The sequence below is a fragment of the Gardnerella sp. KA00288 genome (genome assembly GCF_049244085.1).
GTDB lineage: Bacteria > Actinomycetota > Actinomycetes > Actinomycetales > Bifidobacteriaceae > Bifidobacterium > Bifidobacterium greenwoodii.
On the sequence record NZ_CP058373.1, the window covers coordinates 230,686 to 692,058 of the forward strand.

Genomic DNA, 461,373 nt, shown 5'->3' on the forward strand with positions numbered 1-461,373 from the left:
TATTTTCTTTGCTGTTATAATTCGTTATGGCTTTTTCTACACAATCCATAGTGTATGAATGTATGGTTAATTCTTGCGTTTCTCGCGATAACTCCAGTAGGTAAAGCCCTTCGCCGCCTTGTGTACTATTTTTTTGCATATTAATAGTTACACTGTTACGCGCAGCTTTAAGATCTTCAATAATTTCTTTAAAATCATTGTTTGTTCGCACTGAATTTGCGAGTTTTTTCTTAGACTCACTGCAAGAATCATCATCATTTTCACAGCAATCAAATAACTCAGAGATTACTTTGAAGAATTGTAAGCAAGATTGTATTCGAGTATTACCTTTACTTATCAAAGTAGGATCTTTGTATTCTACGTTGTCTATTTCACTCATAGCTTCTACTGCTGTTGACCAATAGTGTTGAAGCTTGGTTCGTATTTGTAGTTCAATCCTATATTGTCTATCTATTTTTTCTTGGTTTAATGTTTGTTTTACGATTACGTGCAGTGACCTGTATCCGGATTCTTCTGGATTTTTTATATAGTCTTTTGTTGTTTTAATATCAATTTCCCCAGCTTCTTTAAGATTAAGAATTTCATCATAAACTTTGTAAACTTCACTCACAGAATTTACAATCGCCCTACACCCTGCAATGTCATCTATTGCACCAAGCTCAAAATTTCCATTGCTGCGGTATAACTTTTTAAGTATTGATTCTTTGCGTTTAAGACGATACGTAGCCATTGCGTCTGGATACTTATTTATGATTCCAACAAGTTTTTTGAAAAAGATTTGTGCTGGTTCTTCATGCTGATGGCGCCATGCGTTGAGGATGGATATCTGCTTGCCATACTCTTCTGAGTTTTGCTGATCTCTCAATTCCTTAAGTATTTCGCCAGCTGCGTTAGCTTGCTTTCGGCTAATTATCGTCATACGAATATAATATATAAATTGTATGTTTTATAAAAGGGAGGTGCGTATGACAACAATCTTTAATGTGGCATCGTACATCCTTGATATTACTGGAACTATTACCACTATGAAGCTGCAGAAGCTAGCTTACTATTCGCAAGCGTATTCTTTGGCGATTAAAGGATGTCCGTTATTTAACGAGGATTTTCAGGCATGGAGGAATGGTCCTGTTTGCCCAGAATTATTCGCATTGCATCGTGGTAAGTTTTTGATTCGTAAAGGTGAGCTTGTACTTCCAAATACTGAGAAACTTCAGGATAATTCTTTAACGGATGACCAAAAGATTCTTGTGGAAAAGGTATGCGAAAAGTTTGCTGGATATTCTGGTAGTGATTTGAGCGCTATGACGCATAGTGAAGATCCATGGAAGAATGCTTATGATGGTGCTAATGGTTCGGCAATATGCGTTCAAAAAATTACTAAAGATTCTTTGAAAGATTACTATTCAACTCATAATTTTTTGCGGTAAGCGTTGAGTAGTTTAGGTCGCGCGCCTTTATTTTGTGCGCATCGTTTAGTGCGAATCGCGAATGCGACCAATTGTTATTGCCGTTTGCAGAACGTAAGCTGCGCGCGGATCAGTTGCATCCCAACCTGTAGTCTGCGCAACCTTGCGCAAACGGTATCTCACAGTATTTGGATGCACATTCAGCTCGTGCGCAGTCTGATCAAGAGCGCCGCCAAAACGCAAGAACATATCAATCGTTTCAAGAGTTGGATCATCACTACTGTATGGCGCCAAACTTTGATACACCTTGTTATACAAAGTATTAAAAGCAGTAGAATCGCCAATAAGCGCGCGTTCTGGAAGCACGTCATCAGTATGAATAACCTGTGGCAAATGTTTAATCGCCGGCGCAACAGCAATCGACGCAAGAGTTGCGGTAAGTTCGGAAGAAATCTCACTAACTCCTTCAACTAAACTACTTACGCAAATAGGCTTTTTAGAAGGAGCAAACACGCTGCAAATCTTCTCTAAAGCTTGTTCGCTAGGTTCTTCACGCACGGCAAGAAGAATAATATGCGAAGGCGTAGCAAAGGCAGCGGCATCGTTAATATTTTTAGCAAAAGACTTAGTTGCCTGCCATGCTTTAGAAATGCGTTGCAATGCACTACTTTGCACGCGCTCAACAATAGCGTCGTAGGCGTTGCAGCTTCCGAGTTGCGGCCAAATATTGCGACGTAAAGCATCCGTATTGTCGGCAGGAGCTACAGGAGCTGGTTTTCGATTTGGGCCGTCATCCGGAGTGATTTCCTTGCCAAAAGTTCCTGCAATAATAACTATTTTTGGAGAGTCGGGCCACTGAAGCAAATGCATAAAAGCGTTAATTCTAGAATCGCAAATGCCGTTCATTAAGCAAGTTGCAATTAAAGTGTGCAGACGAAGGCGCATAGCTGAGTCGAAAATTTGGCCGTCGCGAGTGTCAAAAATGCCAAAGTCGGTGGATTTAGGAGCGCTAGGTAGGGGAGTAAAATGCGGGGCGGAGTTTGCGGAAGATTGAGTATCTTTGACTTTAGCGTCTTTGCTTTTATTATCTTTGTTCTGATTTGCAGAAAGCCTATGCCACAAATGGTGACGATGCTTTTCTTCATTAGATTTGGTTTCTGCAATAGCATTTTCAGGCTGATTGGTTTCAGGCTGGTTAGTTTCAGGCTGGTTAGTTTCAGGCTGGTTAGTTTTAGGTTGATTAGTTTCGTAAGATTGCACGCTGGCTAGAAGCGAGAGGAAATCAAGATCTTCAGAAGGTACGAGTGAAGCGCGCTCGCTGCTATTTTGCGCAAACTGCTGTGTATGCTTCTCGTCCATCTTGTGCCTTTAACTCTAAACATTCTTTACTATTATAGCGCGTGCGAGTAGAAGTATCTCTCCAAAAAGTAAGAACCACAAAGCAGAAAGCAAAAGCAATAGGCAGCATGTGACGCTCAAAATTATTCGCAGGCGCCAAAATCATTACTCCAATAAGCAAAGCCAAAGGCATATGCCACAAAACCGTGCGCCAGCGGCGAAGAATAATTTCCGCAACCCCAATCAGCAGCGTTGCAATAACAAAAGTATTTCCGTGAATAGGCCAGCCGATAACTGGAATATCGCTCCAAGTGCTTATGAAATCTGCAAAATCTGTGCGGAACTGAGGATTCCAGTAGCGAATCCAATCTGAATTGCGAATATTATCCGTGTCAATATAGTATTCTGGACCAACGTATGGGCGGTCAAAAATATCGAAATAGCCGTAAGATTTCGCAAGAAAAGCGTCCGTTGCCACAAGCGGACTATGTGTTACCATTTGCCACCATGCAATATTTAATTTACTAATATTTTCGCGACTAACGTAGCGCCAGCGGTAACTTACCTTCTTTGACTGCAATCCGGAGGATTTTACAGGGTCGGCATCGTAAGGCTTGTATGCTTCGGCGGTTTGATCTAGGTTAAAAATAGGCGCAATAATGCGTTTTGCGCTTTTAGGAATGCTGTGTGGGTCGAGTTTTGCAATGCGCGCGATTTGCTGCAATTGCACGCCGCGGCTTTCAATAGGGTCGCCATTAATAATTGCGCCACTAGAAATAAGAAGCAGAAGAGCGCCGTGAATAATAATTGTTGGAAGCAAAATAGTGCAGATCCACAGACGCCAGCGTTTGCGCATGAATATAAGCAGAAGCACGCATTGTATAAGTAGAATATACCATGCATATTTTGCGGCAATAAGCATGACGCATACAGAAATAAGAAGCTCTAAAACGGTGTGCCAATTGGGTTTTGTGTAGTTTTGTGTAGTTTTGCTGGAGGTTGAGTATGCGTTGCTTGTGTTTGAATATATGCTGCTGAGTTCATAATTTATGCCGAACCACCACAGGAATGCGAAGGCAAAAAGTGGCGATTTTGTGAGCGCAATTGTGGAGCACACAACAAGCGGGCTTAGCAAGAACATTAGTAAGACGGCAAATCTTGCGAACGTTGGGGTTTGCTGGGTTTGCTGCGATTGTGTGGATTGTTGTGATTGTTGCGCTTGTTGTGCTTGCGCAATTTTTAGCCAAGGTCTATTTAAGAAGCGATTCGCGCTCGCTGCAACGCACCAAGCTGCAAATACAAACTGTATAAAAGCTAAAAGTATAATTCCGGCATCGTTGGAATCGGTAAAATATCGTGAAACTGCGGTTGTAGAACCGTAAATAACGGTTAGCACAATGTTGTGCTGATCGGTTAAATACGTTGGCTTCGAAGGCCAAAGGTAGTGAGCTGTGGGGTAAATGTCCATTGGAACGAAGCTAAAGAAGCCAATATAGGGCTGATTTAAGCCAGTAACCTGATTCCAAGCCCAACTGTACTCGCGAATTTGCGAGCAGATGTCGGCGCCGTACGCTGCAAGCAAAGTGACCGGAGCCCAAAGCCAGCCTAGGAAGAAAGTGAGGAAAAGATTGCGGCGATTTCGTGTGGAATGCTTAATAAACCAGAGTGCGGCGTTATAAAAACGCTTAGAAATGTTGCGAATTAGGCGGCAGATTGCGGATGCGCGGTGCTTTTTAATTTTGCGATTGGCTGTGTTTTCGCTTTTGTTTTCGTCTGTTTTCTCTGCGTTATTCTTGTGCTTTTTTCTAAAAATCGACTTAATCCACGCCCCAAAACGGCTGTATTGTTTAGGAAAAGCCGCATGCTTGCCGTAATAAACAATCGTCCACAAAATAATCGCGTATATTGCGAACGCGGCAATAAAAATCAGCGCATTAATCCAAGAAAAATCAGTAATAGAGCCTAAATGAACCTTAATATCTTGGTTGCGAAAGATTGGGCCGAGGCTTGTGCAAAGTGCAAGAATAAAGCAAAGTATTGTGGAAAGTACGTAACAAAATATGCGAGATGCGAGCTCTATTCTTGCGCGCATCTGCTCAGATTGCATTTTGCAACGTATTTGCTTCATCTGTTACACCTGCTAATTTTTTACGCATACTAACTGCTGCTACTTATTCTGCTTAAATTCGTGAAAATAAACACGCTAAAGCATATAATCTGATGTAAATTATACCTATGACTACTTTTTCTTCGCAAAGTGTGGCATTGATGCCGCGCACATCAAATGTAGCAGATTTAGTAAAATATTTCGCAATTACGGATTCTACGCAAAATATTGCGCGCGAAATCATACAAAAAGGCGAAATAATTGCTCGAGATGATGGAAAACCAACAATATTTGCGATTGTAGCAGACGAGCAAACGGCTGGTCGCGGCAGGCTTGGACGCGCGTGGGTGAGCAGGCCTGGGGAAAGTTTTTTGGTATCTTTTGTAACTTTGCTGCCAAAAACTATAGTTATGGACGAAAGTCGAAACGGCTGGCTGCCAATAATTGCAGGGCTTTCGGCGCGAGATGCTCTGCTGGAAACGTTCCGAGAATATAAGAGTTCGCCAATTCATGCGGATGCGTGTGCGCTTAAACTTAAATGGCCAAACGACGTATTTTTGCACGACTGCAAAGAAGGCGGAATCTTAACAGAAATTGTGGCTGATCCAAGCAAGGATGATGTTGTTGGAGTAGTTTTTGGAATCGGATTGAATTTGCACGTGCCGCAAGAAGTATTGCCGATTAAGATGGCAACTTCGCTGCAAATGCACATGAGCGGGCTGCCGGAAGCTACGGAATTGCGCGATGCGATTGCTGCAAAAATCGTTACCGGATTGCGAGTGAGATTATGCGATTTTATTCGTGATTATCCAAGTAATTGCGCCGGTTTACTTAAAGAGTTAAGCGATGTGTGCTGGACGCTTGGGCGCAAAGTGAATGTGCATCCGGTTGATGGAAGCGTGGTGACTGGAACGGCTGTGCGCGTTGGGGAAGATGCGTCTCTTACGATTCGCAAAGATTCCGGCGAGGAGATTGTGGTTAAAAGCGGAGATGTGCAGGCCGTTGCGTATGAATAGTGAGATTTAAAGAAAGCGCTCCAAACATGAGATAGATTCCCCGCATTTGGAGGGTTTTGCAGCCACGAACGCTCCAAACATGAGATAGATTCCCCGCATTTGGAGGGTTTTGCAGCCACGAACGCTCCAAACATGAGATAGATTCCCCGCATTTGGAGGGTTTTGCAGCCACGAACGCTCCAAACGCGAGACAAGTTGCGCACGTTTGGAGTGCTACGCAACAGTAAACGCTCCAAACATGAGATAGATTCCCCGCGTTTGGAGCGTTGTAGTGAGTTAAATGCTCCAAATGCGAGGAGGATTTCCGTCTTTTGGAGCATTTATCTTTATTCGCTACGCGCGCTTTTTGTTAAGTGCGTTGTACAAGCCGGAGCAAGCCGCGCTCGCAACAAAAGCCTTAATCAAATCGCCAATCATGAAGATAATCAAGGTTGCTGCAGCAGTAGAAAGCGGCATGCCGGTAAGTAAGCTCTGGCCAAAAATGCCGAATGCGTAAATCACAATCGTGCCGATTATGGAAGCAACTGAGTAGGTGAAGAAGCGTGCGAAAGTCTTCTTAAACGAGCGTTCCGGCATCATTGCGTCAAGAGCAACGTCGAATACGCGCTTCAAAGCGGCAGTTGCAGCAACGCCAAAAATAAAGCCAACAAGGAAGCCGGCAGTAGGTCCGACGAATACGGCCCAGCCGCCCTTAAATCCAGCGAACACAGGCAAACCTGCAGCGCCCAAAGCCAAATACATTACAACGGAAGCAACGCCCTTGCGCCAGCTCAAAGTCAAACCAATAATGCACAAAACAAGAGTCTGCAACGTAATTGGCACAGGAGTAATAGGCAAATAGATTGCGCCTGCCATAGTAGAAAGTGCCAAAAGCGCGGTTAGAAGAACCGGCTTAGCAAGCCAAGTTGCGGCTGCCTTTACTTTACTAACGGTTGCATTAGATGCTGCGGTTGCAGTTGTTGCTGCATTATTTTGATTCATGTTAGTCATGAAAACCTTCTTTTGGTTATTGCCGGCATGCTTCGAGTAGTTTGCAACTTAAGTAATTCGCTACTCAAGACTTAAGCCTTTGCCGGCTGTTTTCCGTTTCGCTAATCACAATACGTGCCACAAAAATCATGTGCATTGGAGAAGTGTACAAAATTTTGCTCTAGCTTTTGTGTATGTCGGCTCATACACAAACGCGACTTTTCTAATATCTTGTAACGTATGGTTACGAATATCAAAAAAATTCTCATCGCAAACCGCGGTGAAATCGCCTTGCGAGTTATTCGCACGGCTCACGAAATGGGCATTTCTACCGTTGCAATTTATGCGCCGACTGATCGAAACGCGCAGTTTGTAGAAATGGCAGACGAAGCGTACGCACTTTCCGGAGACACGTATCGCGATACTTATTTAAACGAGGACGCAATTCTTGACATTATTAAAAGAAGCGGCACGGATGCTGTGCACCCTGGCTATGGTTTCCTTTCGGAAGTTGCGTCTTTTGCTAAGAAAGTCAACGATGCTGGGGTTATTTGGATTGGTCCGCGCCCGGAAGCGCTTATTGATTTGGGAGATAAGATTACGGCTCGTCGCGTGGCAGTTCGTGCGAAAGTGCCGCCAGTTCCAGGAATTTCGGAGCCTGTAAAAGATATTCGAGAACTTTTAACTTTTGCGCAAACTCACGGCTATCCGGTGATGATGAAGCGCACGGATGGCGGCGGCGGACGCGGAATTACAGTCGTTCGTAACGACGACGAGTTGCGCGGCTTTTATATGAATCACGACGCTCTTCAGGGCGGCGACTTAGACGAATATTTTATTGAGCGTTTTATTGACAAGGCTCGCCACGTAGAAACGCAGTGCGGCCGCGATGCTCATGGAAATTTCACCGTATATTCCACGCGCGATTGCTCGGTGCAGCGCCGAAACCAAAAGCTGGTTGAGGAAGCTCCGGCACCGTTCTTGACTGACGATGAAAAAGATCAGCTTTACCGATATTCTCGTAACCTATTTGAAGCTGTTGATTACGTTGGTCTTGGCACGTGCGAATATATGGTGACTTCTCAGCATAAAGTCTACTTCTTGGAAGTTAATCCGCGATTGCAAGTTGAGCACACGGTTAGTGAGGAAGTTAGCGGGCTTGATTTGGTGCGCGAGCAGCTCAATATTGCTGACGGCGGCGAGTTGACTAAAGATCCAAAGCCTCGCGGACACAGCTTTGAGTTGCGCATTACTTCGGAAGATCCTGCTACGAATTTGACTCCAAGCTCTGGCACTTTGACGAAAATAAAGTGGCCTTCCGGACCTGGTATTCGCGTCGATTTTGGTGTTGAAGTTGGTGACAATATTTCGCCAAAATTCGATTCCATGATGGGCAAGCTTATTATTACTGCGCAAAGTCGCGAAACTGCTGTTGCTCGCGTGCGTCGCGCTTTGAAGGAGCTTTGTATTGAGGGCGTGCCAACTCCAGCGAAACTTTTTGAGCAGATTTTTAACGACCCTGAGTTTACGGCGGAAAATCACAGTTTTGACGTGTCTACTAAGTGGATGGAACGCAAGTATTTGAACCGCGTTCCTGCAGCTTCTTTGGGTGGTCAGCCGGCTTCGCTTGTTTCTGGAAAGTCTGCGGATGAATCCGAAAATAAGCAGCCTGCAATGGAATCCTTCATTATTGAGGTTGATAATAAGCGCGTAAAGCTTACGATTCCGCAAGATATTGTTGATAATTTGACCGGTTCGGCTAGAGTTCGTAGCGTTTCTAGGGCTTCGCAGCCTTTGCGCGGACGTTCTTTGCGCGGTAGCACTCACAAATCTGAAGAACAAAAGCAGATTCCAGGCGTAATTGCAGCACCGATGCAAGCTGTTATTACGCGCGTGAATGTTGCTGAAGGACAGCAGGTTGCTAAGGGTGATTTGCTTGTGGTGCTTGAGTCTATGAAGATGGAAAATTACGTTTACGCGCCGGCTGCAGGCACTGTTACTGGAATTTTTGTGGGGCCTGGTGACGGCGTGGAATCGGGTGCAAAGCTTGTGACGATTGATCTTGCTGGAGATAAAAGCGCAGAAAAAAGCGCAGATAAATCTTCCGAAAAATCTTCCGAAAAAAGCGCTGAAAAGCAGGAAGGAGAGCAGAAATGAGCACTTTAGCAAAAGAAAAGTCTGAAATCTCTGGAACTTCAGAGAAAACAGTTAATAACTCTTCTGTTAATAGCTCTGCTGACGCAACAAACTTGCAGCCTCGTCGCGGAAAAGCAGCTGTTCAGCACGCAGCACAACTTGCTCGTGATGCAGAACAAAAAGCTTTAGAGCGTCAGCACGCAAAAGGTAAAAGCACTGCTCGCGAGCGTCTCGACTTGCTTTTTGACACCGGCTCATTCGTGGAAATTGGACGTTTTAACGGCGGTGACATAAATAACGACGTTGCCGGATGCGCTGTAATCACCGGCTTTGGCGAAGTTTATGGCAGAAAAGTTGCAGTTTACGCTCAAGACTTTTCTGTGCGTGGCGGAACTTTAGGCAAAGCTGAAGGCGAGAAAATCTGCCATCTTTTAGATATGGCTGTTGAACTTCGCGTGCCAGTTGTTGCCGTAATTGATTCTGGCGGCGCTCGCATTCAGGAAGGCGTTAGCGCGCTTATGCAATACGGTCGCATCTTCAAAAAAACTTGCGAAGCAAGCGGCTTAATTCCGCAAATCTCCATTATTCTTGGACCTTGCGCTGGCGGTGCTGTGTATTGCCCTGCGTTGACGGATTTGATTATTATGACTCGCGAGCACTCAAACATGTTCGTAACTGGCCCGGATGTTGTTAAAGCTGCAACCGGCGAGGCTATTAGCATGGACGATTTGGGCGGCGGTCTTGTGCATAACGCAACTTCCGGCGTTGCTCACTATTTGGGTGAAGATGAAGCGGACGCAATTGACTACGCGCGCACAGTTTTGGCTTATTTGCCATCTAGCTGTGAGGTTGATCCTCCAACTTTTGCTTATGCTGCAACGCGTGCGGACCGCGAAACTGCGCGAGAGTTGGCAAGTATTGTGCCAGATAACGACCGTCAGCCTTATGATGTGCTCGACGTGATTCGCAGAATAGTTGACTACGGCGAGTTTGTGCAAGTGCAAGAATTGTACGCTGCTTCCGCAGTGGTTGGTTTTGCTTGCATTGAGGGGCATCCGGTTGGAATTGTGGCAAATCAGCCGAAGGTGAACGCTGGTATTTTGGACGTAAATTCTTCCGAAAAAGTTGCTCGATTTGTGCGATTGTGCGATGCGTTTAATTTGCCGGTTGTGACTTTGGTTGATACTCCAGGTTACAAACCTGGTTCAGATCAAGAGCACGCAGGAATTATTCGCCGAGGTGCAAAAGTGATTTATGCGTACGCGAATGCACAAGTTCCGCTTGTTACTGTGATTTTGCGCAAAGCTTTCGGCGGAGCTTACATCGTTATGGGCTCGAAGTCGATGGGTGCGGACGTAAATTACGCGTGGCCAACCAGTCAGATTGCAGTTTTGGGTGCGCAAGGTGCTGTGAATATTATTCACCGCAAGGATTTGCAAAAAGCTAAGGAGCGCGGGCAGGATGTTGCGGCTCTTAGAAAGCAGCTGGTTGACGAATATGAAGCGACTACTGTGAACGCAAATCTTTCGCTGGAAACTGGTCAGATTGATGCGATGATTGATCCGGAGCAGACTCGCGATATGATTGCAGGCTCATTGAAGCTTTTGCGAAGTAAAAAGCGGGTTTCCAGAACTGGCAAGCATCACGGAAATCAGCCAATGTAGAAATCTACAGAAATCTACAGAAATCTGCATAAATTACAGAAATCGCAAAACTTATAAAACTTATAAAAATTTATAAAACTTATTCAAATCGACGAGAAGGAAATATTATGAACACCTACTTTTTCGACCAACTCGCTAATAATCCACACGCTTTAACTTTTGCGGGCCAATCAACTCCTTGGGTTGATTCTCTTAAGGAACTCGGCAAAGACGAGGAGCTAAACGCCGAGCTCCACGAGTATGAGGCTGGCGCAAAAGCTTTGCTCGCACCAATTTACGCTGAACTTTTAGCAAACGCCGGCGGAGACATAAATGTTTTCGACGCGCTTGAAAATAAGCATATTAACGCTGCAAACGCTATTCTTAGCGTGCCGGGAATTAGCTTAGCGCAACTGGGTGCTGTGCGCGACTTAACAAATCTTGGATACAACTTTGAAGTAAACAAGCCTTGCGCAGTTTTGGGCCATTCTCAAGGCGTAATCGCAGCAGAAATGGTAAAAGCAAGGCTCAAAGCAAAATCTTGGCAGAAAGCTCGCGCGCAAATAGAAGAACTTCTTGCAATCGCATACTTAATCGGTGCTGCAGGAGACCGCGAATCTCGCATGCTTGAAATTACTGGAGACGGCGAGCGCACTCCAATGCTCTCGCTTAAAGGAGTTACCAAAAAGCAGGCAGAAGCGTTGATTTCCCGCGCAGAGCGCACGCGAGGAGAAATCTCAATTGCTGTTAAAAACGCTTACAATCACGTTGTTATTGCAGGCTACCCAGAAGATATGGAAGCTGTAGCAAACGAAGCGCAAAAAGAAACGAAGCGCTCGAAAAAATTGCGCGAAATGAAAGTTCGCGGCGGTGCTGTGTTTGCGCCGGTTGCTGAATACTTAGATGTTACAGTGCCATTCCATTCTTCAATGCTTCAGCCTGCAGTTGAGCAGGTAGTAGAGTGGGCGAGCGAGGCCGGTTTGAACACTACAGTTGCGCGCGAATTAGCGGATGCAGTGCTTGTAACTCCTGTTGATTGGGCTGCGCAAATTGGCGAAGTTTTGGCTCAAAACGATGCACGTTCGCTTTGGATTTTAGATATGGGTCCTAGCGAAGTGCTTGGAAAACTTACGGGCGTGCTTGTGCAAGGTACGGGCGCTGGAGTTGTGGAAGCGGCTACAATGCGCTCTCGCGCCGAGCTTTCGACTGCAGACTCGGATTCTGAGCCACAGCGCACCGGCTGCTGGGCTGATTTTGCGCCTCGAGTAATCAACACTCCTTCCGGACGCAAAGTACTCACTAAATTTAGCAAGCTTACCGGCAAAGCTCCTGTGCTTCTTGCTGGTATGACACCAACAACAGTAGAGCCGGAAATCGTTGCTGCAGCAGCAAATGCAGGTTATTGGGCTGAGCTTGCTGGCGGCGGTCAAGTAACTGCGGAAGTTTTCGATCGTCATATGAAGTCGCTTGAAAATCAGCTTCGTGAAGGCGCAACTATTGAATTTAACGCAATGTTTATGGACCGCTACTTGTGGAATTTGCAATTTGGTTCGAAGCGAATCGTGCCAAAAAAGAGGCAGTCGGGTGCTCCAATTGATGGCGTAGTTATTTCTGCTGGCATTCCAGAACTTGACGAAGCTAAGGAATTGGTAGCGTCTTTGCAAAAGGACGGATTCCCTTACGTAACTTTTAAGCCGGGAACAGTCGACCAAATTCGTCAAGTTGTGCGAATTGCTAAGGCGGTTGCTCCTGCCACGATTATTGTGCAGGTTGAAGGCGGTGCTGCAGGCGGCCACCATTCGTGGGAGTCTTTGGACGATTTGCTTATGACAACTTACGCACAAGTGCGTGAATGCAATAATTTGGTGCTTGTTGCAGGTGGCGGTATTGGCACTCCTGAGCGTGCTGCAGACTACATTTCTGGCGAATGGGCAAATGAATACGGTTTGCCAAATATGCCAGTTGATGCTGTGATGATTGGCACGGCTGCAATGACAGCAAAAGAGGCGCATACAAGTCCTGAAGTAAAGCGCATGCTTGTTGAAACGCCTGGAATTGTAATGCCAAAAGCTTCAAGCGTTGAAGGTTTTGATGAAGATCCGTTCGCACCAATGGGCGAGCGTTGGGTTCCTTCTGGAAAAGTTGTTGGCGGTGTTACGAGTGGCTTAAGCCATTTGCATGCAGATATTTACGAGCTTGAAAACGCTTCTGCACGCTGCGGACGCTTGCTTGTTCACATGATGAAGCATCCTGAGGAGCTTGAAACTCGCCGCGACGAAGTAATTGCGGCACTTAACTCAACTGCAAAACCATATTTTGGTGACGTTGAAAACATGACTTACGCTCAGTTTGCCCAGCGTTTCCTTGATTTGGCATACCCGTGGGTGGATCCTACTTACGCAGACCGCTATCTGCACTTGTTGCAGCGAATTGAAGCGCGATTAGTAAGCCAAGATTCCGGCGAGTTTACGTCGATTTTGCCTTCTCGCGCACAAGTTAGCGAAAAGCCGCAAGCTGCTTTAGATGCGCTTTTGCAAGCGTTGCCTCAAGCTCGTGAGATGAACGTGGTGCCAATGGATGCCGCATGGTTCCCAACTTTGGTGCGAGAATACCCGAAACCAATGCCTTTCGTGCCGGTTATTGACAACGATTTGCTTCGTTGGTGGGGTCAAGATCAGCTTTGGCAGTCGGAAGATTCGCGCTACTCGGCAGACGCTGTGCGCGTAATTCCAGGTCCTATTTCTGTGGCTGGAATTACGACTATGGATGAGCCGATTGCGGATATTCTTGGTCGATTTGAATCAGCAATGCTTAATCGTGCAGAAGATGCTAATAAGCGTGCTAATAATCGCGCGGAAAATAGCGCAAATCAGACTGCATTCAGCCAAATTGCGGCGGCTGCAAATGTAGAAGCTTACGTTCGTGCTTGCCCGAATATTTCTTGGGTTGGTCACGTAACTGCAAATCCAGCTTATGGAAGCGCAATTGGAGACGAAAATTACGTAATTACTGTAACTTCTACAAATAACGACGTAATTTCTCTCGATTTAGATATTAAGCTAGATACTTTCTGGGATAATCAAGAAAATCAGGAAGCGCAGAATGCTGCAAAGAACGCTGCAAATTCAGCAAAACGCAAGCATGCAGTTCGAGATATTGTGATTCCGCTTACTGTTGACGCAAGTCGCGCTGGAAGTATTCCAGTAGTTGACCGCGAGCGCTTGCCAAAGCATGTGTACGAAATGCTTGCAGCAACCGCAGGCATTGGAAATACTGCAATTACAGGCGATGTGCTCGACGCTATGCCAAAGGTTGATCAAAGTGGTGCTCAAGCAAAATTGCCGGAAGATTTGATTAAAGAAGGCTATGCTGAGTCGCCATTTGGTTTGGTTCGTTCAGCTTATACTTTCTCTCGTAATCTTGGAATTGACCACGAATCGGCTACGGCTGGCCGATTGCCGGATGGTTTACTTGCATCGCATATTGTGCCGGATGCGTTGGTTGGTCCTGCTTGGCCAACAATTTACTCAGCTTTAGGCTCTGTAATGGTTGACGGATACCCGATTATTGAGGGCTTGCTTAACGCGGTTCATTTAGATCACCTGGTTGAGCTTGACGTTGATGCTGAAGATTTGCGCAAGTATGTTGACAAGAGAATCAACTTGCTAGGATGGGCGGAAGCTTATAAAGAATCCGCTTCCGGACGCGTTGTAACAATTCACGTTGTGCACACTGCTTCTGACGGAACGCGACTTGCGCACGAAACCGAGCGTTTTGCTATTCGCGGACGCAGCTTTAGTAACGCTCTTCCGGAACCTGCCGCCGAATATGGTGACGCAGAAGGATTGCACGGTTACGAAATTGAAGATACTCCTCGCAGAGCTTTGCGCAGAGTAGTAGTTCGCGCGCCTCACAACATGACCGCTTTCGCGCGTACTTCAGGAGATTTCAACCCAATTCACACTTCTGCTAGGGGAGCTGCAATTTCCGGACTTTCCGCGCCACTCGTGCACGGAATGTGGCTGTCTGCCACCGCTCAGCATGTGGCTCAAGCAGTTGACGCAAAGGGCGCTCGCTACGAGCTAATCGGCTGGTCTTACAACATGTATGGCATGGTTCAGCTGGATGACGAAGTAGAAATCACAGTTGAGCGCGTTGGCAAAGTTCGCCGCGGCGGACTCGCTTTGGAAGTTACGTGCCGAGTTGATGGACAAATCGTGTCTAAAGCAAGCGCACTTACTCGCGCTCCACGCGCAGCATTCGTATACCCAGGTCAGGGTATTCAAAAGCAAGGAATGTCGCTGGATGAGCGTGCAAAGTCGCCGGCTGTGCGCGAAACTTGGGAGAGGGCAGATAAGCTTACTCGCGAAAAGCTTGGGTTCTCAATTCTTGCCGTCGTGCGAGATAATCCAAAGGAACTTACTGCTCACGGCGTAACATATCGTCACCCTGAAGGATTGCTTAATTTGACGCAATTTACGCAAGTTGCGCTTGCAACAGTCGCTTTTGCACAAACAGCGCGTTTGCGTGAAGCCGGATGCGATATTTGGCCTGCTTACTTTGCCGGCCACTCGCTTGGCGAATACAACGCTTTAAGCTCCTTCGCTCAGATTATTCCTCTTGAAACTGTGCTCGAATTGGTGTTCCACCGCGGATCTACCATGCATCATTTGATTGAGCGCGACGAAAAAGGCCGTTCGAATTACCGCATGGGCGCGCTTCGACCAAACCAGTTCGGAGTTGGAGACGAAGGCGTAAACGCTTACGTTGAAGGAATTTCCAAAGCTACCGGCGAATTCTTGCAGATTGTAAACTACAATTTGGCTGGTCAACAGTACGCAATTGCTGGAACGATTAAGGGCCTGAAGGCTTTGCAAGCGGACGCTTCTAAGCGTGCGAAAGAGTACGGTGGAAAGCCGCCATTCATGCTCGTGCCTGGAATTGATGTGCCGTTCCATTCTCGAATTCTTCGAAAGGGCGTGCCGGAGTTTCGCGATAAGCTCGATTCGCTTTTGCCAAAGCATATTGACTACTCTGTGCTTGTGGACCGCTATATTCCAAACCTTGTGGCGTGCCCGTTTGAGCTTACTCGCGAATTTGCGCAGAAGATTTTGGACGTTGTGCCATCCGAGCGAATTGAAGCAGCTTTGGAAGACGAAACAACCTGGAAGTCTTACGCTGACGATGAGCAGAAGCTCGGCCGACTGCTTCTTACAGAGTTGCTTTCGTGGCAGTTTGCATCCCCAGTTCGTTGGATTGAAACGCAGGCTCTTATGTTTGCTGATCGCGCTCGCGGCGGTCTTGGTGTTGAAGAATACGTGGAAGTTGGTTTAGGAAACGCTCCAACTTTGGCAAATCTTGGTGCTAAAACTCTTGCTTTGCCGGAGTTTAGTGGCGAAAAGGTGACTGTTTATAACGTTGGCAGAGATGAAGGTCGCGTTTATATGACGGATACGGATTCGCTTGTGCCGGAAGTGTTTGATGAGGAAGATAGCACGACTGAAGCTGCGCCTGCTGCAACTTCTGCACCTGCATCTCCTGCTGCTTCCGCTGCAAATGCTGCATCTGCTGCTCCTGCATCTGCTGCTCCTGCAGCTAACGCAGCAGCAAGCGGTCCTGTAGCAGACTTGCCATTTAAAGCATCCGACGCAATCTCAATGCTAATCGCCTATAGTGCAAAAATTCGCCTCGACCAAATTGGCGATGCGGATACAACCGACACGCTAACAAACGGCGTATCTTCCCGCAGAAACCAGCTGCTTATGGATATTAGCTCCGAGCTTGGCGTGGCAAGTGTGGACGGTGCTGCAGAAGCTCCAATGAGCGCATTGCGAAAGCTTGTGGATTCGGTTGCTCCGCGCTACAAGGCTTTTGGTGCAGTGCTTTCCGACATTGTTCGCGAACGTTTGCGCGCGCTTTTCGGAGCGGCCGGCGTGAAACCTGCGCAAATCGACAAGCGAATTTCGGAAGTCTGGCAGCTTGGCGAAGGCTGGCGTGCACACGTGCTTGCGGCTTTGGTTTTGCAAACTCGCGAAGGTGCAAGCGTGCGCGGAGAAAATCTTGCGCAACTTTCTACGGATCCTGCAAAGAATACTGCTGCAGCCGACGCTTTAATCGACGCAGCTATACAGCAGGTTGCTCAAGCTCACGGCGTTAGTGTTTCTCAGCCTGGTGCTGCCGGTAGTGCCGGTGGTGCTGTGGTTGATTCCGCAGCTCTTGACGCTTTTGCTCAGCAGGTTGTTGGCGCTGACGGCGTGCTTGCTGCAACGGCTAAGTTTGTGCTTGCAAAGCTTGGTGTTGAAGCTCCTCAAGCAGAAACTGAATCCGACGAAAATGCGGCTGTTGTAGCTGCTGTTGAAGCAGAGCTTGGTTCGGATTGGCCAAAGCAGGTTGAGCCTCGATTTGATGAGCGAAAGGCGATTCTTTTCGACGACCGTTGGGCTTCTGCTCGCGAGGACGTTGCGCGCTTGTACTACGAGCATGCTGTAAAGAATGAGGATGCTCAAGCAGATGAAGTTTCGGCAATTGCAAGTCGATTCGGTAGTTTCTTGAGCGCAGGTGAGGCTGTAGCTTCGGAAGCTGAGTGGTTTGCTGGTCTTGCAAAATCGCGCGGATTGGAAAATCTTTCCACAATACTTGCTGGTATTGCGCGCGACGCACGTACTAAGCTTTCTCACAATTACGATTCCGATGCAGCTTACGCAACTCGTTTTGCGGGAGAAGTTGCGGTTGTAACAGGCGTTGCTCCAAACTCAATCGCAGCTCGCGTAGTAACAGGCTTGCTCGCAGGTGGCGCGACTGTTGTTGCAACTTCGCATAGCTTCAAGCCGAGCGTTAAATCTTGGGCAAAGAAAGCGTATCGCGAATACGCTTCAATGGGTGCGAAGCTTTGGCTTGTGCCAGCAAACTTGTCTAGCTACCGCGATGTTGACGCGCTTGTGAAGTGGGTTGGCACGGTTTCGAAGAAAGTTAGCGGCGCAACCACTACTATTTTGAAGCCAGCTTACGAGCCGAGCATGTTCTTCCCGTTCGCAGCGCCTCCAGTTCACGGCACTTTGGCTGATTCCGGTTCGCTTTTTGAATCGCAATCGCGCTTAATGCTTTGGGGCGTGGAGCGCGCAATTGCTGGATTTGCGCAAATCGGAGCAGATACGGATGTGCAACATCGTATGCACGTTGTGTTACCTGGCTCTCCAAACCGCGGTATGTTCGGCGGCGACGGCGCATACGGCGAAGTCAAGAGCGCGTTTGATGCGATTGTGAGCCGTGCGCATGCGGAAAGCGTGTGGTCGGATCGCGTGACGTTTGCGCATCCTAAGATTGGTTGGGTGCGTGGAACCGGCTTAATGGGCGGAAATGATCCGCTTGTGGCTGTGGTTGAGCGTCACGGATTAACTACCTACTCTACGCAAGAAATGGCTGATCGTTTGCTTGATTTGTGCACTCGTGAAGCGCGCGAACAGGCTGCAATTGCGCCTTTGGATGTTGATCTTACGGGTGGATTAGGCAAGGAGCCGCTTGATTTGAATGCGCTTCGTGCAGAAGCTTTGGAAGATCAAAAGCGTGCGGAAGCTGCAGAAGAAGCTGCGGAATCTGCTGAAGAATCTGCTGAATCTTCTGCTAAATCAACTGCTAAATCAACCAACAAAGCGCTCCCAACTCCTTACGTGCCAACTCAGCCGCGAGTCAACTTGTCTGATTGGAAGAACGTAACAGCTCGTCCAGAAGACGAAATCGTAATCGTCTCCGTCGGCGAGCTTGGACCATGGGGTTCCGGACGTACTCGTTTCGAAGCAGAACTTGGAATTAAGGAAGATGGTTCCGTAGATCTTTCTGCAGGCGCAGTGCTGGAATTGGCTTGGAATATGGGCTTGCTTACTTGGCAGGACTCGCCAAAGCCAGGCTGGTACGATGCTGAAGGCACGCTTGTTCCAGAAGAAGATATTGCGGAGAAATATCGCGATGAAGTAGTTGCGCGCTCCGGTATTCGACCATTCGAAACAGGAATGGGCGGCGACTACAAGGACGGAGCAAACGAAGAAGAAGCAGAAATCTTCCTCGATCACGACGTGAGCTTCAGCGTGCCAACAGAAACAATTGCGCGCGAATACGTGGCTCTCGACGAAGCGCATACTGCAATTGCTCGCGATGATGAGTCTGGAGAGTGGACTGTAACTCGAAAGTCCGGTTCTATGATTCGCGTGCCGCGCAGGGCTGCAATGACTAGAACTGTTGGCGGACAATTCCCTAAGGGCTTCGACCCGCTTAAGTGGGGTATTCCTGCTTCGATGGTTGGAAGCGTTGACACTATTGCGTTGTGGAATATTGTTACAACCGTGGATGCTTATATTTCCGCCGGTTTCACGCCTTCGGAGATTTTGCAGTCTGTGCATCCTTCTCTTGTTGCTTCTACGCAAGGCACCGGTTTTGGTGGCATGAGTTCAATGCGAAAACTGTACTTGGATCGCTTCCTTAACCACGAAATCCCAACCGACGTGTTGCAAGAAGCGCTTCCAAACGTTGTGGCAGCGCACGTAATGCAAACCTACATTGGCGGCTATGGCAACATGGTTCAGCCGGTGTCGGCTTGCGCAACTGCAGCGGTTTCGCTCGAAGAGGGCGTCGATAAGATTGCTCTCGGCAAAGCTGACTTCGTAGTAACCGGCGCAATCGATGATATTGGCGTGGAATCTGTGGTCGGCTTTGGCAACATGAACGCAACTGCCAATAGTGAGGAAATGTATGCTAAGGGCATAAATCCTCGATTCTTCTCTCGTGCGAACGATCGCAGACGCGGCGGCTTCCTTGAGGCTCAAGGCGGCGGTACGATTTTGGTTACGCGCGGCGATATTGCTTTGAAGCTTGGTTTGCCTGTTGCTGGTGTGGTTGGTTTCATTCACTCCTACGCTGACGGCATTCACACTTCTATTCCTGCCCCGGGCTTGGGTGCGTTGGCTGCAGGCATGGGCGGTGCTAAGTCTAAGCTCGTGCGCGATTTGGCGGCGCTTGGCGTTACTCCGGACGATATTGCTGTGGTTTCTAAGCACGATACTTCTACGAATGCCAACGATCCGAACGAATCCGAGCTGCACAATACTCTTGCGCACGCAATCGGACGCACGGACGGAAATCCTCTGTTCGTAATCAGCCAAAAGACGCTAACCGGCCACGCAAAGGGCGGCGCGTGCATCTTCCAAATCAACGGTTTGACGCAACTGTTTAGAACTGGCGTAATTCCAGCGAATGTGTCGCTTGATTGCGTGGATCCTAAGCTTTCGCGAGACGACCACATGGTTTGGTTGCGCGAGCCGATGCGTATTGGTGCAGGAACTGTGAAGGCGGCGCTCGCAACTTCGCTAGGCTTTGGCCACGTGAGCGGATTCGTAGCTTTGGTTCACCCTGGTGCTTTCGAGGCTGCTGTGGCTGCTAGTGCTGGTGCTGAGACGCTGGAGGAGTGGCGCAAGCGTGCTAATGCGCGCTTGGCGGCCGGCCAGAGAAGGCTTGAGGAAGGCATGATGGGTCACGCGCCGCTGTTTGAGCCAGTGGAAAATCGCCACTTGCTTAAGGATGGCACGCGCCTTCCGGATGGCACTCGCTACGATGGTCACGAGGCAGAAAAGGCGATGCTGCTTAATCCTGAAGCTCGCCTTAACGCGAACGGCTACTACTGCTGAGTGGCTGCTTTAGCTGCTAATGTATTGACGCTTAGTTGCGGATGTATTAACGCTGAAATAAGTGCGAAACCAGAGCGGAAACATTTGCTGTGAATATCCACGGCGTTTGTTTTCGCTCTGGCGTTATTTGACTACATTTGCCGTGTATTTTCACTGGCGTTTGTTGCGGTTTTGGGACACTCGTGCAGTTGGCACTCGCGCTGATTACGCTCAGGCAGGTCGTCGTGCTACGTATTTAGCGCGTTTTACAGCGATTCGCCAGGAATCGAAGACCAGTCGAAAGGTTCTTCCACAAGATAGTACGCGTTCGAATCATCCGGGGCAGGCGCGAACGGAACTGCGCGACTACGCTTTGTAGGTACAAAGGGATTAATCCAATCGCCTCCGCCGGCAGGCAAATCCTTGCGTGTTTCTTTGTAAAGCTTAGGATTCCTGCGCAAAATAAATGGTCGTGTCAAATCCGGCTTATTTTCAACTTTTCCAACGAAATATCCACTATTTACAAGCTTGTCGAACTTCGCACCAACAGGTACAACAACCATAAAATCCTGCATTGTGTAGTAGTAACCAATGCCGTAGCCTGGATCGTCATGAATTCTTTCATATTCTTCTGGATCATTATCTGGAAATTGGACGTATTTTCCATTCAGACATGTAAATCCACCGCCATAAATAGGAGCATCGTGATTGCCGCATTGCGCGATAAAACCTCCAGCATACAGTTCAACAGCACCAGTATCACCAGAAATAAGATGATTTCTCATCATTGAACTATTTGGAAGATTCTTATCAAATACAGCGTAATCCGTAGGATCTTGACCTAATGAACTCAAATAAAGACCACCCTTATCATTTAAATAACCTGCGCTATCTTTATCAGGTATTCTGCCGTTTTTATCTGCAATATCTGCCGGTATAAGTTCCTCAATACTTTTTTCGTCTCTTTCCCACTTTTTCTCATCCTTAAAAAGACGCGGAATAAGATTGATGCAATCACCACTCTTCGTGCACCACTTGCCAACAAAAGAGCCTGCTCGAGTTACAAGATAAGCCGTTTCGTCTCCAAAATTCATCGGCTCAGTCACCACATCCTTAGCTTTGGATGCGTCAACACCATAGTAAAGCGTTACGGCTTTAGGATTTCCTTTAGTGCCCAAAGCTGGGTAGGCGCCAACGATTTTGCCGAAATACTTTGCAGACGAGAACTTCGGGCGAAGATCCACGCTGAAAGGCTTAGAAGACAACATGTCCTTGGCTTTGTCTTTATCTAACCCAAACACGTCAACCGGAACGCCATCGCACTTTTCGCCAACCGCAATATTTATTACGCCGTCTTTGCCAACAGCGTTTCCAGGCATAGGGCTAGACGCAACAATCTTACCGTCTGCAGCATCGGTAGAAGGAACGTGGTGAAGCTTTACTGGAACGCCCATCGACTTCACAATTTTCTTAGCATTGTCTAAACTTGCGCCAACAACGCCTTTCGCAGGAACGCCCGGGCCTTTAGATCTTAAAATTTTCACAACTGTTTTAGTTGACACTTTAGAACCCGGCTTAACGTTTTCGTATCGAAGGAAGTTGCCCTGCTTTTCATCGCCAAATTCGTCTATAACTTTCGTGCGGAAACCCTTATTTTCCAAGGACTTTACGACTCCATCCGTATCGTCTCCAGCTTTTGCTTTAGGGATTACTTCCGATTTTGAGTTAAAGACTGTAAAAGCTACATGAGTATTTCTTGTGAAATACCAAACTGTTCCAGTAATCGCAAGCACTATGGTTAGCACGATGCTAGTAATCATAATTGCAAGACGTTTGCGATTATTAAGAAGATTTGCTTTATTTGGGCTTGGTTGTTTCGATTGAGTTGGTTGAGTTGGCTGAGTTGGTTGAGTTGGCTGGACTTGCGGTTGTGGTTGAGGTTGTGTTTGCGGTTGTTGTGTTTGCGGTTGCTGCTGGTTATATTGGAGTTGCTGGTTTGCTTGATGTTGCTGCTCCTGCTCTACATTTTCAACAGGTGCTCCACAAAAACTGCAGAACTTATCGTCAGCGTCAATTTTATTTCCGCAATTTATGCAAAACATCGCAACCTTCTCTCATACGCGCAGCAATCTCATTTACAGAAAAATCTGCTTTCTATACTACAACTACTTGCGCAATTTTCGCGTGCGAGCGTAATCCGCGCGAGCGCCAACTGCACGAGTGTCCGAAAACAAGCAGAATGAGACCCTAACGCAGCGCGACAACTGCACGAGTGTCCCACAAAACCGCAACAAACGTCATGTAATTTCTCCGGCGTTTGTGTTTACAGGATTTCGAGCATAGCAACAGCGGATGCGACTGCTGTATTGTTCTGCACTGATCCGTCATGAGTTAGCGAGATATGCCAACGAATTGTGTTGTGAATATCTCTATGTGAATTTGGAAGATTCATAAGCTGCGGCTTTTCCGTGATCTTCGACGTTTTTATAAGATTCGTAAGCTTAGTCGAATCCGAAAGTTCTGGAGAAAGTTCTGGAGAAAGTTCTGTAGAAAGTTCTGTAGAAAGTTTTTGCGAAACTGATTCGTAAACTGATTCGTAAAGCTTATTCTGCACTTCTTGCGCAAGTTCCACGTGTGGGCAGCCATGTGAATCGTCAAGAATCTCAATTTCAGGCCACGGCATGTTATCGAGAGTATAGGGGTAGTAGTCGGTGGGGTAGTTGGTATTGCAGCTCGCCAGCGCCTCGCACCACGCTTTAATAACGGCTTCCTTTCCAGCCCAGCGCGCCGCAATATGCAAAGCTTCGTCGTCGTGCTTCGTATCGGATCGCAAACTGCACTGCCGAAGTTCTCGCACGGAAAACAGCGCGCGCCAACCATTGCCTTCGCGCATCTGCTCAGCAAATTGCGCAACATTCACCACATCGTGACCTAATCCTGCAATCATGCGCTCTCCTTACTAATCTGCGTTCACAAACTGATACGTACCCTTTTTCTGGATACGTATCCCTTTTTACTTAATCATATCGCCGCGCGAACGCAAACTTGCTCTATGTCGTAAGCTTCTGTATACTTAAACAAGTTGCTATTTTGCGGACGTAGCTCAATGGTAGAGTCTCAGTCTTCCAAACTGATTACGCGGGTTCGATTCCCGTCGTCCGCTCCACTTTTTGAAATTCGTTTTTGCTCTATATCTTTTCCTATATATTGTTTTGTTCTGTATTTTTTATTGCGTTTCTAATATTTCCCTTCATCCATCATGAGTTTGCAATATACTTGCATATCAAAGGGCATAAAGAATTTATAGTTGATTAGGAATACGGAATTGCAAAAATTTTTAGAAAAATTTTTAGAAAAAAATAACGCAATACGAAAAATATTACCTTTCGTAACAATATTTGTAATAACTGGTCTTATTGCAATCGCATTCTTCAGCAACCTGTATCTTGCGTACAATTCACGTAATTACGCGCAAAAACCTCTTGTTTTAAGCAAAGCAATCATACCGGATTCCAGCAGTTACAACGAGCAAACCGGTGAAAAAAATAATAGAGAACAAGCGCAAATTATCGGCAATTCCATTTCTATCCCAAATTCGGGAGCAGACGTAATATTAAGCGGAATTAACGAAAATACTAAAGCTTTGAAAATCGAGTTGCAGCAAGAAAAGCCTTCAACTTTCGTCACAGGCACGTTGGAAATTGAAGACTTTGGCATTGCGCCAAACGCCTACACTTTAGCGGATTCTTTCCAAATGTCTACCGGAAAGCACAATACTAGAGTTCTTCGTTTTGAAAGTCACGGAACTGCGTACAAAGCTAAGCTTCATTTTAATCAAACCGGAGCTCCTTTTACACTCAAAGCTGTAACAGTAAATCCGCCTTTTGCGCTGCACGTAAACTTTGGAATGTGGGCAATACTTTTCGTTGTAAGCTCGCTTATGTTCTTGGTATATAAGAAAAAGTGGTACTTGCTTAATTACGACCGCCACAATCTTACGCAAAATATAGTTTTTTGGGCAGTATGCGCAATTCTTATGGGATTCTCGCTATATCTTTGCTTTATTGTGTACCGCGGTCACGGAATTCGCGTGCCATTCCCTTCCGATTTATACGATCGCGTCAACGGCAATCCGTACACCGAACAGCTTAAAGCTTGGAAATCAAACTCTTTAGCTTTGTTGCAGCAGCCGCCTAAAGAATTAGTAGAATCCGCAAACCCGTTTAGCTGGGGCGAGCGCATGGACTTGGGCTCTAAAGGAGCATCCATACCTTGGGATGTTGTGCTCCACAATAATCACTACTACTGCTACTTTGGCATAGTGCCGTTCCTGCTCACTTACTTGCCTTTTAATCTGCTCTTCCCGCACGCAGTTCCTTCAGCAATATTAGTTGTTACAGTATTTGCGGTTGCGATTATTCCGTCTATGTTCGCGCTTCTTAGAGAAGTTGTTGAATTCTTTGCAATACGCGCCAATTACTGCCTGTTTTTGCTTGCTGCAGCAGCTTTCCCATTCGGATGCTTAATCTTCTACTTGCAATCTTCAGCATCCCTTTACTATATGCCGCTTCTTAGTGCAATACTGTTTGGAATCTTATTCGTATACGCTTCTCTTAAAGCTGTGCGTCTTTACACAACTCATTCGCGCGCGGGGTACGCGCTTTTTGCGCTCGCTGGCATAAGTCTTGCTTTACAATGCGGATCTAGGCCAAACGCGTGCATTCCGGTTGTTGCTTTTATAGCGCCGTTGTTTATTGCGATACTATTTGATGCAAAGCGAAGTATTTTAAATCGCGTTGCTGCAGCTTCAAGCTTCCTTGTTCCTGCGATTGTAGGCGTAACTGGAATATTAACTTATAATTACTTGCGTTTTAAGTCTTTCTTTAATTTTGGAAATGAAGAGCAACTTACGAATTTTGATTTGCGATTTAATAGTAAATCTTTTGATCCTACTAAGATCCGCGATATTTTCCTTAATTATTTCTTAAAACCTTTTAATATTTCGGAGAATTTCCCATATATTTCTATACCTTGGGCAAATAATCAAGGCTACGGTAATTCTTTCTACACGCATATGATTTTCGGTCTTATGATGATTCCGCTTTTCTGGTGGCTGTTCACGTTAAGACGTAGGTTTATGCAAAAAATTGAGTATATTATGACAGTTGTTGGATTAGTAGCATCCTTCTTGCTGCTGTATCTTAACTACTGTTTAGGTGGCAATTTGTACCGTTACTATTGCGATTCGATTATTATATTTATTTTGATTGCAATAATGAGTATGCTTCACAGAGTTAAGCCTTATAGCAAAGATCTTTATGTTACTTGTGAAGAAGATTGCGCAATTGCTGAGCAATCGTCTTTGCATTTGTATATTCCAGCTGTGCTTTGTTCCGCGGCAACTATTGTAATAGTTGGTTTATTAGTATTCAGTAATCATACTGAGCCGTCTGCTGATATACAAAACGTAAACCCTGATTTATTCCTTAAGTGGAGTGATTTATTTACGATTGGGCGCTGATTTGCGTATTGCGCGTCGCTCCAAACGCGAGGAACTTACCCCGCATTTGGAGGGTTTAGCTTCGTGAATCGCTCCAAACGTGAGGAACTTATCTCGCATTTGGAGGGTTTAGCTTCGTGAATCGCTCCAAACGTGAGGAACTTACCCCGCATTTGGAGGGTTTAGCTTCGTGAATCGCTCCAAACGTGAGGAACTTACCCCGCATTTGGAAGGTTTAGCTTCGTGAATCGCTCCAAACGTGAGGAACTTACCCCGCATTTGGAGCGCACAAGTATCTACATGAATGAATGACGAAGCAATTAATATGCAAAACAAACTATATAAAAATGGCCGGCATGCTGTTTAGCACACCGGCCACTTTATTAGATTAGTAAACTTAATTACTTAGCTTGCAATATAGCCTTTTGGCAAGTTTGACGCCAAATACCATTGCCGTCGTAATGCTCGTCTTCAACAGGAGCACCGAGCTTTTCAAAGCCGCCGCGAGCGTAGTAATCTTTACGAAGATTGAACATAAGAACAAACTTCTTATATTTACCTTGCGTCCAAACGTCGCCGTTCTTGCAGCGCTGACGCCACCAGCCGCCGCCCATATTTTCCTCTTCTGCAACAGGAGAGCCAAGCCAAGCAGCACCGCGATGTCCGTTATAAGAGTCGCGTAACTCAAACTGAATCACATACTTAGTGTCTTTACCTTGCGTCCAAACATCGCCGTTCTTGCAGCGCTGACGCCACCAGCCGCCGCCCATGTTCTCCTCATCGGAAATAGGCGATCCAAGTCGCGAATAGCTTCCGTGCTTGTAGTAGGAGTCGCGCAATTCGTACTGGATTACGTACTTCTTATCTCGGCCTTGCGTAAACACGTCGCCGTTCTTGCAGTGCTGACGCCACCAGCCGCCGCCCAAGTTTTCTTCGTCTGCAATAGGAGCGCCAAGACGAGTGAATCCTCCGTGCTTGTAGTAGGAGTCGCGCAATTCGTACTGAATTACGTACTTCTTATCTCGGCCCTGTGTAATAACGTCGCCGTTCTTGCAGCGTTGACGCCACCAGCCGCCGCCCAAGTTTTCTTCGTCTGCAATAGGAGCGCCAAGGCGAGCGTATCCGCCGTGACCGTAGTAGGAGTCGCGCAATTCGTACTGCAGAATAAAGCTTTTATCTCCGTTGGTCCAAAGATCGCGGCGATTCGCTTTCTTGCTTACTTTCCAGCCGTCTCCAACATCTTGCGAAGAATTCGCGCTGGTGTTTGTAATCGTGTTACCAAACTCAGAAACGCCATTGATTTCGCCGCCATCAGCCATTCCAAATGCGTTCAAATCAACGCGACCCTCAATGCCGTTCACGCTGCCGCTTGACGTATACTGCCATCCGCGCAAAGCTGTAGAAATAGGGAAGCCTACGCGAGAACCGTAGCTAGCAACCCAGCTTGTGCGCTCGTGAATATACTGAGAATTTAATGGTCCTCTCAAATAATTCGTATAAGAGTAAACGCCGAGCTTATGGTAGCCTGCAGAAACTAACTGATTCCACCATGAAGCAACAATATCCTGGTAAACGTATGGGGATGTTGGTGGTTTATGACCGCTCCAGCTCCACCTTTCCAAGTCGTAGTAAACAGGGTAAGTCAAATCTTCAGGATCAACTCCAGCGCCCTTCAAAAGACTGACAATATCTGCACCTTCAGCTGCACCATCTTCCGGCTTTTCTGCGTAAGAATACATGTAAATGCCAAATGGAATACCAAGACGCTTGCACTCGCTAATATTGCGCAAAGCCTGCTTGTCGTAGCCATTACCCCAACCGTAGCTAATGCGAATAATCGCGCCGTCTATGCCGGAATCTTTTACAGCATCCCAATCAATTAAATGCTGATGCTCAGAAACGTCAATAACACCTTTGGCGTTTTTAACGAATTCGTCACCGTTTCCGTCAATAAAAGAAGGTGAACCATCGGAATCTTCCCAATGAGCGCCATATTCATTTTCAGAAAGCGATGTTTGACGCACAACGCCGGAAGCATGAGGTTGCACTATAGGATTTACAACATTATTTTTCAAAGCGCCAGTAGGCAATGAGGTCTGCTTAGGTGCTACAACGTTCATAGTAAATGCGGTAGCAATTGAAGCTAATCCAGCTAATACACGCACGATAATCTGTCCCACGAGTCCTCCAGACATGTTTTTTACGTGTTTATCTGCTACTACCATAGCAACAGCACCATAAAATTGGCGCAAAATCAACAGAAATGTCGTTTTTTATTTCTCTACGTGACTTTAGATTCTTGTACTAGACTATACTGTCTACTTGTAAATACAGTTTCTGGAGATTGTTAGATTATGAATACTTCGTTAAACAGCGCGCATGAAAATGTGCCAATTTTGTACATTGTTGTACCTTGCTTTAACGAGGAAGAAGGTCTTTCTAAAACGGCTGCGGTTCTTCAAAATAAGATGACTAATCTTATGAATCAGAAACTTATTCATTCGTACAGTCGCGTAATTTTTGTTGACGATGGTTCAAAAGATTCTACTTGGAATTTAATCGCCTCATTTAATCGCAAAAATCCTTCACTTTTTGGCGGTGTAAAGCTTGCGCATAATCGCGGCCACCAAAATGCGCTGTATGCGGGTCTTATGTATGCGCGCGAGCAGGGTTGTGATGCAGCAATTTCTATGGATTCCGATTTGCAAGATGATGTAAACGCTGTTGATGAAATGCTTAAAAAGTTTGCGCAAGATGGTTGCGAAATTGTTTACGGCGTTCGCTCTTCGCGCAAAAAAGACACTTGGTTTAAGCGAAATACAGCCTTGGCTTTTTATAAGATTTTTGCCTCAATGGGTGCAGAAGTTGTGCCAAACCATGCGGATTATCGTTTAATGAGTTCGATTGCGTTGGATGCTCTTTCTGAGTACAGCGAAGTCAACTTATTCTTGCGCGGAATTGTGCCAATGCTCGGTTTTAAAACCGCAAAAGTTTATTACGAGCGTGGAGTAAGAACGGCTGGCGTTTCTAAATATCCTTTGAAAAAGATGATTTCCTTTGCTTTAGAGGGAATTACATCGTTTTCTGTTAAGCCGCTGAAATTAGTTACGTATATGGGATTGCTTTCTATTGTTATTGGTTTTGCAATGTTTATTTACGTAATTGCGTCGCTGTTTACTAATCACACTGCTGTTGGTTGGTCTTCGCTTATGTGCTCAATATGGTTTATTGGCGGATTCCTTATGATTTCTATGGGCATTCTTGGAAGTTATATTGGCAAGATTTATTTGGAATCGAAGCATCGTCCGCGCTACTATATTGAGCAATCTTTGTAAATATAATATAAATATAATTTTGTAAATACGATTTTTATAAATAATCTTTGTAAAGGCACTTTGTAAAAGTAATCTTTTAAAGGGGTTTGAAAGTATGGTTAAGTGTTTGCAGAATATAAGCGTAATGCTTGGGCGCTTTTTTAGTACTGCCGCACTTTGGTGCGCTGCAGTATTTTTCAGCGCATTATCCTTGCTTAATCTAGTTATTTCAGCTCATCTTTTACCAGGCGACTACACTCTTGAATTTTTATGGTTCCAAGCTCCATTCGTAATTGCTATAAGCGCAGCAATATTCTTTATTATTGCGTTTTTACGAAAGCGTGAGCTTATTAATAAGTTGCGTATACGCTACGTTGCGGCCGCTGTTTTTGCTTATGTTTTTGTGGCAGGTTTAATTTGGGTACATGTTACTCACGCGTGGCCGGAGTGGGATCCAGCATACCTGTTTAGCGCAGCGCAATATTATGCAAATCCTAATATAACTCCTGTGGTTTGTGGAGTTGACACTTCGGAACTATCTTGGATTGTGTGCCCGGGCGGTTACTTGACTCGCTTCCCATTCCAATTCCCGCTTCTTTCTCTTATGCGATTTTTGGTAATCGTTTTTGGTTCTAACGCATACACGGCGTTTGAAGTTTTGAACGTACTATGTGCGGCTATTACTGGCGTTCTTATTGCGTACTACGTGAATTTATTATTCTGCAATAAAAATGTGACGATTCTTTCTTTGCTTTTTTATGCAGCATTTTTGCCTATGATTTTTTACGCGACTTTTGCTTACGGCAATACGCTTTGCTTGCCGTTTGTGTTTGGAGCGCTTATTTTTCACGCAAAAAATATTCGTGGTGGCAGTTGGCGTGATGCAATGCAATCGTTGATTTGCATATTCTTTGCAATATTACTTAAGTCTACTATGGTTTATTGCTTACTTGGCATGATTGTTGTGTGGATTGTGTCTGCTTTGCGTTCTAAAAAGTGGGAGCATGCTGTTTGCGTATTGCTTGCAATCGCATTCTTTGCTTTAAGTAATGTTACGGTTGCGGATGCAGCTAATTCTTTCGGTCACAGTGCAAAAGATGGTTTGCCTTCTACAGTTTGGCTTGCGATGGCAACGGATCCTGCCAGAAAAGGCGGTCCAAATAATCCTGGCTGGTATAACGGATACCCAACTAGCTTTGACGTTGCAACCTATAATAAAGAGACTATAAAGAAGGAATCTACTGAATTTTTACGCAAAAATATTAATTTCTTCTTAAAAAATCCTAAGCAAATAGCGACTTTCTTTACTAAAAAGTTTGCGGGAGAGTGGCTTGAACCAACTTACGAATCTTTGCTTGCAAGCAGTTGGAAGTGGAACGGTCCGTACAGGCAGGTTTTAATTGATCGCAAAATGAATCCTGCTTTGCGCTCGCTTTATTCTGGAAAGTTAAATATGGTTGTTTTTACCTTCCTAGATGCTCTTCAATTTATGCTTGTTGCGTTTACAACAGTATTTCTGTGCGTATTGTTGCGTAAAAGAAAGTCGCCTTCTTCTTTGTCTAAGATTTCTTGCGAATTTTCTTACGAATACTTGACTCCGCTTTTAACTCCGCTTGTTATAGTGCTAGGAATGGCAGTTTTGTACATTGTTTGGGAAGCGCAGTCGCAGTATATTCTTCCTGCGTATTTGCTTATGATTCCGTTTGCAGCTCGCGGCTTTGATATGTTACTGACGTGCTACGAAAACCGTGCTGCACATAATAGTAATGCAGCAAATCCAAGCCAAAACTGACGGCATTGTGCATGAGATTATTGCTGTTGCTATCATGCTCCAAGCTGCGTAAGTAACGTTTGCAGCCATTGCGCGCGATGCTCCAACTTTCGCAATACCGCGGTAATAGCAAAGGTACGAGCTCACTCCAAGAAGGCCGACAATAATCGCCATTCCTGCTATTTTGAAAGCTTGAAGCGAGCTTGTGTTTAGTGAAATATAGGATTCTAATCCTGTAGAAGTGACTGCAGAAGTGTCTGTAGAAGTGCCTGTAGAAGAGACAAATATACTAGAAACAATGGCAATAATCGCAATAATAACGTAAGCAAATGCGGATGTAGTTTGGCGAATATGAAGTATTATTTCGTCGTCTATGCTTTTTTGACGCGTAGCCCAAGCGCACACAACAGCTTCGCTTCCCCAACCAACTACGCTTAAAATTGCTCCAGCTAAGCCAAGTATTGTGTTTGAATTTACGTAAGATTGAGCATCTTGAGCGCAAGAAAAGTATCCTAAAGCAGAAACCGCAATAAGAGCTAACGCAAAAGCTGCATATTTTGCCGCACTTAAGCGCTCGCGAAGTATTAACGCAGAAAGTACAGTTCCAACTGCAGGGTAGAAGGCGGAAATTGCAGCAGCGTATCCAGCCCCTATATTGCTTGCTGCTAAAACGTATCCGCTCATGCCGAGCGGTCCGCCAAGTAAAGATCCTACGATAATAAGTGCCAGAATCCGTGGTTTATTTAGTATTTCAAGCGTTTTATGCCATTTTTTTCGAGTACTTATGTAAACCCACATAAAAATTGCACATACAGCGTCGTGGAGTAGAGCTCCAAGAATACCAACGAATATTACTGAATTAGTGCTGCTGTTATAGCTAAGAAATGTGGTTAAAACTGCAAGTAAGGCAGTGTCAATTCCCCAAAGGAATCCGCTTAAAAACGCGTATTTCATAAGTACCTAATTTCGTGTTTTAATTTTCGTACATTTTAAGAGCTTCATTAATATAGCGTTTTGCGTACCGGTAGTAGGTATACATGCAAGTTCCTATGTTCTCGCCTTCCGCTTCTTTAACAAGCGACCACAAATGCCAACACCATCCTGCGAATCCCACAAAAGCCAGCAAATGACGCTTTTCTTGAGTTGACGGAGTGTGTGCTAAATAAATAGGCATAGCTTCGTTTATTTCAGTATCGCTAAATTCGTCCGAAACGCATAACGTGCCAAAATCTTGCGCATAATCAGACATTCCGGCATATTCCCAATCAATAAGATGGTATCGATTTTGTTTGTCGATTAAAATATTTGCTCCCAAAACATCGTTATGGCAAGGACAGTAGTTTTGTGAATCTTTAGATACTACTAATTCGTGAAGCTTTTTTGCGCTCAATCCCAGATTAATAATTTTTTGCGGAATCGTAACTTTTCTATTATTTAATTCGCTTATGTAACGTTGAGATTCTAAGTAAAAATCGAAAGTTCTAAGCATCTTTCTGTTGCTTTCGTGTAATAAGCGCACTAAAGCCAATCCCTCTTTAAGCTCTTTTAAATCGTGCATATTAGCTGTTTTGCAATCGGGCAAAAAGTGCGAAATCTTCCAGCCAACAGTTTCGTCTGCTGCAATAAAAGTGCCGTCTAAACCAATCTGCTTAGCAAGATTTAAAGCTTCAACTTCCGCCTTTCGATTAATAAGCACGTCTGTGCCAACGCCAGGATGTCTATAAACGTACTCGCTTTTTCCAACTGAAAAATGGCAAGATAAATTAGTAAGACCATTTTTTAGTGGATACACGTTATAAATATCGGATTTCTTGCAATTAAGCGTTTTAGTGATATGGTCAAAAATTGCGCTATCAATATTTTCTAGGAAAAGCGGATCAAATTCGCGCAACTCGTCAATAGAATCAAATTCGTGAATAATTGGCGGATCGTATTTGCGCATTTGCATATCTAGCTCGTCAATATGTTCAATAAAAATATCTTCCCAAAGTTTTCCTGCAGTTTGCGGCAAATCGTATTCTTTACGAAGAATTTGCACAAATCGCTTAGAAAATTCGGTGTCGAAATACACGTGACCAATCATGTACCAAGCGTCACTTCCGCCAATCGTAACTTTTGTAATGCGATTATGTGCTCCGCAAGTCATGCACCATTCTTTAGTGTATCCTTGCTGGAATTGTGCGGAATAATAAGCTTTCCAAACGTATTTTTCAAAGGGATTTTCGTCAAAATAGTTGTCTGATGAGCAAATATAAGTGTTAGATAACTGGTTCGCTACAGCCATAAGCGAACTGTTATTATTGCGAGTGTTGTATTCGCTATTTGGCACGATTTTTACGTTAAAAGCGTCTTCTAAGTAGAAAAACTGCTCCTGTTTGTAGCCAACAACAACAGTTATATCGTTAATTCCAGCTTCGTGAAGTTGCTTGATTTGGCGCTCAATAAGAACTTCGCCTTTTACTGTAAGCAAGCCTTTTGGAGTTTCGTACGAAACTGGTGAGAATCTTGACGAAAATCCTGCGGCCATAATAATAGCGTTTTTAACTTTGTGCGGCTCAAGTTCAGCAAGACCTTTAGGTGTAATTTGCAATGTTTCTGCAGCTTTAATAAGATGCTTATTTTCTGCGCTTTTGATTGAAGAATTGACGGTTCCGAGCGAAATTCCTGCGCGCGTGGCAATATCTCGCTGACTTATTTGCTGGGAGTTGTTTGTGTTATTTAGTAGGGCAGTAAGTAGCCTAAATTCGTTGTGATTAATAGCCATGCGCACCTCACTTGGATTGGTGTTTTGTTCATTATATAACAAGCGTTCAAAAATAGCTATTGAATCTTTATTTTGAACAGTGAGAGTATAAATCCGACCAAAACGACTCAGCTGCGAGTAGTTTATGTCGGCTTTACGGCAGATTTCGACCAAAACGACTCAGCTGTGTAAAGAATAGGTCGCCCGCAAGCAACAAAGCGTATATAATGAATAACCATATGACTTATCGAGAGTAAAAGTGGAGAAACATACAGAAGGTGTGAATTATGGCGTCAGTATTTCGTAGATTATTCCGTGGACTTATTGACCGTTGCCCTTCCTCTAAGCGTTCAATAAGAGATCTTCGCGCACAAGTTGGCGATTTGCAGAATCGCTTAACTCGCATGCAGGAAATTCTCGACGGTCAGCTGGTACATATACTAGAAAATCAGCGTATGCTGCACGTCGATATGCTTACGAATCGTGAGCATTCGTCACTTTTAGGTTGGTCTAATTACAGGCGTGACAATGAGAGCGATTTGGACGCGCGTAAGCGTTTTTACTATTCGCTTCCTAAAGCAACAGGTTCCGTGCGACTTATTCAACGAGGTTGCGCTAGTCTTTTAAACGAGTTTGCTGAAATTGCGCGCGAGCATAATCTTCAATATTGGGCTGATTTTGGAACTTTGCTTGGTGTTGTTCGTCATCGCGGATTTATTCCATGGGATGATGATGTTGATCTTGGAATGATTAGAGAAGATATTGATACTTTACTCAATCTTCTTCAAAATGATGAGGAATTGTCGAAACGCTACCGTGCAGTTCTTGTTTTTGATCCTTACGTATTCTGCAGGCAGTTGCGTTTGCGCTACAAAAATCCTGAAAATCCTAGCTTTATAGATATTTTCTTCTACGATTATTTGCCTGAGTACAATGAGCAGATTAGACAAAGATTTATTGAGATTCGTAAAACTTTGCAAGATGATTTGCGCTCGCAGCCATTCTATGATGAGTGGCTTAAAGGCGGGTATCGTGAAGATGGTGCTAAGTTTACTAGAGAAATCGAAAGTATTTTTACAAAGTATCGCGAAATTGCGCAAAACGAAAATATTATTTCTAAATCTTCAACTAATGAAACTTATGGCGTTATTTACGGTATTGATAATGTTGATGCAGAATCCATATATATGGTTAGCTGCAAAAACATGTTCCCACTAAATCAAGATCAATTTGAAGATTTTTCAGTATGCGTGCCAAATGATGCGCAAAAAATTCTGTACAGTTATTACGGGAATATTTATCAGCTTCCAGCAGACATGTTCTCGCACTTCCAGCATGTTAGTCGCGATTGCCTTGAGAATCAGTGCATTATAAATGCGATTGAGGAAGATATAGCAACAAATCCTTACGCAACTAAGTAAACTCTCGCATATGTAAGTAAGTAAATTATTTGCTATTTCGCCTCATAAGACGGAACTTTTTCTGCAATTTTGCAATAATAGACGGGAATGCTATTTTCTTCGCTGTTTTTACGATTTTCTCGCCAATAACGTAGCGTGCAGAAGTGCGAATACTGCTAATTTCCTGCTCGTAGTTTAGAGTTTTGCTCTCAAATTTAAGCATGCGCTCTTTAAGCCACAAAGTGCGTGAAGCGGTATTTAGATGCAACTTTTGGAATTCGTTATACGAAAGCTCATCGTAGAAGTAGCTTGGCAAATTCTTAGAAATTTGATCATAATCCATAATTTGCATCACTTCTTGAAGCTTATTATGAACAATATCTGCCAAAGATTCAGACGTTACTCGTGTATGGCAGTCGTGAACAAAACTGTTCACAAGCGAATTTACGTATCCGCGATTGTATTGATCAAGCAAGCCTTCGCTTTTAAGCCATTCTCCGGTTTCGATTACGGAATCAACTTCAAGAGGCGATTCATCTTTAATAGCGTGATGCTCAATAGAAAGCCAGAAGTTTTCTGGAATATTAGTGTGGTGAAGGTTTTCGAATCCTTCGTCAGCTCCAACACTGAATCTTCCATAAGCATCTTCGTAAGTTTTAGACAAAGCACAATACAGTATTTTCTGTGCTTTTAATGCTGCGCGAGTTGTAAAAGTCATTAAAGTTGAAGGCAGGTCGTGTTCTCCAGCTTCAGCTTTAGAAGCTTTCAAAAAGTCGGTTCGCCAAATTTTTTGCCAGCCATAACTGTAGCAGCTGTCTAACAAAAGTTCCGGAATATCGCTAGCTTTATAAAGACCGTAACTTACGTCTTTATTAGCATCTTCCGAATTCGTTGGCATAATAAACTGCTGCTGCAAAATATTAGATTCTTTAGTTTTTGCGCTGTTTTTTAATGCACAATCAATCAAATAATCGCTGTGTTTGCTTTTATTGTTGAAGAAAGCGAGGTCGACGCTGGCTGTTTTACTAGCGTCTTTAGCCGCGTTTTCACTATCTTTTTCACAAATTTCGTTATAATACTGCACCCGATTTAGCGCTTCAGATAGCACTTTTTCGTTAATTATGTAGCTTGAAGGCATAAACATTGTGTATGTGCCGTGAGCGTAAGAAATTGCTTTAGAAAGCATATCTTTAATACTTGCGGTATCTTCATGCGACTGAATTGTAAAACGCTTATCTTTGCTAGTAAATTTTTTGGCAATTGCAAGCGTACTGTCGTTTGAATGCGAGTCAACAATAATAAATTCGCAAGGAATACTGCTTATTGAGCTGCAAGCTTTAAGCGAATCAACAATCCAAGAATGAGCATTATGCGTAAATATTACGAGCGAAAGCTTAGGATTTGCCTCTGCTTTTTGTGGCTTAACTTCGTATGACGAGCCGAGGAAATCCATGTAATAATCCATAAATTCTGGCTTAAGGCGTGATGCCATAAGGAAAACTTCTTTTGAATCCATGGAACTAAAAACTTCATAAATAAGTTTGCGGATTTCCGGATTCTTATCGTCAAAACCAAACTCTGTAATCAAGGAGTTTACGTAATCAAATTCGCGAGAATAAAAAGCGTGCAAAATTTCGCGAGAAATATTCTGCTTACTAAGAAACTCGCGCATATCTCGCAAACGGTCGAAAGGAAGATGGAAATCCTTCAATAAGCTAGATGCGCCCGGATTAGTTTGACGATAATAGTAGTACTTTCCAGGATTCCAGCAGATTTTATTTGCTAAAACCATAGTTTGTGCAAAGAAAGGATTATCGGTCCAACCTGCTCCAGGAATTGGCTTAAAACGTATGATTTCGTGATTGCGGTTATCTCCGTTAAGAAAATCTTTGCGGTAAATAGCCGACCAAATAGAAGGATGATGGTAGAAAGGCTCAGCAAATTCGCTAAGATTAAAAATAGTGCGATGCTCAGGCATGAAATAGCACAAGTTTGGCGTTTCTACAGCCGACTTATAACCATCTTTGCCGTCGTAAAAAAGCCAGTATCCGCCTTTGATAACATCTAGGGTTGCGCCAGTTTCGCCGACTTTGTCAGAATTTTTTCCAGCAATCTCAACATTGCTTAGCAAACGCTCATACATATGCGGATCAATAAAATCATCAGGCTCAATAATGCTAATCCACTCGCCTTTAGCGCGTTCCAAACCGCGATTGCAAGTAGCTCCGTAGCCCTCGTTTTCTTTTTCAATTACCACAAAGCGACTATCTTTTTTTGCAAAAGACTTCATAATATCGATGGAACCATCTTTGCTTCCATCCGAAAACATCAAACATTCCCAATCTTTAAAAGTTTGATTTTGAATAGACTCTAAACATTCTGGTAAAAAGGCTTCAACGTTATAAATTGGAACAATAATCGATACTTTCGGCATACGTACGATGTTAGCATAAGTGGTTTATGAATGTTGATTTAGTGTATTCAAATGCAGCGCTCAATTGTTATTACTAAAGCCTATTTTCAACTATAAGCTCGTTTTAGCAATAAGCTCATTTAGGCTAAAGTATCATTTCAATTAAAACATTCAATTACAACATAACTGATATTATTAAGAGCGTGAAAAATCTCATGGCTCGTTGTCGTAAAAAGTACGCGTATGCAAATATCGTGCTTCGCGGTTTAGTAAAAACCGATTTTAAGCTGCGTTACCAAGGCTCTTTCTTGGGTGTGGCGTGGTCGGCGTTGAAGCCGTTGATGATGTTTTGCGTTATGTATCTTATTTTTGGCAAGTTTTTGCGAATGACAGACGGCACGCCAACATACCCTGTGGTTCTTTTGATGGGAATTAGCGCGTGGCAGTTTGTGCAAGAATCAACTTCGATTGGTTTGCGCTCACTTGTAGATCGTGGCGATTTGTTGCGCAAAATCCATTTTCCAAACTACATTGTGGTGGTTTCGGCAACGGTTGGATCTTTAATAAGCTTTTTGATTAATTTAGTAGTCGTGCTTATTTTTGCGATTATTGGCGGAGTGCATTTTACGTGGAGAGTGATTCTGCTTCCAATAAGTCTGATTCAGCTTTATGCAATTGCAATCGGAATGGCGCTAATAATGTCTACTATGTACGTGTTCTTCCGCGATATTTTGCATATTTGGGAAGTGGCTCAGCAGCTGCTGTTCTACGGAATGCCGATTATTTATCCGCTTAGTTACGTGATTAATAAGGGCGGTATTTTTGCGGTGCTGGCAAAGCTTGAGCTGCTTAATCCTATAGCGCAATGTATTCAGGATATGCGACACAATATGCTGGCTCCCGAAACGCAACCAACCGTGTGGAGTGAATTTGGATTCTCGTGGATGTCTTGCGTGCCGCTTTTGCTTACCGTGCTAATAGTGTGGCTTGGAGTGTATATATTCCGAAAAAATAGTCGCACTTTTGTAGAAATTATGTAGCGTGCTAAATTTACGAAAAATTTTACGATATTTATGACAGTTACGATGGGGAAGTGAAATTTATGAGTAAGTTGCAGGAAGAAGCGGCGGAAGTGCAAGAAGAGCAAGCAGCGCAAGTGCGTGATGACGATATTGTTTTATCAGTCAATCACGTAGGAAAATATTTTAAGTTACCAACCGAGCAAGCAACCGGCTTAAAGCAAGCGTTTATAAATCTTACTAAGGGTATTAAAGGCTACAAAATTCAGAACGTTCTTAAAGACATAAGCTTCGACGTGCATCGCGGCGAATTCTTTGGCATAGTCGGGCGAAATGGCGGAGGCAAATCAACCCTCTTAAAAATTATTTCGCAAATCTACTATCCAAATACTGGAAGTGTAAAAGTAAAAGGCAAGCTTGTGCCGTTTATTGAGCTTGGTGTTGGTTTTAACCCGGAACTTACCGGCCGCGAAAACGTGTATCTTAACGGAGCGCTGCTCGGCTTTACTCGCGCAGAAATCGACGCAATGTACGACGATATTGTGGAATTTGCCGAGCTTGAAGACTTTATGGATCAAAAGTTAAAGAATTACTCTTCGGGCATGCAAGTTCGCTTAGCGTTTTCTGTGGCAATTAAAGCGCAGGGAGATATTTTAGTTCTTGACGAAGTTTTGGCCGTTGGTGACGAAGCTTTTCAGCGCAAGTGTGACGCGTTCTTTACAGATATTCGTAAAGATCCAACTAAAACCGTTATTCTTGTTACGCATGATATGAATGCTGTGAAGCGCTATTGTACGCGTGCGATGATGATTAGCGACGGTGAAGTTGCAGCAATTGGAAACACTGAGTCCGTGGCAGATCAATATACTTTGGCAAATATTGAGGCAGAGCGCGAAAAGCAAAATAAGCTTGGTGAAAAGCTGGGCAAGGGGCAGTATGCTCAAGGTTTGAACGCAAAGTGTCCGCTGCTTAGAACCTATGCTTTGGAAGACAAGATTTACAAGAGCAGCGATACTTTCCGTTTTGCTGTGGAATATCAGTACGACGAGCCGGGTGACTTCTATTTAGCGATTGCTTTGCATGACATTCGGCGCGGAGGAATTACTTACGATACTGGTTCTAAAGTGCTGAAAATGCAGAAGCGTGGGCATCAAACAGTGTATTTTGAAATGCCGTTAAATTTGTTTAACAATGGCGAGTTTACGCTGTTTACTTCCTTGCGCACGCCTAGCCCAACTGAGGACGACTACACGGATTTGCTTGCTGTGGCGGTGGATGCGAACGCTTGCACGTTTGTGATTAGAGATAGTCGAAATCGCGACTATGCTTTGCTAAGCGATCGCGCGATGATGATTAAGCAGGTTTCGTGAAACATTTGCCGGAAAATTACCGGCAAATGTTTCCGATGTCACTGTTACTTGTTGCTAGCTCGGAAGATTTGCTCCCAACTTTCAACGCTCGCCATATCGTAGCTGCGATACTCCCGAGAAAGCTTCTTCCACTTACGCAACATTTTTAACGCCAAAAGTGCGTCCGCGCGCAACATTTTACGGAATAACTTGCTATCTCGCTGGAAAAGATTAAGAGTAGTGCCATCTGGAGCCGTAACGATTGCAGTATTAACTCCCACAAACGATGGCCAAGAAACGTCTTGCGCTGGAATCGCAACTTCCGGACGAGGATTCTTCGCATGCTTTTCGTGAGCAAACAAAGCCTTAATCGTGGCGCGCTTCTGCGCTTTACGCAAAGCCTTAGCATCGTGCGCAGTAAACGGACTTACGTGCTCGCGAGAAACCTCGATAATAAGCGCTTCGTCACTTACAGGCTGCGTATCGCTAAAGGATTGACGCGCTTTACGAACCTCGCCAAGCTTTTGCGGCATTGAATCAACAATATATTGTGGTCCGCGCAAAATATCCTGCAATCCCATATGATGCAAATGCATAGCAGAATACGCAAGTTTTAAGCCGGAAGCCAAGTCGCTTCGAAGCATCTCAATCGCAAAACGTAAGCTTGGACGAGTGCAATGAAGCAGTCCGCAAATCCAACGATTGCGTTGGAAGAAATACTCTTCCCAAGTGCGCGAAGGATCTTTATCGTGCCAAGCCTGGTGCCAAACCGCCACTCCCGGCAGGCAAATCGTGTGATACCCGTGCTCAAGAGCTCTAATCGAATACTCAGTATCATCAAACTTAATAAACACAGGAAGCGAAAGACCGATTTCTTTCATAATCGCAGTCGGAATAAGACTCATCCACCAACCGTTGTAATCAGTGTCTATTCGCTGATGGCGCTCAGGGCAATCTTGCAAAGTAATAGCTGCAAAATCATGATTGTAATCAAGATTCTGTGAAGGCTTCATCCACACGTTGTTGCGAGTGAATCGTTCGCCTTGAGTATAAAGAACCGTGCGATTGTCAAGATGAAGCATCCCTCCGCCAATAATAGCAGGCTTAATTGTGTAGTCGGCAAACTGAAGCGCGCGAAGAATGCACTCTGTTTCGCTAATTGCGTCGTCGTCAAGAAGCATAGTGTAGCTGCTTTTGCCGGCTTTAAGCGTTTCAAACATGCCTCGCGAGAATCCACCGGAACCGCCTAAATTAGCCTGCTGAATGTAAGTAAGTTGGCTGCCAAGATTTGCGCTTGTTTCGTTAAATCCAGGTTGATTCTTTACTAAATCCGTGCCCTGATCTGTGCAATAAATTGTGTCAAGTCGCGCGCGAAGTGCTTTGTTTTCTGCTATTGCCTTCAGCTGATTGTGGCAGTATGAAGGGCGGTTAAAGGTAGTAATAGCAATAGAAAAAGTGCTATTTGATTGCGGTTGTTTGCCTGATTGCACTTTATTCGCGCATGGCACGCTCCACTCAGCATTGCTAACAGTAAAGCAGCTAGAATCGCTTGCTTTCGCTTCAAACCAAAAATATCCGCCGTCTGCAAGACCAGTCATAGGAATTTCGTAGCTAATAATTTGAGCAGATTGTGTTTGCTTATCTTGCGTTGACGGATTGCCTTGAGTTGGCTGCTGCTTATTAGAATCAAACTCAAACTTTTGCACCGGATACGTAAGTCCGCGACCGGTTGAACGCACAAGTTGCAACGCACCTGCTCCCTCAACGCGAGCAGTAAACTTAACAGTTTTTACGCGCGTCCAATGCTGCCAATAGCTTGCAGGAAAAGCGTTAAAGAAAGTGCAAAGCGATACGTGCTTTCCGGCGGCAACGCAAAGTGAGTTGCGCGAAAGAACAGTGCAAATGCCTTGAGTTTCAACATTTGGTAGGTGGCTGCTAGTATCTGCAAGAAGCTTTTTGAAATCAGTGAGATTTAGATTATTTATATCGATTGCGCGCGTATTCATACGAGGATCGAGCACAGTGCGCTGCAAGTAGGAGCGGTGCCACGGGATTACGTAAAGTGGCATAGTAATTTCCGCGTTTTTTACAGGGTAAACAACGCGATTTACAACTTCCCAGCCCTCGTTGCTGCTGTTTGCGCTGCTAGTATCTTGCTTTTCTTGCATTGCTTGTTTATCTTTGGTTTCTGCACTCGTTGCCTTAGTCATATTAGATATTATATATACGTATATATACGCTTAAGCCTATTCTTAAAGTGTATTGTGCGTAAAACAACCGAAAGTACGAAAGGTAAATAATATGACGCAGGCAGCAACCTCCCAAAATACAACTTACCCAGATTTAGTAGTTGTTGGAGCGGGCTTGTTTGGTTTAACTGTAGCTCAACAAGCAGTGGAGCATACGGGTGCTCGCGTTGAAATTATTGACGTTCGTAATCACATTGGTGGCAATGCTTACTCGTATTTTGACGAGAGCACGGGAATTGAAATTCACAAGTACGGCGCGCATCTTTTCCACACAAGCAACAAGCGCGTATGGGATTATGTGAATCGTTTTACAACGTTTACTAACTACGTGCATCGCGTTTATGCAACGCATGACGGCGAAGTTTATCCGCTGCCAATCAACTTGGGTACAATTAACCAATTCTTCCACGCGCACTACACGCCAGAAGAAGCGAAGGCTTTGATTGCAAGCCAAGCGGGGGAGTTGTCTGGTAAAGATCCGCAAAATTTGAACGATAAGGGCATTAGTTTAATTGGGCGACCGCTTTACGAGGCGTTTATTAAAAACTACACGGCAAAGCAGTGGCAAACGGATCCTTCCGAGCTTCCTGCTGGAATTATTAAGCGCTTGCCTGTGCGATTTAACTACAATAATCGCTACTTTAAAGACACTTGGGAAGGTTTGCCTACGGACGGCTACACAGCTTGGATGCAGCGCATGATTGACGATCCTAGAATTCATGTTTCGCTTGGCGTAGACTTTTTCGACGAATCACAGCCGTTTAATAAGCGCGCGTTGGCTAAGGCTGGAATTCCGGTGGTTTATACCGGTCCGGTTGATAGGTATTTTGACTATAAGCTTGGCGAGTTAAAGTGGCGTACCGTGGACTTTAAGGAAGTGCGTTACGAGGAGAGTGACCACTTTGGTTGCCCAGTTATGAATTATTCGGATGCGGACGTTCCGTTTACGCGCGCGATTGAGTTTAAGAACTTTAATCCAGAGCGTGAGGAAGTTGAGGGCGTTGCTGGCGAGACTAGTGGTGAAACTGATTTCGTGCCGGGTAAAAGCGTAAAAGCTGGGGAGACTGTTGTGTGGCAGGAGTATTCTCGCGCTGCAACTCGCGACGATGAACCTTACTATCCTGTGAATACTGAGGAAGATAAAGCCTTGTATGCGCGCTATGCGGAGCTTGCAGCAGCTGAGCCGAACACTGTTTTCGGCGGTAGGCTTGGTACTTACAGCTACTACGACATGCACAACGTAATCGACATGGCTTTGCGTGCTTACGAAATGCAAGTAGCGCCTTTGATTAAGTAATCTCAACTTTCGTTGTCGCGGCGCGCGCGAGTTTGCAATATCTCAAATTCGTGGTATTCTGTTTAAGTTGTTTGCTTAGCGGGTGATTTGCTTGCTAAGTTAGCAGTTTGGAGAATTCGCCTAGTGGTCTATGGCGCACGCTTGGAAAGCGTGTTGGTGTAACAGCCTCACGAGTTCGAATCTCGTATTCTCCGCGCTTGAGCTTCCGGCGCTGATTTAGCGTCGGGAGCTTTTTGTTTTCCAAGTTATGCTGCTTGCACCGTTTGCGCGCGTGCAATATTAGTTGAGCGCGCGTGCAATAATTGCTGCATAATCGCTTGTTTTGGGGATGCGAGGTGAATCTGATATGTCAAAGCTTACATTGCAAACTGGCTCTAAAACTTTTGACACTTCAAAATCCGCTGCAAAAGCAATAGCGAGCACTCCGGATCGCCCTAATCCTGCATTCAACCATTCAACGAACGCAATACTTATTGGCATTCTGCTCACTCTTTTAGGCGGCGCATTTTGGGGCGCAAACGCAACAGTGTCAAAAATCCTTATGTCAACGTATCACGTATCTCCGCTGCAAATTGCGTGCGTTCGCCAAATTGCGGCAGGCATATTGTTTAGCATCACTGCAGCAGCCTGCACTCCGAAAAAGCTTACTGGAGCAATTAAATCCGGTCGCACGTGGATTTCGATGGCGGTTACAGGCGTAGTTTGCGTGCTTCTTACGCAAGTTTCGTACTTGTGCACAATCGACTGGACTAATTCCGGCACTGCAACTGTGCTTCAAAGCCTTAATCTTCTGTTCGTGCTGGTTTACGCGTGCTTGCACACGCGCCGCGTGCCAACTATCCGCGAAACAATTGGTGTTGTACTCGCTTTTGCAGGAACTGCTTTAATGGCAACCGGCGGCAATCTTTCTTCGCTATCTTTGCCGATTATGGGTTTGCTTTGGGGCTTAGCAGATGCTGCAAGTACGGCGGCGCTTGCGATTATGCCGGTGAAGTTGATTGCAAAATGGGGAAATCTTACTGTAAACGGCATTACTTTTATTATTTCGGGGCTGATTATGCTTCCGTTCGTGCGTCCGTGGGAAACTATGCCGCCGCTTGATTGGCGCGCGCTTTTGCTGTTTACTTTTACGGTTGTTGCCGGCACTTTTGGAGCTTACTGGCTGTTTCTTGAAGGTATTATGCGCGTAGGTTCTGTGCGAGGAACTCTTCTTGGTGCGAGCGAGCCGGTTACTGCTGCGATTACGGCGGTGCTTTTTACAGGCGCTGTTTTTTCGTGGGCGGATTTTGTGGGCTTCGGGCTTATCTTCATAATGATGATTCTTCTGTGCAAGCGTACTGACTGACTTAGGTTATAAAATAAAAATCAAACAAAGAAAGGAATTTTGATGCGCTACCACGATACTTTAGACTCGCTGGATGTATTAGAAAAAGTGAAGGCTGATGACTGCGCCAAGTCTGCGATTGCAGTGGTTGGCTCAATGAACGCCGACTACACGATTGTTGCCGACCGTCTTCCAAAGCCAGGCGAAACAGTTAATGGTGGCGTGCTTAAGGTTCTTCCTGGAGGAAAGTCTGGAAATCAGGCTGTTTCGGCGGCAAAAATTGGTGCGCACGTTCGCATGTTTGGCGCTGTTGGTAGCGATAAAAACGCCGACTTTTTGCTTAATTCTTTGAATAATGCAGGCGTTGACACCACTAATATTTTGCACGTTGACAACACTCCTAGCGGCGCAACGGTTATTACGGTTGATGCTCAGGGCGGCGAAAATACGATTGTTTACGCGCCTGGTTCTAATGCGCACGTTACGGTTGCGTATATTGAGTCTGTTAAAAGTGCTTTGACTAGTGCGCGTGTGCTTGGCCTTTGCTTGGAAAGCCCGATGGAAACTGTTACTGCTGCTGCGAAAATTGCGCATGATGCTGGTGTAAAAGTTTTGCTTAACAATTCTCCTTTTGTTGACACTTTGCCGAAGGATTTGATTGATGCTGCCGACATTTTGCTTGTAAACGAGCATGAGATGGCACAGTTGCTTAATATTGACGAGCCAGAAGATGGCAATTGGGATGGTTTTGATTGGAATCATGCGGCTGAAGTTATGCACAACTTTGGTTTTGATGAGGCTGTTGTGACTTTGGGCGGCGACGGTTCTGTTGTTTTGCAGTATGCTGAGGAAGATCCTGTTTGCCGTATTGCTGCACAGCGTGTTAATGCTCAAGACACTACAGGTTGTGGAGATGCGTTTATGGGTACAATTTTGGCTGGTTTGGCTGCTTCAATGTCGTTGCCAGACGCTGCAGCTTTAGCGTCCTATGTTTCTGCGTATGCTGCAACTCGCTTTGGTGCTCAGGCTTCTTACGGAACTGCAGACGAAGTTCGCGCGTATTTTGCTAAGTAAGTAATTAAATATTTAATTAATTATTTAACTAATTATTTGCGTAATTTATGCGTAAATCACCGGTTGTGTCTAATCCGGCGCGTTACCTGCTAGAATAAAAAGCGACTCTGTCACTGTACATGCAAGTTTGCAAACGGGAAGGCAATCATGTCAACAATTCTTGAAGGCAATCCAAAAAAGCAGATGATGCTTGTTACCGGTCGTGCGTATCCGGAACTTGCTGCGGAAACTGCAAAATATCTTGGTATTGATGTGCTTGAGACTACTGCCTACGATTTTGCTAACGGCGAAATGTATGTGCGTTTTACTCAGCCAGTTCGTGGTGCGGATGTGTTTGTGCTTCAAGCGCATACGAATCCTATTAATAATTGGATTATGGAACAGCTGCTTATGGTTGATTCGTTGCGTCGCGCTTCTGCTCGCAGCATTAACGTGGTTGCTCCATTCTTTGGATATTCTCGTCAAGATAAAAAGCATCAGGGTCGTGAGCCTATTACGGCGCGTCTTATGTTTGATTTGTTCCGCGCTGCCGGCGCGACTCGTATTTTGACGGTTGACATGCACGCAACTCAGGAGCAGGGTTTCTTTGATGGTCCGGTTGACCATTTAACTGCTATGCCTGTGCTTATTGATTATGTGCGTAACTCTATGAAGCTAGACAACGCAACTATTGTTTCTCCTGATGCTGGGCGAATTAAAGTTTCTGAACAGTGGGCTGCAAAACTTGGCAATTTGCCTCTTGCTTTTATTCATAAAACGCGCGATATTACTCGTCCAAATCATGCTGAAGCTCACGGAATTATTGGTGATATTCAGGGTCGTGACTGCATTGTTGTTGACGACATGATTGATACTGCTGGCACGATTTGTGAAGCTGTGCGCACTTTGCGCGAGTCTGGTGCTAAGTCTGTGACTTTGGTTGCAACTCATGCTTTGCTTTCCGGTCCTGCTGTTGAGCGTTTGAAAGATGCGGGTGTGCGCGAAATTATTGTGACGGATACCGTTCCTGTGCCGGAAGAAAAGCGTCTTAAAAATATGACGGTTCTTTCGATTGCGCCTCTTCTTGCTGCTGGCATTCGTTCCGTGTTCCGTTCTGGATCTCTTGTGTCTCTTCGAAATGCGCTTCCGGAAGATATGAAACAGCATAATATTTATGCATAAAAATAATTAGTGAAAAGCTAATGCAAAATTAACACAGTAATAAATTAACACAGCAATAAATACACACAGCAATACAGCAGGAGGCAAATATGGTCGCCAATACTACAATTGCACAAAATCAGGAATCGCTTTCTAAAGGCGACGCTTCTAAGGCGATTATTACAGTTGTTGGCTGCGATACAGTTGGTATTATTGCAAAAGTAACTTCGCATGCAGCTAATCATAACGTCAATATTTTGAATATTTCTCAGACTATTGTTGACGGATTCTTCAATATGATGATGATTGTTGATGTGGCGACTATGGACTGTGAATTTGGTGAGTTTGCGGACGGATTAGAAGCGCTCGGTAACGAAATCGGCGTGCGTATTCGCTGCCAGCGTAGCAATATTTTCACCGCAATGCACAGAATCTAAAATTCGTAGCAATATCGTAGCAATATCGTAGCAATCTAAGTAAATGTAAGGAAGTACGCCATGCTCAACCTGATGGAAGTAAGCGAAACTAATTCGATGATTGAGCAAGAACAGCTCGATGTTCGTACAATCACAATGGGAATTAACTTGCTTGATTGCGCTTGCGAAAATTTGCAAGATGTGTGCCGCAATGTTGAAGAAAAAATCACGCGTCTTGCAAAAGATCTCGTAAAAACTGGCAACGATATTTCGCACGATTACGGCATTCCGATTGTAAATAAGAGAATTACCGTAACGCCGATTTCGCTTGTTGGAGCGTCGTCTTGCAAAAAGCCTGAAGATTTTGTGCAAATTGCGCACGCTTTAGACAGGGCAGCGCACGCAGTTGGAGTTGATTTAATCGGCGGATATTCCGCTCTTCCTGCTAAGTCAATGACAGCAGCTGACCGTATGCTTATTGAGTCTCTTCCGCAAGCCTTAAGCGAGACGGAAATTGTGTGCTCGTCTGTGAATGTTGGCTCAACTCGCACTGGAATTGACATGGATTGCGTGGAGTTGCTTGGGCGCACGATTAAAAAGATTGCAGAGGCGACTGCTAGCAAAGATTCTTACGGCTGTGTTAAATTCGTGGCTTTTTGCAACGCTCCTGACGATAATCCGTTCATGGCAGGCGGCTTCCACGGAGTTACTGAAGGCGATGCTGTGATTAACGTTGGTGTTTCCGGGCCTGGTGTAGTATCTAGCGCACTCGACGCGGCTAAAGGCAAAGATTTTGCTTTTCTATGTGAAACTATTAAGCGCACTGCTTTTAAGATTACGCGAGTGGGGCAGTTGGTTGCACAAGAGGCTTCTCGTAGGCTTGGAGTGCCGTTTGGAATTATTGATTTGTCGCTTGCACCAACGCCTGCAGTTGGAGATTCCGTTGGCGAAGTGCTTGAAAAGATTGGTTTAGATCAGGTTGGAGCTCCTGGCACAACTGCTGCGCTTGCAATGCTGAACGATCAGGTTAAGAAGGGCGGAATTATGGCCAGCAGCTATGTTGGCGGTCTTTCCGGAGCGTTCATACCTGTTTCGGAAGATGCGAACATGATTGCTGCAGCAAAGTCTGGTTGTTTGACGATTGAAAAGCTTGAGGCAATGACGTGCGTATGCTCTGTGGGCCTCGATATGATTGCTATTCCGGGAGAAACGTCCGCAGCTACTATTTCTGGAATGATTGCTGACGAATCCGCAATCGGAATGATTAATCAGAAAACTACGGCAGTGCGCATTATTCCTGTGATTGGAAAGGGCGTTGGCGAGATGGCTAACTTCGGCGGTTTAATGGGATATGCGCCTATTATTCCGGTGAACCAGACCAGTTGCGAAGCTTTCGTAACGCGAGGCGGGCGTATTCCGGCCCCAGTGCACAGCTTTAAGAATTAGTGATTACTCAGTAATCACTGAGTAATCACTAAGTAATTATTTAGTAATCACGCTTTTAAGCTCGCGCGCTACTTTTCCAGCATCCTCAGCGCACATAAGCGCCGATACAGTGCAAACTCCGTCAAGCTCAAGATCGCGAATAGGGAATACCGTATTCTCATGGATTCCGCCAATTGCCAATGTTTTTACGCCCATAGAGTGTGCAACTTTCGCAACTTCGTTCACGCCTTCAACTCCAAGAGGCGGCACGTCGTGAGCCTTAGTATGCGTTTCAAAAGCGGCACCTATGCCAATCACATCCGGCAGTGGAACGTCGTTTTCTTTGCACTCTAGGTAAGCTTTCTCCATCAAGTCAGGCCGCGCGCAAGAAAGACCAACCATCCACTCAGCCGGCATCGCCTTTCGCGCCTCAACAAACGGAGTATCTTTTTGCCCAACGTGCAAGTTGAAACCAAGCTGAGCCGCGCAATCAACATGATCGTCTATGAACACAGGCACGTCGCCGTGGCCGGAATCAATAAGCGCATGACGCAACTTTTTCGCCTTTGCTGAAATCTCATCATCGTCGGAATACTTATCGCGCAATTGCACAACTGTAACTCCGCCTTCAACCGACTCCACAGCCACTTCTTCTTCTGGACGATTTCCCATGCGTGGATCTGTTACCAAATACAGTGTCCAATCCACAGGCTCAACAGTGAACTCAATATTTGTCAAACTAAACATGTCGTTTACGCTAAGAGTGGAAAGCGCGTCCATCCACAGCGTGCGGAAAGTTCCTGGAGCTGTGGTTTGGCGAGCTGCCCAAGTTCCGGCGGCGGCTGCATGCACGTGCGCTGCAACGGTTGCTGCGAGCGGACGTTCTGGGTTTGCGCCAACGTATGCTGCAACTATCGCGCCTAGAGCGCAACCGGTTCCAACTACTTTGGTCATAGCTTTGTGACCGCCTGTTACGCGAGCTAAACATCCGTGGCCGTAAATCGCATCTTTTTCGCCGGAAATAGCCACTACTGAGCCATACTTTTTTGCTAGTTCGCGCGCGGCTTGAAGAGCATCGTTTACGCTATCGTGAGAATCTACGCCTTTTCCGTTGCTTTCTTTGCCGGCAAGAGCCATGATTTCGGAGGCGTTTGCGCGAATTACAGTAGGGTGGTGCTTAATAATTTCGTGTATAAAGCGAGTGCGTGGAGCAAGTGCCGGCACGCCAATTCCAACCGGGTCAAGAACCCATGGGGTATCTGCTTTTTCGCATCCCTCAACGGCTGCGCGCATGTACTCTGAAGTTTCAGGCTGATGGAACGTGCCTACGTTTATTAGCACGCCGGAGGCGATTTGTGCGAGTGCGTGCGCTTCTTCCGGATCTGTGACCATAATTGGCGAGGCGCCTGCTGCAAGCAGTGCGTTTGCGGTTATGTCTTGTACGATTACGTTCGTTATGCAGTGTGTAAGAGGCTGCTGTGCGCGTACGCGTTCGATGCATTGGCGAACGTCGTTAAGGAACATTCGACGTCGCGCACGCACGGAAAATAGTGTGTCTACTTTTGTTGCTGTTGCGACTGACTCAGTAGTAGATGCGTAAGTTTTTTGCGAGCTGTTGTTTGCTTCTGCAGCGTTATCTATTGTCATAATGTTTCCCTTCGCTAGCACTATCTAGATCAGGTCCTACGGATGTAATCTCAGCGCCGCCCGCGATTTTGCGGCGATTGCGCACTCCGAACCATCCTTCGACTATATCTTTTGTTCGTGACTTACTTGCTTTTGCTGGTTACGTGCGTGCTAGGTTCTAAGCTCGTGCTCCAAACGTGCGCGACTTTTCGCGTGTTTGGAGAGTTTGGCGTGGCGTTTTGCTCCAAATGTGGGGAACTTTTCTCGCGTTTGGAGCGTCGCCGCGCGCTTTGCACGTATCTACAAAAATCTCGCCGTATTTTTGCAACTTTTTCTACAGATTTTCGCTTTCCGGTAGTGTAAACATAAATATGGTAAGTAAGTAGGCTATAAATTACCTAATCGACATACGTTACGAAAGCGAGTCAACATGGCAAACAACTCCATTCTAGAGCAACAAACCACAGCTGCTGCCAATCCTCTCGATGTGCGTGAATACGCCACGCGCACTGCAATTCGAGCAATCGCAATAATCGCGTCCGTTTACGGAATGGCAGCTTCGTGGCAAGGTCTTATGACTTTTACTTACTTTACAAATCTTTCTAATCTTATGATTTGTGTAGCTTTGGCTGGTTCTCTTGTACTAGACACTACCTCTTTTATGCGCGCTCGCAATTCTGTAGATTCAGCTGCGCAGCCAGATTCTGCAGAATCTTTCGCATGGTTCGACTCAAAATCCAACGCTTGGTACATTTTTAAATTCATGATGACAATCGCCATTGCAGTAACATTTACGCTTTATCTTTGCTTCTTAGCTCCTACGAATAAGCTAGGTTTTGTTGGTGCGTATATGAGCAACGGTTGTAGTAGTCTTTGCGTTCACGCAATCGCACCGCTTCTTGCAATCGTAGATTTTATACTTTTTGACTATCGCTTCCGTTCAACCAGCGCACACATTTATTTTGCTACTATTCCGCCTTTAGCTTATGTTGCTTATGCTGCAATGCTTAGCGAGTTTGCGGGTGTTCGTTGGGGTGTTCACGCAATGCGTGCGCCTTACAATTTCCTTAATTATGGTGCTCCTGCAGGCTGGTTTGGTTTTGCTCCTCAGACTTTTAACGCCACTACTTTAGGCGTTGGAGTTGCTTATTTGCTTGTTGTGTTTACGCTTATTTTTATTGGTGTTGGCCGTGTATTTCTTGCGTTGAAAGATGCGCGCGCTCGAGCTGTTTTGCAAAATTAGTTAAAACTTGCGCACCACTATTGCCCAATTGGTAGAATTGAGTGTATGTGTGAGGATTCTGCATTACAAGCGCTATTTGATGGCACGTTACGCAATTGTGCTGGGAATTTGACCAGTACGCTGCTAGTTTATGGCGCTCCAAATACTGGAAAAACGCAGTTTGCTGTGCGTGCAACAATTGCGGGATACCAGCGCTGGCCTCATAGCATAACAGCAATGGCAGTGCAAAACAGAAATTTGGCTGCAAGTATTGACAATATTATTATTCGTTCTATTGGAGTAAGTGAGCAGTCGCGTCCGGTTGGAACGTTGGAATCGCTTGCTTTTCGTATTATTTCAGCCAATTGTAAGTTGCAGCATAAGCCTAATCCTAAGCTTCTTAATGGCGCTGAGCAGGATGCTCTTCTTCGCAAAGTTGTGCGCGAGCATATTGAGCATGTTTTTAGGGGAGACAATGGTGATTGCGATGTTTGCCAGCTTTTTCAGGATTATTTTGGGACTCCGCTTTGGGTTTCGCCTTTAACTGGCGTTGGAAATGAGTCTGATGCTTCGCTGAATTCTAAAGACTCAGGCGGCAGCGTTGAAAATAGCAACGTTGAAACCGGCAACGACGAAGATAGTAGTGTTGAAACTAGCAACGCATTTATGCATCAGCTCAGAGATATGCTTGCGCGTTTGGATGAGCTTGGAATTAACGATTCTTCCGACGAACAGTCTGTTTTAGATTCTCTTGATTTTGCAAAATCTACCGCAGAATCTGAAAATATTTTGCCAACTTCTCTTCTGACTGACCGTCGCAGTACGCAGTGGCGTCTTGTTTTTGCGCTTAGATCTGAGTATCGCAAAATGCTTGCAGAGACTTATAAAGGGTCGTTCCGTTTGGATGCTTCTGAGCTTTTGGTTGAAGGTTCAAAAGCTGCTCGCTTGCTTGGTGAAGCGTCTAACATAAATTCTTCAGAAATCCCAGCTCTTCTTGTTGTTGACGATTATCAGGATATTACTCTTGCCGGCTTGAGTTTTGTGGAAACTTTGAGAAGTCTCGGCACGCGTTTGGTCTTGATTGCCAACCCGGACGAGTCCGTTCAAACATTTAGGGGAGCGTACCCGGATTATGCAATTTCTGTTGCTTTGCGTGTGTTTAATGCAGCTGAGCAAACTCTGGAATATGCGATTTCTTCCGATTCTTCTGTTTCTTCCGCGCTAACTTCCGATTCTTCTTCAAATCAGATTTCAGCGCCTTCAATGCGTGATTTGCTTGCTGCTCGCGTTTCTCTTTCCTTGACTTCGCAGTTAAGTACTGCGGTTGCGCTTCCAAATCGACCTTGGAAAATGCCGGCTTTTGTTGGTGCTTTTCCATTGCAGCCGTTGAATCAGCTTACTGATCAGCTTACAGATCAGCCTCAAGCGCAGAATCAAGAGAATGCTCAAAATCAACCTCAAAATCTTCAGAATTCTCAAGATGTGCAAAAATATTTACGGTTAGATGAAGATGGAACAGTAAATACTGCACTTTATCGTTCACAGCGTGAAGAATTAGATTCTGTTATTTGGCAAATGAAGCACGCTCATGTAAAAAATCATCGCAAGTGGAGCGATATGGCGCTTATTGCGCACGATAATTCCACCGTTCGTCTTTTTGGTGAGCAGCTTCGTGTGGACGGTGTTCCAGTGCGTTATTCACTAGTAACTCGACCGTTAAAGGACGAGCCGTTCGTGCAAGGATTGTTTGCGCTTATTGAGCTTGCTCAGTTTGCTCAACGTTGCATTTCTGGGAATCTTGTATCTTGCATTTCGTATAAAATTCAGCGCGGCAAAAGTTTAAAAAATATAGCATTTTGGATTCAATCTCGCGTTAAGTGCATTATGGAAAGTCCTCTTGCGTCAATAGTTCGTAGCGCTCGCGGCTATGTAACTCGCGACTATAACAATCATTCTTATGGTGATTGCGAGTTTGAAACTCCTTCGCAGCTTAAAAATGTTGAGTCGCTTATGCGATCTTTGGCTTCTCTGTCCGCGGTTTTAGATGAGCAAAAAGACGAAAATAATTCGCTTAGCAATCAAAATATTCCTTTAAGAAAGCTTAAGGATTCGTGGGATGAATTTAGGAGTAATCTAAATAACGCCTCTAATAACAGCTCTAATGGTGATTTTAATGTTAATTTAGTTATCAATTTAGATGACGATATTAACGAAGATATGAGTGCTCTTTCGCTAGAGGCGTGCTATCTTCTTTGTTTTGCAGATGTAGCATATTGCAATACTGATTCCCAGCAGTCTGATTCAACAGTGCTAAGTATTTTGCAAAATATGGCTCCTCGAAATCCTAATGTTGCAGCCTTTGTAAAAATCTGGAAAAATGTGCAAACTTTGGCTTTGAAATTTGCCTCTCGCCCAGATTTACGCAACGCTAAATATGCTCTTGGTGAAGCGTGGAATGTTTGCAATGTTGCTGAACGTTGGCAGCGCATGGCTTTGCAGCACAATCGTGAAGGCTATAGGGCAAACGATCGCCTGGATGCTGCAATGCGTCTTTTTGACTACGTTTCTTCGTACAGCGATGAGACAAGTTACGGTTTTGAAGAAGATTTGCAAAATAGCAGCGTTTCATTAGGTTTTGACGACGAAAATTCTGCACTTCCAGCTGATATTAGCGATTTTATAGCGCAGGTTCGTGGCATGGAAATTGAGGCAGATTCTTTAGCTCGAGTAGCTCCTGTGCCAGATGCTGTAACGCTTACAACTCCCGCAGGTGCTGCAGGAAAGCATTGGCCGCTTGTTTGGATGCCAACTTTGCAGCAGCGTGTGTGGCCAAATCTTGCTTCGCGCAGCACAATGTTTGGTGCGGAAAGTTTGGCAAGTATTATGTTGGATTCCAAGCAGCGAGCTATGAGTCAGCAGTTTAATGCGAATGCTACTAATAAATTATCTAAATCGCCTCTATTTATATCTGCAAATCTTCTTGCAGCAAACGATAAATCCTCTGTTTTTGCTGGCGAGCAGCGTAGCTTTTTGCTATCTATTACTCGTGCTACTGAAAGTTTGTATATTAGCGCGCAGTACAGTGATAGTGCTGTTCCAAGCGATTTTCTTTACTATTATTTGCCTGAACGCTACTACAATAACGAAAATTCACGCACGCCTTTTACCGATTTTAAAATTCCTTTCGCAGGCTTAGATATGGATGTTCGCGGATTGGTTTGTGCCGCGCGTGCAAAACTTGTGCGAGATGCTGCCGGTAAGAATAATTGCGATAATGCGAATGAAAATAGCGGAGTTTTAGACGCTGCTAAAGCATTGCGATTATTGCGAGATTCTGGAGTTGATTGCGCCGATTGTAGTCAATGGGATTTTATGAGCGAAATTACAGAAAATTCTTCTGTAGAAAATTCTTCTGCGGAAAATATTTCTACTAAATCTAACAGTACTGTGGTGAGCTTGTCTCCTTCTGCTGTAGACAGTTTATGGGCTTGCCCAGTGTGTGGATTACTGAATCGTCAACTTGCAGGTCCTCAGCCAGGAAGTGCTGCAACGTATTTTGGTACGTTAATTCACGAAACTGCAAGGTGGGCTAGTGAAAATAAGCACTACGATTTTATGGACACTGTGCTTGAAGAATCGCCTGTTAAGGAAGTTGAATCTAAAGAAGTTTCTGTAGATGATTCCCAGTATTCCCAGTATTCCCAGTATTCTGCGCAAGTGGGCCGAATAAACGAAATTGCAAATCGCATGGAAGAGTATTACGAAAGTATTGCTCCCGAACTTGCTGATATTCGAGATGCAAAAGAGCGGTATTCCGCGCTTTCTAGGCAATCTAATATAAGTCGTGCTCTTCATACGATTGCACAATATTTCGTTACGTCTTTTAGTCAGGAAACTTACAATTTTGACGCAAAAAAGTCAGATGATGGCGTTGTTGAATCTATTGCGCCAAGCGAAAAATCTTTAGAAAGTAGCATTGGAAGTCTTTTAGAAGCCTGCTGTGAGATGCCAACAAGCGCTCATTTTGGTTTTGATGACATTGCGCGCGTGCTGAACAATACTTTTAAAGCTGCAAATTTGCAAACCGTTTCTGTTCGCGACTGTTACGAGTTGATGGGAGCATTGGTAGGCGGTTGGCCGGATGGTGCGTGCGAAGATTTGCAATTGCATATTCACGGCAGAATTGATCGACTTGAAAAGCGAAAAAATGCGGACGGTTCAGAAAATATTCGCTTACTTGACTATAAAACCGGAAAAGTTCCTCCTTCAACAGGAGTTTTTAATGATTTGCAATTAGTTTGCTACCAGCTTGCTTTGCTTTTTGCAGACGAAAATCCACTTATTTCCGACTCTAATGCGCCAACAATTACAAGAAGTGTGCTATTTCACGTAGTTGACAACGATTACCCGGCTCAAGACCACAGCGTTGCAGAAAACTTGTATCAACCGCCTCTTTGCATTGCTGACGCTTTGAACAATAAGCCGCTTGAAAGTCGCGCCGGATTCAAAAATATGGCAAGATTGCTGGATTGCCCGCAGTTGGAAGAAATTATGAAAACATGCCCGAAAGGTGTAACTGAGCAAGCTTGGCAGTCATTCCGGTGTTTAAGTGAGACTGCAAAATGGTCTCTTACTATGATTTCGCGCGTTTTCTACGCGGCTGCTGCAGTTCGATCTAAGCAAATTATTGCGCATCCAACTTCGCAGCATTTGAAATATTGCCGTGCAAAACAAGTCTGCCCAGCTTGCGCAGGTCGCATAGATACCGTATACGAGGTGCGTCAATCATGATTGATGAAATGAATAACAAATCTTTGCACGAAAAAGCTCTTCGCGAAGATGCCATTCGCGCAAAATCTCCTCGCAAAAACACGGATAGTGCAGAACAGTCTGCAGCAATTACAGCGCCTGCAAACAAGAATATGATTATTGTTGCTGGAGCTGGCAGCGGAAAAACCTATACTATGACACGTCGTGTTATTGATCTTATTGACCGCGGTGTTGCTCCAGAAAGCATTTTAGGACTTACGTTTACGAATAAAGCTGCGTCGGAATTGTTGGCAAGAGTTGCGCAAGCCGTAAGTCAACATGCGAACGTAGGTAAACAAAGCAGCGTGAATGCGTCATATTCAAACGCATTTTTGAAGCCAGAAGTAATGACTTATGACGCATTCTTTCAGTCAATTGTGCGCCAATATGGTTTGCTAGTAGGTTTTGATCACAATACGCAGCCTCTTAGCGATGCTGGCGCGCGCGAACTAATTAAGCCTCTAGTAAACGAGTATGTTGATAAGCATCCAGAAATTGTGAAATTGTACAAATTTGATGCTCTTGTTGATGACGTTCTTGCGCTCGCTGCAGATATTTCCTGCTCGATGATTGGTCTAAATAGTAGGGGTGAGTCTTTAGACAGCACTTCTTCAGCTGTTTTAGAAATTCAAAATTGGAATAACGCGTGGATTGAACATTTGCAAAAAGCGCTGAGTTCAGCAGAAACCACTAAGATTGTTGCCAAAAAGCCAAGCGCTGTTAAATTGCGTCGCGCAAAAACAGAATCAGACGAAAAATATTTCAAAAAATGCGAAAATTACGGAAAAGAATACGTTGAATACTTAAATATTACGCTAAAAAATACGTGTTACGATTCTTGTAATAAATTATTTGAAGCCGCTAAAAAGCGTGCTGCTTTGCTCGACTTAGTTCTATCTTTTGATTCTGCAAAACGTAGCGCAAATATGGCTCAATTTAGCGATTTTACGATTGCTGCATACCGTTTGGTAACGCATTTTCCTTCTATTGCGGCGCAATATCGAAGACAGTACAGTCAAGTTTTGTTGGACGAGTATCAGGATACTTCCACAACGCAGGCAATGCTGATTGCAACGCTGTTCCATAACTCAAGCGTAGCAATCGGTAAGAGTAGTGAGAGTAATGATAGTTGTGAGAATACTTCAGTTGGTGATTCTTTCGTTAATCAGCAAACACATATTGCTGCAGTTGGAGATCCTTTCCAAGCAATTTACTCATTTAGAGGAGCAAGCTCGGGTGCTTTTAGAAAACTTCAGCAAGCGCTTAATATTGACCAATCAAGCGAGTTTTCTCTTACTCAAACGCGCCGCAATTCTAAGCTTATTTTGCAGGCGGCAAACGCTATTACAAAACCATTGCGTGTGCCGTCTCTTCGCAAAAGTAGTTCGTTGGCTTCGGAAGTAGAAGTCAAAAATCTTCAATATCTTGAAAATGCTCCGCAAGGCAGCGTTAGCGTGCTAAATATGCCTACGCAATATCAAGAAATTGAAGCAGTTGTGCGCTTCGTAAAATATGTAAAACAAAATGCTTTAGCGCAAAACGACAATATTCTAGCTTCTGACTTACAAGCGAGAGCCGCTGTGCTATTTCGCAGCAAAACTAATATTGCAATGTATGAAGAAGCTTTGCAAAAAGCAGGTTTGCGCACTTTAACTGTTGGATATTCCGCTCTTCTCGAAAAACCGGAAGTAAAAGACGTTCTTGCTCTTCTTTCTGCTGTTGCAGATCACACGAATACTTCCGCGCTAATGCGACTTCTTGCCACGCCTCGATTTGCGCTTAGTACTGACGATTTAGAGGCTTTAGCTAATGCTGCAACCGATGAAAACGTTGAGTATGTTTTCAACGCTTTGGCTCAAGCAGGTTTAGTGGATTCTAAAGCTCCGCGCGCATCTTGGGCGAAGCTTGTGCGCGAACAGCAGTCTAAAGGCGCTCAAACAAATAGTGTTCACGGCGGAGTGTTTATTGCGGATGTGCTGCTTGAAGCGTTTAACTCTACTGTATTTGCAAAAAATTCTACGAAAGACACGCTTAATCATCTTAAAAATAAGCTGAGTAGTAAAGCAAATGCAGCAATTCTTCGCGCAGGCAAAGTTCTTGACGCTGTGGAGCGTGCTCAATCTGGAAGCTTGCATGATGTTGTTCGTACTGCTGTTGAAGCGTTAAATATTGATATTGATGTGGCTGTTTCGCGTGCGCTTATGAATGAAAATTCAAGTAATTCAACGCTTCTTAACGATATGCACAGCACGCTTGACGCAATTTCTTCGCTTGCTGACGCGTATTTGCAAGAAATGAGTGATTTTACGCAGCCTACTTTGCGCGGATTTATTGCTTGGATTCAAAATATTGACAAAATTGACGATCAGCCTGCTTCAGTTGACGAGCCTGCAGACGTGGTTTTGATGACGATTCACCAGTCGAAGGGTTTGGAATGGCCTGCTGTTGCAATAGTGGGGCTTAACGAAGGTGCTTTCCCAAGTAGTCAGGGAGATGGTTTGCGCGTAAAGCAAACCAAGCAGGATGGCGTGTATTTTGAAAGCGCGTACGCAACTCTTGAAATCGCATCAAAAGTGCCTGTGCCAATTAGAGTCGATGCGGATATTTTGCCGCGATTTCCTCACGATGCAGATTTGAGTGTTAGTATGAATCCGCAAGAATCCTTGAAAAATATGGAAACCGTTGAAAAAATCGATGCGGAAATCTACGGTTCTCGCGCGCAAGCAATGCTTGATTTAGCCGAAAAATTCTATGAGCGTGAAGATGTTCCAGAAGGAGCAATTCCTGTAGAAGCGCGTCAAATTTACGATGCTGCAATGAAAACCGGAACTCTTCCTCTTTCTCAAGTAGAGGAGCGTGGACGAGCTTTGCACGTTGATGAGAGGCATCTTATGTATGTGGCGTTGACGCGAGCGAAATTTGCGGCTTTGCTTACGTGCAGTCAGTCTAGTGCTATGACGGCGGATGTTAATGGGGAAGATAGTGAAGATGGTGCAGCAAACGCTGCTGGTGCTGCTTCTGGTTCTGCTTCCAATACTTCATATTCTCGCTCAAAAAAGCCTTCTGTTTTTTGGAATGAAGTATTTAAAGAAATGCAAGAATCTTGCGGATCTGTTTCCGAAGTAAAAGTTGATTTAGATGAAGTTGGTTATGCTATTGGAGAGTCTGCTTCTCAGTTTGCTGAATTATTTAGTGAGCCTAGCGAAATTCCTAGCGAAAACAATAATCAGCCATTAGCTTGGCCGAGTGCGTCGAGTGAATATGTGCGAGATGCGCTTAATAAGTCTGCTGAATATTCTGAAATTGCTGAGATTGGTGCAATTGACAAGGCTGGTGCAGTTGACAAGTCTTGCGAAAGTGACAAGCTTGACGAAAATTCGCTACTTTCTAGGGCAGAAGCTTTGTTGCAGGATGCAGATTTGATGCCGAAAATTGATTGGTATCACAATACGGTTGCGCTTAAAAAGAGGGCGGATCAGCTTTCAAAAGTTGAAAATGTAAATGTTACGGCTGTGCAGCGCAGGGCAGTATTTAATCAAAATGCTGACGAAAATAACAACTCTTTCGAAGCGAAAGAAGCTAATCGTTTGCGAAGTGAGTGGATGGCAATTATTCGTCCTATTCCGCGGACTGCTTCTCCTGCATCTGATTTGGGTACGAGATTCCATGCTTGGGCGGAGCAGTTTGTAAATGCGGGTTGCTTGAATAAAAATTCCACTCAAGATGATGTTGTTGAAAATATTTCTGAAAAACTTGCAAAAATCGAAAAAACTGCGCAATCCGAAAAATCAGCTGAACACAAATTACTAATCTGGGAAAAACGTTTAGCTACTTCAAAATGGGCTTATCGTCGACCTATAGCAGCAGAGCAGCCGATTGTTGCACACGTGCCAGAATTAGGCGATCAAATTATTAATGGCAAAATTGACGCAATCTTTGCAGGTGGTTTAGATCCAGAAGATTCAAGTAAATTGTATACAGTAGTTGATTGGAAAACTGGTCGTAAGCCAACTGATCCGCAAGATATTGCGTTAAAACTCGGTCAGCTTGACTGGTATCGTCTGCTTCTTTCGCTTATGACGAACGCTCCACTCGAGGCTATCGATGCCACCCTTTATTATGTGAACGTATCGGATGAAAAACAACGTGAAATTCATGCCGAAGCAAAAACAAAAGATGAAATCCTTGCCGAGTTACACTCTGGCACGTTAATTTCCCTCGATGATGATGACGCATAAATGTTGCTATTGCAATCATTTTGCCGCAACTTATTTGCTGCAATTTTTGTTTGCTGTGCCAGATTTTGCGCCGCGATTGAAACGCATCGTGCATCACTTCGAAAACGTGCAGATTCCTCGTGCAGTGTGTGTGGGCGGGCATACGCACAACATCGATTTGAGTATGAAGTAAGGAAGAATCAGAATTATGAACGTAGAGTTCCGTCCTGTAAAACTTAGCGATATTGACGCAATCGTAAAAGAATACGAACGTACTTGGGGTATTTCGCAACAAGTTGGGAAAGATGCCTCATTAAGTCTTTCTCGCCGCTGCGTATTGCACTATTTGAAGCCTTCAACTCACGGTACTATTGCACAACTCGACGGAAAGTTTATGGGATTGCTTTTGGCGCGCGTTTTTGACGCTCCAGTTTTGTTCCCAGAAGTAAGCCAAATGCTTTTAGAGCAGGATTCTTTTATGAAAGCGAACGCAGATAAAAATTATGCTCGCGCTTTAGAAGAAGCTCATGGCATGCGCGCTTTGGAAACAAAACTTGAAGCAAAATCGCATATTAATAATTTAACTCAAGCAGAATTGGAGCTTTTCCTTGTATCTCCAGATGCTCGCGGTCACGGTGTTGGCGGCGGATTGTGGAAGCATACAATGCATTTGCTTAGAAATAATGGTGTAAATCGCTACTATTTGCACACAGATTCAGCTTGTGACGTGAGTTTTTACGATTATCACGGGCTTAGAAAAGATGCTTCTTGGAAGCGCGAGGATCATATGCTAGAAGCGAAGAATATGAAATCTTTGGTAGATGACTTGTACATTTACTCTGGTGAGCCAATGATTCGTTCAAAGCGTGCAAAAATGGCAACCGCTAGATCTCAAACTAGAGCGTAAACGTAACTTCGAGAAGCTTATTCGTAAGTTTATTTGCGAGTTTATTTGCGAATGTAAAAGTAACAGTTGGGTAATTAAAAAGGAGTAATAAAATTTATGTCGTTTAAAGCGGCAGCAAAGTCTAAAGAAAAAGCAAAGTCTAAAGAAGACATGGAGAAATCCTCAATAATTTCTAAATATTCTAGACTTTTTTCATTGAGCGGCGCTAAAGCGTTTTGCATTTCGGGGGCAATTGCGCGCTTACCAATGTCAATGATCGGTTTGGGAATTGTTTTGGCATTAAACCATTTGTATAACAATTGGACTGTAGCTGGAGCAATGGCCGCATCCTACGTTCTTGCGCAGGCTGCAGTAACGCCAGTTTATGCAAAACTTTTTGACAGATTTGGTCAGCGAAAAGTTGGTGTTATTGCGCTTAGTGCACAGGTTATTGCAATGATTTCGTTTGCGTTTGCGGCCTTGTTTAGAGTTCCGCTAGCGCTGCTTTTTGTTCTTGCGATTGCGATGGGTGTGACGCAATTTGCTTTTGGAGCGTTGGTGCGTACTCGTTGGGCTTACACTCTGCGCGCGGAAGATGACGATTCTCTATTAAATGTTGCGTATGCGCTTGAGTCTGGAATTGATGAAATTGTGTTTATTCTAGGCCCTATTTTGGCCGCATGGCTGGCTACTTCTGTGCACCCAGTTTCGCAATTATTTGTGCCAGTTTTAGCGAGCGGACTGGGTGGAGCCTGGTTCTTTTCGTTAAAAAATACTCAGCCTGCAGTGCTTAAAATCGTGGAAGTGCCAACGGCTGCAGCCGAAGATGTAGACGTTATGATTGCATCTCAAAAAGAAAGCGAAATCTCTGCAGCCGAATCAGAATCGCAAAAACAAAATCCTAAGCGCAAATTTATTGACAAATTCAGTCTTAAACAATTGCATAATCATCATGCAAAAAAGAGCGGTAAAAACGTGCTTTTATACCGTGGAATTATTCCTCTTGTGCTCATGTTTATTGTGTTCAACATGAGCTTTAGCGCGTTTGACGTGTCGGTGACGGCTGCAATGAAATCGCAAGGTCTTGATCATTTTATTGGCATGCAGCTTGCACTTTTTGCGTGCGGATCTCTTGTGGGCGCAATAATTTTCGGCTCGCACAAATTCCGCGGATCTAACTGGTCGCATCTTATTGTATTTTTGACGGTGCTGACTATTGGTTACGTGCTTATGAGCTTGAATATTGACAGGCTTATGCTTATGAGCGTTTTTGAGGTGCTTTCTGGACTTTGCGTATCGCCAATTTTCGCAACTGGAAATCTTATTGTGAAGGCAACTGTACCTGAAGAATCGCTTACGGAAGGTCTTTCGTGGCTGCCGACAGCTTCTGCGGTAGGAGCATCTCTTGGGTCGATGGCGGCAGGTACTGCAATTGACGCATGGGATTCGCACGGCGGAATGATGGTTCCGTGGATGTCTACTCTGGTTGCAATTCCTATAGCCGCGTTTGGTTGGTTTATTGTGGTTGTGCTTAAACGACCTAAAGCGTAAGTGTGAGTAGTTTATGTCGGTTTTAGACGCAAAAGCTGAGTTGAGTCCTAACGGTACACTAGGAAGAAGTGCGCAATAGCGCAAGATGTAGTGAGATGAATATGACAACTGAATTAAAAAAGAATACAGAAACCCGCAAAGAAAAGGGTAATTCCTCGCGTCGCAATGCAAATGCGCTGCCTCCTGTAGTGAACGATCAGCGTGAAGGAGCGCTTATTGCTCCACCAAAATATCGCAAAGGTTCAATGCGAATCGTACCTCTTGGCGGTTTGGGCGAAATCGGCCGAAATATGAACGTGATTGAATATAACGGCCACATACTTCTTATTGATTGCGGTGTGCTGTTCCCGGAAGAAGAGCAGCCTGGCGTTGATTTGATTTTGCCTGATTTCCACTATATTCAAGATCGTCTTGATAAGGTTGAAGCTTTAGTTTTGACGCACGGTCACGAAGATCATATTGGTGGCGTGCCGTATCTTCTTAAGATGCGACCGGATATTCCGCTGATTGGCTCTAAGCTTACTTTGGCTTTTGTTGAAGCAAAGTGCCAGGAGCATCATATTGAGCCGAAACTTACTCGCGTTGAAGGCCGCGATAAGATGAAAGTAGGTCCGTTTAATCTTGAGTTTATTACGGTGACGCATTCGATTCCGGATGCTCTTGCTGTTTGTGTTAAAACGCCTGCTGGAACTTTGATAGATACTGGCGACATTAAGCTAGATCAGCTTCCTCTTGACCATCGCATTACTGATTTAGTTGAGTTTGGTCGATTAGGCGAGCAGGGTATTGATTTACTTATGGCTGATTCCACAAACGCTGAAGTTCCGGGATTTGTGAAGCCTGAAACCTCGATTGGCCCGGCTTTGGATCGCGCTTTTGCTGAAGCTACGCGCAAGATTATTGTTGCTAGCTTCTCAAGCCACGTGCATCGCGTGCAGCAAGTGGTTGACGCAGCTCACAAGTTTGGCAGAAAAGTTGTGTTTGTTGGCCGCTCTATGGTTCGCAATATGTCTATTGCCGCAGACCTTGGTTACTTGCATATTCCTGAAAACACGGTTGTGGATTTAAAGCAGGCCAAGGATGTTCAAGACGACAAGCTCGTGTACATGTGCACCGGTTCTCAAGGAGAGCCAATGGCAGCTCTTGGGCGTATTGCGGACGGCAATCACCGAGATATTACTGTTAATGAGTTTGACACTGTTATTCTTGCAAGCTCGCTTATACCAGGAAACGAGCACGAAGTTTATAAGGTTATTAACAAGCTTGTGCAGTTGGGTGCTCGCGTAATCAACAAAGATAACGCTGCAATTCACGTGTCTGGTCACTGCAACGAAGGCGAGCTTTTGTACTTGTACAACATTGTGAAACCAAAGTGCGCTATGCCAATTCACGGCGAGCATCGTCACTTGGTTGCAAACGGATTGATTGCTGTAAAAACTGGCGTTGATCCAAAGAATGTTGTTTTGGCAGAAGATGGTGACGTGGTTGATTTGTACCACGGAAACGCTGCAGTCGTTGGTTCTGTGCCTTGCGGATACGTTTATGTTGATGGCGATTCTGTGGGCGAGCTTACAGATGAAGAGCTTGAAAAGCGCAGGATTTTGGGCACAGAAGGCTTTGTGTCAAGCTTTGTTGTGGTTGATACCGCCAATGCGAATGTGGTTTCTGGCCCGAAGATTTTCTTGAACGCTGTTGCTGAAGACGAGGCTGATTTTGAGAAGGTTCGTCACCAAATTGTTGAGCAGTTGCAGGATGCGATGATGCGCGGTGAGCACGATACTTATAAGTTGCAGCAGATTATGCGACGCACTTTGGGTAGTTGGGTTGCTCGCGCTTTACGCAGGAAGCCAATGCTTGTGCCGGTAGTTGCGGATATTGCAGAAAATAATCAAATATAATAAAAAATATCAAAAATAAAGAAAATATTCGCAATTATTCGTAAATAGCTGAAAATAATCGTAAATATAATCAAAAATAAGAAAAATATAAGGAAGGTATATATGCCAGGAGCAAATCTGACTCGTGTAGAAGCTAAAGAGCGTTTCGACGCTATCAAAATGCCAATTCATTACGATGTTGCGCTTGATTTAGGAAAGGGCGGCAGCGATTTTACTTCGCGCACGAAGATTGAGTTCGACGCTAAAGCTGGAGAGTCAAGCTTCCTTGATTTGATTGCAAACAGCGTAGAATCCGTAGTGTTAAACGGCACTTCTCTTGACGTTTCTAAAGTTTTTGCAGACAGCCGAATTGAGCTCGAAAATCTTCTTGAACACAATACTGTAGAAGTTGTAGCAAACTGCCAGTATTCCAACACGGGCGAAGGTTTGCACAGAAGCGTGGATCCTTCCGACGGAAACGTTTATTTGTATACTCAGTTCGAAGTGCCAGATGCTCGCCGCGTTTATGCTGTGTTTGACCAGCCAGATTTGAAGGCTGTTTTTGACTTTACGGTGGACGCTCCAGAGAGCTGGATTGTGACTTCCAATATGCCAGTTAAAAGTGAAACTGCGATTGAAGGCCACAAGACGGAAGATGGCACTTTGGAAAATGGCGCTGTAGAAGGCATGAAGCGCTGGGTATTCGAGTCAACTCCAAAGATGAGCTCCTACTTAACTGCTATCTGCGCAGGCCCTTACGCCGAGTGGCACACGTCTTACAACAATGAGGATGGCCGCGTAGTGCCAATGGCAATGTACTGCCGCCAAGCACTTAAAGACGCTTTTGCAAAAGACGTTGACTACTTGTTCGATATTACGAAGAAAGGCTTTGCTTTCTACGCTAAGACTTGGGGAGTGCCATACCCATACGCAAAGTACGATCAGATTTACGTGCCAGAATACAACGCTGGAGCTATGGAAAACATTGGTATGGTTACGATTCGCGACCAGTACGTGTTTGAATCCAAAGTTACGGACGCTTATGCTGAGCGCCGCGTTGTAACCGTTTTGCACGAGCTTGCGCACATGTGGTTCGGCGACTACGTAACCATGAAGTGGTGGAACGATCTTTGGCTTAACGAATCCTTCGCAGAATTCACTTCTACTCTTGCTACTGCTGAAGCAACGGAATGGCATGACGCTTGGAGCACTTTCAATTCCGGCGAAAAAAGCTGGGCGCTTAATCAAGATCAGCTTCCAACAACGCACCCAATCGTGGCTCCAATCAACGATTTGAACGACACTTCCGTCAACTTCGACGGCATCACCTACGCAAAGGGCGCTTCCGTTTTGAAGCAACTTGTGGCGTATGTTGGTCGCGAAAAGTTCTTTGAAGGAATTCACAACTACTTGAGCAAGCACGCTTATAGCAACGCAACTTTGGCTGATTTGTTGCACGAGTTAGAGCTTACAAGCGGACGCGATCTTAAGGCGTGGAGTGCTCAGTGGCTTGAAAAAGCTGGAATTAACACGATTTCTACTGAAGTCGAAGAGGCTGGCGACGGCACTATTGCTTCTTTGCGTTTGCGTCAGAGCGCTCCAGCTGAGCATCCTGTTCTTCGCGCACACCGTTTGGCTGTTGGATTCTACAATGTGGACGAAGCAACTGGCGAAATTAAGCGCACAAAGCGAATCGAACTTGACGTTGACGGCGAAGTGACGGAAGTTGTTGAGGCTCGCGGCGAAAAGATGCCAGCGCTTATTCTTGTAAACGACGACGATTTAACTTACACGAAGCTACGTTTCGACGAAAAGTCGCTTGAATTTGCTGCCGAAAACTTGTATCGTTTCAAGGATTCTTTGACTCGCTCGCTTATTTGGCTCGCATTGTGGGATATGACTCGCGACGCAGAATTCCCAGCAGAACGCTTTGTGGAATTAAGCCTTAAAGCTTTGGCAACTGAGCGCGAATCAACTACTTTCCGCTATGCTCTTGGCCAAGTAAAAGTAACTGCAAGCCACTACGTAGTTCCAGAGCGTCAAGCAGAAGTCGCAAAGCATGTTGCTCACGAATTGTGGCAGTTGGCTTTAGCGGCTAACGCAGGCTCGGATGAACAGTTCCAGTTGCTCAAGGCTTATCTTGGATACGGCGAAGTTGGAGATGCTGAGTTTGTGCGCGTAGCTAAAGGATTGCTCGACGGTTCCGTGAGTTTGGAGGGCTTGGAAATCGACAACGACTTGCGTTGGAGTATTCTTATTGCGCTCGCAGGCGTAAACGCTTTGGACGAAGCTGGAATTGACGCTGAACTTCAAAAGCGAGACACGACTGAGAATCGTGAGTATGCATATCAGGCTCGTGCAGCTCGCTCAACTGCAGAAGCTAAGGATTGGGCTTTTGAACAGGCTTTGCGCAATCTCGATTTGACTAATATGCAAATGGGCGCTGTGGTTGCTGGATTTGCAAGCACAGCTAAAGGCGATTTGGTTAAGCCTTATGTTGAGCGCTACTTTGCGGAAGTTGAGTGGATTTGGAAGAACCGCACATTCCATATGGCTGAGGCTCTGATTGAGGGCTTGTATCCTGTGTATGCACCGGTTGAGGAACTGGTTGAGCGCGGTGAAAAGTGGCTTGAGGAGCATAAGGATGCGGATCAGGCTTTGCGACGTATGGTGCTCGGTGGTCTCGATTCTTCTCGCCGCACGCTTAAAGTGCAGCGCTACAACGCTTCCTTGCGCTAGCGCGTCATGTAATGCTACGAGTAAGATTGCAAGCAGTGTGTGACGCGCTAGTATGCAATGTTGTTTGCTTGCGCGCAGGATGAAGTGATTTTTGCGAAAGAGGCTTTATTATGCCAAGGATGTTTGGTACGGATGGCGTGCGTGGATTAGCAAATCGCGATTTAACAGCGCAACTTGCGTTAGATTTAGGTGACGCTGCAGTTCGAGTTTTGGGAGATAAGCATGCGCCGGTTTCGTCTAGTGCTACTGAAAGCGATACTTCATCTCACGCTCGTCGCCGCGCTCTTATTGGCAGAGATACGCGCGTTTCCGGAGATTTTCTAGCTTCTGCTCTTGCTGCTGGCATGAGCGCTGGCGGTTTTGATGTTATTGATGCCGGAATTATTCCAACTCCTGGCGTTGCATTCTTAACTTCCGTGCTAAACGTTGAAATGGGTGCGGTTATTTCCGCCTCGCATAATCCGATGCCAGATAACGGCATTAAATTCTTTGCGCGCGGAGGTTTTAAGCTTCCAGATAGCAAGGAAGATGAGATTGAGGCTGTTCTTGGTCAAGATTGGGAGCGCCCAACAGGCGCTGGTGTTGGTCGAGTCAGCCACGATACTACTACCGCAACAAACCTTTATATTGATCACTTGGTTTCTGCTGTTGCGCCTTTAAGCAATGGTTCTACTACGCGTACAAAGCCTCTTGCAGGTTTGCGTGTTGTGGCAGATTGTGCCAATGGCGCTACTTCCGTTGTAGCTCCTGAAGCTCTTCGCAGAGCAGGCGCGGAAGTAATCGTAATTAACGCTTCTCCTGACGGATACAATATTAACGATCACGCAGGTTCGACTCATCCCGAGCAGTTGCAAGCCATGGTTAAAGCTTCTAAGGCTGATTTAGGTGTTGCGTTTGACGGTGACGCCGACCGTTGCTTAGCTGTTGACGAGAACGGCAATATGGTTAATGGTGATCAGATTATGGGCATTCTTGCGCGCGCAAAGCAGGCTGAAGGTAAGCTGAATCACGATACGCTTGTTGTAACAGTAATGAGCAATCTCGGCTTAAAGCTTGCTCTTAAAGATATGGGTATTGCAACCGTTCAAACAAACGTCGGCGATCGCTACGTTTTGGAAGAAATGCTTAAGCATGATTATTCACTCGGTGGCGAGCAGTCTGGTCACGTTATTAATCGCGAATTTGCAACCACCGGCGATGGTACTCTTACTGCTTTGACTTTGTGCCGTGAAGTTGTGCGTTCAGGCAAGAAACTTTCGCAAATGGCTGCAGACTTCCCGCAGCTTCCGCAGGCTCTTGTAAACGTTCCAAATGTAGACAAAATGGCTTCCAAAACTAACGCCGCTGTTCTTGCGGCGGTGGAGAAAGAGTCGAAACTTCTTGGAGATACAGGTCGCGTTCTTCTTCGTCCTAGTGGTACCGAGCCGCTTGTGCGCGTTATGTGCGAGGCTGCAACTCAGACTCAGGCAGATGAGGTTTGTGCTCGTCTTGCCCAAGTTGTGGTTGATAATCTGAAGTTATAAGTTTGCTTATTTTTTTGCGTTTGCTATTTGCTCACATTCCACTCGGCTCTAGCAGTGCGCAAATAATTTTGATACACTTATATCTTTAGTGCTGCTTTCAAATTCTGCTCGCGGCATGTAAATTTTGTAGATTTTCGCGTTACTGTGCGCGTTATTTAAAACGGTGAAAAGGAGTCCTATGTTTACGCATCACGCAAGTGTCGATACTAAGCTCAGTCGCGCTGTTGAGCGCTTGCTTGATTCCGCTACAGAGGACGGTATTTTGCCGATTGTGCAAGCTGGTGAGCCAGTTCTTCGTCAGCGCACTGTTGCTTATGACGGCCAGCTTACACGTGCAACTCTTACTAAGCTAATTTCATTAATGCACAGCACAATGTTGGAAGCTCCGGGAGTTGGTTTGGCTGCTCCGCAGATTGGTTTAGGTCTTGCGATTGCCGTTATTGAAGATCATGTTCGTGACGATGAAGACGATCCTCGAGACATTGCAGAGCTTCCGTTTAGAGCGATTATTAATCCGCATTATGAGCCTATTGGTACTCAAACTCGCAGTTTTTACGAAGGCTGCTTGAGTGTTTCCGGCTATCAGGCTGTTCGTCAGCGTTGGCTTGACGTTCAGGCAACTTGGCAGGATGAGGACGGCAAACAACATTCCGAGCGTTTGCACGGTTGGCCTGCGCGTATTTTCCAGCACGAAACTGATCATCTTCGCGGCGAACTTTATATTGATCGTGCAGAAATGCGTTCGCTTTCTACCGACGAGAACCTTGAAGATTATTGGGCAGATGAAGCAGTTCCAGTAGCTGCCGCTCGCACGCTCGGTTTTGCAATCTGAATATTTTTTATTCTTTTATTCTTTTGTAATAGTCGTAGCTAGAATATCGTTTTTTATATTTTAGAAAATTATTTGCGATATTAAGTTTGTTCATTGCAATAGTGTAATAGAATATTTGTATGCGTTTTTACTTTTTAAGGTATGCGCGCGTGATTGTTACGTTATTAAAGAAGGATTGAAGAGTGAAAGTATGTAATAAATGCGGTACTCAAAATATTGATGCTGCAAAATTCTGCAAAGGATGCGGTAATAAATTAGAGGCATCGCAAGGTGCTCCAGCTCAGCAAGGTGCAGGCATGCAGATGCCACAAGGTGCACAGATGCCTCAAGGTGCACAGATGCCTCAAGGTATGCGTCCAACTAATCAGCGAATGCGCGCACCTATGAATATGCCAAATAATATGCCGATGCAAGCTAATATGAATGCGCAAATGCAGGCTCCTAATCAGCATCCTAATCAGGCTCCAATGCAGCAGCCAGCTCATGCTCCTATTAATGCTCCTATGCAAGCTCAAGAGCAGTATACTACGCAGTTCCCAGTGCAACGTCCGATGCATGCTCCGACTCAGCCTAATCCAATGAGTGTTGATCAGGCTCAGAAGTTTAATCAACCTAATAGTGAGTCTGCTTCTAACTTGCAAAATTTGGTTGCAGAATCGGAAAATAAGCTTGATGAGCCGGTTGAAGAAACTAAGACTTTTGAGGAGGTTAAGCCGGTTGAAACTAAGCCGGTTGAGGAGGTTAAGCCGGTTGAAACTAAGCCGGTTGAAGATGCAAAACCAGAAGTTTCTGCTAAGCCGGAAGATTCTTCTAAGCCAAATGAGTCTGCTAAGGCGGATGTTAAACCAACGAACGAACAGCAAATTCATCAGCCTATGCCGGGTCAGCCTATGAATGGTAAGCCTGCACCTGAAAATCCTATGCATGGCAATCCTATGCCAGCAAATCCTATGCAGGGCCGACCAGCCCAGATGCCTGGCCAGCCTATGGGAAGACCGGGTCAGCCAATGCAAGCTCGTCCAGGTAACCCTATGCAGGGTCGTCCAATGCCTGGCCAACCTATGCCTGGCCATCCTATGCAAGGCCATCCTATGCAAGGCCATCCTATGCAAGCAAATCCTATGCCGGGCCGTCCAGGCCAACCAATGCAGGGCCGTCCTGGTCAGCCTATGCAAGGACTCCCAGGTAATCCTATGCAGGGTCGTCCAACGCCTGGCCAGCCAATGCCTGGCCAGCCTATGCAAGGCCATCCTATGCCACAACCTATGCCAGGGCATCCAATGCCGGGCCAATTTGGTTTCCCTGCAAATCAGCCGCATCAAGGACAAGAAATTAACTTCTTCGTTTGGGTTATGAATGTTTTAAAGAATCCTTCTCGCCAATACAATGTGTCTATAGTATATGCCGGTTGTGTTTTTGCTGTAAGCGCATTGTTATCTGGAATTCAGTCCTATTTAACAGCGCACTATGGTGTGACTGCATTAAGTTCTTTGATTAACTCAGGTGGCAATTTTGGAACTTCGTTTGCGCAGTCAACAAGTTTTGCAAGCGGAATGCCTCCTATTTCCGTCTTCTTTGCGCAGCTTGTGTCCTCAATTCTTTTCACATACATAACTTTCGCTGTGGCGATTATGGGTGCAAAAATGTTTGGAGACGAAATTCCTATTCCTATTTTGCATATGCAGTTTGCACACAAGATGATTCCTATAGTTGCAATTCAGATTTGCGCAGTGCTTCTAAGCGTTGTTACATTAGCAGTTCCTTCTATTTTTGTGCAGAGCTTTGCTTCAATTTTGTTGCTTCTGCTGCCGTTCTCGTTTGTAAGCCATTCGAGATACACGCGCAAGATGGACCGCGGATGGATGTGGATTATCTTCGTATTTACTGTGGTTGTTATTTTCGTTATTTTGTACGTAATGACTGCAGGAATAGTAGGAAGTATGATGTCTTAACGCTTTAGCTTAAGTAAAAAGCCGACCCCACAAAATCGTAGGGCCGGCTTTTTGCATATAGAAGTTATAAGTGTGCATATGTTATACTGGCATACTGTATGTTTTCATACTATATACAATTATTTTTTCAATGAGGAAAGGTAGTCGATGACGTTTATCTCTCGTGCAATACGCTACATTCTGAGGAAACGAATAAAAACATTAATAGTTTTCATTGTTCTATTTCTTATTTCAACATTATTATTTGCAATTTCTGCTGTTTCGAGTGCCGCTAATAAGGAGGTGCGAAAAGTTGAAGCTCAAGCAGAATCTAGTTTCGTACTTGCAAATAATCCGCAAGTAAATCCTGGAACTCCTAGAGGAGCTGGAACTGTAAAACCTAAAGATGTGCAAGCAATCGCAAAGTTGCAGGGAGTTGCATCGTACGTAGTTCGCCAAAATGTAACAGCTGATTTGGTTAATGCTAAAGCTGCAAGAATCCCAGGCGTTCAGGATTATGATCAAAAGCGCGAGCAGCAGTTTGGAAATGCGGTTAACATTGAGGGCACTAATAATTCTACTGCTCTTAATGCGTTTAAAACAAAAGCAATAAACGTATCTAAAGGTAAGCATTTGCTCGCTGACAATGTTCATGCATCTCTTATTCATGAAGATCTCGCTAAAGCTAATGGATTGAATGTAGGAGATACTCTTACACTTCGCGCTAATCCTTACGATGCCGACAATATTAAGCAATCAACCGCAACCGTAAAAACTCGTATTGTTGGAATTTATTCGGGAGCAAATAAGCGACAAGTTGCAACTAGGGCGGAACTTACTGCCAATACTGTGTATACAGATTTGCAAACTACGCGCGAATTGTATAAATATAATCCAGGAAAAGAAATATATCAGGACGCAAGTTTTAGGGTGAAGCGCGGTGAGGATGCGGATAATATTATGGCGCAAGCCGCCAAATTGCCTATTGATTTGCAAAATTATCAACTAACTCGTGATGATCAGTTCGTTGCTGGCTTATTGAGAGTCGCTAAAGGCGTTCATTCAATGATGACTATTACGACTATTGCTGTAATATCTTTCGCTATTATTGCGCTTGGATTGGTGCTTTTGTTGTGGATGAATGAGCGTCGCCATGAGATTGGTGTATTTACTGCGATTGGCAACAGCAAGCTGTCTATAGTTTGTCAGTACGTTAGCGAGGTTCTACTTATTGCAATACCTTCGCTAGTTGTTGGATACTTTTTTGCAAGAATCATAGCTCCGTGGATGAGTGCTGCGGCTCTCGGATCCGTAAAATCTGCTGCTGCTGATGATTTGAGCACTATGGGTCAAGCTGGCGGGAATCTTGAATCAACTTTGGCAACTAGAACTTTGGACAAACTTATTGTGCAAGTAGACTTACAGTGCTTTGTTGGAGTTTCTGCAATAGTATGCGCTGTAGTTGTTGCTGTAGTAGTGCTGTCTTATTTGCCAATTATGTGCAAATCTCCTCGAGAACTGCTTGGATTGCAGAAGTAAAACTATTGCGTATTTTTTAGCAAGTTTTAGCAAGTTTATAAAAGTTTATTTGGAGTGATTATGAATGTTGATGTAATTTCTCTATGCTCTAGAGCATGGCTTGCAATATCTCGCAAGCCTCGGCGCAACGCAATAATTGTGCTGATTATGACTCTTGTTTTAAGCGCGCTAGTTTCACAAGCTGGTATTAGTGCTTCTGTTGATGATGCTAGAAATCGTCTTCAATCCAGTATTGCTTTAGGCTTTACTGTACGAGCAAAAACTCGAGGTGAAACTCTTCCAGAGAAAAGTAATGCAAATTCTAATTCTGCTACTACGTCTAATTCTCCAATTCCGCAAGATTTGGGTGCAAATGAAGGAATTGCCTCTAGCCAAATTCGTAAATTTGCTGCGATTCCGGGCGTAAAAACTGTAGTGGAAGAGCGCGATGTTTTAGCTACGCCTGTTGGGAAGCAAATTGTGCTTCCTTTGCAAGGTCCAAGATTAGACGATGATGTTTTGGCTCATGCTGCCGGAATTACTGGTACAACAGATTCTCGATTATCTCAGGGTTTTCAAGAAGGATTGTACCGTTTAGTGCAGGGTGAGCATATTACTAATCGTTCTGCGGGTAGTGCAATAGTGCATCGCGATTTTGCTAAGAAGAATAATCTTAAGATTGGCTCTACTATAACTCTTAAGCAGGGGTTTAATGTAAAAGTTCGTGTTGTTGGCATTTTTGCCGGTAAGTTACAAACTAAGGGAGCTCTTCCTTCGGATACTTCAGAAAATCGCATATTTACTGACTTAAGTTCGGCGTTGTCTTTGGCTGGCTCTGCTAAGCGAAGTGTTTTGCGCTGTGCTGTTGAGCGTTCTGATTCGTTAGCTAGCTCAATACGCGATGCTAAAAGTATTTCTGGCGAGTGGGCGGATGTAGAGCAGAATGCTTCGCAATTATCTGGTGTAATAACTTCAGTTAATTCTGTGCAACAACTTGTGCGAATGATTTTTGTTGCGCTAAGTTTTGTTGGAATTTTAGTACTTGGGCTTGTACTAGTGTTCTGGGTTAGAGCGCGTATGCACGAGATTGGCGTACTTATGTCTATTGGATTGTCGAAAGCAGTAATAGTTAGCCAATTGCTTGTTGAAATAGTGATACTCAATATTGTGTCATTTGTTATTTCTCTGGGATTGGGTGCTGCTTTTTCTGGCGTTATTGGTTCTGCGATTTTGCATAGTGTAAATTCGTCATTTATTGCGGATGGTGTTCCAGTATTGCCATTGACTCAAACATTTACTGCTTTTGTTATTGGTTTGTTTATTTCAATAGTGGCGTTAATTATTTCTGTAATACCTATGTTTATAAAGAAGCCTCGGCAAATACTAAGTGCTATGAGTTAGCAGAAATGTAGTTGCGTATGCGAATTTTCTACTAAAAGCGCAATCGCATAAATGAAACAAATCGTATAAATCATATTTAAATAATGTAAGAATAAGGAGCTTATTATGTCGGATTTATTGCAATTAAAAAATGTGAAGTACACTTACGGACCTGCAAATATTGCTGTATTAAATGACGTTAATGCGGAGTTCGAAACTGGCAAAATGTACAGCATTATGGGAGCTTCTGGAGCTGGAAAGTCTACTATTCTTTCGCTTTTAGCTGGATTAGATACTCCGTATAGTGGAGAAGTGCTTTTTAACGGTGAAAATATTGCAAAGACAGGGTATTGTGAGCATCGCAAAAAGCATATCTCGCTTGTTTTTCAAAATTTTAATCTTATTGATTATTTGACACCATTAGAAAATTTGCGATTAGTAAATTCGCGTGCGGACGCTCAAGTACTAGTAGATCTTGGGTTGACTGAGGAAGAAATAAATCGCAATATTACGCAACTTTCCGGCGGTCAGCAGCAGCGCGTTGCAATTGGGCGAGCTTTGGTATCTTCTGCTCCGGTAATTTTGGCGGATGAGCCTACTGGAAGCCTTGACCCTGCCACGACTAAAGAAGTTATTTCAATATTAAAGAATCTTGCTATCAAGCATGGCAAATGTGTGATTGTAGTTACTCATGATTCGAAAGTTGCGTCTGAAGCTGATGTGAAATACGTGCTAGAAAATAAGAAGCTGACGCAGCAATCTGCTTGATCGCCAAAGCAGGCGTCGCGCAAAAAAGCCGACCCCGCGAAATCGTAGGGCCGGCTTTTCGTTATAGTAGCTTAGCTTATCTTAACTTAGCTGCAAATCAGATGTGGAAGTAAAGCTCATACTCCAAAGGCGTTGGAGCCAAGCGAGCCATATCCATTTCACCATGCTTCAAATCAAGCCAAGTATCAATCAAATCGCTTGTGAAAACATCTCCTTGCATAAGGAAGTCGTGATCTTCTTCCAAAGCATGCAAAGCCTCACCAAGCGAAGAAGGAACCTGCTTAATTCCATCGTGCTCTTCTGGAGGAAGCTCGTACAAATCCTTATCAACAGGGGCAGGAGGCTCAATGTGGTTCATAATGCCATCCAAGCCTGCCATCAGCTGAGCGGAGAACGCCAAGAATGGGTTGCAAGAAGGATCCGGAGCGCGGAACTCAATGCGCTTAGCAGCAGGAGCATCTCCAGCAAGAGGAATACGAATAGCTGCAGAACGGTTACGAGCAGAGTAAACCAAGTTGACTGGAGCTTCGTAGCCTGGAACAAGACGATGATAAGAGTTAAGCGAAGGATTAGTAAAAGCAAGCACAGAAGAAGCGTGCTTAATCAAGCCGCCAATGTACCAGCGCGCAATATCAGAAAGCTGAGCGTAGCCGGTTTCTGCATAGAACAATGGCTTGCCATCCTTCCAAAGCGACTGATGGCAGTGCATACCAGTGCCGTTATCTCCAGCAATTGGCTTAGGCATAAAGGTTGCAGCCTTACCAGCCAAAGCAGCAGTTTCGTGAACAACGTACTTGTACTTCATCAAATCGTCGCCAGCGTGAACAAGCGTATTGTAACGGTAGTTGATTTCCTGCTGACCTGCACCGCCAACTTCGTGGTGAGAACGCTCAAGAATCAAACCGACCTTTTGCAAATTGTAAACCATGTCATCGCGCAAATCCTGATTGTGATCTACTGGTGGCACAGGGAAGTAGCCGTGCTTTACGCGATTCTTAAAACCAATGTTGTTGCTGCCATCGTCTTCGGTATCAATTCCCGAATTCCAAGGAGCTTCGTTGGAGTCCACCTCGTAGAAGGAACGCTGCATGTCGTTTGCAAAACGAACCTTGTCGAAAATAAAGAACTCTGCTTCCGGTGCAAAGCTTGCGGTATCTGCAATTCCAGTAGCCTTCAAATAAGCTTCAGCTTTAATAGCAACCTGACGAGGATCCCTAGAATAAGGCTCGTCTGTTACAGGATCGACAATCGAAAAAGCAACGTTCAAAGTCTTATGCTTGCGGAATGGATCAATGTAGGCAGTATCAACATCCGGAATAAGCTTCATATCGGATTCGTTAATAGCTTGGAAGCCCTGCATTGAGGAGCCGTCGAAAGCCATTCCGTCAGTAAATGCGCTGTGCAAGAACTCGTCGGCTGGAACTGTAAAATGCTGCTGCACGCCAATCAAATCAGTAAATCGCACAGAAACATACTCGATGCCTTCCTTTTCAATAAGGGCTGCTGCATCTTCTTTCGTTTGCAAAGTGGTCATGGAAACACATTCCTTTCTTAAAACTCATTAACGAGTTTAGAACTTTAGATTTATTTTTGGATTTCAGCGACTCGACTATCTCGTTACGTTTGTGTTACATGCTGTTGTTTTTATGTACGCGCCGTTACATGCCGTAAATACTGTTCATCAGTTCGCACAAGTACAATAGTGCGTATGACGTATCAAGAGCCGCAATCGCAGTCGCAATCGCAATCTCAGTCACCGCGTGAGCATGCAATGCATAATCCAAGTGAGCATGGCGGGAATAAGTTAGATTTAGCTTCGCTTTTCCCTGCAAAAGGTGACGATAGGCGTCCGCCGGACTGGCTGGGCCGCGCGCTTATTTACGTTGCAATTGTTGCTTTTGTGTCTATTTTCTTATGGTTTGCATGGGGAAGCATTTCCTTCATTGTTTTCGACGTTATTATTTCGATTTTTATAGCGCTCGCAATGGAGCCTCTTGTAATCAAATTAGTTAGGCATGGTTGGCGTCGTGGTGTTGCTTCCGGTTTTACGCTAACAGGTCTTCTTGCTATTATTGGCTTACTTTTGGGCTTGTTCGGTAATTTGTTTGCTCAGCAGGCTGTTTCTATGGCTTTGGGTTTGCCAGATTTATACAATCAGTTTGCTGGATTTGTGCTTCATTCCACTGGTTTTAGAATGCCGAATATTGAGCAGCTTGGTATGGAAATTTTGAAGCATGTGCAGACTTCTTGGGTTGTTGATTTTGCTGGTCAAGCTTTGAATACCACTTGGGGTGTGCTTACCTTCTTGCTTGATTTGCTCACAATCCTTATGGTGACTTATTACATTTCTGCAGCCGGCCCTAAAATGCGCAGAAGCATGTGCCGCTGGATGAATCCTCAGTCTCAGCGCAGATTCCTATTTATTTGGTCGGTTGTGCAGGAGCAGATTTCCAGCTTCCTGTTTTCGCGAATTATTTTAGCCGCCATCAACGCAGCTGGAACCGCAATTTTCCTTGTAATAATGGGCGTTCCTTACTGGCTGCCTTTGTCTTTGTTCTGCGGAATTGTTTCGCAATTTGTACCAACTGTTGGTACTTATCTTGGTGGTGCTTTGCCGATTCTTTTTGCTTGGGGTTCTAAAGGTTTTGGTGCAGCTCTTGCAACGTTAATTTTTATTACGATTTATCAGCAGATTGAAAATATGGTGATTTCTCCTAAGATTTCCGAAAAGACTATGGATTTGAATCCTGCTGTTGCGTTTCTTTCTGTTCTTATATTGGGCGCTGTTTTTGGTGCTCTTGGAGCGTTCTTGGCTTTGCCGGTTACTGCAAGTTTGCAGGCGATTTTTAAGGTTTGCACGAAGCAGTATCATTTGGTTTCTTCGCCTCTTATGGACGATCCAAAGCCTGAGCATAAGTCGATTATGGTAAAGTGCTTTGAATCTATTAGACGCAACTTCATGAAGCCTGTAAGCGATAGTGTTCAGCGCGTTATGAAGGGCACAAGTTCGCGCGTTTCTATGAATGAAGATATTTTGTACTGGTACAAGCAAGCGTATGTTGCTGATTCGGAAGATGTGAATGAAGATAACGCAACTTCTTCTGATTCGGATCAGCTTGATGCGTTAGAAACGATGCCGATTTCGCGCGAAATATTAGATCAAGTAAATAAAGATGTTGCTTTGAATAGTAGGAAGCGCGTGAATCACAAGAAACGAGCTGGTAGCCAGCAGCGAACTAGCGGTCAGCAGCGTGCTAGTAGCGAAAAAAATACTAAAAACGTAAAAAATAACGTAAAAAATAATCCACGGAGCGGTTGGAAGCAATGATTTTTCTATCAATATTTGACGTATTAGTAATAATTATCGGCATAAGCAGCGTTGTCTACCAGGGTGTGTGTGCTGTGGCGTCGCTATTTGCTAAGCCTATTGTTTTTCCAGACGCTCCAATGGATAAGCATTACGCAGTTCTTATTTCTGCCCGAAATGAGGAAGCTGTAATAGGAAATCTTATTCACTGTATTCAAACGCAAACCTACCCGCATAATCTAATTGATATTTGGCTTGTGGCCGACAATTGCACAGACGAAACCGCTAAAGTTGGGCGAGATTCCGGCTGCAATGTAATCGAGCGCTTCGATAAGGAGCATATTGGCAAGGGTTTTGCGCTCAGCTATTTGCTTGACCACATTATGAAAATTGGTGCGGATAAGGTTTATGACGCGTATTTTGTTTTTGACGCCGATAATAAGCTAGATCCTCACTATTTTGAGGAGATGAATAAGGGATTCCACGCTGGCTACCAGATTTTAACCAGCTACCGAAATTCCGTAAATCTTTCCGACAACTGGGTTTCTTCCGGATCTGCGCTTTGGTTTATTCGAGAGTCGCGCTTTACTAACAACTCGCGCATGCTTTTTGGATCAAGCTGCCACGCAGGTGGCACCGGCTTCATGTTCTCGCGTGAAATTATGCACAGAAATCGCGGATGGAAATTCCATCTTCTTACCGAAGATCTTGAGTTTACAATGGATTCAATTCTTCACGGAGACAAGGTTGGCTACTGCGGCTCTGCTGTGCTTTACGACGAGCAGCCAGTGTCGTTTAGGCAAAGTTGGAGACAGCGCCTTCGCTGGAGTAAAGGCTTTTTGCAAGTCTTCCGCTACTATGGAGCAGCTCTTATTCGCCACGGTATTCGAGAGCGTGATTTTTCTTCCGTTGACTTTACTCTTATGCTTTGCCCGTTTATGGTGTTGGCGATTGTGCGATTAATTTTGGGATTCGTGTTTGCTGCCTTCGGCTTCGTAACGTGGACGAGTCAAATAGAGTCTTCGCTAAACCTTATAACCACTACTGTTACAAGCGTTTTTGGAATGATGGTGTTCGTGTCTCTTACGATTTTAGTTGAGCACGATAAGCTTGGGGCCACGAATAAGGAGCTGTTTGCGTACGCTCTTAGCTTCCCGATTTTTATGCTTTCGTACGTGCCGATTGCGTTCCAAGCTATTTTCTCCAAGAGCGAGTGGAAGCCGATTCAGCACACCGGTCACTGAGCGAAAGAATCAAATTCTCTAGTGTGGCGCGAGTTTCTTGCTTGCTGTGGCGCGATTGCGCAAAAATTGCGAGTGTGAGATAATAGAAGTCCTGGTGTAAACGTGCGATTACGCAATTAATGTGGCGCAATGCGTGCGTTTATCTGTATCTTGCGAGGTTTCTATGGTAGATTCTGTTCCTTATGCAAATCCTGATGGCAGTGCTTCAGAAAGTGCTTCTGCTGGTAGCATTCCAGTTTTTGGCGCAAACACTTACGCCGCTGACAGCGAAGAAGTTCCAGCGGTTTCTATTCGCGGATTTGTTAAGACTTTTGGCAAGAAAGTTGCTGTAGATAATCTTTCGTTGAGCATTCCAGCAGGCTCTTTCTATGGATTAGTAGGCCCTAATGGTGCTGGCAAAACCACTACGATTAAAATGCTTACAGGCTTGCTTATGCCAGATGCTGGCTCGGCTTCGATTTTTGGCAACGATGTTTGGAGTGATGTAAATAGCGCTAAGCGCGCAATCGGTTTAATGCCTCAAGCAGACGAGATTTTTAAGACGATTACCGGACTTCAGCTTTTAACATACGCTGGCATGCTTCGCGATATGAGCCGCGCAGAATCCGTAAAGCGCGCAAACGACTTGCTTTCTGCTTTCGACTTAACAGAAGCTGCAAACACTATGGTTTCTGACTATTCAACTGGTATGACTAAGAAGATTTGCCTTGCAACAGCTATGATTCATAGCCCTCGCGTGCTCGTGCTCGATGAGCCTTTTGAGGCAGTGGACCCTGTTTCTAGCGCAAATTTGAAGGATATTCTCGCCGAGTATGTTTCTACTGGCGGCACGGTGATTATTTCTTCGCACGTTATGGAATTGGTTGAAAAAATGTGCTCGCACGTGGCGATTATTAACGAAGGTCATGTTGCAGCTGCTGGCACTCTTGAAGAAGTTGCTCAAGGCAAGAATCTTGAAGATCGCTTTATGGAGCTTGTTGGCGGACGTCACGCTGCTGCGCGCATCGACTGGCTTAACGGCGGCAATAGCGCAACACCAATCGCAAGTAATTACAACGCGTGAGCGAAAGGCGGTAAGTAATCATGTCTATGATTTTTACAATGGTTCGCCTTCGCTGGGCGCTTACTTTTTCTGTTATGCGAAAGTCGATTTGGCAAAAAATCGGCTTTGGTATAGCAATTGTTTTTGGACTTGCGCTTATATGCGCTCTTGGCTTTGCTGGCTGGGAAGCAGGAAAGTATCTTGATCCAGGCATGCTTCCAGATACTAAAAATTGGCAGGAATTCCAAGCTCTTCCAATAATGGTTGCGTCTATTGTGTCAATTTTTACGCTTTTTATAAACCTGTTTATGTTTGGAAGTGACACAACACTAAAGTCGCGTAGTTTTGCGCTTTACGGTATTCCTTACGTAAAGAGCCAAGCTGGTATGCTTCTTGGCTCTCTTTTTGGAGCGCTTTCTATAAGCAGCACAATCGCGCTTGTTTTGTGGTCTTTAGCGTACAGAAGCTTTGGAATTGTGCCGGTTTTAGTCAGCGTAATTGCGGCTCCGCTTTACGTTGCCACAATCGTGTCTTTAAGCAAAATGCTTATTGAACTTTTAGACACTATTTTAATAAACAAGCATTCAAGAAACATTTTTTACTTTGCTATTTTTATAGCGTACATGATTTTTGTTGCATCAATGAACGGGCATGGTAATTCACAAAATAAAATTTTGATCAGCTCAAGTTTGTGCTCTGTATCTGCTTTTACGCCATTAAGTGCAGCTATGGCTTTGCCGCTCGATGCTATTAATGGAAATTGGCTTGCCCTTGCTACTCGCTTCCTTATTTGCGTACTAACGATTGCTGCTTGCTTTGCGATCTCCGTGTTTTGCGCAAAATTAGAGCCGAAGTTGCTGCGCTGTGAACAAAAAACAGTTGTTAAAACTAAGGGAATTGGCTTGTTTGCAGCAGTTCCAGACAATACAGTCGGTGCGATTATTGCGCGAATTATTAGCGTTATGAGAAGAGATATGCGTCAGCTATTTTTGCTTCTTATGCCTCTTTTTATGCTGGTAGTTCCAACTGCAAGTGTTGCTGGTGGCATAGGCTTTGAGAGTTTGGCAGATGGTTTAGGCGTATCTGGCTGGCTTATGTATGCTGCTTTGATGATTGGCATGGTTGTTGGAAACAATATTGCTTACGATGGCACAGCTTTTACTATGCACGCGATTATTGGCGTAAAAGGCGTGAACGATCGATTAGCGCATTCAATAGTTTGGTCCGTGATTTGCGTTGTGTATTTTGTTCTTCTTGGAGTAGGATTTTACGTTTTCCTTTTCCTTGTAGCAAATATTCAACAAAGTGTAAATGCGTTTATGTTCCAGATTCTTTCACCAATCGGAGTAGCTTTTGCTTCCATAGGTATTGGCTCAGTTTCTTCGTGCATTGCAATGTACCCTGTGGCATCAATTGAAAAGCCATTTTCTAGGCCGCAAGGTTCTGCAGGCGCTAGATCCTTTGCACCAATAGGTTTTACGCTTCTTGCTGCAGTATGCATGATTCCATCTATTGCTGCAGCTATGGCGTTTTTGGCTATTAACCCGAATCTTTTGTGGATTGCAAGTATTTTGTTTGTAGTAAATGGTGCAATCGTACTTGTTGTTGGCGTAATTCTTGGTGGCAAAGTAATGGATAAGCGCATAATTCGCATTGTAGAAAACTTGCGAAGATTCGCTTCGATTACTGCGTAATTTACGCACGCTTTGTTGCAAGCGCAATGTATAGTTAAGCGCGGTATTTGCAATCGATTTAAAGGTGTGCTCGCATGGAAAGTGGTAAAGGCTCAAACGATGCCTTAAATACTCTTAATGCGAGTGCACCAAAATCGAGCGATTCTTTAGAACAAATCGATTCTAAAAAACCAAGCAAATACGCTGCTATGGTTTTAAGAAGCCAGTATCCATCTCGTTGGCGTTTTCTTATTGCAAGTTTGTCTGCAATACTTAGCCTTGTGATTATGGTTACGTATGTTTCGCTTGACGTATGCGATATTTTGCCAGGTCCGTTAACTTTGCGCTTGCAACACAAATCAACTGTTGTGTCTTCTCCGCGCGCTTTGCTTAGTGTTCCTTCTTTAGCAAAAGGTGCAACTTACGGAAAGCCTATTAATCGCGAGCAATCTCAGAAGCTTATTGATGCTTTAATTGCTGATCCTTCAATAAGTGATAATACTTCTGTAGTAATCATGGATGCTAATGGAAGTGTGATTGCTTCTCACGAAGCGAATACTCCTCGAGAACCTGCGTCAACTCTTAAAACCCTAACTGCAGCCGTTGCTTCAAGAACTTTGGATATGGGTTCAACTCTTGATACTCAAGTATTTTTGCTGCCTAAATCAGCTAAAGATTCTGAGCAATCTTCCGGCTCAAAGTCAGTCTCAAAGCAAGGCTCAAACCTACGCAAAATTGTGCTTCGCGGAAATGGCGATATGCTTCTTGGTGTTGGCGAAAACGATTGGTCTCACGTAAACGGTAGGGCTGGTTTAACAACTTTAGCTAAAAGAACTGCAGCCGCCTTAAAGCTAGATAATATTCACGAAGTTTCTCTTTCGCTTGACGATTCTCTTTTTGGAGCAAAGCGCGCTCCTGCTCTAGTTTACGAAACTGATACTGAACGCCGTTTTTATGCCGAAACTTCGTCTATGGCTATTGACGATGCTCGTCAGCGTGATCTTCAAATTCTTGGTATTGATGCCGATGCAATAACAGATTTTCCGCTTTCGGATCCGCATCCTGCTTTAAGCGTAGGTCAAGTTTTTGCAAGGTTACTTATTAAGCAAGGAATTGAAGTACGAAATTATTCCGATAAAACAGATAAAAAAGCGGAAAATTCTACTGAAAATTCCTTGGATAGTAGCAAAAATTCCGAAGATGAAAATAAGTCGGAAGATTCTCAAAATCCTGAAATTGAAGTAAGTGAAACACGACCGCTAATATCCGAAAATTCGCGTCTTCTTGCGCAAGTTTCTTCAGCGCCTCTTAATGAAGTTATGTCTTATATGCTTCGACTTTCAGATAACACGTTGGCGGAAGAATTTGGCCGTTTAACTGCTATTGCGGCTCATAAAAGCAATTCTCCGAAAGGTGCGGTTCAAGCGGTAGAAGAAGGCTTGCGTAAGCTTAAAATCAGCACGCGCGGATTGAATATGTCTGATTGTTCGGGATTATCTCCAAAATCTCATGTTCTTGTTACAACTCTGGCAAAAGTTCAGGTGCTAAATATTAATGCAGATTCTGGGGGAGCTGCTTCTTCTGAAGGATTGTCATTGCCGGGCTTAGTTGGCACTTCTAGGAAGCGTTTGGCGGATGAGTCCGCTGCAGGACTTTTGCGCGTAAAAACCGGTTCATTAAGCGAAGTAAGTTCCATGTCTGGAAACGTATCTCGAAAAAGCGGTGGCGTTTTAACTTTCGCTGTTGTTGCAAACCAACCCTACGATTTTTGGGGAGCTTTTGTTGCGATTAACAAGTTCATGGCACAGCTTCCAAACCTCTAATATTTAATATTTTGCTTGGTGATTTTCTGCTACTAATCGCGCTACACTAGACGATATGGTTTACTCGTCTTGTATGCGCGCAGGAATCGGCGCAATAAATCGTTGCTTCGACAAGCTTTCGCTTCAAAGCCAAGATTCGTGTTTTAATGAGCACGGCACGCATGAGACTGCACTCGATGCTCCTTTAGTTCTTGTTGCTTGCTCCGGAGGCAGGGATTCGCTTGCTCTTACAGCGCTTAGTTCTATTGTTTGCGCGTCTCGAGGGCTTCGTTGCGGCGTAGTAATTGTTGACCACCATATTCAGCCTAATTCAACTCAAGTTGCTCATGAGGCTGCTAAACGCTGTATTCAGGCTGGAATAAACGAAAAATACGTTTTTATTAAGTCTGTTCAAGTAAAAGATTCTGGCGAAGGTGAAGAATCTGCAGCAAGGTTTGCGCGTTACGAAGCTATTATTGAAGTCGCAAAAATTCATAAAGCAGCCGTAGTTCTACTAGCTCATACTGCTAACGATCAAGCAGAAACAGTGCTTATTGGATTAAAAGATTCTGCAGGATTAGAAGCAGTCGCTGGTATGAAAGCTGTAACTTTGCGCCAAAACGTGCGTTTTGCGCGTCCGCTTATTGAGCTTACTCGCAATCAAACTACTGGAATTTGCGAAGATTTGGGAATTTCTTGGTGGGATGATCCTACTAATGGAGACACGTCTGCACAAAATCTTGAACTTTGCGAAAATTACCCTTTGCGCTCTAGGATTAGACACACTCTTATGCCTTATATTTCTCGCTTTTTACAAGCAGATATGGTGACTATACTTTCCCGAGGCGCCGATTTTGCTCAAGATGATCTTGACTACATAAATTCTAAAGTTGACGAAGCTTATGAAACTATTTTGCAAGCTAACGAAAAATCTCAAGAAATAGTTTTGGACGCAAAAAAATTAGCACAGTATCATCCTTCAATTCGCCGTCGTGTTATAGCAAGAGCTTTAACAGCGCTTTTACTGCGTTTTTCGTCAAGTCACATAAAAGCAATCGACGAACTTAGTGTAAATTGGCACGGACAAAAGCCTATTTCGTTACCTAATCATTATGAAGCGTTGCGGCACGCTCGTAATATCGTCATTCGTTTATGCCAAGATAGTGAACATGCAAGTTGCAGATATACGAGATGACATTGACTATGAATTAATCAGCCACGAAGACCTTATGAAGCGTATTCGTGAGGTTGCAAAGCAAGTGAGCGAAGATTACAAAAATCGTAATATTTTGCTCGTAGCAGTGCTTAAAGGCGCTGTTAATACGCTTGCTGTTTTTTCTCAAGAGCTGAGCGTTAATGCGCCAATGGACTTTATGAGTTTGTCAAGCTACGGCAGTGGTACTCAAACTAGCGGGCAGATTAAGGTTCGTGAAGATTTAAGTACGGATGTTCGCGGCAAAGATATTCTTATTGTTGAAGATATTGTTGATTCCGGTCGAACTCTTGATTGGTTGGTAAACGAGTTGAAGGGTCGCGGAGCTAACAGCGTTAAAGTTTTTGCGCTGCTAAGCAAACCAGCTCGCCGCGAAGTTGACGTTAAAATCGACTACACGGGATTTGAAATTCCGGATGCTTTCGTCGTCGGTTTTGGCATGGACTATGACGAACGTTACCGCAATCTCAATAGTATTGCAGTATTAAAGCCATCTGTTTATGGCAATTAAGCTTTGTGTATAGAGCTTACTTTATTCTTTATTCAAAATTCTTACCTGAATTTTTATAGAAATTAGGGAGTTTGAAAGGAGCCTTATTACATGGGCGCTTCTCCTATGACACCGCAAGGCCCAATGGGTGGTCCTGGGCGCGGAAATAACGGAAATAATCCGTTCTTAACCCCGCTAAATCCTAGGAATTCTCGAAATAACGGCCAGCGTAACAACAATAAAGGCAATAATGACGGCAATGACGGCAATGATGGCAACAATAAGTCTCGTCGCCCAATCTGGCAGTCTCCATGGACGTGGATTGTTCTGCTAGTACTTCTTGCTGTAGTCGGCTTCCAAATGTTTGCAAAAACAGGTTCGCAAACTATTGATACCCAAGACGGTATTGAGTTATTGCGCTCGCATAAAGCAAACTATGCCGAAATTATTGATAACAAGCAGCTTGTGAAGCTTACTCTCGACAAAAAGTTTAGTAAGTATAATAAGCGAGATAAGCAGAAGCATGATTACGGCAAGGATGTGCAATTCTACTACACTATTGCTCAAGGTAAGTCGATTATTCAGGAAGTTGAAAAAGCTAAGCCGTCTAATGGTTGGACTGCAAACTTGCAATCTTCCGGAATTTTCTCCTATCTTGTAACTTCGCTTGTGCCTATTCTTTTCTTCCTTGGCATGATTTGGTTCATGTTTAGTCGCATTGGTGGCGCCGGCGGCGGAATGCTTGGAATGGGCGGCGGTCGCGGCCGCGGAAAGCTTGTTGAAGGTCAAACTCCTAAGACTAAGTTTGCAGATGTTGCTGGCGAGCAGGCTGCTGTTGAAGAAGTTGAGGAAATTAAGGACTTCTTAAAGGATCCTTCACGATACAAGGCTTTGGGTGCGCGTATTCCTCGAGGCGTTCTTCTTTACGGCCCTCCAGGAACTGGTAAAACATTGCTTGCGCGCGCTATTGCAGGCGAAGCTGGAGTGCCGTTCTACGCAATGGCAGGTTCTGACTTCGTGGAAATGTTCGTAGGCTTGGGTGCGTCTCGTGTTCGTGAACTTTTTGACGAAGCTAAGAAGAACGCTCCTGCAATCATCTTTATTGATGAGATTGATGCTGTTGGTCGTCGTCGCGGAAGCGGCATGACTGGCGGCCACGATGAGCGTGAGCAAACACTTAATCAGCTGCTTGTGGAAATGGATGGCTTCGACAACGACACTAATTTGATTATTATTGCCGCAACTAACCGTCCGGATGTGCTCGATTCTGCACTTCTTCGCCCTGGCCGCTTTGACCGTCAGGTTGCCGTTGAAGCTCCTGATTTGGAAGGCCGCGAAGCAATTTTGAAGGTTCACGCAAAGGGTAAGCCTTTCGTTCCAGACGTTGATATTCATATGGTTGCTGTGCGCACTCCTGGTTTTACAGGCGCAGATTTGGCTAACGTTCTTAACGAAGCTGCTTTGCTTTGTGCTCGCTCTGGCGCGCAATACATTGATAATCGCGCTATTGATGAGGCAATTGACCGCGTTCAGGCTGGCCCTCGCAGGAAGTCTAAGGGCATGGCTTTGGACGAGTTGCGTAATACCGCTTACCATGAGGGTGGTCACGCTTTGGTGGCTGCGGCTTTGCATAATACGGATCCTGTTACAAAGGTGACTATTTTGCCACGAGGCCACGCACTTGGATACACGGCTGTTATGCCAACTACGGATCGTTATTCCCAGTCGCGAAACGAGCTTCTTGATCAAATGGCTTATGCTATGGGCGGTCGTACTGCTGAGGAAGTTGTGTTCCACGATCCAACAACCGGAGCTTCTAACGATATTGAAAAAGCTACGGCTATTGCTCGCAAGATGGTTGTGGAGTTTGGTTTCTCTGCAAAGCTTGGAGCAGTTAAGTGGATGGACGCGGACGATGACGCTTCCGGATCTCTTGACTCTTTGCAGCCACGCAAGTTCTCGAACCGCACGGCTGAAGTTATTGATGAGGAAGTTCATAAGCTTATTGAAACTGCTCATACTGAAGCGTGGGAGATTATTAACAATAATCGCGACGTTTTAGACGAGCTGGTTCGTCAGCTTCTTGAAAAAGAAACGCTTAACGAGAAGGAGCTTAAGGAAATCTTTAGTAAGATTCGCAAGGCTCCGGAGCGTACTCTTTGGCTTTCTAACGATCAGCGTCCGGATTCAGATATTCCGCCTGTGGAAATTCCGGAAAGTTTAAGACGAAATGTAGAAGGAAAATCTGAGTAAAATTAGGTATTTTCTTTTTGCATCTAGTAGAATGTAACAAAACGCTGGTTTGCGCAAACAAATTCGAAAACAAAAGCGCAAATCAAAAGTAAAACCAAAAAGTAAAAATCGAATATTAAAACTGAGAAAGCAGCACAACAGCAAGCGTAAATATTGCTATTGTGCGCTTTCTCGTATAGGCGGGGAGAAAAGCAGTGGAAGAAAATAGTTATAGCCTTATACGGCTTAACGGCGTGAGGCCTAATGTTAACGACATTGTTATTGGCTTGTATACGAACATTCGCATTGATGCTGTTCTAAAAGTTGATTTGAGCAGGGCGTTTGCTGGTAACGATACTCATGCAATTGATATTCCTCAATTGACGGATCGTCTTGCTTTTGCGTTGAGACAGTGCGAGAACGATGATGAAATTGAAGATCATCCGTCAATCGCCTTGGAGCTTATGACTAATAAGGTTGCGGATTCTGTTATGCGCACATGGCAGGTTGTTGAAGCAGATGTTACTGTTCGCGCTTCTGTTCGCAGCAACTACTACGGTTTGCAAAGCGAAGTTGACGACGTTTCTGTTACTGTGCATCGTGTTGCTAAAAGAAAGTACGACATGTCTAACAGAGCAGTTCCCGAAAGTATTGCGCATGTTGCTGTTAGAAGCGGAAAAGTTGATATTGATGATTTAGAAGATAGTCCGAATGCAGACTACTTCCGTACGCTTATAGAACAGAACGAAGAAGAAAATAAGCGTAGGGAAGATGCAGAAGCTGCGGCAGCGGCTCAAGCAGCTATAGATATTGCGAATGCTGCTGCTGAAGATTATATGGGTAATTCTGCAGAAGGTGACGCTGCTAATAAGTCTTGCAACGCTGAAGGCGAGGCTGTAAACGCTGACAACTCTTGTGAAAATACTTGTGACAATACTGGCGAAAATCTTTGCGAAAACCAATTAAATAATCCAGGAAACGAAATGGCTGCGAGTGAAGAAAGACACCGATTTTTCGACGTAGACCCGCTTCAAATGCGCACAACTTTGGTAATCTCAATGAGGGGTGTCGCCAATCATGCTACGCGTTCTGCTATGCTGAAAATAGTTGCACTTCTTGAGCAAGATGGAGAAACTCGCGTAGACGGCATATCCGCATTATATGTTGCGAATGCGCTTGATGCTGACTACTACACCTGCGTTTTCCTTCTTTCCTCAACTAGAGACGAGTATGAAATGTTGCGCTTAGTTCGTATTGTTTCTTGTTCAGATAAAGACAAAATAACTCTTCGCGTTCTAGGCTCTCGTTCATACGGAGCACCTGCTACGGAAACTGAATCAATAAATCCGGAAGGGCTGCCGCAAGAAATTGCGCAAATGGTAACAGTGGATCCTAAATCACCTGAACTTATGCCATGGATGCAAATTGAGTCGGACGCTGCTTTGGATCACAACCCGCTTTCGTATTCTTTAGCTCTTGCTTTAGATACTCAAACTGTTGGTATATACTCAGATCAATGGCTTTTAGGGGATGATTATTAATGAAAGCGTATCGCACACCTTGGTGGTATCTGGTATTAGGTCTGCTGTTTGGTTTTGTACTAGGCGCATTTCTTGTGTCGTCAACAGAGTCTAGTGCTATGTCTCTTGCCGGAGCTCCGTGGGTTGTTATATCAATTATGGTAGTTGCCGGTGTTGCAACATTTGTTATGGCTTTGCAAACTCACTTAAGTGTTAGTGAAAAAGCTAAGAAAAACAATAAGCATACAAGCCCGCAGTTTGCTGTTGCCGCTTTGATGTTGTCGAAGTCATTGGGAATGGCTGGATCTATTTTGGCTGGCTGGTATATAGGCCAGTTGCTAATGAGTTTGCCGCACAGTGAAATGGTATTTTATAATTCTGTTGTTGTGCGCGAGTGTTCTATTGCAGGATTCGTTTGCTTTGTAGATATGCTTGTTGGCATTTTGGGCGAATTTCTTTGTCAGTTGCCGCCGGAAGATGGTGCAGAGTCTACAAAAAAGTCTGACCGCACTCCGGCAACATGCTAGTTTTACGTGATGCTATTTAGTTTTACGTAATGCTGTTTAGTTTCGCTCAATAACTTATTGCTTTGCATAAAGCAGTAAACGCTGGAATTTCAACGTTTATAAGGATGGTATATTACTTTGGCTGAATTTATCTATCAGATGATTAAAGCGCGTAAGTCTTATGGAGATCGCGTAATTCTCGACGACGTTACTTTAAGCTTCCTTCCGGGCGCAAAAATTGGTGTTGTTGGCCCGAACGGCATGGGTAAGTCTACGCTGCTGAAAATTATGGCCGGCTTGGAAAATGTTACAAACGGCGAAGCTTCTTTGACTCCGGGCTATACGGTAGGTATTTTGCAGCAGGAGCCGCCGCTGGACGATACTAAGACAGTTGGCGAAAATATTAAGATGGCGTTTGGTGAGATTGCGCAAAAAGTAGCGCGCTTTAACCAAATCGGCGAAGAAATGGCCAATCCAGACGCTGATTTTGATGCGTTAATGGAAGAAATGGGCAAGTTGCAGACTGAAATTGATGCTGCAAACGGCTGGGATTTGGATTCGCAGCTTGAGCAGGCAATGGATGCTTTGCAATGCCCGGATCCGGATTCTCCTGTTTCTGTGTGCTCTGGTGGTGAGCGCAGGCGAGTGGCATTGTGCAAGCTTTTGCTTGAAGCTCCAGACTTGCTGCTTTTGGACGAGCCTACGAACCACTTGGATGCGGAATCTATTTTGTGGCTGGAACAGTTCTTGCACAAGTACGAGGGTGCTGTTATTGCTGTTACTCACGACCGCTACTTTATGGACAACGTTGCAGAGTGGATTTGCGAAGTTGACCGCGGCCAGCTTTACCCATACAAGGGCAACTATTCCACGTACTTGGAAACCAAAGCCAAGCGTATGGAAATTCAGGGCGCTAAGGATGCCAAGCTTGCTAAGCGTTTGAAGAACGAACTTGACTGGGTGCGTAGTTCGCCGAAGGCTCGCCAAGCAAAGAACAAGGCTCGTTTGGAACGCTACGATCAAATGGAGCAGGAAGCACGCAATTCCAAGAAGCTTGATTTTTCCGAAATCCAGATTCCAGCAGGCCCACGCTTGGGTTCGCAAGTTTTGGAAGCGAAGCATATTCACAAGGCTTTTGGCGACCGTGTGCTAATCGACGACTTGTCGTTTACTTTGCCGCGTAACGGTATTGTTGGCGTGATTGGCCCGAACGGTGTTGGTAAGTCTACGCTGTTTAAGACGATTGTTGGCTTGGAGCCGCTTTCCGGCGGCGAGCTTATTGTTGGCGACACTGTGAAGATTTCTTACGTTGACCAGAATCGTGCAGGATTGGATCCAAACAAGAACTTGTGGGAAGCTGTTTCCGGCGGACTCGATTATATTGAGGTTGCAGGCGTTGAAATTCCTACGCGCGCATACGTTGCAAGCTTTGGATTTAAAGGTTCGGATCAGCAGAAGCTTACTGGCGTGCTTTCCGGCGGTGAACGTAACCGTTTGAATTTGGCGCTGACGCTTAAGCAGGGCGGAAACTTGCTGCTTCTCGATGAGCCTACTAACGATTTGGACGTTGAGACTTTGGAAAGCTTGGAAAATGCTCTGATTGAATTCCCAGGCTGCGCTGTTGTGGTTTCGCACGATCGCTGGTTCCTTGACCGAGTTGCTACGCATATTCTTGCGTGGGAAGGCGACGACGAGAATCCTGCAAAATGGTACTGGTTCGAAGGCAACTTCCAGGCTTACGAAGAAAACAAGATTGCGCGCTTGGGTGAGGAAGCTGCTCGTCCGCATCGTTTGCACAGAAAGCTTACGCGCTGATTTGCTGATTTGCTTACTTTGCGGGTTATGTACTCGTCGGGTTGCTTACTATCTGATTTGCTGATTTGCGTGTAAAGTGACGAAAGTCACAGAATTGTAATACTTGAAATGTATAAAATTTTGAGTATTATACACACTGTACTATTTTCAACCGCAGTATTAAGACGTTTGGCTTATAGTCAAAGTTATAACCAATGTTATAACTGTTATAAACAAGGCATAACAAAGGCATAACCAAAGCATTTATACTGCGGTTGAAGACTATTGTTATAAACGCTAATTTTTCTACTGCTGCCGAAATACGCATTAAGCAGTGATAGTCGAATAAACGGAGTGAAGAAAAAATGAAGAAGATTAATGAAGCGAATAATTTTGCTGCTTTAGTAAAGTCTGCTCAAAATGCTAAGTATGCACCGATTTCTAAGAGCGTGTGCGCGGCTATGCTTGCAGGTGCTATGGTGCTCGGGGGGGGGGTATTCGTTTCTACTCCTGCATACGCTGACGGTTATGTAGACGGCACTGGCAACAACATTTATTACGGTTATAAAACAGACGCAAGTTATAGCGAAGCTCGTTTCCACATTGAGGTGGATTATTACGATACACTTCAGCATGCTAAGGATGGCAAGGATACTGGTAAGGACCCGCTTGGCAAGTTTGTTCGCGTTCATTATCTTTCTAATTGCAATAAGGACGGCGGCAAAGCTGACGAATGGCGATTCCGCCCAATGTGGTGGTTTGGCGTTCCTGCTGGATTAAAAGAGCCGCAATATATTCATTTTAAGCGTATAGAAAAGTTAACAGATAAAGGCAATACGCAGGTTAAACCTGCTGGTTCTTCTCAATATGTTGATACTGACAAAAACGGATACGGCGTAGTGTCTGATCGTTATTATGCAACTGCAAAAGAGTGGAACGGCATTTCTAATTTCTACTTGAGCGATAGTAATAAAATTAACAGTGAAGCATGGAAGAAATTTGTTGGCGTTAATGGCGGCCAATACGACGATACTGGTAAAACGAAGGACAAGTGGACAACATATCAACAAGATTCTTCCGGTCTTAAAAGCATTTTCGTAGACTGGGAGTCTGCAGGGCAGCGCTTCTATGATATGACCTACGTTGCAGAAATGACTCAAGATGCTTGGGAAAAGCGCGATGAGCATCCGCTTCGTTTTGCGGCAGGCGTTTACCGTTTTGCTGGTAATTGGCATTATGCGGCTGGTCAAAAGCACAATACGCCAAAGATTGCGGATCATTTGAAGCTTGTGTATCCAGAGGTTACACCTGTGAAGGATCCAAGCAATGTAAGTAACGACGAGCAAAAGACGATTAAAGATAAAATTGCAACCGCCAATAAAAATACGAAAAATTATTCGGAATTAGTAGATAAAGTGGAAGTGTCAGATAAAGGTGTAGCCACTATTACCTTCAAAGACAAGACCACGCGCACGATTCCTGCGAGCCTGCTTGTTGTAAAGGGCGAGACTGATAGCGATAAGTACAAGCCAACCATGCCTGAGCGCACGCCTGTAGTGAATTTGAAGAAGCTCACGCCTGACGAAAAGACTAAAGTCCGTCAAGCGATTATTGATGCCAATGGTAAGGAAAATCCAAACGAGTTCTTGAAGCATGTGAAGCAAACTAATAGTCAGTACGAATTTAAGGTTAAAGAAGATGGTTCTGTAGAAGTTACATACAAAGATGATTCAAAGCTTACAATCCCTGCATCTGAACTCGTGTATCAGGGAGCAACCATTGCCGATTGGGCGCCTTACGTTGTGCCAGATACCATTGAGGTTGATGACCTTAAGAAGCTTAAGCAAGACGAAATAAACCAAATTATCAAGGCTTTTGATGAAGCCAACAAGGGCATTACTCCTTATGATGAGTCAAAGGAAAAGAACAGCAACCAAGCACCTGTTAAGGTTTCTGATACTGGCGACGTAACCATCACCTGGAAAGATGGCTCTACAACAGTTATTGACGCATGGCAGTTCCTCAAGGAAAAGAAGAAGGCAACTCCAGAACCGCAAACTCCTACTGAGGAAAAGACGTTTACGGTTGATGTGCCTAGAACACAAACTCAGGTCAGCTTTGATCCGTTTAAGATGACACAGGATGATTTAACCAAAAATGAGAAGACGCTTAATGGTGCTAAGAGTATGTTTACTGGAGAAAAGGGAAAGGACGCTAAGGATCCTACTAAGAAAGTAAACATCACAAGCGCTGAATATAGCGTCTCGGATGGCGTTGGCTACATCACCTTTAAGGCTGACGGTTATAAAGACGCCAAGTATCCAATGAGTGTGTTCTTTAAGCAGAAGCCTTCAGAGGTATTGCCTCAAGATGGTAGCCCCAGCAGTACTACAACGCGACAAGGCACTAGATACAACTATAGGAAATTTAAGATAAAAGGCGATACTCCAACTGATGCAGAGAAGAACGCTGCTGTTAAACAGTTTGTAAGTGATAACTACGACGGCACCGTAAATGACTGCAGTAATGGAACGTACTATCTGAATCAAGGACTTAAACCAAAAAACACCACGAGTGGGCTTAGTATAACTGCTTCAGACGGCATTCAGTATGTACAAGCAAAAGATTCGCAAATTATAGTTGTCAATAAGAACGGTAAGACTGTAATTACCATTAGTGATCCTTATGAAAAGAATCAGGCTCAAGGTGGCGCTCAGGCTGACAACACGATTGACAATCTAAAGAAGCAAGCCAAAGCTTTGCTTCAACAGAAGCGTGGAACTGATGGATTGAGCAACAACGACCTTACGCGAGCAGGTATCAAAGATGCTGATAAGCTGAATGATGGCACGATTGACAGCATGGCTCAAGGTCAAACAGCCGAGAAAGACCTGCGCGATCTTATCCGTAAACTTACCGACGCCACAAAGGCTGTGTATAAGTACAATACTGATTTGTATGAGGTCGACAATCCAACGGCACAACAGCCCGATGGTAATTTCCAAGGCGCAGTTAAGAAGTTCCTGCATGCCAATTACGACGACTCAACAGCAAGCGATGAAAATAAAATCGATAAGCTTAGTTTCGGTGTAAACAGTGCAACGCTCACGGCTAAAGGTTGGATGCCAAAGGCTGGCACGTCCGACTTGGAGCTTAATTCTGATACGGTAACATATGGCATTACTACTGTTGTTATTAACAATGACGGCAAGAGCGCTGACTTTAAGAATGGCAATACCGTTCTGTTCACCGTGCCAGCGAGTAAGCTCTACACGAAGAAAGCTGCGCCAGAGCCTGCTCCAAAGCCAGGTGAGAAGAGCAAGCTGGATAAGATGAAGGAAAAGGCGAAGGAGATGATTGAGCGCAATCCAAACCTTACGCCTGAGGATAAAAAGAAGTTCAAGCAGCAAGTTGACGATGCTCATGATGCAAACGGCGTCAACACGGCTTTGAATAACGCCAATGCTAAAGCTAAGGAGAATAAGAACAACACTTCTGATCCTTCTATTCAGCGACAAATTAACAACAACAAGCAAGGCACTACTGCTCAGCAGCAAGCTGATAACGATAAAAAGAAAAAGGATAAGGAAGAGCGCGACAAGAAGCAAAAACAACAGCTTGAAACTGACAAGACCAACGCTGAGAATACCATCAATAACATGCCAAACCTTTCAGATGATGATAAGGCTAATCTAAAGGCTGAGCTTAACGGTGATAGTACACCAGCACATCCAGAAGGTGCTAAAACTCCTGAAGCTGTAAAGAAGATTCTCGAGAAGGCCAAGGCTATTAATGATGCCAAGGGTGCATTGCAGAATGACATCAAGAAGGGTGCTCTTCCGTTCCTCGATCATGGCACGGGCGATAAGAACAACACCGCTGATACTCATGCTGATGATGCTGCTCTTAACGAATTGCTCGGAGGAACTCCTGGTAAGGATGCAACCCTCACTGCTTTGGATAACGCGTTGAAGGCAGACAATGCTACAGCTGATAGTATCAACACGGCTCTTAACGCCGCCAAGCGCCAGAACGAAATCAACGAAGCTAACGCCAAGAATGCTGGTATTGCGAAGCTTGAAGCTAAGAAGGCAGAACTTGATGCAGCATATAATGCATTGAATGATGAGCAGAAAGCGAAAGTCAATGATAAGTACAACGCTGCTATTACTGCAATCACTAATGCTGAATCTGCTGTTAACAAAGCAACAAAGCCTTCTCAGATTAAGAATGCGATGAACATCGACGCAACCATCAAGGATGCAAAAGATGCAATCAACACTCAAGTGAGCAACGCGCAGAAGGATAATGTTAAGGATCCAAGTCAAACACAAAATGGACAACTTGACAAGGAAAAGAAAGAGCAGATTGAACGCATCAACAATAGCAATCTTTCAAAAGATGAAAAAGAGAAGGCTATTGAGGACATCAAGGCTGCAACTAAGTCTGGTGACCCAACTGCTATTGCGGATCGCGCGCTGAAGGCTCAAAAGATTAAATATGCTCTAAAGAAGATTGATGACTTCAAGCATCTTAATGATGCTCAGAAGGATGCTTTCAAGGCGATCATCAATGGCACTGATGCTGGTAATCACACCAATGATGACGGCACAACAACCGACGACATCGACGACGCGCTTGCCAATGCTACTGCAGCCGATACCGCAATGGCTCGCCTTGAAGAGTTGAAGAAGAAAGCCAATGAGTTTAAAGATAAGAAAGATGGCAAGTATTCTAAGCTTGACTCTACAAACCCTGCTGAAAAGAAGCAGAAGGATGATTTCGATAAGTATCTTGATGATGCAACAACTCTGACTACAGCTAATAAGGGCGACGCCAAGAATGCTGATCAGGTTAATGATTTGTACAAGGATCTTCTTAAGGCCATGCAGGCGATTGACAAGGATGCAAAGGGCGCTGGTGTTAATACTGATGCTCTTGTTGCTGAGATTAAGTCAGATAAGGGCTTGAAGCCAGATGATAAAGCTGATCCTAAGACTCCAGGTGATTCGGTTTATACCACCGCTTCTCAGGATAAGAAGACTGCGTTTGATACAGCTTTGAGCGAGGCTGAAACGGCTTTGCAAAAGGCAAACGACGATAATGCAAATGATAAGAAGCCGGACACTACTCCGCGCACTCCCGAGCAAGAGGCTAAGGCGCAAAAAGCAGTAGACGACGCGCTTAAGAAGCTTGAGAATGCGCGTAAGGCGCTTGATGGTGTTAACACCAAGCCGCTTGAGCAACAGATTGCTAAAGATGCAGATATTAAGAAGTCTGTAAGGTACACCAATGCTGATACTGATAAGAAGAAGGCGTACGACGATGCTCTTGCAGCTGCTAAGAAGCTCATAACTGATTTGACTACTACTAGCGCTGGTGGTACTACACCTCAGTACGGTGAAATCACATTGAACACCAAGGAGAATAAGCAGAAGGCTTTGGATGCTGCTTTGAAGGCTTTGCAGAAGGCTTATAACGAGCTCAACGGCCGTGCTCCAGAGCCAACGCCGACCCCAACTCCTGCTGCTGTTGATAAGACTGCTTTGGCTTCTGAGATTGCTTTGGATAGTACTATCGGCCGTCGCATGTCTTACACTGTTTCGCCTTCGGATAAGCAGCTCGCTTACGATAGGGCTCTTTCTAAGGCTCGCGCAGTGTATGCTGACCCGTCTGCAACGCAGGATGATGTTAATGCTGCTGTTGAGGTTTTGCGTGCTGCGGCTCGAGCTTTGAGTGGTTATGGTTCTGTTGATAATGATGTGAACCCACTGCCAACTCCAAGTCCGCTTCCAAGCCCAGTACCTGGTGGCGCTGGTTTTGGTGTGAATGATAACGCGCCTACTACTGTGGATAAGGGCGAGTTGAACGTTCAGATTGATAGTGCTGAAGCTGATTCTCAGCCTGGAAACGCTGGAGCTGGCAATGCTGGCAACGCAAACGCTGGTAACGCTGCTAACAACAACGCTTCCAACGCAAACAACAACGCTACAAACGCTAATAATGCTAATGGCGCAAATTCTGCTGCTGTGAATGCTGCGGTTGAAAATTCGCCGGCTGTGAAGCAGGCGGATGCTCAAGTTGCTAAGGCTCAGGCGGCTTTGGACTCTGCTTTGGCTGAGGCTAAGAAGGTTGCTGCTGATTCTAATGCAACTCAGGCTCAGGTGGATGCTGCAGCTCAGAAGCTTTCTGCTGCTCGTAAGGCTTTGGCTGATGCTAAGGCTCATGCGGCTGAGGTTCGTGCTTCTGTGCGCGCTCAGGTGTTGAAGAGTGGCGTGTCTCAGCTTAGTAAGACTGGTAGCAACGTGTCTGTGATTGGCTTGCTTGCTACGGTTGCTGCTGCTGGTGCTGCGTTCTTCGTGAGGAAGCGTCGTGGTACTTCTCGTCGTAGCAACAACTAGGCGAGAGGCTGTAAAGCCTGCAAAGCTTTAGAAAGCTTACGAAAGTTGCGCAAATTGCGTAAGCTGACGTGAGTTTAGCAAGCTTACTTAATCGCATAAGTAAAAATAAAGCCCCGCCTGTGATTCTTCACGGTGGGGCTTTTGCTTTCCTTCATTGCTGGAAACATTTTCCGTAAATTTTCCCGGCATTTGTTGTCGCCTTGGCCGCATTTGACCACATTTGCCGTGTTTTTTCTCCGGCATTTGTTGTCGTTTCGGCTGTGTTTGACCACATTTGCCGTGTTTTTTCTCTGGCGTTTGTTGTCGCCTTGGCCTCATTTGACCACATTTGCCGTGATTGTGCGGCGCGTGTGCTAGGCTCAGTTAGTTCACGGTTTGAAATTTATTTGAATACACATTTTTTACGAAAGGCTATTGTGCCGCATACTCATAATGCTGCGTCTCGTCAAAAGCGAGGCGCGAAGAATAATCATCACGAATTTAATGCGCGTAGAGAGCGCAATCGTAAGGCAGAAAAGGCTCGTGAGAAGGCGCGTCAGAAAGCTTTGCGCTACGAGGAGACTGCAATTCGCGAGGCTGAGCAGGATTTTGCTAAGAAAGAAAATAGTAAAAAAGATTTTGCTAAAAAAGATTTAGCTAAGAAAGATTTTGCTAAGAAAGATTTTGCTAAAAAAGAAAATAATAAAAAAGATTTCGCTAAAAACAATAAATCTTCTCAAAATTCAGTAATTATTCCGGATTCCGCAATCGAATCGCGCGAAAATTATAGCGACGACGTAACTTTTACGCAGCTTGGCGTGCCAGATCCTCTTGTAGAAGTATTGCGCGCAGATGGCAAAACCACAGCCTTCCCAATCCAGCAGGCCACGCTTCCGGATTCTTTGCAAGGTGCGAATATTCTAGGCCGCGGTCGCACAGGAAGCGGCAAAACCTTAGCATTTTCGATTCCGTTGGTTGCGCGATTGGCAGAAAATTTCGTTGATTTAATCAACCACGGAAAAAATAGTCGTAAAAACGAAAGTGGCGATATTCCAGCTCCTCGCGCAATGATTTTGGCTCCAACGCGCGAGCTTGTGCATCAAATTGACGATGTAATCGCTCCTCTTGCAGCGGCTTACGGCATGCGCACAGTGACGGTGTATGGCGGAGTTAGATACCAGCGTCAGGTATCGCAGCTTAAGAAGGGCGCGCAAATCGTGCTCGCTTGCCCGGGTCGTTTGGAAGATTTGATTAGACAAGGTGCGTTGACTCTTGAAAAAGTGATGGTTAGCGTGCTTGACGAGGCTGATGAAATGGCTGATATGGGCTTTTTGCCGGCTGTTACGCGACTTCTTGAGCAGGTGGATCCTAACGGTCAGCGCATGCTGTTTTCTGCCACGCTAGACAAGCAAGTTTCAACTCTTGTAAATCGATTCCTTCCTAACGCTGTGATTCATGCGGTTGACGATGCTGATTCGCAAGTTGACACTATGACTCACCACATTTTTGCTGTGTCTTCGGGAGATAAGTACGAGGTTTTGCGCAAGCTGGCTTCCGGATGCAAGCGTTCCATATTCTTTACGCGCACGAAGTATCAGGCGAAGAATATGGCGAAAAAGTTTGTGCAGCAGGGTATTCCTGCTGTTGATTTGCAAGGTAATTTGTCGCAAAATCAGCGAGATCGTCATTTGGCTGTGTTTTCGGAAGGCTTAGTGCGCGTGTTGGTTGCAACGGATGTTGCGGCGCGAGGCATTGATATTAGTGACGTTGCGTTGGTTGTGCAAACTGAGCCGCCAGAAGACCCGAAGTCGTTCTTGCATCGTTCGGGCCGTACCGCTCGTGCAGGCGAGGAAGGCGATGTTGTTACTCTTGTGCTGCCTAATCAGAAGCGCGCGGCGCACACTATGCTTCGTCGAGCCGGAATTAACGCTAAGGCGGAAGACGTAAATCCTGCGTCGCCTGTTTTAGATGAGATTGTGGGAGATGCGGCTGAGCTTCAGGAAGGCTGGAGCATGCCGGAGCCTGAGCAGCAGAAGCGCAAAGGTCGCGGTCGAGGGCGCGGACACGGTGGGCATGGTCACAGTGGTGTGCGTAAATCCGAGCGTAAAACTGAGAGCAAAGTAGAGCGTAAATCCGAGCGTAAAACTGAGAGCAAAGTAGATCGCAAATCTGAGCGTAAAACCGAGCGTAAATCTATCCGCGAACGTGTAAATAACCGTGGGCGTGATCACAATAACATGTCGAAGAGCGTGAAGCGACCAAAACTGCGCAATCGTGTGTAGTTTATGCCGCTTTTGAGCGAATATCCGACAAAAACAGCGCAGAAGTGAGTAGTTTAGGTCGTTTTTTCGTAAGATTCCGACCAAAACTACTCAGTTTTACTTAGACTGACCTTTGCCGAAGGCGCGCAACTGAATTCCGTTCCAATCTGCGCTTACAGTTAAAGGCGTTGCGGCGTTCATTCCGGCCGTCTTTGCTGCAGATTGCACGGTGCTAGAACTTGGGGAACCTTCGCGACCAGGCTTAGGTGTTAGAACCCACATAGGGGCGTCGTCGTCAAGCATATTTGTGGCATCCATAATGGTGTCTGCAAGCTCGTCCTCATCGTCGCCGTCGCGCCACCAAATAATTACGCCATCAACAGCAGCATCGTAATCTTCGTCTACCAATTCTTCGCCGGTAAGCTGTTCGATACTTTCGCAAATTGTTTCGTCAACATCGTCGTCCCAGAGCCATTGTTGCACAATGTCTCCTGGTTGGAATCCGAATTCCTGTGCATGCTGAAAAGCTATCTGTTCCACGTGACTCAATATATCAAAGCGTCACGAAGTGCGCGCCCATAACGGCGTGTATTATATTTGTGCCTATTTTTGTTAATTAGAGAACACTAGCATTCATGCTGCCGCACACACCACACCAGGCACTCATACCTACGCACCCACCCACAGCTTAATTGCATAGTTTCTTTTATTTTGATTAGTTTGCTCACATTTCGCCAAAGAAACTTAACACGCCAGCAATCAAGCCTACCTCATCCTCGACACGCCTCAAAAATCGCGAATGTGAAATAAATCACTATATATAGTTTGTTATCTTTGCGTTTTTCCCTAGATATTGGGCATGAGTTGAGTTATAGTAGAGCAAGTCGTTGCGAAAATAATGCTTTTGCAGCGAGAGAACAGTTAGAAGAACAGTGTTATGAGAAAGGTCTGTACCGATGCAGGTTTTGGAAGAAACTGACGCCAAGAGCGCAGCAATTCGCATGGATGATGACTTAGCTGCAGCTCCAGTTTCCCGCGTGCAGGTCGAAAAGCGCGATGGTCGCGTAGTTGATTTCGATTCGATGAATATCATTATGGCTATTAAGGCTGCTTTTAAGGACTTAGGTAAGGAAGTCGGTCCTCAGGAAGAGCAGATGATTCGCGGTATTTCGGATCGTATTGAGGCTGAAATTCAAGATCGTTACAATGGTCCAGCAAAAATTGAGGATATTCAGACCTTGGTTGAGCACGGACTTATTGAAAATCATCTTTACGAGGTTGCGCGCTGCTACACGAGCTACCGTTTGAACCGAGATATTGATCGCGCAAAGGCTACAGATATTAACGAAGCTGTTAATCGTCTTGTAAATCGTGATGAAACGCTTGTGCGCGAAAATGCAAATAAGGATTCCAACGTTTACGCCACTCAGCGTGATCTTCTTGCAGGCGCTGTTTCTAAGGCTTCTGCCTTCTCTATGCTTCCTCACGCGGTTTCTAACGCGCATATGAAGGGTGATATTCACTTCCACGACGCTGATTATTCGCCATTTACTTGCATGAGCAACTGCTCGCTTCCTGATTTTGGAGACATGCTTGCTAAGGGCTTTGCTCTTGGTAACGCAATGATGGATAGTCCAAAGTCTATTGGCACTGCTGCAACTCAGGTTACGCAGATTATTAAGGATATTGCTGGCGCGCAATACGGTGGTCAGACTGTTAATCGCGCTGACGAAATGCTTGAGCCTTACGCTAAGTGCGATTATGAGAAGAACTTGGCAATGGCCCACGCTATGATTCCAGATTCTACGCCGATTGAAGTTGCGAAGGATATGATTGACGGTTTGAAGGCTCAGGAGCCTAAGAATCTTCACTGCTCAGACAGAGATCCGCTTCCTGCTGACACTCCTTTTGATGAGAACTTGAGTGAGCTTGATCAGCTTCGTGAAGTTTACGCAAAGATTATGACGCGTAAAGCTATTTACGATGCTATGCAAACGATGGAGTATCAGATTAATTCCAACCGCGTTTCTAATGGCCAGACTCCGTTTGTAACCGTTGGCTTTGGCTTGGGTACTTCTTGGTTTGCTCGCGAAATTCAGCGCGCTATTTTGCTGAATCGTATTCGCGGCCTCGGCAAGGATCGTCACACTGCTATCTTCCCTAAGCTTGTGTTTACTATTAAGCACGGTGTAAACGCCGACGCAGGTGACCCGAATTACGATTTGAAGCAGCTGGCTCTTGAGTGCTCTACTAAGCGCATGTATCCAGATGTTGTGTTCTACGAGAACATTGTTAAGATTACTGGCTCCTTCAAGGCTCCTATGGGCTGCCGCTCCTTCCTTCAGGGTTGGATTGATCCAAAGACTGGTAAGGATGTTGAAGACGGCCGTATGAATCTTGGCGTTGTAACGGTTAACATGCCGCGTATTGCTCTTGAATCTCACGGCGATGTGACTCGCTTCTGGAAGCTTTTTGACGAGCGTATGGAAGTTGCTCACCAGGCTTTGCGATTCCGCATTATGCGTTGCAAGCAGGCAACTCCTGTGAATGCTCCAACGCTGTTCCGCTACGGTGCTTTTGGCCGTTTGGAAGCTAACGAGAGTGTTGATCAGCTGTTCCGTAATGAGCGCGCAACTGTTTCGCTTGGTTACATTGGTTTGTATGAGACTACTGCAGTGTTCTTTGGCAAGGATTGGATGAAGGATCACAGCTGGAATGAGGATGGCAAGCAGTTTGCGCTTTCTTTGGTTCGCCGCATGAATAAGCTTTGCCAGCAGTGGTCGAAGGCGGAAGGCTACCACTATTCCGTTTACTCAACTCCTGCAGAGTCTTTGACTGACCGCTTTAACCGCATGGATCGTCAGAAGTTCGGCCGCATTGAAGGCGTTACCGATCACGACTTCTACACTAATTCCTTCCATTATCCGGTTTGGTTGCAGCCAACTCCTATGGAGAAGCTTAGCTACGAGGTTGACTTCCCGTATCTTGCTTCCGGCGGCTTTATTAACTACTGCGAGTTCCCATGCTTGCAAGCAAATCCTAAGGCTTTGGAAGCTGTTTGGGATTACGCTTATAAGATTGGCATTGGCTACTTGGGTACGAATACGCCTATTGATCACTGCTTCGTTTGTGGATTCCAGGGCGATTTTGAGCCAACGAAGGAAGGCTTCCGTTGCCCAGAGTGCGGCAACAGCGACCCAGATAAGTGCAATGTTACTAAGCGCACTTGCGGCTACTTGGGCAATCCTGTTCAACGCCCAATGGTTCACGGCCGCCACGAGGAGATTGCGCACCGCGTAAAGCACATGTCTGGCGAAACTGGTCACGTTACGCTGGATAATGGCGAATCTCGTGAATGGTACGAGGAAGCAAAATAATCTTAGCTAATTAACTATGTTGAAACTTAGTAAAATAAGTTGAATAGATAATTAAGATAGATAAATAGCTTTTCTTGTGTTTGTTGTTTGGTGATAATCTAGCCGTTAGAAATGATTGCATTTTGTGATTACAATTTCTAGCGGCTGGATTTATTTTATTTTCGCAAATTTTGGTTGTTTGTTTGGTTTTGAAGGGGGTTGGATATGGCTCGCATTACTTTGCATGATTTTGCGCCTGCAGATGTGAATCGTGGTCCGTGGATTCCTACCTCACTTTCTAATAATCCTCGCGCTGGCCAATGGTCTAGCGAGCGCATGAGCCAGGGCATGATTGCCGATTACAAGCGTTTTTTGATGACAGACGGCGAGGGTATTCGCTGCTCGCTTTACGTTTCGGGATGTCCTTTTCACTGCGTTGAGTGTTATAACGAGTCGATTTGGGATTTTCGCGCAGGTCACCCTTATACTCAAAAGCTTGAAGATCAGATTATTGAGGATTTGGCGCAACCTTATGTGCAAGGTTTGACTTTGTTGGGTGGTGAGCCGCTGCTTAATACTGGTATTTTGCTGCCTCTTTGCAAGCGTATTCGCGAAGAATTTGGCAATACTAAAGATATTTGGAGTTGGACTGGATACACGTGGGAAGAGCTTATGCGTCCAGGGGAGACGCCGGATAAACTCGAGCTTTTGCAGTACGTTGATATTCTTGTTGACGGACGTTATATTAAAGATTTGCATGATTCGCTGCTGCAATTCCGCGGCTCTAGCAATCAGCGTATTATCGACGTGCCAAAGTCTTTGGAAAATCCGCAAAATCCTCCTGTAATTTGGGAAAAGCTTCACGATCAGGAGCGTTTTATTCCGTCGATTTACGGAAAAGATCGCGTACAAGGAGAAGGCGATGCTTCATAAATCCTGCCTGCCTTATATTCAAAGGTGATACTATTGAACTTAATAATCACTTAGGGAAGGGGCGCAATGGCGGAGGAAGTAACGCGAAAATCGTCAAAGCAATCAAAAAACCGCACCAACCGTACTTCTCACGCCTTACGCACCATTTTTCATTCTTTAAAAAAGTATCGTCTACTTGGAATTCTTACTTCCGTAACAATCATTTTTGAAGCGGCAATGCAAATTATGATTCCGTCTGTAATGTCAAGTCTTATTGATTTTGGCATTGTGGCGCGCTCCAATTCCGCCGCATGGTATTACGGTTTTCAGTTGCTTATTTTTGCTGCGTTTTCTGTGATTGCAGGCGCTATTTCAGGCGTTTGTTGCGCGCATTCTAGCGCCGGTTTTGGTAAGAATTTGCGACATAATATTTTTTCGCAACTGCAAGCTTTAAGTTTTTCTGATTTAGATAAGTTTTCTACCGGCACGATTGTAACCCGCATGACGAGTGACGTGTCGAATGTGCAGTTTGCTTACCAGCTAATCATTCGCTCAGGCGTTCGTAGCGTTATTATTATTGCGGTCGCCTGGTGGTTCACTTTTTCAATTAGTCCTGCTATTTCTTGGGTTTTTCTTAGCTTTGTGCCGATTGTTGGTTTAATTGGAGCGGTTGGTGCTGCAATTGTTGCACCTAAATTTATGCGAATTTACCGTATTGTTGATGAGCTGAACAATCAGGTTGGTGAGAATTTACACAATATTCGCGTTGTGAAGTCTTATGTGCGTGAAGATTATGAAAATAGCCGTTTTATGCGGATTTCTCTTAAACTTTACGAGCATTTTCTTAAGGCGGAGTATGTGCTTAATTACAGTATTCCGTTGTTTAATTTGTGTTTTTATACAGGAATGTTGCTTGTTGCGTGGATGGCTTCGCGCGAAATTGTGGCTTCTGGAAATAATCCTGCTTTTGGCTTAACTACAGGAAATCTTGCGGCATTAGTAGTGTTTGCGCTGCAAATTTTATTTGCGCTTGCGAATTTGGTTGCAGTTTTTGTTATGACTGTAACGGCGCGCGCTTCTATGCATCGAATTGCTGCTGTTCTGCAATCTAAAAACACTGAGACTGTTTCTTCTAAGCCACTTACCGAGCTTTCCGACGCTTCTGTGCGTTTTGAGCATGTTTCGTTGAAGTATTCGAATTCAGATAATTCAAATAATCCAGATAATTCAAATAATCAAAATAATTCAGAGAATCCATATGAAAACGCTCCTGCGGAACGGGAAATTTTACAGGATATAAACTTGAGTATTCCTTCCGGATCAACTGTTGGAATTGTGGGCGCAACTGGTTCTGGAAAATCAAGCCTTGTGCAACTTATTGCAAGGCTTTACGACGCAACTTCCGGCGCGATTTTTGTTGGTGGCGCGAATATTTTAGATTATAATCCACAAAGTTTGCGCGAAGAAGTTGGCGTTGTTTTGCAAAAAAATATTCTGTTTAGTGGCACAATTTCCGAAAATCTTCGTTGGGGAAGTAAGGATGCCAGCGACGAAGATTTGCGCGAGGCTTGCAAAATTGCTTGCGCCGACGAGTTTATTAACGATTTGCCAGATTCTTACAACACTTATATTGAGCAGGGCGGTAAGAATATTTCAGGCGGTCAACGTCAGCGTTTGTGTATTGCTCGAGCGCTTTTAAGAAAGCCTAAAATTTTAATTCTCGACGACTCAATGAGCGCTGTAGATATGAAAACGGATCGTAAAATCCGTGAAGGCTTAAAGAATTTTATGCCAGATTCCACGCAGATTATTGTGGCTCAGCGCATCTCCTCAATCGAGCACGCAGATATTATTGTTGTTTTACAAAACGGCCGCATACTTGCCCAAGGATCTCATGAGGAATTGATTAAGTCTTGCGAGATTTATAAAAATATGGCTGCATCTCAAGCAAAAAGTCGCGTGCAAAGTCAGGGAAATATTGCGAAAGAAGGTGTTGAATAATGACTACAAATAAAAACACTCGCGCAATAAATTGGCCAGCTCTAAAACGTCTTGCTTCTTGCGTAATGGTTTATCGTGCAAAAATTTTCGTAATTTTAGTCGCGATTATTGTGAGTTCTATTGTTCAAGCGGCTTGCGCAATGTTCCTGCAATCTCTTGTGGATGTGTATATTCTTCCGCTTATTGGCAAGCATAATCCGGATTGGACGCCGCTTTTGCGCATGATAATTATTATGGCGAGCGTGTATGCAGTTGGTGTGTTCAGCTGCTGGCTTTGGAGCAGGTTGGTTGCGCAAATTGCGGAAAGTGTTATGCGCGATTTGCGTAACACAATGTTTAAACATCAGCAAAAGCTTTCGCTTAAATATCTTGATTCTCAAGGCTACGGCGATGTTATGAGCCGCTATACGAACGATACTGAAGTTCTTCGTGAAGCGATTTCTTGGGCTTTTCCGGACTCTTTTTCTGCACTTATATCTCTTACAGCAGCCTTTGTGTCTATTATGTGGCTTTCGCTTCCTATTGCCGCTTTTGTGGTAGCGTTTACGGCTTTGCTGCTTTATTTAGTCAGATTTATGCTTAAGCGCTCCGGAAAACTTTTTGAACAATTCCAAACCGCTTTGGGCGAGTTGAATAAATTTGTTGAAGAATCAGCTACCGGCAAAAAAGTCATTAAAATTTTCAATCACGAAGATGCTACAACAAAAAAATTAGATATTTACGCTGAAAAAGTGCAAAAACTTTCGGCAAATGCTAATTCTTACGCAAATAATGTAATGCCGGTAATTAGTAACGCAAGCTACCTTCTTTATGTGCTTATTGCTTTGCTAGGTGCGTGGGCAGTTTCTGCAGGAATTCCAACTTTTGGTCTTGCCTCCTCTGGTCCTCTTACGCTTGGAACGCTAATATCGCTTCTTACTCTTTCGCGCGCGTTTATTAACCCTATTGGCGAAATCACAATGCAAATTAATTCGCTTATGATGGCTTTGGCTGGAGCGTCACGCATTTTTGAGTTTCTTGACGAAGATCCTGAACCAGATTCTGGCACTGTTCGCCTTGTAAAAGTAAGGATTGGTCAATCTTCTGAGCATCTTTCTAGCGAATCAACATTTAAAGTTTTGCAAGAAGTTGACGAAAAAGAAGAAGGCGCGAATATTTATTGGGCTTGGAAGCGTGATGCTAAAGATAACGGCACTAAAGCAACTAAGCGCGCGCAGGAATTAAGTCAAATGGCTCAAGAGGTGGTTTGCCATGCAAAACGAGACGCTCTAACCTCTGAAGATGGCAGATACACTTTGCTTCGAGGAGACGTGCGCTTTACAGATGTTGTGTTTGGCTACGATTCCAAAAAACCTGTTTTGCATGATATTACTTGGTTTGCAAAGCCGGGGCAAAAAGTTGCTTTAGTTGGTGCTACGGGTGCTGGCAAAACTACTATTGCTAATTTGCTTACGCGTTTTTACGATATTGACGACGGTCAGATTTTGTACGACGGAATTGACGTGCGAGATATTCTAAAAACGGATTTGCGTTACGCTATTGGCACAGTTCTTCAGGACGTGAACTTATTTACAGGCACAATAATGGATAATATTCGCTACGGAAACCTAGAGGCTAGCGATGAAGATTGTGTTAATGCCGCAAAATTAGCTCATGCTGATGCTTTTATTTCTAAACTTAAAGATGGTTATAATACAAAGCTTACTGGCGGAGGAGAAGATCTTTCGCAAGGTCAAAAGCAGCTTATTGCGATTGCTCGCGCGGCTGTTGCAAATCCGCCGGTGCTTATTTTGGATGAGGCAACTTCTTCAATCGATACTCATACTGAGGCTTTAGTGCAGCACGGCATGGATTCGCTTATGGAAGGGCGCACTGTGTTTGTAATTGCGCACAGGCTTTCTACGGTTCGCAATGCGGATGTGATTATGGTTTTGAATCACGGCCAAATTATTGAGCGTGGTTCTCACGAGGAGTTGTTAGCTAAGCGCGGGGAGTATTATCAGCTTTGCACTGGCGCGATTGAGCTTGAGTAGCGTTTTATTTGTGGGCAACACGCCGAAAGAGCTGAGCACTTGCTTTTTGGTGAGGATTCTGTAAGATAGTGACTTGGCTGTTCGAGAGAATAAGCCACGGCCCCGTAGCTCAGTTGGTTAGAGCGCCGCCCTGTCACGGCGGAGGTCACCGGTTCAAGTCCGGCCGGGGTCGCGATTAGTAAAGGCCCGGTTCGCCGGGTTTTTTATTCATCATGGCTCTGTAGCTCAGTTGGTAGAGCGAGCGACTGAAAATCGCTAGGTCAGCGGATCGATCCCGCTCGGAGCCACAAACAAAAAACGCGCGGCAATTTTGTCGCGCGTTTTGCTTTATCTAGTCAGTCTACTAGTCAATCTGCTTCCACGATTCAACGTCAATATGATGTTCAGGATTTGCTTGCCAAGCTGCCCAAGCAGATTCCACAATATCTTTTACATCGTAGCGAGCATGCCAGCCCATTTCCTCATTAATGCGCTTCGGGCTGCCAATAAGCTGAGGAGGGTCTCCTGCTCGGCGATCCATCACAGTTTCCTTAAATGGAAGGCCTGTAACTTTTCGTACTTCTTCAACAATCTCGCGCACGGAAGTGCCCTTACCGGTTCCAACGTTAAACGCATCGTACTTGCGTTCGTCACGATCCAAATACTTAAGCGCTTCAAGATGAGCGTCTGCCAAATCCGAAACGTGAATGTAGTCACGAATGCAAGTGCCATCGGCAGTAGGGTAGTCGTCGCCAAAAATAGCAGGAGCTTTACCGCGCTGCAAACGTTCAAAAAGCATAGGAATCAGGTTCAAAATTGCAGGATCTTCTAATTCCACCGGACCGCAGCCTGCAACATTGAAATAACGCAGTGCGCAGAAGCGAATGCCGTAAGTGTGCTCGCAAGCGCGCGCCATCCACTCGCCAAAAAGCTTAGTTTGTCCGTAAGGGTTGATTGGAATCATAGGAACAACGTCTTCTGGCACAACATCAACAGGTGGAACGCCGTAAGTTGCTGCGGAAGACGAGAATACTAGCTTCTTTACCCCGCTATCTTTCATGCCCTCAAGAACATTCAGCATACCGTTAATATTCTGCTGATAATACCAAAGAGGCTTTTCAACGGACTCGCCAACCTGCTTTCTGGCAGCAAAATGAATTACGGAATCAACATTCTCGTCCTTCATAATTTGCGCAAGACGTGCCCCGGCATCTGGAGATGCAATATCCATGCCATAGAGTCGAGCGCCTTCGATTCTAGTAGGGTTTCCGTAGCTTAAATCGTCTACTACAACAACATTCTGATTTATTTTATGTAAGGCGTGAACTACGTGTGCTCCAATGTAACCGCATCCGCCTGTAACAAGAACAGTCATTATTGACCTTTCCTAATATTTTGTATCTTTGTATAATCTCTGCAATTATATCTCGCCAAACTGAACTATAGGTTATTTTACATATTGATTGCTGTGGCGCGAGTTTTGGTGGATTTCTCTCCTCGCATGCGCAACGACCTGCTTTCGCGCAGCATTGTGCGCGCGAAAGCAATTCGGAGCGTGAGCTTGCTCAGGTGGAAAGTCCAGTGGACTTTCCACGCAAGCTCAGTAGCGAACGCGCTTTGCGCGGAAGCGTTCCTTCGGGCGCTTTATTCTTAAACGTTTTAACAATAAGCTCGCGTTTTATTACGCTCGCTTGCGAAACTCGCGTTGGAAGTCCACTGGACTTCCAACTTAAGCGAGTTTCCGCATTGAAGTGCCTACGCGCGCTACGCTTTAAGCGCTACGGCAAGTCAATGCGCCCAGTCCTCTTTTAGTGCTCGTAAAGAAATCCACCAAACTCTGCGTGCTAATTCGTTAATAACCGTGCTAATCGCAGAGATTTTTCGATTTTTCTTCTTCGCTCGACGAATCAGCAGCCTTCGGCTCTGACGTTCGCCTCGCTCAGTGCGAAAAATCTCAAATCTCACCACACGAATATCCACACGACTGAATGACGTACAGCTAATATTTAAAACAAACTATAAATTTGCGTGCGGTTTATACGTAATTTTTTATAAAATCGGCGTTTTGCGCATAAATTTTCGCATTATTTGCCCTAATTTTCTGCGTACGTGATAGCATCGAATAGATATATATCAATGAGATGCGTCCCAAAAGCGAGGTGTAAAGCATATGACTCTGTTGACGCCTAAGGACATTCGAGAGCATACCTTCCAGATTGTACGTTTCAAGGGAGGATATGACGTTGACGAGGTTGACGAATTTCTCGATCAAGTTACAGAAACAATAGAAGCGCTTGGTCAGCAGGCAGTGCAGGGACTTGGTGCTTCCACACAATCCCTCGGCCGCGATGTTGCGGGCTTGAATACCAAGATTGCTGAGTTGACTTCTAAAGTTGAGTCCTTAACTCAAGAAAATGAAACGTTGCGTAACGCTGCTAAGCAGCAGGGCGGATCTAATGAATCTGCTGAAAAGCTTGAGGCGACTGAAACTAAGTTGCGTGAAGCTGAAGAAAGCAACCGTGCTCTTACCGCTCAAAACCAGCAGCTTAAGGAGCAGCTGGATGGCTTGGGTGCTCAGGTTGATCAGCTTACTGCTCAAACCGCTAAGGCGGATAACGCGGATCAGGTTCAGAAGGAACTTGAAACTGTTACTCGCGAGCGCGATGACTTCCGTGCAAATAGCGAAAACTTGGGTCGTGAGCTTGAAACTGTTCGTCAGCAGCTTGTTGTTACCCAGCAGGAAAACGCTAAGGTTCAGGAGCTTTCTAAGCAGCTTGAAGAATCTCGTCAGCGTGAAGAGCAGCTTCGTCAACAAGTTTCTAAGATGGAGCCAAATACTGAAACTGGTAGCTTGCAGAAGATTGCTGGCGCTGGTGCTGATGCCCAGGGTTCTGAGCCAGAGCGCGCAACTGCTATGTTGACTCTTGCAATGCAATTGCACGATCAGTACGTTGATAAGGGCAAGGCTAAGGCTCAGCAGATTGTTGAGGAGAGCCAGGCTCGTTATAACGAAACAGTTGCTAAGGCTGATGAGTATTCTGAGCGTACTCGTTCTGAGGCAGATGAGTACAATAAGCAGACTCGTGGCGATGCTGATGATTATTCTGCACGTGCTCACAATGAGGCTGATGCTTACTCTGGTAAGGTTCGTCAGGCTGCTGACGATTATGCTAAGCAGACTCACGATCAGGCTGATCAGTACGAGTCCGAAGTACAGCACCGCGCTGCAGACTATGATTCTACAACACGCACCGCTGCCGACGCTTATGCTCGTCAGGTGCGCGAGAATCTTGAGAAGCAGACTCAGGTTATTGAAGGCAATATTCAGAGCCTCAAGCAGTTTGAGACTGAGTATCGCACTCGCTTGACTGACTTCCTTGGTCAGTTGGTTGCTCAGGTTTCTGACGAAAACGCGTATGCTGCTCTTGGTCAGAAGCAAGCTTCCAATGAGGATACGCAAGAGTAGTTTTCTTCTTAAAGCGCGTAACTTTTAAATGTTTGTGCGTTTTAAGCAGATGCTGTTTTTATTTACAGATCGGATAAAAATTGACGCATAGAGATGTGCGTGTGAAACGGCTGCGTACTCGCGCAGCCGTTTTTGCACTTGTTGTTATTGTTGGGCTTGTTGTGGATCGTCTTAGCAAACTGTGGGCTCTTAGCGCTTTACAGTACGGAAAGCAGATTGTTTGTATTCCTAATTCCTTAATGCTTTCGCTTGTGCGAAATGGCGGTGCTTCGTTTGGTCTAGGCTCTGGATTAACTAGTTTTATTAGCATAGTGGCGATTTTGGCTTGTGTAGCTATGCTTGCTGCAGTTCGTCGCACAAAATCTTTGCAGTGGACGATTGTGCTGTCTTTAGCATTTTCCGGCGCTTTTGGCAATTTGATTGATCGCGCAATTTATGCCGAGCATTTTTTGGACGGCAAAGTTGTTGACTTTATTAACTACGGTTGGTCAGTTGGTAACGTTGCGGATATTATTCTTGCTATTGCTGGCATTTGGTTTGTTGGTTTGATTTTGTTTGAAACGCCGTTTAAGCCTGGCGAAAGTGATGACGAAAGCGCTGAAGAAAGTACTGACGAAAGCACTGACGAAAGCACTGATGAAAATACTTCCGAAAATACTTCCGAAGGCGCTGACGAAAATACTGACGAAAGCAACAATTAATTATGCAAAGCAGTATGCTGGTTCCTGAAGATTTAGTTGGTTGCCGTTTTGACGTTGCAGTTTCAAAATTACGCAGTATTTCGCGTTCAAAAGCAAGCGATTTTATTTCAAAAGGCTCTGTGCGTATTGCTAATCGTAAAGCAAATAAATCTTCGCTGATCGATTGTGGCGATGAAATAATATTCGATGATTTAGTTGGCGAAGATTTTGCTGAAAATAGTTGCAAAAATGATGCGCTTCAAGACGAAAGCCAGCAAAATAATCAAATAGAGCTACAGCTACAAAATCAGGCAATCGAACAAAGCATGAAAATCGCTTATAAAGACGAAGATATTGTGGTTGTAGATAAGCCTGTTGGAATGGCTGCTCACAAAGCTCAAGGCTGGTGTGGTCCAACAGTGGGAGAGGCTTTAGAAAAGCGCGGAATTAGTATTTCGCATACTGCTGGAGATGAAAATCGCCGTGGTATTGTAAGTCGTCTTGATGCTGGCACAAGCGGCCTAATGCTTGTTTGCAGAACAGATTTAGCGTATGAAGAAATGAAAAAGCAGTTTGCTAATCACACTGTTAAAAAAACTTATCATGCGCTAGTACAAGGCGACTTAACGCAAAATAAAGCAACAATTGAAGCTCCTATTGGTCGCGCAAAAGTTTCGGATTTTCGTTTCACAATCACGCCAGATGGAAAACCTGCTGTTACGCATTGGGATGTTCTTGAACGCTTCGGTCAAGCAACTTTAGCAAGTGTTAACTTGGAAACTGGGCGCACTCATCAAATCCGCGTGCATTTTACGTCTATTGGTCATCCTTTGGTAGGGGATTCAATGTATGGAGCGAACCCAGTTTTGGCTAAAAAGCTTGGTTTAACAAGGCAGTGGCTTCACTCTATGGAGCTTATTTTTACGCATCCTAGAACGGGCAAAATTATTAGAGTAGAGTCGAATTATCCTTCTGATTTGCAACACGCTTTAGAAGCTATGCGAGAATTATCAAAGTAGCGTTTTTGCATTTTTCGGTCAGCTTTCGCTTATAGAATATCATTTATGACTCAGCCGGAAACCAACTTCGTACATTTGCACAATCACACGCACTATTCGCTTCTTGATGGTGCGTCGAAAATCCCTGATTTAGTTAATCGTGCTAAAGAGTTGGGCATGCCGGCTGTGGCTATTACAGATCACGGAAACATGCACGGCGCGTACGAAATGTGGAGCACTGCTGTAAAAGCCGGAATTAAGCCGATTATTGGTATTGAAGCGTATGTTACTCCTGAAACCGCAAGACAAGATAAAAGTCGCGTGCATTGGGGCACGGAAGATCAGCGTGCAGACGATGTTTCGGGCGGCGGCTTAATTACACACATGACTTTGTGGGCGCAAAACGATGAAGGCTTAACAAATCTTCTTAAAGCTTCGTCTGTTGCAAATCTTGAAGGCCGTGTAATGCGTTACCCACGTATGGATAAAGATGTGCTTTCAACCTACTCAAAAGGCGTAATTGCGTCTTCAGGATGTCCTTCTGGAATTATTCAAACGCGTCTTCGATTAGGCCAGTTCAATGAGGCTTTGCGTGCAGCCGGAGAGTTTCAGGATATTTTTGGTCGCGACAATTTCTTTATTGAACTTATGAATCACGGGCTTTCAATCGAAACGCGCGTAACTAAAGACTTGCTTGAGATTGCAAAAAAGCTTAACGCTCCGCTGCTTGCTACGAACGATTTGCATTACGTTCACGAGGAGGATCGCGAAGCTCAAGATGCTATGCTTTGTATTAATTCAGGCTCTAGGCTTGACGATCCTGACCGTTTTAAGTTTGACGGTTCAGGATACTATTTGAAGTCTGCTGAGCAAATGCGCGAGCTTTTTAAAGAGTTTCCAGAGGCTTGTGACAATACGCTTGAGATTGCTCGACGCTGCAATGTTATGTTCGACGACGGCGAAGATGGCGCTTTTATGCCGCAATTTGACTGCCCGGAAGGTTGGGATGAGACTTCGCTATTCCTTAAAAAAGTTGAGGAAGGTTTGGAGCGTCGTTACAACAACAACATTCCAATGGAAGTGTTAAAGCAGGCTGACTACGAGTGTGGTGTGATTTGCCAAATGCAGTTCTGCGGCTACTTTTTGGTTGTTGCAGACTATATTAACTGGGCTAAAGCGCATGGTGTAATGGTTGGACCTGGTCGTGGTTCTGCTGCAGGCGCTATGGTTGCGTACGCAATGGGCATTACTGAGCTTGATCCTATGAAGCATGGCCTTATTTTTGAACGCTTCTTAAACCCAGAGCGCGTATCCTTGCCTGATATTGACGTTGATTTTGACCCGGATGGTAGAGCAAAAGTTCTTGAATACGTTGGCGAAAAATACGGTAGAGATAAGGTCGCTCAGTGCGTTATTTACGGAACGATTAAAACTAAGCAGGCTCTTAAAGATTCCGCACGTATTATGGGATACGAGTTTTCAGTAGGTGAAAAAATTACGAAAGTTCTTCCGCCTGCAAAAAACGGCAAAGATATGAGCTTGCACGATATTTTCGACGAAAAAAGCAAGCGTTACGCTGAAGCGCGCGAGTTTCGCGAAATGTACGATACGGATCCAGATACGCATCGTATTACGGAAGAAGCTAAGGGCATTGAAGGTTTGATTCGTCAAACTGGTGTGCATGCTTGTGCAACAATCATGGGCTCGGAGCCAATCACAAACACCTCGCCGCTTCTTGAGCGCACTGACGGCACGATTACAACAACATTTGAGTATCATACTTGCGAAACACTCGGTCTTGTAAAAATGGACTTTCTGGGGCTTTCCAACTTGACAGTTATTCGCGATACTTTGCGAAATATTAAAAATAATGGAAAGGATCCGATCGACTATACGAAAATTCCTTTGGACGATAAAGCTACTTATCAGCTGCTTTCTAGGGGAGATACTTTAGGCGTTTTCCAGCTTGATTCCGACGGTATGCGCGCTCTTCTTCGCACCCTAAAGCCGGATAATTTCAACGATATTTCGGCTTTGATTGCACTTTATCGTCCAGGTCCTATGGATATGGATTCGCATACGAATTACGCTAAGCGCAAGAACGGTTTGCAAGATATTATTCCAATCCATCCGGAAGTTGAAAAGCCTCTTAAAGAAGTTTTGGACGAAACTTACGGTCTTATTGTTTACCAGGAGCAGGTGCAGTCTGCTGCGCGTATTTTAGCGGGCTACAGTCTTGGTAAGGCAGACGTTTTGCGTCGAGCAATGGGCAAGAAGAAGCCGGAAGTGCTGGCAAAAGAGCAAGTTCCATTCTTTGAAGGTATGAAAGCGCACGGATATTCTGAAGAAGCTGCACAAGCTGTGTGGGATGTTTTGGTTCCGTTCTCCGGCTACGCGTTTAACAAAGCTCACTCTGCAGCTTACGGATTAATTTCTTACTGGACGGCATACTTAAAAACGCATTATCCTGTTGAATTTATGGCAGCTTTGCTACAAAACGAGCGCACGAATAAAGACAAAACTGCACTGTATTTGGGCGAAGCGCGCCGCATGGGTATTCAAGTTTTGCAGCCGGATGTTAACGAGTCCGTTCTTGAATATTCTGCAGTTGGAGATGTTGTACGCTTTGGTTTGGGCGCTATTCGTAACGTTGGAGACAAGGCTGTAAACGATATTATTTCTGAGCGTGAAGCTGGACGCGGACGTTTCGTAAACTTTATGGACTTTGTAAAGCGCGTGCCAATTAGCGCACTTAATCGTCGCCTAGTGGAATCTCTTATTAAAGCTGGTGCTTTTGATTCGATTGATCCAAACCGTCGTGCGTTGCTGCAAATTTGCGACCCTGCAATCGATTCTGTGATTGCGCTTAAACGCAAGCAGGCAGAAGGTCAGTTTGATTTATTTGCCGACATTGACTCGTCTTCTGACTCATCGGACGATACTGGTTTGGGAGATATGCAAATCACTGTGCCGGATGTTGAAGAGTGGGATAAAAAAACGAAGCTTAATTTTGAGCGAGAAATGTTAGGATTGTACGTTTCTGATCATCCACTAAGCGGATTGTCTGCAGTTTTGGCAGATTTACGAGAAATGTCAATTGCTCAACTGATTGACCGCGCAAGAACTATGAGCGACGGCCAACAAGTAACAATCGCGGGTCTTGTTACAAGCGTAGATAGGCGAGTGTCTCGAAAAGGTAACGCTTGGGCAATAGTCACAGTTGAAGACATGGAAAGCTCAATACAATGCATGTTCTTTGGCAAAGTTTACGAAGCTTCGGCTCAAGAGCTTGCAATTGACCAGGTTGTGCGTATTCGCGGACAAGTTGAAGTGCGTGATGAAACTGTGTCTATGCGCGCAACCGAATTTGAAGTGCCAACGTTGGAATCAGTGGACGAAAGACCAATAACTATTGTGGTTCCGCGCAAAGCTTTAGATAAAGGTCATGTGGAAGAATTGAGCAATATTTTAAGCCGTCACCCTGGGTGCTGCCAAGTGCGTTTGGCTTTGCTTGATGATTCTGGGCGTGCGCAAGTTCTTACTTTTGGCGACCGTTTCCGCGTTAAGCGTGACACTTCGCTGTTTGCGGAAATGAAAATCGTATTTGGATCCAACTGCTTGCCGAGCGCGTAAAAAATATGCAGTATTAATTTGGTAAAATATGATTTTAAGAAGCTGTATTGAAATAATTTATATTTAAAGGGGAGAAAGTAATAAAAATGTTAAATAATGGCGACGAGAGCAAAAATAATAACGATCGTAAAAATAACGATTGTAAAAATAACGAAGCTAACGATGACAATTCAGTACGCGCTTCTTTTACAGATGCTGAATTAGATAACGCGCTTGCAGGCTTTGAAAAAGAATTCCAAGAAAACGAAAATCTAAGCAACTCAAATAACGAAGATTTATTAGACGATTCCAATAGCAAAAATCAAGAAAATGATTCTATTGAAGAAGCAATGCGCGGAATCGAAGAAGCAAATTTTGAAGAAGATTTACAAGGTTTGCTTGGCAACAAAGCAAAAGTTGCAATGATAATCGCATACGTTGAGCCGGCGAAATTACTTGCGGCCTTCTGCAAAATGGCAAATGTTAGCGCCCGATGCTTTTCGGAAGAACAGGGTTCTGTTGCAGTACTGAAAAATCTTGAAGGAAACGGCCCAGAAGACGACGTGAAAAAATTTGTAGAATTCTTCTTCGGCATGGACGTAATGCTTATTACAAATCGTGCGGATAAAATAACTGCAAAAATCTACCAGGCTGTAAAAGAACCTCAAGAAATCGTTGCACCAATGGCACTAGCTGTTTGGTCAAGAGATGTTGAAGATCTTGCTATTTGCATGGAAAACGCCGATAGTCTTGAAAAACGTGGATTAGAAATGTTCAACAGTGACGACTTAAGTGACTTAGAAGCATACAAAATATTCCAAAAATACGGCAAAATAAACTAGATAATAAATATGAGCATATGATTCGCAATTCATTACGATTACGTAAATTCATTGCGTATAGCTTAGATTTGTGCAGAATATTTTGCAAGAATACACTACAATATACATAACGAGCTTATAGATTTTATAGAGCTTATAAATATTACTGCGCAAATTGGCTTAAGCTCAACATTAGCGCGGTAAAATGCTACCCAAGGGGCTGATTTATGGATAGACAACAAGAGTTTGCTCTACGTACTGTTGAAGAGCGAGACGTGCGTTTTATTCGACTCTGGTTTACGGATGTGCTTGGCACGCTTAAATCCGTTGCTATTGCCCCTGCAGAATTAGAGGCAGCGTTTGAAGAAGGCATTGGATTTGACGGCTCGGCAATAGAAGGCATGACGCGCGTTTTGGAAGACGACATGATTGTGAAGCCGGATCCATCAACCTTCCAAATTCTTCCATGGCACGGAGGCCCGGAAGGAACAGCTCGCATGTTCTGCGATGTTTTAACTCCCGACGGCGAGCCTTCGCTTGGAGACCCTCGTCACGTGCTTAAAACTGCGCTCGCAAAAGCTAAGGAAAAGGGCTTTACTTTCTACGTGCATCCGGAAATTGAGTTTTATTTGTTCGAAGCTCAAGATGATTGGTCCAAAGCTCCTGTGCCGATTGACGAAGGCGGATACTTTGATCACGTTCCTAGAAGTTCGGCAATGGATTTCCGCCGCAATGCTGTAAGCATGCTGGAGCAGATGGGCATTTCTGTAGAGTACTCACATCACGAAGGTGGACCTGGTCAAAACGAAATCGACTTGCGTTACGCTGATGCGCTTACTACCGCGGATAATATTATGACTTTCCGCACTGTAGTCAAGGAGATTTCGCTTGAGCGCGGAATATACGCAAGCTTTATGCCAAAGCCGCTAACCGATCAGCCGGGATCTGGCATGCATACTCATTTGAGTTTGTTCGAGGGAGATACGAACGCTTTCTATGAGGCTGGTCAAGAGTTTAATATGTCTCTTATTGCGCGTCAGTTTGCGGCAGGTATTTTGCACCACGCTTCGGAAATTTGCGCTGTAACCGATCAGTATGTGAACTCTTATAAGCGCTTGTGGGGTGGGGCGGAAGCTCCTAGCTACGTGTGCTGGGGTCATAGCAACCGTTCCGCGCTTCTTCGTGTGCCGCAGTACAAGCCTGGTAAGGGTAATTCTTGCCGAATGGAATTTCGCGCTTTGGATCCTGTGGCGAACCCATATCTTGCTTACTCTGTGCTTTTGGCTGCAGGCTTGGATGGCATTGAAAAGCAAATGACTTTGTGCGATCCAACAAGTGATGACGTGTGGGAGCTTACTGATGCTGAGCGTCAGGCAATGGGAATTCAGCCATTGCCAGAATCCTTGGACGAGGCTTTGAAGATTATGGAGCGCTCGGACTTTGTGGCAAGCGTATTAGGCGAGCATGCTTTTGAGTATTTCTTGCGTAATAAGCATCAGGAATGGGAAGAGTACCGCCGACAGGTTACGCCTTTCGAGCTGGAGAAGTATTTGCCGCGCTTGTAGCTATAATCGCTCTTGCGCTTTTTGGTGCTTTTTAGCACTTAAGAGACCCTCGTGCAGTAAACGTTCTGCGCGAGGGTCTTATTTTGCTTGTTTTGGGACACTGCTGCAGTTTGCGTTCTGCGCGAGTGTCTCATTTTGCTTGTTTTGGGACACTGCTGCAGACGTCGCGCTGCGCGAGTGTCTCATTTTTATTTCTGGTGGTGCTTTTTTGAAAAAAAATCAAAAATTTTGCAAAAAAGTGGGGATTTTTGGGGAGGAATGGGGTAAAATGGTGACTAACGTGCAAATGGCATAGTGTGCGTTGATTTAGGAGGTGGAGTATGGCACGTCGTGCTGCTAATAAGCAACCGCGGAATAAAGCCAATTCTGCCTCTGTGCATTCCGTAAATCAGGCTGGTTTCTCCACTGAATCTGATATGTCTCAGCAAACGCAGATGCCACTGCAAGCTGAACCCACGCAGATTCCGACGTCATATGTTCAGCCTGTTCAACCTCAGTATTCGCAGCAAGCTCAGGGCTCTTACGGAGTGTCTTCAACTTCTATGCCAGCTGTTCAGCAAGCAATTCAAGCGCCGACATTCACCTCCACTCCATCCGGTGCTTATAATTCAGCTACTCAAGCTGCAGCTATGCCAATTGCACCGTTCTCTAATGTTCAGCAGCCAGTTCAGCAGCCAGTTCAGCCAATGCAGCAGCCTGTTCAGTATGTGCAAAATCCTGCTGTTTCGCCATTAGCTCCTATTTTGCTTGGAACTTACACTCCGAAAATCGACGATAAGGGTCGCGTGGCTCTTCCTGCAAAATTCCGCGCTCAACTTGGAAGCGGTTTTGTTATGGCTCGTGGCCAAGAGCGTTGCGTTTACGTGCTTCCAATGACTGAGTTTCAGCGCATGACCACGCAAATTCAGCGCACTTCTATGAGCAATAAGTCTGCTCGTGATTATTTGCGCGTCTTTCTTTCTGGCGCTGTTGACGAAGAGCCAGATAAGCAAGGTCGTATTGTTGTGCCGACAATGCTTAGGGATTACGCCAGTTTAGGTAACGAAATCGTTGTTATTGGTGTTGGTACGCGTGCTGAAATTTGGAATAAGTCGGCTTGGGAAGCTTATCTTGCTGATCGTGAGCAAGGTTATTCCGATATTGCTGACGATGTACTTCCGGCGGTGATGTAATGCAAGATATTACAACCATACACGCCCCGGTTTTATTGCAAGATTGCGTCGATTTAGTAACTCCTGCTTTGCAGCATAAAGACGCGGTTGTAGTGGATTGCACACTAGGTCTTGCCGGCCATGCTACAGCATTTCTTAAAGCAGCTCCTTTTGCAACTCTTATTGGAATTGATCGAGATTCTGAGGCGCTGTCTTTAGCTACAGAACGCATGCGTAACGAAGGTTTGGAAAATCGTTTTATTCCGGCTCACGCAGCTTTTGACGAAATTGACTCAGTCTTAAACGCGCATAATATTGATTCAATTGACGCAGCTTTTATGGATTTGGGTCTTTCTAGCCTGCAAATTGACGAAGCAGATCGCGGCTTCTCCTACTCTCACGACACCGCTCTTGATATGCGTATGGATACTACGCAATCTACTACTGCGGCAACGATTTTAGCAACATATGATGCTCGCGAATTAACTAAAATTTTCCGTGAGTATGGAGAAGAGCGTTTTGCGTCTCTTATTGCGCGTCGAATTGTTGAAACTCGCGAAGACCAGCCTCTTTTAACTTCCCTACAGTTTGTTCGTTTAGTTGACGACGTGATTCCTAAGGCTCACCGTGCTGCCGGAAATCCAGCTAAGCGCGTGTTCCAAGCTTTGCGTATTGAAGTAAATGGTGAGTTAGATAAGCTTCAGCGTACGCTTCCAAAGATTGCTTTGCGTCTTCGTGAACGTGGTCGTCTTGTAGTTGAGTCTTACCATTCTTTGGAAGACACAACTGTTAAGCGCTTTATGAATAAGGGCTTAACAGTTGACGTTCCAGCGAATATGCCTGTTATTCCTGAAGATGCTCAGCCTTTCTTTAAGTCTCTTACAAGAGGCGCAATGAAAGCATCTAAAGAGGAGATTGAGCATAATACTCGCTCTTCTTCAGTTCGTTTGCGCGCTGTTGAATTGTGCCGTCCTATTACTAATCGTTGGCTTAATAGGCTTAAAGATGAAGCTTATGGCTTAGAGCCTCGTAAAGGAGGCCGATAAAAATGGTATTGAATACTAAAAATCGCGTATTGCGTTCGGCTTCTTCTACTTCCGCTCCTGCAGGTCGTGTTAAGGATTCGTCAACTCGTAAAGATTATTCGCGAAATTCCTCCACAGCAGTATTTGGTGCTGCTAAGCGTCAAACTTCCGTGGTTCTTAATCGTTTGCAGAAAGTTATGAACTGGAGTAATACGCGCAAAGTTCCAATCATAAATTTCATGATTATTGTGATTTTCATGGTTGTGACTTTGTCTACTTCGCTTATGCTTCGTACGCAAATGGCTGAGCTTTCTTTTGAGCAGACTGCTACGCAATCTCGTATTTCACGCTTGCGTCAAGATGTTGAGGCTAAGCAAGCAAAGCTCGATACTTTGGATGCTGAGCTTCCTTCGAAAGCGCAACGCATGGGGATGATTCCGCAGCAAGGTTCTATTGCGATTGATTTAAGTGATTATGCGGCTAAACGAAAGCATAATCAAAAGAACAAAAAAGAAGTTCCAAAAAATAATAATTCGCAAAATAATACGCAGGATAAAGCTAAAAACAAAACTAAAAATAAACCTAAAAACAAAACTAAAGAACAGCAACAAAAACAACAGTCACAACAAACAAAACAGGAGAAACATTGATGCGCCACATTTTTAAACAACGTTTCGCCAAAGAACAAAACTTTGTTCGTAAATGCGCTGTTATTGCTATAGTTTTCGCTTTCATAGGCATTTGTGCCATTGCAAAGCTTAGCTATATTCAGCTAATTAACGCACGCTCTACTGCACAGGCAGCTCAAGCAGAACGCAGCAGAGTGCGCCCAATTCTTGCTCGTCGTGGCAAAATTTTGGATGCAAATGGTGCTGTTCTTGCACAAAGCGTTGAGCGATTCAATATTATTGGAGACCCTCTTAACGCTCAGGCTTTTAAGCCTACGCCATGCACTAAGCAGACTGAAGATAATTGCCATATGCTAAATGGTAAGCCGGTAGAGGGTACGGGCGCTGTGGCGGTTGCTCGTTTGCTCGCTCCGATTCTTCATATGAGTTCTGTAGAGCTTGGAGGAAAATTAGCTGGCGTTGGTCGTTACGTTTTGTTGAAGCGTAACGTAACTCCTGCAGTTAAGCGCGCTATTGACAATCTTAATCTTTCCGGATGCATTTACGCAGAAAATAGCAGCGAGCGCGTGTATTCTAGTGGCCCAATTCTTGGTTCTGTAATTGGTGCAGTTTCGAATGCGGATGAAGTTAATCGTAAAGATTTAAAGGATCGCAAGGGTGAAGTTGGTGTTTCTGGACTTGAGCTAACTCATGACTCCACCTTAAACGGTGTAGACGGTTACCAGCGTTACCAAGGAAATAACGTTGGAAATGAGAAGATTCCAGGAACTGTAACAGAATCTAAGCCTGCTGTAAACGGCAGTGATATTAAGCTTACTATTGATAGCGATGTTGATTGGTATGTTAAGAAGGTTCTTCTTGACGGAAAGAAACAATATCGTGCAGCATGGGGTGTTGCAGTAGTTCAGGATGTTCGAACTGGCGAAATTCTAGCTTTGGAAGATACTGACGATATTAAAGCCGGTAGCACGCAATCCAAAGTAAACGTGTCTCGCGCAGTAAGTCAAACATTTGAACCTGGTTCTATTGGTAAGGCTTTTGCAATGTCTGGTATGTTGCAAACCGGCGCTCACAAGCTTAGCGATCAGTTTGCTGTTCCTAACAGCATTAATAAGAATGGCCAAACATATCACGATGCTGTTGATCATGGTGTTGAACATTGGACTTTGGCTGGTATTCTTGCTGAATCTTCAAACGTTGGTATGGTTATGGCCGGCGAAAAGTATCCATTAGATAAGCGTTACGAATACCTTTATAAGTTTGGTCTCGGTCAGTATACCGGATTGAATTTGCAGGGTGAATCTCGCGGTTTGCTTCCTAGCATGCAATCTTGGGATGGTCGTAAGAAAGATACTGTTCTATTCGGCCAAGGTTATGCTGTGAACGCTTTGCAGCTTACTAACGCTATGGCAACTATTGCTAATAAAGGCGTGAAGTTGCGTCAAACTTTGATTAAGTCTGTTATTGATTCTAACGGTCATGTGACTAAAGCTGGGCGTGCTCAAGGAACGCGAGTTATTGATGAGAATGTTGCAGCTCAAATGATGAACGCTCTTGAAAACTCAGGCGAGCATTATCACCGTTTTGCAGGTGTTGATGGCTACCGTGTTGCTGCAAAGAGTGGTACTGCAGAAGTTGCTGGACCTGATGGCCGTCTTAGCTCCACAATTAGCGACTGGTCTGGCGCTATTCCGGCGGATAATCCTCGATTCATCGTAACCGTTGTGCTAAAAGATCCGCAAGGCGTTTACGGTGGTATGACTGCAGGCCCATTGTTCAAGACAATCGGCGAATTCCTTATGCAAAAGTACGATGTTCCAACTTCTGCTGCACGCACGAACCCTGTTGCGGTAAATTGGTAATGAGCGCATTACAATGTTGTTTAATACTAAGTAGGGTGTGCAATGAATGTGGTTGATGAATATTCAAGAGTAAGAGTTACTTTAGGTTTTGCTGCAAAAAACTATGGTTTTGAAGTTGTTCCAGCGTTTGCATCTGAGGTAACTGTTACTTCTATTGCTCATGATGTGCGTCAAGTGCATCCTGGTTGCCTGTTTGTGCCGCTCGGCCACGTTGATCGTCGTCAACTTGAGGCTGCTAGAGATGCTGGAGCGTATGCTGCGCTAGTTCCACCGGAGTTTCGTAATGAAGCTGTGGATTTAGGAATACCGCTACTTGTATCTTCTGCTAATCCTGTTGCTCTTGGAAAGCTTGCTTGCGATATTAATTTCGATCCTTCTTCTTGCATTGCAACTTTTGCTGTTGCAGGTGACGATGATGATGAAATTCATGCTAATGTTTTGCGACTGGCAGACTTTCTACACATGCTTGGTAATCCTGTTGGTGTTATTAGTGACGCCGGTTCGTCTTCTTTGCAGCGTGAACTTTCGCTGGAATATCCGTTAAATATTGCTGATGTTCAGCATACTCTGTCAGTTTGTGCAGAAGATGGTGCTGCTGCAGTAGTTATTGCACTTAATAGCGCGACTTTGTCGAAAAATGCGTTGCAGTCGGTAAATATTGACGTTTTAGGCGCGGAGAAATCTCAAGTAGACGACGACTCTAAGTCAACTACAAAGTCAAATACCAAGTCAACTAACAATGCCACTACAACTGCAACTGACAATATAAGTTTTTATTCTTTGCGACAACGCTACGGTTTTAGTAGCAGAGATCACTCGTATTGCGTTACAAGATCTACTGAATCTGACGAATTAGCGCAATTAGCAGACGAAATTGGCGGACAAAATATTAAGCGTCATCTTTCACTAGCAATCGCAATGGTATTGGCTGCTGGAGTGCGTCGTGGAACTATTAAAAGCGCATTGCGTGTTTCTCACGAATTGCGTTAAATAGGTAGTTTGCGCATGCGTTTTAGTTGTGCAAACTAATTTGAGCGGATGTTTTAGACTTGGATTTTGGACTTTGGATTTGGGCTTTGAGTGTTTTAAGCATGCGGAGCATTTAGGAGGATTTTATGAGTTGTGATCAAAACCATGAGGCAATTAGTGAAGCGAAGACTCAAAATAGCATGATGCCTATGAGTGTTTTTGAAATTGCTTCTGCAGTCAATGGCACTGTGCATGTTAGTAATCAAAATAATTCCTCTAATACAAAGCAAGAAAACATTACTGCTACATCCGTTTTTACTGATTCTCGTGAAGTTCGTGAAGGATCCGTTTTTGTTGCAATCGCTGGTGAACATGTTGACGGTCACGACTATGTAGAAAACGCTGAAAAATCTGGGGCCGTATTAGCAATTGTTGAGCATTTTGTAAAAGACGTTTATATTACTCAGATTGTTGTTAAAAATTCCGTTGAAGCTTTAGGATTGCTTGCTAAACATAATTTGCAGCGTCGACGCGAATTACAGCAGCCGTTTACAATTGTTGGGATTACTGGTTCTGTTGGAAAAACAACAACTAAAGATATGCTTAAGTCATTGCTTAGCACTTTGGGCGAAACTGTTGCTCCTGTTGGATCTTTTAATAACGAAATCGGCTTGCCTTTAACCTCTTTAAAAGTTGGCCCATCTACTAGATTCTTAGTAGCAGAAATGGGTGCTAACCATGTTGGCGAAATCGCGAATTTAACAAAAATTGCTCCACCAGATATTGCGGTTGTGCTTAAAGTTGGTGTTGCTCACTTAGGGGAGTTTGGTTCAGTTGAGCGCATTGCTCAGGCAAAAAGTGAGATTGTGCAAGGGCTTGTGCCGCATGGTATTGCAGTGTTAAACGCAGACGATTTTAGGGTTTTTGCAATGAGTAATCTTGCAGACAAAGATCATGTTCGTTACTTTGGCAGAAATCTTAAAAATGGTTTGCTTGAATCAGCTCCTAAAAGCGAGTATCAACTTTGTGCGAGTTGCGTAGAACTTGATTCTTTTGGAAAGCCAACTTTTACGCTTAGCGAATACGAAAAATCTTCTGAAAAATCTTCTGAAGATTCTTCTAAAATAACGAATAAAACGCAAGTTCATCTTGCTATACAAGGCGAGCATAATGTTATGAACGCTCTTGCTGCAGCAAATGTTGCTCGCTATTTTGGTATGCCTTTAGAAAATATTGCGGATGTTCTTGGCAAAGTTTCACATATTAGTCCGCATCGCATGCAGCTTAGTACCGTTTCTTATGATGGCAAAGAGTTTACGCTTATTGATGATTCTTTTAACGCTAACCCTGATTCTATGAAAGCTGGACTTGACGGCTTATGCGCTTACGAAAGTAAAGACAATTCAAAGAAGTCTAATGTTTTTAGAATTGCTGTTTTAGGTTCAATGCTTGAACTCGGCAAAAATGAGTGCGAATTGCACGAAAATATTGGCTCATATGCTGCTAAGTCAAATGTTGATGCTGTTATAGCTGTTGGCTCAAAGACGGATTCTGATTTAGACAATTTAGCCCAGTGTATTGTAGACGGCGCTCGCAATTCTTGGGAAAATAAAAAGCTTTCAGCCAATGATGCAGTGCATTTAGCGCATAGCTCTTATGAGGCTAATGAACTTGTTTGGAAGATTGTGGCCGACCATCCGAGTAGTGTTGTGTTATTGAAAGGTTCGCATGCGTCAGGATTAAGTGTGTTGGCTGAACGTTGGGCCAGTATTAATAAGTAGTGCAAACGGAATATAAAACGGAGGTTAAGCGGTGATTGCGCTTATTATCGGAATTGTTGTGTCGCTAGTTGTGACGATTATAGGCACGCCTCTTCTTATTCGTTTGGTGCACCGCTTGCATTATGGGCAGTACATTCGTCAGGATGGTCCGCAATCTCATTTAGTAAAGCGCGGAACTCCAACTATGGGCGGTGTTGTTATTAATCTTGCCGTTGTTGCAGGCTGGGCTGCTTCTGCACTTTACCGTTACATGGCTGTTGGAAGGGCACCTTCCTGGTCTGCCGTTTTAGTGCTTTTTGCCATGCTTTCTATGGGTTTGCTTGGCTTCATTGACGATTTTGCTAAGGTTAGAAAAAAGCAGAATCTTGGTCTTTCTGTGCATGCTAAATTCATTGGGCAGATTGTTTTTGCAAGTATTTACGCTATTCTTGCTTTGCTTCTTCCAACGCAATCTGGTATTGCTAGTGCTCAGCCTGGAATGAGTTTTATTGAGCGACCATTCTTTGATTTTTCAATACTCGGTAAGGGCGTTGGAATTGTTGTGTTTATTATTTGGGTGAATTTCCTAGTTGCTGCATGGTCTAATGCTGTAAATTTGACCGATGGTCTTGATGGCTTAGCTTCTGGCTCTTCTATGATTGCTTTTGCAGGTTACGCTTTGATTGCTTTTTGGGAAAGCTACCATGTGCGCGGCGGCGGTCATTTTGGCTTCTCTTACGCTGTTTCTGATCCTCTTGATTTAACTATTATTTCCGTTTGTGCAGCTGTTGCATGCTTCGGTTTCTTGTGGTTTAATTCCAATCCTGCTCAAGTATTTATGGGAGACACTGGCTCTCTTGCGTTGGGTGGCTTGTTTGCTGCTATTTCTATTGCTACGCACACAGAGTTTTTGGCAGTAATTTTGGGCGGACTGTTCGTAATGGAAGCTGCAAGTGATGTTATTCAGGTTGGCTTCTTTAAAGCAACGCATAAACGCGTTTTCAAAATGGCTCCTATTCATCATCATTTTGAATTGCTCGGTTGGACGGAAACAAAGGTTGTTGTGCGTTTTTGGATGATTGAGCTTATGTTTGTTCTTTCTGCGCTTATGATGTTCTACGCGGATTGGGCAGGTCGTTCTGGATTGCTTATTTAATATAAAAATTGGAAGGCTTCAATATGAGTACTCTTAAGAGTTCTGATTCGTCTGTTTCACTATCATCATGCGAGTGCAGTAGCACGTTTACGTTCAAAAATGTTCTTGTTGCAGGCCTCGGTGTTTCTGGACGTGGAGCTGTTGAAGTTTTGCGAGCTGTTGGGTCTAATCCTATAACTGCAGACGAAAAAAAGCCTGAAGCTGATATTCATAATTTTGAAGAAATTAACTGGTCTAAAATAGACGCTGTGGTGACTTCTCCGGTTTTTAATCCGCGTACACCATTTTTGCAAGAAGCTCAATCGTATAATATTCCAGTAATGAGCGAAGTTGAATTAGCGTGGCGTTTGCGCGTTCCTTCTAAGCGCACAAATAAACCTGCTTATTGGATTGGTATTACCGGAACTAATGGCAAAACTTCCACTACAGAAATGACTTCAGCAATGCTAACCGCTTGTGGATTAGATGCTCCAGCTGTGGGAAATATTGGAAAATCTGTTTCTCATGCAGCATTGGAAGCTAATCACGACGCTTTATGTGTTGAATTAAGCTCTTTCCAGTTGCATTTTACTGATTCTTTAGCTCTTGATTGTGCTGCTATTACAAATATTGCTGCCGATCATTTAGATTGGCATGGTGGCATGGAAGCTTATGCTCACGACAAGTCAAAAGTTTTTAATAACGTTCGCAAAGCTTTAGTTTATAATGCTCAAGATGAAAGAGTTAAAGCATTAGCTCAGGCTGCAAAAGTAGCTTCGGGCTGCAAGCGTATTGGATTTACTTTAAGTGAGCCTTCTTTGGGAGAGCTTGGTGTTAAAGACGGTTGGATTGTTGATAACAGCGGTGTTGCTGGAGGAGATCCTGGAGTATTGAAGCGTATTGTTGCTTTACGTGATTTGCGTCATTTATGCGAGCCAGATGGCACAGTTTACCCGCATTTGTTGGCTGACGCTCTTACAGCATTGGCTTTAGCTCTTGGCTTAACTGGAAACGTTGATTCTTCAGTTCGTGCTTTATGTGAGTTTGCTCCAGGCGGGCATCGAATTCAAACTGTTGCAACTTTTAAGGCTCAAGATTGCAATCCTTCGCATTCTATTCGATTCGTTGATGATTCTAAAGCAACTAATGCTCACGCTGCAGCAGCGTCTTTAGCAAGTTTTGCTAATAATTCTGTAGTTTGGATTGCTGGCGGCTTGGCAAAAGGCGGTCATTTTGAAGATTTAATTGCAAACCAACTTCATGTGATTAAAGCAGTTGTTGTTATTGGAGTAGACCAGCGTCCGATTGTTGAAGCTCTTCATAATTCTGCTCCAAATATTCCTGTAACTATTGTTGCTCCAGACGGTTCTAGTGCTGAATCGTATAATGGTATTGACGATGCGGTTTGCGAGCGAATTGAGCATAATTCACTTATAAATGCTGATTCTTCATTCGGTGAAGCTGTTATGCAAAAAACTGTAGAAGCTGCCGGGCGTTACGCTAAGCCTGGTGATGTTGTGCTTCTTGCTCCAGCATGTGCTTCTATGGATCAATTCGTTTCGTATGCTGATCGTGGAAATCGCTTTGCTGAAGAATCTCAACGATGGGTACACAATCATGGTATTAAACAACAATAAGCCGATTAAGTGGTTGCGCTCATTAGTGCACAAAAAAAGTGGTGAAGATCAAGGCCAAGATTTAGCGCTTAAGCATTATCTTGGATGGAAAAGTTTAACAAATCCTCTGTGGTGCTTATACGGAATGAGAATATCGGTAATTATTTTATCGATATTTGGCTTATTTATGGTATTTTCTAGCTCCTCGGTAACAATGATTACTTACGGAGTTGCACCTTGGGGGCAGGGTATAAACCAAACTCTTTACTGCATTTTGGGCATGACTGGCTATATTTTTGCTTCTCGCGTGCCTGTTTCGTACTACAGAAAATATGTTGCGATTATTTATGCTGTTGCGGCCGTAGCTCAGTTTTTAACCTTTGTGCCAGGTTTGCGTCGAGAGGTTAACGGTAACGCGGGATGGATTGCTGTTGGCCCTATTACTTTGCAACCTGCAGAAATCACAAAACTATCTTTGTGTATTTGGCTTCCAATCGCACTTCTTGCCGCAAAAGAAGCGTATAAGCGTGTTCAAATGCGAGCCTATATTCCCGCCGCATCCGGATTAGGCGTATCTTTGCTGCTAGTTATTGCCGGTAAAGATCTTGGTACTGCTTTAATTATTATTCTTATTGCTCTTATAGCTTTCTATTTAGGTGGATTTCCAACCAAATGGCTTGTTGGAAGCATATTTATTGCTTGCATAATGGTTGCTCTTTTGGTTTTAACAAGTCAAAATCGTATGCGAAGAATTCTAGCAACATTGCACGGTTGCGACTCTAAAGCAGCTAAAGGCGTGTGCTTCCAAGCAATTCACGCACAATACGCAATGGCTTCCGGAGGACTCTTAGGCGTTGGTATTGGTAACTCGCGCGAAAAATGGAATTATTTACCTTACGCTCATAACGATTTTATTTTTGCAATTATTGGCGAAGAAATGGGATTTTTGGTTGCGGCTGCAGTAGTTATTTTGTACATAATAATCGGCTGGTGCATGCTTTCTTCCGCGCTTCAAGCAAAATCTAAGTTTATTTCAATAACTTTAATGTGCATAGCAACGTGGATTGTAGGTCAAGGCTTAGTTAATATTCTTGTAGTAGTGCAACTATTGCCGGTTATGGGAGTTCCTATGCCGTTTGTGTCTGCAGGCGGATCTTCGCTTGTTATGTGTTTGGTTGCAGTAGGAGTCGCTGATGGTCTTATGCGAGCAAACCCACAGCTTAAAATGGAAAAATAGTAGCACAATTGAAGAATCGGGGAAATAATGAATCAAACTAATGCTAATCAGAAAGAAGTGCATATTGTGCTTGCAGGAGGGGGAACTGCAGGACATGTTAATCCACTACTTTCTGTTGCGGACGCATTAAAACGTATGGAACCAAACGCTCATATTAGCGTAATTGGTACAGCTGTTGGATTGGAAAAAGATCTTGTTCCAGAAGCAGGATACGAACTTGACACTATAGAAAAAGTGCCTTTTCCTAGAAAACCAAATCTTGACGCACTAAAATTCCCTTTGCGTTGGATTAAAGAAACGCGCAAAGTTCAAAATATTTTATTAAAACGAAAGACAGATATTGTAGTTGGCTTCGGCGGCTACGCTTCTGCTCCAGTCTATTTTAAAGCTCATTCTAAGCATATTCCTATTGTGATTCACGAGCAGAACGCTAAAGCCGGAATGGCAAATAAACTAGGCGCTAAATGGGCTGAAGAAATAGGAACTGTGTACAATACCACTGGTTTGCGCGCAAAAAACGGTGTTGAAGCAAAAAGAGTAGGATTGCCGCTTCGCCCTGCTATTTCTACATTGTGCAAAAAACTAGAAGAAGATAGAGGATCGGCTGCAGTCGAAGGAGCTTGCAAGCTTGGATTAGATCCAAAGCGACCAATTATTTTGGTAACTGGAGGCTCTTTAGGAGCAAAAAGCATTAATCTGGCTGTGGCTAAAGCTTCTAAAGAAATTTTGCAGCATGCGCAAGTCATACATTTAACTGGTCGCGCAAAAGCGGAAGAAGTGCGAAGCATAGTTGCAAAGCAAGTAGGTGAATCGCAAATAAACGATATTAATCCAAATCATGCTGGATTAGGTGATTATCATATTGCGGAATATTTAGAGCGTATTGACTGGGCTTTTGCTTGTGCAGACTTGGTTATTTGCAGGGCTGGAGCTGGAACTGTTGCCGAAATTTCCGCTTTAGGATTGCCTGCAGTTTATGTGCCGCTTCCTATTGGTAACGGTGAGCAGCGTTTTAATGCTGAGCCGGTTGTAAAAGCTGGCGGTGCGGTTATGGTAAACGATTGCGATTTTAGCGCTCAATGGTTAAATCTTGAAGGAATAGCTTTATTAGAAGATAGTAAGCGTTTGCAAAATATGCGAAAAGAATCATGGAATTATGGTATTCGTAACGCGGCAGACGTTATGGCAAAGCGTATTCTTGAAATCGCAAAAGGAAGCAGAAAATAATGTCGAATGTTAATAATAATGCGGATTTGCTATGCTCTAAAATCACTCTAAATCCAATAAAAGCTGCATTTGAAGATTCTAAAAACGCATCCACTCTTGGAAGAGTGCATTTTATTGGCATTGGTGGAGCAGGAATGAGTGTTCTTGCGGAAATGCTTCACGAAGAAGGCGTAAGTGTTAGCGGATGCGACCGCGAAGAAAACGATCACACAAAGCGTTTGGAAGAATTAGGTATTTCGGTAGAAATTGGTCAAAACGCTTCTCATGTTGAGAGTGCAGATGTGCTTGTGTATTCAAGCGCAATTAAGCCGAATAATCCAGAAATTGTGGCAGCTTACGCCAATGGTGTAAAACTCGTGCATAGAAGCGATATTCTTGCGCTACTTCTTGCCTCAAAAACTGGGGTTACTGTTGCAGGAGCTCACGGTAAAACAACTACAAGCTCGCTTCTTTCTCACATACTAAGCGTTGCTGGAACTGGAGAACTTTCAGATCCAAGCTACGCGATTGGCGGATCAATACAGGCTGCAGATGGCACTGTTATTGATGGCGGTCATGCAGGTAAGGGAAGCGTTATGGTTGCTGAAGCTGACGAATCAGACGGAAGCTTTGAAAAATATCGCCCGAGTATTGCAATCGTAACAAATGCTGAAGCGGATCACTTAGATCATTACGGTTCTAGCGAACGTTACCGTGAAGCTTTTGTTGAGCACGTAAGTCACGCTATTGATCACGTAATAATTTGCGCTGATGACGAAGGTGCTAGAAAAGTTCTTGAAAAAATGTCGGATGAAACTTTGCGCGCAACAATTGCTTACGGTGCTTACGATTCGTGGGCTTCAACTAGCGCTCGCGTGCAAAATTTGGCGCAGTTTGCTGGTATTAAGCATGAAAGCGAGCAGGCTGTAAGTGGGCGAGAAGTATTTACGCTTGTTTTGCCTGGTAATATTGCTGGAAATATTGCCGGAAATGCTGGAAAAATAGAGGATTCAGTAAGCTTAGAAGTTAGTTTGTTAATTCCAGGATTGCACAATGCGCGTAACGCTTCGGCTGCTATTATTGCTGCAGTATTGCTTGGAATGAAGCCGGAAGATGCGGCTCGTGGTGCTCAAAGTTTTAGGGGAGCTTCTAGGAGATTCGATATTCGAGGATGCGTTAACGGTGTTACTGTTGTTGACGATTATGCGCATCATCCAACGGAAATTGAAGCTTTACTTCGTGCTGCTAGAAGACGCTATACTTCAGCGAAATTGCGTGTGCTGTTCCAGCCGCATTTGTTCTCTAGGACTCGTGCTTTTGCCAGTGAGTTTGCTAATGCTTTGGCCTTGGCTGACGATGTGATTGTTACTGGCATTTTTCCAGCTCGCGAAAAGCAGGAAGATTTTCCTAATATTCATGCAGAAACTATTGTTGAGGCTGCAAAATCGCAGAATCTCAATGTACAAATTGAGGCTGTGGAAAATATGCGTGAGGCTGCGTTGAAACTGGCTGCGCGCGCAAAATTCGGAGATGTTCTTCTCACTGTTGGTGCTGGAAGTATTACTGATATGACGTCTGTTATGCTAGAAGCGTTGTAAAAATAATTTACGAAGTAGTAAGAAATATCTGCTAGTCTTTAGGAAACTTAAACTTCACGAAGAAAGGAGCGGTATGGGTCGCGTGATTGTTAGTAAATCAAATGATTCTTCTGAAAATAAGCCGCATCCTCGCACTGTTAAAAGCCTTAATTTAGCAGATACGAATCCTAATCGTGAAGAAAAGCATCAGGGCAAATTTGTTGATGCTAGACGCTTGCCAGGTCTTGACTTCATAAAGAAAACGTTAAGTCAAACTTCTGGATCTTTTGGAATGATGACTCGTCCTAGAATTGTCAATTTCAAAGAGCGTTTAAAAGAACGTAAGTCCGCTTATTTGAAGTTTACGTTTAAACGTGTTTTAACTGTGATGGCTGTTATTGCAGTTCTTGCTTCGCTTTTATGGCTTCTATTTTTCTCACCGGTATTTCGTCTTCAACTAGACGATATTACTATTTCTGGTTCTAACGAATGGGTGAGTGAGCAGAAAATCGAATCGATAGCATCTACTCAAGTAGACAAATCGCTATTTTTGGTGTCTTCGCAAGAGGTAATTGGTCAGCTTAAAGATATTCCTGGCGTAACCGAAGCTAAAGTCACTAAAAATTTCCCACATAGTTTACAAATTACAGTGCGAGCTCAGCGTCCTGCAGCAATGCTTAAAACTCGCGAAAGCAGTAAGCTTACAGCTGTGGATGCAAAGGGTAGAGTTTTGAATGCCGTAGCGCAGGCATCTATTAAAGGTATTCCAGTAATCGAAGTAGGGAATATTCAACGAAGTCTAAACAATAGAGCCGTTCTTGAAGCTGTAAAAATCGTAAGCTCGCTGCCGGAATCAATGCGTGCCAGAGTTACAAAAGTTAGTGCAAAAACGCAGGATTCTGTTGAAACGGAATTTGGTGACGTAAAGCGAACTATTGTTTGGGGAAATTCTTCGCAAATTGAATTAAAAAAGGCTATTGTTGCTAAAATTATTGACGATCCAAGCAAAATAGGAGATAAACATAGGCTTGATGTTTCGGCTCCTATACGACCAATTCTTAAGTAGATTTTGCTTTGATTCTGCTTTGATTCTGCTTTGATTCTGCTTTTGAGATTTAGTTAGTGGCATTGTCAAGCTTTTGTGTATAATAGTAATTCGTGTGTGCCAACTGCATGCCTTATGTGATAGGCGTGTAGGTTGGGATATCCCAAGTGCCAAAGATAGCGCGCAGTAATGCGTGACTGGAGGCGCAAGGGCCATCGGGCCGGTGGACTGTGGCTTTTACTCTTTTAACCGATTCAGGTTTAAGGTGTGCTGCAGTGTGGCGGTTTTCACCAAACAGAACATATCAATGAATCGGAGAACTTAAGTTGCCTACGATTGAACAACTCGTCCGTAAGGGACGTCAGGCCAAGCCTAAGAAGTCAAAGACTTTGGCCTTGAAAGGTAGCCCGTTGCGTCGTGGCGTGTGCACCCGTGTGTACACCACCACTCCTAAGAAGCCAAATTCCGCGCTTCGTAAGGTTGCTCGTGTGCGCCTCAGCTCGGGTATTGAAGTAACCGCCTATATTCCAGGCGAAGGCCATAACTTGCAGGAGCACTCCATTGTGCTTGTGCGCGGTGGCCGTGTGAAGGATCTCCCAGGTGTGCGTTACCACATCGTGCGTGGCGCGCTCGATACCCAGGGTGTCAAGGACCGCAAGCAGGGTCGTTCCCTGTATGGAGCAAAGAAGGCGAAGTAAAACATGTCACGTAAAGGACCTGCAAAAAAGCATCAGTTGCTTCCTGATCCAATCTACGGCTCGACCGTCGTGGCTCAGTTGATTAACAAAATCCTTCTCGATGGTAAGAAGTCCATCGCAGAAAACATCGTCTACACCGCTCTTGAGCAGGTGAAGGCTAAGACCGAGCAGGAGCCAGTTTCTGTTTTGAAGCGCGCTCTCGATAACATTCGTCCAAGCCTCGAGGTTCGTTCCCGCCGCGTCGGTGGCGCAACCTACCAGGTTCCAGTCGAAGTTAAGCCTGCTCGTGCAAACACATTGTCCCTTCGCTGGCTTACTGACTTCTCCCGCGTTCGTCGTGAGAAGACAATGGCTGAGCGTTTGGCAAACGAAATTCTCGATGCCTCCAATGGCTTGGGTGCTTCCGTGAAGCGCCGCGAGGATACCCACAAGATGGCAGAAGCAAACAAGGCTTTTGCTCACTATCGCTGGTAATCCACAAGATAATCGGTATCTTAAAGAGCTAAGGATAAGAATATGGCACAAGATGTGCTTAACGACCTGAATATGGTTCGTAACATCGGCATCATGGCGCACATCGATGCTGGTAAGACTACTACAACCGAACGTATTCTTTACTACACTGGTAAGAATTACAAGATCGGTGAAACTCATGATGGTGCTTCTACCATGGACTTCATGGCTCAGGAGCAGGAACGCGGTATTACTATTCAGTCTGCTGCAACCACCTGCTTCTGGAAGCGTCAGACTCACGACGTTGATGACCGCTATCAGATCAACATCATCGATACCCCAGGCCACGTGGACTTCACCGCTGAGGTGGAACGTTCCCTTCGTGTTCTCGACGGTGCTGTTGCAGTCTTCGATGGTAAGGAAGGCGTGGAGCCTCAGTCTGAAACCGTGTGGCGTCAGGCAGATAAGTACAGCGTTCCACGTATTTGCTTCATCAACAAGATGGATAAGCTTGGCGCAGACTTCTACTACTCCGTCAAGACCATCAAAGAGAAGCTCGGCGCAACTCCACTCGTTATTCAGCTTCCAATCGGTGCTGAAAACGACTTCACTGGCGTTGTTGACTTGATTCGTATGAAGGCTTACGTCTGGAATGACGTTAAGGACGATATGGGTGCTCACTACGACACCGTTGACATTCCTGCAGATTTGCAGGATCGTGCAGAAGAGTATCGTGCTGAACTCATGGATCAGGTTGCTGAAGCTGACGACGAATTGGTTGAGAAGTATCTCGAAACTGGCGAACTTACTGAAGAAGAAATGCGCGCTGGTATTCGTAAGCTTACAATCGAACGCAAAGCCTTCCCTGTAACCTGCGGTTCTGCATTCAAGGATAAGGGTGTTCAGCCAATGCTGGATGCTGTTGTTGACTTCCTTCCAAGCCCAGAGGATGTTCCATCCATTAAGGGCTTCAAGCCAGGCGACGAATCCGTTGAAATTGACCGCAAGCCAGTGAACACCGATCCATTTGCAGCTTTGGTCTTCAAGATTTCCACCCATCCGTTCTACGGCAAGCTCGTGTTCGTGCGCGTTTACTCTGGCGAAGTTAAGCCAGGTGATTCCGTGTACGATTCCACCAAGTCCAAGAAGGAACGCGTTGGCAAGATCTTCCAGATGCATGCTGATAAGGAAAATCCTGTAGATTCCGCAGAAGCTGGTAACATCTACACCTTCGTTGGTTTGAAGAACGTCAGCACTGGTGATACCTTGTGCGACGAGAAGAACCCAATTTCCTTGGAATCCATGACCTTCCCAGATCCTGTTATCGAGGTGGCTGTGGAGCCAAAGACGAAGGCTGATCAGGAAAAGATGAGCTTGGCTTTGGCTAAGCTTTCTGACGAGGATCCTACCTTCCAGGTTAAGACCGATGAGGAATCCGGCCAGACTTTGATTTCCGGTATGGGCGAGCTTCAGCTTGACATTATCGTTGATCGTATGCGCCGCGAGTTCAAGGTCGAAGCGAATGTTGGTAAGCCACAGGTTGCTTACCGCGAAACCATTCGTAAGGCTGTTATGAACCAGGAATACACTCACAAGAAGCAGACCGGTGGTTCTGGTCAGTTCGCTAAGGTTTTGATGAACTTCGAGCCTCTCGACACAGAATCTGGCGAAACTTATCAGTTCGTCAACGAAGTTACCGGCGGCCACATTACCAAGGAATTCATTCCTTCTATCGACGCAGGTGTGCAGGAAGCTATGGAATCCGGCGTGTTGGCTGGCTTCCCAGTTGTGGGCGTAAAAGCAACCGTCACCGACGGTCAGACTCACGATGTCGATTCTTCGGAAATGGCCTTCAAGATTGCAGGTTCCATGTGCTTCAAGGAAGCTGCACCAAAGGCTAATCCGGTAATTCTCGAACCAATTATGGCAGTCGAAGTCCGTACTCCAGAAGAGTACATGGGCGATGTCATGGGCGATTTGAACTCTCGCCGCGGTAACATCCAGTCTATGACTGATGCAACCGGCGTTAAGGTTATTGACGCAAAGGTGCCGCTGAGCGAAATGTTCGGCTACATCGGCGATCTTCGTTCCAAGACTCAGGGCCGCGCAATGTTCACCATGCAGATGGACTCTTACGCAGAGGTCCCGAAGGCTGTTTCGGACGAGATTATTAAGGCTCAGCGCGGCGAATAAAGCGCACGCTACTTCGGTGTTTTCTGTCCCCGGTCAACGCTAGAATTTCTACGTTGACTGGGTTCTGGCACCGAAGTGGCACCTAACCCAGAAACCCAGTAAATATGTAGCGAAAGACTTTACACATTCGTGTGAAGCAAACTACGAGACGTCCAGGAGGACAAACACATGGCAAAGGAAAAGTACGAGCGTACTAAGCCGCATGTCAACATTGGTACCATTGGTCACGTTGATCACGGCAAGACTACTCTGACCGCGGCTATCTCCAAGGTGCTGCACAGCGAATATCCTGATTTGAACCCTCAGTATGACTTCGATCAGATTGATGCCGCTCCAGAAGAGAAGGAACGCGGTATTACCATCAACATCGCACACATCGAGTATCAGACTGAAGCACGTCACTACGCTCACGTGGACGCTCCAGGCCACGCTGATTACGTTAAGAACATGATCACCGGTGCTGCTCAGATGGATGGCGCAATCCTCGTGGTTGCTGCTACCGATGGTCCTATGGCTCAGACCCGTGAGCACGTTTTGCTCGCTAAGCAGGTCGGTGTCCCGAAGATCCTCGTTGCTTTGAACAAGTGCGATATGGTTGATGACCCAGAGCTTATTGACCTCGTTGAAGAAGAGGTCCGTGACCTCCTCGACGAAAACGGCTTCGATCGCGACTGCCCAGTCATCCGCACCTCTGCTTACGGTGCTTTGCATGATGACGCTCCAGATCACGACAAGTGGGTAGAGACCGTCAAGGAACTCATGAAGGCTGTTGACGAGTACATCCCAACCCCAACTCACGATCTTGATAAGCCATTCTTGATGCCAATCGAGGATGTGTTCACCATCTCCGGTCGTGGTACCGTTGTTACCGGTCGTGTTGAGCGTGGTAAGCTCCCAATCAACACCCCAGTTGAGATCGTTGGTTTGCGTGACACCCAGACCACCACCGTTACCTCCATTGAGACCTTCCACAAGCAGATGGATGAGGCCGAAGCTGGCGATAACACTGGTCTTCTTCTCCGTGGTATCACCCGTACCGACGTTGAGCGTGGCCAGGTTGTGGCTGCTCCAGGTTCTGTGACCCCACACACCAAGTTCGAAGGCGAAGTTTACGTCTTGACCAAGGACGAAGGTGGCCGTCACTCGCCGTTCTTCTCCAACTACCGTCCACAGTTCTACTTCCGCACCACCGACGTCACCGGCGTTATCACCTTGCCAGACGGCGTTGAGATGGTTCAGCCAGGCGATCACGCAACATTCACTGTTGAGTTGATCCAGGCCATCGCAATGGAAGAGGGCTTGACCTTCGCAGTTCGTGAAGGTGGCCGTACCGTTGGTTCCGGTCGTGTGACCAAGATTCTTGCCTAGTATTTTCTTAACTGAAAGTATTAGCTAAGGCTTAACAAAGACCCCGCGAGGAAACTCGTGGGGTCTTTTGTTGTTTCGCGCTTGCTCCAAATGCGGGATTTGATGCTCGCTTTTGGAGGGTTTGCTCTGGCGTATCGCTCCAAATGCGGGTAATTCATCTCGCGTTTGGAGGCTTGGAGGCGGTTTTGCGCTCCAAACGCGCGCGACTGGTTTCACGTTGGCGCGACGACCTGCTTGAGCGATGCATTGCGAGCGATGACCTGTTTTCTGCGCGAGTGTCTCATTTTGCCCATTTTTGGGCACTGGTGCAGATGGGTTACTGCGTTAGGTTCTCTGATTGTAGATTATTGGACATTAGTGCAGATTGCGTACTGCGTTAGGGTCTCTGGTTGCCTGTTTGGGAAACATTCGACGTGTAGTTCTCTGGCATTTGTTGTCGTTTTTGCCTTGGCTGACCACATTTGCCGTGTATTTTTCCGGCGTTTGGAGAGTTTGGGGTTGTTTGTCGCTCCAAATGCGCGCGACTGGTCTCATGTTTGGAGCGTAGAACACATAAATAAAAACCCTGCCGACGAATCAGCAGGGTTTTTATAGTAGCTCGTTAGATTTTGTTAGATTCTTGAGATCCAACATTTTTGCGTCTTGCTGAAATTGCAACAAGCAATCCAAGCACTAATAAGCTGAAGGATGCAATGATTACGCAGTATGTATCCGTTCCAGTATTAGATAACTTGTGACGTTTATTGCTTGATTTGTTTGCAGTTTTGCCTGTGTTAGCGTTAATTCCTTTGTTAGACGTATTTGCAGGATTTGCAACGTTAAAATCTGCAGCATTTGAATCTGTGGAGTTTGTGCCTGTAGTGCCAGAATCATTGTTATTCCAATGATTAGGATTCAGCAAATGTATAATGTCGTCCGGATTTTCAGTTCCGTCGCCATCTTTAATATTTAACTCCGGTTTATCTGTTTGCTCGGGGGCAACGATGTGAGACCACTGATCTGGCGAAGGTTGCGGATTTTGATTTGGAGTCGACGGATTTGACGGAGTTGGAGCAGGTGTAGGCACAACTGGTGGATTCTGCGGATCTGGCGTTGGCACAGGCGTTGGTGTTGGCTGCGGCTGCGGCTGCGGCTGAGGACCAGGGTTTGGACCCGGCTGAGGGCCAGGGTTTGGATTTGGGTTTGGATTTGGATCCGGATTCGGCTTTGGGTTTGGATTTGGATCCGGATTCGGCTTTGGCTTTGCCTTTACAGTAAAGCTCGCATAAAACTTACACTGCGATCCATCAAGATAAGTAACCGTAACAGGAACATTAACAGTTTGATCTTTATCAGTTGCGTCAGGTATTTTTTTAAAATCATCACCTATCGTAACCGTAGGCGCCTTGTAATAATATGCAACATCAACATCATCATCATTCGTATATGCACAAAAATCTCCTACTTTTTTGAAAATAGTCCGTTCAGGATTCATTGGCCCATACAAATAGAATGAATAAGCGCTTGTTTCGTTACCACAATTTCTCTTATTACAATCATCATCCTCTGGATCACAATAATCACATGCAGTAGGCTTTAAACCAGCAGGAATTGCAGGATATTTACGTTTTCCACCTGTTACAAATAATCCCTCAACCTGATTTTTAACATCATCACTAATCGATTTCACAGTCGGTTTGCTACTAGACTGCGTAGCACTAGACGAATCAATATCATTAATTTTCACATCACTACTTTTAGCAGGCCACGTTTCAGCCATTGTTTTTACTTTAACGTGAATATTAAAGTTATCAACAGAATCATACCCGATTATCTTGTTGTCTTTTGCTTCTCCTTGTGTATATTTTAAAGCTGCAGCAAAATTGTATTCGCCAGGCAGATATGCATTCCTGCTAATTGCACCATCAGTATTAATATTTTCATTCCAGGCATCCCAATATGAAAAATCAAAATAATCCGTGCCCTTTTTAAATCCGTCTATTACAACTTTGGATTTTAGAGATGATATATCAATCCCTCTTCCCTCACCAAATCCAAGTTCAATATTAAAATCTTGTATCTTATGTTGACGAATCAACAATTCTCCATTAAACAAAAAATTAGGACCAACATGAACATTTCCTCCACCTGTATGAGAATAGAACTCAAATCCTAATGTTTTATTTAGGTCAAAATTTATTAATTTAACTCCATCATTTTCGTTTATTGTAATAGTTTTATCATTTATATAAGTTGGCCGCATAAATGGAGTGGGAACATATCTATAAACGTACTTATAAGTAAAGTTGTAATCTTTATCTTTAATAGTTGACGCCAAAAGCTTAGTATATTCATACCCATCTTTAGCCTGCTGAGTAGTTATATTTTCTTCAATATGCTGGTTAGAAAAATCATACAAACTATCGTATTTGGATTTTGAATATAACACATACGAATACGGATCTTTTTTGGCATCAGCAAACAATTTATCGCTTTTTACAGCAGCAATAGCGTAAATCTTATCAACGTTTCTAATACTATTTTCTTCAGCCTTAATGCTTATAAGCTTGCCATTACAAAGACTAACAAGACTATCTACATTACTAACTTTGTTTATACTTATGTCCAAAGATTCAAGATTTGTTAAACTGGCTAATTTAGAAATATCACTTATATTATTCCCACTCAAATTCAAATTTTTAAGATTTGTTAAACCAGCCAATTTAGAAATATCACTTATATTATTATCACTCAAATCCAATGTTTTAAGATTTGTAAGAGTAGAAAGCGGCTTTAAATCAGAAATATTATTGTGATCTAATTTCAATTCTTCAAGATTTGGAAAATACTTTAAAAAGCTGATGTCACTAATGTCTTCAATGCTTAAACCAAGCTTTTTGATTTTCTCCATATCTGTTTTTGTTGGATGCCACTTTTCAACAGAATCAGGTAAAGTAAAACCATCGTTTTGAGAGTAAGACAAGCTGTTATACAAGTCTCTCTTAAGTTTTGGGTTATTAGCAAATAAATTGTTTGGATCTTCTGGCTTGGCTACACTGTCACTACCGGTACTAGATGCAGAAGGCTTAGTTAACGCAGCCCCCCCCCCCAAGCGTATTTTGCGCAAAAGCCGCATAAGCAGGTATCATGCCAAAAATCATGCAGCTAGAAATAATTGAACCAACAATTAGCTTAAAAACTTTAAGATTTAAACCACTTTTAATACGATTAACTAACATGCCAATAATCCCAGGCATAAACTCAACCTTCTTATTCAACAATCTCAAATAAATACTAGTCCGTAAGTACAGCCACCAGCTGCTAACTGTTATTTTAGTAACTGTCTGGAACAATTGCATAAAAGAGTGCATAATAAAAACCCTGCCGAACGAATCAGCAGGGTTTTTATGTTTAGAAAATCAGAACTACTAATCTCTGTTATTCCCAAGCAGCTGCAGCAAATAAATGAACATGTTAATGAAGTCCAAATAAAGCTGGAAAGCGCAGAAAATCGACAGCTTCTTAACCATTTCTGGCTGATTTGCGTACTGTTCAAGAAGAGAACGCGTTGCTTGCGCATCGTAAGCGGTTAGACCAGCAAAAATCAGGATTCCAATAGCCGCAACAATTCGCAATACGCCCGCACCAGGAGCGACGAACATCAAAATAACTTGTGTAATAACTAACGCAATAAGCGCAACCATAAGAATTGGTCCAGCTTTAAGTAGATTCATCTTCGTAGTCAGCGCAAGCATAGTCAAGCAAAGGAAGAATCCTGCAGTTAACGCAAATACGAGCGCAATCGAACCTAAGCTAAACACCATAAAAATAGTGCTGAGCGTAAAACCGGTTAGAGCAGAATAAACGTAAAACAGAACGCGCGCTGTAGTAGTGCTCATTTTCATAATGCGAGTGCCCATAAAAACGGATATGATAATTTGCGCGCCGATTAGCAAAATCCAACCCCAGCCGCGAGTTGCAAGCATAAATTGCAAGAATAAATTACTGGTTTGCGTAAACATTGCAACTAGTGCAGTCACAGCAAGACCAATCGTCATTTCACCGTAAGTGCGACCTACAGAAATTCTTTTTGCTTTTTCAAAAGCGTAAGTAGCATTAGTGTCGATTACTTCAGGAGCGCTCGCTCCGTAATAATCTTGCGTAAAGTTTGTCATAATTTCTCCTTAACAGCTATGAAATAAAACGCTGTCAAGACAACGTTCTCATAATATTTTAGCTGATGCATCTTAAAAAATGCTAAAAATTGTAACGTAATTTAGTACGTCTGTACAAAGCAAGTATGTGCATGCGCCTTAACGCAACTATTCTTACGCCCTGCTATTTGGTGCTTCTTCAGCGCGAGGAGCGCCGTTAATATCGCGGTGAATGCCCTGCATCTGCGCCTCAATATTTTGCAAACTGCGTGCGCAATCAAGCAAAGTCTGCGAGTGCTCGGCCAACTTTGCGTCCGGCAAGCCGGATTTATATCGCAAAGCATGTTCCAAACTAGCCCAATAATCCATTGCAATTGTGCGGAACTGCACTTCAACCGGCGTATAATGCGCGCCCGACGACAAGAACACAGGCACGGCGTAAATCACGTGCAAACTGCGGTATCCGTTCGGCTTAGGATTTTTAATATAATCCTTGACTCGCAGCACCTGAATATCTGTTTGTTTAGAAAGGTACTGAGCTACGGAGTATACGTCGTCGCAATAATTGCAGATGACGCGAATGCCAGCAACGTCGAAAAGATTGTCGCGTATAGAGCGCGTAGAAATTTCCAGATTGCGGCGCTGCAGCTTTTCAAAAATAGAGTGGACCGATTTAAGTCTGCGCTCCATGTGGTGAATTGGGTCATGAGAGAAGCGCACCTGGAATTCGCTGTCGAGAATCTCAAGCTTTGTGCTGATTTCGTACATTGCGCCTTCGTAAACTTGCATCATGTTTACGAATTCGTCGATTTGATCTTCCGGCAGCATTGGGGAGTTGGATTTGCCGCAGTTTGGGCAATTATGCGAAGCGTGCTCGTGTTCGTGTTGCTCGTGCGTATTTGTATTGTTATCTATATAGGTATTGTTTTCGACGCCCTGCTCACTAATTGCTTCGTTGCTGTGAAGGCGGGCGTACAATTCTGCTGCGTTTACGCGATTATGACGATCAAGTATCACGTCTTTCTATAATACTCGAGAAACTGCTAAACTGTAGGTTAATCTATAATATTTAAGATAAATCTGATTTGTATGCGCGTAAGTTGAGGAGCGTGACGTGTTGAAGGAGCGTGACGTGGCGGAAAATAAGCAGAATCACGTGCCGAAAGTGATCTCAATCGTAGGCCCTACAGCTTCCGGCAAAACAGGTCTTGGTATTGCGCTGGCAAAAAAATTAGCTGAACGCGGAGTGCGCGCGGAAATCATCAATGCAGATGCGTATCAAATGTACCGGCATATGGATATTGGTACAGCGAAGGCAAGCGCTCAGGAGCAGGCGGAAGTGCCGCATCATTTGCTGGATATTATCGATCCAGAGGAGACTATGACCGTCGCGCGCTTTCAGGATCTTGCGAGAAAGTGCATTCGTGAGTTGCAGTCGCGCGGTGTTAGGCCGATTTTAGTTGGCGGTTCTGGATTGTATGCGCGCGCTGCCGTGGATGATATTACTTTTCCTGGTACGGATGCGACTATTCGTGCGGCTTTGGAGGAGCGCGAGCGCAAAGAGGGTTCGGGTGTGCTTTTTGCGGAGTTGCAGCGGAAGGACCCGGTTGCCGCAGCTCATATGGATGCGCGCAATCCTCGCCGAACAATACGCGCGCTTGAAGTGATTGAGCTTACAGGAAAGCCTTATTCTGCAACGCTTCCGCGCTATAAGTATGTGATTGATTGCTTGCAAATTGGTTTAGATTTAAAGCGTGACGATTTAGATAAGCGTGTGAATTTGCGTACACAGTTGATGCGCGAGCAGGGTTTTGTGGACGAAGTGCGTGCAATTCGAGGGCGATTGGGTGTGACTGCAGCTCGTGCTCTCGGCTACCAGCAGATTATGGATTATTTGGATGGCGTATGGAGCGAGGACGAGGCTTTTGAGGATATTGCGCAGAAAACTCGTAGGCTAGCGCGCAAACAAATGGGTTGGTTTGGTAGGGATGCGCGCATCCACTGGTTGGACGCGTTGCGACCGGATCTTGCTGATGCTGCCATGACGTTGGTTGATGCTGCAGATGCGGGGGAGTTTGACAACGAAGACTCTTGTGCTACTCAGCATCATCTTGGATTTGTGCAGTAAATGCTGTGCTTAAAACGAAAGGCGACCTAAACAGCGCAACGTTGAGTAGTTTTGGTCGCCTGTGAGCTATTTAGTATTGATGATGCGTGTGATCGTGCATAACATCGTGATGCTCTGTTGCGTGAGGAATATGCAGAACGCGCATTCGATTGATTGCCCTGCGCGCAAGGTTATGCGCTGATCCTGTTCCTTCACCTTTAACGCCAAAAATGACCAGTAGTGCCATAACAGCTGTAATAATCGCGCTAATACGTAGCGTCCACTGCACGCCAAAAATACTGGCAGCAACATCTGCTGCGTGACCGGTGCCAGTAACAGTATGATGCCACGTTGTTAGAACCGTCATAGTAACTACTAGCACAGGAGCGCCAATCGCACCCCAAAGCTGACGCATAGTATTAGTTACTGCAGAACCATCGCCAAGCTCTTCTGGACGCAAGCAATTAAGCGACCAGGTTGTTATTGGCATAAGCAAGAACCCCATACCAATTTGGCGCGTGAATTGCCAAATAGAAATCCACCAAATCCACGTATTCATGTCAATAAGACTCATCATTACAGTGCCAAAAAGCAGAATAATAGAGCCTGCCATTGCAACTGGTCTAACGCCAAAACGATCCAGCATGTGTCCGCCAAAATATTGCGAAATCGCCATTCCAAAAGCACCTGGAAGTAGAATTAGGCCGCTCATCGTGGCAGAAAAACCGCGGTCAGACTGAATATAAAGCGGAATAAGCACCATAATCGAGCTAAAAGCGAAGAAAGTTAAGCATGCGCAAATTGTGCCAATCATAAAGTAACGATTCTTAAGCACGCCAATACCTAGAAGAGGTATACGCCCACTCTTCTGTGCTATCAACTGTCTTATAACAAACCAAGCAATTCCAAAAGCGCCAACAACCATAGGAACCCAAGAAAGCGGATTCGCAATTCCACATCCTTCAATATTAGTGAAGCCGAACATAAGTCCGCCAAAACCAATAATTGAAAGGCCAACCGAGAAGAAGTCGGCGTGAGCGTTAGGATCGTGTTCTCCAAAATTATGCAAGAAAAGAACCGATAAAATCACGGAAATTATGCCGATAATCGTAAGAGAGAAGAAGATTGATCGCCATCCGTTAATATCAGTTTGCAAACCACCAATAGTAGGGCCGATTGCTGGAGCAATGCTCATTGCCATACCGACACTACCCATGGCCATGCCGCGTCGTGTAACAGGGAATACGGAGAAGACGGTTATTTGCAAAACAGGCCACATTACGCCAGTGCCAATCGCTTCGAGAGCGCGGCCAATAAGTGCCATCATAAAATCGTTACTTAGCCACGCAAGAACTGAGCCGATTGTAAAAAGAAGCATGGAAGTAATAACAATTTGACGCGTTGAAAAGCGGCGGGTTAAGAACGCTGTAAGCGGCACCATAATTGCCATAATCAGCTGGAAAATAGAGGTTAGCCACTGGCCTGTTGTAACACTTATGCCAAATTCTTGCACGATTGTTGGAAGAGCTGCCGTAAGTTGCAGTTGTGCAAAATTGCCTATGAAGGTAATAAATGTAAGAATTGCAAGGGAAATTAGTGCAGGTTTAGTAAGACGATTATTGCGGTATGCTTCTTCTCCTGCCAAAGCATGGCTGAGATTACGGCTTTCAGAAGATAGCCAATTTGCTATTGCCACAATAAGATCCTTTTCTGTTCTAAAGCTAGAAAGCGTGTAAAACCAACGTGTAAAATCAACGCGCTAAACAAGAGTACGTAGTCAGCGTGCGTAGTCAGCGTAATGAACTGCCTTGCGGAACCGGCTTGCGGAACCTACTTGTTTTAGCGCAAATTATATTTAAAAATTAAAATTGCTTAAATCAGTAGCTGCGGTAGGAAAGCCAGTGCTGATAAGCTCCCTGAATAGAACCGTAGCGGCCGTTGCAGTAATTCCAGAACCAGCGAAGCTGAGTCTGGTAATTCGTGGCCCAGTCAGCACCCGCAGAAGCCATCTTTCCGCCCGGCAAAGCTTGAGGCAAGCCGTAAGCTCCAGAAGGATTCATAGCATTTACTCTCCAGCCTGATTCATGAGAAATAATGAACACTGTAGCTGTAAAGTCTGCTTCGCTATAACCGTTGGAAATAAGCCAGTCGTGAGCCCATTGCTGCATTTCGCCAGCTGGAACTGTAGTTCCAATAGAAGCAGCTAATCCAAGATTTGCCGAAACGCCACCAGTTCCAACAAGAATAACCTTGTCTTTTGGAGCTTTCTTTACGTAGGAAGCAAAAACGTTGGAAGAAACAACTTTACCTTTTGTGCGCGTAACTATTTTTGCTGTTTCCATAACGCCGTCAGCGCCCTGGCTTTGCACTTTTTCAGTACCTTTTGGAAGAGCTGCTGTTTCTTTTTTCACAACGTTAAAAGCAATCGGGTCGTCGGAAGTTTCGAGCTTTGCTCCGGCGCGATTGATTGTAATAACGGTTGATTCGTCAACTTTTGTGTTAAGTGAAGGCGTTACAACATCGTGCGGCTCAAGAGTAATATCGCCAGCGTCTAAAACTGATTTTACGTCGGTAAAATTAGTGCCTAAAATCGTGCGATGATGTCCGTTTATAACAACGTTTATATATGAAGTTGCGCTTTTAGTGAAAACATCTCGAGCAGCGCCACGAGAAACTTGCGTGGAATCAGTTGCAGAATACGAAGTGACAGGTGCTGCGTGCTCTTTAGATGAAGTGTAAAAGCCGCGAGAAGTAAAGCCGAGTGCCACCAAAGATACGGAGCTCACAATAATCGCACCAAACTTAGCCCACTGACGTAAACTGAGCGAACTAAGCGTAACGGTATGCTTGCGGTGACTGGTGGCCATAAATCTCCCTTTGTTGAGTAAACGCAATCAAAATAAATAGCACAATCGAGAGCTTGACTGCGAATAACCAAGTTGGCAAATAACCAAAGTTATTAATATTCTAGTAGCACGTAAAGAGAAGGGTGTTATTTCAACGTTTATTAATTTCAGTCTTCTGAATCGTCGTCCGTTACAAGTTCTTTTGCTTTTGAAACTACCAACTCTAATTCGTTAGCAGTTATAGCACCTTGGTGATTCCAAACCAATCCACCATTTTTTATGACCTGAATAGTTGGAATAGAATGGATTTCTGCTTCTTCTGCTATTTGCTGATTTTCGTCAATGTCGATTTTAACAAAAGCAATATCTGGATGATTATTGCTTACAGATTCAAAAATTGGACCAAATGAACGGCACGGACCGCACCATGTTGCCCAAAAGTCAACGAAAACGATTTCGTTAGACTTAATAATAGACATAAAATCTTCCTGGCTTGCGTGAATAACTGCCATTTTTTCTCCTATCTTTAGTCTGTTTATATAAGTATACCCCATGTATTTATCTGCATACTTGCCTGTATATTTATCTGTCGCCTTGCGGCACTAGGCTAGAGTGCATGCTTGATATTCAATTTATTCGTGAACATGCAGACGTAGTTAAGGAATCGCAGCGCAAGCGTGGTGAGTCCGTTGAACTCGTCGATGAAGTGTTGCGCAATGACGATTTGCGCCGTGATGCTCTTAAGGCTTTTGAAGCTGCTCGCGCTGAGCAGAAGGCGATTGGTAAGAAGGTTGCTTCTGCTCCTGCGGAAGAAAAAGCCGCGCTTATTGCAGAAACTAAGGAATTGGCTCAAAAGGTGGCTGAGTATAAGGTTGAATCCGAAAAAGCTACTGCCGACTACACAACCGCAATGTGGAAGCTTTCTAACATCGTTGAAGATGAGGCTCCAGAAGGCGGCGAAGACGACTATGTTGTCGTTAAGAAGGTTGGTACTCCTCGCGATTTTGCGGATGAAGGTTTCGAGCCAAAGGATCATTTAACTCTTGGAACCGGCGTTGCTGGAATTGATATGCGTCGCGGTGTAAAGGTTGCAGGCTCTCGCTTCTACTTCTTGCGTGGCGCTGTGGCTCGCTTGCAAATCGCAATGCTTACAATGGCTGTAGATCAAGCAGAAGAGCACGGTTTTACGCTTGCGATTACTCCAACGCTTGTGCGTCCGGAAGTTATGCGCGGAACTGGCTTCTTGAATTCTCACGCGGACGAGATTTACCGCCTTCGCGAGCCAGATGATCAGTATTTGGTTGGTACTTCTGAAGTTGCTTTGGCTGGTATGCATGAGGATGAGATTCTTGACTTAAGCAACGGCGCTTTGCGCTATTGCGGTTGGTCTAGCTGCTATCGTCGTGAGGCTGGCGCTGCTGGTAAGGATACTTCCGGAATTATTCGCGTGCATCAATTCGACAAGGTCGAGATGTTCGTTTACTGCAAGCAGGAAGATTCTCGCGCTGAGCATCAAAAGTTGCTCGGCATGGAGCAGGAAATGCTGGCTAAGGTGGAAGTACCTTACCGCATTATTGATACTGCTGCAGGCGATCTTGGTTCTTCTGCCGCTCGTAAGTTTGATTGCGAAGCTTGGGTTCCAACGCAGGGTCGTTACCGTGAGCTTACTTCTACTTCTAATTGCACTGAGTATCAGGCTCGTCGCTTGAATGTGCGCGAACGCATGGAAGATGGCGGAACCAGGCCAGTAAGCACTTTGAACGGTACTTTGGCTACTACTCGCTGGCTTGTGGCTATTTTGGAAAATCATCAGCATGAAGACGGTTCGATTGATATTCCAAAGGCAATGCAGGCTTATATGGGCGGTAAGGAAGTTATTGAGCCTACGAAGTGGGAAGCGTGATAGTCGCGTTCCAAGCGTGATGATATGCTTAACCCTTGTGCGTTGAAGCGTGTTAATTGTTTATTGCGTTTCTTCGCAGATTGGATGGGTGTCCGAGCGGTCTAAGGAGACGGTCTTGAAAACCGTTGTAGGGAAACCTACCGCGAGTTCGAATCTCGCCTCATCCGCAAGCAGGGCTTCTAGCAAATCGCTAGAAGCCCTTTTTTCATGCCGTTTGCGTCAGATTTCTTGCGATTTCGACCGAAACGACTCAGCTGTGAGTAGTTTATGTCGCTTTTGTATTGTGCAGAAATTTTATTGCAATAAAGCGTTGTCCTACTATACTTATTCTTGGTCATTTGTTTACGCGTATAGACAAATGTTATGTGACTTATAGTGTCGCACTTGAAAAAATGAATCAGTTTACAAAGGAGTAATAATGACTTCCATAATCCTGGATTGCGATCCTGGTCATGATGATGCCATGGCTATTTTGTTAGCACTTGGCAACCCGAATATCGATTTGATTGGCGTAACAACTGTTGGCGGCAACCAAAGTCTCGAAAAAGTCACGTATAATGCGCGCGCAACGCTGGAAATGGCGCATGCTACTAATATTCCTGTGCACGCAGGCTGCGATCGCCCTATGATTCGTCCGCTGGAAGTTGCGGCTGCAGTCCACGGCGAAACAGGCTTGGACGGCGTAACTCTTCCGGAACCGACGCGCCCATTGGACGAAGGCCACGCTGTAAATTGGATTATTGACACGATTATGAGCCACGAGCCTGGCACGATTACTCTCGTTCCAACCGGCCCGCTTACGAATATTGCTATGGCTGTGCGCATGGAGCCGCGAATTGTTAGCCGCGTTAAGGAAGTCGTGCTTATGGGCGGCGGCTACCACGTTGGAAATTGGAGCGCGGTTGCGGAGTTTAATATTAAGACGGATCCGGAAGCTGCGCATGTTGTGTTTAACGAGGCGTGGCCTATTACAATGGTTGGCCTTGATTTAACGCATCAGGCTCTTTGCACGCCGGAAGCTCAAGCAAAGATTGACGCAGTCGGAACGCCTCTTGCGGCGTTTGCTAGCGGTTTAATGGACTTCTTCCGCAAGGCATACCAGAATAATCAGGACTTTATTGATCCGCCTGTGCACGATCCTTGCACGATTGCGTATTTGATTGACCACAGTGTTGTTCAAACTCGTCGCTGCCCGCTTGACGTTGAAATTAAGGGTGATTTGACACTTGGTATGACAGTTGCAGATTTGCGCGGACCTGAGCCTTCGGCTGAAGAGTGCCATACTCAGGTTGCTACGAAGCTTGATTTTGATAAATTCTGGGATTTGATTGTCGACGCGCTTAAGCGTATTGGCTAATTGTACTAGAATTATTGCGGATATTTTCCAAGTATTATCAAATTTTGATACGAGGTTATTATGACTGAGGTTTCATCTCCAGCGCCTTCCATGTTAGATAAAGGCGGCCGCTCAATTGTAGCGCTAATGACGGCGCTTCTTGTGGCAATTTTTGCATTCCAGCTTAACGCTTCAATGCTGTCTCCTGCATTAGCAACGATGACGAAAGAGCTTCACACAACCGATACGCAAATCGGCTTAACTCAAACGGTATTCTTCACCGCAGCAGCTTTGTTCTCGCTGTTTTTGCCGCGATTAGCTGATTTAGTTGGTCGTAAAAAGGTGCTTATTGGCATTTTAATTTCTACGATTTTAGGTTGCGTTGTTTCAGCTCTCGCTCCAGACGTGAATATTTTGATGATTGGCCGTATTTTGCAAGGTGCGTCTGGTCCTGTGGTTCCAATGTGCTTGATTATGCTGCGCGTTCGCGTGACGGAAGAAAAGCGTTACGCAAGGTTGATGGCAATCTTAACTTCCGTAAACGGTGGTATTGCAGGCGTTGATGCCCTTCTTGGCGGATGGCTTGCTGGCAATTATGGATTCCGTTCCGTCTTTTGGACTATGGCAGGTATTGCTGTTGTTGCAGTTGTTATGGTTATTCTTGCTGCGGATGAATCTCACGCTGAAGAAACGCCGCGAATGGATTGGCTTGGCGTTATAACCCTTGGCATTGCGTTCTTGGCAGCATACCTTGCAATTAATGAGATTGATAAGCTTGCTTCTGCAAACTTGACTATGATTGCAGGACTTGTTGTTGTAGCTGTTGTGTTCTTCGTTGTGTTCTGGAAGATTGAGGGCAATAGTGCAGCTCCGCTTGTTTCTACGCATTACATGAAACAGCGTCGTACGTGGGGTCTTCTTTCTTGCACGCTTTTGACGATGACTGGCGTATTTGCTTTGATGAACGGCGTTGTGCCGCAGCTTGCACAGGATGCGAAGGCTGGTGCACATTTGGGAGCTGATGTTGTGAGCTTTGCAACGCTTACCCCTTACGCAATTATTGGATTCCTGTTCGGACCTATTGCTGGTATTTTGGCCGCAAAGTTTGGATACCGTTTGGTGCTTCGTGTGGGTATTTTGCTGAGCATGGTTGGTGTGCTTTTTGGCATTTACGTTGCTGGAGTGCCTTCCGTGTGGGCTCTTGTGGTGCTTTCGCTCGCTATGGGCGTAAGCTACGCTGGTATTGCCAACATTATGCTTAACGGACTTGGTATTGTGCTTTCTCCAAAAGATAATCCAGGCTATTTGCCAGGCATGAATGCTGGAGCGTTTAACTTGGGTGCAGGCTTGAGCTTTGCAATTCTCTACGCTGTGATGACGAATGTTGCAGGAAATAATGGTGCAACAGGCGGATACATGGCTTCGATGGTTGCGGGCATTGTGTTGCTTGCACTTGCGTTTGTTTGCTCCTTCTTGATTCCGAATCCTGAAGAAGTAAATAAGTAAAATGCTCCAAACGTGGGGTACTTTTCTCGCGTTTGGAGGGTTATCTGTGGCGTATCGCTCCAAACGTGGGGTACTTTTCTCGCGTTTGGAGGGTTTTTGTGTAACATTTGCAGGAAAATACGCGGCGTTTGTTTCCTTTTGAAGTTACAGCTAAGCTAGAAGTATGCATATTATTGCGGGACGTTTCAAATCTCTGCCTCTCACTTCGGCGCAATCTTGCACGCGGCCGACCACAGATCGCACGAAGGAGGCAATTTTTTCGCGCCTTGATTCGTGGGATGTTATGCACAATGCTCGCGTTCTTGATTTGTTTGCCGGCACAGGTGCGTTAGGCGTTGAGGCGCTATCTCGCGGCGCGCGCGAACTTGTGTCTGTTGAAGCAAATTCGCAAGCAGCGGCTCTTATACTTCGTACGTTGAAAGTACTGCAGAGTTCAAAGTCTTGGGATTCTGCGCTTTCTATGAGGGTGATTCGCAAGCGTGCGGAGCAGTTCGTTGCAGATTATAGTGGGGAAGCGTTCGAGCTGATTTTTATTGATCCGCCTTATGCTTACGAAACTGTGGATTGTGAAAGTTTATTGGCTTCGATGATTTCTAGCGGAGTTGCTAGCGTTGCGGCTGATACGCTGATTGTGCTTGAACGCAGCGCGCGTAGCGTCGCTCCCGCGGTTCCTGAGGGTTGGGAGCTGTTTGACACGCGCAATTACGGTGAAACTTCTGTTTTGTTTATTCAGCCTTCTCGCGACTAATCTTATTTTCCATCGTTTTTGCGCGGATGATCGCCTGAAACTTCCCATCCGAGAGCCATGAGTGTTTTTCGATCCGCTTTATCTAGTTTGTGGCAGTCAAGTTGCTTAATTAAATCCGGTCGAATCTCGCTAGTTCTAGAAAGTGCCTCATCGCGGCGGAATCTGTCTACCTTCGCATGATTTCCAGAAGTCAGCACTTCCGGAACGCTTATACCGCGCCAAGTAGTTGGACGCGTGTATTGATGGTGTTCCAAAAGCGCGTCTGCACCAGTATACGACTCTTCAACAATCGACTCAGGATTGCCCATAAACCCTGGAATTAGGCGTGTAATCGCCTCAAGCATAACGCTTACTGCCACTTCGCCGCCGTTAAGCACGTAGTCACCAATCGAATATTCGCGCACGTCGATGCCTTTTGCGCGGTAATATTCCGGAATTCTAGCGTCGTAGCCTTCGTATCTTCCGCATCCAAATAGCAAATGATTAGCGTGACTTAATTCCGTTGCATCTTTTTGCGTAAATAGTGGGGCAGAAGGGTTTGGGAAAATAAGAATCGGTAGATTCTGCGTATTTTGAGAATCTTGCGCATTTTTCTGATTCGGCAGATTTAGCAGCTCGTCTAAGCATTCAGCCCAAACTTCCGGCTTCATAACCATCCCGGCGCCGCCGCCAACAGGAGTATCATCAACTGATTGATGCACGTCGTGAGTCCACTTTCGCAAATTGTGCGCGTGAATCTTAAGTAAGCCGTTATTTTGCGCCTTGCCAAGTAGGCTCAGATCGAGCATTTGAAAATACTCTGGGAATACGGAAACAATATCGATGTCCATCATAATGCACTCTATTGCGAAAGACCTGGAATTAAGCCGCCTGGAGGGTCAATAGTCAAATACCCTTCATCGACGTCAACCTCCGGCACAAGCGCCTCAACAAATGGCACAAGCGCAGTCTTATTATCGTCGTCAATCGGATTATTTAATCGGATTTTTAGCAGAGATTGCGCGCCATCGAGCACATCCACAACTTTTCCAATAGTCTCAGCCGGAAGCCCAAGCTGATTTTCCTTGCAAAGACGCGCTTGCAAACCGACCAAATCCTTAATATACCAAGCATTTTCGGCAGCAAGTTCTTGCGCATCTTCCGCAGGCGCATACAATTCAATGCCATTAAGAGCTTCAGCGTCGTTGCGATTTTGTGATTCTTCGAATAGTAAAATCCAACGATTTTTGAACGTCCTTGCGTTCTCAATAACAAACTCGCGCTCGCCGTCGGCAGTGCATAACACGTTTCCAGGTTCGAAACGCTCGTAAGGTTCGTCGGTAAAGACTTGTACAGTCACTTCGCCTTTTAAACCTTGGGCTTTTCCGATACGACAAACCCTCAGCAGGTCATTACGACTTTGCTGAGGGTTGTCAAAAGATTGTTGGTCTAAGGCCACGTTCATCTCACTTACGTACGTCCATAATGTCTACGCGCACATTGTGATTGCTTAAGGCTTGCACAACAATGCGAATAGCATTAGCAGTACGACCGTTTCGGCCGATTACACGGCCAATGTCTTCAGGATTCACGCGTACGCGCAGCAGTTCGCCGCGAGCGTTTTCGTGAGAACGCACCGACACATCATCTGGAAAATCCACGATGTTTTTAATGAGATGTTCCACAGCTTGAGCCAGCATGATTACTCAGCCTTTTCCTCGGCTTCGGCAGCTTCGGCGGCCTCTGCTGGTGCTTCAGCTGGAGCTTCTTCAGCTTCGTTTGCAGCAGCTTCTGCTGCAGCCTGAGCCTTAGCAGCGGCTTCAGACTTAGCAGCCTTCAACTTCTGAGCTTCAGCTTCAACAGCCTCAACGCGAGCCTGTGCATCTGGGCCAGCTTCGGAAGTCTTCAAAGTACCTTCAGCACCGTCAAGACCCTTGAACTTCTGCCAGTCGCCGGTAATCTTCAAAAGCTTCAACACTGGTTCGGTTGGCTGTGCGCCAACGCCAAGCCAGTACTGTGCGCGCTCAGAATCAATCTGAATCATAGATGGCTGCTTGTTTGGATCGTAAACGCCGATCTCTTCAATGGACTTGCCGTTGCGCTTGTTGCGCGAATCAGAAATGACTACGCGGTAGAAGGCATAGAACTTCTTGCCGAGTCGCTTAAGACGAATCTTGGTTGCCAAAATGGCTCTCCTTATAACTAGAGTCGTGGAATTTCGTTCGGGTGTGGGGCACTCCTTGCGAGCTTCCACATGTTCCTCACGTGGTCGGGAAGAGGGCGCCGATTCACGCGAATAACTTATCCATTATGCCTGCGCGCTTGGACGTTTTTATTCCAGCGTATATAGGGCGATTGATGCGATGTATGCAAGGTGATCAGTGCCGTCTATTACGGCGTTTTTTTGCCACACGGCTTCGGCGTGCAAATTTTTTGCGCAAAATAGAATGTGATCAAGAGTAAGATTTGGCCATTTAAGCCAAGTAGGCCAAGTTTTTAGGCGCTTTCCAAGACAAATAGAAGCGTCTAAAAATCCGGATTTTAAAAGCGAGGGAAAACTTGGGTGGTCTATTGTGGAGTTCAAATCTCCTGTAAGAATTGTGAGTGTAGATAATTCGCAAGTTTCTGAAGTGCTTGTATTTTCAGTGCTTTTTATACTTTTTGAAATTTTCACAAGATTTGCCAGCGCGCGGATTCCCTCGCTCCAAGCTTTGCACCCGCGCATCGGCGACTTTGGGTGTGCGGAAGCAAAGTTTACGAAAACGTTTGTAGACGCGCCAAAATCTAAGCAAGTTGTAACGCTTGGCACGCTTGCTGCCTCAATTTTTATGACATTATTGCAAGTAGAAATCGCGGAATATTGTGTAAAAATCGCGTTGAATCCACCGTTATTGTGCTCGCTTTTGCTACCTACGCAAGAAGTTGGAAAAATTTCGTAAATACCTAGTTTTTCAAGATTTTTTACTAAGGATTCGCTTAATTCTTGTAAAAGTAACGTGTTTACGTTGTATTTTTTCGCAGTTTCGATTATTTGAGATGCGTTTGCTTTTCCGTATCTGCAATTTAGTGTCATTACGCGGATTTCCTGGTAATTTTCCGGCTTTTCTTTTCGCGCGCTTCTAAAGCTTCCAAACCAGTACGGCGTATACGACTTAAGTGAAATCAAAAATAGTACCGCGTAAGCAATGCATAAATATGCGTAAGATTGAGCGAAATTATACGATTGCGGATTTTTAGATGCGTACAGCACTTGCCATTCTGTAGCGAAAATACTGAAGAAAAGCAGCGCTCCTACAACATAAGTCGAAAGCGGAAGAAGCGCAATAATATACGGAAGTGGGTTATATTTATCCGCGCCTGCCGGCAGCCACCGAAGCAACTGCCAGCAAAGAAGCGCCGCAAATATAACCCACAGAATTGCTAATACAAAACTCATCTTCCGAATAACCGTTTATTTTTCCGAATAACCGCTTATCTTCCGAATAATCCGGCTAATCCGCCGCCGAAGTTAGGTGGAAGTTGATTATCTTGATTCGAATTTTCAGAATTCATAAGATCTTGTAAGCCTTCAGGAAGATTCTGCAGATTTGGCTGCTGTGGCTTTGCAAAAGCGGAGCCAGCAACGTCGTTACTTCCGCTTCCGGAAGATTCTCCAGAAAGTCGCTCACGTAGCGCGCGCTCTTCTGCTTCGCGGCGCATTGGATTTCCAGACTTTCCGCCCTTCTTCTTCGACTTTTTATCCTTGCGCTTCGACTTTCCGCCAGGGCCGCCAAATCCAGGCATACCGCCCATTCCAGGCATTCCGGCGCCGCCGCTCATACGCTTCATCATTTTGGCGGCCTGTTCAAAGCGTTGCAAAAGCGCGTTAACCTTAGAAACACTCACGCCAGCACCAGCCGCAATTCGCGCGCGGCGAGATCCGTCAATAATCTTCGTGTCTCTACGCTCTTGAGGAGTCATAGAGCGAATAATTGCCTCAGTGCGGTCGATTTCCTTATCGTCAAACTGCTCAAGCTCCTGGCGGTGCGCGGCCATTCCTGGCATCATTCCCAAAAGCTTCTTCATTGAACCAATCTTACGAACCTGCTGAAGCTGCTCCAAAAAGTCGTCTAAACCAAAGCTTCCTTCAGCAATCTTTTCGGCAGCCTTGCGTGATTCTTCCTCATCGAACTGCTTCTGAGCATGCTCAATAAGCGTTAAAATATCGCCCATATCTAGGATTCTGGAAGCCATTCGGTCCGGATGGAAAATCTCAAAATCCTTCAAACCTTCGCCTGTAGAAGCGAACAAAATTGGCTTTCCAGTAACGCTTGCTACTGAAAGTGCAGCACCGCCTCGAGCATCGCCGTCGAGCTTAGAAAGCACAACGCCAGTAAAGTTAACGCCGTCGTTAAAAGCCTGAGCTGTACGAACAGCGTCTTGGCCAATCATTGCGTCAATAACAAACAGCACTTCCTGAGGATTTACAGCATCGCGAATATTGCGCGCCTGCTTCATCAAATCCTCATCCACGCCTAAACGACCTGCGGTATCAATAATCACAGTGTCGTACATTTTTTCGCGCGCATAATCAATAGAATCGCGAGCAACTTTAACAGGATCGCCTTTAGTAAACCATGGCAAAGAAATTGCATTTCCGCCATTTTGTACGCCCTTTTCAGGCGCAAAAACAGGAACTCCTGCGCGTTCGCCAACAACCTGCAGCTGCGTAACAGCGTTAGGACGTTGCAAATCCGCAGCTACAAGCAAAGGAGTGTGGCCGGAATCTTTAAGCCAGTAGCCAAGTTTTCCGGCAAGAGTAGTCTTACCAGCGCCTTGCAAACCTGCAAGCATAATCACAGTAGGCGGGTATTTCGCAAAATTAAGTGGCCTATCAACTCCAGAGCCAAGCACTTTAGTCAACTCGTCGTTAACAATTTTCACAACTTGCTGAGCAGGGTTAAGCGCTTTAGACACTTCTTCGCCAAGAGCGCGCTCGCGAATCTGCGCTGTAAAGGAGCGTACAACTTCGAGAGCAACGTCGGCGTCAAGAAGCGCACGGCGAATCTCGCGGATTGTGCCGTCAATATCCGATTCTGAAAGCTTGCCTTTACTACGCAAATGCTTGAAAGCACTAGAAAGGCGGTCTGTTAACGAACTAAATGCTGCCATAATTTTCCTATTCTACCCGCTGTTACTAACGTTGCGTTATTGTGTGGTTGCTTTCTTACTGCAAATGCCACGAAGATCCTTTAGCGCCGTCTTCAATTACGATTCCGGCGTTATTCAGCGCATCTCTAATTGCGTCTGCTGTAGAAAAATCTTTTGCCTTTCTAGCATCTGCTCTAGCCTGAAGCTGCAAAGTGATTAAAGCGTCCAAAGCTGCGCATTCCTTACTGCTTTCTCCGTTTGCTCCGGTTGCAGAAGATTTATTTGCGTTAGAAGTCCAAGGATCTGCATAAGGGTCCAATCCAAGCGCGTCTAGCATAGCGCGCACTTGTAAAACGGCTGTATATAGCAGTTTTTGCGTGCTACTGTTTTGTGCTTGTGCGCAGTCGTCAAGAATTGCATTACCTTGACGGATTGCTGTAAAGATTGCCGCGTTTGCGCCAGAGACGTTAATATCGTCGTTCATTGCGCGAGTAAAATCTTCCGGAAGTAAGTCTGCATCTACAGATTGCACTTCTTCTCGAGTTGGCGTATTTTCAAGCAATCTGCCAGCTCGCTCAAGGAAGTTTGTAATGCGATCGTAAGCAGATTTTGCTTCTACTAAAGCCTGGTCGGACCATTCCAACATTGCGCGGTATTGCACGGCTCCAAGTGCGTAACGCACAACCCAAGCTGAATTATTCGCTAAAACAACTGGTACGGAGAGGCCATTTCCTAAAGATTTAGACATTTTTTCACCCTTGGCTGTAACCCACGCGGAATGCATCCACACATTTGCGCTTTTCCAGCCTGCGGCAGTTGTTTGTGCCATCTCGTTTTCGTGATGTGGGAATCGCAAATCTAATCCGCCGCCGTGAATATCAAAATCGTCGCCAAGATAGCGGTGGCTCATAGCCGAGCATTCAATATGCCAACCTGGGCGTCCTTCGCCAAAAGGTGTTTTCCAGCGCGCATCCTGCTGGTCGAAATCGCAAGGTGCTTTCCAAAGCGCAAAATCCCTAGGGTCGTGCTTGTCTGGGGAAGCGTCTGCGGGGTCGGTTGGGTTGTAAATATCGTTTCCTGCTGAGTCAACACTTGGGCCTTTTTCGTCTGCAATTGCGGAAGCTTCGTCACCATCAATTTCATTACGATTTTGATTTTGGTGTGTAAGCTCGCCGTAATGCTCCCAGCTTGGCACATCAAAATAGACGTTTCCAGTAGGATTCCCGGCGCTGTCTTTAATAACATATGCGTGACCGCGTTCAATTAAGCGCTCAATCAGCTCAACCATATCCGTAATATGGCCGGTAGCGCGCGGCTCAACCGTTGGTGGCAAAACTCCCAAAGTGTTGTAAGCTTCAGTAAATTCGCGCTCATAAATGTATGCGCGCTCCCACCAAGTTTGTCCGGCTTCGCTAGCTTTTTTCATGATTTTGTCGTCAATGTCTGTGACGTTTCTAACGAACGTAACTTTGTAGCCAAGACGCAACATCCATCGGCGTACTACGTCGAATGCGATTGCCGCGCGAATGTGTCCAATATGCGGTGAGCTTTGCACTGTAGCGCCGCAAACATACATGCCAACTTGCCCAGGTTTTGCAGGCTTAAACACGCTTGTTTTGTGTGAAGCTGTGTTGTATAAGCGCAAGTTTTGCGCGGCTTCACTAAGTTTTGCAGTCTCTTCATTCAAAGTCTTATTAAGCATAATTGCCATTATAAATGCTTCTTCATACTGAGATTTGTTGCTGCGCTCCAAACGTGAGAGTGTTGTCTCGCGTTTGGAGGGTTATCTGTGGTTTGGCGCTCCAAACGTGGGTAACTTTTCTCGTGTTTGGAGGGTTATCTGTGGTTTGGCGCTCCAAACGTGGGTAACTTTTCTCGTGTTTGGAGGGTTATCTGTGGTTTGGCGCTCCAAACGTGGGTAACTTTTCTCGTGTTTGGAGGGTTATCTGTGGTTTGGCGCTCCAAACGTGAGAGTGTTGTCTCGCATTTGGAGCATGTCGTCACGCCCGCGCTTTCCACACATTCCCAATAGCAAGCTCAGTAGATAGAGCTAATATGATTCCAGCGTTACCTTGTGGCTACGTATTAGCTAGCCGCACGTAATACGACATTCATCAATATCTAGTTTTATTTTGTTCGTTACTGAAAGGAATATCATGGCTGAGATTTCATCTGCTCTTATGACGGACATGTATGAATACACTATGCTTGACGCTGCTCTTAAGGACGGCACTGCAAATCGTAAGTGCGTCTTTGAAATTTTTACTCGCCATTTGCCTCAGGGTCGTCGCTATGGCGTTGTTGCCGGAACGGGTCGCATTTTGGAAGAGCTGCAAAAATTCCATCTTTCGGAAGATGATTTGCGTTTCTTAAGTGATCGTAAAATTGTTAGCGCTGAAACTATTAAATGGCTGGAAAATTTCCGATTCCACGGTAAAATTTCCGGTTATCGTGAGGGGGAGATGTTCTTCCCGAATTCGCCAATTTTGCAGGTAGAAGGCACTTTTGGTGAATGCACTTTGCTTGAAACTTTGCTGCTTTCTGTTCTTAATTACGATTGCGCGGTTGCGTCTGCCGCAGCTCGCATGGTTTCTGCCTCCGCAGGACGTCCTTGCATGGATATGGGCGGCCGTCGTACGAACGAATATTCTGCAGTTGCTGCGTCTCGCGCCGCTGTAATTGGCGGTTTTAAGGGAACTGCAAACCTGCTTGCGGCGAAACTTTACGGATTGAAGGCAATCGGTACCGCGGCTCACTGCTTCACTCTTGTTCACGACACTGAGCGCGACGCTTTTACTTCTCAAATTGCAGCTCTCGGCAAAGGCACTACGCTTCTTGTTGACACCTACAATATTGAGGAAGCTGTAAAGACAGCCGTGGAAGTTGCGGGACCTGATCTTGGCGGAATTCGTATTGATTCTGGAGATTTGTGCGCTTTGGCTCGTCGTGTACGAAATCAGCTTGACGAGTTGGGTGCTAAAAACACAAAGATTACAGTGACGAATGATTTGGACGAGTATGCTTTGGCTTCCTTACAAACCGCTCCTGTGGATTCTTACGGCATCGGCACAATGCTTGTAACCGGCTCTGGCGCTCCTACTTGCGCAATGGTTTATAAGCTTACTGAGCGCGAAGGAGCGGACGGTGTAATGCAGCCTGTTGCTAAGAGGTCTAAGAATAAAGCGACTGTGCCTGGACGTAAGTTGGCGTATCGTTCATACGATTACAGCAGTGATTCTTGCGGAGTGGCAGATTGCGAACGCGTGATTTCCGGTTCGGAAGTTGCACTCGCTCAGTTTAAGCCTGAGGATTCGTGGGAGAATCTGCTGGTTGATTACATGGTTGACGGTGAAGCTGACGAACAGTTTATGGGTCACGATGCGATTATGCGCGCCCAGGATTATTGTGCTTCTGCTTTAAGCCGATTGCCGTTGGCTGCGCAAAGTTTGATGCGTGGAGATCCTGCAATCCCAACTGAAGTACGCGTTTTATAAATTGCGCATTTGCGAAAAGCAGCTTAGCAGCAGAGTTTGTTAGTAGTTTGCTAGTATCGTTTACTAATAGCGCTGCTTGTTAGAAGTTGAGCTTGCCCATTTCGTCATAAATGCGCTTGCACTCAGGGCATACCGGATAGTCGTTTGCTTCGTGGCGAGGAATCCACACTTTTCCGCATAACGCAACTACCGGTCGCCCTGTTAAGCGCGACTCTTCAACGCGATCTTTAGAAACGTAGTGTGCAAATCGGTCTGCATTTCCGCCGTCGTCTAAACGAGCATCTTCATCTACTTCCGGACGCTCAAGTACGGAAGTAGATGTACCTGAACCGGAATCTGGATTAGAGGACTGCGAATCGGCTTCCATAATTGCATTAAGTGTGTTATCTGCTAATAACGTTGAAAGCATTGCGCATCCCTTTCTATAATCATGCCTGACTAAATCTAATAAAATCAAACCTAATCAAACCTAATAAAACTAAATTCAATCAGACTCAATCAAACGTCAGTATTAACTAGCATAAAGCATTATTGCAACAAACGCACGAAAACTTCCGCACTGTATTGTTGTATGCGTTTCACTATGAGCTATGTGGGTGATAATCTAAAAGCATGACTATAGCTGTGTGCCCCGGCTCGTATGATCCAGTCACTGCCGGCCATTTAGACGTAATACAACGCTGTACGCATCTATTTGATGAAGTACACGTGCTTGTTGCGGTGAACGCCGCAAAAACACCGTTGTTTTCAGAGTCTGAGCGTGTGCAGATTATTCGCGAAGCTGTGAAAAATTTGCGTAATACGCATAGTAATTGCGCTGATACTAGCGCTGATACTTGTTCCTGCAATAACGCAGGAAAAATAGTTGTTTCCTCAACAACAGGCTTAATCACCGACTATTGCAAAAAAGTAGGTGCAACGGCAATCGTCAAAGGCTTGCGTCAAAACGGCGACTATGAAGCTGAACTTGGAATGGCTTTAGTGAATCGCAAATTAGCTGGAATTGAAACGCTTTTCTTGCCGGCAGATCCAATACTTGAGCATGTTTCAAGCTCCGTAGTTAAAGACGTTGCGCGTCACGGAGGAAATGTTACTGGCATGGTTCCAGATAACGTAATACCCTTATTACAAAAGCTTTTTGCTGAACAATCGTCAGATCAAAACAATAATTCAGTCACGCTGAACAATTGAGACAGGAGAGTAGAAATGACAAATAAAGATGAACTTAACACTGAAACCTCTGGATTATCCAGCATTGTGAGCGAGCAAGCAGAGGAAAATCGCGCTGAAGATAACGCAAAACTGCCGCTTCATCCTATTCTTGCCGACGAAGAAGATGCACAAGATGAGGTTATAAATACAACAGCTGCTGAAGAGCAGAATCTTCCTAAAGGTGATTTACTAGTTGATTTAGATGCTGATAACACAGAAACTTCATCTGTTGCAGCAGTTGGAAATGTTTCTGATGCGAATGATGTTCGTGACGTTGCAGCAGATAAGGCAAGTAAAGATAAAAGTGACAAAAAAGCTTCTGCAGCATCGGCATTTTCTGCTTTTCCTCTACCGGATTTGCGAGAGCGTGAAGACGGCGGTGCAATAGATTTTGAAGAAGATGAAGCTCCTTTAGCTGCGCAAACAACTAAAGTAAGTGACGAAGTACGTTCAAAGAGTCGTGCAGAATTTACTACTGTTTACGACATTATTGACTCCATGGAAACAACTCTTTCGGAAGCAAAAAACGTGTTATTTGCTGCTGGAATGGTAAAAATTGATCGCGACGAATTTGTTGATCAGTTAGCTCGTTTGAAAGATATGCTTCCAGTTCAGTTGGAACGCGCGTCTGCATTAATGCGTGAAGCGGAACGACGCTTGCGCACGGCTCAAGCTCAAGCAAATTCCATTGTTTCTTCTGCTCAGTCGCAGTCTGCAGAAATTATTGAAGAAGCTCAGGAGCGTGCGCAATTCTTGGCAGGTCAAGAAAACGTTACAGCTTTGGCAAAGCAGAAAGCTCGCGATATTCTCGATACTGCTCAAGCTAAGTCAGACAAGCTCACCCAGGGTGCAGATCAGTATTGTGCGAATGTTATGGAAGGCTTAAAGACGCAGCTCGATAAGTTGGAACAAGACGTGCAAGCTGGTCGCAGAGTGTTAGAAGAGCGACGCAGGGCTGCAAAGAGAGCACAAGACGAGATTAAAGAATCTTTATACGATAATAACGACGAAGAAGAAAGGAATGATTAAATGACTTCGCATCCTTCCCAATCACCATGGGCGATTCCAGTAGCGCAAATGGCTGCGCGCGCTGGTAGCAGCATGGCTGTGCACCGCGTATTTCCAGCTCCGGAAGGTATTGGAGATTACGTTATTGGTGTAAAGCCAGGCAGTGACGTGCATGTTGATGGTGACTTTGATGCTGTTGTTGACGGCCTAATGTTCCAGGGAAGTATTACAGCTCCAGTGCACGCCGAGTGCACTCGCTGCTTGATGCCGCTTCGTCGTGATTGGAAAGTAGATGTGTGCGTTTTCTTCCCTTATGTAGATGAGCGCTCGCAACATGCGGATAATCGTAAGAACCGCAAAGATGTTGACGAAGACGAATCTCAAATTTGGGAAGATAATGACGAGTCGGGAAACGTGTATCCGCTGGTTGGTGGCGGCGATTTTGCTGATATTGAGGCGCTTATTCGCGACACGATGGTAAGCGAGCTTCCTTTGCAGCCGTTGTGTGAGCCAGATTGCCGCGGACTTTGCTCTCAGTGTGGCGAAAATCTTAACGAGCATCCAGAGCATCATCACGATGTTACTGATATTCGATTCGCGGCTTTGGAAGGATTAAAAGCGCAACTTGAGAATGCTGAAAAACGGCATTAATTTTACTCGCGTGAGCAGTTTATGTCGCGCTAGATTGCGAGCAAATTACGCAATTGTACGGTGCGTGCTGTAATATACAGAACGCTTAAGCTCAATCGTTTGAACGAAATAGAGGAAAAACTATGGCACTGCCTAAATACAAGACCTCGCGTGCTAATACGCATTCGCGTCGCGCTAATTGGAAGGCGTCTGCCGTGCAGACTGTGACTTGCCCGAACTGCGGTTCTGAGGCATTCCCACACATGGCTTGCCCATCCTGCGGAACCTTCCGCGGTCGTGTGTACCGCGAAGCTATTCGCTCGGCGCACAACAACTAGGTTGTATTGAAAAAACCCTGCCATCGACGGGTGGCAGGGTTTTCTTTTTATTTGCGTATTGTGGCTGTGAGGGGTGGGTGTTACTTACGCGCGTCGAGCGCGTGCCAAGCGACTTCAGCAGCAGCAAGTTGCGCTTTACGTTTGCTAGATCCGCTTCCAACTCCCAACACTTCGTCGCCGTCCTTGTGTGCAAGAACTGCCCGCGCCTCAAAAACTGGAGCATATTCAGGCCCAGAAACAGCCATACGATACTCAGGATCTTCTAAGCCCATATCGTGCGCCTTAACCGTAAGCGAAGTCTTCCAATCAAGCGCTGGGCCTTCTGTTAAAACTTCCGCCAAAGTGTCATCAATCAAACGATGCACCACAGCGCGTGCTTCATCAATACCGTGTTCAACAAAAGTTGCGCCAATAAGCGCCTCAACAATATCGCAAAGAATCGAATCCTTATTATTTCCGCCCTGCTCCATTTCGCCGCGGCCGAGCAAAATATACGGCCCAACATGCAGCTTTTCGCGCGCAACAGCAGAAAGCGCCCATTCAGACACAGCTTTCGCTCGCATCTTCGCAAGTTGACCTTCAGTCATATCTGGATGCGCAGAAAATAGCGTTTCTGTAGACACGAGTTCTAAAACAGCATCTCCCAAAAACTCAAGTCGCTCATAATTTCTAGTACCTGGATGCTCGTGCGAAAACGAGCGATGCGTAAGCGCTTCTACCAAAAGATCCGGAGAAATAGTTGTGCCTAAAGCGTCTAAAAGCTCCTGAGTTGGGTCCCCAGCGCGAGCCTCGCCGTCGTCTAATCTTAAAACTCCACTTGCTTTATGCGCACTCTTCGTATTGTGCTGATTTTCTTGATTATTTTGAGTCTTCATAACAGCACTATTATAGTCCACATTGCCAACACGCACGCTTTTAGATCAAGTTAGATTAAATCTGTTCGTAGAAGTCTGCAGCTATATTTATGCATTATGCCTACGTATGATTTGGGATTAGAACGAGTTTCGCTAGAGTTTGCTACAAAAACGATTTTTACAGACGTAACTCAAGGCGTTTTTGAAGGCGACAGAATCGGTATTGTTGGTAAAAATGGTGACGGAAAGTCAACGCTACTTCGCATGCTTGCCGGCAAAATGCAGCCTGATTCCGGGCGCGTAACTAAGCGCGGAGGGCTTACTTTTGGCATGCTCGACCAGCGTGATCCTTTAGATGACAACGCAACTGTGCGTAAGGCTGCTTTGGAAAATCGCGAGGATTACGAGTGGGCTGCAGACCCGCGCTCGCGCGAAATCGTAGAAGCTCTTCTTGGCGGAATCAATTTGGAAGCAAAAGTTGGTACGCTTTCCGGCGGTCAGCGTAGGCGCGCGGATTTGGCAAGATTGCTTCTTCACGACTGGGATATTTTGGCTTTAGACGAGCCTACGAACCATTTGGACGTTGTAACAATTCACTGGCTTGCAGAGCATCTTCTTCACCGCTGGCAGGACGGCCAGGGCGCGCTTTTGATTGTTACTCACGATCGCTGGTTTTTAGATGAAGTTTGCACATCTATGTGGGAAGTTCACGACGGCGTAATAGATCCGTTTGAAGGCGGCTACAGTGCGTACATGCTTCAGCGAGTTGAGCGCGAGCGTCAGGCGGATGTGCGCGAGGAGCGTCGCAGAAATTTGGCAAGAAAAGAGTTGGCGTGGCTTTCTAGGGGTGCTCGTGCGCGTTCAACTAAGCAGAAGTTCCATGTAAAGCAGGCTCGCGAGCTTATTGCAGACGTGCCTCCAATGCGTGATACTTTGGAATTGAAGAAAATGGCAACTTCTCGTCTTGGCAAGCAAGTTGTTGATTTGATTGATGTTACGCAAATTTTTGACGATGCTAATCAGCTAAAAAATATTGATCCGGATATTGCAGAAAGTGCTGCTACTTCAGAAAAATCAAATAAAGTTGACATTGTAGAATCTGCTTTTGCGCAACCAACTCACGTAGGAAGCGTTACGATTGCAGTCGACGAAAATCAAGAAAATCTTTCTGAAGAAAATCCGGAAACTGCTGCAGCAGAACGAAAAACTATTACCGGCCGCATGATTCTCGACGATGCAACATGGCTAATCGGCCCTGGAGATCGTTTTGGAATTGTTGGCGCAAACGGTGCCGGAAAATCAACGCTATTAAGCATTATTGACGGCTCGCTAAAACCTACGATTGGACGCGTAAACATTGGCAAAACTGTAAAATTTGCTGTGCTTTCGCAGCGCCTTGAAGAGCTTGAAAAGCTTGGAAAATATAAGGTTAAGGAAGTTTTAAGCCGCTATAAACCGAGCTACATTATTGACGGGAAAGAAGTTACTCCCGGTCAGCTTATGGAGCGTCTTGGTTTTAAGCCTGAGCAGCTTATGACGCCGATTGCGGATCTTTCGGGCGGTCAAAAGCGACGCATGCAACTGCTTTTGATTCTTCTAAACGAGCCAAATGTGCTGATTATGGACGAGCCTGGTAATGATTTAGATACCGACATGCTGGCTGTTATGGAAGATTTGCTTGACACGTGGCCTGGCACGCTTATTGTAGTTTCGCACGATCGCTACTTGCTTGAGCGCGTAACCGATCAGCAGTTTGCGCTTATTGACGGCAAAATTCGTCATCTTCCTGGCGGTGTAGACGAGTATTTGCAGATTGTAGAAAAATTGCAACGCGAGCACGAAAATAATATTAATTCTACAAAAGTGCAAAATGGTAACGGAAGTAGCGGAATAAATTCAGCAAGTGCGAAAAGTGCTGAAAGTGCTGCTAGTGCTGCAGAAAGTACAGTAAGTGCGTCTTCAGTAAGTGCGCCGAAACTTACTGGTAAAGCCTACCATGATGCCACAAGACGCGTGGCAGCAATTGAGCGAAAACTTGCAAAACTTGAAGATCAAAAATCAAATATTGAGTCTCAAATGGCTTCTCACGATCCGAGCGACTTCGTAGGTCTTCAAGCTCTTAACGAAGAATTGCAGCAGAATGCGCAAGAAACTAGTGATCTTGAAGAAGAGTGGATGGAACTTTCTGAGCAGCTGCAGTGATTAGAAGATAACAGCCACGTGCTAAATTTGTGAGTTATGGCTCAAATCAAGGATATGCTGGAATCTGTAAAACCAATTCGCGTAGACGGTCGTGAAGTTGACGAGCTTCGCCCTGTGCGAATTACACGTAAATTTACTGACGTTCCTGAAGGCTCTGTGCTTATTGAGTGCGGAAATACGCGCGTTATGTGCACTGCAACTTTTACTGTTGGTGTTCCTCGTTGGCGCAGGGATTCCGGCTTAGGCTGGGTGACTGCCGAATATTCTATGCTTCCTCGAGCTACTGCTGAGCGTACCGACCGCGAATCTGTGCGCGGAAAAATTGGCGGTCGCACGCATGAAATTAGTCGTCTTATTGGTCGCTGCTTGCGCGGAGTTGTCGATATGAAAGCAATGGGCGAGTGCCAGATTCAAATCGACTGCGATGTTTTGCAGGCAGATGGCGGAACTCGCACAGCTTCCGTAACTGGAGCTTACGTAGCATTGGTAGATGCGCTTAATTGGGCGGAAAAGAATGGTCATATTCGTTCCGCTGCAAGCGTTCTTAAAGATGCTGTTTCGGCAGTTTCGGTTGGTGTTATTAATGGCACGCCTATGCTTGATTTGCCTTATGTTGAAGACAGTCAGGCTATGACAGATATGAACGTTGCTATGACTGGTTCTGGCACGTTTATTGAAATTCAGGGAACTGCTGAGCATCGTCCGTTTAATCGCGACGAATTAAATACTTTGCTTGATTTAGCAACAAAAGGTAATCGTGAGCTGCAGAAAGCGCAAAAAGCTGCTTTAGCCAAATAATAAACAGATTGAAGGAGAGCGGGCGTGAAACTTGTTGTGGCAACACATAATGAGGGAAAACTCGTTGAAATTAAGCGTATTTTAGCTGAACAGTTAGCTCAACTAGCAGATAGGTTTGAACTGATTACTGCTGGTTCTCTTGGTTTGCCCGATCCTGTGGAAACCGGAGTTACTTTTGAGCAGAATGCGTTGCTTAAAGCTAGAGATGTTGCTTCAAGAACTGGCTTGCCTGCTATTGCGGATGATTCCGGTATTATTGTTGATATTTTGGGCGGCGCTCCTGGAATTTTGTCTGCTCGTTGGAGCGGAGTTCATGGTGACGATAAAGCTAATAATGCTCTTCTTCTTAAGCAGCTTTCGGATATTCCGGATCGATTCTTAACAGCGCGTTTTCGTTGTGCTGCTGCTCTTGCTATTCCAGATGCTTGTAGCGAAGTTCCTGAAGGCAGTGTTATGCTGCACACTCACGGTTTTGAAACGGTTAGAATGGGGGAGATGATTGGTCATCTTCTTCGCGAAGAGCGCGGAACTAACGGTTTTGGTTACGATCCTATTTTTGTTCCAGACGAGCAGCCTATTCGTAACGGCGTTCAAATGGAAGGTTTAACTAGCGCTGAGCTTACTCAGGAAGAGAAGAATAGTATTTCTCACCGCGGTCACGCTTTGCGAGCTTTGTTGCCTGAATTACAAGCTTTGTTTATTACAGAATAAATAGCTTTGTTTAAGATTCCTCTGCGCGTAGTGTGCCTTGACACAGGTTTAATCGTTATTTATAATTAGCACGGCGTTAAGGAGGTGATTTGCCGTGAAACATGACAGTAACAGTCATAATTCTAGTACTCGCACTACGAGTGAAGGTTCTGACACTATTGGCAGTAGTAGTTCGGACGTTCCTCCTGAATATATGAAGCCGGCAATCACCGCATTTAGGTTGCAAAGATTGCAAAAATAAAACTTACGAAATCTGCAAAACTTACTTGGAAACTTGCAAAAATAAAAAGTAAGTTGCAATTTTTTGAGCCTAAAAAGCAATCAATGGTGATACGGCTACATAAATCAATCTGAAAATAGATCTAAGAATAGATCTGCAACTAAATCTGAAAAAGATTTAAGAAAATATAAGTAAAGGCAATAAACCTTTAGCTCCTATCAGAGGACTTTATTATGACCGTATTCACAACTTCGCGCAAGGAAGGCGCAGGCGCACAGGTTGACGAGAACACTCGCTTCTGGTCCGATATTATTGTGTGCGTAGGCATTATTGCTGTTTTTGGCGTAACTGCTTTCCTTATTCAGCGCATAAATCAGCCGATTGGCCCAAGCGGTATTCCTTCTAAAGTGTCTACCGACTTAATTAATCTTCCTTACTACACTTTGCGCTCAGTATTTCGTATGCTTCTTGCGCTAGTGGCATCTCTTATTTTTACTATTGTTTATGGCTCTCTTGCAGCTCGAAGTCGAAGACTTGGCAAGGTGCTTATTCCGCTTTTGGATATTTTGCAGTCTGTGCCAATTCTGGGCTTCCTTTCGGCGACTGTTACCATTTGGTTGGTGATTTTCCCTGGATCGATGCTCGGCGTTGAAGCGGCTTCGATTTTCGCTATTTTTACAAGCCAAGCATGGAATATGACTTTTTCCTTCCACCGTTCGTTGCTCAGCGAGCCGAAGGAGTTGGACGAGGCGGTTCGTAGCCTGCAACTTACGCATTGGCAGCGCTTCTGGGTGTTAGATATGCCAAACGCAATGATTCCGCTGCTTTGGAACTGCATGATGTCTGTTGGTGGCGGATGGTTCTTCCTTACCGCTTCGGAAATGATTTCCGTTAATAATCACACTTATGCTCTTCCTGGCATCGGTAGCTTTGTTGCACAATCTGCTGCAGATAATAAGCTCGGGAATATTTGGTGGGCAATTGCTTCTATGGTTGTGGTTGTTTTGGCGCTTGACTTCTTCTTGTGGAAGCCACTTACTGCATGGGCTGAGCGTTTCCGCATTACGCAGAGCGCTTCGGACGATGAGCGTCACAGCGCTATTTTGACGCTTATTCGTCATTCTCACGCGGATGAGGTTATTAGCAAGCTTTTCTTGCCAATTAGAGAGTGGCTAGAAAAGATTACTCGTCCGCTTGGCTGCACAGGAGCTAAGTGGCCTCATAAAGCTTCGCAGCGCAAGTTTGGCGACTGGGCGTTTAACGTTTTAATGTTCCTTATTGTTGCAGCAGGTGTAGTGCATATGCTTTACTTTGTGCATACAACTGCAGGATTGCAAGAGTTTATTACAGCAGGCATGCTTGGCGGAATTACTTTTGTGCGAGTTGCTGTTTTGATTCTTATTAGCTCGCTTATTTGGGTTCCAGTTGGTGTTTTAATTGGCATGAATCCAAAGATTTCTAGAATTATGCAGCCTATTGTGCAGATTCTTGCCAGCTTCCCAGCAAACTTTATATTCCCATTTGCAATGGCTTTGTTTATGGCTTGGCACATTGACTTGGGTTGGGGAAGTATTATTTTGATGGCTCTTGGCACGCAATGGTACATTCTTTTCAATGTTATTGCTGGCGCTAGCGCTATTCCAGATGATTTGCGTGAAATGACACGCAGCTTTAGGCTGGCTCGAGTTTTACGTTGGAAGACGCTTATTTTGCCTTCTATTTTCGGTTCTTGGTGCACTGGCGGTATTACAGCTGCAGGCGGCGCTTGGAACGCTTCGATTGTGTCGGAAATCGTTGAATACGGTAAGCATCATATGTCTACTGCAGGTTTGGGTGCTTATATTACCAACGCAACTACTATGGGAGATACTGCTCGCACTCTGGTTGGTGTAACTGTTATGAGCTTAATTGTTGTTTTAAGTAATCGACTATTCTGGTCGCCTCTACAACGTATTTCCGAAAAACGCTACGTATTGAATTAGCTGAATTAAATCAACTAATTAAATCATCTAACTGAATCAGCTAAAATAACAAATTTTATAAAACAGATTGGCAAAATTATGAATACTTTGAAAAGCAATGCAAAAACAGTGCAATCCTCAATTACAAGCGATATTATCGACGCAAAGCACATCAGTCAAAGCTTCACTTCCGACAGCGGTACAACTCAGCATGTTTTGCACGATATTTCTTTCACTCTTCGAGAAGGCGAAATCGTAGCAATTTTGGGACGTTCTGGTGCTGGAAAATCAACCTTCCTTCGCACAATGGCTGGTCTTGTGCAGCCAACAGAAGGCACAGTAACGTATCGTGGTCGTGAGCTTACAGGCCCAAACCCGGGGGTTGCAATCGTATTTCAAACCTTTGCTCTTATGCCGTGGCTTACCGTGCAAGACAATGTGGAGCTTGGTTTGCGAGCTAGAGGTGTTAGCAAAGAAAAGCGCACTGAACTTGCGCTCGCTGCAATTGACGCAATCGGTTTGGACGGCTTTGAAACAGCTTACCCAAAGGAGCTTTCCGGCGGTATGCGTCAGCGCGTAGGTATTGCGCGTGCGTTGGTTTTGCGACCGGATGCGCTTTTTATGGATGAGCCGTTCTCCGCACTCGATGTTCTTACTGCAGAAAACTTGCGTCAGGAAGTGCTTAAGCTTTGGTCTAGCGAGGAGCGCGATATTAAGTCTGTGCTTATTGTTACGCACAATATTGAAGAAGCTGTGCAAATGGCTGACCGTGTGGTTGTTTTAGGTTCACATCCAGGTCATTTAATTGCAGACGTTCAGGTTGATTTGCCTCGCCCTCGAGATAAGCACAGTGCTGAATTTGAGGCGATGGTTGATAATCTGTACGCTATTTTGACCGGTTCTGCTCCGGAAAGTGCTTCTGAGCAGGAGAGTTCACAGTCTAATGATTTGCAGAACCAAACTCAAGCTGCAGATACTGAGGATGCTGAAGATAACGAAGCTGCAGCAATTGCAGATATGCTTATTCAGCGTCATCATGACGATGAGGATGAAGACAAGCAAGGCGAAGATGAAGCCGAATCTGGAGAGGCGAAGACAGAGCCTGTGTCGGTTCGTTTGCTTCCAAACGCAACCCCAGGCGGTATGGCAGGTTTGCTTGACGTTATTTCAGAAAATCCAGACGGAATTGATTTGGCTGATTTGGCAGCAGACTTGTCGTTTGAAATCGACGATTTGTTCCCGCTTGTTGATGCTGGAACAATGCTTAATCTTCTTACCGCAGAAAACGGCCATATTACTATTACTTCTGCTGGTGAAGAATGGCATAACGCCGACATTTTGCACAGTAAGCAAGTTTTTGCGCGACTAGCTATTGAGCATGCGCCTCTTGTTCACGCAATTGATCAGGCTTTGAGTCGTAACCGCAACGGTAAGCTTCGTGGCGAGTTGATTTTGGATTTGTTGCGCAGTAAGCATACGGATGCGCTTGCTCGTCAGCAGTTTGATATTGCGATTAGCTGGGGTCGTTATGGTGAGTTGTTTGATTACGATGCCGACGATGACGAGTTGACTCGTACTGTTGAAACTGCTCCTTTGGACGGTGTTGCACGCTAAAATAGCTTGAAATAGCTTGAAATAGTGTGCAATACTGCTCATTAATAATGTCCATTATTGTGCATAAATTTGATACTTGTATGCTTTCGATAAAAGGATGCCGCATAGTTCTTTTATCTTTAGGTCTAGTCGCTTCTTATTTAAGATTGCGCGGATCGAAAGCCCCCTAAAAAGCGAACTTTTTGGGGAAAATTGCGTAGCGCATTTGCTGCTAACGCTTACTATGCGTCGGTATGCGGCGGCGATGGAGGAATATTATGGTAAATGCTGTAGAAGCATTTGATGCTAAGCATCTTAAGGCAGCTGAGGAAATCCCAGCTTTCCGTCCTGGCGACACTGTTGACGTTAACGTTAAGATTCAGGAAGGTAACAACACTCGTATTCAGACCTTCACCGGTGTGGTGATTGCTCGTAAGGGTGCTGGCGTGCGTGAAACTTTCGTTGTGCGTAAGGTGAGCTTCGGTACTGGTGTTGAGCGTCGTTTCCCACTTCATTCCCCAGCTATCGATTCGATTAAGCTGGTTCGTAGCGGTCGCGTTCGTCGCGCTAAGCTTTACTACTTGCGCGCTTTGCGTGGTAAGGCTGCTCGTATTGCCGAGCGTCGTGATAACAGCGCTGCTAAGTAAATCAACCTTAAAGTGAAGGATTAAATTATGTCTGATGGCACGCAAATTAGCGATACTCACATCGTTGCTGTAGCGGGTCATGGCGTAGATCCTTCACCGGTTCCACCTGAACCGGAAGGTTATGAGCCTTCCGGTTTTGGTGGTTTTAGGAAAAATAGAAAAAACAAAAAAAATAGTAAAGAGAGCCGAAATATCAAACGTTTTGCTCATGCTCGTAATCAAAAAAGCGGAGATCATTTTTCTCTTAAAGACGCTTTAGTTTGGTTTGGTATTCCAGTTTTTGTAGTGTTAATTATTCGCCTGTTTTTGCTCGGCGCGTACACTATTCCTTCCGGTTCTATGCTTGACACTATTCACATTGGTGATTACGTTGTTACATCAAAGCTAACTCCTAGAGTATTTCCTTTGCATCGAGGAGATATTGTAGTTTTTGAAGATCCTGCTCATTGGCTAAGTGGAGAATCTTCTAATGGTTTAGTTGGCAAGGATTTGATTAAGCGTCTTATTGGTTTGCCTGGAGATACTGTGGAATGTAAGGGAGCAGGGGAGCCTGTTACTGTTAACGGTGTTCCGGTTCGCGAATCTGCTTACATTCGTCCTGGTGTTGACCCAAGTGCTTTTCCTTTTAAGGTAAAGGTTAAAGCTGGGCATGTTTTTGTTCTTGGAGATAATCGCGCTAATTCTGCAGATTCTCGCTACCATCGTAACGATGGGGACGATGGTTTGGTGCCGATTTCTAAAATCGAGGGCGTTGCAGTGTTCCGTACGTGGCCTTTAGATCGAATTGGTTTTTTGGACGAGCATCATGATGCTTTTGACGATGTTCCAAGCAAATCTGCGAATTAAACCGAAATTAAACAACAACTAATCCGAAATTAAACCGCGAATTAAACTTGTAAATTAAACTTATGCAAGTAAAGTCTTAATTATGCCGAAAGAATCTTCTAAAATACCTCTTACGCCATCTCTCGATAATGAAAAAAGCTTGCTTTGCGAAGGTTATGATTGGATTATTGGCCTAGATGAAGTTGGCCGCGGATCTCTTGCAGGTCCGGTAATGGTTGGAGCTGCCGCTATTTGTAAAAATCAAATCGAAGCGCAAACAATTCCTGAAGGTTTAGCTGATTCTAAACTACTTACTGAGCGTCGTCGAGAAGACTTATTTAATCCTCTTCAAAAATGGTGTACTTCTTGGGCTGTTGGATCTTGTACTAATAAAGAAATAGATGAGTGGGGTATTAGTTACGCGCTTGGAGTTGCTGCTTTGAAAGCAATTGCAAAAGTCGAGGAAGATATTCAAATAAGTAAAAAAGAAAACCCTCGTATTGCAGCAATATTGGATGGTCCATGCGACTACATTGATAAAGTTGCCAACACTTTTGACGCACCATTTGTGCCGATTCCTGTAAAAGTGCATACTCTTGTGAAGGCAGATCGTCAATGTGCAAGTGTTGCGGCTGCTGCAGTTTTGGCAAAAGTTACAAGAGATAATCTTATGGTGATGTTATCTAAAAAACCGCAATATGAAGCCTACGATTGGGCGCATAATAAAGGCTACGGTTCGTTATCTCATCGAAACGCAATTAAAGAAGTAGGGCCTAGCGATTTGCACAGACTGTCTTGGAATTTATAAACAAGTGAATTTATAAACAAGTGAATTTATAAACAAGTGAATTTATAAACAAGTGAATTTATAAACAAGTGAATTTATAAACAAGTTTTAATAAGTGTAGATTGTTCTTGCTAAATCTACGCAAATGTTAAATTGCCTTTTTGGCGAATGTTTCAAAGCTCAAGAACGGCTTAAAATCAGCATAATTTAGCGGTAGTCGGCGTGTTGATGGTGTGTGTGAAGCGTAATCTTAAAAGCGGTGGGGGAACTTATTTTTGGAAAAATTTGCAATGAGTATTCGTAATGAAGAAAAGGATCAGGAGATGATAAATCGCTGTTTTGCGTTCGTTCCAGGAATTAAGCATTTAGTTGCTTTAAGGTCGGCGTGCCTAGCGATTTCTTATCTTATGAATATTGCATTTGCTTACGTTTGTGTTGGAATGCTCTCTCCAGTTCTTCGCCCGGTCCGTTCAGTTGGAACTTCTTTAATGAGTTCTGTTGAATTTACTTCGTATATTATTGCTTTAGTTGCTATTATTCTTATAAAATACGTGGCTTTTCACTGGTCTTTGACTATGCAAACAGATATTGAGTCGCGTGTTGCAATGCGTTTGCGTCCAAAAATGCTTCATGCAATGCTATCTTTAAGATCTGCAAATATTGAAGAAACTGGAGATTTTGTAAATTTTTCAGTAAATGACGATATTTCTGCAATTCAGCGTTTTATTGCCGTTCTTGTGCCTCAAATCGTTGCGGCTATTCCTATTCCAGTAGTTATTTCTGCTGTGCTATGCACGGTAAATCCTGCTATTGCTGGCATTTGCGCTATATCTGCAATGTTTAATATTGCGTCTCTTGTGCTAGTTTTGCTTATGCGTTATGCATTTTGGCGTTGCGTTAGTGCGTTGTGCTCTTATGTTATTGCTGCAATAGCGATTGTTGCTACGGTTTGGTTATCTAGTGTAAAAGGCGTTGGTCTTGCTGCAGCGTTGCTAACAATGCCTTTGCTAATGCTTAGTGTCCAGCCGTTTAGAGCTGTTAGCAAGTATATGCATGTTATTCGTGATGCTGTGCTTGGAATGGAGCACGTTGAGTCTTTATTGCGTACTGTAACAGATTCTAACGCTCCAATAGCTTTTAGTGATGACGGTTCAACATTATCTTTGCCAGATGGTTCTACGAATATTGCTTTGCGCATGCGCTGCGATATTAAACGCAATGGTAGTAATAATAACGAATTTGAGCGTCTATCTATAGTTGCGCGCTCTGGTGAGCTTCAAGTAGTTCCAAGCAAATATCAGTCTGATATGCACTCGTACATACTTTCTGGAACTGGGTTTAACAAAAACGCCGACGTATTGCTGTCTTATAGCGATCGTTACGAAGTTCAGGAAGATGATGATTCTCCATTTGTTTCGCTTGATACTTTTGGGGAAGGTGGCAATTCTTCGTATCTTTCTCTAAATGATGCTACTTATGGTGCTCTTGCAGATATTGTTACTGTTGTTAGCGAAAAAAGTCACCTGTTTTCCATGACTTTGCGCGAAAACTTACTTCTTGCTGCTCCAAATGCAACAACTACTGCTATGTGGGATGCTTTGCGAGCTGCTAGAGTAGATGGCGTTGTTTATGCAGATTATGACGGATTAGATATTCCTATTGATCGTTTGCTAAATAATCCTGATTCAGCATACAATCCGGAAGATATTATTCGTCGAATTATTCTTGCGCGCGCTTTACTTCGTCACACTCCTGTTTACATTTTCGACTATTGTGCGCAAGATATTAGTGAATCAGAAGCCGAAAAAATTATTAAGATTTTGCGTAGAGTTGCGCGCTCTGCAACTGTAATAGTTTTAATGCCTAACGATGCGGGTTGCACTTCTGCGGATGCTAAAGTTACTGTGGAATCTTATAGGCATATTTTGGATAATAAGTCGGGCGAAATTCAAAAATCGCAAGCAAGTGTGCAAATAAAAAATATCGCACCTATTTCTGCTATTATTTCCGAATCTAGCAAGCGTAACATTTCCAAGTTTAAGCGCGCTATTTTTGCTATTCTTTCTACGTTTATTACAGCACTTAATTTTGCGGCAACAGTGTGTATTCCTGTAACTATTGTTTCTGCAATGTTTGCTGTTGCTGGCAGACCAATCTTTGGTTTTGTAATGCAACAATGCGTTATGGTTGCTGTTTTATGCATGGCTATTAGAGCTTTTACTCTTGTGATTTCTTTTGCAGGTTTAGACATTCATAACGAGCGTTGGCATAAGGCTCATATAAGTATGAATGTTGGAATGGTTTGCGCTGTTATTCCGCTAATTGTTGTGCTTTACTATTTCAACAAAAACTTATCTTATATTGCGATTGCAGCATGCTTGATTATTGTGTTTGTGCTGCCTAGATACTTGCTTATTCGTTCAAAACATGTTGTAAATAAGCTTCGTTATGAAAAGAATGATGTTGAGTGCGAAGTGAACGATATTGAGCTTGGTATTGATGAGATTCTTGCTTTCCGTCAAGGTGAGCATTGTGTAAATAGAATGATTGCTTCAATGAAAAAAGTTTCGCAACAAGACATGCGTTTAGCACGTAAAATAGCCGGCATCTCGTCGTTTATACTAGCTTTGGCGTTGGCAAGTATTGCTGCTGCGGCGCTGGTTGTGGCAAATACTATTCATCCTGTTCCAACGAATCTTCCAGCATGGAGCACAGTATATGCTGTTATGGCAATGGTGTTGCTTGTGATTATGATTCAGCAAGTTATTGACGTTGTTTTGCAGCGTATACCTTCGATGGTAAGAACGAGTGGTAAAGCTGGTAAAGCTGGTAAAGCGGCTGGTGGGGCAGCTGCAGCAGCTGGAGCATCTGGTAAATAGTATGTATAGGCACAAGCAGCGTAAATTTTCAAAAAGACAGTTAGCTGCAATTTTTTGGATGATTATACTTGCTGTACTAATTGGCGTTGCTGTTGGCTTGCTCTTGCCAAAGATTAGTAACAATGTAGGCAAGATTACTGGTGAGTATGAGGCGAGTGGAGATGCAGCTAAAGCGCTTAAAAAGCTTCGTGTAGCGAAACCGTATCACAAAGGCTACGAGCGTCAAGTATTTGGGTATCGCACTACGGATGAAGATGGCAACGGTTGCGATGTTAGAGAAGATGTTTTAGCTCGCGATTTGCGAAACGTGAAATACAAGTACGCTGGCTCGTGCAAAGTGCGCTCAGGGCTTCTTCATGATCCGTACACTGGATTGGATATTAATTTCGTACGTGGCCGTAAAACCAGCGCTTTGGTGCAAATAGATCACGTTGTTGCTTTGCAAAACGCTTGGGAATCTGGGGCTTGGAATTGGAATGCTTCAAAAAGGTTAAAATTTGGCAACGATATGCTTAATTTACTTGCTGTGCAAGGCGCGGCAAATCAAGAAAAAGGATCTGCTTCTGCAGCGTACTGGCTTCCTTCTAACAAATCATTTAGATGCGAATATGTGGCTCGTCAAATTGCTGTCAAATATAAGTATGGGCTTACTGTAACGCGTGACGAGAAGCAGAACATGCTGGCTGTATTGCACAATTGCGGGGCGCAAGGGCTACCAATGTGAATGCGGCATAAACAGCGCAGTGGTGAGTAGTTTATGTCGCCTTAGCGCTCGCGAATACAAAACGCCACTGTTTACCTGTTGCGTTAGCGATGGTAGAGCAGTGGCGTTTTTGCGTTTGTGGAGTCGCGGGGAATTGAACCCCGGTCCGGTGATCGTACCCTCGGTCTTCTACGTGCGTAGTCTGCTGGCCGTGCGGCAGTTTTTCTGCCCCCATGTTATCGCAGACAATTCATGGCGAGCATATCTACAGTAAAAGTCCCTGAATTGCCCTGCAGCCCGGCAATTCAAGCAAGTCTTCTAATGACGTTCAGCACCACCCCGAAGACGTGAGTGGGTGAACGGAGCAGCTGCTCACTGGTTAATCCTGGCGCGAAGCTCAGGCAGCGAGAGCGAACTCAGTGCGATTAGATTTAGCACTTATTCTTTTGCGAAAGGACGTTTACGAGTGGACTTTCGCATTCTCGGCACGCTTCCCCGCGGCGAACAGATCGCCGTCGAAACCGATCGACCCCTTTTGAATTTTCAAATATTCGCTGCGTTAAAGCAGACTTTACTATAGTACAACATATTCTGTGCGGCTGCTATGTGTAAGTTACTATGAGTGAGTTTCTATATATATATATATGATACGGATTGCATAAAAGGATAATTATAAAAGTTTGATGGGGGGGGGTATAATGCTATGGCATGTAGATATGATATGACATTTTGAAGATTTAATGAATTGTGTGGATTTGCTTATTTATTACTTTTAAGCATATTAAGCAATTGTTTATTTCGTGAATGCATACTCTACAGGTGTATTGTATATAAGTTATAATTTATATGAGATTTGTGCGTAATATTTTACAAATTTGTATTGGTTGGATTAAGGAGAAGTAATGGCTGCTAGCAAGGATTTGCGTGGTGTATCAGTTAAAAAAGCGCTTCATAAGGCTGAGAAAGCTAATAAAAATCCTAATGCTAAAAAAGCTGTGAACGCCAAAAAGACTACGTCGCTAAAGGCTACGGCAGTAAAGCCTGCTCGTTTCAATCGCGGTGTTGCTGGCGTTGCTGTTGCTTCGACTTTAGCCATGATGCTTCCGTCCGCTGCCGCTTCTGCATTGCAAATCAACCAGCAAAATATTGTTGATAGTGCAAATGTTGTTAGTAAAGCCGGCAAGGGTAATTTGCGATCGCAAGAGCTTAACATGCTTCGTTGGGGTGTGGGAGCTAGAAGAGAAAGCAGGCAGACTAAGGCTTTTGTGGAAATTGCGCGGCGTGCGATTGAAGCGCAAAAGCAGCGTGAAAATGTTGAGAACGTTCAGAATACGCAGCCTGCAATTTCTTCTGAGGATTTTAATGGCGATAAGTCTGCTACGCCTACAAAGACGTCTGAAATTAAAAATACAACTTCCGACTCAAAGGCAAATGTTAATTCTTCAGAAAATACAGCAAGTGCTACTGAATCGGCTAATCCGCCAGCTGGTGCTCAGTCCTCTGAGACTGCGAAAGTTAAGCAGTCAGAAGTAAAGCCAGTTGATACTCCTGCAGTGAATCAACCTGTGCAGCCGACTACAAAGCCAGAATCAGCGCCAACTGCAAAACAAGATGAAAAGAATACGGCAGAAGTAAAGCCAGAATCTACTCCTACTGCGAAACAAGTTACAACGAAGCCGGCAGAAGCAAATAAGCCGGAAACAAATGCTGGTGGCGTTAAGCCTGCAGAGGTTAATTCAGCTGAAAATGCGCAGACTGCATCTGAGCAGCCAGAAAATGCGCATACAGTAAGTAATGTAAATACACCAAAAGTGCGTAAGCCTAGGTCTGCTGAGAATAACGGTGGTGATAATAGCGGGAGTAGTGTACCTACTACAACAACAAGCGCGCCTGCATCTCCTGCTGCATCTTCTGCAAATAATGCGCCTGCATTTACGACTGCGGCTCCTGCAAATAATGCACCTGCACCGTCTGGTACCCCTGCAGCTAATACAGTTACACCGTCTACTCCTGTAACTTCAACAAGTACAGCATCTAACGCTGGTGCTGGAACTGCAGCGAGCTCAAGTGTAGATACAACTGCACAAGGCAATACACAAGGGCAAGGTTCGCAAGGCTCTGTGCAAGGCTCTGCTCAAGGTTCGCAAACCAATGCACAAGGTTCGCAAAGCAGTGCAGAAGGTGCAACTACAGACGCCACAGGCGAAGATAAAAGCGCTACGCCTTCAGCTCCTGGCTCAACACCTTCAGAGCCTCGGTCTGCTTCTACGCCGAGCAATAATCCAACGTCTTCACCTGCTTCAACGTCTACACCTGCCGCTGGCACACCGACCACTGGCACTCCAAACGCTGGCACAACTAATACAGCAACTGATCCAAATAGCCAGGTAATTAAGCCGAATACAGATAATCCAGAGGCGAAAACCCAAGAGCAAGCCAACACACAGGTACAAACCGACAAAAAGCCGGAAGTCACGTACAATTTGCAAATTCGCTACACGATTGGCGGCGCTGCGAATAAGCAGCTTGTGCAGCCGTACGAGCTTACGATTGACGTTGAAAAGTTGAATAAGCTTGACGATGTTAATAGTTACGAATACATTGAGCTTCCAAAGTCTGCTGGATACCGCCCGTCCGTATATCATTCTGGTGATTACCAGTACTACGTTAAAAAAGGTGAGGGAGATAAAAGCAAGTTTGTTATTGACGACGGTACAGATGCTGATGCTGTTCGCTACTTGCGTTTAAGCAAGAAGCTGATTACTGATTACGCTGTGAAGAAAAGGCCGGCTGTTGGTGGCAACAACAGTGCTCAATCTTCGCAGAATCCATCGTCTACGCAGTCAGGTTCGGACGATGGCATTCAGTACTACGGCGAGCTGAACATAAACTACGCTCCTAAAACAGCTAAGTACTATGTGCGTCACTTGGTGCAGCAAATTGACAATAAGAACGAGTTTAAAGAAGCGCCTAATATTGGCAAGCCTATTGTTGTAGAACATAAAATTAAAGAAAAGAATGGCAAAGTTACAACAACTAAAGAAGTTATACACGTTACGGAGATTACGGGCACAGTTGGCTCGGATGTAACAGCTGTTTCAACGTATATTCCAGGCTACGAACCGGAACATAATCTTATTAGTTCGCCGCTTTCGGATTCTGAAGATGAAAAAGACAAGCTTGTTTTGAACCTTCGCTACTACCGTAAGGCCTATGAAGTTACTTACGATTCTGCTGGCGGCACGGATGTTACTGCTCAAAAAGTGTATTATGACCAGAAAGTGCCTCCAGTTCCAGAACCTACGTATCGTGGTCATACGTTCCTTGGATGGCAGGTAGTAAAACCTGGAGATAGTAGTTCTAGTGGTCCACTAATTAAAGGAACTAGTACTAACTACAAGATGCCGGATCACAATGTGCAATTCCGCGCAGCTTGGTCAGCTAACGCTGCCACTAGCTACCGTGTGAACGTGTGGGTGCAAAAGGCGGATTTGGTTGATAAAGAGCATCCGAATTCGCTTGCAAATTACGACTTTGTTGGTCTTGTTGAGCGCAAGAATGTGAAGACTGATAGCGACGTTGCGCTTGATAAGATGAATGACGCTGGCGTTGTTGATGATGCTAGTAAGCTTAATGGCGCAAGCGAAACTGATTATGTAAAGAACCCGGAGCTTGGCTTAACTAGAGAAGAGCTGCAGGGTACAAAAGCGAATAAATACAAAGACGGCTTAATTTCAAAGTTCAACTGGATGAACGATACGCATGTAACAAACTTAGACGGGTACAATACTGACGATCCTGACGATCCGAACAATTATACTGTAAATGCTAAGGGCGAAAGAGTTTATAAAGATAAATTCACGCGCTACTTCCATGTGAATAAGGAGCTTACTAAAGAACTTAACAGTGAGCAACATGATTTTGTGCCGGGTCGCCCAGATTTAGGCAAACGTAGTAAATCGCAGCTTTGCGCGGACGACTTAAACAACACTCTTAACTTAGTTTACGATCGCAAAGAGTACGAGCTTATTTTTGCTGCTCCTAAGAACAGTAATAATGGTATGGGCGGTAAGAATGCTGTTATACATAAAAAGAACAGCAAAGGTGAGACGATTAGCTACTGCTACGCTGGCGGCGGTGATTGTTCGAGCAAGTTAGACAACGAATCTACTTACACGTATGGTAATAGTTTTAATAAAGTAACTAGCAAAGTTGATCATGATGGTTACCGTGTAAAGGTTCGTTACGGGCAGAGTCTTACTGATGTTTGGCCTAATTCAGATGAAGTAGACTTTATGGATAATGGTAACATTTCTTCATTAGGTTTTTTGATTGGTGGAAATGTTAATGGAGATACTTATGGTACATATCGTGATACTCCTCCATTTCGTTTAACGAAAGAAGAATTTGTTGATCCAAAATTCCATTGGATGTATAAAGATGGCAAGGCTCCGCAGATTAGTGACAAACCTTCAGATGCTAGTGCGCAAAAGTATACTGTAAAAGATAATCAGCGCCTACTTATTCTTGATTCCTATGATAAAGGTGATGTTGGTGTTGTACAGGTAATCGTCAAAAAACAGAGTATTGCATCTGCAAAAAATAAAGATACTGGCGAAAATATTAAGTATGAGCTTTCTACTGACTCCTATAGTAAGGATGACACGCTTAGTAGTGATTATACCTTTACTCCGCCTTCTATTGCAGGATTTGAGTCAAAAATAACTGATATTACAAGTAAAAACATTAGTCGTAAAGATGGTGTTAAGGCTGATGAAGATCTCGATTTTGATGACTTCTATGGCAAAGTACATGAGCTTTATGAAGAAGTAACAGGTGAAGACGCTCCAGACGATGTTCCAGAAGAAGGAGGTGATGAAGATTTTCATGTCCCTGATTATTCTTATGACGAAAACGATGAATATGGAGGACTTGCTCTTAAAAAGTTAAATGATGAGATTGCTAGAAGACTTAAAACTGATCCAGCATATAAGAAATATTACGAGTTTAAAAAGAAGTATCATCTTGAGTTCCGTAAATACGTTGCTGGTTTTGAAAAAAAGCTTAATTTTGGTGATAAGAGTGGTTGTAGAGAATTTGATTCTGATAAAATAGCAACTCTCGAGTACAAGCGCCAGTCGTACGCTGTGCAGTTTTATAATGCGGACGGCAATGCTATAACAAAAGATAATGTCGCTGCTACAGAAGAACTGCCGTTCGAGTATAGCTTGACTAAGCGCGGCAACGCTAAATTGACGGGCGACGACGAAAAGCTATACTACGACGGAGGCAGCGTTAAGTCTTACGATGCTTCTGTAACTAAGGACGGTGGTAATAACACCGCAACTCAGTTCGACGGCAAGTATACTTTCACGCTTAATGGTACTAAGTACTCCATTGTTCGCCCTAGTAATTTGCCAAAAGACTACGTGTTTAAAGGCTGGGCTCTTGATCAGGCTGGCACTCAGTTTATAAATGGCGAAAACAAAGATATTACAATGCCAGTCAATGGCATTAAGCTTTACGCTGCGTGGGGTCTTCCAACTAATATTCAGCACACTGTAACGCTTGATTACAATATGAATCAAATCGGCAATGACGGTAAAGAGAAGCCTAATACTGACGTAAAGGAAACGAGGACAGTTAATCGTTATGATTCGCTCGACGAAAAGAAAATTAGTATTCCAACGCGCAAGGGCTACGACTTCTATGGCTGGGAGCTTGCTAAAAAGGGCGATCAGGTAGTAGCTGCTAATACTCCGTACGCTTTTGGCAACAAGATAGTAGAAGATATAACGCTTAAAGCAGTGTGGGTTGAGGATACTCGCTACAACGGTACTTTTAAGCACATATTCTTAAAGCCAGGCGTAACGTTTAAGCAGTATAATAATGCTAAAAATAATCATACAGAAGCTGATCTTGTAGATCATGTTTCCGAGCAAACAGTTTCCGGCTTGCGCGAGCATTTGCGCTACAATGCGGAAGCAGTCTACAGTGACGAAACGCACTTCCCAGATAAGCATTTCACAAGCTTTGAAGCCTCGAGCATTGAGAACCAGAATACTGGCGAGTTTATTTACCAAACGTACAATACGCGCAAGTATAAGGTTCGTTACGTAACTATTGGTAAGGACGGAAAAGAAAAGGATCTTCTTCCAGAAAGCGAAGTTAGCTCTGTAAATCGAAAGTACGACGTAGCGTTCTACAAGCCGATTGAAGGCTTTATGCCGGAAACTACGCAGCAGAATATTGAATACGCTACTGACGAAGATGGCAAGCAGATTGGCGAAAAAACAATCACCTTCAAATATAAAGACGTTCGCGTGCTTAAGCGCAAGTATATTGCTGAGAATCCTAATGCTGAGAATCCTAATGCTGAGAAGCCTCCGTATCGCCCGGATCACTACACGCGCTACGTGTTCAAAGTGGCTGATGGCCAAGGCTCTATGGGTAGCGTTGTTGACTGGCAAGGAAACAATGTAGCTGACGGCTCTGCTCTTGTGTACGACGCAATTAAGGGCACGAAGGCATACCAGATGCCGCTTCCAACATTTAAAGCAAAGCCTGGATTTGAGTTTGCTGGATGGACTTCGCAAATCGGTTCGTATGGTGCTGACCCTACGAAGCTTGAGTATGCTTCCGGCTTAACGCGTTTGCCGATTCGCTCCGAAGAGCAGAACAGCCCTGAAGTAATTTACACTGCTAACTTCAAGCTAAAAGCTCCTGTTGCCGCAGCTCCGCAAGTGCTTACGCCAACTGAACAGATTAGTACTACAAGTGGCGAGTCTGCTAAGAAGCTCATAACCAATGCTGGTGATTATCCAGCTGGTGCTACGTTCAGCTTTGCGCCTGGCGAAAAGTTTGACAGTACTCCGGGCTTGCACAAGATTAAAGTGCAAGTGAAGCTTGGCGGCGAAAAGCCAGCTGAAGCTGAAGTGCTGTACCGCGTTCTGCCAGATTTGGTGTATGCAAGCGATTGGGATAAGTTCAGCAAAAGCGATTACGGCAAGGATCATATTAGCGAGTATGCGCCTATCACCTTTACTGGCAAGAACGATGAAGGCACTATTATTGGTCACGATACGACTGGAACTACTCCTTCTACTGTCGGAACAACTACGCTTACTGCTTACGTTTATAAAGGTAAGGATGTTAGAATCCGCGTGCCGCAAGCTTTCGGTAAGGATCACAGCAGAGATAATTACCACTATGTGTTTAAGGGTTGGGCAACTAAGGTTGTAGAACCGACTACTGAGAATCCGAAGCCAAAACAGAAGTACGATATCGATTCTGAAGGTCGTTATAAAGATGTTAATGTTAAGGTTGACGATAATTCCGGCAAAACTTACCACGCTGTTTACAAGAAGATTGAATACTTCTCGAGTTCGTCCGACGGCGGTGAAGTTCCTAAGGATGCTGTAGTTGCAATCTTCAAGCCTGCGCCAGGACGAAAGTGGAATGATGACACAAGTGGTCCTAAAGTGTTCTACGTAAAGAAGGGTACTGATCTTGAAAAGATTACAAAAAACGGAAGTAAAGCATTAGACTGGCTTAATAGTCAGCTAACTGGTGCTACTGGTAAGTGGTCTAGAAGCAGTATGCGTAACGATGGTATTAAGGTTGACACCATTCCAAATGTTGCTGAGTCTGAAGGCAAGTGGATTGTCAATGAATCATTCCAAGAGTTCGTGGCAGATCAGGAGCCTTTAGCTACTCCAGATGCTAGAAATGATACTTTGCTTGCAATTCGTGGAGATAAAAGTACTCTTCCAGAGCCAAAAGATTACATTGCTAATTATGCTGTTTTTGACGGCGATAATAAGAATCCAAATGTTAAGAAAATTGATGTAAAGTATGCATCTACTGCTCCAACTATTGATAAAGCTGGCGTTTACACTGTTCCGTTAATAGTTAGTGTGACTTATAGTGACGCGGACACCGTTGACTATAAGACTGTTGGCAAGCTTAAAGTAATGCACGACTTGATTTACGGTGAAAATGTAAATGATCTTGGCACTAGTCCAACTGAAGATGATAAAAATGAGCATGACAAAATAGCTAGTGAGTATAAGAAGGTTAACTTCATTACGAATAATAGTTATGGAACTATGGCTAAAGGTTCTCGCACTTTGTTCTACGCACATACGAACAAGACTTCTGGTGTGCGTGCACCGCAGGCTATTGGCAAGGATTATGACGCTGATGGATACCATTACGAGTTCGTTGGTTGGAAGAAGCTTGCTAGCTTTACAAAAGATAACAGTAGTGCTGAGACTCTTACTACTGATAACGTTAAGTCAGACGAAATTTTGCAAAGCTCAAGCATATTGAAAAGTGCGTATGAAGCTGACACTACGTATCAAGCGGTTTATAAGCGCGTAGAGAACGTAATTGACGCTTCCCAGCAAGACGAGATTCCAGACGGTTACGTTGCGACCATATTCCTTCCAGGATTTGGCAGAACGTGGGCTGACGGTTCGTATAAGCCAAAGCTGCTGTATATTCGTCACGGAAAAGATAAAGAAGATAATATTAAGTTTGCTAAGAAGGTTGCAAGCGACACTGCTGCAACGCTTTCCGGTTTTACAAAGTGGCAAATGTATGATGCAAAGAGTCGTAAGTCAAACATACTCTTACATGACAATTGGGATATTAGCAAGCCGCACATCTTCGTTGCTGAGCAAAATGGCGTTGACGATGTGAAGATTCCAGAAACAGTTATTGGCGTTGGTGAGGGTATTCCAAACATTAATAAGCTCGTACATAACACTGACCCTAGAGTGAGTGTATCTGTAGATGATAGCTCTACGGTTGATCTTTCAAAGCCTGGAATTTCAACAATTATGGTGAATGTCACTAAGCCTATTGATGAAACTGATTCTGGCGGTAAACAAAAAACTGTTACAACTAAGTTGCCTGTGCGCGTGTACGTTTTGCCAAAAGTTATTGCAAATAACGATTTGCCAGCTGAAGGCACTGCTGCAGCTAAGTTCATAGAAAAGAACTACACGAAGGTGACGTACGTAGCCGGCAAGGGCGGAAGTTTGCAAAAATCGCCTCTTGAAAATGCTGGAGGCGAGCCAGTTTCAGTATATTGGGTGCGAAACGACGCTACTGATTTGCTTATGCAGGTTCCAGATGTGCTTGCAGATAATGGTTACGTGTTCAAGGATTGGACTGTTAATGAGATTGATGTTACAGACAATCATTATGCTACGGCAGAAGAGCGCGAAGCTTTGGCTCGTTTGGCTAAGATTGACGGAATGCACTATGTTGCAAAGCTGATTAGTGATTCGCATAACTCTACGCTTGCTGCTTTGCAAAATCTGCTGAACGAAGCGCGAAAGAGTCGCGCGGAGCAAGTCTACAATGCTAAGCGTGAAGAATTAGCTAGGATTGCAGAAAGTAAGGGTAATACTGATTTAGCTTCTGTAATTCGTAAGTCTAACGGTTCATTGCAAAATATTAAGAATATGCTTACAGAAAAAGGCATTGATGTTGATGAAATCGTTGAGAATGCTCGTGAAAAAGCTTTGCTTGTAAAACTTGCTAAAGAAGCTGGAAATGAAAAACTTGCCGGCGAAATTAGTAAGTCTAATGATTCCTTAACCGATTTGCGTAATAAGTTAAAGGATAATGGAATAGACTTAGCTGAATATGACAAGCTTACTTTTGATAAGAAGAAAGAAGCGTTAGCGCAGTTTGCGGATATTAACGGCTTACATTACGTAGCTAGTATTATTCGCGCTAGCCACAAATCTTCCTTGGAAGCTTTCAAGAGTCTTATAAAATCTGCTAAGGAAGATGTTAAGATTCCAGACTTTACGGTCAACGAAGAAGATTACGCTTCGGAAGAACAGCGCGAGCTTCTTATGCAAGTCGCAGAAGAAAAGGAAAGGCCTGATATTGCAGCTAAAATTAGGCTTTTGCGTAGCTCGACTTTGCAAGATTTGAAGAAGCTCTTTGACGATGCTGGTGTGGATTTGTATGCTATTCCTGCAGCTAAGCCAAAGAAAGAAATCACTATTACTGCAAATTTCGAGCTTATGAAGCCTATGATGTTTGAGTTTAGAAGTTCTGCGGTTTCGGGTATTCCTGCAACGTTTACGCTTACAAACTTAACGGAGAATTCGAGTGGGAATACGACTGTTAGTGTAGATGGTATTAATAGTCCTATTAATGCGTTGACTCCTAATAGTCTTCCCGGCTCTAATGGCCTTCTTCCTTCTTGCACAGGCGCTACTTGCAAGATTTCTGGTACGCCTAAGATTGTGGATGGCAAGCCTAAAGTGGAAGTTAAGTTTACAACTGTTGACCAGTATGGGCGTCGTGCGGAGATTGTTGTGTATATTGACGTAGTGGATTCGGCAAAGCCGTCTCCGGCGCCTGTACCAACTCCGCCAACTCCAGAGCCTGAGCCGCAGCCAGCTCCGCAGCCGCCAGTTGTTATTCCTTCTGCTCCTAGCGCTCCTGTTTTGCCTTTTGAGGTTTGTGAGTGTAACGACTCTGAGTCTTGCGCTGCACAAAAGCCGGAGACTAAAGAGCATTCTGAGCCTGCACCTGCTAAGCCTGCGCTCGCTAAAACTGGTAGTAATGTTGCGCAATCTGCAATAATTGCCAGCCTGTTAGCGTCTGTTGGTTTAGTTGGATTCGTTGGAAAGCATCATCGTAAGCGTGAAGATAAAGAATAACTAAATGCGTCGAGGGTGGTGACTAGAATAACGAAGGTTCCGGTTCACGCTTAGCTATTGGGGCTTTGCGACCCGGGTCGCCCGAATTCCATAGGAGACATTATGAAGCAGGGTATTCATCCCGATTATCACGCAGTGCAGGTTACCTGCTCTTGCGGAGACACTTTCGTAACTCGTTCCACCGCTGATGGCGATCACATGACGGTTGACGTGTGCTCAAAGTGTCACCCATTCTATACCGGCAAGCAGAAGATTCTCGACACCGGCGGCCGCGTGGCTCGCTTCGAGAAGCGCTACGGTAAGAAGACTAAGTAGCTTTTATGACGCCAGCCCTGCTTTCGTGTAACTCGCGGAATCGGGGCTGGCGTTTTATGTGCTAAATTAAATATTTTTAACTTAAGGAATATGATGGCTGAGTCAGTAGATGAACAATTCCCGGCAGCAGTTACCGCGTTAGAAGAATACCGCGATATTGAAAGTCGCATGGGAAGCCCGGAAGTTGCGTCAAACCCGGACGCTATTCGAAAACTCGGCCGCAGGCACGCAGAACTCGGTTCAATCGTAAACGCTTACCTCAACTACAAGCAGCTTTGCGACGACTTTGAAGCCGCAAACGAAATGGCAGGCGACGACCCAGATTTTGCTGAAGAAGCTAAGCGCTTAGAAGAGCAGCTTCCAGCAGCAAGAGAAAAGCTTCGCACGGCGCTAATTCCTAGGGATCCGGATGATGCGCGCGATATGATTATGGAAATTAAAGCTGGCACTGGCGGCGAAGAAGCGGCTCTGTTTGCTGGCGATTTATTGCGTATGTACATGCGTTACGCGGAAAAGCGCGGTTGGACTACCGTAATCCAAAGCGAAAATTCAACGGAACTTGGCGGCGTAAAAGACGTTCAGCTTGCTATTCGCGCAAAAGGCACGCCTGCTCCAGAAGATGGCGTGTGGGCCAGCATGAAGTACGAGGGTGGCGTTCACCGCGTGCAGCGAATCCCAGTTACGGAATCGCAGGGGCGTATTCAAACTTCTGCAGCCGGCGTAATCGTGTTCCCAGAAGCAGACGAAGATGACGACGAAATCGAAATCGATCCAAAAGACTTAAAAATCGACATTTTCATGAGCTCCGGCCCTGGCGGACAGTCTGTGAACACCACGTATTCCGCGGTTCGCATGACGCATATTCCAACCGGCATTGTTGTTAGCATGCAGGATGAAAAGTCACAGATTCAAAACCGTGCGGCAGCCCTTCGCGTGCTAAAATCTCGTTTGCTTGCCATGAAGCACGAGCAGGAGGCAGCAGAAGCGGCGGATATGCGACACTCGCAGGTGCGTTCGTTGGACCGTTCCGAGCGAATCCGCACGTACAACTTCCCAGAAAATCGTATTGTGGATCATCGCACAAACTACAAAGCTTACAATCTTGACCAGGTTCTTGACGGCGACTTGCAGCCTGTTATCGACAGTGATATTCAGGCGGATGAAGCAGACCGCTTAGCGCAAGCCAAGTAAGTAGCCAAGTAAGTCAAGTAAAATTACTGAAATAACCAAACAATTCTTAAAATGCAAGAACTTTTGCGAGTTTTGCGCGATGCTGTTAAAAAGCTTGAGTCTGCAGGCGTGGAGTCTGCGGAATACGACGCGCGTTTGCTGCTGTCTAAAGCTTGCGGCGTGAGCTTAGCTGAGCTGAACAAGGCGCTAATACTTGGCGATTTAACCGATTTTTCGCCAGATTATGCTAACAAATATAGCGATTTTGTAACTAGGCGTGCTTCTCGCGAGCCGTTGCAGCATATTGTTGGCCGCGCGCCTTTTCGCTACTTAGATTTGCAAGTTGGCAAAGGCGTTTTTGTGCCGCGGCCAGAAACAGAAGTTGTTGTTGAAGCTGGTTTGGATTGGCTTAGAGAATCTGGTATTAGCAAGCCTACGGTAGTCGATTTATGCGCAGGTTCTGGAGCAATAGGATTGTCTGTTGCAACTGAAGTTGCAGACGCGCAAGTATGGGCTGTAGAAAAATCTCCTGAAGCCTTCCAATATTTGCGAAAAAATTTTGAAGAAACTGCAAAGAATTACGAAAATATGCAGATTTCCAGTCGATACCATGCTGTTCTTGCAGACGCGACCAAAGTGCATATTTCGGATTGTACGCCGGAACTTCACGCAATTTGCGGCAAAGTAGATTTAGTAATCACGAATCCGCCTTACGTGCCAGAAAGTCAAGTTCCGGAACAGATTGAAGTGCGAGAATATGATCCTCCGCTTGCGCTGTATGGCGGCTCTGCGGACGGATTAGCTATTCCTGAGCAGATTATGCGCGCGGCTTTTGCGCTGCTTCGCTGCGGGGGAGCGATGGTGATGGAGCACGATATTTCGCAAGGAGATGCGCTTGCAGATTATGCAAAAAACATAGGATTTATCAGCGCAAAAGTCAAAAACGACTTAACAAACAGAGCAAGATTTGTAGTATGTAAGAAAGAGGCTAAAAATGAGTAAAATTTGCAATATCAACGAAGAATCCCTGCAAATGGCAGCGCAAATCATTAACGAAGGCGGCGTAATCGTAGTGCCAACTGACACCGTGTACGGCGTTGCTTGCAATCCGTTCAATGAAGCCGCGGTTGCCAAAATTTATGAGCTTAAGCGCAGGCCGCGCACGAAGGCACTGCAAATTTTAATGAGCAGAGTGGAAGATTTAGAAAAACTTGGTCTATATTTGCCTTCTCCACTGGATATTTTAGGAAAAAAGTTCCTTCCGGGCGGATATTCTCCGATTGCGCGCGCTAAGAAAGGCTCGGTTGCTTCAAATCTTGCAACGCTGTGCAAAACGAATGAAACTGATGCGCAAACTCAATCAACTGAAGCAACTCAAGGCGTGCGCGTGCCGGATTGCCCGGAATTAATGCAAATTTTGCGAGTTACCGGCCCTTTGGCTGCTTCTAGTGCGAATCGCAGTGGTAACGAAAGTGCAGACAGTGTGGAAGAGGCGTTTGCGGCTTTCGGTAACGAAATTCCGCTGTATTTGAACGCAGGTCCAACTCGCTCACATGTGGCAAGCACAGTAGTTGGCGCGGATTCAAACGACGAAGACGGTATTGCGATTTTGCGAGAAGGTGTGATTTCGGAGCGCGAAATTCGTGAGGCTTTGCGAAAGTAGCGAAAATTGCGAAAGTAACAAAAATTGCGAAAGTAGCGAAAGTATTTACTAATTTTGCTATACTGCCGAATCGTTACAATCAAATAAGAAAGCGTGAAAGCACGCGCGAAAAAGATGTGCGCGAGTATCAAAATAGCAGAAAGACATAGCCGATGAGGGTTTACCTATTTATTGCAGCAATTGCAGGCGGAGCAACGTGGCTGATTACGCCGCTTGTGCGCCATCTTGCGATCCGCATGGGAGCTGTCGGCAAAGTTCGCGCGCGCGACGTGCACACGATTCCGACTCCTCGCATGGGCGGGGTGGGTATGCTTTTTGGTTTCGCAGTCGCCATGGCATTCGCAAGCTCCATGCCGTTTATTTCCGGGCTTTTTGCTGGAACTCACCAGCCGTGGGTGGTGCTCGCCGGAGCGGTCATGATATGCCTGCTTGGGGTATGTGACGACATTTGGGATTTAGACTGGATGCTTAAACTTGCTGGTCAGCTGCTTATAGCCGTGTTTGTTGCGTGGGGAGGGTTGCAAATCGTAACTTTGCCGCTTGGCTCCCTCATAACGGCATCTCCAAGCGTATCAATCGCAATAACTGCCATACTTATTGTGGCCTCAATTAACGCAGTAAATTTTGTAGACGGATTAGACGGCTTGGCTTCCGGAATCGTCGCAATCGGCGGAATTGCCTTCGCAACATACTCATACATTCTTGCGCGCACGTCGCCATCCTACGCTTCAATGGCAACACTTATTGACGTTGCAATGGTGGGAATGTGCGTCGGCTTCATTTTGCACAACTGGCATCCTGCGAAACTTTTTATGGGCGATTCCGGCTCCATGCTAATCGGCTACTTAATTACTTGCGCGTCAATTATTATGACCGGACATTTGGATCCTTCTGCCGTTCACACGAGTATTTATTTGCCTGTATTTATGCCGATTTTGCTGCCTATTTTGGTGCTGTTCCTGCCGGTTCTCGACATGTGTTTGGCGATTACGCGGCGTGTTGCTAAAGGTCAGTCGCCAATGCATCCGGATCGAATGCACTTGCATCACCGCATGCTGCGCATCGGGCATTCTGTACAAGGTGCTGTGCTGATTTTGTGGGGATGGGCAGCGCTGATTGCGTTTGGCTCTATTATGATTCTGTTCTTTAAAGCTGTGTATGTGCTTGTTGGAATGATTATTGCTGCTGCGCTGCTTACGGTGCTAACAATGCTTCCGTACTTGCGTCGCCGCCTGCCCGAGCTTCGCAATTCGTAGCGTTTTGTGGTGCGTTTCGACAAACGTCATAGCAAAAACGTATAGTAAGCCTATGGCTACAACTGATATTAACACGGAATCCGTGTATTCTCCTGTTCCACCAATTTTCGAGAAGCTCGGTCTCGCTTATGACGACGTCCTTTTGCTTCCAAACGAAACTGATGTTATTCCGTCCGAAGTGGACACTTCCACTCGTCTGACTCGCGAAATTACCATGAAAGTACCGACTATTTCGGCAGCTATGGATACTGTTACCGAGTCTGATATGGCTATTGCTATGGCGCGTAATGGTGGCATTGGCGTACTTCACCGCAATCTTTCTATTGATGATCAGGCTGCGCAAGTTGATATTGTTAAGCGCAGCGAGTCGGGCATGATTACCGATCCGCTTACTGTTCACCCAGATGCTACGCTCGCCGATTTAGATAAATTGTGCGGGCGTTTCCATATTTCAGGCTTGCCGGTAGTAGATAGCGAAAATCGTTTAGTTGGTATTATTACCAACCGCGATATGCGTTTTATTGCTTCCGAAGACTACGATCGCTTGAAAGTGAAGGACGTGATGACGCGTGAAAATCTCGTCACTGGTCCTTCTGATATTTCTAAGGATGATGCTCACCGCTTGCTTGCGGATAACAAGATTGAAAAGTTACCTTTGGTTGATGCCGAAGGTAAGCTTACAGGCTTGATTACTGTTAAGGACTTTGTGAAGACTGAACAGTATCCGGATGCTACTAAGGATGATCAGGGTCGCTTGCGCGTTGCTGCTGGCATTGGTTTTCTTGGTGATGCTTGGCAGCGTGCGTGCGCTCTTATGGAAGCTGGAGTTGACGTGCTTGTGGTTGATACCGCAAACGGCGAGGCTCGTTTGGCTCTTGACATGATTCGCCGCATTAAGGCAGATAAAGCTTTCGATGGTGTGCAGGTTATTGGCGGAAATATTGCAACTCGCCAAGGCGCACAAGCTATGATTGACGCTGGCGTTGACGCTGTAAAGGTTGGCGTTGGCCCAGGCTCTATTTGCACAACGCGTGTTGTTGCAGGCGTTGGTGTGCCTCAGCTTACTGCAGTTTACGACGCTGCTCAGGCTTGCAAGGCTGCCGGAATTCCATGCATTGCAGACGGTGGTATTCACTATTCTGGCGATATTGCTAAGGCTTTGGTTGCAGGCGCTGACACTGTTATGCTCGGCGGTACTTTGGCTGGCTGTGAGGAAGCTCCAGGCGAAAAGGTTCTTCTTCACGGCAAGCAGTACAAGCTTTACCGCGGCATGGGCTCGCTTGGCGCAATGGCTCCTCGTGGTAAGAAGTCTTATTCGAAGGATCGCTACTTCCAGGCAGACGTTACCAGCTCAGACAAGGTGGTTCCGGAAGGCGTTGAAGGCGAAGTGCCATATCGCGGTCCACTTAACGCTGTGCTTTACCAGCTTCTCGGCGGTTTGCACCAGTCCATGTTCTACGTTGGTGCGCACAATATTAAGGAAATGCAGGAGCGCGGCCGCTTTATTCGCATTACTGATGCTGGTCTTCGCGAATCGCATCCTCACGATATTGTGATGACTGCAGAAGCGCCAAACTATAGCGGTTTCCACAACTAAATCGCAAGTTGCGCAAGTTACGCGTATAAATTGCGTATAAATCGCAAGTAATTTTGCATTAAACGGCGAAAAGTTAAGCAAGTTATCTACAACTTGCCTGCTTTTCGTCGTTTTTAATACGCGCTTCGTCTCTATGAAGATGTAGGCTGATGGGTTCGAAAAAATATTAGGAAAGGAACGAAAATGGCTGAAGCTAAGGAAGATCTTACTTTTACGCCGGAAGAATCGCGCTTAATTTGGATTGATTGCGAGATGACTGGACTCGATATTTTCCACGACGAGTTATGCGAAGTATCTGTAGTTCCAACTGATTTTAATTTGAAAGTTTTGGACGACGGCATTGATCTAGTGATTAAGCCGAGCGATGCTGCTGTGGCTCACATGAACGATTTTGTACGCAATATGCACACTTCTTCTGGGCTTGTTGACGAGTGGAATAAGAACGGTTTGCCGTTAGAAGAAGCGCAAAAGCAGGTTGTTGAATACGTAAAGCGTTTCCTGCCAGCTCGCGGAAAAGCGCATCTTGCTGGAAATTCAGTTGGTTCTGACAAAAAATTCCTCGACCGTTACATGCCAGATTTAATGGCAAATTTGCACTATCGCGTAATCGACGTAAGCACGTTGAAGGAAATTTCACGCAGACTTTACCCGGACGTTTACCGCAATAAGCCGGCAAAACACGGCGGTCACCGCGCTCTAGCGGATATTATTGAGTCTATTGACGAGCTTCGTTACTACCGTGACATGATGTTCGTCCCAGCTCCAGGACCAAGCGAAGCACAGGCAAAAGCTGGCGCGCAGTATATTGAAAGCACCAGCTTGCTTCGTGACTATGAGCGCCGCGGTGAAGCATTAGAGGACGTAAATTCCGCAGAAAAGCGCGACTATTAAACGCAATATCGAAAATATCGCAAATAGCGCAAATAAAAGGTACTGCCAATGAAGCAATCCGAAGCCCTAACCATAATCAACGCTGGCGCGAGCGCGTTCATTACCGGCGCTCCGGGTGCAGGTAAAACCTACGTATTAAACGCGGCTATTCGCGAAATGCGAAAGAACGGTTTAAGTGTTGCCGTAACTGCCTCTACCGGTATTGCGGCAACGCACTTAAACGGTCAAACAATTCACTCTTGGAGTGGAGTTGGGGTTTCAAACGCGCTTACGGATACGCTTCTTAAAACCATTAGAGCTAGGCGAGGAAAGCGCATAAAAGCCACGGACGTGCTCGTGTTGGACGAAGTTTCCATGATTCACGCGTGGCTTTTTGACATGGTTGATGAAGTTTGCCGGAAGGTGCGCAAAAATCCCGCTCCTTTCGGCGGGCTTCAAGTAGTTATTTCGGGCGATTTCTTCCAATTGCCGCCTGTTAGCACTTCTATGCGAAATCGCGACGTGTTTGAGCCGAGCCAGGAATTTATTGAGTCGCGCAAAAAGTATGCTGCAGCCGGCAAAAATCCGGAAGGATATATTACAGAATCTTTCGCATGGGATGCTTTGAAACCTGTTGTGTGCTACTTAACTGAGCAGCATCGTCAGGATGACGGCAAATTGCTTGAAGTTTTAACGGATATTCGTGGCGGTCTTGTAAGTGACGACGACAAGCAAGTGCTTGCTAGTCGCCTTGGTGAGTATCCGGAAGGCGATGAAGTTGCAGTGCATCTTTTCCCAACGAATGCGCAAGCAGACGGATTAAATAATATGCAGCTTGCAGCAATTGATGCAGAGTCTCACGAGTTTGTGGCAACGGAAGCCGGGCCTAAAAATCTTGTTGAGCGCTTAAAGAAGAATATGCTCGCTCCGGAGCGTTTAGTTTTGAAGGCTGGAGCTGCTGTGATGGCGTTGCGAAACGATCAGGAAAAGCAGTACGTAAATGGCTCTGTTGGGCGCGTGTTGCGTTTTGCGCCTGAATCTAAAGGTGGCTGGCCGATTGTTGAGTTTGAAAATGGCAATATTGTAACTCTTAAGCCTGCTGCTTGGGAGATGACCGACGGCGAAACTGTGCTTGCTAGCGTAAATCAAGTGCCTCTTCGATGCGCGTGGGGAATTACGATTCATAAGTCGCAAGGTATGACGCTCGATGCTGCGGTAATGGATTTGCGTAGAACTTTCGCTCCCGGAATGGGTTATGTGGCGCTTTCTCGCGTGGAAAATCTGAAAGGTCTTTATTTAAAGGGTATTAACGAACGCGCTTTTAGCGTTTCGGCGGATGCTGTACTTCTTGACGGATCTTTGCGCGATGCTTCAAAGCGTGCGAGTGAGCTGCTTGCTAGCGATGGGGCAGCTGCTTTCGTAACAAATAATATAGAAGACGATTTCGCAAATCAGCAGGAACTTGATATTTTTGCAAGTACTAGCAACGATGAGTTTGGATTCAATGACGAGTTTTAGTTGAAAATTACGTATTGTGAATTTGTTTAGTAGCGTAAACAAATGTTTATGTCCTCATGCACAAATAGATTGGAACGCATGAATTCCAATGTACTTCGTATGTCTCAGCTGTTCCTTCGTACGCTGCGCGAGGATCCTGCAGACGCGGACGTTACTTCCGCAAAACTTATGCAGCGCGCAGGCTATATTCGTAAATCTGCCCCAGGTGTGTGGACTTGGCTTCCGCTTGGACTTAAGGTTTTGAACAAGGTTCAGGCGATTATTCGCGACGAAATCAACGGTATTGGTGCGCAGGAAGTTCACTTCCCGGCACTTCTTCCGCGCGAGCCTTACGAGGCTACAAACCGTTGGGAAGAATATGGCGACAATATCTTCCGTCTTAAGGATCGCCACCAAGCTGACTATCTTCTTGCTCCAACGCACGAAGAAGTTTTCACGCTCCTTGTAAAAGATATGTATTCTTCGTACAAGGATTTGCCTGTTACTTTGTACCAGATTCAAACGAAGTATCGCGACGAGTTCCGTCCGCGCGCTGGTCTTATTCGCGGCCGCGAGTTTATTATGCAGGATGCTTATTCGTTCTCGATTGACGAAGATGGTTTGAAGTCTGCTTACGTTGAGGAGCGCGCTGCTTACGCTCGAATTTTCGACCGCCTTGGTATTAAATACGTGATTGTTCACGCTGTTTCCGGTCCAATGGGTGGTTCTGATTCTGAGGAGTTCTTGGCTCCAATGCCAATTGGCGAAGATACTTTTGCGCTCGCTCCTTCTGGAAAAGCTTGGAATGTTGAGGCTCTTACCACTCCAGAAATGCAAGATGTTGATTATTCGGCAACTCCTGCAGCAGAAGCTCTCGAAACTCCAGACGCTAAGACGATTGAAGCTTTGGTTAAGGTTTCTAACGACTTGCATCCGCGTAAAGATGGTCGCGAATGGCAAGCAGACGACACTTTGAAGAACTTGATTATTGCTGTTAAGCACCCGGCTGATGCTGAGGGTGGAGAGCATGAGGAGCCATGGCGCGAAATCGTTGCTATTGGTATTCCAGGAGACCGCCAGGTAGATATGAAGCGTCTTGAAGCTCAGTTTGCTCCTGCAGAAATTGAAGAAGCAACTGAGGATGATTTGAAGGCTCATCCTGAGTTTGTTAAGGGCTACATTGGATTTAGCGTATTAGGTCCTCAAGCTCGCAAAGAGGGTAGTGGTATTGCAAATCCTGTCCGCTACTTGATGGATGCTCACGTTGCAAAGGGTAGCGCCTGGATTACAGGAGCTGACGAAGACGGAAAGCACGTTTACAACGCTGTTTACGGCCGCGATTTTGAGGCGGACGGTGTTGTTGAAGCAGCCCAGGTTCGCGATGGCGATATGAGCCCAGATGGTTCTGGTCCGTTGAGCTTCGAACGCGGTGTGGAAATCGGCCAGGTGTTCCAGCTTGGCTTAAAGTATTCTAAGGCTTTGGGCTTAAGCGTTCTTAACGAAAACGGTAAGGCTGTACCAGTTTGGATGGGCTGCTACGGCATTGGCGTTAGCCGTGTAATTGCATGCTTGGCAGAAACACATCACGATGACGCTGGTCTTGCATGGCCTATGGCAATTGCTCCAGCTCAAGTTCATGTTGTTGCAACAGGCAAGGATCAGGTTGCTTTCGACGCTGCTGAAAAGGTTGTTGAAGAGCTTAGCAAGCAGGGCATCGAAGTAATCTTTGACGACCGTCCAAAGGTTTCTCCAGGCGTAAAGTTCAAGGATGCTGAGCTTGTTGGCGTGCCGCTGATTGCTGTTGCTGGTCGCGATACCGTGAACAATGGCACTATTGAAATCCGCAATCGCGATGGCTCAGACGTTGAGGCAGTTCCAGTTGACGAAGCTGCCGCTCGAATCGTATCTCGCGTAAACGATTTGCTTAAGTAACGACCTGTTTTACAATTTGCCGCCAGGAATACTACTACTACTACTACTATTCTTGGCGGCATTATTGTTTATCGTGGTGCGCGAGGTATTATTTACTTTCTTTAGATATCAGCATCACCTCCATATTCGTCGTCCGTGCTGTCTGAGTGAGAGTCAGTACGTTCTATTTTTTCGTTTTGTGACTGGTTGCTGTCTTTCGTCTGCCCATTTTTAGCAGTTTCAGCGTTTCTTTTTGTAAATTGTGTAGTTCCGCGATTCAAATCGTGCCCAATAGTAGAAGCTTCCAAAATTACGCGATTATAATCGTTTCCATCTTTCGTCCAGCTTTCTGTACTCAAATTGCCATATACAACGATTGCATCACCTTTATGCACGCTTTTCAGCACGTTTGAAGCCAAAGTTCTATACGCTTTCACAGTCATCCAAGTAGTTGGACGCTCATGCCATTGCTGCTCGTCGTTACGGTAATATGATTGCGTGCTCGCAATTCGTAGCGAACAAGCCGGAGAATTTTCGCTGCGCCCAAAGCTTACAGGCTCAGCACCTACGTATCCACTAATAGTCACGGTTGACTGTTGTTGTGCCATATTTCATAGTCCTTTCACAAATTGGACTGCAGCCATTTCAGCCCCGAAATACAGAGCCATCATTGCCTCTGAGCTTCGCAGCCACGAGGAAATGCCGCAGTAATAACAACTATGAACTTTGTGCAACAACTTTGCCAGCAAACTTTTCTATTGTGGTTAAAACCTAGGTTTTATCCACAATGTAATTAATCTCTTGACTACAACAAAATATTTAGTAAATGCTCCGCAATTATCTGCACATGCGTAATAATTCCTCGTCGCAGGGTAGTATTGAGCGAACGTATTGAAAATATTGAATGCAGTGAAGAAGATATTTATGGTGGAAAGTAATCATCAATATGCGAAGCATAAATCTAATATGCGCATAAGTTGGGTTAGTATCCTTGTTATTTCGGCAGTATGCCTAACTGTGTGCGCAATATCGCAAAATTTTGCTGATTTTACTTTAGAAAATTCTAAGGCGTATCATCAGGCGTATCATCAAGCTTATCGTCACGAATATCATCAAAATACAATAATTCAAACAACTAATTCTGCTTCTTCTGCATCTTTTATTCAGTCAAGTAATGTAGCGCGTTACGTTCTTTCTTCTATTCGAAATGCAAGATCTAGGCTTTACGATGATCGAAGCACGTATTTTAATGGCGTTCCTTTGCAAGATTACGTGAGCCGCTCAGGTCTTACTAAAGAGGCGTATGTTAATAATATTCAGTACGATTCTGAAAATGAAGAGGATGCTTTCCGTCGCGCGCAAGAAACCGCTCAGCATGGGCAGTTTGGCCATTTTGGCCCAGATGGTGTTAGTGAGCCTGATTACACTGGCCGAAAGGCGTGGGGTGAAAATTTAAGTTGGGGTGTGGATCTTGCTGGTTCTATGCAATTGTGGATTCAAGATGAAGAATCGGCTTTGCGCGCAACCGGCGGAAGTTTTAACGAAGATAATGGTCATTTGTATCAGATTTTGAATCCTAGCAATATTTCTTTCGGTTACGGAGAAGCTTCGGGCGGCCCTTATGGTGTTGTTGGAGCGTTGACACTGTCGGAATATAACGGTGATGTTGATTATCCGGATGGAAAGATTGGCCCAGAATCTCCCGAAGCGCAAAAAAAGCGTGCTGAAGAGGAGAGAAAGAAGAAGGAAGAGCAGAAGCGTAAAGACGAGGAAGCTAAGAAGAAAAAAGCTTTGGCTAAAAAGAAGCATTTGAAGCATAAGCATCATAAAAAGTTGGCGAAAGCTATGAAGAAAAATGCTTCAGCGTATAAATTTATTGTGATTATTTCTGTGATTTTAAGCGTGCTGGTTTTGTGCGCAATTGCAGTGGTGGCTTGGATTTTCTTAAAACGAAGGATGATTTCTAAAAATAGTAAATAATAAGCCCGCAAACGTTTATTAAGCGTCTGCAGGCTTCTAGTTTTTTTAACTTTTTTGACTTATTTGCTTTTTATTCGCAACTTACCAAATGTGCACGCGCTCAGCAGGGTCGAGCCACATTTCGTCGCCTTCTTTAACGCTGAAAGCATCGTAGAACAAGTCCACGTTTCGAGCAATTCCGTTAGTGCGGCATTCGGCTGGGGAGTGCGGGTCGATTTGAAGCAGCTGCTCAGCAATCTCGTTACGAGCTTTGGAACGCCATACCAACGCGTAGCTTAAGAAGAATCGTTGCAGAGCAGTGAAACCGTCTACTTCAGGAGCGTTACGCAAAGTTTCGCGAATCGCGTCGTCACTTCCGTCAATCTCTCGTCCTTCGCTCTTTTGCAAAGCAAAAGCGTAAGCTTTAAGCGCAATAGTTACGCCGCTTAAATCGCCAATATTTTCGCCGATTGTTAAAGCGCCGTTTACGTGAGGCATTGCGTCTCGCTCAGCTTTGCTCTTCAAGTGAGAGTATTTAACAATAAGTTGCGTTGGCGTAAAAGCATTGTATTGCTCAATAAGCTTTTTAGTGCGCTCAGCAAAGTTGGCTTTGTCTTCTTCAGTCCACCAATTGTTAAGCATGCCGTCGCCGTCGTATTCGCAACCTTGGTCGTCAAAACCGTGGCCGATTTCGTGGCCAATCACTGCACCAATAGCGCCATAATTTGCTGCGTCTGGAGCGCTCGGGTTAAAGAATGGTGGTTGCAAAATTGCAGCTGGGAACACGATTACGTTAAGCAATGGATCGTAGTAAGCGTTCACAGTTTGCGGAGTCATCTGCCATTCTTCGCGATCCACAGGCTTTCCAGCTTTCGCAGTATTCTTACCAAAGCCAAATCGATAAACTTCGCGCATATTCTTAACTAAACCAGCGTCTTCCTTAATATTCAACGCAGAATAGTCAACCCAATGATTCGTGTAACCAATATTCGGCTCAAACTTGCTAAGCTTTTCCAAAGCCTTTGCTTTAGTCTCCTCGCCAAGCCAGCTGCTGTGCGAAATCGACTCACGGTAAGCGTTAATAAGATTGTTAACTAATTCCTGCATATACTTTTTAGAAGACTCAGGGAAGTGCAAGCGCACGTATTCGCGCCCAACTTCTTCGCCGCAAGAATCGTCAACAACTCCCACTGCGCGCTTCCAACGGTCGCGCTGCTTTGTTGCGCCAGAAAGCACTTTGCCGTAGAAGTCAAATCGAGCTTGTGCAAAATCTTCACTAAGTAAGCTTGCCCAGCGCAAAATCACGTGCACGCGCGCCCAAAGCTTTAAATCTTCTAAGTCGGCTTCCTGCCAAATCTTATTCAAACCTTCCATAAAGCTTGGCTCGTGAACTACAACTTTGTTAAAAGCTTCACGAAGGTTGATTGGCTGGTGCTTTGCTTCTTCGCAAGTATCGTACGCTTTTTGAGTAGCGTCTAAGAAAGCGTCGAGATTAAGCGCTTCAAGAGTTTTTGCCAAATCAGCATAATCGTAAGGATTATAAGTTTTTTGAGAATCGCGAGTTGCTACGTTATCCCAATGCTTGCTTGCAATCTTCGTTTCAACATTCAAGAAACGCTCGGCTTGCGCTTGTGTAGTAGTTGCGTCTCCGTAGCCTGCTAAGCGCAGCAAAGAAGCTACCATTTTTACGTATTCATTGCGAATTGGAACGTAATTGTCTTCGCGATAGTACGCTTCGTCTGGCAATCCTAATCCCGACTGCTCAATATGCATAATATTCGTCTTAGGATCCTTAGGATCTCCGTAAACGCCAAAATAGAACATTGCGTCCGGTCCGCCGTAAGGGTTAAGCGTGCCGAGAGTGCGAACCAAATCTTCCTTGCTGCAAGCTTTATCTACAGCGTCTAGATCGCCCTTAATTGGCGTAATCCCAGCTTTTTCAATAGCTGCAGTATCCAAATAGTTACGGTATAAAGCTTGCGACTTTTTAGCTGAGCAATCTTCGCTTTCTAAAATATCTCGAATTTGCGTCTCTGCATCTTCTGCAAGCTTGTGGAAAGCACCAAACATTGGGCGGTCGTCTGGAAGAGTGTAAGTGTCAATCCAAGGTCCGTTTACGTAACGGAACAAGTCGTCTTGCGGACGAATAACCGACGAGAAGGAAGCTGGATCAAAATCTACAGCAGAAATTTCCTTCTGCGATTCCTTATTATTATTTTCATTGTTATTAGGCATGAATTTAGCTTACAAGTATTAAGCGACACTATTAGCTAGTATTTTCGCAATATTTTCGCCATATTTTGCGCTATTTTCGTGCCTGCGCGTTAGTCTTGAAGCATGATTGAACTGAAAACTCCATCTGAAATTGAAGCGATGAAACCTGCAGGTCGCTTCGTCGGTAGTATTCTTAAAGACTTAAAAGCAATGACCAAAGTTGGCACGAATCTTCTTGAAATTGATGACTTCGTTCGTCAACGCATTATGAGCCGCAAAGGTGCGTCTTCTTGCTATGTTGATTACGCTCCTGATTTTGGAACTGGTCCTTTTGCGCACTACATTTGCACTTCTGTAAATGATGCTGTTCTTCACGGAGTTCCATACGATTACAATCTTAAAGACGGCGATTTGCTAACTCTTGATTTGGCAATTAACGTCGACGGTTGGGTTGGAGATTCCGCTATTAGTTTCGTGGTTGGAAAGCATGCAGATCCTGAGGATTTGCGATTGATTAAGTGCACTGAGGAAGCGCTGGAGGCAGGCATTAACATGGCTCAGCCTGGAAACCGTCTTGGCGATATTTCTGCAGCTGTTGGTTGTGTTGCTCACGAGTATGGTTACAGTGTAAACCTTGAGTTTGGCGGTCACGGAGTCGGTCATATTATGCACGGCGATCCGCACGTTCCTAACGATGGCACTGCTCACCATGGCTACAAGCTTCGCCCGGGCTTGGTGATTGCAATTGAGCCATGGTTCTTAAAGACTACTGACGAAATTTACCAGGATCCTAAGGATGGTTGGACTCTTCGCTCTGCTGATGGTTCTCGCGGTGCTCATAGCGAGCATACGATTGCAATTACGGAGAATGGTCCTGAGATTTTGACCGTACGCTAGACTTATAAATAGTTGATTTTGTAAGTATTTTGCGAATAGTAATTGCGTAAAACAGGTATGTAAAGAGGTACTTTAAGTAAATGGCGGAATTTGATTTTGCACAGGCGCTACGCGATGTTGAATCAAAGTATGCTTCGATTGTGAAGGCTTTAGACGTTGATTCGTTGAAAGTTACGATTGCTGATTTAGAAAAGCAGGCTGCAGAGCCTGGGCTTTGGGATGATTCTGAGCATGCTCAGCAGGTTACGAGTAAGCTTTCTGCAGCTCAGTCTCAGTTGAAGCGTTTGCAAGCTGTAGATCAGCGCATTGAGGATACTAAGACTTTAATTGAGCTTGGCCAAGAAGAAGGCGATGCTGATTCTATGAGTGAGGCTCAAGAAGAGCTTGGCTCTATTGCTCACGAGTTGGACGATATGGAAGTTCAGACTCTTCTTGACGGCGAATATGATGCTCGTTCTGCGGTTGTTACGATTCGTTCTGGTGCGGGAGGTGTGGATGCTGCTGATTTTGCTCAAATGCTTCTTCGTATGTACTTGCGTTGGGCTGAGCGAAACGGCTATAAAACTAAGATGATGGACACGTCTTATGCGGAAGAAGCTGGTATTAAATCTGCTACTTTCCAAGTGGATGCCCCGTACGCGTATGGTCGCCTTTCTGTAGAGGGCGGTACTCACAGAATGGTTCGTATTTCGCCATTTGATAATCAAGGACGTCGTCAAACCGGCTTTAGCGCAGTGGAAGTGATCCCTTTGGTTGAAGCTACGGATCATATTGATATTCCAGATTCCGACATTCGCGTGGATACTTTCCAAGCTTCAGGTCCTGGCGGTCAGGGCGTGAACACTACGTATTCTGCTGTTCGTATTACGCATTTGCCAACAGGCTTGGTTGTTTCTATGCAAGATGAGCGCAGCCAGATTCAAAACCGCGCAGCTGCAATGGCTGTTTTGCAGTCGCGTTTGCTTGTGCTTAAGCACGCGGAGGAAGCTGCTAAAAAGAAGGAGCTTGCTGGAGATATTAAGGCAAGCTGGGGAGACCAGATGCGCTCCTACGTTCTTCACCCGTACCAAATGGTGAAGGATTTGCGCACTGGCTACGAAACTTCACAAACTCAAGCTGTTTTTGACGGTGATATTGACGGTTTTATTGAAGCTGGCATTCGTTGGCGTCACGAGCAGCGAGTTGCGGCTCAAAAAGAAGCTGAAAAAGAAGCAGAAAAATAATCTTAAACTAAAGCTAAATCTAGAACTAAAAACCAATAATTACACATAATCTTCGGAAGGATTGAAACAATGTCGCTGATTTCATTAGATCATGTGTCAAAAATATATCCGAGAGGTACGCGCCCTGCACTAGACGATGTGTCTTTGCATGTGGATCGCGGAGATTTTGTGTTTCTTGTTGGTGCTTCTGGCTCTGGCAAAACCACATTGCTCAGTTTGCTTCTTCGCGAAGAGGAAGCAAATGGTGGGGAAATTCACGTTGCTGGTAACGATTTGCGCAGACTTTCTAACCGTCAGGTTCCGCAGTATCGCAGATCTCTTGGCTTTATTTTCCAAGATTATAAGCTGCTTAATAATAAAACGGTTTATCAAAATGTTGCTTTTGCTTTGGAAGTAATCGGCACTAGTAGAGCGACTATTCGCTCGCTTGTGCCTCGCGTGCTAGAAACTGTTGGCTTAACTGGTAAGGAAAATAACTATCCGCATGAGCTTTCTGGTGGTGAGGCTCAGCGTGTGGCTATTGCTCGCGCGTATGTAAATCATCCTCAAATTATTCTTGCAGATGAGCCTACTGGTAATTTGGATCCAACTACTTCTCTTGGAATTATGGAAGTTTTGGATGCTATTAACCGAACTGGCACAACAATTGTTATGGCTACGCATAATGAGGAGATTGTGAACTCAATGCGTAAGCGCGTTGTTGAGCTTCACGAGGGTAAGATTGTTCGAGATGAGCGCGAAGGCTCTTACGATTCTGCTCTTTACTTCCCGGATTCAGATGTTGAACAAAAGTCTAAAGCTCAGCAGTCTGTTGAAAAAAATAGCGAAGAGGCTGAAATTTCAGCTTCAATCAATCAGCCTGAAAATACTGAACGTCATAAGCGACTTTCTAAAAAAGCTCAACGTGCGGAGCAGGCTCGCGAAACTGTTGATATTGTTACGCAATCTCTTCAAAGTGACACTGCAGAAAATGATGGTATTGCACGCCTTGCTCAGTCTGTTCATTCTGGAAGGACTGGCCGTTACGGTGAAGTGTTCCAGTCTTTGGAAACAACAATGACTTGGGGACGCGGGTTGGTTTCTACAAACGATAAAAACGTTGGAGAGGATGTTTCAGAAGTTGAGATTTCGGAAGATAATAAAGAATCCGCTGAATCTGCAGAAACTGTTGAATCCACTGAATCTCATGAAACTCATGAATCTACTGAAAATTCTGAAGTGAGTGAAAAATCGCAATCTGAAACTAGCGAGGAGTCGCAATCTGTAGCAGAAAATCATTCACAATCTGATTCTGAATCTGAGAGTAAGTCTCAGCTCCCTCCTATGCCTCCAGCTCCACCTAAGCCATCTGTTGCGGCTGCAAATACTAATAATGAGAACATTAGTGTTGACGATAGCAATAATGACACTAATAAAACTGAAGGAGCAGAGTAATGCGTTTAAGATTCATTTTTTCCGAAACATGCATTAGTTTACGCCGTAACGTTTCAATGATTCTTTCCGTTATGCTCGTAACTTTTATTTCCTTCCTTTTTATTGGTGCTTCTGTGTTAATGCAGGCTCAAATCACTAAAGCTAAGGGCGACTGGTACGACAAGGTTGAGGTTGTTGCATGGCTTTGCCCAGATGGAACTAGCCAATCTCCATCCTGTGCTTCTGGAAAAGCTCCAACAAACGCTGAAATAGTAAAACTTGAGCATGTTATTCACCAAGAATTAGGCGACGACGTTTCAAATATTACTTACGTAAGTCGTAATGAATTTTATAAAAATACTTTCCTAAAGCAGTATCCTAACGGAATGTATCAGGGTAGAACTCTTACCGCCGCAGATATGCAGGATTCGCTTCGCTTAAAACTTACTAATCCTATGAAATACCAGGTTGTTTCGGAAGTTCTTTCTGGACGAGATGGTGTGGAAGAGGTTGTTGATCAGCGACAAATTTTCGACCCTGTTTTCAGTGTTCTTAATAGAGCTACAGTAGTTACGATTGTTCTTGCTGCAGTTATGGTTGTTGTGGCCATTATGCTTACAGGCACTACAATTCGTATGTCTGCAGCGAGCCGCCGTCAAGAAACTGAGATTATGCGTTTAGTTGGTGCTTCTAACTGGACTATTCGCATGCCGTTTATTCTTGAAGGTGCTTTCGCTTCCTTCGCTGGATCTTTGCTTGCGGGCGCGGCATTAAGCTTGGTTGTAAAAGTGTTTGTAACTGATTGGCTTGCGCAAAATGTTCGTTGGATGCCATTTATAACGCAGTCTACTGTGTGGTTGTGTGTTCCAATGCTTGTTGCTGGAGCTGTTGTGCTTTCTGTAGTAGCTTCTGCTATTGCTTTAAGACGATACTTAAAGGCGTAAGTTAAATTATTTGCGTAAAAAATTCAAAAAAACTAAAAAACTTAGAAAAACTCGCGTGATTCCTTACTTAACGCTATAATTCGCATTAGTAACGTGGAAAGGGAAGTAATATGAGCGTAACTCGACGTAGCGTGTGCAATAGGCACAATCGTATAATAGTTAGCTTGGTTGTTTCCGTTGCTATGCTGCTTAGTGGCGTTGTTGGCTCGTTATTAACTGCTGATACTGCTAGCGCTGTTAATATGAACGAATACAGGCGTAAAGTGCAGAGGAACGAGAATCTAAAGCGTCAGCTTTCTGGTGTTAATAAGCAGCTGGCAAAGAAGATTCTCGAGCTTAATGATTTGAATGAGCGTCAAATTCCAGGCCAGGTTCGTGCGGCTCAGCAGGCTGAAGAGCAGGCTGCTCAAGCGCGTAGTCTTGCAGAATCTACTCAGCAAAGATTAGAGTCTGCTCAAAAAGATAAGCGCGATTTGGAAGAAAAAATTAAGAAAACTGGCGCCGATTTTGACGATGCAAAAGCTGCTGTAGCTCAACTTGCTCGTAAGAGTTTCCACGGTTCTCAAGCCTCCGATGTTATGAATATCGTTACGAAGTCAACAACTACTGAGCAGTTTGTTGGCAAACTTCAGTCTGAAGCTGCAGTTGCTCGTAGCGAGGCAAACGCTGCAAACGATGCTGCAGTTAAATTAAATACTTCTATGAATCGTCGTCAGCGTTTGGCTGCTATTGAAACGGAAATCGCAAAACTTAAGCAGCAGGCCGATACTCAGGCTCAAAGCGCGCAGATTGCTGCTAAAGCTGCTAACGATCGCAGGAAGTCGTTGCAAGATTTGCGAGATCAGGGCGAAAATATTCGTAAGCAGCTTGAAAGTCAAAAAAGTAGTTTAACTACTCAGTCTGCTCGTGAAGCTGCAGAAATTGTGGCAATGAAGTCTGCTATTGACGCTCAAGCTCGCGCTCTTGCAAACAAGTCATTTGCTCGCGCTGATCCTAACGCTGGAAACCGTCAGCAGGTTAGGGGAGCTGGAACTAATGCTTCTTTGCCTCCAATGCAGCTTTCCGATGGTGCTGCTAACGGCATGAATTACACTGTTCCTGGCAATTGCCCTGAAGGAGCTAAGTTCTGCTACGGTCATAATACTGGCAATTCTGTTGGCGGTTCTGCTTATCCTGCTCGTCAGTGCACATTGTGGGCTTATTTGCGTAGGTCTCAGCTTGGTTTGCCAGTTGGATCGTATATGGGTAATGGTGCTGAGTGGGCGAATACTGGTCGTCGATTAGGGTATTTAGTTAATCGTACTCCACACGTTGGTGCTGTTATGGTGTTTGCTCGCGGCCAGCGCGTTGGTAACTGGACTGCAGACTGGCAGTATGGTCACGTTGCTGTTGTTGAGCGTGTTAATGCGGATGGTTCAGTGCTTATTTCTGAAGGCGGCACCGGATTCTCAACATTCCCAGCGTACGAAACTATTTACAATCCAGGCGACTACGAGTACGTGCATTATTAAAGTTCATAAGACGCGTACAAGTAGTTTGTGCGTGTCTTAAAAAATAAGCTTGAAGACTCAAGTGCGCTTGCCATAAGATAGAAGTCTTATGGCAAGTTTTGTTTGTGGTCTTAGTATTGGAGGGGAGTTATGGCAAATAAACCTGCTCAAGATGGTACGGTTACTGTAGCTCAAAATCGTAAGGCTCATCATGACTACGCCATTGAAGATTGCTACGAAGCTGGTCTTGCTCTTACTGGAACGGAAGTTAAGTCCTTGCGCGAAGGTCGAGCTTCTTTAGCGGAATCTTTTGTAAATATTGATCGTCGCGGTGAAATGTGGCTTGAGGGGGCTAATATTCCTGAGTATTTGAACGGTACTTGGAATAATCATGCTCCAAAGCGTAAACGCAAGCTGCTTCTTCATGCGGCTCAAATAGCTAAACTTTCTAGGCAGACTGAAGCAAAAGGATATACTGTAGTTCCGTTGCGTCTGTATTTTAAGGGAAGCTATGTGAAAGTTGAGATTGCTTTGGCGCGCGGTAAGAAGGAATTTGATAAGCGCGAGGCTTTGCGTGAGGAGCAAGATAAGCGCGAGGCTTTGCGTGCTATGCGTTACCGTAATTTGCGCGCTCAATAATCATCTCAACGCGACACGCCACATATTATACATTATTGCGAATAATATGCGTCATATTTTTTCAGGAAGTCAACTATTTTGCTAATAAGCAGTATGTTTATTTCAGTATATACACTATTTTGCATAAACAGTTGTGAAAATAGTAGGGTTATCGTGTATAGTTATACGCATCACTGAAAATTATTAGATTTACGGAGAAGAAAAATGTTCAAATCAATTAAACCTATTGCTGCCGTTGCTTCTTTAGTTTTGATTGGCACTATTGCCGCCTGCGGTCCTGCTGATTCCAAGCAGAATGCAGATCCAGATGTTGCCAGAAGCTACGACGTAAGCAATGTTCAAAAAGATGATGCAGTAGCAGCTTTGGTACCAAAAGCAGTAGCTAAAACAGGCGAGCTTGTTGTTGGTGTAAACGTTAGCTATGCTCCTGCAGAATTCTTCGCTGCTGACGGCAAAACACCAGTCGGTTACGAAATTGATTTTTCTAAAGCTTTGGCAAAGGTTATGGGCTTGAATGCTAAGATTATTCACGCTCAATTCGACTCTATTATTCCTGCAATCGGCAGCAAGTATAACGTCGGTATTTCCGGTTTTACTGTTAATGCTGAACGTATGAAGTCCGTTGACTTTGTTACTTACGCAAACGCTGGCTTGTCTTTCGAAGTGCGTAAGGGAAATCCTACTAAGGTAGACACAAAGAATCTTTGCGGCAAAAAAGTAACTGTGGAAACCGGCACAGTTGGCGAGCCTATTATGGAAGAAGCTAAAAAGAAGTGCGCTGCGAATAACGATAAGCCTCTTGAAATCATGAGCTTCAAAGAGCAGACTGACGCAACTACCGCTCTTCTTTCTGGTCGTGCAGACGTTATGTATGCAGATACTCCAGTAGCTGGTTACGCTGCTATTAAGAACGCTGGAAAGCTTGAAATTCTTGAAAACAGCAAGGATGCAGAGCCAATGGGTGCTGCTGTTAAGAAGGGCGATGCTGCAATGCTTAAGGCTGTTAAGGCTGGCATTGATAAGCTTATGAAGTCCGGAATTTACAAGGACATTTTGAAGAAGTGGGGCGTTGAAAACGTTGCTATTAAGGAAGCTGTAGTTAATCCTAAGCTTTAATAAGCTTTAATAAGCTTTAATAAGCTTTAATAAGCTTTAATAAGCTTTAATAAGCTTTAAACTAAGCTTTAGTAGCATCTTAATCTCACTTATTTCTATGCAAATTTACCGTTTATAACATTAAATGGTAAATTTGCATTACTTTATATAATTTATAAATATTCATATAAACGAAAACTATGGAGAATATGTTGAACTCTTTAACCGCGAACTCTTCTGACGCTAATTTTTCTGACTCAAGCTCTAGCACAGTTCAAGCTGAACGTATTTTGCCTGTTAAAAAACCTGGTCCTATTATTGCTGGCATAATCGTAGCAGTAATTGCATGCTCGCTACTATATGGAATTGTTACAAATCCTCGCTTCGAGTGGGATGTTGTAGGCATATATTTGATTAGCAATAACGTTTTTTATGGCATTGGTTGGACTCTTCTTTTAACTTTGCTTGCTATGGTTATTGCGATTGTGTTGGCTGTTGGTTTGGCTATGATGCGTAAGAGTGTTAACCCGGTTTTGCGTGGGTGTGCTTGGTTCTTTATTTGGTTTTTCCGTGGTACGCCTGTTTATACGCAGCTTGTTTTTTGGGGTATGTTTGCGGTTCTTGTTCCTAAGTTGAGTTTGGGTATTCCGTTTACTTCGGTGGAGTTTTTCTCTATTGATTCTAATGTTGTTATGACTTCTCTTACGGCTGCGGTTGTTGGTTTGTCTCTTAATGAGGCTGCGTACTTGTCTGAGATTGTTCGTGCTGGTTTGGAGGCTGTTGATGCTGGTCAGGTTGAGGCGGCTCAGGCTTTGGGTATGTCTCGTTCTTTGATGATGCGTCGTGTGATTCTTCCTCAGGCTATGCGTATTATTGTTCCGCCTTTGGGTAATGAGACTATTGGTATGCTTAAGACTACTTCTTTGGTTTTGGCTGTGCCTTTTACTCTTGAGCTTCAGTTTGCTACGAATGCTATTGCGAATCGTATTTATAAGCCGATTCCGCTTCTTCTTGTTGCTAGTATTTGGTATTTGGTTATTACTTCTGTGTTGATGGTTTTGCAGTCTATGTTAGAAAAGCATTTCGGCAAAGGCTTCGAAGCGCGAGATATTGTAAAACATGCGCAATTAGACACAGATGCGGATCAGCGCGGCGACAAATCTTTGCACGCTAAGCAGAAAAATGTTAAAGGGCGTAACGACGCGGCTATGTTGGGCTTTAATGCCTAGTGGTAGCATTGCTTCATATACGAAATTTTGGTGAATAACATGAGTAATACTTTAGAAAATTACAATGAGGGAGCGAATATGACTATTAAAAATAACGAAAGCAATCTTCCCGCAGTAATCTTAAGCAACGTACAGAAATCATTCGGTAGTCTTAGCGTATTAAAAAATATTAATATAACCGTTAATCCTGGCACGGTAACTGTTATTTTAGGACCTTCCGGATCTGGTAAATCAACCTTATTGCGCTTAATCAATCAGCTTGAAACTCTTAGTGCTGGAAGTATTAGCATTTATGGCGAGCGCATTGGTGTAAAAAAGGTAACGCATAAAGGCGAGGAATGTCTTCAAGCTCTTAGCGATAAAGAGATTTCTAAGCAGCGTTCGAAGCTTGGAATGGTTTTCCAGCGTTTTAACTTATTCCCTCATATGACGGCATTGGAAAATGTTATGGAAGCTCCTGTTCACGTGTTGGGAATGAGTAAGCAGGAAGCTCACGATTTAGCAATTGAAGAGCTTAAACGAGTCGGCATGGCTGAGCGAATGAATCATTATCCTGCTGAGCTTTCTGGCGGCCAGCAGCAGCGTGTTGCAATTGCGCGCGCTCTTGCTATGAAGCCGGAAATTATGCTGTTTGATGAGCCGACTTCTGCTCTTGACCCTGAGCTTGTTGGTGAAGTTTTGAATGTTATGCGAAATCTTGCAAAAGATGGTATGACAATGATTGTTGTAACGCACGAAATTGGTTTTGCGCGTGAAGTTGCAGATCAAGTAGTATTTATGGATGATGGAATGGTTGTAGAGTGCGGAACTGCTGATATTATTGACAATCCGCAAACTAATCGTTTCAAAGATTTCTTGCATCACGTGCTTTAAAACTTTTACGAAGCTTTTACGAAGCTCCTAAAAGCCGCAGTAAAGTTGCAGTAAAGCCGCAGTAAAGTTGCAGTAAATCTTTTATAAAATTCAAAAGAATAGCACCGTATTGCTTTATGATTAGTGGTACAGTTGTGCATGTTCAAGTAGATATAGTTGTTAAGGGATTCTATGATTCAAGCGAATTGCGATGTTAAAAAACTTGATGTGCATCGTAAGAATAAGTGGACATTCTTAGGATCTTCTAGGTGGATGCGCTCTATTGCGGCTTTTGTTTCTGCGACTTTAATAGGATTTTCTGGAGCTTGTGGAACAACCGATGCTGTTGGCCGTGACCCTCTTCTTGACCGCTGTTACAACATTAATAGCATTAAAAAAGATGAAAAAATCGCCTCTCTTCTTCCTAAAAAACTGTTGGAAAAAGGCGAGCTTGTTATGGGAACAAACATTGGTTATGCTCCTGCAGGATTTTATGCCAGAGATGGCCGAACTGTAATCGGTTACGAAATTGATCTTAATAAAGCTTTAGCAAAATTAATGGGCTTAAAACTTACTATTGTGAATGCTCCTTTTGATGCTATCTTGCCTTCTGTTGGCAGCAAATTCGATATAGGTGTTTCTGGTTTTACAGTAAGTAAGGAAAGAGAAAAAGCCGTCGATTTTGTAACGTACGCAAATGCTGGATTGCTGTTTGTTGTTCGTAAAGGAAACCCAACAAAGGTAAGTCTTAATAATTTGTGTGGCAGAAAAGTGTCTGTACAAGTAGGCACTACCAGCGAATCGCAAATGTATAGTGCTAGAGACTTTTGTAAAGCGAGTAAAAATAGTCCTTTAGATGTTCTTGCTTTTAAAGAGCAAACAGATGCAACTACTGCTGTTGTAGCTGGTAGAGCGGATATTATGTACGCCGACACTCCTGTTTCTAGTTTTGCTATTGAGCAAACCGATAATCAGCTTGAGGCTTTGGGAACAAGCAAAGACAAGGCGCTTATGGGCATTATTATGCAAAAAGGGGATAAGCAGCTTGCTCAGGCTGTTAAAGCTGGTATTGAAAAACTTATACAAACTGGAGATTATGAAAAAATCATGAAGTCTTGGGGTGTGGAAGATATTATGGTTAAGCATCCTGAATTAAATCCGAATGTGTGATTTTCTGGTGTCTTCTGATTTTGATTGAGTTTAGAGTAGTATTGTGAATATGTTTTCTAAAAAGAACAACGACGAGCGTATTCTTCCAGTTAAAAAGCCGGGTCCTATTATTGCTGGGGTAATTGTTGCATTAGTGGCCTGCTCTTTACTGTATTCTATAGCGACTAATCGTAGATTTGAGTGGAATATAGTAGCGAAATATATTATTGACGAAAATGTTCTTACTGGTATTGGCTGGACTCTTCTTTTGACTTTGCTTGCTATGGTTATTGCGATTGTGTTGGCCGTTGGTTTGGCTATGATGCGTAAGAGTGTTAACCCGGTTTTGCGTGGGTGTGCTTGGTTCTTTATTTGGTTTTTTAGGGGTACGCCTGTTTATACGCAGCTTGTTTTTTGGGGTATGTTTGCGGTTCTTGTTCCTAAGTTGAGTTTGGGTATTCCGTTTACTTCTGTGGAGTTTTTCTCTATTGATTCTAATGTTGTTATGACTTCTCTTACGGCTGCGGTTGTTGGTTTGTCTTTGAATGAGGCTGCGTATTTGTCTGAGATTGTTCGTGCTGGTTTGGAGGCTGTTGATGCTGGTCAGGTTGAGGCTTCTAAGGCTTTGGGTATGTCTCGTTCTTTGATGATGCGTCGTGTGATTCTTCCTCAGGCTATGCGTATTATTGTTCCGCCTTTGGGTAATGAGACTATTGGTATGCTTAAGACTACTTCTTTGGTTTTGGCTGTGCCTTTTACGCTTGAGCTTCAGTTTGCTACGAATGCTATTGCTAATCGTATTTATAAGCCGATTCCGCTTCTTCTTGTTGCTAGTATTTGGTATTTGGTTATTACTTCTGTGTTGATGGTTTTGCAGTCTATGTTAGAAAAGCATTTCGGCAAAGGCTTCGAAGCGCGAGATTTGACGCGAAGAAAGTACTGCACAAGCCTTGAGGTTGACGTATAATAGAAGATTATGTGTGGAATTGTGGGATATGCGGGTTTTGGCAAGGTTTGCGCAAAACCTTTGGAAGTTTGTTTAGGTGGATTAGAGCGTTTAGAGTATCGCGGATATGACTCTTCAGGAGTGGCACTGGTGGCACCCGGAATGAGCAAGGTTGCCGTGCGCAAAAAAGCAGGACGCCTAGCTGTGTTACGAGATGATATTAGTGTGAATCCTATGCCGGAAGCGAGTGCTGCAATAGGTCATACTCGTTGGGCTACGAACGGTGCTCCTTGCGATGCAAACGCGCATCCTCACACAAGTGTTGACGGAAAAATCGCCCTTATTCATAACGGAATTATTGAAAACGCTGTTGTTCTAAAAGAACAGCTTCACGAAGAAGGATACGAATTTTCTTCCCAAACAGACACGGAAGTTGCGGCAAAACTGCTTGGTAAAATCGCAAACGAAATTGTGGAAGAAACCGGTAAAGCAGACTTATTTACGGCTCTTCGCCGCACTGCAAAAATGCTTAAGGGTGCTTTTACTCTTCTAGCAGTGGACGTTCGTCAGCCTGGTATTGTTGCAGCTGTTCGTCACGATTCTCCGCTTGTTGTGGGTCTTGGTGACGGCGAGTATTTCTTAGGTTCTGATGTTGCGGCTTTTGTGGCTTATACGGATCGTGTTTTAGAAGTTGGCCAAGATGAAGCTGTTTGCATTGGAAATATTGACGAAAGCGGCAAAGCTGGTTTGCTTCTTACTGATTTTGACGGCAAAGTTGTTGAAAATCCTACGTGTTTTACGGTTGACTGGGATGCGTCTGCTGTAGAAAAAGGCGGCTGGGATTCCTTTATGGATAAGGAAATTCATGAAGATCCACACGCTGTTGCAGACACTTTGCGCGGGCGTTTTGACGCTCAGGGAAATATTGTTCTTGACGAAGTGCATATTGGCCAAGACGTGTTGCGCGCGATTGACAAAATTATTGTTGTTGCTTGCGGCACGGCAAGTTACGCAGGTTTGGTTGCAAAATATGCGATTGAGCACTGGGTGCGTGTGCCGGTTGAAGTGGAGCTTGCTCACGAGTTTCGCTACAGAGACCCTATTTTGACGCATCGAACATTGGTGGTTGCAATATCGCAGTCTGGCGAAACAATGGATACGCTTATGGCTTTGCGTCACGCGCGCGAGCAGGGAAGTCGTGTGCTTGCAATATGCAATACTCAAGGTTCTAGCATTCCGCGCGAATCTGACGCAGTTCTCTACACTCACGCTGGTCCAGAAATCGCTGTTGCTTCTACTAAAGCTTTTGTTGCACAAATCGTGGCAGCATACATGCTCGGTCTTTATTTGGCACAAGTAAAAGGCACAATGTATCGCGACGAGATCCAGCAAATTGTTGCGCAATTAAAAGCTATGCCAAGTAAAATTCAGAATGTTCTCAACACTCAGTCAGATTCCATTATGAAAGCTGCAGAGCATACGCTTGAAGCTAAGTCTTTCCTATTCTTAGGTCGTCATGTTGGATACCCTGTTGCGTTAGAAGGAGCGCTTAAGCTTAAGGAAATCGCATATACTTTCACAGAAGGTTTTGCAGCCGGTGAGCTTAAACACGGTCCAATCGCGCTTGTTGACGAGGGGGAGCCTGTTGTAGTAATTGTGCCTTCTTCTCGCGGACGCGACATTTTGCACTCAAAAGTAATTTCTGGAATTGAGGAAGTTAAAGCGCGCGGAGCGTTTACTATTGCGGTTGCTGAAGAAGGGGATCCGGATGCTGCAAGATACGCGGATATTGTTTTCTGGCGTCCTGAATGCCCGACTCTTTTAAGCCCGCTTGTTGACGTTGTTGCGTTGCAGTTATTCGCAATGGATATGGCAAAATTAAAGGGTTACGATGTTGATAAGCCTAGAAATCTTGCCAAATCCGTAACTGTAGAATAAAACTTATGGTAACAAAATAGTAGTAGGCGGCAACTCATGCTTACATTCGCAAAAATATTGCAATCGCGCAATAGTTTGAAGCAATTAGTGCTTTCAATATTGTGTGTTTTGTCTTTATTGCTATCTTCCGGATGTGGAAATGCGGATGCTAGAACACGAATCACTGTGTGGTCGTGGGAACCAAGCATGAAGCGTATTGCAAAAGAGTTTGAGCGTCTTAATCCGGATCTTCGTGTTGTTGTAAAAGACACTAGCGGCTACAGCAATCTAAACAGCGCTATTCAAGATGGTTACGGAATACCAGACGTTGCTCAGCTGGAATATTTCGCACTACCTCAATACGCTGTAAGCGAGCAGCTGCTGGATATTACTGATCGAGTGCAGGGGACTAGAACTTTCTACACTCCAGGTACTTGGTCTTCTGTGCAACTAGGTGGGCGAATCTATGGCCTTCCAATGGATTCAGGACCTATGGCTTGGTTTTATAACGATGACGTATTTAAGCAAGCTGGTGTTGACGCAACTAAAATACGCACTTGGGAAGATTACCGTCACGCTGCTAGAAAACTGAAGGATATTGGCGTTTATATTGCTGCAGATTCGGGAGATGCCAGCTTTTATAACGCTATGATTTGGCTTGCAGGTGGACGTCCTTTTATTACTTCGCACGATGGAAAAACAGTTACTGTGCGTCTGGGCTACGACAATGGCACGCAAAAGTTTACTAAGTTTTGGCAGTCTATGATTGACGAAGGCTTAATTGACACACGAACTACAACCTGGACGCAACGCTGGAAAAATGGTATTGGAGCCGGCAAAATTGCTTCTGTTTTTGCTGGAGCTTGGATGCCTTCTCTGCTTCTGGAGAATGTGCCAGGTACAGCGGGATTATGGAAGGTTGCGCATGTGCCAACGCTTCACGGCGAAAAACGTAACGCAGAAATGGGCGGATCTGCGCTATCTGTGCTGAAATTAAGTAGAAAGCCGGAAGCTGCTATGCGTTTTGTGAATTTTGTTTGTCACGAAATGCAAGGTATTAGAATGCGCGTTAACGGTGGAGCGTTTCCTGCGGATGTTGTAACTCTTGCTGACCCGAATTTTCTAAATCGAACAACAATACGTGATTCTCGCGGAATTGACATACCTTATTTTGGTGGTCAGAAATTTAACCGCGTATTTGCTGATGCTGCAAATCAAGTCGATACCAGATACCAGTATTTGCCGTTTGAAGTGTATTCCAGAAATGATTTTCGTACAACTGTTGGGCAGGCTTATGACTGGAGTAGAAAGTCGCGTACTCGCTTGAATGTGCAGTCTATGATTGACGCTGGAATTACTCAAGATGACGGCAGTCAGCTGTGGCTTCCAGACGATCCAGGTCCTCGTATTTCTATAAAAGATGGTTTAGATTTGTGGCAAAAAGACTTAAAAGAATACGGGTATAATCAAGGTTTTGTTGTTAGATAGAAAACTAACGCAAGTTTTAAAACTAACGCAAGTTTCTTCTATAAATTTCTGCCATGCCTTTGAAAATCAAATTAGGATCGTAATAGTCGATTGATTTAACATCCTGCTCAAACAAACTACCCAATCCGCCTGTGGCAATCACCTTAAATGGCTCATTTATTTCGCTCTTAAACTGTTCAATAGTGCGCTCAATACCACCTAAGAAACTGTAGTATAAGCCAGCTTGCATGGCAGTAAGAGTTGATTTTGCAAGAACGGACTTTGGTCTAGAAATCTCAACTTCTGGAAGCTGAGCTGTATTATCCCACAAAGCTGCGGCTGCAGTTCTAATACCAGTACAAATAAGACCGCACGTAATAGCGCCACTTTTATCAACGTAGTTGTATGTTGTAGCAGTTCCGAAGTCAATAACAAGAACAGGCCCACCGTACTCGTTGAACGCACCAACGCAATCAGCCAAGCAATCTGCACCAAGCGATTTAGGCTCGTCAATGCGAATATTCATGCCAGTTTTAACACCAGGGCCCACAATCATTGGGTCAATATTAAAGAATTTTATTATGCTAGAACGAAATGAGTGCATAACTTTTGGAACAACAGAAGCAATTATTATATCGTCAACATCGCTTGCTTTGAAGCCGCTTAAATGCAGGAATTGCATAAGTATAATGCCGTATTCGTCACAAGTACGGTTGGATTTTGTAGTCATGCGATACGTGTCGACGATTTTGTTATTTTTTAAAAAGCCAAGCACTATGTTCGTGTTGCCAATGTCTACTGCTACTAACATTTATACGCGCTTCCTGATGTTGATATTTATGGTTGATACTACTTATTGATATTACTTGTTGATATTAACGAAAGTTTGTGAATTGTAGATTTAAGATTTAACGTGCGCGAGATGGGACTTGAACCCACACGTCGTAAGACACAGGAACCTAAATCCTGCGCGTCTACCATTCCGCCACTCGCGCATAACTCATACAAATAATCGAGCGTGGAAAACACAAGTCGTAACACGAATCGTAAGTATTAACACGCTCGAATGAGTCGAGAGCCGCTTGACAGAATCGAACTGTCGACCTTCTCATTACGAGGGAGACGCTCTACCGACTGAGCTAAAGCGGCATGTTGCCCGAGACGCATTCGCGACTCGCGCACAAGAAAAGTATTTTATCGTATTTTTTTAGATTTGTCTAATTTGGCGCGCCGTGCAACAGCTAACCCTCCAAATGTGAGGTAGTTTTCCCGCGTTTGGAGCGCCTGGCCCTTCGAAACCCTCCAAATGTGGGGTAGTTTTCCCGCGTTTGGAGTGCTGAGCCGCGGATAACGCTCCAAATGTGGGGTAGGTTGCGCGCGTTTGGAGTGCTTAACCCTCCGCAACGCTCCAAATGTGAGGTAGGTTGTGAGCATTATCAGTGTTATTGTGTTCATTTTTGTGTTAAGCTTCGCGTGTTTCTGTCTGCTTTTGTGAGTATCTTGTGAAGTGGATGATAGTGACAATTGCTGTCGCATCAGTTAAAGAAATGAAAGGACCTAGAAATGGCCATCAATCCGCCAGTTGACGCCGTAAAAACCCCAGAGTGGGCTGCATTGCAGAAGCATTACGACGAGTTGCAGTCAGAAGGCGTCTGCCTGAAGAAGTGGTTTGCAGAGGATGCAAATCGCGTGGATAAGTTGAGCTTCGAAGCTGGAGATCTCCACTTCGATCTTTCTAAGAATTTAATTAAGCCTGAAACTCTGAAGCTTTTCGCAGATCTTGCAAAGGCAGTTAAGCTTGACGAGCGCACTAAGGCAATGTACACCGGCGTGCACATTAACAATACTGAAGATCGTGCAGTTTTGCATACTGCTTTGCGTCGTCCTGCAGAGGATGCTGGCAAGTTCATTGTTGACGGTCAGGATACCGTTGCAGATGTTCGTGAAGTTTTGGGTCGCATTTACGATTTCGCTAACGAAGTTCGCTCCGGCGCTTGGAAGGGCGTTACCGGCAAGAACATCAAGACTGTTGTAAACATTGGTATCGGCGGTTCCGACTTGGGTCCGGTCATGGTTTACGAAGCTTTGAAGCCATACGCTGACGCTGGTATTAGCGCTCGCTACGTTTCTAACATTGATCCAAACGATATGGCCGAAAAGACCAAGGATTTGGATCCAGAAACCACTTTGTTCATCATTGTTTCCAAGACTTTCACCACTTTGGAGACTTTGACCAACGCTCGTACCGCTCGTACCTGGTTGCTTAATAAGCTTCAGGAGTGCGGCGCTATTGACGGCAGCGACGCAAAGAAGGCTGAAGCTGTTGCAAAGCACTTCGTAGCTGTTTCTACCAACCTTGAAAAGGTTGCAGAGTTCGGCATCAACCCAACCAACGCCTTTGGCTTCTGGAACTGGGTTGGCGGTCGTTACTCCGTGGACTCCGCTGTTGGTACTTCTTTGGCCGTTGTTCTCGGCCCAGAGCGCTTTGAGGAGTTCTTGAAGGGCTTCCACGCAATCGATACTTACTTTGCTGAAACCCCATTCGAGAAGAATGTTGTGGTTCTTCTTGGTATGCTCAACGTTTGGTACCGCAACTTCTACAAGGTTGCTTCCCACGCTGTGCTTCCATACGATCAGTACTTGCACCGCTTCCCAGCTTATTTGCAGCAGCTCACCATGGAATCCAACGGTAAGTCTGTTCGCTGGGATGGCACTCCTGTAACAAGCGAAACCGGCGAAATCTTCTGGGGCGAGCCAGGCACCAACGGTCAGCACGCTTTCTACCAGTTGATTCACCAGGGCACTCAGCTTATTCCAGCTGATTTCATTGCATTTGTGAACACGCCAAATCCTACTAAGGATGGCGATCAGGACGTTCACGAGCTCTTCTTGGGTAACTATCTTGCACAGACCAAGGCTCTTGCATTCGGTAAGACTGCTGACGAAGTTCGCGCAGAAGGCACTCCAGAAGAGATTGTTCCAGCTCGCGTATTCAGCGGCAACCGTCCAACCACTTCCATCTTCGGCGAAGCTTTGACCCCATTCGCTTTGGGTGAATTGATTGCTCTCTACGAGCACATCACCTTCGTTGAAGGCACTGTGTGGGGCTTGGATTCTTACGATCAGTGGGGCGTGGAGCTTGGCAAGCAGCTTGCAAAGCAGATTACTCCTGCAATTTCTCAGGATGATGACGCTTTGGCAGCTCAGGATGCTTCTACGCAGAGCTTGATTCGCTTCTACCGCGCGCATCGCAAGTAGTTTGCAAGCATATTAAATATGGCTTGTCTATTTGCCTATAATTTTAAAACCTCTTGGTGAGTGTTAGTCATTCATCAAGAGGTTTTTGTTTAGATAAATAAATACATATTCAACTACAGCTTCAACTACAGATTCAAGAAAAGCTGGTGAATTCGCGTATCGCTGTCAAGCTCCGGGTGGAAGGACGTTCCAATTTGATTCCCTTGGCGCGCTGCTACCACGTGGCCGTCTACAGTTGCAAGAGTTTCGGCGTTAGATCCAACTTCCGCAATATAAGGCGCGCGAATAAACGTCATCGGCACATTGCCTAGCTCACCAAACTCAGCCTCACAATGGAAGCTTCCAAGCTGGCGCCCATAAGCGTTTCGCTTAACTGTTACGTCTAGCGTGCCAAAACCGTTTACTTCGTTACCTTCTACGTTCTTAGCAAGCAAAATCAAGCCTGCGCAAGTGCCAAGAACAGGCATGCCGCCTGCAATCCTCTCGCGCAAAGGCTCAAGCATATTTTGCTCGCGAAGAAGCTTAGCTTGCACAGTGCTTTCGCCTCCCGGCAACACTAATCTGTCGAAAGACTGCTCCAAGTCGCGCGCCTGCCTAAGCTCTATTACGCGCGCGCCTAATTTTTCAAGCATCAAGCGATGCTCAAGAAAAGCTCCCTGAACTGCTAAAACTGCTACAGTATGAGCGGAGTTATCAGTATTGATAGGTGAGTTTGACAAAATTACTCGCCTCGCTCAGCCATCAAGAGCTTAATTTCCTGCTCGTTAATGCCAACCATAGCTTCGCCCAAGTTTTCGGAGAGCTTAGCAATCATCTTAGCGTCTTTGTAATTAGTCACAGCCTTAACAATTGCTGCAGCGCGCTTTGCTGGGTCGCCCGACTTAAAGATGCCGGAGCCAACGAACACGCCTTCAGCACCAAGCTGCATCATCAAAGCAGCGTCTGCTGGGGTAGCAACACCGCCTGCAGCGAAGTTTACTACAGGAAGCTTTCCGTTTTGTGCAACATACTTTACGAGTTCAAATGGCACGCGCAAATTCTTAGCTTCCTCAAAAAGCTCATCCTCGCGCATGCTTGTAAGCTTACGAATAGCAGAATTCATCATGCGCATGTGACGCACAGCCTGAATCACGTCGCCAGTTCCTGGCTCACCCTTAGTGCGAATCATGGAAGCGCCTTCGTTGATTCGGCGCAAAGCTTCACCCAAATCTTTTGCGCCGCAAACAAAAGGCACGGCAAAATCGCGCTTATTAATGTGGTACACGTCGTCAGCTGGGGAAAGCACTTCGCTTTCGTCAATGTAGTCAATTTCAATAGCTTCAAGCACTTGTGCTTCAACAAAGTGGCCAATACGGCATTTTGCCATAACAGGAATAGACACAGCTTCCTGAATGCCGTGAATCATAGCCGGGTCGCTCATTCGAGAAACGCCGCCGGCTGCGCGAATATCAGCAGGAATGCGCTCCAAAGCCATAACTGCGCACGCGCCAGAATCCTGAGCAATCTTTGCCTGCTCTGGGGTGGTGACGTCCATAATCACGCCGCCTTTAAGCATTTGAGCCAGCTGGCGGTTCAATGCTGTACGGTCTTCACCACTTTGGTTTTGCGGATCTGAGGATTCGTTCACAGTTACCGTAGTATTCAAGTTCTCAGTCATCATTCCTCGCTTTGTATTAAATGTGTTTGCGCACGTTTGCAAGTTTACGTTCTGTTGGAATTTAACCACATTCGTAGGATATATGCCTAATAAATAGTACAACCTTGTGCGTTCTTAAAATCGTATTTATACAAATTTTTCGCGAGTTTTTTGGATGATTGCACGGTGAGCCTGCTTTTAGCTTGCGCTACGATTGATACTGCCGGCGACTTGGGGTTGATTTATTTAATTTGCAATCAAGCGTCGAGCGTAAAACAATTAAAAATAAATAATAACTAAATATAAATAACAACTAAATAACTTAGTACCATTTAGAAAGGTTTATGGTATGGGTAACGCAAAACCTGAGGAAGGCGTGCACGAAGAAAACGGCGCGACCGAAACATTCTCTGGTGAATCTTACGCAAGTAATTCTTACGATAATGCTTCTGCAGATAGCGCGTCTAAATCAAGTACAGACGACTCGCTTAATGCAGCTGCAAAATCAAACACTTCATCAAAAAATCGCAAGCTAAGCAAGCCTTGGCTATTTACAATAGTAATTGTTGCGGTTGTTGTAATAAGCGCGATTTTTGCAACGGTAACTGACCCAAGCTTGTTCAAGTCGCAAAACGCTGCATCTACAATGTCGCACAAAACCATCACAATCGGCTTAAAACTGGCTCCTACTAATCTCGATATTAGAAACCAGTCCGGTTCTTCGCTAGATCAGCTTCTTATTGGTAACGTTTACGAGGGTTTGGTTGCGAGAAATGAAAAGAACCAGGTTTCGCCTTCTTTGGCAAAAAGCTGGGAAGTAAGCAAAGACGGCTTACGCTACACTTTCCATTTGCGCAAGGATTCCGTATTTTCTAACGGCCACAAGCTTACGGCAAAAGATGCTGCGTGGTCGTTTAATGAGCTTGTTTCTAAGCAGTATCGCGGCTCGAATATGGTTGGAAAAGTTGAGTCTGCAAAAGCGAAGGACGATTACACGTTTGAGATTACGCTTAAAGAGCCAAATGCGAAGCTTTTGTGGGCCTTGTGCTCTCGCGCGGGCTTAGTGTTTGATAAAACAGCTAAATACGATGCTAAAACGCAGGCGGTTGGCTCCGGACCGTACTTAATTGAAAAGTTCGTGCCTTCAGATCGTGTTGTGTTAAAGGCAAATCCGCGATATAAGGGCATTCATCCTGCTAAAACCGAAAAAGTTGTTGTTCGCTACTTTGTTGATGACAACGCTGCTGTAGACGCGCTTTCTTCTGGCGCTGTTAAAGCTCTTGCTCCTATTTCCGGTCAGCTTGCTAAGCCATTTAAGGATGATTCTAAGCGTTATGTTGTTCGAGCTGGAAACGGAACAGACAAGTTCGTGCTTGCTATGAACATGAATGGCGAGCGTACGAAGGATGCTCGCGTGCGAAAAGCTATTCGTTACGCGATTGATCATAAGCAGATTATTGCGTCTCGAGGCGGTACAGATTTGGCTCTTGGTGGCCCAATCCCATCTCTTGACCCAGGTTATGAGGATCTAACTAAGCTTTATCCTCATAATATTGATCGCGCGAAGTCTCTTATGAAAGATGCAGGTTTCGATAAGTCGCATCCTCTTAAACTTTCGCTTACTTACCCGAATATTTACGGCACTCAACTTGGTGACCAATTGCGATCGCAGCTTGAAGCTGTTGGTATTGATTTGCGCGTGAATGTTGTTGAGTTTACTACTTGGCTTCAGGACGTGTACAAGAATAAGCAGTACGATTTGTCGATGGTTGACCACAACGAAAGCCACGATTTTGGCCAGTGGGCGGATCCTACCTACTACTACGGTTACGATAGTAAGCAGGTTCAAGACTTGTATGCGAAGGCAATGCTTTGTGCGAATGAGCATGAGTCTGCTAAATTGCTTGCTAAAGCTGCGCGAATTATTAGCAAGGATGCGCCTGCAGATTGGCTGTTTAACTACCGCGTTGTAACTGCGAAGGTGAAGAATCTTGAAGGAATGCCTTTTGACATGAATCAAGAAATTTTGCCACTTTACAATTTGCGTTTAACTAAGTAACTAAAAATCTACGCAAAAGTTAAACAAGTAATTAAGTAATTAAAAATTGGTGAAAAAGGGGAGTTATTAATGTTTCGCATGATATGCCAACGTTTGCTGCTTTTTATTGCGGCTCTGTTTTGCATTTCTGCGGCTGTTTTTCTTGCGCTTCGTGTGCTTCCGGGCGACGTTGCGCAAGTTATGGCAGGTCTTAACTCCCCTCACGGCAAAGTTGAGCAGCTGCGGGCTGAGCTTGGCTTAAATAAGCCGCTTTTTACTCAATATGCCGATTGGCTTCTGGGTGTTATGCGTGGAGATTTCGGCGTTTCTGTTCTAACGGGCAGGCCCGTGGTTTCAATGATTTTAGGCCGTGCTACTATAACTTTTCCGCTGATTTTTTTGGGACTTGCTATTGCGCTCGCAATTGGTATTCCGCTTGGCTGTTTTAAGGTAACTCATGAAGGGAAGCTAGCTCAAGTAGTTTCTCGATTTACTGCTATTTCTGCAGGATCTGTGCCAGCTCTTTGGGGTGGAATGCTTCTTATTTTGCTATTTGGCAAAGGTGTTGGCGTAGTGGGTCTTCTTCCTACTCAGGGTTTTCCAACTGACGGCTGGAGTGATTTTTCCGAAGCGTTTTTGTCTCTGCTTTTGCCGGCGATTACGGTTGGAATTATTGTTGGCTCTAGTTTTATGCGCTACACTGCAGCAATTCTTGAAAATATTGCTAATAGTGAAATTGCTGCTGAAGCAATGGCTTGCGGAATGACTCGTAAGCAGGTTGTTTGGCGAGTTGGTTTGCGTTTGGCTCTTGCTCAGTTAGTTTCTGTTATTGGCTTGACTTTCGCTCACATGGTTATGGGTGTGATGGTTATTGAAAACCTGTTTTCTTTACCTGGAATGGGTATGGGTTTGGTTCGAGATGTTGGTTTGCGCGATTTAATTGCCGTGCAGGGTGAACTTTTTATGCTTGCGGCTCTTTTTCTGCTAATTGGTTTTGCGGTTGATATTGCTCACAGGCTGCTAGACCCTAGGTTGTCAAGGTGATTTTGTGAAAAAGATGCAATTTACTATTCTAAAACGTATATGGCGTGCTTCATTTGGTAAATTCGTATGCGTAACGCTTTTTCTTTGGCTTGCTATTGCTGCAATCTCACTGTTTTGGACTCCTTATTCTCTTCTAAAAACAAACGGCTACGAAGTGTGGCAGAAGCCGTCTTTTGCGCATTTACTTGGTACTGATGGAACTGGCGCCGACATGCTTAGCTGGCTTATGGCAGGTTCTCGAGTGGAGCTTGTTATAGTCGTTTGCACAGTTATGATTTCTGCTTTAATTGGCACGGTTTTGCTTAGCATTATGATTTCGCAGTATAAAATTATTCGTGCAACAAGCGTTATGGCTGTTGACGCTCTTATTTCTGTTCCAACTGTTCTGATTGCTCTTATGCTTGCGGTTCCGTTTGGCGCAAACGTTTTGGTGATTGTGATTGCTTGTGGATTTGGATACGGTTTTAATCTGGCTCGTATTGTGCGTCCAAGCGCAAAGCTTGTTTTGCAATCAGATTACGTAAATTCAGCTATTTCTCAAGGCGCTTCAAGAAGATATGTGCTACTTCGTCATGTGCTCCCTAATATTACGCCTGTAGCGCTTGTGCAGCTTTCTCTTTCTGCAGGTACGGTGATTTTGGCAGAAAGTGGATTAACTTACTTGGGTGTAGGTGTGCCGTCGGGAGTTCCTAGCTGGGGGCGTGTTTTGGCAACTTCCGTAACGCTTATTCACGTCAATCCTTTGGCTGTTCTATGGCCGGGATTAATCGTAACAATAGTTGTTGTTGCTCTTAATCTGCTAGGTGACGTGTTGCGTAAAGTATTGGATCCTTGTGCAAAAAGTATGAATAAAGTAGGCGCAAAATGAGCTTAAATATTCAAAATCTTACGTTAAATCTTGGTAAAAAAACTATTCTTAACAACGTTTCGCTGCAAATTTCAGATGGTGAGCGTGTTGGCTTAGTTGGGGCTTCTGGCTCTGGAAAATCTATGCTTCTTCGCGCTGCAACCGGCTTGCTTCCGTCTGAAACTAAAATTTCTGGATCTTGCATGCTTGGGGGAGTTCAAACTGTTGGCGCTAGTGATGAGAATCTTGCTCGCCTTCGAGGAAAATACGTGGGCGTGGTATTTCAGCAGGCTAATCGCGCGCTTAATCCAATGCTAAGTGTTGAGGAACAGATTTCGCTTCCTTTGCGCATTCACTACCAACTTGATGCCGATGACGTTCATAATAGAGTTTGCGTAATGCTTGAAAAGGTTGGTTTGCCGCAGAATATTATTTCTAAACGCACTTTTGAACTTTCTGGCGGACAGCTGCAGCGAGTTGGTATTGCAACAGCTTTAATTACTTCTCCGCGGCTTATTTTGGCTGACGAACCTACTACTGCTCTCGATAGTGTAACTCAAAAAGAAGTTGTTAACATGTTGACTTCGCTTGTTGACAACATGGGCGCTTCTATGCTTTTTGTAACTCACGATTTTTCTGTGCTTTCAAAAGCTGCTAAGCGTTGTTATGTTCTTGATTCTGGGCGATTGGTTGACAGTGCAGAAGTCCAAGATTTGCTTGAAAATCCGCGCGTTACTTCAACTAAGCAATTGGTTGATGCTGCTAAAAAGTTGACTTTAAGAGCGCAAAAAATAGATTCTCAAAATGTAAGTCGCGAAAGTGCAAGTCGCGAAAGTGCGACTACAGAAAGTGTAAGTCGCGAAAATTCTGCTCTTTTAACTGCAAAAAACATTCACGTTACTTTGGGTCGTGCCTTAGCTCGCGCAGAAGTTTTGAAGGGTGTTAATCTAGAGCTTTTCAAAGGAGAATCGCTTGCTATTATTGGCGGTTCTGGCTCTGGTAAAACAACTCTTATTCGCGCAATGTTAGGTCTTCAAAAAATTTCAGATGGAATTGTTACTTATGATTCACAAATAGTGAATTCTTCTACAAATCACAAAAAAATTTCCTATTATAGTGCGCTTCGTAAAGAAACTTCTCTTGTTTTTCAGCATCCATTTGCGGCTTTAGACCCGCGCTGGACTGTTCTAAAAAGCGTTGCCGAGCCGCTTAATATTTGGCGAAAATCGCTTAAATTAGACGATGCAACTATTGAGCAGCGTGTTTGTGAAATGCTGAAATTAGTAGGATTAAATCCTAAAGATTTTTTGGAACGTTATCCTCATGAGCTTTCTGGCGGTCAGGCTCAGTGTGTTGCTATTGCGCGCGCACTGATTAATAATCCTCGAGTTTTGGTTGCAGACGAGCCAATGAGTGCAATTGACGTTGCTGAGCGCACTCGTATTCTCGACGCTTTTGCGGCAATTCGAAAAGAGCGCCCAACAATGTCGTGTGTTTTCGTAAGCCACGATTTAGGTATGATTCAGCATTTAGCAACACGAGTTATTGTTCTTAACGATGGGGAAATTGTGGAATCTGGAAGAGTAAGCGATGTTCTAAATAATCCGCAAAATGACTACACTCGTGCTCTTGTAAACGCAGCAATCATGTAAATAAATCTTTCAACTAATAAATCTTTCAACTAATTAGGCAACTACCGTCTACTATAGAAGTACTTAGTACGTAAAGAGTACGTTGTTTATTGTGTAGTTAAGCGAAGGGAATACTTATGAATAAGCAGGATGCGTCTAGACCTAGACCAGAAAGTTTTGAACTAGATCATACTAAAGTAAAAGCACCTTATGTGCGCTATATCAATACGCAAAAAGGTCCTAATGGGGATGTTATTTCCAACTATGATATTCGTTTAACGCAGCCTAATGAGGAAGCAATTCCTACTGCAGCTTTGCACACAATTGAGCATATGATTGCAGTGTTACTTCGCGAGCGTATTGATGGCTATATTGATTGCTCGCCTTTTGGTTGCAGAACTGGTTTTCATCTGCTAACTTGGGGCGAACACAGCACAGAAGATGTGGCGCGCGCTTTAAAGGAATCTCTTGAGTTTATTGCGTTTAAGGCGACTTGGGATGATGTTCCTGCAACAACTATTGAATCTTGCGGTAACTATAGAGATCACAGTTTATTTGGTGCTAGTCAATGGTGTAAAGATATTCTAGCGAAGGGAATTAGTTCGGATCCTTTTGAGCGCAAACTTGTGTAAGTAATAATTAGCTAATTTTGCGTAGTTTTATTTGCTTTCTTTTAGAGGCTGACATGGAAGATATAACATTGAGAAAAGCAACTCTTGGTGACTTGCGAAATATTGAGCATATTTATGAAAATGCTCGCAAATTTATGCGTGTTACAGGCAATCCTCATCAGTGGGGGAATAGTTTTCCACTTGTTTCAAGTGTTATTGAGGATATTCGTTTAAAACGTTTCTATTTGATTGTTGACGAGGACCCAGAATCATGTAACGAGCGTATTCTAGCGCAATTCGCATTATGCGAAGGTGTTGATGAAGTGTATGCCAGTATTGACGGTGCGTGGCTTGATGATATTTCCTCCTATGTAACAATTCACCGCTTAGCATCTTCGGGAATAAAACCAAAAATGGCAACAGCGTGCTTGCATTGGGTGCAGCAAAACTATAATAATGTACGAATTGACACGCATCCAGATAACGTAATTATGCAAAAAGTAATTACGCGTGCAGGGTTTAGTCGTTGTGGATTGGTCGTTATTCCAGATCGTGTACACAGTGCAGTACGTATTGCATATCAATGGATGCAAACACTTAATCATGTCATATGAAATGCGCATGTGTTCTTAAAAGCTTATGGAGAGTATACAAAAGAGCATGTAGCATTAAAAGCATACTAAATCAGTTAGGTGAGTTATGAGTACAGATTTAAGTAATGCAGCAAGTAATAGTGCACGTAATTCGGCAATGTTAGAAGCAAACTATGCTCGCGCTTTAAGTACATACCCGGGTCAGGTAATCGTCGATTTGAAGGCACTTCGAGACAATATGCGCACTTTGGTTGCGCGAGTTGGTCAAAATTTGCAGCCTGGTCAAAATGCGCCGGAAGTTATGGGGGTAGTGAAAGCAGACGGTTACGGACATGGCTTAATTCCTAGCGCTCTTGCTTCTTTAGCTGGTGGAGCTACTTGGCTTGGCACAGCTCAACCATACGAAGCGTTACGTTTGCGTGCAGCTGGTATTGATTCAAGCCGCTGCCATATTCTTACTTGGCTTACTAGTGCTCCAACTACGAGATTTGCGGATTTAATTTCAGAAGATATTGATATTTCTGTTGGATCTATTGATTCTCTCGACGCTGTGGCTTTTGCTGCACGAAAGTTAGGTAAGCCTGCGCGCGTGCACGTAAAAGTCGATACAGGTTTTGGTAGAAATGGTTTTACTCCAGCCGGTTTTAGTGACGCTCTTAAAAGATTGCAGCAATACTCTAGCGAAGGCGCGATTGAAGTTATTGGCCAATGGAGTCACTTAGCTGTGGCAGATTCTCCAGACGTTCCAGAATTTGTAGACGCAACAGACCGCCAAATCCAACAATTCCACGAGTTTACAAATCGCATGAAAGAAGCTGGTTTAGCCCCTAAAATCCGTCATTTAGCAAATACTGCTGCAACGCTTAACCGCCCAGAAATTCGTTTTGAGCTTGTGCGCCCGGGAATCGGTTTGTACGGCTACGAGCCGGATCCTGCAATGGGAACTTCTCAAACTTACGGATTGCAGCCGGCTATGACTCTTCAAGCTCAGCTTGGCACTGTAAAAACTGTAGAAGAAGGACATGGAATTTCATACGGACGCACGTATTTAACTCCAAATAATACGAGCACTGCTATTGTTCCTCTTGGATACGCTGACGGCATTTTGCGTTCTGCTTCCGGATTCGATATGCAAGGTGCACGTCATGTTAATAAGCCAGGCGGTCCGGTTAGAGTAGAAACAAATAATGGTGCTCGAATTGTGAACGTTTCTGGGCGAGTTTGCATGGACCAGTTCATAGTTGATTTAAAAGGCGATGCTGCAGAGTTAGGCGTTCGAGAAGGCGATACTGTAACGCTTTTTGGACCTGGAAGAGGCTTGGAATTTGCTGAGCCTACTGCAGACGATTGGGCAAAAGCTGCAGGAACAATCAGCTACGAAATTATGACTGGAATCGGCGCTCGCGTGCCGCGGCTTTACCGCAACGCTTACGAAGTGCTATCTTCTAGCGATATTTCAAAACTGGACGCAAAAAGTCTTATATAACTTGTTACTGCTTGTTTTAAGACAGTTAATAAAATAGTCTTAATTGCAAATAAAAAGAGGTGCTAGATGTGCGACGAAGTAATTGCATCAGATAATGAGGTCGTTGGTGAATACGATTTGCATGACACTGAGCGCTGGGCGAGTGAGCCTCATCACACTCGCGCTAGAACGCCTTTTGAAAGAGATCGCGCGCGAATCATACACTCGTCTGCTCTTCGTAGATTGGGTGCAAAAAGCCAGGTTTTAGTTGCAGGATCGGATGATTTTGCCAGAACTCGCTTAACGCATACTCTTGAAGTTGCACAAATTGGTAGACAGATTGCAGCAATGCTTGGCTGTGATCCGGATGTTGTTGATTGCGCTTGCTTGTCTCACGACTTGGGTCACCCGCCTTTTGGTCACAACGGTGAGCGTGCGCTCGCAGAGTTGGCGAAAAATATTGGTGGTTTTGAAGGAAACGCGCAAACTCTTCGCTTACTTACACGCTTAGAACCGAAAGTTTTGCGGCAAAACGGCAGGAGTGCAGGAGTAAATCTTACGCGCGCAGCATTAGATGCTGCAGTGAAGTATCCGTGGGGATTAGAAGAAGCTAAGGCGCACGACAAAGGTGAGCGCGATCTTAAATTCTGCGTGTATCCGGATGATCGTGATGTGTTTGAATGGCTGAAAATTGGAGCGCCGCACGAAACTAAGCCGATGGAATGTCAAATAATGGATCTTTCGGACGATATTGCTTACAGTGTGCACGATATTGAGGATGCGATTGTAACCGGCGCTTTTAATCCTGCTTTAGTTGCGGATACAAAGGTTGTAGATAAAGTTGTTGAAGAAACCCATGCCTGGTATGGAAATCGTTGGGATGTAGATAAACTTTTGGCGGCTTTGCAGCGTTTAAGGAAGCGCGCAATGTTCCCGGATTCTTTCGACGGTTCACGCCGAGCGTTAGCGCAGTTGAAAAATATTACTAGCGCTCTTATTGGCCGTTTCGCAAGTTCTGTTGAGCACGCTACGCGTGAGTGTTATGGCAACGGTCCTCTTGTTCGTTACCGCGCAAACCTTGTAATTCCGGAAGATACTTCCTACGAGATTGTAATACTTAAAAGTTTGGCAGTGCACTTTATAATCGCTCCTCGCGAGCGTGAAGTTTATAAGCGCGAACAGAAGATTTTGACGGATTTGGTGGAAGTCTTTATGAGCAAGTCGCCGCGTTCGCACGATGCTATGGAAGCCGTGTTTGTGGGAGATTGGAACGAGTGCACGAATGATGATGAGCGTCTTCGTGTTGCAATCGACCAGGTGGCAAGCTTAACAGACGGGTCCGCCGCAACTCTTCACGCGGCCTTGTGTTAGGTGCTTTTGCTAAGTGATTTGTTCTGGGTGAGCTGTGAGTGTAGATTTGTTGTAAAGACTAAATTGTGCGAAGAAGGTTGCGATGTTTTGCATAAATTGCGGAAATAAGATTGACGCTGACGATAAGTTCTGCAGTTCTTGTGGAGCTGTTGTTGAAAGCGATGTAGCCGATTCATACAGCTCATTAAACTCGTCCAACTTATCAAGCTCGTCGCAATCTCATAATTCCTTCAAATTCGACCCTCTTCATAATCGCAAGCAACTCATAATTATGATTACGAGTATTATTCTTGCAATCGCGCTTGTAATTACAGGCACTGTTTTATATTGCGTAAAAAATCCTAATTCAATCGCAAACTTAACCAGTGCAAAAGCCTACGCTAAAATTCCTAAAGCAAAAGCTGGAGACGATACGGATGGAGTCGTAAAGTCCTTGGAAAATAAGGGTTTCCGCACGAAAGTTATAGACGAATTTGGCGATGAAAAGCAGGGCAACTTCCTTCGATACGAAAACGTTAAGCCGGGTTCTAAAGTGTCAACTAAAACAGTTGTGAAAATTTTAAGATCTAAAGGCCCGGGCGTTCCTGCGAAAGGCGTTGTTGGCGCAAGTTTAGACAATGCCAAGAAAATTGTGAAGTCAATGGGCGTTCCAGTAAAACTGCATCACGTTCCTTCTACCGATGCTGCCGACGGTAAGATTGTTGCGTCTAGCCCTATGCCTGGAAACGCTGTTGGCAAAGACGGTGTAATAAATATTGCGGTTGGTGAAAAGTGCGATGGCGTTCCGGTTGACGTGTTTGGCTTAGATAAAGACAAAGCCAAAGACATGTTGTCTTCTAAGCCTTTCGCCGTAGATCTTCGCCCGAAGTTCTCGTCTGCAAAGTATTTCGGCAAAATCGTTGGCGCCTACCCAGCTTTGGGCACTAAAGGAAATCCTAAAACCGTAACGCTTTACTACGGTGTTGACGCGTCCAAAGCTAAGGATGTGGTGACTGAGCAGATGGATTACGGCGATCAAACAATATATCTTGTAAATCACGCTGGCTCTTTTATAGGCAAGTGGTGCACGAAGAGCGGCAATTGCATAAATCTTCTTCCTCGTCTTATGGGTGGAGTTTCCGAATTAGATACGGAAGAGAAGGACATTAAGGAACTTATACCGGCAGATATTGCAGATAAAAACGGCAGAATACCTGATAAAGATAAAAGAGACAACATAAATCTTAGGGGCGTACTCACATTGACGTCAGCAGGTCAGGACCCTGCAGATAGGGCTGTGTTTGATAAAAACGTTCCTAATACAAAATACATGAGAAATCATCTTATTTCCGGAGACACAGGCGCAATTGAATTGTACGCTGGCGGAGGAATTGTACAATGTGGAAGCGATGATATTCTTCTTGCTTCATATGGATCTGCATGCGTAAATGGAAAATATGTTGATTTTATCGGAGACTCTGAAAAGCTTGATGAAATTACTCATGATCCAGGTGAAGATGTTGGTCTCTACTACACAATGCAAGATTTTATGGTGGTTGTTCCTGTTGGTGCGAAGTTCGATAAGCTTGTAAATAGCGGATATTTCGTTGGAAAAGTTGAAAATAAGCCTGATTTGACACGACCGTTTATTTTGCGCAGGAATCCTAAGCTATACAAAGAAACACGCAAGAATTTGCCGGCTGGAGGAGGCAATTGGGTTAATCCGTTTATTCCTTCTGAAAAAGGACGAGCGGTTCCGTTCGCTCCTGCCCCGGATGATTCGAACGCGTACTATCTTGTGGAAGAACCTTTCGACTGGAGTGCAATTCCTGGCGAATCACTGTGATTTGGCCGCGTCTAACCACATTTGCCGTATATTTTCCCGGCGTTTGTTTCCGTATTGGCGTTATTTGACCACATTTGCCGTATATTTTCCCGGCATTTGTTTCCACTCTGGCGTTATTTGACCACATTTGCCGTGAGTAAAGAGGTTACGCTAACTGATTTTAACTAACTAATAATCAATCTTAGGTACTCCTGCATTGAGTAATAAGTTTTCAAGTTTTTCAGGGTTTATTACATCAGTAAAATCAAAACGAACTATATTATTTACCCCACAATTTAGCAGGAAACGCTCCCTTTTATGCTCACGCCGCACTGCATCTCTGTCGTAATAATGTAGAATATTAATCCCAAAAGAGTCAGTTAAGCTATTGTCATTCTCTGAATTATTGTTTGCTAATTTATTTACGTTTCCTATTGCATTCTTGCCATTTATATCGATTTCGTTACTTTCAATACTATCTATATCTGCCCAACTATCAGCTAAATATTTATCTGTACCGTCAAGTTCGCCGACAATTAGTTTTTTATTAATTTCCCATGCGAAATCTACTCTATACGGCCATTTTGGATTGTTTTCATTAAAAAATTCTCGCTGTAACTCTGGGTTTTTAAATCCAAGTTCAATCATTGTTGCTCTAGCCAGTGATTCTCCACTATTTTCGCTTTTACCATTTGCAAGTCTGCACAGTATGAGAAGTCTAGCTAAAATGTCGCATTCGTTTACGTAACTAATTATCGAATGCTTATCTTTTAAATATGGCACATCTTGGAACGATGGTGCATCATATTGATATCGGAATTCTTCGTAAAATTCTGCGCACACTTTATAAACTTTTTCAAGATCTACATTGTTTTTTGCCGCAGAATCAAAAATAGGAAGAGCGCGTCTAAAAGGAAGAGTCCACGCGCACACGAATAGTATGTTGTATATACTTGCAACATGTTGCATGGCTTTATCTTTTGGAGTCTCTAAATGCCCAAAATTTGTTGTGGGAATATTTTGTTGTTTATTATTGGATTTTTTCTGCGCAAAATTGAATGTTTCGATGCGGATTCCCAATTCGTCGTCTACAATATCTGGCAAATGTACGCGTTGAAGCTGACGACTAGCTCTAGTATATTCTTCTTGCGAGTTTTTTGAGGTTACGTATTTTTCTTCGTAAGGACACGAAACGTAGATTTTAGTCGGTTTTCCATAATCATTCGGAGTGCTAGCTGTGTCCAAATTCAGCATTACAGCTCCGGTTTCTCCGGTAAACTTCCATGATAAGATTTTTATTTTCTCTTGTAGAGATAGTGCAATGTGAAGAATTTTGTCTTTGTATAAAAGTTTATTCCAATGCTCAGCTCGAGTATACAAGCCATAGTATGGCTCGACAAGATGACCGGATTGCAAGTGTCGTCTCAAACTCTTGCGAGAGCTGGTTTTTGATGCCATTAAGCATCTGCCGGCATTTTCTTCTTCTAAAATTGAATGCATTAGATTGTTTAACATGTTGCTGATACTATTTGCGTTTTATCTATTAAACAACTTAAATTTACGATTGTGGTTAAAAGCTGTTTTGACCACATTTGCCGTGTTTTTTCTCTGGCGTTTGTTTCCGTTCTGGTGTTATGTGGAAACATTTGCCGTGTTATTTCTCTGGCGTTTGTTTCCGTATTGGCTGTTTTTTGACCACATTTGCCGTGTTGTTTTCCCGGCGTTTGTTGCCGTTTCGGCGTTATGCGGAAACATTTGCCGTGAATATTCACGGCGTTTGTTGTCGCATTAAAAAATTGCGCAAGTAGCTGTAGTATAGAAAGCAGATTTTTCTGTAGATGAGATTGTTGCGCGCACGAGAGAAGGCTACGATGTTTTGTACAAATTGCGGAAATAAGATTGACGAAAGTACCAAGTTTTGCGGTTTTTGTGGAGCTGTTGTTGAAAATGAAGCTCAGCCGGACTACCAGCAGTCTCAGCCGCAGCAGTCTCAGCCGCAGCAGCCGCAATATGATTCACAATACCAGCAGCAGCCGCAACAACCGTACTATAATCAACAGCAAACCCAATATCAGCCGCAATATAATCCGCAGACGCAATACCAGCAGCAGTCGCAATATAATCCGCAATACTCTCAACCAAATCCCGCAAAAGCAACAAGCCTAATCAAAGCCAATTTTCTCAAAAATCGCAAACTAATTATCATCAGCGCATGTGTTATAGCAGCGGTTGCAATTATTGCGGCGGCAGTTTTCTTCTTTACTTCTCCGCATTTTCGTAAAGCAGCGCCATCTGAACGCATAGTCGTACCTAAAGCAAAAACTTCACAATCTGCGCAAGATGTTGTACGCGAACTGCAAGAAAAAGGTGTTGAAACTCGCTTAGTAAAAGATTTCGGAGGAAGTAAACCAGGTAATTTTGCTCGGTATCAAAACGTAAAACCTGGGCAAGTTATTCACGGAAATCACGTTGTAACGGTCGTTGAATCCAAAGGTCCTGGAATGCCGGAAAAGGGAGTGATTGGAAAAACTGTTGAAGAAGCAGCGCCTCTATTAAAATCAATGGGAGTTCCAGTAAAGGTTTACAAAGTAGCCTCACTTCATCCTGGAAAAATCGCCGCAACTAACCCAATGCCAGGCGAGCCTTTAGATGAAAATAAAGAAATCTTCATAGGTGTTGGAGAAGAAGATAAATATCCTGATAGCGGCAGGTCTGTTCCTGTTGAATTATTCGATAAAGATAAAGACGAAGCGTACAAAATGATGTCTGATGAAGGATTCAAAGTTAGACTTGTACCAAAATATTCATCCCGAAAACACTTAGGCAAAATTGTTGGGTCTAATCTTGGATTAGGGCAATCACATAGGGGAGATACCGACATAACGCTTTACTATGGCGCTGATGCTTCTGAAACGAAGAAAATGTTTACTTCAAAAAAGTACTATAGTGAATATTTAACTACAGTTGAAGTGTCGACGCTTACACCGTTTGTTGGAAAATGGTGCACTAAATCTGGAGATTGCTTAGAGTTTGAAATAGGGCATCATACAATGGAAGGTCCGGAAGAAAACACGGATCTTCTTCTTCGCGGACCTCATGCTATTGAGGATATAGCTAACGACGATAAAACACAGTATTATCACAGTTTTGGAATGTGGCAGTTTACTCAGAACCTCATAGGAAGTGCAATCAAAGTTTACGACAATGAAAAACATAATTCACTTCCTATGCAAAATACGTTGCTATTTGGCGACACGGGAATGGTTGATATATTCCGCGATGGAGGTGATCCTTATTGCGGCAATGAAATATACACTTCGCCTGCAGGACCTTGCATTAACGGAAAATTTGTTTCGTATGAAGATTTAGATAAGAATCCTCTTTATTCAAGTTACGGACCTGATTACAAGAAAATACCTGGAGCTAACAAGGGTATAACTTATAGAATGCGCGCATATTTCGTTCTTGTTCCGGTTAATGCAAAGCTCGACGAACTAGAAGCAAGCGGATTCTTTAAAGGCAAAGGCAAGACTAAACCGGATATGGATCGTCCGTTTATTTTGCGCAGAGATCCTAAATATTACAGTAAATCAGAGCAAATAGTTAATGCAAAAAATGGAGATATGACGCATAATCCGTTTGTTCCAACTGAATTTAATAAGCCTGTGCCTTTTGCTCCAGCTCCGGATGATTCTAACGTTTACTACCTAGTTGAGAAGCCGTTTGATTGGATTAGTTTCATTCAAGATAGGGAATTGTAAGCGCAAGTAAAAGAACGAATCTGTATAAAGTTTGTTTGTTAACGCAAGTGTTGCACGTAAGCTCTGTACGTAAGAGACATACGTAAGCATTGTACACAAGTTATGTACGTAAGCTCTGTACGTAAGTGATTTACGTAAGTACATATGCAACTTGTACGCAAGTGATACGTTTTTAGTGCGCTTTACAACGATTCGCTAGGATTTGCACTCCAGTAGAAAGGCTCTTCCACAAGATAGTATGCGTTCGAATCGTACGGGTCAGGTGCGAACGGAACCGCGCGTCCTTGATAATACGGCAAATGTGGTCAGCTGAGACTGAAATGACAACAAACGCCGGGGAAATTACACGGCAAATGTGGTCAAATAAGTCCAGAGCGGCAACAAATGCCAGGAAAATACGCGGCAAATGTTTTCACATACCACCAATACCACTCGCCGCCGGTTTGCGATAAGCTAGATACCATGGTTGGAATGATCGCAAAAGAAGATATTGAGCGCGTGCGCGCTGTGGCAGATTTGTACGATATTGTGTCTGCAACTGTTACGCTTAAGCCTTCGGGAACTGGCACTTTTGTAGGTCTTTGCCCATTCCACGATGAAAAAACACCGAGTTTTAGCGTGCGTCCAAGTTTGGGCGTGTGGCACTGCTTCGGATGCGGTGCAGGCGGCGACGTTTTTAAGTATGTTGAGCAGAAAGAAAACATTGATTTTCGCGAAGCTGTTGAGTTTTTGGCAGATCATTATCACATTGAAATGCACTACCAGCAGGCAGAAAAAGGCGACTATCAATCGCACGGTTCTAAGCGAGCCAGGCTTTTAGAAGCAAATGAGGAAGCTCAAAAGTTTTTCGCTTCAAATCTTAATACTGAGGAAGCTGCTGCCGCGCGCGAATTACTTGCCGGGCGAAACTTTACTCCTCAGCAAAGTGCGCGTTTTTCTTGTGGCTACGCTCCTAAAGGTTGGGATAATTTAGTCAGATACTTAGCGAATAAAGGTTTTACGCGTCAAGAGCTGCTTGACGCTGGCTTAGCTAGACTCGGTCAGCGAGGAATATACGACTACTTCCGCGGTCGCTTAACTTGGCCTATTCGCGACTCTACTGGTAGAACTCTTGGCTTTGGTGCAAGAAAGCTTTACGACGACGATTCTATTAGCGCAAAATATATTAACACTCCCGACACTGCACTGTATCGAAAAACGCAAGTTTTGTACGGAATCGACTTAGCGAAAGCAAATATTGTTAAAAAGCGTCAAGTTGTAATTGTTGAAGGTTACACGGACGTTATGGCATGCCATTTAGCTGGGGTTGATACTGCCGTTGCTACTTGCGGAACTGCTTTCGGCGTTGAACATGCGAAGATTGTGCGACGTCTTATTGCTGATGATTCTTTGGGTGCAATTCAGCTTGTTGGCCCTCTAAAGGTGGATGGTCAGTCTGTAAGCTCGCGAATTGTTTTTACTTTTGACGGTGATGCTGCAGGTCAAAAGGCTGCGCTTCACGCTTTTGGCTTAGATTCCGCATTTTTGACGCAAACTTTTGTTGCTGTAGCAGACAATAATCTTGATCCTTGCGATTTGCGTATTCAGCGCGGTGACGATGCTGTGCGCTCGCTGGTTTCGCACGCAAGTCCGCTTTATGACTTTGTTATCAATACTGTTATCAATCGTTTTGATACTTCGTTTACGACTGGCCAAATGGGTGCGGTGAAAGCTGTTGCGCCTCTTATTGCGCAAATTCGCGACCGTTCGCTTCTTGACTTGTATTCTCGCAAAGCTGTGCGCGCAATTGGTGTTGATTTAGCTGCTATGCGTAGGGAAGTTGAGGCTTCTCGCCGCCGTTTGCAAGTTCGTGACGACGATGCTTACGCATCTAGGTATAACGCTACTCCTGCTGGCTTGCCGCAGGCTGTTGCTGAGCGTGATGCAGATTCTAAAGCTTCTAGGATGGCTATTGTTCGAAGTGCTGCGCAAAATCAGCGTTATTATCGCGTTGATGATGCTGTATTCATGTGCGAGCAGCAGTTTATGGCTTTGTTGCTGCAAGTTCCGCTTGCGTTTAATGAACAATTATTTGCGCAGCTTACGTTAAATAATTTTATTACACCAGTTTTTAGAACGCTTTTCCAAGCATTTGTTGCTGCGGGAGGATTGCCGACTGGCAACGTTACGCAAGGATTGTGGTTGCATATGATGACTAAAGCGGCTGGACCTTTGCTGGAGTCTGTTATTACTGAGCTTTCGGTAATGCCATTGCCGCTTCCTTCAGCTTCAGACTCGTTAGAAGATGCCGGCAATCGGCAGAATCAGCAATCTTCAAACGGATCTCCTTCGGATTTTTTGCGAAAAGCTACTGTTGCAGAAAGCAAGTATGCGAACGAGCTGCTTATTCGACTTTTAGACGTTGGTTTTATGCGTAGAATTGGTGCAGCTCGAGCGCGTATGGCGAAACTTAAGGATGGCCAGGAAAAGCTTGAGCTTCTAGGGAAAATCACCTCAATGGAATCTGCCCGCAAAAACTTGCAGTCGCAAATTCTATAAGAGTGTAAATATTGTAATCACATCTGAAACTACAGTTTCTATTAATTGATAGGATGTTGATAGTTTATGGAAAATCAAGGAATTTATTCTAAAAAGAAAATAATAATAGATACAGATTGTGGTTCGGATGATGCTATGGCAATTGCCATGGCTTTGAATGATCCTAGATATGAGATATTAATGTTTTGCACTGTATCAGGGAACGTGTGCATGGAACAAGCGACTATCAATACGCTTACTACTATCGAGCATGCTGGTTCATATGAGCCACCTGTATATAAAGGAAGCAGAAGCATGCTGTTGCGCGATTTGGCTTATGCTCATGAAACTCATGGTAGAGATGGAATGGGTGATATTGGTCTAGTGCCTCATCGTTTGAAAGAAAGTAATGGTAATGCTGTTTTGAAAATGATTGAAACTTTGAGAAACAGTGAAGATGGTGAAATAGACATTATTGCATTAGGGCCATTAACTAACATTGCTCTAGCTATTAAGGTTGATTATGAAGCGATGAAAAAAGTTGGTCGCATAGTCGTTATGGGATCTGCTGGTTTAGGCCGTGGAAATGTTTCTCCTGTAGCAGAATTCAATATTTGGCAAGATGCAGAAGCTGCAAAGATATTAGTTGATTCTGGTCTTAAAAATATTATGTTTGTTGGATGGGATGCATGCTTGGGAGAATGTATGCTGAATCCGCAAGAAATTGCTAATATTCGCAAAAGTGGAGAACTCGGTAAGTTCGCTATTGATTGTAATAGGGAATTAATGGAAATGAATGTTAGCCGTTTTGGGGATGCTTATTTAGATATGGCTGATCCATCTGCAGTTGCCGCTGCGTTATATCCTGAATGTATAAGCGAGTGCACAAAATATTATTGCCAAGTTGATGCAACTCCTGGACCAAGTTATGGCTCAGTTCTTGTTGATGCTAATTTCTTCTCTGGTAAAACTCCGAATGTTGAAATATGTAGTAGGCTTAATCCCGAAAAATATAAAAATTACATTTATCGTACTTTGCATGTTGTAGATTAGCAAAATTTGTTTTTACCAGCATGCTTTCTATATAAATATACTTTAGCAGCTGACGATACGCTCCAAATGCGAGATAGATTTCCCGCGTTTGGAGGGATTAGCTAAATAAAGCGCTCCAAATGTGATACAAGTTGCGCGCGTTTGGAGGGATTAGCTAAATGAAACGCTCCAAACGCGATACAAGTTGCGCACGTTTGGAGCAGCGCGTCAGTTACTAAAATCAATGTCTCCAAGCTTTTCAATAAGCTTCATATTCTCACTGTAATCAACTGGGCAAGAAATCACGTCCACTCCGCTTTCCTGCTCCAAAGCCGCGCGCAGCATATTGTACAAATCCTCTGGCTTTTTAACAGCATGTCCGCGTGCGCCAAAGCTTTCAGCCAATTTTGGCACGTCCGGATTATGGAAATCAACGTATTCGTGCTCGCCTGCGTGAAGCTCCATCTTCCACTTGATTAAGCCGTACGCGTTATCTTCCCAAACAAGAACAACCATGCGGCTTCCAACGCGCACAGCTGTTTCAATTTCTTGCACGTTCATCATAAAGCTTCCGTCGCCCATCACAGCCAAAACTGGTTTTGCGTTCATTTTGCCGGAGTTATCTCGAATAAACGAAGCTCCAACAGCGCCCGGAAGCGTCCAAGCCATAGTAGAAAGACTGTTGTCTATTATGCAAGTATTCGGGTGCATAGTTGGGTACAAGCGTGCCATCCACATTTTCAAAGCGCCCGTATCTACAAGCACCTTCGTTCCTTCAGGCACAGCGCGGCGAATATCGTAAACTACTCGCTGCGGTTTCATTGGCATGCTTTCGTCGTTTTCGCAAGAATGTAATTCTTCCGTAAGTAGTTGTCTAATACGAGGGTGGCTTACGTCGAAAGTTACGTTGCGCGTCTTTAATACTTCTGTAAGAGTTTTAAGCGTTTGGCCAATATTTGCCATAATGTTCAGCGCAGTAGGGTAGTGCGCGTCGGTATCTTCCACAAAAGTATTGATGTGAATAATGGTTTTATCAATATTTGGGTTGATTTTCTTAGGATCAAACTGCTGAATTGAAAAACCTACGGCAATAATTAAATCAGCCGTGTCAAAAGCGAAGTTTTCGTAGTCGCGATGCATAAATCCAACGACGCCAAGCGCATTCGGATGATTATCCGGGAAAACGCCTTTTCCTTCAAAAGTAGTTGCAACTGGCACGTTAAGCTGCTCTGCAAAAGCAAGAAGCTGATCCTCAGCGTGAGAGCGCGCAACACCGTTTCCAGCCAAAATAATAGGCTGCTTTGCTTTACTAATAATTTTCGCAGCTTCTTCAATAGTGTCCGGAGCTGGCATAATATGCAGCGGATGTGGAAGTGGAAGAGGCTTCGCGCCTTCAGGCGCTTGCATTTCGCTAATATCTTCCGGAATAACAAGGCACGTGGCTCCCGGACGGTTTCGGCCGGCAATAGAGAAAGCTTTTCGAACCATTTCCGGCGCAGACTCTGGAGCAAGCATCATAGAAGACCATTGCGTAATCGGCTGGAAGAGTGCAACCAAATCAATAATCTGATGAGATTCCTTATAAAGCCTAGAAACATTACCTTGTGCGCAAATAGCAACAAGCGGCGTAGTGCTTGCGTTTGCTTGAGCTACAGGAAGAGTAAGATTTAGTGCGCCAGGGCCTAAAGTTGCCAAGCATACGCCCGGTTTTCCAGTAATATGAGCGTATGTTGCTGCCATAAAACCAGCGCCCTGCTCGTGGCGAGTAAGCACAAAACGAATGCGACCGTCTCGCTCAATCGCCTCAAGAAGCGGAATATTTTCCTCACCTGGAATGCCGAAAACTACTTCAACGCCTTCGTTTACTAAGCATTCAACAATTAAATCTGCAGTGTTGCGCTGATGGTTTTCGCGAAGATGTTTTTGGCGTGCAAGCTTTTGTTCAATCTTCTTACTTTCGGTTTCTTTTATGTCTGCCATATTTCGCTTCTTATGTAGTAAACAATTATTTGTTTAGTGCCAACAAATTCTTTTCTACATAATATACGTATTCCTGTCTTTTGCGACATGCTTTGCTGATGCGCGTGTCACAAAAAAGGGCGGAATTTTGTGTTAGCTATTTTAGGCTAAATCATGCTATTAGTAGTTGCTAATTTATTGCTATTTCAACGATTTTGTCGGGAGTTTAACCTGTTTTTGGGATTGGGTTTCTAGTATAATAGGAGCATTGTGTTTGCTGCCTTACGGAGGAATGATGAAGCGCTGGCTGTTGAATCTGGTCAAGTGTGAAACCATTCTTATTGTTGCGGCAATTTTGGCAATTATTTCATGTTTTTTCGTGCCTCCTGATTCTCAATACTGGGGTTATATTCACGTAAATACTATTTCGCAGCTTATTTGCTTAATGATGGTTGTGTGTGGATTCCAGCGCATTGGTGTATTTCGTGCGATTGGTGCGCGTCTTTTAAGGCATGTTAGAACTGAGCGTGGGCTTGTGTTAGTGCTCATGTCGTTGACGTTTTTCTCGGCAATGTTTATTACGAACGATGTTGCTCTCGTAACTTTTGTGCCTTTTGCGCTTTCTGTGCTTGTTATGGCGAATGCTGAAAAACGTTCGATTCTTGTAATCACGCTTATGACTATTGGCGCGAATGTTGGCAGCATGCTTACGCCTATTGGCAATGCACATAACTTGTACTTAAAAGCGTTAACGCATATGTCTACTAAAGACTTTTTGAAGATTATGTCACCGTATACGGTTACGGCTGCGGTGCTTATGATTGCGTTTGCTTTTGTGTTCTTTAAGTCTCGTAAGGTTGATCAGTTTGCTGGCTTGCACGGTGATGATATTGAGCAGAGCGTGCTTGCTCCTTCGCATGGTCGTCCGCAGCCGGATGAGATTCGCGTTATGGGCTACGGCATGAGCTTTACTCGTTGGCGCGTTATTGTTTACAGCCTGCTTTTTGTGGTTTGCTTGTGTGGTGTTAGTGGTTGGATTCCGGATTGGATTATGGTTGTGATTATGGTGGTGGCTTTCCTTCTTTGCGACCGTCATGTGTTCCGTGTTCTTGATTGGGCTTTACCGCTTACATTTATTATGTTCTTTATTTTTATTGGCAATATGCGAAGAGTTCCGGGCTTTAGTGATTTTGCACAAATGTGGGTTGGTACGCATCCTATGGAAGTTTCTATTGCTTCAAGCCAGTTTATTAGCAACGTGCCGACGACGATTTTGCTTTCTGGATTCTGTGATCAGTGGAAGATGCTTATTATTGGTACAAATCTTGGTGGAATGGGTACGCTTATTGCTTCTATGGCTTCGCTTATTTCTTACAAGGGAATTACGAATCAGTATCCTGAGCATAGGGGACGTTATTTGCTTACGTACACGATTGTGAACGTTTTCTTCCTTGCTGTGTTAATGTCACTTGCGTGGATTATTGAATAACAATTTTTTATGTAAACGTTTGATACTTATAATTTTATGGCGCGTTGATAGTGCCGTTTTGGTATAATAGCCATTTGTTTGCCTCTGTAGCTCAAAGGATAGAGCAACGGCCTTCTAATCCGTTGGTTGCGCGTTCGAGTCGCGTCGGGGGCACGATTAAATCTTGAAACGGTGTTTGGGCTGTGGCATAGTCGCAATCCAAGCACCGTTACTAATTCAGTTGATCGACTGAGAAAATAACGGTAATCACTCAAACACTGTTAAAAACTCAGTTAAGTATCTGAGAAAGTAACGGTCATATGTTACTGGTGCAGTACGTAATCTGCGTTAATAACGAATAATCGCGATTTATCGTTACTTACGCAGTACGTAATATGCGTTAGAACACCACGGCCTTAACCTCAAAGGTGAATTTTTAATTTGTTTCGTTTATAACAGAAACAAGTGTAAGAAACGATAAATTTATCGACTATAATCGAAAGCTATAACCGAGAGTGTAATTGAATCTATATTGAGCTTTTGTCTCGTGGTTTTCAAGTTCAAGTTGGTCGTATTAACAATCAAGAAATCGAATTCATTGCTACTATGTTTCGCTATGGCTATTATTAAAGGGTTTAATAAGCAAGCGTAAGTGCGATGTTTCATTGTTTTCCTTGCGAATTGGCGAGTTTTCATTCCGACGATTGGCCTACAATCCGGATAAAAGGTGTTATAAAAATCTATAATTCAGCTGTGCATTGCTTTGGGAAAGTAAATATGCTAGAGGGTCGCACAAAACCGGCGACCCTCTGCTAACAGCAATCAACACTTCCTATAGTGAAGTGAGCTTGTCGTACATATAAGCATATACAAATTTGGTTAGTTTTACAAATTTTATTATTATGTGTTTTATTAATAATTTTTCAATATAAAAACATGTTATAAACACAATTATTATTAGTAGTCTGATTGATTTAAATTGCTAAAAGTATTGGTGTAACTTGAAAAATCTATGGGGGGGGGGGTATAGTATTTAAGGCTCGATATGCAGGGAGGAGATGCGTCGATGAGTGATTTACATCGCAATAGCCGTTTCCTTCGATTCTTGCGCTCAATTTGCAGTAAAACAGCGTGCGCTCGCCGTGTGATTGTTGCGCTTTTTGTTGCCGTTGCGACGATTCTTGCCACTTTTATGATTATGCCATCTGCCTCTATGGGCGCTAGCCAGCAGGGCGAGCCTAAACAGGCGCAAACTCAAGACGAAAAGCCTGAGAATAAGACTGCGGAAACTGCTGGAGCGCCTGCAAAAAACGGATCCGCTGCAAGCGGTGAAACTGCTGCAAAGGGCGATGCTGGCGATTCTAAGACTGTAGACCCTAAAAATCCGCAACCTTCTACCAATCCAGATGCCCCTAATGCAGACCACGCCCAAAACGTTGATTCAGAGAAAAACAAAAAAACTGTTGTAGAAGACGCGAATAAGAACCCAAATAAAGACGCTAAAAAAGACGCTGATGAACGCGTCACAAAAGAAGAATCTGCAAAGAAATTGCGTCGGCAAAAGCGTGGGCTGGGCAACACTCGCGCCGCCGCGGACAGTACTCCGCTTCTGAAAGAGTGCAAAACGGCGAATAAAAATACTTTTGCTGATTGCTACACTATTAGTTATAAAACTACTGAAATAACTAATAGATTTAAAGAGTCGAGGCTAAGCTTTTATTACGATGAATACCCTCATATTAGTATGCCAGTGATAAAGATTGCAGGAAAAGAGTCTAAGAAACTGCCAGAAGGTGTTTGGCTTGAGCTAACTAATGAAAAAGTTACGAAAAAGAGAAAAAAGACCATTAAAACCTATGAAACCGCGTACGAATGGGCTTTCTTTAAAAACTCAGATGGAAATTATATTTCTAAGTTTACAGAAAAATCTAATAGCGATGGTTTTATACGGTTTTATCCAAGTAAGTGGCCTAACAAAGATGTAAGTGATTATAGGACTATTGTTAAAGTTCATTATCCAGATAATTCGGTTACAGAGATTATCGTGAAGGCGTCAATTAGCTACAATAATCTTATAAGACCACAAGCGAATGATTTAACCTTTAATATTTATAATCATGAAGCTAAAGATGGCCAAAAAGAAGTAGATGATAGCAATAACAGTATCACTATAGATTCAACATCAACTGACCCTTCCGCTGATGATACGTATAATCCCATAACTCCGCTTTTTATTCACTCGTCACTAAAGCAAGGTATCGGTACTATTAATCATCGCATGGTTTGCAATAAATCTGGTACTCAAGATTATTCTCTAGACGGTATTAATGGTTTGACTCTTAGCGGTAGCAGCAGTGGAACATCTACCAATAAGTGGGTGCAGTCTACGCACAACGAGTTGAAGAAGCGTCCAAACGGTTCGGCTAAAAATAGTGGAGATCAGCTTTATGAAGATGACGATTATCGTGAGCAATCCAGAAGCTGGATTACTGGAACTCCACAGAAGCCTGGGACGTATGTTTGCAAGGTGTTTGCTTTGAAAGATGCGCGCTTACTTTTCAATAAAGTTAACGGTGACAGCTATGTAAATCTATTTAATTCAATCATTAGAGATAAGAGTAAACTACAGTCTGTCTTCGAAGATCCAATGAATGCTTTTTATAAAGGTGCAAGTGAAATCGTAAGTAAAATAGGAGACGGACACGGATATGTAAATGATGGACAATTCAAAGGTTCGCTTTCTGATAAGAAAAACATCGACTGGGACGTTAAGACCATTAAGATTGAGGTGAAGTCGAATAAAAAGCAGCAGCTTGTGGTTGGGGATAATGATCTTGCGCTGAAAGTGTATCCGTTTAAAAATGGCGATGGTTCGTTGCCGGCGGCGTTGTCTGACAAGAATAACAAGATTTCTGCAATGCTCGGTATGGAGCTTAAGCCGTCTATTGAAGCCACGTCTGAGGCGGATTCTCAAAAAGCAATTACGCTTAAAATGTTGTGCTCGAAGGGTGAGGAGCCGCAAAAAACTAACGCAGGCGGTGCAGGTGGCACAAGTAATTCAGATGGCACAAGTAACGGAGTTGCTGCAGGCGGTTCTGGCACTACAGGCAACACAGATAACAAAGGTCTTGTGTATACAAAATGGGAAGAGCCAAGCAAACTTGGATTTACTTTCCCAGATGAAAATGCTCAAAAACCATGTACTTCAGAAAAAGACAAGCAGACTTGCTCACTTGAAGGATCGACTAAAAACTTTGCTGCTACTACTAATGTCAGCGCTACGTTTAAGTCAGCGGAAGCTGGCGATTACCAGTGCGTTGTGTATGCTCTTAAGCCAGATGCGCTTACTAAGTTTGATGCTGTAGTAAAAAACAGCGCTGCTCAATCTGGAAGCTTAACTCCTGATTCAATAAAATCTGCGCTAACTAATGCTTCTCCTACGGCGTTTAAGGAAAACAAGGACTTTGCTTCTTTTAAGCTCAATATTGATTCGGTTAGCAATTTTACTTTGCCGCACACAGGCGAGTGGAATTGGAACTTGCAGCTGGGTGCTGTAGCTGCCGTAATGGTGAGCGTGCTCGCTGCTGGATTCGTGATAAGTCAAAGTGAAGCATGCAGAAAGCTGCTTTACGAAAGGCGGCGATGCTAATGTGAAAGCTGCCTACGTAATAAAGTTGTGCGCGCGTATTAGTGCAGTGCGCGTAGCAAAAATAAAAACATAATTAGATTAACTAAACCAAGATATTTCCAGAAGATATTCCAGGTAGTCAAAAAACAAAACAAACACACAAACACAAACAAGTATCGAGTAAGTACGTAAACAAGTGCTAAATCGGTACGCAAACACACAAAACACAAACTGTAAAAAACAAAGTAACTTATCTCAAAACAGCTCTTAGGAGCACGATTAAAGGAGAAAAGATGAATAAACTAACAAGAAAGTGCGTTGCGGCGATTGCGTCGCTCGCGATGGCTGGCACGCTGTGCGTTGCTGGCGCCGTAACCATGGCCGGCGTCGCGTGGGCGGCTGTTCCTCCAATTCGCCAAAACCCTCATAATCCTTCTAGTCAGCCTGGTGGTGATACTGGTGGGCAGCAGGGTTTAGCCCCGTGGGATGCGCAAAATAAGACAACAACTGGTAGCATCACCATCGTAAATTGCGATGCAAAGGAAGTGAAAGACTCTGAAGGAAGTTCTAAGTGTGATAAAGGTCATGCGCCTCTTAATGGTGCAAAGTTCACTCTTACACCAATCAAGAAGATTGGCGATACTGAGCTTAAGGCTGATGATTTCAAGAATGCAGACACTTGGTCCAAGATTGCTACCACAATTGATGCTTTGAATCGCGGCAAAGAGAAGGAAGCAAAGATTGAGCTTGATATGACTCAAGCTAATATAAAGACTGCAGAGGTTACCAACGGCGAAGCGAAGTTTGAGAACGTTCAACTCGGCTTCTACAAGGTTGAAGAAACCAACATGCCTACTACTGGCAACTACGGTGCAAACGACATGACTGTGTTCTACATGACTTTGCCAATGCTTAAGCCAACAAAGTCTGCTGATGGAAATTCCTATAGCACTACTTACGAATACAAGCCTGTTGTAAAGATTAAGAACAAGGATCTTTCTAGCGCAATCACAAAGGTTTTCAGCACCGAAAAAGGCAGCAACGCCGTTTCGGTTAATGATGATTTTAAGTACGAGATTAGTTCGGAAGTGAATCATCCTACTGGCAAATTGGACGCAAGCAGTATTCAGGACTACATGGTATTCGATGATGCTCCAACTGAGGCGTTTGCAAATATTACGGACGCTGCTGTTGAGTCTGTGAAAGTTGATGGAGTTAATGATCCTCTTGAAAAGACGAAGGATTACACTGTTGAAGTTAAGAAGAACGAAACTACATCGGCTATTGCAACTGATACAGACGACAAGGGTCTCGAAGGTGGTCGCACCCGTATCTTAGTCAAGTTCACTAAAGATGGCTTAGGTAAGATTGCAGGTGCTTTGAATAAGGCTCAAAAAGACAAGAAGGACGAACCTAAGGTTCACGTTACAGTTTCGTTCAAGTTAAGTGATAGCTATAAGGGTACTACTGATAACAAGAACGAGATTAAGAACAAGTCTGGCTTCTTTAAGTCTCATGATGATAACGCCGCTAAGGATCCGGATCCAGTTATTTCTGGCGATGAGGATAAAGGTGGTACTTCGGTTGTTAAGCTTGGCTTACTTCAGGTAAACAAGTATGACAAGAAAACTCCTACCACCAAGCTTCCTGGCGCTGTATTCAAGATCTTCAACTCCGAAACAAAGGCAGAAGCCTGCAAGACTGCTTTGCTTAATCGTGCTGCTGGTAATACTGATGTTCCTGATGAGTGCTCTGATAGCAATGCTTCCAAGAACTTCACTGGAACTACAAACGATCAAGGTAAATTTGCAACTGATCAAAAGGTTATAGCTGGCAGAATGGTTTACCTCGTTGAGGTTACTGCTCCTACTGGCTATGTTTTAGCTGATGAGATTAGGGGTGTAACTGTTGAAGAAGGAAAAACAACAACAGTTGACTTCCCTAATACCAAGATTAGTGATCTTGACATTGATTCCTGGTTCAACCTTCCTGCAACTGGTGCTGCTGGCGTGATTATTTTCGCTGTTGCTGGCATGGGCTTGATTGCGGCTAGCGTGTTCCTTTACATGCGCAATCGCAAGGAAGAGGATCAGCAGCAGAACGCTTGATCTGCTTTCTAAAGCTGGTCTTGTAGTCTAATGGCAAGTGTGAGTCTAGGGTCATAAACCCTAGACTCACTCTCTATCTACTGCACTCATCCGCAGCTCAAACATTCGGCTTTAGTTGCACTTAGTAAACCACGCACTTTTCGTAACAAACTTAACGAGTCTATGAGTTTTGTGTTGGCGGATAGTGTGTTGAGAGGCTGGAAAAATTGTGTTCAGCACTAAAAGAGGACTGAGAAGCTACATTCTTTAAATATAGGCGAACACAATAAGTGTCTTTAGCAGCCAGAGCGCCCGAAGGACGGGACGTGCGCAAACACAAATTTTCTAGCCTCGTCAAAACCGAAAAACTAAATCAGTTACAAAACTCATAGACGATAATCAAGAATATCTAAAGAAAAAATAAACTAAACCACATAACCAAATCAATCTAAGCTTAATAATCCACGAACCGAGGAAGCATGAAATTAAACAGCGCTGTTACGAAAGTATATGCTTTCTTCAAGCACCCCACGTCACAACAATCACCACAACAATCACCACAACCCGCACCAAAAAAGCCTAAGTCGCATCTTCGCCGCATTTTAGAGCCAATCGCTCTGGCAGTCGCCGCAATCCTATGCTTCACGTACCCAGTGGCGTCTACGCTGTGGAATAACAACGCTTCGAAGCAGCTTTCTGCCGCTTACGACAAGCTTAGCCGCGAGCAGCCTAAAGATGCGCGTGCAATTAGCTTAGATAAGGCGCGCGAGTATAACGCGCATCGTAGCGCTATTTTTACGGCGGATCCTTATAATGGCACGGAAGATTTTAAGAAAACGCCTGAGTATAAGGATTATGAAAAGCAGCTTGATGAGCCGATGGGAATTATGGGAATCGTAAAAATCCCTAAAATCGGCGTAAAGCTGCCGATTTATCACGGCAGTTCTCAGGATGTTTTAGCGTATGGCGCGGGTCACCTGTATGGCACGGATTTGCCAGTTGGCGGCAAAAATAGGCATGCTGTTATTACGGCGCATACGGGTTTGCCGCATGCAACTATGTTTGACGACTTAATCTACCTTAAAAAAGGCAATTTTTTCTATTTGGATGTGCAAGGTGAGACGCTGAGGTACAAGGTGTTTCGCATTAGTGTTGTTGACCCGAATGATATTAGGCTTATTCAGCGCGAGAAGGGGCGCGATTTGGCTACGCTGCTTACTTGCACGCCGTACGGTGTGAACTCGCAGAGGCTGCTTGTAACTGGCTACCGTGTGCTGCCGGATCCTGTTAAGCCGCCTGACGATCATTTGCAGTGGCCGCTTTGGATGACGCTGTTTGTTATTGCGCTTGTTGGTTGTGCTGTGATTTTAACTACTATGATTGTTGCAACAATTTCCGCGCGCAAAAATAAGAGGAATATTCGCGGAAGGCATTTGCCTAATGCGTCTAATGCGTCTAATGCGGAGCGTTTGTTAGCGCGCTACTTATCTTCATTGCGGCAGTTTTCGCACAAGCCAAAAACTTCTAGCGTGTGATCAACAACCGTGTATCCGTGAGATTCAGCTATTTTATGAATCCATCCTTCGTCATCGGGTGGCTCAATATCAACTGTTTTTCCGCAGCGTTCGCACACTAAATGGTGATGGTGTGTGTTTTCGTCGCAAATGCGGAATAATTGCTGACCGTTAAAGCGCACAGTGTCTACTTCGCCGCTTTGAGTTAGCGCGTTAAGCTGACGGTAGACTGTAGCCAAGCCAATGATCTCGCCATCTTTTGCCAAAAGTCTGTGCAAATCTTGTGCAGAAACAAAATTGCGAGATTCGCGCAAATAGGAGAGTACGATTTCTTTTTGTCGAGTGTGACGACGTACAGGTTCGCTAGTCATCTCGAATCCTTTCGTTGTTCATCACAGTATTCAAGTTCGTCATCCCAGCAGCCTGTTGAATCCAATGCTGCCGCGGCTTCAACTGGGTCGTCGCTTAGTACTGTAATATGACCCATTTTGCGGTTCTTTCTAACTTCCGCTTTGCCGTAGTCGTGCACGTGCCATTCTGGATGCTCTAAAATAAGCGAGCGTACAGGAGCCACATGCTGTCCGAGCACATTTACCATAACAGCAGGGGAAAGTAGTCGAGGCTTCTTCAAAGGCCATCCAACAATTCCGCGAATATGAGCTTCGAACTGATCCATATCGCAAGCTTCAATCGTATAATGCCCGGAATTGTGTGGACGTGGAGCAAGCTCGTTTACTACTACTTGATTATCTTTAGTAATAAAAAGCTCAATTCCCAACGTTCCTGCGAGCTCAAATCCGCGAGCTAATCTTAAAGCTAATTCGTGCGCTGCATGCTCAACTTGTGGATCAACTACTGCCGGAGCTAAAGTCATGTGCAAAATACTATTGTGATGCACGTTTTTTACAAGCGGATATGTTACGAAATCTTTGCCGTTTCCGGAAACAAGAATGGAAGCTTCAAAAGCAAAATCAACGAAGCCTTCCAGAATTGAAGGTGGGAATTTGCCGCCGCGATCCGCGCGGTGGTGAATATTTGCAACGTCTTCTTCTGTGCGCAAAACATCCTGACCGTGACCGTCGTAGCCGCCTCGACGAGTTTTCAAAATAGCCGGCAAGCCTATTTCGTCAATAGCAGTATCTAAATCGTCAAGATTATTTACTTCGCGCCATTTAGCTGTTTTGATTCCGTGGCTATTAATAAACGTTTTTTCGCTTACTCTATCTTGCGTAACTCGCAACAAGTCTGTGCCTTGAGGAATAGCAGTAAGATGACGAACTTTATCGAGTGCATCCGCATTTACGTTTTCAAACTCGTATGTTAGTACGTCGCAACGTTCGGCAAGTTCACGCAAGCCTTCTGGGTCGTCGTAATTAGCTTCAACCTGCAAATCTGCTACTTGGAACACTGGGCAGTCAAGAGTTGGGTCAAGAACGCCAATTCTAAAGCCCATGTGGCGAGCTGCAATAGCCATCATGCGCCCTAACTGTCCGCCGCCAATAATTCCAATAGTAGAGCCTGGCATTAAGCGTTCAACAGCGCCGTTAGTTACTTCAGATAAGGTTGGCATTGGATTCCTCAACTTTCGCTTTGAGCTCTTCGCGATATGTTGCGAGCTCTTCTGCAAGACGCTCGTCGGTTGTGCTTAGAATACTTACTGCAAGCAAGCCTGCGTTTGTTGCTCCAGAATTTCCAACTGCAGTTGTTGCAACAGGAATACCTCCTGGCATTTGCACAATAGAAAGCAAAGAATCCCAGCCCGAAAGTGCGTGAGATTTTACTGGCACGCCTATAACAGGAAGCGTGGTTTGTGCTGCAATCATTCCAGGCAAGTGAGCTGCTCCACCTGCTCCGGCAATAATAATATGGAATCCTTCTTTACGAGCATTGTGCGCAAAGTCTGCCATAAGTTCTGGCGTACGATGTGCAGAAATAACTCTTTTCATGTAAGGAACTTGGAATTTATCTAGGATTTCACAAGCGTTACGCATAGTTTCCCAATCGCTTGAGGATCCCATGACGACAGCAACGGTTGGCTTTATTTCTAACACGATGAACCTCCCTGACGTGCAATTGCTACTTTACGCAACACTAGGGAGAACTCGCCGAAGTTTTATGCAAAACTTAACAAATTATTTGTTAAGTTCACTTGTTTTTGGCCGTAATGATTTAGCCATTTCCAAGATTTGTTTTGCACTAGCTTCAGGTAAGTAAGCGTGTGTTACAGCCAAAGATATTTGTGCAAGTTTTGCAGAATCCAAATAGCATACGTAAACTGAGCTAGCTTCCGGCTGGAACTTCTTTTTGAAGAAATAAAGCGATTTGAATCCGTAAGCAGGTTCCAAAATATCGGACATCATTGCCAGAGCATGGTTAATAACATTTGAAGATTGTTGAGAATCTGCTGTTGTTGCGTTTTCAGCGTCGTTGTTTTCGCTTTCTGTGTTTTCGCTTTCTGCATTTTTACTGTCTGTGTTTTTACTGTCTACGTTTTCGCCGATTCCTGCCAAAGGTGCTGCAGATAAGCTCATAAATTCAACAGCAGATTCAGGATTTTCTAATCCCTCATCGCGCAAGCGTTCTGCCATTCTTGCAATCAGCAATTCCATAATTCCGTTTGGACTATCTGTGCGATGCCGCATAAAATCAAGCGTCCATCCAATAATTTTATGATTTCTATAAGTAGGCATCCAGCTTGTTACGCCCAGTACGCGTTCATTTTCGTCGATTGCGTACAGTATTTTTACGCGATCATCTTGAAGCTCATCCAAGCCACCCAAAGTAAATTTCATTTCCGGAAGGGATTTAAGCTCAGCCCACTCTTCCGAAATTTCAACGATCTGCTGCTGAACGTCAAAAGAAGCTTGTTTATATGTTGTTAAAATATCGCTTATTCCATCTCGTTTTGCTTTATTAATAGCGGTACGAATATCTTGCCATTTTTTGCCGCGAGTCTGCCACTTACTTGGGTCTACAAGCATATCTGTTCCAACTTTAATAGACGTAAAACCAAGCTTTTCTAACTCTTGGCGCACATGCTCATGAACTGCGTAAAATGCTGGAGACCACGAGTTTTTTTCGCATAAGTTAATAAATCCACGAAGATCTTGCTTGTATTCTTTAGAATCTCCAAAAGGTCCTGTAAGAGTAAGTGAAATATCGTAGTTTAAGCGGTAGGCTATTGCGGATTTTCCGCTTGGGGAGAACCAATAATGGTTATTTGGCCAAGTTGTCATAAAGCTCATAGTGTTTCCGCCAAGTTCCACAAGTGAGCTTGCTTTTTCTCTATCTTTTTCGTTGGTTGAAATTTTGCTCCTAAACCATGTAAAGCAAACTATAAAAAGAACAGCCCAAAATATTACGCCAACAGATTGCGCTAATGTTGAAGATATCGGTGTTTCCGTGCGAAGCATTGCGTTAGAACGATTTCCAAAGCCCATAGGCATCCATCGTCCAGGTAAATCTCGCAAAAGATGATGAATGTTTGCAATAGGCTTAAAGTTATCTGCTATCATAAGGCCAAAAGTTACGTAGCCTACAGCTGTAATCCACAGCGTTACAATAATTGCGACTAATCCTACGCGAACTTGAAAACGGCTTGTAGTAATCGAAAAATGCTTAAGATTAATAGCAAGAAGAATAGTCATAAGCAGAGGTGGAAGAGCAGTAAGCATAAACGCAACAGCTACTGCATTATGCTGGTGTATTGAAATATGCTGATTTGTTGCAATAAGCGGCAAAATTGTAAAGTACATTCCAGCATAAAGCACAGTAATTGCGTTAATAATAATGGAAGTCCACGCTGCAAGCTTACGCCCGCGTAACATTCCCCACGCAATAATCAGCATAGTTACAATCGGAAGAAGAATACGAATCCACACTCCGCCAATAGCCGCGTGATGCAATCCAGAATGAAGTAAGCAACTATTTGCACTGTAATTACTAATGCAACGAGTAACCCACGGTTTTGAACCCATTTGTGGAGACATAAACAGTCCAAGAGTGGTAAGAATGCCGGCGTGTGAGCGCGAAGATAATGCTAATAATGGTCCGAGAGCAATAATTCCTTGAGCGTATGCAAAAAGCTTTCGAATCTCGTAATCTGTGCCTTTCCACCAGCTTGCGCTATGCTTTATTCCTTTTGGCTTGCACACAATATTGCCAATAATATGGCCTGTAAGAGCAGCAATAATAGTGCAATAGTCTCCAGGATTTCCACTATAAAGCATCATTGCAGAAGTAACAGCGTAGCCGATTACAAGCATTCGCCTATGCCACAAAATCGATTCGTTGGCAGAAGATGCCATAAACGCGCCAATAAACAGCGTAAATGGTGACAATCTTATAGGGATTCTAGTAATCCAATGCATGTTGCTAATAAGTATAGAAAGATTGCCAATAATAGTCAGGCCAACAACTATTCCAATTAGCGTACTAGATACAGCAATAGAAACAATATGAAGTCTGCTTATGCGAGTTTCCGCAACGCCTATGAGAATAATAACGAGGAAACAGTTGACTAAAAGTGAAGGCATGCTGTTTACGAAAACAAGCGAGTGGCAGATTTTTAGCAGCAGCTCAGACATGTTTGCGTGGCCGAAGAGGAAGCTAGATCCTTTTGAGGGATGGTGTCGCATAAAAAGTTGCGCAAGAGTTGCGTTTGTGCCGTAAGTGTATATGTGCATTAATGTTCTTGTAAACCAATGTGCGAAATTTATAACAATAAAAATGCATGTGATTGTAAGAGCAAAAACGCGCTGGCGAAGCCAGGAAATAAAGTCGTACAGAAAAACTCTAATATGGCTAGATGTTTGATTGCTGCTACGGTCTAGGCTTTTTTGTTGACCATCTTCCTGGCTTCTGAGCTTATGCTTATTGAAAAAAGACAGTGCCATATTAGTCTCGATTCACTTTTTTATGAACAAGAATTTTTACATTCGGATACGTATCTAGATTTGGAACAGTTTTTGAAATGCCTGTTTGCTTGCAGAAAAGATCAAGAACTACTTTCAATCCTGCTTTTACTGTATGCCAATCGTGTCCAGAATTTTTAGCGAGCATTGTTAAAACGTTAATACCTGCGCTGTGTGCGCTTAAAGCAATAGTTGCTTGATTTGCTTGAGATTTAGGATCCCAATAGCCGGCAATAGCATAATAGTTTTGTTTTAGCGGAGCGTTTTTTTCGCATTATTTTACTAGGAACGTGACGCTCGTATGCTGAAGTATTTCCGTTAAAGTAGCGTTTAATTGTTTCTTGACGGTTTTGATACGTTGGTTCTAGTTCGCCGCCGGCAGAATACATGCTTCTAAAAATATTCGGATGCGCTGGAACTAATTGAGTAGCGCAAGTTCCGCCTTGAGAAAAGCCTCCCATAAGCCACATGCTTGGGTCTTTGCTTACTGGAAGATTTTTGCGAATCCAGTTAGGCACGTCGCGAATTAAATACGTTTCTGCTTTGCCGTAAACTCCAGTATCTGCACAAAGTGAGTTATGTGTCGCTTCACCGTTTTGATCTGGGGCTACAACAATAGGAGCTAAGCCTTTATGAGATTTTGCGTAATCGTCTAAAGTTTCAGCAATGTCGCTGGCTGCAAAGAAGTGATTTGGGCTACCGGGCTGTCCTGCTAGCATAACCATAACTGGAAGCTTTGGTGGATGCTTTACAAGCGCTGCAGGAGGCAAATAAACGTTTGCTGTGCGAGCTTTGAACTTTGAGTATGTGTTAGGAATGTGTGCTGAGCGAAGAATACCTTTTTTAGGCATTTTTGGAAGCTTATTTTGTTTTGCTAAACTGTACCATTCTTCAATGCTTGCAGTAGCAGATTTTTCCTTATTAACCTCAAGCTTTGGGAAATTACCCATTCCAAAAATTGATCCAAGTGTTGTGTATTCACCGTAAACCATATCAACTCTTAAAGCTGTGCTAATAAGAGTTAAAACAATAGCAATAACAGCAACTAGTCGTTTCCAACCTTTAGTGAACACGAATGCTGTGCCGGCAAAGCCAACAAGAGCAAATCCTATTGCAACGCAAATAATAACAAGCCAACCAAGGCTTACTCCAAACACAAGGAATACGTCTGAAATTAGCCAAGCAATTAATCCGCCAACTATGAAAAATATGCTTGCAACACCTAGCTGTATAAGCAGGTTTATTATGCTAAATAAGTGTTTTGAACGTTTTGATTTAGTGAAAATCAGCACGAATAAAGTTAAGCCGGTTAAACTAAATAAGCTTGTTGGTAACCAGCCTTGCAAAAGACTTATTTTTGCCAATTGCAGCATGCTTGAATCCTACACTTTCTTGCTTAACTACGTGCAAACAACTTTTAAAGTGAACGATACTCGCAATATTTCACCCAACTGAAATATAGTTTATGTATCTTAATTTTTTCTTAATATTTGCTTTAGTTTTTATAGTTTTTGCTGTTCTATTTTTATAGTTTTTACTGTTCTAATCGTAGTTGCCGAAACATATATTGTAATCCACCGGAAGTATGAAAAATATCAGCATGTCGAGCTACTTGTACTAATAAATATGCAAGTATGACGATAGCAATAACTACAATAATCAATTATTGTGCATGTATAAGGATTCGTTTAGCTAGCAACGATTGGAATTATTATGGATGAAATTGCGCTGGAGTCTTCAAAAAGCGAGAAGGAAGAGGGTGACTATAAGGGGGAAGGCCCTAAAGAGCAGAGTAATTCCAAACATTTCTTTTCATCTTTGCTAAAGACATTAAATAAGCATCAAATATCTATTCCGCGCTGGCTTTATATAGTATTTTTTGTTCTAAATAGCGTTGGAATGATGGTTATTTTTCAGATGGGCGTGCAAACAGGCTCTCGCAGTCAGGTTTTGAATGGTCTGATTGAAAATATTACGCGAATGTTCAGCAACATTTGGGAAAATTTAAACTTCATATTTGTGCTTAATTTGCTTATTTTTGCGGTTATTTATGGATTAATTATTATTCTTACTAACCGTTTTTGGCTTACTTCAATGGTTTTGCTGTCTCTTTGCATAATTATTTCGATTATTGAGTACATGAAGATTTTTGTGCGAAATGAGGCAATTCTTCCTGCTGACCTGAATTTTTTGCAAAGCGATACTGGTAATATTTCAACATTTTTGCCGCCTAATGCTGGTCGCGTTACTTTATACGCAATAATTTGCGTGATTATTTTCGTTGTAGTTTTTATGACGATTCATTTATTAGATAAGAATCGTGGAAAAGTAGTTTGGTTTGAAGACAAGCGTTTGCGCTACGGCTTTAGAGCTGGAATTTTTGTGCTGATTTTCGCATCTTTCTCCTGGTATGTTGCTTCTGTTGGCACTGTTGGTTCTGTTGCTAATTCTTTTAACCAATTTATGGGCGACCATCCTGCAATGTGGGATTCTGCTTACGATGCGCAACTTAACGGACCAATAGTTGCTTTTACTAGGCAGGTTAATCCAAAAATTATGTCGAAGCCTGCAAACTATAGCGAAGAAACCATGAAACAAGTGGTAGCTCGCTACGAGAAAGTAGCTAAAAAACTTAACGCTTCTCGTAAGAATAAAATAAATAACAGTACTCTTATTGTTGTTCTTTCTGAATCTTTTGCAGATCCTTCACGCGTTCCTGGAATTTCTTTTAATAAGGCGATTATTCCTTTTATTGACAGTGTGAAAAAGAATACGGATAGCGGTCTTATGCTTTCTTCCGGCTACGGTGGAGGAACGGCAAATCTTGAATACATGACTATGACCGGTTTAAGCATGGTTAATTTTGATCCTTCGCTTACAAGTCCGTATCAGCAGCTAGTTCCTAAAAAGTCGTGGACGCCAACAATAAACCGTTATTGGAACGATGGTAAAAGCTCTTTGGCTTTCCACCCGTTTGAGCCTTCCATGTATTTGCGCGCTAAGAATTATAAGAAGTTCGGTTTTACTAAGTTCTATTCTTTGCGCAAGCCGGATGTTATTAAGTATCAGAAGCGTATTGATTTAGCGCCGTACGTGTCGGATGATTCCGCATATTCCAGCGTTTTAGAATCTATTTCGCGCAAGTCTTCTCCTGATTTTATTCAGCTTGTTACAATGCAGAATCATATGCCTTATAACGATTGGTATAAGAATAATGATTTTAAGGTGTCTTCTACTGATTCAAGCAAGCCTTTGGGTGAGGAAGAGGCTTCTATTATTCAAACATACGCTAAAGGCGCAAATTATACGGATAAAGCAACTTCTAAGTTCCTTAATAATCTGAACAAACTCAATAAGCCTGTAACCGTGTTGTTCTATGGTGATCATCTTCCTGGAGCATACTCTACAGCTAGTGCGGATAAGAATAATTCTCTTATTTTGCATTTAACAGATTACTTTATTTGGTCAAATAAGGCTGCTAAAGAAAATCTTAAATCTTCTAAGAAGATTCACGCAAAAACAGAATCTTATTCTTCTCCAAACTTCTTTATTTCCCAGGTTGCGCGTCATATGGACGCCAAGGTTTCGCCGTATGTTGCTTTCCTAACAAAGCTTCATAAGCATATTAGTGCAATGGAGCCGCCTGTTGTTAATACAATTCAAGGTTGGGATAGAATCCCTGAGGGTCAACCAATTTACCTTGATCACGACGGTAGGCCAATGGTTTACTCAGCAATGGATGAGCAAACTAAGCAGCTTTTGGACGACTATAAGCTTATACAGTACGATGTTACAGCCGGAAAGAACTACACTCGCAACACTAACTTCTTTAAGATGCCTTAAATAAGCGCTTTTGAAGCTATGTCATGCCTAAAGAACATGTGTGGAAGATTAAGCTTATCTAGTATGCTGTAGACGTTCTTTTGCGCATCTTCTACGTCTTCTCCGTGCACTTGTACAAGAGCAACTCTACCGGAAGAGGTTACAAGATTTCCGGTTTCTTCCTGGCTTTTTACTCCTGCATAATACACGTGTTGACCTTGATTTTCGTCAACAGGAATTTGGGGAAGTGGAGTTCCAGTAACTAAAGTTCCAGGGTAGCCTTCGCTTGCAATTATTACGCCGAGCGTAACACCGTTATTTTGCCACGTAAAAGTTGGTGTTTTATGCTGCAAAATATTCCATATTGCATCCCCAAAATCTGAAGTAAGGCGAGGAAGCACAACCTCAGTTTCTGGGTCTCCAAAGCGAGCGTTAAACTCAATAACTTTAGGACCTGTTGCTGTATCAATCAAACCTGCATAAAGTATGCCTGTAAAAGGCGTTCCTTCTTTAGCTAAGCCTTCAACAGTCGGGCGCACAATCTCGTTAATAGCGCGCTCAACTGTTTCGTTACTGATTTGCGGAACTGGGCTGTATGCTCCCATTCCGCCTGTGTTTGGTCCTTTATCTCCGTCGTAAGCGCGCTTATGATCTTGTGAAATTGGCATAACCCAAAAATCAGTGCCGCTTACGAAACTCATAAGCGAAAACTCTTGACCTTGCAAAAATTCTTCAATAACAACTTTTGCTCCGGCAGATCCAAAACGATGATCAACAAAAATATCTTCCAAAGCATCAACTGCTGTTTGCTCATCCATAGCAACAGTTACGCCTTTTCCTGCGGCTAAACCGTCTGCTTTAATAACAATTGGAGCACCATGCTCAAGCACGTATGCGCGTGCTGGTTCTAAAGCGTCAAAAGTTTGGTAGGCTGCTGTTGGAACGTTGTGGCGATGCATAAGCTTTTTTGCAAAGTCCTTAGAGCCTTCAATTTGAGCCGCAGCCTTGTTTGGCCCAAAAGCTGGAATGTTATTGGCTTCAAAATCGTCCACGATTCCGTTCATAAGCGGCACTTCTGGGCCAATAAACGCAAAGTCGTAGTTGTGCTCTTTAACGAAGTTAATAAGAGCTTCGTGATCTGATTGGCTTATGTTTACGGTTTTAATTCCATCGGCTGCAATACCCGGGTTTCCTGGCGCAACCGTTACTTCTTCAACGCTTTCGCCTTTAAGAAGCGCGTGTGCAATAGCGTGTTCTCTAGCGCCGGAACCAACAACTAAAACTTTCATTTTTTGTCCTTTATAGTTTTATTGCAACTCAACTGCAGCGTTTTCGCGCTCAATCATTTTGCCAATAACATAAGCTGCTTCATTATTTTCGCTTAGTGTGCTCAGTGCTTCTTCGGCCTTGCTTTCATCAACTGCCAAAACCATGCCGATTCCCATGTTAAAAACGTTGAACATTTCTGCATGATTAACGTTTCCGGCTTTTTCAATAACGTCAAAAATAGGTGGAACATTCCAGCTTGACGTATCGATTTTTGCAGCCAAACCGTCAGTGTACATGCGTGGAATATTCTCAATAAATCCGCCGCCTGTAATATGAGCTACTCCCTTAATAAGATGCTTCGCAAAAAGCGGTTTCAAAGCTTTTACATAAATTCGCGTAGGTTCGAGCAGAACTTCGCCAAGCGTTTTTCCGTCAAGCTCTTCAAGTTTGGTGTTTACGTCGTATCCTGCTTCTTCAAACAAAGCTTTACGCACAAGCGAGAATCCGTTCGAGTGAACTCCAGAAGAAGGCAAGCCTATGAGAACGTCGCCAGTGGTAATTGCCGATCCGTCAACAATATTTGAGCGTTCTGCAACACCAACTGCAAAACCTGCAAGATCGTACTCGTCTTCTGCGTACATTCCAGGCATTTCAGCAGTTTCTCCGCCAATTAAGCCTGCTTCTGATTGAACGCAACCGTCTGCAACTCCTGCAACAACCTGCTCAAGTAGTGCAGGATTATTTTTTCCGCAAGCAATGTAGTCAAGGAAGAACAGAGGTTCTGCGCCTTGCGCTGCAATATCGTTTACGCACATAGCAACGCAATCAATGCCGATTGTATCGTGCTTATTCATCATTTTGGCAACCATAAGCTTGGTTCCAACACCATCCGTTCCAGAAATAAGCACTGGCTCTTTGTAGCCAAGGGACGCCAAGTCGAATAATCCACCGAATCCGCCGATGCCACCTACAACGCCTGGACGCTTCGTGCGATTTACATGCGATTTAATACGACGTACTACTTCGTATCCTGCTTCTACGCTTACGCCAGCTTCATCATATGCGTGTGGCATGTTGATTCCTTTCCTAAGTTGTTATAAGTATTTTCTTAAATTTTGTTAATCAATTGCCGTAAATCAGTAAAATATTAAGTTATATAAGGTTTTCGTGTGAATATTTACTGTGCTTCCTTACTTCCTGCAAATGCTCGCGTTCTTCAGGAGTAAGTGAAGCCAAGAATTCTTCGCCGTAATCATCCAGTGCAGTAGGGTAGTCGCCATTAAAGTATGCAACGCACAATCCGCCATAAGGAGCAGGCTTATTTAACCCAATTGAGTCAACTAAACCGTCCAAAGACAGGAACGCAAGAGAATCAGCATCAATATACTCGCGAATTTCTTCAACTGAATGTTTTGCTGCAATAAGTTCTTTAGTTGTTTGAATATCAATACCGTAGAAGCAAGGATATTTAAGAGGTGGGGAAGAAATACGCATATGCACTTCTTTAGCGCCAGCTTCTCGAAGCAATTGCACAATGCGCTTAGAAGTTGTGCCGCGCACGATTGAATCGTCAATAACAATAACGCGTTTTCCTTCAACAACACTGCGCACAGCAGAAAGTTTCATGCGCACACCCTGCTCACGCAATTCTTGAGTTGGCTGAATAAAAGTGCGAGCTACATACTGGTTTTTTATTAATCCCATTTCGTTAGGAAGGCCACTTTCTTCAGCGTAACCTGCGGCTGCAGAAAGAGAAGAGTTAGGAACTCCAATAACCATGTCTGCTTCAACAGGGGATTCTTGAGCTAAACGAGATCCCATGCGCTTTCTTGCAGCATGCACGTTAATTCCGTAAATATTAGAATCTGGGCGAGCAAAGTAAATAAACTCCATTGAGCACACTGCTTGTTGCACATGATCCGTGTAGCGCTCAATCGTGTAGCCTTCGTCGTTAATAACGATTATTTCTCCAGGCTCAATATCTCGAATAAATTCTGCGCGAACAATATCAAAAGCGCAAGTTTCAGAAGAAAGAACGTAGGCGCCGTTTTGCATGCGACCAAGAGCAAGCGGGCGGAATCCGTTTGGATCCGTAGCGCCAATTAAAGAATCTTCTGTAAGAAGCAGGTAAGCAAATCCGCCGTGAACAGTTAGTAACGCTTCTTTAAGACGTTCCATAAAAGTTGGTTTATTAGAGCGTCTAATTAAGTGCATTAGTATTTCAGTGTCGGAATTTGAGTGGATAATAGCGCCATTGTCTTCTAAAGAATTGCGTAAGCTTGTGCAATTCGTCAAATTTCCGTTATGAGCTAAAGCTGCATCTCCATCGTGGAAGCGGAATAAGAAAGGTTGAATGTTATCAACACTTCCAGATCCTGCAGTAGCGTAACGCACATGGCCAATAGCACGATTTCCTGTTAAACGTTCCATAACCTGCTCGTTGCTAAAAACTTGCGTAAGTAGGCCTAGTCCGCGATGTCCGTGAAGAGTGCCGTTATCGTTAGATACTATTCCAGCTCCCTCTTGGCCGCGATGCTGAAGCGCATGCAAGCCAAAATAAGTGAGCCTGGAAGCATCTTTGTGACCCCAAACACCAAACACTCCGCACTCTTCGTGAATGTCCTCAAGCTCTGCAGACATCTTTAACCCCCTTGTAATCGCTTACTTTAATTCGCGAAACTATACTCATTGTTGCACATGCTTCTAATAAGCTAATGTTACGTTTAATGCTGCTCATACTCACGCCGTGAAGTACTGAACTCCAGCATCAAACAGTGGCTGTTCGTGGAAATCAGGAATGTTCACGTACAAGCCTTCGCCTGCTCGTTCGCAATGACCCATCTTTCCAAAAACTCGACCATCTGGGCTGGTAATTCCTTCAACGGACATAATTGATCCGTTTGGATTCACATTCAAACTCATGCTTGGAACGCCATTGCTATCAACGTATTGCGTAGCTACTTGGCCGTTGTTAATAAGCTTTTCCATAACTTCTGGCGTTGCAATAAAACGACCTTCGCCATGAGAAATAGCAACAGTGTGAATATCGCCAACTTCAGTATTTTTAAGCCATGGAGACATGTTTGAAGCGACGCGCGTACGCACAATTCTGCTTTGATGCCTGCCAATCGTGTTATAAGTAAGCGTTGGGCAGTTAGAATCAATAGGAACAATATCGCCAAAAGGCACTAAACCAAGCTTAATAAGTGCTTGGAAACCGTTGCAAATGCCCAGCATAAGTCCGTCTCGATTCTTAAGCAGATCGCGCACAGCGTCAGTCACTTCCGGATTTCTAAAGAAGGATGCAATAAACTTTGCTGAACCGTCCGGCTCGTCGCCGCCGGAGAAGCCGCCAGGAATCATAACAATCTGGCTCTTATTAATCTCCTCAACAAGTTTCTTTGCAGACTCGGCAATATCTTTAGCACTCAAGTTGTTAATAATAAGCGTATGAGCGTCGGCACCTGCACGCTCGAAAGCAGCTTGAGTATCGTACTCGCAATTATTTCCAGGGAAGACTGGAATAATAACGCGCGGGTGAGAAAGCGGCTTTAGCTTTCCTGTGTGCGCGTGGTTTGTTGTAGAAGCATTATTTTCGTTACTAATAGTTTCTACAATCTCACCAGGCTTTTTATATGGGAAGATTGAGGAAAGTTCGCTTTCCCAAATCTTTTGCAAATCGCTTAAATCAACTTCTTCGCCATTTGCGGAAATAATTGCGTAATTCTCAGTCGTTTCGCCAATAATCTCAACGTCAACCAAGTTTGTGTTATCTGAAGATGGAACCTCAGTGTTTTCTTTAAGCTCAACGTAGAAGCTTCCGTATGCTGGCTTAAATAAATCATCGTTGCTTAAATTGTTGAATAATTTAAGACCAATATGATTTCCAAGCGTCATCTTGAATAAGATTTCCGCGCTCGCACCGTAGCCAGGAGTTGCAACAGCAAGAGCTTGCTTGTTCTTCGTAATATTTTCGATTAATTCAAGAGTTTTAAGGAAACTTTCCTTTTCTGGAGTAATTCCGTCGGATTTATATTGTGGAGCAATTCGCAAAACCTTATGATTTACGCCCTTAAATTCTGGCGAAACAGTTAAACGCGCGTCTCCAGTAGAAACAGCAAAGGAAATTAAAGTTGGTGGAACATCCAAATTCTCAAAACTGCCGCTCATAGAATCCTTGCCGCCAATAGCGCCAACACCAAAATCAAGCTGAGCGCTTAAAGCGCCAAGAACTGCTGCAGTTGGCTTTCCCCAACGTTCTGGAACATCGTGAGGCTTGCCAAAATACTCTTGCAAACTCAAGTAAGCACGTTCGCGCGTGAAACCGCTTGCTGCTAGCTTTGCCAATGATTCAACAACAGCAACATAAGCTCCAGTAAACTGATTATTTTCCATCAAATACGGATTAAAGCCCCAAGCCATTGCGGAAGCAGTGTTTGTTTCGCCAAATACTGGGAACTTAGCAACCATAGCTTGAGCTGGAGTAAGCTGACGACGACCGCCAAAAGGCATAAGCACAGTTGCTGCACCAATTGTAGAATCGAAGCGTTCTGCCAAACCCTTGTTTGAAGCAATATTAATGTTTGAAACAAGTAAGCGCATACGCTCAGTGAGAGTCAAATTAGACTGATCCTGCCATGGGTTCGTATAAGATTTTCCACTTTCAATATGAAGAACCTGCTGTTTTGGAGCGCCGTTAGAAGCCAAGAATGCGCGGCTTAAGTCCACAATGGTTTTTCCACGCCAAGTCATGCGCATACGGGCTTCTTTGGTAACAGTCGCAATTATTTCTGCTTCCAAATTTTCTTCACGAGCATACTTCAAAAATGCTTCAGCATCATTGGCAGCAACATCAACAGCCATGCGCTCCTGGGATTCAGAAATAGCAAGCTCAGTGCCGTCAAGACCTTCATACTTTTTAGAAACCTTGTCGAGATTAATAGTTAAACCGTCCGCAATTTCGCCGGTAGCAACAGAAACGCCGCCCGCACCAAAATCGTTACAACGCTTAATAAGCTGGCAAGCATCCTTGCGGCGGAAAAGTCGCTGCAATTTGCGTTCAATAGGAGCGTTACCTTTTTGAACTTCTGCTCCACATTCTTCAATACTTTCAACATCCTGCGCTTTAGAAGCGCCGGTAGCTCCGCCAATTCCGTCGCGTCCAGTTCGTCCGCCAAGAAGAATAATCACGTCTCCTGGAGCAGGAGTTTCCCTGCGCACATGGTCGGCTGGGGTAGCGGCAACAACCGCACCAACTTCCATACGCTTAGCAACATAGCCCGGGTGGTATAACTCGTGCACTTCGCCAGTAGCTAAACCAATTTGATTTCCATAAGAAGAGTAGCCTGCTGCAGCAGAAGTTACAATCTTTCGCTGTGGAAGTTTGCCATTTAAGGTTTCGCTAATAGGAGTACGCGGATCTGCAGCGCCGGTTACGCGCATAGCTTGGTAAACGTAGGAACGTCCAGAAAGAGGGTCTCGAATGCAGCCACCAATGCAAGTTGCAGCGCCACCAAAAGGCTCAATTTCAGTAGGATGATTATGCGTTTCGTTCTTAAACAGGAACAGCCAATCCTCATCGTGGCCGTTTACATCAACCTTAACTTTTACCGTGCAAGCGTTAATTTCTTCCGACTCATCCAAATTTTTAAGCTCGCCAGTATGCTTCAAATATTTAGCGCCAATAGTTGCCATATCCATTAAGCAAACAGGCTTATTTTCGCGATTTAACTCTTTTCGCAAATCAAGATAACGATTAAACGCTTCTTGAACTGTGCTATCGTCAATCGTAATATTTGTAAGCTCAGTGCCAAAAGTAGTATGACGGCAGTGGTCGGACCAGTACGTATCAATAACGCGAATCTCGGTAATAGTAGGATTGCGATTTTCTTCCCTAAAGTATTGCTGGCAGAACTTTGCGTCAGCCAAATCCATAGCCAAACCGCGATCGTCAATAAACTTCTGCAATCCAGCTTCATCTAAACTGTTAAAAGTATCAATTACTTCAACGTCTGCAGGAACTACTGTTTCTCGCTGCAAACTCTTTACTTCGTCAAGTGATGCTTCACGCGCCTCAACAGGGTTAATAACGTAATGCTTAATAGCATCCATGGCTTCTTCGTCAAGATTGCCTTTTAACGCAATTACTTTAGCAGTGCGCACAATTGGGCGCTCACCTTGACTAATAAGCTGAATGCACTCGCTTGCGGATTGTGCGCGCTGGTCGAACTGACCAGGCAAAAATTCAACAGCAAACACGTGCTCGCTTGTTTCAATAGGCAAATAGTCGTAGGTTTTATCAACCGGCGGCTCGCTTAATACGGTTCGAACAGCAGTATTGAACAAATCTTCGTCAATACCTTCTAAATCGTATCTGTTGATAATTCGTGCGGAAGTAATCGCGCTTATGCCAAGAATTTCCTTAAGCTCATGTAAAAGTTGTTGAGCTTGAACGTCAAAACCATTGCGTTTTTCCACATATACGCGAAATACCACGAGAAACCTACCTTGTTGAAAGTGCGGTATGAGCAGTGTTTGTTATGGGCTTTTAAGTTATAAATTGTGGGTTAAGTTATGTGTTAAGTTGTGGCTTAAATTATTGGTTAAATTATTGGTTAAATTATGCAAGAATGTGTGTGGCCCGCACCCCTAAAGGCACGAGCCACAACAAAATCTTATCGGTTCACACAATCATCTGGTTTGCGCACGCAAAAGTCTAAACCTTCGCTTTTTGCTAAGTTTTCCAGCCTGCTGTGAATCTCTTCATAAGCTGGGATTATGTCTCCCAAATCGCGTCGGAATAAGTCTTTATCCAAATGATTTACTCCATCCGTACCAGCATTGCGCTTATCCCAAAGTCTGCAAGTATCAGGCGTAATTTCGTCCGCAAGAAGAATATTACCTTGCGCGTCCACACCCTCTTCAATCTTGAAGTCAACAAGCTGAACATCAATCTTGGAGAAAATATCAAGCAAAGCATTGTTTACAGCGTGAGCTTGGCGAGTAATTTCCGCCATCTCTTCGTCTGTGGCTAAACCTAAAGCCACAACACCTTCGGGGTTAATAAATGGATCGCCAAGTTCGTCGGACTTTACGCAGAACTCCAACAATGGCTTCTTTAATGGGGTTCCTTCTTTAACGTTGTAACGTTTTGCGAAAGAACCAGCAGCAGTATTGCGCATAATAATTTCCAGAGGGAACATGCGCATACGCTTTACGAGTTGTTCAGTATCGGAAATACGTCCGAGGAAGTGGCTTTTTACGCCGCGCGCCTCAAGTAAATGGAATAGTAAAGAAGTAATCCGGTTGTTTAAACTGCCTTTACCGGCGATCTGAGCTTTCTTCAGACCGTTACCAGCGGTTGCCTGGTTCATATATTCAACCCAGAGCACATTGGTGTCATCGGTAGCGTACAGTTTTTTGGCTTTGCCTTCATACAACTTGTTAAGTTTTTCCATGATATGCCCTCTCTTACGTGCATTCATAGTTGTAGGCGCAAACCAACAGTATTTGTAGGTTTACCTGACCTTGGCCAGCACGATTAGCGTAACAATTGTTACCTACAAAATTTCCGGCAAATATTGCTAAAGTGCAATATAAATTATTGTTTAATACCTTTATTTTCAAAGTATCTCAGCATTTGAACTATCCGTATGCAATGCTCTTATAATGCGTGTCGCATTTTTTCTTGCTTCCTCTTGGCTGGATCCTGTAGCAAGAGCTACGGCCATACGTCTGTGGCCGTGAACTGCAGGCTTAGCAAAAATACGCAAGCCGCTTCTATAATTTTCGTCCGATTGTAGAGCTTTGGAAATATTAGTAAATCCAACTTCTCCTTCGCCCTCAACAACAATCGCATGACTTGCTGCAACCTCGTTATCTTTTAACGAAACAGAAGTGTAGTTTGCTGTAACAGGCACGCCTAAAATAGCGAGCACATGAAGCGCAAACTCGCTGTAATGCTGCGAAATCATAGTTACCATGCCAGTATCGTGTGGACGAGGTGAAAGCTCATTAAATAACAGTGAGCCATCTTTTAATACAAATAACTCGACTCCATAAACGCCCCAACCGGTTTCGTTAGAATCGTGAGCAATATTTGTTAAACCTTCTACGGCGCGCTTTGCTATATTTTTCGCATTATTTCGTATGTTTTCCGGAATATTCGCAGGCTGCCAAGATTCTCTATAATCGCCATCTTGCTGACGCTGAGCAATTGGTTCGCAAGTAGTAATTCCTGCGCAAGAGCTTATTGTAAGAACTGTAAGCTCGTAGTCAAGCGGAGCTAAAGCCTCAACAATAACGCGAGAACACTCGTTTTCGTGGCCGGCTGCCGCACGTCTTCCATGCTGAGCCTCGTCCCACGCAGCTTTAAGCGCTTCCGGGCTTTTAACTATAGACTGGCCGTGCCCGGAAGAACTCATAACAGGCTTAACAACGCAAGGGTAGCCAACGATTTTTGCGCCGTCGTCTAATTCCTCGTACGATGACGCAAAACGGTATGGGGTGGTAGGCAGGCCTAAATCTTCGTGCGCAATTTTGCGCAAGCGCTCGCGATCCATTGCAATTGCTGCAATATCTGCACTAGGAACAACCTGGATTTTATTATTCGCTGCATTCTTTAAAACTTTAGTTGCGATTGCTTCAACTTCCGGAATAATAATGTCAGGTTTTACATTTGAAATAAGTTCTTGCAATTCTTGCGGATTTGACATATCTAGAACTCTGTATTCGTGAGCTATTTGCATAGCAGGAGCGTTCTTATAACTGTCTGCCGCGCAAACGCGCACGCCTAATCGCATAAGCTCAATCGCAATTTCCTTGCCAAGTTCGCCTGAACCTAGAAGAAGTGCTGTCAGATTGCTACTGTTTTCAGTTACGCCAAATATGCGCTGATTTTGCTCAGAAAAACTCATACGTCTATTGTTGCATTTGCTATTGTCGAATAATTTATGTTGTTACTACGACGCGCCGAAGTGTGTTGCTCTGGCGGAAATCTAGAAAATCGTGTATAGTATTCCTCTGTTGTGTGATTCGATTCGTTTATTCGTTTATTCGTTTCACGCGCATGGTGGCTATAGCTCAGTCGGTAGAGCATCTGATTGTGGTTCAGAAGGTCGCGCGTTCAAGCCGCGTTAGCCACCCCACTTAAACGGCTGGTATGTACCTGCCGTTTTTTGTTTTATACACGCTTTTTGCCTATAACCACGATTACCCCCAAACACTGTTAAAAACTCAGTCAACGAACTGAGAAAATAACGGTAATTGGCGAAACACCGTTACTAACTCAGTCATCCGACTGAGAAAATAACGGTAATCGCCTAAACACTGTTACTTTCTCAGTTAACGAACTGAGAAAGTAACATTCATATGTTACTGGTGCAGTACGTAGACTGCGTTAGCAACGAATAAGTGGGGTGAGCGGCAACAGCTTCATTTCAATAACCTCAGCCTATGGAGTAAACTGGTATGGTTACACATATATGTTGTTGTTGATGACGACTTTCGTACTAATAGCACATGGTGCAGAAGGAGTATTGTATGGCTGGTAAGGCAGCGCCTAAGGAACCATGGTGGCAGACAATGCTTCTGTTTGTGCCAAGACTTTTAGGCAAAGCAGTTCGCTCACTTTTTGGGGTAGGTGAATACGATGAAGCTTACCGCAGAGACGGCTTATGCTTTGTTATGCTAATTCTTGCCGTACTATTCTGCGCTTCTGAATGGTTTCATGTAAGTGGTTTTATTGGCGTTGGCTTGCATATTTTAGCTTCGGGTGCTCTTGGTGTTATGAGCGTCGTGCTACCTGTGTGGCTAAGTATTATTGCTTTTCGCTTAATGCGAAATAGTGGAGCAAAATCCGGGAATCATCGAGTTGTTTTTGGTTTTATTATTCTTCTGTGCTCAATATGCTCTATTCTCGATATTTCGCTTGCGTCTAAAAGTCACGCGTTTGATTTTGAATCAGTTAGAAAAGCGGGTGGATTGCTAGGTTTTGCTTTAGGTTCTCCACTGTCTTGGGGTTTTTCTCGCGTATTTGCTCTCATAATTTTCGTAATCATCTCTATTTTTGCAGTTTTAATGATTGCTCGTCTTCATGTAAGTGATATTGCAAACTGTGTTGCGTCAATCTTCTCAAAGAAAAACAAGAAAAACGCGCAGGATGAGGATTCTTTAGACGAGTCAGACGAATCAGACGAATCAGACGATGCGAATGAATCAATTAAATCAGGTAAAACTAAGGATTCGTATGAAGATGAGCCTTTGGAATTTGCCGAAGGTGTGCCAACGCACGACGGAAAATCTTCTAAAAAAGAAAGCGCTAATTTAGGCGCAGCTTACTTGCTGAAATTGTGGAAATCGCTATTTAATCGCAAAAATAAAGAAAAAGACAATACTTTGCTCGACGAATATGCTGGAGATGACGCATTTTCACATGCTGCAGCCGTTAATGCAGAAACAAGTGAAAATCTTGAGCGTGTTAAACCTCAACGCGTTAGAACAGTAAGCAATGTTGAAGGCTACAGTGAGAATTATATTCCTGTAAATACTAAAGATTCTTCGCAATCAAATAATGATGAATCAAGCAATAATCCTAGAAGTGCTTCTTCTTCTCCAATACTAACTTCTGCAGAAACCTTGCCTAAAGCTCCTATGAGCGGTTCTGTTGATTCTGCTAAAGATCCATGGTCTAGTATTCCGGCGGAGCAAATGGATCAATATAGAAAAGATCAAGAAAATGAAGATAATTTAGCTGACGAAAGCGCTAAAAATAATCTAAACTCTTCGGAAGATTCTGCTTTGCAACCGTACATGCTTCCTGATTTGAACATTCTTGCTCATGGAAAACCTCATGCTGCTAGAACTCAAGCAAACGATAACGTTATTCGTGCGCTAACTTCCACTTTTGAACAGTTTGACGTCGATGCTCGAGTAATCGGTTTTCTTAGAGGCCCATCTGTTACGCAGTACGAGGTTGAGCTTGGACCTGGTGTTAAGGTTGAAAAAGTTACGAATTTGCAAAAAAATATTGCATACGCTGTAGCTAGTACGGATGTGCGTATTTTGTCTCCAATTCCAGGAAAATCTGCTATTGGTATTGAAATTCCAAACGTAGACCGCGAGATTGTGCATTTGGGAGATGTTCTGCGCTCGCAAAAAGCCATGAATGACCCTAATCCTATGCTTACAGGCGTCGGAAAAGATGTTGAGGGTCATTTCGTAACGGCTGCTCTTGATAAAATGCCGCATTTGCTTGTTGCTGGCGCTACTGGTTCTGGTAAGTCTAGTTTTATTAACTCAATGCTTACTTCGATTATTATGCGTGCAACTCCTGAGCAGGTTCGAATGATTATGGTTGATCCTAAGCGCGTGGAGCTTTCTGCGTACGCTGGTATTCCGCATTTGCTTACGCCGATTATTACGGATCCTAAGAAGGCGGCTCAAGCTCTTGAGTGGGTTGTTAAAGAGATGGATGCTCGCTACGATGATTTGCAATTCTTTGGTTTCCGTCATGTTAAAGATTTCAACAAGGCTGTTCGTGAAGGCAAAGTTCATGCTCCGGCTGGCTCTGAGCGAAAAGTTGCCCCATACCCATATTTGCTTGTGGTTGTGGACGAGATGGCAGATTTGATGATGGTTGCTAAGAACGATGTTGAAAGTTCTATTCAGCGTATTACTCAGCTTGCTCGAGCTGCAGGTGTGCATTTGGTTCTCGCTACTCAGCGTCCGTCTGTTGACGTTGTAACAGGCTTGATTAAGGCAAATATTCCTTCCCGCTTGGCTTTTGCTACTTCATCTGCAACAGATTCCAGAGTTATTCTCGATACTGTTGGTGCAGAAACCTTGATTGGTCAAGGCGACGCTTTGTTCCTTCCTATGGGTGCTGCAAAACCTCAGCGTGTGCAGGGCTCGTGGGTGAGTGAGTCGGAGATTCGTAAAGCTGTGGAATACGTGCGCACTCAGCGTAAGCCAAAGTATCGTGAAGATATTGAGCAAATGGCTCAAAAAGCGGATGCTCAAGCTCAAAGCAAGCTTAAAACTAGCGATATTGGTGACGATATGGACGAGTTGCTTCAGGCTGCTGAGCTTGTTGTTAGCTCGCAGTTCGGCTCTACTTCAATGCTTCAGCGTAAGTTGCGCGTTGGTTTTGCAAAGGCAGGTCGACTTATGGATTTGCTGGAATCTCGCGGCGTTGTTGGACCTTCTGAGGGTTCTAAAGCTCGCGAAGTTTTGGTTCAGCCGGAAGATTTACCAAAAGTTTTGGCATTTATTCGTGGCGAGTCTGACTCGTTGTAAAATAGTGTTATTGTGTTGCACAACTATGTTGGGTGGCGCGCTAGAAGTTTTTAGTTTGCGATAAGATAAAGGTATGCGTATGAAGAAGAATGCTAAGTCTTCGTTTTTTGAAGGCTGGAATTGTGCTCCAAATATCGTAACTTATGTGCGTATTGCGTTGGCAATTGTTTTTATTGTTTTATATTTGCTTGCAGGCGAGTGGGGTCATAACTCCGTACCAATGCGTTGGGCGGCGTTTGCTGTGTTCCTTATTGCGGCGGTTACAGATAAGCTTGATGGTTGGTTAGCTCGTAAATATAATCAAGTTACTAAATTAGGCAAGTTGCTTGATCCAATTGCAGACAAAGTGTTAATTTTGGCAGCTCTTGTGATTGCTTCTATTTTTGAAGAAGTTATTTGGTGGATTACAATCCTGTTCTTAATCCGTGAAATCAGCATAACAATTGTTCGTTTCTGCGTTATTGGCCGAAATGGTAGGGTTATTGCCGCTTCTTCTGCAGGAAAGTACAAGACTTTAACTCAGGTTATTGGTCTTGCAATGATTATTGCTCCTATGGCTGTTATTTTTAATACTCAAGTTACGCCTCCATGGTGGCTTACGCTTTACTATTCTGTAGCTTTTGCTTTGCTCGGTATTTCTTTGGGCTTTGCTTTCTACTCTGCAGTGCTGTACGTGTACAGTGCTTTCTTTGAGAAGGATTCTGTTGATGATTCTCAAGCAGATAAGCAAGTTAATGAAGCTCCATTGCCGCCGTTGCAATGAATAATTCTTCTCCTGTGTCTCTCAAAAACCTAGCTGCGCGCATATTATCTAATAGCGTTCAGCTAGGTTTTCATATTGCTGCTGCTGAATCTTTAACAGGCGGTTTACTTGCAGACGCTTTTGTTTGCGTTCCTGGAGCTTCTCGCGTATTTTGTGGCTCTGCTGTTACTTACGATATTCACGCTAAAGCTAAAATTTTAGGCGTCGACGCTCATCTTTTACAGACCGAAGGTGCGGTTTTTAGGGATGTTGCTATGCAGATGGCAGTGGGGGCGTCTCGCATATACCGTGGTGCTGGTTGGGAGTATGAAGATGATTCTTCGGCAGATTCTAGCTTTCCAATAATTGGTCTTTCAACAACCGGAGTTGCAGGGCCTGGTCCGGACGGAAGTAAACCTGCTGGATTGGTTTATGTTGGCGTTTTGCTTCCTGAATCTTTTAATTTGCGCGATTTGATTTTGCAAAAATCTAGTGAGCTTCTTGACCTGGATTGTGTTAGCAATATGTGGGATTACATTTCTAAAAAAGATGTTGTTCTTGTTTTTGAACTTAATTTAGAAGGTAGTCGTGAGCAAGTGCGTAAAGCTACGGTACATAATTTGCTTAAAATTTTAGATTATTTACTGTCTGTATTCGAGTAATATTTGAACTTTTGGCTGATTTACAAGCAAGACACGCAGTATCGAACAAATGTTCGTATTTGTAGTATACTTGAGATTGTTGAGATGATTGCAGCGCGCTCAAGCGTCATGGTGAATATTTAGCTTTAGCTTTTATCCACATTGCTCAAAAGCGCTTGCAGCAGCATCGCGTGTCGAACTAATGTCGTTCGATACATAACGGCATGCGAAAGGAGTAGCAAACATGGCGCAAACAGCAAAAGGTAAAAGCACTGTTGATCGTCTTATTGATGCAGATAAGGCAGATCCTCGTCGTCAAGCCGCGCTGGAAACTGCATTAGCTAATGTTGAAAGACAATACGGAAAAGGTTCTGCAATGCGCTTGGGCGACAGGCCTATGCAAGATGTAGAAGTGATTCCTACAGGTTCAATCGCTTTGGATACTGCTTTGGGTATTGGTGGTGTTCCTCGTGGACGTATTGTTGAAGTTTACGGTCCAGAATCATCTGGTAAAACAACTCTTGCATTGCATATTGTTGCTAATGCTCAAAAAAACGGTGGAGTAGCAGCGTTTATTGATGCAGAGCACGCTTTGGATCCTGTGTACGCTAGAAAACTCGGTGTAGACACTGATGCACTTATTGTTTCTCAGCCAGACAACGGTGAGCAGGCGTTGGAAATTGCGGATATGCTTATTCGTTCTGGCGCTTTAGATGTGATTGTTGTTGATTCTGTGGCAGCTTTAGTTCCTAAGGCTGAAATTGATGGAGATATGGGAGATAGTCACGTTGGTTTGCAGGCTCGCTTAATGAGCCAGGCTCTTCGTAAAATGACTGGTGCTCTTTCTCAAGCTGGAACTACTGCTATTTTTATTAATCAGCTTCGTGAAAAAATTGGTGTATTCTTCGGCAATCCTGAAACAACTACTGGTGGTAAGGCTTTGAAATTCTACGCGTCTGTGCGTATGGATATTCGTAGAGTTTCCACTATTAAAGAGGGCGAAGAAGCTATTGGTAATCGCACTAAAGTTAAGATTGTTAAAAATAAGATGGCTCCGCCATTTAAAACTGCTGAGTTTGATGTTTTGTACGGTGAAGGTATTTCCACAGAAGGTTCTGTTATTGACATGGGCTTGCAGGCTGATGTTATTAAGAAATCCGGTTCGTGGTTTACTTACGAAGGTGAGCAACTCGGTCAGGGTCGCGAAAACGTTCGTAAATTCCTAAAAGATAATCCAGCTATTACTGAAGAAATTAGCGAAAAGATTAAGGCAGCATTAGGTTTAATGCATCCAGATGATCAATTTGCTGAGGATCCAGAATTGGATCGTGCAGATGAATCTTCTGATGCTAAAAGTTCTACTGCAAAATCTTCAGCAGAAAAGTAATAGAAGATTAGCGTATAAAGCGAATTGATATGGTGATTAGTGTAGCGAGTTTTCTTCGCAATCATCCAGTAACGCTTACTAGAGAAGGTGATGAAAGTAATGACGTAACTCTTAATACTCGTAGGCGCACATCGCGTAAATCATCACGTTTAAGCGCAAAAACTAATACAAACAACATGCCGTATGTAAAAGGCGCTAACAAGTGTGATTTAAACGATAAGAATTTCGCAAGTGACGAGCTTCGCGCGAGTAACAAGACTTGTGAAGGTGATGAAGATGATTGTAGGGAAGCAGCTTTAAGACTTTTAGACTATGCTCCTCGCTCTGTAATAGATATGCGTCAGCGTCTTAAAGAAAAAGGCTACTGTGAAGTTGTTGTTGACTCGGTTATTAACCGTTTAATTGAATTGCATCTTCTTGACGACAATCAATACGCTCAAATGGTAATTCGCTCTTGCGTAGCACGGCTTCTTGGTGCTAGAGCTACACGCATGGAATTGCATCGTAAGAATGTTGATCCTGATGCTATTTCGAAATGCGTGGAGTTAGCTCAAAACTCTGGAGTATTTACTGAAGCAGCTTGGGAGCTTGGCCGAAAAACTGCTCAACGTACGAAAAATCTTGAGCCTTTAGTTAGAAGACGCAGATTTTTTGCAGCTGCTGCTAGAAAAGGGCATGATTTAAACGTTATTAACGAAGTATATGCCGCTTTGTTTATAAGTGATAATGAATAATAAAAGAGGCTGGTTTCTAATAATCCAGCCTCTTTTTATTGTTTTTACTATTTTACTATTTACTGTTTTACTTTTCCTTTACCTAAATCGCGTTCATTTAGCGAAATTATTCGCCTGCGTTTGAACATAGCTAGGCATTTGTGAAATATCAATAACATCAGTAAAACGTGGCGTCTTATTTTCAAGTTCTCTAAGCATGCTTGGAGCTTTCGTTCCTGTTGCTTCACTAAGAGCATCCATGCATTGGAAATCATCCATATTTTGCACATTCTTAAGTCCTAAAGCTTCAGCCACTACGCGCGGGAACTTATAAGGGCTTGCAGTGCTTAAAAGTACTCGCGGTACGTTTTCATCATGCGGAATATGCTGCATAACAAAGTATCCGCAAGCAGTATGAGGGTCAATAACATACTTGTACTTGTTCCAGCAGTCAGAAATAGCTTCGCGAATCTGATCCTCATTTGCCCAGCCACAGCCAAAAATAGCTCGTATTTTTGCAAGCACGTTTTCTGGAATCTCAAAAGCGCCCCACTGAGCTAAATCATTCATAAGCATTTGTATTAAACGCGTGTCTTTATCGCACATGTAGTAAAGCATTCGTTCCAAATTAGAGGAAACCAAAATATCCATTGAAGGAGCAACAGTGTGATGGAATGGGCGCTGACGGTTATAAGTTCCGCTTACCAAAAAATCGAATAAAACATTATTGCTATTGCTTGCAACAATAAGATGTTTTACAGGAAGACCAAGCATTTTTGCGTAATATCCAGCAAGAATATCGCCAAAATTACCGGTTGGTACGCAAAACTCAACTTCGTCGCCAAGAGCTATTGCTTTACGCTCAACAAGCTGCTTATAAGCCGCAAAATAGTATACGACTTGTGGCACGAGTCGTCCAACATTTATTGAATTAGCAGAAGATAATTCAGTGTTCGAAGATTCTTCAATATTTTTATTAAGCTCACTATTCGTGAAAATCTGTTTTACGCCAGTTTGAGCATCGTCAAAATTGCCTCGGACTGCGCAAACTTGCACGTTTTTACCAGCTTGAGTTGTCATTTGTAATTCTTGAACACGGCTAACTTTTCCTTCTGGGTAAAAAGTAACCATAGAAGTGCCTGGAACATCAGCAAAACCAGCCAAAGCTGCTTTTCCAGTATCTCCAGAAGTTGCGGTCAAAATCATAACATTTTGATTATTGTTTGATTCAGATTTTTCGGTTTTGTTTTGGCTGCGGCTAATAAGCTGTGGAAGCATTTGTAAAGCAACGTCCTTAAAAGCGCAAGTAGGACCGTGGAAAAGTTCCATAACAAAATCGCGAGTATTTCCAAGCTGACGAATTGGAGTAATGTCAGAGTTAGACCATTGGTCTGCGTATGCAAGCTTTACGCAATCAGAAAGCTCTTCTTGAGAGTAATCAGGAAGCAAGATTTGCAAAATATCTTTAGCTATTTCCTGGTAGGATTTTCCTTGCAATTTAGAAATATCGTAACGTGTGCTGCCAAGAGTGTCGGCTACAAATAATCCGCCGTCTTCGGCAATACCTTGACGAATTGCCTGCTTAGCAGTGCAAGTTGGAGTAGTTGCGCGCGTGCTATGAAAAATAGCTGTATCTTCTGCCATAATGTCTCCGTAACCGAATAATCATATGGAATATTTGTGCAAATTATGCATCGTCTTATAAAAATATGCTACCCGAAGCGCTGGGCGAACGGGCGTGTGCTAATCTCATATTTATGACAACTCTTGATTCTAAACAGGAAAATAAAGCCAATAATCTACAAGGGGGAACGTTGAGCGTTGACGATTTAGTTAATGGGCGTGCGGATTTAGCAAGGCTTGCCTGGCGAGATTTTTCCAAAACGGATACTAGAACAAAAAATGAGCTTCTTGAAAAAATGGCTGACGCTTTGGATTTGGCAGCTTTAGATATTGCCGCCGCTAATGAAAAAGATCTCAAAGAAGCCGAAGCTAAAGGAATGGATGCTGGAAAGCTCGATAGGCTTAAATTTGACGAAAAGCGTGTGAAAAATTCTGCTCAAAGCGTAAGAAAAATTGCGCAATTGCAAGATCCTGTAGGAGAAGTTGTTCGCGGATACACTCTTCCTAATGGTATTAAACTTTCGCAAGTTCGCGTGCCAATTGGCATCATGGGAATGATTTATGAGGCTCGCCCAAACGTCACTATTGACGTTGCAGCTTTGTGCTTAAAGTCTGGTAATGCTGCAATTTTGCGAGGCGGAAGTGCGGCTCAAAATACGAATCAAAAAAGCATTGAGATTATTGGAAGTGTGCTTAAAAAAGCCGGTTTTAGTGCAGATTTAATTCAGTCGGTTGACGATTTAGGTAGGTCGGGGGCCACGGCCATGATGCACGCGCACGGTCATATTGATGTTCTAGTTCCGCGCGGTAGTGCGAATCTTATTGCTACGGTTGTTAAAGAGTCTACAGTGCCGGTTATTGAAACTGGTGCTGGAAACGTGCATATTTATGTAGATAAAAGCGCTGATATTAAAAAAGCTATACCGATTGTTATTAACGCAAAAACTCAGCGCGTAGGTGTGTGTAATGCGGCAGAAAAATTATTGGTAAATCGCAATATTGCGCAGGAATTTTTACCGCAAGTTGGCGCTGCTTTAGCTGAGCATAATGTTATTTTGCATGCTGACGATAAATCTTACGAAATTTTGCAATCTGCTAATATTGCAGGTTTGCAGCTTGAGCATGCAACTTGCGAGGATTGGAAACGCGAGTATTTGTCTCTAAATATGGGCGTAAAAATTGTGGACGATGCTTTTGATGCTGCAAATCATATAGCGAAGTATTCTACAGGGCATACGGAAACAATTATTTCTGAAGATTACGAAACGATTCAAAGTTTTATTGCGAATGTTGATTCTGCAGTGGTGATGGTGAATGCTTCAACGCGCTTTACAGATGGTGGAGAGTTTGGTTTTGGAGCTGAGCTTGGAATATCGACGCAAAAATTGCATGCAAGAGGCCCTATGGGATTGCGTGAGATGACAACAACCAAGTGGATTGGCTACGGCAGCGGTCAGATACGCGAGTAGTACTGGTTTTGATAGTTACGTGGCGGTAAGGTAAGAGTATGCCTAATGATATGCCTAAGAATGATGTGAATATAACTCCGGCTGAAGCGCTTAATATTGCGGCTGAGCGTTTGTCGATTGTGCGCTATGTGTTTTTGGTGCAAATTGAGGATGGTATTGCCTCCGCGCAACAGCGTTCCTCGCTTGAATATGCGGATGCTGTGCTTATGGGATGGCCGGATGCTGACGCAAATGACGTAACGCTTCCTGAAGATGATGCGTTTTCTAGCGTTCTTGAGCAAATGGGTCGAATGGAAAAGAATATTCGTGAATTTAGTTCTTTAGAGCGCAATAATGATGTTGATTCAATGACATCGATGCTTGTTAAAATCACTGAATCTGTGGCAAAAATTCGCGGCACGTATCAGCCTGATTTCCCTCTTCCAACTTTTGCTGAAATTCAGCGCGTTGTTAAGGACGAGTGGGATGAGGAGATGGGAAATATTAACCCAGATAGTGCTAATGATGCTTCTGGAGTAGTTAGTGAAACTGAGGCTGAAGATAAGGAATCTGAAGCGAATGAGTCCTGAAAATAACACAGATGCGCAGCGGCGAATGTCTGACCTGTTTCAAGGTTCTTTTACCGGAAAAGAAGCTGCTCCTCCTGCAGTAGCAACTTCTATGCGAAAGCGCACTTCTGCACGCGGTAACGTTCATGAGCGTCAGCGTATTGGCATTATGGGTGGAACTTTTGATCCTATTCATAACGGCCACTTGGTTGCGGCTTCTGAAGTTGCGTGGGTTTATGATTTGGACGAGGTTATTTTCGTGCCAACTGGTAGGCCTGTTTTTAAGCTTGATAAAAAAGTTACGAATGCTGAGGACCGTTATTTAATGACGGTTATTGCAACGGCTTCTAATCCTAAGTTTACTGTTTCCAGAGTCGATATTGACCGTCCGGGAGTTACTTACACTATTGATACTTTGAAAGATATTCACGCGCAGCATCCGGATGCGGAGCTTTTCTTCATTACCGGAGCGGACGCTGTGGCGGAAATTATGCAGTGGAAGAATGCTCGCGAAATGTGGAATTTGGCGCGATTCGTGGCTGTTACTCGCCCGGGGTATTCTAGGCCGGAAAAGTTGGAGTCTAATCTGCCGTTTATTACTAGGCAGCTAAATGTGAACAGTGCTGGAAATGTTGCAAATTATGACGATATTGTTCACTGTGATTCTGAACATTTGCCGGTTGATATTTTGGAAATTCCAGCATTGTCGATTTCTTCTACGGATGTTCGCCGCCGCGCTGAGCATGGTGAGCCAGTATGGTATTTGGTTCCGGATGGAGTAGTGCAGTACATTGTTAAGCACGGCTTGTATAGGTCGTGACTATTTACTTTTTCGGCTTGTCGCTGCAAGTCTGCGCAAAAAGTTAGTATTGATTATGTTCATTTCGCGAACTAAAGCGAACTAACGTTTGGAGATATGGTGAGCATCGTCCTTGAAGGAAAGCCAGATAAAAACCTCGTTCTTGTTACCGGTCGCGCCCATCCAAAGCTTGCGCGTGATGTAGCAGATCAGCTTGGCATTGATGTACTTGAAACAACGGCTTACGATTTTGCTAATGGCGAAATGTATGTTCGTTACACGCAGTCGGTGCGCGGTACGGATGTGTTCGTATTGCAAAGTCACAGCGACCCTGTCAACAAGTCCATTATGGAACAGTTGATTATGATTGACGCTTTGAAGCGCGCTTCTGCTCGTTCTATTACTGCAGTTTGCCCACTTCTTGGCTATTCTCGTCAGGATAAGAAGCATCGCGGTCGTGAGCCTATTTCTTGCCGTTTGATGTTTGATTTGCTTAAAACTGCTGGCGCTGACCGCATTATGAGCGTTGATTTGCACGCGGCTCAGTCTCAGGGATTCTTCGATGGTCCGGTTGACCACTTGATTGCTATGCCTGTTTTGGTTGATTATGTGCGCGATCGTTTCCGTGATGATCTTGCAAACGTAACTGTTGTGTCTCCGGATGCTGGTCGTATTCGCGTTGCTGAACAGTGGGCACAGCGTTTGGGCGGCGGTCCTTTGGCTTTTGTGCATAAGACTCGCGATATTACTTGCCCGAATAAGACTGTTGCAAACCGCGTTGTTGGTGACGTTGCTGGTCGCGATTGCGTTATGGTTGACGACTTGATTGATACTGCTGGCACTATTGCTGGCGCTTGCAACGTGTTGAAGGAAGCTGGAGCTAAGTCTGTTACAGTTGTTGCAACTCACGGCGTGCTTTCTGGCCCTGCGGTTGAACGTTTGAAGGCTTGCGGCGCTCGCGAAGTTGTGTTGACGGATACTGTGCCAATTCCGGAAGAAAAGCGTTGGGATGGTTTGACTGTTCTTTCTATTGCTCCTCTTCTTGCAAGCGCAATTAAAGCAGTATTTGAAGATGGTTCGGTTGCGAAGCTTTTCGACACTTACCCGGAGCATCACGGTCAAGGCTTCTTATTTGCGTAAACGCTGATTTTACTTTTCGCCACGCCAAATTTGACGAAGTCAATTCGTGTGGCATAATAGTGACTTGGCGGTTTTTCCGCCGTTCCCTCATGGTGTAATGGCAGCACACGGGTCTTTGGAACCCTTTGTCTTGGTTCGAATCCAGGTGAGGGAGCTTATACAGGCGCTACTTGTTTTGCAAGTAGCGTTTTTGTTTTGGATAGACGTTAAGACGTAATAGAATTAAATCAGTAAGAATATTATTTAATACAACATAAGGAGCATGCGTGGAAAAGCATGATGTGGCCGCGGCAATTATTTTAGCGGCGGGTGAGGGTACGCGTATGCGTTCAGCAACTCCGAAAGTACTTCATAACTTTGCTGGAAAAACATTCCTAAATCGTGTTATGAGCGCAATTGCTGGCGTAAATCCAAATAAGTTGGCTGTAGTAGTGCATGCTCAGGCTGATTTAGTAACTGAAGCTGCTCTTAGCTATAACAGCAATGCTTTAATCGTAAATCAAGACGAAAAGCCGGGAACTGGAAGAGCTGTTCAATGCGCTATTCGAGATCTTAATAACGTTTCAAAACGCGAAAATGGCGAAACGTTAAAAGGTGCTGTGATAATCGCAGCAAGTGACATGCCTCTTTTGGACACTCAAACTCTTCAATCTTTAGTAGATTTTCACAATAATCATGGCAATGTTGCAACTGTTCTTACAGCAGTATTAGACGATGCTACTGGCTACGGCCGTATTGTGCGCGAAGCAAACGGCGATGTTTTGCGAATCGTAGAGCATAAGGATGCTAATGCTGGAGAGCTTGAAATTAAAGAAGTGAACACTTCCGTATACGTGTTTGATGCAGATGTGCTAAGTGATGCGATTGCAAATCTTAATTCTCAGAATGCTCAAGGCGAGTTTTATTTGACGGATGCTTTGGAACATGCTCGAAAGTTTGGTCATGTGGGAGCAATGTCTGCTCCTGACCCTCTTAGCGTAGAGGGCGTTAATACTCGCGTGCAGTTGTCGGCGCTCGCAAAAGCTTATAATAAGCGTGTTTGTGAGCATTGGATGCTTGAAGGCGTAACTATTCTTGATCCGGAAACTACTTGGATTGAAGATGACGTGACTCTTGCTCAAGATGTCACGGTTCTTCCTGGCTGCTTCCTTCAAGGTCATACTAATGTTTTAAGCGGCGCTGTTGTTGGCCCTTACACAACTCTTATTGATGCGCAAGTTGACGAGGATGCTGTAGTTGAGCGTTCGCGCGTGCAAGAATCGCATATTTGCAGGGCTGCTAACATTGGTCCGTGGACGTATTTGCGCGCGGGAAATGTGCTTGGTGAAGAAAGTAAGGCAGGCGCTTTCGTGGAAATGAAGAAGGCGCATATTGGTAACGGCACTAAGGTTCCGCATTTAAGCTATATTGGCGATGCCAACTTGGGTGAGCATACGAATATTGGTGGCGGCACGATTACTGCAAACTATGATGGCGTGCATAAGAATCATACGAGTATTGGTTCTGGTGTTCACGTTGGTGCAGGTAATCTTTTTGTTGCTCCAGTAAATGTGTCTGATGGTGTAACTACGGGTGCTGGCTCTGTTGTGCGTCACGATGTTCCGGCTGATTCTATGGTGTATTCGGAAAATACTCAGCACGTAATTGAAGGCTGGAAGCCTAGCTGGGAGCGTTAAATTATTTATAAAAGGCTTTAGAAGGCGGTAGATTATGGTTGATTTTGTTGAAAACGTTGCGAGTAACGTAAATAATTCCATTAATAGTGCGCATGAAGGAATTGCTCGTTCTGTTATGCTTATTCGCCACGGTCAAACTCCGTATAATGCACAGTTCCGTTTGCAAGGCATGATTGATATTGCTTTGGATGAGTCTGGAATGGATCAGGTGACTCGCTCTGGAAAAGCTTTGCGCGTGCTTTTTGGTGCTTCTGATTTAGAAGATCCAAAGGACCCGAACAGCGCTGAACACGTGCGCATTACGCCGGAAGAAGCGGACGCGAGTTTTGTGGCGATTGTTTCGCCGCTTATTCGCGCGCAGCAAACAGCTCACGCTTTTGCAGATAAGATTGGGCTTCATGTGCACGTTGAAAATGGCGTGCGCGAGCGCTTCTTTGGCGAGTGGGAAGGTTTGAACCGCAAGCAGATTAGCGAAAAATGGCCGGAAGATTTTAACGCTTGGGTAAAAGGCGAAGGCGGAGAGCTTCGCCACGGTGCAGAAACTAAGCAGGAAGTTGGCGAGCGTGCAGCTGCAACTGTTGAACAGTGGACGCGCAAAACCGGTTCCGACCGCGATTTGCTAGTGTTTTCTCACGGCTCTTGTCTTTCGCAAACTGTTCATAAGCTTCTTGGATTAGACAAGGTGGATCCTTCTTATAAGACAATTGGTGGAATGGGAAACGGCCGCTGGGCGCGTTTAATTCCAAGTCTTAATGCGGATGGTTCGATTCATTGGCGTTTGGATGCTTACGATCAAGGCCCTGCAGCTGATCCTACAAGCCAGCGTCTTATTCGCATTTGGGGAGCAGCTTAATCGGCATAATCTCTTCTTTTTACCGCTTATATTTCGAAAACTACCGTTTAGCGATTTTGTAAAGACAGACTATTTACAGTGCCGTATAGTCAAAATTACAAAACAAAAGGTTAGCAAACGCTAACGGTAGAACTACGGAAGGGAGGCTTGATGAAAGTAACAATTGCTATTGTGCCGCCAGAAGAAGAGCAGCACGCTCAGTTGTCGGTTCACAATATTGACGATAATCTTAAACGCATTATATCCAGCTTGCAAAGTATTGATTCTAAAAATGCAGAAGCAAGCAACGCCGAAAATAATACTGCGGACGCGACAAACATTGCAAATGCGGCAAATAGCAACAATAATTCATTCATATATGGTTATATTAATGATTCGATTATTGTTATGCACGAGCCAGATGTGATTATGATTTGCGTAGAAAATTCGCGCGTAATCATTCACAGCGATAAAGGCGAGTGCGTGTCTTACAAGCGCCTGATGGATTTTGACAATCCGCAATTCGCGTCGTTTGTGCGCATATCTAAATCCGCAATCGTGAACTTGAATCGCATTGTTCGAGTCGATCCAGGATTCGGCGGAAGTATGAGCGTAAAAATGAACGACGGAAGCGTTGAGTGGATTAGTCGCAGATGCTTGAGCTCGTTCAAAAAGCGCTTGGGAATGTAGTTTTAAGCGTAGTCAAATATAAAACAAAAATTTTAATACTAATTTTTTAATACTTAAAAGGGAAACGATTATTATGGAAAAGCAAGTTACAACTTTTGGCAAAACAATGGTAAAAAACATTGTTAATGGCATTGGCATAGCGTGCACTATTTTTACTGCAATCAGTTTTGTGTCCAGCTTGTTAGCGCATACCGCAGTTGGAAACAGAATTGCATCTTATGCTGTGGCGTCGTTTGTTATTGGCATAGGCTATGGAGTGTTCGCTATTTTTTGGTCGAATGAACGTATGTCAAATCTCGCAAAATTCGTTTTTGCACTAGTTCCACCAATTGCTATTCAATTTATTGTGTCTGTGATTGTTGGATGGATTTCATTCAAAGATGAGCCATTAGTGATTTGCGGATGGATTGCATTCACTGTTATTTTCCCGATTGCAATTGCTGCAGTAATTTATTACTTCGAGAAGAAGAAAGCGGAAGAAATGAACGCTAGATTGTGCGAATTGCGTAAAGAAAATAAGTAAATTAGCGACAACTAAATAATCAAATAAAAATAATCAAATAAAAAATTGAGTGGTGTTCATCTTCGCCTTTGAGGACGAACGCCACTCGATATTGTATGACGCTTGCTTGAAACGTACTAATTCGGCGTTTTGCGCAAGCTATAAATTAATCTTTTGCGATTGTTTTGCCGGCAGTAGCGCCAGAAGTCAAATCCTGAATTTCAGTGATTTCCATAACTGGAACTGCAGCCGGCTTCTTTGTGCCTTTTTCTTCGGCCACGCGCACTTGCTCTTCGTAAATCGCGTCGTCAGTGTGAAGAGTTACGGTTCCGCGGAAGCGATAACCCTTCTTTTCTGCCAAATTAGCAAAAGCAACTACTAGCTGGCTGCCGTCTTGCAAATTCTTAAAATGCTGGCCTGCAGTGCGCTCGTGGTATGCAAGGTGATTGTCGTCAAGCACGAACATAGACATTTTTGGTCCTAAATCAAGCTCGCCATCTTTGCTTACTGTTGCAATCCAAGCCAAATTATTAGCAATAAATTCCTTCATATCGGCGTTAAGAGTTGCCATAATATTTCCTTTCGTTATTAGTAAAATTGCGCGCGTCTGTGGTGTGCAATTAAACAAGTCATTACTTTTACATTACGCTGTTTTAGAAGAGTATACGAGTGTGTGCTGCAAAAAATTACGCAGTTGTGATATAAATCACCGAATTTTATAAAAGTTATTTAAGCGAAAGATATAAAGCAAAATAGTTAAGTATGCCGGTTTTATGAAGTGCATATCGGAAATTTTCCGAAAGAACGCCGAAAAGTTGTACTTTTCACGATTTTATGGCTAATCTGTGTATTTTATAAACTAAATTCACTAAATAAAAGAAAATTTTAAGGAAGCGATTTTAAGGAAGTAACTTTTATGAAGCGGCTTTAATGAGGTGCTTTTATGAAGCGACTTTTATTAGTGGATCAACTTTTATAGTTGAAGGGGAGGCGTTATGAAAGCTAATGGTGAAGCAGCTAAAACAATAGTTGATAAATCTGGCATGCCTAAAGGGAAGAGTGTTCATATTTCTCAACTAATGTTGTTGGTTTGCGCTGCTATTTGGGGTGGCAGCTACGTTTCTTCAAAGTATGCTCTCGAAGTTTTTCCGGTTCAATGGCTTATGGGAGTGCGCATGATTGGTGCGTGCGCGATTATGTTTGTAATTTTTTTCGGCACTCTTCGTAAAACTTTTACAAAAAAATTGATTATTCCTTCGCTAATAACTGGTGTTACATACTATGCGACTTTAGTTTTGCAAACTGAAGGATTGCAAACAATTGATCCGGGTCGTAGTGCTTTTCTTACTGCAGCCTACTGCGTTATTACACCATTTTCAGCTTGGCTAATTGTTAAGAAAAAGCCTACAATACTAGGTTTGATTGCTGCTGTAGTTTGTGTTGCTGGCGTTGGTTTTGTGGCTTTAAAGCCAGGAATGTTCGCTCTTACGCTTTCTTATGGTGATATTCTGACTCTTGTATGCGCTGCAGTTTTCGCTTTTAATCTTACGTTCCTTGCGTATTATTCAAGAAAATATAATCCTGTAACTTTAACTTTTGGACAATTTGTTGTTTCAGGAGTGCTGTTCTTAGCTGGAGCGTTAATTTATGAGCCTTTGCCTAATTTCAACGGCGCGGATAATCTTTCTATTTTTGCAAACATGTTCTACTTAACTGTTGTGGTGACTGTTGTTGCGCAAATTATGCAAAACTATAGTTTGGTTAATCTTTCTACAGCAAACGCATCGGTTATTATGTGCACTGAAAGCTTATTTACTCTACTATTTTCTACGCTGCTTTACCATGAGTATGTGTCAAATATGGCATTTGTGGGATTTGCTTTAATATTTGCAGCCATTATTATTGCAAGCTTGGGCGAACATTATGGAAGCAAAGAAAGAACTAAGTAGATTCCTAAAATAGCTATCCAACTCATGCCTTGAGTGATACCATCGTTGTGAGTGGTAATTTGTAATTTGTAGTAAGTTTATACATATTGCATTTATGTTTCGCAATACATTGTTAGGTAGTTAAGGTAAACACGTGAAGAATTTCTTCAAAGGCATATCATTTACGCAGGTTTTAGCGGGTTCGCTGGCAGCAGTGACCTCGTTTTTGCTCGCTTCTAAAATTGGTATTGCCGGTTCGGTTATTGGTGTGGCTATTGGTTCGATTGTGTCGGCTGTGGCTTCTCAGCTGTATCAGAATGTTATTCACGCTTCTTCCCGTAAGTTAGCTGAAGCAAATCCTAAGAATCTTAATAATTCTGATTCTGCTGGTACTTCTGACGCTGCTGGTTATGCTAATGATTCGAAGCAATATAAAGATAATGTTCAAACTCTTAACATGCATCCTGTCTACAATGTTGAAGTAAGAAATGCTGGATATAAAGTCGCGGGAGATGATGCTCGTATGGCGTATTCTAGGCAAAATGGTGAAGTTAATTCTGGGCGAACTATAAGCTCTGAAGCTAAAGATCCAGAATTAGAAAATACGCGACTTTTAGAGCTTTCTGCTTTACGCGAGCAGCGCGAAGAAGATATGGAATTGTCGGAAGGCGATTTGAGCCAGCCTGTGCCGTTATCTGAAGCTATTCGCGATTCTAATTATGCTAACGCAAGTAATTTAGATCGACGTAAGAATAGTTATGCTGCAACTATTGCTATAGCTGTAATAAGCGCTTTAGTTGCTGTTGTTGCCACTGCAGGAATTGTTTTGCTTTTTACGCAAGGCAAGGGAACGGACAATATTCAGCCTCAGCAGATTCAGCAGAAGCCTAAAGATCAGGTAAATCCTCAACAAAATAGCAATAATGGCGTTGAGCATAAGAAGCCGTCTGATAGTGATTCAGAAAATCAGGATTCAGAAAAAGAGGATGAAAACAACGGTTTACATTCCCGCGATGACTCAGATTCTAATTTAGGAAATTCTACTGACGGTGAGCCTGGTGGTGATAATTCTTCAACAAGTGGCGGATCGCATTCTGGAGAATCAACTTCGGGAAGTAATTCAAGCGGGGAATCCTCGTCGTCAACTGCTCCTGGTGGTGCTTCAGGTAGCTCTTCTAACGGTGGTTCAGGATCTTCTTCAGGGGGAGCTTCAGGCGGAGCGTCTACTTCTGGAAATGCAGAAAATTTCGGTAGTTCAAGCGGTAATTAAGTAGCAATACTTTTAGTAATATTTAAGCTGATTCGACACGCCGCATTTGGATAGAGTGCTAATTTGTTGTATTCTATCAAAGGTTCGCTTGAACAGCATAACTAAAAACGGGGCTATGGCGCAGCTGGTAGCGCATCTCCATGGCATGGAGGGGGTCGGGGGTTCGAATCCCCCTAGCTCCACGATTTATCTCGGCAGGTTACATAATTTGCCGAGATTTTTTTTTATTCTCTTTTCGCCACGCCGCAATTCTGTATGTTTGTCGCTAAGTAGTACTAATAATGAACACCATCGACCAGAGGTTGCGCTCAACAAGAGTAGTAAGTATGAGCTCGGAAAAGCGTTGATTACTTACAAAAGGGGAGAGCGCCGAAGTTTACTGCTGATTTCCAAAGGTAGTGAGCTGGGACTTGGTTTAATAAACCAAGTACTGTCGCAGCGATTTCGGCATTCGCTGCGGAGCGCTATCGACACGCACGCTGTTGCTTGTTTTGCCTCTGAGACGACATAAAAGGAGGAAAAATGAGTAATAGTTCATTACCATCTACTGCTGAACAAACTTCTCAGCAGAATCACGATGTTCATCGTGCTTTGAAAACACGTCATATTTCCATGATTGCTTTAGGCGGCAGCATTGGTACCGGTTTATTTGTTGCTAGTGGTGCAACAATTCACATGGCTGGTCCTGGTGGCGCTTTGTTTGCTTACGGCGCAATAGGCATAATGGTTTACTTCCTTATGACTTCTCTTGGAGAAATGGCAACGTTTATGCCTATTAGTGGCTCGTTTGCTTCGTACTCCGGACGCTTTGTTGATCCTGCTTTAGGTTTTGCAATGGGCTGGAACTATTGGTTTAACTGGGCTATTACGGTGGCTGTAGACGTTAGTACTGCAGCAATAGTTTTGCAATACTGGTTCCCGAAAGTGCCAATATGGATTTTCTCACTTTCGGTTCTTATGCTTATTTTGCTGATTAACGTTCTTACAGTTAAGTGCTTCGGAGAAACAGAATACTGGCTTTCTATTGTGAAAGTTGTTGCGGTTATTGTGTTCCTCGTTGTTGGCATGCTTACAATTGTTGGAATTATTGGCGGCAAAGCTCCATTCTTGCAAAACTTTACGCATAAGGATGCTCCGTTTGCTGGTGGTGTTCCTGCAGTGCTGTGCGCGTTTGCTATTGCTGGCTTCTCCTTCCAAGGAACTGAGCTTATTGGTATTACTGCTGGAGAGTCTGCAACGCCAGAAAAGAGTATTCCGAAGGCTGTTAAGCAAGTATTCTGGCGTATTCTTCTTTTCTACATTCTTGCGATTTTCGTTATTGCGTGCATTATTCCTTACACCGACAAGAATTTGCTTGGATCCGAAGTAACTGATATTGCTATAAGCCCATTCACGCTCGTGTTCCAGCGTGCAGGTCTTGCAGCTGCTGCAGCAGTTATGAATGCTGTTATTTTGACTTCTGTTATTTCTGCAGCAAATTCCGGAATGTACGCTTCTACTAGAATGCTTTATGCTCTTGCAAAAGATGGTAATGCTCCAAAAGTTTTCGGAAAAGTAAGCCTCCGCGGTATTCCAGTTCCAGCTTTAATTGCAACATTTGTGGTGGCTTTGTTCACGTTCTTCATGAGTATTTTTGGCTCGCAAATATACATGTTCCTGGTTGCTGCAAGTGGTTTAACAGGCTTTATTGCTTGGGCTGGTATTGCTTTAGCGCATTACCGCTTTAGAAAAGCGTATGTGGCTCAGGGGCATTCTTTGGACGATTTAGTGTACCGAGCAAAGTGGTATCCTTTTGGTCCGATTGTTGCGTTCCTTTTGTGCGTTTTGGTTATTGTTGGCCAGGATTTGCACTCATTTGCAACTCTTAACTGGCAGGCCATTGGCATTACGTACATGTCTGTGCCACTGTTCTTAATTTTGTACGTTGGATACAAGATTAAGAATCATACTAAGGTTATTCCGCTTGAAGAAGTTGATTTAGCCGGTATTAAAGCTGCTAATCAGGTAAGAGCTTAAAAACTATTTAAAGGCACAAATAAAGCTCCCAACGAATCCGTTGGGAGCTTTATTTTATAATTCTATTTTATTAATGTGCTGCAGGTGGGTTTTGTGCAGGTGGGTTGGTTGTAGGTGGGGTTTGTGCAGGTGGGTTGGTTGTAGGTGGGTTTTGTGTAGGTGGGTTTTGTGTAGGTGGGTTTTGTGTAGGTGGGTTTTGTGTAGGTGGGTTGGTTGTAGGTGGGTTGGTTGTAGGTGGGTTGGTTGTAGGTGGGTTGGTTGTAGGTGGGTTGGTTGTAGGTGGGTTAGTTGCAGGTGGGTTAGTTTTCTTGCAGTTTTCGTCGCCTGGCTTGCATTCTTTCTGTGGTTTCTTGCAGTTTTCGTCGCCTGGCTTGCATTCTTTCTGTGGTTCCTTGCAGTTCTCGTCGCCTGGCTTGCATTTTGGCTGTGGTTTCTTGCAGTTCTTGTCGCCTTCTTTGCATTCTGGCTTTTTAGTGTCTTTCTTCTTGTTGTTATTCTGAGGCGCTGGCTTCGTCTTTTGAGGAATAACGTTCGCACGCCTAATCACATTGCTGGTTGTTCGCTGTATTTCCTTCTTTTCTTCCTTCTTTTCTTCTTTCTTATCTTTGTCTTCAGCTTTTGTGTCAGCGCTATTTAGTAATTCAACAGCTAAAGCTCTAATTTCTTTTGCTTTAACCGCATACCATTCAGAAGCTGCCAAAGCCTCAGCGCTTTGGCTTCCAAGCTCTTCTGGAGAGTTTGCTGTGCAGCTTACAACTTCAGGAGTTGTCTCTTTTATTATTTTCGCAAGCTTCTTGCCATTTTCAGACTTATCTTCCGAAAGCTTAATAAGAATTCTGTTTTTAACTAAAGCGTCCCACGTTTTCTTAGCTTTCATAACTTGGGCAACTTTAACTTCGCACTGTTTGCGTGCAGCCTTTGTGCGCTCAGTTTGTTTTACATACCAGAATGCGCCAAGTGCGCTAAGAGCTAATGCAAGTACAACAATACCTACAATAAGTATGATTAGCTTCTTCTTTTTGCCTTTATCGGCACTTTCGGAGGTGTGTTGAATCATTGTTTTCCTCTGTTTGTTAATGATTGCCCAATGCGTATCTTCTGATGACACATTTGTATCTATTTTACGACAAAGCTTTTAAGTTAGCCACTTTGTTGGGCGTATGTCTTGTTGATATTTGAGGGCGTTGCCTTAAGCCTAATTAGCAATTCGCGGGGTATTCTCGTGTTCTTAAAAACAAAAAAGCCACTGGACTTCCAGTGGCTTGATGGCTCCTGCGGCTGGGCTTGAACCAGCGACCATTCGATTAACAGTCGAACGCTCTGCCAACTGAGCTACGCAGGAATATTTTGTGCAGGCTTACTGCCGCGCACAAGACATTTATATTACACGGAATTTTTGAAGATGCAAATATGGCGTGTTTTGGCGTGTCGAAATAGTGATTATAAGCATATGTTTTATCCACAATGCTTTAAAAGCTTATGATTTTGGCAAATTAGCTGCAAAACTTTTATAAAAGACGTTTTATAAAAATATTGATGGGGGATATATGTGTATTCGCAAAAATTATGAATTGTATTGTCGAATAGCTGCCTGCTTTGGGATTTTTATAATCTCAATTATTTTATTAGATGCACTGTTTTCGCAATATGAAATGCAGCAAAATAACCCTGCTAAATACTACGCTTCTAAATCTTTAGGCGCATGCTGTAAAACGTGCGCTCTTGCTAAAAGTTCTTATAGTGAAGAAACGTGCAAATCTACTATGAAGTGGCCGGTAAAGCCTCCTCGCATTGTAAAAGCTTTTAATCCGCCGCCTAAGCCTTGGATGGCTGGCCATCGCGGTGTGGATTTAGCAGCCTCAAAAGGAACTCCTCTTTATGCTCCTGCAGATGGTGTTATTAGTTTTGTTGGTAAAGTTGCGCGAAAGTCTGTTGTAACAATTAGGCATGGTGAGCTTACTTCTACTTTTGAACCTGCAGTAACAAATCTTACTGTTGGAGTGTTTGTAAAGCAGGGGCAAAAATTTGCTCATGTTGAAGGCGGTTCGGATCATTGCGCAAATCGTTGCGTGCAATGGGGTCTAAAACGAAAGAATCGCACTTACGTAAACCCTGCAAGTATGACTGCTCGCAAAAAAATCGTTCTTAAGCCAGTCGACTAAATAGCATAATTAATATTCATATTTGTAGAAAACTGAACAAAATCTGCGTCAATCTTGTAGATATTGCCATAGTGTGAGGGTGTGAACAGCGTATAGTAAAGATTAATATCGATTATGCAACACAGGAGCGCATATGCAAGAATATTCTCGTCCACTTGATGAAGCTATTGATACAGATGTTAATATTTTTTCTCTGCTAGAAGATCGAGTTTCTCGCTGCGCGAATGATTCGTTAATTGAATATGTTGATTCTTTAGGTTCGTGGAAGTCTTATTCTGCTAAAGAATTTCGAGATATGGTAGTTGCTGTTGCTAAAGGTTTTATTGCGCGCGGAGTTATGCCGGGGGATTCTATTTCGATTATTGCGCATACCTCATGGCAGTGGACGGTTCTTGACATGGCTATTATGTCTATTGGCGCTTTAACCGTGCCAATTTATGAAACTAGCTCATCTATTCAAATACAGCATATTGTTGAGGATTCTAAAGTTTGCTCAATATTCGTTGAGTCTGCCGATATGCTTCCAAAAATAGAAGCTGTTAAGGATGATTGCTCTACTCTTCACGACGTTTATGTTATAAACCGTGGAGCGCTTGATGCTTTTATTGAGTACGGTAAAACTGTAACTGATTCGGAGTTTTACGAGCGAGTTCACGCGGTTTGCGGAAGTGATTTAGCAACAATTGTCTACACTTCCGGTTCAACAGGCGAGCCTAAAGGAATTGAGCTTACGCATAGTAATTTTGCTTTTATTGCAAAGTCAGGCGTTGTTTCTATGCCAGATATTGCCTTAAAAGGTAATCCTCGCTTAATGCTGTTTTTGCCTCTTGCTCACGTGTTCGCAAGATTTATGCAATTCTTCTGCTTTGCTGGAAACGTTACTCTTGGTTTAACGAGCAATTTGAAAACAGTTTTGTCTGATTTTCAAACGTTTAAGCCGACTTTTATTCTTGGCGTTCCTCGTATTTTTGAAAAAATCTATAACGCTGCTTCGCAAAAAGCTGGCAGGGGAGTTAAAGGTTTTGTTTTTGCTTATGCGGCAAAAGTTGCGCGTCAATGGTCTTATTCTCAGCAGTCTAAAGCGATGGTTCCGCCTATGCTTGCTTTAAGCCACGCATTATGCAAAAAATTAGTTTATAAGCCACTTTTGCAAGTCTTTGGCGGTTCTGTTTCGTACGCTATTTCCGGAGGCGCTCCTCTCGATATGTCTATTGCGCACTTCTTTAACGGCATCGGTTTGCCTTTGCTTGAAGGTTACGGAATGACTGAAACTTGTGCTCCGGCTATGGTGAATCCTACAACCGGATACCGTATTGGAACTGTTGGTTTGCCGGTAAAAGGCGTGTCTGTTGCAATTGCGGATGATGGTGAGCTGTGTATTAAAAGCCCAGCAGTATGCAAAGGGTATCATAATAATCCGGAGCTTACTCGTCAACAAATTGTAAACGGCTGGTTGCATACGGGTGACTTTGGTTCTTTAGATGATGACGGTTTTGTGCGTATTACCGGAAGAAAGAAAGATCTTATTATTACGGCTGGCGGAAAGAATTTATCTCCAAACGCGTTAGAAGCTTCGTTAATGTCTTCTCCAATTGTTTCTCAAGCGGTTGTTATTGGAGACAGAAAGCCATTTGTTGCGGCGCTTATTGCGCTTGATTTGGCGGAAGTAAATTCTTGGCTTGCTTCCAGAGGAGCGTGCAAAGTGCGCTCGCTTAAAGAAGCGTCAGTAAACGGAATTGTACGTGCAGAAGTTGAGCGTGCCGTCACTAAAGCTAATTTGCTTGTTTCTAGAGCGGAGTCTATTCGCAAGTTTGAAATAGTGCCGGACGCTTTTACGCAAGATAACGGTCTGCTTACGCCAAGCTTAAAAGCTAAACGTCAGGCAGTTGTTGAGCGTTACCACGAGCTTATTGAGCGCGTTATTTACGCTCCTCGAAAGCACTAAGTGTAACTTTACAATCCTGCATCAGCTAGGGAAATGTAGCCCGGGTCTATTAGGCGAGCCTTCAAATTCGTTGCACTAACTGCTATCAGCTGTTCATAAACAGTTGGAACCGTAATTCCAGGCTCAATTGTCGATTGTTTTGTTGCAATCTTTGTAGAAAGATTTCCGGTGCTATTTAACGAATCGCACATTTCTGTAATATCTTTACTAATCTGTGCCTGATGCTCAATAGTTGTCATCCACTGCTTGCCGCTTACAATATTTGGCATAATATTCTTGTATGCTCCGTAGCCGGTTATTGCAGGCCATTTTTTTGCGTTAGCAGCATCGTTAGCATCTTCGGACTGTTCCTTGCTAATTTGCGCGTCTTTTGCGTTCTTATTGGAGCTGTTTTTAGGAGAAGGAACAGGGCGCTTAATAAGATTTCTTTTACCAATGAAGTTTCCAATAACATTCGGCAAAGTAAACGAAGGATTTATGTCTGCAGCGCTTCCTTCGTAGCCTAAATCGCTTAAAGTTTGCGAAGCTTGCAAAGCAACTTGATCGTCAAGAGCAATAATGCCGTCAACATGCATTAGCGAAGGAGTTAGAAGATTATCGTTTTTAGTAATACGATTCTTCAACTCAGTTTTTACAGCATCCGAATTATCTGCGTCAAAAGCAACGTTAATCCAGTCTTTTTCGCTACTATTTGCATGCAATTTTCCGGAAGTGCTAAGCAGAGTGCCAGAAGCGAAATATGGTCTAAGTACTTTCCACATTCCTGCAAAAGCTTCTTTTGCAAACTCGTCTTCTAACTGTGTTGAGGAGCTGGTATCTGCATTATCTTTTGAACTATTTTCGCCACTATTTTGAGATTCTTGATTATTATTTGAGGAAGAATTTTGGTTTTCACTGTTAGAATCTGCATTATTTGAGTCAGAATCGTTTGAACCGTTTGAATCGTTTGAGTTTTGACCGTTTGTGCCACTATTAGTTTTTGCGTGCAAATTTATATTTTTCTGATTGTGGCATGGCAAAAGAACTTCAATATAGCGCGGATTTTCGCGAGTAGCACGGTCGAGAGCAAGTTTTTGAACTAATGTTTCTGCTTGAGTTTCACCAATGCTACTAGCGTCAGAAAGGTGGAAAAGAACATCTGGCTTAAATCCTGGAATTGAGCGCGAAAGCATAACTACGTGCATTCCAGATTTTTGAGCAAGTCGAAGAGATGAGGCTAAACGCTTTTGAGAAAGAAGAATATTTTTGTCTGTGTCTTCAGAATCGTTTTTGCCTGCTAAAAGACCCTGCTTATTTTTTGTGTCTTCTGTTTTGTTTGACGTAGGTAAAGTTGCGTAATCCCCATAATTATTATTGCCGTTCTTATTAGTCCATGGAGCAATAACAATAGTGGTTTTACTCAGCTTCTTCTTAATTTTTTCGTTTGAATTGCCAGTATTTTGCTTATTTTTATTGTTATGATTTTCTAAATGCAATGGTGTTAGCAAATTCACAACATAATCCTGCACGTCTTGACTCTGCTGCGAAAGACTAGAAGAAGTTTTTGTAGTAATAGAATCATCGTTAAAACCCTTATTTTTTAAGTCTTTAACGATTTCTGGAACAAGATGATCCCATGTGCTTAGTGGCTTGTGTCTTGTTAAAGCTAAACCATCTGAAGGGGTGAAAATAACAACATTTCCGCGATACGTTTGCTGCACGTTTTTAGGACTGGAAGAAGTTTTAGAAGTAGTGCCGCATGCACTAACAACAAATAGTGTTGAAACTAGTGCTGTTAGCACAACTATAATTCTTTTCCAAGTGTTTACACGCAAACGAATCATACTAATGGCCTTTCGTAATTTTTACGATTAAGTCTTTAAATGTTTTATTTGTTTACTGCTGAAAATCAGCTATTTAATAATCTTCTGCACATTTCTCGATACTCGCTTACGTATCCGCCGCCAAAGAATACGCAGTGGCCTGCAATAGGGTAGAGCTGCCAAATAATCATGCGCTGCTCAAAACCTGCCTTAAGTGGATGCACAGACTGGTATCCGTCCAAAATCTGCTTAAAATAGCTGATTCCAAACAGGTTAAGCATAGCTAAATCTTCTTCGCGGTGCCCGCCGTGGGCTGCAGGATCAATCAGCACAGCCTCCGTATGCTCTCCATCCTCGCTTTTAGTCCACAAAACGTTTCCGCTCCACAAGTCGCCGTGAACGCGCGCAGGCTTATCTTCTGCAGTCTTTCCTAATAAGTCGTAAAGAGCGTCAATAACTTCGTTCGTAAGAGCCAAATCGCTTTTAGTAAGCTCTCCGCGAGCAATCCCAAGCTCAACCATAGGGCGCAAACGCCCATCCGCAAGATAGTCAATAACGTTATTCCACTCGCCAGTTGGCATATTAACAGGGTCGCTTAAAGGCCCAAAATAGCATGTTCCATCATAATCTGCAGGAGCTTGACCAAAATATTTCGCACCATAGTCGTGCATGTGTGCAAGAGCTGCACCGAACTCAAAAGCAGCTAAAGGAGTTGGGGAAGCAGTGTCAATTCGCTCAATATTAAGGTAGTCGTTTCCCCAATCAAACACTTTTGCAACTCTAGGGCCGCCAAACTTATGGGCTTCTTGCAACCATTGCAAACCCTTGCCTTCGCATTCAAAAAAACGCTCAGGTGCGTATAATCTGCTTTTTTTATACACATTATTGTCCATAGCAGCCTTCTTAACGTACTAGCATATACAGCTTATGCATATACGGCTTATCGTTACACACTTAATAAATATTTTACGAATAAACTAAATTATTCCCAATCTCACTATTTTACTGAAGTATTAGCACAATCAGACAAGCTGTGTTTAAATGCAGGGCAGAATGTTTTTGCAAACTGATATCCAAAAAGCAATCCTGCTAAAAATAGTGCAGAACCCAAACCGGTGTAAAACACTGCAATAAACTGTTCGGGAGCTATGTTAGTTGCGCGCAAAACAATTCCAAAAGTCATCATAAAAGCCATGATTATAAAAGATTTAACGTCAAAGAATTTGAGGAAAAATTGTTTTTCTTTGTATGCGAGGATTCTTTGAGTATGTTTTTTAACGAGTTTTCCAAAAATCAGGAATTGGAATATTGCAAAAACAACTAGAGACAAAGCGTAATTCAGCGGTTGCAAATAATTCTGGTAAGCCAACAAGCCAATCTTAAGAATATTAAAACCAGCAGCGCCCCAAACTAAGCAAGCAATAAGTAGTAACGTATTTTTTTGTACTTTCAATTCACAACCTCTTTAATATTTATAGTTTTATTGAATTTTACCTAATTTTCTAATCTTTATTCGCTTAAAAAGTTTATTTACTATTGTAATGATTTATTTTGCAAAATAAGCATAAAATCTTAATTTTGTGCGCGTATTAGGAAAACTTACGTTAAAACTACATATTTTCTCAATAAAATATCAATAAAACTTGTAAAAAGTGTTGCATAATGACTGCATAAGACGCTATAGTCCTAGGGTATGAACGACAACGATCAACAGTATGCAACAGCTGACAATAAAGCTACTATTGCTGAGCCAGCTTTTCGTTACAACGCGCAGCTCGCACAAGATATTGAGCAGCGCTGGCAAAAAACCTGGGACGAGCAGGGCACGTTCTGGGCTGCTAATGTTAAGGGCAATTTGAAGGATGGCGAAGGCAGGAATGCTGACGGTCGTCCTTCTTTCTTTGCAATGGACATGTTCCCGTATCCTTCCGGTAAAGGCTTGCACGTTGGGCATCCTCTTGGATACTTGGCAACGGATGTTGTAAGCCGCTACCATCGCATGAAGGGTGAGAATGTTCTTCACGCAATGGGTTACGACGCTTTTGGTTTGCCGGCTGAACAGTATGCTGTGCAAACTGGTCAGCATCCGCGCATTACTACCGAGGCAAATATTGCCAATATGCGCAGGCAGCTGCATCGCATGGGCTTGAGCTTTGATGATCGTAGGTCTTTTGCAACGATTGACACGAATTATGTGCGTTGGACGCAATGGATTTTCTCCAAGCTTTATGACGCTTGGTACAACCCTGATTTTGTTCGCAAAGACGGCGGAAAGGGTTCTGCTCGACCAATTTGCGAACTTGTTGACGAGTTTAAGAGCGGTAAGCGTGAAATTCCTGGTTTTGCAGGCAAAAAGTGGGAAGAGCTTAACAAGGTAGAGCAAGCGGATGTGTTGAACGACTTCCGTATTGCTTATATTTCTAAGTCTCCTGTGAACTGGTGCCCAGGTTTGGGAACTGTGCTTGCAAACGAGGAAGTTACTGCAGAAGGTAAGTCTGAGCGCGGAAACTTCCCAGTATTCCAGCGCAATCTTCGCCAATGGTCCATGCGAATTACAGCTTACGGACACCGTTTGGTAGAAGATTTGAACACTATTGATTGGCCAGAAAAAGTTAAGCTTATGCAGCGAAACTGGATAGGCGAATCTCACGGTGCTTCCGTGCACTTTGAAGTGCCATGTGCGGACGGCGAAACGCGCGATTTGGAAGTGTACACTACTCGTCCAGACACGCTTTTTGGCACAACATTTGCGGTTGTTTCCGTAGATCACCCAATTCTTGAGCATGTTCCAGAAGCTTGGGAGGCTAGCGTTCCAGAAAGCTGGAAGGGCGGTTACGCAAGTCTTAAAGAAGGCTTGGCAGAGTATCAAGCTCAAGCTCGCGCGAAGACTGCAAAAGATCGCACGGAAGACGCGGGCGCTAAAACCGGCTTGTTCACTGGTCTTTACGCAATCAATCCTGTAACTGGAGCAAAACTTCCGCTCTTTACTGCCGACTACGTGCTTATGGATTACGGCACCGGAGCAATTATGGCAGTTCCTGGCGGCGACCAGCGAGACTACGATTTTGCAAAAGCCTTCGGTTTGCCAGTAATCTACACTGTTGAGCCTTTGCCTGATTCCGAAGAAAAGTTAGCAGATTACGAAGGTAAAGCTCCATTCGTTTCACACGACGGAATTGTTATCAACTCTTCTGTAGAGCATACGCACAAGCTTGGTGACGCTTTGTCTATTAACGGTTTGCGCGTGGATGAAGCTATTAAAAAGGTGACGACGTGGCTTGAAGCTGCAGGCGTAGGAAAAGGTAGGGTTTCTTACCGACTTCGCGACTGGCTGTTCTCTCGCCAGCGCTACTGGGGTGAGCCATTCCCAATCGTTTACGACGAGGATGGTGTAGCTCACCTAGTGCCAGATAGTGAGCTTCCGATTGCATTGCCGGACGTTCCAGACTATCAGCCAAAAACTTACGCTCCAGACGACGCAAATTCGGAGCCTGAAGCACCTTTGAGCCGAAACGATGATTGGGTAAAAGTTCAGCTCGACCTTGGTGACGGCGTAAAAACCTACTATCGTGACACCAACACTATGCCAAACTGGGCTGGTTCTTGCTGGTACTACATGCGCTACTTGGATCCAAACGACGCTGAGCACATGGTTGACAGCGACGAATACGACTACTGGATGGGAACGAACCGTCCGGGCAAAGAGCATGTTTCTGGCGGCGTTGACCTTTACGTTGGTGGCGTAGAGCACGCAGTTTTGCACTTGCTTTACTCCAGGTTCTGGCATAAAGCGCTTTACGACTTGGGTTATGTGGATTCTGCTGAACCATTCCACCGCCTGTTTAACCAGGGTATGATTCAAGCTTACGCATACACGGATGAGCGCGGACAGTACGTGCCGGCCGACGAAGTTGAAGAAGGCGCTTCAAACGGCGCTGGCGAACCAACATTTACGTGGCACGGCGAGAGCGTGAACCGCGAGTTCGGCAAAATGGGTAAGAGCTTAAAGAATATTGTGACCCCAGACTACATGTACGAAAACTACGGTGCAGATACGTTCCGCTTGTACGAAATGAGCATGGGTCCGCTTTCTGAATCTCGTCCGTGGAATACGCGCAACGTTGTTGGCGGCATGCGATTCTTGCAGCGCTTGTGGCGCAACGTTGTTAACGAAGAAACCGGCGCTTGCGTGGTTACAGACGACGCTTTGGATGAGAAGACGTTGAAGATTCTTAACAACACAATTTCCGAAGTGACTGTGGAAATGGAAGCAATGCGACCAAACACTGCAATCGCTAAGCTGATTGTGCTGAACAACCACTTAACTTCTCTTCCTCACGTGCCTCGCGCAGCAGTTGAGCCGTTGATTCTTATGCTGGCTCCAATTGCTCCGCATATTTGCGAAGAAATGTGGAGCAAGCTTGGACACACAAAGTCTATTGCTCACGCCGATTGGCCTGTTGCGGATTCTCGCTACGTTGGTGAGGATACTGTTACTGCCGTTGTGCAAATCAAGGGCAAGGTTCGAGCAAAGCTTGAAGTTGATCCAAATATTGACGCTTCTGAGCTTGAAAAGCTCGCTTTGGAAGCTGTAGCTGATCGCTTGGGTGGTAAGGCTCCGCGCAAGGTGATTGTTAAGGCTCCGAAGATTGTGTCTATTGTGCCTGACGAGAGGTAAGATTCGGCTTAATTAATGCTGTATTGCGCGACGGCCTGCTTTCGCGCTTTACAGCATTTTTTGTTATTCTTGGGTTTCGTCTATGAGTTTTGTAACTGATTTAGTTTTTTAGTTTTGACGAGGCTGGAAAATTTGTGTTTGCGTGCGTCCCGTCCTTCGGGCGCTCTGGTTGCTAAAGACGCTTATTGTGTTCGCCTATATTTAAAGAATGTAGCTTCTCAGTCCTCTTTTAGCACTGAACACAATTTTTCCAGCCTCTCAACACATTAAACCGCAACACAAAACTCATAGACTAGTTAAGTTTGTTACGCAAGTGCGTGGTTTACTAAGTGCAACTAAAGTCACACAATTAAGCTGCGGGGTAGTTTGTGGTTTTTGTGTTTAGTGTGGTGTCAGCAGAGCTTTAATTTTAGTGTTCTTTGAACAGTAGAGAATGTTAAAGGTTTTAACCACAGGCGCGACGACCTGCTTTCGCGCTTAGAGCGTAGCGCGCGAAAGCAACTCGGAGCGGAAACTCGCTTAAGTTGGAAGTCCGGTGGACTTCCAACGCGAGTTTCGTAGCGAGCGCGCTTTGCGCGTAAGCGTTCCTTCGTGCTTTACAGCATTTTTTTTCGGTGTTAAAGGTTTTAACCACAGGCGCGTATTTTTCTTGCGCATACTTGCTATTTGTTCAATAGTATTAGCAAGAATTGCGTTAATTGGGGGATGCCATGGAATACTACGAGCCGGGGAGCAAGGTTCCTGAGCCTAAAACTTACTTGCCGCATAGGCGAATCGCTTCGTCTTTGTCTGAATTTTCTAACGACGCTTTTAGCGAAAATAATATCGAAAATAATATTAAAAATAACTTTAATTCTTTTAACTCCGCGCTAAAAAGCAACAAATCTTCTCCGCGCTTTCATATGAAACCTGTTCATACTTTGGCAATTATGTTCGTGCTGGTCGTTGCATTGTGTGCGAGTCTTACCATGCTTATTTCGCAGTCGTTAACGTATCAGCGCGTGCAAAATAGTAAGTCTGAATCATTGCAAAAAATAGAAGACAATGCGGATTATTCAAAGCGTTCTTTTGACGATTTAGAAGATAGTAATTCTAAGAAAAATAACAAAAATGGTGAATCTGACTACGGTATCGAAAGTAGTGAAAGTGACGAAAGTAGCGAAAGTAGCGAAAGTAGTGAAAGTAGTGAAAGTAGTGAAAGATCTGAAAACAGTCGAAACAGTCAAAGCAGAAAAAGTAGAAAAAGCAAATCTGCTTCTAATAAGAGTGATACTTTTCGCATAAATATTAACACTGCAACAGTGGATCAACTGCAAAGCTTAAAAGGAATCGGCCCAAAAACAGCTGCGCGCATTATTGCTCATAGAAAACGAGTTGGCGGTTTTAACAGTTTGGAAGATTTGCTGCAAATAAAGGGCATTGGTCCTAAAACTTTGAATAAATTCCGCGGAAATGTTGAAGTTAAATAGGTGAATTATGCGAGAAAAAGTAGAAAACGTTTCTGGAAGTCGAGATTTTAGAATGATTCCTGTTGCTGCAGCTTACTGGGCTGGATGTCTAATAGGAAAATGGTTGAGCCAAATGCGAGTAATCCACGCAGGAATAGTTGCAATAATAGGATTTTCCTTCGCTTTTCTAGTAGCATTTTTTATGCGTCGTAAATGCAATGATTGGAGCAGAACTATTCAAGCAGTAGCGTACGTTTCTTTAGCAGCATGCATGATTTCATACTTTGGTCAATGTGTGCTTTCAAAAGACGTTATTATGCAAGAAATACGTGCAGAAAACCTTACTAAAATTCATTATTCTAACTATAAATCTACTTTGAATACTCGTATTGCAGAGGCGGAAGTTAGAGTGTTGACTCCTTTTAGAGCGTCGAAAAGTTTTAATGGAGATTGTCAAGCTAATGTGCGCGTCTACAAATTTGCAAACACTCAAAGTTACGTTAATGCTAGGCTCTACGCGTACAATCCAGTTTGTAGGAATATTAGTTACGGTATGCGTATTCGAGTGCCTGTTAGCTTAAAATCTTCGCGTTTTGACAATAAGCCTGAATTGCATGTGCAAAAAACGCAACAAAACGTGCAGATTATACAAGGCTCAAACTTTTGGCAAAACTCTGCTAGTAGCTTGTGGAAATCATTTTATGAAGTAACGAATAACCTTGATACTCAAGGAAGAATGTTGGTTCCGGGAGTAACTATTGGAATGTTGGGGCAAGAGTATGTGCCAACGGAAGCAACAAATTCGCTAAATCCAATAGACGCAACTTATTCAACTATGACACGTCAGCATTTTCAGCATGCTGGAATTATGCACGTTATGGCTGTTTCAGGAGGCCACTTTTTGCTACTTAGCATGATTATTTACAGATGCTGCTCATATTTACTACTTCCGCGTTGGGCTACTTCTTCAATACAAATTGCGTTGCAGATTTCTTTAGCCGCAATAGTTTACCCTTCAGCATCTGTACTTAGGGCGCTGATTATGGGAATAATATCCGCGGTTGCGTGGTGCTGCAAGCGACCATACCAGTCGGCAAGCGCGCTAAGTTGGACTGTTATTGGAGTGTTACTAGTAAACCCTTCGTACGCTTGGGACTATGCTTTTGCGCTTTCTTCTGCAGCAACTTTGGGAATTGTTGTTATGGGAGTGCCAATGTCTAAAACATTTTCGCAATATGTGCCGCATTTTATCGCTTCGGCGCTCGCAATAACTTTAGCTGCACAATTGTGGACGATGCCAGTGCAAATTCTTATGCAGCCGGAAGTTTCTTTTATGTCTGTGCCAGCAAACCTAATAATTGCGCCTTTTATGGATTGGGCAACAGTATTCGGCTTAATTTCGCTTGTGTGCGCGAGTTTTAATGCTGGGGCGTCGCTTGTTTTTGCAAGAGTTTCATCAATTGGAACAAGTTTTATGGAAAAGTGCGCGTATTGGTGTGACGAAGCGTCTTTTGGCGTGTTTCCTTGGATGAAGGGTGCTGCTGGAGCGTGGATGATGGCAGGAGTAGAAGTTGCAATATTTGCTGTTTTTATGCTTGCTTTTCGTGTCTTTCGCAATCGAGCTTGCGTTCAGCGTATGAGCATAATCGGGCAATTATGGGCATCTTCTGCAAAGCGAACCATAAGTGAAGCCGCGCAAATCTTCGAGTAGTGCTAAGTACGCGCGCATATTCGAGAGGAATATTATGATGGTTAAAGTTAGTTTGTTTAAGGAGCATTATGGCAGCAAGTAATAATCGCGCACAACGTATTATGCCGGTGACTCTTGTAGTTGGCGGGGATGATTACTTAAACAATCTTAATGCTAGAACTTTGCGAGAAAAAATACAGAAGAATGCTCCGGATGCTGAAATTATTGAGCTTGACGCTTCATCCGCAGATAAGTACGCGTTTGACGAAGCTGTTGGTCCTTCGCTTTTTGGCGACGGAACAATAGTTATTATTAACGATTTGCAAAGTGCGGATGAGTCTTTAGTAGAAGCGATTGAAAAATTCTGCCAACAAGCGCAAAATAACGAAAATAATTTCGACGAATCTTCTTTAAGCTGGGTTATTGCTCGCCATGAAGGCGGTCTTAAAGGAAAATCTATTGTTACGCGTCTTACAAAAGCTGGTGCTCAAACAATCACAGTGCCGGATCTTAAAAAAGACGATGCAAAACTCAACTTTGTTATGAGCATATTTGATCGTCACAATCGAAGCGTTGAACCGCAAGCTGCGCAACGACTTGTGGCGGTTTTGGGTGGAAAAACAGGCGAGCTTGCAGCATTGTGCTCGCAATTATGCTTCGACTATGACGATAATCCAATAACTCTTAATATTGTTGACCGCTATCTTATTGCAGATCCGCAAGTTACCGGCTTTTTTGTGGCAGATAAAGCTGTTACAGGTCACTTAGGCTCTGCGGTGCTTTCTGCAAGAACTGCAGTTGCGCAAGGAGTTGACCCTATAGCGTTAATCGGCGCTTTGGCTTCAAAAGTTCGTTTAATTGCGCTTGCAATGGCAGTTCGTAACGGCACGATTTCTAGTGCGGAAGCGAAAGCAAATCCGTGGGCGCTTAAAATGGCAATGCGTCAGCTTGCAGGCTGGAGTAGTGCTGGAGTTTCTAAAAGTTTACAAGCTTTAGCCTGGGCGGATGAGCAGTGCAAAGGCGGATCTAGCGACGCGAATTATGCGCTTGAAAAGTGCATTATGATAATTGCGTCTAAAGGAAATTAAAAAGCGTAAATTAGAAATCGTAAATTAGAAATCGTAAATTAAAAATCGTAAATTAAAAATATTGTGTGAAAGATTGTGTTAAGTATGAAAGAAGAAACGGTGTTAGAACAGCAAAAAGTTCGTACTGTGCCTACGGATACTAATATGCGCGAACTTGGTAAATCTGTGGCAAAACTGGTTAAAGAAGGAGACGTTTTGCTGCTTTCTGGTCCTCTTGGGGCTGGTAAAACAACGTTCGCTCAAGGTTTTGGCGCGGGTCTTTCAATTAGTGAGCCGATTGTGTCTCCAACTTTTACGATTGCGCGCGAATTGCACGGCACTTTTGCGGATGGTAAGCCGGCGACGCTAATTCACGTTGACGCTTACCGTTTGGGTGGTGAGGATTTCGCTCCGGGTCAAGATACTGTTTCGCGTTTGCTTGACGAGCTTGAATCTTTGGGTCTTGATGAAGCTTTGGAAGAGCCGGGAGATGGCACTGTTGTGCTTATGGAGTGGGGTGAGCAAATGGCTGGAGTGCTGGCAAGTGAGCGCTTAGAAGTTCATATTGCAAGGCCTATTGATTCTTCGCAAGTTGACGACTTTACTAGCGATGGTGAGCGAATCGTAACTTTAAAAGCTGTTGGCAAGGATTGGCTTAATCGACTTGCAAAATTGTAATTAAGAAATACGCGGAAAATATAGCAGAAAATATTACAGTAAATATCGCAATAAATAAAGCAAGTTGTGGTAAGCGAGTAAGCTAGTCAGGTACATGACTTCGAGGAATAAACATGAGTAATACGCTGATTATTGACACATCATTTGGTTCTACTGTTGGGATTGTAGGAAATGAGCCGATTGTTGAAACCGACTCTCGCACTCACGTGGAGCGTTTGCAAGTAAATATTGCGAAAGTTGTGGAAAATGCGGGGCTTAAGGCTTCGGATATTGATCGTGTGGTTGTTGGAGTAGGTCCTGCTCCTTTTACTGGTCTTCGCGCAGGATTAGTTGCTGCGAAAGCAATCGCGTTTGCAAATAATGCCCAAATTTTGGGGTGTGATAGTCTTCTTCCTCAAAGTTTGATGATGCGCTCTGGAGCGTTTGAAGAAGCTCGCAAAAATGGCGTTATTTGCAAGGATTTGCTGCTAAATATTCCGGATTCTGCCGATTCTTGCGATTCTGATATTCGCCACTTCGTACTTTCGCTAAACGATGCTCGTCGTCGTCAAGTGTACATGTCTTTGTATGACGATGAAGGAAATGCTTTAATCAATATGGATATTGACTATCCGCAAAATGTTGTGTCTCGTGTAAACGAGTATTTAGCAAGCGAAACTAACGAAAATTATTGCGTTGATGTGCTCGGGCATGGTGCTAAAAAATACGTTGAAGATTGGCGAAATATTGTGCATGTTGGCGTTATTGCCGAAGTTTGCGCTCTTGATTTGGGTGTGCAAGGCTTGCAAATTTTCGAGCAGTGCTCTTTGGAATGTGTAAATAAAGACGAGCACGTAAAAGCTGTTGAACCGCTGTATTTGCGCCGTCCGGACGTTTCTGTGCCAAATCCGCTTAAGCATGTGCTTGGATCTGGCGAAGCGAATAAGGCAAAAGAAAAATAGAAGCGTTTTAACGATTTGAGTAATTATGATTGTCGATATAACGCATTCTAAATTTCCAGCAGTAGCCGAAGGTTGCAATATAGTGTCGAAATGCGATTTTACGTGCGATGAGTTAGCGCAAAAAATAGCGCCAATTGAAGCCGACTTGTTCGGCAAAGGCTCGTGGAACGAGAGCATGATTTCGCAAGAATTGCAAGCTCCTATGCGCGCGTATTATGCAGAAATTGACGAAAATACGCATACATTATGCGGGTATGCTGGCTACTGGTTTGACGGCGATGATGCGCAAATAATGACAATTGGCGTTGCGAAAAAATATCAAAGAAAAGGCGTAGCCTCTAAGCTTTTATTAACCATGATTAAAACAGCAAAACAAATTGGCGCTAAACGCATGCTGCTGGAAGTTAGAGTTGACAATGTTCCTGCTCTCGCGCTGTATAATCGCTTTGGTTTTACGAAAATGGGTTTGCGAAAAAGATACTATCAGCCGGAAGGCGTGGATGCGTACACGATGTGCGCTGATTTAAGCGAAAATAACAAACTTTCTACAAAAAATAATGTAACAGAGGAATAAAATGAGCGAAGCAATCGTACTAGGAATTGAATCAACTTGTGACGAAACAGCCGCAGCTATTGTGCGCGGACGCACGCTGGTGTCAAATGTGGTGGCATCTTCAATGCAAGAGCATGCGCGCTACGGTGGCGTAATTCCAGAAATTGCTTCTCGCGCGCACGCTGAAGCTTTCGTGCCGGTTGTTTCTAAAGCTTTAGCAGACGCAAACATGGATTTAAGCGATGTTGACGCGATTGCAGTAAGCGCAGGCCCTGGTCTAGCAGGCTGCTTAGCTGTGGGAGTTTCTGGAGCTAAAGCCTTGGCTTGGGCTGCAAATAAGCCAATTTATGGTATTAACCACGTAATCGGGCATATTGCAGTAACGCAGTTGCAATTTGGTGACGTGCCGGAAGATGTGCTTGCTTTAATTGTTTCCGGCGGTCACACTTCGCTTCTTCACGTGAACGATATTGCTAGAAGCATTGATGTTGTTGGTACAACTTTGGACGATGCTGCAGGCGAGTGCTTCGACAAAGTTGCGCGCCTTCTTGGATTCCCATACCCGGGTGGTCCTCATATTGATAGGCATGGAAGGCTTGGCAATCCGGATACTTTGAAAGTGCCGCAAGGCTTAACGCAAGGTCGTTCTGGCAAGGAGCATCCGTACGATTTCAGCTTCTCGGGCGTAAAAACTGCTGTTGCGCGCTGGGTGGAGGCACGTGAGGCTCAAGGGCTTGAAATTCCAGTTGATGACGTGTGTGCTTCTTTGGCTAATTCTGTGGCGGAAGTGCTTTCACGCAAAGCTATGATGGGTTGCGAGCAGTACGGTTCTAAAACGCTTATGATTGGCGGCGGATTCTCCGCTAACTCGCAGCTTCGTGAGCATTTGCTGGCTTGCGGCAAGGAGCATGGAATTGAAGTGCGTTTGCCGGAATTGAAGCTTTGTACGGATAACGGTGCGATGGTTGCAATGCTTGGAGTGAATTTGGTGGAAGCAGGGGTTCGTCCTTCTGCGCCTGACTTTGCAATCGATTCTGCTATGCCGCTTACAACGGTGAGCTTATAATAGTAGAAATAATAAAAGTTGCGCTAAAAAGTTGCTATAAAATAAGTGAGGTGTTTTGTGCAGTCAGTTAATTCGCGTAGTGGAGTGTTGCGAGTAGGTGAAAAGATTCAATTCACCGATCGTAAAGGTAAGCGAATTACTGCACAGCTTGTTTCAGGCGGTGTTACGCAAACTGAGCACGGTCTTATTTGTCACGACGACGTGATTGGTCAAAGCGAAGGCGTTGTAATTACTACTGTTAGTGCGAAGCGTGAAGCTCAGCAAACTATTGTTGATCCTTCTAAATCGTCCAACAAACCTTGGAAAGCCGCGCGCGCTATTGGCGGCTGGGATTATGTTGCTATGCGACCTCGCATGGTTGACTACGTGCTTTCTATGCCTAGGGGCGCGCAAATTATGTATCCTAAAGATATTGCGCAAGTGATTGCTTTAGGAGATATTCGCTCCGGAATGCGCGTTTTGGAGTCGGGCGCTGGCTCTGGAGCTATGAGCTTAAGCCTTTTGGACGCAGTTGGGGAGTGCGGAAAGCTTACTACTATTGAGCTTCGCCCGGATTTTGCACGCATTGCCGAGTCCAACGCAACTTTGTACTACGGTAAGCGCCCAGAATGGTGGAATTTGCTTACTGGCGATTTTGATTCGGTTGCAAAAACTTTAGACGCGCACAGTGTGGATCGCATTATGCTCGACATGCTTGATCCTTGGAATCGCCTTGAACAAGCGCATCGCGTTATTGTGCCGGGAGGCGTGCTTGTTGCGTACGTTACGACTACGACGCAAATGTCTCGAATGGCTGAAGCTTTGCGAGAAAGCGGCGTGTGGACCGAGCCGGAAATTCAGGAAACATTGGAGCGCACTTGGAAAGCTCAAGGTTTGGCTGTGCGCCCGGATCACGCGATGATTGGTCACACTGGATTTTTGATTGTTTCTCGCGCAATGGCTGAAGGTTTTAGTGCTTTGAAGAAGCGCGAGCACGGTACTAAAGATACTGTGAGCGATATTGACGATATGACAGCCGAAGAGCGCGCGGAGCAGTTGGAAGACTTGTCTTTGCGCGATATTTCGGACCGTAAATTGCGTAAAGTTTTGCGCGATTTAGACGTGCAGCTTTCGCAATTGCCGCAAGATTCGCAAGCTTTACAATCGCAAGTAACTGTGCAATCGCAAGAAATAGAGCATAGTCAAGCTAAGTAGGAGATCATTATGGCATCATCAATGAAAAAGCTTATGAAAAAAGCACATCATAGTAAGTACGTTTTGTTGCTGATGCGTCATGCGAAGGCTGAGGCGCCTCAAATGGGTGACGATTGGGGTCGTGGCCTTACTGATAAGGGCTTGAAGCAGGCGAAAATTATGGCAAAGGGCTTGGAGTCTTTGAAGCTTGTGCCGGATTATATTGTGTGTTCTAGCGCGAACCGCACTGAGCAAACTTTGAAGCGAATGTTGAAGCGTTTTGGTGATGCGCCTGTGGTTGAGTCGCGCAAAAGTCTTTACGATGGTGGTATGCAGTCGGTTATGGACGAGTTGCAGACGGTTCGAGGTGATGTTCATACGACGATGATTGTTGGGCATGAGCCGACGATGTCTATGGCTGCGCAGTGGCTTTCTTCGCCGGATTCGGATCCGGATGTGCTTGGGGCGATGCGTTTGGGGCTTGCTAATGCGTCGATTGTGGTGCTTGTGTCTGATCGTCCATTTGCAACTTGCGGCTTGCGAGGCGCCACGGCCCTCGCAATCCTAACCCCCAAATCCTTTGCCTAACGTTGTATACGCTTATCCCTGTTGTTCAAAGAACACTAACGTCATTGCTGCCGCACACACTACACCAGGCACTCCTACCTACCGCGCACCTACCCGTAGCTTAATTGAATAGTTCTTGTTATTTTGGTTAGTTTGCTGTGAGCAATGGGAATTGCTTGGTCGAGCAATATAAAAGCGGAGCGATAGTAATATCTTGTTGATAAATAACTATTTTTGAAAGAAAGTAAGTAAAAAACTAAACTTAACTATGCAACCTTTAAGTCTAAATAAGGTATAAGAGCGTAGCGCTGCGAGACAAGCAATTTCCATTGCTCACATTTCGCCAGGGAAAAGAAACACGCACGAAATTAAGCATATAAATTAAGCTTATAACGACACCCCAAGTTCTTTAATGACCACAATCGCTCATTTCTTTGCTAGGCTAAAGCGAGTCGAAAGAAATAAATGTAAATGTGAGTCGAAAAGAAATTTTTTGGAGGATGTATGTCTACGGTTTTTACTTCGGTGTCTGGTTTTCCGCGAATTGGCGCTGATCGTGAATTGAAGAAGATTATTGAACGTTATTGGAAGCAGGATGCTTCTTTGGATGAAGTGCGTGAGGTTGCTCAGTCTTTGCGCGCTAAGCATTGGCGTTTGCAGGCGGAAGCTGGAATTGATTTAATCCCAAGTAACGATTTTAGCTACTATGATCAAATGCTTGATACGGCTATTTTGCTTGGCGCTGTGCCGGAGCGTTATCGTAAATTGAATTTTGAGCATGCTGAGGATACGCTTTTTGCTATTGCGCGCGGCTACCAGGGTGAGCGTGGCGATGTGACGGCGTTGCCAATGAAGAAGTGGTTTACTACGAACTACCATTATATTGTGCCGGAAGTTGAGAATCCGGAAGGCTTGCATTTGTCTGGAACTAAGCCTTTTGACGAGTTTTTGGAGGCTCGCGCGCAGGGTTTGGAAACGAAGCCTGTGCTAATTGGCCCGTACACTTTTCTGAAGTTGGCTCGTACTCCTGAAGCTCAGGAGTTGGAAGTAACTGAGTCTGTGATTTCGGCTCTGGCTAACGCTTATGCGAGTATTGTTAAGCGTTTTGGCGAGCTTCACGCAACTTGGCTGCAGTTTGATGAGCCTTATTTGGCGCTTGATAAAGAAGATGGCGATTTGGAGCTTTTTGAAGCTTTGTATAAGCCTTTGCTTGATGCTAGGAGTGCGGAAGTTAAGATTCTTCTTAACACGTATTTTGGCAATATTGCTGATGCTTACGAGACTGTGAATAATCTTGGTTTTGACGGTGTTGGTGTTGATTTGGTGGAAGGCAAGGATGAGAATCTTGCGGCCATTGAGCGTTATGGTGTGAATGATAATACTACGTTTTTTGCAGGCGTTGTGAACGGCCGTAATATTTGGCGTAACGATTATGCTGTGAGCCTTGGGCTTATTGATGCTTTGCGTGAGAATGTTACGGATCGCGTGGCTGTTTCTACTGCTTGCTCGCTTCTTCACGTGCCTTTTAGCACTGCTGGTGAGGATGCTTTGGGTGCGGATGTTTTGCAGCATTTTGCTTTTGCTGTTGAAAAGTTGCAGGAGATTCGCGATATTGCAAATCTTGCTGCAGAAAGTGACGAAAGCCGCAAATCAAGTAACGTTTTGGCTAAAAATCAGGCTTTGTTCGACGGTTCGCGCGTTAAGGCTGATGCTGCTGTTGCTAATCGTCTTTCGAATCTTAAAGATTCTGATTTTGTGCGACTTCCGGAAAGGGCTGAGCGCCAGCGTTTGCAAAAGGAAGCTCTTGGCTTGCCGGATTTGCCAACTACTACTATTGGATCCTTCCCGCAAACTAAGGATATTCGTAACGCTCGTGCCGCTCTTCGTAAGGGTGAGATTTCGCGTGAGGCTTACGACGAGTTTATGCGCGATCGCATTGCCAAGTGCATTGAGCATCAGGAGCAGATTGGCTTGGATGTGCTTGTTCACGGCGAGTTTGAGCGCAACGACATGGTTGAATATTTCGGCCAGCATTTGCGCGGCTTTAAGTTTACGAAGAACGCTTGGGTGCAGTCTTATGGTACGCGCTGCGTGAAGCCTCCAATCGTGTGGTCGGATGTTTCTCGCGAGTCTGCTATTACTGTTGAATGGAGTGCTTACGCTCAAAGCTGCACGAATCGCGTTGTTAAGGGCATGCTTACTGGCCCTGTGACGATTCTTAACTGGTCTTGGCCTCGCGAGGATATTACTCACGAGCAGCAGACTCAGCAGTTGGCTCTTGCTATTCGCGATGAAGTGTTGGATTTGGAGCGAGCTGGTATTCGTGTGATTCAGATTGATGAGGCTGCTTTGCGTGAAAAGTTGCCGCTTCGCCGTTCTGATTGGCATAAGAAGTATTTGGATTGGGCGATTGCTGCTTTCCGCTTGGTTCATTCTGCTGTTGCTGCGACTACGCAAATTCACACGCATATGTGCTATTCGGAGTTTAATGACATTATTCGCGACATTGATGCTATGGATGCGGATGTGATTTCTTTCGAAGCTTCTCGCGGCGACTTGGTTGTGCTTGACGCTATTCACGACGCGCATTTTGAAACTGAGGCTGGCCCTGGCGTTTACGACATTCATTCTCCGCGCGTTCCTGGTAAGGCTGAGCTTGTGGAGCGTATTCACGAGATTTTGCGCAAGATGCCTGCTGAGAAGCTTTGGATTAACCCGGATTGCGGTCTTAAAACTCGTGGCGACGCTGAAACTTGGCCAAGCTTGGAGAATCTTGTTGCTGCTTCTCGCGAGGTTAGGGAAGAATTGCAAGATAACAAGCTAATCGATCAGCCGAGCAGGGGGTGAGTTGTGACTTATAAACCAAAGTTTTCGCTGGAAGTTTTTCCACCTAAGCGCACATCTCCTATTGGTACGATTTACGATACTTTGGATGGCTTGAAGGGTCTTGACCCGGATTTTATTTCGGTTACTTACGGCACTGGAAAGCTGCAGGATCGTACTGCTACTGCGCGTATTGCGAATACTATTCGCTCCGAATACGGTATTGACGCGGTTGCTCATTTAACAGCTCGCTACCTTGATTATGATGCTGTTGATGAAGCTTTGGAAATGTTTGATAATGCTGGCGTTTCCGGCATTTTGGCTTTGCGCGGAGACGTGATTGCTGGCCAGGAGGCGGCAGGCGTTTTTGAGCATGCTAGTGACTTGGTTTCCTACATTCGTTCAAAGCGCCCGGATTTGCCGATTTTGGGCGCTTGCTACCCGGAGAAGCATCCGGAAGCGGAAAGTTTGCAAGCGGATATTGATAATCTGAAGCGCAAGGTTGATGCTGGTGTTACGTATTTAATTTCGCAACTTTTTTACGATAACGAGGATTTTTTGCGCTTCCGTGATTTAGCTCGTGCGGCCGGCATTAACGTGCCAATTGAGGCTGGAGTGATGCCTGTGGCTAACGCTTCGCAAGTTAAGCGCATGACGAGTCTTTGCTCTTCGCGCATTACTTCGCAAGTTTCCGCAATGATGGATCGTTGGGGGAGTAATGCTGATTGCTTGCGCGATGCTGGAAGTATTTTTGCTTCCCAGCAGATTAACGATTTAATTGCCGAAGGTGTGGATGGTATTCACTTGTATACCATGAATCATCCGGGTATTGCGCGCAGGATTTGGTCGAATGTGAAGCCGCTGTTTACGAAAATTGGGTAGGCGCGACGACCTGCCTGAGCGCTTAAAGCGTAGCGCGCGAAGGCAACTCGGAGCGTGAGCTTGCTCAGGCGGAAAGTCCAGTGGACTTTCCGTGCAAGCTCAGCCGAACGGCGATTAGCCGTGAGGACAGCGCTCCGCTCTTGCTTGCCGTGGCGCGAGTTTTGGGGGATTTCTCTCCTCGCACGTCCCGTCCTTCGGGCGCTCTGGCTGTTAAAGGCACTTAGTGTGTTCGCCTTTCTTAAAGAATGTAGCTTCTCAGTCCTCTTTTAGTGCTCGTAAAGAAATCCCCCAAACTCTGCATGCTAATTCGTTAATAACCGTGCTTTATCGCAGAGATTTTTCGATTTTTCTTCTTCACTCGGCGAATCAGCAGCCTTCGGCTCTGACGTTCGCCTCGCTCAGTGCGAAAAATCTCAAATCTCACCACGCGAATATCCACACGACCGAGTGGTAGTGAGTATTGAAATTTAACATAGAGTGTTTAATGTATACAAATGCGCAAAAATGTATAAATGCATGAAATAATCGCGTTTTATACTAAGCATGTGTTTAGAATCGCCGTTAAAAATGTAATTTGTCTTACGTTAAATATGGAAGTTTCTAACCCTAAAATCTGCCGAAAACGTTGGAATAAAGCCTCGCGGGGGGGGGTCTAGTAGGCTATACATCATAACAAATATGTTGCAAAAAACTTGTATATTCAGTATTATTGAATGTGAATCTCAATAAAAGAGATTGCGCTTTTGAGGGCTGAGCAGAAGTTTAATACGTATTTGACAGTAGTTCAATCAGCGTTCGATTACTGCATCAAGCTCTTCGCTAATAAATTCATAAAGACTTGTTCAGAGAGAATCTAGTATTCAAGGAGCTACATAATGGCTAATTCAAATTCTAGGAAGCACGCACGCAAGGTAACGCTGGATGCTGCAGTAAATAACGCAATTGAAAAGGCTGTTGACGCTCGCAAGGTGGCGGCGTTTACAGTTGGAGCCGCTGGCGTGTTAGCTGGTGCTGCCTTCGCTTTTGGTGCAACTCCTGCAATGGCGGCGGAGAGTGGTGCGGCTGCTGCTCCTACTGATGCAACCCAGACTCCTGTGACTGCTGATGAGAATGCTGGGGCTGGTAAGAAGGCTGATGCTAAGCCTGAAGCTAAGGAAGCTGAAGCTAAGGAAGCTGATAAGAAGAATCAGACTGACGAGAAGGAAGACACTAATAATCCTGAAGAAAAGAAGCAGGCTGAAGAAAAGTCTGGTGCAAAGCAGGGTGATCAGTCTGTAGTAAAGACCGACGATAAGAAGTCTGATGAGGAAGAGAAGAAGCAGGAAACTACTGTTGTTGGTCAAGATCGCTCTGTTTCGAATTATCAAGATCGCGAAGCAAATCAAGAACCTTCTGTTTCGAATCAAATAAATATCTCAAAAAATCAAAAAGACTCCGTCCCAAACATGTACGCATGGGGATCTTCCGACAATGTGTATGTTGAAGATATACAGAAACATTCAGTCACGTTTACCATTGCAAAACCGGATGATGGAAGCACCATTACTAATGTAGCAATCTTTCCAACTGATACAAATGGTGTTGATAACAAAAATTCTAGAAAGTTTCTTGAGTATTACTCCGATTCTGCTGCCAAAGATGAGCATCAATCTTATTCTGGCACATATGAATTTAAGGTAAATGCTGATGGTACAGCCACGCTTACCATGAACCAGCTGTATACAAAGGGTACTGTTACGGGCGGTGCATCAGCATATGCTGCAAACCGTTGCATTTATGTGTACGGTGAAAAAGACGGTAAAACAGTAGTGCTGTACAAGACGAATATTGCGCGCGCAGCAACGCTTGTTCCGCCTAAAACGGCAGGTTCGATAGTCCTTAAATATAACGAAGAGCTTACGGATAAACAGATCAAGGATAAGCTTAAAGAAGCTCTTGATGCTCCTACTGAGGCTAAGGATAAGAAGACATCTAAACCGTTGTCGGTTCGCGAACAAATTACAGCTGCGAGCAAGGCGTTTGGCGTAGGTGGACGCACTGGAACAAACAATGCATTTGTTCAGACGCCAGATGACCCTGATAAAAAGGTGATCATTAACGACCAACAGGCATATGACGCTGGCCAGCTTGCAAAAATCAATCAGGTGACGTCAAAAGATGGTCAGCCAACAACATATGTTGCTGGTGCTCAAACACTCAAAACCTACCTCATTTCCGACCTCGGCTTTAAGTCGCAAGCGCTCCCGCTTACGGTTGCGCGCTACGACACGCGTATCGATAAGCCGATTGTGGACGAGGTGGACATCAATAAGCTCACAGAGGATCAAAAGGCTGACATTCGAAAGAAGCTTGCACAGCTTAATCATGTGTCACAAGACAAGGTAAGCATTGGCGCTGACGGCACGTTCACCATCAACTTCGACGGCGTTGATCCAAACGACGCTCCTAAGATTGCCCTCAAAGACCTCGTTTTGAAGCAGCTCAAGGAAGAGGATGTTGCAGTTCCAACTGGCAAGAATGCAGTCTTTGTTGCTAACCCACTCGATTATTCAAAAGACGAGATTGCGCGCATTAAGAAGGCTATTTACGACGCTAACAAGGACAATGATAAGCTTGGCCTGACTGAAGCTGACTACGAGAACCAGATTTCGCTTTCGTACCTTACGGGCAATCTTACTAAATCTGGTACTGGCAATCAGGGCATCTCGAACGGTCAAGCGGAAAACACGATTACCGTTAAGATTAAGACCGATAAGGCGGTTGCCGAGTTTACGTCTGATGTAAAGGCGAATAAGCTTACAAAGATTCCAAATATTCGCACAGATTACAACGTTACTTGGACTAAAGACAAGATTGATGGCCGCGCCTCCGACGAAGGCCTTTCTTGGAGCGAAGACCACAAGACCATCATCTACCGCTACGACCCAACCAAGGCAGAAAAATTTGACACCGATAAGATTCTTAATTTGCTGAAAGCTACGCCAAAGGAGACCCAGTCTGGCTTGCCAACGCTTACTGGTGGCGAAGTTCTTGCTCATGAAGGCGATAAAGACAACCCGCAGAAGTCGCATGTAGGCTACGTGCTTAAAGATGGACAGCCTACAACTGAGTTGTCGCTCGGCAATATGGACGGCGCTTACTGGAAATATAGTCGACCAGTTGATAATTCTGATGTGAACCTTGGCGATAATTTATCGAATGCTGGTTCGTATTCCTGGGATGAAGACGCTAAGCCGGTAAAAGTTGCTGCTAAGGGAGACAAGGTATATAAGGCGCGCCTGTTTGTTTTGCCGTATGGAATGACGATGTATAGAAACATTTACATCGAAAGTGGCAAAAACCCTTGGAACACAGCAAAGGCGATTAACGTTATCTTTGTGCCGCAGACGAATCATAAGACAAGTGATTTGAAGAAGTCTGTTGAGGATCACAAGACTGTTGCTGTTGAAGGCAAAGATGTTCCAACACAGTCAGCCTATTACAACGCTTCTGACAAGAAGAAGGAGGCGTACGATAAGGCGTTGCAAACTGCAAAGGACTTGTATGAGTCTGTAAAGGATACCGAAGAATCGAAGCTTACCGAGCAGCAGAAGGCTCAAATCGATAACGCTACGATTAACCTTAACAAGGCGCGCGCCGAGCTTGATGGTGCTAAGACCGACAAGAACGGCTTGACCCAGTCGATTGAAGCCAATGGCAAGGCTCAAGAAGGCGCTACTGCAGCAACTCCTGGCACTGTAACTACTGATAGGTATAAGAACGTTACTGATCAAGCATTCCAGACCGATGATGGAAAGCCTGATACCAAGAAGAATGAAGCAGCTAAGGCTGCTAAAACAGCTTATGATGAGGCACTTGCTGAAGCTGAGAAGGTAAAGGCAGACGACAACGCCACTCAGAAGGCCGTTGACGACGCCAAGGCTAAGCTTGATGCTGCACGCGCAAAGCTTAACGACTTCACCACCAACAAGGATGAGTTAAGCGCCGCGATTGCTAAGGACGGCAAGGTAAACACGGGTGAGGCTGGTAAGACAGGTGACGAAAAGCTCAAGACTGCCGACCCAACCTACCAGAACTCTACTAAGGAAGAGCGCGACGCATACGACAAGGCTGTTGCTGAAGCTCAAAAAGTAGTTGCTGACCCTAATGCTTCCCAAAAGGAAGTCAACGAGGCTATCAAGAAGCTTAAGGATGCTAAGGCTGCGCTCGACAAGAACGCAACCGACAAGTCTCCTCTTGACGCTGCCGTGCAAAAGAGCTTCGATAATCCTGATCCAACCAAACCTGACAAGCAAAGCGTGTTCTACAAGAATGCAAAGGCGAAGACTAACGATCCTGATGCCCAGCAAGTCGTTAAGAATTACGACGACGCGCTAAAGAAAGCTAAAGAAGTTCTCGCCAATGACAAAGCTACAAAGGCAGATGTAGAAAAGGCTAAAAAAGATCTTGAAGACGCTGAAGCAGCACTTCATGCTGATAAGTACTCTACGGATAAAACCGATCTTGGTAAAGCGCTTGCTGACAACTTCAGTGGTTATTTGATGCCAGCGTACTTCAATGCCTTTGATAAAGCGCAAGCTGAGGGCAAAGATTCTCAAGCTGCAAAGGACTTCAAAGCCTATAACGACGCTTATCACGCTGCCAAAGACTTGATGGATGAATTAAATAAGCCGGGGAGCACCGTAGATCAGAACAAGGTTGATGCGGTTAAGAAACAACTTCTTGACGCGCGCAAGATTATTGACACCTATGCAACCGACACCAGCAGACTTTCTGCGGCTGTGTTTAATGATATTGCCATTAAGAACAGCCCTGCCTACAAGAATTTGAAGGCTCTTGCTGAAAAGACAAATCCAACGCCAGAAGAACAGGCTGAGGTAGAAGCTGCTAAGAAAGCTAAGGAAGCGTATGACAAGGCAGCTGAAAAGCTGCACAAGGCGCTCACGAACCATCTTCCTAAGGATCAAAAAAACGGTCAGGATATTCCTGATACAAATATTCCTGCTAAGGGTGGCGACCTTAACGACAGCAAATATCTGGACAATATCCAGGCACACAAGAACGGTGAGCCGTTGGATAGGGATGTTACCAAAATCCTTCAGGAAATGAATGATGCGGCGAAGGCGCTGGATAAGTTTGCGACTAAGACCGATGAGCTGATTAAGTCGATTAACAAGGATTCGGATACGCATCCAAGCCCTGCCTTTAAGAACGCATCGCATCCAAGCTTCCAGAAACCTGATGGCTCGGGCGCGGATGAGGAAAAGAATAATGCTGCTAAAGCGGCTGCAGATGCCTATGGTCTAGCTCTTAACACAGCCAAAGAAAAGCTTAATGATCCTAACGCTACGCAGAAGGACATTAACGACGCCAAGGCTGCCCTTGACAAGGCTCGCACAGAGCTTGACAAGTACAAGACTGACACCACCAAGCTCAAAGAAAGCGTAAAGAAGCATGGTACCAAGGCAGATGTTCCTTCTCCAGAAGAAGGAACGCTTACTTCTGATGCGTATCGCAATGCGTCTGATCCTCACTTCTTAACTCCTGATGGCAAGCCAGATGAACAGAAGAACAAACAGGCCGCCACAGACAAGAAGGCGTATGACGAAGCTTTGACCAAAGCTCAGGAGCTTTTGAAGAAGCATGACAGCGACGATACGCCACAAGACGCAAAGCCAACGCAAGCAGATATTGATGCCGCGCTTAAGGCTCTCGATACCGCTCGCAAGAAGCTTGAAGATAACTACAAGACCGTTACTACTGATCTTGAGAACGAAATTAAAAAGTCTACTCCTGAGCATGCTTCTGTTACCGAAGACGACTTCGAGAATACGCCAGAGTTCAAGAATGCTCTTGTCAAGAAGGGCGAAAAGGGTGCAGAGAATGACGATGTCAAGGCTTACAAGGAAGCCCTCAAGAAGGCTCGCGATCTTGTACAGGCTGCTAATCCTATAGATCCGACTGCGAAGAACAGTTCTCATCCAACTCAAAAGCAGATTAACGATGCTCTTGAGGCTTTGAAGCAGGCGAAGCAAGCTATTACCGACGGCTATAAAACAGACGTTGATAAGCTTAAGCAAGCCAAGGAATACGCAGAAGATGTATTTAAGAAGACTCCTGAATACAAAAATGCTACTGCTATCAAGAATGACAATAATAATGCAAAGCATGAGCAGGCTGGCAAAGATTTGGATGGAACCGATCAAAAACCTGGCTTGAGTAAGCTCATTGAAAAAATTGCTACAAAACTGCAGGATACAAGCAAGATGACGCAAACAGAGGTTGACGCGTTAGTGAAGCAACTTGTTACTGCACAAAAGAAGATAACTGAAAATTACAAGACTGATGTCAAATTGCTTTCTAATGAAGTAGGCGACAAGGACGCCCAGGGCCAGGATGTAATACCTCCGTTCGAGGCATCGGTGACCTACAAGAACGCACTCGCAAAGTCGAACGCTGGTGATGCTACTGCAACGGAAAAGCTCAAGGCATATGCCGACAAGCTCCAAGCTGCGCAGGATCTTATCAACAAGGTGAATAACCCAGATCCAAACGCTGAAGCCGATAAACAGCCAACGCAGAAGCAGGTTGATGATGCTCTTGAAGCTTTGAAGAAGGCAAAGCAGGACATTGACGACAACTTCAAGACCAACGCGGCTGACCTCAAGAAGGAAGCTGAGGATAAGGACGCGACCGGTCAAGAAAACAATCCGAAGTTTGAGGACAGCCCAGAGTATAAGAACGCTCTTGCTAAGAAGGGTGATGGCCAGGAAGATATTCCTGATGTAAAGGAATACCAGGCTGCGTTGAAGAAGGCTAAGGATCTTCTGAAGAAGTTTAGTGACGACGGTTCTGCGCCAAAGCAGGGTGAAAAGGACATCCCAACTCAGCAAGAAGTTGACGATGCTCTTCAGACACTGAAGGAAATCAAGGAAAAGATTCTTGCTAACTACAAGACCAGTCCTGTTGATCTTCAAAAAGAAGTTGACTTGTCGAAGGACGGCGACGACGACAAGCGCGATGGCTTGTTCGAGAACACTCCTGCGTTCAAGAACGCGACTGCTAAGGGTGATGAAGCTTCTAAGAAGGCTCTTGAAGACTATAACACGAAGCTCCAGGCTGCCAAGGAGATGCTTGAGAAGTTCGATCGTACTACTGGCAAGCCGAAGACTGATCTTCCAGCTGGTACTAAAGTTCCAACTCAAAAAGAGCTTTACGATGCTCTAGATGCATTGCAAGCAGCTAAGAAGAAGATTACTGACAACTACAGCACGGTCAAGTATGATTTGCGTCAAGAGGCTGATGATGACTTCACTAAGTCTCCTGAGTATCAGAATGCTCAAGCTAAGGGTGATGACGCGTCTAAGCAGGCTATTGACGAGTACAAGAACGCTCTCGACGAAGCTAATTCTGTGCTTGCAGATCCTAACGCAACTCAGGCTGAGGTTGATGCGGCTTTGAAGCGTCTTCAGGATGCTAAGGCTAAGCTTAAGGCTGGAAATAGCACGGATAAGTCTAAGCTTCAGGATGAGGCTGATGATGATGCTAACTTCCGTAAGTCGCCGTACTTCATTATTGGCAATAAGGCTGATATTGATGCCTATGAGGATGCTTTGGCTGAGGCTCGTCGCGTGCTTAACGATCCTAATGCTACGCAGGCTCAGGTTGATGCGGCTTTGAAGAAGCTTGAAGATGCTAAGAAGCGTATTCTTGACTTCTTGAGTCACTTCGGCGGATCTGGCAATGGTACTGGAGATTGGAATGGCTACGGTTTTGTAAACGGCCACGAGTCTTATGGTGCTTTGGTAGATAAGACTGCTTTGCAAATCGAAGTTAACAATGCTGTGGAAACTAATGCTAATACTGCTCAGGCTGTGGCTTACAGGCAGGCTTTGGCTGAGGCTAAGAGCGTTCTTAACGATCCTAATGCAACTCAGGCTCAGGTTGATGCGGCTTTGAAGAAGCTTCAGGCGGCTAAGGCTGCGTTGCTTAATAGTTTGAGTGGCGCATCTGGTCATAAGATTGCTAAGACTGGTGCTGCAACTGGCTTGTTTGCAGGATTTGCTGTAATCTTTGCTGGTCTTGGTGCTGCAGGCGTGGCTTCTCGCCGTCGCAAGCACTCTAAAGAGTAAGCTCTAGCGTAACTAACTAATCCCTCGCAGGTTATCCTCCGATAATCCGCGAGGGATTTTTGTACATCACCACAGTGTAAAGTTGCGGTATGGAAAGCGCTAATAAAACAGATATTGCAACTGCTGAAACCAACTGCAACGAAAGCAGCACAACCTCTTGCGCACTCACTTCCAGAAGTCTTATTAGAGCTGGCTTTGCTCGCCCGGATTTTGCGCGCGAAGCTATTGTAAATATTTGCGAAAATTGCATGAATCATGCTGTTGGTCCGCAGCAATTTCTTGAATACGTGAGCCGCCCTGCAGACCCGGATGCTTCTTTAGTTGCGCTTCAAAATATTATTCAGGCGCAGCCGCAAACCATTGCTGATATTGCTTCAATGTCTACAATATCGTCTATGAATTGTCCGCTTGCTTCGCTTATGCAAGTGCTTGGTGCTTCTAGCGCTATGGGAATGTTTATGCGCACGCATCCGAATCTTATTATGGCTGCGGCAAGTGACCCGGATCATCTTTTTTCTATGACGCGTGATGAGCGTTGTGCTGATTTGCTTTGCGCAATTCAGGCTTACAAGGCTACGGTTGTTTCTTCGGAAAATAACGCTTCTAACACGATTTACTTGACTTCTCTTGGCTTTGCTCAAGCTGTTTCTGCTCTTCGCGCGCGCTACCGTGAGCATGTTGCTGCTATTATGGCGGCTGATTTAGCAAGCGCTGACCCTGTTGAAGTGCAGCCGGATATTAGCCGTAAGCTTTCAGATGCGGCGGATGCTGTTTTGGAGGCTGCTTTAGCGGTTGCTCGCGGTCAGGTTACTGGTTCTTCTGCGTGCAGGTTTGCGATTATTGCTATGGGTAAGCTTGGTGCGCAAGAAATTAACTATGTTTCCGATATTGATTTGATTTATGTTGTTGAGCCTGCGGATTCTGGAAATAAGCAGAATCAGGATGCTGCTTTGCGCGTTGGTGCGTCTATTGCAATGGTTTTGCAAAAAGTGTGTCAGTCAACGGTTGTTGGTTCTTTGGAGCCGCCTCTTTGGCAGATTGATACTGCGCTTCGCCCGGAAGGTAAGGATGGGCCTCTTGTTCGAAGCCTTGAATCTCACCGTGAATACTATGAGAAGTGGGCGAGTAGCTGGGAGTTTCAGGCGCTTTTGAAGTCGCGTCCTGCTGCGGGGGATGCGGATCTTGGAAAAGCTTATCGTGCTATGGTTGAGCCGCTTATTTGGAAGGCTTCGGGCCGTGAGCATTTTGTGGCGGACTGTCAGCATATGCGTCAGCGAGTGGAGTCGCTTATTCCGGCTTCGCAGCGCGATTTAGACATGAAGCTTGGCCGCGGTGGTTTGCGTGACGTTGAGTTTACTGTGCAAATGCTGCAGCTTGTGCACGGAAGTGAGGATGAGTCGCTTCGAGTAAGGGATACTATTTCTGCTTTGCAGGCGTTGGCTCAAGGCGGCTACGTTTCTAGGTCTCAGGCGGCGCTTTTGGCGGAACACTACCGTTTTGAGCGTGTTCTTGAGCATCGTCAGCAAATGTGGAACATGCATCGCACGCATTTGTTCCCAGATTTGGGTGCGCAGGGTAACGGCGGTTTGGATCGTGCGCGCACAATTTCTACAGAGCAGCTTAATAATAATGATCAGATTCGTCGTCTTGCGCGTGCTGTGCGGCTGCGCCCGGAAGAGTTGGTTGAGCGTTTTGATAAAGCTCGCCGTGAGATTCGCAATTTGCATAAGGATATTTACTACCGTCCTATGCTTCCAATTAATGCTCAAACGGATGCGGATCCTATTGTGCTTTCGCCGGAGGCTGCTCGCGCGCGTTTTGCTTCTATTGGTTTTGCGGATGCTGCCGCCGCGCAGTTGCATGTCGAAGCGCTTACGGAGGGGCTTTCTAGGGCTGCTAAAATTCACAGGATTCTTCTTCCAGCTGTGTTGAAGTGGCTTGGTGACGGCCAGAATCCAGATATGGGTTTGCTTGCGTGGAGGCGTCTCGCGGAGCGTTTTGGCGGTAAGAATACGTATCTTGGTTTTTTGCGTGATTCTCCTTCCGCGGCTCAGCGTCTTTGTCACGTTTTGGCTGATTCGCGCTACTTGGGCGACGCTATGATGCAGTCGATGCAGTCTATTACTTGGCTTGGTGACGATGAGGCGTTGGCCGCGCGAGATAGAGCAAGTCTCGATATGCAAACTAGCGCAATGGTTGCTCGTTATGCTAGTAATATTGCGGATTTTGCGCAGTCTTTGCGCGCGCTTCGCCGGCAGGAAATTGAGCGCGTTGCTTTAGCTTGGATGTGTGGTCTTATTGACGACGATACTTCTATGCGCGCTATGAGTGACGTTTTTGACGCTGTTTTAGACGCGGCTTTGTGCTGGTCTATGCGCGAGGCTGTTTTGCGAATGAATTTTAGCGCTCCTCAAGCCGAAATTGCGATTATTGCGCTCGGCCGCTACGGCGGTAGGGAAGTAAACTTCTGCTCGGACGCGGACATTATGGTAGTTTATAAGCCGGTTGGTGAAGATTGCGATTTGGATGCAGCTCACCGTTTTGCTCAAACAACTGTAGATATTTTGCGCAATATTTTGCAAGGTTCTCTTACTCTTGAGCCAAAAATTATGGTTGATTTGGATCTGCGTCCGGAAGGAAAAGACGGCCCGCTTGTGCGCAGCTTAGAGTCTTGTGAAAAGTATTATCGTCAATGGGCTAGTACTTGGGAGCATCAAGCTTTGCTTCGAGCGCGTTTTGCTGCAGGTTCTAAAGAGTTGGCGGATACGCTACTTGATGGCGTTGTGAACGATTTGCGTTATGCTGCAAATCCTCTTAGTGAATCGCAACTTGCTGAAATTCGTAAGCTTAAAGCGCGTATGGAAGCGGAGCGTTTGCCTAGGGGAGTAAGTCGAGATAGGCATTTGAAGCTTGGCCGCGGCGGTTTAAGTGATGTTGAGTGGACTGTTCAGCTTTTGCAATTGCAATACGCTGGCACTTACGAGTCTTTGCGCGTGGTTGGTACGATGCAAGCTTTGAAAGCTTTGCAATCTGAGCATTTGATTGAGGATGAGGATGCTCAAATTTTGGAGCGCTGCTGGCATATGTGTTCCGCTGTGCGCAACGCGAACTTCTTGTGGTCTGGGTCAATGTCTCGCGCGGATGTGATTCCAACCGACTCGTATTCTTTGGGCGGAATTGCAACTTATCTTGGCTACGAGCCTAACCAGGGCCGCGTTTTTGAAAACGATCTTTTAGCAACCATGCGTCAGTGCCGAGAAATCATGTCTCGTCTTTTCTACGGCCGCTAATTTTGCTGTAGTTAATGCTAGTATGTCGCCACTCCGGGTTGGGATTCGTCAACGCTAATCAGTAAAATCGTGTAGGTCGCGTGTGATTGCGGCCGTCTTGCCAACTGACGAAAGGTAAGCGATATTTATGACGAACGCAATGAACGCTTCTAGTTCTTCTAATTCTTTGCATCAGACTTTTTCTCGCAGCACAATTGCAAATTCTCTAACAGGCAAAAGTGTTGTTACATTAGATGATATTTCAACTGCGCAAATACGAATGCTTTTAGACAAAGCGCGATACATTGATTCGCACCGTAAAGAAGTGGCTCACACTTGCGATGGCAGAGTGTTGGCCACTCTTTTTTATGAGCCGAGCACGCGCACTCGCTTAAGCTTCGAAACAGCAATGCTGCGTTTGGGCGGAAAAGTAATCGGTTTTGCAGGCGCTCAACTTTCTAGCGCAAGCAAGGGTGAAACTGTAAACGATACTTTGAAAGTCGTGTCGAATTATGTTGATGTTGTTGCAATGCGTCACCCAAAGGAGGGTGCTGCTTTTGTTGCAACGCAAGCTGTGAGCACGCCTATTATTAACGCTGGCGACGGCGGTCATATGCATCCTACGCAAACTCTTGCAGACTTGGCTACTATTCTTGCGCGATTCGGTCGACTTAATAATCTCACTGTCGGCTTGTGCGGCGACTTAACGTATGGTCGCACAGTTCACTCGCTTATTGAAACTTTGTGCCGCTTTGGAAACGTTCATTTTGTGCTGATTAGCCCGGATGAGCTTAAAACTCCGCAGTACGTAATTGACCGCATTAACGACACTCCTTCTTGCACTTACGAAGAAACTCGCGACTTGATGGAAGTAATTGGCAACTTGGACGTGCTTTACATGACTCGCGTGCAAGAAGAGCGTTTTACGGATCGCGAGCAATACTTGCGACTTCGCGACACGTATATTTTGACGGAAGAAAAGTTGCAGAAAGCAAAGTCGCATATGCCTGTGCTGCATCCGCTTCCGCGAATTAATGAGATTGCTGTTGATGTTGATGACGATCCGCGCGCAGCATACTTTGAGCAGGTTAAAAACGGTATGCTTATGCGCATGGCTTTGGAAAGTTCTGTTCTTGGCGACGAGCTTTGCGGCTACGAGCCAACTGATTTTGTGAACGTTCCAGAAGACGAGCTGCAATCGGTTGACGCGCACGGAATTTCCTTGGCGGATCCTCGCGTGCATGTAACAGACGTGAATGCACCTGAAAATCTTACTTGCCCGAATCCGCGCTGCATAACAAACAGTGAACTAACTCTTAAACGCAAGTTCTACAAGGCTGAGTCCATAAGGCAAGAGTATCGTTGCATGTATTGTGACGAAGAGGCAGAAAGTAAGTAAAATTTTACGCAAAACTTACGCAAAACTTACGCAATAAATTTACGCAAAACGGGAGTGATATGAACGAAGCTGGCACCTTAACTTTGCGCAATATCTCCGTGTGGGATACTGGCGAGCGAATTGATCTTATTGTTGATGGCGTTCGTCAGGATGCGCTTATAGAAGGCAATGCGCGCATTTCTGGCGATATTGATGCAAGCGACTTGGTTGTTGCTCCTGGTTTTGCTGATCCGCACGTGCATTTTAGGGATCCGGGTCAAACTGAAAAAGAAACTATGATGACCGGCGCAGATTCTGCGGCGTCAGGCGGTTATACGCAAGTTTTGATTATGCCGAATACTGTTCCGGCTCTTGACGGCGAACCTTGGGAAGATGCTCCATTTGATGTAGAAAACGTAGTTGACTATTTGCAGCGTTACGGCTGCATTTACGGCGTAAAATTGCCGGTTCGCTACGATTTAAGCGTATGCGCATCATTGGGGCGCGAGGGCTTAAAACCAAGCAATATTGAGCTTTGGAAAAAGTATGTTGCAGGAATTGCGGACGCCGAAAAAACGTCTCCAATGAAAAAGCATCCAATTACCGCCATAAGCGACGACGGTGCTGCAGTTCCTGAACCGATTTTGCGAGATGTTTTAGCTATGGCGAAGAAAACTGGTTTGCCTTTTGTTGAGCATTGCGAGCATCATACTACGGGAGCAGTAAACGATGGGCCGGTTGCAAAAATGCTTGGCGTTGGCGGAATACCAGCTTCAACTGAGCTTGCAATCGTACAAAGAGATATTGACGCTGCTAAAGAAACTGGGGTGCACGTGCATTTTCAGCATGTGAGCACGGCGGCAGCTTTTGAAGCGATTCGTAAAGCGAAAAAAGCGGGCTTGCCAATTACTTGCGAAACGGCTCCTCACTACTTGGCTTTGTGTGACGAGGACGTGCTGAAGTACGGTTCGATGGCAAAAATGAATCCGCCGCTTCGTTCTAAAGCGGATCGTCAGGCGACGCTTGCCGCTATTGCAGATGGCACAATTGACATGATTGCAACAGATCACGCGCCTCACACTGCGGAAGAAAAATCTGGCGATTTTGCAAAAACTCCTAACGGAATTATTGGGCTTGAGTGCGCGTACGGCGTGTGCCGCAAAGTTTTGGTTGATGCAGGATACACGGATGACAAGCATTTAATCGAATTAATGGCAGTAAATCCAATGCAATTGATGAGCAGAAGACCTACGGATATTGCTGCTTTGCTTAACGTTTCTTCGAAATGTGCAAACAAGCGTACGTTGCGCTTAAATGTTACTGAGCATCCTGAAAACGTTGATTTAGTGCTGATTAATATGCGAGAAAAGTGGGTGGTTGACGCAAATTCCTTCCATTCTAAAGCTCGAAACACTCCTTTTGACGGCTGGCAGCTTACAGGCAGGCCGGTTGCGACGATTATTGGTTCGGAAATTGCTTTCTCAAGACTGTGATTGATTAAATATAAATTTGGAATGGTAGTAAATTATGGACGAACTTATTGAGGCGATTGCAGATAAGCAAAATCCTAGCGTTGTGGGATTGGATCCTAAACCGGGTATTGTGCCTGCAGAAGTTATTAGCGCTCTTGCGGACGAAGTTTTGCAGGAAGTAGAAGGCGAAGAAGCGCTACCAACGCTTTTAGCAACAGCTTATTTTGAGTTTAATCGTGCGATTATTGACGCGGTTGCGGATTTTGTGCCTGCTGTAAAGCCGCAAATCGCAATGTACGAAGCGCTAGGTCCTGCTGGAATGGACACGTACGCAATGACTTGCGAATACGCAAAATCGCAAGGATTAGTTGTAATAGGAGACGCTAAGCGCGGAGATATTGGTTCTACTGCAGGCCAGTATGCGGCTCATTTAAGCGGTTTTGCTAATCTTTCAGCATATTTTGAAGACGATAATTCTCAAAGTAACGCTCTGCCGCAATCTCTTAAAAATCTTCTAAAAAACTACAAAAATCTGGACGTTTGGCACGAAGATTCGCTTACAGTAAACCCTTATATGGGTTCGGACGGCGTGAAGCCTTTTATTGACGAAGCAGTTTCGCATAATAAAAGCATTTTTGTGCTGCTTCGCACCTCGAATCCTTCTAGCAAAGAGCTACAGGAGCTTATTTTGCAAGATGGAAAGCCAGTGTATGAGCATATGGCTGATTTGATTGAAAACTGGGGTGCTTCGAACATTGGCAAGCACGGTTATTCTAAGGTTGGTGCTGTTGTGGGAGCTACGCATCCGGAAGAAGGAAAGCGTTTGCGCGAACTTATGCCTCACACTTTCTTCTTAGTTCCAGGCTACGGCGCTCAGGGCGGCACGGCTCAAGATGTTGCTGGAATGTTTGACGCAAACGCCGAAGGTGCTATTGTAAACTCTTCTCGCGGTATTATTTGCGCGTGGCGAAAGTCTGAAGATTACGCTAAAAATCAAGGAAATATGTCTCTCGATAATATTCTTGATATTGTGCGCGAATCTGCGTCTGTTGCTGCTAAAAATATGCGAGACGACTTGCGGCATGCAGTGTACCGTTAGAATGTATAACTAAAATAAATATAAATAAAATAAATATAAATAAAAATATAATTAAAACTAAAAATAAAACGCAACGCTACAAAACACATACAAGGGTAGGGGAAACCACATGAGTGATGGCATGTTTATTCCAACGCGAAAAGCCTATGGAAACGCCATAGTTACGTTACGTGAAGATGCTTTTGACTCTTCCGGCTCAACTTGTGAGGATGAAAGTAAAAGCGCAAAATATTCGCGTCTTTGGGGGCGCAGGTCTGTAGAAGTTCTTAATAACGAGCAGCTTGATGAAGGCGTGTACCGTTTGACTTTGCGAGATGCGGAGATTGCTAAAAAAGCTGCTCCTGCTCAATTTGTGAACTTGTATTCGCCTGACCCAACTGCCATGCTTCCGCGTCCTTTTGGGGTTGCAAGCGTAGAAGGCGATACTTTTACGCTTATTTTTGCGGTTGTTGGTAAGGGTACGGAAGTTTTTTCGCATCTTCGCTCTGGAGATAAAGTTGACGCATTAGGTCCTTTGGGATTGGGCTTTAATATTGATGCGCCTGCGCATTACGTGCTAGTTAGTGGCGGATTGGGTGTGCCGCCTTTAATGTTCGCGGCTCAAGCTTTGGGTGCGCGCAAGGATTCTAGCGTAACGGCAGTTCTTGGCTACCGTAGTAAGCGTTTTGCAGACGACTTAATGAAGGAATATATTTCAGACGTGCACAGTATTACGAATGCTGAAGGCACTGTTATTACGCTGCTTGACGAGCTTGAAAAGGTTAAGCATTTTGATTTTGACGACGATTTGCCAACTGTTATTTTGTCTTGCGGGCCATTGCCAATGATGAAAGCTGTGGCTCACTGGGCGCATGAGCGCGGAGTTAAATGCCAGCTAAGTCTTGAGGCGCGTATGGGATGCGGGTACGGAACGTGCGTTGCTTGCGTGGTTGACACTTTGGAAGGCAGGCTGAAAGTTTGCAACGACGGTCCTGTTTTTGATGCGAATCGTTTGGGTTGGGAGTAAAATCATGAGTTCTGTAAATAACGCAAATTGCGCAACAAATTCCTCAACAAATTCTGCTGAAACTTTAGGCTTTGACACAAGCCACGTGTGGAAGCATTCAACTCAAGTTGCGGGCGTTAAGTGGAAGAACATGGTTGGAACCGCTTCTGGAACATTCCAGCTTGCAGCTTGCCGACGCTTTTACGACGTAAGCCAGCTCGGCGCAATCTGCACAAAAGGCGTGTCTCCTGTTCCGTGGGAAGGAAATCCTTCTCCGCGCACTGCAGAATCTCCTTCTGGAATGGTGAACGCAGTCGGCTTGCAAAATCCTGGCGTTGACCATTATCTTATTGACGAGCTGCCGAAATTAAAGTCCATGGGAGCGCTTGTTATTACTAATGTTGCGGGTCACAGTGACGAAGATTATGCGCAAGTTGTGGAAAAGCTCGCGGATTCTTCTGCAGACATGCTTGAAATTAACGTAAGCTGCCCGAACGTGACTCACGGCGGAATGAGCGTTGGCACGGACCCGGTGGCTCTTCACCGCTTAATTAAGCGTCTTCGCGCAATGACAGATAAGCCAATGATTGTAAAAATGACGCCAAATGTGACGGATATTGTTTCGATTTGCAGAGCTGCGGTTGACGCTGGTGCGGACGCTTTAAGCATGATTAATACGCTTGTTGGTTTGCGAATTGATATTCGAACCGGCGAGCCGATTATTGCAAACCGTACGGGCGGTGTTTCTGGCCCTGCAATCTTCCCGATTGGACTTGGATTCGTGTGGAGAGTTCGTCAAGCTATGCCAGATATTCCAATTATTGGAATTGGTGGCATTGATTCTGGCGAAAAAGCTTTGGAATACTTGTATGCTGGCGCGAATGCCGTAGAAGTTGGGGCGGCCGCACTGGTTGATCCTACTGCTCCTATTCGCATTGCTCGCGAGCTTGACGATTTGCTTGATTCGCGTCCAAAGCTTGCGTCTTTGCTTGCCGAAGGAAAGACTTGGCGATGAAGCGAGAATAATGCGCGAATAAATCGCAAGTAAAAGCGTAAAAATCGCAAATAAAATCTTAAAATATCAATCAAAAATAAAATACTCAAAAGAAAGAGAGAAGAAAATGGTTTCATTAGACGAGCGTTTTACAAAGTTTCTGCTTGATTCAGGCGCGCTTAAATTCGGCGACTTTACGCTGAAATCTGGCCGTCAATCACCTTATTTTATTAACGCTGGCGCTTTTGACGACGGCATGAAAATCGCGAATTTAGGTGCATACTACGCAGAGCGCGTAATGGCAGCAATAGAAGATGGCAAACTTCCGCAAGATATTGACACTGTTTTTGGTCCTGCTTATAAGGGCATTCCGCTGGCTGTTTCTACGGCTATGGCTTTAACAAATAATCACAATATGCCTGTTGGTTTTACTTTCGACCGCAAAGAGCGAAAGGACCACGGAGACGGCGGAATTATGGTTGGAAAGCCGCTAAAAGATGGCATGAAAGTGCTGCTTGTTGACGACGTTATGACCGCCGGAACTGCAGTTCGCGAAACTTTGCCAAAGCTTAAAGCGGAAGCAAATGTGCAAGTTGTTGGCTTGATTTTGGCAGTAGACAGAATGGAGCGCACAAAAGACAGCGAGCTTTCCGCAGTAAAAGCAGTAGAGCAGGAGTTTGGATTCCCAGTTTTGCCAATTGCAAACGTGCGCGAAATTTTCGCAGCAGCCGAGCGCATTAAAGGCGAGGACGGAAAGCCTGTAATGAGTGAGGAATTAGCTTCGCGCGCTGCAGATTACTTGCGTGAATACGGTGCGTAATCTATAAGCAATTCTATTAAAATAATATTAGTTGACGCTTTGTGGCATAATAAGCAAGGTTTATTTCTTAAGCTGCGCAAATTGCAGCTTTATTAGCGAAAGAAACGGGTAACTCGTGGCACAGACTACCAATGATATTAAGAATGGATCGGTTTTGAACCTTGACGGCCAGCTTTGGACCGTTGTTAAGTTCCAGCACGTGAAGCCAGGCAAGGGCCCTGCTTTTGTGCGCACCACCATTAAGAACGTGCTCTCGGGCAAGATTGTCGACAAGACTTTTAACGCCGGCATGAAGATGGAGTTCGAGACCGTTGATAACCGCACGTTGCAGTATTCCTACGAAGATGGCGACAACTTCGTATTCATGGATATGACCACTTACGACCAGGTTTATATTCCTAAGGTTTTGGTTGGCGAGCAGAGCAAGTATTTGCTTGAAGGCACCGACTGCATCGTAAGCTTCCATGACGGCACTCCTTTGAGCGTTGAGCTTCCAGCTTCCGTAATTTTGACCATTACTCACACTGAGCCAGGCTTGCAGGGCAACCGTTCTAACGCTGGCACTAAGCCTGCAACCGTGGAAACCGGCGCTGAAATCCAGGTTCCACTCTTCGTGGGTGAAGGCGAAAAGGTGAAGGTCGACACTCGTGACGGCTCTTACCTTGGTCGTGAAAACTAAAGAATTAATTATCTAATTAAAATAATTAGTTATCTAATTAAACTAGATATTTATTTCTAAATAATTTTTATAGTGTGACCCGGTGGCGATTATTCGTTACTGGGTCGCGTAATTTTTAATACTTTAAACAGAAGGGCGCTATTATGGCACGTTCCACCGCTCGTAAGAGGGCTTTGAATACGCTTTATGAGGCGGATGAAAAGAATCAGCCTATTCTTTCTTTGCTAGAGGAGCGCGTTAAAGAGCCTGGCGCTCAAACTCCGCTCCCAGAGTACGCTGTTGAGATTGTTCGAGGCGTAGGAGAGCGACGCAACAGAATCGACAAGACGCTTAACCGTTATTCAACCGGCTGGAAAGTTGGAAGAATGGCTGTTATTGACCGTAATATTTTGCGCATTGCGGTGTGGGAAATGCTTCTTAACGAAGAAATTCCAGACAAGGTTGCGATTGACGAGGCGATTGCGCTTGCCAAAATGTATAGTGACGACGAAGCTATTGCGTTTATTCACGGACTTCTAAGCGCGATTATGGCAGATAAAGACGCTTGCTTGGCAAAGTTTAACGGCGAAGCGTCTACTGAAGATGCTGCTACGGAAGAAGCTGGTGCTGAGTAATAAGCTTTGCAGTTGCACTCTGCTTCCGTCGATTTCTGTTGATTGGGTAACACTAGCATTAATGCTCTGCTTACGCCACACTAAAAATTCCTATCAATTACAAGACAAAGCGTAAGTTATTGTGCTATTCCACGCACTTTGCGTAACTTTTTGCACTAGTCTATGAGTTTTGTGTTGTTGGTTAGTGTGTTGAGAGGCTGGAAAAATTGTGTTCAGCACTAAAAGAGGACTGAGAAGCTACATTCTTTAAGAAAGGCGAACACAATAAGTGCCTTTAACAGCCAGAGCGCCCGAAGGACGGGACGTGCGCAAACACAAATTTTCTAGCCTCGTCAAAACGAGAGAACAAGAACGTCAGTCAAAACTCATAGACGAAAGCCAAGAACACATAACGCGCAATAACTTATCGCCGGCGCGTCGTCCGTCCGCCAACCTGAGTAAACTTGCCACGAATATCCTAAAGCCATAAGGGGGTTAAGGTGGATTATAACGACACCTTCGCCGGATTCGGCAGTGATGATGCAGTATTGGTGTTGGAGGATGGTCAGGTTTACGTTGGTAAGCCTTTTGGCGCGCAAGGTTCTACGCGCGCCGAGATTGTGTTCTCCACGGGCATGACTGGTTATCAAGAAACGTTAACTGATCCAAGTTATGATCAACAAATCGTAGTTCAAACATTCCCGCACATAGGTAATACGGGAATGAATCACGAAGATTCTGAATCTAATCGCATTTGGGTTGCAGGTTACGTGGTTAAGGAGCCTAGCCCAGTAGTTAGCAATTGGCGCGCTGAAGGTTCTTTGGAAGACGATTTACAAAAGCAAGGTATCGTTGGCATTAGTGGTATTGATACTCGAAAGCTGGTACGTCATTTACGCTCGGTAGGCGTTATGCGTGCCGGCATTTTTTCTAATAAGGCCCTGGTTGATTCGTCAACCGGGGCTTTTCGTACCGTCGCTTCTTTCGTTGACGAAATTAAGCAGACTCCTCAAATGCAGGGCTTGCGTTTAACGGATGAAGTAAGCACTAAAGAAACTTACACGATTGAGCCTTGCGGAGATTTTGAAGGAAAAGATCCGCTTTACACGGTTGTAGCAGTCGACTTTGGTATTAAATCTATGACTCCTCACCGTTTGGCTGAGCGCGGCTGCCGCGTGCACGTTGTAAGCTCCTCAATCAGCTTTGAATCGCTGCAAGCGCTTAACGCAGACGGCGTATTCTTCTCGAATGGTCCTGGAGACCCTGGCCAAGCAAATCGCGAAGTTGAGCTTTTGCGCAAAGTTTTGGACGCAGGCTATCCGTTCTTTGGAATCTGCTTTGGAAACCAGCTGCTTGGTCGCGCTCTTGGCTTTGGCACTTACAAGCTGAAGTTTGGCCACCGCGGTATCAATCAGCCTGTAAAAGACGTTACAACCGGAAAAGTGGAAGTTACGGCTCACAATCACGGCTTCGCGGTGGACGCTCCTCTTGACGGCCCTGTTAAATCTCCTTACGAAAACGGCCACTTTGGTCGCGTAATGGTGTCGCATATTGACTTGAACGACAACGTTGTAGAAGGCTTACAATGCCTTGATATTCCAGCGTTCTCGGTGCAATATCATCCGGAAGCTGCAGCAGGCCCGCACGACGCTTCCTACCTATTTGACCGCTTTGTGCAATTAATGCGCGAAAACGCTCGAAAAAGCAAGTAATACTCGAAAAAGCAAGTAAGATTTTAAAATTTACGGAAAGAGAAATTTACTATGCCAAAACGTACTGATATTAAGTCGGTTATGGTAATTGGTTCCGGCCCGATTGTTATTGGTCAGGCTGCAGAATTTGATTATTCTGGAACGCAGGCTTGCCGAGTTCTCCGCGAAGAAGGTATTCGCGTAATTTTGGTCAACTCTAACCCGGCTACGATTATGACCGACCCGGAGCTTGCTGACGCAACATACATTGAGCCAATTGACACTTCGATTTTGGAGAGAATTATTGCAAAGGAGTGTCCGGATGCGCTTCTTCCAACGCTCGGCGGCCAAACTGCGCTTAACGCGGCAATGGATTTGGGCCGTGCGGGAATCCTCGAAAAATACAATGTTGAGCTTATTGGCGCTTCTTTGGAAGCAATCGACCGCGGCGAAGATCGTGAGCTTTTCAAAAAAGTCGTTGAAAAAGCCGGTGCTGAGTCTGCAAAATCTTTTATTGCTCACTCAATCGAAGAAGTAGACAAAATTGTTGAAACTTTAGGATACCCGGTAGTAGTACGCCCAAGCTTTACTATGGGCGGCCTTGGCTCTGGTATTGCTCATAACGAAGAAGAACTTCACCGCATTGCGGGAGCAGGCATTCATTATTCTCCAACCAACGAAGTGCTTATTGAAGAGGGCATTGAAGGTTGGAAGGAGTTTGAGCTTGAGCTTATGCGCGACGCAAAAGATAACGTCGTAGTTGTTTGCCCAATCGAAAACGTGGATCCTGTAGGCGTGCATACTGGCGACTCGATTACAGTAGCTCCTTGCTTTACGCTTACAGACCGCGAGTATCAGAAGATGCGCGATATTGGTATCGCTATTATTCGAGGCGTTGGCGTTGACACCGGTGGTTGCAATATTCAGTTCGCAATCAACCCTCAAACTGGCCGAATTATCGTAATCGAAATGAACCCGCGTGTGTCTCGTTCTTCCGCGCTCGCATCTAAAGCAACCGGCTTCCCAATCGCAAAAATCGCAACGAAACTTGCTTTAGGCTACACTTTGGACGAAATTCAAAACGATATTACGCGTTCAACTCCTGCAAGCTTCGAGCCAACAATTGACTATGTTGTAACGAAGATTCCGCGCTTTGCTTTCGAAAAGTTCCCAGGAGCAGACACCACTCTTACAACTTCCATGAAGTCTGTTGGTGAAGCAATGGCTTTGGCTGGAAACTTCCAGGAATCCCTTGGAAAAGCAATGCGCTCAATCGACAAGCGTCACGCGTGCTTTAGCTGGGATGGTGAGCGTCCAAGTAAGGAAGAAGTAGTCAAGCTTCTTGAAGAAATGCACACTCCAACAGAGCACCGCTACTTGCAAATTCAGCGCGCGCTTTGGGGTGGTGCTACGCCGGAGCAGATTTTTGCAGCAACAAAAATCGACCCTTGGTTTGTTGAGCAGCTGGCTCAAATTAACGAAACTGCGCTCGCAGTTCGTGAAGCTGAAACTTTAACTCCTAAAGTTTTGAAGCGCGCTAAGCTTGCTGGCCTTTCGGACGTTCAAATTGCGCATTTGCGTAATCTTGGCGACGAAGGTGAAAACATGGTTCGTGAGCTTCGTTGGGCTTACGGTTTGCGCCCTGTTTATAAGACGGTTGATACTTGCGCAGCCGAGTTCGACGCAGCAACTCCGTACTACTATTCTTGCTACGCTGACGAAAGCGAGTTGAAGAAGCGCGATCGCGAAGCTGTGATTATTCTTGGTTCTGGCCCGAACCGAATTGGTCAGGGTATTGAGTTTGATTACACTTGCGTTCACGCTGTTCAGGAATTGGGCAAGGATTACGACACCATTATGGTTAATTGCAATCCTGAAACAGTTTCTACAGATTACGATATGTCTGACCGCCTTTACTTTGAGCCGCTTACTTTCGAAGATGTGCTTGAAATTTACGAAGCAGAAAAGAAGCTTGGTCCTGTTAAGGGCGTGATTGTGCAGCTTGGTGGTCAAACGCCGCTTTCGCTTGCTGCTCGTCTTAAAGCTGCAGGAGTTCCAATTTTGGGAACAACTCCTGAAGCTATTGATTTGGCGGAAAATCGTGAGCTTTTTGGTGAGGTTCTTCGCCAAGAAGGCATGAATGCTCCGCGTTACGGCACAGCTTTAAGTCTTGAGGAAGCAAAAGATGCGGCTCACGCAATCGGCTACCCGGTTCTTGTGCGCCCAAGCTACGTGCTTGGCGGTCGTGGCATGGAGATTGTGTACGATGATGCTCAGCTTGCAAAGTATGTTGATCGCGCTTTGGATGAGGCTCGTGCAGACACGGTTGTTTCTGGCCGTTTGCCTTCGCCGCTTTTGATTGACAAGTTCCTGCAAGACGCTATTGAAATCGACGTTGACGCGCTTTACGACGGCAACGAGCTTTATATTGGCGGAATTATGGAGCATGTTGAGGAGGCTGGCGTGCACTCTGGTGACGCTGCTTGCACTCTTCCTCCAAGCACTCTTTCGGACGATCAGATTCGTCGCCTTCGCGAGGGTACGCTTTCGATTGCTCGTGGCTGCTCTGTTCGTGGCCTTATTAACGTTCAGTATGCTTTTATGGCAAACACTTTGTACGTAATTGAGGCAAATCCTCGAGCTTCTCGCACGGTTCCGTTTGCTTCTAAAGCTACTGGCGTTGCTCTTGCTAAAGCTGCTGCTCGAATTATGGCCGGTGAAACAATCGCCCAGCAGCGTAAGCGCGGACTTCTTCTTCCAAAGGGAGACGGTGGTGATATTCACCCAGGTCAGCAGGTTGCTATTAAAGCTTCCGTGCTTCCGTTTAAGCGTTTCCGCACTCCTGTTGGTCGCACGGTTGATATTTTGCTCGGCCCAGAGATGCGTTCTACTGGCGAAGTTATGGGCTTCGATCGTGACTTCCCGCACGCTTTTGCTAAGAGTCAGCTTGCAGCATACAAGGGCGGTTTGCCAACCAGTGGCAACGTGTTTGTGTCTGTAAGCGATGCGGATAAGCGTCAGCTTCCGCTTCTTGCAGTGCGCTTAGTAGAACTTGGTTTTACTATTTGGGCTACTGAAGGTACTGCTTCTGTGCTTCGACGCTACGGCATTGATTCTGTAATCGTAGACAAGCTTTCTAGTCAAGGCGACACGGCGAAAGATGTGTCAAATGGAAGGAATGCTCACGAAAGAATCGGCAAAAATGTTGTGGAGCTTATCGAGAATGGTAAGATTGACATGGTACTAAATACACCGAATTCAAGAGGGTCTCGCACGGACGGCTATGCTATTCGCGCAGCAGCTGTTGCAGCAGATCTTCCGCAATTCACAACTATTACCGAATTTGCGCCAGTATTAATGGCTATTGAGGCTGTTAAGAACAACGATTATCAGGTGATGAGCATTCAAGAGCATGCTCAACAACTGTTTGCAATTGAACAGGCAGAAAGTTAAGAAAGTCGGGCTTAATACATGACCGAGAGCATTCGTGATCAAGAATTACAAGCGCAGCGATCCGATTTTGGCTTGCGCTTGAAGAACGCTATGGCCAAGTATGGTCCGCTATGCGTTGGTATTGATCCTCATCGCAAAATGTTGCTTAATTGGGGATACAACATGGATGCTCTCGGAGCTGAGCTGTTTTCAATGCGCATGCTTCAGGCTATGAACGGCAGGGCAGCGGCAGTAAAATTCCAGTCCAGCATGTTTGAGCGCTACGGTTCTAAGGGTTTCGCAGCGCTTGAACGTGTGCTTTACGCGGCTCGTCAAATGGACGTTATTACGATTGTTGACAGTGGCCATGGTGGATTGTCTACTACGATTTCCGCGCTTGCGGACGCATATTTTAAGCCGGGTGCTCCTCTTCTTGCTGACGCTATTACGCTTCTTCCGTATTACGGTGCTAGCTCAATGGGCGGATTGATTAACGAAGCGCTTAATAACGGTCGTGGCGTTTTTATTGCGTCGCTAACTTCTAACCGCGAAGGCGCAAGCTTGCAAACTGCAATCCGCCAAAGTGGAACTTACCGCGGAACTACAGTAGCTCACGGAATTGCTCAAACAGCTCAAAGTTTTAACAATAAAACTAAGGGATTGGGCTCAGTCGGCTTAATTGTTGGCGCTACTATTGGCGACTGGATGAACGGCGGCGGAATTGACGTAGCAAGCTTTACCGGCCCAATTCTTTCCCCAGGCTACGGTTGGCAGGGTGCTGAAGCTAACGACTTAAAGCGTGTTTTTGCCGGTACGCATGGTAATGTGTTGGTAACTGTTTCTCGCTCTATTGCGTCTCATGGGCCAAGTATTGGCGAACTGTCTGCCGCAACAGAGCGAATAGCGTGGGATATTCGTCAGGCTCTTATTGATTCAGACGAACGTGCGTAATTGAGAGGTGATGGAAATGTCTACCAAAGATGATTCGGCTGCTTCTGAGTCTTCACAGACTAAGCGTCGCCTAATCGTATTAACTGGTCCTACTGCAGCCGGTAAAGGTACGGTAGAAGGCGTACTTCGTGAAAAGCATCCTCATATTTGGTTGTCTGTTTCTGCAACTACGCGCGCGCCTAGACCGGGTGAGTTTAACGGGATTCAATACTGGTTCTTAGATGAGGAAGAGTTTGAGCGGCGTAAACGCAATGGAGAATTTTTAGAAACTGCTCTTGTTCACGGCATGGCACACTATGGCACTTTGCTGCAGCCTGTTTTGGAACATCTTGAGCAGGATATTCCAACTTTGCTGGAAATTGATTTGCAAGGCGCTAGGCGAGTAAAGCAAGAGGCGTCTAGGCTTGGTTTGGAAGTTGTGTACGTGTTTATTGCGCCTCCAAGTTTTGAAGAGCTTAAGCGTCGTCTTATTGGCAGAGGCACTGAAACTCCTGAGCAGCAGGCAAAACGTTTGGAAACCGCAAAGGTGGAGATTGCTGCAGCCAGCGAGTTTGATGTTGTTATTGTGAACGACAATGCTGAGCGCGCGGCGGACGAACTTTGGAACGTTATTGCTCGCGAATACGAGCTGTAAATAGTTTATAAACAACTTATAAATAGTTCATAAAGAAGTTATAAATAGAACTTAGCGCAATATCCAATCTATAGCCTATAATAGGCGTTTTGGAACTATTGTGGCACCATAGAATTTGGAGAATATTATGGCATTAGGCACTCAGCCAACACCTACGGGTCTTGCGAATCCACCAATTGATGATCTTATGCAACATGCGGATTCCAAGTATGCGCTTGCCTTATTTGCTGCAAAACGAGCACGTCAAATTAATTCTTATTTCACGCAGCTTAACGAAGGTTTGCTTCAAAATGTTGGTCCATTAGTTGAGTATCAAAATCAAGAAAAACCTTTGTCTATTGCTTTCCGTGAGATTAATAGAGGCTTGCTTGAAGAGACGCTTGGTGAAGACGATTTAAGCGAAGGCAATTAATTTATTTATCAATTGATTAAGTGATTGATTGATAAAGCTTATACTTATTGCTTTGGCGTCTTTTTATGCGCATAATCGCAGTCGTATCATCTGTGCTTGAAACTCGGATGTGCGGCTGCGTTTTTCACTTTACGAGTATTTGTATTGGAGGGGATTGTGGAAGAACTTAAGTTAATTTCTGCAGAATCTGTTACCGAAGGTCATCCGGATAAGTTGTGCGATCAGATTGCCGACGCTATTTTGGATGATATGCTTCGTCAAGACGCTCACGCTCACGTTGCTGTAGAAGTTTGCGCTTCTGTAGGCCAATTTGTGGTGTTTGGCGAAGTTAGAGGCGAAGTTTATAGCGATATTCCAGGAATTTTGCGCTCTGTGGTTCGTAATGTTGGGTATACGAGTTCCACTATTGGTCTTGACGCTGATTCTTGCGGAGTTATGGTTTCTTTAACCGAGCAGAGTGATGAAATTAATCAAGGCGTTACTCGTTTGGATGCAAATAGAGAAAGCGCTGCTTCTCGCGAGGAGCGTTATGCTGCTCAAGGTGCTGGAGATCAAGGTGTTATGTTTGGCTACGCAAGTGACGAAACTGACACTTTAATGCCGCTTCCAATTTATCTTGCTCACCGTTTAGCACAAAGGCTTTCTAAAGTTCGCAAAGACGGTATTGTGCCGCATTTGCGTCCAGATGGAAAAACTCAGGTCACTATTGAGTACGATTCAAAAGGTGAGCCTCAACGTTTGGATACTGTTTTAATTTCCACGCAGCACGATCCTGAAGTTTCTAGCGATTGGCTTAAGTTGCAGCTTGCAGAGCATGTTGTTAAGCCTGTGTTGGACGAAGTTCTTGCTCAAAAAGTTGCGCACGATTCATACCGTATGCTTGTGAACCCTACTGGCTCTTTTGTTTTGGGTGGTCCTGCTGCAGATTCTGGTTTGACTGGTCGAAAAATTATTGTTGACACTTACGGCGGTGCGGCTCATCATGGCGGCGGAGCATTTTCTGGAAAAGATCCAAGTAAAGTTGATCGTTCCGCAGCTTATGCCGCGCGTTGGGTTGCTAAAAATATTGTTGCTGCAGGTCTTGCTCATAGGGCAGAAGTGCAGGTTGCTTACGCTATTGGTATTGCTGATCCTGTAAGCGTAAACGTTGAGACTTTTGGTACTGAAGCTGACGGTATTACGCGCGCGGATATTGCTCGTGCTGTTCGTGAAGTATTCGATTTGCGTCCGGCTGCAATTATTGACGAGCTTAATTTGCTTCGCCCGATTTACGCTAAAACCGCGGCTTACGGCCACTTTGGTCGCACGGATGTTAAGTTCCCTTGGGAAGAAACGAATAGAACTGATCAGCTTCTAGCCGCACTAAATCTTAAGTAGAATCTTAAGTAGAATCTAATTTAGAATCTAAATTAGAATCTAAAAAAGCTAAAAGTACGAGCTAAAAGTAGAAGCTAAAATGGCAGAGCAACCTTCGTTAGACGGATTCGCGCGTAAAACTAAACGCAAGCGTAATGCTGTTTCGCGCGTTCCTGCAGACGATTGTGCTATTGCTCACGTAATGTTAGATGTTCAAGCTTCGCATTTAGGTCGTACTTTTGACTATTTAGTATCCAAGGATCAAGATGAGGCGGCTCAGCCGGGAGCTTTCGTGCGCGTACGTTTTGGCGCGCAAAGGCTTACAGGCGTTATTTGGTCTCGTTCTTCTAATAGCGATACTCCTTCTTCTGCTTTGCGATTTTTAGAGCGTGTGCTTCCTTCAGACGTGCTGATTTCCAAGTCTTTGCGCGAAGATATTGACGCTATCGCAAAAGCTTATGGTGGAACTAGCGCGAATATTCTTCGCCTTGCTGTGCCTCAAAGAGTTGCAAGAGTTGAGCATGAGGAAGTTTTTGATAGCATACGTTTGCATCGCAGAAAAGATTGGTGCATAAATCTTAAAAAGCTTTTGGAAAGCAATAATAAAGCCTATAAATCTAATGAAGCGGATGAAGCTGATTCTTCTATCGCTACTTTTGCTAGAATGATTGAATCTTACGAAAATGCGGATATTTTGCATGATGCTTTAGTTAAAAAAGCTAGTAACGCGGATTTTGACGGCGAAAAAATCGAAAATAATAATGCCAAATCTACCACTAAATCTGATGCTAAATCTTTTGTAGTTGACGCACCTGCAGGCTCTTTAAGAATGGCTCAAGATTTAGCTTGGATGATTGTAACGGCTGTAAGTCAAGGAAAGCAGGCTGTTGCCGTTTTGCCAACGCTTAGGGAAGTAAATGACGTTATGCGCGCGCTTATGGCTTACGGATTAAAACCTTATAAGCGTGTTAGTGAAAATCACCGTGGTTTTTCTGCCGGCGGCTTTGATGGAGACGTTGCGCGTCTTTGCGCGGCGGATGCTCCGGCTGACCGTTATAGAGCTTGGCGTGCAGTTGCTTCCGGAATAGTTCCTTGCGTGCTTGGAACGCGCGCTGCAATGTATGCTCCGGTTGAGGGGGATGCTTTATTCGCTATTGTTGAAGATACTGCATACCAGTATGCGGACGGAATGATGCCTTACGCTCAAGCTCGTGGAGTTATGCGACTTCGCGCAAAAAAGCACGGTGGCGTTTTTGTGGCAATGTCGTATTCCAGAAGCGCGTTAAGTCAAAGCGAAGTAGATTCGTATTCTTCCAATACGCAAGTTGCAAAAAAGGTAAGTGGAAGTAGCGTTCCTGTAACAGTGCGCAAAGAATTGCGCGAAAAAATAGTTCCGTGGGTTCGCTGGCTTAATCGAGAAACTTTGTCAAAACTTGCTGACCCAAGCATTGGAGCTAGAATACCGCATACCGCTGTAAGAGCAATAAATGAGGCTCTTGCAGACGGGAATCCTGTGCTGCTTTCTATTGCTCAAGATGGCGCTACTCAGTCTGCAATGTGCTCTTCTTGCCTTCACCAGGCGCGTTGCAGGCGTTGCACTGGTCCTTTGGATATTAGCGATGGCATTAAATCCCTTCGATGCTTATGGTGTGGTGCAAGCGCAGTCAATTGGTCTTGTGCTAATTGCGGAAGCACTAATTTGCGTGCTATACGCGTAGGTGCTGCAGGCATTGCGCAAGAAGTGTCAAAACTGTTTAGAAACGTGCCTATTTTGCTTTCTTCGCCGCATCAGCCAAACGGAATTATTCATAGCATAGATAAAAAGCCTGTAATTGTTGTGGCAACTTCCGGCGCAGAGCCGCGCGTTCAATCTCAAAACGGCATGCAAAGCGGCTCGTATGGCGTTGTGGCAATACTAGACACCTGGGTGAGCTTGTATGCCTCGGGGCTCGATTCCAGAATTGACACACTTACCGCTTGGATGAAAGCTGCAAGCTTGTGCGCTCCTAGAACTCGCGGTGGAAGCGTGCTTTTGATTGGCGAAACGTACCCAATTTTGGCTAGAGCGCTTACTTTGTGGGACACAACGCAACTTTCACTAAACGAGCTTTCGGAGCGCAAACAGGCTATTTTGCCGCCATTTGTGACTGCAGCATGTGTGTGGGGAGAGCGCGATGCTGTTATGCGCGCGCTTGAAAATATTGGGGCAATGAAGGAAAATCTTGGGTGCGAAATTAGTCAAGATGCTGATTTTTCAACAATTTCTCCATTATTAGGCGTTGTTCCAATGCATCCTCCTGTTACAGACAGATACCAGCATTTTGACGATATTTACGACCGTGTAAAAGCTGTAGTAAGAGTTCCGCTTTATTTAAGACAAGAATTAGTGAACCGATTACACAAGGAAGTGGCGAATCACGTGGCAAAGCGTGCTGCAGGAGAGTTGCGTTTTTGTGTTGATCCCAAAGATTTATTAGCGTACTGAGGAGTGATTATGCCAAAAATATATAATTGCGCAGTTTTAGGAGATCCTATTTCGCACTCACTGTCTCCCGTATTGCACAACGCTGCGTATAAAGCTTTAGGACTTACAAATTGGCAATACAGCAAAGAAAAAGTAAGCGAAGCTGAGCTATCTGATTTTATATCTAATCTTGACGATTCTTGGAAAGGCTTAAGCCTTACAATGCCGCTTAAAAAAACCGTGATGAAACTCGGCACTCCTTGCGACTACTGGTCTAAAGCGCTTAACGTAGCAAACACAGCGATTTTTACCAGCAATCCAGCAACAGCATCGCCTTCGCAAATTGAACTTTGTAACACGGACGTAAGTGGCATAATTATGGCTTTTATTGTAGCGTTGCACGAGAGAATAAGCGGCGTGAAAAAGGCTGTTATTATTGGCAGCGGCAACACGGCATCTTCAGCAATGGCGGCACTTATAGAAATTGCGCAAGCCTCAAAACTTGAGCAGATTAAAGTTGTTGCTAGAACTGAAAATGACGGTAGCGTAAAAGGTGTAGAGCGTTTTAATAATCTTCTGCGCGCGTATTGTGCGGATTCTCCAAACAGCAGAAGCATAGAGCCGTGCTTAGAAAGTAGTGAAAATGAAAGTAGTGAAAAGAAAAGCAATGAAACCGACGCAAATTACGAATCGGTTATAGGGATTGAGTTTCCAAAAATTAGCGAAGAAATATTAAAATGTGACGAATCTCTCATTTTGCAATCTTTAAGTTCTTTAGACGCAATTCGCGCAATTGCAGAAGCAGATATTGTAATAAGCACCGTTCCTGCGCACGTTGCAGACGGCTTGGCAATAGCACTAAAAGCATATTGCAAAAATAGGCGCGTAAAAAGCCTAGGAACACTGCTTGACGTAGTGTACGATCCTCGCCCAAGCATGCTTCTTAGCGAGTGGAGGCAATACGGATTGGGGATTGGCGGCGAAGAAATGCTTTTGTATCAAGCTTTAGAGCAAGTAAAGCTTATGACGTTTGAGTACAGAAATTCTAAAGAAGAAACTGAAGTAAAATCTGAAGTAATCGCGGAAAATATTTCTAATAATGATTCTGACAAGACCGAAGATTACGATAATTCTAAAGATCCTAAAGATTTAATTGATTGCATGCGAAAAGCATTACAGGAGGCATTATGAGCGCCGAAAATCAAGCTGATGCGAAAAGCGATATGCAAAATAGCGCGCAAAATATCTCGCAAGATTGTGCGCAAAATAGCTCGCAAAATAGCACGAATCAAGAATTAGACGCAAATGCTCACGGCGCAATCAACATGCAATTAGCAGACGGTTTTGAAGTTATGCTAATCACCGGCATGAGCGGAGCTGGGCGCTCGCACGCGGCTAACGCGTTGGAAGACATGGGTTGGTACGTTATTGATAATCTCCCTCCAAAACTGCTCATACCGCTTGTAGATATGATGACGTCATCCGGATCAAAAGTGCATAAGCTTGCTGCTGTTATTGACGTGCGCTCTAGAGGATATTTCGACGACCTGTTTGCGGTTCTTGCGCATATTGACGAGCTTGGCGTAAAAACGCGAATCTTGTTCTTAGACGCTTCAGATTCTGTGCTTATTAAGCGCTACGAGTCCGTTAGAAGGCCTCATCCTTTGCAGCGAGGCGGAAGACTTATTGACGGCATTTTAGAAGAGCGAGAGTTGCTCAGCCATTTGAAAGATTGCGCGGATATTATTATCGATACTTCAACTCTTAGTATTCATCAACTTTCAACCAAGCTTTACGAAGGACTACTTGGCAAAGGATCTTCCACTGTGGCCGTGCACATTTTCAGCTTTGGCTTTAAGTACGGTATGCCAATGGATGCTGATTTTGTGGTTGATATGCGATTTTTGCCTAACCCATTCTGGGTTCCGGCTCTTCGTGATTTAACCGGAAAAGACAAGGCTGTAAGCGATTACGTGCTTTCTAATCCTGCAGCGGTCGCTTTTTTGGACTCTTACGAAAAAGCGCTGCTTACTGCTATCGACGGTTTTGCTAAAGAAGATAAGCATTACGTTACGATTGCAGTAGGCTGCACAGGTGGCCAGCATCGCTCAGTTGCTACAAGTATTGAGCTTGCAAGACGCTTGCGATTGCACGGTTTGCAGGTTACAGTATCTGCACGCGAATTGCAGCGCAGGTAGCAAGTAATAAAGCAAGTAATAAAGTAAGTAATTTAGTAAGTAATAAAGCAAGTAATAAAACAAACGCAAAAATTTTGTGCTAAAAGTATATGCAAACGTGTGCAAATAACGATAAAATGTCCAACGTATTCTGTATCACAGAAAGCCGGGCATGTCGTGTTCAAACGCATCATGCGAGTATCCAACAGCACGCATATTTTAAGAAGAACAAAAGTAGGAGGTTGTCCCTTGGCTCTTCTTGACGACGTCAAAAATGAACTCGTTTCCAACAACAATGAGCTCCCGACGGTCATTATGGCTCAAGCGGCAGCTATGATGCGCTTTGCTGGCGGTTTAAGGCCAGTAAATAACCAAGCTGTGATTCGCGCTCAGTTTGACTCTCAGCGTTCCGCACAGTGGCTTGTAGAGGTCTTAAAGACGCACTTCCAGCGCGAGGCGACCATTTCGCAGGTTTCGCGTCAGACTCCAACTGGTACTGTTCTTCGTTACGACGTAGTTGTTGATCACGGTGCTGCAGCATTAGCACTACAATCTGGTTTACTTGACCGTCGCATGCGCATTGTTGCAGGCCTGGCCCCAGAAATTATCGGCGGAAGTATCGCTCAAATTAAAGCAGCATGGCGTGGTGCATTCCTAGCTCACGGCGCAATTTCCGATCCTGGCAAAGCAAGCTACTTGGAAGTCGTGTGCCCAACTCACGAAGCTGCAAACGCCTTGCAAACTATGGCAGCTCGCTTAGGTATTACAGCTAAAGCTCGCCAAGTGCGCAGTTCCGAGCGTGTAACATTGCGCGATTCCGACGCAATCGAACGCATGCTGAATCTGATTGGTGCTCCGCGTTCTGCTCGCGAATGGACAGGCAAGCGCTCAGATGGTGAAGCACGCGGAAAAGCTAATCGTCTTGCAAACTTTGACGACGCAAATATGCGTCGTAGTGCGAAAGCTGCTGCCGAAGCTTGCGAAAAAGTTCGTCACGCCTTCGACATTTTGGGTGACGATATTCCAGATAATCTGCTGATGGCTGGAAAGCTTCGCTTGGAGCACAGTGACGCAAGCTTGGAAGAGCTTGGTCATTTGGCTGATCCTCCAATTACGAAGGATGCTATTGCAGGACGAATTCGTAGACTTTTGCAGCTTTCGGCGAAGGTTGAGAAGTCGCGCATGCAGCAGCTTTAATATCGTTTTTCCGGCGTTTGTTGTCGTTTTTGCTGCGGTAGATTGTTGAAGACTTGCGGTATAATTGCACACGGCATTGAGTTAATGTTTAGGCTGATTTTAAGTCTTTTTGAACGCATTAAGCCAGTATGGTAAGCCAATAGATCTGGAAAGGATACCAATGAAGACACTGAAAGATTTGGGAGATTTGAGCGGCAAGCGCGTTTTGGTTCGCGCAGATTTTAACGTTCCTCTCAAGGGTACTACGATTACCGATGATGGTCGTATTCGTGCTGCTTTGCCAACAATTAAGGCTTTGCGCGAGCAGGGTGCGAAGGTGATTTTGATGGCTCACCTTGGTCGTCCAAAGGGTCAGGTTGTTCCAGAGCTTTCTTTGGCTCCAGTTGCAGCTCGTTTAGGTGAGCTTCTCGGCGTGAAAGTTGCTTTGGCTGCAGATACCTACGGTGAGGATGCACAAGCTAAGGTTGCTGCAATGAACAACGGTGACGTTGTTTTGCTTGAAAACGTGCGCTTTAACGCAGAAGAAACCAGCAAGGATGCTTCCGAGCGCGCAGATTACGCTAAGAAGATTGCGTCTCTTGGTGAAGCATTCGTTTCCGACGGCTTCGGTGTTGTTCACCGCGCTCAGGGCTCTAACTACGATGTTGCTGCCGATCTTCCAGCAGTTGCAGGTTTGCTTGTTGAAAAGGAAGTGAAGGCACTTTCTCGCGCAACCGAAAATCCAGAGCGTCCTTTGACCGTTGTTCTCGGCGGCTCCAAGGTTTCCGACAAGCTCGGCGTTATTGAAAACTTACTCTCTAAGGCTGATCGTCTTGTTATTGGTGGCGGCATGGTCTTCACCTTCCTCAAGGCTTTGGGCCACGAAGTTGGTACTTCCTTGCTTGAGGAAGATCAGCTTGAAAAAGTTAAGGGCTACATTGAAACCGCTAAGAAGAACGGCGTTGAGCTTGTGCTTCCAACCGATATTGTTGTGAACGCTGGCTTCCCAGCAGGAGATACTCCTGTTGCTCCAGAAGTTGTTCCAGCTGACGCTATTCCAGCAGACAAGATGGGCTTGGATATTGGCCCTGACTCTCAGAAGCTTTTCCACGACAAGATTGTCGATTCCAAGACTGTTGTGTGGAACGGCCCAATGGGCGTGTTCGAAGTTCCAGAGTTTGCAGCAGGCACTCGCGCTGTAGCTCAGGGCTTGGTTGACGCAACTAAGAACGGCACTTTCACCATTGTTGGCGGCGGCGATTCCGCTTCCGCAGTGCGCAACCTTGGATTTGCGGAAGATGGCTTCTCGCACATCTCCACTGGTGGCGGCGCTTCCCTCGAGTTCTTGGAAGGTAAGACTCTTCCAGGCTTGAGCGTGCTTGAGTAAATAAGCTTTACGCAAGTCGTAAATAAATTTTACGCAAGTCATAAGTAAACTAAATATTTTAGATTATGCCGGCTTTCGATTTTATGAATCTTTTGTAAATCGGAGTCGGCATAATACTAATTCGCGTAAAATCTTGCGTAAAATCTTGCGTAATACTATTAATCTTCAATCCTCAACTTTTAAGGGTGATTATGGTTGTTAAAAGAAAGCCGCTAGTCGCAGGTAATTGGAAAATGAATTTCAATCACCGCGAAGCAACGCATTTTATACAAAAATTTGCGTGGCTCTTGCGTGACGCGCACTACGACTGCCGCGATTGCGAAGTGGCTCTTATGCCTTCTTTTACTTCTATACGAAGCGTTCAGGTTCTTGTTGAGTCTGATCGTCTACCAATATTGTACGGAGCGCAAGCAGTTTCCGTTACTGCTCAAGGCGCTTTTACAGGCGATGTTTCTGCAGATATGCTTGCAAGTCTTGGATGCTCAATGGTTATTGTTGGACATTCTGAGCGTCGAAAGTATCATCCGGAAGACGATGCGAATATTGTAGACCAGGTGCGTGCGGTTCTTGCGGCTGGAATGACTCCGATTTTGTGCGTTGGTGAAAGTTTTGAGGAACGCAAGCAGGGGATTGAGCTTGATTTTGCTGTTGGTCAGGTTCATGACGTAACTCGCGATTTGGACGCAAAGCAGGCTAAGCGCTTGATTATTGCTTATGAACCTGTTTGGGCAATTGGAACAGGCATGGTTGCTACTGCTCAGTCGGCTCAGGAAGCGGCGTCTGCTATTCGCGAAGATTTGCGCGCGACTTTTGGAAGTGACGTGGCAGATACTGTTCGTATTCTTTACGGCGGATCTGTGACTTCTTCCAACGCTGCAAGTCTTATTGCTGAGCCTGATGTTGATGGCTTTTTGGTTGGCGGAGCTTCTTTGGATGCAGAGGAGTTGTCGAATATTGTGCGACTCACCGCAGCACAATCGCGTCTATAGGTCAACGGTTCTTATTAAGATTAGTCGGGTACTCTAAGACAGGAGGTTACTTGTGTCCGCTCTGAAAATCGTTTTGCAGGTATTGCTTGTGCTTACTAGCATTTTGCTCACTCTGTTAATTTTGATGCACAAGGGCAAGGGCGGCGGCCTTTCCGACATGTTCGGCGGCGGTTTAACGAAGAACGCCGGTAGTTCTGGTGTTGCAGAAAAGAATTTGAACCGTTGGACAGTGATTATTGCACTGATTTGGGTTGCGGTAATTGTTATTTTGAACTTAATGACTAAGTTCTCACTAATTTAAGTATTCTTTTAAGCGCGTAGTCGAAAGATTGCGCGCTTTTATTTTATTAAAACGCATTGTGTTGATTGTGCGCGCATTAAACATTGAGGTACGTATGCTTCGTTTTTCTCCATCGCTCATTATTGCCGATCTTGATGGCACTATGCTTCATGATTCACAAACTTTTGAAGGCAGATATTTAAGCCAAGAAACTGTTAGCGCTGCTGAGCGTTTGCATGAATCTGGGATTCCGCTTGCAATTATTACGGCTCGCCCTGTTGGTAGTGCTTTTGATTTTATCCACGATTTGCAAGCTCAAGTTTGCGCATATCTTAATGGTGCTCTTATTGATTTTGATTGCGCGCATAGTACTATTAGTGATCTTACTTCGCAGCGAAGTATTGATACTCTTACGCGTTTTGGCTTTGATTCTAAGCTTGCTAGTGATGTTTGCTTGCGTTTGCTGAGTGACATCCCTACGCTCCGTCTTGGTATTGTGATGAACGACGTTCGTTACACTAATTTTGATGTTCGTATGCTTTGGAACGAGCAGGATTTTATTATTACCGATTTTTCTAATGTTCCAAGTGGCATTGCAGACAAGATTATTATTGTTCCTCGAGAGAGTGAGAAGGAGCAGCTTCAGCGTATTCTTCCGAGCGATTTTTCATTGCATATTAGCGAAGATGTGTTGTGGATGCTCACGAATCCTCTTGCAAACAAAGGACACGCGCTGAACGTTATTTGCGATCGTTTGGGCGTAAAGACGAGCCGCACAGTTGTTTTTGGCGACGATATTATTGATATCGATATGTTTCGCGCCGGAGGATACGGTGTTGCGGTTGCGAATAGTAATCAGCGTTTGCTTGAGATTGCGGACGAAGTTTGCGCTTCCAACAACGATGACGGCGTTGCCAGCTGGCTTAATTCAAACCTCTTAATAGATTGCGAATAACACACCTTTCGTTACTAGTGCAGTTGGGCGGAGTCATACGTCGAGCGCTCCAAACGTGGAGAGTTTCGTTCGCGTTTGGAGCGCCTAACCCTCTGCAACCCTCCAAACGTGGGGAAATTATGTCGCGTTTGTAGCGCCTAATCCTCCGCAACCCTCCAAATGCGAGATGATGCTCGCGCTCTAAGCGCTCGCTTACGAAACTCGCGTGCGCCATCGTAACGTTTTAACCAAATCTCGCTGGCAAACTCTTTCTGGCAGGTAATCACCGTTATTTTCTCAGTATGTTAGCTGAGTTTTTAACGGTGTTTTGCTTATTACCGTTATTTTCTCAGTATGTTGACTGAGTTTTTAACAGTGTTGTGCCTATTACTGTTATTTTCTCAGTTTGTTGACTGAGTTAGTAACGCTCACTATCTTCCTGTAATACCTTTTATCCACAACGCTCAAAATTTATTGCGCAAATATTGTATCTTTGAATAATAAATTGTATGAGCAATACCAGTAACGAAATAATACGCATGATCGAAAATGCAGAAAGTAATCATCAATGTATACGACCAATTACTAGTGCACAAAAGCAGTATGCGTATAGATGCGTGAAGAAAGGCACTTTTGTGCGCACTTTCCGTAATCTTTGCGCGCGAACTGAGTACTGGCAGAAGCTATATCCGTCTGAAAAAATGCGTCACATAGCTATTTCTTTAATGGAGATTTATCCAGAATGGAAGTTCACTGGTCTTACTGCTGCTGCGTTACTTGGCTATGATATTGTGGAAAATTATGATGATGTAGAAGATGGTAGTGATAATATTCAGTGCAACTTCAGTCCTTCTGTAAGTTCAACGAAGATTTATATCCGTAGTTCTGTGCACAAGTCTGCTAACGATAATCCGTATTTGCATAGGATTATGCGAACATGCAAAGAGCTGGATGGTACAAGTGACGACGTGCGTATTGTGCAGCCGAGTCGCAAGTATGATGGGCAGCTTATTACGCTTCCGCATTCAAGCGACAGAGTAAGTTACGAGATTAGAAGTCATATTGTTGACAAGAGCACGATGCTTTTTGATGTTGCGAATACTGTGAATTTTAGGACAGCGCTGCCGATTTTTGATTCTGCTGCGCGTGATAACGTGAACTTTAACAAGGTTCTTGAGACTTGCGGAAGAAGATACGGGACTTCTGCTGGCGGACGTAGAAATGGTTGCGTTAATGAGCTTCAATACGTGGAAGACGTTTATGATGAGTACGATTCATTCAATGAAGAATATGAAGATTTGCGTACTCGTGAGAAGAGTGTAGTTACTGCTAATTCTGCGGAGTCGTTTGCGAATGCATTTGCTGTCGGCGGGTTCGGAAAATATGGGAGTAAAGAATATTCGCTTCTTATGCTGCGCCGCCTTTGCCTTTTTAAGAATGGTTTAAGCGAGAATGGCGGTGAGTCTTTCACGCGAGGCACAATGATTGATCTTGGGTTTATGGTGCCTGAGTTGCAGCATGAGTTTGTTGTGCCGAATTCTAGGGTTAAGTATAGGTGTGATTTTTTGTGGCGGGTTTCGGGCGGTGGCCTGATTGTTGGCGAGCTTGATGGGTATGACAAGTATTTTGTTGATTCGACTAATTCAACGCATGCAAATATCAACTTTAATTCTTCGTCTGATACTCAAATATTGCGTAATTCCTACAATCAGGCCGCTATTAATCGCAATATTGATAGGCAGGCGGAGCGTGAGTCGGTGCTTTTTAGGGAGTGCGGCGTGAGTAAGATTGTGCGCTTCAATTTTGCGGATGTTGTTGGTGTTAAGAATCTTGAGCGGAAGCTTGTTGAGGCTGGTGTTCCGCGGATTATGAGCGTTGGTTGATATCGAGAGCTTTTAGCGCGCGCGGTTGTTGTCGTTTTTCGACATTGGCGCAGATGGCGTACTGCGTTATGGTCTCATTTTGCCTGTTCGGAGACCGTCGTGCAGTAGTCATTCTGCGTTAGCAACGCTGTTTTGTGGCTAGTAGCGTTTTTGTGTGGTTGGAGTATATTTGTAAGTGTTGAGAGAAAATTTTGCTTTTGCTATGTTTTTAAATATTGCGAAATGCTGAGAAATATTGCGAAATATGGCGAATATAGCTAAGTGATGCAAGGTAGCGTTAAGTAGTGCGAAGTTGCGCAAACTAGCGCTAAGTAGTGATAAGGAGTGTGAAGGTGAAACGTAAGTATAGTCTTGTTTCTGGTTGTTTAGTTTTGGTGCTTAGTTGCATGTGTAGCTTGAGCGCGTGCGGTAAGTATGTTCAAACTAATAACAATGCTAATTCTACAAGCGGTTTTTCCGTTTCCGATGACTCCAGTAGTAAGAATTTGTCAGAAAATGTATCTCTTAAAGATATAGCTAAAAAATGCAATTTCAAGTCTTGGCGTCTTGAGTCTTGGCACTCTCATAGTCCAAATTCTGCACCTGACATACTTACTATAAGTGAAGATCAAGATGGCTCTAGCGAAAGAGAAACCTTTAAGAGAGATTATGCTTGTGCTATAAAAAATGCCAATCCTAGAGATTCGATTGCAGAGAAATTCAGTGATAAGATAGCATCTTCAGATATTAGTTCTTTTTTCTCTGCTGATACTGAAGACTATGACAATTATATGCCACCATATCTTTGTAGCACATATTATATATATCCTACATACCGTCAAATAAACATAGAAAAATTTAAATAAGTATTTTATGGTTAATTATTTGTTTAATGTCAAAAGAACATTATTGAGTTAGTTCGTATTTCATAATATCGGCATCAGACATTGATTATTAGATTTTTATATGTGTAGATAATGGAGTTGTTAGTAGTTATGAGTAGAGCAAAAAAATTTATATATTTTGTAGCATCTTTATCAATAGCCTTAACAGGTTTATCTGGTTGCGGTGAGAATAATGATAAAATAAATTCTTCGAGTCCGTCGGGAGATTCTATTAAGTCGTTAGCTGCAGAATGTGGATTAAAAGTCATAAAGGATCCTGTATATTCTAAATATGACATGGCAATTATTAATGGTTTTAAAACGTTTAATGATTTTAATAAAACTAAGTTGTGCTTGCTAAAATCTAATATTTCTACCGCAAATCAAGATAATATTAGTATGCTTGGTTCAGATGATACTGAAAATTCTTTTAGATATTTAAACTCGGATGTTGTTGCAATTGCACAATACAATGCTAATCCTAAACATCATATGCTATACCGCTGGTCATTGCCTTTAATAAATTGTGGTAAAAATCCCTATAAGGGAAGTTGTTCTAATTCTATTTTCATTATGACGAAAGAAGATTTAAACAAGTTCAATCTTGATCAGTTGAATCGAAAGAAATGAATATTGCGAAATATTTTGAAATATTGCAATGTGGTACTAAGGAGTGTGAAGTGAAACGTAATTATAAGCTTGTTTCGTGTTGTTTGGTTATGGTGCTTAGTTGCATGTGTGGTTTGAGCGCATGTGGTGAGCCTGTTCAAACTGGTGGAACTGCTATGGGTTCTGTTAACAATGGCACTAACCATTCTAAAAATGTAACTATTAGAGAGGCAGCTATTGCATGCAATATCTCCGAAACTAATGTCGTTGATAATGGAGATTTATCTGAATTCTACCCGGCAGATCTTGAGCATAGTGACGAGCCTACGCCTGTGTTTTTTAGAGAAATTAGTAGTTATGTTTTACATTTTTTGACTAAAGATGTTCCATGTATTATTCGAGGATTAAATCATGATGATTCTAAAGCTTTAGAATTAGCTTCTAAGGTTGAGAGAACATTTAGCAAGTGTAATCCTGATAATATTAATGACTGCTTTAAAGAAAATAACCTCTCGTTTATTAATTATGTTGGACGTTCATATGTAATAATGCTACATATCCGCGGTACAGGAATTTACTTTGATGCTTTCAGTGTTGACGCTTTTAATAAGTACTCTTTTAGTAAGGGCGGTTACTTATATAACTAGTAGTTGATTTTTATTTGTTGTAAAAGGAGTTGTTTTAGCATGTTTAAGAGAATAGTTGCATCTGTTACAATGGCTGCTGCTGTAATGTGTTTGTGCAGTTGTAGCTCAGGTGGTAATAGTAATAGCGTTAAAAGCGATGTAGTTAATAATAATATTAAGTTAGTTGCTAATAATTGTGGTATAACTAAGCTTGCTAAGGAGCCTTTATATAATAAAGAAGATATTTATATAAAGAATAATTTCTCGTCTTTTGATGATTTTTATAAACGGGCAAAGTGTTTATCTGATTCTATTGCTCCGAATGATGATCTTTTAAAGGATGAATTAAAAGCATTTAAAATCTATTATGATAGCAAGAGAGAACGCTTAGGTTATTATTTCCATGACAACTACGGAGTATTAATGAGATATAGCTATTCCGATAAGTGCGGTGGGATATATAATCCAGGTACGTTTGCAAACATTAATTCCAACATCGACGCATCTAAATATTGTCGAGTTATACTTTTGATTAGCAAGGATAGCGTTAACAATATGATTCAATATGGTAGCTCTCGAAAGAATTAGTTAAGCATTGCTAAGTTGTAGTGCGTTTTAATTTTTCGGATGTTGTTGGCGTTAAGAATCTTGAGCGGAAGCTTGTTGAGGCTGGTGTGCCGCGGATTATGCGCGTTGGTTGATAACGAGTGCTTTTAGAACGCGCGGTGTTGTCGTTTTTCGACATTGGCGCAGTTGGGCGGAGTCATACGTCGAGCGCTCCAATTGTGAGGAAATTTCCTCGCGTTTGGAGCGTCTAACCCTCCGCAACCCTCCAAATGCGAGATGATGCTCGCGCTCTAAGCGCTCGCTTACGAAACTCGCGTGCGCCATCGTAACGTTTTAACCAAATCTCGCTGGCAAACTCTTTCTGGCAGGTAATCACCGTTATTTTCTCAGTTGGTTGACTGAGTTTTTAACGGTGTTTTGCTTATTACTGTTATTTTCTCAGTTGGTTGACTGAGTTTTTAACGGTGTTGTGCTTATTATCGTTACTAGTGCAGTATGCTTTCTGCGTTAGTAACTTTTGAAGGTACAGCGCATATGTACCTGTGCTTATTGCATATTAGAGTAGTAAAATGCTGATTTTGGGGTAAATTTGCGAAATAAAATTGTCGATTTTGGGGTAAATTACGGTAATAAAAATTGTCGATTTTGGGGTAATCTGCTAAAATAAAATTGTCGATTTTGGGAAGAAAGGCGGAATTGCAATGGTTTACGAAGGTAATACGTCATCTAAAACTCATCGTAATCTCATGCGACAATCGTTAGATGCAGCACGTAGCGAGTCGCGTAGCAAATCAACCCTCAAATTCCCACGCAAAATATACTCTGAAATGCTAGCCTGGAAGTGCGAGTCCAACGGTAAAACAGCGCTGCTTATCGAAGGTCCGCGTCGCGTAGGAAAATCGACAATCGTAAAAGAATTCGTCCAAAATGAATACGAAAGCTACATTATTGTTGACTTTTACACCGCATCGAAAGAAGTAAAGGAACTCTTCGACGATCTTTCGGACGTAAACTATATTTTCTTGCAGCTGCAACTAGCGTACAAAACAAGCTTAAAAGAGCGAAAATCTTGCATTGTCTTCGACGAAGTACAGCTTTGCCCCAAAGCGCGTCAAGCCATAAAAGCTTTAGTGAGCGACGGCAGATATGACTATATAGAAACAGGTTCGCTAATTTCGATTCATAAAAATGTTAAGGATATTCTTATTCCGAGCGAAGAACACAAGCTGAAAATGTATCCGATGGATTATGAGGAGTTCACTCGAGCGCTTGGTGATGAAGTTACGATTCCGCTTCTGCGTAAACTATATGATTCTAAAAAGCCAATCGGTCAGGCTGCATACAGGAAGATTCTGAGAGATTTTCGTCTTTATATGCTGGTTGGCGGAATGCCGCAAGCTGTAGAAAGTTATATTGAAACTAACGATTCTAGTGCTGTGGATCAAGTGAAACGCAACATTCTTTCACTGTATGAGGATGATTTTAGGAAGATTGACGCAACTGGTAAAATTTCCGCGATTTTCGACGCTATTCCTGCGCAACTTATGTCTAACACGTCGCGATACCACGTTTCTAGTGTTCTTGCTGGGAAAGGTGCGGATGATATTCTTGAGCAACTCGCACAGCTAAAGGATTCCGGAACCGTTCTCATTGCGAATCATACTTCTGACCCTTCTGCAGGAATGGCTCAATATAAGGATTTGACTAAATTTAAGCTTTTTCTTGCGGATACTGGATTGTTTGTTACGCTGGCTTTTAAGGATAAGTCGTTTACGAGCAATGATATTTACGCGCGATTGTTGAGCGGTAAGTTGCAAGCGAATCTTGGGTACGTTTATGAGAATATGGTTGCACAAATCTTGAGTGCGCATGGGCACGAGTTGTATTATCACACTTTTGCGGAGGATTTGGTTGATGAAGGTGATTGCGCAAGTGGTGATGGCACAAGTAGTGATGGTGCGATTAGTGCGGAAAAGCGTGGCAGGAGCAATTACGAAATTGACTTTTTGATTGCGGAGAATAATAAAATTGTGCCGATTGAAGTGAAAAGTTCTGGCTATAAAACTCATGCTTCGCTTGATGTTTTCTCGCGCAAGTTTTCTTCGCGTATTGCGCGCGAGCTGCTGATTTACACTAAAGACTATCAGCGCGTTGGTGCGATTGAATGTTTGCCGATTGTGATGGCTGAGTTTCTGTGAGCGCGACGACCTGCTTGAGCGCAGCACAGCGCGCGCGAAAGCAATTCGGAGCGCCGAGCTTGCTTAGGGTTGAAAGCGCGGTGTGCTTTCAACGCAAGCGAGGTCTGCCTTCGTCGGTAAAGACGAAGGCAGGGCAGGTTAGTGTGGTAATTTATTGGGAATTTAGTTGTGTTTTGTGTGCGCTGACGACCTGCTTGAGAGCTGCTGTTGAGCATTTGCAGTAAATTTCCTTTGCATTTGTTTTCTAGCGTTACCGTTATTTTCTCAGATACTTGACTGAGTTTTTAACGGTGTTTTGCTTATTACTGTTATTTTCTCAGTTGGTTGACTGAGTTAGTAACGCTGTTGCGGGGCTCGCATCATTTTTTGGCGGTTGGAGTATATTGGTCTTTGTAAAGAGAGCATATGAGGCGCCAATAAAGAAGGTGCCGGCAAAGAAGGTGTGTTATGGCGTTTTGTATACAGTGTGGTAGCGCTCTTGAAGATAATTGGTCATTTTGCGAAAATTGTGGCGCTCCAGTAAATAGTCAGCCTGCAGATTCGCAGTCTCAGTTTGTCAATCAACCGGAAGAGCAGCAGGCTACAGTAATCAACCAACCTGAGTACCAGCAGACTTCGGTAATCAACCAGCCTGCAGATTCGCAGTCTCAGTTTGGCAATCAACCGGAAGACCAGCAGCTTCCGTACGATTCTTCGCAAGATCCTTCGCACAATCTTCCGCAAAATGAAAATCGCAAAAATAGCGAAAATCACGAAAATCGCGAAGTGCACAAAGTAGATAAAACGAGGGTAATAATCGCAGTTGTTGTTGCTGTTTCAATAGTTATTGCTGCTGCTCTTGGCACACTTCTCTATTTCGAGCTTAACAAAGTTAAGCTGCCGAATGCTTCTGAATTTGCGCGCACAAGCATTACAAAAATGACTAAAAAGCTCGAAAAGCAGGGCTTAAGCGTAAGAATTAAAGGCGAATTTAACAAGCGTAAGCGCGGAAGTTTCTTAAGACTTGACGGTACGAATCCTGGAAATTCAGTGCTTAAATTTAATCCTGTTACGATTGTTCAGTCCAAAGGCCCGGGCGTGCCATCTAAAGGCATAGTTGGCAAAAAAGTTGGTTCAGTTACTAAGATTCTTAAAAATATGGGTGTGGAAGTAAAGGTCCACAATGTTGTTGTTGATAATAAGCCGACTGGGGAAGTGATTGGCTCCGAGCCTATGCCAGGCTATTCCGTTATAAATGGTAATAAGGGCGTTATTAATCTTGCTGTCGCAAGCAAAAATAAGGGTATTCCTGTAAATATATTCGGCATGGATAAAGATAAAGCCAAGGAAAAGCTCAACTCTCTTGGTTTTAACGATATTACCTTAAAGCCTCATTTTGCGTCTAAAAAAATGATAGGCAAAATTATGGGAACTTATCCTTCGCTTGGATCGCAATTTACTGGAGGTCATATTGATCTTCTCTATGGCGTTGACGCGTCTGGCGCAAGAACTGCTATTGCAACGGATATGAAAGGTAAGTCTTTAGAGTATAAAAAAGGCAATACAAAAGTACAATTTATAGCATTTATGGAGCCTTTGCTTGGAACTTGGTGCACTAAATCCGGTGACTGCATAAATTTGGGAGCAACAACTATTTATACTCCTAACGAATATCAGAAGGAAACACGTATCTATACTATAAACGGGTATCCGGGTGATGATTTTAGTTCGTCATTTGACCGAATATTACGTAGCTACACTCCAAATACGCTTGAAATGTCAACAGATAATTTAATGCAAATGATTCTAGACGTTATTTCTTCTGCGTCAGTTACTAGTGGAGAAAAGCTTGATCCGCATATGAAGGATCTTATGCATAATCATCTTATAGCTGGAGATACTGGCGCTATTGAATTTTATCAGTCGCTTGGTGTACCTTATTGCGGTGATGATTTGTATTTGTTGCCTATTTTAGATCAAAAAGTGTGTGAAGCTGGTCATCTGAAGAATTACGATGGCGATGTTCTGTCTCTATTTATGGATTTACACAATCATAAGAAGTGGACCGGAATGAGCTATAGAATGACCGATTTCTTCGTTGCAATTCCGGTGAATGCAAAACTTAATGAGCTGGAAAGTAGCGGATATTTTAAAGGCAAAGGTAAAACGCAGCCTGATCCTAACCGTCCGTTTATTTTGCGTAGGGATCCTAAGCTTTACAAAGAAACTGTTGTGCCGTTTGATGGCGAGTATTCGACCTCAGATAATCCGTTTGTGCCGACTAGCAAGCATAAGCCTGTGCCGTTTGCGCCTGCTCCGGATGACAGCAATGCGTACTATCTTGTTGAGCAGCCGTTTGATTGGAGCTCGCTTAAGTAACAGATTTACGGTTTGTTCGGGTAACCCTCCAAACGTGGGGGAATTATCTCGTGTTTGGAGCGTAATCGTACGTTGAGCGCTCCAATTGTGGGGAGTTTTACTCGCGTTTGGAGCGTCACACAACGCTAAACCCTCCAAATGTGGGGATATTTCCTCACATTTGGAGCGCCTAACCCTTCGCATCCCTCCAAACGTGGGGAAATTATTTCGTGTTTGGAGCTCTGCGCAAACAAAAACCGCACATGTGTGAATTAATCCACGAACATGTGCGGTTTATGTTTATTTATTACTGATTAATCAAATCAGGCGTTTACGCGATCGATGCCGGACTGCACGTCAGCAATCACGGAATCCCAAGACTTGATGAAGGCGGCAACACCGTCGGCCTCAAGCTTGTCGGTAACGTCCTTAATGTTGATGCCAAGCTCAGCAAGCTTGTTCATAACAGCGTGGCTCTCTTCGTAAGTGCCCTTAACGGAAGCAGCGCCGTTGCCGTGATCAGCAAGAGCGTTCAAAGTCTTTTCTGGCATGGTGTTCACAACATGCTCAGCAACCAACTCGTCAACGTACTTGCAGTCGGAGTAAGCTGCGTTCTTGGTGCCGGTAGAAGCCCAAAGTGGACGCTGCTTCTTAGCGCCCTTAGCTTCAAGAGCAGCCCAACGTGGGTCAGCTGCGAACTTCTTCTCGAAGAGTTCGTAAGCCAAGCGAGCGTTAGCAACAGCAGCCTTGCCTTCAAGAGCCTTAGCTTCATCGGAGCCGTTAGCTTCGAGGAGCTTGTCAACAGCGGTATCAACGCGGGAGACGAAGAAGGAAGCTACGGAACCAATGTGCTTCAAGTCGTGGCCGTTAGCATCTGCCTGAGCAATACCTTCGATGAAGGCGTCGATAACCTGCTCGTAGCGCTCGAGGGAGAAGATCAAGGTTACGTTCACGGAAATGCCCTTAGCAAGGGTAGCGGTGATAGCTGGAAGACCTTCCAAAGTTGCTGGAATCTTGATCATAACGTTTGGACGATCAACCTTTGCCCAAAGCTCTTCAGCCTGCTTCTCAGTGTTAGCAGTATCGTGAGCCAAGCGTGGGTCAACTTCGATGGAGACGCGGCCGTCAACGAAGTCGGTCTTTTCAGCGATCTCGCGGAAGATATCGGTTGCGTTACGAACATCGGTGGTGGTCAACTCGCGGATAGCGGTTTCAACGTCGACCTTGCCGAGTTCCTTAAGCTGTGCATCGTATGGGCCAACCTGGCTCAAAGCCTTCTGGAAGATGGATGGGTTGGTGGTAACGCCAACAACATTCTTGTTAGCAATCAAATCCTGCAAAGAGCCGGACTCAATGCGGGTGCGGGACAAATCGTCCAACCAAATAGAAACGCCGGAATCGCTAGTGCGCTGCGTTGCTTCAGTCATGTTATCTCCTTAACACTGTGCTCCACCAATTGGGGCACGTCGGTATTTTGGCGTTTTTACAAGAAACAGCGGTTGATGTCGAACCAACGGTAGCTCGGCATCAACACGCCGTCGCTGTCTCTTGTGAAGTGTTTCGTTAGCACTTCTAGTTTTGTGACATACCAATTTTATTTTGATACATCAAGCTTTATTTTGCTTACTTGCTTTTTGCCAAGCTATCTTAGGCGCGAGCTTCTTCGATAGAAGCCTTAGCAGCTTCTACTACGTGCTCAGCAGTAATGCCCAAGTCGATCATGTTCTGACCGCCGTCACCCTGCAAGCCGTACTGTTCAATAGAAACAGCCTTGCCGCAATCGCCAAGATACTTGTACCAAGGCAATGCCAAGCCAGCTTCGATGGAAACGCGAGCCTTGACGGACTTTGGAAGGATTGCTTCCTTGTACTCTTCGTCCTGCTCTTCGAACCATTCGAGGGATGGCATGGAAAGAACGCGAGCCTTAATGCCTTCAGCAGCCAAAGTCTTGGCGCCGGCAACAGCCCACTGAACTTCGGAACCGGTTGCCATGATGATTACGTCTGGAGTGCCTTCGCAATCAACCAAAACGTAAGCGCCGTGCTTCACGCCTTCGCGAGCCTTTTCAGCAGTCTCAGCGAGGGTTGGAACGCCTTGGCGGGTCAAAATCATGGCAGTTGGGTAGTTGTTCTTCTTCTCGAAGAAGTAGCGGTAAGCTTCAGCAGTTTCGTACTCGTCTGCAGGGCGCACAACCTCAAGCTGAGGAATAGCGCGGAAAGCAGCCAAGTGTTCGATTGGCTGGTGAGTTGGACCATCTTCGCCCAAAGCTACGGAATCGTGGGTCCAAACGTAGAGGTTTGGAATCTCCATCAAAGCAGCCAAGCGAACTGCTGGGCGCTCGTAGTCGGAGAACTGGAAGAAGGTGCCGTTGAATGGGCGAGTGTCAGAACCAAGCAAAATACCGTTGGTAATAGCACCCATTGCGAACTCGCGCACACCGAAGTGAAGCTGACGGCCGTGCTCGGAAACGTTTGGCCAAGTGCGGGTTGCGTCTTCGGATGGACCGAAGGAGTCAGCGCCCTTAATGTTGGTGTTGTTGGAGCCGCCCAAATCAGCGGAACCGCCCCAAAGTTCTGGCATAACAGCAGCAATTGCGTTAAGAACTGCGCCGGAAGCCTTACGGGTAGCGACCTTAGAGCCAACTTCGAATCCAGCAACCAAGTCGTCAATAGCCTTGTCGAAGCCTTCTGGAAGCTTGCCAGCCTTAAGACGCTCGTAAAGAGCAGCCTTATCTGGGTTAGCGGCAGCCCACTTTGCAAGAGCTTCATCCCAAGCCTTGTGAGCAGCCAAGCCGCGCTCTGCAACCTTGCGAGCGTGAGCCAAAGCTTCTTCGTCGATTGGGAACGAAACTTCTGGGTCGAAACCGCAAAGTTCCTTCAAGCCCTTCACAGCTTCTTCGCCAAGCTTGGAGCCGTGGGAAGCTTCGTTGTCTGTCTTGCCTGGGGTTGGCCAAGCAATCAAAGTATTAACCTTAATGAAGTGAGGCTTGTCGGTAACTTCCTGAGCCTTTTCAATAGCAGCAGCCAAAGCCTGAACGTCTTCCTTGTAGGAGCCGTCTGGCTGGATGAAGCTAACTTCATCGGTGTACCAACCGTATGCACGGTAACGAGCAAGAATATCTTCAGAGAAGGTGAGCTTAGTGTCACCTTCAATCTGAATGTGGTTTGCATCGAAGATTACGGTCAAATTGCCGAGCTTCTGGTTTCCAGCCAAGGAAGCAGCTTCAGAAGAAACGCCTTCCTCAACGTCGCCTTCGCCGCAGATAACCCATACCTTGTGATCGAATGGGGAAGTGCCGGCTGGAGCTTCTGGGTCAAGAAGACCGCGCTCAAAACGCTGGCCGTAAGCGAAACCAACAGCAGAGGCAAGACCCTGGCCGAGTGGGCCGGTGGTCATTTCAATGCCTGGGGTTAAGCCATACTCTGGGTGGCCTGGAGTACGCGTGTCAGCGCCGCCACGGAAATACTTGAGATCGTCAAGAGTCAAGCCGTAACCAGAGAAGAACAACTGCACATATTGCGTAAGCGAAGCGTGACCGCCAGAAAGAATAAAACGATCGCGGCCGGCCCACTTTGGGTCAGCAGGATCGTGCTTAATGAAGTGCTGGTACAGTGTGTACGCAATTGGTGCCAATGAAACAGGGGAGCCAGGATGTCCGTGTCCTGCTCGCTCAACAGCATCAGCCGAGAGAACCTTCGCCATCTTTACGGCGCGCTCGTCTAATGCAGACCAGTTGAAATCGGTCATGTGATCTACTTTCCTTCCAATAATCCGGGTTTTTAAGCACAGCTTACGCTGGCTTTTTACCCTCTCATTGCCCTTCAATCCTATCTTTCGCGCGCGACGAATATGTTACAAAGTGTGTCAAAAGTTTGCTTTTATGTTCTGTTGAGAGTTTGCTTTTGTGCTCTGATAATAGTTTGCTTTTATGCTCTGTTGAGTGCTAAGAAATAGACTATTATATGAATATTAGAAATACTAAAAAATATTAGAAATATTAGAAATATAAATATTAAAAATATAGTATTTAGACGTATTTGTTATTTATAAGGAGCGGTAATGCAGTCACGACGCATGATGATTTTGCGCGCAGTTGTGGAGGATTATATTCGTTCTCAAGAGCCTGTTGGTTCTGCAGCTCTTGCAAAGCATCACCAGCTTGGGGTAAGTTCTGCGACTATTCGTAACGATATGTCGGCTTTGGAAGAAGAAGGCTACCTTGTTCAGCCGCACACTTCTGCAGGACGCATTCCTACCCAAAAGGGGTATCGCTATTTTGTTGATGGCATGGCTGCTATTATTCCGCTTTCTGAACCTCAGCGTCGCGCTATACGAAACTTTTTAAGCGGATCTGTTAGTTTGCAAGATACTTTGCAGCGTTCCGCGCGTCTTCTTGCAAGTATTACCGGTCAAGTTGCTCTCGTCGCATCTCCAGCATTATCTAAATCAAAAGTAAAAAGAATTGAGATTGTTCAAGTATCGTCTTCTATGCTTCTGGTTGTTGTAATTACAGACGCTGGAGGCGTAGCTCAGCACATGATTCAAGCCTCTAACATAAATCCAGACGACTTATTGCATTTAGTTAATATGGTTAATGAGAATTGCGTTGGAGCCTCTCTTTTAGATGCTTCTAAGCGCGTTTATTTGCTTGCAAATCGTAAGGATTTAGCGTCGGCTTTGCAAATTATTAGTCAGCTTTCTAACGCTTTAAAAGACATGCACGACGGAGAACACACTCACGACTTGTATATGGCTGGAGCTTCCCAACTTGCGCATAGGCAAAGTATTGGCGATTTTGCTTCTCTTTTTGACGCGCTTGAAGAGCAGGCTGTTATTATGCGACTTATGACTTCGCTAAGCGAGGAAGCAAGCGATTGCGAAAGTGGAGTTAGCGTTGCAATCGGTTCGGAAACGCACACTCCGGGCTTGCTTAACGCTTCTGTGGTAACAAGCGCCTACGGCTACAATGAAGATTCTGATTCCGCGTTTATTGGCTCAATCGGCCCTACTCACATGGATTATGCTGCAACTATGACAGCTGTTAAGGCTGTTGCGCGCTATCTTAATTCGTTTATATCCGAAAATTCTTAAAATTAGCTGGCTTATAGCTGGCTGTGCCTTATGTAAAAATGATTTATGAAAAGGTAAAAGGGGAATTAATTGACTGATTACTACAAGATTTTAGGCGTCGACCACAACGCTAGCGACGACGAAATTCGCAAAGCCTACCGTAAGATGAGCCGCAAGTATCATCCGGATATTGCAGGCGCTGAGTTTGAAGAAAAGTTTAAGGAAGTAAACGCAGCTTACGACGTGCTTTCTAATCCAGAAAAGCGTCGAATGGTAGATATGGGAGTCGATCCTAACGATCCTTCTGCTGGAAGTGCCGGAGCTTCAGGTGCTGGTTTTGCAGACATGGGCATGGGTGATATTTTTAGCCAGTTCTTCGGTGGCTCTTTTGGAACTTCTCAAGGCCCAATTTCTAGAGTTCAGCCTGGTGAGGACTCTTTAGCTGAAGCTAAGATTGATTTGAAAACGGCTATTTTTGGCGGAAATGTGAGTGTTCGCATAACTGCTTTTGGAGTGTGCCAAGATTGCAGCGGTTCCGGTTCTGCAGATTCCGCAAATTCTGCTCCTGAACAGTGTGATCAATGCCACGGTTCTGGCTTCTGCCAGAAGGTTGTGCGCACAATGCTCGGTCAAATGGTTTCTTCAATGCCTTGCGACAAGTGCGAAGGTCACGGCACAATTATTAAAAATCCGTGCCAAAATTGCCGTGGTCGCGGACGAGTGCGCGCGCTTCGCGAAGTTGGTGTGAACGTTCCTGCAGGTATTCGAGATGGAAGCCGTTTGCGTCTTGCTTCTCAGGGTAGCGTTGGCGAGTGCGGCGGCCCTGCTGGCGACTTGTATGTTGATATTCACATTCGCGCCGACAAGCAGTTTACGCGAAACGGCGACGATTTGCATTGCTGGATTACTGTTCCTATGAGCTGGGCTGTGCTTGGTCACGATGTTGAAATCGAAACTTTTGACGGCCCTCAAAAGCTTGAAATTCCTGCTGGATGCCAGAGCGACGACACTGTAACTCTTGAAAATCTTGGAGTTACGAAGCTTCGTTCTAAAGATCGCGGCAATATTATTGTTCATGTTTTGGTTCAGATTCCAACGAAGCTTAGTGCAGAAGAGCGTTCGCTTATTAGTAAGTTTGCTAATTTGCATGACGGTGACGTAAAGCATGTTAAGCAAAATTCGCTTGATGAGCAGTCGGGTGAGCGAAAAGGCTTCTTTAGTAAATTAAAGGAAGCTTTTGCTGGCTGATTTTACGGCTTTAATTTACTGCTTTGATTTAAAATAGTAGAGGAAATATGGCATTACCAATTTTGTTTGCAGGCACTCCGGAAGTTGCTGTTCCATCTCTTAAGGAGTTGGCAAAAAACACCGAGCATTTTGACGTTCGCGCTGTTATTACGCGCCCGGACGCTCCAACCGGTCGCGGCCGAAAGCTCGTTCCAAGCCCAGTAAAACAGGCAGCTCTTGAGCTCGGCTTGCCAGTAATTGAAATTGATCCTAGCAAAGACGAAGCTAACTTCCTTAATAAGCTTGCTGAAACTGGCGCGAAAGCTGCGGCAGTTGTGGCATACGGAAAGATTTTGCGACAGAACGTTTTAGACGCGTTGCCGCTCGGCTGGTACAATCTTCACTTTTCGCTTCTTCCGCAATGGCGAGGTGCAGCTCCTGTGCAGCGCGCAATTTGGGCTGGGGATGATATTACGGGCGCCACGGTTTTTCGCATTACGCGCGGCATGGATTGTGGCCCTATTTTGGCGCAGTTTACTACGAAAATTGAGCCTCACGAAAATTCTGGCGATCTTCTTGCGCGTCTTGCAATCGACGGCGCGCCGCTTCTTGCAGCATCTCTTCGTGGCATGGAAACTGGCGAAATTGTGCCGGTTGAGCAGGATCAGTCTCCTCAAGAAGTTGCGCAAAAAATCACGGTTGAAAATGCTCATATTGATTTTCATGCGCCAGCTTTTGCGGTTGACCGTCAAATTCGCGCTTGCACGCCAAATCCGGGCGCGTGGTGCGAGCTTCATGCGGACGACGAGAATAACGCAGAACCGATTACTTTGCATGTTTTGCGCGCAAAGCCGGCAGATGCTAACGATCCGCATGCTGAAGATTTGATGAAGCTTGATCCTGGAAAATTACTTGCCGGCAAAAAGCAAGTTTGGATTGGTACTTTAAGCGGCGCGCTTGAGCTTTTGGAAGTAAAAGCGCAAGGAAAGAAAGCTATGAAAGCGGCCGATTGGGCGCGCGGAGCAAGGCTTTCGGCCAAAGCTTACTGCGCATAAAATTATGAGCATGAACTTTTCTTCGCTGCTGCCAACTTTAGCCAAGCCGGGGCTTTTGGTTATGGATGTTGACGCAACGCTTATTGAGGAAGAAGTTATTGATTTACTCGGCGAGGAAGCTTGCTGCGGCAAGGAGATGTCTTTGATTACAGCGCGCGCAATGCGTGGCGAAATCACTTTCGACGACTCCTTGCGTTTGCGCGTGAGTATGCTTCGCGGCCTAAACATTGACGAGTGCAAAAAGCGTATTATTCCCAAAATTCACGTAACTAAAGGCGCGAATATTTTAATTGACGCGCTTCATGCACACGGTTGGAAAGTTGGCGCAGTTTCTGGCGGTTTTCACGAGATTTTAGACGAATTGCTGCCGAGTCTGAATATTGATTTTTGGGTGGCTCACCATTTAGAGTCGGCTGACGGCAAGCTTACTGGCAACGTGCTAGGAAATATTGTTAACGCTAACGCAAAAGTTGAAGCGCTTCGAGCTTGGGCAAGTAATCTTGGCGTTGAGCGCGAGCAAACTGTGGCCGTGGGGGATGGAGCGAACGATATTTCAATGATTAAATTCGCTGGATTAGGCGTGGCTTTTTGCGCAAAACCAGCAGTTCAAGAGGCTACTCCTTACCATATTCTTACTCGCGATTTAAGCGCTGTATTGCGTTTTTTGAATGCGAATTAATGCATTTATAGAGCGAAAAGTTGAGTAATGTACATAAGCAATGTAAAATAATGAAGCAATGATTAAAGATTAATGGTTAAATTTTTTGTGAAAGTTCTGTAGCTTTTATCCACAGAGCATAAATGTGTTGGTAAATCTTTCTATTGATTAGTAAAATAACAGTTAGTTTTTGAGAGAAAAGTGTGCGTGAATGCAGAAGATTCAGGAATTTACATTGAAATTCGCGCACGAAGGGTAGGGAGTGTAAGTTGAATTTACGAGAAGTTGCGCTTGAAGTTGCGCGCATTTTGGAAGACGTTGGTAAGCACGCGTATCAGGATCAGTTAAGCCCTCAAGATATGACGTCTCTTGCGTTGGGCGATTCTACGCAGTCAGAGTCCGGTTTTGGCGATAAGCTCGTGCGCTTTATTCAAAACCGTTTAACGTACGTAAATCCTTTCCAAGGTTTTTGGCGCACTAGGCCGGAGCATTGCAATCCGGGCGACCGTTTTTGGTGCGTTGGAAACGTTGATGGCGCTATTAATTTCAACCGAGACATGGCAGAGTGGACTCTTACCGTTTCGCTTTTTGAGTTTAACGATGAAGGCTCAGCTCGCCCAGTGCTTGGCGTTGTACACGCTCCTGCATTGGGATTAACCTATTTGGCTGCAAAGGACCAGGGTGCTATTCGTATTCGTAGGACTCCGCAAGGCGAAAAGCGCGAGAAGATTACTCCTTCCACAACTTCAACTTTGCGCGGATCCGTTGTGTGCTACGGAATGTCTTATATACCGGGCGAATCTAAGCGCGCTCTTGACGTAGTTGCTTCTGTTGAAACCGGCTGCCCTGCGGATATTAAGCGCATTGGTCCGGCTTCGCTTGACTTGTGCAAAGTGGCGGACGGCACGTACGACGCTTACTTTGAGCCGCATTTGCATCAGTGGGATATTCCAGCCGTTTCTGCTGGAGCTGTGGTTGTGCTAGAAGCGCAGGGTCAGGTTTGCCAGTGGGATGGAAACCCTATTCATTGGCGACGCGAAAATGACGTAGTTGCTTCTAACGGTTTGCTTATTAACGAGTTAAAGCCGTATCTTAAGTAAGCGTAAACTAATTTTCGCACAAATAACGCAATATTAGTTTTGCTCTAAAAGTAGCAAAAATCACATATAAAAATGCTTGAAATGTATGAATTTTTGAGTAAAATACCAGCTGTGCTAGTTTCGGATTGCTAAAATTCGCTGAGCTGAACGCATATTAAAACGTTGGCATGGTGATTTGGCATATGATGCTACTAATTCATAGGAATAAACGCTAATTTACCGAGTTTGATTTAATACGCAAAATCTCTCGGTTGAATAAACGGAGTAAAAGAAATGATGAAGAAGAATATTATTAACGCAAATAGTTTTGCATCTTTACGTAAGTTAGCTAAGAATGGCGATTATGCGCCGCTTTCTAAGAGCGTGTGCGCAGCTATGCTTGCAGGTGCTATGGTGCTCGGGGGGGGGGGTATTCGTTTCTCCTGCGCCTGCGTATGCTGATGGTTATGTGAGCCCTGACGGCAACAATATTTACTACGGTTACAAGTCTGACGCAGATTACAGTAAAGATCGCATTAAGATCGAGGTTCATTACTATGGCAATATGAAAGATGCCGAAGAAGACAATATTGCTAACCAAGATCCTCTCGGCAAATATGTACATGTAAAGTACACTGCAAATCTTAATTCTAGTGACAATTCTTTTGATAAATGGGCATTCCGTCCAATGTGGTGGTACGGTGTTCCAGCTGGTTTAACAGACGTACACGATATTAATTATAGTCGTTTTGAAAAATACACAGGTGACGGCAATCCTGTTCCTTCTCGTCCTGGTCTTCACCGAGAAGATGAAAATGTTACTAAACATTATGCTAATTCAAAGGATTGGAAAGGTATTTCCAACTTCTATATTACCGATCCGCACAAGCTTGCTTCTATGAATGGTTTGAAAACGCTGCTTGGCATCGATGGCGGTGATAACAAAGGTTACGATAATACGGGCAATACCGCAGGCAATTGGAAAGATTTTTATGATGCCACTAATGGTATGCAAAGCATGTTCGTTGATTGGGAGTCTGCAGGTAAGCGCTATTACGAGATGACCTACGTTGCAGAGTTGACGGATGAAGCATGGAAGCAGCGCGATGTTAAGCCATTGCGTTTTGCTGCTGGTGTTTACCGTTTTGCTGGTAATTGGCATATTGCTACTGGTCAGATTCACCATGCTCCAAAGATTGCAGACAGCTTGAAGGTTAAGTATCCAGATCGTACGCCAGTTGCGAAGGTTAACCAACTGACTGATGAAGAACAAGGCAAAGTTAAGGACGCAATCTATAACGCTAATAAAGATGCAACTCCTCACTTCAGTGATTTGCTTGACGGAACTGCTGGCATAGAAGTTGCTGCAGACGGTACTGCAACTCTTAAGTTCAAAGACAATACAACTCTTACCATGCCTGGTAAGTTGTTGGTTATGGAGCAGAAGAGGGATCGTGATTTATACCCACCAACCTACCCGGCTCCGATTGGTGTTGTGAATCCTAAGAGTTTGAGCGATGCTGATCAGAAGGCGATTATTGACGGCTTTAAGACTGCTAATAAGGACAAAGACTTCCTTAATAAAGTTAAGACTAATGATTCTGAAGCCTATAAGTTTGATAACGATAAACAAACTCTTACTATTACTTATACTGATGGCTCTACAATCACAGTTCCTTATAGCTCTTTGGTGTATCAGGGTGCAACAATCGCCGATTGGGCGCCTTATTCTGTGCCGGATGTGATTACGGTTGATAACCTCACGAATATTAGTGATGCTGAGGTAACTGCCATTAAGAAAGCATTCGACGATGCCAATAGTGGCTTGGATGTCTACACGAATGCGAAGACTAAGGACTCTGCTGGCTACTTAACAATTGATAAAAGGACCGGCAATGCCACAATCAAGTGGGCAGATGGTTCTACGACAGAAATTGCTTCTTGGCAGTTCCTTAAGGAAAAGGAAAAGACTACACCTGCTCCAGAACCTTCAACGCCTGTTGCTGAAGAAAAGACCTTTAGAGTTGATGTGCCTGCAAAACCTACAGAGACTCCTCTTGATTTATTTAATAAGAATGCGAGTATACCACCTGATGCTATTTCTAGTTATCAAACTTTATTGTTGAGTAAGAAGGCTTATGATGCTAAGACTGGTGCAGAAGTTAAGCTTAAAAGCGTAAAATTTAACTTTGCTAATGGTGATATAGATTTTTCTGTAGATGGATATAAGGATAAGTCTTATCCAATAAGTCTTTTCTATCGCAAATCTACAGATAGTAAACCAACAAAGGGAACAGGTAATAATGGCGTATATGCCTACAACCTAACTCCTGTAATAGCTGATATACCTAGCAAGCCTACTACTGAAGAAAAACAAAAGGCTTTAGCGCAATTCGTTAAGGATAATTACAATAAGACAATTAGTGGTGTAACTTCATACACGCTTACTGATTCTGATACCCCTGTTTCTGGCACTAATTATATGTGGAAATATAAGCAGGTTGCTGACGGTCATAATGGAACTGGTGTAGTGTCTATTAAAATTAACGATGATGGCTCCTTAGCTGTTAAAGGCATGGAGAATAATGTAGCGAATGAACATTACATTGATGTACCTGTCAGTAAGTTGTATGTTAATCCTGAACGAGATAGACTGCTAGCAAAAGCTAAAGAACTTTGGAATAGTCGTGATAATAGACTAGATCAGAAAGACTTAACTAAAGCTGGCATTAATGACAAAATTAGTGATCTTCCAAATTCTCTTGATAACAAGAGTACTAGTGATCTTTACAAGTTTATTAAGAATCTCATTAACGCAAAGCATATTGAGCGCAAGTATAATCCAATTCCGGAGATTGAAGTTGCTGATAAGAATAAGATTACTGATGATGACTTCAAGAAGGCTATTAAAGCATTCCTTGATGCCAACTACACAGGTGCTGGTGAAGTAAGCAATACCACATACTCAATGACTTCTGCTCTTAAGCCAAAGCCTGGTACTGCTGACATGGAGCCATATGATGCTAATAATAATCCTGTTGGAATCACTACCATCTCAAAGGGTACTGGAAGTACGTTAACTGTTACATGCAATGATAACACTACATTTACTGTTAACGTCACCTTCAAGAATAAGCAAGATACCCCAGCTGGTAACGACCTCGATAAGCTCAAGAAGCAGGCGAAGGAGCTTATTAATCGTAATCCTAAGCTTACTGATAAGCAGAAGGAAGATTTCAAGAATCAGATTGATAAGGCTGATACCAAAGATAAAATCCAGGAGATTCTAAAGAAGGCCAACGAGCAGGCTGGCAATAATAACGTCACTCCTGATCAGTTAAAGGAAAAGGAAAAGAAGGAGAAGGAGAAGCGCGAGAATGAGAAGCGCGAAAAAGAACAGCAAAATAAGCTTGCTGAAGATAAAACTAAAGCCAATGAAGCTCTCAATTCTCTGAGCAATCTGACTACTGATGGTGATTCTAGCGATAAGAATAAGCTATCAGGTGAAATTGATAAGGCTAAAACTTCCGAGGATGTTAAGAAGATTCTCGAAAAGGCCAAGGCGATTAACGACGCTCGAGGTGCTTTGAAGGAAGGTGCGCTTCCATTCTTAAGCCACGGCAAGTCTGATAGTAACGACGATAAGGCTCTTAAGGAGTTAATCGGCGCTGATCCAAGTAAGAAGGATAGTGCTCTCACTTCTTTGGAAACTGCGTTGAATGATGCTAATGCTACTGCTGACAGCATCAACAAGGCTCTTGACGAGGCAAAGCGCCAAAACGGCATTAACGAGCAAGCTGCAAGGCAGGCTGCTAACGCTAAGATTGCTGAGTTTGAGAATAAGCTTGAAGCTGCTGAAAAGGTTCTTAACGATAACACAACAATCAAAGCTGAAGATAAGACCAAAGCTACTACTGATATAGCGACTGCAAAGTCTGCTATAACAACCGCTAAGGAGTCTGTAAAGAAAGCTACCAAGCCTTCTGAAATGTTGACTCAGCTTACCAATGTTGAAACTAAGTTCAAGGACGCTGATGGTAAGGTCAATGATGCAGTTAACAATGCTCAGAAGGAAAACAAGAAGCAGAATACCAACGATCCTGATGCTAAAGCTTTCGAGAAAGAGAAGAATGACGCTAAGGGCGAGATTGATAAGATTCCTGGTTTGTCTAAAGAAGAAAAAGACAAGTATAAGGAACAGATTGATCAGTCTACTCATAAGGGTGATCCTGAAGCAATAGTCAATCAGGCTAAGAAGCACAAGAAAATCGAAGCTGCTCTTAAAGCTATTGACAACTTCGAGCATTTGAACAATGCTCAGAAGGAAGCTTTCAAGAGGATTATTGAAGATACTGATGCTTCTGATCACAAGAACGCTGACGGAACAACTTCTGACGACATTGACGATGCGCTTGCCAACGCTGCAAACACCGATAATGCTATGGCTCGTCTTGGAGAGTTGGAGAAGAAAGCTGAAGCGTTCCAGAAAGAAGCAGACGGCAAGTATTCTAAGCTTGACTCTACAAAGCCTGCTGAAAAGAAGCAGAAGGATGATTTCGATAATTATCTTAAAGATGCAACAACTCTGACCACACCTGATAAGGGCGATGCTAAGGGTGCTGACGAAGTCAATACTTTGTATGACGACCTTCTTAAGGCAATGCGCGCTATCGATCCTAAGGCTCAGAGTGCTGGTCTAAAGACTGATGCTCTAAGCAAGGAGATTGAATCTGATAAGAAGTTCAAGCCAAGCGAAACTGAACCTAAGACCCCGGGCAATGCTGTTTACAACACGTCTTCTAAGGCTAAGAAGGATGCGTTTGACGCGGCTTTGACTGCTGCTGAGCAGGCTTTGACGAACGCAACGAAGAAAGATCTTGATATTTCTACTGCTGATAGGGAAGCGGCTGAGCAGAAGAAGGTTGACGAAGCTCTTGACAAGCTTGTTAAGGCTCGCCTTGCTTTGGATGGTGTTGACACAACCAAGTTGCAGACTGAGATTGATAAAGAATCTGCAACTACTTCTTCCGATGCATATAAGTATGATTCTCAAGAAAATCAGAATAACTATAATAAGGCTCTTCAAGAGGCTAAGGATCTTATCGATAAGCTAACTGGTAAGAAGAAGGCTGCTCAAGGCGAGGAAGATGTAACAACTAAGACTCAAGCTGAAAAGCAGAAGCTTGTTGATGAAGTTCTTGCAAAGCTTAAGGCAGCTGAAGAGGCTCTTAAAGGCAAGAAACCAATCGAGCCAACTCCAACCCCAACTCCAACGCCTTCTGTTGATAAGTCTCACTTGCAGCAGGGCATTGACAATGGTAGCGATGTTCATAATTCGGATGAGTACAATAATGCTCCTTCGGATAAGAAGCAGGCTTATGATCATGCTTTGGATCATGCTAACGAAGTGAACAATGATCCAAATGCAACTCAGGATCAGGTGAATCAGGCTGTTGAGGATTTGAAGAAGGCTGAGAATGATTTGAAGCCAACTCCAAGCCCGCTTCCAACTCCTGTTCCTGGTGGTCATGAGGATTCTGGTTTTGGTGTGAATGATAATGCGCCTACTACTGTGGATAAGGGCGAGTTGAACGTTCAGATTGATAGTGCTGAAGCTGATTCTCAGCCTGGCAATGCTGGAAACGGTAACGCCGGTAATGCTGGTAACGCAAACTCTGGTAACGCTGCAAACGCAAACGCCAATTCTGCTTCTAATGCTGCAAATTCTGCTGCTGTGAATGCTGCGGTTGAAAATTCGCCGGCTGTGAAGCAGGCTGATGCTCAAGTTTCTAAGGCTCAGGCGGCTTTGGATGCTGCTTTGGCTGAGGCTAAGAAGGTTGCGGCTGATCCTAATGCAACTCAGGCTCAGGTTGATGCTGCGGCTCAGAAGCTTTCTGCTGCTCGTAAGGCTTTGGCGTCTGCTAAGGCTCATGCGGCTGAGGTTCGTGCTTCTGTGCGTGCTCAGGTGTTGAAGAGTGGTGTTTCTAAGCTGAGTAAGACTGGTAGCAACGTGTCTGTGTTTGGCTTGCTTGCTACGGTTGCTGCGGCTGGTGCTGCCTTCTTCGTGAGCAAACGTCGCGGTGTTTCTCGTCACAGCAACAACTAGGCGAGAGGCTGCAAAGTCGGTAAAACCTGTAAGGCTTTACGCTTTGCTAGACAATAAATAAATAAATACTTGCCTCACTTCGCATCTTTCTTCACTCCGCGAAGTGGGGCATTTTCGTATGCGAATATTTTTATTTAACACGAATTGAAACAGTCACGAAAATATGGGAGAATTACCACATGACTACAGTTATTATGCATACTTCTGAAGGCGATATTAAAATCAACCTGTTTGATACCAAAGCGCCTGAAACCGTCAAAAATTTCGTTGGCTTAGCTACCGGTGAGCGCGAGTGGCTTGACCCATTCAGTGGAGAACCTTCGCATGAGCCATTTTACGATGGTTTAACTTTCCACCGCATTATTAAGGAATTTATGATTCAGGGTGGATGCCCACTTGGTAACGGAACTGGCGGTCCTGGCTACGAGTTTGACGATGAAATTGACGCATCCTTGAAGTTCAACAAGCCTTATTTGCTCGCTATGGCAAATGCTGGAAAGCGTCGTGGTCGTGACGGTCGTTTGCATGGCACTAACGGCTCGCAGTTCTTCATCACAACCGTTCCAACTCCATGGCTTGACGGTCATCATACAATTTTCGGCGAAGTCGCTGACGATGAATCCAAGGCTGTTGTAGATAAGCTCGAGTCGGTGGCAACCGATCGATCTGATGCTCCTCTTGAGCCTGTTGGCATTATTTCTATTGAAGTTTTGTGAAGTTTAAGCTGTAAATAAATCAGCAATAAAAAAGCGAGCTTTATAGTTAAGCCCTGCAAGATTCCTTGCAAAACCTAGCTATAAAACTCGCTTCGGTTGTTCAACCTTCTTCTGTTATGCATTATCCATTGTAAGTATTTTATTCATTACTTTAAAAAGTAATTCGTGCGCTGTAAGCTCACATAAGCTTGCCTACAGCGCTTAAGTTCGCGCTTATTATCGCTTATTCTTTAACACTTTGGTAAAGCGAAGACCCAGATTCCTGGAACTTCTTGCTCATCTCTTTCATGCCGTCAGCAATAGCCTGGTTTCGAGCTTCTTCAACAAGCTGCTCCTGCTGAGCGGCTCCACCAAAACGCTTACGAATATTCTGCGAAATAGCCATCGAGCAGAACTTTGGTCCGCACATGGAGCAGAAGTGAGCCATTTTTGCTGGCTCTGCAGGAAGCGTATCGTCGTGGAAGGCGATTGCGGTATCTGGATCGTAGCTTAAGTTGAACTGATCCAACCAGCGGAACTCAAAACGAGCCTTACTGATTGCGTTGTCGCGATCCATCGCATGCGGGTGATGCTTAGCAAGATCAGCCGCATGGCAAGCAATCTTGTACGCAATTACGCCCTGCTTCACATCGTCCTTGTTTGGCAATCCCAAATGTTCCTTAGGAGTTACGTAGCAAAGCATTGCAGTGCCGTAGCGCGCAATCTCCACGCCGCCAATTGCGGAAGTAATGTGATCGTAGCCCGGGGCAGTATCGGTAGTTAAAGGACCAAGCGTATAGAATGGAGCATTCTGGCAAATAGCCTTCTCCATTTCAATATTCATACGCACCGTATCAAATGGCACGTGGCCAGGGCCTTCAATCATCACTTGCACGTCATGCTGCCAAGCAATCTTTGTAAGCTCGCCAAGCGTCATAAGCTCGGAAAGCTGAGCCGCATCGTTAGCGTCAGCCAAGCTACCTGGACGCAAACCGTCGCCCAAAGAGAACGCAACATCGTACTTTGCAAAAATCTCACACAATTCTTCAAAATGCGTGTAAAGGAAGCTTTCTTGATGATGCTGCAAGCACCATTCAGCCATAATCGAGCCGCCGCGAGACACAATACCGGTTACGCGGTTTGCGGTAAGCGGCACGTAACGAAGAAGCACGCCGGCGTGAATAGTCATGTAGTCAACGCCCTGCTCGCACTGTTCAATAACCGTGTCTCGGAAAAGCTCCCAGCTGAGCTTAGAAGCATCATCCTCAACCTTTTCCAAAGCCTGGTACATTGGCACGGTTCCGATTGGCACAGGGGAGTTGCGCAAAATCCATTCGCGCGTTGTGTGAATATCGTTACCGGTAGAAAGATCCATAACGGTATCCGCACCCCACTTCGTTGCCCACGTAAGCTTTTCAACTTCTTCGTCAATCGAAGAAGTTACGGCAGAATTGCCCATGTTTGCGTTGAGCTTAGTTAAGAAGCGCGAGCCAATAATCATAGGCTCTGCCTCAGGGTGGTTAATATTGCAAGGAATTACAGCGCGTCCTGCTGCAAGTTCGGAGCGAACAAGCTCTACGTCGCAATTTTCGCGAGTTGCAACATACTGCATTTCTGGGGTTACAATTCCGTGACGCGCATACCACATTTGCGTAATCGGATGATCCGCGCCCTTCATTGGCTTATGCGTGCGTCCGCGCCATTCCTTAGAAGCTTTGCCTCGCTTAATTGCGCGCTTTCCGTCGTCTTGAAGATTGCGCCTGCGACCCTCATATTCCACAACGTCACCGCGGTCACGAATCCAGTCAAGGCGAAGTGGAGCCAAGCCCTCTTTAGGATCGCACTTTGGACCTTCAGTATTGTAGTCCTTAAAAGGCGGGTTAGGGCCAACGCCAGGAGTGTCCGAAAGCTTAATCTCAGTGTATGGAACTTCCAAATCGTAAGAACCGTACTCGTATTCAAAATGAACTGGAGTAGTTTTGCGAATATGAGCCTTGTCTCGCTGAGTGCATCCGCGTGAAGCAATATCTACGCGCTGCTGCTTAGCTAACTTTGCTGCTTCTTTTGCTTCTTTAGCGTTAATAAAAGTTGGCTTCTTTTCATCTTTTTCTGCAGACTTTTCTTCCTTATTTTCTGCAGAAATTACGCGCTTAGCATAGCCGTGCTTGCTTTCTTGGCGAACAGACTTCCAGCTTTCAACAAAATCATGCATTGTTGATTCTGGAGTTTGTGAAGCATAAATCGGTTCTGTAACGAAGAAGCCTGCAGCTTTTGTGCGAGCAATCATAGATACGTCTTCAAGCTGAGTTTTTCCGCCAACAAGAACAGGGAAGTCGCTTGCGGAGCAAATCGTATTGATTTTTGCTTCGTCCAACGTTGTGTGATTTGCTTCCAATTCGTAAGAGGCAGTAGAGTTTTCTTGCCCTTCTTCTGGGTTTCGCATTGCTGTTACGCAAATGTAGTCAATGCAACCGTCTGGAAGCTCGTTAATAACCTTAACTAAGCTTTCTGTTTCAACTGTTAAACCAATAACAGCATCTTCGCCAAGCAAAGCGCGCGCTTCTCGAGGTTCCATGTCGCTTTGAGCTAAGTGAACGCCGTCAACTTTAATGCTTTGATTTCTAGCCTGCCAAGCAACATCAACTCGCTCGTCAATAACAAAAGTTACTGAATCGCACTTGTTATTGTCTTCAATAATTTGCGCAATATCTCGAGCAATAGTTGTGATTTCTTTTGCGCTCTCATCGTTTGCATGCAAACGAATCAACGTTGCTCCTGCGCGCAAAGCATCATCAACAATATCGGTAAGCGGACGATTATTACAAGCTTTTGGGTCTGCAATAAAGCAGGCGGTGAGATTGAACTGATCACGCATTGATGCGTATGGATAATTCGAGGTCATACTAAAATCGTTGCTCCCTACGTTGTATTAACTAAACAGGTTCGAAGGGTTAGGTTTTGCCTATCTCAGCCTTCTAAAAGAAAGCACCCCTGCAAATGTCGAATTATCAGCCATTTTACACGATTACATGCACTTTTTAGTAAAGGCATGTTGCGAAGACTTCGTTCTTGTAAAGTTTTCACAACATGCCTTAGTTTTAAAAGTTAGAGTTTTAAATTTTTAGCGCTCGTGGTGATTTATAGTGCGTGAAATAAAATCTCCCAAGCTTTGCACAATCTGTACAAGAATAATGCAAAGAACCACGGCAACCGTCATAACATCGTACTGGTAGCGCTGGTAGCCGTAGCGTATTGCAATATCTCCAAGTCCGCCAGCTCCAACTGTTCCAGCCATTGCGCTAAAACCAAAAAGCGTTATGAATGTAAGAGCAGCGCCGCGAATAAGCGAAGGCAAAGCTTCCCAAAGCAGCACTTTGCACACAATTTGAAGCTTGCTTGCTCCAAAGCTTTGTGCAGCCTCAATTAAGCTTCCGTCAACTTCTGCCAAAGACTGTTCAACAATTCGCGCCACAAACGGAGCTGCTGTAATAACAAGCGGCACAATAGCGCCTGGAACGCCAAGAGATGTGCCAACAAGTAGGCGAGTGAACGGAATTAAAGCAACAAGAAGAATAATAAACGGCACTGAGCGCACAATATTAACTATCCAGCCAATAACAGCGCTTAAAGTTGCGTTTGGGCAAATGCCTTTTTTGTCCGAAATAATAAGCAGCACACCAATTGGAAGACCAATTGCATAAGCTAAAAGTGTTGCAACAGAAGTCATTACTAAAGTATCTTGCACGCCTTCAATTAGTAAATCGCCGTAGTTGTCAATAAATTGTGTAACAGTTTCAAGCATTTTACTTCACCTCGCTTGCAAGTGTGTAGTTTTCGGTAAAACTCTTCTTATTTCTATGATTTTCTACTTTGTCGTCTGCAATAAGCGTGCGCAAAATATCGCTTTGTGGATTTGCAAAAAGCTCTGCAGTGTCTCCTAATTCCACAATATTTCCGCCGTCAATCATTGCCACACGGTCGCAAATATTTCTAGCAACTGCCAACGAGTGCGTAATAATAACGAGTGTTACGTTAAGCTCGCGGTTAATTCGGCGCAATAAATCAAGGATTTGCGCAGTAGTTGTGGAGTCGAGTGCGCTTGTAGCTTCGTCGCAAAGCATAATCGAAGGATTATTTGCCAAGGCTCGAGCGATTGCTACGCGCTGCTGTTGCCCGCCGGAAAGCTGGCTAGGGTAGCGGTCTGCAAGATTTTGCAAGCCAACCAAGTCGAGCAAATAGTGTGCGCGCTCTTCACGTTCTTTTTTTGGAGTGTGATTTAGTTCAAGCGGAAAAGTTACGTTTCGCAATACTGTTCGCTGCTGGAAAAGACTAAAGTTTTGGAAAATCATTCCAATATTCGCGCGAACTTTAGCAAGCTCTTTATCTTTTACTTCGCTAATATCGTTGCCGTCAATTATAACTTTTCCGGAAGTTGGCCTCTCAAGCAGATTCATGCAGCGCACTAATGAAGATTTACCGGCACCAGAAGAGCCAAGTATTCCGAATACTTCGCCAGATTCAATGGTGAGATTAATATCGTGCAATGCTTCATGTGCTTCACTACCTTTTCCGTAGCTTTTATGAAGATGTTCAATCTGAATCATGCTTATTCCCTAACAGCTTATTGTTCTTAAATACTTTAGGTAAGTTCAATACTTAACTAAAATATCTACCCTACGTATATTACAAACTAAAAAATACTAAAAATACTGCCGCAAAGCACACACCTTGCGGCAGTATGTGGCTACTTGTTATTCTTTAGAAAACTGGAAGCACAGCGCCCTTATAATTCTTGGTAATATAATCGCGAACTGCACTTGTTTTCAAAGCTTTAATCAAGGCTTTAATCTTAGCCAGCTTTTGCGAACCCTTCTTTACAACAATAATGTTTTCGTAAGTTTTAGCGGCAATGCCACCAACTTTTTCGGAAGTAAGAGGATCCTTAGTTGGGTTAAAACCAGCCTGAATAGCGTAGTTTCCGTTCATTGCAGCAAGATCAACATCCTTAATAGCTGTTGGAACTGCAGACGGGTCAAGCTCTTTGAACTTCAAATTCTTAGGATTGCTCGTAATGTCGTTAACTGTTGATTTTACATCCTTTGGATTCTTCAACTTAAGCAAGCCGGCATCCTGAAGAAGCAGAAGTGCGCGGGCCTCATTAGAAGGATCGTTTGGAACTGCAATAGTAGCGCCGTTAGCTAAATCCTTAATGGTTTTTGTCTTTCCCGGGTAAAGTCCAAATGGCTCAAAATGGATTCCTGCAATTGAAATCAGGTGCGAGCCCTTTTCCTTATTGTAGTTGTCCAAGTATGGAAGATGCTGGTAGTAGTTTGCGTCAACTTCGCCTTCTTCGGTTGCAGCATTTGGCTGAACGTAGTCGGTGAATTCCTTAACAACAAGCTTGTAACCTTCTTTTTTCAAAACTGGTTTCACAACATTGTTAAGAATTTCAGCATGTGGTGTTGGCGTTGCTGCTACGGTAATGGTCTTGTCGTTGCCGTTTGCGCTTTTAGCGCTTCCGCATCCGCTTAAAGCAAAAGTTGCGAGCGCTGCGAGTGCTGTGAGCGATGCAATAACCTTAATCCTGCGCATATTTTCTTCTCCTTGGTTGTGGTTTTGTTTACCTGTTTGTTTGTTGTTTTTGTTGTTGTTTGTTTTTATTTTTCTTTTATTTTGTTTTTACGTTTCTCCCCTTCGCGAGTAACGAGTTCTCAATATAGGCCAGAAAAATTAAGAATTCTACAATTTGCTTATTAGTAATATTTATGACGTGTTACTAATCCGCATGCTTACGGCATGTGCGGGGAAAAAATAAGTTTTTCAACACGTCGCTTACTTGCGTAACGCATGCTATTAAACTAGGAAATATGAGTTTTTTGCGATTGGCATTAGCGCAGATAGATACCTGCGTCGGAAACATTGATAGCAATGTTGAAAAAGTAGTGAAATACGCAACTTGCGCCGCAAATAATGGTGCGAATATGGTTGTGTTTCCAGAAATGACATTAACCGGCTACCCAATTGAAGATCTTGCTTTAAGAGGAACTTTCCGTGCTGCCGCGCAAAAAGCTGCAGATTCGCTTGCTAAAAAACTTTTGGAAGAAGGCTTGGGGGAGCTTTACGTAGTAGTTGGCACTGTTGGTTTCGACGAGTCTGCCGGAAAGCCTCGTAACCGTCTGCTTGTGCTGCACGAAGGCGAGTCAGTGCTTAAGTACGATAAGCATTTTTTGCCAAATTACGGCGTTTTTGACGAGTTTCGTATTTTCTCTTCCGGAAATAAGTGCGAAATTTTGCAGATTAATAATATGCGCCTTGGTTTTGCTATTTGTGAAGACATTTGGCAAGATGGCGGACCTGTTGCACGCTTGGCAGAACTTGGTATTGATGCGCTTGTAACAATGAACGGCTCTCCTTACGAGGAAGGTAAAACTCATGTGCGCTTGAACTTGGCTAAAAAGAGGGCTGCGGAAGTTCATGCTCCGGTTGTGTACGTGAATCAGGTTGGTGGCCAAGACGATTTAGTATTTGACGGCGGAAGTTTTGTTGTTGATACGGACGGAACTTTGCTTGAGCGCTCGCCAATGTTTGCCGAAGACTTGTCTTTTATTGATTTTGACACTTCGCTTTCTTCTCAAAAATCTTCTAGCATTGCTCCAAAACTGGATTCGGACGAAGAAGTTTACAGTGCTTGCGTTCTAGGTCTTCGCGATTACATGCGTAAGAACGGTTTTAAAGGCGTGTGTTTAGGTCTTTCTGGCGGTATTGATTCAGCTTTAGTTGCAACTATGGCTGCGGACGCGTGTGGTGGCGAAAACGTTCACGGAATTTCCATGCCGAGCATGTATTCTTCTGACGGTTCTAAAGATGATGCTTGCGATTTAGCTGAGCGTATTGGAGCGCACTACGATGTGCAGCCGATTGAGCCGCTTTTTAAAGCTTTCCAATCGCAACTTTCCTTGCAAGGTGTTGCTGCAGAAAACTTGCAGGCTCGCGTTCGCGGAGTAATCGTAATGGCTTACTCAAATTCTCTCGGTGTGTTGGCGCTCGCAACTGGCAATAAATCAGAGCTTGCTTGCGGATACTCAACAATTTACGGAGATGCGGTAGGCGGGTATGCTCCTATTAAAGATTTGCTAAAAACGCGTGTTTGGGCTCTTTCTCGCTGGCGCAATCTTGCAGCTAAAGCTGGAGTAGGCGTTGGCATGCTAAAAATTGTTGGTTTTGAGGATGCTAAAAAGAAAGATACTCCTAAAGACGGCATTTTGATTCCGGTAAACTCTATTATTAAGCCGCCTAGCGCGGAGCTTCGTCCTGGCCAAAAAGATTCCGATTCTTTGCCAGAATACGAGCTTCTTGACCGTGTTTTACAAGCTCATATTGAGCATGCTCACGGAAGGGCTGATTTGCTTGCCGACGGTTTTGACTCTCATACTGTAGATACGGTTATGCGTTTGGTAGATCGAGCCGAATGGAAGCGCAGGCAGTATCCGTTGGGTCCAAAAGTAAGTGCTATTGCTTTTGGTAGGGATCGCAGAATGCCTGTTACAACCGCTTTTCGCGAATAAAATGTGACATATCTCACTAGATTTCTTGCAAAACTCCTCGCGCACTTTTCTACGTATGCCTTAATATTGTTATTAAGACAGCGTGAAGGTGCGCTGCATTACAAAAGGAGCTTAAAAATGACATCGGTTGATGCTTCCGTTCTCAACGAAGAGGATCTTCGCACCAAAGCTTGGGACGGTTTTGAAAGTGGCAACTGGCAGAAAGATATTGACGTTCGTGACTTCATTTTGAAGAACTATACGCCATATGAAGGCGACGAAAGCTTCTTGGCTAATGCCACAGAAAAAACGAAGCACATGTGGAAGTATCTTGACGACAATTACTTGGCTGTTGAGCGTGAGCGTCGCGTATACGATGTTGAAACTCATATTCCTGCAGGTATTGACGCCATGCCAGCAGGTTATATTGAAAGCCCAGAAGTAGATAACGTAATCGTAGGTCTTCAAACTGATGAGCCTTGCAAGCGCGCTATGATGCCAAACGGCGGTTGGCGTATGGTTGAGCAGGCTATTAAGGAAGCTGGTAAGGAAGTAGATCCTCAAATTAAGAAGATTTTTACCGTTTACCGCAAGACGCATAACGATGGCGTGTTTGGTGTTTACACCAAGAATATTAAGATTGCTCGCCACAACAAGATTCTAACTGGTTTGCCAGATGCTTACGGCCGTGGTCGTATTATTGGCGATTATCGTCGCGTGGCTTTGTACGGCGTGAACATGCTTATTGAGTTCAAGAAGCGTGATAAGGATTCGATTCCATACCGCAACGATTTTACCGAGACTGAAATTGAGCATTGGATTCGCTTCCGCGAAGAGCATGATGAGCAGATTAAGGCTTTGAAGCAGCTTATTAACTTGGGTAACGAGTACGGTTTGGATTTGACTCGTCCAGCTCAAACCGCTAAGGAAGCTGTTCAGTGGACTTACATGGGCTATCTTGCTTCTGTTAAGAGCCAGGATGGCGCTGCAATGAGCTTCGGCCGCGTTTCCGCATTCTTCGATTGCTACTTTGAGCGCGATTTGAAGGCCGGTTTAATTAACGAAACTGATGCTCAGGAAATTATTGATGCTCTTGTTATGAAGCTTCGTATTGTGCGCTTCTTGCGTACTAAGGATTACGACGCAATCTTCTCGGGAGATCCTTACTGGGCAACTTGGTCCGATGCAGGCTTTAGCGAGGATGGTCGCACTTTCGTAACCAAGACTTCCTTCCGTCTGCTCAACACTTTGACTCTTGAGCATCTTGGACCAGGGCCAGAACCAAACATCACTATTTTCTGGGATCCAAAGCTTCCAGAAGCCTACAAGCGTTTCTGCGCACGAATCTCTATTGACACTTCTGCAATCCAGTACGAGTCAGATAAAGACATTCGTGAGCACTGGGGTGACGACGCTGCTATTGCTTGCTGCGTTTCTCCAATGCGCGTTGGTAAGCAGATGCAGTTCTTCGCTGCACGCGTGAACTCCGCCAAAGCTTTGCTTTACGCGATTAACGGTGGTCGCGATGAAATGACCGGCATGCAGGTTATTGACAAGGGCGTTATTGAACCAGTTCGCCCAGAAGCTGACGGCACTCTCGATTACGAGAAAGTCAAGGCCAACTACGAGAAGGCTTTGGAATGGCTTTCCGAGACTTATATTGAGGCTTTGAACATAATCCACTACATGCACGATAAGTACGCTTACGAGTCCATTGAAATGGCTTTGCACGATAGGGAAGTCTACCGTACGCTTGGCTGCGGTATGTCCGGCTTGTCTATTGCAGCGGATTCTTTGGCTGCCTTGAAGTATGCAAAGGTTTACCCAATCTACAACAAGGATGCTAAGAATACTGAAGGCCACGAGTACGAGTACATTGAGGGCGGCGACGACGATTTGGTCGTAGGTTACAAGACTGTTGGTGAATTCCCAATCTACGGTAACGACGACGATCGCGCCGACGACTTGGCAAAGTGGGTTGTAAGCACAGTTATGGGTCAGGTAAAGCGTTTGCCTGTGTATAGAAACGCCGTGCCGACACAATCAATTTTGACAATTACTTCTAACGTTGAATACGGCAAAAACACCGGTTCTTTCCCGTCTGGACACAAAAAAGGCACGCCGTACGCACCAGGCGCAAACCCAGAAAATGGAATGGATTCTCACGGAATGCTTCCATCTATGTTTTCTGTTGGTAAGATTGATTATGACGATGCCCTCGATGGCATCTCACTGACCAACACCATTACTCCTGATGGTTTAGGTCGAGATGAAAGTGAGAGGATTGATAATTTGGTCGGCATTCTGGATGCTGGCAACGGTCACGGACTGTACCACGCGAACATTAACGTGTTGCGCAAGGAACAGCTCGAGGATGCAGTTGAACATCCAGAAAAGTACCCGCATTTGACGGTGCGAGTTTCTGGCTACGCGGTGAACTTCGTGAAGCTCACTAAGGAACAGCAGCTCGACGTTATTTCTCGTACGTTCCACCAAGGATCAGTCTCTGACTGACTCATCTAATCTATGAGCGCCGGGAGCGAGCTTAGCTTCGCTCCCGGTTTACTTATTTGCACAACGGTTATACGCAAGTTACTGTTGCAATAGTTACATTCAACAGTTACACACAGCTAAATAAGTTTGGAGGGCAGAAAAGTGGTTGAAAATACAGCGTTTCGCACTACTACTCAGCATATGCTCAAAGAGTCAAAAGAGTATGCTCGCCAAACTTTAATGGGTGGACTTTCCGGCTTTGAGTCGCCAATTGGTTTGGATCGTAAAGATCGCTTAGTAGCTCTTAAAACAGGCGATATTGGGTTTGTGCATTCCTGGGATATTAACACTTCTGTTGACGGCCCTGGAACTCGTATGACAGTGTTTATGAGCGGTTGCCCGCTTCGCTGCCAGTATTGCCAAAATCCTGATACTTGGAAAATGCGCGACGGCAAGCCAGTCTACTTAGATGCAATGATTAAAAAAGTCGACCGTTATCAGAGTCTTTTTAAAGCAACCGGCGGAGGAATTACTTTTTCTGGCGGCGAATCCATGATGCAACCAGCTTTTGTATCTAGAGTCTTTCGTGCTGCAAAAGAAATGGGCGTTCACACTTGCTTGGATACTTCCGGCTTTTTGAATCGCAATTATACGGACGAAATGATTGAAGACATTGATCTTTGCCTTCTTGACGTTAAATCCGGAACTGAAGAAACATATAAAAAAGTTACCGGCGGCTTGCTTCAGCCAACTATTGATTTTGGTCAGCGCTTGGCGAAGGCTGGTAAGAAGATTTGGGTGCGTTTTGTGCTAGTTCCAGGTTTGACCGACAGCGAAGAAAACGTTGAAAAAGTTGCCGAGATTTGCGATTCGTTTGGGGACGCTGTTGAGCATATTGACGTGCTTGGATTCCATCAGCTAGGCCGCCCAAAGTGGCATGAGCTTAGGATTCCATACCCTCTTGAGAATCAAAAAGGGCCTTCTAGGGCGCTTAAAGAGCGAGTTGTAAACCAGTTCAAAGACCACGGTTTTGTTGTTTACTAGACTGCGTTTAGACTGCATTTAAATTGCGTCAAAAATGTAACTGTAATTTTTAGGCAATCTTTGCGTATTGTATTGTTTTTTTTTGAAGGATTTTGTATAATTGCACAAATACCCTCTTTATAGAAAGGATACGCAATGAAGCGCAGAATAGGTTGTTGGATTGCATTAGCTTTTACATTAGCGTTAGCTATTTTTGTGCGGTGTAACGATCAGTTTGGCTTTGGCACAGCAATTATTATTTTAATTGTTTTGCCTATAATCTTGCTGCCGACAAATATCGTTGCGGCTTTCGATAAGAAACTTCTTATTGAAGTGCCAATAATATCTATTGCTATAACCATTGCTACAGAACTTGCCACTTTCCCAATAAGAGATTTAGGTTTACATACCCTCTACGTTATCCCAACGATTTTGGTTTCGGTGGTTGCGTTTACTCTTACTAGATTCCTTAAAACTAAACTTGTTAAGCGCATAACTGACGAAATAGCAAACAATAAAACAGATTGATTATTTGATTGATTATTTATTTGATTTTTTATTTTTGAATAGTCGTAGTTGTGTGCGAAAGTTGAAGCCGTGTTAAAAGATGCATAATCTATAACACGGCTTAAATATTTTTTACGGATATTTTGCAAAAAGTACAGAATATTTTGCAAAAAATGTAAGAATTTGGCTAAAGCGTACAATCGGGAGGCGTACTTGAACGAGGAACCAAAGCTCTTAAAAGAGCCGCGAGACGGTGTTCCAGAAGTCATTGATACGCTTGAAGCATATAAAGAATATTGCAGCTTGTTGGCAGCAGGTTCTGGGCCTTTGGCTGCGGACGCTGAGCGAGCTTCCGGTTTTCGCTACAATCATGAAGATTGGTTGATTCAATTTAAACGCAAGGGTGCAGGAATTGGTTTGCTTGATCCTGTGGCTCTTAAAAATCTCGGTGTTGATTGGCATGAGTTTAACGAGGCAATAGGGGATTCGCCTTGGATTATTCACGACTCTATGCAAGATTTGCCAGGATTTTTCGACATTGGTTTGCGCCCGCGTGACTTATTTGATACGGAAATCGCGGCTAAATTACTTGGCAGAAAGCGCTTTGGCTTAAGTTCTGTAACCGAATATTATTTGGGATTGACGCTCGCAAAAGAACATTCTGCAGCGGACTGGTCTTACCGCCCTCTTCCTAGAGATTGGCGAAATTACGCGGCTTTAGACGTTGAGTTGTTAATCGAACTAGAAGAAGTGATGCGCGGCGAACTTAAAAAGCAAGGAAAATTGGATTGGGCTAAAGAAGAATTTAAGCACTTGCTTATAAAGGGTGCGCAAAAGAAAGCGCCTCATCCTCGTCCATGGCTTAAAATTTCGCATATAAATGTTCTTATGCACGATCGTGTTGGCTTAATAATTGCAAAAGACTTGTGGCAAGAGCGTGATGCTTTAGCTCAAAAATACGATATTGCGCCTAATCTTTTGCTTTCTGACTCAGCAATTATTGAAGCCGGAAAGCGTAAGCCGCGTAATGCTCGCGATTTTCGTTCTATTCGTTCTCTAAACGAGCGCGTGCGCATTCACACAGGCAGCGAACAAGACAAAATGTTTGAACGTTACGCGCCAATTCAGCGCAAAATTAAGCCATCTCTTTGGAAGAATATTATTGAAAAAGCGCTTAATCGTGCAAAATCTGGCGAAACAGCCATGGATGATTTTTCGGAAATTGCGCATAATGATTCTGACGATTTTAAAGATTCTAAAAGTTTGCAGCAGTCTCAAGACGCGCAATCTGCCCCTCGTTCAATGCGCTATTGGAAAGATCATCATCCTGCTAGATATGAGCGTTTGCAACGAATTCGAGCAGTTCTTACAAGTATTTCGCAAGACACGCATACTCCAGTAGAAGTTATTATTAAACCGCAAATTATTCGTAACTTATGTTGGTGCGAAAATATTACGGATGTTGACGTTTATTCCTTCTTTTTGGAACAAGGCGCTAGGCCATGGCAAGTTGCACTTATTGCTGAGTCCGTAACTCGCGCTATCATGTAACGGTTGTGCCATACGGCAGAAGGTAGAAAACGTAATTTCAGGAGCGCAAGCGTGAAAATCAGCGTCAGGAATCTTGAGCCAACTAAGGTTAAGCTCACTATCACCGCAGATCTCGAAGACTTCAAGCCATTCTTGGATGAGGCTCGTAAGGAGATTGCAAAGCAAATTAACGTGCCAGGTTTCCGTAAGGGTCATGTGCCGGGCAAGATTGTAGATCAGCGTGTCGGTTTTGCAGCCGTTGCTGGTGAAGCCGTTAATTCCGCTGTACCAGAGCTTTATTCCAATGCTTTGGAAGAAAAGAAGATTCACCCAATGGATCAGCCAGAGTTTGACGTTCAGGAAGTTCCAACGTCTACTGAAGCTGATGCAACTCTTAAGTTCGTTGCGACCGTTGAGCGTCGTCCAGAGTTCAAGCTGAACAAGTTCAAGGGCGTTGAGATTGAAGTTGAGAAGCCAAAGGTTTCCGACAAGGATGTTAAGGCTCGTTTGGAAGCTCTTCGTCAGCGTTTCGCAACTTTGGTTGGCGTTGATCGTCCAGCTACTAAGGGTGATTACACCAATATTGATTTGGAAGCTCGCATTAACGATGAAGTTGTTGACGCTCAGGAAGGCGTTAGCTACGAAATCGGTTCCGGCGTTTTGCTTGACGGCTTGGATGAGGCTTTGGATAGCCTTTCTGCCGGTGAAGAAACCACTTTTGAAGGCAAGCTTGAGTCCGGCAAGCATAAGGGCGAAAAGGCTCAGATTAAGGTTAAGGTTAATTCCGTAAAGACTCAGGAATTGCCAAAGCTTGATGATGACTTCGCTCAGGAAGCTTCCGAGTTTGACACTTTGAAGGAATTGAAGGCAGAAATTCGCAAGTCTTGCGAACAGGCTGCTGAAGGTCGTCAGGCCACCAACGCTCGTGACGCATTCCTCGTTAAGCTTCAGGAAGAAGTTGAAATTCCTGTGCCAAAGGGTGTTTTGGACAAGGCTGTTGCTGAGCATTTGAAGGGCATGACCCCAGATCCTGAAAAGGCTACTAAGAAGCAGAAGGATGAGGCTCAGAAGGCTGCAGAAAAGGAAATTCGCGACCAGATGGTTCTCGATGCTTTGGCTGAGCAGATGGATGTATCCGTTTCTCAGGCAGATGTCACTAACTTCTTGATTTCTGTTGCTCAGCAGTACGGCATGGATCCAAACCAGTTCATCAATGCAATCGTGAACAACGGTCAGCTTGGTTCCGCTATTCAGGAAGTTGCTCGTTCTAAGGGCTTACTTGCTGGTATGCGTGCTGTAAAGTTTGTTTCTGAAGGCGAGGCTCTTGATTTGAGCGCATTCTTGTCTGAAGAAGATGAAGAAAACGAAAGCGTAGAAGCAGCAACTAAGGCTGCTGCTGTTGCTGACGAGCTTTCTAAGTAGAAGTAGGGTAGAATTAACTAAATTCTAAGCTGCTTTGTAAATGCTTTAACTAAGACCTGGCGGAATTATTTTTCTGCCGGGTCTTAACTTTATTAAGAATTGCGAGAAGTTATGGATAGTAGCTCTGAAACTAAGTCTGAATCTTGCTCAAGATTTGGCAGTTTACTTAATCTCGCAATTCGAGTAGCGCGATTTGCAGCAGCTTCTGTTGTTCTAGGTATTCTTGCCGGCTTAGGTGCAACAGTTCTTACGCTTATTCTTTACGCAGTACAATACCTTGCTTTTGGCTCAATTGAATCTGCTGAAAACACTGTATTTTCAGCGCTTCCTTGGTATCGCTACGTGCTATCTACAACCATTTCAATGACTATTGCCGGCATAGCTTGGTATTTTTTGCGCAAAAGAGAGAATCCTCCTCGAATCGTCACTATTCCGCAAGCTGTTTTCGGAAGCATTATGCCAATTTTTTCTACTATTGCACATGTTTTGCTGCAAATCGGAATTGTTGGTTCTGGAATTTCAATAGGCAGGGAAGTAGCTCCGCGAGAATTGGCTGCAATGATTGCTCAGCGTTACAGCCGCATTTTTCATGTGTCTTACAAAACTCAGCGCGTACTTATTGCTTCTGCTGCTGGAGCTGGATTGGCGGCAGTGTATCACGCGCCTTTAGCTGGCACTGTGCTTGCATTAGGTTTGTTTAGTAAAACTCAAGGTCTTGGTTTTTACGCGTGGTTAAATCGCGAAAATGGTCCTGTAGCGGCTAATGTAGTTAAAAATATTGCGCAATCGGAGCGCATGTATTGCTTGCCTTTTGCTCTTGTTATGAATTATGTTGCCACGTTTGTTGCAGGATTTTTACTGCATCATTCCAAATACTACAATATTTCGCAATTTTCTTGCACGATTTCTTGGCAAATTTTTGTTTTAGCTGTTGCTGTTGGCATAGTGTGTGGCTTATTTGGTTGTGTTTTTCGCTTGGGTATTATTTGGTGTCGCACTCATGCTTTGCGCGGCGTAAAAATGCTGTGTTTTATGCCAATAGCCGGCTTACTTATTGGTGTTATAGCTTGCCGTTTTCCGCATATTATGGGCAATGGTAGGTCGCTTGCTCAACTTGCTTTTTCTGTATCAAGCTTTCCGCATGTGGCAGCTAGTGCGAATATTACGATTGTTTTGCTGATTCTTGCAATGATTAAAATGCTTGCTACTTTGCTTGTTTTGCGCTACGGTGCTTCCGGCGGCGTGCTGCAGCCTAGTATTTCATCGGGTGCTTGCATTGGGCTTGTTGTGTGCGCTGTAAGTATGAAACTTCCTATTGGAGGAGTTCTTATAAACCAGCCTAATGTATTGATATTGTCTGCTATTTTTGGCGCAGCAAGTCTATTGGCTGCAAGCCGAAAATCATTATGGTTTGCGCTTTTACTTGTGGCGCAACTAGTGAATGTTCCGCTTATTATGATTGTTCCGATGATAGTTTCCTGCGCTGCTGCACGAAGTGTAACGCTGCTGCCAAGAATTTTTAGACGCAAATAAAATATGCGCCTTTGCTAATTCAATTAGTAGCAAAAGCGCATATTGTAATATTGTTTAGTTATCGATGAAGTCATCTTTATAAATAACACTGCCGTCGTCATTTAAAATAGTGTAATACAAGTGTATTGGAGAGCTGACCTTATTTTTAGCTTCTTCAAGTACTGGGAACAGATTTGAAAGGAAGAGTCTGTCGGAAAAAGTAGCAGTGGCCTTTGGAATTGCATCGTCAGGTACGCGATCTGTGAATTTAACAGTTATATTGAGGTTATCTCCCTTAGCGTCAAACGTTGCGGATACGTCATCATCGCCTCTTTCTTCAAAGTCTGATGGATGGCAATTTGCGTATTCTTCAATATTGACGCTTTTTTCTGCAGAACAATTGTAATGTTTGCCAAAAGTGCCCGTAATTAAGCTGCCGAAAACTATTACTGCTAGTACAACAGCAACAATGACAGCAATTCTTTTCTTATGCTCATCTGCTAGTGTCGTATTTACGAAGCTTATTGCTCGCTGCTGGAAATCTTTATACGTTTTTAATAATTTATCGTTATTTATATAACTATTTGCATACCCGTTTTGGTACCCGTTTTGGTACCCGTTTTGGTAGTCGTTTTGATACCAATCATTTTGATAGCCGTTATTTTGGTATTCGTTATTTTGATAGTCGTTGTTTTGGTAAGTGTTTTCTTGATTCCAATTATTTTGGTAATCGTTGTTCACGTATGAATTGTTCTGATACCCATTTTGGTAGCCGTCATTTTGGTAGCCGTCGTTTTGATAAGTGTTGTTCTGATATTCGTTGTTTTGATAGCTGCCCGTTTGATTAGCATTATTTGGGTAAGTGTCTGTTGGATTCCAATTATTTTGGTAATCGTTGCTCTGATTGTTATTATTTGCTTCTGCATTCGGAGGGTAATTGTTGCTTGGCAAGTTGTTAGAATCCATGACTTCTCCTCTTTGAGCGAATTTGCATTAATAAAAAATATACTAAACATTTTATATCAATCTGTATAATAGTTGAATAATTATCTGAATTGATTCGTAAAAATTCAGTCTAGAATATTTCGCTGATTCGCTGCATACTATGTTTTCTATACGGTCACGCGCACACGATAATCTAGGAATACTTAAGTTTATGGTAAGGAGATAAGGTGACTGAGCTTTTTACAGCTTCTCCTGTTATGGAACAGGCGGAAGCGTCTTCGCAAACCGATTCTATTTTTAATCGGTTGCTAAAAGATCGCATTATTTGGTTGGGATCTGAAGTAAAAGACGAGAATGCTAATATTATCTGCGCTCAGATGCTGATGCTTGCGGCGCAAGATCCTAAGAAGGATATTTGGTTGTATATTAATTCGCCTGGTGGTTCTATTACTGCGGGTATGGCAATTTACGACACTATGCAGCTAATCGAACCAGATGTTGCAACTATTGCAGTCGGCATGGCAGCTTCAATGGGTCAGTTCCTGCTTAGTTCTGGAACGCCTGGTAAGCGTTATATTACGTCTCATGCGCGCGTGCTTATGCATCAGCCTTCTGGCGGCGTTGGTGGCACTGCTACGGATGTGCGTATTAATGCTGAGCTGATTATGGATATGAAGAAAACACTTTCTGAATTAACAGCTAAGCAGACTGGTCATACCATAGAAGAAATCTACCGAGATAACGAATATGATCACTGGTTCACTGCTAAACAGGCGTTGGAGTATGGTTTTGTAGATAAAATCGTAACAACTCCTGCTTCAATGCGAGGTGAGGAGTAACTTATGGCAAGTGAAGAAGCAAAGTTTGTTGCGCGTGCTGAGCGTTTGGCTGGTTTTGGCGGCGTTTCTTCGGCACAGCGAATTACTAACCGCTACGTTTTGCCACAGTTTGGTGAGCAAACCCCATACGGCTTAAAAACGCATGATCCGTATACGAAGCTTTTTGAAGATCGCATTATTTTTATGGGCGTTCAGGTTGACGACACTTCTGCTGACGATATTATGGCTCAGCTTTTGGTGTTGGAAAGCATGAATAGCGAACGCGACATTATGATGTATATCAATTCTCCTGGCGGCTCTATGACTGCAATGACTGCTATTTACGACACAATGCAGTATATTGGCCCGGATGTGCAAACCGTATGCTTGGGTCAGGCTGCATCTGCTGCTGCGATTTTGCTTGCTGCTGGAGCTCATGGCAAGCGTATGATTTTGCCGAATGCGCGCGTGCTTATTCATCAGCCTGCAATGGGTCAAGATTTTGGTAAGGCTACTGAAATTGAGATTCAGGCTAAGGAAATGCTTCGATTGCGAGAATGGTTAGAAAATACTCTTGCTAAGCATACTGGTCAAGATGTTGAGCGTATTCGCAAAGATATTGAGGTGGATACAATCTTAACTGCTCCAGAAGCTAAATCTTACGGTCTTGTAGATAAAGTGCTTGAGCACCGCGAGTAGTTTTTGTGGAATATTAAGCAAACCCCGGTCGACACGCCGGGGTTTGTGTTTTGTTCGTGATGGTTGTATATTAGTCAAGTTGCCGAAAACGAGAGCGTTGTTCTTGTGAGCGGAAAACATGCGCCAGTAGCCCAACGGATTAGAGCATCTGACTACGGATCAGAAGGTTGCAGGTTCGAATCCTGTCTGGCGCACAAGCGAAACGCGAAGCATTTGCCTCGCGTTTTTTTTTATCTCAACTTCTTGGTTTATACCTCTCCGCTATACTAAAAAGTGCTGCAAAATTAATGTGTTTTGCATAACTTTGGGAGGAAATATTTACAACATGATACGACGCAGCTGGATAATAGTACGCAATATAGCAAATAATGAGCGAATTTCTGGCTTAATTATGCTTGGTTTTGCTCTTACTGGTTTATTGCTTGCAAACATTCCTTTAACCGCGCCAGTATTTGAAGCCGTTTCGCATACTCATATTGGTATTCCGTTTACTAATATTCACATGTCGATTAGTCATTGGGTTCAAGACGGCGTGCTTACTATTTTCTTCCTTTCTGTTGGCTTAGATTTAAAGCACGAGCTTATTGCGGGCTCTCTTTCTGATCCTCGTGCTGCTGCAATGCCAATGATTTGCGCAGTTGGTGGCATGATTGCTCCGCCTTTGCTTTTTGTGGCAATAGTAACCGTATTTTCGGAGCTTCACGCCGGTCAGGAGATTATGCGTCTTACATCCGGCGCTTTACCTTCGTTAGACATGGTTCGTGCTGGTTGGGCAATTCCAACTGCAACAGATATTGCTTTTTCGCTTGCAGTATTAGCTTTATTTGCTAAAACTTTGCCTCATGCTTTGCGCGCGTTTTTGATGACTCTCGCAACTGTTGACGATTTGCTTGGAATTGCGCTTATTGCAGTGTTCTTCTCTTCGCTAAACGCGTGGTACTGGTTTGTTGGTGTTGTTGTGTGTGGTCTTATTTGGACTACTTTAGTGCGTCTTAAACATGTTCCGTGGGCTCTTGTGGCGATAGTTGGCATTGTGGCGTGGGTAATGATGTATGAAGCTGGAGTGCACCCAACTTTAGCTGGCGTAATGGTAGGATTGCTCACTCCTGCGCATCTAGTTCACGGAGAAAAAACTTTGCGCGCGGAGCGTTATCGCGAAAAAATTCAGCCTGTATCTGCTTTAGTAGCGTTACCTATTTTTGCGCTTTTTTCAACCGGCGTGCATTTTGAAACGCTAACTTGGGAGCTGTTCTTATCTCCAATTCTTATTGCTATTACTATTGCTCTGGTTGTTGGAAAACCATTGGGAATTATGGTAACTGCTTGGCTTTCAAAGCATTTACTTGGCTTAAAAGTTCCGGACTCTTTGCGTGTAGTTGATTTGCTTCCGACTGCTTGTGCGTGCGGTATTGGTTTCACAGTCTCGCTACTTATTGCTTCTCTTGCATATTCGGACGCAGATTTGTCTGCAGAGGCACGTTTTGGTGTTCTTGTTGCTTCTATTGTTGCGGCTGGTGTTTCGGGATTCTTGCTTTCTATGCAATCAAAGCATATGGAAGAAGAATTGGACGATATTGAAGATTAACTTTTAGTATTAACTTTTGTATTAGCTTTTGTGATTATTTTTTAGGATTATTTTTGGGAGTAGTTATGAATAATAGTCAGGAAGATTATTCTTCAGAAGTTCCACCTTGGTCTAATACGTATCATCGCGGTTCTGTGCTTATGCGCGGATCTATGATTCCTAAAGAAAGCACAACCGAAACGCTTCTTCGCAAAGATAGAACTCAACAGATTGCAGCAGGAGTTGGCGCAGACCGAGATAACAAGTGGGATTGGCGAAGTGCAGACCCTTGGCGCGCGCTTCGAATTCAGGCCGAATTTGTTGACGGTTTTGACGCTCTTGCTGGATTAGGACCTGCTGTTAGCGTTTTTGGCTCTGCGCGCATAAAAGAGGGCGAGCCGGAATATGTGGCCGCGCTAACTATGGGCAAGGAGCTTGTAAAACGCGGTTTTGCTGTTATTACAGGCGGCGGCCCTGGCATTATGGAGGCTGCTAATCGCGGTGCTGCAGAAGCTGGTGGCACTTCGGTTGGTTTGGGTATTGAGCTTCCGCACGAGCAGGGTTTGAATAAGTGGATTAATCTCGGAATGCAGTTTAGATACTTCTTCGTTAGAAAAACAATGTTTATGAAGTATTCTTCCGGAATTATTGTGTGTCCTGGCGGATTTGGCACAATGGACGAAATGTTTGAAGCTCTAACTCTTGTGCAAACGCATAAGGTTGCGCGCGTGCCGGTTGTGCTGTTTGGAACTGAGTATTGGAAGGGCTTGATTAACTGGCTGCAGTCAACTGTTACTTCTCGTGGATTAATTTCGTCTCTTGACCCGCATTTGTTTGCTGTTACGGACGATCCGCTAGAAGCAGTGCGCATAGCGTCTGGATCATCTAAGTAAATACATTACTAAACTGCTTCCAATTCTGTGCAAGTATTGTGGCAAACTAGAACAGTACGTACTGGAGGTTGCAATGAGTAATGAGCTTGGTGATAACACTGCGCTTGTTACCTTGCGTATATCCCGTTTTGTGCCGTGCGAAGAAACGCAAAATTCGCAAGATGCTCCGAAACTCGTGCGAAAACGTCACGAAAGTCCATTTGCTCGAAAAAAGCGTAGCAATCCTTTTGCAAAAGTAGATTCTGCAGAAAATGATAATGCTGATGAATCTTTATCAACAACAATAAAACGAATTCAAGGCAAGCATTGGGTTCAAGATTACGTTTTGCGCGTTCGTTCAACGGATACTATTCTTGACTGTCTGTTAACTATTAAGCGCACAATCGACCCGACTTTGGCTTTTCGCTACTCTTGTGGCCATGGAGTTTGCGGGTCGGATGCTGTAAACGTAAACGGCATGCCAACTCTACTTTGCGGCGCAACAATAGGCGCGAACGCGCGGCCCGAAGCAAATAATAACGTGCAATCGCGCGGATTTAGAAAAACCGGAGCTGCAAGTAGCGGCGAAAGTTCAGCAAAATCGCCAATTCTACAGAAAAAATCTACGAATACTGCAGCTCAAAAAAATGGAAGTTTCGGTATTATCGAACTTGCACCTCTTGCTGGATTTGCAGTTCAGCGCGATCTTATTTGCGACCTTTCACCTATGGTTTCGCAAATAAAACGTTTAGAGCCTTATTTACAAGCAGCAGACGTTTCTGTGCGAAATGCCGAAGGAAAACTTAAGCTTATTGAGTTTTTGCAGCATCCTGAAGAGTTACAAAAGTTTGAGCTTTTAAGTAACTGCATTATGTGCGGTGCGTGCGAAGGAATATGCCCAATCTACGCCGGCGGTGAGGCTTTTATTGGGCCTGCTGCTTTGATTAACGCGGCTCGTTTTATTTACGACTCTAGGGACAATGCAACAGAGCGTCGATTAGATTTGATTGACGGCAGCGACGGTATTAGCGCGTGCCAGTCGGTTCGTGCGTGCTCAAGGCAGTGTCCGCGCGGAATTGACGTCGGCGAAGAAATTTGGCAACTTACAACACTAGTGAATGAGCGCAAAAACTTGTAGCTTGATTACTGTTTTGACCACATTTGCCGGTAATTTCTCTCGCGTTTGGAGGGTTTATGGTTGCGTATCGCTCCAAACGTGGGGTACTTTTCTCACGTTTGTTGTCGCTTTGTTGTTGCGCGCTCATATAAAACTTGGCGCATCCTCACGTTAGGCTTTAGATTATGACTGACGCTTTATTTTTGCTAGATACTGACCACGATAATGCTCCTGTGCTTGCAGATGGGATTGAGGAAGGATGGACACTTACGCTTCCTTCCAGCGTAAAACGCCACGCAATATCCGCTATGCGCTTGTTAGAGGGTGACTCTTTGCAACTTTCTGACGGCAAAGGCTTGCGAATTCACGCAACTGTTACGGATGCTGAAAATGGTTTAGTTCGCGTCGATGCGTTCACTCGAGAAGCGCGTCGCACTACGCGTCTTGCGCTTGTGCAGGCTTTAGCAAAAACCGGCCACGATGAGCAAGCAATCGACATGGCTACGCAAATTGGCGTAGATGAAGTGATTCCTTGGTGCGCTGACCGCTCAATCGCAAAGTGGAAGCCTGGTCGCACGGATAAGCGTTGGAATCAGGTGTTGCAGGCTGCTACAGAGCAGTCTCGAAGAGCTTTTATGCCGGAGCTTCAAGAATGCGTGTCCAGTAAGCAGATTGTTGCAATATGTAGACGTGCGTGCGTTTACGGAAACCTAGTAGTGGTATTGCATCAGGATGCAACCGACTGCTGGAGCCAAATCGAGCAAGCTGTAAACACTCTTACTGAGCGCTGCCTGGATGATGGCAAGGAGCGCACTGTTTACGTGCTTGTTGGTCCAGAAGGCGGTATTAGTGACGACGAGGTCTCGATGTTTGTTGACGCTGGAGCTAAAAGCTGCGTTTTGGGTAGCAATATTTTGCGCGCATCTACCGCAGGCCCTGTGGCACTTTCTCTTCTTTCGCGCGCTTTAGGCCGCTACGAATAGTGAAAAAAGCATAAATAAAATGCGCAAGTTTGTGTAAAATGGTATGTAGTGTGCCGATTGCTTTTGGCTTTTGGCATGAATTTTATTTCGTAATAAAAAATAGGGGAGAAACCATGAGCGATGCAACTATGAGCAATGCTGCGAGCCATACTGATCCAGACTGCATTTTTTGCAAGATTATTGCCGGCGAAATTCCAAGCACGCGCGTTTATGAAGATGATTCGGTAGTCGCTTTTAAGGATATTAATCCGCAGGCAAAAGTGCATGTGCTGATTGTGCCGCGCAACCACTATAAGAATGTTGCTGAGCTTGCTAGTAAAGCTCCTGAAACTTTGGCTCATATTGCTGAAGTTGCACAAAATATTGCTAACAACGCGTTTAATGGAGATTACAGGCTTGTTTTTAACACTGGTCTTGCAGCTGGCCAAACAGTATTCCATGTTCATGCGCATGTGCTTACTGGCGAAAAGCTTGTGGAAGGCAGCTTATAAATCTTACGAAATTGTGCGCTTCTACAAAATTGCGCGCTTCAAGCGAAATCTAAACTAGCAACACTTGAAAAAATAAACTTCGAGAGGAATAACAAATAATCATGAGCATTGAAGTCATGAACGAAACCGTGTGGCGAATCGACGCTAAAATCTTCTCCGATCTTGGCATGTGGGTGTTGCAGCAGATGAAAGTCAGCACGCAGTCAGATTTATCAATTACTTTCGTTGACCCGGAGCCAATTGCATGCCTTCACGAGCGCTGGATGAACCTCGAAGGCCCAACAGATGTTATGAGTTTTCCAATGGACGAACTTACTCCTGGAAGCGATGACAAAGTTTCCGAGGGAATGCTTGGAGATTTGGTGATCTGCCCTTGGGTGGCTCAGCAGCAGGCGCTCGCAGCGGGGCATAGCACAATGGAAGAGATGATGCTTTTAACCATTCATGGCATATTGCATTTGCTCGGCTACGATCACACAACTCCAGAAGAAGAAAAGCAAATGTTCGGTTTGCAGCGTCAGCTTTTGCTTACTTTCTTTGCTGCACGTTCTGGGGAATTGTATGACGCGACTCTTCCGGAAGGAGCTGTGAACGAGCTTGAGCGTTACGATGCTGAGCATGATTCAAAAGGCGGAAAAAATAACAAAAGCAAGTAAGCACAAACAAGCGCAAATAAGCGTAAATAAGCGCAAACAAGCGCAAACAAGCAGTCGTAAAATGTAAGAGCATAATTATGGAAGATATTAAAGCATTTTTTACAAATATATCGGTACCGGAACTTCCGTTGCACGTGTGGCTAGGATTAGCCGTTTTGCTTTTGCTTGCAATTCTTCTTGTGTGGCTGTCTCTTGCAATGGCAGCTGCAGAAGGGGCAGTGCCTAGGGTTACGCGAGCGAGCTTAAACAATCTTATGATTGAAGCGCAAACTCACGATGACGACACAAGCGCAATAGTGCGTATGCGTAGAATCGCAAGAATTCATCGTGTAAAAAAGCTTATTTCAGACCGTTACGCAACTTCTAGCGCCTGCGCTTTTGTGCGCGTTCTGTGCAATGTGTTTGATGGCGTTATTATTGCTGCGGTTTCAGCGTTTTTCGGCGCTCCAATGTGGCTTACTTTGGTTGTTGGCGTTGTTGTTTCGGTTATTGTTGCTGTTATTTCTATGCTTGTTCGCCCGCGTTCTGTGGGAGCTGCTCAGCCTGTGGCAAAGTTGATGAGGCTTTCTCGCATTGTTTCTATTGCTATGGCGATTAATCCTCTTGTGCATATTGCTGGCGATGTGGACGTAACTTCTAGAAAAAAGCATGTTGATCTTTCAGATGATGAGGCTTTGGAAGATATTCAGCTGGATCAGGCGAAGGCGAGTATTGATCGCCTTGTTGAAGCGAATGATTTTGATCCTGAAGTTTCGGAAATGATGCGCAATGTGCTTACGCTTTCAGACACTTTGACTCGCGAAATCATGGTTCCTCGAACCGATATGATTTGCGTAAAAAGCGACGAAACGCTGGAAAATTTCCTGAAATTATGCTCAAGATCCGGATTTTCTCGAGTTCCTGTTATTGGAGATTCGGTTGACGATTTAGTTGGCGTTGCTTATTTAAAAGACGCAGTAAGAGCTACCGTGTTTAATCCTGCAGCTTCTTCGAGGGCTGTTGACACTATTAGCCGAGACCCTATGCTTGTGCCGGAGTCCAAGCCGGTTGACGATTTATTCCACGAAATGCAGCGAATTCGTCAACATGTTGCTGTAGTTGTTGACGAATATGGCGGTATTGCAGGCTTGGTTACTATTGAGGACGCTATTGAGCAGATTGTGGGCGAGCTGGAAGATGAGCATGATCGCACGCAGCATGCGGATCCGGAAGAAGTAAGCGATGGCGTGTGGAAGATGCCTGCTAGAACGCCGATTGCGGATTTGGAAGATATTTTCGAAGTTCATATTGACGAAGACGATGTTGACACCGTGTTTGGTCTGCTTACGAAGTTGCTTGGTAACGTGCCGATTGTGGGATCTAGTGCGGTTACAAGAGGCTTAAAATTAACTGCTGTGGATTCTGCTGGTAGAAGAAAGAAAGTATCAACTATTTTGGTTGAGCGCGATGTTAAGGGCTTAGAAGAGCCTAAAGACGAGCAGCCTGAAAATAGCAGCGCGGCAAAACTTTCGGAAAAAATATCTGAAAAACTTTCGGAAAAAATATCGGAAAAGATTTCCACGCAAGCGTTGGAAAGTAAGCAAACTAACGCGCTTAAGCAAGCAAGTAATATGAAGCAAACAAATTTGCTTAAATAAGTAGGTAATCTTAAGTAAGTAACCTTGGGTAAGTAATCTTAAATAAGTAATAGTAAGTAAGTAATAGTAAGTAATTTGAAATAAAGAATTGGACGGTAAAAGTGAACGATATTGATGATATGAACGATATTAACAATATTGACGAAGTCGATATGAACGAAGAAAACGAGGTTGACGACGCAGCAGATTTCGACGACGAATCTGATTTCGACGACAAGATGTTTGCGAATCTCGACTCATCAACACACGCAACAATCCAAGCTCCCGATTTTCACGGCTACCGTTCCGGATTCGTAGCTGTAGTCGGTAGGCCAAACGTTGGTAAATCAACGCTTATGAACGCTCTTATTGGTACGCAGATTGCTATTGCCTCGTCTCGTCCGGAAACTACGCGTAAGGCTATTCGCGGAATTGTTACAACCGATAATGCGCAAATGGTTTTGGTTGATACTCCGGGTATTCACCGTCCTCGTACGCTTCTTGGTCAGCGTTTGAACGATATTGTTGACGAGTCGCTTTCAGATGTTGACGCGATTGCATTCTTGCTTCCAGCAGACCAGGAGATAGGACCAGGGGATAGGCGAATCCTGAGCCGTCTTCGCTCCGATTTTGCTAAAAAAGATGAGAAGGGCAATTGGACTTGGAAGGTTCCGCTTATTGGTATTGTTACAAAAATTGATACGCTTAGTCGCAGCGAGTTAGTTGCGCATTTGCTTCAAATTCAGCAGTTTGCCGATTTTACGGATATTGTGCCTGTTAGTGCGCTGGAACGCGACAATGTTGACGAAGTTAAGAATGTTTTGATTCAAAACTTGCCGGAAGGTCCGCAAATGTATCCGGCGGATCAGCTTAGCGAGGAAAGTCCAGAAAGCATGATTTCGGAGCTTATTCGCGGCGCATTTTTGGAAGAATTGGACGACGAGTTGCCTCATTCTTTAGCTGTTGTAGTTGACGATATTGTGTATCCGGGCGGTGGCGAAGATACTCAATACGACGACAACAAAGCGCATGTGCTTGTGTCGGTTTATGTTGAGCGTGATTCGCAAAAACCGATTATTATTGGGCATCGTGCGGAGCATTTAGTGCGCGTAAAGAAGCGTTTGCGAACGGCGGTAAATCGTATTACTGGCGCGAAAGCTGTGCTTGAATTGCATGTGAAGGTTGCAAAAGGATGGCAGAGCGACCCTAAGAAGCTTGAGCGCTTAGGGTTCTAATTTTACTTAGTGTGTTTTGACGCGCGCGTTTTGCCTAGCGAATTCTGTGTAGCGCTTATAAAAAACCGCAGCCGATATAATTTCGACTGCGGTTTTTGTTTTATTTATTTTCAACTACATGCGACGATGACGTGCGAAAGTCACACCTCCGCCGATTGCAACAATTCCAGCAATAACGACTGCCACAACTGCGCCAATTGTAAGCGTGTTGTTGGAGCTGTTTTGTGCCTTTGCAGCATTGCCGTTTGCTTGAGCATTCTTGGACTCGTTGCTTGGAGTGTTGTTTGTTGTGTTGTTTTGATCGCTGCTATTGCTATTAGAATCCTGAGTTTCTTGCTTTGCGGAGTCTTCCTTTGCAGATTCCTTCGATTCAGCATTCTTAGAATCTTTAGCGTTCTTGCTTTGTGCTACGCCAGAGTTAGAAGTTGCTGCCGCATTTGCAGAAGCAGTGTGGTTAGCGTGCTTCGTGTTCTTTGCATTCGCACGTTCTTCCTTAGTAGACTTTCCAGCTTCACTCTTGGAAACAGACTGTGTAGCGTGATTTTCTGCGGTAGTTGAAGCAAACTCGTTAGATTGTTGTTCAACATCAACAGCAGGAACACTAACATGTGGTGTTTGTGGAATGAACGGAACATTACTGTTGCCAGTGTTACCAGTGTTTTCAGTGTTGCCAGTGTTGCCAGGGTTACCAGTATTACCAGTATTACCGTGACCGCTTTCTCCATCATGACTTGGCACAACAACCGGTGGCTTTGGTGCAGGTGGTGTTGGTGGCTCTGGAGTAACAGTATCTGGTGCAACATCTTGCAGTTTTTGCGAGAGTTTTTCTGCAGATTCTGTAAGAGTTTTAGCAGTAGTTTTCAGTGTATTAACTTTTCCTGTCAGAGTTTGTACGAAGCTTTCAAACTTTGGATAAGCTGCCAAGAATGTTGACTTCATGAAGGATTGCTGAATTGTTCGGTCAGTAACAACAGCCTTAAACTTTTCTTCCGCAGTCTTAAGATTCTTCTGTATAGTTTCAATCTTGGTTTTAGCTTCTGCAACAACCTCTTGAGCATGCTTAACCTTAGCTTGAGCATTTGTTACAGCAGTCTGAGCAAGCTTAATCTTCTTAACAACATTTTCTTTTGCAGTCTTAACAGCATCATTTGCAGTTTCAACCGATTTAGCAGCATTTTGAGCTTTTGTTGTTGCTGCTGTAAAAGCTGATTTATCTTGCTCTTGTGTTCTTATAGCACCTTGAAGAGCATTATTAGCTTCAGCTACCTTTTCACCAGCCTTAGTAACATTATCAGTCTCAGTTTGAATCTGAGTTGTAAGCTTATTAATCTTTTCAGTCAGATTAGTTACCTTCTCATTAGCCGCTTTAAGCTCTTGAGCAACCTGTTTCTTTGCAGCTTCAGCAGTTGATACTGCTTGCTTGGCTGACTCTACATTAGCTTCAGCTTCAGTAATATCCTGAGTAAATCTGCCATTAACTTCAGCTTGCTTTTCATTGGCAGCAGTGCGAGCTGCTTCAGCAGTCTGCTTGGCAGTTTCAGCCTGTGACTTCAACTCTTGTGCCTTTGTTTGCAATCCTTGAAGTTCGCCTTGAAGCTGCTGAATCTTCTGGTTGCGAGTATTTTGGTCTTCTTGAGATGCTTGAGTTGCGGCCTGCTTAGCAGCTTCATACGCCGAATTAGCAGTAGTCCAAGCAGTCTTCAGCTTATTAGCATTTTCCGCAGCCTTAGCTGAAGCTTCATTTGCTGCGCTAGCATTGTCCATCGCCTTCTCGAAGTTCTTCTTTGCTGTAATGACCTTCTTAATAAGCTCAGTTACTGTGTTAGCGCCTGTTTGAGAATTATTGCTTTCAGCGGTAATGACTTTATAAACAGAATCAAATAATTTGATATCAGCTACGTTTTCTTTTGCAGCAAGATCTGCCAAATTTCTAGAATTAGCAGGCTCTAGCTTCTTTTGGCCATTGTCTGTGACTTTATTTATATAAGAATCCAGCAAATTCTTGTAAGTATCAACAGATATGGTTTTTTCGGAATTGCCATGCCATACAGCAACGTCATAAATCAATGTTCCATTTTGGTTATATGTTTTTTGTGTACCGTTAGATGTTTCAGTAACAGTGAAGCTTGTATCCTTTATAGCTGTATCAGCTTCTGCAAATCCTGCTGCAGTATTATTAGTACTAACAAAATTTAGATAGTGTCCAACAGCGTGTTGGAACTTGGCTTGTATACTTTTATCAGAATCATCATTAAATAAGGTTGGAGAAAGTCCAGCTGATGCATAATCTAAGAAATCATATCTATGTTCCTGTAAGAAAGTTTTTCCTTCAGCTGTTAGTGTTTTTCCACCGAATGAATTGGATGAGAGTGTACCATCGTATATATCTTTTTCTTTGTAATACCATCCATCCATTGCGTTAGATTTAGTGGAAGAATGAGCGATATTAGAAGTACTGTTTATATCAATGCTCATAGTTCCTTTTTTGTTCATAGCACGATTGGAATCGTTGCCGTCAAATTCTCCCCACGCAAGATTTTCTGAAGAATCATCATATGCGTGAGATTTGAGCTGTTCTGGAGAAGCAGGGGTCACACTATGTTTCATGTCGAAATTAGCAGCATGATCTTGTATCGATGCAGAGTAGAAGGAGTGTATGATGCTTTCAGCAATAAGGCTTAAGCGGACACCAACTGTTGGTAAACCAGCTTTTTCTTCGTTACGAACTTTGTTAAGTGCATCATAATAAGTTGCAGCTTCCTTCAAATTTTGCAAAGAATCTGCTCCGCCAACACGTCGAAGTTTTTTAACGTAATCAGCCCAGATTGGAGCTTTCATTTCTTTTGCAGGGTTGCCGTAAGTGTCTTCACCTATTTTGATTTTTGTTTCGGTTGATCTAAAAGTTTCACCTTTAAGAATTTTTTGAGCGCGTTCAGCATCTGCAATTAAATCATTATTTCTTGAGCCATCGGTTTTTGCTTTTTCTGTGGAAATAATATATTCCAAGAATCCTTCGAAGCCTTTTTCTACTTCTGGATCAAGTTTCTCTTTATTATATTCTTCATTGTATTTTTTGGTTGCATCATCTGCAGCTTGGTCAAATGAAGCTATATTATTCTTATAATTTTCGTTTTGCTTAAGCGCAGTTTCTACATTGTTGAGTTCTTCTGCTTTAGAAGGGATTGCATTATTCGCATTGGTAGCTTCATGAGCTTTTTGAGTTGCTGTATTATTTGCTTCCTCATAAGCCTGCTTAGCTGCATTTGCTTTCTTTTCTAGCTCTTGTACCTCGGCATTTGTTGCTCCGGAACCAGCAGGTTTCAGATTATCTATTTGTTTTTGAATATTTTCCTGCTGTTGTGTATTTTCTTTTACTTTTTGCTCTGCTTCTTTTTGTGCTTGCTTTTTTTGATCAGCCTCGCTAGAAAGCCTATCTGCTACTCCCTGAGCTTGCTCTTTATTTTGCTTAGCTTTTTCAAGCTCGCCTTTGGCGGTATCTAGCTTGCCTTGTTCGATAGTTACATTTCCTTCAGCGGTTTTCTGTTTTTCAGTCTTATCAATAACGTCTTTGTTTGCAGTTTCAAGCTCTGTAGTTTTTGTATCTTTTTCGTCTTGAGTTTCCTTCAGCTTATTTTCAGCAGCAGTCTGCTTTTCTTTCTCTTGATCAAACGCAGCTTGCGTATCTTTAACCTCTTTGTCAGCGTTTTCTGCCGCAGTCTTCTTTTTATCTAATTCCTTATCAGCTTCTTTTTGCTGTTCTTCAGCTGTTTTAGCTTCTTTTTGCTTGTTTTCTAAGTCTTTCTGAGCTTTATTTACTTCCTTATTAGCATTAATGGCTTCTGCATTAGAATCATTAGCTTCATTTTCAGCCTTATTGACTTCCTCATCAAGTTTGTTTTTCTGCTCAGTAGCGTCGTCTACAGCTTTATTAGCTTCGCCTTTAGCTTTTTCTACCGGATTCTCATTGCTTGGCTTAACAACAGGCTGATTTGCGCCAGTGTCGGTAGTTGTTGCTGTTGCAGCATTGGCCACATTTGCCATGCCGAATAATGCAAGGGAACTTGCGCCTAATGAGATTGCTACTGCGAGTTTGGCGTTCATATTAACCTCTCCTCTTAATTGTTAATGGAAATCAGAAGATTTTCATATCTCTTGCCAAGCTTTTTAGAAAAGCAGCATCGCTGTGAATGTAGCTTTTCTTTTAACTTGTGCTAAGAAAATATTTTATTCTCCAACGGGGGGGGGGTATCAAGTTTTTTCACGGTAATTCTATCAAATACCCATAGATTATTAAGAAAAATTTATGGATTCGCGCAAGTCGCACTAAACATACGCGAATCCATATATAAAACTTGCAAACGTCTGCTTCTTGCGAAAGCTTACGCTTACTTCTTTCGCGAAGTGTACATCTGCGTATTAAGCAGCGTTGCGTAATGCTTAATAACACGTGGGCGAATAATCTTCATAGATGCTGTCATTAAGCCATTTTCTTGCGTAAACTCTTCTGGCAAAATAATGAACTTTCGCACGGATTCTGCGCGAGACACGCCCTCGTTAGCACTGTCAACGAACTTCTGTACTTCGGCGCGCACAACAGCATTATTTGCAGCTTCGCTCATGCTCATGGTTTCGTCTAATCCCTTAAGCTTAAGCCAGTTGCGCAAAATCTCCTCGTCTAAAGTAACAAGTGCGGAAATAAATGGACGCTTATCTCCAAGTACTAATGCTTGAGACACAATCTCGCATCTCTTAATCATCTCTTCAATAGGTCCAGGCGCAACGTTTTTACCGCCAGCTGTAATAATCAAATCCTTTTTGCGGCCGGTAATATAAAGCATGCCTTCGTCGTCAATTCTTCCCAAATCGCCTGTTGCATACCAGCCGTCTTTGGTGAACGAAGTTTCAGTTGCTTCGTCGTTCTTATGGTACTTATGGAACACGCATGTGCCCTTAATTTGCACTTCGCCATCTTCTGCAATGCGCAAAGTAAAGGCTGGGAATGCAATTCCAACAGAGCCTTCTCGGAAAGGAACTCCGATTGGTGTAAACGCGCATGGGGCAGTGGTTTCAGTAAGACCGTAGCCTTCGTACACTGGAACTCCTGCGCCGCGGAAGAAGGAAAGCAGCTCAGGGTCTAGTGGAGCGCCGCCGGCAACAATCCAGTGCGCGCGTCCGCCAAGAGCCTGGCGAAGTGGGCGGTAAACAAGCGGATCGTAAGCAGTTCGGCGAGCCTTAGTAAGCGCTTTAGCATCACCAAACTCTTGAACTTCCTTCATATACTGCTGAGCCGTCACAACAGCACCCTGGAAAGCCAAGCCTTTAGCGCCGTGACCGGCCTTCTGCGAAGCCGCGTTATAAACTTTTTCAAGAACTCGAGGAACAACAATCATAACCGTAGGTTTTGCAACCTGCAAATCAGAAATTAAAGTAGAAATTCCTTGAGCAATGTAAATTCGCAATGTACTTGCCACAACAATGTAGTTGATTGCGCGCGCAAAAGAGTGTGCTTGCGGAAGGAACAGAAGCACAGAACCGTCTTTTTCGCTTAACAAATCTGGCAGGTAGATTGGCAGGTTTAGTGCGGTTGTGCAGTAGTGCTCGTGTGTCATTTCAACGCCTTTAGGCGCTGCTGTGGAGCCGGAAGTGTAAACAATTGAGCACAAGTCTGTTTTCTTTACGGAATCAATGCGCTCGTCCAATTCTTCGTCGCTAACTGTAGAGCCAAAAGCCTTAAGCTCTTCCAGCCCGCCGGTTTCTAAGCAAATAATACGTTCCAAGCTTGGGCATTCTTCAATAGCGCCGTCTGCCTTATCTCGCATTTCTGTAGTTCCAACAATAAGAAAACGCGAGTCGGAATTATTAACAATGTTGCGAATCTGCTCTTCAGAATCCGTGTCGTAAATAGTGGCGAGCACGCCGCCGCAAGCCATAACAGCAGCATCTGTAACATCCCACTCGTACGACGTTTTGCACATAAGAGCAACAGCATCTCCCTTGTGCAAGCCGTAGTGAATTAAGCCTTTTGCGGCATCCCTAACTTCTTTAAGGAACTGATTTGCGGTCTTAGTAACCCACGTATCGTTTTCTTTGTAAGTGTAAAGCGGGTCGTCTCCCATGCGTGCAGCACGGTCTGCATACAAGTCGTAAATGCTTGTGCCTTCTTCCAGTGGTGCAGCGCTTTCCGTTTTTGTGGTAAGCAAACCTGTTTCTGGGTCAATAAACGTGGTTGTTGGCATTCCTGCGCCCCACTCTTCTACGCGTGGAAGACGTTTATTTTGCGAAAGTAGAGTATTTGTAGAAGATTCTTGTTCTTCATTCTGGTAGCCTGGTTCGCCTGCGCGATCGTCGCTGACTGGGTGTGCGAAATTGCTGCCAATACGCAATGCTTTACGTGCAAGATTAAACGCTTGCTGTTGGAGTGCATTAAAGACGGACACATCTGCTCCTTAATCATGCCTTAGCGGCTCTTAAAAGCGCATAGTTTCAAAGTGCGCTTAGTGCTGTTATCTATAATAATCGTTTGTGTGCTCAAGTTGTGTAAGTGTTTGAATATTATTTTATTTTATTTATTAAATAATTGAGATTTAAAATTAGTCTTGCTCTGTGGTTACACTAGAAAAGTTGCTTTGGCGAGGGAATATGCCGACGGTTTGTTGGCAAAGTTCCGTTATCGACTGGGCTGATAGCCACTTATGGTTTTCGGCGCGTCGGTGCGCCTGAAGCTGGATTAACAAACAAAACTATCCAGACCATAAGGAGACCGATATGGCTACAAAGATTACTCTTGAAGGCGAAGTTCGCAACGAGTTTGGTAAGGGCGTTGCTCGCCGCTTGCGTGTTGCAAATTTGATTCCAGCAAGCCTTTACGCTGGCGGTGCTGATCCAGTGCACGTCACTCTTCCAATGCGTGAGACCACCTTGGCTTTGCGTCACGCAAATGCTTTGTTCACTATTAAGTTTGGCAAGGAATCTCGTATTGCAGTTGTTAAGGATGTTCAGCGCAATCCTGTTAAGCGCATTGTTGAGCACATTGACTTCTACGAGGTTAAGGCTGGCGAAAAGATTGACGTTGAAGTTCCAGTCTTCGTTGAAGGTACTCCAAAGGGTGCTGCTGTTGCATTCGTTGACGTTCAGGAGCTCAAGGTTCGCGCAGACGTTGCCAACTTGCCAGAGCGTGTTGTTGTTAACGTTGACGGCTTGACCGACGGCACCAAGGTCTTTGCTAAGGACGTTAAGCTTCCTAAGGGCGTTGTGCTCGACATGGATGGCGAAGAGTCTGTTGTTAGCGTCACCGTTCCTGAAGATGCTGCTCCAGCCGAAGATGCTGCTCCTGCTGCTGATGCTGCCGCCGCTCCAGCTGATGCTCCTGCTGCAGAAGAAAAGTAAGTTATAAAGTAAGCTATAAAGTAAGCTATCGTATTTAATTACGAATTAACTTATAACTTATAAATAGTTTAAAATTTTAAGCCGCATAAGAACTGACTTATGCGGCTTTTTGTATAAAATCAATAAATTTGCTAAATAATTTTTACTTTCAACCATATTTTTTGAAATATTTCTTAAAATATTTTGGCGTGTAAGTTTTGCTAAACGCAAGAATCGTATTATCCTATACGTTAATTGCGTTAAAAGGCAATAAAAAATATTACAGATAGAAAAGAGACATAATGGCTGATTTAGAAATCGCTCCAGAGTTTTCAGACGCCTATGAATCCGATGATCATAGCAATCCTGCTCTGTTGAACAAATTAGCTGGCAACTTTGAAGTTCTGCCTAACGATAATCCTGTTTCGGACGCAAAGCGCAACGAACTTATTGATAAGCCTGCTTTCGGTCAGATTTTCTCCGACAATATGGTTCACATGTCTTGGACTAAAGGCGAAGGCTGGTCGGATCGTCGCGTGGAGCCTTACGGACCATTGAAAATGGATCCAGGCGCATCCGTTTTGCATTACGCTCAGGAATGCTTCGAAGGTTTGAAGGCGTACAAGCGTGCCGACGGTTCAATTTGGCTGTTCCGTCCAGATATTAACGCTGCTCGCTTCCAGAATTCTGCTAAGCGTTTGTATTTGCCAGATCTTTCTATTGACGACTTTATTGGTTCTGTTGCAGCTTTGGTAAAGCGAGATAAGCAGTGGGTTCCAAGCCGCCGCGAGTATACGCTTTACATGCGTCCATTCATGTTTGCTTCCGAGCCATTCCTTGGTGTGCGTGAAGCTCATGAGGTTGAATATTGCGTTATTGCTTCTCCATCCGGCCCATACTTCAAGGGTGGTTTGAAGCCTGTTAGCATTTGGGTTGAAGACCAGTGGTTCCGCACTGGTCCTGGTGGTACCGGTTTTGCTAAGTGCGGCGGAAATTATGCTGCTTCCTTGCTTGGTGAATACAAGGGTATTGAGCATGGTTGCGAGCAGGTTTGCTTCGTGGATGCTGCAACTAAGACTTATTTGGAAGAGCTTGGCGGCATGAACATGTTTGCGCTCCACAAGGACGGTCATTTGGAAACACCATCTCTTACTGGCAGCATTCTTCCAGGCGTTACGCGTCGTTCTTTGATTCAGCTTGCTAAAGAGGCTGGCCATGATGTTGTTGAAACTATGATTCCGCTTCAAGGCTTGCTTGACGACATTCGTTCTGGCGAGGTAACTGAAGTCTTTGCTTGCGGTACTGCTGCAATCATCACGCCAATTGGTCGCTTTAAGTCAGACGACTTCGATCTTAAGGTTTCTGACGGTGGCGTTGGTGAGTTGACTCAGGCTTTGCGCGACGAGTTACTTGGCATTCAGCTTGGCGATGTTGAAGACAAGCACAACTGGATGTGGAAAGTTTGCGACTAATTAGCTAATAATAAGCTAATAAATGGTTTGCAAACGCTTACGCAGGTTGCAAATAATTTAATATAAATAATTGCGTGTGGCGCGTCGTGCTCTATGTATGTAGATTCATATAAGGTACGGCGCGTCACTTATTTGCGTAATCTGTTTTTCGCAATCTGTTTTGCGTAATCGTAATAATTATTTTTCGAAGGGATATTCTGTGGAAGGCGCATTAGGGGATAACATCTTCTTTCTAATTGTTGAATATGTTGCTGTGGGATGCTGCGGAATGGTTGGCGGACTGTGGGCTATTCGTAAAAAGTACGATGTTTTTGCCATTATTACCACTTCTTGGATTACTGCGTTGGGTGGCGGAATTGTGCGCGATGTTTTACTTGGAGCGTTACCGCCTGTTGGGATTGCGGATCATGGTTTTGTGATTGCTGGACTACTTTCCGGCATAATTGTTGCAATCGCGCATCCAGAGATTGATAAGTGGCGTTGGTTTATGCTTACGATTGACGCGCTCGCATTGGGATTATTTGCTGTAAACGGAACTGCAAAAGGCTTAGATTTTCACATGTCTGGCACGACTTCAGTATTTTTAGGAATGGCGACCGCTTTGGGAGGCGGTCTTATTCGCGACATGATTTTGAATCAGGTTCCAGTTATTGTGCGAGATAAACATTGGTATGCTGTTCCGGCTGCAGCTGGTTGCGTTCTTACGGTTTTTGTATTTAAAGCAAAACACGCTGGTTTATTTGGCGTAACTGTTGAGATTATTTTGGATGTGCTTATTGTTGCGCTGGTAGTTGCAATGCGTTTGCTATCTGTAAAATTTGACTTGACTTTATTCGGAGCAATGAATCGCACTGAGCCGATTAAAGTGCGACGTCCGCGCATTCGCCGCTTAAGCTTAAATAATCGCAAGCGCAGATAGTTTTAGATAGTCTTAAATATCTTAAGCGCAAATAATCTAAATGAGTTTTAATTGCGAATAAAAATAATCCCCAGCGCCTGTTGGTACTGGGGATTTTCCTTACATGCTGTGTTATGCAGTTACCTGCACAAACTTCACAGAGCGTTAATCGCTACAGCAAGACCGGACTTGCGGTTTGCAGCCTGATTCTTGTGAATCACGCCACGGCCTGCAGCCTTGTCAAGCTTCTGAGCGGCTACTGCGAAAGCGGCCTGTGCTGCAGCCTTATCACCAGCGGTGATGGCTTCACGAGTTGCACGAATAGCGGTCTTCAAAGCAGACTTTACTGCTACGTTACGCTTGTGTGCTTTCTCGTTGGTGAGCACGCGCTTCTTCTGCGACTTAATGTTTGCCACTGTTACTCCAAACGACGTTTGCTATATAAGGACATACAAAGCGTAAGCATATCATGATTATTGGATAACTTTACTGTAGCTGGCGTTTGTTGTCGTTTCGGCTGTATTTGACCACATTTGCCGTGTATTTTTCCTGGCGTTTGTGGTCGTTTTGTCTGTATTTGACTACATTTGCCGTGTATTTTCCCGGCGTTTGTTGTTGTTTTGTCTGCATTTGACCACATTTGCCGTGTATTTTCCCGGCGTTTGTTTCACTAGACTAGGGGTAGTAGAGTTGGTAAGATTAATTACTTGCGTAGCTTACGCAATTTAATACTATCCGCGTATTTAATAAGGAGATGCTTGCTTTGATTACACCGCATAACCAGCCAGGATTTACGGATCAGTCGTTGATACGCAATTTCTGCATTATTGCGCATATTGATCACGGCAAGTCTACCGTAGCTGACCGCATTTTGCAGCTTTCCGGAATCGTTCCGGAGCGTGAAATGCGCGACCGTTTCTTGGATCGCATGGATATTGAGCAAGAGCGCGGAATTACTATTAAATCTCAGGCTGTTCGAGTGCCGTGGACTTTTGAAGGCAAAGAGTATTCGCTTGGCATGATTGATACTCCTGGTCACGTCGATTTTACTTACGAGGTTTCGCGCGCGCTTGCAGCATGCGAAGGTGCGGTGCTGCTTGTTGACGCAACTCAGGGCATTGAAGCGCAAACGCTTTCTAATCTTTATATGGCAATCGACCACAATTTGACGATTATTCCTGTGCTTAACAAAATCGACTTGCCAAGCGCAGAGCCAGACAAGCATGCTGAAGAAATCGCGGGCTTAATCGGCTGCAAGCCGGAAGATGTTCTACGCGTGTCTGGCAAAACCGGCGAAGGTGTTAAAGACTTACTTGATCAAATTGTGCTGGAAGTTCCAGCCCCAAGCGGAAATCCTAATTCTCCTGCTCGCGCGCTTATTTTTGACTCCGTCTACGATTCGTATCGCGGAATCGTCACCTATATTCGTATGGTTGATGGCGAACTTAAGTCGCGCGAAAAGTTGCATATGATGGGAATCGGCATGACGCACGATCCTATTGAAATCGGCGTTATTAGCCCAGATATGACTCCAACAAAGGCGCTTGGAGCGGGCGAAGTCGGCTACGTAATTACAGGCGCAAAAGATGTTAGCCAGTCTAAAGTCGGCGACACCATTACCAGCGCAGTAAATCCTGCATCTGAGCCTTTGGATGGTTATCGCGACCCTAAGCCTATGGTTTACGCAGGTCTTTTTCCAATTGACAACGCGCAATTCCCGGAACTTCGAGATGCTCTTGACAAGCTAAAACTTAACGACGCTGCTCTTATTTACGAGCCAGAAACTTCGGTTGCATTGGGATTTGGTTTCCGTTGTGGATTCTTGGGTCTTTTGCATATGGAGATTGTTTCCGAGCGTTTAAGTCGCGAGTTTGGCTTGGATCTTATTTCTACCGCCCCAAACGTAACTTACGACGTTACAAGCGAAGACGGCAGCGAACATCACGTAACGAATCCTAGCGAGTTTCCAGAAGGCAAAATTAAGCGCATTATTGAGCCAATGGTTGCGGCCGACATTATTACGCCGAAAGAATTTATTGGTGCTGTAATGGATTTGTGCCAGGAGCATCGCGGAGAAATGGGCACAATGGAATACATTAGTGCCGACCGCGTGGAAATGCACTACAGGATTCCTCTTGCAGAAATCGTTTTTGACTTCTTCGATCAGCTTAAAAGCCGCACAAAAGGCTACGCTTCTCTTGACTACCACGAAGATGGCGAGCAAGCTGCCGACCTTGTGAAGGTTGATATTCTTATTCAGGGAGATAAGGTTGACGCTTTTAGCGCGATTGTGCACCGAGATAAGGCTTATTCTTACGGCGTTATGATGACTAAGAAGCTTCGCGGTCTTATTCCTCGCCAGCAGTTTGAGATTCCAATTCAGGCGGCAATCGGCTCTAGAATTATTGCTCGCGAAACTATTAGCGCTCTTCGAAAAGACGTGCTTGCTAAATGCTACGGCGGCGATATTACGCGTAAACGCAAGCTTCTTGAAAAACAGAAGGCTGGTAAGAAGCGCATGAAGATGCTCGGCCACGTTGAAGTTCCGCAGGAAGCATTTGTTGCGGCTTTGGCTACAGACGAGAGCGCAAACGATCGCGATACTAAAGATAAGATTCGCGCTGCGCAAAAGTCCGAAGGATGAGTTTAGAGTTGGATGCTGAATTAAATAAATCAGCTACGCAAACTAAAAGCATGCCTTTTGAAGTGTACGTGCATGTGCCGTTTTGCTTAAGGCGCTGCGGTTATTGCGATTTTAACACGTATACGGCTCGCGATTTGGGTGAAGGTGCGAGCCGCGAAGGTTATGCGAATGTTGCGATTCAAGAGATGCGTCTTGTAAAAAAATGGCAGGAATATCACGGAATTTTCGAGCCTAAAGCGCAATCTGTTTTCTTCGGCGGAGGCACTCCAACAGTTCTTAAAGCGCATGACTTAGTGCGAATTTTGCAGGAAATACGCGACTTGTGGGGATTTAAACCTGGAGCGGAAATAACTACTGAAGCAAATCCGGATACTGCAGACGAAAAGTATATTGAAACGCTTGCAGAAGGCGGATTTACGCGAATATCTTTTGGAATGCAATCAGCAGTGCCGCACGTGCTAAAAACTTTGGACCGCACGCATACTCCAGAAAACGTAACTCGCGGTGTAAAAGCGGCAAATGCTTGCGGCTTGCGTTCAAGCGTTGACTTGATTTATGGCGCTCCAGGGGAGAGCTTGGATGATTGGCGAAAGTCAGTAGAAATGGCTTTAAGCCTAGGAGTAAACCACGTTTCCGCATACGCGCTAACGGTAGAGCCGCGCACAAAAATGGGCCGTCAAATCGCTGTCGGCGCTATTCAAGCGCCAAACGACGATGATGAAGCCGCAAAATACGAGTTGGCAGATGAGCTTTTTAGTTCTGCTGGATTAAAGTGGTATGAGATTTCTAATTGGGCGCGCACCGGTTTTGAATCTCAGCACAATCTTGGCTACTGGCGAAACATTGATTGGGCTGGAATTGGTCCTGGAGCGCACTCTCACTACAATGCGGCGAGCGCTCTTAGCAAGCAAAGTGTTGATTCGGATGCTAAAGAAGCGAATCCTAATCAAGAATACAATTTGCGCGCGTGGGATATTTTGCATCCAAAACGCTGGGCTCAGGCTATTAACGCAGGAAACGTGCCGTGGCAAAACTACGAGTGCATAAACGCTGAAGACGCGCTAATTGAAGAAGTAATGCTTGGGTTGCGTATTAGCGAAGGGCTTAATATTTCGCAATTGTGCGCAAAGATGCGTGAAACTAATCAGGTGTTCGACGATTCGCATTTGCAAAAAGTGGTACGCGAAGTGTGCAAGGAAGACTTGGCAGAGTTGCACGAAAATCGCATTATTGCAACGCGCAAAGGTAGGCTGCTCAACGATTTATTAATAGAAAGAATCGTTGACGCGTGTGAAGAAGGCCTTACGTGCTAAAATAGTGCGTATTGTGTGAGTTTTGTGCAATAGATGCGTTGTATGCGAAAATTTCAGCGTAGAAAGGAACTTAATCATGGCAAACCGCAAAGAGCGTCGCGCAAGGGATAAGCAGAATCGTAGGGGTATTCCTTCGCAGTATGATGAAACGAAAGGTCGCGCTCGCGGCGGAATGATTGACGAATATAATCTTCAAGAGCGTTCTCGCAAGCTTCAAGAAAAGGGTGCTGGACCTTGGAAGCCAACTTCTAATGTGACGGCTGAAGAAGAAAAAATTGCCCGAAACATTCGCAGAGCTGAATCAGGCGACGATACTTGGAACGCAGTTCGTAAGGTTATTGGCGTTTGCTCTTGGGCTGTGATTTTGATTTCTGCATTCGCATTTTTGGTGATTATGTGGCGGCCAAGCCAGCCGATTGCGCTCGTTATAACTATTGCAGTGCTGTTTGCTTTGGGCGTATTTGGGCTGTTCTTTAGCTTTAGCAACGCTAAACGCAATCCGCGCCTAGACGAGCATGGCACCGCGCTTTAGGTTGATTTAGGTTGATTTAGGTCAATTTAGTCGCGTTTATAAATAAATAAAACTGTTTTTAATAATTAAGGCGGGCACTTATAAACGGTGCTCGCCTTAATTGTTTGTTGTGCTACATTTGCATACTATTCTTCATAGTTTATCTTCTAGTTTTTGCAATAAACTTTGCTAATAGTGTTGTTAATGCTGCTATTGTTATTAGAGCCATTATTGCAAGGGCCAGTGAATTGTCTGCGCCCATTTTTGGTAGCGTGTTTTTCTTAGCAAATCCCAGTTTTTTAGCGCCGCTTTTATTTGAATTTGCAGAATCGTTAGTTTGATTTGAATTTGATGATTCTAGCGATTCTGATTTATTGTTGCGCTCGTTTTGATTGTTAACATTGTTCGACTGATAGCTAGCGTTTTCGTGACTATTGCTTCCGTCTGTTAAGCCATTATCTAAGTTTAGACTTGGGATATTAATGGAATCGGATTCAGATTTGTCACTATCGTTAGTGTCAGAGCCGTTTCCAGAGTTGTTATTTGGATCCTGCGGATTCTGTGGATTCTGCGGATCCTTTGGATTTTCTGGATTCTCTGGATCGGAATCCTTAGTGTAAACTGCGTATACCGTAATATCGGATATTACAGCTGTTGTGCCCAAGAATTTAGTGCCTATTCCGTCTGCTTTTGTATTCCACTCCTTAAACGTGTAACCCGCTTTAGTAGGATTTTTTGGCATAGACTGATTCTCTAAAGAATCGCCTTCAATAGTCTTTCCAACTTCTACTTCAACAGTCGCAATAATTTTTTCTCCGTCTTTGAATGTTACTTTTCTATGCGCGGAATCTTCTACAGGAATAAACTTCCACACTCCAACTAAAGTAATGTTTTTATCTACATTTTTAATAGTCGTAACAGGCTCGCCTTTTCCGTCAATCTTCCATCCAGCGAGTTCATCAAAAACCCACGTGCCGGTCTTCTTAGTGCCATCGCCAACTACTTCTGGATAAGGTTCAAATGTTGAATTGTCTGTTGTATTCAAAGTAGAGTTATTGATAGTAATTGACTTTCCTTTATAAACGTTAATTGGCTTTAATTCATACTGTTTATTAATGTATTCAGGCAGCGTTTGGCCAGAAGTTCCACTTTCAAACTTGAAATCAACTTTGTACGGAACTTCTACAGGAATTTCTACGTCTTCTTCCTTAAATTTAACGTTAAAAGGTATAAGTTTCTCTGAGTCGTATGCTCCAAGACTTCTATATACGTAATTGATTTTTCCAGATAGTTCGCCTTGTGCTGAGCCTTCAATTTTGTAGGTTTTTCCAGCTTGTGCATCGGTGTTAAACCATACAGGAATAAACTTAATATTTATCTCTTTAACTAAATTGTTAATCCTACGTTTAATCTCATCGTACGAGTAGGCGTAAGGCTTCATTAACTGATTGCCTCTGTACCAGTCTTTTAGGTACGCGGTTGCTGTAATAGTATTACCTTCTTCTTTTACATCTTTGAGCGCAAAATCACCAAAATCACCTAAAAGCGATGTTGGGTCGGTTCTCACTCCACCGTTTTTCATTGCGTAGTTTTTTAATGGGTCATAAGGAAGTTTTATACTAGGCGATAACGATAGATCTCTACTAGGCGATAACGATATTTCTTTAGGCAACTTAAAAGTGAGTTTGATTGATACGTTTAAGTTCGATACGTACACTCTTGAAACATCATTAATCTTTGTTTTTAGCCATTTTTCAACATTTTCTAAAGAGGATTTGAATGGATTGCTGCTAATCTTAGAGTTTATTTCAAGACCATCTCTAGTTATAAGAGGAGAGTTGTAATCTTCGTACGTAACTTTTTGAGCAGTTCCCAATAAAACGAATTTGCCCTTTGATGGAATGTCTTTGTTATTGTTTTTGTGTGTTAAATCATTGCTGTAAATAAGCTGATTATAACCTTGCTCATTCATATTAAGAGGATCGCTTATTTTAGATTCACCGCCAAGAAGTGGAATGTTCAGCTCGTGCGTAATATAGGTAAACCCGAATCCAGGTACCCATTTCCCACTATCTTTATCTTTTCTGTACAGATTCAAAATGCCTGTACCAGTAATGTTTTTATTTTGAACTTGTTCAAGTGAGCTTTTTTTAAACGAAAAATGAGCTGTTAGCTTTACAGTTTTGGAATCACTAGAATTAGATAAATCTTCCCACGTGTTTTCCGCTAAATTTGCAATAAGCGTGATTGTATTTTTATGGCGAGGATAGATTTTTGTGCTCGCTGATTCAACTAGTGAAGAGTTATTCTCAACGCTTACATTTTGTTGCCATTCAATAGGTTCAGGCAAAGATAGCGAGTAGCTAAAATCAAGCTTAGCTTTTTGGTCTTTATAATATTCCATTTGTTGCTTAGTTGCGTTAAGAACCTCATTGAATGGAATATTTAGCGTAAGAGTGCCTGAATATTTAGTAGCGTTGTTGCTGTTTGCGTCTACAGCATTGCCCGACGCATTGGTTGCGCTGATTTGCAGCGAGGCATATTTTCCAACTTCTAATAGTGGGCTATTAACGTTTAATCCACCGTAAAATGGCCCAGGAATGTCTTGATTGTCTTGATTGTTTTGAATATTGTTATTGTCGCTTGCAAACGATGCTTTGGAAAATGCAGTTAATGAAGATGCGAACAACCCCCCCCCAAGGCAAAAATTAGGAAAGAGGTTATGAATTTTCGTTTAAGAATGAAAATAGTGTGTCCGTGTTTCATTAATTGATTTCTCTCTGTATAGATTCACTCAAATTACAATACGAGTGAATAGTCTATCATCTTAACGTTTATTTATGCAATAGCTTGCATGTTGTTTATTGTTGTATGCGCATATTCCACTTAACTTTGTGTCCTTTGGCGCAATGGTGCTTGGCTTGTTTGGTGCTGTTGCTGCTGCAAATCGCAAGCGCGCTAAGCATTTGCGCTAGTTGGCGTTTGCGCTAGTTGGTGTCTGTGCTAATCGCGACTAATCGCAAGCGCATAAACCATATAAATTAAGGCGAGTGCTTGCAATAAAAACGTGCTCGCCTTGTTTATGCAGTAAAGGCAAAAGAGTACACAACTGTTTAAGAAATGTTCGTGCAATTAATCGCCTCTATTTATTGAATATTTTTGAAGTATATGTCAAAAATATTCATTGATTTTTCTAATATGCTGTAATTTTTGGCTTAAAGTTGTTTAATCGGTAAGAGATAAGAGAGTCTAATTTGTTCAATCATCTGAATTAAAGATTATTGGATTACTTTAGTTAATCTTAATTGTGTGCAATGCAATGACAGTGTGTTGAATATAAACGAATATTTGCGTATAGTAAGAGAAAAGATGGAGGTATTGTATATGACTACTACGAATTTAAATATCAGAACAGATAAGGTAATTAAAGAACAAGCTGATAAGATTTTTTCACAACTCGGTCTCAATATGACAACAGCGATTAACATGTTTTTGCGAACAACTATTCGCGAGAATGGGATTCCATTTTCTCTTAAATTAGAGGTTCCAAATGATACAACGATTGCTGCTATTGAGGAGGGTAGGCGGATTGCCTCCAATCCTAGTGTAAAGGGTTATCGGAATATGGAAGATCTTAAGGCGGCTCTTGATTTATGAAATACGAAGTAAAATTCACGAATCAATTCAAAAAAGACCTTAAATTAGCTAAGAAACAAAATAAAAATACAGCTAACCTTTTAGAAGTAATTGATGTTTTATCTAACGGTGGTGTGCTAGAAGCTAAATATTGTGATCACGCTTTGACTGGAAAATATAGCGGAACAAGAGAATGCCATATTGAACCAGATTGGCTGTTAGTTTATGAAATTAAGAATGAAGTTCTTGTTTTGATGTTATATAGGCTTGGTACGCATTCAGAATTATTTAAGAAATAAAATAATACATTTTTAAATCTACAGTTTATTATTGGTAAAAGGTCTAGCATGTGACTTCTTTAGGCTAAATTTTGTGCAGTTTGGTTTCTGCCGAGTAACGCTCATGCAGATCGTCGCGCTGCGCGAGTGTCTATGGTTGTTGAGATTTAGCGTTCGTGTTTGGAGCAGATTCAGTTGATTATCACTCCAAACGTGAGTCAACTCTATCGCGTTTGGAGCGTCAAACCCTCCAAAACCCTCCAAGCGCGAGATAAATTCCCCGCATTTGGAGGGTCTTCGTCTTTGTTGGCGAATGCAGACCTCGCTTGCGTTAAAAACTTTTTTGAAATTTGCGTTAAGCGATGGATGTGCTAACCGTTGGATGCACTAAGCATATGCGTTAAGCGTTGCTGAGCTAAGCGTTGCGTTAACCGCATGCTACGTGTTAGTCGCTTGCACTGGCTACTATTAGTAGTTAAATCTTCTCCTAAACTAAGGCGGGCACTTGCTAATAACAACGTGCTCGCCTTAGTTGTTTTCTGTGTATTGTTGTTTTGTGTGTCTTGTTATTTTTCTGCGTCTTGTTTTTTTGTATTCCGCTTTGTTACTTCTTAAGAATTTACTCGTTGAATACGTCGGAGTGTGTTCCCGTGCGAGAAGCAGTTAAAACAAGCTCATTTTACGCGCTTTCTGATTCGCTTCATGTCTCTTTTAAACTGTGAAGTGTATGTTAAAGTAAGCATGATTAATCTTCCTTAAAAACGTCGTCCATCATCTTGGACACTGAGTTATAGCGTTTTGCTGGAATTTTTCCAGATAGAATATCTTCGGCTTCCTTAAACGCGGCGATTGTTTCTTTATTGTATTTTGGCTGTTTTAAGTCAAAGGGGAGACCTTCTTCCATAAGTGATTTGTGTAAGAACATGTTGATTGCGTCGCTAAGAGTTATGCCGAAGCTGGCAAATAATTCTTCTGCTTGTGCTTTAACGTCTTTTGTAACTCGCACGTTGATGCTTGCGGTTTTTGCGGCTGCTGTGGTTTTTGTTGCGGTTGCGCTGGTTGCCATAATATGCTCCTTGATTTTAGGTATATAATACTTAGCTTTACTTAGCCTTACTTACGCTCTACTTAAGCAGCCAATCCGTAAGATTAATCGCCTTAATGCCGTCGTAAGAGTTTATGTAATCGCGATCCATCGAAATCACGATTTTTTCGTAATTATCTTTGATTGCACGTAGTGGCTTTAGCTCACGTTCGCGTGTTTCTGGAGATTGCATACTTTCGGTAACTTGAACATATATTTTTTCGTTAGGTTTTTCTGCAACAAAATCCACTTCCGCGTTGCCAACTTTCCCAATATAAACGCGATAGTCGCGTCTAATAAGTTCAAGAAATACAACGTTTTCTATAATGTGCCCGCGATCTGTTCCTCTGTATCCTAAAAGCATGTTGCGGAAACCTAAGTCAATAACGTAGTTTTTTCCTAGTGTTTTTAGAAGTTCTTTGCCTTGAACATCGTAGCGTTGCACTGGAAAAACAATAAAAGCATCTTTTAGCATTTGTATGTAATCGCTAACAGTTTTGCTGGCAACAGATACTGTGGTTTTTTCAATATCTCCTTCAGCTCGAAGCGATTTGCTTATGCTGTTCGGTGAAGTTGTGCTGCCAATGGTGGAGCATAAGAAAGTCATAAGTTTTTGTAAAACGATTTGGTCTGCTTTCTCGTTTCTTTGTAAAACGTCTCGTAAAATAACGGTTGAGTATATTCCTTCCAAGGCTTGCATGCTACGCGCCTCATTGAATTTATACTCGCTTAAAACGGGCATGCCGCCAAATTGCAAATATTTTTGGAACTTTTCGTCTGTTGATGTGCTTTCTGGGAAGTTGTAAAAGTCCAGGAATTCCTTGAATGATAATGGCAACATGCGTATTTCAACATAGCGACCCGCGAGAAGTGTTGAAAATTCGCTAGAAAGTAAGTATGCGTTGGATCCTGTAATGTAAATGTCAACATTAAAATCAATGCGGAAAGATTCCACTGCTTTTTGCCAATCTTCTACGGCTTGAAGTTCGTCAAAAATAAGATATGTTTTTGTGGATTTGCTTGCGTTGTGTGATTCAGTGCTTTCCATGCAGTCTGATGGCATGCGTTTGTTTATATAATCGTACAATTCAGTGTAATTGGTGATATTTCGATATTTAAGTGACTCAAGATTTATGTGAATGATGTGGTCTTCGCTTACTCCGGAATTAAGTAGATGCTTGTGGAAAAGATCGAGTAGGGAAGATTTTCCGCACCTTCGTATGCCAGTTACGATTTTTACTAAGTCTACGTCTTTATGTTCAATAAGCTGGTTTAGGTATTCTGGGCGATTTATGAGCGCGTGCGTTGCTGAATTGTATATCACCGTAAGCTCCTTTTGAACACTTCCTCTACTTTTCAAACTTTTTAACTATAGTAGCAAAAACTTGCTTAAAATTCAAAGTTTTTGAATCCTACGTTAAAAACTTTTATATTTTGACAAGTTTTTGAATCCTACGTTAAAAACTTCGCGTATCGCACCAAACCACGCCTACACAACAGGATGATTTACGTAATAGTCGTGAATAGACTTCTTGGAAATTATTTCCTCGCTGCCTTGATTTGCTGGTATGCCGATTCTCGCTCGAATCCATGGATCTTCTTTGTGCGTTCTTTCGCTGAGCTGATTTCCTGTAAGATGTCCAAGCTTCGCACACACTTCCTTTATGATTTTCACCTGCTTATCTCCCAAATCTGCACATCTTTCTGGAAGAGAAATCAGTAGTTCTTCTCTGCGAATTGTAAATCTTCCTCGATGTCTGTTGAATAATTCCAATGAAACTGGACCGTTCGTCCAAGCTTCAAAATCTTCCGGGAATAGCGACAATCCGGTTGTGGCTAAGCTGTGCGCTTGAGAATAATATACAAGCTTCTGCAGTTTCATGGTTGTCATTGGCCCCATAATTTCCAATATTTTTGCCGCTACGTTAATAATGCTCATCGCGCACCTCCTTTTATTTGCAGCGAATTAATAGAGATTTTATGAATAGCAAAAGTGGGCGTCAATTCGATTAAAGAAATGTGGATAACTTTTAGCATTTTTGTGTGCAAGTTTTTAGGTTTTGATTGCTGCAATCTGATTGTTTAAGTGCAAAAAATGCGTACGGGGGGGGGTATACAATTTTTAGATGATATGGCAAGGGGACCCAATTGAAGAGAGATAATTTATTAAGGAAACAATTATGAAAAATAAGATTATGCAACCGTTGAGCGCCGGTTTTTGCGCTACAGTTTTGGCCATTGCAGGTTCTGTTACAGCTAATGTTGCTGCTTCTGCAGTTTTGCCTTCTAAAGCTTTTGCTTTGGCGAGTACTAGTAATAGTGGGGAGCCTGATTCGTCGCTTCCGCCTGTGCGCACGAGATTAACCAAAGAAGAAGCAGAGCAGATGGCAGGCTGTGAGGCCTATTTTGATTCAGCAAAGCATGAATTTGTTATTCGTCCTAAGAACGGGGCGAACGAGGGCGTTATTTCCTATTCGCTTGACAATAAAAAAGACGATTTTACAGCAATAAGAAAAGTACTTATCTTTGATGGCGACAGTGATGAAGTGTCGGTACGCTTCGATAAGCGGGTGTATATTTACGATTCTACGAATCCAAGTGCAAACGATACTTTGTTTTACCAAGTCCACGTCAAAACCATTAACATCACGCCTAATCTAAGTATTAAGTTTGCAAATAATTTAGCAACGTTCTTTATGCAAAATTATAATAAGGATGCCGATCATCTGCATTATATTAAGGGCGTAGAAAACTGGGATACATCTCATGTTGAGAGCATGGAAAAGATGTTTAACTTGGCCAGCCAGCTTGAAGGTAAGCTGGATCTTTCCAAGTGGGATGTATCAGGTGCAGATAAGCTTAATTTGATGTTCTCGGGCGTAGGTAACGACAACTTTGTCCTGGATTTCAGCAATAAAAGGTTTAAGAATTCTGTTGATGTTACGAACATGTTCAATTCTTTCCGCGGCGTTCTTGTGGCGAATAATTGGACGGTTGCGGATCCGAGCGGTGACAATCCGATTCAAAAGCTGGTGGATAATTCAAGTTGGATGCTCACGCATTGGGATGCTTCTGCGCATGCATACATCGGACCGAGCTATCACCTGCTTATTACGGACAATCCGACAATCCTTACCAAGAATCAAACTGCAAAGTACAAGTTCTACAAAAAAGTAAAAGTTATTTATAAGATAAATGGCACAGAAAAGTCGGTAGAGCTTGAGCTTCCAGCTGTTTACGATTCCCGCATTGACGAAAACGGCAAGCCGGATGTCAGCAAGGCTGCTTCCAGCGACCCTATGAAGGTTATTAAGCCTCAGATTAAGGAAGCTATTCAGAAGGCGATTAAACAGCTTCGCACCGAGAATCCATCGCTTAACTTACCTGAGAACGTTATCCCTGTGCCGGTTAAAGAGATTCTTGACAGCGATTCGCCTGCTGCACTCTTCCAGGATTACTATCTTGGTCTTGTAAAAGAGGAAACAGTAAAAGCCAAGACGACTTACAAGGCTGACACAAATCTTGAATACAAGAAAGTTGAATATGACACTCAGCCTCAAGACGGCAAAAAGCAGGTCATAACCGGCAAAATGGTAAATGGTGTCTGGCAGGCAGATGCTACAGATGAGAAAGAAATATCTGCAGTTGTAGATGGTAAGGCTCGCGTTGGTAATAAGCAGGTTGTGACTGAGGATATTCAGCCTGGTACTACTTATGAGGCTGATAGTTCGCTTGAATACAACAAGACAAGTGAGACTGCTGGTGAATCGGGTACTAAGTCTGTTACTAAGGTTTATAAGGTGGATCCTACTTCTGGTCTTACTACTGAGCTTGATGGTACACCGACTGAAGCAATTACTAAGGCTGCTAAGAATAAGGTTGTTAAGGTTGGTAATAAGCAGGTTACGACTGAGACAATTGAGCCTGGTACAACGTATGAGGCTGATAGCTCGCTTGAATACAACAAGACAAGTGAGACTGCCGGTGAATCGGGTACTAAGTCTGTTACTAAGGTTTACAAGGTAAATAAGGACACTGGACTTACAACAGAGCTTGATGGTACTCCAACTGAAGCAATTACTAAGGCTGCTAAGAATAAGGTTGTTAAGGTTGGTAATAAGCAGGTTACGACTGAGACAATTGAGCCTGGTACAACGTATGAGGCTGATAGCTCGCTTGAATACAACAAGACAAGTGAGACTGCCGGTGAATCGGGTACTAAGTCTGTTACTAAGGTTTACAAGGTAAATAAGGACACTGGACTTACAACAGAGCTTGATGGTACTCCAACTGAAGCAATTACTAAGGCTGCTAAGAATAAGGTTGTTAAGGTTGGTAATAAGCAGGTTACGACTGAGACAATTGAGCCTGGTACTACTTATGAGGCTGATAGTTCGCTTGATTATAACAATACAAGCGAGACCGCTGGTGAGGCTGGTACTAAGTCTGTTACTAAGGTTTACAAGGTAAATAAGGACACTGGACTTACAACAGAGCTTGATGGTACTCCGACTGAAATAACTACTAAGGCTGCTAAGAATAAAGTCATCAAAGTCGGCAACGTGAAAACCGAAAATAAAGTTATTAAGTTTACAACTGAAGAAATTAACGATCCTACGCTTCCCGAAGGTCAAACGCAAACTACTGAGGGTAAAGACGGTTCGGAAAAATTAGTGACAACTTATGAAGTAAACTCCAATACAGGATTAACGGATAAGGTTTTGAAAACCGAGACGAAAGATCATGTTGACGCAGTTAAAAAAGTTGTACGCCACGGAACTAAGAAAAACACCCCGCCGCAGCCACCAACTCCTCCAACACCGCCAGCACCAAACCCTGATAATCCAGGTAATCCAGGCGGCCAAGGTGGAGATCAAGGCGGTCATGGTGGCGAAGGCGGCCATGGTGATGGCACTGGCAACACTGGCACAGGAGTTGGCGACGGCACCCATGGTGGATTGAACCCGCATAATCCGTACGGTGGTCATTTTGTTGATCCTGCGTGGACGTACAATCCTGAACTCAATATTTGGGAATGGAATGGCAACGGAACTAACGATCATTCTAACGACGGCAATGGTAGTAATTCCAATGGTTCTAATGGTGCAAATAGTGCTGCTGATTCCGCCGGTGCTTCTGCTGGCACAAACGGTTCAGCAAACGGCTCAAATGCTAATGCAAACGGCGCTAACGGATCCGGCACTAACGGAGCCGACGAAAACGGCTCTAACGGCTCCAACGCCAAGAATCACAAGCTGTCTGCAACCGGCGCGAATGCTTCCAGCGCGGCCTTTGCATCCTTCGGCTCAATGCTGCTTGGGTTGCTAGGCTTGTTTGGCGCTGCTTCAAAGCGCAGGAGCTCTAAGCATTCAAATCGTTAGCAGTCTTTCTGATTTCTGATTGCTAAAATTAATAGCGCGCAGCTAACGCATAACATATTAGCTGCGCGCTACTTTATTTTCACGATTCTCACTTACACCCGCGCGCTTATCGAAGTTTATTGCTCACGCGCTTATCTTGAGCTTATCTCGCGCTTATCACGTCCGCTCGCTTATCGCTTCGCTCGCTTATCGCTCACCGCCTGTCGCCGCAGCAAGCTCCTGAATTCTTTCTGCCATATGGCAGTTAGTGTAATCGTTAAATGTGAATCCAATTAAGGACGAAGCATCAAAATCTATATTTAGCTTATTGCTATCCATTTTCGATTCCCAGTCTTCGCTATTAATCGTCTTATTAATTTTGTTCATAATCGATAGCATTGCCTGTTTGTTGCCTGTAAATTGTGCAGCAAACTCATCTGCTTCTTTGTAGCGCGTGTAGTTGCAAAGCGCGTTCCTTATTTCTTGCAGATGCTTTTCCAAGAACTTTTTGTCTTTTCTAAATTCCCATCCTGCAATCTTCGATCCGCCATACCTGTACTTGTAATACCTGAATTTTAGCGCTTTCATTAATTCATCAACTTGAACTACCAATTTCGAAGATGCGTTGCAATCCTCAAACTGCAGCTGGTATAGCATGCTAGCTATAACGCAATTTAGCTCTTCGTCTGTGGCCATAAGTGGCAGGTTGCTGCTAAAAATAATTGCCGAACGAATTTCATCTTTTAGCACAAAAGCATCCGTTTTTATGCAATCGCGTATGTAAATTTCTGGAACAGGCATGTTTAGGGTCATGCACATGTTGTAGGTAAGCTCTACAAGTCGTCCTGTTCTTACTGGCTCAGAGTACTTGCCCAAATAACTACTTATTGTGTTTCCTAAAAGCATAGAGTCGTGAATAAGTTCATAAACTATGCCGATTAGAGGTCCAATAAGTAAATTAAATGGGAAGAATGATGAAGAAAGAGCTGCAAAAACTAGGCTTCGCATAATAAAGTAGCGTCTGACGAATTTGCTTCTAACTTTTTCAAGCGCATACGTCATATTGAAACAGTTTGGATTTGCATAATAGCTATTATTTGCGTAGTAGTTTTGATTTGCATAATAGTTATTACTGCCGTAATAAGGTTGCGAGTTTTTGTTTTGCTCCTGGATGGTTTCTTCTTCTGGATCCATGTATCGCAATGGTTTAAATTGCGAGCTTAACCCTGGGTACATGGCGCAAAGATTGTCAAAACGATTTATGTCTGTGCGCGACTGAATGTAGTAAGGGTTAAATCCTGCTAGTAGAACAGGCTCAACATACGTATCTCGTAAATTAACGTTAAATAACTGGAAATTATAAGTATTCGATAATTTAAGAATTTTATGCAATGCTGAAGCAAGGTGAGCAGGATTTTGAATATGCTTTATTGTCAACAAATCTATATCGTTTTCTTGTGACCAGTTGATATAAGATTTTGCGTATTGAAGCATCCTATTGTAAGTGTGAGAAATTTTAATTGATCTGTAGAAAATTGCTTGTGCAATGAAGCATAACGTTATTGAGTAGAAGATTACTTCCAAAATGGCACCTATTGCAATAAGTACTGTTCCTAAAACAGGTGCCATAAAGAATATAAGCAACAAAGCAAGGCAAGCAAAAGCATCGATTAAATACCATCTCAATAATACTGGTATTACATCTGCTGGTTCTAGCTTTGTGCGCTTAACAAAAAGCTTAAGAACAGTTGTGTTGTGGTATGCCTGGTTTGAAGAATTAAGTCCTTTAATGTGATAATATGCAATGCGCGATAGTAACGATATTGTTCGCGTCATACCTATGCATTCATTGCTCATAAGATGAATCATCTCGTTTGCAAGAATGGCTTTCAGCTCGTCGTCGTTGCACGCGTCTGCTAAATCTTCGCTAATAAAAATTGCAGAATTTGCGTCGTCGCGTAGTGCAAAAGCGTTCGCTGCTATTTTTGATATGTAAATAGTAGGTGTAGGAATTCTCATTTCTCGACTTAAATTCTGAGCAATATTGTATGCGCGACCGTGCAAAATTATGTATTTGTAATCGCTTGGTAAATTTTCAACAAAAGATTGAACAGGATTTTCCCAAATTGTTTTTAATCGCAATGCTGGTAGCGCAAAAATAGCAGCTAGTCCTATTAATAGAATCAGTCTTAGGTCTATGTGAAGTAAAGCAGTTATTATTCCAGCAAGTATCATGAATGGGATGAGCAGGAATAAGATTGCAACAATAGCAAGTGGTATAAGTAGTGAAAAATACGAAGTTGCTAATATATGTTTTGATATTTCTTCTGCGCTTTTATAGTAGCTGCCTTGCTGATATGCGCCTTGAGACTGTTGGTATGCGCCTTGAGTTTGCTGATACGTATTTTGATACTGCTGATAGTTTTGTGAAGGCTGCTGATACGCGTTTTGAGTCTGCTGATAGTAGTCTTGCGATTGATATTCGGTTTGCTGATATGCGTCTGATTGCGGCTGTTGGTATTGCTGCTGATACTCTGACTGTTGCTGATAACTCGGCTGATAATCCTGCTGATATTGTGACTGTTGATACTCAGTTTGCTGGTAGTTAGTTTGCTGATAATTAGGCTGTTGATAGTCTGTTTGTTGTTGATAGTCTTCTTGCTGTTGATAGTCTGCTTGCTGATATTCCGGCTGATTCTGTTGATACTCTTGCTGATAATATGCTTGCTGCGAATCATCAGATTGATACCACGCCTGATTTTCCGGCTCTCCATTCGCGCCGTACTGATTGTAATCGTCGTTATGCATATTATGTATTCTCGCTCTCTAACTCTTTTAGTTATCTACAAACTATAAGAAATTACGCAGCCGCAGCACAAAATAGCCTTAACGTTTTTAAAGAAAAAAGCACCTTGTAAATAAGCCACTTTCTACATAATAAGTCGCTTTAATAAAAAATAGTAGATAATTAATTACTAATTTTGTGAATCAATAAGCGTGTAGCCGTGCCTTGTTATTACAGACTTAAGCTGAGTAAGGTAGGCGAGTGAGGCTTTAGAAAGTTTAGTTCTTTCGTTGGTAATCCAGCCAACAAGCATAGTATCGTCGCATTTTAGCGGAATCGTAACGATTTTTTCGTTGTTCAAGTCGCCGTTGTTAATTCCAGTGCAAATTGTGTAGCCGTTTAGACCAATAATAAAGTTCAGTATTGTTGCACGGTCGGAAACGTTGATTTTCTTCGGCGGACGAGTTGGCCACACTGCTTCCTCCGCAAAGAAGAAGCTTCCTTCTTCTCCCTGCTCGTACTGAATGAACGGGTATGGTTTCAAGTCTTCCAAGCTCAGGCTTTTGTGAGCTGCAAGAGGATTGTTTCTGGAAAGAAAAACGTGCAATTTTGCTCGGAAAAGAGGGTGGAATTCCAAATGTTTTTCGCGAAGCAGCTTGCCAATTACATCCTTGTTGTAGTCCGAAAGGTACAAAAGTCCAAGATCTGCGCGCATATCGCTTACTTGCTTAATAATATTTTTTGTGCGCGTTTCGCGAATAGAAAACTCGTATTCGTCAGAATTTATGCTACGAATCATATCAACAAATGCTTCAATAGCGAACATGTAGTGTTGTGTTGCAACGCTGCACAATTGTGGGCGTGGCTTTGTGCTTTTGTAACGTTCTTCAAGTAAATCGGCTTGCTCAATAACCTGTCGTGCGTATGTTAAAAATTCTGCACCGTCGGAAGTTAAAACAATTCCTTGAGTTGATCTTGTAAAAATCTCAATATTTAGCTCGCGTTCAAGCTCTTTTACAGATGAGCTCAGTGCAGGCTGTGAAATATAAAGTGCTCGTGCTGCTTCGTTCATTGAACCGCAGTCGACGATTTTCACAATATATTTCAGCTGTAGCAAAGTCATATTGAGCTTCCTTTATAAACTTTTGTAAGTTGAGTAGTAGTGAGTTAAATAAGAGCCGGTAACGAATTTAGCAAAGGGCATCGCCATGAGAATTTGCAAAAATTAAAGTTCAACGCCAATTGATGCTAAATCTTTACGCGCCTGCTCGGCTGTTGTAAAAACAAAACCGTGCATGCCAACAGCATGAGCTCCGTCAATATTTGCAGGCTTGTCGTCAAAGAATACTGTGTGTTTGGCTTCGAGATTAAACCTGCTCATTGCAAGCTCAAAAATTTCCGGCTGTGGCTTGTGTAAATGTTCAACGCCAGAAATAATAGTGCCCTGCAAAAGCGTTGAAAGCTCCGGGAATTTTCTAATTGCCAGTGGGAATGTTTCGCTCGACCAATTCGTAAGTCCCCACACTCCGTAGCCTGCTTTTTTTAAATCGTGAAGCAAATCAACCATTCCTGGCATCATTCGTGTTAAAACCTGATCGTAATTTGCGCAATACCAACGGAATGCTTCTGCAAGCTCGCTTCCAAATCTGCGTTCATATTCTGGCATAAGGTCTTTCAAAAGCTCGCCACCGTCCATGCGGTCTTCAAACTCGTAGAATCCTGCTAAATCATCTTTTCCAAAGCTTCCGTTAGGGCAGATTGTGTCAACTAAATTCGGGAACTGTTTTTGCAAGCAATTGCGGCAATTCCACTCGAGTAGAACTCGGCAATAATCAAACATAACGTCGTGAATTTCAAACTGTTTTTTGGTGTTCATACTAAGATGCGCTTTCTTTTGGTAGTTTCTGTTTTGCAAGTTACTTCATATTTATAAGAATCCCAAGTACGTGGGGAAGTGCGCTAATTATGTCGCTTGCCACAATTGGGTGTTCTAAAGCCAGCGGCTTTTTTGCTTTTAGCATATCTTGCACGAGCTGAGTGTAGCTATTTCCTCCGCTGCTTCTAGAAGCAAATACTGCGCAAATTCCGTGAATTACCGCTGCGCTTGCTGCAATAAACGCGTAGTTTGTGCGGCTTTCGTCTTGCTTTTCTCTCTGTGCAAGTAGCGCCCCTAAAATTCCTGCTAACACATCTCCGGATCCTGCGGTTGCAAGCCAAGTTGGGCCGTACTGAGCAATGTATATTGGCGTATGAGTGTAGCTTGGGGAGGCAACGACTGTTTTAGCGCCTTTAACAAGCACGGTTGCTTCAGTAAGATCTGCTGCTTTTTGAGCGTACTCAACAGGATTTTTCAATATTTCCTGAGCGCTTATTTCTAAATCGTATCTTTTAAAAAGTGAACATAATTCGCCTGCGTGAGGAGTTAATACTACTTTTGCGCAAACTTTTTTATGAAGTAAATCTAAAGCTCCAGCGTCAACGCATATTGGGGGGAGTGCGTTTTGTGATTGCGATTGAATATTGCTTAATTGGCTTTCGTTTTCATAGTTTTTAAGTATGTTCGCAATTTGTTCTCTTTGCTCTTGTGCGCTTTCGCTGTTGCAATGGCTTTCGTCTGGTATGCCAGAGCCGACTGTTATTGCGTCAACTTTTCCTTGCAAATTTTGCGATGCTACTACTTCGGGGGATGCTTGTAATACTAAGTTTTGTGCGCGAAGAGGGCCTGAATAACGAACCATTCCAATATTTGCGTATGCTGCTGCGCGAGTGCTTAATACGGCGGCTCCTGGATACTCGTTAGATCCAGTGATTACGCCTAAAACTCCTCTGGAATACTTATTGCTCGACTGATTCGGTATTTTTAGGCATTTACTAGCATCTTTTGTTGCTAAATTTACAAGTGGGCTCATATATACGATTGTAGTAAATATTTGCGATTGGTGCGCTATGTTTTATCGATTGTATATTCGTTTGCGTATACACTATTTGCCGTCAGAATGCAAGAAAAATCGTGATTATAACAGACGAAAATTTTGCGACACGCGCTTTTATAAAAAAATGTAAAGAAATTTTTGAAATATTGTTGACCCTCGTGCATATTTTATTTAAGCTATAAGCGTTATTGCGAATGATTATTTTTTTCATGAACAATTTTTCATGGCTACTTTACGCAATCAACCCATGCAATAACAGTAAAGATTCCCGAAAGGAACGAGTGTGAAAACTTCACGAATTTTCGCAACTGCCGCTGCGGTTGCACTTTTAGCTACTTCTATGAGCGCTTGCGGCTCTTCTAAAACTGCCGAAAACAATGCAAAAGGCAATCAAGTAAACGTAGTGGCAACAACAACGCAAATTTGCGATTACGTAACTCAAATCGCGTCAACTGCAGACGCAAATTCTGGTTTAAGCCTTAATAAAACCGATTCCCAGGGCAAAAAGTCTGTAATCGGAGCTCCAGCAAACAAAGCAAAGTCAACAATTAACTTGACTTGCTTGCTTGCGCCAAACGCTTCTGCTCACGAGCACGAAATGACTCCAGCGCAGTCTAAGGCTCTTTCAAAGGCTGATTTGATGCTTGTTTCCGGCGTTGATCTTGAGCACTTCTTGGATCAGGCTGTAGAAGCAACCGGTTTTAAGGGAACAATGGGCGTCACTTCCGGTATTCTTACCGCAGACGAAATCAAAGATCCAAAGGCCGAGGCTGCTAAGGAAAAGAATCTTCCTTACAAGGTTGACCGCGGTATTGCTAAAGTTCATGCCGAAAAGTGGCCATTCCCTCCAGAAGAAGGCGAAAAGGAGCCTGAATTCCAGTACGATCCGCATATTTGGACAAGTACTAAGAACACTATGATTCAGGTTAAGAATATTGGTGCATTCTTAGGCAAGGCTCTTCCTGCAAGCAAGTCGATTTTCGACGAGCATGTTGAAAAGTTCGTTAAGGCTTTGACGGATTTGGACGCTTGGGCAACTAAAGCCTTGAACAGCGTGCCACAAGAGCATCGCGTTCTCTTTACTTCTCACGACGCATTCGGTTACTTCTCTCGCGACTACAATGTGAAGTTTATTGGTGCAGCACTTTCTGACTTCAACAGCCAGCAGGATGCAACAGCGGACCACATTAAGAAGGCTGCGGAAGATGTTAAAAAGTCTGGCGCTGTGGCAATCTTTGCAGAAAACTCCAACAATTCCAAGTCAATTAAGGCTGTGGCTACAGCTGCAGGTGTAAAGGCTATTATTGGTGACGATGCGCTTTATGGCGACTCTTTGGGACCAGTTGGTTCTGCAGGTGAAACCTACATTGGCTCCATTGTTCACAATGTTGAAACATTGGTGAAGGCTTGGAATGGTAAAGTTCCGGACCTTCCAGAGTCAGTTAAGTCGGCATTAAAGAAGTAGTTTTAAGAATCAAAAGATTCTAAAAAGATACTGAAAAGACTGGAATTATAGTGAATAAGAGCGTCCTTGCAATGAAGAATTGCAGCCTTGCTTACGGTTATAAAACTGTGGTTACAGGTATTAACGGTAGTGTTGAACCTGGAGAGGCTTTGGCTTTAATAGGGCCTAATGGTTCTGGAAAAACAACGTTTTTGCAAGCCATTATTGGGATTGTGCGCGTAAGTCACGGTGAACTTAGCATGCCAAAAGCTTTGTCTATTGGCTACGTGCCTCAGCAGGTTGATTTGGACTTGACTTTCCCGATTACTGCTCGTCAGGTTGTTGCCATGGGCTTGAGCAGAAAAACTGGATTCCTCGGTTTGCTTAAAAAAGAGCAAAAACAAGCCGTTGAGGACGCTCTTAATCACGTTGGATTGCTTAACCGCGCGGATGTTCGTTTTGGCGATCTTTCGGGCGGTCAGCGTCAGCGCATTTTACTTGCGCGTGCTATTGTTGCGCGCCCAACTCTTATTTTGCTCGACGAACCTTTTAATGGTCTTGACGAGCCAAATCGCAGAGAGCTTCTTAATATTATGAAAGCCGCTAAGCAAGAAGGAATAGCTTTTGTTGTTTCTACTCACGACTTGGTAATTGCGGATGCTATTTGCGAAAAAGCGTTACTTTTGGCTGGGCATCAGGTTGCGTTTGGTCCGCTTAAAGAAGTGATGACTAAAGAAAATATTACGAACGCTTACGGCGGAAGTATGCCTGCTGCTTCTGCAGGTCTTACTTTTTCGGAAATTGCGGAAGGCTGATTTTCAATGCTTGCCCAATTAGTCGAGTTATTAAGACAATCGTTGGAATCAATTCCAGGTTTTGATTTTATTGCTTCCGCTCCTTACATTTTCCGCCCATTCTGTCTTCTTATAGTTCTTTCCATAGCTAGTGGAATTGTTGGCGTATTTGTAAACTTGCGTTGTGCAGAATTTAATGCAGAAGCTATTGTTCACGGAATTTTCCCCGGAATAGTGGTCGGAGCTTTATACGGTGGTATTGATCGTATTATTCCGGGTGCTGCAATTTGTGCAATATTTTTAGTTGCAGCTCTTGTGTGGGCTTCTCGCTCGGCTAGAATTAACGAGTCTGTTATTGCTACTGTTCTTACGACTTTCTTTGCGCTAGGCGTAGTAATTTCGCTTAAAAAAGGCGATATGTCTGGGCAGCTTGAATCGCTTATGTTTGGCAGACTTCTTGACGTCACAGACGAGCGCATGACTCAAGCTATGTTTATTTGTATTTTTGCAATTATTGTTATGTTAGCCACATGGAAGCAGCAGATTATAGTTGCTTTTGATCGCGCAAGTGCTCCTCTTATGGGCGCTAACACTTTGCTTGTTGACATTGTGCTAAACGTTGGAATTGCAGCAGTTGTTGTTTCAGCATCTTCTGCTGTTGGCGTTCTTCTTGTTATTGGATACCTTGTTATTCCGGGTGCTAGTGCTCGCTTAGTTTCGCGCACTGTTTCTGGCATGGTGTCTGTTGGTATTGCTGTTGGTATTGCAGGCGTTTTGCTTGGAATGTACGCTATGAATCTTGAGCTGGATCATCCTGTTTCTCCTCAGGCTGCAATTGCTTTAAGCATGTGCGCAATGTTTGTTGTTGTGCTTATATTGCGATGGGCTTTCCGCTTTGTTTCCTCAATAATTCCGGCACATGAATCGAATGAAGTGTGTGAATCTCATAAATCAATCTCAGAAAAGCAGGGAGCTTAAATGGTAAGTATTTGGCAAATTATTGCGCTCCCGATTGTTGAGGCGATCGTAGTCGGCGCATTATGTGGTTTCGTAGGATCTTTAGCTCTTCTAAATCAGCGCATATTCTTTACTGAATCTATTACGCACGCAGCTTTTCCTGGAGCTGTTCTTGGAGTAGTCTGCACATCTTTATATACAATCGATCAGAATGTGCTTTCTTTAGGATTATTTATTGGAGCTGCAATTGCGTGCGTATTTCTTTCCTTAGTAATGCATGCGCTTTCTCATATTAAAGGTATTTCTTCGCAGGCTGCTGCTGGAATTACTCTTACTGTTGGTTTTGCTAGTGGATATTTTTTGAATAAGTGGTTTGCGCCTCTACCGCTTCGTATTGAAGGATTTTTAACAGGCTCTTTGCTTAATTGCACTCCTGCAGACGTGATTTCAGCCTCCGTAGCTTTCTTGCTTGTTTTAGGATTGTGGATTTTTAACGCTGCTAATCTTGTGCACTGCTCTTTTGACCCAATCAATTACCGCGCTGCTGGCGGAAAATCTGGTTTTATACAAGGCATGGTTTTAGCTTTAATAATTATTACAGTTTCTGTTATTATTCCAGCTGTTGGAACGGTTGTTTCAGTATCTCTTATTGCTGCTCCTGCCGCGGCTTTAAAATCAAGAATCGCCTCTATTAATAAATTTGTTCTAGCCTGCGTACTTTCGTCTATTTTAATTGCGCTAACAGGCTTAGCTCTTGCAGTAATATTAAAGCTTTCAGCAGGAGGCACTATTGCTATTTGCGCTGGTGCTTTCTTCCTTCTAACTAAACTTGTTGAGCGGATTGTTTACGGCATTTGCAAATGCAAATCTGTTACAGCATAGTTGAAGTCTTACGAGTGTCCTAAAGTATCAATGAATTGCGCGTGAAAAATGCGCGCGATTGACGTCGTTTTTTGCGCGTTTTGTTGATTGTTTAATCGCGTAAGTTTATCGACGCCACACAAGTCCAGGTCTGCACATTAGTAACGCAAGACCCCGATAGAAAAGGACAATTATGGCTGAAAATACCATCTCCATCACCGTAAACGAGGAACGCAAGGAGGTGGATGCAAGCTTCACTGGCGTTGAACTTTTCGCGGAAGATAAAAATATTATTGCCGTGCGTTTAAATGGCGAGTTGCGTGATTTGTACACGCCTCTTCATGACGGCGATACCGTGGAATCAGTAGCACTTGATAGTGAAGATGGCATCGCAATCATGCGTCATTCCGCTACTCACGTGATGGCTCAAGCTGTTCAAGAAATTCGACCAGACGCAAAGTTAGGCGTAGGTCCTGTAATTAAAGACGGCTTCTACTACGATTTCGATGTTGATACTCCATTTACGCCAGACGATTTGAAGCAAATCGAAAAGCATATGCAGCGCATTATTAAAGAGTCTCAAAGCTTCCGTCGCCGCGTTGTAACAGAAGATGAAGCGCGAGCTGAAGAAGCAAATCAACCTTATAAGTTGGAGTTGATTGGGGATAAAGAAGCGGCTCTTGATCCGGCTGCCTCTGGCGAAATCAGCAAGCATGAGCTTAGCATGTACGACAATTTGGATCGCGAAGGAAACAAGGTTTGGAGCGATTTGTGCCGCGGACCTCACCTTCCAAACACGCGCTATATTAAGGCTTTTAAGCTTGAGCGTGTGGCTGCAGCTTACTGGCGTGGCTCGGAGCAGAATCCTATGCTTCAGCGCATTTACGGAACTGCTTGGCCTAGCAAGGAAGAGCTTAAAGCTTACACAACTCGCATGGAAGAAGCTGCTAAGCGCGATCACCGCAAGCTTGGTCAAGAGATGGATTTGTTCTCCTTCCCAGACGAGATTGGCCCAGGCTTAGCCGTATTCCATCCAAAGGGTGCTGCAATTATTAACGCAATGGAAGATTATTCGCGCGAGCAGCACAGAAAGCATCACTACAGCTTCGTGCAAACTCCTCACATTACTAAGGGCGGCTTGTACGAGACTTCCGGCCACTTGCAGTGGTATAAGGATGGCATGTATCCGCCAATGAAGCTTGACGAAGAGCGTGACGAAAACGGTAACGTAACTCGCCAAGGTGCTGACTACTACTTGAAGCCAATGAACTGCCCAATGCATAACTTGATCTTCAAGTCTCGCCAACGCTCGTACCGCGAGCTTCCTTTGCGCTTGTTCGAGTTTGGTACCGTGTATCGCTACGAAAAGTCTGGCGTTGTTCATGGCTTAACTCGTGTGCGCGGATTGACTCAGGATGATTCGCACATTTACTGCACTCGCGAGCAAATGCGCGACGAGTTGAAGAGCTTGCTTAACTTTGTGCTTGGTCTTCTTAAAGATTTCGGTTTGAACGACTTCTACTTGGAGCTTTCCACTAAGGATGAGCACAAGTTCGTTGGTTCCGACGAGATTTGGGAAGAGGCAACAAACACTTTGGCTGAGGTTGCTAAAGAGTCTGGTTTGGAACTAGTGGACGATCCAGGTGGAGCTGCATTCTACGGTCCGAAGATTTCTGTGCAAGCTAGAGACGCAATCGGCCGCACTTGGCAGGTTTCTACTATTCAGCTTGACTTCAACTTGCCTGAGCGCTTTAAGTTGGAGTACATTGCGGCTGACGGTAGCCACCAGCGCCCGGTTATGATTCACCGCGCACTCTTCGGCTCTATTGAGCGTTTCTTCGCTATTTTGCTCGAGCATTACGCGGGCGCGTTCCCAGCATGGTTGGCTCCAGTTCAGGTAACTGGCGTTCCTGTTGCAGACGAGTTCGCTCCACACTTGCAAAAGTTCATTAGCGATTTGGAAGAGAACATGGTTCGTTGCGAAATGGACAGCTCTGACGATCGCTTTGGCAAGAAGATTCGTAACGCTTCTAAGTCTAAGGTACCATTCACTTTGATTGCTGGCGAAGAGGATGTAAACAACAATGCTGTGAGCTTCCGCTTCCGCGATGGTAGCCAGTTGAACGGCGTTCCAGTTGAACAAGCTAAAGAGTGGATTTTGTCCATTATTAAGCAGCGCGTTCAGGTGAATACTGCCGAAGATTTCGAGCGCTACACTAAGTGATTTAGGTTAGCTAACTTAAACGCTAACGTAAGTTTTTGTGTAAGCTGAATCTTTAACTAAAAAGCCCACACTTCTTAACGTTGTGTGGGCTTCTTGCTATCTTCTTACAGCCGCGCGGTTACTATAAGAATGTTGATTGAACACAAGTTTTACTTGCGAGCGCAGGAAGGTTGATTCAATGTTGGAATCGTTACGCAGCAGCTTTAAGCGTGTTATTGCTCCGGTTGCAAAATTGTTTGTTCGCCTAGGCGTAAGCGCTAACGCTGTAACAATTGTTGGAACATTAGCAGTAGTTGTTATATCTTTCGTAACGGCTTTTACAGGACAACTTTTTGCAGGAGCAATATTACTTACGATTTTCGTACTTGCAGATGGTTTAGACGGCTCAGTTGCTGCACTAACTACAGGCGGCACAAAATTCGGAGCATTTCTTGACTCAACTCTTGACCGTATTGCAGATTGGTCCTTATTTATGGCAGTGTTCATTTGCTTGTGGCGTGCAAATAATAAAAGCGTGTGCATGTGGATGCCGTCCGTTATTGGAATGTTGTTAAAATACGCTGGATTATTTACTTGCATGATTGCGCTTATGGCAGCTTTTGTAACTTCGTACACTCGCGCTCGCGGTCAGTCAATTTCGGTTGATCCTAAAAGTGGATTGATTACTAGAGCAGATCGTGTAGCGATAATTCTTGTTGCTATTGGGTTATCTGGTATAACTAATCAACTTTTCTGGTTAAGTTGCGCAATGATACTGCTTTCTATCGGCGGTATTGTAACTGTTATTCAGCGTATTCTCGAAGTAAAGCAAGGTCTTCAACAAAAAGATAAGTAAAATTGTCGCGAAAGCGCAATAAAATCGTTTCGTTTGATTAATTGTACATTTTAGGAGTATCATGTCAGGTCATTCCAAGTGGGCGACTACCAAGCATAAGAAGGCCGCTATAGACGCAAAGCGTGGCAAGCTTTTTGCCAAGCTTATTAAGAACATTGAAATCGCTGCTCGTTTGGGCGGTGGAGATCCTGATGGTAACCCTACGTTGTACGATGCCATCGTTAAAGCTAAGAAGGCTTCCATGCCTGCTGACAACATCAAGCGCGCGGTGAAGCGTGGCTCTGGTGAAGAAGCTGGCGGCGCTAACTACGAGGAGATTGTTTACGAAGGTTACGCTCCTGCAGGTGTTGGCTTGATTATTGAATGCCTTACAGATAACCGTAATCGTGCTGCTGCTGACGTTCGTTCCACCCTTACTAAGGGTAACGGCTCTTTGGCAACAAGCGGTTCTGTGAGCTTCAACTTTGAGCGTAAGGGCTTGATTGAAGTTCCATCCGAAGGTGTTGATTACGATAAGCTTTTCGAAGTAGCTGCAGAAGCTGGTGCTGAGGATGTAGCTGACGATGGTGATGTGTACTCCGTTTACACTAATTCCAGCGATTTGGTTACCGTTCGTAAGGCTTTGCAGGATGCTGGTTTCGACTACGATTCTGCTGAAATCGTTATGCATCCAAATAATGAGGTTGAGTTGAGCTTTGAAGATGCTCAAAAGGTGTCTCGCTTGATTGACAATCTCGATGATTTGGACGATGTTCAGAACATTTATAGCAACTGGACCGCTTCGGATGAAGTTATGGCTCAGCTTGAGGAAGCAGAATAGTTTCCAATGATGATTTTGGGCGTTGACCCCGGGCTTACTCGCTGCGGGGTCGGCGTGATTGAAGCCGGCGTTTCTCGTCGGCTTTCTTTTATTCACGTCGATGTGTTGAGATCTGATCCAAATCTTTCTCAAGATTTGCGTTTGCTTAAGATTTACAATGGTTTAGTTGAAAAGATTGAGCGTTTTTCTCCGGATGCTGTTTCTATTGAGCGTGTTTTTGCTCAGGAAAATCTAAATACTGTTCTAGGCACTGCTCAAGTCGCAGGTCTTGCTATGTTGGCTGCCGCTCAACGCAATATTCCAGTTGCTTTGCACACTCCTACTGAGGTTAAGCTTGCTGTTGCTGGCAACGGCAAGGCGCAAAAGCCTCAGGTTGAGCGCATGGTTGCTCGTCTTCTTGGTCTTAATATGCTCCCAACTCCTGCTGATGCGGCTGATGCTTTAGCTCAGGCAATTTGTCACGCTCTTCGCCCGGAAGGTGCTTTGCAAGGAGGCGAGCGCGAGCAGCATTTAACTCCAGCTCAAAAACAGTGGGCTTTAGCTCAGCGCGCGGCTCGCGGTGCTTCTTCTGTCTCTCGAGGCATGTAGGATACCAATAGAACAGATGTTCTATTGATTGTTTTTTGACTTGTCTGCTACGTTATGCTGCGAGCTGTTATTGCTGGAAGGTGAGCGTTTATGATTGGTATGCTTGTTGGTCAAGTAGCGTCTGTTGATGCTCGCACTGCTCTTATTGTTGTTTCAGGCGTTGGTTACGAAACTTATATGCCTTCTCAAGATTTGTCTTCTTTGCACGAGGGGCAGGAAGTTCGTGTTTATACTTCTATGCAGGTTTCGCAGGATTCAATAACTTTATACGCTTTTACAACTCAAGCTGCTAAACGCATGTTTTTGCAGGTTCAAAAAGTAAGTGGTATTGGTCCTAAAGTTGCGCTTTCAATTCTTTCTACTCTTAATGTTGATCGTCTTTTGAAAGCTATTTCCGAAGGAGATGTTACTGCTCTTTCTTCCGCGCCAGGCTTGGGTAAAAAAGGTGCTCAGAAGATTATTCTGGAGCTTAAAGGCTCTATTGATCTTAACAGTTTATCTGCAGATGCTTCTGAAACTTCAAGCAGCAAAACTATTGATACTGGCATTAGTGCAGTAATTGATGGTCTTGTTTCTCTTGGTTGGAGACAATCTGATTCTCAGCGTGCTGTTGAACAGGTTTGTGCTGAGAATAATATTTCTACTCCTATAAAAGATGCTGATATGCCTAATATTCTTCGCATGGCATTGGCTTCATTAGATAGAGGTAGATGATATGCTACTTTACAATAAAGCATTGGGGGAGTTGAAATGAGTAATGAATACGCATCTACACTAAATACTGGTGTTTCGGAAGATTCTTTGCGCATGGTTTCTTCTGCTCCTTTAGCTAATGAGCAGCTTAGTGATGAGGAGCTTCGTCCGCGCGCTTTAGAAGGTTTTATTGGTCAGCCTTTACTTAAAGCACAGTTGCAACTATTTTTGGATGCTGCCAAAAAGCGCGACGTTCCGCCTGACCACATGCTTTTGGCTGGCCCTCCAGGTTTGGGCAAAACTACTCTTGCAATGATTGTTGCAAACGAGCTTCAAGTTCCTATTCGTATTACTTCCGGTCCTGCTATTCAGCATGCTGGAGATTTAGCTTCTATTCTCAGCGCTTTGGACACTGGCGAAGTTTTGTTTATTGACGAAATTCACCGTCTTCCGCGTGCTGCAGAAGAGTTGCTTTATATTGCGATGGAAGATTTTCGCGTTGACGTTATGGTTGGTAAAGGGCCTGGAGCATCTTCAATACCACTTACTTTGCCACGTTTTACAGTAGTTGGTGCTACTACTCGCGAAGGCATGCTTCCTTCTCCATTGCGCGCTCGCTTTGGTTTTACAGCTCATCTTGATTTTTATCCTCACGAAGAGCTAGAAAAGCTTATTGAACGTTCTGCTAAAGTTCTTGGAATTAATCTTAAAGATCAGGCTGCTAAAGAATTATCTTTGCGATCTCGCGGAACTCCTCGTATTGCGAATCGTTTACTTAGACGAGTGCGCGACTGGGCTATTGTTCACGACTTGGATTGTGTAAATCAAGATGCTGTTGTTGAAGCTTTAGCATTGTATCAAATTGATACTCAAGGTTTAGACAGGCTAGATATTGCAGTTCTAAAAGCAATGGTTTGCCAATTTAATGGAGGACCGGTTGGTCTTAATAATTTGGCTGCAATGGTTGGTGAAGAAGCGGAAACCGTTGAAACAGTTTGCGAGCCTTATTTGGTTCGTGAAGGATTCTTAATTCGCACGCCTAAAGGCCGCGTTGCAACTGCTAAAGCTTGGGAGCATTTAGGTTTGAAAGCTCCTAGTAATGTCAGCGAGATGGCTTAAAATAATTGTCTTGGACGGCATTTCGGCTGTCTTATGGTTGGACACTTAAGGAGTTTATTGTGCCTCAATTTTTCCAGCAGTACGGTCTTCTTATTGCGCTTATCGTAGTAATGGTTGTTATGATGTGGTTCCAAACTCGCAATGCTAAAAAGCGTCAGAATGAAATGCGCTCATTCCATGAATCTTTGCAGCCAGGTACTGAGGTTATTACAATCGGCGGAATTATTGGCAAGATTGTAAGCGTAGATATGCAGTACGAAGAAATCGTTATTGATTCTGAAGGTAGCTTAATGCGCGTGTCTTTTAGAGCTGTAAACAGGTTGTATGTGCGCCCTGCGTTTATTAGCGACGAAGAAGCTGCAGCTAACGAAGCTAGTGAAGCTAACGAAGCTGAATCTAATGCAGAATCTGCAGAAGATGCACAAGCTTCAGAATCAGTAGAAGCTGAAAATACTGCAAATACTGCAGAGTGAAAAAATAAAGCTTTTAGTAAAATTTATAATTAAAAATTTTAAGTCGTGATGTGTGAAGTTTTTGCTTCGCGCATCACGCTAATATGCAGATTTTTTCCATATTCCAGTAACACATCTTGCGAAGAAAAGAACGTTAGGATTATGACAACAACGGATATTACAGTAAAATCGTTGAAAACAGTGAGTAAAGATGATTCCGATTATCTTGCTTCATTAATTCGTACCGTTCCGGGATTCCCAAATCCGCATATTATATTCCGCGATTTTCTCCCAATATTTTCTAACGCACGCGCTTCTCGTATTCTTGTTGACTCTTTAGTAGACGCTTTGCCTACTGAGCCTGATTCAATCGACTTAATTGCAGGTCTTGAAGCTCGCGGCTTTCTTTTCGGCCCACTTTTAGCAGAACGTTTAGGCAAAGGTTTTCTTGCTATTCGTAAAGCTGGTAAGCTTCCGCCTCCAGTTATTAGCGAATCTTATATGCTTGAATACGGTCAGGCTAGTATTGAAATCGAAAATGATGCTATTAAACCTGGCCAGCGTGTTCTTATTGTTGATGATCTTATTGCAACCGGCGGCACAGCAAAAGCTGCCGCAAATATTGTTAAAAAAGCTAAAGGGCAAGTTGCAGGATTTAGCTTTGTGATTGAACTTACTGGCATTAGTGGAATGAACGATTTAGATGATTATCCGTGCAGCAGTTTAATGACTATGCCCGCGTAGAGTTTAGCAAAATATAAACAATTTAAAGCAGTAGAATTATTTACTAATATTAGTTTTACACGTTTGAAATAGTACTGAAAGGAGAAGCTATGGTTGAAAAACTTAAGTCATCCTTAATCAGCGTATCTAAAGGTGTAATTACTCCGTTTATTGTAATTTTTGTTTTTTCTCTTACAATAGGACTTTTCTTATCTCTTACTTTACTCGTAGTTTCTATTGAAGAAGGAACTGGTAATCTTTCTGATTCCGCAATGTCTATGACTTGGGCTGTATTTATGTTTGCTCAAGGAATTGGTCTTACTTTTGACAATTGTGTGCTAACAATAACTCCTTTAGGCTTAACAATTTTGCTAATAGCCTCCCTTGCTAGCTTAATTAGAAAAGTTGAAGGCGGCTCTACAGCATACGTAACAGGTACTGTATTTTGGGTTGCTATTAACGTAATTCTTTCACAAAATACGCATATAACTTTGGTTGATTCTGTTCCTGTTATTATTTTCAAAACAGCTTTAATATACTTAATATCTTTGTTTATTGCTGTTTTCCCACGCAGCTTAGTTTATAAAACTTTTAAGCAGCTTTATAAGCAAACGTGTCCTGAATTTGTGCAAAAAAATATTCGCGTAATTAAACGCTCGGCAGTTATTTTATTTGCAATATACTCGACTGTAGCTTTAGTAACTGTAATAGTTTGGTGCTGCACGAATATTGGTTCTGTTAATTCTTTCTTCATAAAACTCGGTATGCAAAATGGTTCGCGTATTCTTACGTCAATTGCATGCATAGTATGGTTGCCAAATATAGCTATTTGGGCTTTGTCTTGGATTTGTGGAGCAGGATTTAGTATTGGCAAAGTTGCGCATTTTACTTTGGTTTCCTCAACGCACAAATCTTTGCCACCAGTGCCAGTTTTTGGAATATTTCCTGAATCAGTATCCGACTCTTTATACCGAAACGCAATATTGAGCATTATTCCAATAATTTGTTTTGCTGTAATACTTTTAGCAATATTGCATAAGCGCGGTTGTGGATTGCGCTTAAAAAATATTAAAGATAAAGAAGAGCTTAAAGCTTTTGCTATGGGCTTAGCTCAGTCAGCTGCAGTAAGCATTTGCATTGCTTCTTTAATAACAATTATTTTTACTATTGTTTTTGCTTTAGCAAACGGATCTTTAGGAGAGTACAGGCTTTCTTTTGTAGGAGTTGACATTGTTGAAAGCACAAGGGCTGTAGGTCATCTTACTCTTTATGCTGTTTGCGCAGCATGGCTTATTTCAGTTCTTGGAATATTGCTATCTTGGGCAATTCGTTATCTTTTTGCTATGCTGCTTAATAAAAATTCTGCGCAAAACAAAACTCTTAGCGTTGAAACTGAAACTACTTCTGATCCTGCAGAAGATAATACAAATAAAACAGATACCGAATTAATACAAAGAAAATCACCTTTGTCTTTGAAAAAAGCCGCTCCTAGAACGGTTTCATCAAAGACCAAAATAAAATAAATTCCTCACTACTATTTTTAGGAAGGATGACCGCCGTGCAACAGACACATAGCCAAGAATCAAATGCAAATGTTCTGATAACCACAGGGGGAAGGTCGGTTAGACGAGTTCTTGTTTCTGTTTTTCATAAAGAAGGACTTGAAACTCTTGCTAAAGCATTTATTCAGGCAGGTACTCAAGTAGTGTCTACCGGTTCAACAGCGTCAAAGCTTATAGAACTTGGTGTAAAAGTTACTGAAGTTTCTGCAGTCACTGGATTTCCAGAAAGCTTAGATGGTAGGGTAAAAACTTTAGATCCGCATATTCATGCAGGAATTTTAGCGGATATGAATAATGCTGATCATGTAAAGCAGCTTGAAAATCTTAATATAAAGCCGTTTGATGCAGTCGTTGTTAACCTTTACCCATTTGTGGATACGGTAATGAGCGGCGCAGATCGAGATTCTATTATTGAAAAAATTGATATTGGTGGACCTTCTATGATTAGGGCTGCTGCTAAGAATCACAAATCTGTTGCAGTTATTACGGATCCTAAAGACTACCAGCTTCTTGCAGACCGTATTATTTCCGGAGAAGGTTTTAGTTTGCAAGAGCGTGAGTATCTTGCTGCAAAAGCTTTTGAGCATACTGCGGCTTACGATGCTGCTATTTCTCAGTGGACTACAAGCGCATGGCCAAAGCCAGAAAGTCTTAGCGCAATTAAGGAAGATACTGAAAGCAACGCAGAAAACAATGCTGCAAGCAATACTGAAGAAGCAAAGAAATGCATTTCGCTTCCTTCAAACTACACGCGCACCTGGCGTTTGGAACACGAGCTTCGCTATGGTGAGAATCCTCACCAGCAGGCTGGATTGTATGTTGACCCATTGCATAAGGGAGGACTCGCTCAAGCTGAGCTTCTTGGTGGAAAACCAATGAGCTACAACAATTATGTTGATGCTGATGCTGCTTGGCGTGCGGTTTGGGATTTTGCTCCACAAATTGCTGTTGCTGTTTGCAAGCATAATAATCCTTGTGGCTTAGCAATTGGAGCTACTGCAGCTGAAGCTCATAAAAAGGCTCACGCTTGCGATCCTGTAAGCGCTTACGGTGGTGTAATTGCCGCTAATACCACAGTGACTTTGGAAATGGCAGAAAGTGTGCGACCAATTTTCACTGAGGTTATTGTGGCTCCAGACTATGAGCCAGAAGCTTTGGAATTGCTTCGCACTAAGAAGAAGAATCTTCGAATTCTTAAGGTTGCAACTCCGCCTGTTTTGGATTTGCAAGTGCATCCTATTGACGGCGGTGCTTTAGTGCAGTCGGCAGATAAGATTGACGCTTTTGGAGACAATCCAGAAAACTGGACTTTGGTTTCCGGTGATCCTGCAGACGTTGATACATTGCGCGACTTGCAATTTGCGTGGCGCTCGCTTCGTTGCGTAAAGTCTAACGCTATTTTGCTTGCGCACGACAATGCTACTGTTGGCATTGGCATGGGTCAGGTTAATCGCGTTGATTCTTGCCATTTGGCTGTTGAACGCGCTAACACTTTGGCTGACGGAGTTGAGCGTGCTAAGGGAGCTGTTGCAGCTTCCGACGCGTTCTTCCCGTTTGCTGACGGTCCTCAGATTCTTATTGAAGCGGGCGTTAGTGCAATTGTTCAGCCAGGTGGCTCTATTCGCGACGAGGAAGTGTTCGAAGCTGCACGTTCTGCCGGGGTAACAATGTACGTAACTGGCACTCGTCACTTCTTCCACTAAATTCTCGTAATTTAGTAAGTAAGTAAAATAAGTAAATTCATATTCTAAAAATGCAGCGTTTGATAACTTCAAGCGCTGCATTTTTGTTTTTCTGTAAAACAACTTGTGTTTTATTATTGCAAGTTATGTATTATACAAGTATGACAAATAGCGAGCAGCAGACTAAGGATAGTAAAACTGAACATCCGTATGTTTCGGAAAAGTCTGAAGGAAAACCTTACGCTGAGTGGATTGTTGCAGCTATTGTTGCAACAAGCGCAATACTAGCTTTTCTTGGATACGCAACAGCCGCCACAGTTGTTGTTGCTGTGACGGCTGTTACTCTCGGTGTTATTCGTTTATTAATGCGTCAACGCAGTCCTTGGAAGGTCAGATCTGTTAGATTTGATTCTTTCATAAGTATTGCGCTAGGCATTGGTTTATTTATAACTTATGCTTCAATTTCATTATTGCTGTAAAAGCTAATTATTTTGGTTTGCTTCAGCAGTTTTATCGAAATCAATATTGATTTCATGTTCGCTGTATTTAGCATCAGGCTCTTCAATATTGGATAGAGCATGATGCTTTTTATACAAAGCGTTAGTGTCATTTTCAAACCCTGCTAAAGTTTTATCTTCCGAAACAGCAAGAAGCTTTGTTAAAAGAATAATAAAACCAACAAGAGCGGCTGCAAAAATTGGAGCAATCCAAAAAACCCACAACTGAGTTAATGGTTTAACTTCAAGTTCTTTAAAGTTTGCAAAAATCGCAATGCCTGTAGAACGTGCAGGATTAAGACCCGAACCTGTAATCTGGTAGGTAATAAGAGTTGCAGCTGCGTAAGCAATACCCATGTGAGTGGAATAGCCGCAATTGGTCTTGCCGTTATCTTTTGTGTAATTCATTGCTGTAGCAACAATTATTGCAACTGCGATTACTTCAACCAATAAGGCTGTAATAACACCGAAGGAAGAGTTTACGCTCTTTAGCTGCGTTGCAGAAATAGAGCCTTGTTCGAAACCGTTTACAACAGGAGCGAACCAGTTAGCATCTTTCACCATTTTTGTTTGAGGCAAAATGAACACAAAAGCGCCCGCTGCCAAAATGGATCCAAGAACTTGCGCAATAATATAGCAAGGGCCTTCTAAATACGATGTGCGTCCTGTAAACATGGATGCAATAGTTACAGCAGGATTAAGTTGTCCGCCAGAAACTTTGGATGCAATAGAAATTGCTGCAGCATACGCAACGCCTGTGCCTACTGCAATCATAAGCAAATTAATGCCGTACATTGCTGTTGATAGTGAATAAAAAGTGTAAATTGTGAACATTAATAGCGCTGTAGCAATAAACTCGGTTGCTATTTTAATAGCAAGTGGGGAATCGCTTTTAGCTTCTTTAGAAGCTGTTTCTGGTGCTTCAATCATAGTTTTCCTTACTTTAATACGTGTTGCTGTATAGTTTGCAACTTATTAAAACAACTGCTATAGTATCACGGCCATGCCATACGGTAGCATAGAAAAAGTGGTAATTTTCTTATTTATCACAATTGCAAAAGTAATAGAAAAATTATAGTAATAGAGAATTGTTTGATTTAGCGCTTAAGAATAACTTATTTGCGCATGTTTTGTTAAACAATTCATGAGGTCACGTTGGGAGAACGATGCCAAACGCATATTCCCGCGCCGATGGGGCGCATTCAGATGACAAAAACGCCATTCGACTGCAGAAGCTACTTGCTGAGGCGGGATTTGGTTCAAGACGCAAATGTGAGGAGATTATTCTCGATGGGCGTGTTGAAGTAGACGACGAATTGGTTACAACACTTGGTACTCGCGTAGATCCGAAGCGTCAGAAAGTGCGCGTTGATGGATCTCGAGTAAAGTTCAACACGAAGCTCGTAACTCTCGCATTGCATAAGCCTAAGCGAGTTTTGAGCGCTATGGACGATCCTAAAGGTCGTTTTACTTTAAGAGATATTGTGGGAGACAAGTACGAGCGAATCTTCCACATGGGTCGCTTGGACTACGATTCGGAAGGTCTTATTTTAATGACCAACGATGGCGAGCTAAGCCAGCATGTTATGCACCCAAAGTATGAGGTTGAAAAAACTTATATTGCAACGCTTGAAGGCAAAATCAACGGCATGGTTTGCAGGCGCTTGGTTTCTCAAGGCGTAAATCTGGAAGACGGCTGGATTAAGCTCGACCGCTGCGCAATAATCGACCAAAATCACGACACAACCATGGTAAAAGTCGTGTTGCATTCTGGTAAGAATCGCATTGTGCGTAGAATTTTCGGAGCTGTTGGATTCCCTGTAAAGCGCTTGGTTCGTACGCAAATTGGCCCTATTAAATTGGGTGATTTGAAGGCGGGATCGTATCGTGTGCTTTCTCAAACAGAAGTGCGTTCTCTTTCTAAGGAGGTTGGCCTGTGATTTGTGTAGCAATTGATGGACCAGCAGGAGTAGGTAAATCTTCTACTTCTCGCGCTTTAGCGCAATACTACGGTTTTGCGTATTTAGATACGGGGGCAATGTATCGAGCTGCTGCATGGTGGTGCATGCAAAAAGGTATTGACTTAAGCACTCAGCTTTCTTTAGATGATGAAGGTCGGCCGACGAATCCTGCAGACGCTGAACGTTTCAACCAAATTGTTGAAGCTGTTGGAGCATTATTTACTGAAAGTAATGCCGACTTTAGCGTGGATCCTAAAAATCCTGTGGTGACTGTCGAAGGTGAGGATATTAGCGAAGAGTTGCGCTCTATTGAGGTTTCTTCGCTTGTATCTACTGTTTCTTCTATTCCTGCAGTTCGTCGCATGCTTATTGCAGCGCAGCGCGCATATATTTCTGCGCAATCTGCTGATGATTCTTTCTCTAAAGGTGAGGGCATTGTTGCAGAAGGCCGCGATATTACTACTGTTGTAGCTCCTAATGCGCAAGTTCGAGTGCTTCTTACTGCAAGGGAAGAAGTTCGTCAAGCTCGCAGAAACAAGCAGGAGATTTCTAAAGAAAGTTTGCAAAATAATCAATCTTCTGAGGAAGACGATATTCGTGCTCGCGACGCTAAGGATGCTAAAGTTACGAGTTTTCTTCAGGCTGCTGATGGTGTTACAACTCTCGATAATTCAGATTTGACTTTTGAGCAGACTCTTGACGCGCTTGTTGAAATTGTTGATGCTGCTATTGAGCAGGACGAGTACGACCGTTACGCTGCAAATCTTGAAGGCTATGATCTTGACGATGAAGACCGCGCGCTTCTTAGCGGAGATTTTGCAAGTAGTGACGAGAAAAAAGATTCTAAAGCAGTTGGTGTAATATCCGTTATAGGCCGACCAAACGTTGGAAAATCAACGCTTGTAAACCGTATTTTGGGTCACAGAGTTGCTGTTGTTGAAGATACTCCGGGCGTTACAAGGGATCGCGTAAGTTACGATGCTGAGTGGGCTGGAACTAACTTTAAGCTTGTTGACACTGGCGGCTGGGAAGCAGACGTTGAAGGAATTGATTCTTCGATTGCTCAGCAGGCTCAAGTAGCAGTGCGTTTAAGTGACGCTGTAATTTTCCTTGTTGATGGTCAAGTTGGTTTAACAGCCACCGACGAGCGCATTGTTTCAATGCTTCGCGCTGCAGGAAAACCTATTACTTTAGCGGTTAACAAGGTTGACGATGCTAGAAGCGAGTACTTGACTGCAGAGTTTTGGAAGCTTGGAATGGGAGAGCCGTACGGAATTTCTGCAATGCACGGTAGAGGCGTTGGAGATTTGCTTGATGCGGCGCTCAATTCTTTGAAAAAAGCGAATAAAACTTCAGGATTCTTAACTCCACAAGGTCTTCGTAGGGTTGCTTTAGTAGGAAGACCAAACGTTGGTAAGTCTTCTCTTTTGAACCATTTAGCTCACGAAGAGCGCGCTGTTGTAAACGATTTGGCTGGAACTACTCGTGACCCTGTTGATGAGGTTGTGCGAGTTGACGGCGAAGACTGGCTGTTTATTGATACGGCTGGTATTAAGCGCAGACCTCATAAACTTACTGGTGCAGAATATTATTCTTCGCTACGCACGCAGGCTGCGATTGAGCGTTCGGAGCTTGCGTTGATTCTTTTTGATTCTTCCCAGCCGATTGCGGAGCAGGATCTAAAAGTTATGAGCCAAGCGGTTGACGCAGGTCGTGCAATCGTGCTTGTGTTTAACAAGTGGGATTTGATGGACGAGTTTTCAAGGCAGCGCATGGAACGCTTGTGGAAGACTGAGTTTGATCGTGTTACTTGGGCTGAGCGCGTAAATCTTTCTGCAAAAACAGGCTGGCATACGAATCGCCTTTCTCGTGCCATGAGAACAGCTTTAGATAGCTGGGATAAGCGTATTCCTACGGGTAAGCTTAACGCTTTCTTAGGGCGTATTCAGTCTGCTCATCCGCATCCTTTGCGAGGCGGAAAGCAGGCACGAATCTTGTTCGCAACCCAGGCGTCCACTCGCCCTCCGCGTTTTGTAATATTCGCAACAGGCTTCTTAGAGCACGGATACCGTCGCTTTATTGAGCGATCTCTTCGCGAAGAGTTTGGATTCGAAGGAACTCCTATTCAAATCTCCGTAAAAGTGCGAGATAAAAAGAAGCGCAAATAGAGCGTAATTAGGTCGTAAGTAAAGTCACGATTAAAGCGTAAGTAAAGTAGGAGCGTAGTATGACTGAATTGGGCGAGTTAGCTCTTGATTTGCATCATGCTAGCGAAGACGAGATTTTTCAAGCATTTGTTGATTGGGTTAAAGATAACAAACATGTAGATTTGTGGCCGCATCAAGAAGAATCCGTTATGGATTTGCTTGCAGGAGACCACGTTATTTTAAACACTCCAACAGGTTCTGGAAAATCTCTTGTTGCTCTCGGAATGCATTTTGCGGCACTCGTCACAGGCAGGCGCTCCTACTATACTGCACCAATTAAGGCGCTTGTATCCGAAAAATTCTTCGACTTGGTTGCTATTTTTGGGCGAGATAATGTTGGTATGATTACTGGCGACTCGCATATTAACGCGGATGCTCCAATAATCTGCTGCACTGCGGAAATCTTAGCAAATCAAGCTTTACGTGAAGGTGTAAATGCTGAAGTCGGTTGCGTTGCAATGGATGAATTCCACTACTACGGAGACCCAGAGCGCGGATGGGCTTGGCAAGTGCCGCTACTTACGCTTCCAAACACGCAATTCTTACTTATGAGCGCAACTCTTGGAGACGTATCGGATATTGCGGAACGCTTAGAAAAATCAACAAAAAGAAGCGTTGATATTATTGCTAACGCTCCAAGACCGATTCCTCTTGAATACGAGTACACCGATAAGCCGCTTGCTACAACTGTAGAACTCTTATTTAACAAGGGTTTAACGCCAATATACGTAGTTCATTTTTCGCAAGACGCAGCTCTGGAAACAGCACAAGCGCTCGCAAGCACGGGAGTTTCAAGCAAAGAGCAGCGAGACAAAATTGCTCAAGCAATTAAGGGCACAAAGTTTACTACAGGCTTTGGCAAAATCTTGCAAAGAATACTTAGAACCGGCGTTGGAGTGCATCATGCTGGCATGCTTCCACGCTACCGCAGGCTCGTTGAACAGCTGGCTCAACAAGGACTTCTGCCAGTTATTTGCGGAACAGATACTCTCGGTGTTGGTATTAATGTGCCAATTCACTCGGTTGTGCTTACAGCTCTTACAAAATTTGATGGGAATCGTAGTCGAAAACTTCGCGCTCGCGAGTTTCATCAAATTGCAGGCCGTGCAGGCAGAATGGGATTTGATACCGAAGGATTAGTGGTTAGCGAGGCTCCAGAGTTCGAGATTGAGAATGCGCGCGCTGTTGCAAAAGCTGGCAATGACCCTAAAAAGCTTAAAAAAGTTAAGCGTAAGAAGGCTCCAGAAGGATTTGTTGTTTGGGGCGAGCCAACATTTACTAAGCTTATTGAAAGTGCTCCAGAAACTTTGAATCCACATATGGTTGTAACGCACTCAATGATTTTGAACGAAGTTACGCAAGGTGGAGATGCTAGATCGCGCGTGCAAAAACTTATTGAAGATAGCGCGCAAAAGCCGCAAGATAAAGAGAAACTGCTTGAACGTTGCGACGATATTTTCCAAACTTTGCTCGATACTCAAGTTATTGAATGTAAAAAGCGCGCGGACGGTTCTTGTGATTATGAGCTTGATGTTGCAATGCCTGAAGGTTTTGCGCTAGATCAGCCGCTTTCGCCGTTCTTGCTCGCAGCTTTGGAATTGTTAGATCCTGAGTCTCAAAGCTACGCGCTTGACGTAATTTCCATGGTTGAAGCAACTCTGGATGATCCTAAGCCTGTTCTTCGTGCTCAAGAGCGTAAGGCTCGAGATGCTGCAATGGCTGGCATGAAAGACGATGGTATCGACTATGAGGAGCGCATGGAGCGCTTAGCTGAAGTCAGCTATCCTAAGCCTCTTGAAGATTTGCTTGCTCCTGCTTTTGCTCAGTATCGCAAGGACGTGCCTTGGGCAAACGACTACTGGATTAAGCCTAAATCCGTTCTTCGAGACATGGTAGAAACTGCTTCCGATTTTACTGGATATATTTCACGCTATGGCATTGCTAGAAGTGAGGGAACGCTTCTTCGCTACCTTTCGGACGCTTACCGTTCGCTTGCTCGCACTGTGCCAGAAGACATGCTTAACGAAGAATTGCGTGATATTATTTCGTGGCTTCGTCTTGTTGTGCGCTCGATTGATTCTAGTTTGGTTGATGAGTGGGAGAGTGCAGGAGGTTCGGACGCTGAAGCTAATGCTGTAACTACGGCTGCGCCTGGAACTTCTGAGTCTGTGGTTGAAGATCGTCGCGGTCTTATTGTGTTGATTAGGAATGCAATGTTCCGCCGTGTGCAACTTATGGATTTGGAAGATGCGGACGCTTTAGGAGAGCTTGATAAAGCTTGGGGTTACGGAGTTCACGAGTGGAATGATGTGCTTGACGACTATTACGACGAACATGAGTATGTTGGAATAGACGCCAAAGCTCGAAGCGGAGACTTATTTATTCTTGACGATTCGCTTGAAAAAAGTGAGCGTTCTTGGAAAGTTCGGCAGATTATCGACGATTCTGACGGGGATCATAATTGGGCTATTACTGGCATTGTTGATTTGGATACAACGCAAGATGAAGGCGAAGTTGTGTTCTTCGATTACCAAGTTTCGCACGTCTAGTGTTGTAAACTTGTCTTAGTTTATAACCAACAATTAGAATCGAACGTTTGTTCTATACGTATTGTAAGCTGGTATTTATGGAGCAGGATTTATTTGCAGCAAGTAGCGCGCCGAGTGATGTAACTCGTCCGTTGGCAGTGCGTATGCGCCCGAGCAGCATTGACGACGTGCTTGGGCAATCTCATGCTTTAAAAGAAGGTTCGCCTTTGCGCAGGCTTGCAAATCCGCAGTCTAAAGGTTCTCTTACTGCTCCAAGTTCTGTTGTGCTCTTTGGTCCTCCAGGAGTCGGTAAAACTACTCTTGCATATATTGTTGCTCGCCAGTCTGGGCGAGTGTTTGAAGAGCTTTCTGCTGTAACTTCTGGTGTTAAAGATGTTCGTGCCGTGCTTGATCGTGCGCACGAGCGTTTAGTTAGCAAAGGCCAAGAAACAGTACTTTTTATTGACGAAGTTCACCGTTTTTC

General features: G+C 44.2%; 316 protein-coding genes, 13 tRNA genes, 1 other RNA gene, 6 pseudogenes and 3 riboswitches (2 of these 339 cut by a window edge). Of the genes and pseudogenes, 258 read left to right on the forward strand and 78 right to left on the reverse strand.

Annotation, left to right across the window (positions count from 1 at the left end; translation table 11 throughout):
* Positions 1–919, reverse strand: partial view of a RelA/SpoT domain-containing protein gene (locus tag HXT52_RS00895; protein WP_421775975.1) — the 5' portion only. The gene continues 227 nt to the left of window position 1, outside the view; only the first 919 of its 1,146 coding nucleotides appear in the window; its start codon is at positions 917–919; its stop codon lies beyond the left edge, outside the window.
* A gap of 46 nt (positions 920–965) precedes the next feature.
* On the opposite strand from HXT52_RS00895, the gene HXT52_RS00900 reads away from it, so the two are divergent.
* Entirely contained in the window at positions 966–1,427 is a 462-nt protein-coding gene (locus HXT52_RS00900; RefSeq protein WP_004128600.1) for a Panacea domain-containing protein, read from the forward strand.
* A gap of 45 nt (positions 1,428–1,472) precedes the next feature.
* On the opposite strand, the gene HXT52_RS00905 is transcribed toward HXT52_RS00900, so the two are convergent.
* Entirely contained in the window at positions 1,473–2,765 is a 1,293-nt protein-coding gene (locus HXT52_RS00905) for a helix-turn-helix domain-containing protein (RefSeq protein ID WP_421775976.1), read from the reverse strand.
* On the reverse strand, positions 2,728–4,872 hold the full coding sequence (locus tag HXT52_RS00910) for a DUF6020 family protein (protein ID WP_421775977.1): 2,145 nt from the start codon (positions 4,870–4,872) through the stop codon (positions 2,728–2,730). Before HXT52_RS00910 ends, HXT52_RS00905 begins: the two co-directional genes overlap by 38 nt.
* A gap of 107 nt (positions 4,873–4,979) precedes the next feature.
* On the opposite strand from HXT52_RS00910, the gene HXT52_RS00915 reads away from it, so the two are divergent.
* Positions 4,980–5,867 carry a biotin--[acetyl-CoA-carboxylase] ligase gene (locus HXT52_RS00915; protein ID WP_421775978.1) on the forward strand — a complete coding sequence of 296 codons (888 nt, stop codon included), beginning with the start codon at positions 4,980–4,982 and terminating at the stop codon, positions 5,865–5,867.
* A 333-nt stretch (positions 5,868–6,200) separates the two neighbouring features.
* On the opposite strand, the gene HXT52_RS00920 is transcribed toward HXT52_RS00915, so the two are convergent.
* Complete coding sequence (locus HXT52_RS00920) at positions 6,201–6,857, reverse strand: biotin transporter BioY (RefSeq protein WP_421775979.1); 657 nt, start codon at positions 6,855–6,857, stop codon at positions 6,201–6,203.
* Positions 6,858–7,076: 219 nt separating this feature from the next.
* Here HXT52_RS00920 and HXT52_RS00925 point away from each other — a divergent pair, with 219 nt between their 5' ends.
* The 3 genes from HXT52_RS00925 (at position 7,077) to HXT52_RS00935 (ending at position 20,289) form a co-directional block, all read left to right on the forward strand.
* A complete protein-coding gene (locus HXT52_RS00925) occupies positions 7,077–8,993 on the forward strand; it encodes a biotin carboxylase N-terminal domain-containing protein (protein WP_421775980.1) in 1,917 nt (638 codons plus the stop codon).
* A complete protein-coding gene (locus HXT52_RS00930) occupies positions 8,990–10,636 on the forward strand; it encodes an acyl-CoA carboxylase subunit beta (RefSeq protein ID WP_421775981.1) in 1,647 nt (548 codons plus the stop codon). The genes HXT52_RS00925 and HXT52_RS00930 overlap by 4 nt, the downstream gene beginning before the upstream one ends.
* A 107-nt stretch (positions 10,637–10,743) precedes the next feature.
* A complete protein-coding gene (locus tag HXT52_RS00935; protein WP_421775982.1) occupies positions 10,744–20,289 on the forward strand; it encodes a fatty acid synthase subunit beta domain-containing protein in 9,546 nt (3,181 codons plus the stop codon).
* Between the two features lie 245 nt (positions 20,290–20,534).
* Here HXT52_RS00935 and HXT52_RS00940 read toward each other — a convergent pair whose 3' ends face one another.
* Together HXT52_RS00940 and HXT52_RS00945 are read right to left on the reverse strand one after the other, a co-directional pair.
* On the reverse strand, positions 20,535–22,370 hold the full coding sequence (locus HXT52_RS00940; protein WP_421775983.1) for a PASTA domain-containing protein: 1,836 nt from the start codon (positions 22,368–22,370) through the stop codon (positions 20,535–20,537).
* A 221-nt stretch (positions 22,371–22,591) separates the two neighbouring features.
* The gene (locus HXT52_RS00945; RefSeq protein ID WP_421775984.1) at positions 22,592–23,215 is read right to left on the reverse strand and encodes a holo-ACP synthase; all 624 of its coding nucleotides are present in this window, start codon (positions 23,213–23,215) and stop codon (positions 22,592–22,594) included.
* 145 nt (positions 23,216–23,360) lie between these two features.
* Between HXT52_RS00945 and HXT52_RS00950 the strand changes: the two genes are divergently transcribed.
* Together HXT52_RS00950 and HXT52_RS00955 are read left to right on the forward strand one after the other, a co-directional pair.
* Positions 23,361–23,434, forward strand: a tRNA-Gly gene (locus HXT52_RS00950).
* Between the two features lie 159 nt (positions 23,435–23,593).
* The gene (locus tag HXT52_RS00955; RefSeq protein ID WP_421776163.1) at positions 23,594–25,789 is read left to right on the forward strand and encodes a hypothetical protein; all 2,196 of its coding nucleotides are present in this window, start codon (positions 23,594–23,596) and stop codon (positions 25,787–25,789) included.
* 380 nt (positions 25,790–26,169) lie between these two features.
* Here HXT52_RS00955 and HXT52_RS00960 read toward each other — a convergent pair whose 3' ends face one another.
* Positions 26,170–27,993, reverse strand: coding sequence for a GH25 family lysozyme (locus HXT52_RS00960; RefSeq protein WP_421775985.1), 1,824 nt, complete (start codon positions 27,991–27,993; stop codon positions 26,170–26,172).
* 129 nt (positions 27,994–28,122) lie between these two features.
* On the opposite strand from HXT52_RS00960, the gene HXT52_RS00965 reads away from it, so the two are divergent.
* Both HXT52_RS00965 and HXT52_RS00970 read left to right on the forward strand, forming a co-directional pair.
* The gene (locus HXT52_RS00965; RefSeq protein WP_419388817.1) at positions 28,123–29,103 is read left to right on the forward strand and encodes a glycosyltransferase family 2 protein; all 981 of its coding nucleotides are present in this window, start codon (positions 28,123–28,125) and stop codon (positions 29,101–29,103) included.
* 94 nt (positions 29,104–29,197) lie between these two features.
* Positions 29,198–30,874, forward strand: a complete 1,677-nt coding sequence (locus HXT52_RS00970) for a glycosyltransferase family 39 protein (RefSeq protein ID WP_421775986.1) — start codon at positions 29,198–29,200, stop codon at positions 30,872–30,874.
* On the opposite strand, the gene HXT52_RS00975 is transcribed toward HXT52_RS00970, so the two are convergent.
* Positions 30,809–31,807, reverse strand: a complete 999-nt coding sequence (locus tag HXT52_RS00975) for an EamA family transporter (protein WP_421775987.1) — start codon at positions 31,805–31,807, stop codon at positions 30,809–30,811. The genes HXT52_RS00970 and HXT52_RS00975 overlap by 66 nt on opposite strands.
* Before the next feature lie 19 nt (positions 31,808–31,826).
* Complete coding sequence (locus HXT52_RS00980) at positions 31,827–33,617, reverse strand: NTP transferase domain-containing protein (RefSeq protein ID WP_421775988.1); 1,791 nt, start codon at positions 33,615–33,617, stop codon at positions 31,827–31,829.
* Positions 33,618–33,883: 266 nt separating this feature from the next.
* Here HXT52_RS00980 and HXT52_RS00985 point away from each other — a divergent pair, with 266 nt between their 5' ends.
* A complete protein-coding gene (locus tag HXT52_RS00985; protein WP_421775989.1) occupies positions 33,884–35,017 on the forward strand; it encodes a LicD family protein in 1,134 nt (377 codons plus the stop codon).
* A 25-nt stretch (positions 35,018–35,042) separates the two neighbouring features.
* Here the strand turns inward: HXT52_RS00985 and HXT52_RS00990 are convergent, their stop codons facing one another.
* Positions 35,043–37,430, reverse strand: a complete 2,388-nt coding sequence (locus tag HXT52_RS00990) for a glycosyltransferase family 2 protein (protein WP_421775990.1) — start codon at positions 37,428–37,430, stop codon at positions 35,043–35,045.
* Positions 37,431–37,624: 194 nt separating this feature from the next.
* On the opposite strand from HXT52_RS00990, the gene HXT52_RS00995 reads away from it, so the two are divergent.
* Positions 37,625–38,449 (forward strand): ABC transporter permease, encoded by an 825-nt coding sequence (locus tag HXT52_RS00995; RefSeq protein WP_004133710.1) that lies wholly within the window; start codon positions 37,625–37,627, stop codon positions 38,447–38,449.
* A gap of 62 nt (positions 38,450–38,511) precedes the next feature.
* Positions 38,512–39,798: an ABC transporter ATP-binding protein gene (locus HXT52_RS01000; RefSeq protein WP_421775991.1), complete on the forward strand. Its 1,287-nt coding sequence runs from the start codon at positions 38,512–38,514 to the stop codon at positions 39,796–39,798.
* 44 nt (positions 39,799–39,842) lie between these two features.
* Here the strand turns inward: HXT52_RS01000 and HXT52_RS01005 are convergent, their stop codons facing one another.
* A complete protein-coding gene (locus tag HXT52_RS01005) occupies positions 39,843–41,987 on the reverse strand; it encodes a glycosyltransferase (protein WP_421775992.1) in 2,145 nt (714 codons plus the stop codon).
* 91 nt (positions 41,988–42,078) lie between these two features.
* Between HXT52_RS01005 and glf the strand changes: the two genes are divergently transcribed.
* The 7 genes from glf to HXT52_RS01040 all read left to right on the forward strand — a co-directional run bounded on the left by glf (position 42,079) and on the right by HXT52_RS01040 (position 48,723).
* A complete protein-coding gene (glf, locus tag HXT52_RS01010; protein ID WP_421775993.1) occupies positions 42,079–43,323 on the forward strand; it encodes a UDP-galactopyranose mutase in 1,245 nt (414 codons plus the stop codon).
* A 109-nt stretch (positions 43,324–43,432) separates the two neighbouring features.
* Positions 43,433–43,517 (forward strand) — tRNA-Ser (locus HXT52_RS01015).
* 152 nt (positions 43,518–43,669) lie between these two features.
* Complete coding sequence (locus HXT52_RS01020; RefSeq protein ID WP_004133703.1) at positions 43,670–44,668, forward strand: DMT family transporter; 999 nt, start codon at positions 43,670–43,672, stop codon at positions 44,666–44,668.
* 42 nt (positions 44,669–44,710) lie between these two features.
* Positions 44,711–45,721, forward strand: coding sequence for a ribokinase (locus HXT52_RS01025; RefSeq protein WP_421775994.1), 1,011 nt, complete (start codon positions 44,711–44,713; stop codon positions 45,719–45,721).
* A 147-nt stretch (positions 45,722–45,868) separates the two neighbouring features.
* Positions 45,869–46,882, forward strand: a complete 1,014-nt coding sequence (locus HXT52_RS01030; protein ID WP_004133700.1) for a ribose-phosphate diphosphokinase — start codon at positions 45,869–45,871, stop codon at positions 46,880–46,882.
* Between the two features lie 89 nt (positions 46,883–46,971).
* Positions 46,972–47,298 (forward strand): ACT domain-containing protein, encoded by a 327-nt coding sequence (locus HXT52_RS01035; protein WP_004136741.1) that lies wholly within the window; start codon positions 46,972–46,974, stop codon positions 47,296–47,298.
* Between the two features lie 60 nt (positions 47,299–47,358).
* On the forward strand, positions 47,359–48,723 hold the full coding sequence (locus tag HXT52_RS01040; RefSeq protein WP_421775995.1) for a PFL family protein: 1,365 nt from the start codon (positions 47,359–47,361) through the stop codon (positions 48,721–48,723).
* 36 nt (positions 48,724–48,759) lie between these two features.
* Here HXT52_RS01040 and thiM read toward each other — a convergent pair whose 3' ends face one another.
* Complete coding sequence (gene thiM, locus HXT52_RS01045) at positions 48,760–50,226, reverse strand: hydroxyethylthiazole kinase (protein WP_421776164.1); 1,467 nt, start codon at positions 50,224–50,226, stop codon at positions 48,760–48,762.
* A 112-nt stretch (positions 50,227–50,338) separates the two neighbouring features.
* A riboswitch (TPP riboswitch) is annotated at positions 50,339–50,448 on the reverse strand.
* Between the two features lie 310 nt (positions 50,449–50,758).
* Here thiM and HXT52_RS01050 point away from each other — a divergent pair.
* From HXT52_RS01050 to HXT52_RS01110, 13 genes are all read left to right on the forward strand, one after another.
* Complete coding sequence (locus HXT52_RS01050; RefSeq protein ID WP_375169302.1) at positions 50,759–51,571, forward strand: hypothetical protein; 813 nt, start codon at positions 50,759–50,761, stop codon at positions 51,569–51,571.
* A gap of 45 nt (positions 51,572–51,616) precedes the next feature.
* Positions 51,617–56,341 (forward strand): PD-(D/E)XK nuclease family protein, encoded by a 4,725-nt coding sequence (locus HXT52_RS01055; RefSeq protein ID WP_421775996.1) that lies wholly within the window; start codon positions 51,617–51,619, stop codon positions 56,339–56,341.
* A complete protein-coding gene (locus HXT52_RS01060; protein ID WP_421775997.1) occupies positions 56,338–60,597 on the forward strand; it encodes an ATP-dependent DNA helicase in 4,260 nt (1,419 codons plus the stop codon). Before HXT52_RS01055 ends, HXT52_RS01060 begins: the two co-directional genes overlap by 4 nt.
* Positions 60,598–60,784: 187 nt before the next feature.
* Entirely contained in the window at positions 60,785–61,483 is a 699-nt protein-coding gene (locus tag HXT52_RS01065) for a GNAT family N-acetyltransferase (protein WP_019261166.1), read from the forward strand.
* Positions 61,484–61,633: 150 nt separating this feature from the next.
* Complete coding sequence (locus HXT52_RS01070; protein WP_421776165.1) at positions 61,634–63,013, forward strand: MFS transporter; 1,380 nt, start codon at positions 61,634–61,636, stop codon at positions 63,011–63,013.
* A 101-nt stretch (positions 63,014–63,114) separates the two neighbouring features.
* Positions 63,115–64,911: a ribonuclease J gene (locus tag HXT52_RS01075; protein ID WP_004133687.1), complete on the forward strand. Its 1,797-nt coding sequence runs from the start codon at positions 63,115–63,117 to the stop codon at positions 64,909–64,911.
* A gap of 102 nt (positions 64,912–65,013) precedes the next feature.
* On the forward strand, positions 65,014–67,629 hold the full coding sequence (gene pepN / locus HXT52_RS01080) for an aminopeptidase N (protein ID WP_421775998.1): 2,616 nt from the start codon (positions 65,014–65,016) through the stop codon (positions 67,627–67,629).
* 110 nt (positions 67,630–67,739) lie between these two features.
* Positions 67,740–69,152, forward strand: a complete 1,413-nt coding sequence (gene glmM, locus HXT52_RS01085; protein WP_308581993.1) for a phosphoglucosamine mutase — start codon at positions 67,740–67,742, stop codon at positions 69,150–69,152.
* A 178-nt stretch (positions 69,153–69,330) separates the two neighbouring features.
* Positions 69,331–69,984, forward strand: coding sequence for a peptide deformylase (locus HXT52_RS01090; protein ID WP_004127356.1), 654 nt, complete (start codon positions 69,331–69,333; stop codon positions 69,982–69,984).
* Between the two features lie 182 nt (positions 69,985–70,166).
* A complete protein-coding gene (locus HXT52_RS01095; RefSeq protein WP_375169308.1) occupies positions 70,167–71,936 on the forward strand; it encodes a hypothetical protein in 1,770 nt (589 codons plus the stop codon).
* 147 nt (positions 71,937–72,083) lie between these two features.
* Complete coding sequence (locus HXT52_RS01100; protein WP_421775999.1) at positions 72,084–73,454, forward strand: ABC transporter permease; 1,371 nt, start codon at positions 72,084–72,086, stop codon at positions 73,452–73,454.
* Positions 73,455–73,514: 60 nt separating this feature from the next.
* Complete coding sequence (locus tag HXT52_RS01105) at positions 73,515–74,834, forward strand: ABC transporter permease (RefSeq protein WP_421776000.1); 1,320 nt, start codon at positions 73,515–73,517, stop codon at positions 74,832–74,834.
* A gap of 105 nt (positions 74,835–74,939) precedes the next feature.
* Positions 74,940–75,581, forward strand: a complete 642-nt coding sequence (locus HXT52_RS01110) for an ABC transporter ATP-binding protein (RefSeq protein WP_004136766.1) — start codon at positions 74,940–74,942, stop codon at positions 75,579–75,581.
* Positions 75,582–75,678: 97 nt separating this feature from the next.
* Here the strand turns inward: HXT52_RS01110 and glnA (HXT52_RS01115) are convergent, their stop codons facing one another.
* Entirely contained in the window at positions 75,679–77,115 is a 1,437-nt protein-coding gene (glnA, locus tag HXT52_RS01115) for a type I glutamate--ammonia ligase (RefSeq protein ID WP_421776001.1), read from the reverse strand.
* A gap of 237 nt (positions 77,116–77,352) precedes the next feature.
* On the opposite strand from glnA (HXT52_RS01115), the gene HXT52_RS01120 reads away from it, so the two are divergent.
* From HXT52_RS01120 to HXT52_RS01180, 13 genes are all read left to right on the forward strand, one after another.
* On the forward strand, positions 77,353–78,909 hold the full coding sequence (locus HXT52_RS01120) for an AI-2E family transporter (RefSeq protein WP_421776166.1): 1,557 nt from the start codon (positions 77,353–77,355) through the stop codon (positions 78,907–78,909).
* Positions 78,906–80,132, forward strand: coding sequence for a glycosyltransferase family 2 protein (locus HXT52_RS01125; RefSeq protein WP_421776002.1), 1,227 nt, complete (start codon positions 78,906–78,908; stop codon positions 80,130–80,132). Before HXT52_RS01120 ends, HXT52_RS01125 begins: the two co-directional genes overlap by 4 nt.
* 163 nt (positions 80,133–80,295) lie before the next feature.
* On the forward strand, positions 80,296–81,195 hold the full coding sequence (locus tag HXT52_RS01130) for an ABC transporter ATP-binding protein (RefSeq protein WP_419388916.1): 900 nt from the start codon (positions 80,296–80,298) through the stop codon (positions 81,193–81,195).
* Between the two features lie 20 nt (positions 81,196–81,215).
* Positions 81,216–82,868 carry a hypothetical protein gene (locus tag HXT52_RS01135; protein ID WP_421776003.1) on the forward strand — a complete coding sequence of 551 codons (1,653 nt, stop codon included), beginning with the start codon at positions 81,216–81,218 and terminating at the stop codon, positions 82,866–82,868.
* 74 nt (positions 82,869–82,942) lie between these two features.
* Positions 82,943–84,670: a D-alanyl-D-alanine carboxypeptidase/D-alanyl-D-alanine-endopeptidase gene (locus tag HXT52_RS01140; protein ID WP_421776004.1), complete on the forward strand. Its 1,728-nt coding sequence runs from the start codon at positions 82,943–82,945 to the stop codon at positions 84,668–84,670.
* Positions 84,671–84,725: 55 nt separating this feature from the next.
* The gene (gene tilS, locus HXT52_RS01145; protein ID WP_421776005.1) at positions 84,726–85,844 is read left to right on the forward strand and encodes a tRNA lysidine(34) synthetase TilS; all 1,119 of its coding nucleotides are present in this window, start codon (positions 84,726–84,728) and stop codon (positions 85,842–85,844) included.
* Positions 85,819–86,373: a hypoxanthine phosphoribosyltransferase gene (hpt, locus tag HXT52_RS01150; RefSeq protein WP_004136780.1), complete on the forward strand. Its 555-nt coding sequence runs from the start codon at positions 85,819–85,821 to the stop codon at positions 86,371–86,373. The genes tilS and hpt overlap by 26 nt, the downstream gene beginning before the upstream one ends.
* A 90-nt stretch (positions 86,374–86,463) precedes the next feature.
* The gene (gene ftsH, locus HXT52_RS01155; RefSeq protein ID WP_421776006.1) at positions 86,464–88,605 is read left to right on the forward strand and encodes an ATP-dependent zinc metalloprotease FtsH; all 2,142 of its coding nucleotides are present in this window, start codon (positions 86,464–86,466) and stop codon (positions 88,603–88,605) included.
* A 194-nt stretch (positions 88,606–88,799) separates the two neighbouring features.
* A complete protein-coding gene (locus HXT52_RS01160) occupies positions 88,800–90,125 on the forward strand; it encodes a dihydroneopterin aldolase (RefSeq protein WP_421776007.1) in 1,326 nt (441 codons plus the stop codon).
* Positions 90,125–90,631: a DUF3180 domain-containing protein gene (locus HXT52_RS01165; protein ID WP_004136785.1), complete on the forward strand. Its 507-nt coding sequence runs from the start codon at positions 90,125–90,127 to the stop codon at positions 90,629–90,631. The genes HXT52_RS01160 and HXT52_RS01165 overlap by 1 nt, the downstream gene beginning before the upstream one ends.
* A 117-nt stretch (positions 90,632–90,748) precedes the next feature.
* Positions 90,749–92,425, forward strand: a complete 1,677-nt coding sequence (gene ettA, locus HXT52_RS01170; protein ID WP_004136787.1) for an energy-dependent translational throttle protein EttA — start codon at positions 90,749–90,751, stop codon at positions 92,423–92,425.
* Between the two features lie 344 nt (positions 92,426–92,769).
* Positions 92,770–98,805, forward strand: a complete 6,036-nt coding sequence (locus HXT52_RS01175) for a GA module (RefSeq protein WP_421776008.1) — start codon at positions 92,770–92,772, stop codon at positions 98,803–98,805.
* Between the two features lie 416 nt (positions 98,806–99,221).
* Positions 99,222–101,066, forward strand: a complete 1,845-nt coding sequence (locus HXT52_RS01180; RefSeq protein ID WP_421776167.1) for a DEAD/DEAH box helicase — start codon at positions 99,222–99,224, stop codon at positions 101,064–101,066.
* A 96-nt stretch (positions 101,067–101,162) separates the two neighbouring features.
* Here HXT52_RS01180 and HXT52_RS01185 read toward each other — a convergent pair whose 3' ends face one another.
* Positions 101,163–101,585 (reverse strand): DUF3052 domain-containing protein, encoded by a 423-nt coding sequence (locus tag HXT52_RS01185; protein WP_004127651.1) that lies wholly within the window; start codon positions 101,583–101,585, stop codon positions 101,163–101,165.
* Positions 101,586–102,046: 461 nt separating this feature from the next.
* Here HXT52_RS01185 and nrdD point away from each other — a divergent pair, with 461 nt between their 5' ends.
* The 6 genes from nrdD (at position 102,047) to HXT52_RS01215 (ending at position 109,634) form a co-directional block, all read left to right on the forward strand.
* Positions 102,047–104,422: an anaerobic ribonucleoside-triphosphate reductase gene (gene nrdD / locus HXT52_RS01190; RefSeq protein ID WP_421776168.1), complete on the forward strand. Its 2,376-nt coding sequence runs from the start codon at positions 102,047–102,049 to the stop codon at positions 104,420–104,422.
* A gap of 204 nt (positions 104,423–104,626) precedes the next feature.
* Positions 104,627–105,334, forward strand: a complete 708-nt coding sequence (nrdG, locus tag HXT52_RS01195) for an anaerobic ribonucleoside-triphosphate reductase activating protein (protein WP_421776009.1) — start codon at positions 104,627–104,629, stop codon at positions 105,332–105,334.
* A gap of 66 nt (positions 105,335–105,400) precedes the next feature.
* The gene (locus tag HXT52_RS01200) at positions 105,401–107,314 is read left to right on the forward strand and encodes an ABC transporter ATP-binding protein (RefSeq protein WP_421776010.1); all 1,914 of its coding nucleotides are present in this window, start codon (positions 105,401–105,403) and stop codon (positions 107,312–107,314) included.
* Entirely contained in the window at positions 107,314–109,347 is a 2,034-nt protein-coding gene (locus tag HXT52_RS01205) for an ABC transporter ATP-binding protein (protein WP_421776011.1), read from the forward strand. The genes HXT52_RS01200 and HXT52_RS01205 overlap by 1 nt, the downstream gene beginning before the upstream one ends.
* Before the next feature lie 98 nt (positions 109,348–109,445).
* Positions 109,446–109,519, forward strand: a tRNA-Asp gene (locus HXT52_RS01210).
* A 42-nt stretch (positions 109,520–109,561) separates the two neighbouring features.
* Positions 109,562–109,634: transfer RNA gene (locus tag HXT52_RS01215), tRNA-Phe, on the forward strand.
* Between the two features lie 56 nt (positions 109,635–109,690).
* Here HXT52_RS01215 and galE read toward each other — a convergent pair.
* Positions 109,691–110,701 (reverse strand): UDP-glucose 4-epimerase GalE, encoded by a 1,011-nt coding sequence (gene galE, locus HXT52_RS01220; RefSeq protein WP_421776012.1) that lies wholly within the window; start codon positions 110,699–110,701, stop codon positions 109,691–109,693.
* Between the two features lie 795 nt (positions 110,702–111,496).
* Here galE and HXT52_RS01225 point away from each other — a divergent pair.
* From HXT52_RS01225 to tuf, 22 genes are all read left to right on the forward strand, one after another.
* Complete coding sequence (locus HXT52_RS01225; protein ID WP_421776013.1) at positions 111,497–112,792, forward strand: DivIVA domain-containing protein; 1,296 nt, start codon at positions 111,497–111,499, stop codon at positions 112,790–112,792.
* 95 nt (positions 112,793–112,887) lie between these two features.
* Positions 112,888–113,493 carry a signal peptidase II gene (locus HXT52_RS01230; RefSeq protein ID WP_421776169.1) on the forward strand — a complete coding sequence of 202 codons (606 nt, stop codon included), beginning with the start codon at positions 112,888–112,890 and terminating at the stop codon, positions 113,491–113,493.
* A gap of 2 nt (positions 113,494–113,495) precedes the next feature.
* Positions 113,496–114,491 (forward strand): RluA family pseudouridine synthase, encoded by a 996-nt coding sequence (locus HXT52_RS01235; RefSeq protein ID WP_421776014.1) that lies wholly within the window; start codon positions 113,496–113,498, stop codon positions 114,489–114,491.
* A 45-nt stretch (positions 114,492–114,536) separates the two neighbouring features.
* Entirely contained in the window at positions 114,537–118,103 is a 3,567-nt protein-coding gene (dnaE, locus tag HXT52_RS01240) for a DNA polymerase III subunit alpha (protein ID WP_419388838.1), read from the forward strand.
* Between the two features lie 86 nt (positions 118,104–118,189).
* Positions 118,190–118,924: a hypothetical protein gene (locus HXT52_RS01245; protein ID WP_421776015.1), complete on the forward strand. Its 735-nt coding sequence runs from the start codon at positions 118,190–118,192 to the stop codon at positions 118,922–118,924.
* A gap of 206 nt (positions 118,925–119,130) precedes the next feature.
* The gene (gene glnA, locus HXT52_RS01250; protein WP_004127624.1) at positions 119,131–120,468 is read left to right on the forward strand and encodes a type I glutamate--ammonia ligase; all 1,338 of its coding nucleotides are present in this window, start codon (positions 119,131–119,133) and stop codon (positions 120,466–120,468) included.
* A 320-nt stretch (positions 120,469–120,788) separates the two neighbouring features.
* A complete protein-coding gene (gene mraZ, locus HXT52_RS01255; RefSeq protein WP_421776016.1) occupies positions 120,789–121,640 on the forward strand; it encodes a division/cell wall cluster transcriptional repressor MraZ in 852 nt (283 codons plus the stop codon).
* The gene (gene rsmH / locus HXT52_RS01260; protein ID WP_421776017.1) at positions 121,640–122,665 is read left to right on the forward strand and encodes a 16S rRNA (cytosine(1402)-N(4))-methyltransferase RsmH; all 1,026 of its coding nucleotides are present in this window, start codon (positions 121,640–121,642) and stop codon (positions 122,663–122,665) included. Before mraZ ends, rsmH begins: the two co-directional genes overlap by 1 nt.
* A gap of 2 nt (positions 122,666–122,667) precedes the next feature.
* The gene (locus HXT52_RS01265; RefSeq protein WP_004136828.1) at positions 122,668–123,294 is read left to right on the forward strand and encodes a hypothetical protein; all 627 of its coding nucleotides are present in this window, start codon (positions 122,668–122,670) and stop codon (positions 123,292–123,294) included.
* Positions 123,294–125,135, forward strand: coding sequence for a peptidoglycan D,D-transpeptidase FtsI family protein (locus tag HXT52_RS01270; RefSeq protein WP_410314477.1), 1,842 nt, complete (start codon positions 123,294–123,296; stop codon positions 125,133–125,135). Before HXT52_RS01265 ends, HXT52_RS01270 begins: the two co-directional genes overlap by 1 nt.
* 42 nt (positions 125,136–125,177) lie before the next feature.
* A complete protein-coding gene (locus HXT52_RS01275; protein WP_004127604.1) occupies positions 125,178–126,125 on the forward strand; it encodes a hypothetical protein in 948 nt (315 codons plus the stop codon).
* 125 nt (positions 126,126–126,250) lie between these two features.
* Positions 126,251–127,885, forward strand: a complete 1,635-nt coding sequence (locus tag HXT52_RS01280) for a UDP-N-acetylmuramoyl-tripeptide--D-alanyl-D-alanine ligase (protein WP_421776018.1) — start codon at positions 126,251–126,253, stop codon at positions 127,883–127,885.
* A gap of 31 nt (positions 127,886–127,916) precedes the next feature.
* Entirely contained in the window at positions 127,917–129,020 is a 1,104-nt protein-coding gene (mraY, locus tag HXT52_RS01285; RefSeq protein WP_004127598.1) for a phospho-N-acetylmuramoyl-pentapeptide-transferase, read from the forward strand.
* A 23-nt stretch (positions 129,021–129,043) separates the two neighbouring features.
* Positions 129,044–130,636 carry a UDP-N-acetylmuramoyl-L-alanine--D-glutamate ligase gene (murD, locus tag HXT52_RS01290; RefSeq protein WP_421776019.1) on the forward strand — a complete coding sequence of 531 codons (1,593 nt, stop codon included), beginning with the start codon at positions 129,044–129,046 and terminating at the stop codon, positions 130,634–130,636.
* Complete coding sequence (locus tag HXT52_RS01295; RefSeq protein ID WP_421776170.1) at positions 130,617–131,852, forward strand: peptidoglycan glycosyltransferase FtsW; 1,236 nt, start codon at positions 130,617–130,619, stop codon at positions 131,850–131,852. Before murD ends, HXT52_RS01295 begins: the two co-directional genes overlap by 20 nt.
* A 27-nt stretch (positions 131,853–131,879) precedes the next feature.
* The gene (locus HXT52_RS01300; RefSeq protein ID WP_421776020.1) at positions 131,880–133,079 is read left to right on the forward strand and encodes a UDP-N-acetylglucosamine--N-acetylmuramyl-(pentapeptide) pyrophosphoryl-undecaprenol N-acetylglucosamine transferase; all 1,200 of its coding nucleotides are present in this window, start codon (positions 131,880–131,882) and stop codon (positions 133,077–133,079) included.
* A complete protein-coding gene (gene murC, locus HXT52_RS01305) occupies positions 133,079–134,656 on the forward strand; it encodes a UDP-N-acetylmuramate--L-alanine ligase (RefSeq protein ID WP_004127584.1) in 1,578 nt (525 codons plus the stop codon). The genes HXT52_RS01300 and murC overlap by 1 nt, the downstream gene beginning before the upstream one ends.
* 73 nt (positions 134,657–134,729) lie before the next feature.
* Positions 134,730–135,701 (forward strand): cell division protein FtsQ/DivIB, encoded by a 972-nt coding sequence (locus HXT52_RS01310; protein WP_421776021.1) that lies wholly within the window; start codon positions 134,730–134,732, stop codon positions 135,699–135,701.
* A gap of 305 nt (positions 135,702–136,006) precedes the next feature.
* Positions 136,007–136,378 (forward strand): 30S ribosomal protein S12, encoded by a 372-nt coding sequence (rpsL, locus tag HXT52_RS01315; protein WP_003813881.1) that lies wholly within the window; start codon positions 136,007–136,009, stop codon positions 136,376–136,378.
* A gap of 3 nt (positions 136,379–136,381) precedes the next feature.
* The gene (gene rpsG, locus HXT52_RS01320) at positions 136,382–136,852 is read left to right on the forward strand and encodes a 30S ribosomal protein S7 (RefSeq protein WP_004127577.1); all 471 of its coding nucleotides are present in this window, start codon (positions 136,382–136,384) and stop codon (positions 136,850–136,852) included.
* A 42-nt stretch (positions 136,853–136,894) separates the two neighbouring features.
* Positions 136,895–139,024, forward strand: a complete 2,130-nt coding sequence (fusA, locus tag HXT52_RS01325; protein ID WP_004135467.1) for an elongation factor G — start codon at positions 136,895–136,897, stop codon at positions 139,022–139,024.
* Between the two features lie 168 nt (positions 139,025–139,192).
* Positions 139,193–140,392 carry an elongation factor Tu gene (gene tuf / locus HXT52_RS01330; RefSeq protein ID WP_004136843.1) on the forward strand — a complete coding sequence of 400 codons (1,200 nt, stop codon included), beginning with the start codon at positions 139,193–139,195 and terminating at the stop codon, positions 140,390–140,392.
* A gap of 601 nt (positions 140,393–140,993) precedes the next feature.
* Here the strand turns inward: tuf and HXT52_RS01335 are convergent.
* From HXT52_RS01335 to HXT52_RS01350, 4 genes are all read right to left on the reverse strand, one after another.
* Positions 140,994–143,507, reverse strand: coding sequence for a leucine-rich repeat domain-containing protein (locus HXT52_RS01335; RefSeq protein WP_421776022.1), 2,514 nt, complete (start codon positions 143,505–143,507; stop codon positions 140,994–140,996).
* Positions 143,458–143,628, reverse strand: coding sequence for a hypothetical protein (locus tag HXT52_RS01340; RefSeq protein WP_415700039.1), 171 nt, complete (start codon positions 143,626–143,628; stop codon positions 143,458–143,460). Before HXT52_RS01340 ends, HXT52_RS01335 begins: the two co-directional genes overlap by 50 nt.
* 171 nt (positions 143,629–143,799) lie before the next feature.
* Positions 143,800–144,546, reverse strand: coding sequence for a Bax inhibitor-1/YccA family protein (locus tag HXT52_RS01345; RefSeq protein WP_410314467.1), 747 nt, complete (start codon positions 144,544–144,546; stop codon positions 143,800–143,802).
* Between the two features lie 153 nt (positions 144,547–144,699).
* Positions 144,700–145,542, reverse strand: a complete 843-nt coding sequence (locus HXT52_RS01350; protein ID WP_421776023.1) for a GTP pyrophosphokinase — start codon at positions 145,540–145,542, stop codon at positions 144,700–144,702.
* Between the two features lie 115 nt (positions 145,543–145,657).
* On the opposite strand from HXT52_RS01350, the gene miaA reads away from it, so the two are divergent.
* Positions 145,658–146,653, forward strand: a complete 996-nt coding sequence (gene miaA / locus HXT52_RS01355) for a tRNA (adenosine(37)-N6)-dimethylallyltransferase MiaA (protein ID WP_032841704.1) — start codon at positions 145,658–145,660, stop codon at positions 146,651–146,653.
* Positions 146,654–146,723: 70 nt separating this feature from the next.
* Here the strand turns inward: miaA and HXT52_RS01360 are convergent, their stop codons facing one another.
* The 3 genes from HXT52_RS01360 to trxA all read right to left on the reverse strand — a co-directional run bounded on the left by HXT52_RS01360 (position 146,724) and on the right by trxA (position 149,990).
* Positions 146,724–148,328, reverse strand: a complete 1,605-nt coding sequence (locus HXT52_RS01360) for an MDR family MFS transporter (RefSeq protein ID WP_308583036.1) — start codon at positions 148,326–148,328, stop codon at positions 146,724–146,726.
* A gap of 181 nt (positions 148,329–148,509) precedes the next feature.
* A complete protein-coding gene (locus tag HXT52_RS01365; RefSeq protein WP_421776024.1) occupies positions 148,510–149,499 on the reverse strand; it encodes a G5 domain-containing protein in 990 nt (329 codons plus the stop codon).
* Positions 149,500–149,645: 146 nt separating this feature from the next.
* Positions 149,646–149,990 (reverse strand): thioredoxin, encoded by a 345-nt coding sequence (trxA, locus tag HXT52_RS01370; protein ID WP_004127552.1) that lies wholly within the window; start codon positions 149,988–149,990, stop codon positions 149,646–149,648.
* A gap of 104 nt (positions 149,991–150,094) precedes the next feature.
* Between trxA and serS the strand changes: the two genes are divergently transcribed.
* The 5 genes from serS to rsmD all read left to right on the forward strand — a co-directional run bounded on the left by serS (position 150,095) and on the right by rsmD (position 154,971).
* Entirely contained in the window at positions 150,095–151,381 is a 1,287-nt protein-coding gene (serS, locus tag HXT52_RS01375) for a serine--tRNA ligase (RefSeq protein ID WP_421776025.1), read from the forward strand.
* Positions 151,382–151,463: 82 nt separating this feature from the next.
* Positions 151,464–151,548 (forward strand) — tRNA-Ser (locus HXT52_RS01380).
* Positions 151,549–151,799: 251 nt separating this feature from the next.
* Positions 151,800–152,738, forward strand: coding sequence for a nucleoside hydrolase (locus HXT52_RS01385; RefSeq protein ID WP_004136865.1), 939 nt, complete (start codon positions 151,800–151,802; stop codon positions 152,736–152,738).
* A 60-nt stretch (positions 152,739–152,798) separates the two neighbouring features.
* Complete coding sequence (locus tag HXT52_RS01390) at positions 152,799–154,223, forward strand: MFS transporter (RefSeq protein ID WP_421776026.1); 1,425 nt, start codon at positions 152,799–152,801, stop codon at positions 154,221–154,223.
* Positions 154,224–154,386: 163 nt separating this feature from the next.
* The gene (gene rsmD / locus HXT52_RS01395; protein ID WP_421776027.1) at positions 154,387–154,971 is read left to right on the forward strand and encodes a 16S rRNA (guanine(966)-N(2))-methyltransferase RsmD; all 585 of its coding nucleotides are present in this window, start codon (positions 154,387–154,389) and stop codon (positions 154,969–154,971) included.
* A gap of 2 nt (positions 154,972–154,973) precedes the next feature.
* Here rsmD and trmD read toward each other — a convergent pair whose 3' ends face one another.
* From trmD to cysS, 7 genes are all read right to left on the reverse strand, one after another.
* Positions 154,974–155,801 (reverse strand): tRNA (guanosine(37)-N1)-methyltransferase TrmD, encoded by an 828-nt coding sequence (gene trmD, locus HXT52_RS01400; protein WP_421776171.1) that lies wholly within the window; start codon positions 155,799–155,801, stop codon positions 154,974–154,976.
* An 11-nt stretch (positions 155,802–155,812) separates the two neighbouring features.
* Positions 155,813–156,415, reverse strand: coding sequence for a ribosome maturation factor RimM (gene rimM / locus HXT52_RS01405; RefSeq protein WP_421776028.1), 603 nt, complete (start codon positions 156,413–156,415; stop codon positions 155,813–155,815).
* A 1-nt stretch (position 156,416) separates the two neighbouring features.
* Positions 156,417–156,650, reverse strand: a complete 234-nt coding sequence (locus tag HXT52_RS01410; RefSeq protein ID WP_004105376.1) for an RNA-binding protein — start codon at positions 156,648–156,650, stop codon at positions 156,417–156,419.
* A 2-nt stretch (positions 156,651–156,652) separates the two neighbouring features.
* Positions 156,653–157,135, reverse strand: a complete 483-nt coding sequence (gene rpsP / locus HXT52_RS01415) for a 30S ribosomal protein S16 (protein ID WP_004127517.1) — start codon at positions 157,133–157,135, stop codon at positions 156,653–156,655.
* Between the two features lie 147 nt (positions 157,136–157,282).
* On the reverse strand, positions 157,283–158,386 hold the full coding sequence (locus tag HXT52_RS01420; protein ID WP_421776029.1) for an endonuclease/exonuclease/phosphatase family protein: 1,104 nt from the start codon (positions 158,384–158,386) through the stop codon (positions 157,283–157,285).
* Between the two features lie 35 nt (positions 158,387–158,421).
* The gene (ffh, locus tag HXT52_RS01425; protein ID WP_421776030.1) at positions 158,422–160,101 is read right to left on the reverse strand and encodes a signal recognition particle protein; all 1,680 of its coding nucleotides are present in this window, start codon (positions 160,099–160,101) and stop codon (positions 158,422–158,424) included.
* Between the two features lie 55 nt (positions 160,102–160,156).
* Complete coding sequence (gene cysS / locus HXT52_RS01430) at positions 160,157–161,782, reverse strand: cysteine--tRNA ligase (protein ID WP_421776172.1); 1,626 nt, start codon at positions 161,780–161,782, stop codon at positions 160,157–160,159.
* Positions 161,783–162,236: 454 nt separating this feature from the next.
* Between cysS and HXT52_RS01435 the strand changes: the two genes are divergently transcribed.
* On the forward strand, positions 162,237–163,574 hold the full coding sequence (locus HXT52_RS01435; RefSeq protein ID WP_116794195.1) for a nicotinate phosphoribosyltransferase: 1,338 nt from the start codon (positions 162,237–162,239) through the stop codon (positions 163,572–163,574).
* Positions 163,575–163,653: 79 nt separating this feature from the next.
* Here HXT52_RS01435 and HXT52_RS01440 read toward each other — a convergent pair whose 3' ends face one another.
* Positions 163,654–163,983, reverse strand: coding sequence for a DUF3039 domain-containing protein (locus tag HXT52_RS01440; protein WP_116794194.1), 330 nt, complete (start codon positions 163,981–163,983; stop codon positions 163,654–163,656).
* Positions 163,984–164,186: 203 nt separating this feature from the next.
* Between HXT52_RS01440 and coaD the strand changes: the two genes are divergently transcribed.
* The 4 genes from coaD to rpmF all read left to right on the forward strand — a co-directional run bounded on the left by coaD (position 164,187) and on the right by rpmF (position 166,762).
* Positions 164,187–164,765 carry a pantetheine-phosphate adenylyltransferase gene (gene coaD / locus HXT52_RS01445; protein WP_421776031.1) on the forward strand — a complete coding sequence of 193 codons (579 nt, stop codon included), beginning with the start codon at positions 164,187–164,189 and terminating at the stop codon, positions 164,763–164,765.
* 15 nt (positions 164,766–164,780) lie between these two features.
* Positions 164,781–165,815: a hypothetical protein gene (locus HXT52_RS01450; protein ID WP_421776032.1), complete on the forward strand. Its 1,035-nt coding sequence runs from the start codon at positions 164,781–164,783 to the stop codon at positions 165,813–165,815.
* Positions 165,816–166,445 carry a YceD family protein gene (locus tag HXT52_RS01455; protein WP_421776033.1) on the forward strand — a complete coding sequence of 210 codons (630 nt, stop codon included), beginning with the start codon at positions 165,816–165,818 and terminating at the stop codon, positions 166,443–166,445. It begins immediately after the preceding gene.
* Between the two features lie 122 nt (positions 166,446–166,567).
* On the forward strand, positions 166,568–166,762 hold the full coding sequence (gene rpmF / locus HXT52_RS01460; RefSeq protein ID WP_004127492.1) for a 50S ribosomal protein L32: 195 nt from the start codon (positions 166,568–166,570) through the stop codon (positions 166,760–166,762).
* Positions 166,763–166,842: 80 nt separating this feature from the next.
* Here rpmF and rnc read toward each other — a convergent pair whose 3' ends face one another.
* Positions 166,843–167,637 carry a ribonuclease III gene (gene rnc / locus HXT52_RS01465; protein WP_032834702.1) on the reverse strand — a complete coding sequence of 265 codons (795 nt, stop codon included), beginning with the start codon at positions 167,635–167,637 and terminating at the stop codon, positions 166,843–166,845.
* 96 nt (positions 167,638–167,733) lie between these two features.
* Between rnc and HXT52_RS01470 the strand changes: the two are divergent.
* The 13 genes and pseudogenes from HXT52_RS01470 to HXT52_RS01530 all read left to right on the forward strand — a co-directional run.
* Positions 167,734–169,438, forward strand: a pseudogene (locus tag HXT52_RS01470) (ABC-F family ATP-binding cassette domain-containing protein); the annotation flags it as partial.
* A 152-nt stretch (positions 169,439–169,590) separates the two neighbouring features.
* Positions 169,591–169,818: pseudogene (locus tag HXT52_RS01475) on the forward strand (ABC transporter C-terminal domain-containing protein); the annotation flags it as partial.
* Positions 169,819–169,854: 36 nt separating this feature from the next.
* Complete coding sequence (gene rph / locus HXT52_RS01480; RefSeq protein WP_004135504.1) at positions 169,855–170,616, forward strand: ribonuclease PH; 762 nt, start codon at positions 169,855–169,857, stop codon at positions 170,614–170,616.
* 24 nt (positions 170,617–170,640) lie between these two features.
* Positions 170,641–171,327 (forward strand): non-canonical purine NTP pyrophosphatase, encoded by a 687-nt coding sequence (locus tag HXT52_RS01485; protein WP_410296210.1) that lies wholly within the window; start codon positions 170,641–170,643, stop codon positions 171,325–171,327.
* 94 nt (positions 171,328–171,421) lie between these two features.
* Positions 171,422–171,568 (forward strand): hypothetical protein, encoded by a 147-nt coding sequence (locus tag HXT52_RS01490; RefSeq protein WP_176605909.1) that lies wholly within the window; start codon positions 171,422–171,424, stop codon positions 171,566–171,568.
* A gap of 212 nt (positions 171,569–171,780) precedes the next feature.
* Positions 171,781–173,529 (forward strand): ABC transporter permease, encoded by a 1,749-nt coding sequence (locus tag HXT52_RS01495; RefSeq protein ID WP_421776034.1) that lies wholly within the window; start codon positions 171,781–171,783, stop codon positions 173,527–173,529.
* A gap of 78 nt (positions 173,530–173,607) precedes the next feature.
* A pseudogene (locus HXT52_RS01500) lies at positions 173,608–174,433 on the forward strand (ABC transporter ATP-binding protein); the annotation flags it as partial.
* A 62-nt stretch (positions 174,434–174,495) separates the two neighbouring features.
* A pseudogene (locus HXT52_RS01505) lies at positions 174,496–175,122 on the forward strand (AAA-associated domain-containing protein); the annotation flags it as partial.
* Between the two features lie 257 nt (positions 175,123–175,379).
* Positions 175,380–175,748: a 50S ribosomal protein L19 gene (gene rplS, locus HXT52_RS01510; protein WP_004127473.1), complete on the forward strand. Its 369-nt coding sequence runs from the start codon at positions 175,380–175,382 to the stop codon at positions 175,746–175,748.
* A 27-nt stretch (positions 175,749–175,775) separates the two neighbouring features.
* A complete protein-coding gene (gene lepB, locus HXT52_RS01515; RefSeq protein ID WP_308582252.1) occupies positions 175,776–176,594 on the forward strand; it encodes a signal peptidase I in 819 nt (272 codons plus the stop codon).
* An 82-nt stretch (positions 176,595–176,676) separates the two neighbouring features.
* Positions 176,677–177,381 carry a ribonuclease HII gene (locus HXT52_RS01520; protein ID WP_421776035.1) on the forward strand — a complete coding sequence of 235 codons (705 nt, stop codon included), beginning with the start codon at positions 176,677–176,679 and terminating at the stop codon, positions 177,379–177,381.
* A gap of 269 nt (positions 177,382–177,650) precedes the next feature.
* A complete protein-coding gene (locus HXT52_RS01525; RefSeq protein WP_421776036.1) occupies positions 177,651–180,239 on the forward strand; it encodes an ABC transporter in 2,589 nt (862 codons plus the stop codon).
* 1 nt (position 180,240) lies between these two features.
* On the forward strand, positions 180,241–180,963 hold the full coding sequence (locus HXT52_RS01530) for an HNH endonuclease family protein (RefSeq protein ID WP_421776037.1): 723 nt from the start codon (positions 180,241–180,243) through the stop codon (positions 180,961–180,963).
* 115 nt (positions 180,964–181,078) lie between these two features.
* Here HXT52_RS01530 and ssrA read toward each other — a convergent pair.
* Positions 181,079–181,475: a transfer-messenger RNA gene (ssrA, locus tag HXT52_RS01535) on the reverse strand.
* A 369-nt stretch (positions 181,476–181,844) separates the two neighbouring features.
* Between ssrA and HXT52_RS01540 the strand changes: the two genes are divergently transcribed.
* From HXT52_RS01540 to HXT52_RS01585, 10 genes are all read left to right on the forward strand, one after another.
* Complete coding sequence (locus tag HXT52_RS01540; protein WP_421776038.1) at positions 181,845–191,633, forward strand: InlB B-repeat-containing protein; 9,789 nt, start codon at positions 181,845–181,847, stop codon at positions 191,631–191,633.
* 102 nt (positions 191,634–191,735) lie between these two features.
* Entirely contained in the window at positions 191,736–191,948 is a 213-nt protein-coding gene (gene rpmE / locus HXT52_RS01545) for a 50S ribosomal protein L31 (RefSeq protein ID WP_004113085.1), read from the forward strand.
* A 93-nt stretch (positions 191,949–192,041) separates the two neighbouring features.
* A complete protein-coding gene (prfA, locus tag HXT52_RS01550) occupies positions 192,042–193,139 on the forward strand; it encodes a peptide chain release factor 1 (protein ID WP_421776039.1) in 1,098 nt (365 codons plus the stop codon).
* Positions 193,140–193,190: 51 nt separating this feature from the next.
* A complete protein-coding gene (prmC, locus tag HXT52_RS01555) occupies positions 193,191–194,120 on the forward strand; it encodes a peptide chain release factor N(5)-glutamine methyltransferase (protein ID WP_421776040.1) in 930 nt (309 codons plus the stop codon).
* Positions 194,113–194,781 carry an L-threonylcarbamoyladenylate synthase gene (locus HXT52_RS01560; protein WP_421776041.1) on the forward strand — a complete coding sequence of 223 codons (669 nt, stop codon included), beginning with the start codon at positions 194,113–194,115 and terminating at the stop codon, positions 194,779–194,781. Before prmC ends, HXT52_RS01560 begins: the two co-directional genes overlap by 8 nt.
* Positions 194,782–194,933: 152 nt before the next feature.
* On the forward strand, positions 194,934–196,037 hold the full coding sequence (locus HXT52_RS01565; RefSeq protein WP_375169348.1) for an MraY family glycosyltransferase: 1,104 nt from the start codon (positions 194,934–194,936) through the stop codon (positions 196,035–196,037).
* A 52-nt stretch (positions 196,038–196,089) separates the two neighbouring features.
* Positions 196,090–197,634: an IMP dehydrogenase gene (gene guaB, locus HXT52_RS01570; RefSeq protein ID WP_004136917.1), complete on the forward strand. Its 1,545-nt coding sequence runs from the start codon at positions 196,090–196,092 to the stop codon at positions 197,632–197,634.
* Between the two features lie 183 nt (positions 197,635–197,817).
* Positions 197,818–198,525, forward strand: a complete 708-nt coding sequence (gene orn / locus HXT52_RS01575) for an oligoribonuclease (protein ID WP_421776042.1) — start codon at positions 197,818–197,820, stop codon at positions 198,523–198,525.
* Between the two features lie 48 nt (positions 198,526–198,573).
* Positions 198,574–200,022, forward strand: coding sequence for a PIF1 family DEAD/DEAH box helicase (locus HXT52_RS01580; protein ID WP_421776043.1), 1,449 nt, complete (start codon positions 198,574–198,576; stop codon positions 200,020–200,022).
* A 78-nt stretch (positions 200,023–200,100) separates the two neighbouring features.
* Positions 200,101–201,933, forward strand: coding sequence for a proline--tRNA ligase (locus HXT52_RS01585; RefSeq protein WP_421776044.1), 1,833 nt, complete (start codon positions 200,101–200,103; stop codon positions 201,931–201,933).
* 101 nt (positions 201,934–202,034) lie between these two features.
* Here the strand turns inward: HXT52_RS01585 and HXT52_RS01590 are convergent, their stop codons facing one another.
* Complete coding sequence (locus HXT52_RS01590) at positions 202,035–202,520, reverse strand: single-stranded DNA-binding protein (RefSeq protein ID WP_004127425.1); 486 nt, start codon at positions 202,518–202,520, stop codon at positions 202,035–202,037.
* Between the two features lie 316 nt (positions 202,521–202,836).
* Between HXT52_RS01590 and HXT52_RS01595 the strand changes: the two genes are divergently transcribed.
* Positions 202,837–203,892 (forward strand): CAP domain-containing protein, encoded by a 1,056-nt coding sequence (locus HXT52_RS01595; protein WP_421776045.1) that lies wholly within the window; start codon positions 202,837–202,839, stop codon positions 203,890–203,892.
* Between the two features lie 81 nt (positions 203,893–203,973).
* On the opposite strand, the gene HXT52_RS01600 is transcribed toward HXT52_RS01595, so the two are convergent.
* Positions 203,974–206,106: a M13 family metallopeptidase gene (locus HXT52_RS01600; RefSeq protein ID WP_421776046.1), complete on the reverse strand. Its 2,133-nt coding sequence runs from the start codon at positions 206,104–206,106 to the stop codon at positions 203,974–203,976.
* 102 nt (positions 206,107–206,208) lie between these two features.
* Between HXT52_RS01600 and map the strand changes: the two genes are divergently transcribed.
* The 13 genes from map (at position 206,209) to HXT52_RS01665 (ending at position 221,367) form a co-directional block, all read left to right on the forward strand.
* Positions 206,209–206,982 carry a type I methionyl aminopeptidase gene (gene map / locus HXT52_RS01605; protein WP_004108441.1) on the forward strand — a complete coding sequence of 258 codons (774 nt, stop codon included), beginning with the start codon at positions 206,209–206,211 and terminating at the stop codon, positions 206,980–206,982.
* An 80-nt stretch (positions 206,983–207,062) separates the two neighbouring features.
* Positions 207,063–208,205, forward strand: a complete 1,143-nt coding sequence (gene prfB, locus HXT52_RS01610) for a peptide chain release factor 2 (RefSeq protein WP_116794177.1) — start codon at positions 207,063–207,065, stop codon at positions 208,203–208,205.
* 69 nt (positions 208,206–208,274) lie between these two features.
* Positions 208,275–209,639 carry a cell division ATP-binding protein FtsE gene (ftsE, locus tag HXT52_RS01615; protein WP_421776047.1) on the forward strand — a complete coding sequence of 455 codons (1,365 nt, stop codon included), beginning with the start codon at positions 208,275–208,277 and terminating at the stop codon, positions 209,637–209,639.
* Positions 209,639–210,562: a permease-like cell division protein FtsX gene (ftsX, locus tag HXT52_RS01620; RefSeq protein WP_004129488.1), complete on the forward strand. Its 924-nt coding sequence runs from the start codon at positions 209,639–209,641 to the stop codon at positions 210,560–210,562. Before ftsE ends, ftsX begins: the two co-directional genes overlap by 1 nt.
* A 110-nt stretch (positions 210,563–210,672) precedes the next feature.
* On the forward strand, positions 210,673–212,073 hold the full coding sequence (locus HXT52_RS01625; protein WP_421776048.1) for a CHAP domain-containing protein: 1,401 nt from the start codon (positions 210,673–210,675) through the stop codon (positions 212,071–212,073).
* Between the two features lie 129 nt (positions 212,074–212,202).
* Positions 212,203–212,691 (forward strand): SsrA-binding protein SmpB, encoded by a 489-nt coding sequence (smpB, locus tag HXT52_RS01630; protein WP_004135576.1) that lies wholly within the window; start codon positions 212,203–212,205, stop codon positions 212,689–212,691.
* A gap of 204 nt (positions 212,692–212,895) precedes the next feature.
* Entirely contained in the window at positions 212,896–213,807 is a 912-nt protein-coding gene (locus tag HXT52_RS01635; protein ID WP_375169359.1) for an ABC transporter substrate-binding protein, read from the forward strand.
* A gap of 179 nt (positions 213,808–213,986) precedes the next feature.
* On the forward strand, positions 213,987–215,015 hold the full coding sequence (locus HXT52_RS01640; protein ID WP_375169360.1) for an amino acid ABC transporter permease: 1,029 nt from the start codon (positions 213,987–213,989) through the stop codon (positions 215,013–215,015).
* A gap of 78 nt (positions 215,016–215,093) precedes the next feature.
* A complete protein-coding gene (locus HXT52_RS01645) occupies positions 215,094–215,888 on the forward strand; it encodes an amino acid ABC transporter ATP-binding protein (RefSeq protein WP_004129450.1) in 795 nt (264 codons plus the stop codon).
* A gap of 171 nt (positions 215,889–216,059) precedes the next feature.
* On the forward strand, positions 216,060–217,037 hold the full coding sequence (locus tag HXT52_RS01650; protein WP_004129448.1) for an ABC transporter substrate-binding protein: 978 nt from the start codon (positions 216,060–216,062) through the stop codon (positions 217,035–217,037).
* Positions 217,038–217,086: 49 nt separating this feature from the next.
* Positions 217,087–217,983, forward strand: coding sequence for an amino acid ABC transporter permease (locus HXT52_RS01655; RefSeq protein ID WP_375169559.1), 897 nt, complete (start codon positions 217,087–217,089; stop codon positions 217,981–217,983).
* Between the two features lie 9 nt (positions 217,984–217,992).
* Complete coding sequence (gene glmS / locus HXT52_RS01660; protein ID WP_375169361.1) at positions 217,993–219,900, forward strand: glutamine--fructose-6-phosphate transaminase (isomerizing); 1,908 nt, start codon at positions 217,993–217,995, stop codon at positions 219,898–219,900.
* A gap of 36 nt (positions 219,901–219,936) precedes the next feature.
* Positions 219,937–221,367, forward strand: a complete 1,431-nt coding sequence (locus tag HXT52_RS01665) for an extracellular solute-binding protein (protein WP_419388868.1) — start codon at positions 219,937–219,939, stop codon at positions 221,365–221,367.
* 22 nt (positions 221,368–221,389) lie between these two features.
* Here the strand turns inward: HXT52_RS01665 and HXT52_RS01670 are convergent, their stop codons facing one another.
* From HXT52_RS01670 to HXT52_RS01680, 3 genes are all read right to left on the reverse strand, one after another.
* On the reverse strand, positions 221,390–222,157 hold the full coding sequence (locus tag HXT52_RS01670; RefSeq protein ID WP_375169363.1) for a type III pantothenate kinase: 768 nt from the start codon (positions 222,155–222,157) through the stop codon (positions 221,390–221,392).
* Between the two features lie 103 nt (positions 222,158–222,260).
* Positions 222,261–222,341, reverse strand: a tRNA-Leu gene (locus HXT52_RS01675).
* Between the two features lie 81 nt (positions 222,342–222,422).
* Positions 222,423–222,495 (reverse strand) — tRNA-Thr (locus HXT52_RS01680).
* Between the two features lie 414 nt (positions 222,496–222,909).
* Between HXT52_RS01680 and pgi the strand changes: the two genes are divergently transcribed.
* Positions 222,910–224,604, forward strand: coding sequence for a glucose-6-phosphate isomerase (gene pgi, locus HXT52_RS01685; RefSeq protein ID WP_004137567.1), 1,695 nt, complete (start codon positions 222,910–222,912; stop codon positions 224,602–224,604).
* 125 nt (positions 224,605–224,729) lie between these two features.
* On the opposite strand, the gene pdxT is transcribed toward pgi, so the two are convergent.
* Together pdxT and pdxS are read right to left on the reverse strand one after the other, a co-directional pair.
* Positions 224,730–225,323: a pyridoxal 5'-phosphate synthase glutaminase subunit PdxT gene (gene pdxT / locus HXT52_RS01690; RefSeq protein WP_119521702.1), complete on the reverse strand. Its 594-nt coding sequence runs from the start codon at positions 225,321–225,323 to the stop codon at positions 224,730–224,732.
* Between the two features lie 2 nt (positions 225,324–225,325).
* On the reverse strand, positions 225,326–226,159 hold the full coding sequence (gene pdxS, locus HXT52_RS01695; protein ID WP_050543671.1) for a pyridoxal 5'-phosphate synthase lyase subunit PdxS: 834 nt from the start codon (positions 226,157–226,159) through the stop codon (positions 225,326–225,328).
* Positions 226,160–226,589: 430 nt separating this feature from the next.
* On the opposite strand from pdxS, the gene HXT52_RS01700 reads away from it, so the two are divergent.
* The 9 genes from HXT52_RS01700 (at position 226,590) to HXT52_RS01740 (ending at position 237,665) form a co-directional block, all read left to right on the forward strand.
* A complete protein-coding gene (locus HXT52_RS01700) occupies positions 226,590–228,299 on the forward strand; it encodes an ABC transporter substrate-binding protein (RefSeq protein ID WP_421776049.1) in 1,710 nt (569 codons plus the stop codon).
* A 69-nt stretch (positions 228,300–228,368) separates the two neighbouring features.
* Positions 228,369–229,322 (forward strand): ABC transporter permease, encoded by a 954-nt coding sequence (locus HXT52_RS01705; RefSeq protein WP_308582753.1) that lies wholly within the window; start codon positions 228,369–228,371, stop codon positions 229,320–229,322.
* A gap of 13 nt (positions 229,323–229,335) precedes the next feature.
* Positions 229,336–230,190: an ABC transporter permease gene (locus HXT52_RS01710; protein WP_308582757.1), complete on the forward strand. Its 855-nt coding sequence runs from the start codon at positions 229,336–229,338 to the stop codon at positions 230,188–230,190.
* Complete coding sequence (locus HXT52_RS01715; RefSeq protein WP_410313503.1) at positions 230,187–231,821, forward strand: ABC transporter ATP-binding protein; 1,635 nt, start codon at positions 230,187–230,189, stop codon at positions 231,819–231,821. The genes HXT52_RS01710 and HXT52_RS01715 overlap by 4 nt, the downstream gene beginning before the upstream one ends.
* A gap of 116 nt (positions 231,822–231,937) precedes the next feature.
* A complete protein-coding gene (locus HXT52_RS01720; RefSeq protein WP_004106032.1) occupies positions 231,938–232,432 on the forward strand; it encodes an S-ribosylhomocysteine lyase in 495 nt (164 codons plus the stop codon).
* A 53-nt stretch (positions 232,433–232,485) separates the two neighbouring features.
* Complete coding sequence (locus tag HXT52_RS01725) at positions 232,486–233,025, forward strand: N-acetyltransferase (protein WP_410313502.1); 540 nt, start codon at positions 232,486–232,488, stop codon at positions 233,023–233,025.
* Positions 233,026–233,110: 85 nt separating this feature from the next.
* Positions 233,111–234,490, forward strand: coding sequence for an alanine racemase (gene alr / locus HXT52_RS01730; RefSeq protein WP_410313501.1), 1,380 nt, complete (start codon positions 233,111–233,113; stop codon positions 234,488–234,490).
* Positions 234,491–234,556: 66 nt separating this feature from the next.
* Positions 234,557–235,840, forward strand: a complete 1,284-nt coding sequence (locus tag HXT52_RS01735; protein WP_119521690.1) for a deoxyguanosinetriphosphate triphosphohydrolase — start codon at positions 234,557–234,559, stop codon at positions 235,838–235,840.
* An 82-nt stretch (positions 235,841–235,922) separates the two neighbouring features.
* Positions 235,923–237,665 carry a PASTA domain-containing protein gene (locus HXT52_RS01740; protein ID WP_421776050.1) on the forward strand — a complete coding sequence of 581 codons (1,743 nt, stop codon included), beginning with the start codon at positions 235,923–235,925 and terminating at the stop codon, positions 237,663–237,665.
* Positions 237,666–237,833: 168 nt separating this feature from the next.
* Here the strand turns inward: HXT52_RS01740 and HXT52_RS01745 are convergent, their stop codons facing one another.
* A complete protein-coding gene (locus tag HXT52_RS01745; RefSeq protein WP_421776051.1) occupies positions 237,834–239,159 on the reverse strand; it encodes a hypothetical protein in 1,326 nt (441 codons plus the stop codon).
* Positions 239,160–239,515: 356 nt separating this feature from the next.
* On the opposite strand from HXT52_RS01745, the gene HXT52_RS01750 reads away from it, so the two are divergent.
* The 3 genes from HXT52_RS01750 (at position 239,516) to HXT52_RS01760 (ending at position 244,975) form a co-directional block, all read left to right on the forward strand.
* The gene (locus HXT52_RS01750; RefSeq protein WP_421776052.1) at positions 239,516–241,405 is read left to right on the forward strand and encodes a PASTA domain-containing protein; all 1,890 of its coding nucleotides are present in this window, start codon (positions 239,516–239,518) and stop codon (positions 241,403–241,405) included.
* A gap of 462 nt (positions 241,406–241,867) precedes the next feature.
* Entirely contained in the window at positions 241,868–243,943 is a 2,076-nt protein-coding gene (gene dnaG / locus HXT52_RS01755) for a DNA primase (RefSeq protein WP_421776173.1), read from the forward strand.
* Positions 243,944–244,009: 66 nt separating this feature from the next.
* Complete coding sequence (locus HXT52_RS01760; RefSeq protein ID WP_410313499.1) at positions 244,010–244,975, forward strand: nucleoside hydrolase; 966 nt, start codon at positions 244,010–244,012, stop codon at positions 244,973–244,975.
* Positions 244,976–245,182: 207 nt separating this feature from the next.
* On the opposite strand, the gene HXT52_RS01765 is transcribed toward HXT52_RS01760, so the two are convergent.
* The gene (locus HXT52_RS01765; RefSeq protein WP_421776053.1) at positions 245,183–246,934 is read right to left on the reverse strand and encodes an acetolactate synthase large subunit; all 1,752 of its coding nucleotides are present in this window, start codon (positions 246,932–246,934) and stop codon (positions 245,183–245,185) included.
* Positions 246,935–247,208: 274 nt separating this feature from the next.
* Here HXT52_RS01765 and HXT52_RS01770 point away from each other — a divergent pair, with 274 nt between their 5' ends.
* The 5 genes from HXT52_RS01770 to HXT52_RS01790 all read left to right on the forward strand — a co-directional run bounded on the left by HXT52_RS01770 (position 247,209) and on the right by HXT52_RS01790 (position 255,631).
* Positions 247,209–248,402, forward strand: coding sequence for an SLC13 family permease (locus tag HXT52_RS01770; RefSeq protein WP_421776174.1), 1,194 nt, complete (start codon positions 247,209–247,211; stop codon positions 248,400–248,402).
* An 80-nt stretch (positions 248,403–248,482) separates the two neighbouring features.
* A tRNA-Arg gene (locus HXT52_RS01775) sits at positions 248,483–248,555 on the forward strand.
* Positions 248,556–249,447: 892 nt separating this feature from the next.
* The gene (locus tag HXT52_RS01780; RefSeq protein WP_421776054.1) at positions 249,448–252,030 is read left to right on the forward strand and encodes a hypothetical protein; all 2,583 of its coding nucleotides are present in this window, start codon (positions 249,448–249,450) and stop codon (positions 252,028–252,030) included.
* Between the two features lie 272 nt (positions 252,031–252,302).
* Positions 252,303–254,117: a SpaH/EbpB family LPXTG-anchored major pilin gene (locus HXT52_RS01785; protein ID WP_421776055.1), complete on the forward strand. Its 1,815-nt coding sequence runs from the start codon at positions 252,303–252,305 to the stop codon at positions 254,115–254,117.
* 458 nt (positions 254,118–254,575) lie between these two features.
* Positions 254,576–255,631, forward strand: a complete 1,056-nt coding sequence (locus HXT52_RS01790; RefSeq protein ID WP_421776056.1) for a class C sortase — start codon at positions 254,576–254,578, stop codon at positions 255,629–255,631.
* Here HXT52_RS01790 and HXT52_RS01795 read toward each other — a convergent pair.
* The 5 genes and pseudogenes from HXT52_RS01795 to HXT52_RS01815 form a co-directional block, all read right to left on the reverse strand.
* Entirely contained in the window at positions 255,577–255,981 is a 405-nt protein-coding gene (locus HXT52_RS01795) for a Fur family transcriptional regulator (RefSeq protein ID WP_004126956.1), read from the reverse strand. The two genes, HXT52_RS01790 and HXT52_RS01795, sit on opposite strands and share 55 nt — an antisense overlap.
* A complete protein-coding gene (gene purK, locus HXT52_RS01800; protein ID WP_004137528.1) occupies positions 255,978–257,180 on the reverse strand; it encodes a 5-(carboxyamino)imidazole ribonucleotide synthase in 1,203 nt (400 codons plus the stop codon). Before purK ends, HXT52_RS01795 begins: the two co-directional genes overlap by 4 nt.
* A complete protein-coding gene (gene purE / locus HXT52_RS01805) occupies positions 257,164–257,628 on the reverse strand; it encodes a 5-(carboxyamino)imidazole ribonucleotide mutase (protein ID WP_373276886.1) in 465 nt (154 codons plus the stop codon). Before purE ends, purK begins: the two co-directional genes overlap by 17 nt.
* Positions 257,629–257,742: 114 nt before the next feature.
* Positions 257,743–260,505 carry a bifunctional lysylphosphatidylglycerol flippase/synthetase MprF gene (locus tag HXT52_RS01810; protein ID WP_421776057.1) on the reverse strand — a complete coding sequence of 921 codons (2,763 nt, stop codon included), beginning with the start codon at positions 260,503–260,505 and terminating at the stop codon, positions 257,743–257,745.
* A gap of 1 nt (position 260,506) precedes the next feature.
* Positions 260,507–261,896, reverse strand: a pseudogene (locus tag HXT52_RS01815) (alpha/beta hydrolase-fold protein).
* Between the two features lie 340 nt (positions 261,897–262,236).
* Between HXT52_RS01815 and HXT52_RS01820 the strand changes: the two are divergent.
* Positions 262,237–264,366, forward strand: coding sequence for an LTA synthase family protein (locus HXT52_RS01820; protein ID WP_421776058.1), 2,130 nt, complete (start codon positions 262,237–262,239; stop codon positions 264,364–264,366).
* On the opposite strand, the gene purD is transcribed toward HXT52_RS01820, so the two are convergent.
* The 6 genes from purD to purT form a co-directional block, all read right to left on the reverse strand.
* Entirely contained in the window at positions 264,363–265,634 is a 1,272-nt protein-coding gene (gene purD / locus HXT52_RS01825) for a phosphoribosylamine--glycine ligase (RefSeq protein ID WP_421776059.1), read from the reverse strand. The genes HXT52_RS01820 and purD overlap by 4 nt on opposite strands.
* A gap of 18 nt (positions 265,635–265,652) precedes the next feature.
* The gene (purM, locus tag HXT52_RS01830; protein ID WP_421776060.1) at positions 265,653–266,687 is read right to left on the reverse strand and encodes a phosphoribosylformylglycinamidine cyclo-ligase; all 1,035 of its coding nucleotides are present in this window, start codon (positions 266,685–266,687) and stop codon (positions 265,653–265,655) included.
* 79 nt (positions 266,688–266,766) lie between these two features.
* Positions 266,767–268,254: an amidophosphoribosyltransferase gene (gene purF / locus HXT52_RS01835; RefSeq protein WP_421776061.1), complete on the reverse strand. Its 1,488-nt coding sequence runs from the start codon at positions 268,252–268,254 to the stop codon at positions 266,767–266,769.
* Positions 268,255–268,353: 99 nt separating this feature from the next.
* Positions 268,354–272,109 (reverse strand): phosphoribosylformylglycinamidine synthase, encoded by a 3,756-nt coding sequence (locus tag HXT52_RS01840; RefSeq protein WP_421776062.1) that lies wholly within the window; start codon positions 272,107–272,109, stop codon positions 268,354–268,356.
* Positions 272,110–272,288: 179 nt separating this feature from the next.
* Positions 272,289–273,071 carry a phosphoribosylaminoimidazolesuccinocarboxamide synthase gene (purC, locus tag HXT52_RS01845; protein WP_375169387.1) on the reverse strand — a complete coding sequence of 261 codons (783 nt, stop codon included), beginning with the start codon at positions 273,069–273,071 and terminating at the stop codon, positions 272,289–272,291.
* Between the two features lie 165 nt (positions 273,072–273,236).
* Complete coding sequence (purT, locus tag HXT52_RS01850) at positions 273,237–274,529, reverse strand: formate-dependent phosphoribosylglycinamide formyltransferase (RefSeq protein ID WP_421776063.1); 1,293 nt, start codon at positions 274,527–274,529, stop codon at positions 273,237–273,239.
* Between the two features lie 155 nt (positions 274,530–274,684).
* Between purT and HXT52_RS01855 the strand changes: the two genes are divergently transcribed.
* From HXT52_RS01855 to HXT52_RS01880, 6 genes are all read left to right on the forward strand, one after another.
* Positions 274,685–274,760 (forward strand) — tRNA-His (locus tag HXT52_RS01855).
* Between the two features lie 394 nt (positions 274,761–275,154).
* Entirely contained in the window at positions 275,155–277,908 is a 2,754-nt protein-coding gene (locus HXT52_RS01860; RefSeq protein ID WP_421776064.1) for a DNA translocase FtsK 4TM domain-containing protein, read from the forward strand.
* Positions 277,909–277,987: 79 nt separating this feature from the next.
* On the forward strand, positions 277,988–278,671 hold the full coding sequence (gene pgsA / locus HXT52_RS01865; protein ID WP_004137507.1) for a CDP-diacylglycerol--glycerol-3-phosphate 3-phosphatidyltransferase: 684 nt from the start codon (positions 277,988–277,990) through the stop codon (positions 278,669–278,671).
* A complete protein-coding gene (locus HXT52_RS01870; protein ID WP_419388892.1) occupies positions 278,668–279,312 on the forward strand; it encodes a CinA family protein in 645 nt (214 codons plus the stop codon). The genes pgsA and HXT52_RS01870 overlap by 4 nt, the downstream gene beginning before the upstream one ends.
* 223 nt (positions 279,313–279,535) lie before the next feature.
* Complete coding sequence (gene recA / locus HXT52_RS01875; RefSeq protein ID WP_004137504.1) at positions 279,536–280,678, forward strand: recombinase RecA; 1,143 nt, start codon at positions 279,536–279,538, stop codon at positions 280,676–280,678.
* Between the two features lie 29 nt (positions 280,679–280,707).
* Complete coding sequence (locus HXT52_RS01880; RefSeq protein ID WP_421776065.1) at positions 280,708–281,412, forward strand: regulatory protein RecX; 705 nt, start codon at positions 280,708–280,710, stop codon at positions 281,410–281,412.
* Between the two features lie 93 nt (positions 281,413–281,505).
* On the opposite strand, the gene thrC is transcribed toward HXT52_RS01880, so the two are convergent.
* Positions 281,506–283,035, reverse strand: a complete 1,530-nt coding sequence (gene thrC, locus HXT52_RS01885) for a threonine synthase (RefSeq protein WP_421776066.1) — start codon at positions 283,033–283,035, stop codon at positions 281,506–281,508.
* A 113-nt stretch (positions 283,036–283,148) separates the two neighbouring features.
* Between thrC and HXT52_RS01890 the strand changes: the two genes are divergently transcribed.
* The 9 genes from HXT52_RS01890 (at position 283,149) to HXT52_RS01930 (ending at position 290,691) form a co-directional block, all read left to right on the forward strand.
* A complete protein-coding gene (locus tag HXT52_RS01890) occupies positions 283,149–284,483 on the forward strand; it encodes a glutamate-5-semialdehyde dehydrogenase (protein WP_421776067.1) in 1,335 nt (444 codons plus the stop codon).
* 38 nt (positions 284,484–284,521) lie between these two features.
* Positions 284,522–285,052 carry a phosphoribosylglycinamide synthetase gene (locus tag HXT52_RS01895; protein WP_119521656.1) on the forward strand — a complete coding sequence of 177 codons (531 nt, stop codon included), beginning with the start codon at positions 284,522–284,524 and terminating at the stop codon, positions 285,050–285,052.
* Positions 285,042–285,851: a nicotinate-nucleotide adenylyltransferase gene (gene nadD, locus HXT52_RS01900; protein ID WP_019261184.1), complete on the forward strand. Its 810-nt coding sequence runs from the start codon at positions 285,042–285,044 to the stop codon at positions 285,849–285,851. The genes HXT52_RS01895 and nadD overlap by 11 nt, the downstream gene beginning before the upstream one ends.
* A 96-nt stretch (positions 285,852–285,947) precedes the next feature.
* Complete coding sequence (locus HXT52_RS01905; protein ID WP_019261183.1) at positions 285,948–286,970, forward strand: ribose-phosphate diphosphokinase; 1,023 nt, start codon at positions 285,948–285,950, stop codon at positions 286,968–286,970.
* Positions 286,971–287,053: 83 nt separating this feature from the next.
* Positions 287,054–287,124: transfer RNA gene (locus HXT52_RS01910), tRNA-Gln, on the forward strand.
* 112 nt (positions 287,125–287,236) lie between these two features.
* The gene (gene glmU / locus HXT52_RS01915; protein WP_421776068.1) at positions 287,237–288,646 is read left to right on the forward strand and encodes a bifunctional UDP-N-acetylglucosamine diphosphorylase/glucosamine-1-phosphate N-acetyltransferase GlmU; all 1,410 of its coding nucleotides are present in this window, start codon (positions 287,237–287,239) and stop codon (positions 288,644–288,646) included.
* 34 nt (positions 288,647–288,680) lie between these two features.
* On the forward strand, positions 288,681–289,499 hold the full coding sequence (locus HXT52_RS01920; protein ID WP_421776069.1) for a histidine phosphatase family protein: 819 nt from the start codon (positions 288,681–288,683) through the stop codon (positions 289,497–289,499).
* A 150-nt stretch (positions 289,500–289,649) separates the two neighbouring features.
* On the forward strand, positions 289,650–290,168 hold the full coding sequence (locus tag HXT52_RS01925; RefSeq protein ID WP_421776070.1) for a LytTR family DNA-binding domain-containing protein: 519 nt from the start codon (positions 289,650–289,652) through the stop codon (positions 290,166–290,168).
* A 73-nt stretch (positions 290,169–290,241) separates the two neighbouring features.
* On the forward strand, positions 290,242–290,691 hold the full coding sequence (locus tag HXT52_RS01930) for a DUF3021 family protein (RefSeq protein WP_421776071.1): 450 nt from the start codon (positions 290,242–290,244) through the stop codon (positions 290,689–290,691).
* Between the two features lie 145 nt (positions 290,692–290,836).
* Here HXT52_RS01930 and HXT52_RS01935 read toward each other — a convergent pair whose 3' ends face one another.
* Positions 290,837–291,241, reverse strand: coding sequence for a pyridoxamine 5'-phosphate oxidase family protein (locus HXT52_RS01935; protein WP_004135309.1), 405 nt, complete (start codon positions 291,239–291,241; stop codon positions 290,837–290,839).
* Between the two features lie 472 nt (positions 291,242–291,713).
* Between HXT52_RS01935 and HXT52_RS01940 the strand changes: the two genes are divergently transcribed.
* The 4 genes from HXT52_RS01940 to HXT52_RS01955 all read left to right on the forward strand — a co-directional run bounded on the left by HXT52_RS01940 (position 291,714) and on the right by HXT52_RS01955 (position 295,884).
* The gene (locus HXT52_RS01940; RefSeq protein ID WP_421776175.1) at positions 291,714–292,619 is read left to right on the forward strand and encodes a DMT family transporter; all 906 of its coding nucleotides are present in this window, start codon (positions 291,714–291,716) and stop codon (positions 292,617–292,619) included.
* 133 nt (positions 292,620–292,752) lie between these two features.
* Positions 292,753–293,868, forward strand: a complete 1,116-nt coding sequence (locus HXT52_RS01945; protein ID WP_421776072.1) for a hypothetical protein — start codon at positions 292,753–292,755, stop codon at positions 293,866–293,868.
* A 109-nt stretch (positions 293,869–293,977) separates the two neighbouring features.
* Positions 293,978–294,050: transfer RNA gene (locus HXT52_RS01950), tRNA-Ala, on the forward strand.
* Positions 294,051–294,155: 105 nt separating this feature from the next.
* Positions 294,156–294,343, forward strand: a riboswitch (Lysine riboswitch).
* Between the two features lie 47 nt (positions 294,344–294,390).
* On the forward strand, positions 294,391–295,884 hold the full coding sequence (locus HXT52_RS01955; RefSeq protein ID WP_004137465.1) for an amino acid permease: 1,494 nt from the start codon (positions 294,391–294,393) through the stop codon (positions 295,882–295,884).
* A 70-nt stretch (positions 295,885–295,954) separates the two neighbouring features.
* Here the strand turns inward: HXT52_RS01955 and HXT52_RS01960 are convergent, their stop codons facing one another.
* Entirely contained in the window at positions 295,955–296,941 is a 987-nt protein-coding gene (locus HXT52_RS01960; protein WP_421776073.1) for an ATPase, read from the reverse strand.
* 209 nt (positions 296,942–297,150) lie between these two features.
* A tRNA-Asn gene (locus tag HXT52_RS01965) sits at positions 297,151–297,226 on the reverse strand.
* A gap of 205 nt (positions 297,227–297,431) precedes the next feature.
* Between HXT52_RS01965 and HXT52_RS01970 the strand changes: the two genes are divergently transcribed.
* Positions 297,432–298,046 (forward strand): M23 family metallopeptidase, encoded by a 615-nt coding sequence (locus HXT52_RS01970; protein WP_308582014.1) that lies wholly within the window; start codon positions 297,432–297,434, stop codon positions 298,044–298,046.
* A gap of 133 nt (positions 298,047–298,179) precedes the next feature.
* Complete coding sequence (locus HXT52_RS01975; RefSeq protein ID WP_004135297.1) at positions 298,180–299,991, forward strand: AMP-dependent synthetase/ligase; 1,812 nt, start codon at positions 298,180–298,182, stop codon at positions 299,989–299,991.
* Positions 299,992–299,999: 8 nt separating this feature from the next.
* On the opposite strand, the gene HXT52_RS01980 is transcribed toward HXT52_RS01975, so the two are convergent.
* The 3 genes from HXT52_RS01980 to HXT52_RS01990 form a co-directional block, all read right to left on the reverse strand.
* Positions 300,000–301,814 carry a hypothetical protein gene (locus HXT52_RS01980; RefSeq protein ID WP_421776074.1) on the reverse strand — a complete coding sequence of 605 codons (1,815 nt, stop codon included), beginning with the start codon at positions 301,812–301,814 and terminating at the stop codon, positions 300,000–300,002.
* A gap of 65 nt (positions 301,815–301,879) precedes the next feature.
* On the reverse strand, positions 301,880–302,686 hold the full coding sequence (locus HXT52_RS01985; protein WP_421776075.1) for a fructosamine kinase family protein: 807 nt from the start codon (positions 302,684–302,686) through the stop codon (positions 301,880–301,882).
* Positions 302,687–302,790: 104 nt separating this feature from the next.
* Positions 302,791–303,246: a hypothetical protein gene (locus tag HXT52_RS01990; protein WP_004127064.1), complete on the reverse strand. Its 456-nt coding sequence runs from the start codon at positions 303,244–303,246 to the stop codon at positions 302,791–302,793.
* Positions 303,247–303,486: 240 nt separating this feature from the next.
* On the opposite strand from HXT52_RS01990, the gene leuS reads away from it, so the two are divergent.
* The 43 genes from leuS (at position 303,487) to HXT52_RS02205 (ending at position 365,767) form a co-directional block, all read left to right on the forward strand.
* Positions 303,487–306,471 (forward strand): leucine--tRNA ligase, encoded by a 2,985-nt coding sequence (gene leuS, locus HXT52_RS01995; protein WP_421776076.1) that lies wholly within the window; start codon positions 303,487–303,489, stop codon positions 306,469–306,471.
* 710 nt (positions 306,472–307,181) lie between these two features.
* A complete protein-coding gene (locus HXT52_RS02000; protein WP_421776077.1) occupies positions 307,182–307,940 on the forward strand; it encodes a ComEA family DNA-binding protein in 759 nt (252 codons plus the stop codon).
* Between the two features lie 7 nt (positions 307,941–307,947).
* Positions 307,948–309,630 carry a ComEC/Rec2 family competence protein gene (locus HXT52_RS02005; protein ID WP_421776078.1) on the forward strand — a complete coding sequence of 561 codons (1,683 nt, stop codon included), beginning with the start codon at positions 307,948–307,950 and terminating at the stop codon, positions 309,628–309,630.
* Between the two features lie 68 nt (positions 309,631–309,698).
* Positions 309,699–310,697, forward strand: coding sequence for a DNA polymerase III subunit delta (holA, locus tag HXT52_RS02010; protein WP_415700229.1), 999 nt, complete (start codon positions 309,699–309,701; stop codon positions 310,695–310,697).
* 84 nt (positions 310,698–310,781) lie between these two features.
* The gene (gene tsaE, locus HXT52_RS02015) at positions 310,782–311,354 is read left to right on the forward strand and encodes a tRNA (adenosine(37)-N6)-threonylcarbamoyltransferase complex ATPase subunit type 1 TsaE (protein ID WP_004137453.1); all 573 of its coding nucleotides are present in this window, start codon (positions 310,782–310,784) and stop codon (positions 311,352–311,354) included.
* Between the two features lie 113 nt (positions 311,355–311,467).
* Positions 311,468–312,295: a tRNA (adenosine(37)-N6)-threonylcarbamoyltransferase complex dimerization subunit type 1 TsaB gene (gene tsaB, locus HXT52_RS02020; protein WP_421776079.1), complete on the forward strand. Its 828-nt coding sequence runs from the start codon at positions 311,468–311,470 to the stop codon at positions 312,293–312,295.
* Positions 312,296–312,320: 25 nt separating this feature from the next.
* On the forward strand, positions 312,321–312,869 hold the full coding sequence (gene rimI, locus HXT52_RS02025) for a ribosomal protein S18-alanine N-acetyltransferase (RefSeq protein ID WP_410313464.1): 549 nt from the start codon (positions 312,321–312,323) through the stop codon (positions 312,867–312,869).
* Between the two features lies 1 nt (position 312,870).
* Positions 312,871–313,914, forward strand: a complete 1,044-nt coding sequence (tsaD, locus tag HXT52_RS02030) for a tRNA (adenosine(37)-N6)-threonylcarbamoyltransferase complex transferase subunit TsaD (RefSeq protein WP_004106430.1) — start codon at positions 312,871–312,873, stop codon at positions 313,912–313,914.
* A gap of 57 nt (positions 313,915–313,971) precedes the next feature.
* Positions 313,972–315,108, forward strand: a complete 1,137-nt coding sequence (locus tag HXT52_RS02035; protein WP_421776080.1) for a tRNA (adenine-N1)-methyltransferase — start codon at positions 313,972–313,974, stop codon at positions 315,106–315,108.
* 9 nt (positions 315,109–315,117) lie between these two features.
* Positions 315,118–315,675, forward strand: a complete 558-nt coding sequence (locus tag HXT52_RS02040; RefSeq protein WP_421776081.1) for a SixA phosphatase family protein — start codon at positions 315,118–315,120, stop codon at positions 315,673–315,675.
* Positions 315,676–316,158: 483 nt separating this feature from the next.
* Entirely contained in the window at positions 316,159–318,501 is a 2,343-nt protein-coding gene (metE, locus tag HXT52_RS02045; RefSeq protein WP_421776082.1) for a 5-methyltetrahydropteroyltriglutamate--homocysteine S-methyltransferase, read from the forward strand.
* Positions 318,502–318,504: 3 nt separating this feature from the next.
* Positions 318,505–319,359, forward strand: a complete 855-nt coding sequence (gene metF / locus HXT52_RS02050; RefSeq protein WP_421776083.1) for a methylenetetrahydrofolate reductase [NAD(P)H] — start codon at positions 318,505–318,507, stop codon at positions 319,357–319,359.
* An 875-nt stretch (positions 319,360–320,234) separates the two neighbouring features.
* The gene (locus tag HXT52_RS02055; RefSeq protein WP_421776084.1) at positions 320,235–327,491 is read left to right on the forward strand and encodes a peptidase; all 7,257 of its coding nucleotides are present in this window, start codon (positions 320,235–320,237) and stop codon (positions 327,489–327,491) included.
* Positions 327,492–327,580: 89 nt separating this feature from the next.
* Entirely contained in the window at positions 327,581–330,781 is a 3,201-nt protein-coding gene (locus tag HXT52_RS02060) for a bifunctional [glutamine synthetase] adenylyltransferase/[glutamine synthetase]-adenylyl-L-tyrosine phosphorylase (protein WP_421776085.1), read from the forward strand.
* Between the two features lie 127 nt (positions 330,782–330,908).
* The gene (gene pyrB, locus HXT52_RS02065; RefSeq protein ID WP_421776086.1) at positions 330,909–332,159 is read left to right on the forward strand and encodes an aspartate carbamoyltransferase; all 1,251 of its coding nucleotides are present in this window, start codon (positions 330,909–330,911) and stop codon (positions 332,157–332,159) included.
* Positions 332,160–332,218: 59 nt separating this feature from the next.
* A complete protein-coding gene (locus HXT52_RS02070) occupies positions 332,219–333,631 on the forward strand; it encodes a dihydroorotase (RefSeq protein ID WP_421776087.1) in 1,413 nt (470 codons plus the stop codon).
* Between the two features lie 34 nt (positions 333,632–333,665).
* Positions 333,666–334,709, forward strand: a complete 1,044-nt coding sequence (gene pyrF, locus HXT52_RS02075; protein WP_421776088.1) for an orotidine-5'-phosphate decarboxylase — start codon at positions 333,666–333,668, stop codon at positions 334,707–334,709.
* A 109-nt stretch (positions 334,710–334,818) separates the two neighbouring features.
* A complete protein-coding gene (locus HXT52_RS02080) occupies positions 334,819–335,715 on the forward strand; it encodes a dihydroorotate dehydrogenase electron transfer subunit (protein ID WP_421776089.1) in 897 nt (298 codons plus the stop codon).
* Positions 335,716–335,719: 4 nt separating this feature from the next.
* Positions 335,720–336,709, forward strand: a complete 990-nt coding sequence (locus HXT52_RS02085) for a dihydroorotate dehydrogenase (protein ID WP_421776090.1) — start codon at positions 335,720–335,722, stop codon at positions 336,707–336,709.
* A gap of 106 nt (positions 336,710–336,815) precedes the next feature.
* Positions 336,816–337,508: an orotate phosphoribosyltransferase gene (pyrE, locus tag HXT52_RS02090; RefSeq protein WP_246905418.1), complete on the forward strand. Its 693-nt coding sequence runs from the start codon at positions 336,816–336,818 to the stop codon at positions 337,506–337,508.
* 115 nt (positions 337,509–337,623) lie between these two features.
* Positions 337,624–338,187, forward strand: coding sequence for an elongation factor P (efp, locus tag HXT52_RS02095; RefSeq protein WP_004111770.1), 564 nt, complete (start codon positions 337,624–337,626; stop codon positions 338,185–338,187).
* Between the two features lie 143 nt (positions 338,188–338,330).
* Entirely contained in the window at positions 338,331–338,801 is a 471-nt protein-coding gene (gene nusB, locus HXT52_RS02100) for a transcription antitermination factor NusB (protein WP_421776091.1), read from the forward strand.
* A gap of 479 nt (positions 338,802–339,280) precedes the next feature.
* Positions 339,281–340,492 (forward strand): glutamine-hydrolyzing carbamoyl-phosphate synthase small subunit, encoded by a 1,212-nt coding sequence (carA, locus tag HXT52_RS02105; protein ID WP_421776092.1) that lies wholly within the window; start codon positions 339,281–339,283, stop codon positions 340,490–340,492.
* 51 nt (positions 340,493–340,543) lie between these two features.
* The gene (gene carB / locus HXT52_RS02110) at positions 340,544–343,924 is read left to right on the forward strand and encodes a carbamoyl-phosphate synthase large subunit (RefSeq protein WP_421776093.1); all 3,381 of its coding nucleotides are present in this window, start codon (positions 340,544–340,546) and stop codon (positions 343,922–343,924) included.
* Between the two features lie 18 nt (positions 343,925–343,942).
* Positions 343,943–344,854, forward strand: a complete 912-nt coding sequence (pyrF, locus tag HXT52_RS02115; protein ID WP_004135233.1) for an orotidine-5'-phosphate decarboxylase — start codon at positions 343,943–343,945, stop codon at positions 344,852–344,854.
* Positions 344,855–344,870: 16 nt separating this feature from the next.
* Entirely contained in the window at positions 344,871–345,488 is a 618-nt protein-coding gene (gene gmk / locus HXT52_RS02120; RefSeq protein WP_004135231.1) for a guanylate kinase, read from the forward strand.
* Between the two features lie 127 nt (positions 345,489–345,615).
* Entirely contained in the window at positions 345,616–345,900 is a 285-nt protein-coding gene (gene rpoZ, locus HXT52_RS02125; protein WP_004127189.1) for a DNA-directed RNA polymerase subunit omega, read from the forward strand.
* A 156-nt stretch (positions 345,901–346,056) separates the two neighbouring features.
* On the forward strand, positions 346,057–347,277 hold the full coding sequence (gene metK, locus HXT52_RS02130) for a methionine adenosyltransferase (RefSeq protein ID WP_421776094.1): 1,221 nt from the start codon (positions 346,057–346,059) through the stop codon (positions 347,275–347,277).
* 79 nt (positions 347,278–347,356) lie between these two features.
* Complete coding sequence (locus HXT52_RS02135) at positions 347,357–349,741, forward strand: primosomal protein N' (protein ID WP_421776095.1); 2,385 nt, start codon at positions 347,357–347,359, stop codon at positions 349,739–349,741.
* Between the two features lie 9 nt (positions 349,742–349,750).
* Positions 349,751–350,911 carry a shikimate dehydrogenase family protein gene (locus HXT52_RS02140; RefSeq protein WP_421776096.1) on the forward strand — a complete coding sequence of 387 codons (1,161 nt, stop codon included), beginning with the start codon at positions 349,751–349,753 and terminating at the stop codon, positions 350,909–350,911.
* Between the two features lie 134 nt (positions 350,912–351,045).
* Positions 351,046–351,918, forward strand: a complete 873-nt coding sequence (gene rapZ / locus HXT52_RS02145; protein WP_050543669.1) for an RNase adapter RapZ — start codon at positions 351,046–351,048, stop codon at positions 351,916–351,918.
* Positions 351,919–352,146: 228 nt separating this feature from the next.
* Positions 352,147–353,094: a DNA-binding protein WhiA gene (gene whiA, locus HXT52_RS02150; protein ID WP_019261085.1), complete on the forward strand. Its 948-nt coding sequence runs from the start codon at positions 352,147–352,149 to the stop codon at positions 353,092–353,094.
* Between the two features lie 160 nt (positions 353,095–353,254).
* Entirely contained in the window at positions 353,255–354,460 is a 1,206-nt protein-coding gene (locus HXT52_RS02155) for a phosphoglycerate kinase (protein ID WP_421776097.1), read from the forward strand.
* 191 nt (positions 354,461–354,651) lie between these two features.
* On the forward strand, positions 354,652–355,449 hold the full coding sequence (gene tpiA, locus HXT52_RS02160) for a triose-phosphate isomerase (RefSeq protein ID WP_375169430.1): 798 nt from the start codon (positions 354,652–354,654) through the stop codon (positions 355,447–355,449).
* Positions 355,450–355,501: 52 nt separating this feature from the next.
* Positions 355,502–355,750, forward strand: a complete 249-nt coding sequence (gene secG, locus HXT52_RS02165; protein ID WP_004127207.1) for a preprotein translocase subunit SecG — start codon at positions 355,502–355,504, stop codon at positions 355,748–355,750.
* Positions 355,751–355,844: 94 nt separating this feature from the next.
* Positions 355,845–356,684: an HAD hydrolase family protein gene (locus HXT52_RS02170; protein ID WP_421776098.1), complete on the forward strand. Its 840-nt coding sequence runs from the start codon at positions 355,845–355,847 to the stop codon at positions 356,682–356,684.
* 488 nt (positions 356,685–357,172) lie between these two features.
* Entirely contained in the window at positions 357,173–358,546 is a 1,374-nt protein-coding gene (locus HXT52_RS02175; protein WP_421776099.1) for an AMP-dependent synthetase, read from the forward strand.
* Between the two features lie 332 nt (positions 358,547–358,878).
* Positions 358,879–359,391, forward strand: a complete 513-nt coding sequence (locus HXT52_RS02180; protein ID WP_421776100.1) for a hypothetical protein — start codon at positions 358,879–358,881, stop codon at positions 359,389–359,391.
* A 129-nt stretch (positions 359,392–359,520) separates the two neighbouring features.
* A complete protein-coding gene (locus tag HXT52_RS02185; RefSeq protein ID WP_421776101.1) occupies positions 359,521–360,039 on the forward strand; it encodes a hypothetical protein in 519 nt (172 codons plus the stop codon).
* 50 nt (positions 360,040–360,089) lie between these two features.
* Complete coding sequence (locus tag HXT52_RS02190) at positions 360,090–360,665, forward strand: hypothetical protein (RefSeq protein WP_421776102.1); 576 nt, start codon at positions 360,090–360,092, stop codon at positions 360,663–360,665.
* A gap of 39 nt (positions 360,666–360,704) precedes the next feature.
* Entirely contained in the window at positions 360,705–361,232 is a 528-nt protein-coding gene (locus HXT52_RS02195) for a hypothetical protein (RefSeq protein ID WP_421776103.1), read from the forward strand.
* Positions 361,233–361,957: 725 nt separating this feature from the next.
* Positions 361,958–363,409, forward strand: coding sequence for an ATP-binding protein (locus HXT52_RS02200; protein WP_421776176.1), 1,452 nt, complete (start codon positions 361,958–361,960; stop codon positions 363,407–363,409).
* Between the two features lie 447 nt (positions 363,410–363,856).
* Complete coding sequence (locus HXT52_RS02205) at positions 363,857–365,767, forward strand: PASTA domain-containing protein (protein ID WP_421776104.1); 1,911 nt, start codon at positions 363,857–363,859, stop codon at positions 365,765–365,767.
* 302 nt (positions 365,768–366,069) lie between these two features.
* On the opposite strand, the gene tal is transcribed toward HXT52_RS02205, so the two are convergent.
* On the reverse strand, positions 366,070–367,173 hold the full coding sequence (tal, locus tag HXT52_RS02210; RefSeq protein ID WP_421776105.1) for a transaldolase: 1,104 nt from the start codon (positions 367,171–367,173) through the stop codon (positions 366,070–366,072).
* Positions 367,174–367,393: 220 nt separating this feature from the next.
* Positions 367,394–369,493: a transketolase gene (tkt, locus tag HXT52_RS02215; RefSeq protein ID WP_019261077.1), complete on the reverse strand. Its 2,100-nt coding sequence runs from the start codon at positions 369,491–369,493 to the stop codon at positions 367,394–367,396.
* 327 nt (positions 369,494–369,820) lie between these two features.
* Between tkt and hrcA the strand changes: the two genes are divergently transcribed.
* The 8 genes from hrcA (at position 369,821) to HXT52_RS02255 (ending at position 381,657) form a co-directional block, all read left to right on the forward strand.
* The gene (gene hrcA / locus HXT52_RS02220) at positions 369,821–370,837 is read left to right on the forward strand and encodes a heat-inducible transcriptional repressor HrcA (protein ID WP_421776177.1); all 1,017 of its coding nucleotides are present in this window, start codon (positions 369,821–369,823) and stop codon (positions 370,835–370,837) included.
* A 69-nt stretch (positions 370,838–370,906) separates the two neighbouring features.
* On the forward strand, positions 370,907–372,064 hold the full coding sequence (gene dnaJ, locus HXT52_RS02225) for a molecular chaperone DnaJ (RefSeq protein WP_119521251.1): 1,158 nt from the start codon (positions 370,907–370,909) through the stop codon (positions 372,062–372,064).
* 47 nt (positions 372,065–372,111) lie between these two features.
* Positions 372,112–373,098: a methionyl-tRNA formyltransferase gene (gene fmt / locus HXT52_RS02230; protein ID WP_421776106.1), complete on the forward strand. Its 987-nt coding sequence runs from the start codon at positions 372,112–372,114 to the stop codon at positions 373,096–373,098.
* A 4-nt stretch (positions 373,099–373,102) separates the two neighbouring features.
* On the forward strand, positions 373,103–373,777 hold the full coding sequence (gene serB / locus HXT52_RS02235) for a phosphoserine phosphatase SerB (RefSeq protein ID WP_421776107.1): 675 nt from the start codon (positions 373,103–373,105) through the stop codon (positions 373,775–373,777).
* 248 nt (positions 373,778–374,025) lie between these two features.
* Positions 374,026–374,856: an inositol monophosphatase family protein gene (locus HXT52_RS02240; RefSeq protein ID WP_421776108.1), complete on the forward strand. Its 831-nt coding sequence runs from the start codon at positions 374,026–374,028 to the stop codon at positions 374,854–374,856.
* A gap of 273 nt (positions 374,857–375,129) precedes the next feature.
* Entirely contained in the window at positions 375,130–375,297 is a 168-nt protein-coding gene (locus HXT52_RS02245) for a hypothetical protein (RefSeq protein ID WP_421776109.1), read from the forward strand.
* 7 nt (positions 375,298–375,304) lie between these two features.
* Complete coding sequence (locus tag HXT52_RS02250; protein WP_421776110.1) at positions 375,305–380,941, forward strand: sugar-binding protein; 5,637 nt, start codon at positions 375,305–375,307, stop codon at positions 380,939–380,941.
* A 179-nt stretch (positions 380,942–381,120) separates the two neighbouring features.
* Positions 381,121–381,657 (forward strand): peptidylprolyl isomerase, encoded by a 537-nt coding sequence (locus HXT52_RS02255; protein WP_102694689.1) that lies wholly within the window; start codon positions 381,121–381,123, stop codon positions 381,655–381,657.
* A gap of 223 nt (positions 381,658–381,880) precedes the next feature.
* On the opposite strand, the gene thiC is transcribed toward HXT52_RS02255, so the two are convergent.
* The 4 genes from thiC to HXT52_RS02275 form a co-directional block, all read right to left on the reverse strand.
* Positions 381,881–384,538, reverse strand: a complete 2,658-nt coding sequence (gene thiC / locus HXT52_RS02260) for a phosphomethylpyrimidine synthase ThiC (RefSeq protein ID WP_116794600.1) — start codon at positions 384,536–384,538, stop codon at positions 381,881–381,883.
* Positions 384,536–384,639: riboswitch (TPP riboswitch) on the reverse strand. It overlaps the preceding gene by 3 nt.
* Positions 384,640–384,757: 118 nt before the next feature.
* Positions 384,758–385,438 (reverse strand): methionine ABC transporter permease, encoded by a 681-nt coding sequence (locus HXT52_RS02265; RefSeq protein ID WP_004135189.1) that lies wholly within the window; start codon positions 385,436–385,438, stop codon positions 384,758–384,760.
* Position 385,439: 1 nt separating this feature from the next.
* A complete protein-coding gene (locus HXT52_RS02270; protein ID WP_410313432.1) occupies positions 385,440–386,240 on the reverse strand; it encodes a methionine ABC transporter ATP-binding protein in 801 nt (266 codons plus the stop codon).
* 154 nt (positions 386,241–386,394) lie between these two features.
* A complete protein-coding gene (locus HXT52_RS02275; RefSeq protein WP_421776111.1) occupies positions 386,395–387,228 on the reverse strand; it encodes a MetQ/NlpA family ABC transporter substrate-binding protein in 834 nt (277 codons plus the stop codon).
* Positions 387,229–387,503: 275 nt separating this feature from the next.
* Here HXT52_RS02275 and HXT52_RS02280 point away from each other — a divergent pair, with 275 nt between their 5' ends.
* The 7 genes from HXT52_RS02280 to HXT52_RS02310 all read left to right on the forward strand — a co-directional run bounded on the left by HXT52_RS02280 (position 387,504) and on the right by HXT52_RS02310 (position 397,688).
* Positions 387,504–389,201, forward strand: coding sequence for an NAD+ synthase (locus HXT52_RS02280; protein ID WP_421776112.1), 1,698 nt, complete (start codon positions 387,504–387,506; stop codon positions 389,199–389,201).
* Positions 389,202–389,318: 117 nt separating this feature from the next.
* Complete coding sequence (gene pflB / locus HXT52_RS02285) at positions 389,319–391,694, forward strand: formate C-acetyltransferase (protein WP_004135184.1); 2,376 nt, start codon at positions 389,319–389,321, stop codon at positions 391,692–391,694.
* Positions 391,695–391,835: 141 nt separating this feature from the next.
* Entirely contained in the window at positions 391,836–392,717 is an 882-nt protein-coding gene (gene pflA / locus HXT52_RS02290) for a pyruvate formate-lyase-activating protein (RefSeq protein WP_004127262.1), read from the forward strand.
* A 135-nt stretch (positions 392,718–392,852) separates the two neighbouring features.
* Positions 392,853–393,224, forward strand: a complete 372-nt coding sequence (locus HXT52_RS02295) for a hypothetical protein (RefSeq protein WP_119521236.1) — start codon at positions 392,853–392,855, stop codon at positions 393,222–393,224.
* A 192-nt stretch (positions 393,225–393,416) separates the two neighbouring features.
* Positions 393,417–394,754, forward strand: a complete 1,338-nt coding sequence (locus HXT52_RS02300; protein ID WP_102694694.1) for an HRDC domain-containing protein — start codon at positions 393,417–393,419, stop codon at positions 394,752–394,754.
* Positions 394,755–394,805: 51 nt separating this feature from the next.
* The gene (tig, locus tag HXT52_RS02305) at positions 394,806–396,155 is read left to right on the forward strand and encodes a trigger factor (protein ID WP_410314374.1); all 1,350 of its coding nucleotides are present in this window, start codon (positions 394,806–394,808) and stop codon (positions 396,153–396,155) included.
* 111 nt (positions 396,156–396,266) lie between these two features.
* Positions 396,267–397,688: a chloride channel protein gene (locus HXT52_RS02310; RefSeq protein ID WP_421776113.1), complete on the forward strand. Its 1,422-nt coding sequence runs from the start codon at positions 396,267–396,269 to the stop codon at positions 397,686–397,688.
* Between the two features lie 54 nt (positions 397,689–397,742).
* Here the strand turns inward: HXT52_RS02310 and HXT52_RS02315 are convergent, their stop codons facing one another.
* A complete protein-coding gene (locus HXT52_RS02315) occupies positions 397,743–398,633 on the reverse strand; it encodes a hypothetical protein (RefSeq protein ID WP_419389061.1) in 891 nt (296 codons plus the stop codon).
* A gap of 206 nt (positions 398,634–398,839) precedes the next feature.
* Here HXT52_RS02315 and HXT52_RS02320 point away from each other — a divergent pair, with 206 nt between their 5' ends.
* From HXT52_RS02320 to era, 11 genes and pseudogenes are all read left to right on the forward strand, one after another.
* A complete protein-coding gene (locus HXT52_RS02320) occupies positions 398,840–399,451 on the forward strand; it encodes an ATP-dependent Clp protease proteolytic subunit (protein ID WP_410313425.1) in 612 nt (203 codons plus the stop codon).
* A gap of 3 nt (positions 399,452–399,454) precedes the next feature.
* Positions 399,455–400,129: an ATP-dependent Clp protease proteolytic subunit gene (locus HXT52_RS02325; protein WP_004135168.1), complete on the forward strand. Its 675-nt coding sequence runs from the start codon at positions 399,455–399,457 to the stop codon at positions 400,127–400,129.
* 120 nt (positions 400,130–400,249) lie between these two features.
* Positions 400,250–400,323, forward strand: a tRNA-Arg gene (locus tag HXT52_RS02330).
* A gap of 131 nt (positions 400,324–400,454) precedes the next feature.
* Positions 400,455–401,693 (forward strand): annotated as a pseudogene (locus HXT52_RS02335) (Na+/H+ antiporter NhaA); the annotation flags it as partial.
* Between the two features lie 86 nt (positions 401,694–401,779).
* Positions 401,780–402,586, forward strand: coding sequence for a TIGR00730 family Rossman fold protein (locus HXT52_RS02340; protein WP_410314371.1), 807 nt, complete (start codon positions 401,780–401,782; stop codon positions 402,584–402,586).
* A 73-nt stretch (positions 402,587–402,659) separates the two neighbouring features.
* A complete protein-coding gene (locus tag HXT52_RS02345; protein WP_421776114.1) occupies positions 402,660–403,703 on the forward strand; it encodes a succinate dehydrogenase/fumarate reductase iron-sulfur subunit in 1,044 nt (347 codons plus the stop codon).
* 164 nt (positions 403,704–403,867) lie between these two features.
* Positions 403,868–404,665: a 16S rRNA (uracil(1498)-N(3))-methyltransferase gene (locus HXT52_RS02350; RefSeq protein WP_102694700.1), complete on the forward strand. Its 798-nt coding sequence runs from the start codon at positions 403,868–403,870 to the stop codon at positions 404,663–404,665.
* 113 nt (positions 404,666–404,778) lie between these two features.
* Complete coding sequence (locus tag HXT52_RS02355; RefSeq protein WP_004137354.1) at positions 404,779–405,156, forward strand: histidine triad nucleotide-binding protein; 378 nt, start codon at positions 404,779–404,781, stop codon at positions 405,154–405,156.
* Between the two features lie 101 nt (positions 405,157–405,257).
* Entirely contained in the window at positions 405,258–405,812 is a 555-nt protein-coding gene (gene ybeY / locus HXT52_RS02360) for an rRNA maturation RNase YbeY (RefSeq protein ID WP_004137352.1), read from the forward strand.
* 77 nt (positions 405,813–405,889) lie between these two features.
* Complete coding sequence (locus tag HXT52_RS02365; protein WP_421776115.1) at positions 405,890–407,449, forward strand: hemolysin family protein; 1,560 nt, start codon at positions 405,890–405,892, stop codon at positions 407,447–407,449.
* A gap of 152 nt (positions 407,450–407,601) precedes the next feature.
* Positions 407,602–408,663, forward strand: coding sequence for a GTPase Era (gene era / locus HXT52_RS02370; RefSeq protein ID WP_421776178.1), 1,062 nt, complete (start codon positions 407,602–407,604; stop codon positions 408,661–408,663).
* Positions 408,664–408,777: 114 nt separating this feature from the next.
* Here era and HXT52_RS02375 read toward each other — a convergent pair whose 3' ends face one another.
* Both HXT52_RS02375 and HXT52_RS02380 read right to left on the reverse strand, forming a co-directional pair.
* Positions 408,778–412,764 carry a hypothetical protein gene (locus HXT52_RS02375; RefSeq protein WP_421776116.1) on the reverse strand — a complete coding sequence of 1,329 codons (3,987 nt, stop codon included), beginning with the start codon at positions 412,762–412,764 and terminating at the stop codon, positions 408,778–408,780.
* Positions 412,765–413,048: 284 nt separating this feature from the next.
* Positions 413,049–415,100 (reverse strand): AMP-dependent synthetase/ligase, encoded by a 2,052-nt coding sequence (locus HXT52_RS02380; RefSeq protein WP_004137344.1) that lies wholly within the window; start codon positions 415,098–415,100, stop codon positions 413,049–413,051.
* Positions 415,101–415,428: 328 nt separating this feature from the next.
* Here HXT52_RS02380 and HXT52_RS02385 point away from each other — a divergent pair, with 328 nt between their 5' ends.
* From HXT52_RS02385 to HXT52_RS02395, 3 genes are all read left to right on the forward strand, one after another.
* Positions 415,429–416,049, forward strand: coding sequence for a 50S ribosomal protein L25/general stress protein Ctc (locus tag HXT52_RS02385; protein WP_421776117.1), 621 nt, complete (start codon positions 415,429–415,431; stop codon positions 416,047–416,049).
* Positions 416,050–416,330: 281 nt separating this feature from the next.
* Entirely contained in the window at positions 416,331–417,500 is a 1,170-nt protein-coding gene (locus tag HXT52_RS02390; RefSeq protein ID WP_004137340.1) for a branched-chain amino acid aminotransferase, read from the forward strand.
* 199 nt (positions 417,501–417,699) lie between these two features.
* Positions 417,700–418,419, forward strand: a complete 720-nt coding sequence (locus tag HXT52_RS02395) for a trimeric intracellular cation channel family protein (protein ID WP_421776118.1) — start codon at positions 417,700–417,702, stop codon at positions 418,417–418,419.
* 134 nt (positions 418,420–418,553) lie between these two features.
* On the opposite strand, the gene rpsT is transcribed toward HXT52_RS02395, so the two are convergent.
* Positions 418,554–418,814 (reverse strand): 30S ribosomal protein S20, encoded by a 261-nt coding sequence (gene rpsT / locus HXT52_RS02400; protein WP_004127335.1) that lies wholly within the window; start codon positions 418,812–418,814, stop codon positions 418,554–418,556.
* Between the two features lie 347 nt (positions 418,815–419,161).
* On the opposite strand from rpsT, the gene lepA reads away from it, so the two are divergent.
* From lepA to HXT52_RS02415, 3 genes are all read left to right on the forward strand, one after another.
* A complete protein-coding gene (lepA, locus tag HXT52_RS02405) occupies positions 419,162–421,042 on the forward strand; it encodes a translation elongation factor 4 (RefSeq protein ID WP_421776119.1) in 1,881 nt (626 codons plus the stop codon).
* Positions 421,039–422,355, forward strand: a complete 1,317-nt coding sequence (hemW, locus tag HXT52_RS02410) for a radical SAM family heme chaperone HemW (RefSeq protein WP_421776120.1) — start codon at positions 421,039–421,041, stop codon at positions 422,353–422,355. The genes lepA and hemW overlap by 4 nt, the downstream gene beginning before the upstream one ends.
* A 76-nt stretch (positions 422,356–422,431) precedes the next feature.
* On the forward strand, positions 422,432–422,887 hold the full coding sequence (locus HXT52_RS02415; RefSeq protein ID WP_421776121.1) for a tripartite tricarboxylate transporter TctB family protein: 456 nt from the start codon (positions 422,432–422,434) through the stop codon (positions 422,885–422,887).
* Between the two features lie 139 nt (positions 422,888–423,026).
* Here HXT52_RS02415 and HXT52_RS02420 read toward each other — a convergent pair whose 3' ends face one another.
* The gene (locus HXT52_RS02420; protein WP_421776122.1) at positions 423,027–425,555 is read right to left on the reverse strand and encodes an InlB B-repeat-containing protein; all 2,529 of its coding nucleotides are present in this window, start codon (positions 425,553–425,555) and stop codon (positions 423,027–423,029) included.
* Between the two features lie 695 nt (positions 425,556–426,250).
* On the opposite strand from HXT52_RS02420, the gene HXT52_RS02425 reads away from it, so the two are divergent.
* Both HXT52_RS02425 and HXT52_RS02430 read left to right on the forward strand, forming a co-directional pair.
* Positions 426,251–426,523, forward strand: coding sequence for a type II toxin-antitoxin system RelB/DinJ family antitoxin (locus tag HXT52_RS02425; protein WP_004137333.1), 273 nt, complete (start codon positions 426,251–426,253; stop codon positions 426,521–426,523).
* Complete coding sequence (locus HXT52_RS02430) at positions 426,520–426,801, forward strand: type II toxin-antitoxin system YafQ family toxin (protein ID WP_004137331.1); 282 nt, start codon at positions 426,520–426,522, stop codon at positions 426,799–426,801. Before HXT52_RS02425 ends, HXT52_RS02430 begins: the two co-directional genes overlap by 4 nt.
* Positions 426,802–427,525: 724 nt before the next feature.
* On the opposite strand, the gene HXT52_RS02435 is transcribed toward HXT52_RS02430, so the two are convergent.
* From HXT52_RS02435 to HXT52_RS02445, 3 genes are all read right to left on the reverse strand, one after another.
* Positions 427,526–427,846 carry a type II toxin-antitoxin system RelB/DinJ family antitoxin gene (locus tag HXT52_RS02435; RefSeq protein ID WP_421776123.1) on the reverse strand — a complete coding sequence of 107 codons (321 nt, stop codon included), beginning with the start codon at positions 427,844–427,846 and terminating at the stop codon, positions 427,526–427,528.
* Positions 427,847–427,904: 58 nt separating this feature from the next.
* Positions 427,905–429,188 carry an ATP-binding protein gene (locus HXT52_RS02440; protein WP_421776124.1) on the reverse strand — a complete coding sequence of 428 codons (1,284 nt, stop codon included), beginning with the start codon at positions 429,186–429,188 and terminating at the stop codon, positions 427,905–427,907.
* A gap of 165 nt (positions 429,189–429,353) precedes the next feature.
* A complete protein-coding gene (locus tag HXT52_RS02445; RefSeq protein ID WP_421776125.1) occupies positions 429,354–429,803 on the reverse strand; it encodes a Panacea domain-containing protein in 450 nt (149 codons plus the stop codon).
* Positions 429,804–430,044: 241 nt separating this feature from the next.
* Between HXT52_RS02445 and HXT52_RS02450 the strand changes: the two genes are divergently transcribed.
* A complete protein-coding gene (locus HXT52_RS02450; protein ID WP_421776126.1) occupies positions 430,045–433,245 on the forward strand; it encodes a G5 domain-containing protein in 3,201 nt (1,066 codons plus the stop codon).
* A 186-nt stretch (positions 433,246–433,431) separates the two neighbouring features.
* On the opposite strand, the gene HXT52_RS02455 is transcribed toward HXT52_RS02450, so the two are convergent.
* The 4 genes from HXT52_RS02455 to HXT52_RS02470 form a co-directional block, all read right to left on the reverse strand.
* Positions 433,432–436,032, reverse strand: coding sequence for a M48 family metalloprotease (locus tag HXT52_RS02455; RefSeq protein ID WP_421776127.1), 2,601 nt, complete (start codon positions 436,030–436,032; stop codon positions 433,432–433,434).
* Positions 436,033–436,199: 167 nt separating this feature from the next.
* The gene (locus HXT52_RS02460) at positions 436,200–437,132 is read right to left on the reverse strand and encodes a LysR family transcriptional regulator (protein WP_116794062.1); all 933 of its coding nucleotides are present in this window, start codon (positions 437,130–437,132) and stop codon (positions 436,200–436,202) included.
* A 102-nt stretch (positions 437,133–437,234) separates the two neighbouring features.
* A complete protein-coding gene (locus HXT52_RS02465; RefSeq protein WP_421776128.1) occupies positions 437,235–437,885 on the reverse strand; it encodes an HAD family hydrolase in 651 nt (216 codons plus the stop codon).
* A 40-nt stretch (positions 437,886–437,925) separates the two neighbouring features.
* Complete coding sequence (locus tag HXT52_RS02470) at positions 437,926–438,918, reverse strand: ADP-dependent NAD(P)H-hydrate dehydratase (RefSeq protein ID WP_421776129.1); 993 nt, start codon at positions 438,916–438,918, stop codon at positions 437,926–437,928.
* Between the two features lie 307 nt (positions 438,919–439,225).
* Here HXT52_RS02470 and HXT52_RS02475 point away from each other — a divergent pair, with 307 nt between their 5' ends.
* The 15 genes from HXT52_RS02475 (at position 439,226) to HXT52_RS02545 (ending at position 454,175) form a co-directional block, all read left to right on the forward strand.
* Entirely contained in the window at positions 439,226–440,407 is a 1,182-nt protein-coding gene (locus HXT52_RS02475; protein WP_421776130.1) for a metal ABC transporter substrate-binding protein, read from the forward strand.
* A gap of 71 nt (positions 440,408–440,478) precedes the next feature.
* A complete protein-coding gene (locus tag HXT52_RS02480) occupies positions 440,479–441,201 on the forward strand; it encodes a metal ABC transporter ATP-binding protein (protein ID WP_004137320.1) in 723 nt (240 codons plus the stop codon).
* Between the two features lie 6 nt (positions 441,202–441,207).
* Positions 441,208–442,158 carry a metal ABC transporter permease gene (locus tag HXT52_RS02485; protein WP_421776131.1) on the forward strand — a complete coding sequence of 317 codons (951 nt, stop codon included), beginning with the start codon at positions 441,208–441,210 and terminating at the stop codon, positions 442,156–442,158.
* Positions 442,159–443,019: a metal ABC transporter permease gene (locus tag HXT52_RS02490; protein WP_004135125.1), complete on the forward strand. Its 861-nt coding sequence runs from the start codon at positions 442,159–442,161 to the stop codon at positions 443,017–443,019.
* Between the two features lie 172 nt (positions 443,020–443,191).
* Positions 443,192–445,222: a threonine--tRNA ligase gene (gene thrS, locus HXT52_RS02495; protein ID WP_102694718.1), complete on the forward strand. Its 2,031-nt coding sequence runs from the start codon at positions 443,192–443,194 to the stop codon at positions 445,220–445,222.
* Between the two features lie 178 nt (positions 445,223–445,400).
* Positions 445,401–446,057, forward strand: coding sequence for a CDP-alcohol phosphatidyltransferase family protein (locus tag HXT52_RS02500; protein ID WP_415699398.1), 657 nt, complete (start codon positions 445,401–445,403; stop codon positions 446,055–446,057).
* Positions 446,058–446,118: 61 nt separating this feature from the next.
* Entirely contained in the window at positions 446,119–446,877 is a 759-nt protein-coding gene (locus tag HXT52_RS02505; RefSeq protein WP_421776132.1) for a YebC/PmpR family DNA-binding transcriptional regulator, read from the forward strand.
* A 6-nt stretch (positions 446,878–446,883) separates the two neighbouring features.
* Positions 446,884–447,465, forward strand: coding sequence for a crossover junction endodeoxyribonuclease RuvC (ruvC, locus tag HXT52_RS02510; protein ID WP_421776133.1), 582 nt, complete (start codon positions 446,884–446,886; stop codon positions 447,463–447,465).
* A 90-nt stretch (positions 447,466–447,555) separates the two neighbouring features.
* Positions 447,556–448,179, forward strand: coding sequence for a Holliday junction branch migration protein RuvA (ruvA, locus tag HXT52_RS02515; RefSeq protein ID WP_004137305.1), 624 nt, complete (start codon positions 447,556–447,558; stop codon positions 448,177–448,179).
* Positions 448,180–448,215: 36 nt separating this feature from the next.
* A complete protein-coding gene (ruvB, locus tag HXT52_RS02520) occupies positions 448,216–449,277 on the forward strand; it encodes a Holliday junction branch migration DNA helicase RuvB (RefSeq protein ID WP_004135109.1) in 1,062 nt (353 codons plus the stop codon).
* Positions 449,278–449,336: 59 nt separating this feature from the next.
* Complete coding sequence (gene yajC / locus HXT52_RS02525; RefSeq protein ID WP_410296099.1) at positions 449,337–449,750, forward strand: preprotein translocase subunit YajC; 414 nt, start codon at positions 449,337–449,339, stop codon at positions 449,748–449,750.
* Between the two features lie 141 nt (positions 449,751–449,891).
* The gene (locus HXT52_RS02530; RefSeq protein ID WP_246905270.1) at positions 449,892–450,473 is read left to right on the forward strand and encodes an adenine phosphoribosyltransferase; all 582 of its coding nucleotides are present in this window, start codon (positions 449,892–449,894) and stop codon (positions 450,471–450,473) included.
* A gap of 89 nt (positions 450,474–450,562) precedes the next feature.
* Positions 450,563–451,975, forward strand: a complete 1,413-nt coding sequence (locus HXT52_RS02535) for a DUF6350 family protein (RefSeq protein WP_421776134.1) — start codon at positions 450,563–450,565, stop codon at positions 451,973–451,975.
* A 26-nt stretch (positions 451,976–452,001) separates the two neighbouring features.
* Positions 452,002–453,717 carry a bifunctional phosphoribosylaminoimidazolecarboxamide formyltransferase/IMP cyclohydrolase gene (gene purH, locus HXT52_RS02540; protein ID WP_421776135.1) on the forward strand — a complete coding sequence of 572 codons (1,716 nt, stop codon included), beginning with the start codon at positions 452,002–452,004 and terminating at the stop codon, positions 453,715–453,717.
* A 140-nt stretch (positions 453,718–453,857) separates the two neighbouring features.
* Complete coding sequence (locus tag HXT52_RS02545) at positions 453,858–454,175, forward strand: hypothetical protein (RefSeq protein WP_032841794.1); 318 nt, start codon at positions 453,858–453,860, stop codon at positions 454,173–454,175.
* A gap of 3 nt (positions 454,176–454,178) precedes the next feature.
* Here HXT52_RS02545 and HXT52_RS02550 read toward each other — a convergent pair whose 3' ends face one another.
* Positions 454,179–455,123 (reverse strand): MIP/aquaporin family protein, encoded by a 945-nt coding sequence (locus HXT52_RS02550; RefSeq protein ID WP_421776136.1) that lies wholly within the window; start codon positions 455,121–455,123, stop codon positions 454,179–454,181.
* A gap of 236 nt (positions 455,124–455,359) precedes the next feature.
* Between HXT52_RS02550 and HXT52_RS02555 the strand changes: the two genes are divergently transcribed.
* The 4 genes from HXT52_RS02555 to HXT52_RS02570 form a co-directional block, all read left to right on the forward strand.
* Positions 455,360–456,133 carry a pseudouridine synthase gene (locus tag HXT52_RS02555; RefSeq protein WP_308582558.1) on the forward strand — a complete coding sequence of 258 codons (774 nt, stop codon included), beginning with the start codon at positions 455,360–455,362 and terminating at the stop codon, positions 456,131–456,133.
* Positions 456,130–458,322, forward strand: coding sequence for a bifunctional cytidylate kinase/GTPase Der (gene der, locus HXT52_RS02560; RefSeq protein WP_421776137.1), 2,193 nt, complete (start codon positions 456,130–456,132; stop codon positions 458,320–458,322). Before HXT52_RS02555 ends, der begins: the two co-directional genes overlap by 4 nt.
* A 59-nt stretch (positions 458,323–458,381) precedes the next feature.
* Entirely contained in the window at positions 458,382–460,910 is a 2,529-nt protein-coding gene (locus HXT52_RS02565; protein WP_421776138.1) for a DEAD/DEAH box helicase, read from the forward strand.
* A 77-nt stretch (positions 460,911–460,987) separates the two neighbouring features.
* Positions 460,988–461,373, forward strand: the 5' portion of a protein-coding gene (locus tag HXT52_RS02570) for a replication-associated recombination protein A (RefSeq protein WP_119521175.1). 1,009 nt of this gene lie beyond the right edge of the window; the window shows 386 of its 1,395 coding nt (coding positions 1–386); its start codon is at positions 460,988–460,990; its stop codon lies off the right edge, out of view.

Coding starts and splice junctions, on each gene's coding strand:
- HXT52_RS00900 (WP_004128600.1), top strand. CDS start 966: ATGACAACAATCTTTAATGTGGCATCGTACATCCTTGATATTACTGGA.
- HXT52_RS00905 (WP_421775976.1), bottom strand. CDS start 2,765: ATGGACGAGAAGCATACACAGCAGTTTGCGCAAAATAGCAGCGAGCGC.
- HXT52_RS00910 (WP_421775977.1), bottom strand. CDS start 4,872: ATGAAGCAAATACGTTGCAAAATGCAATCTGAGCAGATGCGCGCAAGA.
- HXT52_RS00915 (WP_421775978.1), top strand. CDS start 4,980: ATGACTACTTTTTCTTCGCAAAGTGTGGCATTGATGCCGCGCACATCA.
- HXT52_RS00920 (WP_421775979.1), bottom strand. CDS start 6,857: ATGACTAACATGAATCAAAATAATGCAGCAACAACTGCAACCGCAGCA.
- HXT52_RS00925 (WP_421775980.1), top strand. CDS start 7,077: ATGGTTACGAATATCAAAAAAATTCTCATCGCAAACCGCGGTGAAATC.
- HXT52_RS00930 (WP_421775981.1), top strand. CDS start 8,990: ATGAGCACTTTAGCAAAAGAAAAGTCTGAAATCTCTGGAACTTCAGAG.
- HXT52_RS00935 (WP_421775982.1), top strand. CDS start 10,744: ATGAACACCTACTTTTTCGACCAACTCGCTAATAATCCACACGCTTTA.
- HXT52_RS00940 (WP_421775983.1), bottom strand. CDS start 22,370: ATGTTTTGCATAAATTGCGGAAATAAAATTGACGCTGACGATAAGTTC.
- HXT52_RS00945 (WP_421775984.1), bottom strand. CDS start 23,215: ATGATTGCAGGATTAGGTCACGATGTGGTGAATGTTGCGCAATTTGCT.
- HXT52_RS00960 (WP_421775985.1), bottom strand. CDS start 27,993: ATGGTAGTAGCAGATAAACACGTAAAAAACATGTCTGGAGGACTCGTG.
- HXT52_RS00965 (WP_419388817.1), top strand. CDS start 28,123: ATGAATACTTCGTTAAACAGCGCGCATGAAAATGTGCCAATTTTGTAC.
- HXT52_RS00970 (WP_421775986.1), top strand. CDS start 29,198: ATGGTTAAGTGTTTGCAGAATATAAGCGTAATGCTTGGGCGCTTTTTT.
- HXT52_RS00975 (WP_421775987.1), bottom strand. CDS start 31,807: ATGAAATACGCGTTTTTAAGCGGATTCCTTTGGGGAATTGACACTGCC.
- HXT52_RS00980 (WP_421775988.1), bottom strand. CDS start 33,617: ATGGCTATTAATCACAACGAATTTAGGCTACTTACTGCCCTACTAAAT.
- HXT52_RS00985 (WP_421775989.1), top strand. CDS start 33,884: ATGGCGTCAGTATTTCGTAGATTATTCCGTGGACTTATTGACCGTTGC.
- HXT52_RS00990 (WP_421775990.1), bottom strand. CDS start 37,430: ATGCCGAAAGTATCGATTATTGTTCCAATTTATAACGTTGAAGCCTTT.
- HXT52_RS00995 (WP_004133710.1), top strand. CDS start 37,625: ATGGCTCGTTGTCGTAAAAAGTACGCGTATGCAAATATCGTGCTTCGC.
- HXT52_RS01000 (WP_421775991.1), top strand. CDS start 38,512: ATGAGTAAGTTGCAGGAAGAAGCGGCGGAAGTGCAAGAAGAGCAAGCA.
- HXT52_RS01005 (WP_421775992.1), bottom strand. CDS start 41,987: ATGACTAAGGCAACGAGTGCAGAAACCAAAGATAAACAAGCAATGCAA.
- glf (WP_421775993.1), top strand. CDS start 42,079: ATGACGCAGGCAGCAACCTCCCAAAATACAACTTACCCAGATTTAGTA.
- HXT52_RS01020 (WP_004133703.1), top strand. CDS start 43,670: ATGTCAAAGCTTACATTGCAAACTGGCTCTAAAACTTTTGACACTTCA.
- HXT52_RS01025 (WP_421775994.1), top strand. CDS start 44,711: ATGCGCTACCACGATACTTTAGACTCGCTGGATGTATTAGAAAAAGTG.
- HXT52_RS01030 (WP_004133700.1), top strand. CDS start 45,869: ATGTCAACAATTCTTGAAGGCAATCCAAAAAAGCAGATGATGCTTGTT.
- HXT52_RS01035 (WP_004136741.1), top strand. CDS start 46,972: ATGGTCGCCAATACTACAATTGCACAAAATCAGGAATCGCTTTCTAAA.
- HXT52_RS01040 (WP_421775995.1), top strand. CDS start 47,359: ATGCTCAACCTGATGGAAGTAAGCGAAACTAATTCGATGATTGAGCAA.
- thiM (WP_421776164.1), bottom strand. CDS start 50,226: ATGTTCCTTAACGACGTTCGCCAATGCATCGAACGCGTACGCGCACAG.
- HXT52_RS01050 (WP_375169302.1), top strand. CDS start 50,759: ATGGCAAACAACTCCATTCTAGAGCAACAAACCACAGCTGCTGCCAAT.
- HXT52_RS01055 (WP_421775996.1), top strand. CDS start 51,617: ATGTGTGAGGATTCTGCATTACAAGCGCTATTTGATGGCACGTTACGC.
- HXT52_RS01060 (WP_421775997.1), top strand. CDS start 56,338: ATGATTGATGAAATGAATAACAAATCTTTGCACGAAAAAGCTCTTCGC.
- HXT52_RS01065 (WP_019261166.1), top strand. CDS start 60,785: ATGAACGTAGAGTTCCGTCCTGTAAAACTTAGCGATATTGACGCAATC.
- HXT52_RS01070 (WP_421776165.1), top strand. CDS start 61,634: ATGGAGAAATCCTCAATAATTTCTAAATATTCTAGACTTTTTTCATTG.
- HXT52_RS01075 (WP_004133687.1), top strand. CDS start 63,115: ATGACAACTGAATTAAAAAAGAATACAGAAACCCGCAAAGAAAAGGGT.
- pepN (WP_421775998.1), top strand. CDS start 65,014: ATGCCAGGAGCAAATCTGACTCGTGTAGAAGCTAAAGAGCGTTTCGAC.
- glmM (WP_308581993.1), top strand. CDS start 67,740: ATGCCAAGGATGTTTGGTACGGATGGCGTGCGTGGATTAGCAAATCGC.
- HXT52_RS01090 (WP_004127356.1), top strand. CDS start 69,331: ATGTTTACGCATCACGCAAGTGTCGATACTAAGCTCAGTCGCGCTGTT.
- HXT52_RS01100 (WP_421775999.1), top strand. CDS start 72,084: ATGACGTTTATCTCTCGTGCAATACGCTACATTCTGAGGAAACGAATA.
- HXT52_RS01105 (WP_421776000.1), top strand. CDS start 73,515: ATGAATGTTGATGTAATTTCTCTATGCTCTAGAGCATGGCTTGCAATA.
- HXT52_RS01110 (WP_004136766.1), top strand. CDS start 74,940: ATGTCGGATTTATTGCAATTAAAAAATGTGAAGTACACTTACGGACCT.
- glnA (WP_421776001.1), bottom strand. CDS start 77,115: ATGACCACTTTGCAAACGAAAGAAGATGCAGCAGCCCTTATTGAAAAG.
- HXT52_RS01120 (WP_421776166.1), top strand. CDS start 77,353: ATGCATAATCCAAGTGAGCATGGCGGGAATAAGTTAGATTTAGCTTCG.
- HXT52_RS01125 (WP_421776002.1), top strand. CDS start 78,906: ATGATTTTTCTATCAATATTTGACGTATTAGTAATAATTATCGGCATA.
- HXT52_RS01130 (WP_419388916.1), top strand. CDS start 80,296: ATGGTAGATTCTGTTCCTTATGCAAATCCTGATGGCAGTGCTTCAGAA.
- HXT52_RS01135 (WP_421776003.1), top strand. CDS start 81,216: ATGTCTATGATTTTTACAATGGTTCGCCTTCGCTGGGCGCTTACTTTT.
- HXT52_RS01140 (WP_421776004.1), top strand. CDS start 82,943: ATGGAAAGTGGTAAAGGCTCAAACGATGCCTTAAATACTCTTAATGCG.
- tilS (WP_421776005.1), top strand. CDS start 84,726: ATGGTTTACTCGTCTTGTATGCGCGCAGGAATCGGCGCAATAAATCGT.
- hpt (WP_004136780.1), top strand. CDS start 85,819: ATGCAAGTTGCAGATATACGAGATGACATTGACTATGAATTAATCAGC.
- ftsH (WP_421776006.1), top strand. CDS start 86,464: ATGGGCGCTTCTCCTATGACACCGCAAGGCCCAATGGGTGGTCCTGGG.
- HXT52_RS01165 (WP_004136785.1), top strand. CDS start 90,125: ATGAAAGCGTATCGCACACCTTGGTGGTATCTGGTATTAGGTCTGCTG.
- HXT52_RS01175 (WP_421776008.1), top strand. CDS start 92,770: ATGAAGAAGATTAATGAAGCGAATAATTTTGCTGCTTTAGTAAAGTCT.
- nrdD (WP_421776168.1), top strand. CDS start 102,047: ATGGATGATGACTTAGCTGCAGCTCCAGTTTCCCGCGTGCAGGTCGAA.
- nrdG (WP_421776009.1), top strand. CDS start 104,627: ATGGCTCGCATTACTTTGCATGATTTTGCGCCTGCAGATGTGAATCGT.
- HXT52_RS01200 (WP_421776010.1), top strand. CDS start 105,401: ATGGCGGAGGAAGTAACGCGAAAATCGTCAAAGCAATCAAAAAACCGC.
- HXT52_RS01205 (WP_421776011.1), top strand. CDS start 107,314: ATGACTACAAATAAAAACACTCGCGCAATAAATTGGCCAGCTCTAAAA.
- galE (WP_421776012.1), bottom strand. CDS start 110,701: ATGACTGTTCTTGTTACAGGCGGATGCGGTTACATTGGAGCACACGTA.
- HXT52_RS01225 (WP_421776013.1), top strand. CDS start 111,497: ATGACTCTGTTGACGCCTAAGGACATTCGAGAGCATACCTTCCAGATT.
- HXT52_RS01235 (WP_421776014.1), top strand. CDS start 113,496: ATGCAAAGCAGTATGCTGGTTCCTGAAGATTTAGTTGGTTGCCGTTTT.
- dnaE (WP_419388838.1), top strand. CDS start 114,537: ATGACTCAGCCGGAAACCAACTTCGTACATTTGCACAATCACACGCAC.
- HXT52_RS01245 (WP_421776015.1), top strand. CDS start 118,190: ATGTTAAATAATGGCGACGAGAGCAAAAATAATAACGATCGTAAAAAT.
- glnA (WP_004127624.1), top strand. CDS start 119,131: ATGGATAGACAACAAGAGTTTGCTCTACGTACTGTTGAAGAGCGAGAC.
- mraZ (WP_421776016.1), top strand. CDS start 120,789: ATGGCACGTCGTGCTGCTAATAAGCAACCGCGGAATAAAGCCAATTCT.
- rsmH (WP_421776017.1), top strand. CDS start 121,640: ATGCAAGATATTACAACCATACACGCCCCGGTTTTATTGCAAGATTGC.
- HXT52_RS01265 (WP_004136828.1), top strand. CDS start 122,668: ATGGTATTGAATACTAAAAATCGCGTATTGCGTTCGGCTTCTTCTACT.
- HXT52_RS01270 (WP_410314477.1), top strand. CDS start 123,294: ATGCGCCACATTTTTAAACAACGTTTCGCCAAAGAACAAAACTTTGTT.
- HXT52_RS01275 (WP_004127604.1), top strand. CDS start 125,178: ATGAATGTGGTTGATGAATATTCAAGAGTAAGAGTTACTTTAGGTTTT.
- HXT52_RS01280 (WP_421776018.1), top strand. CDS start 126,251: ATGAGTTGTGATCAAAACCATGAGGCAATTAGTGAAGCGAAGACTCAA.
- murD (WP_421776019.1), top strand. CDS start 129,044: ATGAGTACTCTTAAGAGTTCTGATTCGTCTGTTTCACTATCATCATGC.
- HXT52_RS01295 (WP_421776170.1), top strand. CDS start 130,617: ATGGTATTAAACAACAATAAGCCGATTAAGTGGTTGCGCTCATTAGTG.
- HXT52_RS01300 (WP_421776020.1), top strand. CDS start 131,880: ATGAATCAAACTAATGCTAATCAGAAAGAAGTGCATATTGTGCTTGCA.
- murC (WP_004127584.1), top strand. CDS start 133,079: ATGTCGAATGTTAATAATAATGCGGATTTGCTATGCTCTAAAATCACT.
- HXT52_RS01310 (WP_421776021.1), top strand. CDS start 134,730: ATGGGTCGCGTGATTGTTAGTAAATCAAATGATTCTTCTGAAAATAAG.
- rpsG (WP_004127577.1), top strand. CDS start 136,382: ATGTCACGTAAAGGACCTGCAAAAAAGCATCAGTTGCTTCCTGATCCA.
- fusA (WP_004135467.1), top strand. CDS start 136,895: ATGGCACAAGATGTGCTTAACGACCTGAATATGGTTCGTAACATCGGC.
- tuf (WP_004136843.1), top strand. CDS start 139,193: ATGGCAAAGGAAAAGTACGAGCGTACTAAGCCGCATGTCAACATTGGT.
- HXT52_RS01335 (WP_421776022.1), bottom strand. CDS start 143,507: ATGCGGCTTTTGCGCAAAATACGCTTGGGGGGGGGGGCTGCGTTAACT.
- HXT52_RS01340 (WP_415700039.1), bottom strand. CDS start 143,628: ATGCCTGGGATTATTGGCATGTTAGTTAATCGTATTAAAAGTGGTTTA.
- HXT52_RS01345 (WP_410314467.1), bottom strand. CDS start 144,546: ATGACAAACTTTACGCAAGATTATTACGGAGCGAGCGCTCCTGAAGTA.
- HXT52_RS01365 (WP_421776024.1), bottom strand. CDS start 149,499: ATGGCCACCAGTCACCGCAAGCATACCGTTACGCTTAGTTCGCTCAGT.
- trxA (WP_004127552.1), bottom strand. CDS start 149,990: ATGGCAGTTATTCACGCAAGCCAGGAAGATTTTATGTCTATTATTAAG.
- serS (WP_421776025.1), top strand. CDS start 150,095: ATGCTTGATATTCAATTTATTCGTGAACATGCAGACGTAGTTAAGGAA.
- HXT52_RS01385 (WP_004136865.1), top strand. CDS start 151,800: ATGACTTCCATAATCCTGGATTGCGATCCTGGTCATGATGATGCCATG.
- HXT52_RS01390 (WP_421776026.1), top strand. CDS start 152,799: ATGACTGAGGTTTCATCTCCAGCGCCTTCCATGTTAGATAAAGGCGGC.
- rsmD (WP_421776027.1), top strand. CDS start 154,387: ATGCATATTATTGCGGGACGTTTCAAATCTCTGCCTCTCACTTCGGCG.
- trmD (WP_421776171.1), bottom strand. CDS start 155,801: ATGGACATCGATATTGTTTCCGTATTCCCAGAGTATTTTCAAATGCTC.
- rimM (WP_421776028.1), bottom strand. CDS start 156,415: ATGAACGTGGCCTTAGACCAACAATCTTTTGACAACCCTCAGCAAAGT.
- HXT52_RS01410 (WP_004105376.1), bottom strand. CDS start 156,650: ATGCTGGCTCAAGCTGTGGAACATCTCATTAAAAACATCGTGGATTTT.
- HXT52_RS01420 (WP_421776029.1), bottom strand. CDS start 158,386: ATGAGTTTTGTATTAGCAATTCTGTGGGTTATATTTGCGGCGCTTCTT.
- ffh (WP_421776030.1), bottom strand. CDS start 160,101: ATGGCAGCATTTAGTTCGTTAACAGACCGCCTTTCTAGTGCTTTCAAG.
- cysS (WP_421776172.1), bottom strand. CDS start 161,782: ATGCTTAATAAGACTTTGAATGAAGAGACTGCAAAACTTAGTGAAGCC.
- HXT52_RS01435 (WP_116794195.1), top strand. CDS start 162,237: ATGGCTGAGATTTCATCTGCTCTTATGACGGACATGTATGAATACACT.
- HXT52_RS01440 (WP_116794194.1), bottom strand. CDS start 163,983: ATGCTTTCAACGTTATTAGCAGATAACACACTTAATGCAATTATGGAA.
- coaD (WP_421776031.1), top strand. CDS start 164,187: ATGACTATAGCTGTGTGCCCCGGCTCGTATGATCCAGTCACTGCCGGC.
- HXT52_RS01450 (WP_421776032.1), top strand. CDS start 164,781: ATGACAAATAAAGATGAACTTAACACTGAAACCTCTGGATTATCCAGC.
- HXT52_RS01455 (WP_421776033.1), top strand. CDS start 165,816: ATGACTTCGCATCCTTCCCAATCACCATGGGCGATTCCAGTAGCGCAA.
- rpmF (WP_004127492.1), top strand. CDS start 166,568: ATGGCACTGCCTAAATACAAGACCTCGCGTGCTAATACGCATTCGCGT.
- rnc (WP_032834702.1), bottom strand. CDS start 167,637: ATGAAGACTCAAAATAATCAAGAAAATCAGCACAATACGAAGAGTGCG.
- rph (WP_004135504.1), top strand. CDS start 169,855: ATGGCTCAAATCAAGGATATGCTGGAATCTGTAAAACCAATTCGCGTA.
- HXT52_RS01495 (WP_421776034.1), top strand. CDS start 171,781: ATGACCGTATTCACAACTTCGCGCAAGGAAGGCGCAGGCGCACAGGTT.
- rplS (WP_004127473.1), top strand. CDS start 175,380: ATGGTAAATGCTGTAGAAGCATTTGATGCTAAGCATCTTAAGGCAGCT.
- lepB (WP_308582252.1), top strand. CDS start 175,776: ATGTCTGATGGCACGCAAATTAGCGATACTCACATCGTTGCTGTAGCG.
- HXT52_RS01520 (WP_421776035.1), top strand. CDS start 176,677: ATGCCGAAAGAATCTTCTAAAATACCTCTTACGCCATCTCTCGATAAT.
- HXT52_RS01525 (WP_421776036.1), top strand. CDS start 177,651: ATGAGTATTCGTAATGAAGAAAAGGATCAGGAGATGATAAATCGCTGT.
- HXT52_RS01530 (WP_421776037.1), top strand. CDS start 180,241: ATGTATAGGCACAAGCAGCGTAAATTTTCAAAAAGACAGTTAGCTGCA.
- HXT52_RS01540 (WP_421776038.1), top strand. CDS start 181,845: ATGGCTGCTAGCAAGGATTTGCGTGGTGTATCAGTTAAAAAAGCGCTT.
- rpmE (WP_004113085.1), top strand. CDS start 191,736: ATGAAGCAGGGTATTCATCCCGATTATCACGCAGTGCAGGTTACCTGC.
- prfA (WP_421776039.1), top strand. CDS start 192,042: ATGGCTGAGTCAGTAGATGAACAATTCCCGGCAGCAGTTACCGCGTTA.
- prmC (WP_421776040.1), top strand. CDS start 193,191: ATGCAAGAACTTTTGCGAGTTTTGCGCGATGCTGTTAAAAAGCTTGAG.
- HXT52_RS01560 (WP_421776041.1), top strand. CDS start 194,113: ATGAGTAAAATTTGCAATATCAACGAAGAATCCCTGCAAATGGCAGCG.
- HXT52_RS01565 (WP_375169348.1), top strand. CDS start 194,934: ATGAGGGTTTACCTATTTATTGCAGCAATTGCAGGCGGAGCAACGTGG.
- guaB (WP_004136917.1), top strand. CDS start 196,090: ATGGCTACAACTGATATTAACACGGAATCCGTGTATTCTCCTGTTCCA.
- orn (WP_421776042.1), top strand. CDS start 197,818: ATGGCTGAAGCTAAGGAAGATCTTACTTTTACGCCGGAAGAATCGCGC.
- HXT52_RS01580 (WP_421776043.1), top strand. CDS start 198,574: ATGAAGCAATCCGAAGCCCTAACCATAATCAACGCTGGCGCGAGCGCG.
- HXT52_RS01585 (WP_421776044.1), top strand. CDS start 200,101: ATGAATTCCAATGTACTTCGTATGTCTCAGCTGTTCCTTCGTACGCTG.
- HXT52_RS01590 (WP_004127425.1), bottom strand. CDS start 202,520: ATGGCACAACAACAGTCAACCGTGACTATTAGTGGATACGTAGGTGCT.
- HXT52_RS01595 (WP_421776045.1), top strand. CDS start 202,837: ATGGTGGAAAGTAATCATCAATATGCGAAGCATAAATCTAATATGCGC.
- HXT52_RS01600 (WP_421776046.1), bottom strand. CDS start 206,106: ATGCCTAATAACAATGAAAATAATAATAAGGAATCGCAGAAGGAAATT.
- map (WP_004108441.1), top strand. CDS start 206,209: ATGATTGAACTGAAAACTCCATCTGAAATTGAAGCGATGAAACCTGCA.
- prfB (WP_116794177.1), top strand. CDS start 207,063: ATGGCGGAATTTGATTTTGCACAGGCGCTACGCGATGTTGAATCAAAG.
- ftsE (WP_421776047.1), top strand. CDS start 208,275: ATGTCGCTGATTTCATTAGATCATGTGTCAAAAATATATCCGAGAGGT.
- ftsX (WP_004129488.1), top strand. CDS start 209,639: ATGCGTTTAAGATTCATTTTTTCCGAAACATGCATTAGTTTACGCCGT.
- HXT52_RS01625 (WP_421776048.1), top strand. CDS start 210,673: ATGAGCGTAACTCGACGTAGCGTGTGCAATAGGCACAATCGTATAATA.
- smpB (WP_004135576.1), top strand. CDS start 212,203: ATGGCAAATAAACCTGCTCAAGATGGTACGGTTACTGTAGCTCAAAAT.
- HXT52_RS01635 (WP_375169359.1), top strand. CDS start 212,896: ATGTTCAAATCAATTAAACCTATTGCTGCCGTTGCTTCTTTAGTTTTG.
- HXT52_RS01640 (WP_375169360.1), top strand. CDS start 213,987: ATGGAGAATATGTTGAACTCTTTAACCGCGAACTCTTCTGACGCTAAT.
- HXT52_RS01645 (WP_004129450.1), top strand. CDS start 215,094: ATGACTATTAAAAATAACGAAAGCAATCTTCCCGCAGTAATCTTAAGC.
- HXT52_RS01650 (WP_004129448.1), top strand. CDS start 216,060: ATGATTCAAGCGAATTGCGATGTTAAAAAACTTGATGTGCATCGTAAG.
- HXT52_RS01655 (WP_375169559.1), top strand. CDS start 217,087: ATGTTTTCTAAAAAGAACAACGACGAGCGTATTCTTCCAGTTAAAAAG.
- glmS (WP_375169361.1), top strand. CDS start 217,993: ATGTGTGGAATTGTGGGATATGCGGGTTTTGGCAAGGTTTGCGCAAAA.
- HXT52_RS01665 (WP_419388868.1), top strand. CDS start 219,937: ATGCTTACATTCGCAAAAATATTGCAATCGCGCAATAGTTTGAAGCAA.
- HXT52_RS01670 (WP_375169363.1), bottom strand. CDS start 222,157: ATGTTAGTAGCAGTAGACATTGGCAACACGAACATAGTGCTTGGCTTT.
- pgi (WP_004137567.1), top strand. CDS start 222,910: ATGGCCATCAATCCGCCAGTTGACGCCGTAAAAACCCCAGAGTGGGCT.
- pdxS (WP_050543671.1), bottom strand. CDS start 226,159: ATGCTTAAAGGCGGCGTGATTATGGACGTCACCACCCCAGAGCAGGCA.
- HXT52_RS01700 (WP_421776049.1), top strand. CDS start 226,590: ATGGGTAACGCAAAACCTGAGGAAGGCGTGCACGAAGAAAACGGCGCG.
- HXT52_RS01705 (WP_308582753.1), top strand. CDS start 228,369: ATGTTTCGCATGATATGCCAACGTTTGCTGCTTTTTATTGCGGCTCTG.
- HXT52_RS01710 (WP_308582757.1), top strand. CDS start 229,336: ATGCAATTTACTATTCTAAAACGTATATGGCGTGCTTCATTTGGTAAA.
- HXT52_RS01715 (WP_410313503.1), top strand. CDS start 230,187: ATGAGCTTAAATATTCAAAATCTTACGTTAAATCTTGGTAAAAAAACT.
- HXT52_RS01720 (WP_004106032.1), top strand. CDS start 231,938: ATGAATAAGCAGGATGCGTCTAGACCTAGACCAGAAAGTTTTGAACTA.
- HXT52_RS01725 (WP_410313502.1), top strand. CDS start 232,486: ATGGAAGATATAACATTGAGAAAAGCAACTCTTGGTGACTTGCGAAAT.
- alr (WP_410313501.1), top strand. CDS start 233,111: ATGAGTACAGATTTAAGTAATGCAGCAAGTAATAGTGCACGTAATTCG.
- HXT52_RS01735 (WP_119521690.1), top strand. CDS start 234,557: ATGTGCGACGAAGTAATTGCATCAGATAATGAGGTCGTTGGTGAATAC.
- HXT52_RS01740 (WP_421776050.1), top strand. CDS start 235,923: ATGTTTTGCATAAATTGCGGAAATAAGATTGACGCTGACGATAAGTTC.
- HXT52_RS01745 (WP_421776051.1), bottom strand. CDS start 239,159: ATGTTAAACAATCTAATGCATTCAATTTTAGAAGAAGAAAATGCCGGC.
- HXT52_RS01750 (WP_421776052.1), top strand. CDS start 239,516: ATGTTTTGTACAAATTGCGGAAATAAGATTGACGAAAGTACCAAGTTT.
- dnaG (WP_421776173.1), top strand. CDS start 241,868: ATGGTTGGAATGATCGCAAAAGAAGATATTGAGCGCGTGCGCGCTGTG.
- HXT52_RS01760 (WP_410313499.1), top strand. CDS start 244,010: ATGGAAAATCAAGGAATTTATTCTAAAAAGAAAATAATAATAGATACA.
- HXT52_RS01765 (WP_421776053.1), bottom strand. CDS start 246,934: ATGGCAGACATAAAAGAAACCGAAAGTAAGAAGATTGAACAAAAGCTT.
- HXT52_RS01770 (WP_421776174.1), top strand. CDS start 247,209: ATGAAGCGCTGGCTGTTGAATCTGGTCAAGTGTGAAACCATTCTTATT.
- HXT52_RS01780 (WP_421776054.1), top strand. CDS start 249,448: ATGAGTGATTTACATCGCAATAGCCGTTTCCTTCGATTCTTGCGCTCA.
- HXT52_RS01785 (WP_421776055.1), top strand. CDS start 252,303: ATGAATAAACTAACAAGAAAGTGCGTTGCGGCGATTGCGTCGCTCGCG.
- HXT52_RS01790 (WP_421776056.1), top strand. CDS start 254,576: ATGAAATTAAACAGCGCTGTTACGAAAGTATATGCTTTCTTCAAGCAC.
- HXT52_RS01795 (WP_004126956.1), bottom strand. CDS start 255,981: ATGACTAGCGAACCTGTACGTCGTCACACTCGACAAAAAGAAATCGTA.
- purK (WP_004137528.1), bottom strand. CDS start 257,180: ATGCCAACCTTATCTGAAGTAACTAACGGCGCTGTTGAACGCTTAATG.
- purE (WP_373276886.1), bottom strand. CDS start 257,628: ATGGGATCCTCAAGCGATTGGGAAACTATGCGTAACGCTTGTGAAATC.
- HXT52_RS01810 (WP_421776057.1), bottom strand. CDS start 260,505: ATGGCACTGTCTTTTTTCAATAAGCATAAGCTCAGAAGCCAGGAAGAT.
- HXT52_RS01820 (WP_421776058.1), top strand. CDS start 262,237: ATGGATGAAATTGCGCTGGAGTCTTCAAAAAGCGAGAAGGAAGAGGGT.
- purD (WP_421776059.1), bottom strand. CDS start 265,634: ATGAAAGTTTTAGTTGTTGGTTCCGGCGCTAGAGAACACGCTATTGCA.
- purM (WP_421776060.1), bottom strand. CDS start 266,687: ATGCCACACGCATATGATGAAGCTGGCGTAAGCGTAGAAGCAGGATAC.
- purF (WP_421776061.1), bottom strand. CDS start 268,254: ATGTCTGCAGAGCTTGAGGACATTCACGAAGAGTGCGGAGTGTTTGGT.
- purC (WP_375169387.1), bottom strand. CDS start 273,071: ATGGAAAAACTTAACAAGTTGTATGAAGGCAAAGCCAAAAAACTGTAC.
- purT (WP_421776063.1), bottom strand. CDS start 274,529: ATGAGTTTTTCTGAGCAAAATCAGCGCATATTTGGCGTAACTGAAAAC.
- HXT52_RS01860 (WP_421776064.1), top strand. CDS start 275,155: ATGGCTGGTAAGGCAGCGCCTAAGGAACCATGGTGGCAGACAATGCTT.
- pgsA (WP_004137507.1), top strand. CDS start 277,988: ATGAAGAAGAATGCTAAGTCTTCGTTTTTTGAAGGCTGGAATTGTGCT.
- HXT52_RS01870 (WP_419388892.1), top strand. CDS start 278,668: ATGAATAATTCTTCTCCTGTGTCTCTCAAAAACCTAGCTGCGCGCATA.
- recA (WP_004137504.1), top strand. CDS start 279,536: ATGGCGCAAACAGCAAAAGGTAAAAGCACTGTTGATCGTCTTATTGAT.
- HXT52_RS01880 (WP_421776065.1), top strand. CDS start 280,708: ATGGTGATTAGTGTAGCGAGTTTTCTTCGCAATCATCCAGTAACGCTT.
- thrC (WP_421776066.1), bottom strand. CDS start 283,035: ATGGCAGAAGATACAGCTATTTTTCATAGCACGCGCGCAACTACTCCA.
- HXT52_RS01890 (WP_421776067.1), top strand. CDS start 283,149: ATGACAACTCTTGATTCTAAACAGGAAAATAAAGCCAATAATCTACAA.
- HXT52_RS01895 (WP_119521656.1), top strand. CDS start 284,522: ATGCCTAATGATATGCCTAAGAATGATGTGAATATAACTCCGGCTGAA.
- nadD (WP_019261184.1), top strand. CDS start 285,042: ATGAGTCCTGAAAATAACACAGATGCGCAGCGGCGAATGTCTGACCTG.
- HXT52_RS01905 (WP_019261183.1), top strand. CDS start 285,948: ATGGTGAGCATCGTCCTTGAAGGAAAGCCAGATAAAAACCTCGTTCTT.
- HXT52_RS01920 (WP_421776069.1), top strand. CDS start 288,681: ATGGTTGATTTTGTTGAAAACGTTGCGAGTAACGTAAATAATTCCATT.
- HXT52_RS01925 (WP_421776070.1), top strand. CDS start 289,650: ATGAAAGTAACAATTGCTATTGTGCCGCCAGAAGAAGAGCAGCACGCT.
- HXT52_RS01930 (WP_421776071.1), top strand. CDS start 290,242: ATGGAAAAGCAAGTTACAACTTTTGGCAAAACAATGGTAAAAAACATT.
- HXT52_RS01935 (WP_004135309.1), bottom strand. CDS start 291,241: ATGGCAACTCTTAACGCCGATATGAAGGAATTTATTGCTAATAATTTG.
- HXT52_RS01940 (WP_421776175.1), top strand. CDS start 291,714: ATGCCTAAAGGGAAGAGTGTTCATATTTCTCAACTAATGTTGTTGGTT.
- HXT52_RS01955 (WP_004137465.1), top strand. CDS start 294,391: ATGAGTAATAGTTCATTACCATCTACTGCTGAACAAACTTCTCAGCAG.
- HXT52_RS01960 (WP_421776073.1), bottom strand. CDS start 296,941: ATGATTCAACACACCTCCGAAAGTGCCGATAAAGGCAAAAAGAAGAAG.
- HXT52_RS01970 (WP_308582014.1), top strand. CDS start 297,432: ATGTGTATTCGCAAAAATTATGAATTGTATTGTCGAATAGCTGCCTGC.
- HXT52_RS01975 (WP_004135297.1), top strand. CDS start 298,180: ATGCAAGAATATTCTCGTCCACTTGATGAAGCTATTGATACAGATGTT.
- HXT52_RS01980 (WP_421776074.1), bottom strand. CDS start 301,814: ATGATTCGTTTGCGTGTAAACACTTGGAAAAGAATTATAGTTGTGCTA.
- HXT52_RS01985 (WP_421776075.1), bottom strand. CDS start 302,686: ATGGACAATAATGTGTATAAAAAAAGCAGATTATACGCACCTGAGCGT.
- leuS (WP_421776076.1), top strand. CDS start 303,487: ATGAACGACAACGATCAACAGTATGCAACAGCTGACAATAAAGCTACT.
- HXT52_RS02000 (WP_421776077.1), top strand. CDS start 307,182: ATGGAATACTACGAGCCGGGGAGCAAGGTTCCTGAGCCTAAAACTTAC.
- HXT52_RS02005 (WP_421776078.1), top strand. CDS start 307,948: ATGCGAGAAAAAGTAGAAAACGTTTCTGGAAGTCGAGATTTTAGAATG.
- holA (WP_415700229.1), top strand. CDS start 309,699: ATGGCAGCAAGTAATAATCGCGCACAACGTATTATGCCGGTGACTCTT.
- tsaE (WP_004137453.1), top strand. CDS start 310,782: ATGAAAGAAGAAACGGTGTTAGAACAGCAAAAAGTTCGTACTGTGCCT.
- tsaB (WP_421776079.1), top strand. CDS start 311,468: ATGAGTAATACGCTGATTATTGACACATCATTTGGTTCTACTGTTGGG.
- rimI (WP_410313464.1), top strand. CDS start 312,321: ATGATTGTCGATATAACGCATTCTAAATTTCCAGCAGTAGCCGAAGGT.
- tsaD (WP_004106430.1), top strand. CDS start 312,871: ATGAGCGAAGCAATCGTACTAGGAATTGAATCAACTTGTGACGAAACA.
- HXT52_RS02040 (WP_421776081.1), top strand. CDS start 315,118: ATGGCATCATCAATGAAAAAGCTTATGAAAAAAGCACATCATAGTAAG.
- metE (WP_421776082.1), top strand. CDS start 316,159: ATGTCTACGGTTTTTACTTCGGTGTCTGGTTTTCCGCGAATTGGCGCT.
- HXT52_RS02055 (WP_421776084.1), top strand. CDS start 320,235: ATGGCTAATTCAAATTCTAGGAAGCACGCACGCAAGGTAACGCTGGAT.
- HXT52_RS02060 (WP_421776085.1), top strand. CDS start 327,581: ATGGAAAGCGCTAATAAAACAGATATTGCAACTGCTGAAACCAACTGC.
- pyrB (WP_421776086.1), top strand. CDS start 330,909: ATGACGAACGCAATGAACGCTTCTAGTTCTTCTAATTCTTTGCATCAG.
- HXT52_RS02070 (WP_421776087.1), top strand. CDS start 332,219: ATGAACGAAGCTGGCACCTTAACTTTGCGCAATATCTCCGTGTGGGAT.
- pyrF (WP_421776088.1), top strand. CDS start 333,666: ATGGACGAACTTATTGAGGCGATTGCAGATAAGCAAAATCCTAGCGTT.
- HXT52_RS02080 (WP_421776089.1), top strand. CDS start 334,819: ATGAGTGATGGCATGTTTATTCCAACGCGAAAAGCCTATGGAAACGCC.
- HXT52_RS02085 (WP_421776090.1), top strand. CDS start 335,720: ATGAGTTCTGTAAATAACGCAAATTGCGCAACAAATTCCTCAACAAAT.
- pyrE (WP_246905418.1), top strand. CDS start 336,816: ATGGTTTCATTAGACGAGCGTTTTACAAAGTTTCTGCTTGATTCAGGC.
- nusB (WP_421776091.1), top strand. CDS start 338,331: ATGGCACGTTCCACCGCTCGTAAGAGGGCTTTGAATACGCTTTATGAG.
- carB (WP_421776093.1), top strand. CDS start 340,544: ATGCCAAAACGTACTGATATTAAGTCGGTTATGGTAATTGGTTCCGGC.
- pyrF (WP_004135233.1), top strand. CDS start 343,943: ATGACCGAGAGCATTCGTGATCAAGAATTACAAGCGCAGCGATCCGAT.
- gmk (WP_004135231.1), top strand. CDS start 344,871: ATGTCTACCAAAGATGATTCGGCTGCTTCTGAGTCTTCACAGACTAAG.
- rpoZ (WP_004127189.1), top strand. CDS start 345,616: ATGGCATTAGGCACTCAGCCAACACCTACGGGTCTTGCGAATCCACCA.
- HXT52_RS02135 (WP_421776095.1), top strand. CDS start 347,357: ATGGCAGAGCAACCTTCGTTAGACGGATTCGCGCGTAAAACTAAACGC.
- HXT52_RS02140 (WP_421776096.1), top strand. CDS start 349,751: ATGCCAAAAATATATAATTGCGCAGTTTTAGGAGATCCTATTTCGCAC.
- rapZ (WP_050543669.1), top strand. CDS start 351,046: ATGCAATTAGCAGACGGTTTTGAAGTTATGCTAATCACCGGCATGAGC.
- HXT52_RS02155 (WP_421776097.1), top strand. CDS start 353,255: ATGAAGACACTGAAAGATTTGGGAGATTTGAGCGGCAAGCGCGTTTTG.
- tpiA (WP_375169430.1), top strand. CDS start 354,652: ATGGTTGTTAAAAGAAAGCCGCTAGTCGCAGGTAATTGGAAAATGAAT.
- HXT52_RS02170 (WP_421776098.1), top strand. CDS start 355,845: ATGCTTCGTTTTTCTCCATCGCTCATTATTGCCGATCTTGATGGCACT.
- HXT52_RS02175 (WP_421776099.1), top strand. CDS start 357,173: ATGAGCAATACCAGTAACGAAATAATACGCATGATCGAAAATGCAGAA.
- HXT52_RS02185 (WP_421776101.1), top strand. CDS start 359,521: ATGAGTAGAGCAAAAAAATTTATATATTTTGTAGCATCTTTATCAATA.
- HXT52_RS02195 (WP_421776103.1), top strand. CDS start 360,705: ATGTTTAAGAGAATAGTTGCATCTGTTACAATGGCTGCTGCTGTAATG.
- HXT52_RS02200 (WP_421776176.1), top strand. CDS start 361,958: ATGCGACAATCGTTAGATGCAGCACGTAGCGAGTCGCGTAGCAAATCA.
- HXT52_RS02205 (WP_421776104.1), top strand. CDS start 363,857: ATGGCGTTTTGTATACAGTGTGGTAGCGCTCTTGAAGATAATTGGTCA.
- tal (WP_421776105.1), bottom strand. CDS start 367,173: ATGACTGAAGCAACGCAGCGCACTAGCGATTCCGGCGTTTCTATTTGG.
- tkt (WP_019261077.1), bottom strand. CDS start 369,493: ATGACCGATTTCAACTGGTCTGCATTAGACGAGCGCGCCGTAAAGATG.
- hrcA (WP_421776177.1), top strand. CDS start 369,821: ATGATGATTTTGCGCGCAGTTGTGGAGGATTATATTCGTTCTCAAGAG.
- fmt (WP_421776106.1), top strand. CDS start 372,112: ATGGCATTACCAATTTTGTTTGCAGGCACTCCGGAAGTTGCTGTTCCA.
- serB (WP_421776107.1), top strand. CDS start 373,103: ATGAGCATGAACTTTTCTTCGCTGCTGCCAACTTTAGCCAAGCCGGGG.
- HXT52_RS02245 (WP_421776109.1), top strand. CDS start 375,130: ATGATGAAGAAGAATATTATTAACGCAAATAGTTTTGCATCTTTACGT.
- HXT52_RS02255 (WP_102694689.1), top strand. CDS start 381,121: ATGACTACAGTTATTATGCATACTTCTGAAGGCGATATTAAAATCAAC.
- thiC (WP_116794600.1), bottom strand. CDS start 384,538: ATGACCTCGAATTATCCATACGCATCAATGCGTGATCAGTTCAATCTC.
- HXT52_RS02265 (WP_004135189.1), bottom strand. CDS start 385,438: ATGCTTGAAACTGTTACACAATTTATTGACAACTACGGCGATTTACTA.
- HXT52_RS02270 (WP_410313432.1), bottom strand. CDS start 386,240: ATGATTCAGATTGAACATCTTCATAAAAGCTACGGAAAAGGTAGTGAA.
- HXT52_RS02275 (WP_421776111.1), bottom strand. CDS start 387,228: ATGCGCAGGATTAAGGTTATTGCATCGCTCACAGCACTCGCAGCGCTC.
- HXT52_RS02280 (WP_421776112.1), top strand. CDS start 387,504: ATGAGTTTTTTGCGATTGGCATTAGCGCAGATAGATACCTGCGTCGGA.
- pflB (WP_004135184.1), top strand. CDS start 389,319: ATGACATCGGTTGATGCTTCCGTTCTCAACGAAGAGGATCTTCGCACC.
- HXT52_RS02295 (WP_119521236.1), top strand. CDS start 392,853: ATGAAGCGCAGAATAGGTTGTTGGATTGCATTAGCTTTTACATTAGCG.
- HXT52_RS02310 (WP_421776113.1), top strand. CDS start 396,267: ATGGATAGTAGCTCTGAAACTAAGTCTGAATCTTGCTCAAGATTTGGC.
- HXT52_RS02315 (WP_419389061.1), bottom strand. CDS start 398,633: ATGGATTCTAACAACTTGCCAAGCAACAATTACCCTCCGAATGCAGAA.
- HXT52_RS02325 (WP_004135168.1), top strand. CDS start 399,455: ATGGCAAGTGAAGAAGCAAAGTTTGTTGCGCGTGCTGAGCGTTTGGCT.
- HXT52_RS02340 (WP_410314371.1), top strand. CDS start 401,780: ATGAATAATAGTCAGGAAGATTATTCTTCAGAAGTTCCACCTTGGTCT.
- HXT52_RS02345 (WP_421776114.1), top strand. CDS start 402,660: ATGAGTAATGAGCTTGGTGATAACACTGCGCTTGTTACCTTGCGTATA.
- HXT52_RS02350 (WP_102694700.1), top strand. CDS start 403,868: ATGACTGACGCTTTATTTTTGCTAGATACTGACCACGATAATGCTCCT.
- HXT52_RS02355 (WP_004137354.1), top strand. CDS start 404,779: ATGAGCGATGCAACTATGAGCAATGCTGCGAGCCATACTGATCCAGAC.
- ybeY (WP_004137352.1), top strand. CDS start 405,258: ATGAGCATTGAAGTCATGAACGAAACCGTGTGGCGAATCGACGCTAAA.
- HXT52_RS02365 (WP_421776115.1), top strand. CDS start 405,890: ATGGAAGATATTAAAGCATTTTTTACAAATATATCGGTACCGGAACTT.
- era (WP_421776178.1), top strand. CDS start 407,602: ATGAACGAAGAAAACGAGGTTGACGACGCAGCAGATTTCGACGACGAA.
- HXT52_RS02375 (WP_421776116.1), bottom strand. CDS start 412,764: ATGAACGCCAAACTCGCAGTAGCAATCTCATTAGGCGCAAGTTCCCTT.
- HXT52_RS02385 (WP_421776117.1), top strand. CDS start 415,429: ATGGCTACAAAGATTACTCTTGAAGGCGAAGTTCGCAACGAGTTTGGT.
- HXT52_RS02390 (WP_004137340.1), top strand. CDS start 416,331: ATGGCTGATTTAGAAATCGCTCCAGAGTTTTCAGACGCCTATGAATCC.
- hemW (WP_421776120.1), top strand. CDS start 421,039: ATGAGTTTAGAGTTGGATGCTGAATTAAATAAATCAGCTACGCAAACT.
- HXT52_RS02415 (WP_421776121.1), top strand. CDS start 422,432: ATGGCAAACCGCAAAGAGCGTCGCGCAAGGGATAAGCAGAATCGTAGG.
- HXT52_RS02425 (WP_004137333.1), top strand. CDS start 426,251: ATGACTACTACGAATTTAAATATCAGAACAGATAAGGTAATTAAAGAA.
- HXT52_RS02430 (WP_004137331.1), top strand. CDS start 426,520: ATGAAATACGAAGTAAAATTCACGAATCAATTCAAAAAAGACCTTAAA.
- HXT52_RS02435 (WP_421776123.1), bottom strand. CDS start 427,846: ATGGCAACCAGCGCAACCGCAACAAAAACCACAGCAGCCGCAAAAACC.
- HXT52_RS02445 (WP_421776125.1), bottom strand. CDS start 429,803: ATGAGCATTATTAACGTAGCGGCAAAAATATTGGAAATTATGGGGCCA.
- HXT52_RS02450 (WP_421776126.1), top strand. CDS start 430,045: ATGAAAAATAAGATTATGCAACCGTTGAGCGCCGGTTTTTGCGCTACA.
- HXT52_RS02455 (WP_421776127.1), bottom strand. CDS start 436,032: ATGCATAACGACGATTACAATCAGTACGGCGCGAATGGAGAGCCGGAA.
- HXT52_RS02460 (WP_116794062.1), bottom strand. CDS start 437,132: ATGACTTTGCTACAGCTGAAATATATTGTGAAAATCGTCGACTGCGGT.
- HXT52_RS02465 (WP_421776128.1), bottom strand. CDS start 437,885: ATGAACACCAAAAAACAGTTTGAAATTCACGACGTTATGTTTGATTAT.
- HXT52_RS02470 (WP_421776129.1), bottom strand. CDS start 438,918: ATGAGCCCACTTGTAAATTTAGCAACAAAAGATGCTAGTAAATGCCTA.
- HXT52_RS02480 (WP_004137320.1), top strand. CDS start 440,479: ATGAAGAATTGCAGCCTTGCTTACGGTTATAAAACTGTGGTTACAGGT.
- HXT52_RS02485 (WP_421776131.1), top strand. CDS start 441,208: ATGCTTGCCCAATTAGTCGAGTTATTAAGACAATCGTTGGAATCAATT.
- HXT52_RS02490 (WP_004135125.1), top strand. CDS start 442,159: ATGGTAAGTATTTGGCAAATTATTGCGCTCCCGATTGTTGAGGCGATC.
- thrS (WP_102694718.1), top strand. CDS start 443,192: ATGGCTGAAAATACCATCTCCATCACCGTAAACGAGGAACGCAAGGAG.
- HXT52_RS02500 (WP_415699398.1), top strand. CDS start 445,401: ATGTTGGAATCGTTACGCAGCAGCTTTAAGCGTGTTATTGCTCCGGTT.
- HXT52_RS02505 (WP_421776132.1), top strand. CDS start 446,119: ATGTCAGGTCATTCCAAGTGGGCGACTACCAAGCATAAGAAGGCCGCT.
- ruvC (WP_421776133.1), top strand. CDS start 446,884: ATGATGATTTTGGGCGTTGACCCCGGGCTTACTCGCTGCGGGGTCGGC.
- ruvA (WP_004137305.1), top strand. CDS start 447,556: ATGATTGGTATGCTTGTTGGTCAAGTAGCGTCTGTTGATGCTCGCACT.
- ruvB (WP_004135109.1), top strand. CDS start 448,216: ATGAGTAATGAATACGCATCTACACTAAATACTGGTGTTTCGGAAGAT.
- HXT52_RS02530 (WP_246905270.1), top strand. CDS start 449,892: ATGACAACAACGGATATTACAGTAAAATCGTTGAAAACAGTGAGTAAA.
- HXT52_RS02535 (WP_421776134.1), top strand. CDS start 450,563: ATGGTTGAAAAACTTAAGTCATCCTTAATCAGCGTATCTAAAGGTGTA.
- purH (WP_421776135.1), top strand. CDS start 452,002: ATGACCGCCGTGCAACAGACACATAGCCAAGAATCAAATGCAAATGTT.
- HXT52_RS02545 (WP_032841794.1), top strand. CDS start 453,858: ATGACAAATAGCGAGCAGCAGACTAAGGATAGTAAAACTGAACATCCG.
- HXT52_RS02550 (WP_421776136.1), bottom strand. CDS start 455,123: ATGATTGAAGCACCAGAAACAGCTTCTAAAGAAGCTAAAAGCGATTCC.
- HXT52_RS02555 (WP_308582558.1), top strand. CDS start 455,360: ATGCCAAACGCATATTCCCGCGCCGATGGGGCGCATTCAGATGACAAA.
- HXT52_RS02565 (WP_421776138.1), top strand. CDS start 458,382: ATGACTGAATTGGGCGAGTTAGCTCTTGATTTGCATCATGCTAGCGAA.